We start from the raw sequence: 455,216 nt of genomic DNA, 5'->3' as shown, positions 1-455,216 counted from the left end.
CACGTGCTGCGGTCCGCACCGGATACGGTTCGTCAGCCGGCGTGGACACCAGCGTCTCGATCCCGGCTGCCCGCAACCACTCGATACTCGCCGCCGACGTCGACTGTGCGCTACTCGGTGTCCTGGTAGACCGCGTCCACCAGCACCGGACGCACCACCTTCCCCGAATACGTGTAACCGCGACGAATCAGGATGTCCACATGGAGTGGCCCACCGGGTTCCCCACTGACCGAACGGATTTCGTGGGTGTCGGGATCGACCGGTTCACCGGGGTGTCCGAAGGGCAGAACGCCGCAGGTTTCCAGGATGGCGTGAAGTTCCTCGATCAAGGAGGTGACGAAGGGGTCGGGGGAGTTCTGTTCGGCTCGGTCGATCAGGCGGGCGAGCTGGAGTACGACCGGTAGGAGGTATTCCGCGCCGAGGCCCGCTTCGGCGGTGGCGGCGCGGAGCTGGAGGGATTCGACGAGTTGGCGGTAGCCGCGGTCGTCGAGGAGCCGGCGTTTGAACAGGTCGGACAGACCGGCCAATTCCGTTCGAATGCCGACGAGTTGGTCGGCGACGGTGTTGTCGGTCATGTGACCTTCGCCCAGATCAGTTCGGAACGGCTGGCTTCGACGTCGGTCGCCGTGAGGTTGGCGTCACGGTCGATCTCCATTTCGCCCAGGTTGGTTCCGTCGACCAGATCGATCACCTCGATGTGCAGGGTGCCGTCGAGGTCGCAGGAGAAGACGACGCGGATGGGGGAACCGGCGGGGCGTTGGGCGAGGGTGAGTTGGGCGGTGCCGAGGATGCGCACGTACTTGGGGTCGACACCGTCCTCGTCACCCTCGGTGACCTGGAGAAACAGCGACTTCTGGCGATCGACTACGGTCGCGAACCAGTCGGCGGTGACCTGGCACGGCACGGTCAGGTTCGGTCGCACGACCATCGCGTTGGACGCCACGCCGTGATCGTTGTCGGCCACCACACCCAGACCGTGCGACACCACATCGCGAATCGCGATGTTGCGTCGACCGGCCAACGACGGCGCCCGACCCGCCGCCTCCGCGTGCCGGAGTTCGCCGATGATCGCGGCGCCGAGCGCGACAGCCTCGTCGGGGTGGATCGAGACATCGACGGGCATACCCGTGACCCGTTCGACGAGGTCGCGCACCATCGGCATCCGGGTCGACCCGCCGACCAGCAGCACCTTGTCGAGATCACGGTAGGTGAGCCCGGCCGATTCCACGGCCTCCTCTACGAGGTACTCGCACCGGGTGAGCAGATGCCTTGACAGTTCGACGAATTCGGTCCGGGTCAGCCGGAGCTTGGTGGAGTGGTCCTGGTGGGTGATGAAGATCGTGGTCGACTCGGCGGTCGACAGTTGCCGTTTGGCGTCCTCGGCGCGTTCGCGCAGTTGCGCTCCGGCCGTGGATTCCTCCTCGAACCGCGCACCGCCAGCACGCTCGAATTCCGCCAGCGCCCAAGTGATGATCGCGTTGTCGAAATCGTAGCCGCCGAGCTGCGGGTCGCCGCCGACGGCGAGCACGTCGAAAGTGTCTTTGCCACAACGCATTACGGTGACGTCGAGCGTGCCGCCGCCCAGATCGACGACCAAGAGCGTGCCGGTGTAGTCGCGACCGAGCCCGAAGCTCACCGCTGCCGCCGTCGGCTCGTTCACGATGCCGATGACATTGATTCCGGCGATCTCGCCCGCCTGCCGGGTAGCGGTGCGTTGCGCCTCGTCGAAATAGGCGGGCACGGTGATCACCGCGTCGGCGACGTATTCGGTGAGTTCGCGTCCAGCATTGGAGACCAGGGATTTCAGAATCAAAGCCGAGATCTCCTCCGGTCGATATTCGCCGTCGGCCGATTCGGGAAAGAATCGATAGTCGGGATTTCCCATCTGCCGCTTGATGAACTGCACAGTATCCAGTGGGAAAGCGCTCAACTGTCGCTTCGCCCTGGTTCCGACGACGATGTCGGAACCGTCGAACAAGACCACCGACGGCGTCAGGCTCCCGCCGTCGCGATTCGGGATGATCTCGGGGATTCCCGCCTGATCAATCGCGGCGACGGCCGAATAGGTGGTGCCGAGATCGATGCCGATGACGCGTGCGCTCATCGCGCCAACTGACTTGCCGCTTTCCAACGGGGTACCCAGCACATCTTGTAGACGAGGAAGCCGATGCCACCGGCCGCCAGGATCAGCAGAAAGCCGACACCGGCTGCACCGGAGCTGAACAGAATGAATGCCAGAACCACGGCGGCGACGGGAATTCCGACCGCCCGCAGGCTCGAGAAACCGAACAGGCCGGGAACCTGCCAGGTCATCTCCTCCATGCGGTCGAGGTATTCCAGGATGTCGCGCGCGCGATCGGCGATGTCGAAATCATCGCTGGGCAGGCTTTTCGCACGGTCGACGAGTTGACGCATGGTGGCGATCTCGGCTTCGGAGGTCGCCGCGTAGGAGTCGTTGCTCTGTACGCGCGGGGTCTGCTCGGCCTTGTCGAGCAGCGCGCCGGCGAGGTAGAACGCGACCAGTGGCACGTCGCGATGGGCGGCGTAGACCGGCTCGAGCACCTCGAGCGCCTTGTCTGCCAGGCCGTGTTGCAGGTAGACCCCGCCGATCGCGATCTGATAGATGTACTCGTTCGGCGCGAGTCGCGCGGCCGCTTGATAGCTGCTCAGCGCGTCGGACCACTGCTCCATCTGCTCCTGGATGAGGGCGGTCTGGAAGAGGAAGTCGGGGTTGTTGGGCGCGATCGTCGTCGCCTGCCTGGCCTCGTAGATCGCGTCCTGCAACTGTCCGAGACCTGCGTTGGCGCGGGCGCGGATGATCCATGCCTCGGGTGAGTTCCCGGCGGTGTGGGTCGCTTCCCTGGCGGCGTAGGAGGCACTGCGATAGTCGCCGCGACCGAGGGCCGCGCGGGCCTGGGCGAGCCAGTCGCCGCCACCCTGGACCGCCGCCGGTGCCGCGACGCCCCCGGCAGTGAGGTCGCGGTCGTAGGCGTGCCGCTTCGACGGCTCGAGCAGGATGTCGAACGCCTCACGTAGCAGACTCGTCTTCGTCTCGGCTTCCTGGCGCGTGCTCTGATCCGCGCTCGCGGTCCGTTTGGTCCAAATGCGGGTCTGGCGTTTGTGGGCGTCGCGGATGGTGTCTTCCGAGGCATCGCGCGCGACGCCGAGAAGATCGTAATAGTCGACCTGCACGGTCACTGGCTTACTCCAAATCGTTCGCAGAGAGCACCTACTGCCGCGAACTGATCGCCTCAGTAGGAAGAACATCGCACCGGCTGCGATTACTCCCCACTGTGACAGCCCGGATTCGGCACCGCCATCGGTTGTTCGGTGGACAGGCCGACAGCTTCCTGTCGGTCATTGAGGGGACAGACGCGCCACGGCGAAACCGATACCTTTTCTCGGCAAGGTGAACGAATAACCGAAGGAGAATTGCTGTGGCCGGTCTCAAGTGCAAATGTCATCGCCCGCTGGTGGACTGTCAGGGGTGCAAAGGAAAGGGCGGGATATCCGATTTCGGCAATAGCGTCAATTGCGGCCAGTGCAGTGACGGTCTGGTGTGCCCGGACCACGGCAAGCACTGGAAGTAGCGGCCTGTCGATGTTGCCCGGCGGATACCGCCGGGCACTACCAGGTGCGTACCTCGTTGGCGGGATCGGTGAGTCCGTAGCGCTGGGTCGCCGCGGCGAAATACGGCGCGAGGGCGAGGCGACCGTCGGGCATGCGCAGTCGTGGTGGTGGTGCCATCGGCAGGGCTGCCCCGGCGATGAGTGTTGCTGCGCCGCCATGTATTCGGGCCACCCCCGAGGGGTGGGGCGGCCCGGCGATGTCCAATGCGGCCGCGGCGAGGCTGGTGGATCGCAGGAGGTCCTTGGACGTGGCGGTGGTGTGGGTGCCGGAGTTCAGCGATACCTCGATGAGGTCGCCGAGCAGCGTCGGGTCGGGGTGTCGCACCGCGAGGGTGAACAAGTGGGCCTGCAGTTGCGTATAGAGCGCTGACCAGGAGACCCGGTCGGTAGCGCTGTCGAATTGCAGACGGATGCTGTTGATGTAGAGGACGGCGGGGAGAGCGAGGTCGATCGCGGTGGAGACATCCGAGTTGTCCCGGTCGTAGAGCGTGACGGCGACGAAGAAGTCACCCTTGGCGACTTCGATCAGGGTGCCGATTTCCATGGCGATCGCACGGCCGGCGGCGAACTCGGCCAGCGCGGCGTCGTGATCGTGGCGCATGGTCGCGAGGAGTCCTCGTCCCCGGTGCACCAGAGCGAGGTTGGCGCGGTGGTCGGGATCGGCGGCGAAGTAGCGGGCCGCCTGGTCGAAAGCCGCTGCGCTGGCGTCGAGTTCGCCGATCATGATCAGCGCCATGCCTTCGTTCTGCGTGCAGACCGCGGCCTGGCTGTGAAGTTCGCGGGCGCGCAACTCGTCGGCGGAGCGGCGGTAGATTTCCGCGGCGTCAGCGTATCGGCCCTGTTTGAGATACAGCCCTGCGATATTGCCGTCGGCGGCCATGACCCGGTCGGGCAGCTCGGCCGCGACCATGATCGCGCGGGCGCCGCGCAGCGCCTGTTCGGCGTCGGCGAATCGGCCCGTCTCGGTGAAGACCAAGCCGAGGTGCATATCGGTGAACGCGCGCTGGAGGTCCATGCCGTAGGTGGTCGCGACCCGGCGTGCGGCGAACAGTGAATCGGTCGCGTCGGAGTACTCGCCGAGTGAGTACCAGCAGATCCCCTCGCTGTGGTGGCAGAGCATCTCCTTCTGACCGGAACCTATGCGCGAGAAGGTTTCTCGGGCGAGCGACAGTCTCTCCAGCCCGGTTCGATATCTGCCCGTGAGGGTGGCGACGAGGCCGAGGCCGTAGTGGCAGTCGGAGATGAACTCCTCGTCCTCGACGTAGGTTCCGATGTCGAGCGCTTCCTCGTAGTGTTCGACAGCGAGCTGGAATCGGGATTGTTCGGTGCGGAGCGCGCCGAGGAAGCGCAAGGTCTGCGCGTATCGCGCGGTGCCGACGTCAGTACCCGAGTTGCGGTATCGGTCGGCCGCCTTGGTCAAATTGGCTTCGGCGGTGAGGTAGTCGCCGGTGTTCATGGCGGTTGTCGCGAGATTGACGTCGTACCACAGCGCGTCGTCCGGATCGCCGTGCGTGGCGCACAGGTCGCCGCCCTCGCGGTAATTGGCTGCCGCCTCGGCGAATCGGCCGAGTTCGTCCATGACCATCCCGATTTTGAGGGCGACCTCGGCGGCCTCCAGTGGTTCGTCGGCACGCAGGAAATCGGTTTTGGCCGATTCGAGGACACGCAGTCCTTCCTCGATGTGCAGCGCGGGCAGCAGCAGGTTGCCAAGCCGCGAATTCGCGTCGGCGGCGCGCGCGTAGTCGCCGTGCTCAGTGAGAATGCCCGCCAGCCGGGCGAGATGGGGCGTGGCCTCCAGTGGGCGCTCCAGCTCGGTGAGCAACTCGGCCAACATATCCAGCGATGCCGCGATACCGCCCGCATCATCGATGGCATCGAATTCTCGCAGTGCCAGCCGCAATTGGGTCTCGGCGCGGGTGAACTCGTCGACGCCGAGATCGGCGGTGGCCATGCCGAGCAGGCAGTGTGCCGCGGTCTTCGGGTCGATTTCGCTGAGCAGGGCGCGGGCAGTGCTGAAGTGGTGGTGGGCGCCGGTGGCGTCCTCGCGCTCCAAAGCGAGGTCGGCCAGCGATTCGTGGCAGCGGCCACGGAGTTCGGTGGCATCGGTGCCGGCGATGAGCTCGAGTGCGGACTCCAGCGTGATGGTCGACGCGTCGAGGTCGCCGTTCTCGTATTGTGCGGTGGCGAGCCAGTAATAGCAGTCGGCGAGTTCGAATTCGTTGTCGGCCATGCTGATAGCCGCCTCGAACTCGACGATGGCCTCGACGGGAGCGTCGGCTTGCAAAGCCTCGATGCCACGCACCAGAAGAACACGTAGCTCACTCATGGTCGGCGATTCCCTGTCGGATGAACGGCGGATACCCGGGCGTCACCGCGACCATTACCGTCGAATTCGCGAACACCCCGTCGCTCCCGGTGATTCGCGAGTCGCTCGAGCATTCTTCGGTGGGGCGTGTGCACAGAAAGTCGACAACAATCATGCAAATCTTCGTGTCTCTCATCGTGGTCGCGCTGCTCGGTGGACTCATCGCCTCCTCCGGCGGGTTCGGGGCGGTGGTCGTGTACGGCCTCGGCGTTATCGTCGCGCTGCTCGTCCTTTCCCTGGTTTTCAGCGTCGTGGCGAAACGTCAGGTTTCCTACAGTGTTTCGGCGCCGCGTAGCGAGGTGGTCGGGTTGGTATACGCCGAATTCAAGAAGGTGGGGTGGAAGGAAGTCGACGGTCGCGGCGAGTTGAATTATCAGTCGCGGGGTCTCGGCGTCGGGGTTCAGGGGCGCAAGCATCCGGTGCTGAGCATCGATTTCGAGGATCTGCCCGGTGGTACCACGCGGGTGGATCTGTGGATGTCGGAATGGGAGTCGGTGCTTGGCATGGTTCCCGCGTGGGATCGGGTGCTGTCCAAGCGTTGGATGCTCGGTCGGCGCCTGTCCGGGGTCTCGACGGTCTCGAAGATCGCAGGCTGAGTCGGTCATCGCACCTCGAACCGGCTCGCGGCGCTGTCCGCCAGATTGAACGCGACCGTGCGCCCACTGGTGGTGGGCAGCTCCACCGTGACATCGGCCGGCTTCATCCGGGTCCGAGCGCCCTGCGCGGTGGTGGCGTAGATCGTGGTGGACCGGTCGGTGGTGAACGGCTCGGACCAATTGACGTCGCGCACGGTGATCGTCTCGGTGAAATGGTCGTTGTTGTCGAGGTCGAAGGACCCGACGCGCTCCCACCCGCGATACACGCTCACCTGATTGCACTCGCTCACGCGCGGCGAACCTTTGGTCTGGCCGAGGTGGACCTGCCACAGTTCGTTCTGCCACAGCTCGTTCTCGGCTTCGATCTCCCAGCTGGCGCAGTCCACGAACCGTGCGGCGAACGGGAAGGCCGACTCACGCAGCGAGGTGACCGTCTTGCCTTCGGCCTCGTTCCACCACGACAGGGTCGTCGGCAGGAGCACGAATACCGTCGATGCCGCGATCACCCCGCCGATGATCATCTCCCGCTGCCGGAATTCTCGTGGTCGCACCAGCAGGAACACCGCGAGCAAGGCGCCGATCGTGGTGACCCCGCCGAGATAGTCGGCCCAGAAGTGATCGGCCAGGCCCCGTGCCTCCTCGTCGAAGACACGCGAATCCGGTGCCAGCAGAAAGGTTTTCCGGAGCGCGAAGTGGCCGAGCAGGTAGGGGCCGAGCACAGTGATGCACGCCAGTCCGGCCAATCCCAGTGCGGTGTAGTCGTTGTCGCGGCGAGGTTGGGCGAGTCTGCTGCGCTCCTGTTCGCGTTGCAGTCGTTCGCGCTCCTCCGCGGCGTCGCGCTGTTCCTTGGCCTGTCCGGCCTGCGTGAGTGCGGTACCGAGTACCGATTCCAACAGGATCAGCTGGGCCACCCGCATGTTCGGTGGGGGAGTCATCGCAGACCGGCCCGCAGCGCCGCGAACCAGGTGATCTCGCCCGCGCCCGCGGCGGCGGGATCGGCCAGTTGTCGTTGGATCCGGTCGACATAGGTCTCTACCAGGGGTGCGTCCGAGGCGGACAGCAGTAGTCCGCGTGCCATGATCTGTTCCCTGCCCGCGGCATCGAGGGGCACACTGTGCTGGAGTGCCAGTTCGTGGGCGCAGGAGACGATGTCGTGCCAGTTGCTGTCGATCATCGTGTAGCCGTCGCGGGCGGGTGCGGTGGCCAGGCAGGACAGCAGTTCGTGTTGGAAGAGCGCCGCGCGGATGGTCGTGTCGGTGGTGGCGGCGAGTGCGCGCAGGTCTGCGGGGGTGTTCACCGCGGCGCCGCGATAGGTGAGGGCGAGCTCGGGTGCCAGGCGTGCGACGAAGTAGGTGACGAGCTCGTCGGGGCCCCATTTCTCGCCGTGGGTCGTGAGTTCGGGGTAGCGCTCGCCGGTGTTCGCCTCGGTGGTGAGCCAGGTGACGAGTCTTTTGCGACCAGGTCCGGTCAGGGCGCGGGCGGCATTGCCGGGATTGCGGGCCATCGCCTGCCCGAGTTCGGTCGCGTCGAAGAATTCGCCGACGCCGGGTATGGGGAACGATGTCCGCGCTCGCGTCGGGCCCATCGCGCTCGCGGCGGTCGGTGTTTCGGGTTCGTCGGAGATGCTGCGGAAGATCTGTGGGGTGTCACCGCGCAGCCAGGCCTCCACCTCCTCGCGACCCCAGCGGTGCGTGGTGTCACGGGTGAGCAGACCGGCCAACAGGTGTTGCCAGCGTGCGGTTTTCGGGCCGAGGTCCGATAGCGCGCCGAGCCCGGCCACGGACACATCTCGGGCGAGGAGTTCGGACTGGATGGTGTAGTCGTCGAGCCAGACCATCTCCCCGCTGCCCCGATCCCACCGCTGGAAGTAGGAGCGCCCGACGATGACCTGGTACATCACCATGCCCAGACTCCACCAGTCGGCGGCGGGCGTCTTGAACCTCAGCAGTTCCGGGGCGTTGTAGGCGATGGTGCCCTGGCCGAGGTTGGTGAGCTTGCTGCGGGCGCCGAGGTCGGCGGCGAGGCCGAAATCGGCGAGCACGAGGTCAATCGGAGATCGATTGCGCAACAAGATGTTCGGCGGTTTGAGGTCGCTGTGCACCAGCCGGTCGGCCGGTCCGACGCCCTGGAACCCAGCCAGTGCCGCGCTGAGCTGACGAAGGACGGTGTTCGCCAACTGGTGACCCGACCGCCCCACGATCAGGGATTCGAGCGTGCCGGGGCAGTACTCCATCACCTCGTAATGGACGGAGTTCGCGATGCCGCGCTCGGCGACCTGCACGGTGTTGGTCGGTGCGAAGTTGCTCGCGTAGGCGGGATCGTCGAAGGCGAGGGTGTAGGTGGGTGGGCGCCAGTAGAGCTTGATCGCCACCGACTCGCCTGCCGCGTCCACGCAGTGGGTCACGGAGGCTTCGCGACCCGCGCCGAGGAAGCCGACGCGGGTGAAGCGGGTGGCGAGATCGGCGGGCAGTTCTCGTTCGTCGCGGTCCATCGGCGTCGCACCGCTGTCGTCGGGAAGGGCGTCGAGGGTGGTGTGCGAGGCGGCGCCGGTCGGGTTGTCGAGGGTGGTGCGTGGCGCGCGGGCGCCGGTGTGCCGTTCGGGGCGATAGTAGGAGATGCGAGGGGCGTCGTTGTCGTCGGGGTCGATGGTGGTCAGTGCGGCCACGGGGCACCTCCTGGTGGCTGGGCGGGCAGCTTGTCGAGCGCGGGCCAGTGGGGCGGGTAGGTCGGGGACGCGGCGCTGACCTGCACGATCGTCACGTTGTCCCCGCCACCGCCGCGTAGGGCAAGGTCGCGCAGCCGCGCCGGAACACCGGGTTCGGCGGCCAACAGCAGGCGTTCGATCTCGCTCTGTTCGGCGTAGTCGTCGAGGCCGTCGGTGCACAACAGCAGACCGAGGTCGGTGGGGAGCGGACAGTCGAAGAAGTCGGGTTCGAGGATCACGCGGACTCCGCCGCCCAACGCCTGCAACAGCCTGTTGCCGCCCATACGCCGGTGATCAACGCTGAGTTGCGCCAGATACTGGTCCTCGAGCCGATAGCACCGCGAGTCGCCGACATTGAACACGATCGCGTGCCCGTCCGGGGTGATCGCGACGCCGACCACCGTGCACCCCATCCCGGCCAGTTCGGGCTGCTCGAGCGAGCGGTCGTTGATCGCGTCGGAGGTGAGCTGGATGCGGGTGCGCAACGCGGCGGTGAGTTCGGCGGCGCTCTCACCGCGCACCGCGCCTGGCGCGGTGAGCAATTCGCAGGCCATGCGACTGGCCTGCGCCCCACCGGCGTGACCACCCATGCCGTCGCAGACGACGACGAGCGTGGGTTCGGTGATGGTCAATTCGGCTCTCAGAGAACCTGATTCGCTCCCCGTCAGCGACCAGCCCGCCCATCCGAGACTGTCCTCGTTGTGTGCGCGTATGTTCCCGCGGTGGGTGATCGCGGTGATGGCGACGGTGATCATCGGTCCCACCGAAGGGTGAGGTGCACGTCGGCGGCCAGTCGCAGCCGCTGACCGGGCCTGATCTCGTATCGGATGTCGGCGTCGAGGCGGTGGTCGTTGATATAGGTCCCGTTCGCGGATCCGGTGTCGGTGACGAAGACCTGTCCGTTCTCGCGCAGCAGCACGGCGTGGAACCGGGACACATTGCTGTGGGATCGGAAAACCACGGCCGTGGGGTAACTCTCGTCGCGGCCGAGGGGGACCGGCTGGTCTGGTTCGAGGCGAAACGTCGCACCTTCGACTGTCAGCGCGATCGCGGCGCCCGACACGGTGCCGGGATCGAGCTCGGTGGGCGGGGTGCCGCCCGATTCCAGTGTCGGCGCAGGAGGTGGTGGTGGCGGTGGCGGTGGAGGGGGTGGCGCGATGTTCGTGATCTCCCACAGGTCCGAACCGTCATCGGGGCACTGCGCGAGTGCCATCCTGTCCCAGGTCTTTCCGCACCGGCAGCGGACCGGGTCGGTGTTCACATCGGCCATGACGTCCTCTTCGTCTCGATGCCTCGTTCGGCTATGCGGGTGCGTAGGGCGGCCATATCGCCGGGCAGCGGTATGCCGACCGTCCAGATCGCACCGCGATCGACCGCCACGGACAGGCGATTGCGTTGCGGGCCGTAGTCGCTTTCCAACGAGGCGAGCGGATACCGGCGCGTGCCGAGTTCGCTGAAGGTCCGCACGATCTGATTGGCGGACCCACGCAACGCGCATTCGTCGGCGAGATCGAGCAGGAACGGCTCGCTCACCAGCACATCGACATACCCCGCGAGCCAACCGAATTCGCGATCCAGCTGCGCGGTGTCGCGCCCGGAATACAGCAGCACGTCGATGTCACGTCCGCCACGCCGCTCGCGGATGCCGGCCAGCAGCGCGGCCAGCGCCTCGGGCTGATCGGTCGGCTCGCCACCGGAGACGGTGATGCCGTCGAGCTGATCGGCAGGCAGCGCGGCGAGCCAATCGAGGACATCGGAGATCGCACAGGCTCGATCCGGGTCGAAGGGCCAGGTGTCGCGGGCGATGCAGCCGCGGCAGTACACCGTGCACCCCTGGAACCAGATGCCCGCGCGCACGCCGAATCCCAGATTGCGCACCGGGTGGTGCAGGCGCGAGAGCAGCATCGTCTCGGTCATGCCAGCGTCACCGCCCAGCCTTCCTCGGTGTCCTCGATTCCGGTGACGGTGACCGCGTCGCCGCCGGGCTGCTTCTCGAACAACGCCCTGGCCAGGGGATTGACCAGCATCGACTCGACGGTCGAACCGACCCCGCGCCCACCGAAATCCAGCTTCTCGACCGCCGCCCGGTGCAGCCGATCCAGGGCGAGCTTGCCCACCTCGACGCTGAACCCGGTGGCCGAAAGCACTCGTGCGCAGACGTTCTCGACGAAGATGTCGACCAGTTCGCGGGCGGTGGTCTCGTCGATGAAGTCGAATACCACGATGTTGTCGCCGATCCGGTTGAGCAGTTCCGGTCGACCGATCTCCTTGGTGAAGTGCTCGCCGACCGCCGCCCGGATGGTCTGCTCGACCTCGCGGTAGGGCGTGCCGCGCGCCACCACCGGCACCCGCACCCCGCGTTCGTCGGTGCGGTACACCCCCAGATTGGAGGTGAACACCAGCAGCGTTTCGGAGAAGAACACCGTCGACCCGGTGCCGTCGGTGAGCCTGCCGTCCTCCAGGATCTGCAGGAACTTGTCGAGGATGCGGGGATGGGCCTTCTCGACCTCGTCGAACAGGGCGAGCTGGAAGGGCTGCTGCCGGATCGCGTTGGTGAGCTCGCCCCCGGCGTTGTGTCCGGTGTAGCCGGGTGGCGCGCCGATCAGGCGGGCTTCGGCGTGTTCGGCGGAGAACTCGCTCATGTCGAAGCGGATGAAGGCGTCGTCGCGGCCGAAGACCAGCTCGGCGATGGACTTGGCCAGCTCGGTCTTGCCCACACCGGTCGGCCCGGCGAAGAACAGCACGCCCTGCGGCCGCGCCGAGCTGCTGGTGGTCTGCGCCCCGGACAGGCCGAGCGCCGAGCGGATGAGAATGTCGATGGACTTGCGGATGGCGGCCTGCTGACCCTTGACCTTCGCGGTGAGCAGGGTCGGCCCCTGCCGGATCCGCTCGCGCAGCGCCGAGTCCTGCCACGGGTTGTCGGGGATGCCGACCCGGAAGGTTCGGATGGCGTCGTCGATCTCGGCGGCCGGGATGCGTCGGTCGATCGCGAGTCGGTTGATCTCACGGATGGAGTGCAGGGTCAAGCCGTTGGTGCGGGCGGCGTACCGGGCGACGATGGCATCGAATTCCGTTGGGCGCGTCGATCGGTCGGGGATCTCTGGCAGGGAACCGGCAAGCATCCCCGCCAGTGTGAGACGTTGCCGCAGTCCCGGCGCGGGAATGGAGAGCACGCGGGCCAGCTCGCCGCCGGTCAACCAGTGCGGCAGATCGCCCTCGCGGTCGAGCAGCCAGATCACGGTGTTGTACAGGGCTGTTCGGTGCGGGCCCGGTACGTCGACGCGCTTGGCCGTCACCATCAGTTTGTGCGCGGTGATCAGGGTGCGGTGCAGCGACTCGTCGCTGAAATCGGCACTCGGGGACAGTCGCGACGCGCCGTCGATGACGAGGCAGCACGGTTGGGGTGAGCCGACGACACCTTGCAGGAGGCCGGGGAGATAGTCGAGCAGGTTCGAGTCCGTCCCGCCGCGCGCTGCATCGACCAGCTTCGCCGCGACACCGTCGGCGTCGAGGGCGGCGCGCGCCCCGTCGACCGGGTCGGCGACCACGACCCTGGTGTGTCCGGCGAGGGCCAGCACATGCAGCAGCGCGTCGACCACCGACAGCATGCGCGGCATCGGCGCGGGCGGGATCGGCACCAGCACGATGTCGCGCAGGTTGCCGGTGATCAGCAGTTGCGGGTTGGCGGCCAGCGCGACATCGACCTCACGAAGCCACGCGGGCAGCTCGACGGCCTCGGCGCTCACGGCGCGCTCCGCTCGGTCGTGGCCGGGCGGCGCTTGGCGGTCCGCGCGGCTGTCGGGACGGCGCGTTCGACGAGCGGTAGGGCCGCGATACCGGCCGGTGCGCGGCGGATGCGGCCTGGCGTGACGCCGCGGGTTCGCAGTCCGGCGGCGATCTGGTCGATGTCGTCGCAGAGCGCCCGGTCCTGGGCCCGGTCGTCGTCGGGGCGGGTATCGGAGCTGGTCCGGACGGTGCGCAGGGCGATCTCGTCATCGACCACCTGCGCAAGCACCGAATGCCTTGCGGCGCCGGGCCGGTTGACCAGGACCGAGCCGGGGGTGACCACCATGACGGGATCGACGGTGTAGCCGAGGTCGGTGAGCGCGGCGGTCACCGCGTCGAGCACGAACGCGGCCTCGGGTTCCGGCCGTTCGACGGCACGGGCGCGTTCGGCGAGGGTCATGGCCCGGTCGACCAGCGTAGCGGCGGTGCTCGGGTCCAGCGCAGTCTCGGCGCGGTCGAGCAGGTCGGTGATCGGGTCCGGATCGCGCAGATCCACTGTGTCCGCGCGGAGTTCGGCGATGGCGGTGCGGGTGGCGCGGGCGGCCTCGGTCGCCAGTTTCACGGTGCGGATGCGCCTGCTCAGGTCGCTGGTGAGCAACCTGGCGCGGGCCGGGTCGGTGGTGCGCAGGATCTCCACACCGGCGGCCAGGAGCGCCGAATCGGGTTCGAGCAGGGTTGCCAGCAGCTGCTCGACTCGTTCGCGACGCGCCTTCGCCGCCGCGGCGGAACGATTCGGCGCCGACCCCCGAGACACTGCGCCCGAGACTTCGCGAGGCGCCGAATCAGCGACCGCTTCGCGACGCGCCGAGTCGACCGCAGCCGCTTCACGACAAGCCAAATCAGCCAGCGCCCCCGCCAATTCGGCATCGACCTCGGCCCGCCGGCGTGTCTGCGACCACGCGGCCAACTTCCCGACCGCGGCGACGAGCTCGGCCTCCAATGCCGCACACGCCGCATCGATGGCCCGGACGTCCCGGCCCGGATCCGCGCCCGCGGTGACGACGAATTCGGCGGCCCCGGAACTCATACACTGCTGCTCGTGCACCCGCACCCGCGCGGTCAACCGCCGCCGGCGCGACCGAGCCGCATCCAGTTCGGCCCGCTCTCGCGCGGCCCGCGCCGACGCCTCGGCCGCACTGTCGATCGCCGCCCCGACCAGGTCGAAGGTGATGAAACTCGAACTCATCGCGCTCCCTGTTCTTGTTGCCAGCGCCGGTACAGCCCGTAGCCGAGGTGCGCGAGGACCGCGAACAGCGGCGGCCACCACCAACTGGCCGCCGACCCCGACCCGGCGATCGCTTGATAGGCCAGTAGCAGCAGCCCGACACCGAATCCGACCATCGCCGGAGTCGACGCGACCTCCTCGTCCCTGGGGTAGGGGAGCACGAAGCCGAGCCCGGCCAGGCAGACGACCATGCCGAGCAGCAGCTTCCACAGCAGGCCGTACAGCGTGCCCGGCCCGCTGCCCGCAGTGTCACCGGTGTCCCCGGACAGGAACACCACCTCGGTGATGTTGTCGCTGAAGATCGACAGGATCGACCCGATCACCGGGGTGAGTACCCACACCGGCACCGACAGCGCGAGCAGTCCACCCGCGCTCGACAGGATCCGCCGCCGCAGGTCCCGATGCTCCCGGGCCGCCCGCTGGCGCCTCTCGGCGAGTTCGCGCTCTGCCCGCTCTGTCTGTTCGGCAAGGGCCAGCTGTCGTCGGGTCTCGGCCTCGGCGGCGAGTATCAGTGCGCGCGTCGCACCGACCTCGAGCAGCACGATCCTGGCGAGATAGTCGTTGGTTCGCATGGGTTTTCACCGCCGATGCAGGTCATGAGTAGGCGACGGGGCGCCGCCACGACCCGCGTGTGTCGACCTTGCCACGGGCTCGGACCCCTGTCTGTCGGGTGAACAGCCGACACCGACGCCGATCCGGCGAAACCCGGGGGATCGGTGTCGATTCCGCGAGGGGCAGCACGGCCGCTCGCGGATCGACGAGGAGTCGCGATGATTTCCACTCAGACCCGGCCGGGATTCGCCCACGCTCTGCGAGTGTTCCGGCAGGCGGCCCACACGGTGCCCGCCTACGCGAAGTTCCTGTGTGACAACGGCATCGACGCTGCCGCGGTGCGCACCCCCGCCGACTTCGCCGAGGTTCCCCCGGTCACGAAGGACAACTACATCCGCGCCTACCCGCCGCACGAGCTGATCACCGGTGGGGTGATCACCGGCGCGGGCACCTGGTCATCGAGTTCGGGTTCCTCCGGCGCGCCCACGTTCTGGGCGCGTGACGAGCTCTCCCACGAGCACAGCGTCGACCTGCACGCCCGGATCCTGCGCGGCCTACTGGCCGCGACCACGCCGACGCTGGTTGTGGTCGGCTTCTCGATGGGCGACTGGATCGGCGGCACCTACACCTTCCGTTCGGTCGCCGACCTGCATCGCCGCGACATGCGGGTTTCGGTGGCGACCCCCGGCATGGACATCGATCTGATCCGCGCCGACATCGCCGCCCTCGGCCCCTACTACGGCCAGATCGTTCTCGTCGGCTACCCGCCCTTCGTGCGCGACGTCCTCGATCGCGCCCCCGCCGCCGTGCTCGACCAGGACATCAAGGTTCTGATGGCAGGGGAGGCCATCAGCGAGCCGTGGCGTGACAACCTGCTGTCGCTGCTCGGCAAACCGGACCGCCCCGAGGACACCTGCCTGATCTACGGCGCCGCCGACGCGGGCATGTTCGGTCACGAGACGGCGAACTCGATCACGATCCGCCGACTCGCCCAGCACGACAGCACCTTTCGCGACACACTGTTCGGTGCCGACCCGGTGTTGCCGACCTTCGTCGAATACGACCCCGCCTACCGCTACGTCGAGACCGACGACCGTGGCCGACTGCTGTTCACCGTCGCCAACGCGATGCCGCTGGTGCGCTACCGGATCAACGACGTCGGGTCGGTCCACACGGCGGCCGAAGTGGGCGAGGCGCTGCGCGCGGCCGGACACCACACGCAGGTCCGAACCACCACGCCCACAGCCGGTTTCATCGCCGTGCGCGGGCGCTCCGATGTGGCCGTGAGCTTCTACTCGGTGAAGTTCCCGCCCGAGACCGTCCGCGCCGCGCTCACCGATCCGCGGCTCGGCGGCGAACTCACCGGCAAATTCGTCCTCGACAAGGACCTCGACCCCAGCGGCGCCGACCGGCTCCGGTTGCTCGTCGAACTGCGTCCCGGCCGCACCCCCGACGAAGCCGTCGCCGAGGGGGTCGCCGAGGGGGTCGGCGCGGTGTTCGTCGACACCGTCACCGAGGCGAGCCGCGAATACCGTGACCTGCGCACGCGCATCGGCACGCGCGCCGAACCCCTGGTCGAGATCCGGCCCTTCGGCAGCCCCGAATTCCGGTACGCGATCAAGCACGACGGGCGGATCAGCGGGGCGTAGACGAGTCCCGGAGCAGGCCGTGCAGCAGTAGGTCGACGATGAACGCGGTGTTCTCCTCGGGCGGGTTGCCCCGCCGGGTGAAGCACCGGTGCAGTTGGATATTGGTGATCGTGGCGGCCAGCTCGTCGGGTGGGGCGAGCTCGGCCAGCACACCCTTGCGCTGGGCCGTGGCGATCACCGGCGCGATGATGGCGGGCAGATCGACCTTTTCGCGCAGCGAGAGCAGCCCGTGCGGTTCCCCACGCGCGTCGTGTGCCAGCGCCACCAGCAGCGCGTCCATGAACGCGGTCTCACGCGCGGTCAACTGAGCCAGTCGCAGCAGATGGTTGCCGAGGGTCGTGAGTTCGTCCCGATCGAGCTTGATATCGTCGGCCACCGCCTCGGTCAGCTCGGTGACGTGCTTGCTCAGGGCGCCGACGATCAGATGCGGCTTGTTCGGGAACAGGGTGCGCACCGTGCCGATCGATACGCCCGCCCGCTCTCCGATCGCCTGCATCGACGCGTCGAAATACCCACGGGCACTGAATTCCTCGCGCGCGGCACCGAGTATCGCCGCACGCAGATCGCGGGGCAGCACTGTGGTGTCCGCGGTGGGGTAGTAGGTGGTGAGCACGTCATCGATGTGCTCGTGCCGATCCGGCTTCGCGATTGCGCCGTTGAGCAGCGCGACGATCGTGTCGGCGACCAGATTCGTGGTGACGGTGCGCGAATCGCCGTCGGCGCGCAACCGAAAGCCGTCCACCAGTGCGGTGAGCGCGACGGCGAGGGACCTGGTGGTGAAGGGCGCGCGCAGCGAGGCGCCCGACCGGGCGAAGGCGACATCGACACTGGCGACGGCGAGTTCGTCGCGCCGACGGAAGTTCGAGGCGATCGCGCGCGCGGTGCGCGGATCTCCGGTCGCGAACAGGTGGGTCAGCAGGTTCTTGGTCAGGGTGGTGCGATCGGTGAGGACGTCGAAATAGTGTTCGGTGAGCGCGCGCACCACCGCTCGACCGACATTGGCGTGCACGACGACCTGCTCGGCGACCGTGTCGCGAACGGCCTCGACGGTGCAGTTCGCGGGGGCCTGCATTTCGTCGAGCACGGCGAGCAGAAACGCGTTCTTGGTGGCGAATCGGCGGTAGAACGTGGCCTGTGAGACACCGGCGGCGTTGATCACCTCCTCGCTGCGGAAGCCACGCAGGAGGATCTGCTCCGGGTGCTCGACCAGCGCGCGCAAACCCTCGCGGATGAGCTGCGCGGAAATGGGGTCCTCGACGGAAATGGTTATCTCTCCTGCGATCTCGTCCCCCCCGGGTGATAGTTCGTCGGGGAGAGCCGCCCGTTACATCGTGTGAGAGTAGTTGCCCTCAGCTGAGAGCGCGCACGTTCAGCGACGGGAGTGATCTCGCTGAGAAGTTGCTCTTTGATGGATCGAGACGTCCGAGCAATCGACGGGCGTCCGCAGCGAACATGTGTCGGAGGGTAGCAATAATGTCTGTTGGACCCGTTGTCGCGACAGCACCCAGCGAGTTGGGGCTGATCGCACCGCAATTGAGCCCCCGTGAGGTGGAGGTGCTCCTCACCTGGATCCGCGTCGACACCAAATCCGATGTGGGCAAGTCGCTACACATCGCGATCGGCACCGTGAACACCCACCTGGCCAGGATCCGCGACAAGTTCGCGGCCGTCGACCGCGCTGCCCCCACCAAGGCGCTGCTGCTCGCTCGGGCATTGCAGGACGGGTTGATTCAGCTCGACGAACTCTGAGCCGAGCTACCGGTCGGGGATGGGGTCGGCCGTGGCGGGGATGCCGCGGGCGGTGAGTGCGGCGGCGGTCGTGCTCACCAAGCCGCGCAGGCGGACGAGATCGGGGGATTTCGCACCACGACGGGATCGACAGAAGAATTCCGCGTAGGCCACCGCCTCGGTGATCGCGAAGACGACGTCGACCGTCGGACAATTACGTTGGGTCAGGGCGATCGCGGCGACGGCGTGGCCGGGCCGATCCGTCGCGGGCACCGGCCGGTCACACACTCGCGGGCGACCCAGGTAGGTGACGTTGCCGGTGCGCCAGGTCGGCACGGGCGGGCCGACGGCGAGTTCGTGTACAGCATCGATCAGCTCACCGAGCGCGTCTGTGGGTACGGTGAGCCGGTAGCCGGCCCGGTGTTCCATCTGTCTCCGTTCCCATCGCGTCGCGACCGACCCAAGTCTGCTGTCCGCGCAGGGTCGTCGGGTAGTCGGCGATTCGCAGGACATCACAGTTCGTCGAGACCGATGATGCCGTCTTGCAGTGCTCTGGCCAACAACGCCGATTTCGTGGTCGCGGCCCGACCGATCGTGGCGTACTTGGTTCTGATGCGGCCCAGATGGGTGTTGACGGTCCCCATGGTGATGAACAGTTCCAAGGTCACCTGCTGTTTCGTCTCCGACAGCAGCCAGGTGCGCAGTACTTCGCGTTCGCGCGCCGACAGCGGCGCGGGGGTGTTCGCGATATCCATATCGCCTCCACCGATCCCCCGGACGGCTGTCATTCGGCCGACGGATGGCGGGGTGCGCTGATGGCTGTCATGCTCGGCGGAGTGACGCCTTCACTGACCGGGCAGCGGTATCCCCAGCCGGACTGGATTCGTGAATTGTGGTGGGTCCGAACGGGTTCCGGGCCCGAGGTGTCGCGCACCGAGTTGGCTCGGCTGTGGTTCGGCGCGGCTGCGGCGCCCAAGCCGCGCAAGAAGGAGTTCATCGACGAACTCAAGGGCTGGTCCGGGGTGCTCGGCGGAACCCGCGAGTGGGTGCGCGAACGATACGGCGCGCTGGCGGCGTTTCTCGCCGGAACCGACAGCCGTATCGACGAACCGGCCGGGTGGCTGGCGGTCTCGCGCCTTTACGGCGACTACGCCGATCCGCTCGCCCGATTCAGCGCCCAGTTCGCCCTGCTCGCCCACGAGCACCGTCCGCGCGGGATACCGAACAAGATCTCCGATCGGGTGAAGAGTTACGAGCTGGTGGTCCCGCCCTCGGTGCGCGCCGCGATGGCGGGCGAACGCCTCGGTGCGGGGATCGGTGGTGTGATCGACACCGCGGCCGACGCGGACGCCTTCATCGCCCGGCCCCACGACCACCGGGATCGATACGTGTCTATCGCCCTGCGCCGCTACGCGTCCCATCTGCTCGAGAAGCGCCCCGACTTCTCGGCCGACCAGCGGGTGCTCGACGCGATCGACGCCGCAGTTGCCGCGCTGGCCGTCCACGGCGATCCCGACCGACCCGCGCGCGAACCGACCCCGGCCGAACTGCGCCACGTCGACGGTCTGCTGACGGCCCGGATCGACGCCGACCCGACCGTGCGCGACGACCCCCGCTTCGCGCACGCCTACCTGCGCGCCAGGAAGACCATGCTGCGGTGGGCTGTCGAAGGCCGCGAACTGACCGACGCGACGGTTCTCTACACGAAGCTGCGCTCGGTCGGACTCGACGACGCCCGCGTCGACTACCGCACCGCGCGGCGCGAGGTGTCGGTGGCCGACCCGACCGTGCTGGACTCGGCGATCGAGCCGACCGGGTTCGGCCGACTCCTCGACACCGACATCTTGTCAAGGGCCGCAGCCGAATTGGACACCGTCGCCCCACCGTCGTGGGAACGCGCGCTCGCCGCCGAACTGCTCCGCGGCGGGACGGGGCGCGTCCCGTTCGACGATCTGCGCGCGAAGGTGCGCGCCGACTGGAATGCTGTCGGCGGTGACGGTCCGCCCACCGCGCGGGCGCGCAACCCGGTAGTCGCGGCGCGTCTGGTCGACGCCATCCTGTTCATGGCGGTGGCCTCGGTGATCGACACCGACGACGTCGCCGAACTTTTCGACGCTTCGGTCGCTCGCGGCATCGGTGCGCGATTCGACGGCGCCGCGACGATTCTCTACGCATTGGGTGCGGACGAGGGAGAGGACGGGACATGGTGAACCTCCGAACGGGTCGCCTCGTCGTCGACGATCTCGGCGGTGTGAGCTGGTTCGCGCTGCGCACGCCGGCGCTGCCCGCGGCGGAATTACGGGTGGACGCGGGCATCTCGCTCGCCGTCGACCCCGTGGCGCCCGCCGATCCGCTCGGCTGGTCGGTCGACCCGGGCGCCGATCCCGCCGCATTGGGCGAGGTTTTCGCCGATCCCGCGCTCGTGTTGCTCGTAGCGGCGTCGCGCATCGAGGGACCCGCGGTGGCGAGCCTCGACTGTCCCGCGCTTCCCCCGACATGGGCGCATCGAGCCCACGTCGCCGCGACGGCCCGCTGGACTCTGTGCCCGCTCGACAGAGGCGCCCTGTTGCTCGATGAAGCGATGGCTGAATACCGTTGCGGCCGTGTCATTCTCGCGCGTCGGCTGTTCGGCTACGGCGAGTACGCGCTGCTCGCCCTCGGTGAGCGGGCGGTGGACGGCGAATTGTCGGCGGCGGCAACAGAACTGGTGCGCACCGCGATGTCGGCGGCGGTGGCAACGGGGCTGGGTGGCGAGATCGCGGATCTCGCCGAGCAACTCACCGGCGTCGATGAGGCGCACCTGTCGGCGGCGCTCGCCGATTGGCGCGCCGTCGACGAATCGGCGCTGGTCGGTGCGGGCACCTACGCCCACGACCGCGGGGCCCCCGAGAACGACACCGCCTACATGATGGCCGATCCCACCGTATTGCCTCCGCGAATCCTGGCCTGGCCGGGCGCGGCCAGACCCGAGATCAGGGTCGACTACCGTGCGGGCGCGTACGAACTGCGGTCCCGGCTCGCCGCGGGCGTCGACCCGTGGTGCGCCGAAGCCACCGAACTGCTCGCCTACACCGCCGACGAGACCACCGGCCGACTCCTCGGCGTCGCTCCCGTCGAAGCCGGCCCCGACGGCGATCTCTTCGCCGAACTCCCCGACCACGGCGAGCCCGGCGCCCGCGCCTTCGGCCTGTTCTCCGCCGAGATCGACCCGGAACAGTTGCGCGGCACCGCGTTCGGTCGAACCGAGATCGAGGTGGATCGCGAACTCCTCGAAGGCTGGAACTTCGACCGCGCCGCCGCGACCCGACTCCTCCTCGCCGGTGACTCACCCGAACTCACCGAACTGGTAATGGCGGCCGAAACCGCCGTCGGCAACGCGCGCGCCCAGGTGGACGACCTCCTGCTCGACGACCACCCCGACGCAGTGGCGCGGGCCCTGCATGCGCGCCTCGACGCCATCGACGCCTATCTCGCCTCGCTCGCGGGCACCGAGCCGCGTCAGGGTGCGGTACTGCTGTGCGAACTGATCGCACCGTCGGAGGATCGGTGAGCGCACCGATCGAGGTACTCGTGCGCGCCGTCGACGCGGGCGATACCTATCTGTCGTGGCGCTGGCTGGACCGACCCGACCACTGCGAATACGCCGTCGTCGCGGCCGACACCGTGGAGCGGGTACTGGCCCAACTGAGCGCCGCGCTCCCGGCGCTCCAGGCAGGGGAGTCCGGCAACGACGGTGTCGAACGCGCGCTGACCGGCGCGTACACCGACCGAGACGCCGAACTGAAGCTCACCGAGGCACTGACCGTCGCGGTGCTGCCCGTCGCGTTCGCCGCCCAACTGTCGCGCCGCTCGGCGCGCGGCGAACAGGTCAGGGTGCGACTGACTCCGAGCGCCCGACTCGCGGGCCTGCCGTGGGAGCTGCTGATCGTCGACAGCGTGCACCGGATGCTCGAGATCGCCGACATCGTCTATGAGCCACCCGCGGCCGTGCACGCGGGCCGCGACAACCTGCCATCGGACTGGTCGGTGAGCGCGCACCGTCCCGCCCTGCTGCTCATCGACCCTCGAACGCCCTCCGGTGCCGAGGCCCACCACCTCGGCCCTGTTCTGAACCGCGCCGACCACTCAGACTTCACCGACCGCGTGGACTCCTACGTGACGGCGGGTCGAATACCCGCCGCCGAACGCGCCCGCTGCGTCGCCGCCCGCGTGAGTCGCCGCGACCTCGCGACCGCCCTGCGCACCGAACGTTCCCGCCTGTTCTACTTCGGACACATCTCCTCCGTTGTCGACGAGCCGGGTTCGGCCGCCCTGCATCTCCACGACACCCGCAGGAACTGGGGCATGGCCGAGCCGCTGACCCGCCCCGACCCCCACGGCAACCCGATCGTCTCGAGCGGCGATCACCGCCCGCTGGCCGCCATCGACCTGCTGCTCGGCACCCTCGCCGGTGACTCCGCCGCGCATCGCGTCTACGGCCACACCGATCCGCAACCGGGCGCCCGACTGTGGCCGATGCCGCCCCGTGTCGCCTTGATCGCGTGCGAGGGTGGCGTCGACTACCGTTCCGCCGAGACCTTCGGCCTGGTCGTGGCCATGGTGAACGCGGGCGCGGCCCTGGTCACCACTACCCGCTGGACCCTGCCGACCAACCGTGCCTTCGCCGACTTCGGTCCGGGCACGACCGCGAAGCCGACCACCGAACTCGGATTGCGGGTCGACCGCGCACACGAAGGTCTCGACCCCGTCGGGGAGCTGCGCGCCTGGCAGCGCGAATGCCTACATCGGTGGCAAGCCGGCGGCGACATCGCGGACAGCCCGCTGGTCTGGGCGTCGCTGAGCCACACCATCGCCCCCTGGAGACCCTGATCAGCGCCGTGTTCGGGTGCTCACGCCGATCGCGCTGGCGACTGCGAACGTCGCGCCGAACACCATCACCATCACGATGCCGTTGGTGTTGGCGCTGTCCTCGCACCGCGGCGCGAACGCCGCGACCAGGATCGCCACCGCCGCCAGCGCGCTCGTCCCGCCGTCCAACACCGCGTTCGACCGGCGCGCGGCGAGCCAACCCAACGGCATCGCGAGCAGAATCAGCACGCTCAGCGGAACCGGATCGGGCAACGCGTCGATCCCGAACGGCGAGGTCGCCGCCGTCAACAACTCGACGGCTCCGAACCAACGTAACCCGAACTTCGGCGCGATCCCGGTCGTCACGACGGCCGCGAAGAATCCCAACCCCGCGAGCACAGACAACAACGCGAAGACCGCGTACCGCAGCGCCGCGGGTGCGGAGTCACACGATGTGCCGCGCAAAAATTCCGCGGCGACGGGGATGCACGCCAAGAGCCCGACCGCGGAATAGAAGAAGTCGGCCACCGGAGCGAGATAGCGCGCCCTGGCGAACAACGCCGCGGCGATACCGACGAACACCGCGAAGACGGCGATCGAACCCCCATCGATACCGGGTGAGGTGGCCGCCAGCTCGCCGATAGCTGCTGCGGCGACCAATCCGTCAGCGAACGGCAGGAACGGATGCGCTGCGCCGGATGTGCGCATATCTACCCCCGAAACCGGAATCGACACTGCTGCAGGGGTACCTGCCGTTCTTGTCGATCGTGTCGATGCAACGCCTGGCTGGTTATCTGGGCGTCGTCGCCGACAACAGGATGCGCGTCGGGCAAATTGGGGCCGACGACGTTGCGTGCACGTGTCTTTCGGATGCGACTCATGACGCCCACATCGCTCGATCGTAGGGCTCGGGTCCGGAATTCGATGTCCGTCGAAGAGCCGACATTGTGTTGAGCTACAACCGGATACGTGCCTTCGCCCCTGGGCGCGGCGTTCGAGAAGGCTAGGGAGATCGGCCCGAGTCAGCAGCGGGTACAGGCTGTTTCGATACCGGATCGGCCCTGGTAGGCACCGCGGGAGTCCCGCCACACCCTCCTCGCTGATCAGTGCAACCGCCCGAACCATCGGCGCTGTTCAACGCATTGTCCAGCGCTTCGAGCTGCGATCGCCGTCGTGCCCGACCGCACCCGTGCGGCAGGGCTGCCGCACGGGTGCGGTCGGTGGCTGTGGAGATCGGTGGGGATGCCCCGCGGCTGCGCGACCGCCTCGAGAACCGGCAGGTGGTCTACCCGCCGACATGCTGGCCCTGACGACATGCGATACCTGGTGATGTATCCAGGCGGTTGTCACCGCGCAATGTCGGGTTCAGCGGGCGAATTCATGGTAGAGCTCGGGCAGAAATCCGGCCAGATGGTTCATTTCCTGACCACAGTGCAGGAGTAGTTCGCGGGCGAGGGCGATATCGAGGACGAGGTCGCGGGGGTCGACAGCAGGCCCGCGTTCGATCGCTTGCGCGGCTTGGGCCAGGTTGGGTTGGTGGAGGCCGTGGAGGTTGAGGTAGAAGCGGCTTCGCATTTCGCATCCCGCGGGTATCGGCCGTACTTGATGAGCCAGCCACCCGAGATCGACCGGTGCAACGATGCTGCCGACCCGTCCGAGAATGATCGTGTGTTGATCGGGGACGTGAAAGCCATGGGCACGCGGGTCGGTGAAGGCAATCGCCAGTTGCTGGAGTTTCGGGCCGATGTACTCGTCGACGTAGGCGATGTTGCCGATGTATTTTTCGCGGTCGGGGATGCGGTCCGCCGACCGGTCTCGGGCGACTCCGCAGTAGAGGTGCGCGTCGGGGTGCCAGAGTTTGTAGCGCGCGGATTCGGCGGTGTGCCAGGCGAACCACCAGTCCCACATGGCGGCGGTGACGCCCCGCATCTCGGTATGTACCGCGACCCAGATTGCGCCGGATGTGCTTTGTCCGTAGCCGGTTTCCACCGCGGCGATACCGTGCGGTGAGAGGTCCGTCGGGAGGGCGGAGAACTCGGGAATCTGCTCCGGTGGTGTCGGGCCGCCGTGATAAGCCGCAGCAACCGAAGGCAGGACAGGGGCGGTTTCCGCGGCCATGTATTTCGCGTACGGTTTGGCGTGGTCCTCGGCAGAGTACCCACGGTATTGTGCGTTCGGATCGGCGGTGGCAGAGAGTGGGAGACCGGACAGTGCCAAACCTGCGCCGACGACCGCCGCCAACCGGATTGCGGCGCGCCGATCGGGTTTTGGTTGACTCGGCATCTGTCGACCTTATGGTCACGGAGAATGGGGGCCGACACCTTGGACGAGGTCTGTGAAGTACCACAATTCGCGCAGGTGGAATCGGTGCCGAGACGCGCGCGGGCTGACCGTCGGCCACAACGAACAGGGGATCGTCGATGAAGTTGCGTCGTATTCGGACCGAAAATGGTTTGCAGACCCAGTGTTTCCGTGACGAGCAGTGGTCTGCGCATCCGGAACCGGTGGCGGGGAGGGTGTTCAGTGACCAGTGGGAGCTCGGCGTCGCTGACGGGCATCTGCGCGAGTCTGAGCTGTTGCTGCCGTTCAACCCGGCATCATTTCGCGACTTCATGCTGTTCGAGCAGCACAATATTGACGCGAGCCGCGGTCTGGTGCGCCGATTCCATCCGACGCAGTACCGGTTGGCCGCTGCGGTAGAGCGGCTGAGTGGTCGCAGCTTTCCGCTGTTCAAGCCGAAGCCGTTGTTCTATCAGCAGCCGATCTACTACATGGGAAATCATCTGACGTTCGTCCCGTCAGGTACCCCGATCTGCGCGCCGGATTACTCCTCGGCATTGGACTACGAACTCGAGATCGGATTTGTTCTCGCCGAGCCCCTGTACTGTGCGACGCCGCAGCAGGCTGCTGCGGCGATCGGCGCGTTCGTGCTGCTCAACGACTTCAGCGCGCGCGACATTCAACGCGCCGAGATGGCCAGCGGGTTCGGGCCACAGAAGTCCAAGCATTTCGCCAGTTCGATGTCGGCGACAGCCGTGACCGCGGACGAAATCTTGCCACGCATCGATAACCTCACCGGGTCGGTCAGAATCAACGGCGACACCGTCAACACGGTATCGAGCGCCGGGATGCGATGGAACCTGGGTGAGGTCCTCGCGCACGCTTCCCACAGCGAACATCTCTTTCCCGGAGAGTTGTTCGGGACCGGAACTCTGCCCGGCGGAAGCGGTATGGAAACCGGTAACTGGCTCGCGCCGGGAGATGTCCTCACCTTGACCCTCGACGATATCGGCGAGGTCGAACACCTCATCACCAGCTGATACTTGTCCGCCGCCTTCTGTCGGCGTCGGCTGGGTGGGCGGCGTTGATGGCAGGTGCCACTACTGTGTGGTTTCATGGCGCGAATCAAGGCCACCGACACCGGAACCAAGGTCGCGCGGCGGCAGGTGATCGCCGCCGCCGTGATAGACGTTCTCGCTGAACAAGGTCTTCGTGGGCTGACTCACCGAGCGGTGGACGCTGCGGCCGGATTCGGCAGCGGCGCGGTGAACTATCACGCCCCTACCCGGGCGCATCTGGTCCATCTGGCACTGGAAGAGTTGTTCGCCCGCGACGGGGTGGTCGCCGCCACTCATTTCGCCGACCTGATCAGCACCCCGCAGATTCCCATGACCGTCGTGGTGGACCGCATGAGTGCGTTCGTGCAGGAAATGACCACCCCACCGGCTCGTCAGCGTGTCATTGCCCGGCACATGTTGTTGGCCGAGGCCCAACGTGATCCACAGATCCGTGCGAAGTTCGATGCGCAGCGTGGCGCGTTCGTTGAGTTCGCCGCGCATATCGTCACCGCAATGGATCACGACTATCCCGCGATCACCGCCGAAGTGGTGGTGATCGTGATCGAAGGCTTGATCCAACGCCAAGTACTCATCGGGGCAACGCCATTGGCTGATTCCTTGCACCCGATCATCGCAGGTCTGCTGCGCTCGTGGAACATCGAGTAACCATCCGCCAGGAGATCGACACCGTGTACGGCTAAGGCGGCACCTTGTCGACCACGGTCACGATGTTGACGATCCTGTCCTTGTCGACAACGAGACGGTCCGCGCCCCGGCAACGTAGACGGGGTGGGGATGTGAGGTCGTAAATGAGCACCGCTGTGGTGTCATTCCCGAAGGATGCGACGAGCGTCGCCCCTCGTATCGCGGGCAGGCACTGTGAGATGAACTGTCGGTACGCTCTGGAGCCGTGCACGCGCTTGCCCTGTGTGTCGCAGACGACCTCATCAGCGACATAGTGCATGGCCTTGCTGAGGTTCCCGGCGGTCAAGGCGGTGAAGTAGTGCAGGGCTGTCTGCACCGCGACGGGGGACTGGGGCATGACTACTCCTTCAGGCGACGAATGCATCAGGGGTGGGCCCCTCGGCGTGTCACGCCGAGATTCTCGGGTGCGTCTGGTCGCTCAATTGGGCATCTCGGTCAACGAAGCGGTTCCGCTTTCGAACGCGAAGTTCGGAAAGTCTTGTGGCAGAGCGATATCAGTGACGGTGCGCCCGGCACCTACAACATCTGTTGAGGATAGCAGGAGTGTTGCTCGCGAAGCGCCCCTCGCGATGTTCGGTGAGATGACACAAGGCCCGGCGGCCTAGTTGGTGTACCCCCAGGTGGCACGCGAATCGACAGGCCAAACTCGACGACAGGCCCACCCTGGTCGAATACGGCTCACTTCGAGGCGGGGGCTGAACGGTGCGTGATTTGCCACAGGCGTGCCAAGTCCAACTCCGGCGCGGCCGGCCTGACTCCTGGCCTGGTCCTGGGAACACGCACTCGCAAGGCGCCCGGTTCGATGGTGCAGCGCACCGGCGTGCGCAGCAGCAGAGATTCGCCGTCCACCCCCACTGGGATCTCCGGGGTGTCGGCGTCGACGACCAGTTCGACCGCCGCTTGCTGTGACAGCCCGTGTAGGCGAGTGCGGCGCAGCAGCCCGACCGCTTCCCTGGCATTGGCCACGGACAGCGTGACCACGCCGAGAACGCCACGATCGAGCCGGGCGCGACGGCTCAGACCCGCCAGATCGCTACTGCCGTAAGGGTTGTTGCTCACCAGGATGGCCTGTGGGCCATCGACGGCGGCCTCGCCGATCCGCGCGACCAGCTTCGGGCCGCTGTGTCCGGTGAGCAGATCGGGCAGCAGAGCGAGCACTGTCGCGGCTTTGTCGTCGCGGTATGCGGGGCTACGCACCACCTCTGCGTAGACCCCGAACGAGGCGTTGTTGACGAAGGGTCGGCCGTTGATGGCGCCCAAGTCGACACGCAACTCAACACCGTCGCGGAGTGCTTCCAGTGATCGGGTGGGATCGGCGCGATCGAGTCCGAGATCCATGGCGAAGTGATTGCGGGTTCCGGCGCTGATCACCAGGAACGGCAGCTCGTGTTCCACCGCGACAGCCGCGACGAGTGCCTGGGTTCCGTCGCCGCCCGCGACGCCGAGCAGATCAGCCCCTCGCGCGACCGCGCGTCGCGCCAGTGCGTTGACGTCGATGTTGTCGGGCCCTTCGAGCAGCGCGACCTCGGCGCCCAGTTCTTCGGCTTTTCGCACGAGGTCGAACTTCGCGACCTTCCCTCCACCGGAGTGCGGGTTCATGATCAGGAAGGGACGCTGTGGTGGTGGGACGGAATATTCGGGCATGGCCGTATCCGAACCGCTGCGATGCAGGGCGGTGCGTGCGCAGCTGAGCGCCAACAGCGCCAGCGCGCACGAGACCAGCACGACCCACAACAGATGTGCGCGCATGAACAAGATCACGACGATGACCGGCGACAGACACGCCCCCGCGAGGGCGAGCCACCGCAGCAATCCCATTCGGGTGAAGAACGTGTAGAGCGCGGCCACCGTGACCACGACACCGCCGACACCGACGATGAGCAAGGCGAGCGCGCCCATGATGCCGGCGGAAAGCGCGGGCACCACGGCAGCGCAGGCAGCGAAGACGAATGCCGCCCGCGCCCACCAGTGTCGAGCGCGATCACTGACTCCGCGGTGTTGTTGACGAGTCATTTAGTGGGTGTCTTGCGCGGCCGACCACGACGCACAGCCTTGGCCGGGGCCGCGCGCTGCGGCGGAGTTTCGCCGGACGGCTCGTCATGCCAACTTATCTCGATCTCTATTTCGGTCTTGTCGCCGTCGACTTCGATCTCGAGTTCCCAACGGACACGGTCGGCGACAACGATTTCGATCGAATCGCCACTTTCTCCCAATTCCACTTCGGAGCCGCCCGCGAGGGCCTGTCCGATCGCGATGAGATGCTCGGATACCTCCTTGCGGGAGAGCTCGGACTTCCTCTTTATCTCCAACTTGGGCACGACGACTCCTGACTGGATTCACTGTGGACGCGTCTTCGAAGAGGTCGCCAGCAGTTTACCGAAAATGTTCTTGGTAATACAGGCGATGTTTCAGTACCCCGAGAACGTGTGCATAGTGGTGACTTTCCGTGTGGCCCTTCGATCACAGATGCGACTCCGTCGGCTGGTTCGTCCCGCACACGTGAGACACTCACTGAGACGGGATGGGCACGTCGCACTCACGCTGCCCATTCCATTCAGCGCGGTCCGCAGCGGCCGTGGTGTCGACGGCAGGTCGAAGAATTCGCCATGCTGAAGCCAAAATTCCACGAGCGCGTCGCGATTGCCGGGACGGTGGGCCTTCTATGAGCGAACGATCGATGAACGACGATTCGGCTGGGCACGCGGGCCGCAATCCACATCTGCTGGCGATACTGCTGTCGATGGCGATGTTCGTGCTCGTCGTCGATACGTCGCTGATGAACGTGTCGATCTCGGCGGTGGTTCGCGATCTCGACACGACCGTCAGTGGGGTCCAAGCTGCGATCGCCTTGGAAGCGCTGGTTTCGGCCGCATTCATCCTGATCGGCGGAAAAGTGGGCGACCTGATCGGACGCAAGCGGGCGTATGTGCTGGGTCTGCTCGGTTACGCGGTCGGGGCGTCGGCGATGGCATTCGCGCAGAGCTTGATCGCGATCGTCATCTTCTGGGCGGTGCTCGGCGGGATCGGTGCGTCGCTGCTACTGCCCGCCATGCAATCGCTGATCCACGGCAACTTCGAGGGAGCGGCACAGAAGAAGGTCTATGCCCTGGTCGGTGCGGCAGCTGCGATCGCCGCCGCGGTCGGCCCACTGCTCGGGGGATTCATCACCACCTACCTGTCGTGGCGCGTCGGGTTCGTGCTCGAGGTCGTCGTCATCGGGATCGTGCTGTCCGGGATGGGAATAGTCCGCGATGTGCGCTACACCGGCCCCCGCGGCGTCGACCTGGTCGGGGCAGTGTTGTCCGTGCTCGGCATGGGCGGGATCGTGCTGGGAATCCTGGTGTGGCAGGAAGGCGGCGAAGCCGTCGGGGCGCTCCTGGCCATCGGAGCGATCGCGCTGGCCGGCCTCGCCTATGGGCTCGTTCGGCGCAAGCGCGCGGGGAAGCCGATATTGCTCGACCCGGATCTGTTCCGATCGAAGATCTTCCGGCTGGGTATCTCGGGACAGATGCTTCAGCAGATCGCCCTCGGCGGCACGATGATCGCCCTGCCGATCTATCTGCAGATGGTGCTGGAGTACAACGCGATGCAAGCCGGGCTGTCCCTCGCACCCCTGTCGTTGAGCATGTTCGCCGTTGCGGTGCTCATGGGCAGATATGCCGGTGATCGGCCGGCGAGCAGTATTATCAGGTGGGGATTCATACTTTTCACGGCCGGGATCGTGTTGCTGATTCCTATCGTGCCACGGGCGGAATTCGGCTGGGGACTCATAATCCCATTGGTGATCGCGGGCTCAGGGTTGGGTTTGTTGGTGTCTCAGCTCAACAACTACACGCTGGCTCCGATCGAGGAGGAACGGATCAGCGAAGCCGCCGGCGTCAATTCTGCGGCGGGGTCGTTCGGGTTGTCCTTCGGGCTGGCATTTGCCGGTGCCATCATGTTGGCAACGTTGTCGATCACGTTCACGAGCATGGCGGAATCGAGCACGGTGCTCCCGCAGACACAGCAACAACAGGTGGCGCAGGTACTCGAGGAAGACGCCGAGGTCATGAGCAATACCCAGCTCGAACAGTTGCTCGTCGACCAACCTCCGCAGATCCGTGACGAGGTCGTTCGCATCAACACCGACGCCCGGCCACTCGCCCTGCAAGTGGCCCTGCTGGTTCCGCTCTTGGCCGGTCTCATCGGGTTGTTCAACTCGTTCCGTATGAGGCGCATACCGGAAGCCGTGCCGAAACCGTCCTGATTCAGGTCGCGGTATCGGCGGTGATGCGACCCTCGGCGATGGCGATCCGGTCGCCGCCCCGAGCGTGCGCAAAAGCCAGCGCCCGGATACGTCTCGTCGAAGTCGTTGACATCGAAGGCCAACTTGCTTTCCGGAGTGGCGAAAACGCCGAAGTTGCTCAGGTGGGCGTCCCCGCACAGTTGCGTCCGCAGACCGGTGGCGGGCGAGCGGGACAGATCGTCTGCCATGATCGCCGCGGCGCCACGATAGAAGGTGAACGCCGTGGCAGCCATCCGTCCGTAGCGAAGCGGGACCAGTTCAGGGACTCGGTCGGCTGCCTGCTCCTCGAGAATGCCGACCGGGCTTTGACACCACGATGTTCGCGTTCGGTCCGGCTCGGATGGGCCGCCGAACCTACGCGCTTCGTAGTTTTCGACATCACAGCTGGTGATGTCGCCGAGCAGGCTTCCAGGCGGTGACAGCCCAGATGACAACGACGCTCATCGCGATGATCACGATCGACCACGCGGGATAATAGGGCAGCGACAGGAAGTTCGCGATGATCACCAGTGCGGCGATGCCCACCGCCGCGTATCGCGCCCACGCGGTGCCCGACATCAAACCGATCGAGCAGACGATGGCGATCACACCGAGGACGACATGAACCCAGCCCCAGGTAGTCGCGTCGAATTCGTAGACGTAGTTGATACCGGCCACATAGAACTCGTCCTCGGCGATCGCGGAGATTCCCTCGAGGATGGAGGCCGCCGCGGTGATGAACAGCATGATCGCCGCCAACACCGAGATCCCCCCGGCGACGGCCTGCCGTTCGAAAGGCTCTTCCTCGGGGATGGCACGATGTGCGGAAGGATTGCGCTCGGTCATGGTAATCCTTTTGTCGCAGCGAAGATCTGGACGCAATCTCGCACCCGGTAGGGGACAGCGGATTACGCGGCACAAATCGGTGCAGCGCGAACTGGAGAATGCTGCTTGCGATCGGAATTGATCGCCCACGATCCGTCGATCTCGACACGCTAGTTTACCGGAACCTTCCTGTTAATACAGTGATGTTTCAGGTTCGCAATGGAAGCTCGTCGCCTGGGCACCTAACTCCGGTATTCGCGGAAGGTGGCACGGAGGTCGTCGATGATCAGGTCGGGTTCCTCCATCGCGGCGAAGTGGCCGCCTCGATCGAATTCGGTCCATCGCACGATGTTGTGGTTCCGTTCGGCGATGCGACGGACGGGGATGCCGAGGTCTTGCGGCAACACTGCCACCGCGACCGGAACATCGGTTTTCGGCTCAGGACTGCCCCATGTCGCGGCGCCCTCGTAGTAGTAGCGCGCCGACGAACCGGCGGTGCCGTTGAGCCAATAGATCATGACGTTGGTCAACATCGTGTCGCGGTCGACGGCGTCCTCGGGCACATCGGTCGAGTCGGTCCAGTCCTTGAAACGTTCGACGATCCAAGCCAATTGGCCTACCGGGGAATCGGCGAGCGCGTACGACAGCGTCTGTGGGCGGGAGGCCTGCAACAGCGCGTAGGCGCCGAGTTCGTATTCGGCACGCTGGGCCAGCTGCAGGGCACGCTTCTCGGCAGGGTTGTCGAGATCGGCCGTCTCGGGGGTGACAGTGGCCGAGGCGATCATGGTCACGTGCAATGCCGCGATGTGGTCGGGATCGATCACCGCGAGTTCCCGCGAGATGGCCGCACCGGTGTCTTCGCCGTGGGCGACGTAGCGCTCGTAGCCGAGCCGACGCATCAGTTCCGCCCAGGCCCGCGCGGCCCGGCTCGTCGACCAACCGACAGCGGGTCCGGACAACCCGAATCCGGGGATCGTCGGCACGACGACGTCGAAGGCGTCCGCTGCCCGGCCACCGTGCGCGACCGGATCGGTCAGCGGTCCGATCACGTCGAGGAACTCCACGATCGATCCGGGCCACCCATGGGTGAGGATCAACGGCATCGCATCGGATTGCGCCGACCGGGCGTGGATGAAGTGCACCTGGTGACCGTCGATCTCGGTGCGGAACTGCGGGAACGCGTTCAGTCGCGCTTCCTGTGCCCGCCAGTCGTAGGTGGTGCGCCAATACCGCGCCAGCTCCTGGGTGTAATCGAGCGGAATACCTTGCGCCCAACCGATTCCGGTGACACCGTCCGGCCATCGAGTGTCGTCCAGGCGACGATGCAGGTCGTCGAGCTGGGACTGCGGGACGTCGATGCGGAAGGGAGTGATTGCTTCGCTCATGAGAACAACGCTACGAGGCAGCTAGGACAGCTACTGCCCTAGCTGTAGCGCAGAATGCGAAGTGTGTTGGAAACTTCGGCTCGCCTCCTAGAACTCCTGTCACTACTGCAGACACCCCGGGTGTGGACGGGTGCCGACCTGGCCGAACGCCTCGAGGTCGACCCGCGCACGGTCCGCCGCGACATCGACAAGCTGCGCACACTCGGCTACCCGGTGCACGCGGTCTCCGGCACCGCCGGATACCGACTGGGCGCGGGCACCAAGCTGCCACCGCTGTTGTTGAACGATGACGAGGCGGTCGCGGTCGTGCTCGGGCTGCGCACGGCCGCCGGTGGTTCGGTCACCGGGATCGAGGAGAGTTCGCTGCGGGCGCTGGCGAAACTGGAACAGATCCTGCCGTCACGACTGCAGCGCCGCGTCTCCGCACTGCGGGCCGCGACGGTCACCATGCCCGCCGCGACCTCGACTGTCGATGCGGAGGTGCTCACCGCGATCGCCGCCGCGATCCGTGACCACGAACAGCTCCGTTTCGACTACCGCACCCACGACGGCACCGAGACCCGACGAACAGCCGAACCCCATCGACTCGTGCACACGGGGCGGCGCTGGTACCTGGTCGGCTGGGATGTCGAGAAGAAGGATTGGCGCACCTACCGGGTGGATCGCCTCCATCCGCGCATTCCCAACGGGCCACGCTTCACTCCGCGCGAGGCACCCGAGGTCGACCTGGCCGGCTGGGTGTCGCACGGTGTCAGCACCGCCGCCTATCGCTATCAGGCCCGCATCACCCTCGAGGTATCGGCGGCGGTGGCCGCGGATCGGATCCCGCCGACTGTCGGGGTCATCGAAGCGATCGACGAAGGCCACTGTCTGCTGCGCGTCGGATCGAACTCACTCGACGAAATAGCCGTCTACACCGGTCTTTTCGGCTTCGAATTCCGCGTGCACGAACCACCCGAACTCATCGACCATCTCCGCGCGTTGGCTGACCGAGTCACCGCGGCCATCGCGCCCCGCGACGATTCGGCTGACCGCGCACAGGACTGACCCACCGGGTACCGGAGGCGGCGACGGTGTCGTCTGTTTTCCGCCGGATCCGTGGGTCGGGAATTCCTATCGTCGGTGCATGGATGGCGAACGGATTCCCGAGATGTCGAGCACGGTGTTGCGTACACCGATCGTGTGGTTCATGGCGCTGGCGGCCGCGCTCGCGACCGCGAGTGTCTATCTGCTGCAACCGGCCGTCGCCGAGGTCGCATGGTCGCTGAATACCTCCGCGGCGGTGATCGGCATCGCGTTGGCGTGCGGGCCGATCGGCTATCTGGCGGGGTTGGTGTTGCTGGTGCCGCTGGTGGACCGGTTCGCGCCGCGGGCTGTAGTGGCGGCGCAGTTCGCGGTGCTGGCGGTTGCCTCGGCCGCCGGGGCGACGGTGGGTTCTTCGTGGGTCCTGGGGGCGGTTGTCGGCCTGGTCGGGGCGGGATCGGCCGTTGGCGCTCAATTGAGTTCGGTGGCCGGGCGTTTCGCGCAGCCGCGTCGGCAGGCCACTGTCCTGGGGATCGTCACCGCGGGCATTTCGGCGGGCATCCTCGCGGGCCGCATCGTCGGAGGCTGGCTCACCGAGGTGATCGGTTGGCGCGCAACCCTGTTGGTGTTCGCGGTGCCCTGTCTCGCGGTGGCGGTGGTGTCGTATCTCGTCCTGCCGACAGTGCGTGGCCGGGCAGCTGCCGGATATCTGGGAACGGTGCGCGGGATTCCGGGACTTTTCGCTCGCTTCGCGGCTCTGCGCTGGGCGGCGGCGCGGGGTGCGCTGTGGTTCTTCGCGTTCTCTGCGATCTGGGCGGGCCTCGCGGTGGCGTTGTCGCAGCCCCCGTACTCGTATTCCCCAGAGCGGATCGGTCTGTATGCCTGTGCCGGCTTGGCAGGCGTCCTCGCGACCCGGATCGCCGGTAGCTGGACCGATCGGGTCGGATCCAGGGCGGTGATCCTGGTCGGGCTCGCGCTCGCACTCACCTCGGTAGTCGTCTTGGCCGCCGCTCTGTCGAACACCGTGCTGACGCTGATCTGTCTCGGTCTTTTCGATGCCGGGCTGTTCGCGGCGCAAGTGGCCAATCAGAGTGCGGTCCTGGCGATCGATTCGTCGGCCCCGGCGCGCTTCAACAGCGCCTATATGTCGGTCTACTTCGTCGGGGGCAGTGCGGGCACGGCGTTCGGCGCGGCCGCGATCGGCTGGTTCGGCTGGTCTGGTCTGGTCCTTCTCTCCGCGGCGACAACGGCCGCAGCGGGCGTGATTACCCTGGCCGATCGGACAGGCATCCACACCGACCGATCCGATTCTGTTGTCGCACAGAATATTTCCGCCGGATCTACCACTGTTCGCAGCGAGCGGTGACGCTGAGGAGGGCGGCGCGGATTGTTTTCGCGCCGCCCCTCCCGGCTATCGAGCGGTCTCGTGCACGGGTTCGCCCATACCGGTCGACCGCGTTGCCGCCGCTTCCAATGCCGCACGGATGACCGTGGCACCGTGGTCGACCGACTCGGCCATCGATGCGGCGAGAGGTTCGGGCAGCACGTCGGTGTGCCAGACGAACAGGGTCCTGCCATCGGCCTCCGGTAGGGCCTGCATCCACGCGTTGTGGTGCGAAGGATGCAGGCTCCCGCCTACGACGGTGTAGGCGACACGCCTGTTCACCGGGTCGAGGTCGACGAGGCGTTCGGCGACGACGGTGCCGTCGGCGAAGGTGACTGTGCGGGTGTCGGCGTCGAGTCGGGTGTCGGTGACGAAGCCGGGAGCGAGGCGTTCGTGCACAGCGCCGAAGTCGCGCAGTACATCCCAGACCTGGTCCGGTGTGGCGTCGACCAGAAATTCTTTGTGAACAGATGCCATGGTGTCTCTCTCCTCGGTACGGGTTGCTGCCCACCCAGCATTCAGCCCGGACCGGCCCCCGGTCTTGAAGATTCTTGCGGGGTCGATGTGTCACAGCCTCGGCGTACGGTCGGCCCATGCTGTGCGCCGTTCCCCTTGCCGCCCGGCCGGACTTCACCCTCAGCACTGTGACCTGCCGTGCCGACCACACCCGATGGTCGACGCCGGAAGCGTGCGGTGAGCACCGCCTTGTTCTCGTGCGGCGCGGCACGTTCCGGCGCCGCGCCGACGGGGTCGACGCCGACTTGGATCCCACCCTCGGCTATCTGGGCGCGCCAGGGGAGGAGGAACGGTTCGCCCATCCCGCCGGTGGTGACGTGTGCACCTCGGTGAGCATCACCCCCGAGTTCTGGGACGTGCCGATGGCCGCGCGCGCGGTGTACATCGACGCACGCGTCGAGTTGACCCACCGCAGGCTGCTGGATGCCGCCGCGGTCGGCGACATCGATTACGCGCTGACCGAAGAACTGCTCCGACTGGTCGCGGCCGCCACCGGCCGGTCGACTCCGCGGTCACATCCCGCCGACCAGACGATGGTCACCGCGGCGCGCCAAGCGATCCTCACCGGCGTATCCGAAGCGGCTGGTTTGCGGTCGCTGGCCGGATTGCTGAAGGTTTCCCCGTACCGGCTGAGCCGGGTGTTCTCCCAACACATGGGCGTCTCGCTCACCCACTACCGCAACCGAGTTCGCGTCGGCCAGGCCCTCCATCGCCTCACCGACGGCGAAACCGATCTCGCCGATCTCGCCGCCGACCTCGGTTTCGCCGACCAACCCCACCTGACCAGGACCGTCCGCGAGCACCTCGGCCATACCCCTGCCGCACTACGCCGTCTGATCACCGCGAGTCGGACCGGGTGGCAGTGAACGGTCGTTGTCGGAGGTCCCGGAATCGATGCTTGCGGGATTATTGCGAGCCTGCGGAAGGGTGATGGATCGGGTCGCCTCGAGCGCCGACCCGATTCGGTCATAGTCCCATTTTGGCTGAGGTATTTTCGCGCCATGCCGCTGGACCGAAGGTGCGTTTGCTGAAAGTGTGCTGTGTGTATTCTTTGCGCGTCCTGGTCGACAGAGGCGAGCGGAAGTCCGTTCGCCTCATGAGGTTCGGAGGTTTGTGCACACATGGTTCGGCATCGCTCGGCTTCGCGTCCGGCGGTACTCACGCCCGGCGCCGCAACATCGCAGTTCCGTCCCGTGCTGCTCGATGCATCGAATCCGGAAGGATTGCGTGACCTGGAAGCGCTGGCAGCGTCGAGATCTGTCAGCGCAGTGCACGACACGATCGAAGATCAGCTCGACGAACTGATCCGCTGCGAGGACCCTGCCCTCGCGCATTCGACGGGCTCGCTGGCAGCGTCCCGGCGTCGGATCTGTGGCGAGACTCCGTTGTGGCAGTGGGGAACGTGGGCGTTCTATCCGTGGAACGGCCGGTTGGTCCATGTGTTGCCGCGCGAGGGTTTCCAGCGGCTGCGGACCGATCGGAATCGCAACAAGATCGACCGGGAACAGCAGCGAGACCTGCGCCGGCGGCGGATCGGTGTGGTCGGGCTGTCGGTGGGCAACAGTGCGGCTGTGACGCTGGCGATGGAGGGCGTCGGCGGATCGTTCCGATTGGCCGACTTCGACACCGTCGGGCTGTCGAATCTGAACCGGCTGCGGGCAGGGGTGGGTGATCTCGGTGTTTCCAAGGCGGTGCTGGCGGCGCGTCAGATGTTCGAAATCGACCCCTATCTCGACATCGAGGTGTTCATGGACGGGTTGACCGAGGAGTCGATCGGGCCGTTCTTCGACGGAGTGGGCGGTGCCCGGCCGCTGGATCTGCTGGTGGAGGAATGCGACACGGTGTGGGCGAAAGTCGCTGCCCGCGAGTACGCGCGGCGCCGAGGGATCCCGGTCCTGATGGACGCCAACGATCGCGGCTTGCTGGATGTGGAGCGTTTCGATCACGAACCGCATCGCCCGCTGTTCCACGGCCGCACCGGCGGGTCGACCTCGGCCGATGTCGCGAGGATGAACCGGGGCGAGCGGCTGTCGTTTCTGCTGGCAGTGGTCGATGAGCCGCGGCTGAGTCCGGCGATGCGCGACGCTGTCGGTGACATCGGCCGGAGCCTGTCCAGCTGGCCTCAACTCGCCTCCGGGGTGATGCTCGGCGGCGCCTTGGTGGCGGACACGGCTCGCCGGATCCTGCTCGGTGAGCCGATCCCGTCGGGGCGAACCTATATCGACCTCGACGAGCTCATACCCGCGGTAGATCCGCGGATCGGCGCGGAATTCGTGCGGGCGATGGAGGAAGTCCGTTGACGATCGACCTGCGCAACGTGGAACTGGTCGGCGCGCGGCTGCGGTTGCGAGATCTCCGCGCCGGTGATCTCGACGTCTATCAGCGGATCTTCACCGACCCGCGCTTGACCCGATTCATGGGCACCGACAGCATGGGTGTCCGGGCGGCCGCGGCGTCGTTCGACGCCGCCCTGCGCTCGCGTGAGGAGAGTCCGCGGCGCAAGTACACGCTGGCGATCACGGCACCGGGTGTGGACACCATGGTCGGCACCATCGGCCTGCTGGTAGAGGATTTCGGCAGCAACGCGATGATCGGCGGTCTGGTCGTGGTTCCGGAAGGGGCGTTGCGTGCGGGTGGCATCGAGGCGGGGCGGCTCATGGCGGCATTCGCCTTCGGGCCGCTCGGGATTCACCGGGTATGGGCGGGGCACCGGCAGGATCATCCGGTGATGGACACGGTGATGGCGGGAGTGGGCTTGACACCGGAGGCGCGGCTGCGGCAGCTGTATCGAACCCAGGGTCGGTGGCGCGACGTGTGCACTTACGCGGCTCTGCAACCGGAATGGGCTGCGACGGCGACAGCTGCCGAACGTCGAATCCTGGCGTTACGGCTAACCGCGGCAAGGGAACACGCCACCGCGGGTCGGTGAAAGTCGGTGCGGAAGCCCACCCGAATCGGGCTCCGGGTGGGCCGAGGCGCGATAGCATCGCCGACTACAGACCCCACGCAATCACCTTTGCCGGAATTGCGACCACCCGAACGCGCAGCGGCCGGCGACGGGAGGGACTCCACCGCCGGCGAGGATCCGAAGTGGAGATCACCCATGGCAGTGCTGATCGACTCCGACTACTTCAGGCCGGCGGACCGGCGAGAGGCGGTGACCGCGATCCTGCAGGAAGCCGATATCGGGGCGAACCTGCAGATGTGGGATTCGCCGGCCGAAGTGGTCAGTCGGCACCAGGCCTGGATGCTGGGTCCGATCGCACTCACCCGCTCGGAGGTATCCGGTCACCAGGTCTTGCGAACCAGTCGGCATGAGCGAACCACGCCCAGCGACACCCTGACGGTGACCGTTCAGAACGGACAGGTCCGCAGGCACGAACAGTTCGGCGCGCAAACGCTGATCGAACCCGGCGCCTGCGAAGTGATCGACCTGGCCACCACGTTCGCCTCCGGCTGGCGCGGTCTCGGCGGCACGCTGTGCCTGCAGCTGTCGAGGGAGCGCCTCGGCATCTCCGCGGAAACGGTCATCGCGGCGCACGGGCGGTTGGCCGCATCGCCGCTGTACCCGATGGTCACGGCGCAGATCCAGCATCTCGTCGGGATCGCCGACCAGCTCGAAACCGATCCGGCCGCCGCCTCGGTGGGCGAGTCGTGCCTGGAAATGGTTCGGGCGCTACTGATCTCGGCGGCCGGCCGGGGACCGGGTGACGGCGCCGCCATCCCGGAGCAACTGCTGATCGAGCAGATCCTCGGGTATGTGCGGACACACCTGTCCGATTCGACGTTGAAGATCCCCGCTATCGCCGCCGCCAACAACATCTCCGTTCGGCATCTGTACAAGATATGCGCACAGTCGGGAATCAGCCTCGAGCAGTGGATCATCGAACAACGCCTGGTCCGGGCCCGTGACATGCTGATCGACAGAGGCTATGCGCACCGGTCCGTCGCGGCGGTGGCCGGTGCCGTGGGTTTCCGCGACGCCGCCCACTTCACCCGGCGATTCCGCGAAGCATTCGGTATGACGCCACGCGACTGGCGCCGCAGCGCCACCGATGCGGACGACCCACCGAAGTAGCCGGCGATTCCGCGCCCGGCTGCACGCACATTTGTGCGTGCAGAGTCAGTTGTCGTGCAGTCACAGCCGCCTTCGTGGGACGATTCGTCGTTATCGTTCGAATGTGGTTGCGCGAGACCGCTTCAGGAGTACGAGTGTTCGACGACGGGCACCGGCGCTGATGCGGTCCGTGCCGAGGGCATCGAGAGAGAGGGGAGACCATGTCCACGATCGGCAAAGCTATTCGGGCGGCGAGGATGGCCTCCGGATTCACCCAGGCGGAATTGGCCGACTGGATCGGAATCGCGGACGGAAACCAGATCAGCCGTTGGGAACGCGATGTGGTGACACCCAGCGCCGACAACGTCGGCGAGTTGTCGAGAGTCTTAGGGGTGCATCTCAACAGCTCGGCCAGAGGTGTGGTGTCGTGCTGATCTGAATGCCGTTGCGTCGGCACGATCCAGATCGTGCCGACGCGACAGCGAGTGTTCGGCGTCGAATCTTCCGAGCTAGGAAACTACCTGGGAGCTCAGGTAGCTCAGAAGGATTCGGACATCGTCGCCATAGTCGATGTGCGCGTCGGAGGCGTAGAAGTTGGCGATGTCCACGCCTTGACGGGCCAGTTGGACGAGCTCATCGACGGTGGCGGGGTCGGCGATGCTGAGCAGGGTGCGGGTGGTCGCGCGGAGGTCTGCTCGGATGCCTGCGGCGACGGGGCCGAGCACGGAGCCGGTGAGGTCGGCGCCGGTAGCGGCCAAGGTCGCCAGGTCGGCAGCCGCGGCGACGGGATCGTGACGATCGAGGGATTCGACTGCACGCCAGAGGATTTCCTGAATTCGGCCGACCCTGTCGGCGATGCTCAGAAGATCGATGTGCATGAGGGCGTCGGCGATGACGCTGACGCCTGCGGTGCGACCGGAGGGATCGACGGCGGCGGCTGCGCGGATGACCTCGGCGACCAGGGCTCGGTCCACACCCGCGGCAGCCTGGACCAACGGGGCCAGAGCAACGTTCAGGGCGCGCGCGGCCCGGTGCGCACCGTGAATGTCACCCGCCGCGATGAACTCAGGGAGGCGGGTCAGGTTGTCGAGAATGGTGGGCAGGTTCGCCGCGGTGGCGGTCCAGCCGGCGCCCATGGTGACGGCTTGAGCGATCAGGCTGCTTGGATCGACCGTGGCGGGGATGACGTTCGCGATCGGTTGGGAATCACCGCTCAGGACCCGGCCCAACACGGCGAGGAACGGGGAGGTGGCCGCATCGAGGGAGCAGTACAGGTCGCCATCGGAGCACAGGGTGCGAACCCGCTCGGTCAAGGCACCGAAATCCCGGCTCCGTGTTCCGGCTATGCCATAACCGGGCTGCGTATTCCCCAGGGAGAGTGTGGTATTCGGATCGCGATGCGGATCGGACAGGAGACCGACGCCGACCACTCGATCGGCACCGATGGGGCCGTCGCCGTTGCCGATCTCGGTGGCGAGATCGCCGATACCGTCCGCACCCTGGCTGTAGCCGGCGAGGATGACCCGTGTCGAGCTGCACAGGCCACGCATCATGAGGCGCAGTCGGGATTCCAGGGTGCTCAGGGACTCCGCGTAGCTCAGACCCAGGTCGAAAGCGCTTGCGGCATAAGGGACGTAGAGAACCGTGATGTCACGGCCGAACTGCCGTTGCAGGCCATCGCCGACGAGCCGGAGCATCCCGACCGGTACCTCGGGATCGGCGTCCAGCGTGGTCTCCCAGGTCCCCGGCGCGAGAATTGCCGTGTACGGGGTGCAGGGCTGCGCGCCGGGCTTTTCCGCCTGCGCGACGCCGACCGCCACGGTCCCGACCGCGACGACGGCGGCAACCACCGTCGCCACGGTGGCTCTCGACAACTTGTTCATCGTTGGATTCCTCTGTTGCCGAAGGGGATTCACGACGGTACGGCAGGTGCTGAATCACACCGAACCGTCGTGGCCAATTCTCGCCACTCGCCGTCGGTTCCGCCGACACTTTCAGACACAGTTTCATTTCAGATTTGATTCCGGGGACACCGGCACGGCGACACACCTCACCGCCACATCGGCGCCGATCGGCACACCGTACCTCTAGCCTGTGTCCGGCGGCGACGCCTGCGGATTGTTCCCTCGCGCCTATCGTTCCCGGCAATCGGACAGTGTGATTACTTCGGCGTCGGTCCGGCAGGGCTGGTGGGCGAGGTTGTCGTGCCTGGGCTCGGCGCAGCCGGGTTTCCTGGCACCGCCTCGGGACCGTAGAAGGTCGGCAGCATGGCCTTGACCAGTACCAGTGCTGATCCCTCGCCCGACGGTACCGTCGCGAGGTTCGTGGCGACCACGATCGTGAGGTCCGACGCTGGGTCATGGCCCATGAAGGTCATGAACCCGGGCATCTGACCGTCGTGTCCGAACAGATGCATACCGAATCGGACGATTCCCAGACCGTATCCGGCGACATCGGGGGCGGCCGGATCGATCGGTTGGATGCTGTCCATGCGAACTCGCTGCATCTTCTCGTCCAGTAGGTCGCCCTCGACGAGTGCCCGCACATACGTGGCCACATCATCGACCGTCGATATCGCGGCACCCGCGGTCCACGTCCACGACGGGCTCGCGTCGGTCGCGTTGCTGGGTTGCAGCGTGCCCGCGAGAGCGGCGGCCTGTTCCTCGGGCGGCAGGGCGTAGGTGTCGATGGTGGAGACATTGGTGCCGAAGGCGTAACCCTGCGGGTGTGGATCGGGGATCGAGTGATCCGTCGCCGCGGGCAGCGAGGTGTGCTTCAGGCCGAGCGGTTCGAAGATCCGCTTCTGGAAATTCTCGGCGGCCGACATCTTCGTGATCTTCTCGATGACGAGACCGAGCAGAATGATGTTGGTATTGCAGTAATCGAATTTCTCCCCCGGCGCGAAATTGACAGGGTGCGAGAAGGCGATCGCGAGCAACTCCTCCGGTGTCCACACCTTGTTCGGGTCGCTGTCGAGCATCGCGTTGAATTGCGGGTCGAACGTGTAACTGTACAGCCCGCTTCGCATTTCGGAGAGCTGAGCGATGGTGATGCGATCGCCGTTCGGCACACCCGGCCAATATTTGTCGATCGGATCCTCGAGGGCGAGCTTGCCCTCCTGGACCAGCTGTAGGATGACCGTCGACGTCATGGTCTTGGTGTTACTGGCGATGCGGAAGTAGTCGTCCGCCGACATGGGATCGGTGGCCCCGATGACGCGGGTGCCGAATGTCTCGGTCCAGTTGCCTTCCTTCGGCGATTTGACGACCACGACGGCGCCTGGAATGACATTGTCCTTCATGAGCTGGGTGATCATCGGCCTGAGCGTGGCGGCGTACGCGGGCTCGGCCTGCGATTCGACCGGGGAGCTGGTGGCACCGCCGCCGGAATCCGATGACGTCCCGCAGCCCGCGGCGATGAACAAACCCGCGGTCGCTACAAACACTGCGATATTCGACCGGTGTCCCATAATTCTCCGTTCAGCGTTCGCTCAGGAGGGGAAATGTCACGCGGTGCAACTTTAACTCGGCTCGTGCGAATTCGGGTAGCGATCAATCGGCGGTATCGCCGACGAGACGACAGCACCGTACGAGCGCGCCGTGCATATCGCGCTCGTACGGTGCTTTGGCAGCTACCGAGGTCAGGCGGCGGGGGAGAGAAGCTGGTTGAAGAACGCGCGGTAGCTGCGCAGCGCGCGCCGCAACGACTCGGTGTCAGGGTCCTCCGACCACCGACCCGCGATGAGCTTCTGGCGTTCGGAATAGGTGCTGGTGAGTTCGTGGATCAGCTCGCCGACCAGGTTGTCGGCCTTGGAAACGGCGTCGCGGGGATCATCGACGAAGGCGCCCTGCAGTTCGCGCCAGCGTCCGCGCAGCTGTTCCAGGGACTGTTCGTCGAACAGCGGGACGATGTCGTCCTCCGCGTCGGTCTTGACTGAAGTGTGGGCCGCCACGGGCGAGTGCTCGCCGTCGATGCCGTGCCCGTCGCCGTCGATGCCGTGCACGTCGTCGGTGTTGTCGTGCACGCCGCCGGTGTTGTCGTGCCGGTCGCCGGTGTTGTCGTGCCGGTGATCCGACAGCGTCTCGTGCTCGGCTTCCGTGGCGCCGCCGACGACGTGGGTATCGTCGTCCACGGTGCCGGCGGCCTTCGGATCCCGGCCGGAATCCGGATCGATGAGCTCGGCGTCGATCACCTGGTGTTCGCCTGGCTCACCGGCCGCGAAGCGGTCGTGTTCGTCGCGATGGCCGTGCTCGAGATCGTCGGTACGCGTATCGGTCTTGGTTCGGTCGTATTCGGTGCTCATGAAACGGTGTCCTTCTTGTGCGTGGTGTGGCTGTCCGTCAGATCGAGGAACAGCGCGCGGTAATGCACGATGGCGGTCCGAAGGTCCTCGGTGCTCGCCTGGCCCTGCGCGTGCTTGGTCGCGATGAGGTGGGCGTCGCGGTAGTGACCGAGGGTCGCGGCATGCTCGACGGAGAGGTCGGCGACCTGCTGGTCGAAACCTTCGGTGGGGTAGCCGCGTTCGGCCATGACGGTCGTGATGAGCTGGTCGGCCTCGCGGACGGCGTCGGCGGGCTCGTCGACGAAGCGCTCCTGCACGCTGGTCCAGGCCTCGGTGAACTCGTGCTTACGCTCAGATGTCAGTGCACGCAGTTCGAGCGAGTCGTGCCTGCGCTCGCGTTCCACCAGTTCGCGTTCGGCGGCGTGGCGATCCTCGGTGTGCTCGAGGGCATGGTCGTATTCGGACCCGAAGCGGTGGCGCAGACGCTTCCGGCGTAGGTACGGCTGAGCCAGCAGAGCCGCACCGGCGAGTACGACCACGATGGCGATGACAACTACCAGGATTACGGAAGTCACAAGTTCTCCTTCTACGAGCCTCTTGTCCCGGAATGCCTCGTCAATCGATTCTCAAACAGGCTGACGCGCCGGGGAACTCGTCTCCGCCCGGCCGACACCGGATCCGCCGCAGCCCGGCGAATGCGTCTTGCCGTCGGCATCCTGGCCGAATGATCTCCGCGGTCACCGCGCAGTCGGGGCCTCCCGGCGGCGGGTGCTGCGGTAGGCGGCGGGGGTTACCCCGTACTTGGCGCGGAAGGCCCGTGAGAGCTGATCGACCGTGCGGAAACCGCAGCTGTCGGCGATGTCGCGCAGGCCACGGGTGCCGTCGCTGAGCGCGCTCGCCGCGGCGGCGAGTCTGCGAGTTCGGATGAGCCGTGCGACGGACAGGCCCTGGAGTTCGAACGCACGGAACAGTGTTCGTCTGCTCACGTGCAGCCGGACCGCGACCGCATCCGGGTTCACTGTCGGGTCGGCGAAATTCCGGTCGATGAACTCGGCCGCGCGGCGCCGCAGCACATCCTCGGCCGTCAGTTCCCCGGTCGCATCCGTGAGATCCCGTTCGAGCAGAGCGACCACTGCCGCGCGGAAGAGTATCTCGTCGATTCGCGCAACTATCCGAAGACTGCCGGGAATTGTTGCGCCACAGGCTATGTCACGAGCAACCATCAGGGTGGATACCGCCGCCCGCGACAGCGGCCACGACCAGCCGCCCGCCGCGGCGGCGTCAAGGCCCCATGCGGTCAGTGAATCCATCGGGAGGTAGAGATAGAGCACGTCGGTGGCCGGGGTCTCGCATCGTGCGAGTGCCGACCGGAACGGGCTGTCGAGGCACACCGCGAACGCCTCGCCGGCAACCGCGGTCGAGCGGTGCCCTCGTTGTTCGAGCGTGGCTCGGCCCGCCAGCACCAGGCCCAGTTGTAGGTACTGGCTGTAGTGGTCGTCGTCGGCGCCGATGCCGCGCTCAGCGGTGATGTCCGAGGATCGCAGCCGCGCGACCAGCACCGACCCGGTGCTCGACGTCCACAGCGTGGCGGCGAAATCCTCCCGGGCGCGCAGGTGGCAGCCGAACGCCACCCGATGCAGATCACCCGACCCGCGCAGGATCACCCCCCGATCATCGGCGGGGCCCGGTTGTTCCAGCGGGCAGGTGGTTCCCGGCCGGATCAGTTCGCCCGCCGATTGCGCCGATCCGAACAAATCGGACCCATCTGGTGTCGCAGTCCCTGGATCGACCTCCCTTCGGACCGGGTGCGGTCCGCCACGCTCGGTCCGCCCGCCTGCCCCGATCCTGTGCGCGTCCGTATCGCTGTGCATATCCCACCTCCGCGCAGGGGTGCCCCGGGCGCCGGAAGCGGGGGAGGACGTGGATCTGTCACCCCGTTGCCTGCGCCTGTCGGCATTTGGAATCGCTCTCGAAAGGCGAAGGATAACAGCGCAATTCGGTGGCGTTGACCGGGTAGGTGGATCTCGGTGTCGCGGTGTGGACGACACTCGCATTCCGTGCCAAGTTCGCCGGGATGTCGTGCCAGGACGGTCTGCGGAAGCCGGGCGGTCGACTGGCCGGAAGGCTGGTCCCGCCTGCCGATTTCGGTCATTCGGCGGGCGTGACGGGAGCTCTCCGATGGTTTGCTTGATCATTGCGATACCCGTGTCGGCGGCCTAACCTCGAGTTCGTTGGCTCCCTTGCTATTTCGCCGTTGACGGTCACGGCATTCCGCATCGTGTGCTCCCTTCCTTCCGGGTGGTCAACGGACTCTTCAATGATCTTCGGCGCGCATCATCGCCCACCTCGACGACGAAGGACTACCGAGACATGCTGTGGGAAGCACTGCTGTGGGTAATCGTGGCCGCGGGACTGGCCGGGACCGCCGCCTACTTGTTGCGCAGGCGCGGCAAGGGCCGCGACGGCGAGTCGACCAACGAGTCGGTGGGACAGGTGTTCACCCTCGTCGGCGGACTGCAGGTGGTGCTGGCGTCGTTCCTGCTCATCGGCATGCTCGACACCAACGCGGGCGCGGCCAAGGCCGCGTCGGAAGAAGCAGACCAATTGCTCGCCCTGCAGTGGGCGGGTGACGCGTTGCCGGAACCGGCCCGCAGCACCATCACCAGTGCTGTCCACGCCTACACCGGCGAGGTGATCGAGGTCGAATGGCCCGCCATGACCTCCGGTTCGGAAGTCGACAACACAGCGTGGAACCAACTGTCGGCGGTGCGCACCGCCATTGCCGCCAGCCCGGCCACCGACGAATGGCAGCGTTCGCGCCAGATCGCGGCGGCCGATCGACTGTGGGAGGTCTACGAGGCCAGGCAGGTCAGGGTCGAGGCCGCGGGCAGCGCGTTGTCGCCGATGATGTGGGTGGCCCTGGCGCTCGGCGCGATCCTTTCGGTGGGTTTGTCGCTGCTGTTCGCAGGCACCAGCGCGCGCGTTCATGTCCTGGTGGTGGCCAGTTTCGCGGCGTTGGTGACCTTCATGATCTTCACCATCTTCGAATTGCAGAACCCCTACGGCCGGGCGGCCGCGGTCACCCCGGCGGCGTTCGACGCAGTGCTGGCGCAACTGACATGAAAAGGCCGGTGCGAATGGGTTTCTGGGCGACTCTGCTGGCGGGGGCGGGCCTGTTCGTACCCGGGTCGGTCGGTGCTGTTCCCGGTGGGTTCGCCGTGCCGGGTGGGCCGTCGACTACGGCACCCGCGGAGCCCCCGGGTACGCCTCGCGTGCAGCCAGGCATCACGACCGGACAGGTGGCGCCGAACGAGGCTCCTCGATCGGTGCCTCGGTTCGAGGAACCGGAAGGCCCTGGCGCCGTGGATCCGTTCGCGGAACCTCGGCTTCCGGGCCAGGGCGAACGGCGCATTCGACCGGAGATCGTCACGCCGACAAGAACATTCGAGAAGCCGGTGGTTCCTCGCTTCGAGGTGCCGGAGATTCCCGTTCCTGATCGCTCGTACGAGGGCCCGGCTGATCCAGTGCCGGTTCCGCCCCTCGGGGGTTTGGAATTGCCCGCCCCGGCCCGCCCGTTCGGCGGGCCGGAGGCGCCTGTTCCGGTGCCACCGCTGCCGCTCCCGTTGCCTGCTCCGGCACCACCGCCGCTGCCGTTGCCAGTTCCAGCGCCTCCGCCCGCGCTCGCGCCGCCGAAGCCGCTGCCTGCGCCGAAGCCGCTGCCCCCTGCCCCGGCGCCGCCGTCGGTGACACCGCCCACCCCCGAACCATCACCTGCTCGAGAACCACCACCGTCACCGCCGAGCGTGCCGACAAGCGCTGCACCGACCCCCTTTCCGTTACCCGCAGCACCTTCCGTGAGTCCGCCCGCCCCGGTCCTCACACCGGCGAAATTTGTTCCGCCACCCGAGAAGGAACCGGAGGCGGTGGTCGCCCAACCGGTGGTGGTCGAACAGCGGCGCTGGGCGCTCACTGCCCTACTGATGGTCATCGGGAGTGCGGGTGCGGCAAGGGCGGCGACCAGACGCTCATGAGCCGTGGCAGGTCTGCGCTTGCCCCGGGTTCGCGAATGCGCGTCCAGTTGATCCGCTATGTCCAGAGCAACCGGGTGGCACTTTCTTCCGGGTACCGGACAAATGCGTGCACGCATACCCTGAAATCGGGGTTGGTCTATGAATTCGATTGTTGTGCAACATGATTCAGGTCAATTTCCTCCGTGGATGACTCGCTGTCCAGTATCATCGTTAGTGCAGCAATCAATAGCCGGGGACTAGCTGATTCGTTTGCCCCCCGTGGTGTGTCATCTCGTTTCTCCCATGTCTCTCGAAGCAGGAAGAACCCCATGACCGAACTGGCTGAACCTTTCTCCGGAACCATCGGCGTCGCGCAGCTGAGCCTCAGCACTGTGGCCGCGCGCAATCTGGCGACCACCACCAAATCCGTGCCACAGATGCAGGGCATCACCTCGCGGTGGCTGCTGAAACTGCTGCCCTGGGTGCAGGCCGACGGCGGTGTGTACCGCGTCAACCGCCGCCTCACCTACACCGTCGGCGACGGCTTGATCACCTGCTACGACACCGCGGGTCAGGCGCGGGTGCTCGCTCCCGATCTACGTGAACTGCGCTACCTGCGTGCCTACACCGATGACGCTGCCCTGCAGGCGGTCGCGGATTCCTTCGTCGAACGGCAGTACGCGCCCGGCGACATCATCGCCGAAGCCGGTCAGCCGGCCGAGGAACTCGTGGTGCTCGTCCACGGCAAGGCCGACAAGCTCGGCACCGGTGCCTACGGCGAGTCGACCGTTCTCGAGATCATGACCGACGGCCGGTTCATCGGGGAACGGATTCTCGGTGCCGACGCGCAGCCGTGGGACTTCACGGTCAAAGCTGTCACCGCGTGTACCTGTCTGGTCCTCACCGACCGCGCTCTGGCCGAGGTCAGCGCACGGATCGAAGGACTGCGTGAGCATGTGCGGGCGGCACAGCTCGACGATGCCGTCGCCGATGAGCGGGCCAACCCCCACGGCGAGAGTTCGATCGAGCTCGCCTCCGGTCACGAGGGTGAGCAGCAGCTGCAGGGCACGTTCGTCGACTACGAACTGTCGCCGCGGGAATACGAATTGAGCATCGCGCAGACCGTGCTGCGGGTCCACAGCCGGGTCGCCGACCTCTACAACAAGCCGATGGACCAGATCGAACAGCAGCTGCGGCTGACCATCGAGGCCCTGCGCGAGCGCCAGGAAGACGAGATGGTCAACAACCGCGACTTCGGTCTGCTGCACAACGCGGCACCACGTCAGCGGATCAGTACCCGCACCGGTCCGCCGACACCGGACGACCTGGACGAATTGCTCGCCCTGGTCTGGAAGGAACCCGCGTTCTTCCTGGCCAATCCGAAGGCTATCGCCGCCTTCGGCGCCGAATGCAGCCGCCGCGGCATCTACCCGACGAGCACCGAGCTGAACGGGCATCGGGTGCCGTCGTGGCGCGGAATACCGATCCTGCCGTGCAACAAGATCGGCACTTCGGCCAGCCGCACCACCTCGATCATGCTGATGCGCACCGGCGAAGCGGCCCAGGGCGTGATCGGCCTGCGCCAGACCGGGATTCCCGATGAGTACGAGCCCGGATTGAACGTGCGCTTCATGGGCATCGACGACAAAGCGATCATCTCCTACCTGGTCAGCACCTACTACTCGGGTGCGGTGCTGGTGCCCGATGCCCTCGCGATCCTCGAGAACGTGCAGCTCGGCGCCGAGGGCTGACATCGTGCAGCCCTTCGAGCTGCCCGAGTTCTACGTCGCTCACCCCGCGCGGCTGAACGCGCACGTGGAACAAGCACGGGCACATACCAAACAGTGGGCCTACGAGATGGGGATGCTCGGCGATACCGTCGGTGGCGACGTGGTGTGGGACGAGGCGAGTTTCGACGGCATGGACTATGCCGGCCTGTGCGCCTACACCCATCCGGAAGCTGACGCACCGGTCCTCGACACCGTCACCGACTGGTACACCTGGGTCTTCTACTTCGACGACCACTTCCTCGACGCGTTCAAACGCACCGGCGATATGGACGGCGCACGGCGATATCTCGACCGCCTTGCCACGTTCATGCCACCCGACGGTGCCGCGATGCCCGCACCGACCAACCCCGACGAACGCGGTCTCGCCGACCTCTGGACGCGGACGGTGCCGTCGATGTCGCAGTGCTGGCGCGAACGGTTCCGCGAAAGTACCAGGAACCTGCTGCTCGACTGCGTCTGGGAGATCGGCAATATCAATACCGCCCGGATTCCCAATCCCATCGACTACATCGAGATGCGGCGCAGGGTCGGCGGCGCACCGTGGTCGGCCGATCTGGTGGAGTACGCCCGCGGCATCGAGATTCCCGAAGCCATCGTCGGCACCCGGCCGATGCGCGTGCTCAAGGACACGTTCTCCGACGCGGTGCACCTACGCAACGACATCTTCTCGTATCAGCGCGAGACCGAGGAAGAAGGCGAGGTGAACAACGGAGTCCTGGTGGTAGAGCGGTTCTTCGACTGTTCGCCACAGCAGGCCGCCGATATCGTCAACGACCAGCTCACTTCGCGGATCCACCAGTTCGAGAACACCGTGCTCACCGAGCTGCCCCTCCTGTTCGACGAGCACAAGCTGGACGCGGTGCAGTGCGCGGCGGCGCTGTCGTACGCACACGGCTTGCAGGACTGGCAGTCGGGTGGCCACGAATGGCACCTACGGTCCAATCGGTACATGAACGGCTCCGCGACGACGGGACCGATGTCGTTCGGTCCCGCCGGCATCGGCACCGAACTGGCCAGATCCGGGTTCTGGAAGGGACTCGCCGGGCCGGGCGGTGCGCGCAGTCACTCGCAGATTCCGTTGCGCCGCACCGGGCAATTGCCGCTGCCGGACTTCGACGTGCCGTTCGAACTGAGTCTGTCGCCGCACCTGCCCGTGGCACGCGCGGCCAGTATCGACTGGGCGCAACAAGTCGGATTCCACGACCCGCTTCCGGAGCTCGGTGGGCGGCGGTTGTGGGCTCGCGAGGATACGGTCGGGTTCGATTTCGCCCTGTGCTCAGCCGGTTTGGATCCCGACGCCGATGTCGACGCGCTGACGCTGTCGGCCGAATGGCTGACCTGGGGGACTTGGGGTGACGACTATTTTCCTACCGTCTTCCCACCCACCCAGGGTGCCGCCGCGATGGTCGCGGCGAAAGCCTGCAACGCCCGACTGTCGACGTTCATGCCCTTGGACCTGAAACCCGTCGGCACACCGGTCAATCCGTTGGAACGATCGTTGGTCGACCTGTGGTCGCGCACCGCGCGGCCGATGTCGCCGACTGCCCGGCGCACCTTCCGGCAGGCGGTGGAATCCATGACCGAGAGCTGGTTGTGGGAGCTGGCCAACCACATCCAACATCGAGTCCCCGACCCGGTCGACTACCTGGAGATGCGCCGTCGCACCTTCGGCTCGGATCTGACGATCGCGCTGTCGAAGATCGCCCGCGGCGGCGTGATCCCCGACGCGGTGTTCGAGTCCACCACCATGCGCGGCATCGAACACGCCGCCCAGGACTACGGCTGTTTGATCAACGACTTCTTCTCCTATCAGAAGGAAATCGAGTACGAAGCCGAGTTGCACAACGCGATCCTGGTGGTCGAGTCGTTCTTCGATTGTGACCGCGACATCGCCGCCAGGGTCGTCGACGACCTGATGCGGGCCAGAATGCGACAGTTCCAGCGACTCGTCGATGACGAATTGCCCGTCCTGTTCGAACACCACCGGCTCGACGACACCGCTCGCGCGGCGCTGACCAGCTACATCGACGAACTACGTGATTGGATCGCGGGCATCCTGCACTGGCATCGCGGCACCAGCCGCTACCGCCCGGAGAACCTGCGCTACCCGGTCGGCAGCCAACCGCGAACGACCGACCGCCCGGTCCACACCTGGGGACCCACGGGTATCGGCACCGCCGCCGCCCGCATCCGTCCTCGCGTCGCCACCTATGCCACCTCGCCGGGAAGGACTTCCTCGTGACCAGCACCGCCCAGAACCCACCGACCGCGTTCGGTGTCGCCGCCGCCCGCACACTGGCGACCACCACCAAATCTGTTCCGCAGATGCAAGGAATCACGCCCCGCTGGCTGCTGCGCATGCTGCCCTGGGTCGAGGTCGACGGCGGAACCTACCGGGTCAACCGGCGCCTGACCTACACCGTCGGGGACGGATTCGTCACCTGCACGCTGGCCAACGGCCGGTATCAGGTGATCCCGGCCGAACTGCGCGAATTGCGGGCGCTGCGCGATTTCGACGACGACGACACCTTGGTCGAGCTCGCCCGCCTGTTCAGCCAGCAGGAGTTCGCGGCGGGGGAGACGATCTGCGAGTTCGGCAACGAAATCGATGCGGCCTATGTGCTCGCCCACGGCCGGGTCGTGCTGACCGGCCCCGGCGAATACGGTCAGCAAGTACAGCTCGACGTGCTCGACGACGGCAGCCACCTCGGTGCCGCCACCCTCCTCGGCGGGCAGGCCATCTGGGAATACACGGCTACCGCGAATACCGCCTGCACGGTACTGGCGTTGCCGCGTGCCGTGTTCGACGCCGTGTGTGCCCGTGAACCCCGTCTCGCCGCCCACGTCGCCGATCTCGGGGCCGCGGTCGCCGCGGAGCGAACCGGTGCCGACAAATACGGTCAGGCGGCGATCGGACTGCTGTCGGGCCAGCAGGGTGAGCCGACCTTGCCCGGGACCTATGTCGACTATGACCAGCGACCACGCGAACTCGAGCTCAGCATCGCGCAACTGCTGCTGCGCGTGCACACCCGGGTCACCGACCTCTACAACAAGCCGATGAACCAACTCGACCAGCAGTTGCGTCTGTCGATAGCAGCGTTGCGGGAACGTCAGGAACGCGACCTGCTGACCCATCACGACTACGGCCTGCTGCGCAACGTCGACCCGAGTCAGCGGCTGTGTTCGGCCACCGGCCGCCCGACACCCGATGATCTCGATCGCTTGCTGGCGCGCCGTCGTAAGACCGCGTTCTTCCTCGCCCACCCCCGCGTGATCGCCCAGTTCGGCGCCGAATGCACGGCCCGAGGCGTGTATCCGGATCCCACCGAGATCGAGGGAAAACGGGTGCACGCGTGGCGTAATGTGCCGCTTCTGCCCTCGGACAAGATCCCGATCTCGCCGAGTGGAACCAGCACGATCCTGGCAATGCGGGTGGGCGAATCGGACGACGGCGTGATCGGCCTGCGCCAGACCGGTCTGCCCGACGAAGTCGAGCCAGGCATCAACGTCCGCTTCTCCGGTATCGATGACCGGGCGATCGCCTCCTACCTCATCAGCGCCAATCACGCTGCGGCAGTGCTTGTTCCGGACGCCCTCGGGGCGCTGACCGAAGTGCAGGTGAATCGATGAGCGCTCCGCACTCCGCCACGACACCGATCCCGGTGCCGACACCCGCGACAGCTCCCGCGGTTTCGTCGAGTTCACGCACGGCCGCCGATGTCCTCGAGCAATGTCGTGAGGCCTGCGCCGCCACTTTGCACGCGACCGTGCAGATGATGCCCGCCACGGTTCGTACCATCGTGGGGTACCACTTCGGCTGGTGGGACCCCACCGGCCGGCCGGAGAAGCACGACGGTGGCAAGGCTATTCGCCCGGCGCTCGTGCTGTCGGCCGCCCGATTGACCGGCGGTGAGGTGGCAGATGCCGTCCGCGCGGCCGTCGCGGTCGAACTGGTGCACAACTTTTCGTTGCTCCACGACGATGTGATGGACCGGGACACCACCCGACGGCACCGGCCGACGGCGTGGACCGCTTTCGGGATCGGGCCTGCCATCCTCGCCGGCGATGCGCTGGTCGCCCAGGCGTATTCCCTGCTCGCCGCGGAACCGCACACACCGATCGTCGAAGCGACGAACCTGATGAGCCGCTCGGTGCTGCACCTCGTCGAGGGACAGTGCGCCGACCTGGGATTCGAGCGGCGCACCGATGTCGACGTCGACGAATGTCTCACCATGGTCGACCAGAAGACCGGGGCGTTGTTCGGGTGTTCGGCCGCGCTAGGCGGCCTCTTCGGAAACGCGGACTCCGGTGAGCTCCTGCGTCTGCAAGAGTTCGGCAGGCGCATCGGCCGTGCCTTCCAGCACACCGACGACCTGCTCGGCATCTGGGGCGACCCGCGCGTCACCGGCAAATCGGTGTTCTCCGACCTCCGCAGCCGCAAGAAGTCGTTGCCGGTGGTGTTCGCACTGCACTCGAACACCCCCGAAGCGGGCGCTCTCGCTGACCTCTACCTTCGTGAAAAGCCGCTCGACGACGTCGAATTGGTTCGTGCGGCCGAGCTGGTCGAAGCCGCGGGCGGGCGGGAATGGAGTCGACAGCAGGCCAGGCAACTGTACGGAGAAGCCATGTCGACGATCTCCGAAATCGGGGCCGACGCCGAAGCTCTGGCCGATCTGGACCTGCTCGCGGCGCTGGCCGCGGACCGAGACTGCTGACAGCGCGCGACCCGGTCTCGAGCCATCGCCCGGCCAGGGCCACCGCCCTGGCCGGGCGGGGTGGGTGGTTTCCATCCCCGGGGTATCTATTGGACATTGGTCGAAATCGACAGGATTAGGGGAGAGCAGGACCAATTTCCCAAGGGGGACATCATGTTCAATTCTGTGACTCGGGCCGCCCTCGCTGCGCTGGCCGCCGGGACCACGGCCGCCGGGACGGTCGTTGTGGCTGCCTCCACTGCCGTGGCCGGCCCCGCGGTCGCCTGTCCCTACGACAGGCCGTGCATCGACTCGCTCTCTTCGAACGGGACCACGGTCGACATCGGGTGGAGCGCCTTCGAGGACTATGACCACTACAACTTCCGTTGGGGCAGGCCCGGCGTCGCGGAGACCCAGTACGAGGTGGGTACGGGTAACCGGGGCACCTTCAAGATCAACAACGCTGTTGCGGACACCGTCTACACGGTGAAGGTGCAGGGCTGTGACACGGACTTGCTCGGCTATTCGGACTGCACCGGCTGGCACGAGCGGACGATCTCGACCGCGTCGGCGTCTCCCACTCCGACTCCTCCGCCGGTGGTGCTCGGCCGGGTGATGCACACCGTCATCTACGGGGTGAACCGCGAGGGACAGCTGGTGGAGTACAAGCACATCGGCGCCGCGGACGGCTCGTTCACGTGGGCATGGCAAGAGGGCAAGGTGGTGGGCCACGGCTGGGGTGAGCTGAAGAATCTCTTCTCGGGCGGCGACGGGATCATCTACGGCGTGAACAAGGCCGGGGACCTGGTGGAGTACAAGCACACCGGCGCCAGTGACGGCAGCTTCAACTGGGCGTGGTCGGAGGGTCGCAAAGTCGGGCATGGCTGGGGTGAGCTGAGCAATCTGTTCTCCGGCGGGAACGGGATCATCTACGGCGTGAACAAGGCCGGGGATCTCGTGGAGTACAAGCACACCGGCACCGCCGACGGCAGCTTCAACTGGGCGTGGCCCGAGGGTCGCAAGGTGGGCAACGGCTGGGGTGAGCTGAAAAATCTCTTCTCGGGCGGCGACGGAATCATCTACGGCGTGAACAAGACTGGGGACCTGGTGGAGTACAAGCACACCGGCGCCAGTGACGGCAGCTTCAACTGGGCGTGGCCCGAAGGTCGCAAGGTAGGCAACGGCTGGGGTGAGCTGAGCAACCTGTTCTCGGGCGGGAACGGGATCATCTACGGCGTGAACAAAGCCGGGGATCTCGTGGAGTACAAGCACACCGGCACCGCCGACGGCAGCTTCAACTGGGCCTGGCCCGAAGGTCGCAAAGTCGGGCACGGCTGGGGTGAGCTGAACAATCTCTTCTCGGGCAACTAGGACTCGGAGTCGGTCAGGAGCGAGCGGGTCCAGGCGTCGATGATCCAGTCTCGGAAGCGCTCTGGCGTCCAACGGCGTTCGCCGACAAGCAGTACCCAGTATTCGGTCGCGTTCATACTCCAGAGGATGTCGGCTACCTCGTCGTCGGACAGGTCCTCGCGCAACTGGCCCGTACTGCGCAGGTCAGCCGCGAACTGACGCATATTGTTGGCACGCCGATCGCCGATCTCAGCCCATACGCGGGCGCAGGAAGTGTCGGTGGTCGCGGCATCGCGCAGGGCCAGAAAGATCGGCGCGAGCCGTTGCTGGATCGCGGCCAGCGCGTGGCCGTAGATCGCGATCTTGTCTTCGGCCCGCGTCGCCTCCCCGATCGCACGAACGTAGTCCCGCTGCTTGGCCGGAACCGCTTGGTCCGTGCCGGAGAGGGCGGTCTCGACGAGTTCGCGGAGCAGCACCGGCTTGCGACCGATGGATGCGTAGACGGTGTCGACGGAAACACCGGCGTCCGTGGCGATCTCGCTCACGGTCGTGGCGGCGTACCCGTTCTGAACAAACAAGCGCCGTGCGGCGTCGAGGATCGCACGGCGCGTATCCGCCGCCTGCGCGGCGCGCCGCGGGGCGTTGTATCGACGCTTGCCGACCTTGACGTTGTCGTCCATAGCGGCCTATCCTACCCAGTATTGGTCCGAATCCGACTCGGATCAATTCAGAAGGGATACGGCCGTGGTCTACGCCTACATTCAAGACGTTCCTATCGGCGAGGAGCTCTACCGCCGGATCATCGAAGAGCTCGGCCCGGAGCCGCTCGACGGCTCGCTACTGCACCTGTGCGTGCGCCGCGCCGATGGCGGGCTGCGCTACATCGACGTGTGGGAATCCGAGGCGCACTGTGCTCGCGCCTTCGACGAACGCATCCATCCCGCCGTCGACACCGCCTTCGCCGGTCACCGCCCGGGCGAGCCAGTGGTAGAGCACCTCGATGTGGTGCACGCGACCGGCACGCTCATCGACCAGAGCATGTGATGAGCCGCTCCAGCGATGCGTGGCGATGGTTCGTGGTCTGTGCGGCACTTGGCCTGTCGGTCGCGTGCGGAAGTACCTCGGACACCTCGACGGTGGCAGCGTCGTCTACTACGAGTACGCAGCCGACCGGCGACCCGTGCGGCGAGGTCGACCAGATCAGGAACGCTGTTTCCGAGTTCGACGTCACCCGAGTCTCGATAATCGGCCAGTGCACCACCGTCAACATCGAGACGAACCTGACCGACGACTCATCCAGTCTTGAGACTGCACACGAAATCTGTACTGCGGCAGCGACTGTCGCCTACGCGAATGACGTCAACAGTGTCTCCGTTGTCGCCGCCGACGGGTCCGAACTCGCGGTCGGTATCAAAGGAGCACGCTGCATCGGAGATTGATCAGCTCGTCGAACAGGTAAATCTGTCTGGCGATCAGGTCGCGGACTGGGCGCTGTCGTCGGTGCGGCCGCGACGGCTTCCGGTGTAGGCGCTTTCGCGTAGCCGGTTCACCAAGTGGGGAATCAAGGTGACGTCGGCGGGACGGTTGAGGATCGGATCGAAGAAGTCGGTGCGGTGTTCGCCCGGCTCGGCGCGCCGCAGGTCGAGTTCGCCGACGGTGACGGGAGGGCGGCCGATTCCATCGGCGATGAGCGAGAACCGGATCACCCGGTCGTCGAGGTGGTCGTCGAGGGTCTGCAGGGACGCCGTATTCGGCAGGTCGTCGGCATCGAGCGGTTCGGCGAACAGCCAGACCGGTGTGGCGTCGGCGAATCGGTAGGGCAGGAGCGTGCCGAAACGGGCGGTGGCCCAGGCGCGGGCGGGGGTGATGACGAACCGGCCCAGCGTGCTGCGACCGGTGGTCGCCAGCGCGAAGTCCCAGGGGTGCTCGTCGCGATCGAGCACCCGAAAGGCCAACCCGAGTACATCGGGCACAGGGCCCGGGCTTCCGATTCCTTTCGACAGCCGGGCGATGACCGCGCGGTCGCCCTGACCGAACCAGGGCACGTAGTCGCTGGTGGCCCGGAATCGGCCCGCGAGGCGGATGCCGCGTGGGTGGAACACCCGTGCGTGGCGCAACCGCGCCCCGGTCTGGAAGGCGGTACGGATAGCGGTGTCGGGTAGCTCGGTGATTCGGCGCGTATCGATCATCGGTGCTGGTCTCCAGTCGCAGTCGTAGTGCCTGGTTGCCTGCCGCATGCCCGTTGGTGAGCTCGGTAAACGCCGGAACTTCGCGCAAATATATTCGGAGTCGATTGCCCTCGCCTTCACCTACGGCAGGGATGAATTCGTCTCCCGGAGAAAGGCTTCCACTGAATAGGACGAACGCGCGGTCACCGAACGCATGGCTGCTATCGTTTCGTTCGACCGGTGGTTGCCGCGATTTTGCTCGGTGTCCGAGGTGTCGGCGTCGCATTATCCGAGCAGATTATGATCGCACTGATCGAGTAACTGGTGGCGCGGTCGGCATCGATTCGATAATGCCGACAACTAGCAGCAGGGTCGAGTTGTTAGTCTGCCCTGATGACGAGTGTGCAACGGCGCGACTCGGGCGGTTCGCTTCCGGTATCGACCCGAACCCTGGTGGTTGCCTGTGCTCGCGAGGTGTTCGCCGAACTGGGCTATGACGCACCGTTGAGCCGAGTGGCGAGTCGAGCCGGTCTCACGCTCGAGGCGTTGCACAGTGAGTTCCCGGACCACGAGAGCATCGCGCTGGCCGTGTTCGCCGAGAACATTGCCTATCTGGAAGGCCTTGCCGACGACCCGGACGCCTCCCTGCGCACCCTGCTCGAGGTCATCGTCGATCAGATCAGCGCGTCGATGGACTTCATCCATTTGGTCGACCCGGGGTCCTTGGCGGATCCTCGGCTGACCGAGACGAACCGCAGTATCGGCCGAATGCTGGCCAACAAGCTCGAGCAACCCGCTGCGATGCGCGACGTGCGCCGAGACCTCACCGTCGAGGATGTGATGCTGGCATTGGAGATGTTGTCGGCGTTACTGGGACAGACGGAACCCGCGGCGCGCCCGGCCGTGGCCGGGCAGGCCTGGAAGCTGCTGATGTCCGGCATGCACGCCTGATCGCCACTACTCCAGCAGGTGGATCGGTTCGCCGCCCACAATCGTCGCTGCCACGACAGCGTCCGCTATCGACGTTGTCGTGAGGTCGTGCGGTCCTGTCGTCAACAGTGCAAGATCAGCGAGTTCGCCCGGCCTGATCGTTCGGCGCAGGGTCGGCCGGTCCGCATGGCCGAGGCACAACCTGACCGCATCAGGAAGCGAGACGGCCTCCGACTCCGCGTGGCCGGTGGTGCGCGCCACGGCCGCGGCCACCATGCGCCACGGGTCGGCTGACCCGAACGGTGCGTCGGTTCCCGCGGCGACACCTACGCCGGCGCGAAGCAGCGAGCCCACCCGCCAGAGGTCGGGCTTGTCCTGCGATGCCACGTCGGTCTCGTATTGCTCACCGCGTTCGTGGGGGAAATGCGGTTGCGTGACGACCGGTACCCGGTGGTGGCGTAGCCACCCCATGATGTCGGCGGGAATGATCGCCCCGTGCTCGATCCGGTCGCCTCGACAGGTGCCCGCGGCATCGAGGGCTGCGATGGTGAGAACCAGTTGCACCCTGGTCACGCAGTGCACCGCGACCGGACGATGCGCTGCGTGGGCAGTCCTGATCTGTGCTGTGAAGGTGTCGAGGTCGGGCAGTGTCTCGTCGTCCAGCAGGATCTTGTTCGGGCCGAGCGAGAACCGGTCGATCTCAGGATCGGCGACCTCCGGTAATGCCATACAGTGCAGTCGCTGGCGGATCTTTCCGCTGGACACGGCGTCGGCATATCCCTGGACGTCCGGTATGCGCAGACCCGGCGTGGCATCGGTGAACCCGGTGATGCCACGCCGGGCTGCGGCGATGCCGACCGCGGTGAGATCTACCGGGGGCGAACTGATCTGGGCACCGAGCCAGGAATCCATCCGCCACAGTCGCCCGGTCGGGCGTCCTGCGGCATCCCGTTCCACCCCCGGCTCGGTGCACCCATCGAGGTCGACCACGGCACAGGCGGCGGAGTTCAGCATCCACAACGCACCGGAGCGATGCTGAATACGCACCGGGCGGGTGCTGACGATCCGGTCGAGCGCGGTGCGGTCGAGGACTCCGGCAACCGACTCGTGGTAGTGCACACCGCGAATCCACGAGTTCGGTGGCAGCGAACGATCTCGGTCGCGAAGCTCGGCGATGAACTCGGTGGCCGTCCGGATATCCGGTGGACCCAGACGCGTAGAGCCGAAGGTCGCGGCGAGTGCGCGCAGGTGGATGTGATGATCGTGCAGGCCCGGGATCAACCATCCGCCCCGCGCATCTATGTCGTCTTCACCGGGGAGCGGCCGAAGTCCGTTGCCGCACTCGGTGATTCGATCCCCGGTCACCCGCACGTCGGTGAAATCCGCGTCGAAAACCTGGGCGCGCCGGATCAGCATGTCGCCACGGTACGCTCAGCAGCACGGTTGCCGACTGCGACAGGGGTTCGGTTCTATGCCGTGAAGAACGCGGCCCACAGCAGAATTGTGCTCACGAGCAGGACCGGTGTGGTGATCCGTGCGACGCGCGCACGGTGATTGCGAGGAAAGGCGAAGGGGACAGTGACCGCGGTGACGAGCGCGGCGGGCACCGACAGCACGGTCGCGACGATGAGTCCGTATCCGTGCGGATCGAAGGCAGGGTCGGTGACGAGGCGGAAGGCGAGCACAACGTAGACGCAGCGCAACCAGATCACCCCGGCGACAGCACCCACGGCACCGGCCGCCAGGGGAGCCGCGGTGACGAGCGCCGCCAGTAGTCCGGCACCGACCGCGCGGACCCGGCCACTCGAATTCTTGTTCATAATTCATCCGCTGCCCGCCCGGCCGACCTGTCGGTCGACCGGGCACGCGACAGGTCAGCGCAAATCGAACCGGTCGTTGTCGACCACCTTGACCCAGGCAGCGACGAAATCGTTCACGAACTTCGCGCCCGCGTCCTTCTGCGCGTACACCTCGGCCACCGAGCGCAGTATCGAGTGCGCGCCGAAGACGAGATCGTTGGCCGTGGCTGTCCATCGCTTCTCGCCGGAACGCCGGTCGACACCGTCGAAGATGTTCTCCGCGGACTCCGACACCTGCCACTGGGTGTTCTGATCGAGCAGATTCACGAAGAAATCGTTCGACAGGACGCCCGGCCGGTCGGTGAACACACCGTGTGCGCTGCCGCCGTGATTGGCGCCGAGCGCGCGCAGGCCGCCGATCAGCACCGTCAGCTGCGGCGCTGTGACATCGAGCATGTACGCGCGGTCGAGCAGGAGACGCTCGAGCGGAGCCTTCTCCCCGGGGCGCACGTAGTTGCGGAACCCGTCGGCCCGCGGTTCGAGCACATCGAAGGTGTCGACGTCGGTGCTGTCCTGCGTGGCGTCGGTGCGCCCTGGCGAGAACGGCACGACGACCTGGTGGCCTGCGTCGGCGGCTGCCTTCTCGACCGCCGCCGAACCGGCCAGGATGATCAGGTCCGCCAGCGACACGGCCTTGCCGCCGGTGGCCGAGGCATTGAAGTCCTGCTGGATCTGCTCGAGGACCGGCAGCACCTTCGCCAGTTCGGCGGGTTCGTTGACATCCCAGCCGCGCTGGGGCTCGAGCCGGATCCGCGCGCCGTTCGCGCCACCGCGTTTGTCGGTGCTGCGGAAGCTCGCCGCCGACGCCCACGCCGTCTTGACCAGTTGCGCGACCGACAAGCCGGATTCGAGGACAGTGTTTTTCAGCGCGGCGATATCCTGCTCGTCGATCAGTGCGTGGTCGGCAGCGGGAACCGGGTCCTGCCACAGCTGCGGCTCCGGAACCCAGGGGCCGAGATAGCGACTGATCGGGCCCATGTCACGGTGCAGGAGCTTGTACCAGGCTTTCGCGAACGCCTCGGCCAGTTCCTCGGGATGGTCGAGCCAGCGGCGGGTGATCTCGGCGTAGACGGGGTCTTCGCGCAGGGCCAGGTCGGTGGTCAGCATCGTCGGGGTGCGGGCGGGACCGTCGAACGGATCAGGGATGAGGCCTTCGCCCGCACCGTCTTTCGGCTTCCACTGCCAGGCACCGGCGGGGCTCTTGGTGAGCTCCCAGTCGAAACCGTAGAGGTTCTGCAGGAAGCCGTTGCTCCACTGGGTCGGCGTGGCGGTCCACACGACCTCCAGGCCGCTGGTGATCGCGTCCCTGCCTTTGCCCGTGCCGTGGCCGCTCTTCCAGCCCAGACCCTGCTGTTGCAGCGGGGCTGCTTCGGGCTCGGGGCCGACCAGGCTCGCGTCGCCCGCGCCGTGGGTCTTGCCGAAGCTGTGACCGCCGACGATCAGGGCGGCGGTCTCCTCGTCGTTCATCGCCATCCGAGCGAAGGTCTCGCGGATATCGTGGGCCGCCGCCACCGGATCGGGCCTGCCGTTCGGCCCTTCCGGGTTCACGTAGATCAGGCCCATCTGGACCGCGCCGAGCGGTCCGGAGAGCTCGCGCTCGCCGCTGTAGCGTTCGTCGCCGAGCCAGGTGTCCTCCGGCCCCCAGAACATCTCCTCGGGCTCCCAGATATCGGGTCGGCCGAAGCCGAAACCGAAGGTCTGGAACCCCATCGACTCGAGCGCGACGTTGCCGGTGAACACGAGCAGGTCGGCCCAGGAGATCTTGTTGCCGTACTTCTGCTTGACCGGCCACAGGAGCCGACGGGCCTTGTCCAGATTGGCATTGTCTGGCCAGCTGTTGAGCGGGGCGAAACGTTGCGCGCCTTGACCGCCGCCGCCGCGACCGTCGGCGATGCGGTAGGTGCCCGCCGCGTGCCAGCTCATCCGGATGAACAGGCCACCGTAGTTGCCGTAGTCGGCAGGCCACCAGTCCTGTGAATCGGTGAGCACGGCGGCGATGTCGGCCTTCAGGGCTTCGACATCGAGCCCGGCGAATTCGGCGGCGTAGTCGAAGTCCTCGCCGAGCGGATTGGACTTGGACGAGTGCGCGTGCAATACCGAGACATCGATCTGTTCCGGCCACCAGTCCTTGTTGGTCCGCGGGCGCTGGTCGGTCTTCGGAGTGGGCGAGGGGATCGCCGGGTTCTCGCTCTCACTGGTGCTGTGCGTATCGGTGTCAGGAGCAGGGGGGCGGCTATCGGAGGTCACGATATTCCTTCCTGGACGGGACTGACGGTCTACGAGCGGCATCGTGTTCGATGGCAGTGTTCCTCGTTTTCCGCCATCGGACAACAACCGTGTCAGGCCTCGCGCCCTGGCGTCAGGTCAGCGACCGAAGTGAAAGCCCACTCGCCGGACGGCGGGGATCAATGCCCGCGAGGATCGGTGAGCGCCAACCCTTCCTTGGCCTTGATACGCCGATGCTCGAGCAGCAGCCAGGCGATCCCGGACCCGGCGAGCGTCACCGCGGCGATGGCGCCGATAGTGGCCCAGCCGGCGAAGCCGTAGCCGGTGGCGGTCAGGCACAGGCCCAACGCGATGACTCCCAGCGCGCACAGGATGATCCCGGGGAAGTTGTAGCCGTCTTCGAGGCCCTCACCTGCGTGACTGCGGGTTGTGCGAGCGTGGTCGGGAAATTCCCCACCGGACGCTTCGGTGTCCTTGTCCAACGGGCCATCGTCCTGTTTCGAGGATTCCATCAGCCTTCCCTCCGGATAGTCGGGTTCGAGTTGGCGTTACCCGATTCGACGGGCCCCAATCGCGGGCGGACGACCGCCGCGGGCGTGGGAGATAATGCGAAGGTGAGTACCGAGAGCATGCCGACCGACGCTCGCCCGAAGCGCCGCAACGGGCCCCGGCTGCCGCCGGATGAGCGTAGAACGCAGCTGCTCGACGCCGCGCTCCGAGTCGTCGGGGAAGCCGGGCTCGCGAATTTGACCATGCAGGCAGTGGCCAAGGAAGCCGGCGTAGCCAAGCCGGTGCTGTATGCGATGTATCCCACCGCGCCGGAGTTGATGGCGCACCTGCTGCACCGGGAACACTCACGGGGAATGGGGCAGGTTTCCGCGGCTATGCCACGTGACCTGCAAGAATCTGATCCTGATCGGGAGTATGTCGCGGCGGTGATGGCTTTTCTCGAATCCGTGGCCGCGGCGCCGACGCGCTGGCGACTGATCCTGTTGCACAGCGACGGTGCCCCGACCGACTATCGCGAACTGCTCGGTGCCGCGCGCGACAAGCTCCTCGATCAGTGTGTCGAGCTGTTGACCGCGGGTTTCGCGGTGCGCGGCGGCCCACGTGAGGCCGACGTCGAACTGATCGCGAATGTCATGCTCGGATTCACCGAGGTGCTGGGGCGGATGGTGCTGGCGGATCCGCAACGTTTTCCGCCCGAAAGATTGCGCGCCACCGTCCGGTCCATGGTCCGAATGCTGCCCAGCGAGTCCGATGCCGCCTTTGCCGGGGGTGCGGACAGCGGTTCTCGGAACGGCTGAGCCCTGCGTCGGGGAAATACCGAAAATCCGCTCACCGATACCTGGTGAGCGGATTCGTGCCGGTCTGTTACCTGAGTTCGATATCGGCGATGATCAGCATCGGCCAGGCGATCACCTGGCCGATCGTGGAGAACAACCGGTCGAGCCCGTGTAAGTCGCTCAAATGGCTGTCATGGGTGATCAACCAGATCACGCCGATCGCGACATAGGGGATGCCCCCTGCGATGGTCAGGTACATCATCTGGCGGATACTGAGCCTGCGGTCCATCAGCTTTGTCAACACTGTCACTCTCTGTTTCGTTGTCAGGCGATGTCGCCGAGGATGGGTTGCGATTCGATGAGCCCCTCATCGGAGGGGGCGAGGCCGTCCATCAATACGCGCTGACGTTGTTTCTCGCGGAGTGCGTGGTGGGCTCGCGACGGAATGTCGTATCCGTATTTCTTCTGCGCCTGGCGCGGCGTCGTCGTCACCGGATCGCGCGGCGTTATGCCGAGCAGCATCGGTGCCGCCACCGGCACTGTTGTCGGGGAGATCAGCTGCAGCAGTAGCAATTGCAGACGAGTGTTCAGGCTGACCACTGTCATTGCCGCGCTCAGCCAGGGTAGGACGAGCAGATCCAGAACGCGTCCGGTCGGTAGACCGGCCATCTCCCGCATCCATCGCGGCATCGTGGCCAGTGTTCCGCGGCGCAGAAATGCCGCGACAATCTTGAACAGCGGTCGCAGCACCAGCGGCATCGGCGGCAGCATCACCTCGGCGTCGAGGAGATGATTCATCGCCTTCTTCGCGATATCGGAGCCGATGAGCTGGGGCCGCATGCGTTCGAAGTACTGCGCGACGCCGTCGCGAGTGCGGGGAACATCTGCTGGATCGCAGGTTTGGAGTTCGGCGGCCCTGGCGCATTCGTGCCAATATCGCGATTCGTCGTCCGCGCTGAGTCGCCCCGGTCCGAATTTCTCGTAGGCGATCAGCAGGGAGTGCCATGCGGTGAGGTGAATCCACAACTGGGACTGCGGGTCGTTCGCGTCGTAGTACTTCCCGGTCACCGGGTCGATGCCGACCGCCTTGGAATGGATCTTCACCAGGATGTCGGCCGCGCTGGTCGTCGACCGGCTGTCGGCGAACATCACCATGGCGAAATAGCGCAACGTCCGGTCGTAGCGGGTGCGGGGGCGGCTATAGATCGCACCGGTGGTATCGACAGCGGCGATCAGTGCGGGGTCGAGTTCCTCGATGACGACTGCTCGCTGGAATCCGATGGTCAATCCGGTCGGGTAACTCCATACCCGCCACGCGACGGAATCGGGTCCGAAGAATCCGTAGTCCTCGGCCGGCGCCACCTCCGGTAGTGACAACCATTCGCGTAATGCTGCCATGCGGTGCTCCCCAAATTTCGCTGTCGGTCGCGAGCCCTGTTCACCAATTACTACTCGCGTGTAGAATTCAAGTAAGATACTAGCAGTTTCAGCGGGAAAGTGCCGGGGTGCTGACTTCGCTGACCAGCCAGTGGTCGGCGTCCTTGCGCAGCGACATGCTCACCGAGAGCTGTCCGGGGGCGGGCGCGCCCTTGGTACCGAGGCTGGTGATGGTCTGATTGATGACGGCCACCGCTGTCGCGGACGTCTCGTCGGCGGACTCGATGGCGCAGGTGACGTCGCCGACCGTGGAGACCACCTGCCCCTGGGTGAGTACGTCGCGCAGATCCTTACTGGTGGCGTCGAATTCGGTCTTCCAACTGCCGGTGGCGCCTGCCAGCACCGCGGCGAAATAGGTGTCGAGGTCCTTGGCGTCGTAGCGAGCCAGCGTCGGGGCGTAGGTGCAGGCCGCCTGGAGTGCGGAGTCGCGCGCTTGTTCGCGGGCGCGGATCCGGTGGTTGTCCACGGCGAGAAAAGAAGCGGCGGCGACGGCGGCGATCGTGATGACCGCGGCTGCCGGGATCACGATGCGGCGCAGATCAATTCGCTGGGGCCGCGCAGTCGGTTCGGTGGTTTCGTCGGTCGGTGGCTGGAGTTCGGCGGTCATGGGTAGGTCCTCGGTAGGTAGGAGTCAGTTGGCGGGCAGGGGGACGGAGAGCTCGTCGCCGGTGACGCCGGGCGGTGGGCCCGATCCGTTGTCGGGTCCGGCGGGGCGCGGGGCGTTCGCCGATCCGCGGACCTGCAACTCGGGATGGCTGGTGACGCAGTAGTTGTAGAGGCGGCCGCGGCCGTCGGAGACTTCGGCGGGGGAGACCGGGATGGTCTCGTACTCGCAGGTGGGACGCGGCCAGATGTCCGCCATGGTGTGAAAGGCGTTGTCGTGGGCCGGGATTCCGAGGGCGACCACACCGGCGCGCAGGGCCGGAAACAGTGCCGACATGGCGGGGGTTCGCCAGCGGGCCGCTCGGGTGATGGCGACGAAATTGGTCACCAGGCTGGTCAGGGGATCGCTGGTCTCGGTGAGCACGTCGCCGAGTGTGGTGAGCCTGCCCGGACCGGCATCGAGGAGTTCGCGCACTTCGTTGTCGGCGGCGTTCATCTGGTCGAACAGCACGCTCGACCCGCGTACCAGGGTGGCGAGGTCGGGCTGGGCGTGGGCGGTGGTGTCGGCGATGACCAGTAGATTGCGGATCAGCTCGGTGGTCTGGGGGAGCAGTCCGGTGAGGCCGGTCATCGCCTGGCTGAGACCGCTGATCACGTTGCGCAGGACATCGGGGCCGCCCAGCAGCGCGCGATCGAGTTCGTCGACGATCACGGTGAGCCGGTCCGGGTTCATCCCGGCGATAAGGGCTCCGGTGTTGTCCAGGAACGAGTCGATGGTGACCGGGGTGCTCACCTGATCGGCAGCCACCGTCGCGCCGTCGGCGAGGTAGGGCGCGTCGCCGGTGGTCGGCCGGAAGTCGAGATACTGTTCGCCCGCGGCCGAGAGCCGCCCGATCGCCACCGGCGACCCGACGGGAATGGTTGTGGCGCTGTCGATCTCGGCTTCAGCGAGGATGCCGGCACCGTCGAGCGCGATGGCGCGTACCGTACCGACCCGCACCCCGCGCACCGTGACGTTGCTGCGCGGGAGCAGGCCGCCGGAGCTGTCGAGCTGGACGCGCACCGTGTAGGTCGTGTGCAGTGGCCGCACGCCGACCACGTCGACGGCGATGTAGCCGGATCCGATGACGAGCATCCCGATCATGCCGAGCATGGCCCCGGCATTCCGGTGGCGCTGCGCCCAGCGTGCCAGCCGGACGACGACGGTAGCGGCGCGTGCGATCATCGGTGACCGCCCTGCAGCCGACCGAGCACCCGGGCCAGCACCTGGGCGAGGCTGCCGACGAACGCGGTGACGTCGGTGCCGTCGGGCAGTCTGCTGCCCTCGGTGTCGGTGAGCGCGCCGATGTCGAGATAGGAGATCCGTGCCGCGACCGCCAGACTCGACCCCCGCATCGACGTGCGCGCCACCGGGCCGAGCGTGTTGAGCCGGTCCAGGGTGGTGCCCAAGTTGTCCCCCATCCGAGTGAAGCCGGTCATCAATGCCTGCACGCTGTCGAACAGGCTGAGGAATTCGGGGCCGGTGGTCGAGGTGAAATCGCCGAGCGCGGCGGTCACCGTGGACACCTTCGTCGTGAGATCGGTGATGGCGCGGTTGTTCTCGGCGATCACGGCGATCAACTCGGGGAAGGTATCGGCTGCCTGACCGAGCTCGACTTTGCGGGCGCGCAGGGTGGCGGTGAGCCCGTCGAGTCCGTGCAGGACCGAATCGATCTGCCCGGTGCGCTGATTCAGCGCGCTGAGCGTGGCGGTGAGTTCGGTGAGCAGGTGCGACAGTTGGGGTCCGCGTCCGCCGACGATGGCGTTCAGTTCCGAGGTGATCCGGGCGACCTGGTTCATGGCACCGCCGTCGAGCAGCATCGACATCGCCATCATCAACTCCTCGACCGAGGCGCCCGCCGAGGTGTGTTCGCGGTCGATGACATCGCCGTCGCCGAGCAGCGGGGTGCCGGGGCGGTGTTCGGGCAGCACGATGGCGATGTGGATGTCGCCCAAGGGGGTCGGTTGCCGCAGTTCGGTTCTGGTGCCCCGCGGTAGTGCGATATCGCGGCGTACCTCGAGTTCCACATCGGCGAGGAAGTTCGTCGTATCGATCCTGGTGACGACCCCGACATCGGTGCCACCGATCTTGACCCTGGCCCGTTCGGGCAGATTGAGAGCGTTGTCGAACACCGCGTGCAAGCGATAGGAGGGCCCGTCGACACCGGGGCGCGGCAGCGGAACATTGTCGACGGTGACCGTGCACGAGCTGACGCTGATCGCGGCCAACGCGGTGACGGTGAGGCGAGTGGCTCTGCTCATTCCGACAGTCCCAGCAGTGCGGCGGTCAAACCGAAGTCCGGACCGAAGTCCATGAGTTTGCCTGTGCGGCACCCGTCGGCTCGCAAGGCGACCCGCGCACACAACAGCGACAGAGTTTCGTTGTCCAGCAACGATTTATCGGTGAGCAGGTGCAGCCGCAGCGCCTGCTGGTCGGTGCTGACCGCGCGGGCGAAGTTGTCGGCCATCAGCGGTGTCACATCGACGATCTCGGTCAGGCCGCGGGCGTTGTCGCGCATCTGGCCGGTGATGGTGACCAGGCGGTTCACCGCGTCGGTGAGCGGTGCGCGGTTCTCGGCCAGCACTGTGGAGGTGTTGGCGATGAAGTCGTTCACCTGGGTGAGCACCGCGGCCAAGCCCGGCGCCTGCTCGGCGAGTAGCGCGACGAGTTCGGTCAGCCGACCGCTGAAATCCCGCACGGTCTGGTCGTTTCCGGCGATCATCGTGGTGAGCTCGTTGAGTTCGACGATGGTGCGCGAGATCTGGTCGCGATTGGCCAGCGACACCTCGAACGTCGTGGAGAGCGCATCGAGGGTCTCGCGGATTCGGTCACCGTTGCCGTCGAGCATCGGGAACAGCACCCGGCTGGCCATCGGGCCGTTCGCGTTGTCGCCCTGCAACGCCGCACCGAGTTGCTCGAAATTGCGCAGGATGCGGTCGAGTTCGACCGGAGTCCTGGTGTGTGCCAACGGTATATGCGCGCCGTCGGCGAGGGTGGGCCCGTCGCCGGTGTAGGCGGGGGTCAGTTCGACGTGGCGATTGGTGATGAGCTGGGGGGAGACCAGGGCGGCCATCGCGTTCGCGGGCAGTTCGATGCCCGGCTCGATGGTCATCCGCACTTCGACGAAGGCGCCTTTGGGCTCGATCGCGTCGACCCGCCCGATCGGGACGCCGAGGACCGACACATCGTTGCCGACGAACAGGCCGGCGGCGCCTTCGAAGTCCGCTGTGAGGTGGACCGCGTCGGGACGCAGCGAAACCGGGATCGAGGAACAGCCCGTGCCGATGCCGGTGACGATCACCAGCGCGAGGCATCGGAGCAATCTGCGCATCACTTGCACCCTTCTACCGCGTCGGCCAGGCACAGCCAGTTGTCCGGGAACAGCCACGGCATGTAGATGTCGCCGTAGGGCCCCTGCGCGAACGAGTTGTTGAATTGGCGGACCGCCACCGGCATCACCTGATACAGCGCGTCGAGGTGTTCGCGGTTCTTCTCCAGACCCTGCGACATCGTGTTCAGGTTGTGGATCAGCGGGCCGAGTCTGCCGCCGTCGTCGATGCCCATGTCCTGCAAGATCTTCGAGGCAGCGGCGATGTTGTCGAGCAGCTCTCTGATCAGATCGCGGCGCGCGACGACGGCGTCGCCGATCGCCTGACCGTTGGTCAGCAGCACCAGCACACTGTTCTGGTTGTCGGCGATCAGTCCGGAGACCTGATCCATGCTGCCGAGCAGCTGGTTCACCTCGTCGCGCCGGGAGGCGATCACCTTGGCCAGCGCGCCGACGCTGTCGAGCGCGTTGGCGGTGAGCTGCGGTGAATCGCCCAGTTGCGTGCTCACCGCGTCCAGGCTCGCGCGCAGTGCGTTCGGATCGAGTCGTTCCAGATGCTCGAAGGAATTGCGATACTTCGGATCGTTCACGACTTTGGCCAGGTTGTAGGGAACGGTAGTGGCCGACAACGGGATTCGGGAACCCGATAGTTGCCCGTCGGTTCCCGGATCCAGCTCCACGTGCATCTTGCCGAGAATGGTCGACATCTTGATCGCCGCTGTCGCGTCGTGACCGACGTCGAGGTCGCGCCGCACGCTCATCGTGACCAGCACGCGATCGCGTTCGAGCCGCACGGCGGTGACCGTGCCGACTTCGATCCCGGCCACGTCGACGCTGTTGCCGGTCCGCAGACCCGCGGCCTGGGCGAATTCCGCGTGGACGGTGTCCTCGCCGAGGTGGGCGCGCGAGAGGATCCCGGACCCGAGGACACCCACGATCACGGTGACCCCCGCCGCGATGCCGAGGGCGAAGTTGCGGTTGCCGAACGCATCGCGCAGGGTCGTGCGGACCAGGGAGAGCAGGTATTCGATCATCGGCAGACCTCCGAGTGTTCGTTGCCGCCGACCTGGGAGAACAGTCCGCGGGGAAACAGCACGCCCCACAGCGAGACGTCCAGGCCGCAGACATAGGTATTGACATAGGTGCCGTTGCCGCTGATCCGGGCGAGCCCGGCCAGGATCAGCGGGAGTTCGATCGCCGATTGATCAAGGCGCGCACCGTTGGACAGCAGCAGGTCCACCGCCTCGCTCGCCTGCTGCTGTGCCTGCGCCATACCCGGTGCGACCCTGGTGATGAGGTCGGTGAGTTTCGTCGTCGACTCGGCGATCCCGGTGACCGAGCCTTTGAGCAGCTCGCCCTGTTCGTACAGGCCGCTGACCAGGGCACGGGACTGGGTGATCAGGGTCTCCAGTTCGCCGCTGCGGTTGGCCAGGCTGGTGATGACATCGCTGAGGTTGGTGATCACCGCACCGAGGATTTCGTCGCGTTCGGAGAAGGTCGTGGCCAGTGCGGCGGCCTGGGTGATCAAGGCCGACAACGACACTCCGTCACCTTGCAGCGCCTGCACCAGGGTTTCCGACAGCGAGTTCACCTCGTCGGGTTGCAGCAGGCTGAACAGCGGTTCGAAGCCCGACAGCATGGCGGAGACGTCGAACGAGGATTCCGTGCGTTCCAGGGGGATAGAGCCGCCCGCGGGTAACGGCGTACCCGCCGATTCGCCCACGGCCAGCGCGACATAGCGCTGGCCGATCAGATTCTGATAGCGGATCAGCGCTTTCGTGGTGGTACTCAGGTGCTGGCGCGACTGCACCGACAGCGTCACGTCGGCATGGCGACGGTCGACGAGGTCGATCGCGTCGACCCGGCCGACGCGCACTCCCGCGATCCGCACGTCGTCGCCGGTGCGCAGGCCGAGCACGTCGGTGAAGGTGGCGCTGTAGTGATGGGTGTCGCCCGGCACCGAGCGTTGCAGGGTCGACCAGATCGTGTAGGTCGCGATCACGGCCAGCGTGACGAAGACGGTGAGCCCGAAATAGACAGTGCGGGTGCGCATTTCAGTAACCTCCCGAGGATGGTGGTGCGAGGGTCACGGTCGCACCGGTGAGCAGGGAGCCGAGTAGCAGCTGCTGGGTGGTGTTCGGGCGCTCGCCCAGGAACGCGGCCACCGCGGCGGGACCGGTCAGCGCCACCGGTCCGGCTCGGTGCCCTGGCTGTCGCGGAGCGGAACTCGCCGGGGCGGTGATGCCGGGAATCACCAGACCGGGGAGCGAGAGTCCGGGGATGTTCGGCAGTGCGGGAAGATTCGGCAGGGCAGGCAGGGCGGGCAGGGTGGGAATCGGCGCGGGTCCGGCCGAGGACAGCCAACCGGGGATCAACTGCGCCGGATAGGACTGCGGGGCAGGGGAATCCGGGATGCTGCCGGTATCGCACCGCGGTCCGGCCTGGCTGCCGTAACGTGGGCAGTCGGCCGCGGTGTACTGGCGAAACGGTGTGAACGAGACCGTGATGTCCCACTGCATCTGCTTGCTCGGCCCCCAATTGAACACGGTGGCGAGACGACTCAGGGAATCGCCGAGTGCGGTGACGGTGTCGCTCAACGCCGACGGATCCGCCGCGAGCGCGCCGAATGTCTCGTCCAGTCCGACGACGAGCTCCTTGCCCGCGTCCGGATTGCGGGCGAACAGAGCCTGGGTGGCATCGGTGGCCGTGCCCGCCGAGGTGAGCAGGGCGATCACCTGGTTGCGGCGCACGGTGATCGTGTGCGCCGTCTGCACCGATGCGCCGAGGGCGTCAACGAGTTCGGGCGCGGACTGATTCACCGCCGCGGTGGCGGCGCCGAGATCGCCGAGCAGATCACCGATGCCGGGTATCGCGCGGACCTCGGTGATCCACTGGTCGAGGCGTTCGATCGTGGAGCCGGGCAGCCGGGCGTCACCGTCGAGTGCCTCGGCCAGGGTGGCCAGCACCCGGGCGAGTTTGGCCGGCTGGATGCGGTTCAATACGTCGCGCAAGGTGGTCAGCGTGGTCTGCAGGGCTACCGTGGCGCGGCTGGTGTCCTGCTCGACGACAGCACCCGCGCGTAACGGCGTCGCGGCCGGGCCGTTGTCGACGAGTTCGATCGAGGTGACTCCGAAGATGTTGGCCGGCACGACACGGGCCGTCACCGTGGCCGGAATAGCAACGGCGGCAGCGGGTTCGAGGTCGAGTGCCACCCGCTGGCTCAGCCCCTTCTCGGCGATCTCCACCTTCGACACCGCACCGACCAGCAGTCCGCGAAAGCGCACGTCGGCGCGAGCGGGCAGCCCGTCGCCGGTACTGGTCATCCGTGCGGTCACCGCGACGGTTTCCTCGAAATGGCCCGCGTAGCGCAGCCCGAGCAGCGCGACGACGCCCGACAGGCTCAGCGCCATTGCGGCCCCTGCCATGCCGAGTCGTCCGCGCGACCAGCCGCGTCCACTGGGATCCGGGTACACAGCAGTCCCCCTATCCGGAGATCCGGATACCGGGGTCGACGCCCCAGATCGCGAGTGTGAGAAGCAGATTGAGGAAGACGACGACGATAATCGTCATCTTGATCGCGCGCCCAGCCGCGACCCCGACGCCTTCCGGCCCGCCCGCGGCGATGTAACCGAAGTGGCATTGGATGAAGGTGGCGACCAGCACGAACGCGACCGCTTTGAGGACCGAGTAGACGATGTCGCCCGGGTCGAGGAACTGGTGGAAGTAGTGGTCATAAGTGCCGATGCCGTTGCCCCCAAGGAAGAACGCGGTGGCCTTGGTGGTGAGGTAGGCGGTGGCCATGCCGACGCTGTAGAGCGGCAGGATCGCGACCGCCGCGGCCAGCATGCGGGTGGTGATCAGGTAGGGCAGCGGGCGGATCGCCATCGACTCGAGCGCGTCGATCTCCTCGGCGATCCGCATCGAGCCGATCTGGGCGGTGAACCGGCAACCCGCCTGGGCGGCGAAGGCGATGGTGGCCAGCAGCGGGGCCAGCTCCCTGGTGGTGGCGAAACCGGAGATCGCGCCGGTGAGCGGGCTCATCGTCAGCAGATCCAAGGCGGAGTGCGATTCCATGCCCACGGTGATGCCACCGAAGCCGCACAGGATCAGGATCACGCCGACCGTGCCGCCACCGACCACCAACGCGCCGTTGCCCCAGGTGACATCGATGATCAGCCGCACGACCTCTTTGCGGTAGTGCCGAAGGACGAACGGAACGGCCAGCAACGACTCGACGAAGACGACACCCTGGTGTCCCAATCTCGCGTTGGCCTCGATGAACGGGTTGGCAGCGCGCAGTGGACGCAGCAGGGGCGGTAGGTAGTTCGCCATCTCAGAGCACCTTGGCGGGGAACAGGGTGTTGTAGATCTGGGTGAGCGCGATATTGGCCGCGAACAACACGATCGCCGAGCTGACCACCGCGGAATTCACCGCGTTCGCGACACCGCCGGGGCCACCCTTGGTGTTCAGCCCGCAATCACAGGCGATGATCGCGGTGAGCGCGCCGAACACCGCCGCCTTCACCAGCGCGACCAGCAGGTCGCTCGCGACGGCGAACGAGGCGAAGGTGCTGATGTAGGAACCGGGTGTGCCGTCCTGGATGAAGATGTTGAACAGGTAACCGGTGGCGAACCCGATGAACACCACGAAGCCACACAGCAGCACGCTCACCAGCACCGCGGCGAGCAGTCGCGGCGCGACCAACCTGCGCACCGGATCGACCCCCATCACCCGCATGGCATCGATCTCCTCGCGGATGGTGCGCGAACCTAGATCGGCGCAGATCGACGAGCCCACCGCACCCGCGATCATCAGTGAAGTGACCAGCGGCGCCCCCTGGCGGATGATGCCGAGGCCGTTGACCGCCCCGATGAAGGTGGTCGCGCCGACCTGGCTGACCAGCGAACCGATCTGGATCGACACGATCGCCGCGATCGGGATGGCGACCAGCAGCGTCGGGGTGGCTGAGACACCCGCCATGAATGAGCTCTGACGGAGGAATTCGGACAGCGGAAAGCGGCGGTGCACCAGGGCGCGGACCAGCTCTGCGGTGGCCTGCCCTGCCATCGTGACCTGGCGGCCCGCGGTCTCGACCGACTGTCGCGGATGGTCGCGCCACCACTCGAGACAGAACCTGACCACGAGCTCGAAATCGGTTGGTGCACTGGCTTTGTTGTCTATCGCTACCATATCGATCACCCCGTGTTCACTGTGGTCGCCGAGCGGACCGACCGGATCTGACCCCTGATCTACGCGGTTGTTTACGCAATATCTACGCATCCGTAGTCAGCTGTCTGGGACTGTATCAAGGGGTTGCCCCGGGCGTCGCCGATTCGACGCAAGTTGGAACTCGGATCAGCGGTGTCGCCGTGGTGTCGGCCGGTTCGCCGACGTCGCGTTATCGACACTGTTGACCGGATCACTATTGGTGGCGTACGGTGACCGCACTCACATATTGAAACGTTTCAATGACGAGGCGGAACTTGAATGCCCGACACCATCGAACGAGTCTGTTTCCTGCTGACCTTGCGTCCGGAGCGGATCGAGGACTACCTCGCCGCCCACGACACGGTCTGGCCGGACATGTTGTCCGCGCTGCGTGCGGCGGGCTGGACCAACTACTCGCTGTTCCTTCGTCCCGCGGACGGCCTGGTGGTCGGTTACCTGGAGACCCCGGACTTCGCGGCAGCACAGGCCGCGATGGCGGCCACCGAGATCAACGCACGCTGGCAGGCGAGGATGGCTGAGTACTTCCAACCGTCCTCGCCGACGGAGCCGGGCGCGCGACCGGACGAAACCCTCCACCGTCTCACCGAGTACTTCCATCTCGACTGAGCCGATCGCTCGCCCCCGCTCCGATCACCACTGCTAGATCCTGAGGAACACCATGAAGGTAGGCGCACGAACCACCACCGGGTGGAAAGCGACGATCTCCGTCGCGATGTCCAATTACATCGAGGCGGGCTCCATCATCGCCATCGCGACCAGTCTCACTTTCTGGCAGGACGCGTTCGGCATCAGCAACTTCGCCGTCGGCCTGCTGGCCGCGCTCAGCGCCAACGCGTTCGGCGCGGCGATCGGCGCCGGCATCGGCGGCCCGCTGTGCGATCGCTTCGGTCGCAAGGCGATCTACACCTACGACCTGCTCGTCTATATGGCAGGCGTGCTGCTCGCCACATTCGCCATGAACTTCGCGATGCTGCTGGCAGCGTTCGTGATCACCGGCATCGCCGTCGGCGCGGGTGTGCCCGCATCCTGGACCTACATCGCCGAGCAGGCGCCGACCGACGGCCGGGCCCGCCATGTGGGGACGGCGCAGTTGGCCTGGTCGGTCGGGCCGCTGGTCGGTTTCGCGTTGGCCGCCGCGCTGGCGCCGCTGGAACTGCTCGGCTCCCGGCTGATCTTCTTGCACCTGTTCGTGGTGGCAGCCGTGGTCTGGTGGATTCGGCAGGGTCTGGCCGAATCCCAGATCTGGCAGGACGAGGCGAAATCCGATGCGGGCGCGGCGGCGCGATCGACCACCGGTGGGCGGGGAATGCGTGGGCTGTTCTCACGCCGGATCAACATCACCGCCCTGCTCGTGCTGATCGGCATCTACGGCTTCTGGAACACGGTCGCGGGCCAGGCGGGCATCTTCATGCCGCGGGTCTACGAGAGCGCGGGTGTGGAGAGCGCCGTGCAGCAGAATCTGCTGCAGGTGCTGGTGTGGGGATGCACCGTCGCGGCCACCTACTTCGGGTTCATGGCCTACGGCGATCGGGTCTCGCAGCGGTTGCTCTATGTGATCGGCGCGGCGCTCGGCGTGCTGGCCTGGTGTGTGCTGGTGTTCTTCACCGACGCCGGGATGCCGACACTGCTGGTCTTCGCGGTGCTGTGGGGCGTCTCCAGCGGCATCGGCGCGCAGGCCTTCTACAGCCTGTGGACCAGTGAGCTGTTCGCCACCTCCTACCGGGCCAGTGCCCAGGGGTTCATGTTCTTCGTCGTGCGCTCGGCGACCGGCCTGCTCAGCTACTTCTTCCCGACCCTGCTCGCCGCCACCGGCCTCACCGTCGTCGGTCTGCTGCTGATCGGACTGCTCACGGTCGCCTTGGCGATCGGTGCGGTGTTCGCGCCGAACACCCAGGGAAAGACGTTGCGCGAGATCGAAATCGAACGCTACGGCGAACCGCTCACCGCGACCAGTGGTTCCAGGCTCGCCGTCGAGACCGGGCGTGGACTCGAGGACGCACCCCTGGGCAGGCACTGATCATGACCAACCCGTCATCCACTTCGGAAGGAGGACCCCACGTGAGCATCGACAGCGTTCTGGAGTCCCTCGCGATCGAACTGCCGTCCTGGGCATTCGGCAACTCCGGCACCCGGTTCAAGGTGTTCGGCACGGCAGGCACCGCCCGCACGGTCCAGGAGAAGATCGCCGACGCGGCCACGGTGCATCGGCTCACCGGCCTGGCACCCAGCGTGGCACTGCACATCCCGTGGGACACGGTCCCGGACTACCGCGAACTCGGCCGGTTCGCGCAGGACCTGGGCGTCCGGCTCGGCACGGTCAACTCCAACACCTTCCAGGACGACGACTACAAGTTCGGCAGCCTGACCCACATCGACAAGCGGATCCGGCAGAAGGCGATCGACCACCACCTCGCCTGCCTGGAGATCATGGAGTCGACCGGCTCGCGGGACCTGAAGATCTGGCTCGCCGACGGCACCAACTATCCGGGCCAGGGCGACATCCGCGCCAGACAGGACCGGCTCGCCGAATCGCTGGCTTCGATCTACCAGCATGTCGGCGCGGACAAGCGGCTCGTGCTGGAGTACAAGTTCTTCGAACCGGCGATGTACATGACCGATGTGCCCGACTGGGGCACCGCCTACAGCCAGGTGAGCGCGCTGGGGGACCGCGCGGTGGTCTGCCTGGACACCGGACACCACGCGCCCGGCACCAATATCGAGTTCATCGTGGCGCAGCTGCTGCGGCTGGGCAAGCTCGGGTCGTTCGACTTCAACTCCCGCTTCTACGCCGACGACGACCTGATCGTCGGCGCCGCCGACCCCTTCCAACTGTTCCGGATCATGTTCGAAGTCCTGCGCGGCGGCGGCCTCGATCCGGCGACCGGTGTCGCGCTGATGCTCGATCAATGCCACAACATCGAGGACAAGATCCCCGGTCAGCTCCGCTCGGTGCTCAACGTGCAGGAGATGACGGCACGCGTGGCGCTCATCGATGTCGGCGCGCTCGCCGCGGCCCAGGAATCCGGCGACGTCCTCGGCGCCAACGCCGTCTTCATGGACGCCTTCTACACCGACGTCCGGCCGCGACTTGCCGCCTGGCGAGGTGAACGCGGCCTGCCCGAGGACCCGATGCGCGCCTACGCCCGCTCCGGGCAGCAGGAACGGCTCGCCGCCGAGCGCACCGGCGGCGCCGCCTCCTGGGGCGCCTGAACACCACCGACTATCGGAAACGAGGAATCACCAGTCATGACCCACCCCACCGTCGCCGAGCTCATCGCCCGGTCGAATCGGCTCGGCGCCGACCCGAAGAACACCAACTACGCGGGCGGCAACACCTCCGCCAAGGGCACCGATACCGACCCGGTGACCGGTGAACCCGTCGAGCTGATGTGGGTCAAGGGCTCCGGTGGCGATCTGGGCACGCTCACCGAAGCGGGCCTGGCCGTGCTGCGGCTGGACCGGCTGCGCGCACTGTCCGGGGTCTACCCGGGCGTCGACCGCGAAGACGACATGGTCGCCGCGTTCGACTACACCCTGCACGGGCGCGGTGGCGCGGCGCCGTCGATCGACACCGCCATGCACGGCCTGGTGGAGGCGGCACATGTGGACCACCTGCATCCGGATTCCGGGATCGCGCTGGCCACCGCGGCCGACGGCCCCGAGCTGACCGAGAAGATCTTCGGTGATCGGGTGGTCTGGGTGCCGTGGCGGCGACCCGGTTTCCAGCTCGGGCTCGATATCGCCGAGATCCGCCGTAGCAACCCGCAGGCCATCGGCACCATCCTCGGCGGGCACGGCATCACCGCGTGGGGCGATACCTCCGCCGAAGCCGAGTCGCACTCGCTCGAGATCATCTCGACCATCGAGCGCTACCTGGCGGCCAACGGCAAGTCCGAGCCGTTCGGGGCCGAGCTGCCCGGCTACGCCGCGCTGCCCGAGGACCAGCGCCGAGCCAAAGCGGCTGCGCTGGCACCGTTCCTGCGCGGGCTGGCCTCCACCGACCGGCGCCAGGTCGGGCACTTCACCGACACCGCGCCGGTGCTCGAATTCCTCTCTCGCGCCGAACATCCGCGACTGGCCGCGCTCGGCACCAGCTGCCCCGATCACTTCCTGCGCACCAAGGTCGCACCGCTGGTGCTCGACCTGCCCGCCGACGCCCCGCTGGCCGACTGCACGGCGCGGCTGACCGAATTGCACGAGACCTACCGTGCCGAATACCGCGCCTACTACGAGCGGCACGCCACCGCCGATTCCCCGGCCCTGCGCGGCGCGGACCCGGCGATCGTGCTGATCCCCGGCGTCGGCATGTTCAGTTACGGCGCGGACAAGCAGACCGCGCGGGTGGCAGGCGAGTTCTACCTCAACGCCGTCAACGTGATGCGTGGCGCCGAATCGGTGTCGCGCTACCAGCCGATCGACGAGTCGGAGAAGTTCCGGATCGAATACTGGGCGCTGGAGGAAGCCAAACTGGCCCGCCGACCCGAGCCGAAGCCGCTGGCCACCCGGATCGCGCTCGTCACCGGCGCGGCCTCCGGCATCGGCAAGGCGATCGCGCAGCGGCTCGCCGCCGAGGGCGCCTGCGTGGTGGTCGCCGACCGCGACGGCGCCGCGGCCACCGAGGTGGCGGCCGAGATCGGCACGGCCGACGTGGCGATCGGTGTCACCGTCGACGTCACCGATGAGGGGCAGGTCAAGGCCGCCGTGGACGCGGCGGTGCTCGCCTTCGGCGGCCTGGACCTGGTGGTCAACAATGCGGGTCTGTCGCTCTCGAAGCCCTTGCTGGAGACCACGGAAGCGGACTGGGACCTGCAGCACGACGTCATGGCCAAGGGCTCGTTCCTGGTGTCCAAGGCGGCGGCGCGCGCGCTGATCGACCAGCGGATGGGCGGCGACATTCTCTACATCTCGTCGAAGAACTCGGTGTTCGCCGGGCCGAGCAATATCGCGTACTCGGCGGCCAAGGCCGACCAGGCGCACCAGGTGCGGTTGCTGGCCGCCGAACTCGGTGAGCACGGTGTGAAGGTCAACGGGATCAACCCCGACGGGGTGGTCCGTGGCTCCGGCATCTTCGCAGGCGGTTGGGGCGCGCAGCGGGCGGCGGTGTACGGCGTCGAGGAAGCCGAACTGGGCGCCTTCTACGCCCAGCGCACCCTTCTCAAGCGGGAGGTACTGCCCGAGCACATCGCCAATGCCGCGTTCGCGCTGTGCAGTGCGGAGTTCTCGCACACCACCGGGTTGCACGTGCCGGTCGACGCCGGGGTCGCCGCGGCGTTCCTGCGATGACCGGCACCGGTGTGGTGGCCGCCGTCGATCTCGGCGCCACCAGCGGACGGGTGATGCTGGCCCGGGTGGGACCCGGCCGGATCTCGATGCGGCAGGTCGTCCGCTTCGCCAACGACCCACTGCCGCTGTGGCACGGCGACCGGGAGGCACTGCACTGGGACCTGCCCGGCCTCTACCGGCACGTCGCGAACGGGCTGGCCGAGGCGAGCCGCCTCGAGCCCGGTCTACTGAGCGCCGGGATCGATTCGTGGGCAGTCGATTACGGTCTGCTCCGCGGCGGCGCACCGTTGAACCTGCCCTATCACTACCGTGACACCCGCACGGCCGACGTTGTCGACGCGGTGCACATGGTCGTGGACCAGGCGGAGCTGTACCGGCGCAACGGTTTACAGTTCCTGCCGTTCAACACCGTGTACCAGCTCGCGGCCGACAAGCTCGCCGGCACACTCGAGGTCGCCGACTCGGCGCTGCTGATCCCGGACCTGCTCGGCTACTGGCTCACCGGCACCGCGGTCACGGAGCGGACCAATGCCTCCACCACCGGCCTGCTCGGCCTCGACGGCGCCTGGGATGTCGAGTTACGGAGGCGTTTGGCGCTGCCGGACCTCTTCCCGGATGTGGTCGAACCAGGTACCCCGCTGGGTCCGGTACTACCGGGTGTGGCCACCGCCTTCGGGCTGGACAGCTCCTTCACGCTGAGTACCGTGGCCTCGCACGACACCGCGTCCGCGGTGGCCGCGGTACCTATGGCACCGGAGTCCGCCGCTTATATCTCCTGTGGCACTTGGGGTTTGGTCGGTATGGAACTGCCCGCGCCCTTGGTCGGGGACGCGGGCCGGTCGGCCAACTTCACCAACGAGGCAGGTCTGGACGGGCGAACTCGGTTCCTGCGCAATGTGATGGGGCTGTGGCTGCTCAGCGAATCCGTGCGGCACTGGCAGCGCACCGACAGCACCGTCGACCTGTCCCGGTTGCTCGCCGCGGCGGCGACCGCCCCCGCACCGGCGGCGGTCTTCGACGTCGATGATCCGCTGTTCCGCGCGCCCGGCGACATCCCCGACCGCATCGCCGCCTGGTACGCGGGCCGAGACCTGCCGGTACCCGATAGTCCGGTGCGGATGGTGCGGGCCATCGTGGAAAGCCTCGCCGTCGCGTTCGCCGCCGGGGTACGCGAGGCCGCGGAGCTGACCGGCGTCGCGGTGCGCACCATTCACCTGGTCGGCGGCGGCGCGCGCAACACCCTGCTGTGCCGACTGGTGGCCGAGCACGCGGGCACGCCGGTGCTGGCGGGACCGGTGGAGGCGACCTCGCTCGGCAACATACTGGTGCAGGCCCGCACCCACGGGCTGCTGCGCGGCGACGTGGACGCACTGCGGGCCGAGGTTCGCACCGCCTTCCCACCACGGCGATACGAGCCACGTACCGAATCCATCGAGAAAGCAGGCTGATGAAACGGCAACTTCCCAAACCCCGCGATCTCGCACCACTGATGCGGTTCAAGAAGCCGCGCCTTGACGCGACAGGGCGCCGCCTCGACGCCGCGCTCACGATCGAGGACCTGCGCCGCATCGCCAAGCGGCGGACACCACGCGCGGCCTTCGACTACACCGACGGCGCCGCCGAGGCCGAGATCTCCCTCGACCGCGCCCGCCAGGCCTTCCTCGACATCGAGTTCCAGCCGGCGATCCTGCGCGATGTGTCCAAGGTGAGCACCGGCTGGGACGTGCTCGGCGGGCCGGTCTCCCTGCCCTTCGGGATCGCCCCCACCGGCTTCACCCGGATGATGCAGACCGAGGGCGAGTACGCCGGTGCGCGGGCCGCGGGCCGGGCGGGCATCCCGTTCTCGCTGTCCACCATGGGCACCGCCTCGATCGAGGACGTGGCCGCGGCGAACCCGCACGGCCGCAACTGGTTTCAGCTCTACATGTGGAAAGACCGCGAGCGATCCATGGCGCTGGTCGAGCGGGCCGCCGCCGCCGGATTCGACACCTTGCTGGTGACAGTGGACGTGCCGGTGGCCGGTGCGCGGTTGCGCGACACCCGCAACGGCATGTCCATCCCGCCCGCGCTCACCCCCGCCACCGTCCTGGACGCGCTGCCGCGGCCGCGCTGGTGGATCGACTTCCTCACCACCGAACCGCTGGCCTTCGCTTCGCTGGACCGCTGGTCCGGCACGGTCGCCGAACTGCTCGACTCCATGTTCGACCCCACCGTGAACTTCGCGGACCTGGCCTGGATCCGCGACCAGTGGCCCGGCAAGGTGGTCGTCAAGGGCATCCAGACCCTGGCCGACGCGCGCGCGGTGGTCGATCTCGGCGTGGACGGCATCGTGCTCTCCAATCATGGTGGCCGCCAACTGGACCGGGCACCGATTCCGTTCCATCTCCTGCCCGAGGTCGCCCGCGAACTGGGCGGAGACACCGAGATCGTCCTCGACACCGGCATCATGTGCGGTGCCGACATCGTGGCCTCGATCGCGCTCGGCGCCCGCTTCACCCTCATCGGCCGCGCCTACCTCTACGGCCTGATGGCAGGCGGCGAGGCCGGCGTGAACCGCGCGGTGGAGATTCTCGCGGGACAGGTGGAGCGCACGATGCGGCTGCTCGGTGTCACCTGCCTGGAGGAGTTGACACCGCGGCACGTGACACAGCTGACCAGGCTTGCTCCCCGGCCCGCGGCCGACCAAGATCGGGGGTGAGCAGCCGGGGCGACGCCCCGACACCGAGGAGGGACAGCGCCAGTGGTGAGCATGCGGGAGGTCGCCGTCGCCGCGTCGGTGTCGGTCGGCACCGTCTCGAATGTGCTCAACTCGCCCGACAAGGTCGCCCCCGCCACGGTGGAACGCGTGCTGGTCGCGATCGAGCGCCTAGGATTCGTCCGCAACGACGCGGCGCGCCAACTCAAAGCGGGACGCTCACGCTGCGTCGGACTAGTGGTGCTCGACATCGGCAACCCCTTCTTCTCCGACGTGGCCCGCGCCGCCCAGGAACGCGCCGCCGAACACGACCTGGTGGTGTTGCTCGGCTCCAGTGACGACGACCCGCACCGGGAGCGGCTCTACCTCGAAACCTTCGACGAGCAAAGGGTTTTCGGCCTCATGATCTCGCCGTCGGGCAACGATCAGGATCGGCTCGCCGCGCTGCGACACCGTGGTGTTCCGGTGGTGCTGGTGGATCGTGACGGGCACGGCACGCCGTTCTCGTCGGTGGCCGTGGACGACGTGGCGGGCGGCGAGTTGGCCGTGCGGCACCTGTGTGCCATCGGTCGCCGCCGGATCGCCGTCGTCGGCGGCCCCGCCTCGCTGTCGCAGATCGCCGATCGGCGCACGGGCGCCCTGCGCGCCGCCGAGCTCTACCCGGGCGCCACCCTCGCGCTCGTCGACACCGCCGCGCCCACGGTTCTCGCCGGTCGCGACGCGGGCGAGCGGATCGTCGCCCTACCCGCCGGGCAACGCCCCGATGCCGTCTTCTGCGTCAACGACCTGCTGGCGATCGGCGTCCTGCAGGCGCTGGCCCTGCACGGTGTCGCGGTGCCCGACGACATCGCGTTGGTCGGGTACGACGACATCGACTTCGCCCGGTCCGCCATCGTGCCGCTCACGTCGGTCCGTCAGCCGCGTGCCGAGATCGGTGCCGCCGCCATCGACCTGCTGATCTCGGCGGCAGCAGGCGAAAAAGGCGCGCCGGAACACATCTGTTATCGCCCGCACCTGGTCGAGCGCGCCTCCACTGTCGGGTGATCGCCAACTCGGCATAAGACTCGGATCGAAGGTTGCATAATCAGGCGGTGCACCTTGGTGATGGTCTGTTCGATCGACGCCTGTCCGACCGTGCGCGTGAGGTGATCCGCCAAGGCGCCGAGATCGCGATCAACGCGCCGGAGGAGTGGCTCGACGAGCTCTACGACGCCACGCTCCGCAAAACCAGCTTGCGCGCCATCGCCGGTGATCCGTTGCTGGCGGAGGCGGTCCGGCGCGTGAACCGGGCGAACCTGCTGCACTGGGCCTCGGCCAACGTGGCCGATCCGGGGATGCCGGTGCCGATCAACCTCGGTGCCGACCAGATCGCGATCGTTCGCGACCTGGTCCGCCGCGGCATGAACGAGGCCGCGTTGCAGGCCTATCGCGTCGGACAGGATGTCGTCTGGCGGCGATGGATGACCATCATCTTCATCCTGACGCCCGACCCGTTCGAGCTGCAGGAGGTCTTCGAGGTCACCGCCGCCTCGATCGCCGCATTCGTGGACGGCACCATCGAGGCGATCACCGAGGTCATCGGTGATGAGCGCGACGCGCTCGCCCACGGCTCGTATGCCGAACGGCGGGAGATGATCTCGCTCATTCTGGAAGGCGAACCGATCAATATCGAGCGTGCGGGAGCCCGACTCGGCTACCGGCTCGACACGACCCACACCGCCGCCATCGCCTGGAGTGACGTTCCCGGTGCCGAACTCGATGAACCGCACCGGGTGACCAGAGCCCTCGCCCAAGCCGCCGGTGCGGCGACGGCACTGAGTCTGCTCGCCAGCGCGGCCACTCTGTGGGTGTGGGTGCCGGGGCCGACCCCGCCCGACGCCGCGGCCCTGACCGAAGCGTTGGACCATATCCCCGGCGTGCGCATCGCCATCGGCTCGACCGGGCGAAACCTCGCGGGTTTCCGGACGAGTCACCTCGACGCCCAGGCCGCGCACCGAATCCTCGCCCGCCCGCACAACACTCGTCGCACGGTCACCTTCGCCGAAGTGCAATTGACGTCGCTGATCACCGAAAACGGCGCTCAGGCAGACCGTTTCATCAAGTACACCCTCGGCGATCTCGAACACGCCGACAGCGAACTGCGTGAATCGGTGCTCGCCTACATCAACGAGCAGTGCAACGCCACGCGCGCGGCTGCGCGGCTGTTCACCCACCGGAATACGATCTTGCGCAGGCTCGCCCGCGCCGACGAGTTGCTGCCGCGCCCACTGGCGGAGAACAGCGTGCACATCGCTGTCGCGCTGGACGCGCTGTTCTGGCGGCAGAACACACCGCAACCGACGTGAGCGAAATCAGCCCGCAGTGCGTACCGGGGTGAGGCGGTGCGTGCCACGCAGGCCCTTGAGGGTCGCGTCACGACCGGCCCCGATGGCGAGATTCGGCGGGCTTCCGATCGCCTCCAGCACCGGCTCGCTGAGCAGGACTTCGCCACCCTCGGCCTGCGCGGTGACGCGCGCGGCCATGGCGACATTGCGTCCGAACAGATCATCGCCCCGGCGGACCGAAGTCCCCATGTGGATACCGATCCGCACCCGGAAATCGGTTTCGGCCCGCGAGGATTCGGCGTCTTTCTGTAGCGCAGCCTGGATGGCGAGCCCGCAGCCCACCGCTTGCTCGGGGTCGGCGAAGGCGATCATGTACCCGTCGCCCTGATTCTTGACCACATGGCCACCGTGGGCCTGCACGCATCGCTCGACGAGGCGGTGGTGGCGGTCGAGCAACTTCACCCAAGCACGGTCGCCCAGGCGCTCGTTGAGCGCGGTCGATTGTTCGATGTCGGAGAACATGATCACGACATTGCCGTCCGGTGTCAGCCTGGCCAGGTCGGGGCGCTCGACCTTGGCCCAGCCCGCGAGGTCTTCGATGGAGGTCAGCACGGCGGCACGAAAACCCTTGGCGCGCACCAGGTCCGCAGCCTGCCAGGCCGTTCGCACCGCTTCGCGCCCGCCTACCATCAACAGTTGCGTGGTCGTCGCCCGACGCGGGGCGAGCCGTTTACGGCGACTGCGGGCCAGCAGGATCGACAGGGTGATCAGGCCGATGGCCTCACCGGCGGCGACGATCGCGAGCAGGGTGATCGCGACTGTGGTCATCGGAGCAACCCTGGCGGAGTAGCGTAGCTGGTCGAACCCTGTAGCGGCTGCGCGCCCGAGCTGTTCACGGCAGAATAGTACACAGACGTTCACTCGAATTCCGAGCGGTATGTTCGATGCATGCCGAGGTAGTCGGAGCTCCCGTCGTGTTCGCACCGCGGTTCGGTGCACAGATGTCAGGCCCGACCGGCGGTCGATGGTGCACAGTGCACTTCTCAAAAATAATTCCGGTGCGAAACGCCATTGGAACGCGAGGTGCGGAGAACGCACGATAGAGCGCACAACACCGGAAGGTAGGTATGTGCGCATGCCGGACAGCGTCCTGTCGGCCCCGATCATGACGATGGCAGGTCGGCCGGTGGTCGACAGTCTCCCTGCGGCGTCCACGATTTCGGGCAGGATCATGAGCCGATTCGTCGTCGACAGCGCACTGTCGGGCCGAGTGCCGCTGGCCGATCTGCGTCGCGATGTCACCGTGATGGTGAAGGCGTGCCTCGAGCTGACCGCCGGACTGCTCACCGGCGCGGACACCACGAAGCCGCTGTCCGATGTGCGCTTCGGCGTGACGGAATGGGCACGCGAAGGCGTCCCCTTCGACGCGATGCAGCAGGCGGTGCGCGCAGGCACCCTGCTGGCGTTCGACCATCTCCTCGCACAGGCCGAACCCGCCGAGGACCACGCGGCCGTGGCCGAGGTGACGCGGGTGTTCTTCGAGCTCTCCAGCCGGCTCGCCACCGCGATGGCACAGGCGTACTCGAACGAGATGCGCACGGCGGGAGACGATTCCGTAGACACTCTGGCCGCGGCGCTCATGGCCGGAAAGGCAACACCGGCCATGGCCAGGGCCTGCGGAGTGCGGCTGGCCGAGGGCTACTTCGTCTTCGCCGTGGCGTTCGTGGCACCCCATGACGAGGGGGAGTCGCGCCGGATCGTCTCCCATCGAACGGTTCGCCGGGTCCGAGCCGAGGTATCGCAGCGGTGCGGTGACCAGGCGTTGATGCAGATGGGTGTCGGCACCGCGACGCTGCTGATTCCGCAGGACCACTTCGATCCCGCGGAGGCGGAACGGTTCGTCGAACACCTTGTCGCCGCGGCGCACACCCGAGTTCGCGCCACGTTCGTGTCGGCGAGCGGCGACGGAATTCCCGAAGCGGTCGAGCGTGTGCACGCGGTGCTCGACATCATGCGGCGCCTGCGCCGAGACGGCCTGGCGCGCTTCGAGGACCTGTCGCTGGAGTATCAACTGTCCAGACCGGGCGCGGCGGGCCACCACCTGACCGCGATGGTGGATCCGCTCGAGGCGCATCCGGTTCTCCTGGAGACATTGAAGGCCTATCTGTCGACCCGCTGCACGCGCCTGCACACCGCGCGCATACTGCACATTCACCCCAACACCGTCGACTATCGGCTGAACAGGATCGCCGAGATCACCGGGTTGGACCCGTTGCACTCGGACGGGGTCTGGCGCCTGCGTTCGGCGCTCGTTGCCCGCACGCTCGGTGTGGGCGAGCAGGAGTCGATCGATCGCGGCGACCCTGATCGGTCCGCACCCGCCGCGCAGGCTTGCTGACCGGACAGCGCCTGCTACAGTCGAAATCAGGCAGCACCTCAGTGGGCTTTACAACCGCTCTGCGGCGACCCAAGCCCGGGTTCTGCGTTCTGAAGGAGTTCTTCCCTTGGACACGGCTTCGTCCGCTGTCCGTCGTTTCACCATCGAGTACCAGCCCGGTTTATTGCTCGATGTCGTGCGACCCCTCCCGACAGCGCGGCCCTTGCCCGCGATCGTGTGGGTGCACGGTGGTGGATGGCGGTTACAAGACCGCAAGGCCAGCCCGGATCTGGTGCGGCATTTCGCCGCCGACGGCTATGTCATGGTCAGCCTGGATTATCGGCTGACCCCGGCGACCGTTCATCCCGGCCAACTGTTCGACGTCCGCCACGCGGTGCGGTGGCTGCGTGCGCACAGCACGGAATTCGGTATCGACCCCGGGAGCATCGGGCTGTGGGGTTCCTCGGCGGGCGGGCATCTGGCCGCGCTCACCGGAGTCCATTCGGAGATCGCGCGACTGCCCGGCGAGGAAGAGACTTCGGTCAGCAGTGCGGTCGCGGCCGTGGTCGATGGTTACGGCCCCGCCGATCTGCCGAGCATGATCGATCTCGCCGGGGAGCGGTTGCCCGGGGAATTCGATTCGCCCGAGGCGGGACTGCTGGGCGGACCGATCCGCGACAATCCGGATGCCGCCGTCTCGGCGAGCCCGGCATTACAGGTGAACGGTGCTGCGCCACCGTTCTTGATCATGCACGGTCTCGCCGACAACATGGTTCCCTACGCTCAGAGCGTGGCTCTGTACCAAGCGTTGGCCGCGCGGGGCAACGACGCCATCCTCTATCTCATCGAGGATTTCGGGCACGGGTTCTTCAACCCCGGTGATGTGCTGGAACTCGGCCCCGATCAGCGTCTCGACCAGGGTCGTCTCGAACGAGACCCCGGGGCGCGCGCCCACATCCAGGCCTCGACCGAGACGGGCGCGCAATTCGCCGACCGGCATCCGTGCGCGTCCTTCTCCGCCATCGAAGACTTCTTCGCCCTGACACTGAAAGCGAGTCGGCCCCGACAATGACGACTTTCGACATTCCGGCTATCGACGAGATGCACACGCTCGCACCGGCCATCGATGCACTGCCCGGGCGCTGTGCCCCGTACTACATGGCCGCCGGTGAAGGTGAGCGCCATGAACTCGGTGGACAGCTGATCACGGTCATCGCCCGCCCGGCCGACACCGGTGGACAATTCGGTGCCGCCTATGTGTTCGGCGGCAAGGGAATCGAGACCCCGTTTCTCTCCCATGACCGCGAGCATCGGTTCCTGCACGTCACCGACGGCGCGCTCCAGGTGTGGCTACCGGGGGAGACGCGCCATCTCGTTCCCGGCGATTCCGTGGCCGTCCCGCCCGGAATTCCGTACGCCTATCGCATGCTCGCGCACCGCACCCGGTTCCTGAGCTGGCTCACGATCGGTGACGGACACCGGTTCGCGCAGTCGACCGGCCGCGAGACCACCTCCCATGTCTTCGATATCACCGCGGCCGTGACGATCTCGTCGACGCGACAATCGGAATTGGCGGTCGAGTTCGGGGTACGGATTCACGATCTGGAAAAGCGCGACCTACCACCGCGCCCCGCGGCGACACTGCCGATGAGCGAGTCGCCCTATGTGCTCGAAGCCGGCGAAGGCGACCGGTGGGCGAGCATGGATCAACTCAATTCCTACCTGGCGCGACCACGCAATACCGGCGGAACCTATTTCGCCATGCACACCAGCGGTGGCAAGAGCTCCTATATCCCGCGGCATTTCCACCGTCAGCACACCGAGAACTTCCTCTGTCTCGAAGGACGAATCCTGTTGCACGCCAACGGGAAAGAGATGCTGCTGACCAAGGGTGATTTCCTGCACGCGCCCGCGGGCACGGTGCACAGCTTCGCCTTCGACAGCCACAACACCCAGATGCTCGGTCTGCTCACCACCGATGTGTTCGAGAAGTTCTTCGAGTACATGAACACACCCACACAGGCGCACATCCACACCGAGGGTGGCGATATGAGCTTCCCGGTCGAGGGTTTCGCCCGCGCCCGGGCCGAGCTCGACCTCGAGGTCGTCGGTCCGCCGCCGCAGCGAGGCGCGGGCGAGTGAGGCAGTGGTGGGGCGGCTGATCGGCGGGCGTCACTATTCGGCGTTGCCCTTGCCGTGGAAGTGGCCCTTCGAGGCGTAGATTCGACATCGCTGCTGGTCGTGAGATTTCCTCGACGAAGGGATCGCCGTCATGAGCATGTCGCCTCGATATCGTGGATACCCCAGAGCATGCGCGGTGCTCGCGGTCGTGCTCGCGGTCGCCACGGGCGGCTGCACCGCGGAGGAGAAATCCGCAGGCGCACCCTCCTCGCCGGTCGAGAGCGCCGAAGCGACGAAGATCGCCGATATCGTGCGCGCTGAGATGACCGAACTCGACCTCAGTTCCGCGGTCTACGGCGCGTGGCGGGGCGAGGAGCGAATCGCCCTCGGCGCACTTGGCGGATCGCCGCTCGGTGTGGCAGCAACAGCAGACATGCGGTTGCGGGTGGGCCAGCCGATGGAACCCATGCTGTCCACGGTCCTGTGGCGACTCGACGGCCAGGGCGTGCTGAAACTCGACGAACCCATCGCCCGGTGGCTGCCCGATTTCCCGCGCGCCGACAAGATCACCCCGCGGATGCTCGCCGACAGCACGTCCGGCATCTCCGACTATGTGACCGAGCCGGAGTTCCTGAAGATCTTCGGCGAGAACCCGATTCGCGAATGGACCGCAGCGCAACTGCTCGAGCGTGCCAACGCCCGCCCGCCGGTGTTCGAGCCGGGCACCAGCTTCGGTTACGCCCACAGCGATCTGGTGGTCCTCGGCGAAGTCCTGCAGAAGGCCGCGGGCAAGCCGCTGGGCGAGCTGATCGCCGAACACATCACCGAGCCACTCGGCATGCGCGACAGCGAAGTGGTACTCGACCCACAGATGGACGAACCGATCCTGCACGGCTACACCAACGAACGAAAATTCTTCGAAGACTCCACCTTCTGGAACCCGACCGCCTTCCTGCACAGCGGCAACATGAACTCCACCGTCGCCGACGTCGGCCGTTGGGTCCGCGCCCTCGGCACGGGCGAACGACTCACCCGCGAGCAGTTCGAGCAGATGATGGGCCCGTCCACCGCGGGTCTCGGCCCCTTCACCACCGAGAAGTACTTCGCCTTCGGCGTGGTCCATCTCGCCGACTGGCTGTTCATGAACCCGTCCTACGGCGGTTACGACGGAGTCGCCTTCTACGACACCAAAACTGAGACGACCGTCGTCGTCTACGCCACGCTCGGCCCGACCTCCGACTCCGACCAGAACAACGCCGTCGGCATCGGCACGAAGATCAGCACGCTCCTGGTCCCCGACCGCCCACCCGCGGTTCCCTGAGCAGTCCAGCCGTCAGTTCGTCGGGGCGGGCGGTGGGGTGTCGACGCCGAGGCCCTTCTGCGATGCCGCGGTCCGGATCGCGTCGACGAGGAGCAGCAACGCGGCCCGTCGCGCGGTATTGGTGCGGTAGGCCAGCGACACCGTCCGGGTGAGTCCGTCGCCGAGTTCGACGACGTCCACGCCCGGCGGTCGCAGTGCCAGACCGAGATCCGACACCAGCGTCACGCCGAGACCGGCCGCGGTCATCGCCATCGCGGTCGCCTGCTCTTCCACTTCGTGGTCGATCCGTGGTGTGATCCCGACGGACTGGAACGCCAGCCGAGCCGCCTGCCCGAAATGCGACCGGGCGGGGGACAGGATCCACGGGTGCTCGGACAGTTCGGCGAGCGTCACGCTGGTCGTCGGCACCGCGCCGGCGGGGACCGCGGCGTAGAGTCGCTCGACCGCGATCACCGTGCGTTCGAGGCCACCGTCCCATGACATCGGATAGTTCGAGTAGTCGAGGACGAAGGACAGGTCGAGGGCGCCGTCGCGGACCGCGGCCGCGGTCGACTCCGGCGCGAGTTCCCGTGTGCGCACCCGGATTCCCGGATGGGTTCGGGCCAGCGTCGTGAGCGCGTCGGGCAGCAGACCGGAGGCCACCGACGCCCACACTCCGGCGGTGATCTTCGCTGAGAGCGACTCTCCCGCCCCCTCCAGTGCCTGGGTCGCGCGCTCGACCGAGGCGAGGATTTCCTCGGCGTGCTCGGCGAGGACGACCCCGAGATCGGTGAGCTGCACCCGGCGCCCCCGGCGCTCGATCAGCCGGGTGCCGGTATCGCGTTCCAGTTGCGCGAGCTGCTGTGAGACCGCCGACGCGGTGTAGTGCATGGCCGCCGCGGCCGCGGTGATCGTGCCGCGCCGGTGCAGCTCACGCAACATGCGCAGACGGGTCAGCGACAGATCCATGACATCGACCCTAAGCGCTGTGCAGCATCACTGAACACTGCCGTGAACGAACTGTAAATAGACGCGGTGGCAGGGGTGCCCGCACGCTGGTTACACCAGGCACACGTGATCAGCCGGGGACGACGAGGTCCGGACCGGCGTTCGGCGAGAACGGTGTCGACGGGCGAGAACAATGAGTAGGTGGTGCGCGATGACGATTATCCAGAACCCCGGTGATACCCCGCAGGTGACCGCGCAAACCCTGCCGCCGATTCCGCCGGCCCTCGCCCCCACCCCCGCGGTCCGCCGCAGCGAACCGTATCTGCGCCTGCTGTGGACGGATTCGGTGACCGGCGCGGTCGGCTACCTGGTCGTGCACACCCTGCGCGGAGGTTTGGCGACCGGCGGCACCCGGATGCGTGCCGGTTGCACCCTGAGCGAGGTCGAGGATCTGGCCAGCGGCATGGCCGACAAGACCGCCACCTTCGACCTGCCGGTCGGCGGCGCGAAGGGCGGGATCGACTTCGACCCCAAGGACCCGCGTGCCGTCGAGGTGCTGGAACGGTTCTGCGAGGCCATGCGCCCGTGGATCGACCAGCACTGGGTGACCGCGGAGGATCTCGGTGTCCCGCAGCACCTGATCGACGCGGTCTTCGACAAGCTCGGCCTCGGTCAGAGCTACCACGCCGCGATCCGTCGCGCCGACGACCCGGCCGCGACCCTGGTGCGGGTCCGCAAGGGGCTGAACGCCGCGGTCGAGGGCGGATTCCTGCTCGGCGATGTGATCGGTGGCTACGGGGTCGCGCACGCCTGCCTCGCCGCCGCGGTCTCGTGGGGCCGGGTACCCGCCGCGACGACCGTCGCGATCCAGGGCATCGGAACCATGGGCGGGGCGGCGGCCTACTACCTGCACGAGGCGGGCATGAAGGTCACCACCGTGGCCGATGCCGCGGGAACCCTGTATTGCGCTGACGGACTGGACATTCCGGCGCTGCTCGACCTGCGCGACGGTTACGGTGAGATCGACCGCACCCGACTGCCCGAGGGCATCGAGCAGTTGCCGCGTACGGCGGTGATCGCCGCCGACGTCGATATCCTTGTCCCGGCGGCGATTTCCTACGCGATCAACCCGGACAACTCGTTCGACGTCCGGGCCCGGATCGTAGTCGAGGCCGCGAACGCCGCCACCACACCGGAGGCCGAGGCGATGCTGGCCGCGCGCGGCATCGCGGTGCTGCCCGACTTCGTCGCCAACGCGGGGGCCGTGGCCTGGGCGTGGTGGCTGCTGCTCGGACAGGTCGACGACATCCCGGAGAACTCGTTCGACCGACTCCGCACCATCATGCACAGCAAGGTCGCGCAATTGCTGGCCGCGTGGACCGACCACGGCGTCACCCCGCGCGACACGGGCCACCGCTGGGCCGACGACCCGGCCCCGATCATGGGCCCGGTCATCATCTCCTGATCGCGCGGTGGTCGATTCCCCTCGATGGCAATGGAACACGTTCTAGAATTCGGGCATGGACCTCATTGCGATCGAGGAGATCAAGCGCCTCAAATACCGCTACTTCCGCACGCTGGACCTCAAGCAGTGGGACGAATTCGGCGACTGTCTGGCCGAGGACATCAAGGCTCGGTACGGCACCCATGCGATGAAGGAGCCGCTGCATTACGACAGCCGCGAGAGCGTCGTGAAATTCATGTCCGAGAATCTCGGGTCGGGGATCATCACGGTGCACATCGCCAACCATCCGGAGATCGACGTGGACGGTATGGTGGCGCGCGGCTCGTGGGCCTTCGAGGACACCGTGATCGTGCCGGACTACAGCGTGCGCATCCAGGGCGGCGGCTATTACCTCGACGAGTACCGCAAAGACCCCGACGGGAAATGGCGGATCGCGGCCACCGGGTACGAGCGCATCTACGAGGAGCGGACCTCGCTGGCGGACACGCCCAGCTTCACGCTGATCGCGAATCGCTGGGACCCGACCCTGCAGCACTGAGCCACTATCCCCATCCGCGTCGTGTCGCGGGCATATCGGCGTTGCCAGTCGCTTCGGGCACCACGCCCAGCACCTGGTGGATCCCGAGGCCACCGTCCTCGAAACCCAGCGCGGAGGCGGCCATATAGAGCCGCCAGATTCGCGCGCGCCCTTCGCCGACGAGTGAAATCGCCTGTTCCCCAGCATTTTCGAGATTCGCGACCCACTGGCGAAGCGTGCGCGCGTAGTGCTCGCGCAGGGCCTCGACGTCGCGGACCTCGAATCCGGCGCGTTGCATGGCAAGGACGACTTCACCCACGTCGACGAGTTCGCCGTCCGGGAAGACATAGCGCCCGATGAAGGAACGACGGCCCATGACGGAGCCGCCCGGCGAGGAGATGGCGTGGTTGAGCAGCCGTCCGCGGGGGCGCAGCAGTGCGCGCAGGGTGTCGAAGTACTCGGCGGCGCGGCCGGAGCCGACGTGTTCGAACATGCCGATCGAGGAGATGGCGTCGAACTGTTCGCCGCGCAGGTCCCGGTAATCGGCGAGCCTGATCTCGACACTGCCCGACAGCCCCGCGTCGGCGACTCGTCGGCGAGCGAGCTCGACCTGCGCACTGCTGATCGTGACGCCGACGACCTGGGCCCCATAGGTCGACGCCGCGTGCATCGCCATCGAACCCCAGCCGCAGCCCACATCGAGCAGGCGCATACCCGACTGCTCGGCCAGGCCCAATTTGCGGCAGATCAGGTCGTGCTTGGCGCGCTGGGCGGTCTCCAATGAGCCGTCGTCGTCCGGCACGAACCGCGCGCAGGAGTAGGTCATGCTCGGTCCGAGTACCAGCCGATAGAAATCGTTGCTGACGTCGTAGTGATGACTGATCGCCGCCGCATCACGCCGTTTGGTGTGCAGCGGCCCGCGCCGCGGTCGGGCCTCCTCCGGTGGTCGTGGCGGGCGGCGACCCAGCGCCCCGAGCTGTCGCGCCGCCCCGATGGCCTCCCTGGCCGCACCCAGACCGAGGCGCGCGTCGTTGGGTGCGGTCGACTGGAGTGCTCGCAGCATCGTGAAGATATCGCCGTCGAGATCGACCGCGCCGGAGACGTAGGCCCGCGCCACGCCGAGTTCGCCAGGCGCCCAGACCAGGTGGCGCAGCGCATCCTCGGATCGCACGCGCATCGTGCCGCGGCTTTCACCCTCGGGTCGGATCGTGCTGCCGTCCCAGAACTCGAACCCCACCACAGGGCGTGGGCCCAAGGAGGCGCGCAGCAGAGGTTCGAACGCGGCAGCGATGGTGGCCGGGTTTCCCATCAGACCACTATGGCCCGTGTCGCGCTGTTGGCGTGGCAACGACGCGGCGTCATCCGGGCGTAGCGTCTAGCGATATGGCCGCGAGAACCAAGCACACACCTGCCTCGGTCGGTACGAGGCAGCTGGTGGCCGCGTGCCGCACCGAGATTCCGGTGCTGACCAGGCAGTTGATCGCCGCGATCTTCACCGATATCCCGGAGTGGACGGACTATTCGCCGGTCAGCCGCGAGGATCTGCACACCGCGTGTTGCCGCTATCTGACCAGGGTGCTCGATCTCGTCGCGGGCGATGTGACCGGCTCGGATCACGACGGTGTCGCCGCCGCCATCGGCCGCAATCGTGCGGCGCAGGGCGTGCCACTCGAGGCCATGCTGCGGACGTTCCGGCTAGGCGGTCAGATCGTGTGGGAGGCACTGCTCGACAAGGCGGGCGAACTTCCGCCCGGCGAGGTCCGCGGGATCGGGGTGGCTACCTGGTCGGCCATCGACGGGATGTCGTCGGAGCTGGTCACCTCCTATCGCAGCACCGAACTGGAGCAGGTCCGTCGCGACGAGCGTCGGCGACATGGGTTGATCGAGGATCTGCTGGCGGGCAGCGCTCGCGACGCGACGTTTGCCGCGCGGGCGGCGCGCGAGTTGAATCTGCCCGCCCAGGGCGGGTACCTGGTGGTCGCGGTGCGCGGAGACCGACCGCACGTGGAGATCGGTACCGAGACAGCGTTGGCGGCCTTGGGTATTCGGTCTGTCTGGCACGACCGCGTCGACACCATGGTGGGGCTGGTCTCGCTCGAGCAGCGCAACGGCTCCGCGGTGCTCGATCAGGTACGCAGTCGGATCCGGGGCCGGGCAGCGGCGTCACCCGTCGTGCAGGGACTGGCGCAGATCGAGACGGGTCATGCGCTGGCGATGCTCGGCCTGGAGACCTTACCCGCGGCGGCGCGGGGTGTGGTGTCGTTGGAAGAGCGCTACCCCGAAGCCCTGTTGCTTCGCTCTCCCGACCTGACCGCGCTGATGGTCGCTCGTACGCTCGGCCCCGTGCTTGACCTGCCCGCGAAGGAGCAGGAGATCTTGTTGCGGACGCTGTCGATCTGGCTGGCGGAGAACTGTTCGGCCGCCAATGCCGCGCCACGCCTGCACTGCCATCGCAACACCGTGATCAACCGACTCCAGCGGATCTCCGCCCTGTTGGGTCGGCGACTGGAGGGACAGCGGGCCTACCTGGAGCTTTCCCTCGCCTTGGCCGCGCTGGAATTGGGTGTGCGCAAACCCGGCTGAGTGCCGGATCCGCGATGACCGACTGGGCGCTGCGCCCATTTCTGGGCCCCGGATTCTGGGCTGTTGGTGGATTGTTTGTGCATTTGTGGACCGCGAGACTCGACAGATGATCCAAGCCACAACCGTGGATGGGTTGATCGTCGAGCTGAGGAGCACCACGAGTGCCGGAATTCGATCTAATGGTGATCGGTGGTGGACCGGGCGGATACGTGGCCGCCATCCGCGCCGCGCAACGCGGCCTGCAGGTCTGCGTTGTGGAGAAGGAGCGCCCTGGCGGTGTGTGTCTGAACTGGGGTTGCATCCCCACCAAGGCGATGCTGCGCTCGGCCGAGGTCTTCCAGACTCTCACCACCGCAGCGGAATTCGGTGTGCACGCCGACAATGTGCGCTACGACTTCGCCGCCGTGCGGCAACGCAAAGACGGCATCGTCAAGGAGTTGACCGACGGGGTCGCCGGCCTGTTGAAGGCCAACGGGGTCACGGTGATCGAGGGTCACGCACGGTTCGTCGAGCCGACCGTCGTGGAGGTGCACGAGGTCGGCGCGTCGCCGATCTTCGACGGTGGCCCCCGCTACGCCGCCGCGGCGGGGGCGGCGATGCGCCGGGTGAGCGCCCGCGATGTGATCGTCGCGACCGGTTCCGTGCCCGCGCGGCTGCCGATCCCGGGCGCGGAGTTGCCCGGGGTCGTCACCTCCGATGGCGCGTTCGGCCTGACCGAGGTGCCGCGACGGTTGGTGGTGATCGGTGGCAGCGCGGTCGGGGCGGAATGGGCCAGCCTGTTCGCCACCTTCGGCAGTCAGGTCACGGTCGTGGAGATGCAGGATCGCCTGGTTCCGTTGGAGGACAAGGAGATCGGCGACGCGCTCGGCCGCTCGTTCCGCAAGCGGGGCATCACCGTTCTCACCGGCGCTACGGTCACCGCGATCACCGAGGGCGACGCGCTGCGGGTGTCGGTCGGCGGTTCGACGGCAGCCGACCTCGACGCCGACGTGGTGCTCGTCGGAGTCGGACGCCGTCCGAACACGGCCGACCTCGGCCTCGAGGTGGCCGGAATCGCCACGGACGCACGCGGTTTCATCGAGGTCGACGACCGACTGCGGACCGGGGTCGAGCACGTGTACGCCATCGGCGACGTGACCGGACGGGCCCTGCTCGCCCACGTCGCCTCCCACCAGGGCATCACCGCGGCCGAGGTGATCGCCGGGCACGACGCCCACATCGACTACGCGGTGATCCCGGCCGCCACGTTCACCCACCCGGAGATCGCGAGCGTCGGTCTCACCGAAGACGCCGCCCGCGCGGCAGGCCACGAGGTGATCACCGCCAAGTTCCCGTTCGCTGCGCTGGGCCGGGCCAAGACCTTCGGCGAGACCGAAGGGTTCATCAAAATCGTTGCGGGGCAGGCGCATCAGGAAGTGCTCGGCGTGCACATCATCGGCCCGTCGGCCAGTGACCTGATCGCCGAGGGCGCGCTCGCGATCTCGCTGGAAGCCACGCTCGACGAGCTGGCCGACACCATTCACGCCCACCCCACTCTCGGCGAGATCGGCATGGAGGCGGCCATGGCCGGCCTCGGACTGCCGGTGCACATCGCGCCACGCAAGCGTTGAGGAGCTCGACATGACCACGACCACCGCGCGGCGAAAGCCCACCCGCACACCGACGAAGACCGTCCTGTCGGACGTCGAATCCGCTGTCGCGGCCGAAGATCCGGAGACCCTGCGTGGTCTCTACCGCGACATGCTGTTCATCCGGCGCTTCGAAGAGCGCACCGCGCAGAGCTACCAGCAGGCCAAGATCGGCGGCTACTGCCACCTCAACCTCGGCGAAGAAGCCACCGTCGTCGGCCTCGGTGCCGCGATGCGCCCCACCGACTACCTGTTCACCAACTACCGCGAACACGGATACGCGCTGGCCAAGGGCATCGAACCGGGTCGGGTGATGGCCGAGCTCTACGGCCGCTCCACCGGCACCTCGAAGGGGTGGGGTGGCTCGATGCATATGTACGACACCGCGACTCGCCTGCTCGGCGGCTACGCCATCGTGGGCGGACAGGTTCCGCTGGCGATCGGCGCGGCGCTGGCCATCGACTACAAAGACGGCGACGACGTGGTGGTGTGCCAGATGGGGGAGGGCACCACCAATATCGGCGCGTTCCACGAGTCGCTCAATATCGCGGCGCTGTGGCGGCTGCCGGTGGTGTTCCTGGTGATCAACAACCAGACCGGCATGGGTACCACGGTCGAGAAGTCCTCGGCCGAACCCGATCTGTGGAAGCGCGCCGCCTCCTATCGCATGCGGGGGGAGCGGGTCGACGGAACCGACGTGCTGGCCATGCGCGAGGTGGCGAGTGAGCTCATCGAGGACGCCCGCCGAGAAGGCAAACCCGCACTGCTCGAAGCGGTGAGCTACCGGCTCAAGGGCCACTCGGTGGTCGACCCGGCCAAGTACCGCAGCACCGACACGGTCGCCACGGTTCGGGAGCACGATCCGATCGTGCTGTGGCAGCAGCGATTGCTCGCCGCCGGTGTGCTGACCGAAGCGTCGCTGGGCGATCTCGAGCGCGAGGTGGCCGACGGTGTCGCCGCCGCCGTCGAATTCGCCGATTCGAGCCCGCATCCGGAGCCGTCGAGCCTGTTCGACTACACCTACGCCACCCCCGTGCCGGGCGATTCCCGCCGTCTGCCCGCCGATCCGCTCTTCACCCACTGAGGACGTCCACTGTGCCTGTCATGACCTATCGCGAAGCGCTGCGCGAAACCCTGCGCGAGGAGATGCGACGCGATGACGACGTATTCCTGATCGGTGAGGAGATCGGCGTCTTCGAAGGCTCCTACAAGATCACCGCCGGTCTACTCGACGAATTCGGTGAGAAGCGGGTGCGCGACACCCCCATCGCCGAGGAGGGTTTCGTCGGTGCGGCCATCGGTGCCGCGATGCTCGGTCTGCGCCCGGTGGTGGAGATCATGACGATCAACTTCTCGCTGCTGGCGCTGGATCAGATCGTCAACCACGCCGCGAAGATCTACGGCATGTTCGGCGGGCAGACCAGCGTGCCCATCGTGATCCGGACACCGGGTGGCGGTGGTCAGCAACTCGGGGCGACGCATTCGCAGAACATCGAGCTGTACTACGCCTTCGTGCCCGGCCTGAAGGTCGTGGCCCCCAGCACGCCCGCCGACGCGCGGGCACTGCTCAAGGCCGCGATCGCCGATGACGATCCGGTGTTGTTCCTGGAGAATCTGTCGCTCTACAACACCAAGGGCGAAGTGCCCGAGGATCTTCCACCCGCCCAGATCGGCAAAGCCGCGGTCACCCGCGAAGGGACCGACATCACGCTGATCGGCTACTCCCGCATGGCCACCATCGCCACCCAGGTCGCCGAACGCCTTGCGGGCGAAGGTATTTCGGTCGAGGTGATCGACCTGCGCAGTCTGCGTCCGCTGGACCGCGACACCATCATCACCTCCGTCCGCAAGACCGGGTGCGCGGTGATCGGTGAGGACGACTGGCTCACCTACGGTATCGGCGCGGAAATCGCGGCATCGATCTCCGACGGCGCGTTCGACTATCTCGACGCTCCCGTGCGCCGCGTCGCCATGGCCGAGGTTCCGCTGCCGTACGCCAAGCCGTTGGAGAAGCTCGCGTTGCCGTCCGCGGAATCGCTCTACACCGCGGTGACCGAAACCCTGGCGGCCGTCGGCCGGCGGCGCTGAGAACCAGGAACAGGACGGACCCAAGTCATGCCCGAAATTGTCATGCCCCGGCTCTCCGACACGATGGAGGACGGCGTCGTCTCCGCCTGGCTCAAGCAGGTCGGCGACCAGATCACCCGCGGCGAGATCGTCGCCGAAATCGAGACCGACAAAGCGCTCATGGAGCTCGAAGCCTACGACGACGGGGTTCTCGAAAGGATCATCGCCGAGCCGGGCGTTCGTGTCCCGATCGGTGAACCCATCGCGATCGTCGGCGACGGCACCACATCGACCACCGCTACTGCCATGACGCCATCGAGTGTCGCGGCGTCCGCCGCGGACTCGACAGCCCAAAACGATGGCCCGCAACGTGATTCGCCGAGTGCGACCGTCACGGGCGCGCCCCGGACCGGCGTGGTCAAGTCCTCGCCGCTCGCCCGCAAGATCGCCCGCGAATTGCAGGTCGACATGGACGCTGTCGTCGGCACCGGCCCCGGCGGGCGGGTTACGAAACGCGACGTGGAGGTAGCACACAGCGCGGGCGCTGCCGCGGTCATCGCGCCGACGACGGCGGCACCGGATACGAGTGTGGTTGCCGTGCCGCATGTTCCCGCATCGGAGGACTTCGAAGAGGTCGCGCTGACCAATATTCAGCGCGTCTCGGCGATTCGGCTCACCGAGAGCAAGCAGCAGGCACCACACTTCTACGTGACCAGCGCGATCGATGTGACCGAGTTGTTCGCGTTCCGGGCGCGGATCAACGCGACGCTGGACGCGGCGGGCGACGGCAAGGTCAGTGTGAACGATCTGCTCGTCAAAGCGGTCGCCGTCGCGCTGGGCAAACAACGCTCGATCAACGTCAGCTTCGCGGGCGACAAGCTGTTGCGCCACAAGGGAATCCACATCGGTATCGCGGTGGCGACCCCGGTCGGACTGCTCGTCCCGGTGATCCGCGACGCGGACCGCAAGAGCGTGTCCGAGATCGCGACCGAGAGCCGTGACAAGGCGAGCCGCGGCCGCGACCGCAAGCTGCGCGCGGAGGAGATGTCGGGCGGCACCTTCACCATCTCCAACCTCGGCATGTTCGGCATCGAGCAGTTCACCGCGGTCATCAACTCGCCCGAATCCGCGATCCTCGCCGTCGGAGCGGCGGCCGACGAACTACGCCTCGACAACGACGAAGTGGTCGCCCGCAAGATCCTGCGGGTAACCCTGTCCGCGGACCACCGGGCCATCGACGGCGCGGTGGCGGCTCAATTCCTGGCGACCCTGAAGGAGCTCGTCGAAAACCCACTGCGGATCGTGGCGTAATCGGGGGCGGTCACTCCCGCTCCTTCGCCATGGACAACAGCAATTCGAGCGCGTACCGGGTGGATCGCTCGACCACCTCGGCGGGGTCGCCGTCGAATCGGCGGTGAATCGCCCGCGCCCGGCTGCGTGACACCACGCAGAACCACACCGAACCGACGGGCTCACCGTCCTGCGGTTCGGGGCCGCCGACGCCGGTGGTGGCGACGGCGAAGTCCGCGTCCATCAGCGATCGCACACCCTGCGCCATCGCCGTCGCCGCGACCTCGGACACCACCGGCACGGCGGGAACGTTCAGCACATGCTGTTTGACCTCGGTGGCGTAGGCGACGACCCCGCCGCGAAACCACACCGCGGAATTCGGTGCGGCGCCCAAGGCCGCGGCGACGTTGCCTGCCGTCAACGATTCGGCGACGGCTACCGTCACGCCGCGTCGTTCGGCGAGCTCGGCGAGCTGTTCCGCGACCGTGGTCTCGTTCGCCATGATCACGGCCGAAGTTCCTGGGCCTTGGTCTTCACGCCCTGGACCAGCAGATGCCACGCGCCCGGGTCGCCTTGGAGTACGGCGCGACCGAGGTCCTTGATCTGCTCGGTGGTCGCGTGCGGCGGGATGGGCGGCACCTCGGGATCGCAGTGGATGTCGAGCAGGACGGGTCGGTCCGCGGCCAGCGCGCGATCCCACGCGGGCCGGATGCCGTCGGAGGTGTCGACGGTGATCGCCTCGATGCCGGTGCAGCGCGCGATCTCGGCATAGGAGATGTCCGGAAGTGTCTGCGACTCCTCGAATTTCGGCGCGCCACCCATGCCGCGCAGTTCCCAGGTGACCTGATTGAGGTCGTTGTTGTGGAAGACACAGACGATCAGTCGTCGGTCGGCCCACAGGTGCTGGTAACGCTGGATGGTGATCAGCTCGTTGAGGCCGTTCATCTGCATCGCACCGTCACCGACCAGCGCGATCACCGGACGGCCCGGGTGCGCGAACTTCGCGCCGATGGCATAGGGAACACCGGCGCCCATGCTGGCCAGCGTGCCCGACAGCGAGCCGCGCATCGGGGGTCGCATGCGCAGGCAGCGGGCGTACCAGTTGGTGGACGAGCCCGAATCCGCGGTGATGATCGCGTTGTCCGGCACGCATTGCGACAGTTCCCACACCACCCGCATCGGGTTGGCGGGTTCGGCGTCGAGCATGGATTGGCGTTCGAGTGTCTGCCACCAGTTGCGCACGTTCGCTTCGACGGTGTCGCGCCAGGAGCGGTCATCCTGACGTTTCAGCAGCGGGATCAGTTCGCGCAGTGTGGCTTTCGCGTCACCGACGAGGTTCACCTCGGTCGGGTAGCGCATCCCGATCGCGGCGCCGTCGTAGTCGATCTGCACGGCCCGTGCCTGGTCCAGTTCGGGCAGGAACTGGCTGTAGGGGAAGTTCGAGCCGACGATCAGCAAGGTGTCGCAGTCGCGCATCAGCTCGTAGCTCGCACGGGTGCCCAACAGGCCGATCGCGCCGGTGACGAACGGCAGGTCGTCGGACAGCACGTCCTTGCCCAGCAGAGCCTTGGCGATCCCCGCACCGGTCAGCTCGGCTACCTCGAGTACCTCATCGGCCGCAACGCGCGCTCCCTGACCGATGAGCACGGCGAGCTTGGTTCCGGCGTTGATCACCTCCGCCGCTCGCCGCACCTCCGCGCGCGCCGGGACCGGGGTGCTCCACGAAATGCTCGGCGGACTGGACGGCACCTCTTTGAAAGCATGCGTGGGTGGCTCGTACGGCTCCTCTTGCAGATCCGCCGGAATGATCACCGCGGTCGGTGCGCGGCGGGTCAGGGCGGTGCGGATCGCCCGATCGAGCGCGTTGGGCAGCTGGTTGGCGACATTGACCTCGACGAGGTAGTCCGACGCCACGTCCTTGAACAGTGACTGCAGGTCCACCTCCTGCTGGTAGCTGCCGCCCATCGCGCTGCGGGCGGTCTGGCCGACGATGGCGACCACCGGCACATGATCGAGCTTGGCGTCGTAGAGGCCGTTGAGCAGGTGAATCGCGCCCGGTCCCGAGGTGGCCATGCACACGCCGACCTCGCCACTGAACTTCGCGTAACCCGTGGCTTGGAAAGCGGACATCTCCTCGTGTCTGCTCTGCACGAAGCGCGGGGAGTTCTCGGCTCGGCCGAACGCGGCGATCAAGCCGTTGATGCCGTCACCGGGGTATCCGAACACCTGCTTGACGTCCCACTCCCGCAACCGCTGGAGGACGAAGTCCGCCACCTGCATCGACATGGTTTCCTCTCTTCGGATCCCTACGTCTCGACGGCCGTCGTCTTCGACCGCCCAATCTGGTCGTACCGCGGATAGGGGTTCCTAAACCGCGGAGTCACCGAGGCAGTGGTGCGGTAGCCGGGCCCTCCAGCACGGTGCCATCCGGCGCGAAACGGGAGCCGTGCAGGGGGCAGTCCCAGGTCTTCTCGGCGTCGTTCCAGTTCACGATGCCACGCAGGTGGGTGCACACCGCCGACACGGCGTGGGTCTCACCGTTGACGGTGCACACCGCGGTCGGGTGCAGGCCGCGACGTTCGACCTTGCCCGCTCCTTCGGGCGGGGTCGTTCCGGAATCGGTGGCCAACAGGTGCAGCCATCCGGTCGAAAGATGCCGGGCCACGGTGGCGTTCGACTGCGCGCCCGCGAACAGGGTCTTGACCGCTCCGCTTCGCCGGCCGGCCAGGTCGCCTGCCCAGACGGGTTGTCGCCCGGTCAGGCGCCCGGCCAGGGCGAGCGCGGCGGCGACGCCGTTGGTGATGCCCCACTTGGCGAACCCGGTGGCGCACTGCACCTCGTCGGCACCGAGCTGCACGGGGCCGACGTAGGGCAGTTCGGAGATCGGGTGGTAGTCCTGCGCGGACCAGCGATCGAGTAGTCGCGCACCGGGGAACCAGCGATCGGTCCAGTCCAGCAGCTCCGTGACGTGATCGGCTTCGGAATCGACGCGGCCGACGTCGTGGCCGTTGCCGCCGACCAGCAGCACATCGCCTGCTTCGGTGGGGCACCAGCGCAGCGAACGGGTGGGCTGACCGGCGCTGACGAACATTTCCCGCGGTATCGGACCCGGTACCTGAAACGCGGCGAGGTAGGACCGCTCGGCGGTGAGCTGCGGGACGATGGCGCGGCGGTCGAAGACCGGTGATCCGGTCGCCACGATCGCGTTCATGGCCGAGACCTCACCGTGGTCGGTGCCGATCACGACGCCGCCCCGGTGTCGGCGAAGGCGTTGCGCGCGAGTCGATTCGAAGATCTGACCGCCGTGCGCTTCGATGTCGGCCGCGAGCGCGGTGAGCACCGCGACCGGGTCGACCTGTGCCTGCTCCCTGAGCCGGACACCGCCGTGCGTGGGGAAGGGCACCTCGAACTCGTCGATCAGCTCGGTGGGCAGGCCCACCGCACGGGTGGCCTCGTACTCGGCGCGCACCGCCGCGAACTCGTCGGCGTCTTGCGCGTAGGTGACGGCGGGAACGCGCTGGGTAGCGACATCGTGCTCGGCACAGAAGTCGAGCAACCAGTCGAAACCGCCCTGATTGGCGGCCACATACCGTGACAGCACGGCGATGCCGTGCCGGTCGGCGATCGACTGGGCCCGCGTGCCCTGCAGCAGCGAGATCTTCGCGGTGGAAGCGCCGCTGGTCACGGCACCGATCTGGCGTGCCTCGAGCACGGCGACTTCGCGGCCCTGCTGGGCGAGCAGCGCGGCGGTGGTCAATCCGACGATCCCGGCGCCGATCACCACCGTGTCGACCTCGATGTCACCACCGAGCGGTAGTCGGGTCGGCGTCGGCGCGTCGGTGAACCAAAAGGGTGTCATGGAGTGCGCATACCCCGGTGTGTCGATCGAAACGATCGCACACCGGCAGCGCGATCAGATCCTCGTGTTCGCGAGGCCGGTACCGGTGATGAAGGGGAGGTCGAGGGTGGTGCGGATGCCGGGGGCGGCGGCGACGACGGCGGGGATGGCGTTCACCAGACGCATGGCGGTGCCGACGAGACTGGCGTGGTTGTGGTCGCCGTGGTCGCTGAACATGGCGAGGTCGAGGGTGTAGTGCGGTTCACCGGTGATCTCGACGCGGTAGGACCCGCCCGCGCGCGCGGGCTGTGGCCAGTCGGGGGCGAGGTCGGCACGCAGCCGGGTGACGTGCTCGAGCACGGTCACCGCCCGGTCACCGACCATGCCGCGCACTTCGAAACGCAGGGCGGCCGCGGTGCCCTCGGGAATGGTGCCCGAGTCGATATCGAAAGTCTCCGGTGCGGGGATGCGCTCGTAATCCTGTGTGACGGAGTCGAGTTCGATGCCGAGACCGGCGGCGAGCTGGCGCACTACGCTGCCCCAGGCCAGCGACAGCACGCCCGGCTGCAACAGCAGCGGGATCTCGTCCATCGGGCGGCCGAAGCCCATGATGTCGAACATGACCGCGGGATTGTCGTAGGTCGAGTAGTCGACGATCTCGAGGCACCGCACCTGCTCGACGGCACGGCAGGTGCTCACCAGGGCCAGCGGCAACAGATCATTGGCGAAGCCGGGGTCGATGCCGTTGACGAACAACGACGAATTACCTTGTGCCGCGGCCTGTTCCACCGGTTCGAGCAGGTTCGCGGGCAACACATCCCAGGGGTACTGGAGAAACACCGGCGCGCTGGCCACCACGTTGATGCCGGCCGACAGCAACATCTGCAGGTCGGCCAGCGCCTCCATCAGCCGATTGTCGGTCATGGCCGTATAGACGACACAGTCGGGACGCAGCTCGAGGATCCGCTCGGTGTCGGTGGTGGCGCGAATGCCGCTGGCGGTGGTCGTTCCGGCGAGTTCGGCGGCGTCGCGGCCCGCCTTGTCGGGCCCGGACACGTGCACGCCGACCAGTTCGAGCCGGGGGTCGGCCAGCACGCCCGCCAGCGCGTGCCGTCCGACATTGCCTGTGCCCCAGTGCACTACACGATGAGTCATGGTCGTTGTCCTCACAGATCGGGAAGGGGGAGGGTGAGATTCGGTGCGATGAGCCCGCCGTCGACCTCGAGGACCTTTCCGGTGAGGAACGATCCGGCCGGGGAAGCGAGAAACAGTGCGGCCGTAGCGATATCGGTCGGCTCACCGAGTCGGCGCAGCGGGGTGGCCTGTTCCATCTGCGTCCGCATGGCGTCGTTGCCCGCGACGACGGCCAGGGCCGAGGTCAGGATCGAGCCCGGTGCGATGGCGTTGACCCGGATGCGCGGACTCAGATCGAGGGCGGCCGAGCGGGTGTAATGCGCCAGGGCGGCTTTGGCTGTCGCGTACGCGGCGAACGCGCGGCCGGGGAGCCTGCCCATGGTCGAGGTGATGTTGATGATCGAGCCGGTGCCCGCGGTCGCGAGCATCGGCGCAACCGCGGCCCGCACCAGGGCGTGGGCCGTGCCGACATTGAAGCCGAAGGCCTCGGCGAGATCGGCGGGGGAGGTGTCGAGCAACGGCTTCGGCATCGCGCCGCCCACATTGTTGACGACGATATCGAGGCGACCGAACTGCTCCACCGCGATGTCGGCGAGCCCGGCAACGGTGTCGGGATCGGCGAGGTCGGCGACGACGATGTGTGCGCGTCGACCCGCTGCCGCCACCTGTTCGGCGACCTGTCGCAGGTCGGTCTCGGTGCGCGCGGCGATCACCACGTCGGCGCCCGCCTGCGCGAAACCGATGGCGATCGCGGCGCCGAGCCCGCGCCCCGCTCCGGTGACGACGGCAACCCGGTCGTCCAGACGGAAATGGTCGAGAATCATGGTCCCACCTCTGACGCGTCGAATACTCGACTAATATGTGGCGAATAGTCGAGGCAGTGTAGGGCGGGACGCGCCCGCGAACAAGGGGTGTCATGCCGGAATCCGCATCGCCACCGACCCGCCGGGTCATCGAGGTGATGGAGTTGCTGACCCGCACCGAGCGGATGCTGACCGCGTCGGAAGTCGCCTCGGCGCTCGGTCTCGCCCGCGCCACCGTCACCGCCGTGCTCACCGAACTCACCGACGCGGGCTGGGTGCGTCGCGACCGTCAACGCCGTTTCGGTCCGGGTCCCGCGCTGGCCACACTGCGCCCGGTCGTCGCGGAGGTGCCGAACGCGGCGGTGAGCGCCGAGCTGAAGGCGCTGGCCGTGGCCGCGCACTGCGGCGTGACACTGAGCCGAATCGCGGACGGCAGACTCACCGTGGTGGCCAAGGAGTACGCGCTCGGTGCGCGGATTCTGCCCGGACTCGCAGTGGGGCAGTCCATTCCGCTCGGCTATCCGGCCGGTGCCGCGGTGATGCCGTGGCGGGCCGAGGCCGAGCGAAAAGCATGGTCGGCGAGCGCGACCGGACCGGCTGGGCGCGACGCCGCGGCACTGCTGCGGTTCGTCACCACCCACGGGTGCGCGGTGTTTCGGCCCGACTCCGATGACGCGGGACTGGTGGACGTGCTCGCGGAACTGCTCGGAGCGGTCGGTGCCGAGGTGATGCAGCCCGAGCTACGCACTCGCGTACTGCGCCAGCTGTCCCGCCTCACCGCCCGCCCCTATCGCGAAGCCGATCTCGACAGCACGGAAGCACTACCCGTGAGCTACCTGTCGGCACCGGTGTTCGACGGCGCCGAGGCGCCGTACGAGGTGCAGATCGGTCCACTGCGGTCCGCGGTGAGCCGCGACGACCGCGCGCGCTACCTCACGACGATCAGGCGGGGAGCCGAGGCGCTGTCCGCGGTGCTGTGAAAACCTGTGGTCGGACCAGTAGGTACAGCCCGTTCGAGGCTCCGAGTAACAGTGCAGTAGGCGGTCGGCTACATCGACTTCAACTCGTAGGGGCAGCGGGGTGGCGGGTCCAGCCTGCGTCGAGGGCGGCGGTGTGGAGTGCGTCGAGGCCGAACGCGTCGACCGGGCCCAGCGCGCCGGAGTCGAGCAGGCCACCGCCCAGTGCGGTCTCGGCTGCCCAGGCCATGATCGCCGCGGTGAAATCGTAGGGGTCGCCGCCCGCCAGCGTGACGCTCGTCAAACTCTTTCCGGCGTCATCGCGCGCTTCAGCGACCACCCAGGTACGGGTGCGGCCGCGCGCTTCGGCGCCGGGACCACCGGTCGACCCTTTGACGGCTCGGGCCAGAGCGTCGTTGAATCCACGCTTGAGCACGGGCACCCGCGCGACGACCGAGGTCAGTCGCGAGCCGAAGCGCAGCCCCTGTGCCGCGAGGGGAGGCAGGCCGAGGAACACGTCGACCTCGCGCAGGTTCGGGTAGGAGCGAGTCAGCGCGAAATGCTCCGATCCGGGGATCGAGGTACCCGTCAGGCGCTTTCCGCCGACATCGAAGGAGCGCAGATGTGCGCCGGTTCGCTCGGCGACGACCTGACCGGAGCGCAGGGCGAAGCCGGATTCGAACAGCATTCCGGCCATGGACGCGCGGGTTCCGCCGCTGGTACCGGGACTTTCGATGAAGTAGCCGACGTCGACTCGGGCAGCGGTCGGGGCCTCACGCAAGGCCAGTCCCGCGGCCAGGTTGCCCGGCACGTAGTCGAACCCGAACGCGGTCAGCAGGCCTGCCCCGGCAGCGCGGGCCTGGTCGTCGTGTTCGAACACGGTGCGGATGAAGGGGCCTTCGCCGGTGGAGTCGATGTAGTGCGCGCCTGCGGCGATCGCCGCGGCCAGTGCGGGGCGGCCATGGCGCAGGAATGGGCCGACCGTCGTGACGAGGACATCGCCGCGATCGAGCAGAGCGCGCACCGAAGCGGGATCGGTGACGTCGGCGACCGCGGTCCGCGCGCCCCCGAGGTCGGCGGCCATTTTCTCGAGGGCTGGTCCGTTGCGTCCTGCCAGCACGGGCGCAGCGCCACGTGCGGTGAGGACTTCGGCTGTCAGACGTCCGGTGTACCCGGTTGCCCCGAGCAATACGATTTTCGGCATCGCCGCTGTCTCCTCATGGTTGGCCGCTTGCCAACACTACCGACCTTCCCGCGTCCAGGGGAGAGGCGCTGTCCGCGGTTGTTCTTTCCGTACTTCAAGGTACGGAAAACTGTTCGAGGTAGTACGGTCGATGTCGATCGCGGTCAGAGCCGCGCGCGTCAAGGAGGTCACCGGTGCAGTGCCCCACCGCTTTTCGCTATTGGGAAGCCCGTAGCACCCCGACGGTGCGTCGGATCGAACGACTCTTCACCGCGGTGACCAGGCAGCGGCTGTTCCCCACCGACGAGCAGGCGATTGCCCTGTGCGAGGACCTGTTCACCGGCGACCCGGTGGCCGAGCGGTTCGTCGCCGAGGTGATGCACGGCGAGATCGGGTCGAAAGCCGGGCGACAGATGTTGGAGACGGCGCTGGCCGAGGGCATCGATGCGATACCCGACGCCCCGGAATCCATGCGCGCGCTGTTCGCCGAGTTCGAGACGGTGCCCGACTGGGTGGTGCCCGAGCTGGTGGAGCAGGGCGCGGCGATCTGGCGGCGCTGGGGGACGATGCTGTTCAGCTTCGCCGGTGCCGAGACGCTCGAGATGTACACCGAGGCCGCGGTCGCGACGCCGCTGTCGTTGGCCGGTGGCTACGCGGGCGACAGCGCGCTGCGCCGATTCCTGGAGACCACCCGGTTCTGGATGGATGTCTCGGCCCGCGACGCGTTGCTCACCCCGGGATCGGCGGGCCGGGCCACCGCGCTGAAGGTGCGGGTCATGCATGTCTCGGTGCGGGCCAAGGTCGCCGAGCATCCCGAGTGGGACATCGACCGCTGGGGGCTGCCGATCAGCCAGACCTATCAGATGCTGACCCTGCTCGCGGGCAGCGTGACGCCCGGTCTCGGCCTGTGGGCGCTGGGCTATCAGACGACACCGTCGGAAATCCGTGCGCTGCTGCACTTTCAGAAGTACATGGGCCATCTGCTCGGCGTGCGGCTGCGCTGGCATCCGGAAACGGTCTCCGACGGGCTGCGGGTTCTGGCGATGACCGTCGCGTCGCGGTCCTTTGACTCCGGTCAGCACGGCACCGAACTGATCGAGTCCTATCCCGCCGCTTTCGCGCCTCGCGACGGCCACCGTGGGCTGACCCGTGCGCGCGAAATGTACAACTTCCGAATCAATTCCGTGTACTCGGCGATGTACATGGCCCCGGGGACCCGTCGCCGGTACACCATGCCGCCTGCCTTCCCGTGGATCCTGATTCCGATCCTGCGGTTTCCGCTGATCACCGCGATGGAGATCACGCGCCGGATCTGCCCGCCGTTCGCGCGAGCGCACGAGAAGCTCATGCTCGCCCACCGCGAGAACTGGTACCGAGCCCAGATGCGAGGTCGCGAAGCGGCCTTCGACGCCAGCGGCGCACTGCGCCGATGAACCCACCGAAAGCAGCCATGACCACCGCGGACATCGTCGAAGTATGGAACGGCCCCGGCCGCCGCGACGCGGTACTGACCCCGGTCGAACCGCGCCACAACGGCTTACATCCCTCGCCGAGCAATCTCGCCTTCGAACACTGGTATTTCGACGCCCACCTCGACACCGGCCACGTGGTGATCGGCTTCCTGATCAAACGCAGGCCCGAAGACCTGCCGTTGGCCCGTCCCTGGGTGGAGATGATCGTCTACGCCCCCGACGGCACGCGCCGCCAGGTGTCGCGACGCTACCCGCGCTCGGCGACCGCGTTCTCGGCCGACGCCTGTGCTGTCCGCGTCGGCGACAACACCGCGCGCACCGAGTTCCGCGACGACCGCCCCTCCACCCATCACCTGCGCATGGCCGAGGGCGGCATCGTCTTCGACCTGCAATTCCACAACGAAGTGCCGAGCTGGATGCCGGGCAAGGGCGAAACCCGTTTCGGCACAGCGGATTCCTTCGGCTGGATGGTCGGCGCCCCGCGCGCACGGGTGACCGGGGCGATCGAACTCGACGGCGTGCGCCACGAAGTCACCGGACGTGGATATCACGACCACAACTGGGGCGTCGGCGACATGAAGAAGATCATCGAGCGCTGGCATTGGGGCCGACTGTACGTCGAGGACTATTCGCTGCTGTTCGCCTCGGTGCTGACCCAGCAGCGCCGCGGCGGACACGAGATCAACCCGCTGATGCTCGCGCACCACGCCGACATCGTATTGTCCACCGGCGAAACCGTTCTCACCGAGGGACCGGCCCGTTTCGACGCCACCGCGGGCCGCGCCTACCCCGAGTGGGTCGAGTTGCGCGTGCCCGGCAAGCTCGAACTCCGGCTGGACGTGGTGCGGGTGATCCACGCCCACGATCTCCTGGACGACCTTCCGGTGGTGCGTTCCCGGCTGATCAAACCGCTGGTGCATCGGCTGGTCGGGCACCCGGGCTACTTCCGGTTCGAGTCGAGCTTCGAGCTGACCGTGCGCACCGAGAGCGGACCGCAGCGGCGCAGTGGGACCACGCTGCACGAACTGGTCGCGCTGACCTGATGGCCGCGTCGTGCCCACCGACGCGGCGCACCGCAGGTCAACTGATCATCGGGGCGCGTCGGTGCTGGTGATGAACCGGAAGAACTCGCGGCGCTGATCCTCGGTCGGCACGGGCAGGTTCTGATTTCCGTGGACGAAACCGATGCCGGCGAAGCACATCAGCCCCGCGCGCATCTGCGCCTGTTCGGCCGAGAATCCCATGTCGACCAGGGTTTCGGACAGGGTGCGAAAGATCCGCTGATCCAGCGCCTTCACCGCCTCGGCCACCTTGGTGTTGGTGCGCGCCCAGTCCCGGACCGCCAGCTCCACCTGCCACACCCGCTCCCCGGTGAGCAGCTCGCCCATCCGGTTCAGGCGGTCCTGTGGCGCCAGCTCGTCGAGATCCTGGAATCCGCGGGCCGCGTCATTGTGATCGGCGCACCACAACTGCGCCGTGGTCTCGAGCAATTGGTCGATGCCGTCGAAATGCCAGTAGAAGCTGCCCTTGGTCACCCCGAGCTCGTCACACACCTTGGCGATGGTGATCGCGGCGACGCCGTCGCGCAGCAGGATGCGCAGGGCCGCCGCGGTCCAGTCCACGACGCCGAGCCTGCGTACCGCGCCACGCGCCGCCGCCGCTTTGCGCTTGGACACCGGCACCGCGGGTCGCGAGTTCTCGGTCATGAGCACCTTCCACTCGGCATCGCGGGCTGCCAACCGTACTCGGCCAGGGGAGGAGCGAAGGCTTCGGCGACGACGCCGTGGATCACCAAGAAATGTGACGTTGTAACTATGCGCCGGGTTCGGGAGCGGCCGGGGTCTTCGCGGCTTCGTCGATATCCGGCTCAGCTTCCTCCGGTTCCGGTCCGGTGGCCGCGTCGACCTGCTCGCCGATATAGCGGATGACCACCGCGATCATCGCGACCACCGGCACCGCGAGGAACGCGCCGGTGATGCCGTAGAGCGAGCCGCCCGCGGTGACGGCGAGCAGCACGATGACGGCATGCAATTCCATGCTGCGGCTCTGCAGAACCGGTTGCAGCACATTGCCTTCCAACTGCTGCACCGCGATGACGATGCCCAGCACGATCAGCGCTGTGGTGAGTCCGTTGCCGACCAGTGCGACCAGGACGGCGAGGGCGCCCGCGACGAACGCGCCGACCATCGGGATGAATCCGCCGATGAAGGTGATCACCGTCAGCACCAGTGCCAAGGGGACATCGAGGATGAACAGTGCCGCGCCGATGCAGATGGCGTCGACCAAGCTGACGATCGCCTGGGTGCGGATGAAGCCGCCCAGAGTCGCCCAGACGCGTTCCAGCACGGCTTCGACGTGGCGGCCGCTGCGGGCGCCGAACACCACGTGCATCCAGGGCAGAAAGCGTGAGCCGTCCTTCAGGAAGAAGAACACCATCACCAACACCAAGAACAGCGTGATCAGGACCGACGTAGCAGTGGACACACCCGTGAACACACCGCCGGCGATCTGCGCGCCGCTGGATTGCAGTCGCCCCACGATCGCCTCGACCGCGGAATCGAGTTGCTCGTCGCGAATGTTGAGCGGCGGTCCCTGGATCCAGTCGCGGACCTGGTTGATGCCGTCGGTGGCCTTGTCGGCGAGTTCGGGTGATTGATCGGCCACCGAGGGCACGATCAGCGCGATGACCCCGGCGAGCACCGCGACGAATCCCAGCAGGGTGGTCGACGCGGCCAGGGCAGGCGGCCAGCGGTGGCTGATCAGCCAGTGGGCCGAAGGCCACAGGACCGTGGTCACCACGATCGCCAGCGCGATGGGCAGCAGCACCACCCACAGGCGGGCGGCGATGTTACCGAGGACCCACGCTCCCACCGCGATCGCCACGACGCACAGTGACCATTTGGCCAGCCACATCAGACCGCCGCCGATGACGTCACCGCGATCACGCGACGGCTTCGCTTGTGCCCCACTGGGTTCTTTCCCCTGCCCGCTCACGCCGCCAGTCTGACACGAATCGCTCGCCGGGTGTGGAGTGCCGTGACCGGTGTCATCGGGCGACGATCCGGGCCGTGGTCGTTGTGCGCGTTATTCTGTCGCGCTGATCCTGGCGACACACACGCTCGGGGTACGGGCGGGGAAAACCCGTTCGAGCAGGTCGGACAGGTGTTCCCGATCCTGATCGCTGAGCCGGTTCAGGCCGTCCTCGGTGGTGCGCATCTTCGCTCGGATCGCGTCGGTGACGCGCTCGCCGTCAGCGGTGATGACGAGAGTGGTGACGCGCCGGTCGGAGGGACTCGGCTCGCGGTGGACGAGGCCGCGCTTCTCCAGCCGGTTGATGATCCCGGTCACGTTGGAGGCGTCGCAGGCCAAGTTCTCGGCCAGCGCGCGCATCGTGACGGGGCCCCGGCGCAGCACGGTCAGCGTCTTGCCCTGGCTCGCGGTGAGGTTCTCACTCGCCGCCGCGGCGGTGAAGTCCCCGTAGTAGGCGCCGAGCGACACCGACAGCAGCTCCATGAGCTGGGCCGTGTCGACGCGGGGAGCTGCTGTCATGGGTGCCAGTTTATGCGCAGAAACTTGACTATCTCAAATATGTGTCTCTACCGTGGGCATTGCTTGAAGTTCTCAACCTTCGATATTGTCAAGTAGCTATGAGGAGTATCCAGTGATCGTCTCCGAGGCCTCTCGCACGGCCGAGATCCTGTCCCGGCCCATCACGCTGAACGGCCTGACCGTCCCGAACCGCATCGTGATGGCGCCGATGACGCGCATGTTCTCCCCGGGCGGCGTTCCGGGCGACGATGTTCGTTCGTACTACGCGCGCCGCGCCGCCGCCGGGGTCGGCCTGATCGTCACCGAGGGAACCTATGTCGGCCACGAGTCGGCCGGGCAGAGCGATCGGGTGCCGCGGTTCCACGGCGAGGACCAGTTGGCCGGGTGGGCGAAGGTCGCCGAGGACGTGCACGCGGCGGGCGGCACCATCGTGCCGCAGCTGTGGCACATCGGGATGGTCCGCAAGCAGGGTGAGGCGCCGTACCCCGATGCCCCCGCCGTCGGCCCCTCCGGTATCCGCGGCGACGGCACCGAGGGCGCCGGCAAGGCGATGACCCAGCGCGACCTCGACGAGGTGATCGGCGCCTTCGCCGACGCGGCGGCCGACGCCGAGCGCATCGGTTTCGACGGCGTCGAATTGCACGGCGCCCACGGCTATCTGCTCGACCAGTTCCTGTGGGCGCGGACGAACCGTCGCGACGACGGCTACGGCGGCGACGCGGTGGAGCGCACGAGGTTCGCCGCCGAGATCGTGGCCGCGGTCCGCGCGGTCGTCTCGCCCGAATTCCCGGTGATCTTCCGCTACTCGCAGTGGAAGATGGACGCCTACGACGGTCGGCTCGCCGAGACCCCGCAGGAGCTCGAGGCGATCCTGGCCCCACTCGCCGCCGCCGGTGTCGATGCCTTCCACGCGTCCACCCGCCGCTACTGGCTCCCGGAATTCGACGGCTCCGACCTGAACCTGGCCGGCTGGACCAAGCAGCTCACCGGCAAGCCGACCATCACCGTCGGCTCGGTCGGCCTCGACGGCGAATTCCAGCGTGCCTTCACCGGTGAGGGCGCGGCCCTCGGCAGCATCGAGGACCTCCTCGATCGCATGGAACGCGACGAGTTCGACCTGGTCGCGGTCGGCCGCGCCCTGCTCCAGGATCCGGACTGGGCAGCCAAGGTGCTGGCCGGCCGGACCGACGAGCTGAAGCCGTACGACGCGGCGGCACTGAAGACGCTCAGCTGACACCGGCCGTCCGGTCGGGGTGCGCACCGCGCCGCAGGTGCCTCACTGTGGCGCGGTGCGTTCTTCGGGGGTCAGTGTCTGCTGCGCGACGCGGAATGCGGTGTTCGCGTCCGGGACGCCGCAATAGATCGCGGACTGCAGGATGAGTTCTTTGATCTCGTTGTCGGTGAGGCCGTTGGTGCGGGCCGCGCGCAGGTGCATGGCGAGTTCTTCGTGATGGCCACGGGCGATGAGCGCGGTGAGCACGATCATCGATCGGCTGCGACGGTCGAGGCCGGGCCTGGTCCAGATGCCGCCCCAGGCGTAATCGGTGATGAATTCCTGGAATTCGCGGGTCAGGTCGGTGGTGGCGGCGGTGGCTCGGTCGACGTGGGCGTCGCCGAGGACGGCGCGGCGCACCGCCATTCCCGCCGCCCGCCGGTCAGCGAGTGTGATCGGTTCGACGTCGTCGGACGACCTGGCTCCGTATCTCGTTGTCGTGGAACCGGATTCGGCGGCCTGCGTGATGACCCGCGCGACGTCGGCGGGGGCTTCGGCGGGCGCGAGGTGTGCAACCCGGTCGAGGACGACGAGCTGACCGTCGCCGACTCCGTGCGCCAGCTCGGCCATGGCGGCGACGGTGGTGACAGGATCATAGGCGCCGGCGAGGGCGACGATCGGCGTCTCGATCCGAGCCAGGTCGCCCCGAACATCGAAGCCCGCCAACGCATCACAGACCGCGGCATAGCCGGACGCGTCCGTGTCGACGAGTGAATGCAGTAGTGCGGAAGTGACTTCGGGCTGCCGGTCGACGAACCCGGGCGCGAACCAGCGGCGGGTGGATGCCTCGACCAGGACCGCGGTCCCGCCGGACCGGACCAGCGCGGCCCGTTCTCGCCACATCTGCTCATCACCGATGCGGGCGGCGGTACACGCGAGGACTGCGGTGCTGATCCGGCCCGGCCGGTCGAGAAGAAGTCGCAGCCCCACCGCACCGCCGACCGAGTCGCCCGCGTAGACGAAGCTGCCGCCGTGCTCGCCGCGCTCCGCGAGCACGCCGTCGACGAAAGTCTGTACGCCTTCAGCGAGTTCGGCCATGGTGAAGCCGTCGACCGGGTCGGCGCGATGGTGCCCGTGGCCGGGCAGGTCCCAGGCGACGACGTGGAAGCGCTGGCCCAGGAGTTCGGCGGTGGCCGACCAGAGCGCAGTGGCCGAGGTGCCGAGTGAGGGTCCACAGACCAGCAGCGGCAGGGCGGCGGAGCCACCAAGTTGCACGCCGGTCACGGTCGGGATCGTCATCGTTCTCCTTCGGCACGGGTGTGGGTGGGCTCCCCGGCGCGGGCGAGGATCTCGTCGATCAGCGCATCGGTGCTGCCGAGGTAGTGGCTCGGGTCGAAGTCCGGTTCCGCGGCATCGGCGACGAGGCGGGCGAGGCTGTGCTGTTCGGCGAGCAGCCCGGAGGTCGCGGACTGCACGAGCCGGGCCATCCGGCCGGTGTCGACGTGCAGTCCGGTGAGCAGTTCCGCGGTCTGATCGGCGGCGGTGAGCGCGTGCCTGGCCAGCTCGACCAACGGTGTCCACTCGGTGTGCCACGCCCCGTCGGGGCGCTCGTCGACCGTGGTCGCTGCGGCGAGGTGGAGTTGGGCGGCCAGGCCCGGAGCGGTCATGGCCGCCCGGCGGATCAGCACCGACAGAATCGGATTGGCCTTGTGCGGCATCGTCGATGAGCCGCCACGACCGGGTCCCGCGGGTTCGGCGAGTTCGGCGATCTCGGGGCGGGCGCGGACCAGCACGTCGCCCGCGATGTGGCCCCACGCGTCCAGTGCCCGGGTGAGGGCGTCGGCCAGGCGCGTGAGCGGTGCTCGGACGGTGTGCCACGGCGGTGACCACGGCAGCCCGAGCCGGGTGGCCGCGCTACGGGCGAGCGCGATCGCGTCACCCTGCCCGCTGGTCAGTCGCAGCAGTTCGGTCGGTGCGGCGAGAGTGCCTGCCGCACCGCCGATCTGGACCGGCAGTCGGTCGCGGGCATCGCGCAGGTCGGCCCGGGCTTCGAGGACACCGTGGAGCCAGTGGGCCGCGGTGAGCCCGAAGGTGACGGGCACGGCGTGCTGGGTGAGGGTGCGCCCGGCCATCGGGTCGGCGCGGTGCCGGTCGGCGAGGGCGACCAGCGCGTCGATCTGGGTGTCGATCTTCGCGAGGACGGCGTCGGCGGTCTCGCGCAGGCCGAGGACGAGCGCGGTGTCGAGGACATCCTGGCTGGTCAGGCCGCGGTGAACCCAGCGCGCGGCCTGCGGGTTGGCATCGGCGAGACGACCGCGCAGCAGGGTGACGAGCGGGATCACCGGGTTGCCACCCGCTTCGGACGCCACCGCCAGCGCGTCCACATCAATCGCCCCGACCGTGCCACCCAGGTCGATCGCCGCGGCGGCAGGGGCGATCCCTGCCTCGACAAGCGCTGCCAACCAAGCGGTTTCGACCTCAACCATCGCGCGAACCACCGCCGAGTCGGACAGGTGGTGGCCCGCGCGATCGTCGCCCGGCCACAGCAGCGCACCCATCAGCGCGCGCCGTATTCGACGAAGACGGTCTCGCCGGGACCCTGCAGTCTGATATCGAAGACGAAACCGTGCTCGTCGGGCCGGGTGATCAGGGTGGCGCGCCGGTCTTCGGCCACCGTGGACAGCAGCGGATCGGCGGCGGCGGTGGCGGGATCGAGCGGCAGGTAGGCCCGGGTGAACAGGCGGTGCATCAGCCCGCGCGCGAAGACGGTGATCGCGAAGAACGGGGCGCGGTGCGGCTCGGTCGGGCCGGGGCACAGCGTGGTGAAGCTGTAATGGCCGGTGTCGTCGACAGGGGTGCGACCGAACCCGGTGAAGGTCCACCCGTCGCGGGCCCACGAGCCCTCGACCTGCGGCACGGACCCGGTCTCGTCGGCCTGCCACAGTTCGATGATGGCATCGGGGACCGGGAGCCCGGCGCCGTCGAATACCTTGCCGTGCAGGCGAATTGCGCCGGGACGACCGGCGGGGACCAGCTCGGCGCCCCCCTCGAACGGCAGGGCGTAGCCGAAGAACGGGCCGACGGTCTGGCCCGGCGTCGGTGCGAGTGTGCTCATTCGTCAAGCCTCCGTCGGAGTGCGGTGACTACCGGTGAGCACGATGTCCCAGCGGTAGCCGGTGGCCCACTCGTGGCGGGTCACGTCGTGGTCGTAGGTCGCGACCAGCCGGGCGCGGGCGGCCGGGTCGACGATCGATTGGAAGATCGGGTCCAGCGAGAACAGCGGGTCGCCGGGAAAATACATCTGGGTGATGAGGCGCTGGGTGAAATCCGTGCCGAACAGCGAGAAGTGGATGTGGCCGGGGCGCCAGGCGTTGTGGTGGTTCTTCCACGGGTACGGGCCCGGTTTGATGGTGGTGAAGCGGTAGTTGCCCTGGTCGTCGGTGAGGGTACGGCCGACGCCGGTGAAGTGCGGATCCAGCGGTGCCGGATGCTGGTCGCGTTTGTGGATGTAGCGGCCGGAGGCGTTGGCCTGCCAGATCTCCACGAGCTGGTTGCGCACCGGGCGGCCGTCACCGTCGAGCACCTGCCCGGTCACCACGATCCGTTCACCGAGGGGTTCGCCGCCGTCCTGGATGGTGAGATCGGACTCCAACCGGGCGACATCGCGGTGGCCGAAGACGGGGGCGAACAGTTCGACGGTTTCCGGATCGGCGTGGTGCGGGTCCTTCGTCGGGTGGCGCAGCAGGCTGCTGCGGTAGGGCGCATAGTCCAGGCGCGGCTGGGTTTCGACGGCCCCGGTGTAGCTCGCGCTGATCGCGGCCATCTCGGCATTGATGTCGGCTTGGCTCGCCGATGCCGTATCCGGGCCGGTCAGCGGCGCGAGGGGCGGCTGCTTGGTCTGGGTCACGGCCGAACCATAAGCCCGGTGCGCGGGTCTTGACTTGCGCCTACTTCCACTGGGCGGAAGGCTGTTCTGATGGCAGGCAATTCCACCCGGCACGGCCTTTCGGTGACGAGTCGCGCGCTGGCGCTCCTCGCCGCGTTCGACCAGCGGCACCGTCGACTCACGCTCACCGAGCTCGCCGCCCGCGCCGAACTGCCGGTGCCGACCGCGCATCGGCTGGTCGGCGAACTCGTCGCGTGGGGTGCCCTGAGCCGGACCGAGTCCGGGAACTACGTGATCGGGCGCAGGCTGTGGGACATCGGTCTGCTCGCCCCCGTGCAATCGGGATTGCGCCAGATCGCCTCGCCGTATCTGCACGATCTGTACGGCGCGACCCTGGCGACCGTGCACCTGGCGGTGCGCGACGGCACCCAGGTTCTCTACATCGACCGGCTCTCCGGGCACGCCTCGGTGCCGGTGGTCAGCACCATCGGCTCGCGCCTGCCGTTGCATGCGACAGCGGTCGGAAAGGTTCTGTTGGCACACGCCCCGCCGGAAATCCGGTCGGCGGTGTTCAGTGACCTACCCAGGATCACCCGGTACACGGTGAATCAGCCGGGCGCGCTGGGCCGTCAGCTCGAACGGGTGCGCGAGGACGACTTCGCCACCACGGTCGAGGAGATGAGCCTCGGCGCCTGCTCGGTGGCCGTGCCGATCCGCGCGGGCGGCGAGGTGGTGGCGGCGCTGGGCGTCGTGGTGCCCAGTCTCGAGCGCGACCAGGCGCGACTGGTCAGCGCGCTGCAGGTGGCCGCGCGCGGCATCGGGCGCAGCGTGCCGGGGCCAGTCATCGACTGACCTCGCTTTCGCTGGGCGGAAGCCGGGCATGGCTGAGGCAGACAGTGCGGACCCAGAATCTCGGCCATGTCCTCACGCACCCAGAGCCGGACCCAGATCGCCATCGTCGGCGCGGGCCCCGCCGGTCTCCTGCTTTCCCACCTGCTCGCCCATGCCGGGATCGACTCGGTGGCAGTCGATGTGCGCGGCCGCCGCGAGATCGAGCAGACCCAGCGCGCGGGCATTCTCGAACAGGACTCGGTGGACCTGCTCGTCGACACCGGCGTCTCCGACCGGGTGCACCGCGACGGATACCGCCACGACGGGATCGAACTGGCCTTCGGGGGCGGCAGTCACCGCATCGACTTCCACGGCCTGGTCGGCGCGTCGACCCAGCTCTACCCGCAGACCGACGTCTTCATCGACCTCGCCGACGCGAGGCAGCGCGACGGGGGAGACGTCCGGTTCGGCGTCACCGATGTCTCGGTCGACGACCTGACCACCGATTCCCCGGTCCTGCGTTTCACCGACGCCGACGGGACCGCCCAGGAGATCCGCGCTGATTTCCTCGTCGGCGCCGACGGCTCCCGCAGCCTGTGCCGCCGCGAGGTGCCCGCCGACCGGCGCAGCCAGTACTTCCGCGAGTACCCCTTCGCCTGGTTCGGGATCCTCGCCGAGGCTTCGCCGAGCGCGCCGGAGCTCATCTACAACCACTCCCCGCGCGGTTTCGCCCTGATCAGCCAGCGCACAGAAACGTTGCAGCGCATGTACTTCCAGTGTGACCCGGCGGCGAATGTGGCGGACTGGTCCGACGACCGGATCTGGTCGGAACTGCAGGCTCGCGTGGGCGCCAACGGCTACACCCTCGCCCAGGGTCCGATCACCGCCAAGTCCGTCCTGCCGTTCCGCAGTTTCGTCCAAGACCCGATGCACTACGGCAGGCTGGTCCTGGCCGGCGACGCCGCGCACACCGTCCCGCCGACCGGCGCGAAAGGGCTCAATCTGGCGCTGGCCGATGTGCGGGTACTCGCCGAGGAATTGGAGCGCGCACTCGCGGCCGATAGCCTCGCACCCTTGGCGACCTACAGCGAGCGGGCGCTGCGCCGGGTCTGGAAGGCCCAGCACTTCTCCTACTGGATGACCACGATGCTGCACACGCTGCCCGACGCCACACCGTTCGATCTGCGCAGGCAGGAAGGGGAATTGGCGTCGGTGACCGGCTCGACGGCAGGCTCCACCTACCTCGCCGAGGGCTACACCGGCTGGCCCGAACGTCGGTAACGACCACAGGCGGCCGCATCCGGTGGGGATGCGGCCGCCTGTGGCTCGGTGGGTCAGAACCCGCGCGCGATCCATTCGTCGAGATGGGGCGCTTCGGTATCGATCGTGGTGGCGTCGCCGTGACCGGTGTAGACGCTCGTGTGGCCGGGCAGCGGCAGCAGGCGATCGCGCAGCGAGTCGATGATGGTGGGGAAGTCGGAGAAACTTCGCCCCGTCGCACCGGGTCCACCGGCGAACAACGTGTCGCCGGAGAACAGCGCGTCCGCCTCGGGCAGATGCAGGCAGACCGACCCGGGCGAGTGGCCGGGCGCGTGGATGACCTGCAGTTCGGTGCCCGCCACCGCGATCCGTTGCCCGTCGTGCAGTGACCAGTATTTGCTGCCCGGATGGGTCAGCTGCCAGAGCGGGTCGTCACCGGGGTGCAGCAGGACCGGTGCGTAGATATCCTCGCCGAGTTGTGGTGCGAAGGTCACATGGTCGTTGTGTCCGTGGGTGCACACCACCGCGACGACATTGCGTCCGGCGATGGACTCCATGACCGGCTTCGCGTCGTGCGCGGCGTCGATGACCACGACCTCGTCGTCATCGCCGACGACCCACACATTGTTGTCGACTTCCCAACTGCCGCCGTCGAGTTCGAACACCCCGGAGGTCACCACTCGGTCGATGCGCAGCGCTCCGCTCACAGCACGACAACCGAGCGCAGTACCTTGCCCTCGTGCATGGTGTGGAAGGCCTGCTCCACGTCCTCGAGCGCGATGCGTTCGGAGACGAACCTGTCCAGCGGCAACCGTCCCTGCAGATAGAGGTCGATCAGCATCGGGAAGTCACGCTCGGGAAGGCAATCGCCGTACCAGGAGGATTTGAGGGATCCGCCGCGGGAGAAGAAGTCGATCAGCGGCATTTCCAGGCGCATATCAGGAGTGGGGACACCCACGAGGACGACGGTGCCGGCGAGGTCGCGGGCGTAGAACGCCTGGCGCCAGGTCTCGGGCCTGCCCACCGCGTCGATGACCACGTCCGCGCCGAATCCACCGGTGAGTTCCTGGACGGCGGCGACGGTGTCGGCCGTGGTGGCGTCGATGGTGTGGGTGGCGCCCAGTTCGCGGGCCCAGGCCAGCTTCTGCTCGTCGCGGTCAACGGCGATGATGGTGGACGCGCCGGCCAGCCGGGCGCCGACGATCGCGGCGTCGCCGACCCCGCCGCAGCCGATCACCGCGACCGAGTCACCGCGGCTGACATTGCCGGTGTTCACCGCCGCGCCGAGTCCGGCCATCACACCGCAGCCGATCAGGCCCGCGACGGCGGGGTCCGCGGCGGAGTCGACCTTCGTGCACTGTCCGGCGTGGACAAGGGTCTTCTCGGCGAACGCGCCGATGCCGAGCGCGGGGGTCAGCTCGGTGCCATCGGTGAGCGTCATCTTCTGCGTGGCGTTGAAGGTGTCGAAACAGTACTGCGGGCGACCGCGTCTGCAGGCCCGGCATCGCCCACACACCGCTCGCCAGTTCAGGACCACGAAATCGCCGACCTCGACGGAATCGACACCCGCGCCGACACTTTCGACGGTGCCCGCGGCCTCGTGGCCGAGCAGGAACGGGAACTGGTCGTTGATGCCGCCCTCGCGGTAGGTCAGATCGGTGTGGCACACCCCGCACGCCGCGACCGCGACGACGACCTCGCCCGGCCCCGGATCGGGGATGACGATGTCGGTCAGCTCGACCGGGGCGCCCGGCTTCCTGGCGATGATTCCGCGAACCTGCTGCGGCATGAGTTGATCCTCCGATGGTGATGAGCGGACAGCGATACGGGTTGCGCACACTGCGCATCGACGCTAGCCCGACGGGTGGGCGGAAGAACCTGGTCGGAAGGCGGGCAGAACCTATCCCTCCGGCGAGGTCCGGTTGGTCATCTCGGCGCGGTCCGTGCGTCCTACACTCGGCAGTGTGGACGACCCAGCGAGATATCAGTCGAAACCAGAGCCGCTGCGGAGTCTGCGGGACGTGGTCGACGGTCCGCTGGTGGACATCGCGGTGCGGCTGTCGCGGTGTCTGGCCGAACGCTGGCCGCATCTGGCGCTGGTGATCTTCACTCGGGAATGCAGCGGTCGGCCGCGCAAGGTCGCCGGACCGGCCGAGATCGTCGATCGGATCGCCATCGCCGAACTCGAGGAACTCAAGGCGACCGTCGAGCCCGGCGATGCCCGCGCGGACGAGGTGGTGCTCGCTGGTGCCCGGCGGTGGGTGTGGGTGGTCCGTGACCGCTGCGACACCCTGCTGGTGTTGATGCCACGCCAGCGCGAACCGGTGCCGCATCGAGAAGAACTCGTCGCCGTTTTCGGCATGGTGGCGACCTCGATCAGCCAGCAGGTGGCCCAAGCCAGCCCCGACTATCTCGCCGAATCGCGGGCCGCGTCGGCAGCCAGAGCGCGGGCGATCAGCGAGCTGACAGCAGCGCACGAGGCGGTGCTCGCCGGTCTGCTGGTCACGCTGCGCGCGCCCGGTCTCGACGACGGCCGGGCCAGAGCCGCGGCGACCTCGGCGGCATCGGAAGCGTTGATCGCCCTGCGATCTGGGGAAGCCTCCGATCGCGCGCTGTCGGAAGAACCTCCGGCGGCGGCGTTCGAACGGTTGCACCGCGAGCTCGAGCCGCTGTTGCACCGCCGGGCGATCACCGCGGAGTTCGAGGCACCGCCCGTCGACGGGCGGCGACTACCGGGCGAGATCGCCCACGGCGCCCGTGCCATGACGCAATCGGCGGTGCTGGTGTTCACCGCGCAACCCGACCTCGACCGCCTGCGCATCGCCTGGACGTCGGACTCGGACCGGCTCGTTGTCGACATCCGTGACAGTGCGGCCGGACAACTCGACACCGCCGCGGTGACCCGGAGTCTGGAAGGTCGGGCGCGGACGCTGCGCGCGGAGCTCGACGTCGAGGTGGTGCCGGGGTGGGGGAGCAGGGTGCGTGTGCGGATCCCGCTCGACTCGCCGGTCGCCGCCACCGAACAGGCGGAATTGAGTTCCCTGAACCGGCGCGAACGCGAAGTACTGGCGCGGGTGGCGGCCGGCATGCGGAACAAAGCGATCGCCGAAGATCTCGGAATCGCCGAGAGCACGGCCAAGTTCCACGTCGCGGGCCTGCTGAAGAAGCTCGCCGTGTCCTCACGGGGCGAAGCGGCCGTCATCGGAATTCGAGCCGGACTCACGGCGAGCTTCGATTCAGCGCAGCCGTGACCGGGATCTACGCGCGGACATCCGAGGCCGGGGTCGGCAGGGCCGTCTTCGGGGTGCCGACGCGCAGCGCGTAGACGGCCAGACCACCGGCGACGAGGACCACCGACATCAGCAGGTACACCTGTTCCGGGCCCCAGCCCGCATCGAGGAGCCGACCGACCAGAATGGGCGAGGCGATGGCGCCGATCCGGCCGATGCCGATGCCCCACCCGACACCGGTGGCGCGGACCTCGGCCGGATAGATCGACGGGGTGAGGGCGTACAGACCGGCGATACAGCCATTGACGAAGAGTCCCAACAGGATTCCGACTCCGAACGCGACGGTGAGCACCTCGGTGGCCGGCACGAAAACCGCGAGCAGTATCGCGGTCATCACCGTGTAGAAGACCAGCACCTTGCGCACGGCGAAGCGGGTGGCGAGCAGGCCGAGCAGGGCCGTGCCGAAGATGCCGCCCAGGTTGAGCAGGACTCCACCGGTGATGCCCTGGTTCTCCGACAGCCCGGCCTGCACGAGCAGTTTCGGTGTCCAGCTGGTGACGAAGTAGAACCCGAACATGACCAGGAAGAAGCTCAGCCAGGTGAGAATCGTGTTGCGGCGCAACGCCGGTGAGCCGAGGGTGCGCACCGCGTCGATCGTGCTGCGCCGAGCCGCGGCGTCCACGTCGGGCATGGTGTCGAGCACGGGCTGCTTCATGGCGGTGAGCATGCCGTTGATCCGATCGAGCGCCCCCTCACGGCGCTGCGTGAGCAGGAAGTCCAGCGACTCCGGGAGCCGCCACAGCACAGCGGGAATCAACAGCGCGGTCGCGACGGCGCCGAAGACGAACACCGCACGCCAGCCGATCTCCTGTTGCAGAACGGCCGCGACGATGCCGCCGACCGTGGCACCGGTCGCGTAGCCGGTCGCCGTCGAACTCACCGCGAAACCTCGCCAGCGCGCGTTGGCGAACTCGGCGGCGAGCACGCTGCTGCTCGCCAGGATTCCGCCGATGCCGATCCCGGTGAGCACCCTGGTGAGGCCGAGCTGGACGGGGCCCTGGCTGAGCGCGGACATGGCCATGCCGCTGGAGGAGAGGACGAGGCAGGCCAGGATGATCGGGCGCCGGCCGACGCGGTCGGCGAGCGGTGCGAGCAGCAGCGAACCCAGGGCCATCCCGACGAGCCCGGCGCTCAGCAGCAGACCGATCTGCGAGGACGTCAGATCCCATTCCCGCGCAACGGCATTGGCGGTGAAGGCCATGACGAGGACGTCGAAGCCGTCCAGGACATTGAGCAGAACGCACAGTCCGATCGCCGACCATTGATAAGAAGACATGTGGCCCGCGTCGATGCGGTCACGCAGTGGAGTACTCATGGGCAGAGCATGGGTGTCCCGGTTCGGCGACGACAGGTGCGCGCTCATTGAATGAGCAGCGCGACGATTACGGTGTCACGCAGCTGCTTTGTGCCGCTTCGGTGATCAGCCGACGCAGGAAGCGGTGCTCGGGATCGTCGGTGAACACCGGATGCCACCACATCGCCTGGGTGAGCTCGCCGAGATCGACCGGGCACGGATAGGCCGTGAGACCCTCGCTCATCCCGGGGACCGCGAGCAAACGGCGGGGGACCAGAGCGATCCGGTCGCTGCCGGTGATCAAGCATCGGACTGTCATGAAGTTCTCGGTGACGATCTGGCGAGTCGGTTCGATGCCGAGCATCCGCAACCGGCGCGCGGCCGGGGTGGAGGCGGTCTGCGAGTGGTAGACGAGAACCCAGGGGCGCCGCTGCAGGTCCTCGGCGGTGAGCTCACCGGTGTCCGGTTCATGGTCGGAGTCCGTCACGACCATCCAATCATCATGGAACACAGTCTCATTGGGAAGATCGGTGACGAAACCGTGCGGCACGAGCATGACGTCGTAGGTGGTCAGTGTGTGCTCGGCTCGGGCGACGAGCTCGGGTGAGGAGGGGAGCACGCGCAGGCGGGCGTGGGGTGCGGCTGTCGTGAGCAGCTCGGCCAGGCGTTGGCCGAGCAGGGCCGTGGTGTAGTCGCTGGTCACCACCGAGTATTCGCGGCTGGTGTCGGTGGCGTCGAAGGTGCCGCGCGCGGAGAACACCCGCTCGACACCCGTCAGTGCGGCCCTGGTGCGCTGACGCAGCTCGAGGCCGAACGGGGTCAGCCGGTACCTGTTGCCGACCCGCTCGAGGATGTCGTCGTCGAAGTGGCGGCGCAGCCGGGCCAGGGCCGCCGAGACGGCCGGTTGGGTGACGCCGAGGTGCTCGGCGGCCCTGGTCACGCTCTCGTGCTGCACCACGGCCTCCAAGGTGACCAGCAGGTTGAGGTCGAGATTGGCCAGGGGGCGAGCGGGCTTCTGCATAACTCCCATTTATACAGATCATCAGAGATCACGCCTTCCCTGATGGTGACGGGGGTCTCAAAGTGGAGTGAGTCACCACAATGTGCTCTGTCCCAGGGAAGTGATTCGATGCACCCTCACACCGCCCGCACCGTCCTCGTACTCGGCGGCGGTCTCGCCGGGTCGGCGGCCGCGGTCTTCCTCGCCCGCGCCGGTTTCGACGTCGAACTGGTCGAGGCGCGCGGCCGCGGCCACGCCGTCGGTTCCGGTATCACCCTGCAGGGCAACGCGTTACGCGTGCTCCGTGATCTGGACCTGTGGTCGGCGATCAGCCGCGAGAGCTGGGGTTTCGACACCCTCGGCATCCGCGCGACCGATGCCACCGGCACCCTGCTCGCCGAGATCCCCGATGCCAAGACCGGCGGCCCCGACCTCCCCGCCGCGGTCGGGATGGAGCGGCCGGTGCTGGCGGCGATGCTGCACGACGCCGCCGAGAAGGCCGGTGCACGACTGCGTTTCGGCGTGCGGGCCACCGGATTCGACGCCGACGATACCGGCGTCGATGTCGCCTTCGATGACGGCGGCAGCCGACGATACGACGTGGTGATCGGCGCCGACGGCGTCCGTTCGCCCACCCGCCGCGCCCTCGGCATCGACTCCGAGCCGCAACCCACCGGCATGGGCATCTGGCGGTTGGTGTGCTCGCGACCGGCATCGATCACCCGCACCGACCTGTACTACGGCGGCGCCGCGCACATCGCCGGATACTGCCCGACCGGGCCGGATTCGATGTACGCCTACATCGTCGAGGACACCAGGGATCATTCGGCGCTGTCCAAAGCCGAGCAGCTCGAGCTGATGCGCGCATTGGCCGCCGAATACCACGGCCCGTGGGACGAGGTCCGTGCGCTGCTGACCGATCCCGACGCCGTCAACTACACCCGGTTCGAACAGCATGTGATCGACGGACCGTGGAATCGCGGACGCATCGTGCTGATCGGCGACGCCGCGCACGCGTGCCCACCCACCCTCGCCCAAGGCGGCGCGCAGGCACTCGAGGACGCGGCGGTACTCAGCGAACTCCTCATCGCCGAACCGGTCGGCCCACAGCTGTGGCAGAGCTTCACCGAGCGCAGGCTGCCCCGGGCGAAAGCGGTGGTCGAGGCCTCGGTGCAGCTCGGCCGATGGATGCTCGACCACGATCCCGACGCCGATGTCCCCGGCTTGATGCGCCGGATCGCCGAGCTCGTCGTGACACCGGCCTGAAATCCCACTTCTACTCGTCTTTCGGAGCCTGCTCATGACCGATCACGTCTTCACCCACCTGCGGCACACGGCACTGGCCGTGCCCGACTTCGACAAGCAACTCGACTTCTACACCAACCACTGGGGCCTGTCGGTGACCGCGACCGACGGCGATGTCGCCTATCTGGCCGCGGCGGGCTCGCCCGAGCAGTACGTGGTGCGCATCCGCCGCGCCGCGGACAAGCGCCTCGACCTGATCTCCTTCGGCGTCACCGACAGCGCGGCGGTCGACACCGTCGCCGAGAAGCTCGGCCGGAGCGGAGCCACGCTGGTCACCGAACCGGATCAATTGCAGACACCCGGCGGGGGATACGGCTTCCGGTTCTTCGACAACGAAGGACGCACGATCGAGGTATCCGCTGACGTCGCCGCTCGCGAACATCGGAAAGTCGAAGCGGGCGAGGCGATTCCGGTGCGGCTGTCGCACGTGGTGGTGAATTCCTCGGATCCGGAAACCACCGTGGCGTTCTACGAGAAGCATTTCGGTTTCAAGGTTTCCGACATTCTCATGCATCCACGCATGGGCAAGATGATGTGGTTCCTGCGTACCAACCGGTGGCACCATTCGCTGGCCATCGCGCGCGGCCCCCATCCCGCGCTGCACCACGCGTCGTTCGAACTGCGCGGTCTCGACGAGTACATGCGTGGCACCGGCCGGATGCTGCGCTCGGGCGTCGAGAAGATCTGGGGCCCCGGCAGGCACCTCGCGGGCAACAACACCTTCTCGTACTTCCTCGACCCCAACGGCAACACGATGGAGTACACCACCGAACTCGAGTCCCTCGATGAGGACACCTGGCACCCGCACCTCTACGACTTCTCCCAGCCCGAGGTCAGCGACCAGTGGGGGACCGCCAACGCGATGGACGAATTCGTCGCCGCGAAATCGTTCAACGACCCCGACAAGGGTCTGTTCATCGCACCGCCGGTCTGAAAGGGATTATCCACCATGCGTTTTGCCATGATTCGCCGTGACGACGCGGCAGCCCTCGCCGCTGTCGTCGACGGCGACAATGTGTACCCGTTCCCTGGCGGCACCACCGTGCTCGAACTCGTCGGGGCCGGGCTGACCGCCGCACTGGAGATGGGCGACCGGATCCGCGCGATCACCACGCCGATTCCGGTCGGCGAGGTGCGCTTCGACGCTCCGCTGGCACCGCCGACGATCCGCGACTTCGTGACCTTCGAAGAACACGTCGAAGGGGTCCGCGCGAGTGTCGAAGGGCGCGGCGGCGTTCCGGAGGCGTGGTACGCGGCACCGCATTTCTACTTCACCAACCCGCACACGGTGAACGGTCCGCACAGCGAGATCCGGGCTCCGCACCACTGCGCGGAACTGGACTTCGAACTCGAGGTCGCGGCCGTCGTCGGCCGCGCCGGTCGCGACCTGACCCTCGCACAGGCCGCCGACCATATTTTCGGCTACACGATCCTCAACGACTGGTCGGCACGTGATCTGCAGCGTCGGGAAATGCACTTGGGCCTCGGTCCGGCGAAGGGAAAGGACTTCGCCAACACCCTCGGCCCGGTACTGGTGACCGCCGACGAAATGGCACCGTTCCTCGACGCCGACGGCTTCCTGGATCTGCGCTGCACCGCGCGGGTCAACGGGACCGAAGTGGGAGCGGACGTCCTGTCCAACATGGGCTGGACCTTCCCCGCGCTGTTGGCCTACGCCTCCCGCGACGCCGCGCTCATCCCGGGCGACGTACTCGGCTCGGGCACCGTCGGCAACGGTGGCTGCCTGGCCGAACTGTGGGGCCGACGCGGCCACCTCGACCCGCCACCGCTGAACGCCGGTGACACGGTCGAACTGACTGTGGAAGGGATCGGCACCCTGGTCAACACGATCGGCGAACGCACCACCGCACCACACCCCCTGCCCGCACCCCGCCTCCGCGACCGCGCCGAGCACCGAGCCCAAGTGACCGCGCGATGACGATCGTGACGTCGATCTCGGACGCGCTGCTACCCGAACCACAGGAGCACTGATGACCGGAACAGAAACCACCACAACGCAACTGGACCGCAGCGACCCGGAGTCCGCGATCGCCGCCGCGGCCGGTCGCTGCTCGAATTGGGCGCGATGGGGTGCCGACGATGTGCACGGCACCCTGAATTTCCTCGACGACGCCAAGCGGGCCGAAGCGGGAGCGCTGATCCGGCACGGCCGCAGCTTCAGCCTGTCACAGAGCTTCGATACGAACGGGCCCCAGCGTGGCTGGCGGCGCCGCTCGAATCCCGTGCACACCATGCTCGACACGGGCACCGACGCCGAAGCCGGGATCCAGGGCTTCCCGCACGGTCTCGGCGGTGCCGACGATGTGGTGTCGATGCCGTTGCAGTGTTCGACGCAATGGGACGGGCTCGGCCACATCTTCGATCACGGTCGGGCCTGGAACGGACGGCGCGCGGGTGAGGTGGTGACCTCGCAGGGCGATCAGGTCACCGGCATCGAAACCGTGGCGGATCGGATCGTGGGCCGGGGTGTGCTGCTCGACGTCGGGCGCGTCTACGGGACGGCTACGGAACTGCCCGACGGGTTCGCCATCACCACCGCCCATCTCGAGGAAACGATCCGCACGCAGGGAGCGTCCTCGGCGGTCGGTCGCGGTGACATCGTGACCGTGCGCACCGGCCAGCTCACCCGCGCCCGGCGCGAGGGCTGGAACGACTACGCGGGCGGCGCCGCACCCGGCCTGTCGTTCAGCACCGCGGACTGGTTGCACCGCACCGAGATCGCCGCGATCGCCACCGACACCTGGGGTTTCGAGGTGCGGCCCAACGAGTTCGACGACGCCTTCCAACCCCTGCACCAGGTCGCGATCCCGCACATCGGGCTGTTCCTCGGCGAGATGTGGGACCTGGACGCGCTCGCCGAACACTGCGCCCGCACCGGCACCTACGAGTTCTTCCTCGTCGCCGCGCCGATCCCGGTCACCGGCGCCGTCGGCGCACCGGTCAACCCGATCGCTGTCGTCTGAGTACCGGACGAGATCGGCGCCGTGTGCGGATTCTCGTCACCTTTTGAAACCTGTTGTACGAAAGGAAGATACTGATGTTCGAATACTTTCCCGGAAATTACGTCTGGAATCTCGGTGTGGTCGCCGCGCTGAACAGCGGTGGCTACATCGACGAGGTCGATCGGGCCTGCCGTCCCATCCGGGACGCGGCCACCCGCGGTGAGGACGCGGGCACCGAGGAGTTCCTCGCGTCCTGGACAGCGGTCGTCGACGACCTGGTCGAGGCCGCGGGCAACGATCGCGCGGTCGGCCGCACCCGGTCGGCGGGCCGTGCCTACGCGCGTGCCGCGAACTACCTGATCCACGCCGAGCGGATGCAGAGCCCGCAGACGCCGGATCGCAACGCGATCTATCGCCGGGTGCTGGACTTGATGCAGCAGTCCTTCGACCTGGTCGATCCGAATACCGTGCGGGTGTCGATTCCCTTCCGCGACACCACACTTCCGGCCTACTTCACCCGTCCCGACGTGGCAGGCCCGGTGCCATGCATGATCGTGTGGAACGGCTTGGACAGCACCAAAGAGCACATGTACCTGTCCGGGTTCGCCCACGAGCTCGCCGAGCGCGGGATCGCCACCCTCATGGTCGACTGCCCCGGCAGCGGCGAGGCACTGCGCCTGCAAGGACTCACCGCCCAGATCGAGACCGAGGAATGGGCGGCCGCCTGTGTCGACTACCTCGAAACCGTCGACTACGTCGACCCCGCGCGCATCGGTCTGGTCGGCTGGTCGCTGGGTGGCTACTACGCACCACGCGCGGCGGCCTTCGAGAAGCGGCTGGCGCTGTGCGTGGCGTGGGGCGCCAACCACGACTGGGGCAAGGTGCAGCGTCGCCGGATCGAGCGCGAAGGCGAACGTCCGGTACCGCACTACTGGAACCACGTGCAGTGGGTCTGGGGCGAGAACGACCTCGACACCTTCCTGAACAACGCCGACGGCGTGAACCTCGACGGCGTCGTCGAAAAGATCACCGTGCCCTTCCTCATCGTGCACGGCGAGAACGACCGCCAGATCCCCCTGGAATACGCGCACCGGTCCTACGAACAGGCCACGGCCAGCCCGAAACGGCAGTTGCGGATCTTCACCGCCCGCGAGGGCGGCGCCGAACACATCGGACTGGACAACTTCCCCCTGGTCAGCACCTATATCGCCGACTGGGTGACCGAGACCTTCGCCGAACTGGGGGCAGACCAGCCGACGGCGAGCGCCGTCGGCTGAACACCGCGGCGATGTCGGCCGGTGCGCTGCCCGGCCGCCCGCCGACATCGCCGTCGGATGTTCCCACCACCGAGACGAAAGCAACCGATGAACAGCACCACCCGATCCCACGAACCCCCCGAAGCGGCGCTGTGGGGACCGGCCACCGATACCCGTGCGCACACGCGGATCGCCGACTATCTCGAGTGGCTCGGTGCCCATCGGAATCTGCACTTCGCCGACTACCAGCAGCTGTGGCAGTGGTCGGTGCAGGATACGGCGGGCTTCTGGTCGTCGATCCCGGAGTACTTCGAGATTCCCGTCCACACCCCGCCGGTGCAGATCCTGTCCGCAGGCGCGATGCCCGACGTGCGGTGGTTCGAGGGTGCGACGCTCAACTACGCGGAGGCTGTGCTGCGGCTCCCGGGACTGCGCGACACCGACATCGCGGTCGTCGGCCGATCCCAGACGCGGGCCGCCGGCGACTACACCGCCGCGCACCTGCGCGACCAGGTCGCCAGGGCCCGGCAGGGCTTGCGCCGGCTGGGAGTGGGCCGTGGCGATCGGGTGGCTGCCTACCTGCCCAATGTCGCGGAGGCCTTGGTGCTGTTGCTGGCCGCGGCCAGTCTCGGGGCGGCGTTCTCTTCCTGCCCAACGGAATTCGGGGCGGAGGCGGCACTGGACCGGTTGCGGCAGATCGAGCCGAAGGTGCTCGCCGTTGTCGACGGGTACCGGTACGGGTCCAAGGCGGTCGACCGGACCGGCGATGTCGCCGCGATCCGTGCGGGTCTGCCCGGCCTCGAACACGTGGTGCTGCTGCCCTATCTCGACCCGGGGACAGCCTCGGTGCCCGAGGCGATGTCGTGGGCGGAGCTGGTGGGTGAACCGGGGGACCTGGCTTTCGAGCCGGTGCCCTTCGACCACCCGCTCTATGTCCTGTACAGCTCGGGCACCACCGGCGCGCCGAAGGCCATCGTCCACGGACACGGCGGCATTCTGCTCGAACATGTCAAAGCGCTTGCGCTGCACCATGATCTGGGCACAGGTGACCGGTTCTTCTGGTACACGACCACCGGCTGGATGATGTGGAACTACCTGGTATCCGGTCTGGCGGTGGGGGCCTCGGTCGTACTGTTCGACGGCAATCCGGCCTGGCCCTGCGCGGATGCGCTGTGGGAGTTGGCCGCGGACACCGAGACGACCTACCTCGGAACGAGCGCGCCCTTCCTGATGCACTGCGTGGACAACGAGCCCGCGCACGCCGTCGCCGCAGCCCTACCCCGGCTGCACGGCATGGGATCGACCGGCGCGCCGTTGCCACCGGAGGGATTCCGTTGGGTGCGGCAGCGATTCGGGCCGAACCTGTACTTCTCCTCCATCGCCGGTGGCACCGATGTCTGCTCGGCGTTCCTCGGCGGTTCGCCGATGCTGCCGGTGCACGCGGGACAGCTCGCCTGCCGCTGCCTGGGCGCCGCGGTCGAGTCCTACGACAGCGACGGGCAGCCCGTTGACGATGTCCAGGGCGAACTCGTGCTCACCCGGCCCATGCCGTCCATGCCGGTGGGCTTCTGGGGTGATTCCGATGGGAGTCGCTATCGCGCGGCATATTTCGAGGACATCCCCGGCGTCTGGCGACACGGTGACTGGGTCACCATCACCTCCGACGGCGCCGCGGTGATCGCAGGACGCTCCGACGCCACCCTCAACCGAGGTGGTGTGCGACTGGGCACCGCGGAATTCTATGCGGTCATCGAGGCGCTCCCCGAGGTGCGCGACAGCCTGGTCGTGCACCTCGCGGACACCGACGAACTCATCGTCTTCGTCGTCCTGGATCGCGTCCTCGATCTCGACGCGGATGATCGGATCAAGAGCGCCCTGCGCACCGCGCTCTCGCCCCGCCATGTTCCCGACATCATCCACGAGGTGCCCGCGATCCCGCGAACACTGTCCGGCAAGAAGATCGAGGTGCCGGTGAAGAAGATCCTGACCGGTGTGGCACCAGCTGCGGCGGTCAAGCTCGACACACTCGCGAATCCGGAATCCCTGGAGTCCTTCGTCCGATTCGCCGTTGCCCGTGCATACTCCCGCTGACACGGTGATCACGCCGAGCTGACCAGCGAGAGGAAGTCGCATTGGCCGGAGGTTCTGATGGCGCGTCGGTACTGTCGCGCGTCGTCCGCATTCTCGAGGCGTTCGACGCGGAGACGCCGCTGCTGACGGTCACCGACGTGTCCCGAAGCACGGGCTTGCCGCTGCCGACGGTTTCGAGGCTGGTCGCCGACATGCTGACGCTCGGCCTGTTGCAGCGCGACGATCGACGTCGGCTGCGGATCGGCATCCGGCTGTGGGAGTTGGGTTCCCGTGCCGCGCCGACCCTTGGCCTGCGCGATCTAGCCATGCCGTTCATGGAGGACCTGCACGCGGCGGTCGGGCACAGCGTGCAGCTGGCCGTGCGGCGCGACGACTCTGTGCTGTTCGTGGAGAGGCTGACAGCCCCGGGCGCGGTGTACAACATCACCAAGGTCGCCGGACGGCTGCCCATTCATGTGTCATCCGCGGGTGTGGTCCTGTTGGCGCACGCCCCGGCGCCTCTCCAGCAGGCCGTGCTGGCGGGTCCACTTCGGCGATACACCCCCGCTACGCCGGTCACCGGGTCGAGTCTGCGTGCGCTGCTGGCCGAGACCCGGCGCACCGGCATCGCGTTCTGTCCGGGCTTCGTCGACGACCGTGCCACGGGTATCGCGGTACCGCTGCGCGCGACCGGCAAAAAGGTGGTGGCCGCACTGTCGGTGGTCGTGCCGAACGACAGCACGGCCCGCGCGGCGATCCCGGCGTTGGTGGCCGCCGGCCACGGGATCTCCCGCGCGCTGGGTGCGCCGGTCCAGGAAGTCTCTCGCTGAGCGAAAGTCGGGTAGCCGCCCGCACACCTCCCGCGACAGTGTGATCCGCAGCACTGAACACGAGGAGTTTCTATGACTGCGGTGACAACCACGGACCTGGTCGTGGTGGCCAAAGAGGCGGTTGCCGACGAGGTGGTCGCGCTGACACTGGCGCACCCCGAACACCGTCGGCTGCCGGACTGGACACCCGGAGCACACATCGACCTGATCCTGCCCAACGGACTCACCCGCCAGTACTCTCTGTGCGGAAGTCGCTGGGACGCGCACACGTACAGGATCGGGGTGCTGCGCGACCCGAGTAGTCGGGGCGGGTCGGCGTTCATCCACGACACCTTGGCGGTGGGGGACACGGTCGCCGTCGGCGGTCCGCGCAACAACTTCGCGCTGGTCCCCGCGACGAAGTATCTGTTCATCGCAGGTGGTATCGGCATCACCCCGATGCTGTCCATGCTGGCGCAGGCGGATCTACTCGAATGTGACTGGCGCCTGGAATATCTGGGCCGAAGCCGCCGGACGATGGCGTTCACCGAGGACCTCACCGGATACGGCGACCGTGTCTCGATCAGGCCCGACGACGAAGGCGGCGCCTGCGATGTGGCGGCGCTACTGGCCTCGATCGACGACGACACGGTGGTCTTCTGTTGTGGACCCACGCGCCTGCTCGATGCGGTCCAACGATGTTGTGGCGGATGGCAGGTCGGGCGATTGCGCGTCGAACGGTTCGTGCCGAAGGTGCAGGAGAATGCCGTGCGCGACACCGCATTCGAGATCGAACTGCGCCGTTCGCGTCGCCGGGTCACGGTGGCGCCGCGCCAGTCGGTGCTCGAAGCGTTGCGTGGCACCGGCACGTCGGTCCTGTCCTCCTGCGGACAGGGAGTCTGCGGGACGTGCGAGACGACCGTGCTGGCCGGACTGCCCGATCACCGCGACTCGATTCTCGACGACACCGAGCGCGCGGCAGGCGACTGCATGTTCGTCTGCGTATCCCGATCCCTTTCCGACCGCCTGGTACTCGACCTGTGACCATGGGAGAAACCGATATGACCACCACGGACCAACTGCCGGTCAGCGACATCGACCCCTTCGCGATGGACGTTCTCGAAGATCCATGGGCGGTGCACGCGACGCTGCGTGACGCGGCACCGGTGGTGTACCTGCGCCGCTACGGCGTCTACGCGATGGCGCGCTATGAGCAGGTGCACGCCGCGCTCACCGATTGGCAGAGCTTCCAGAGCGGCGCCGGGGTCGGGCTGAGCCACTTCGGTCAGGAAAAGCCATGGCGGCCACCGAGTCTGCTGCTCGAGGCCGACCCGCCGCGACACGACGCACCCCGCAACGTGCTGGCCGGGATCATCGGGCCGCGGGCACTGCGTGGACTGCGTGCGCAGTGGTTCGCCGAAGCGGAGCGGCTGGTCGACGAAGTGCTGGCCGAGTCGGCGGAATTCGACGCGGTCGATCGGCTCGCGGAAGCGTTTCCCCTGCGCGTGTTCCCCGACGCGGTCGGCCTGCCGCAGGAAGGTCGCGAGCATCTGCTGCCCTACGGCAGTTTCGCCTTCAACGCCTTCGGTCCGCGCAACGAACTGGTCACCTCCGCCCTTACGGAGGCCGGCGAGCACGCGGCGTGGGTGAACGGGCAGTGCACACGGGAAAGCCTGAGTGACAACGGTTTCGGATCACGGATCTGGTCCGCGGCCGACCACTACGACATCACCCACGAGCAGGCGCCGCTGCTGGTCCGTTCGCTGCTGACCGCCGGCGTCGACACGACGGTCAACGGCATCGCCGCCGTGCTCTACGCCCTGGCCACCAACCCCGATCAGTGGCAGCGGTTGCGCGAGACTCCCGCCCTGGCACGGGTCGCGTTCGACGAAGCGGTGCGCTGGCAGTCGCCGGTGCAGACCTTCTTCCGCACCGCCACCGCCGATATCGACCTCGGCACCGTCGTGGTCCCCAAAGACCAGAAGATCTTGATGTTCCTCGCTGCCGCCAACCGGGATCCACGCCGCTGGCACGATCCCGACCGGTTCGACCTGGCGCGCGACCCGTCCGGTCATGTCGGCTTCGGCATGGGCATTCACCAGTGCATCGGCCAGCATGTGGCGCGACTGGAGGCCGAGGCACTGCTCACCGCGCTCACGGCCCGCGTCGAGACCATCGAACTCACCGGCCCGGCGCGAATCCGGTGCAACAACACCCTCAGATCATGGCAGCGGGTCCCGGTGCGGATCCGGGCGGCGCGCTGACCACCATGGCGAACTCGACGAGCGGCGAATCCGTATTATCAAGGGTCGTAAGAATTTTCGAGGCATTCGATCCTGACGTCCCCGCTTGCACGATCTCCGAACTCGCCCGCCGCGCCGACTTGCCACCGGCGACCACCTCGCGGCTGGTCAACGAACTGATCGAGCACGGGTGGTTGAGCCGGGATGCCGGCAGACGGATCAGTATCGGTATGCGCGGCTGGGAGTTGATCACCCGAGCCTCACCCGTGCTCGGCCTGCGCGACGCCGCCATGCCCTTCATGCAGGAGCTGCACGCAGTGGTCGGCAACCCTGTGCAACTGGCAGTGCACCAGGACGGAGAGGTGCTCTGCATCGAGCAACTCTGCGCCCCCGGCGCGGTCCGCGACATCAGCCGATTCGCGGGCAGACTGCCCCTGCACGCGTCGGCATCGGGCTTGGTCCTGCTCGCCAACAGCCCAGTGGCGGTCCAGGAATCGGTGCTCACCGGTTCCTCGCCCGCCGACACGGTCGCCGACCGAAAGAGGTTGCGCGCCGTATTGGGTGAGATCCGCCGCACCGGATTGGCCGTGTGTGCCGACCGCGGCAGATCCACTACGTCGATGGCTGTACCGGTGCGAGCGCGGTCCGGACACACCGTGGCAGCGCTGACGGTTGTCGTCGCGAATCGGGCGGTCACCCGGTCATTCGTGCCCGCACTGACAGCCGCTGCCCTCGGCATTGCACAGTCACTGGGTGGTCCGAACCCCGCCAGGGAAACGGCGGATCGTCGTGCACCTGCCGGTGTTTCGGCTGGAGTGCGTGGCTACCCCGCGTTGACGATGTCGGCGGGCGGGTTCTCGGCGTAGAGCTCGTCGATCTGCGCCGCGTACTTCTCGGCGATGACCTTGCGCTTGAGTTTCAAGGTGAGGGTGACCTCGTCGCCGCCCGCCTCCCAGAACGTGGGCAGGATGCGGAAGCGCTTGATCTGCTCCACGCGCGAGAGCTTGCTGTTGCCCAGTGCCACACCGGCTTCGAGCGCGGCACGCACCGTGGCGTCGACGGCCAGCGCGGCGGCCGAGGCGTCGGGGAGTGCGTGCTCGCGCGCGTACGGCTCGACGGATTCGGCGTCGAGCACGATCAGCGCGGTGTTGTAGGAGCGGCCGTCGCCGATCACGGCCATCGCGCCGATCAGTGGCGTGGCCGCCTTGATCGCGTTCTCGATGTTGGTGGGGGACATGTTCTTGCCCGCGGCATTGATGATCATCTCCTTCTTGCGGTCGACGACGCGGAGGTAGCCCGCGTCGTCGATGCTGACGATGTCACCGGTATGCAGCCAGCCGTCGGCGTCGATCGCCTCGGCGGTCTGCTCGGGCAGGCCGCGGTAACCCTTCATCACCAGCGGCCCGCGCACGTGCAGTTCGCCGTCGTCGGACAGGCGTGACTGCATGCCGGGCAACAGCTTTCCGACCGCACCGAGCTTCGCGTCGCGGGGATGGCTGACGCTGCAGATGCACGCCAGCTCCGACATACCCCAGATCTCGGCGATCGGGATGCCGAGACCGGCGAAGAAGGCCAGCGTCTGGGGCGGGATCGGGGCCGCACCGGACATGGCCCACCGCACCCGGTCCAGACCGAGGGCCGCGCGCAGCTTGCTCAGCACCAGTTCGTCGGCCCGCGCCCATTCGGCGGCGAGCTCGGCGGGCACCGGTTCGCCGGCCAGCTGATGGGCGCTGCGGGCCGCGGCGACCGACATCGCCCACGCCATCGCCTGGCGGCGGGTCTCGTCGGGTTCGGCTGCGACCTTGAATTCGATGGCGGCCTTGAGCTTCTCCCACACCCGCGGCACCGCGCCCCAGATCGTCGGATGCAGGTCGGCGAGGGCGGCGGCGATCTGCTTGGGGTCGCCGACGCTGGTCACCTGGGTGCCGAGCACCTCCTGCACGTAGAGCGCGGTCAGCCGGTCGGCGATGTGGGCGGTCGGCATGAACGAGGTGATGGTGTCACCGAATTCGATGCCGAGGATGTCGGCGATGCCGTACACCTGGAACAGCAGCGCGGCATGGGTGGTCTCGACGCCCTTGGGCGCGCCGGTGGTGCCCGAGGTGTAGATGAGCGTCGCGACGTCCTCGCCGCGCACCGCGCGCCATGCGGCGTCGAAGTCGAAATCGGCATTACTCGCCGCGAGCAGCTCGGCCACCGACATGGTGCCCGCTGGTGCCTCGTCGAGGCAGATGATGTGGTCGAGGTCGACACCGGAGGAGGCGATCAGCTTCGCGTACTGCGGCTCGCAGATCACCACGCGCGCTCGCGCATTGCCGAGCACATAGGCGAGCTGGTCGGGGGAGAGGGTGTTGTACACCGAGAACGAGGTGGCGCCCAGATGCTGCGCGCCGACTTCCATGGGGTAGAACTCCACCCGGTTGCTCATCATCAACGCGACGGTGTCGCCGCGGCGCACCCCGAGACCGGCCAGTCCGGCGGCGACCGCGCGGACCTGGGCCGCGTACTCGCCCCAGGTGATGGTCTTGGCGTCGCCCGGCGTGCGCAACGCGACCGCTCCTGGCGCGATCGAGGCGGTGTGCTGGAACGCTGCGGGCAGGGTGTCGAAACGGGGAATGCTCACGAGGCAGGCACTTTCTGGGTCATGACCGCGGGGGCGGTGTCGAGATGGGTGGCGACAAAGCGAGCCGCCGCGCGATAAGCCGTTCTGGATTCGGGGACGACGATGGGCAGTGTCTGGAACGCGTGCATCTGATCCGGCCACACCCGCAGCTCGCAGTGCGCCCCGGTGGCCTGCCAGCGGCGCGCGAGTTCGGTCGCGTCGGCACCGAAGTACTCGGTATCGCTGGCATGGATCACGGTGGGCGGCAACCGCATTCCGTGCACGGGGCGCAGCTCGAACGGTTGCGCGGTGAAGGCGGCGATCGCCTGCCTGGCGATCTGGGTGGACAGCAGACCGTCGCGGAACTGGTTGCGGTGGCCGACAGCGATGGTCAGACTCAGATCGACGATCGGGGAGAACAGCACCAGCGCACCCGGTTCGGGCAGCCCGGCACGGGCATTCTCGATCGCCAGATGAGCCGCCAGGAATCCACCGGCCGAATCCCCGGCGAGGATGATCCGGTCGGCGGAATATCGCCGAGTCAGCCACCGGAACGCCGCGGCGACATCGGACGGTGCGGCGGGAAACGGGTGCTCGGGGGCGAGCCGGTAATCCAGGGTGAACACCGGAAGTCTTGTCGCGGTCGACAATCGGGAGGCGACGCCCCGATAGCCGAAAACCGAGCCCGCGACGAACCCGCCGCCGTGGACGTAGAGGACGACCGCGTCGGTGCGGACGGCCCGCGGCCCGCGCACCCATTCGCCGCGGATGCCGTCCTCGTCCACCGGCTCGGTGGTCGTCGGGCGCAACGGCGGGGCGCCCGCTCGCATGGCCTGTTCGATGAGCAGCCGCGACGGTGCCAGCGTGTAGGCGTTCACCGGTGCGAGAGCGGCCAACTGGCGCACGGTGAGCGCCGACAGCTGCCGAAGCGTGCGGGCCCGCAGCGACCCGCGTTCGACGCTCATCGACGCTGCTCGATCGCCCGGATCAGCCCGTGCACCGTGGTGTCGGCGGCGAGCTTGCGGTCGAGGACGACATTGATCGCCCCACGCAGCAGCGCATAGGGCTCCCACCCGCTCGGCGCGATGGTGCGCGGCGCACGACGGGCGATGCCGTCGGCGATCGTGCGGGCCGCGTACTCGGCGGTGATCCGCACGTTGAGCGGCCACGGCAGCATCCCGTCGAGCTCTTTGCCCAGTTCGTCGGTGTCGAGCATGTCGTGGGTCATCGCCGTGTCGACGATGCCGAAGTAGGCCACGCCCGCGCTGGCGCCGCTCGCGGCGAGTTCCACGCGCAACGCCCGCCCCAACTGCTCGACCGCGGCCTTGCTCACCATGTACGGCGAACCGCCCATCCCCGGCGCGAACGCCGCGCACGACGACACCACCACGACGTGTCCGCGCGCGGACACGATGTGGTCGAGGGCCGGATGCACGGTGTTGAACACACCGGTGAGGTTGATCCCGATCACCCGGTCGAAGTCCGCCGGGTCCATCGTGCGCACGGTGGCGGGCACGGGAGTCACGCCCGCGTTGGCGACGACCACGTCCAGCCTGCCGAACCGCCGCACCACTTCCTGGATCGCCGCGGACATCTGTGCCCGGTCGGCGACATCGGCGCCGATGCTGTGGGTGTCGAGCCCCAACTCGTCGGCTGCGCGTCGAGCCGCGGCCGCATCGATGTCGACCACGACGACCTGTGCGCCCCGGTGGTACAGGATCTCGGCCAGTTCCCGGCCGATGCCCTGTCCGGCACCGGTGATCAGCACGACCTTTCCCGCTACCTCGTAGGAAGGCGAGAACCAGTTGGCCGGCGCGAGATCGGGCAGTCGGATCATGCCGACACCTCGTAGGACTCGATGTCGAAACGGCGAGTGCGGCGCCGGTATTCGAAGCTCCAGTTCGGGTACAGCCCGGCATTGCCACCCTCGGCGGTGGTGTAGTAGCTCTCACAGCCGCCGGTGAGCCAGACGGTGTCGGCGCTGCGCCTGCCCATCTCCTCGACGAAATCCCGCTGCACCTGCGAACGGACTTCGACCCGGGTTCCGCCGCGGGCGCGCAGCGTGCTCAGCGCGTCGACGATGTAGGCGATCTGCGACTCGATCATGAAGACCGCCGACTGGTTGCCCGCCGCACCGAACGGACCGAGCGTGCAGAAGAAGTTCGGGAACCCGGCGACTGCGGCACCGAGGTAGGTCTGCGGCCGCTGCTGGAAGACCTGCGCGATCGTTCGCCCGTCGTGGCCGACGATCCGGTCGAATACGCTCGGCGTCGATGTGAATCCGGTGCCGTAGATGATGGTGTCCACGGGGATCTCGACCCCGGCGCGGGTGACGACAGAACGCGCGCGCACTTCGGCGATCCCGTCGGTCACCACGTCGACGTTGTCCTTGTCGAGCGCGGGGAGATAGGCGTCGGAGAAGATCGCCCGCTTACAGCCGATCATGTAGTCCGGCGTCACCTTGGCCCGCAATCGCGGGTCGCGGATCTGGCGGCGCAGCTGGATGCGGCCGAGCAGCTCGTAGGGATGACGGAACCGGTTGTCGACGAACCCGACCAGGCCGAAACCCTCGATCAGCGAGTACCAGGTGCTCCGAACAGCCTTCTGCGCCAACGGGATCCGGCGCAGCAGTTGACGCTCGAAGCCGAGGGTCGGTCGGTCCATCCTCGGCACGATCCACGGCGCCGACCGCTGGAACACCGTCATCGCGGCGACCTTCGGCTGGATCTCCGGCACGAACTGGACCGCCGAGGCGCCGGTGCCGATCACCGCGACGCGTTTGCCGGTCAGATCGTGCTCGTGGTCCCAGTGCAGCGAATGGAAGGCCGTGCCTTCGAAAGTCTCGAGCCCGGGCAGCGACGGATACTTGGCCTCGGCGAAAATGCCTGCCGCGGAGAGGAAGTAGTCCGCGGTGAGCGCACCGCTCAAGGTCTCGATCCGCCACCGGGAGTGCTCGTCGTCCCAGCGCGCGTCGAGCAGTTCGGTGCCAAGGCGCACGTGCCGGAGCACGTCGTTGTCCGTGGCGACAGTGCGCAGGTAGTCGAGGATCTCGGGCTGCTTGCCGTAGGTGCGCGACCACTCGGGGTTGGGGGCGAAGGAGTAGCTGTAGAGCTGGGAGGGGACATCGCAGGCGCACCCGGGGTAGGTGTTGGCGCGCCAGGTGCCGCCGAGGTCATCGGCGCGTTCCAGGACGACGATGTCGTCGAAACCCGCCTCGCGCAGTTTGATCGTCAGCCCGATCCCGCCGAAACCGGCGCCGAGCACGACGATGTGCGTGTGTTCTGTGGGCATGGGTCAGCCGATCCTTCCGTGCAGCACCGACACCAGGCGATCGACGACGGTGTCGATCCCGGCGCTGCGGGTGAATGTCGTGAGCGCCAGCGGCGAGGAGAACCGTTGCCGCGTAGTCGCTTTGGCGTAGGTGAACTCGCGAAGGCCGTCGGGTCCGTGCACCCGGCCGAAGCCGGAGGCGCCGACCCCGCCCAGGGGCAGCGCGGGGATGGTGGCATGCGCGACGAACGCGTTGATCGAGGTGGCGCCCGCGTCGATCCGGTCGGCGATGGCGTCACCGTCGCGGCGGGCGAAGACAGTGGCACCGAGCCCGTAGTCGGAGTCGTTGACCAGCTCGATCGCCTCGTCCATGGACGCGACCCGGGTGACGACCAGCGTCGGGCCGAAGGTCTCCTCGGTGATAGCGGCGGAATCGTGCGGCACGTCGACCAGGATGGTCGGCTGCACGAACTGGCCGTCGATGGCGTCGAGCCCGCCCAGCAGTGCCCGGCCGCCCCGCGCGATGGCGTCCTCGATGTGTCGCCGGATCACCGCCAGCTGCTTAGGCATGGTGATCGGACCGATTTTCGCCGTTCCCGGCCCGGCCCGCAGATCGCGCGCCCGGTCGAGCAGTTCAGTGAGGAACGCGTCGTAGACGGCGGTGTGCACGTATACCCGTTCCACGCCGAGACAGGTCTGCCCGGCATTGGCCATGCCACCCCACAGCGCGGCGTCGGCCGCGGCACCGAGGTCGGCGTCGGCGTCCACGACGAGGGCGTCCTTGCCGCCGCATTCCATGAGCACCGGGGTGAGCCGCTGCGCACAGGCGGCCATCACGCGCTTACCGGTCTCGGTGGAACCGGTGAACCCGATCTTGCCGACCCGGCTGCGGCACAGCGCCGCACCGGTCTCGCCGCCGCCGGTGATCACCTGCAGCACCGGCTGTTCGGGGACGGCGCGGGCGAACGACTCGGCGAGCCAGACGCCGACTCCCGGGGTGTACTCGCTGGGTTTGAACACCACCGTGTTGCCCGCGGCCAGGGCGAACGAGATCGAGCCGAGCGGGGTGAACACCGGGTAGTTCCACGGGCCGATCACCCCGACCACGCCGAAGGGCCGGTATTCGACCCGGCAGGCCTGATTGACGGTCAACAGACTGGGCGCGACCGAACGCGGGCCGAGGACCTCTTTCGCGTTGTGGGCGGCCCACTTCAGGTGTTCGAGCGCCATCACGATCTCGAGTGCGGCGTCGGAGTGCGGCTTGCCCATCTCCTGGCTCATGATGCGCGCGAGTTCGTCGCGGCCGCGGGTGATCTCGGCGCGCCACCGATCGAGGCGCCGGGCACGTTCATCGAAACCGACTGTGCGCCACCAGGTCGCGGCACCGTGTGCCCTGTCGACGGCGGCCTCGACGGCGCTCTCGTCGTGGCTGGGATAAGAACCGACCAGGGCGCCGGTCGCCGGACTGTGGACGTCGAAGGTGAGCGTGGTGGTCATGGCAGGCGTGCCTTTCGCGATCAGAGATCCAGCGTGAGTGCGCCACCGGCGGAACGGGACACGCAGGGGAGGAGGTGGTCGGTGCGCTCGCCCGGGGGGAGTAGTCGGTCGCGGTGATCGATCGAGCCCGCGACGACCTTGGTCTTGCAGCTGCCACAGAATCCCTGTCGGCAGGAAAAGGCGACGTCGGGCCGCACCCGACGGATCGCGTCGAGCGCGGTCTCGGTGCTGTCGACACGCACGGTTTCCCCGGTGCGCGCGAGGGTGATGTCGAATTCCTTGCCGTCGATCACCGGCCGCGCCGAGAACAGCTCGGTGTGCAGCGAGGCGGTCGGGTTCAGGGCGAACAGGCTGCGCTGGGCGACATCGAGCACCGGGGGAGGACCGCACACGTAGACCGCGGCGCCGGGGGCGGCGGTGGCGAGCAGCGCCGGGAGGTCCGGTGTGCCGGTTTCGTCGTCGGGGCGCAGGTCGGTGCCTGCGGGGAGTTCACCGAGGAACGGCATCGTCTTCCGCGATCGGCCCAGGTAGACCAAGCGCCCGCGGGAACCGGCCGCGCGCGCCATCGGCAGGATCGGGGTGATCCCGATGCCCGCGGCGATGAACAGATACGACGGTGCGGTCTCGACGAAGGTGAAGGCATTGCGCGGCCCGCGGATGCGCAGCACGTCACCCAAGCGCAGGGTGTGCATCTCCCGTGATCCGCCGTCGCCGTTGTCCATGCGGCGCACCGCGATCCGGTAGCGGTGCCGGTCGCGCGGATCGCCACACAGGGAGTATTGGCGTTGGCGGCCCGAGGCGAGGAAGACATCGAGGTGGGAACCGGGACGCCACGAGGGCAGGTACCCGCCGTCGGTGGCCGCCAGGGTCAGGCTCATGACGTCGGTGGCCTCGGCGTGCACCGCTTCCACGCGGACGTCGAGATCGAAGCCGTTGTGTCGCACCGGATGCGGTGGTGACAGCGCGGGCTGGGTGAACACCTTCTTGTAGATGTCCACGGCGGCGCCGATGGCCCGCAGGCCCGGCGTCGCCACATCGGTGGTGGGGTTCACGCGCGCGCCGCCGGCGAGTGCGCCAGGTACCGCAGTGCGTTGTCCATCGAACCCAGCTGGGAGGGGTGGAAGCTCGGCCGCAGGTAGCGCGGCATCTCGGTGACGAAGGTGGTGAAGCTCGGAATCACCCCGCGCACAGTCGCGCTCACGAACTGTTTGGCCCAGGAGCGTCCCTTGTCCTGGCTGGGGTCCTGGCGATACAGATAGGCGGTCGAGATGACGAACAGCGGTAGCAGCGTCCCGCTGGCGAGCAGCCCGGTCCGCAGCCGGCGCGCGTACCCGCCGTCGACGTGCATGTAGGCGTCGAACACCACACTGCGGTGTTCGACCTCTTCGGCGCCGTGCCAGCGCACCAGATCGAGCATGGTCGGGTCCATCCCGAGCTCGGCCAGCACGTCCGATTCCAGCAGCCATTCGCCGATGACCGCGGTGAAGTGCTCCATCCCGGCGAACAGGCCGAGGCGTTCCTTGAGCCATTCCTCCTTGGCGCGACCGGTGAGCCCCTGGTCGCCCAGGAGCCGGTCGACCAGCCAGCCGATCTTGGCGACATAGGACTCCACATCGAGGCCGATCGACTGCAGATGTCGCCGTGCGCCTTCGTGGCTGCTGGCGTGCATCGACTCCTGGCCGATGAATCCGGTGACCTCCTCCCGCAGCCGCTCGTCCTTGATGTAGGGCAGGGCCTCGGCGAGGCAGGTGGCCATCGCTCGTTCGCCCTCGGGAAGTACGAGATGCATCACATTGGTGACATGTGTCGCGAGTACTTCGCCCGGGATGTAGTGCATGGGCACCGACGAGAAGTCGAAATGCACATCCCGCGCGTGAATTGCGTGCGCTTCTTCCTGATAGGAGCGCGCCGTTGCACCGTTATCAGCCATATTCAGACCGTACAGTGCAACAAATAGTATCGCAATGTTGCAGACAGATTCGATCTGTGGTTGTGCTCGGCACCCGCCACGCCTGATACCGTCGAAGGGTGCTGTCCACCGCCGCGACCTCGGGAAATTCGCCCACCGCCGACTCCGTCGAAGAACGAATTCTCGATGCCGCCCTCGTGCAGTTCGAGCGGGTGGGCGTGCGCAAGACGACGATCGAGGACATCGCCAAGGCCGCCGACGTCGACCGCGCCACCGTCTATCGGCGGATCGGATCGCGCGACGACGTGGTGAGCGCCGCGTTCGAACGGGAGGTGCGCAGGCTGCTCGCCGACCTGGGCGAGATCCCGGCCCGCCACGACAGCTTCGACGACATCGTCGTCGACGTCTTCACCACCGTGATCACCCGCTGGCGGGCACACCCACTGGTCGAGCGGCTGCTCACCCTGGAAGCCGACCGCCTGCTGCCCCAGCTCACCGTCGACGGCGCGTCGTTCTTCCTGCTCTCGGTCGCCGCGTCCACCGAGATCATCCGAAAGGTGCTCGAGGACAACCGATTTCCCGACATTCCCGATCTCAGTGCTCGGGTCGAAGTGGTCTGCCGGGTGGTGCACTCGCTGATCCTGCAGCCGGTCGGCACCATCGATACCGGCTCGGAGCAGGCGCTGGCGGCGTTCGCCCGCGCCTACGTGGTCCCGATTCTGGTATCCGGGCCGTAGGCGCGGGCCGACGCGTCAGAGGAAGCGGGCGATCAGGTCCTTCATGACCTCGTTGGCACCCGCGTAGATGCGCGAAATGCGCCCGTCGATCCACATCCGCGCGATCGGGTACTCCTCCATGTAGCCGTAGCCGCCGTGCAGCTGGACGCACCGGTCGACCACCTGGGTCTGCTGATCGGTGGTCCAGTATTTGATCATCGCCGCGGTTTTCACATCCAGCGCCCCGCGCAGGTGCTTGGCCACCGCGTCGTCGACGAAGGTCCGCACGACGGTCGCGATGGTCGCGCAATCCGCCATTTCGAAGCGGGTGTTCTGCATGGCGAACAGTGGTTTGCCGAAAGCGTTGCGCTGCTTGACATAGGCGAGCGTCTCGTCGACCGCGGCCTCGATCGTCGCGGCTGCGGCCACGCCGCAGATCAGCCGTTCCTGCGGCAGCTGCTGCATCAACTGGACGAAGCCCTGGCCCTCGGCGGTGCCGAGCAGGTTGGCCTGCGGTACCCGCAGTCCGTCGAAGAACAGTTCGGTGGTGTCCTGGCCCTTCTGACCGACCTTCTTCAGCAGCCTGCCGCGCTCGAAGCCGGGGGTGTCGTCGGCGACCTCGGCGACCACCAGGGACACGCCTTTGGCGCCCTGGGTCGGGTCGGTCTTCACGGCGATGATCAGCAGATCGCAGTTGCGGCCGTTGGAGATGAAGGTCTTGGCGCCGCTGATCACATAGTCGTCGCCGTCCTTGATCGCCTTGGTCGCGATGTTCTGCAGGTCCGAACCCGTGCCGGGCTCGGTCATGGCGATGGCGCCGATCCACTCGCCGGAAGCGAGCTTGGGCAGCCAGCGCTTCTTGTTCTCCTCCGAGGCGTAGGCCAGCAGGTAGTGCGGCACGATGCCGGTGTGTACGCCCAGCTGCATCGAGGAGTCGCCGCCCTTGACCTGCTCGGTGAACAGCACGGCCTCGTGCGCGAAAGTGCCGCCGCCACCGCCGTATTCCTCGGGCACCGACATGCACAGCAGGCCCAGTTCACCGGCCTGTCGGTAGACCTCTCGGCTGGGATAACCCTGCGCGGCGAACTCCTCGCGGTGGGGCGCGACGGTGTTGACGAAGAAGCTGCGGGCCAGTTCGGCCAGACCCTGCAGCTCCGATTCGGCGTCGGTGTCGACGGTGCTCATCGAGTTCCTCTTCTCGTTCGATGGACTGTGCACCAGAGTGGACATGCTGTTGGCAATCTGTCAACAGCGGAGTTCGGGAATTGACAAACGCCGACCGGAGCTGCGAAGGTACGGATTACTTGGACATCCAACTATTGGAAACCCTCCAACTGTGCGCACCGCGCAATCGACATCAACGGAGTAGGACTGGCATGGCTCGCGAACTCACGCACTTCATCGGCGGCAAGCACGTCACCGGCACTTCCGGCGCCTTCGGCGACGTCTTCGATCCGAATCTCGGGCAGGTGCAGGCCAGGGTTCCGCTGGCGAACACCGTCGAGGTGACCGCGGTGATCGACAACGCGGCCGCGGCGCAGCCGGTGTGGGCGGCGTTCAATCCGCAGAAGCGGGCCAGGGTGCTGATGAAGTTCGTGAACCTCGTGAACGAGGAGATGGACAGCCTGGCCGCGCTGCTCTCGGCCGAGCACGGCAAGACCATCGCCGACGCCAAGGGCGACATCCAGCGCGGACTCGAGGTCATCGAGTTCGCCATCGGCATTCCGCACCTGCTCAAGGGCGAGTACAGCGACAGCGCGGGTACCGGCATCGACGTGTACTCGATGCGTCAGCCGCTCGGTGTCGTCGCGGGCATCACGCCGTTCAACTTCCCGGCGATGATCCCGCTGTGGAAGGCGGGTCCGGCGCTGGCCTGCGGTAACGCCTTCGTGCTCAAGCCGTCCGAGCGCGACCCCTCGGTGCCGCTGCGCCTGGCCGAACTGTTCCTCGAGGCGGGGCTGCCGCCGGGTGTGTTCAACGTGGTCAACGGCGGTAAGGAAGCCGTCGACGCGATCCTGGCCGACAAGCGGATCAAGGCGGTCGGTTTCGTCGGTTCGACCCCGATCGCCCAGTACATCTACGAGACCGCGACCGCCAACGGCAAGCGCGCACAGTGCTTCGGCGGGGCCAAGAACCACGCGGTCGTGATGCCCGACGCCGACCTCGACGATGTCGCCGATCAGCTGATCGGCGCGGCCTACGGGTCGGCTGGTGAGCGCTGCATGGCGCTGTCGGTGGCCGTGCCGGTGGGTCAGGAGACCGCGGACCGGCTGGTCGCGAAGCTGACCGAGCGGGTGCACAAGCTCAATGTCGGCCGCTCCGACGACCCGGGCGCCGATTTCGGTCCGCTGGTCGGGCTCGACGGTGTGAACCGGGTCAACGACTACGTGCAGATCGGTGTCGACGAGGGCGCGCAGCTGCTGGTCGACGGCCGCGGCCTGACCGTCGACGGCGCCGAGGACGGCTTCTTCGTCGGCGCGAGCCTGTTCGACAACGTCACCGCGGACATGCGGATCTACAAAGAGGAGATCTTCGGCCCGGTGCTCACCGTGGTGCGCGCGGGCGACTACGAGGAGGCGCTGCGGCTGGTCGACGAGCACGAATACGGCAACGGCGTCGCGATCTTCACCCGCGACGGTGACACGGCTCGCGATTTCTCCGCCCGCGTGCAGGTCGGCATGGTCGGCGTGAATGTGCCGATCCCGGTGCCGATCGCCTACTTCACCTTCGGCGGCTGGAAGGGCTCGGGCTTCGGCGATCTCAACCAGCACGGCCCGGATTCGATCCGGTTCTACACCAAGACCAAGACGGTGACCCAGCGTTGGCCTGCCGGACTCAAGGAGTCCAACGCGTTCGTCATTCCGACGATGGACTGATGCGGTGATGTTCACCCTCAACGAGGACGAACGCGCGATCGGTGAGACCGTGCGCCAGTTCGCCGACGAGTTCCTGGCGCCCGATGCGCTGGATTGGGACGAGCGCAAACACTTTCCGGTCGACGTGCTGCGCAAGGCGGGCCCGCTCGGGCTCGGCGGCATCTCGGTGCGCGGCGACGTGGGCGGCTCCGGCCTGCGCAGGCTCGACGCGGTGCGGATCTTCGAACAGCTCGCCACCGGGTGCCCGTCCGTGGCGGCGTACATCTCGATCCACAACATGGCGACCTGGATGATCGATGCCTATGGCACCGAGCAGCAGCGGCACCGGTGGGTGCCGGAAATGGCGTCGATGGAGCTGCTCGGCAGCTACGCGCTCACCGAGCCGGGCGTCGGCTCCGACGCGGCGGCCCTGAGCACCAAGGCCGTTCGAGACGGGGAGGACTATGTCCTCACCGGTGCCAAGCAGTTCATCTCCGGCGCGGGCGCCAACGACGTGTACGTGATGATGGTGCGCACCGGTGGCGAGGGCCCGCGCGGCATCTCGGCGCTGATCATCCCGGCCGACACACCGGGCCTGACCGTGGGAGCCAACGAACGGAAGATGGGCTGGAACGCCCAGCCGACCCGCCAGGTCACCCTCGACGGCGCCCGAGTGCCGGTCGCCAACCGGCTCGGCGCCGAGGGCGACGGCTTCTCGATCGCGATGAACGGCCTCAACGGCGGCCGGCTCAACATCGCCGCGTGCTCGATCGGCGGCGCACAGGCCGCGCTCGACAAGTCGGTCCGCTACCTCACCGAACGGCACGCCTTCGGAAAACCCTTGGTGCGCAACGAGGCACTGCAGTTCGAGCTGGCTGACATGGCCACCGAACTGGAGGCGGCGCGGACCCTGCTGTGGCGGGCCGCGGCCGCCCTGGACGCGGACGCGCTGGACAAGGTCTCCCTGTGCGCGATGGCGAAGCGATTCGCCACCGATACCGGTTTCGAGGTGGCCAACAAGGCGCTGCAATTGCACGGCGGCTACGGCTACCTGCACGAGTACGGCCTGGAGAAGATCGTGCGCGACCTGCGTGTGCACCAGATCCTCGAGGGCACCAACGAAATCATGCGGGTGGTCGTCGCCCGCTCGCTGATCGGAGCTGCATGACCGACGAAGTACTGATCGCCGTCCGTGACGGTCTCGGTTCGATCACCCTGAACCGTCCCAAGGCCATCAACGCCCTCAATCACGCCATGACACTGGCCATCACCGACGCGCTGCGCTCCTGGGCCGACGACGACGCGGTCCGTGCCGTCGTTGTCACCGGCGCCGGCGAGCGCGGACTCTGCGCGGGCGGCGACATCGTCGCCATCCACACCGACGCGAAAGGTGGGACGGCGGAAGCTGATTCGCCGACCGGGCGGTTCTGGCGCGACGAGTACCACCTCAACGCCCTGATCGGCAGCTATCCCAAGCCGTATGTGGTGATCATGGACGGCATCGTGATGGGCGGCGGGGTCGGTCTGGCCGGGCACGGCAGCCATCGGATCGTCACCGAACGGTCCAAGATCGGGATGCCCGAGGTCGGCATCGGTTTCGTCCCCGACGTCGGCGGCACCTACCTGCTCTCGCGGGCGCCGGGCGAGATCGGCACCCACGTGGCGCTGACCACCGCGCGGATGAACGCGGGCGACGCGATCGCGGCCGGATTCGCCGACTACTATGTGCCATCCGAGGCGCTGCCCGAGCTGCTCGACGCGCTGGGCACCGTGGGTGTGGACGCGGCGATCGCGAAGTTCGCCGAGGCGGCGCCGTCCTCGGATCTGCTGGCGCAGCGGCACTGGATCGACGCCTGCTACAACGCCGACACCGTCGAAGAGATCGCGGCCCGGCTGCAGGCCGATGAAGCGCCACAGGCCGCCGAGGCGCTCGCGGCGCTGCTGGCGAAATCGCCTGTCGCGCTGAAGGTCACGCTGCGGTCGCTGCGGGCCGCGCGGGACCTGCCGAGCCTCGAGGCGGTACTCGACCAGGAATACCGGGTCTCGGTCGCCGCGCTCAGCTCCCACGACCTGGTCGAGGGCATCCGCGCCCAGGTGATCGACAAGGACCGCAATCCCCAGTGGCGGCCCGCGACCCTCGCCGAGGTGACCGACGAGCAGGTCGCGGTCTACTTCGCCGAGCTCGGTGCGGCGGAACTGGATTCGACGACAACGAAGGCACAGCGATGACGAAGACGATCGGTTTCCTCGGGCTCGGTCACATGGGCGGCCCGATGGCGGCGAACCTGGTGCGCGCGGGTTACGACGTGCTCGCCTACGACCCGGTGCCCGCCGCCCAGGAGCAGGCACGCACCGACGGCGCGACGGTGGTGGCCACCGCCGCCGAAGCCGCCGCGGGCCGTGACGTGGTGATCACCATGCTGCCCAACGGCAAGCTGGTCCTCGACGTCTATGCCGAATTGCTGCCCGCCGCCGCGCCGGGAACGCTGTTCCTCGACTGTTCCACCATCGATGTCGCCGACGCGAAAGCGGCTGCGGCACAGGCAGTCGCGGCCGGTCACCGGCCGCTGGACGCACCGGTCTCCGGTGGTGTCGCCGGTGCCACCGCGGGCACCCTCACCTTCATGGTGGGCGGCGCGGCCGCCGACTTCGCCGACGCGAGCGAGGTATTGGCGGTGATGGGCGGCAAGGTCGTGCACTGCGGCGACTCGGGCGTCGGTCAGGCCGCCAAGATCTGCAACAACATGCTGCTGGGGATCTCGATGATCGGTCTGTCCGAGGCATTGGTGCTCGGTGAGCGCCTCGGCCTGAGCCACCAGTCCTTCTTCGACGTGGTGTCCACCGCGTCGGGCCAGAGCTGGGCGCTGACCAGCTACTGCCCGGTTCCGGGTCCGGTCCCCACCAGCCCGGCCAACAACGACTACCTGCCCGGCTTCGCCACCGCGCTGATGTCCAAAGACCTCACCCTGGCCGCGAACGCGTTGCAGGCCAACGGAATCGACGGGCAGCTCGGCGAACTCGCCGCCGCGATCTACGCGCGGTTCAATCAGACCGACGCGGGCCGGGACTTCTCCGCCATCGTCACCGACATCCGCGACCGTTCCGGCGAGGCCACCGCGTGACCGACTACGAGACCATCCTGGTCGAGACCGAGAACCGCGTCGGCTGGATCACGCTGAACCGGCCGAAGGCCCTCAACGCGCTCAACACCGCCGTGCTCGACGACATCATCGCCGCGCTGGACGAGTTGGGTCGTGACGACGAGGTCGGCGCCGTCGTGATCACCGGCTCCGCCAAGGCTTTCGCGGCGGGCGCCGACATCAAGGAGATGGCGCCCAAGTCCTACATGGACATGTTCATGGACGACTTCTTCGCCCGCTGGGATCAGCTCGCGCAGTTCCGCAAGCCCACCGTCGCCGCCGTGGCGGGGTACGCGCTCGGTGGCGGCTGCGAGCTGGCCATGCTCTGCGACATCCTGATCGCCGCCGACACCGCGCAGTTCGGGCAGCCCGAGATCAAGCTCGGCGTGATCCCCGGCATCGGTGGCTCCCAGCGGCTCACCCGCGCGGTGGGCAAGGCCAAGGCGATGGACATGGTGCTCACCGGACGCACCATCGGCGCCGAGGAAGCCGAACGGGCCGGGCTCGTCTCACGCATCGTGGCCGCCGACGACCTGCTCGACGTCGCCGCCGAGGTGGCCGAGACCATCGCGGCGAAATCGCTGCCGGTCACCATGATCGCCAAGGAAGCGGTGAACCGGTCCTTCGAGACCACCCTCGCCGAGGGAATCCGCTTCGAGCGCCGCGTCTTCCACTCGCTGTTCGCGATCGAGGATCAGACCGAAGGCATGAACGCCTTCGTCGACAAACGGCCACCGAACTTCACCCATCGCTGACCCGGCATCACCCGACACACTTTTCGAGGAACCATGACCGAGGCATACATCTACGACGCGATCCGCACCCCGCGCGGGCGCGGCAAGAAGACCGGCGCCCTGCACGGCGTGAAGCCACTCGATCTGGTGGTCGGGCTCATCGATGAGCTGCGGACACGCCATCCCGAGCTCGATCCGGCCGCGATCGACGACATCGTGCTCGGCGTGGTGTCGCCCGTGGGCGACCAGGGCGCCGACATCGCCAAGACCGCCGCGATCGCGGCCGGGCTGCCCGACACCGTCGCCGGAGTACAGCTCAACAGGTTCTGCGGATCGGGCCTCGAGGCGGTCAACACCGCGGCGCAGAAGGTGCGTTCAGGCTGGGAGCAGCTCGTCATCGCCGGTGGCGTGGAGTCGATGTCGCGCATCCCGCTCGGCTCCGACGGCGGCGCGTGGGCGATGGACCCGATCACGAACTACGAGTCCTACTTCGTGCCGCAGGGCGTGAGCGCCGACCTGATCGCCACGATCGAGGGCTTCACCCGCGAGGACGTCGACGCCTTCGCCGTGCGGTCGCAGCAGAAAGCGGCCGCTGCCTGGTCGGGTGGCTACTTCGCCAAATCTGTTGTCCCGGTGCGTGATATCAACGGCGCGGTGCTGCTCGACCACGACGAGTTCATGCGCCCGAACACGACGGTGGACAGCCTGGCCGGACTGGCGCCGTCGTTCGCGGCGATGGGGGAGATGGGTGGCTTCGACGCGGTCGCCCTGCAGCGCTACCACCACGTCGAGAAGATCAACCATGTGCACCACGCCGGTAACTCCTCCGGCATCGTCGACGGTTCGGCTCTGGTGCTCATCGGTAGCGAATCAGCCGGTCTCGCAGCAGGTCTCACGCCGCGTGCTCGGATAATCGCCTCCGCGGTGAGCGGTAGCGACTCCACGATCATGCTCACCGGACCGGTGCCTGCGACCGAGAAGGCCCTTGCCGTCGCGGGGCTCACCGTCGACGACATCGACCTGTTCGAACTCAACGAGGCCTTCGCCTCGGTGGTGCTGAACTTCCAGAAGAAGCTCGGTGTGCCCGACGAGAAGATCAACGTCAACGGCGGCGCCATCGCCATGGGCCACCCGCTGGGCGCCACCGGCGCCATGATCACCGGAACCATGGTCGACGAACTAGAGCGTCGGGGAGCGCGCCGCGCACTGATCACGCTGTGCATCGGCGGCGGCATGGGCATCGCCACCATCATCGAGCGCGTCTGAGCGCCGGACTCGGATACAGAGGAAAGACCATGACCGACAACATGATTGCCTGGGAGCTCGGCGCCGACCGGGTGCTCGTGCTCACCATCGACGACCCGAACCAGTCCACCAACACGATGACCGAGTCGTTCGCCCGCGATCTCACCGCGACCGTCGACCGGCTCGAAGCCGAGCGCGACAGCTTCGACGGCGTCATCCTCACCTCGGGCAAGGACACCTTCTTCGCCGGCGGTGACCTGAACCTGCTGATGAACGCGACACCGGAGACCGCACCGCAGATCGCGCTCGGCCTCGACACCTACAAGGCGGCGTTCCGTCGGCTCGAGACGCTGGGCAAGCCGGTGGTCGCCGCGATCAACGGCACCGCGCTCGGCGGCGGCTTCGAGGTCGCGCTCGCCACCCACCACCGGATCGCGCTCGACGCCAAGGGCAGCCTGCTCGGCCTGCCCGAGGTCACCTTCGGGCTGCTGCCCGGCGCGGGTGGCGTCACCAGGACCGTGCGGCTGCTCGGCATCACCGACGCCGTGCTCAACGTCGTCGGCCAGGGCCAGCGGATGAAACCCGCCAAGGCGCTGCAGGTCGGGATCATCGACGAGGTCGCCGCCACCCGCGAACAGATGTTCGCGCAGGCCCGCACCTGGATCACGGCCAACCCCGAGGCGGCCCAGCCGTGGGATGTGCGGGGCTACAAGATCCCCGGCGGCACCCCTGCCAGTGCGGCACTGGCCGCCAACCTGCCCGCGTTTCCCGCGAACGTGCGCAAACAGCTCAAGGGCGCACCGATGCCCGCGCCGATCGCGGTGCTGGCGACGGCGGTCGAGGGCGCGCAGGTCGACATCGACACCGCGTTCGCCATCGAGACCCGTTACTGCACCAAGCTGATCTGTGGTCAGGTCTCGACGAACATGATCAAGTCCCTGTTCTTCGATCTGGGCACGATCAACAAGGGCGGCAGCCGCCCCGAAGGCTTCCCCGTGCGCACGCCGGAGAAGGTCCTCGTGCTCGGCGCGGGCATGATGGGCGCGGGCATCGCCTATGTGCAGGCCCGCGCCGGCATGCAGGTCGTGCTGAAGGACGTCACCATCGAGGCGGCCGAGCGTGGCAAGGCCTACTCGCGCAAGCTGCTCGACAAGGCGCTGCGCAAAGGTGCGATCACGCAGGACTCCTACGACGAGATCCTCGGTCGTATCCACCCGTCCGCGGATCCGGCCGACGCCGCGGGCTGTGACTTCGTCGTCGAAGCGGTGTTCGAGGACCCGGGCCTGAAGAAGAAGGTGTTCGGCGAGATCGAACACCTGGTGAACCCTGATGCCCTCCTCGGGTCCAACACCTCGACCCTGCCGATCACCGACCTGGCCACCGGCGTGCAGCGGCCGAAGGACTTCATCGGTCTGCACTTCTTCTCCCCGGTGGACAAGATGCCACTGGTCGAGATCGTCGTCGGCGACGAAACCAGCGATGAAGCCATCGCCCGCGCCATCGACTACACCCTGGCGATCAAGAAGACGCCGATCGTGGTCAACGACAGTCGCGGCTTCTTCACCAGCCGGGTCATCGGCCAGTTCATGGACGAGGCCATCGCGCTGGTCGCCGAGGGCGTGCACCCGGCCTCGGTCGAACAGGCCGCCACCCAGGCCGGTTATCCCGTGGGCGCCTTGGCGTTGGCCGATGAGATCAATATGAAGCTGGCGCAAAAGATTCGGCGCAGCCTGAAGGAGAACCTGCTCGCCGAAGGCAAGAACTGGGTTGATTCGAAGGCCTACCCGCTCGTCGACGCGATGGTCGACGAGTTCGATCGGCCGGGCCGACTCGAGGGCCGCGGCTTTTACGACTACGACACCGACGGCAAGAAGCTCGGCCTGTGGCCGGGCCTGGCCGAGAAGTACACCCGTGACCACACCATCGCGTTCATCGACATGCAGGAACGGATGCTGTTCGCCGAATCGCTCGACACCGTGCGGTGTTTCGACGAGGGGGTGCTGCGCACCGTGCCGGACGCGAACATCGGGTCGATCTTCGGCATCGGGTTTCCGGCCTGGACCGGTGGCGTGATCCAGTACATCAACCAGTACGCGGGCGGGCTGGCCGGATTCGTGGCGCGGGCTGATGAGCTGCGGGCCGCCTACGGCGACCGCTTCGAGGTTCCTGAGTCGTTGCGTACCAAGGCCGCGGCCGGGGAAACGCTCGGCTGAACCAGGTCTGCGATGACGACGATGCACAGCGACCCCCGGCACCCGGTGAGCCCGGATGCCGGGGGATCGGCAGCCTCCCCGTCCGGCCTTCGTGGACCCGCCGCGCGGGCCCACCGGCGTCGGCTCATGGTGGCCGCCGCGCAAGCTGTCTTCGTCGCCAGCGGATATCACGGGGCCAGGATGGACGAGATCAGCGCGCGGTCCGGGATCAGCAAACCGGTGCTCTACGATCATTTCGCCAGCAAGCTGGACCTGTATCTCGTTGTGCTGCAACTCAATCTGGATCGGATGGTCGACGGTGTCCGGGCCGCTGTCGCAACGGACACCGAGCCACGGAACCGGGTCCGTCGGGCCGTGCAGGCCTATTTCGACTTCGTCGACCACGACCTCGGTGGGTATGTGCTGGTGTTCGAATCACCGGTGCCCAGCGAACCGTGCGTCGAATGGCGGGTGCGCAACGCGATGCGCGACTGCGCGGTCCTGGTGAGCGTCGAATTGCGGGCGGCGGGCGTCGAGGCGAGGAAGGCCGACATGCACGCTTGGGGACTGGTCGGCATCAGCCACCTCGCGGCCCGCCATTGGCTGGAAGCCGGGCGACCGATCCCGAAAAGCGACGCGATCGACACCGCGTCCGCGCTGTGCTGGAACGGACTATCGACAGTTGATCGACCACAGGAGGACAGATAGACCTTCACTGTCGATTTCGCCTCGATGCGCGGACTCCGAGTGGCGGGCGAGCGAATTACCCGATGTGACCGATGCCCGACCACAGGTCGCAGTGATGCTGCTGGGTGAACGAGTCGGCGGTGCTGATGCGGTCGCTTCCCATTTCGAGGGTGCTGCCGGGTGTGGTCGGCCAGCCGGTGAAGTCCGTTGTCACCGGATCGCCGGTGTGCGCGAACTGCGCCCAGCTCTGCTGTATGCGTCGGGAGAGCAGATCCGCGGCCGGTGGCAGGGGAATGTTCACACCCATCAACGCGGAGAACACGTAGGGGATCTCCGCGGCGTGAAAGGCGCCCGGTAGCAACGGATTGTCGCCCAGCGGAGCTTCGTTGAACTGGTACTGCCACACCTGTGCGCCACCCCGGCGTGCGGCTTCGGTGGTGAACAGGGCGGGGCAGGCGAAGAATCCGTCCGTGATCACTCGTTCCTTGGCTTTTACGGGGGCGGCGAAGTCGGACAGCGGATATCGGGTGATGACCTGATCGGCGTTGTCGCCGAACAGTTCTCGTGTCCAATTCAGATAGTCGGTCGCGGTGGGTACGGTGGCGCGCGTGTAGTCGAGCAGCGCGATGAAGGTGGCGCCTTCGTCTGCGTTGCTACCGACGATGAGGGGCATGTCTCGCGCTGCCCCCGCGGCCAGAGCCTGTTCGGGTTCGGCGGTGACCACGACGCCGTCCAGGACCGGGCTCCAGGTCACCGCCATCGAATTCATTTCTGTGGTCGGGGAATCGAGCAACCGGTCGGCGGGCAGCGCGCGCAGGCATGGCAGCCGGGTCCGCGGATCGTCGCAGCCCACGCTCGCGGCGTAGTCCGCCGATCGTTGGAACGCGACGTCTCTGCTCGGCGGAGCGAGGGGGCTGCGCGCGCACGACCCGCTCTCGACGATGGCCCGGTGGAAGAGCCCGCGAGCCGACGGTGAGGCGAGTTGGGTACACACGCTCATCCCTCCGGCGGATTCACCGAAGATCGTGACATTGCCCGGATCGCCGCCGAACGCGGCAGCGTTGTCCTGAATCCAGCGCAGCGCGGCTTGTTGATCGAGCGTGCCGTAGGTGCCCGTGATGCCGCCGGTGCTGTCGGCGAGTTCGGGCAGCGCGAGGAAGCCGAACGGCCCGACGCGGTAGTTGGGGATGGCCACGATGACCTTGCCCTCGCGCACGAGTCGGGCGGGGGAGTCGTATTGGGCGTTGGACCCGAGAACGAAGGCGCCGCCGTAGAGCCACACCATTACCGGCAGCGCGGCGTCAGAAGCGTTCTGCGGCATGTAGATATCGATACTCAGGCAGTCCTCGCCCGACTCCTGGAGCGCCACTCCGAACGGCACGGGGGAGGCCTGCGGGCATTGCGGACTGTGGGTGAGCGCGGGACGCAGGTCTGTCCACGGCGCCGCGGGCCGCGGCGGCGCGAAGCGGTTCTCACCCGAGGTCGGGGCCGCGAACGGCACGCCGAGGTACTCGACGATCCCGTCGGTGCGCAGACCGCGGATCTGCCCACCGGTGACGGTAGCCACCGGGTCCGCAGCGGCGTCGGCGGGCGCTGCTCCGGTTCGCGGGATCGCGGTCGCCGAGATCGAGGCGACCAGACTGGTCAGGGCCACGGCCGTCGCCAGCCATCTGATGGCCGCGAACCGAGGTGTGAAGATATGGACTCGCAACGAGAGCTCCCACAGTGATTTACTTTTGAAACAAAACTACTGTAGGTGACCAGTTGGGTCGACGGGGACCTTTTCCCCGAGTGGCGCGTGGCTATCGGTCCAATGCTGCCAGCAACTGTCTCAGCGCCGGCAGCGCGCACTCCAGTGCTCGCTGATCGGCGAGCGGTAATTTGGCCAGCGAATCGCGCAGCATGGTCGCGCTGGTGTGGTCGTATCTGGCAAGCAGTTCCCGCGCCGTCGCCGATGTCACCAGGGTCGCCGTGCGCCCGTCTGTCGTCGACGGCACCCGATCGACCAGGCCCGTGGCCGCCATCGTCCGAATCAAATTGCTGATCGTCGACTGCGCCACCCTGAGTTCGATCGCCGCCTGGCTGGGGGTCAGGCCGCCGGTCGTGGCCAGCAGTCGAAGCAGTTCGATCTGCGCCTCCGGGAGATCGGGCAACCCCTCCGATGCCCGGGTGCGTCGCAGTACCGCACGTCGAAGTGGGCCGAGCAGGGCGCTGAGCTGGGTCTCGACCGTTGTGGTCGAAGCCGATTCGGTTCGGGCGGCGGAGGCGTCCATCTGCTCATTCTTCCCTGGCGCGCCGTGATTGCCTTGACTGACTCATGTTGCGTGCCATCCAGCTCCCCGGCATCCGCGGCCTGGTCCGACGCGCGATCCAACGTGCCGACAACCAGGTGGCGCAGACCGTTCACCCTTTGAGCCGCAGCACCGCCAGCACCCTGCGGTGGCGGGTGTCCGACGGTGGTAGATCGAGTTTGGTGAAGATGTTGCCGATGTGCTTCTCGACGGCCCGCTCGGTGACGGTGAGCGAGGTGGCGATGGCGTTGTTGGTGAGTCCCTGTGCCATCAGTTCGAGTACTTGGCGCTCGCGCGGGGTGAGCCGGGCCAGCGAATCCTGTTGCCGGGACGCGCCCATCAGCTGGCTCACCACCTCGGGGTCGAGTGCGGTGCCGCCGGTGGCGACCCGGTGCAGCGCGTCGACGAAATCACCGACATCGGCGACGCGATCCTTGAGGAGGTAGCCGACGCCACTCGCTCCGGCTGCGAGAAGTTCTGTCGCATAACGGGTTTCGATCCATTGCGAGAACACGAGCACACCGGTGCTCGGGTATTTCCTGCGCAACTCGATGGCGGCCAGCAGGCCCTCGTCGGTGAAGCTGGGAGGCATCCGCACGTCCACCACCGCGACATCGGGCCGGTGGGTTTCGACGACCTCGCTCAGCGATGTCGCGTCGCCGACCATCGCCACCACTTCGTGTCCGCGTTCGGTGAGCAGCCCGGCCAGCCCGTCGCGCAGAATGGCGCTGTCCTCGGCGATCACCACCCGCAGGGGCGCGGTCACTGCGGGCCCTCGTTCGGCAGGATCATGGTCACCACGGTAGGCCCGCCGGCGGGACTGTCGACGGTGAGCGTGCCGTCGACGGCGAGTGCGCGGGCGGCGAGCCCGGCTAATCCGCTGCCGGTCACGGTCGGTGTGCCGGGGCGGGGCGCACCACCGATTCCGTTGTCCCACACGGTGACCGCGATGCGACGCTGGCTGTCGGGTAGCACCGACACCGTGACTCGGTTCGCGTGCGCGTGTTTGACCACATTGGTGAGCAGCTCGGCGACGGAGAAGTAGGCGATCGCCTCGATGGCCGGGCTCGGCCGCCGGGGGATGTGCACACGCAGGTCGACCGGCACCGCGCACCGGGCGGTGAGCGTCTCCAGCGCCGGGCCGAGGCCGAGCTCGAGTGCGGGTGGATGGATGCCGCGCACCAGTTCGCGCAGCTCGGTCAACGCCTCCTTGGAGTTGGCGCGCGCGTCGGCGATGAGGTCGCTGGCATCGCCGCCCGCGGCCAGGCGTTCCTCGGCCCTGCCCAGCGCCATGGCGATGGTGACCAGCCGGGCCTGCGTGCCGTCGTGCAGGTCGCGCTCGACCCGGCTCAGGGTGGCGGTCGCATCGTCCACCGCGGCCCGTCTGCTGGCCCGCAGTTGCGCCAGTTGCCGGTCGCGCGGTGTCGCCGCCAACAAGTGAACGATCAGCATGCGATGCAACCAGCAGACGCCACGGACCAGCCACGGCAGCGCGAAGCACAGCAGGATGCCGATACCGGCCATGGCGAGCGCGCGCGGCCAGGTGTCGACGTAGAACGAACCGAACTGGGCGAGACTGTGGTGCTCGACGCCGTTGTCGTCCACCTGGATCGGATCGAACAGCGCCCACGGGATGGGGGAGATCGCCGTGAACCCGACCATCGCGATCACCATGAGGACGACGTAGCCGACCGCGACGCCGAGCACCGACTGCGCGAGCAGGAACAGCACGACCCGCCAGCTCGGCCGATCGGTGAACGCGCTCTTCAGAAATCCGAAGAAGCCGCTCGCCCTGGTGAAATCCGGTGGCGATTCGACCCGGGTCTCGAGCAATGCGCGGCCGAGGAACCGATAGATCCGGCCCCACACCCGCCCGCCGAGCAACACTGTCGCCAGCAACGGGATGCCGATGAGGAGGATCGACGCGTACAGCCCGCCACCGAACCCGAAGAACAGATAGCACACAGCCACACAGCCGAGGACGAACGACGCAACCAGATAGGCGAGCTCTCTCCAGGCCCTGGCCTCGAACGGCGCGCGCAGAACCGCGGTCAGCGGTCCGGTCCGGCGCCGCGGTGCATCCTGCGTCGCGGTGAGCGCGACGGTCGGTTCGTCGGCGATGTCGACCACGAGGGTCGGCTCGGCTGGTGTCTGGGTCATGACTCCATGGTTGTCGTCGCGGCGCGGAAATTCGATCGAGCTGTCCACCGAGTCGATGGTGTGGCGAGCTACACCTGTCACCGCCTGCTCGCTCGCGCCGACTCGATACGGGCGGCGAGTTCGACCAGGTCCTCGGCGGGTCCGGTCGGCGGCGTTCTGCGATGCCAGATAGCGCGGAACATCCTGGTCAGGGTGATCGACGTGGCCAGTTGCACCTCGCACAGGGTGCCTGCGCGCAGTTCGTGCGCCACGATGAGACGGCTCACCACCGCGGGCGCGGTGCCGTTGCGGGCAGTGGTGAGAATCGCCGCCGCCGAGCCGAGTTCGGCGGCTGGCCGGGCGGGTGTGCCGTGCATCTGCAGCGCCTCCCAGACCGTGTCGCGGGTTCCGGAACCCTTCTCGCGCCACAGCAGTGGGGTGTCGGCGAGTTCGCGCAGCGTCACCGCTCGGTGGCGAGTGGCCCAGGGATGATTCGTCGCGACGACCACGGCGAGTTCGTCGGCGACCAAGACCCGGCTGCCCAATCCCGCGGGGGAGTGTGGGCCCTCGACGAAGCCGAGCTCGGCATCACGGGCGCGGACCGCGGCCGTCACCTGCTGTGAGTTCGCCACGTCCAGTTCGACCGCCAATTCGGGCCGCAGTTTCCGCAGTGCCGACAGCCAGTGCGGAATGCGGTGGTCCGCAATGGTTTTCGAGGCCATCACGCGCAGACTCGGGTGCAGCGCACGGTGCAGCGCCGCGACGCCGTCCATCAGTGCGGCACCGGCGGCCAGCACCGGACGGCCGAGCTCGACCACCTCGTAACCGGCATCGGTCAACGCCGACCCGGTGGGCCCGCGGTCCAACAGCCGCAGCTGTAATCGCCGCTCCAGCGCACTGATTCGCATCCCGACGGCAGGCTGGCTGACGCCGTGTCTGCGCGCGGCCGCGCCGAGGCTGCCCAACTCCGCCACCGACACCAGCAGGTCGAGCACCTCCAGGTCGGGCGTCCCCCGCGGCAAGCTCATAAGGAAACCTTACGAGGTAACCGATTTCGGCCGCTACCGCAGCAGTCACCCGGACACCAGGCTTCTCCCTGTCCGCGCATCGCGGATGGAGTACAGCGAGGAGAACACCGTGACATTCGTGATCGGCGCCGCCTGCGTAGACGTCCTCGACCGAGCCTGCATCGAGGAATGCCCGATCGACTGCATCTTCATCGGAGATCGGATGGCCTACGTCCAGCCCGACGAATGCATCGACTGCGGTGGATGTGAACCGGCCTGCCCGGTCGAGGCGATCCACTACGAAGACGATCTTCCCGCGGGCCAGGAGCAGTTCATCGTCGAGAACCGGCGATTCTTCGACGAGCCGCTGCCCGGCAGGACCCGGCCACTGGGGCAGCCGGGCGGGGCGGCGGCGATCGGCCCACTCGGCTCGGATACGCGCTTCGTCCGGGAGTATCAGCCGTGAGCGGCGGGAAGGGTCTGCCACCGGGCGTGATCGTTTGCCCGCATCAGTTCGGGGTAGTTCGAAGCGACGTCGGAACGCACGATGATGGAAGGGAAAGCGATGACCGGAACTGATCAGACCAAAGACTCCGAGCAGGATACCGACAGCGCGGCGGCCGAACCCAAAGGTGGCCGACCCGGCCCGACCGATCAGGGCAAGAACGGTGGGATGGCGACGCGTGAAGTTGCCCCGGACATCGCCGAAACCGAGGGCGGGCAGGAACCACCGGACTGAACCGGAGCCGCCCGCCCGCGTTCATCGCGCGCGAACCGCGCGCCCGCGATCGGCGATCCGGAATTCGACCGTCACGGGGACGGCACCGAGGTCCAATGCCGTGCGCAGGCGCGCGACAGCGTGCTCGAGGATCTGGCGTCGCAACGCGGGCAGATCTGCCGTGGGATCGGTGGTGACCAGCAGGTGCAGTTCGGGTGCGAGCGCGGTGCCGGACAGCCGGGCGGTGGCCGAGCGGACTCCGTCGTAGGTCTCGACATCGGCGGCCACCGGTTCGGCGGCCGTGCTCGACTCGAGCTGCGTACGCCCCGGCTCGTCCGCCGACCCGACCTGCCACACAGCGCGCTTGGGCAACCGCGTGAACTGGGCGGCCAGCCAGCGCAGTGCGGCCAACACGAGCACGACGGCGCCGGCGATCACGAGGTAGAACACCAGGCGGGGCGGTTCCTCCGTGCCGGGGACCAGCGCCGCCTCGCGCGAGACCCGGCCGAAAGCGCCGAAGTGCGCGGTGATCAGCAGCCCGCCCGCCGCGACCAGCAGGATGCCGGTCAGTCCGAGGAGACCGCGATTCAAGCGGGCGGGCCGGTTGGCACTGCTCATCGCGCACCTCCGTGACCGATCGTGCGCAGGCTGGTGCGCAGGCGGGGGACATGGGCGGGCTTGATGCGGTCCAGCCGTGTCGCCACGGCCTGGCCCACGTCCTGCGCCGTCCGTTCGACGGTGTGGTCGGTGTGCCCGGTGACATGGATCTTGCTGCGGCGCAACCGGACCCGAGCCTTGTCGAGGCCATCGACACCGTCCGCGGCGTCGGCCAGCGCGTGCCGCAGGCTCCGGCGCGCGATGCCGGCGTCGATGCCGTCACCGGATTCCAGCGCGATCAGTACCGGCTTGCCCGGCAGCGCCGCCACGGCCAGCAGCGCCAGCCCGAGCACGACGACGACGATGCCCGCGCTCAGCACCCACGCACTGCTCCACGATGTGTCGTGCAGCCGGGCGGCGACGCTGTCGTAGGAGACCCACTCCCGGGTGCCGGTGAGCCGCTGGATCAGCGACACCGCGACGAGCACGGCGGCGGCGCCCAGCAGTAGCGCGACGATCACGGCGGGCACGACCCGGCGGGGGCGGCGTGTCATCGAACTCTCCTCTCGGGCGGTTCCGGCACCATGGCCGAGACCTCGATGTCGACCTGCGGCACTGCCATGCCGGTCAGCTCCTCGGTCCGGGCGATCAGATGCGCGCGACACTCCTTGGTGACGCGGGCGACGGGCAGCGGATAGCGGATGGGCAGGCGGACGCGCAGGGTGGCGCTGACACCGACCACCTGGGCGCTCACCTGCACATCCGGCTCTACGCCTGCCACCTCGGTCGCGGCTCGTGCGGCGATGCGCCGCACGACCCGCTCGTCGATCGTCGTCGTGCCGGGCAATGCGGCGGTATCGGTCACCGCCGACTCCGATCCTGGGCCGACCGCAGCAGTCCGGACAGATCGACTTCACCGTCGAGCCAGCGCCCGATCAGCAGGCCGAGGCCACCGAAGATCAGCACGACCGCGAAGGCGCCGAGCCCGCCGAAGGCGGCGGCGAAGCCGAGGGACAGACCCATGACGAGGCAGATCATGGTGGCGTTCATGTCACTGCACCCGGTCGCGAGTCGGCTGCTGCTGATCGGCGTCGTCCTCGATGTAGACGTCGTTGACATTGATATTGACCTCGACGACCTCGAGCCCGGTCATCTGCTCGATGGCGGTGATCACGTTGCGGCGCACCGCGCGCGCCAACTCGGCGATGGCCACCCCGTACTCGACGACGAGTTCCAGATCGACGGCGGCCTGCTTCTCGCCCACCTCGACCGACACACCCTGTCCGATGCTCGAGGACGCGCCCGGAATGCGGTCGCGCAGCGCGCCGATCGTGCGGGCGGTGCCACCGCCGAGGTCGTAGACGCCGCGCACCTCGCGCGCAGCCAGCCCGGCGATCTTCTGGACCACGGTGTCGGCGATGGTGGTGGTGCCCTGATCGGTGACCAGGGCGCCGTTTCGGTTGGCGACCTCGGCGGACTTCTCGACGGTCTTGCTGGTGTCGGTGCTCGTGCTGGTCATGGCTACTCCTGGTTGTGTTGTGCTGCAACAGTTGTCGAACGGACACTGGTAGGACACCGTGGCAGGCGATTCGTCACGGGCCAGGATCGTGATCTGGGTCGCTGTGGTCGGTGAACACGTCGGTGTGCAGGTCCACGACATGGACGCGCAATCGCGCTGCGGCCCACGGGGTCTCGTCGAGCAGCGGTCGAATCGCGGCGTCGAGCTCGTGCAGCAGCGGCCACAGCGGCAGGCTCGCGGCGACGACCCGGATCTGGACCACCGTGTCATCGAGGTCGACGGCGGCACTGCCCGCGTTCCACGGCAACCACTGGCTGTTCTGCAGACCCATCGGAACCGCGGGGTACACCCCGTCGACGGAGTCGATCGCCGCCACGATCCGGTCGATCAACGCGGACACACTGGTCACGATCGCCCCGGTTCGATATCGAGTACGCAGACCGTCACCTCGTCGACGTCGGCACCCGTCTGCTCGGCCACCGCCTGGGTGACCGCTCGCTGCACCGCCCGGCCCACGTCGCCGACCTGCGCGGACGCCGACAGAGCGAGGTCGACCTGGATACCGAGCAGCCCACCGGAGCGCCGGATCCGGACACCGGCGGAGGGGATCGGTTCCTGGCCGTTCCACAGGTGGCGGCCGGTGCGGGCCAGATGACCGACCAGGCCGAGCACCCCGGGCTCGAGGCGCGCCACGCCCGGGACCTGGATCGCCGCCCTTGCGGCGACACCGGCGATCACGGCGTCGCCGACGACCAGCTCGGTCTCGGGCAGGGTGCCGGTCACCGGTCTTCCTCGTAGATGTCGAGCACGGTGACGTCGAGCGCGCCGAGCCGGATGCCGATCCGGGCGGTCGCCGCGGCGCGTACTCGCGCACGCACCACCGAGACCACATCGTCGATCCGCTGCCCGCGGTGCCCGCCGTGCCGGACGGCGATGGTCATGTCGACGGCGATCACCTGCTCGCCGTCCTCGTCGATGTCGGCGCTGTGCACGCGGCACCCACGCGCCCGCACACCGTCCACGGTGTCGGCGGCGAACCGGAGCACCACGGCCACGGCCTGTTCGCTCACCTGGATCGCGCCGGGGTGCGGCGTGTCGAGGGTGAGGGTTCGCCCGCGGCGCACGTCGGCGCGCACGGCGGACATGATGCGGCCGAACAGATCCGGCGGCGGCGGGTCGGGTTCTTCGATGAGTTCGCGGGTAGCGGCCCGCAACGTCAGCAGGCTCTCCCTGGCCACCGCGCAGTGCGGGCACGACGACTCGTGGGTGTCGATGTCGGTGTCGTCGAGTCGTTCCCACACCTGTTCCAGCCCGCGTTCGCACGGGAGCAGGTAGTCGTTGTCGGTGCTGTGGGTCACCGCCATGGCTTCATCACCTCTGCCAGTTGGGCTCGGGCGCGCGCGATCCGCCCGCGCACCGCTGTGCTGTTGGCGCCGACGATCTCGGCGATTTCGTCATAGGAGCGACCGTGCACCTCGCGCAACAGCCAGCAGGCCCGCTGTTCGGGCGTGAGCAGTTGCAGCGCGTCGGTCAGCGCCGCCATCTGACTGCTCACCTCGGTCGCGTGGTCGGGGCGGGTGTCGGGATGGGTCGAGGCCGTCGTCTCGGGGTCGACCTCGGCGGCGGGGCGCCGGGCGCGGATCACATTGAGGCACCGGTTGGTCGTCATCCGATAGAGCCAGCCCGCGAACGCGGCGTCGTCCTGCAGTCGTGCGATCGTTCGCCAGGCCTTGAGGAAGACGTCCTGGGTCACGTCCTCGGCCTCGGCGCGGTCGGCCAGCATCTTGGCCGCCAAGCGGAACATCGGTCCCTGGTAGCGCAGCACCAGCTGCTCGTATGCGCGGACATCACCGTCACGCGCCCGACCTGCCAGGGTCGCGTCATCCAGCTCTGCCTCGGTCGCGGGTGACGTCGTAGTCACGCGGCACCTCCTCCGCTGTTCCTGTGATGGACACCGACGCGCAGGACATCGTCACGGCGAATTATGGGTGATCGTCGTCTCGTTATCCGTTCTGTGCGCTTTCTGGGGTGTCGCCCGGAGTGCTCGGCATCGGCCAGTCCAACGGGATCCCCAGGATGGACCCCACACCGCGGACAGCCGAGATCACCGCGCGCACCTCATCGATGCCCTGGCCGAAGGCCTCGGTGCGATCATCGATGCGGAAGGGGCACAGATAGGTGTGGGGCCGGTCGGGGTCTTGGCGGGGCCGACCGAGCATGATGACCACCGGACCGGACGGGGTCTGCACGGCCTTGGCACCCAGCGGCGGGCCGAACTCGCGGGCCTTCGCCGCCGACACGGGGGAGTCGTCGGAACGTCGGCGCGAGACGACCGGTTCGCGGGAGTCGTTCGAGTCGCGGCGTTGCGAACCGGCCCGTGCCGCGGCATCGGGAATGTCGATCAACGCGGCGTAGATGGCACCCAACCTGTCCGGGCCGTGGACTCGGTGCGCACGGGAGCCGGCGACGCGATAGGTGCACTGCCAGCCTTGCGTCGCGTAGTCCTGCCGTGGATCGGCGATTTCCACCCGTATCTCACGGTCTCCGGCTCTGACGGTGCTCGCGATGGCTATCTCGTCGAGTTCGCTGTTCACAGATCCTCCCAATGATCGGGCCACAAGGCCGACGGAGTTCGCTGCGCACAGATACCCGGATGGGTGAGGCGCGGTAATCGGTGTCGGGCAGGCACGCCGCCGATCAGTGCGTGTGGGACGGCGGGTACCCGCCCTCGGCGAGATCGGCGAGCCGCGACAGCGATTCGCGATTGCGCGGCACGAGCATCAGCGCCTGGAACGCGTGTGGCAACAATCGACCGGGTCCGCCGACGGCTCGTTCGGTCATCACGACCTCACAGGAGGTGGGATCGATGGCGCGGAGCTCCAGCCGGACCACCGCACTGCCGATCGGCCAGAGCCTGGCGATGAGTTCGATGTTGTGCGGCGCATCGATGGCGCGCACCGAGGTGGTGTCCTCGATGGTGCACGGCCACGGTCCGACACTGTGATGGATGCCGGCCCCCACGCTCGGCCAGGTGTCGTCCACTCCGCGGATGTGGGAAGCACCGACGACCCACCCCGCATAGGACCATCCGTCCGCGAGCACAGCGAAAACCTTGTCCATCGGGGCCTGGATCGTGCGGGTCACCTGAACCATGTCGCGGTCGCCTCCTCGGCTTCGTCATCCTGGCTCGACACATCGGCACTTACCCGTTCGCGCGACTCCGAATCGGCCGTGCGGGACTTCGGCAGCCGGTGCGTAGTCGGTCCAGATCGGGGTATACGCGTCGTACACCGGTCTCGATGAGCTTCGTACACCGGTTCTCGATGAGGGAAGGCGTCATGATGAATGTCGACGAGAAGGTCTCGACCGGACACGGCGGACGGATACGGATTCCGCGCAGCCGGGGCGCGCTGGGTGGGCTTGCGGTGCTACTCCTCGGGATCTGGGGCGCACTCATCCCGTTCGTCGGTCCGATTTTCGATTTCGCGTACACCCCCGACGAGCCGTGGGTCTGGACGACGGCGCGCGGCTGGCTCCAGGTCCTGCCGGGCGGCGTCGCGATCGTCGGCGGTCTGCTCATGCTGATGAGCCGCAACCGGCTGGTCGCCAGCTTCGGTGGCTGGCTGTCGGTGGCGGCGGGCGTGTGGTTCGTGATCGGGCCGTTCCTGGCCGAACTGCTCCGACTCGGGGACATCGGCGTGCCGGTCGCTTCCTCGGATCTGAAGCGTGCGCTGCTGGAGTTGACGTTCTTCTACGGACTCGGCGCGCTGATCCTGTTCTTCGCCGCGAGCTCGCTGGGACGACTGTCGGTGCGCAGCACCAGGGACATCGCCTTCGCCGAGCGCACGCGTGCCATCGGTGCCGATCAGCGTGTTGTGGTCGAGAAGCGGGATGTGGTCGAGAAGCGCGGTGTGGTCGAGGACAAGAAGGTGGTTCCCGCCGCCGGCGCCCAGTCGACTACCCGCCGACTGCGTCTGCCCAAGTTCCGCAATCGGGCGGTCTGACTACGTCGTTTCGACGGTGACCATCGTGTCGGCGCTGGGGAAGTCGAGCACTCGCAGTCGGCCGGTGACCAGGTCGACCGTGTCGGCGACCACCCGGCCCGCGCGGCGGGCGTCATCGGCGAAGCTCGTGCTGACCACCCGGTAGCTGCGCTTGGCGGTGAGCACGACGTCACCTGCCCGCAGTGACCCGGCCGAGGTGGGGGGCTCGGTCGAGGTCGTCGACGGTGCCGGTTTCCGGATGAGCTCGAGCAGTTTCAGCAACCTTGTTCTCCACACTGTGCAACGCCCGCTGAGGCGTCCCGTTCGCCGGATTCGCGAACGGTGTCGCGCTGTTCTTACCCACGACCGGCACGGTTGAACCCTCGGTTCTCGAGCGACCGCGCAGCAGTTTCGGCCTGCGGAGGAGATCGAATATCACTCCGCAGGCCGATTCCCTCTCATACCAAGGGATTACGGCCGACGAGAGTTCCGTCGATAGCGTCGAGATCTATGACGACACCCGCTCTGGTCCCCGAGTCACCACCACGGTCAGCGCGGCGCGGCGCCGACGGTGATTACGCCCGTCTGCTGCGCCGGATCTCCGAAGCCGGCCTGATGAACCGCCGTCCCGCCTACTACGCCGTCCGGTTCGGCCTCGTCGGCAGCGCGTTCGTGGGCGGCTGGGCGGCGTTCGTCCTCGTCGGCGATTCGTGGTGGACGTTGCTGGTCGCGGCGTTCATGGCGGTGACGTTCGCCCAGGTCGCCCTCGTGATGCACGATGTCGCGCACCGCCAGGTCTTTCGGCTTCGGCGGCCGACCGAGCTGGTGGGACGCATCGCGGGCAACGCGGGCATCGGCCTCGGTTATGGCTGGTGGCAGGACAAGCACACCCGCCATCACGCCAATCCGAACCACGAGGAACTCGACCCCGACGTGGCCCCCGACATTCTGGTCTGGTCGCAACAGCAGGCCAGGTCCAGTCGCGGTCTGCCGCGTCTCATCGGTCGCGCGCAGGCGTACCTGTTCTTTCCCCTGCTGTTGCTGGAGGGCCTCAACCTCCATGTGGCCGGCGTGCGGGCGCTGCGCAATCGCTCGGTCAAGCAGCGGGGATGGGAAGGTGCGCTGCTGTTCGGCCACTTCGCCCTCTACCTGACCGCACTGTTCGCCGTGCTGCCCGTCGACAAAGCCCTCGTATTCTTCGCTGTCCATCAGGGCCTGTTCGGCCTGTACATGGGCTGCACCTTCGCCCCGAACCACAAGGGCATGCCGACCTTGACCGGTGACGATCGCCCCGACTACCTGCGTCGCCAGGTGCTGACCTCCCGCAACGTGCGTGGTGGCGCGTTGACCGACATCGCCCTCGGCGGACTCAACTATCAGATCGAGCATCACCTGTTCCCGAGCATGCCGACGCCCAACCTGCGGCACGCCCAGGTGATCGTCCGCGATTACTGCGCCGAAGTCGGCGTGGCGTACCACGAGACCGGGCTGATCTCTTCGTACCGCGAGGCGCTGACACACCTGCACCACGTCGGCGCCCCGCTGCGTACGCCCGATCGGAAATAGCGGTCGCTGTTACGGCAGGCTGTCCAAGCGCACGTCATGGGCGACGGCGGTGGCGCGCAGGCCGTCGTCGCCCGGTTGGATCGCGGTCACCCGCGCGCCGAGCGGCAGTTCCTGGAGCGGCACGACGAAGGTCAGGGATTGGCGCAGCAGTGCCAGCGAGATCGTCGGTCCGCCGGCCGCCGCTCGCACCGAGACCGGTGTGATCTGAATGCCGGCCTCGGTCGGGGCGACGGTGATGATGACTGTCGCGGGCACCGACAGACCTGCCACCGAGAACGTCCCGGTGGCACGCAATCCCTCCGGACTGTTGGCGATCGACTCCACTCCCGACGGCGCGTAGCGCTGCACAACGTCGTAGGGAACCACGGCCGTCGCGGTCGCCGTGGCCGCGACAAGGTTCGAGGTGCGGTTGTCGATCACGTCGCGCAACGGCGCGGCGACATCGGTCAGCGCGATATCGAGGTGATGGACCGAGATGTCGTGCCCATTCCAGTCGCCGATCCGAATATCGATCTCGTGATAGGTGCCGTCGACGGCCTGCGTCAGAAACGGAAACCCACCGATCTCGACATCGGGTTGCCGCGCCAGGTTGTACTCGGCGGCGATCTTGCGCCCGATCTCGTTCTGCGCCAGCACGACTCCGACCCGGTCCCCGACGACCAGCGCAATCGCCAGCACGACGATCAATATCAGCAGGGCACGCATACGTTCACCATCTCGGCCATCCCACCATCATCCTGCGAATCGCCGTCGGTTGCTGCGTTGGACCCGCAACCGGTTCATCGAGGTGTCGGTCGGCGCCGACGTCATCGCGTTCATTTCGGCCTGAAATGATCTGAGGTGGTGCGCTACCCGACCCGGGTGGCCCTGTGTGGAACGGGACCCTGTGAGCTCCGCTGTACTCCTGATAGTGATCGTGCTCGTGGCAGCGGTGATGTTCGCGGTGCCGTGGTGGGTGCTGGTTGCCGCACCGACCGGGCGCAGTGGGCTGCGGTATCGGGTCGGAACCGGGGTCTGCGTCGTCGGCTTCGTCGGTCTGCCCGTTGCCATGTTCTTCGGGCACGGGCCTGCGCACTTCGACCCGGCGGCGATCGTCGGTGACGTACTGCTCGGGGTGCTGTGGGTGGTGTTCGTGTGGTCGGTGATCGGTGCGGTGGTTCGGGGTGCGCTGAGCGTCGCGGGGGTCAAGGGTATGCGCGCCACCCGGGGTGTGGCGGTTGCCGTGGCGGCCGTGTCGGTGGTGCTGACCGGGTACGGGCTGTACGAGGCGCTGCGGGTACCGCAGGTTCGGACCGTCGATGTGGCGATTCCGGGTCTGGCCGAAGGGCTCGACGGGCTACGCGTCGTGGTGCTCACCGATACCCACTTCGCCGCGATCGATCGGGAGGACTGGTCGCGGAAGGTCGTCGACGTGGTCAATGCGCAGCAGCCCGACATCGTAGGGCTGGCCGGCGATCTCGTCGACGGTTCGGTGGCGCAGCGACAAGACCAGGTCGCTCCGCTCGCCGACGTAGCAGCGCCACTGGGCCGGTTCTACATCACCGGCAATCACGAGTACCTCGACGATGCCCAGAGCTGGATCGACTACATGGCCTCGATCGGCTGGCAGCCGCTGCACAACGCGCATCGCACCGTCGACCGCGACGGTGATCGCCTCGTTGTCGCCGGTATCGACGACCCCACCGCCGATGTGCCCGGCCACGGTCCCGACCTGCCCGCCGCGCTCGCGGGCACCGACCCCGCGCTGCCGGTCGTGCTGCTGGCTCACCAACCGAAACAGGTCGCCGACAGTTCCGCGGCGGGCGTGGAGCTGCAGATCTCCGGTCACACCCACGGTGGTCAGATCTGGCCGTTCCACTACCTGGTTCGACTCGACCAGCCGGTCGTTTCGGGACTGAGCAGGCACGCGAACAACACCCAGCTCTACACCAGCCGAGGCACCGGCTATTGGGGTCCGCCGCTGCGAGTGTTCGCGCCGAGCGAGATCACCGTGCTGGTATTGCATCCGCAGCGATGAACGCTGGTTCAGTTGTCGAGTTCGAGGCGGATGATGCGGTCGTCCCCGGCAGCGGGGTCGCCGCGCCCGTCGGTGTTGTTCGTCAGCACCCAGAGTGATCCGTCAGGTGCGACGGCGATGTCGCGAAGGCGCCCGTATTCGCCGACGAGCTGCTCGGTCGAGTGGGCGAGATCGTCGAGCGGGATTCGGCGCAGTCGCTCACCGCGCAGATTCGCGACATAGACGAACCCGTTGACGTTCGTCATCCCGCTGGGGCTGGCCTCGGACGGTTTCCACTGCTGAACGGGGTCGATGAAACCAGCTCGGCCTGCGATGCCTTCGACCTCGGGCCAGCCGTAATTGCCGCCCGGTTCGACGATATTGAGTTCGTCCCAGGTGTTCTGGCCGAATTCGCTGGCGAGCATCCGCCCGTCCGCTGTCCAGGTGATGCCCTGGGGGTTTCGGTGACCGTAGCTGTAGACGAGCGATCCCGGGATGGGGTTGTCGGCAGGTGCTTTCCCCTCCGGTGTCATGCGCAGAATTTTTCCACCCAGCGTGGCGCGATCCTGTGCGGTTCGCCGGTCGCCCGCGTCGCCGACCGTGGCGTACAGCATCCCGTCGGGCCCGAACGCGATCCGGCCGCCGTTGTGATTGGCAGCAGCAGGCAGGCCGGCGAGGATCGTCGTGCGGCCGCCGAGCGCGAGGTCGCCCGGTGGGCCGGTGATGTCGAATCGTTCGATGCGGTTGTCGTCAGCGGCGGTGTAGTAGACGAACAGGTACCGCTCGCGCACGGCGATACCGAGCAGACCACCCTCGCCGGACGCCTCGACCCCCTCGATGACGCCCACCTCGAATGATGTTCCGTCGGCGCCTATTTCGAGAATGCGGGCGCTGTCGCGCTCACTCACCAGTGGGGTGGAACCGTGGAAGGCGATCGACCACGGCGCATCGAGGTCATCGGCGACAGTGGAGTTGGCGCCGGAGGAGTCGGTCCGGACGGTCGTGCGCTCGGTGTCGTCGCTCGGGCTCGGGGCACACCCGCACAGCAGACCGATAACCAACGCGGACGCCACGAGAAGCGTTCTGTTCCGGTAGTCCATGCTGTCGAGGTTAAGCCCGCGGTGCGGCAGTCGCCTCGGCATGCCGATCGCCCGCGCTGAATCCGTTCGATCGCTGGACAGCACCGATCAGCTGGTGAAAAGGGCCTCCAGTTGGTGGGCGGCGGCGACCGGAGCGTTGGTGACGTGACCCGCGTGGGTGTTCAGGCCCAGCGCCAGGCTCGGGTCGTCCGCGCAGGCGGGTTCCCAGCCCTTGTCGGCCAGGGCCACCACGTAGGGCAGGGTGGCGTTGGTCAGCGCGTAGGTCGAGGTGTGGGGCACCGAGCCCGGCATGTTCGCCACGCAGTAGAACGTCGAATCATGGACCTGATAGGTGGGATCCGCGTGGGTGGTCGGGTGGGTGTCCTCGAAGCAGCCGCCCTGGTCGACCGCGATATCGACCAGCACCGAACCCGGTTTCATCTGCGCGACGAGGTCGTTGCTCACCAGCTTCGGGGCAGCGGCTCCGGGGATCAGAACCGCGCCGATCACCATGTCCGCCGCGCGGACCTGCTCGGCGATCGCCAGCTTCGACGATGCCAACCCGCGCACGCGGTTGTTGTAGCGCCAGAACGACATGCGCAACTTGTCGAGGTCGGTGTCGAGCAGTGTCACGTCGGCGCCCATCCCCAAGGCGATATTGGCGGCGTTCTGGCCCGCGACGCCTGCTCCGATGATGACCACCTTGGCGTGGTCGACACCGCCGACACCACCGAGCAGCACCCCGCGCCCGCCGTAGGGCTTCATCAACGCGTGGGCGCCGACTTGCGGCGCCAGGCACCCGGCGACTTCCGACATCGGGTACAGCAACGGCAGTCCACCCGAAGGGAGTTGCACGGTCTCGTAGGCGATGGCCGTAACCCGTTGCGCCAGTAGCTGTTCGGTCAACGGTCGGTCGGCCGCCAAGTGCAGGTAGGTGAACAGGATCAGCCCTTCGCGCAAGCGGTGGTACTCCTGCTCGACAGGCTCTTTGACCTTCAGCACCAGGTCCGCGCCTGCCCAGACGTCGTCGGCCGCGGCGAGGATCTGCGCGCCCGCCGCGAGGTATTCGGAATCGGGAATCGATGATCCCACCCCGGCCCCCGCTTCGATGGTCACGTGATGACCGTTCGACACCAACTCGTGCACGCCGATCGGCGTGATCGCGACACGGAATTCGTTGTTCTTGACTTCCTTGGGGACACCGATGCGCATGGTCACTGCTCCTCGAGGATGATCGGCTTATGACTTGAGCATCGAGGATCACTGCGGCGGGTAGCCAGAACTCCTGCACAATCAGCGAATAACAGTGAAAATACTGAGTATCCTGCGAAGATGTCGTCGCGACAGCAACACCGCCCGCAACCCGTGCAGCCGTTCCGCGGGTCGCCATCGAACCTCGACGACATCGACCGCAAGCTCCTGGCCGAACTCGCCGAGGACGCCCGCGTCCCCAACAATGTCCTGGCGGCGCGAGTCGGTATCGCCGCGTCGACCTGTTCGCTGCGGCTGCGCCGCCTGCGCGAACTCGGTGCGATCCGCGGCTTCTACGCCGACATCGCCCCGGAGGCGCTGGGGCTGCCACTGCAGGCGATGATCTCGGTCCAGGTGCAACCGGCGGCGCGGGCGCGCATCGGTGAGCTGGCCACCAAGCTCGCCGCGCTGCCCGGTGTGGTGAACGTGTATTTCCTCGCCGGCACCGTCGACTTCTTGATCCAGGTGTCGGCGGCCTCGCCGGACGCGCTGCGCGAGTTCGTGACCCAGGAACTCAGCGCGACCCGCGAATTCGCCTCGACCGAGACAAGTCTGGTCTTCGAGCACATCCGCAGCGCGCACCCCATGCTCTGACGCCCGGCGCCGGCGCGGACTCTCTGCGACGATGTGCCCATGAGCACCACCACCCGGCCGGGTGTGATCACGGCAGGCACGCTGTTCCTGTTGTCGTCGCTGTACTTCGCGCAAGGTTTGCCGTTCGGCTTCTTCACCCAGGCGGTGCCGGTGGTGTTGCGCGATTCGGGCTACTCGCTGGTGGCGATCAGCGCCTCGGGCGTGCTGTTTCTGCCGTGGGCGCTGAAGTTTCTCTGGGCGCCCTACGTCGACCGGTACGGCACCCGGCGGACCTGGCTGCTGGTCTTACAACTGCTGTCGGCCGCGGTCGCGATGGTGTTGGCCTGCCTGGATCTGTCGTCCTCGCTGCGGTGGTTGTTCGCGGGCATCGTGGTGGTGAATCTGCTCTCGGCGACCCAGGACGTGGCCACCGACGGTGTGGCTGTGCGCATGTTGGGTCCGCGTGAGCGCGGCCTGGGCAACGGGGTCCAGGTCGGCGCCTACCGCGTCGGGATGATCGTCGGCGGTGGCGCTCTGCTGTGGTTGTACGCGGTGGCCGGGTGGCGGGCGCTGTTCCTGGCGATGGCCGTGCTGATCGTGCTCACCACGGTGCCGGTGTGGCTGCTGCGCGAGCCGGTCGCGGACCGTCCGCCGCGCCCGCAGCCCGCGAAGCTGCTCGGCGCCTGGTGGAGCAGGTTGCGCCGCCCCGGCGTTCTCGCCTTCCTCGCCATGATCGGCGCGTTCAAATTCGGTGACTCGATGGCCGCGGCACTCACCGCGCCCTTCCTGTTCGACACCGGCCTCGACATCGGCGAGATCGCCCTGATCAAGGGCGTCCTCGCCTCGGCGGGCGCGCTGGCGGGTGCGGCGCTGGGTGGCTTGCTGGCCTACAGTCTCGGTCGTCGACAGGCGCTGCTGATCGGCGGTATGACCCAGACCGCGAGCATCGCGCTGTACCTGTTCGCCTCCCTCGGTCTGGGCGGATTCGAACTTCTGGTGACCGCGAGCCTGGCCGAACACGTCTTCGGCGGTGCCGCCACCGTCGCCGTCTTCGCCCTGATGATGGACGCGTCCGAACCCGATCACGCGGGCAGCGACTACACCCTCATGGCCTGCGCCATTGTCGTCGTCCAGGGGGTGGCGGGCATGGCCGCGGGTCTCATCGGCGACCTGGCAGGCTACCCCGCCCTCTTCGGCACCGGCCTGGTTCTCTCCGGACTGGGCTGTGCCGCAATGATTCTCGGCCTGTCCCGAGGTCTGGGACCGGCGAACCTGTACCGAGCCCTCGCTCCCGGCGAGGCGAGAGACGCTGGATTGTGTGCCGTCGGACAGAACCGCCCGCAGGACGCCGCCGAGTAACGGCGACGAACTGTCGAGTTCGGGCTGGTCGCGATCGGAAGACGACACCGCGTTTCTCGGTCGCGATCAGGCACCGGACACCGTTGGCTCGACTATCTTGAGTCCGATGTGTTCGCCCGAGATCGTTCGTTGCGCCCAGGAGCGCGCGCCACAGCCGAGTCGGCGGGCCGTGCTCGGTCTGGCGGGCATCGCCGCGCTGACCGCGATGGCACCCGCGCCCGCCGTTGCCGCGCCGCGATCCGGCATCGTCGATCTCACCCACACGCTGACGCCGCAATTACCGGTGTGGCCGGGTAATCCGCCGATGGTCATGGTCCCGGTGGCATTGCACGCCTCGGGTGGGTTCGGGCAGTTCGCGCTCGGCTACTGGGAGCACACCGGAACCCATATCGACGCGCCCGCCCATCGGATTCCCGGCGCCACCACGACCGAGGCCATCGCCGTCGACGACCTCGTCGCGCCGCTCGTGGTCATCGACATCAGTGCCAAGGCCGCCGTCGACGCCGACGCGGTGGTGACCGTCGCCGATATCGACAGCTGGCGGTCGCGGCACGGCGACATCCCGGAGCGGGCCTTCGTCGCGATGCATTCCGGGTGGGAACGTCGCATGGCCCAACCGTCGACCTTCCTCAATCTCGATGAACGAGGAACACCGCGCGCGCCGGGTTTCTCCGCCGAGGCCGCGGAATACCTTGTCGCGCAGTGCGGGATCGTCGGTGCCGGGGTCGACACGCTCAGCCTGGATTGCGGTACCGATCCCGAATACGGTGCGCACACAGCTCTTCTCGGTGCGGGGCGCTACGGAGTGGAGATGCTCGCCAACCTTGCCGCGGTACCGGCGAGCGGCGCGACGGTCATCGTTGGCGCACCGAAGCACGCGGGCGGAACCGGCGGGCCGTGCCGGGTGCTCGCGCTCATCTGAGGTGCCTCACCAGTCCGGTCTGCCGATCGAAAGTTGGTGCTGGAAAACGTTCCTCGGATCCGCGGCCGCCTTGACTGCGAGCAGTCGCCGATAGTTGTCGCCGTAATAGAAGGCGTGCCACGGTAGACCGGACGTGTTCCACGCGGCATCGGCCAGATCCGGGTCCGGATAGTTGATATAGCTGCCGCCGTAGGCCTCGTTCGGCACCGGAACACCGCCGGTCTCGGCGTGGACGTCGCGGTACATCTCGCGAGCCCAGCGCACATACCGCTCGTCATCGAAGGGCAGTCGCCACGACGCGTGAATCAGCATCTTCATGAACGAATCCCGCGCGGGCATCGCCGTCGCATCGGCGGCGACAGCATTGATCGCGCCGCCGAACGGCAGGAATTCGAGCTGGGATTCGCCGAGGAAACCGAGATCGGTGATGTAGCGGTAGAAGATTCGGAGCTGGTCGGGGGAGTACGCCTTGCGCAGATACGCGGCCTTCACCTTCACGCGCGTGGTGTTCACGCCCTTCGCGTAATACACCTGGTTCACGGTGTCCGGGTACGACAGTTGGGTGACCGGGGTGAGAATGGCCGGCGGGAACACGCCGTCGCTCACCGTGGCGACGAATTCGTCGAAACGGGTTCGCGCATCCGGTGTTTCGGCATCGAGCAGGATCAGCATCTCCGCCGCGCCGGTGCCGGTCGTCCTGATCATCAGCGGCGCGTAGAGACCGGCGTAGGCATTGCCGGGCGCACTGTGGCGTTCGAAGAACCCGAGGTAGTTGGTGAGCAACCGGACGAACGAATCCTCGGTCGTGATGGGCAGGATCAGTCGCGCGTTCAGCATGCTGCCCGGCGGCGTCGGTAGCGCTTGCGCCGGGTCGGCGCCGTCGGATCCGGGGGATCGGAGCAGGAACCGGGTCACCACACCGAAATTGCCGCCACCGCCACCGGTATGCGCCCACCACAGATCGCGGTCGGGACCGTCCTTCGTCGCGACCACGACTTTCGCGACCACCCCGGACGACCTGCGCGCCGCGCCGACCACCGCGGGACGCCCGCCCCTTGGTACCAAGATCGCGATCCTGGATTCCGCGCGCAAAGCGGTCCCGATCGGCGTGGTCGGTCGGATCTTCGTCGGCAATCACATGCTGTTCGACGGCTACGTCAGCGACACCCCGCCCGAGGAATCCGACGGCATGTTGGACACCGGCGACCTCGGCTACCTCGACGCCGAGGGCAGGCTGTTCGTGGCGGGGCGCGACGACGAGATGATCATCTCCGGCGGCGAGAACGTCTTCCCGCGCCCGGTCGAGGAAGCACTGGCGTATCTGCCCCAGGTCACCGATGTCGCGGTGGTCGGGGTACCGGATCGCGAATTCGGTCAGCGACTGGCCGCGTTCCTCGTCAAGAACGAGGGCTCCGGGCTCGACCCGGACATGGTGCGCACCTACGTCCGCAACCGCCTCAGTCGCTTCTCGGTGCCCCGCGACGTCACGTTCCTCAACGCGCTGCCACGCGGCGAAACCGGCAAGGTACTCAAGCGGTTGCTGGTCGACCCGGAGGGGTTGGCAGGCTGAGCCGGCCTGCCCCGCCGGGTCGAAGCCGTTACGGGCGCGGGTTGTCCTGGAACAACTGCCACATCCGGTTCAACATCTCGGTTCGCCGCGCTCCCGTCGGCCAGTTGTGGCTGCCGCCGTTGTAGACCCGCCACAGCACCTCGGTGCCGGACGCGCAATCCCAGACCCTGGAGTCCTTGGCGTCGGTGCCGCCGCCGGGCTGCTCGTTCTGGCAGGGGCGGTTTTCCCAGCTCCAGTACATGACGTGGCCGTAGGCGACGGGCTCGACGATGACGGGATCGCTTGCCGAGGCGAACACGCCCCACGAGACCGCGCGGGCGGGATTACAGCCGGTCGGCGGGGGTGCGGGTGCGTACACGGCGCCCGAAGCGAACACCTCCGGTGCGGTGCAGGCCGCACGCGAGGCCATCTGGCCACCGTTGGAGTGGCCGGTGAGATGGACCCGATTGCTGTCCACCCCGTACTGCGTGCTGACCTTGGTGACAACCTTCTTGATATGCGTGACGTCGGCCGCATCGGCGTTCCAGCCCCAACCAGGGGTGCTGTTCTGGCACTCCGGCTTGTTACCACGGGGGTAGACGACGATGAACTTGTGCTGATCGGCGAGGGCGTTCCACCCCCACTTCCCCTCGACGCCTTCGGGCGAGTCGTAACCACCGTGGAGGGCGACCACGAGCGGTGCCCCGGCGGACACGCCCGCCGGGACGTGAACGCGGTAGTGCCGCTCGTCGTACTCGATGTTGCCGGGGGCCTTGAACTCGCAGGGGTCGTCGGCCGGACTTTCAAGAACTGCTCGGTCGGCATGGCCGGGAGCGGCTGCCGGTACCGCGAGTAGTAGGGCTGCGCAGGACGCGCCGAACAGCGCGGTCACGCGCTTCATCAGAGAGGACGCCACGGAAACTCCTTGTGTGCGAACGGTATTGCAGATCGCACACTACGCGTACAGCGGTGTTCTTCGATGGGGATTGGCACGTCGCGGTGGGAGGAGGGTTGGGCGTGCTCGGGCTCAGAGGTCCAGGACCAGGCGTTTTCCCGCGCAACGTGAGACACAGGCCAGGGTCACCCCGGCGTCGTGTTCCTCGGGGGTCAGCGCGCCGTCGCGGTGGTCGGGGGTGCCGTCTGTGACGCGGACGACGCAGGTGCGGCAGAAGCCCTGGCGACACGAGTAGGGCTGGTCGGGGCGAACCTTCAACAGGGCGTCGAGCATGGTCTGGTCGGCGGCGACCGGGACGACTTCGCCGGTGCTCGCCAATTCCACCTCGAACGCGGTGCCGTCGACCACCGGTGCGGGGGAGAACCTTTCGGAGTGGAACTCGATGCCGGGCATCGTGCGCACGGCGGCGGCGAGGGCGGCTGTCATGGGGGTCGGTCCGCAGCAGTAGATCGCCGTGTCGTGGTCGACACCGTCGAGAAGGTCTGCGGCACTGGGTGTTCCGTGCTCGTCGTCGGTCCGCACCAGCACGTGGCCGCAGAGTTCGGCGAGCTCGTCCAGGAACGGCAGGGTGTCGCGGCTGCGCCCGCAATAAACCAGGGTCCAGGCGATACCGAGCCGGTCGGCGGCACGCGCCATCGCCAGGATCGGGGTGATGCCGATGCCGCCCGCGACGAAGTGCAGGCGTTTGGCCGACGAGCCGCGCCCAGGGGGTGCGAACGGGAACGCGTTGCGTGGCCCGCGGATCACCACCGCGGTGCCGACGGGCAGCTCGTCGTTGACCTCGATCGACCCGCCGCCACCGTGCGGAATGCGGCGCACCGCGATGCGGTATTCCCCGGTGTCGGCCGGGTCGCCACACAGCGAGTACTGCCGTAGGCGCCCGGACGGGAGTTCGATGTCGATGTGCGCGCCCGGCGCCCACCGGGGCAGCGCAGACCCGTCGGGCGCGCGCAGTCCCAGATTGATGACAGCCTGATCCTCGGCCACCAGCACGCGGTCGGTGACGACCACCGGGAAGCGGGCGTCGTCAGCCCTGGTGCGGAGGGGGCGGCGATTGATCAACGTCGACCAGCGAATCCGCAGGTTGGCCACGGCGGCGATCGCTTTGGTGGTCGGATCCTGCTCGTGCTTGCCGTACAGGTCAGGCGGGATCACCAGGGGCGCCGGATGCACGGTCATTGTCCCGCCGCCCTGGCCGCCGGTGACTTGGCCAGATAGGCGATCGCCTGTTCGGTCGAGCCGACGTTCGCCGGGTCGTAGCGCGGATTGAACGTGGACCCGGCACTGATCAGCAGCGCCGGAATACCCGGTAGCGCGCCACGCCACATCGCCCCGAGGATCTTCCGGACCAGCGTGGGATAGCCCATGTTCGGCAGTTCGGGATCCTGATTGACCAGAAACTTGGTGCCGCGCACGAGCAGACTCAGCAGAATCGGGATGACGATCAGCATCATCGCCGCACGCCGCAGATAGCCTGCGCCGAAGTAGATGGCGACATCATGGGCGACACTGCGATGTTCGACCTCCTCGGCGCCGTGCCAGCGGAACAGGTCGAGCACGCGTGGTTCGGCACCGTGGGATTCCAGGTCGGCGTTGAGAATCCAGTCACCGAGCCAGGCGAAGAAGTGTTCGAGGCTGGCGATGAACGTCAACCGTTCGACCAGGCGGGTCTGCGCCGCTTGCGGGCTGCCCTCGCGCGCGCCGAGCGAGTTGCGGAAGACGTACTCCATCTGACGGGTGTAGGGCGCGGTGTCGATGCGGTGGGCGGTGAACACCTGGTCCAGGACCTTGGCATGGGTTTGCGCGTGCATCGACTCCTGGCCGATGAACCCGAGCATGTCCTCGCGCACCTTCGCGTCACGCACGTAGGGCAGCGCGTCGCGATAGGCGGCGCAGAACATCCGCTCGCCTTCTGGCAGCAGCAGGTTCAGCGAGTTCACCAGGTGTGAGGCGATCGGCTCGGACGGCATCCAGTGCAGGGGTGCCGAGGTCCAGTCGAACTGCACATTGCGCGCCTGCAAGGCGACGTCAGGGTTACGCACGGTCCTGCGCGGGCGACGGAACGGGAGTTTCATCGGACCTCCTGTGCGAGGGGAGCGGAGCTGTGATGGCCCGCGCGCAGGAACCGGCCGGTTCCCCAGTCCGCGCCGATGCCGGGGGTCATCTCGCCTGCGCCGAAGACCCGGCGGCCGTTGACCACTGTCGCGACGACCGCGCGGTCGTTGCGGTTGACCATGCGATCGAGCCCGAATTCGGGCAGCGGTGCCTCGTGGAGCTGGTGCACCTCGTCGTCGAGGCCGGCCGGGTCGATGACGACCAGGTCGGCGCGATTTCCTTCGCGCAGGTGACCGGCGTCGATCTGATACCAGTCGGCGAGCTCACCGGTGAGCCGGTGGACGGCACGTTCGATGCTCAGAAACGGCTTGCCGGATTCCTGTGCCCGCAGCACCCTTTCGAGCAGCCGCAGCGGGAAGTTGTAGAACGACATGTTGCGCAGGTGGGCGCCCGCGTCGCCGAAGCCCATCTGCACGCCGGGGCTGGCGGCGAGCTTGTTCAGGTATTCGGGGCGATCGTTGGCGATCGTGGTGCGCCAGCGCAGCGCGGGGCCGTATTCGACGACCATGTCGAGGTAGGCGTCGACCGGATGCAGGCCACGGTCCTTGCCGACCTGCCCGATCGACTTGCCGACCACCGATTCATCAGGGCAGGCGATGATCTCGGCGTCGAAGAAGTTCCGGTGCCAGATGCGCGGGGTGAACTTGTTGTCGTACTGCTTGCGGAACCAGCGACGGTACGGTTCGCTCTGGAGCAGCTCGTTGCGTTCGACCTGATCCTTCAGATGCAGGGCAGCGGCACCGGCGCCGAACTCCTCGAACACCACCAGGTCGATGCCGTCGGCGTAGACGGTGAACGGCACAGGCAGGTGTTGCCACCGGAAGTCGGTGCGGGCGAAGCGATTCAGCAGCGGCGCGGCGTAGAGCATGAACCACACCAGTGGCGGGTAGGCCTTCGAGTCAGCCGCCGACAGCAGCGAGGTGCGCAGCCTTGCTCGGCCGATACCGGAACTGGCAAGGAAGAACATGGCGATGTTGGGGTTGAGGCTGACCGTCGGCGCGCTCTGCAGGATCCGGCCACGCCGACGCAGCACCTTGTTGAGCGCACGCACCTCTTTCCCTCGGGTGTAGGTCGAGGGGAGCGAGCGCGACCGATATTCGTCGCCGTCGATCTTGTCGAGTGTGTTCGTCATCGACGACAGCCCGAGGAAGCCTGCGTCTACCGCGGCGTCGAGCAGGGTGGTCATCTGCTCGATCTCGGCGGCGGTGGGTTCGGTGTCGCGGGTGACCGCGCGGCCGAGCCCGAGCACATGCGTGCGCAGATCGGAGTGCCCGAGGAACGCGGCGACATTGGGGCCCAACGGCAGCGCGTCCAGCGCCTTGGCGTACTCGCCCGGATCCGACCAGGTGCGGTGCTCGTCGAGGGCTGCGTGCACCGCGTCGCGAGGCACGGCCTCGACGCGACTGAACAGATCCGCGCAGTCGGCGTTGGAGGCAAGGACCGTCGACAACGAGCAGTTGCCGACGACGACCGTGGTGACGCCGTGGCGCAGCGACTCCGACAATTCGGGCTTGATCAGAATTTCCGCGTCGTAGTGGGTGTGGACGTCGACGAAGCCGGGCAGCACCCATTTGCCCGCGGCGTCGATCACCTCGGTGTCGGCGCCGATCGGCAGTGGGTCGGCGGAGATCGCCTCGACGATGCCGTCGCGGATGCCGATGGTGCGCTGTGCGGACGCGGCTCCGGTGCCGTCGAACCAGCGACCGTCGGTAATGACGATGTCGAAGTCGAGCATGGGCTTTTCGCTCCCTGGTCGTTACTTGGGCTGGGCCTGGATGAACGTGTCGGCATATTCGGCGATCGCGGCGGGGTCGGAGTAGGGCAGCCAGTGCCCGCGTGGCAGGTCGTGGCGGACGACCTGGTCGGCCCACTGTGCGGTGTCGTCGTAGCCCGCGGGGCGCACGGCGATGTCACGGGTGTTCACGAGCAACTGCACCGGGACCGTGGTGCGTCGTTCCCGTGGCCCGAACATGCGGGCGAGGATGTTGGCCTTGTAGAAGCGCAGCCCCGAGATCATGTCCTGTGTCAAGGTCGGTGCCAGCGAGATCTGCTCGGCGGGCGTGCCCTCGACCAGGCGAAGGAACAGCTTCCAGCTCTTCTCGGTGCCGACGAGCCGGAAGAGCAAGTCCGGCAGGATCGGCAGCATGAAGAAGGTGGTGTAGGCCGAGGACAGACACTGGCTGAGCGTGCCCCAGATCCCGCGCGGGGTTCCCGATGCCACCCCGCGACGCATCCAGGTGGCCAGGTGGTCGAGGTTCGGGCCCGAGATCGAGGTGAACGACGCGACGTACTGGTCCGCGCCGGGCTCACATACCGCTTCCCAGACCTGGACCGAGCCCCAGTCGTGGGCCACGACGTGCACGGGTTCGGTGGGGCTCACGGCCTCCACCACAGCGAAGAAGTCGGTCGCGAGCTTGCTCAGCTGGTAGGCCGAGACCTGCGTCGGCGCGCTGGACTCCCCGTAACCGCGGGTGTCGTAGGAGATCACTCGATATTTGTCCGACAGCAGTGGAACGACGCCGTCCCAGAGATGGTGAGTGTCGGGCCAACCGTGGACGAGGACAACCGGGATGCCGTCTTCGGGGCCGAATTCATGGACCGCGAGCGAGATGTCGCCGTTGCGCACCAGATGTGTTCTGGATGACGCTGCCCCGAGCGTGTGGTTGCCGGTTTCGCGCGTCATACGAGACTCCTTCCGGCACAGGGCGACGTTGCCCCGTGCAGACTCGATAGTACCGACGGTACCGATTATTGATACGCGTGGTACCAGAATATCTTGATGATCTGGTCGACCGCTGTCAATGAGGGGTGCTTGTCCGCTCGCGAACACGGTGGCGGACCGCTCGCCCTACGCCGCTATCCTGGCCGTACGCGCAGGGCGGACAGGGAGAACACTGTGACTACATCGTCGAGACCGGTTCGCCGGTCACCCGTGCGGTCGCTCACCCGTGAACAGGTCATCGCCGGTGCGGTGCGGTGTATCGACCGCGACGGACCCCAGGTGAGCATGGAGACGCTGGCCAGGGAGATGGGCGTGGCCAAACCGCGTCTGTACCGCATGTTCGCCGACAAATCCGAGCTCGACGGTGCGGTCTCGGATTGGCTTGTCGCGCAAATCTACTCGGCCGTCGCGCCGGATCTTTCGCTGATCATGCAGCCACCACGGGCCACGATCCATCGGTTCCTCACCGCCTACGCCGGGGTCATCGCCGAGCATCCCGATGTGTTCCGGTTTCTCGTCCTCACCCAGAGCGTCTCGAGCGCCGACCCGGCTGCGCGGCCCTTGGACATCGGTCGGCGCCTCTCCCGTGATCTGGCCGAGCGCAGCCGCAGCGTGCTGTCTTCGGTCGCGCTCGATACCGACGGTATCGACCATCTGCTGCGCGGGATCGTCGGTTTCGTCATGGCCGTCACCGACCTGTGGCTCGACACCGATCCCGTCCCGCTGCCGGAGCCGACGGCACTGTTCGTCGATCGGACGACCAATGCCGTCGTCCAGCTGTTCGACGGCTTTCTCCGCGAGAAGGGCGTCGTCATCGAGCCCGACATGTCGGTGGCGGCGACGTTGGCCATCATCACAGAAAACGCGCCGCCGCTCGACTGACGCCCGTTGTGCCGGGTCAGGCCTTCATCTCGTACGTCCCGGCCAGATCGCGCGCCTTGCCGAGGACGCGCTCGAAACGAGCGTCGTCGAAGACCGGTCGGCGGACCAGGTCGAGGGCCCGGCGCTGTTGGGTGGGGGTGGCGGTCGGCTTGTTGTGCAAGGTGAGCGCATTCGCGGAGAAGCTGCGGACGAAGCCGTCGAAGATCTGATCGATGACCGCCGGGTCGGTGCCGTCGATGACCGCTTGCTCCAGCACCAGTTGCGCGTAGGGCACCGCGGTGAACAGCTCACCGAACGCGAACAGGAAGTCCACGTCCTGCTGCTGCGACGACGTCGGTGCGGCGACCGCGAGCAGGGCCTGTAGCGCGAGCACCTGCTCGAGGAACACCGCCACGTTCGCCACGTCGCCGAAGCTCTCGAAGACCGGTCGCCAGTCCGCGAAGCGAATCCGGCCGAGGCCGCTGCTCGGGCCCTGCCGGAACAGGAATTCGTCGTCGGCGGTGTCGTGGCGCGAGGGCACCGGAGCGTATGCGGCACTGGCGAATTCGGCCCGCAGCGGCTTCACGACCGCGCCGAGGCGCGGGGTGAGCTTGCGACTCGACCAGCTCAGCGCCCCGGCGACCGCACGGGTGGTGCCCTTGGACGCCACCGAGGCGCCCGGGAGCGACCGCATCGCGGCCAGGCCGGCATCGGCGGGGTGGAACATGTAGTTGGCCATGAACTTCAGCGACAGCGCCATGTTGACGTGGACGGTGCCCTCGAGTCGCGGCAGGCCGAACATGGCCGTCATCGCGACCGGGAAGTACATGTCGTTCTCGAACCCACGCGCGGCGATCACGTCGGCGAGGTCCTCGATCACGCGCTGTCCCTGCCGGGTCACCGACATCTTCTCGATGGCGTTGAACAGCAGGTAGCGACGATCGTCCGCCGATGCCGACCGCATGTAGTCCACCGCGCGTGCGCTGTAGAGCTTCATCGCGGCGATGCGCGCGTAGGAATCGGTGATCAGCGCCCGCACCTGAGGGAACTCGGTGACCTTGTGCCCGAACAGAATTCGGTTCTCGGCGTGGTTGATCGCCTCGTGGAAGGAGTGCTCGCAGGCGCCGATCGCGCCGAAGCCGAGATTGAACTTGCCCACGTTGACGGTGTTCATCGCGGCGTGGAACGCGTCCTCGCCGCGGTGCAGGATGTCCTGCTCGGCGACGGGATAGTTCTCGAGTTCGAAAGCCGCGACATAGATCTGGCTGTTGACGACATTCTTGCGCAGCTTGTACGCGTCGTGCTGGGAATCGGCGACGAAGAAGAGATACCCCTCGTAATCCTCCTGCGTCGGCTTGCCCCGCAGGGCCGCGGCACTGTCGATGATCGGCTTGTCCGAACGGCGCCCGAAGACCGAGACCATCGAGGCCAGGTTGCCGTTGCCGATGTAGTACTTGCCGCCGGTCGCGGTGTAACCGCCGTCGGGCTGCGGGTCGACGATCATGTCGGTGGAGTACACGTCGGCGCCGTGTTCGCGCTCCGACAGCCCGAACGCGAAGATCTCACCGGAATCGAGCTGTGCGGCGGCCTTCTTCTTGGCTACGGCGTTGTCGCTCTGCCAGATCGGGCCCAGGCCCAGGATGGTGACCTGCCAGATGTACCAGTAGGTCATCCCGTAGAAGCCGAAGATCTGGCTCAGCACGGCGTTGCGCGAGGTGTCCCAGCGCTTGTCCGGGTCACCGCCTGCCTCGGCTGCCGGGGTGAGGAAGGTGGCGAACAGGCGCTGGCTCTTCACGAAGTCGAGGAAATCCGACGGCCAGACGCGGGACCGGTCGTCGTCGAGCAGTTGGGTCTTGCCGCGCGACTCGAACCAGTCGACCGTCGCGCGCAACAGCCTGCGCGTCGCCGGATCGAACGGCGCGAAGTCGGCGGTGTTCGGGTTGAAGAAATCCTGGGGCATCCTCGCTCCTCCTGCGGGCGTCCGGCACGGCCGGACGGTTCATTCGCCACTGTAGCATTTTCGTACACCGATGTAGGAACACCGGGTGGGTTGCTATTGTGGGCGCATGGGTAGCGAGACGGCAGTGCAGCGGCGGGGGCGGGCCGCGCATCTGGGCCCGGAGCGGCGCAGGCCGCAGGTGCTCGACGCGGCACTCGCCATCGCCGCCGACGACGGCGTCGCCGCGGTCACCATGGGCGCGGTCGCCGATTACATGAAGGTCACCCGCCCGGTGATCTACGCCTGCTTCCCCGATCGGGTCGAACTGATCGACGCGCTGATCCAGCGCGAGGAGAGTTTCCTGATCTCCGGTGTTCTCGACGTGCTGCCACCGCGCGCGACCGATGCCGACGAGACGGTGTTCGTCGAGGGTTTCCGCACGCTGCTGCACAAGGCCGCCGAGCGACCCGACGCGTGGCGACTGATCTACGGCAACCCCGATCCGGCGGTCGCGGGTTCCTTCGGACGTGGTCGACGGCTGGCGGTCGAGCGCTGCACAGCGTTGCTGCGTCCGACCCTGCTGGCCTGGGGTATCGACGACGCCGAGCGCAAATTGCCCGCACTGGTGGAGTTATGGGTCTCGGCGGCCGAAAGCGCGGTCCGCACTCTGTTTGCCCACCAGGACGAGTGGAATCCCGATGACCTCGGTGCTTTCGTCGGCTCGGCCGTCTATCGCGCCATGCGCGGTGCGTGATGTCCGCGCCGTAGGGATCAGTGCGTGGGCGAAGGTGTCCGGGTGGCCGAGCGCACGCTGTCGAGGAACTCCGCGATCGTCGCCCAGGTGGTGTCGCGGGCGGTCGGCCCCGCGATGATGCCGAGGTGGCTGCCCGGGACCTCGGTGAAGCGAACCTCTGACGCGTTGGTGAGGACTCCGGTGCCCGCCGCGACGGACGCCGATGAGGCCAGCGCGTCCTTGGTGCCGCCGATCAGCTGCGTCGGCGCGGTGAGCCCGGTCAGGTCGATCGCCCGATTCGGCCCCAAATGCACTGTGCCCTTGAACATTTCGTTGCGGATGATCAGCTGCCGGTAGGCCTGACGATAGAACCGGCCCGGGTAGCCGGGCATGGTGTCCATGAACCGATCCACCGATTGCATGCGGGCCAGTGCCTCGGTGTCGGCGATATTGCGGACGATGTACCACGGTTTGGTGAGCTCGCGGTCGATGGACTGGATGCGAAAACCCACTCGCACACCGTATTTCGGCACGCCGCCTGCGGCCCGGATCGCCGCGGTGACCCCGCGGCCGCCGGTGAGCTGTCCGAACCTGCGGGCCAACGAGATCTGACCGTTGCGGCGCTGATCGAACGGGGTTCCCACCGCGGTGACCGACCCGATCGGCAGGTCGGCGTGCCCCGCGGCGGTGAGCACACTGATGGTGCCACCGAACGACCAGCCGATCAGGTCGACGGGGGAGTGCTCGTTGTCCGCGCTGACCGCCTCGATCGCCGTCGGCACGATGTCATCGACCCACTCCTCGAAGCCGAGGTCGCGGTCCGCGTAGGTTATCTCGCCGTAGTCGAGCACATAGACCTCGCGCCCCAGTTCGAGCAGAAATCGCACCAGGCTCTGGCTGGGACGCATGTCGTAGCAGGAAATGGTGACTGCTAACGGGGGCACGAGCAGGACGGGATCGCCCGTGGCGGGGGTGGAGCGCCGGTAGCGCAGCAGCCGACGGTGCGGTTCGTCGTAGACGATGTCCGACGGCGTCGGTGTGTACGGCTCGACGCCGTCACCGAACAGCGCGACCACGTTGCTCAGTGCAACCGACAGGGGACCCATGCAATTCTCCGGATATGTCGCGACGGCAGGAGAAAACTAACTGTAACTCCCTGTATCAGCTTATCCGTTCTCGAAGATTACGCCGAATCCGCAGCTGGACCACGGCCCGGGGGCGACCGGAACACGTCGACGCCCCGTTCGACAACGGATCGAACGGGGCGTACTCGTATGGTCGGCGGCAGCGGCGGACCGCTGCCGTTCGCGACGTCGATCAGGGTTTACGGGCGACTCCGCCGTAGGCCGAGATCGGGCGGACCTCGCCGACCTCGGCGGTCTCCGCGCGCCACTCGGTGATCGAGGTGAAGCCCGGTTCGACCAGTTCCAGGCCGTCGAAGGCGCCGAGGATCTGGGCCTGCGTACGCGGGATGTACGGTGTGCCGCCGGTGCCGGTGTAGTTCTCGCACAGGGTGACGTAGGCCTGGCTGTCGTCGGTGCCGTCCCACATGATCAGGTAGCTGCCCGACGGCACCGCGCCGAGCACGGTTCCTACGATGCGCAGCAGCTCGTCGTAGGTTTTGGCGTGGCCGAGCACGCCCATGAACATCACCGCGATCGGTTCGTTGAAGTTCAGCACGTTGCGCGCGTCGGCGACGATCTGTTCCGGCTCGTGGAAGTCGGACTCGATGTAGGTGGTGACACCTTCATCGGTGGTGCTGGTCAGCAGCGCGCGCGCGTGGGTGAGCACCAGCGGGTCGTTGTCCACGTAGACCACGCGGGCCTCGGGTGTGACGCCCTGGGCGACCTCGTGGGTGTTCTGCATCGTGGGCAGCCCGGTGCCGATGTCGAGGAACTGCTTGATGCCGCGTTCCTTCGCCAAGAAGCGGACGGCCCTGATCAGAAACTGCCGGGACTGCACGGCCATGGTGGAAATGTCCGGGTCGACCGCCAGTCCGGCGTCGCCGGCGATCTTGTCGATCTCGTAGTGGTCCTTACCGCCCATCCAGTAGTTCCAGATTCGTGCGGAATGGGGGATATCGGTCCTGATCACGGGTGTCTGCACGTCGGCCATGAGCCTTGCTCCTCTGCAACTCGACAGTGGCGCACCCCACCCACGGGGCAACCACCAGTGGCATAGCATCTGATCTGTTTGCGACAGTACAAGATTGGCGGCAAAACGGGCGGGGCAATCAGTGATCCCTCACAGCTGCGTTCATCGGCCGAAATCGGGTAAGTCCGCTACATGACTACTCTGCGCAGAAATGTTGTGGCAACCGCGCTCACCGCGGCCGCGCTCGCCGTCCTCGGCACCGGTTGCGACCAGGTGGAGAAGGCGGTCAACAAGGGCGGCGATACGCCGTGTAGCGAATACACTGCCCAGTCCTCGGAGGACCGGCGGGTCACGGTGACCAAGTTCCTCGAACAGGAGCGGGGGGACGAGGCGAAGCCGGATCCGAACACCATCGACCTGTCCGTCGCCGCCATCGATCTGATGTGTGGCGCGCAGGCCAACCCGGACACCCCCATCCGGGAAGCTGATCTGACGGGTGTGCTCGTGCCCAAGTGACACCCGGCGATAGTTCGATCTCACTGTGCGTCACCCATTTCAAGTGTTCACTGCGACAGCCACGTTCGGCCGGTAGCATCGCTAACGGACCGTAAGGGTTAGTCCAGCAAGATGTTTCGTCGCGATCGCGGATAACCGGGGTCCGCGGGACACCGGGTGATCGAGAGGTTTCACAGTGGAGACGGTGACGAATCGGGTCGTAATGGATCCGACTGGGCAGAACATTCAGGGTGAGAACGTCGAGATCAGGGCACACGGTCCCGCCACCAGGGTCGAACTGCCGGGCGGGGTGCAGGCGTGGTCGATCACCGATGCCGCGCTGCTGGAGAAACTGCTCATCGATCCCCGGGTATCCAAGGACGCGAGCCAGCACTGGCCCGCGTTCGTCGCCGGTGAGGTTCCCCCGGATTGGCCGCTGTACCTGTGGGTCGCGGCGCCCAACATGTTCACCGCGTACGGCCCCGATCACCGCAGGCTGCGCAAGTTGGTGGCGCCCGCCTTCACCGCGCGGCGCACCGAGGCCATGCGCGCACAGGTCGAGCGGATCACTACCGAGCTGCTCGACGCGCTGGCCGAGACCCCGGCCGGTCAGCCCGTCGACCTGCGCGAGCACTTCGCGTATCCGCTGCCGATCCAGGTGATCTCGGAGCTGATGGGGGTACCGGAATCACTGAACCCGGGCCTGCGCACCTGTGTCGACGGCATCTTCGACACCACGCTCACCCCGGAGCAGTCGCAGGCCAACTACATGGAGATGTACCGCATCCTCGGTGAGCTGGTGGCGTTGCGGCGCGAACAGCCCGGTGACGACATCACCAGCCTGCTGATCGCCCAGCACGACGACGAGGAGGGCGCGCTCACCGAGGAGGAACTCGTCGGTACCCTGCTGCTGGTGATCTCGGCGGGGCACGAGACCACCGTGAACCTGCTCGACCAGGCCATCACCGCGCTGCTCACCCGCCCCGATGTGCTCGAGCGCGTGCGCGCGGGCGCGATCACCTGGCCCGACCTGGTCGAGGAGACACTGCGTTTCGAGTCGCCGGTCGCACATCTGCCGTTGCGTTTCGCGGTGGACGACATCGAGATCGACGGTGTGCGCATCGCCAAGGGCGACCCGATTCTGGCGAGCTACGCCGCTGCTGCGCGCGATCCGAAGCTGCACGGCGAGACCGCCGACGAGTTCGATCCCACGCGAAAGAACCAGTCACACATGGCGTTCGGTTACGGGGCGCACCACTGCCTCGGTGCGCCACTGGCCCGGCTCGAGGCCCTGGTGTCGCTGCCCGCACTGTTCGAGCGGTTCCCCGACCTGAAGCTGGCCGTGCCGACGACCGAGCTCGGCACGGTGCCCAGCTTCATCTCCAACGGTCACCACCACCTGCCCGCCTACGTGCACGGCGCATAACGGGCGAACCCGCTCGGCCGACTGTTCGTGGTCGGCCGAGCAGGTGCCTCAATTGCCGGGCACCACCAGCGGGCGAGTGCTGGGGAACACCACCGGCAGCCCGGCCAGCGCCCGGTGGAAAGGGCCCGGCCGCCAGACCAGTTCGTCCGCGGGCACCGCGAGCTCGAGTTCCGGTAGCGCGTCCAGGAGTTGGTCGATGGCCTCCTGGGCGATCAGGTAGGCCGGGGATTTCGCCGGGCAGCCGTGCGGGCCGGTACTCCACGCCAGGTGCGCGCGGTTGTCGAGGAAATCGCCGGTCCCGATCGCGGGATCGTTGTTGCACGCGGCCATGCTGATGACGACCGGCTGATGCGCGGGCAGCCACACATCGTCGACCAGGATCGGTTGACGCGGGTAGGTGGTGCAGAAGTTGGCCATCGGTGGGTCGGTGTAGAGCACCTCGTCGAGTGCGTCGCGGGTGGACAGGCTGCCGCCGAGCAGGCTGCCCGCGAAACGCTGGTCGGTGAGCATCAGCCGAACCGTGTTGAGGATCAGATTGAGCATCGGCTCGATCCCCGCGCCGTACATCGTGAGCACCTGGTTCATCAACTCTTCGTCGGTGAGCTGCTGGGAATGCTGCACCAACCGGGTCGTCACATCGTCGCCGGGCTCGGCGCGCTTGAGCCGCACGAGGTCGTAGAGCGCGTCCTCCATCATCTGCGTGCCGGTGGCCGCGGTGTCGCCGCCCTCGAACATCTGCGCCATCCCGGTCGCCACCCGCCCGCCGATGCCTGCGGGGACACCGAGCATCGCGTTGATGGTGGCGAAGATGACGGGAAAGGCGTACTGGCTCAACAGATCCGCGCTGCCATCCGCGCAGAAGGAGTTGATCACCGGCATCGCGATCTGCTCGACGGTGCGATGCAGCTGGTACAGGTCGACACCCGCCAGACCCGCGACCGTGACCTGCCGGTGCCGCGTGTGCTCCATGCCCGAGGTCCGAATCGCGTTGGGGCGGTAGCGCATCATCGGCAGAATCGGGCAGTCGGCGGGAATGTCGCGCTCCCACATCCGCGGGTCGGCGGGGAAGTGGTCGGGATCGTTGAGAATCTGTACCGCGGTGCGGTAACCGATCACGAGAGTGGCGGGGACACCGGGCACCAGGTCGACGGGCACCAGCGAACCGAAGCGGTGCCGCATCTCGCGGTAGGTGCCCTGCGGGTCGGCCGCGAACTCGGCCGAGTACAGCGGCACCCGATCCTGGCCGCTGCGCGAATCGGGCGAAACATCCAGTGTCACAGCCTGTACTCCTGAGTCGAGGATCGGTGCCTCGGCGACGCGCCGAGTTCGTGGCCGACCCTGGCGGCCAGCTCGTTCATGCGATGGGCGACCAGCGCGAGGTCCACCTCGGGGGTCGTGGCGACGCCGAGCAGGGTGCCCGCGCCCGCGGCCGTGATCAGGACCATGCCCTCGTCGTACTCGGTCATGTTCTGGCGCACCGTGTTCGCGAGTCCGCCGCAGAACTCGCCGAGTACCTTGCCCAGCGAGCGCAGCCCGCACGCGGCGGCCGCGAAACGCTCCGCGTCATCGGTGCTGATGTCGCCGGAGTGCGCCACCCGCAGGCCGTCCTCGGATAACAACACCGCGAACCGGACGCCGTCGAGTGTCAGGTCGTCGAGCAGCCACCCGAGGTGGTTGGTGCTGTTCGCGATCGGGTAACTCATCAGCTGTCCTGCCCTTTCGTGGAACGCGCGGCCGCGGCGCGGCCGTGTCGGGAGCCGCTGTGCCAGGCCGCGGCGAGCTCGGGGCGGGCGAGCGCGTCGCCGGTGTCGGCGCGCTCGTCGGCGGGGGTGACGGCGCGGCGTGTGCGCTTGGGAAGCCCGCCGGTGGTGCGCTCGTGCTCGTCCACCGCCGGCTCCGGCTCCGGTGCGATGACCGCGGCGACAGCCTGTGGTGCCACCGGTTCCGGTGCCTCGGCATGCTTGGGGTGGTGCACCTCGGTGGCGGTGACGAGCAGGGCCGCGGGCACGAACACCATCGCCCTGGTACCGCCGTAGATATTGGGTCCGTCGACGTAGGCGGCGAAGCCGTAGCGGCGCGCGAGCGCGGCGACACCGGGGAACCCGACCCGCGGTGCGGGGCCGAGCGCGTTGATGTCGACCACGCGCTCGCCCGAGAGCACCTGGCGCGCCTCCTCCATCTGCTCCCCGCTCATCCGCACGCCCGCGTCGTCGATGATCACGGTGACGCCGTGGTGGCCCTGCTGGTAGGAGATGTCGACGAACGACGACGGCGGCGAGTAGCGCAGCGCGTTGTCGAGCAGGGTCGCGACCGTGTGCACGAGCGGTTCGACCGCCCGACTGATCACCACCTGCTCGCAGTGGCCTGTCCGCACGCGCAGGTAGTCACGCACGCGGCCGGTAGCGCCGCCGACCACGTCACCCACGGTCTGCTGTGGCCAGCGTCGGCCGGGCAGCCCTCCCGAGACGATGACGTAGGCCTGCGCCTGGCGGATCATCTGCTGGACGGTGTGGTCGATCCGGGTCAGCGTGGCGTAGACCTCGTCGTTGCGGTTCTCCCGCAGCGCGTTGCTCACGACCTGGCCCACATCGGCGCCGAGACTGACCACCGTGGTGCCGAACGCGCGGACCGCGTTGCTGGTGGCCGCGCGCGCGTCGGCCGAGACCTGGGCGCGTGTCGCCTCCTGCGCCGCTTCGACCTGCGCCGCGACGCGCTCTTGCGCCGCCTGCTCGGCCAGTGCCGCCTCGTGTGCGCGCACCCGCAACTCATCGGCGTGGGCGAGTGACAGCTGGTCCATCGCCGCGTCTTTGGCCTGGAGTTCGCGCTCGGCGACCACCAGGCGGGCCCGGACCTGACGTTCGTTGCGCAGGGCCTGGAGTGCGACGGCAACCGCGCCGAGCAGAACCACTGTGGCGATGGAGAACAAGAAGACCGCGAGCGTCGGTGTCATCGGTTCCTTTGTCGTGTGTACCGACCGAAGAGCCGTGGTGGCCGGGTCCTCGCCGGTCTCTCCGACGAGACTTCTCACCGCCGTCCGATACTCACCACTGTTGCGCCGCACCATCATCGGGCACCGCGCGCGTGAGTCCGGTCGATCCGGGCCCGCTGCCCGGCGTCTCGGCGACGGGAGACACGTTAGCAGTGCGTACCGCCGAGTGCACGAAACGAGCTGTCGCAGAACGTAACTCGCAATGTGGTAGGGGCGGTGGAATTGATACCGCCGGTTTACCCTCGCCGTGTACGGTTGAGCACATACAGGTCAGCCGCGGACCAGCGGTGACCAGCGCGTCGTCGCCGCACTCGGGCCCCGAGTCACGGCTCTCGTTCCTTCTCTCGTCTCCCCGCTGCGGCGCCGTCGAACGATCCGAGGAAGAGCCTGCATGACCAGCGATCTCGACGACCCTTCCGATCTGACACCCGCCGACCCCGAGGGAGAAGAACCGACCGTCCACTGGCCCGAACCGAGCCCGCTGCAATCGTGGTGGACCGACATCATGGGCACGAAGAAACCGCGCAGGTTCGGCCAGCAGAGCTGAACCGCGTAGCACGAGCCACAGAGGCCGCACCGTTTCCGGTGCGGCCTCTGTCGTGTTCGAGCGGAATTCCCCGGGGGTATTGACCTGGACGCCGTGTCCAACATAAATTACATGGACACCGTGTCTCAGGTATTCGGGACACACGGCACACGGGAGTGCGTTCATGACACAGAAGGTGTTCGTAGTCGGCGTCGGCATGACGAAGTTCGAGAAGCCGGGTTCGCTGGAGTGGGACTACCCGGACATGGCCCGCGAGGCGGGGACCAAGGCACTCGCCGACGCCGGTATCGACTATGACCAGGTCGAGCAGGCTTACGTCGGTTACGTGTACGGCGAGTCCACCTCGGGCCAGCGCGCGGTCTACGAGCTGGGGCTCACCGGCATTCCGGTGGTCAACGTCAACAACAACTGCTCCACCGGGTCGACCGCGCTCTACCTCGCGGCACAGGCGATTCGCGGCGGGCTGGCCGAGTGCACCCTCGCCCTGGGTTTCGAGAAGATGCAGAAGGGCTCGCTCGGGTCGACCTACGACGACCGTGAGCAGCCGATGATGAAGCACCTGCTGGCGCTGGCCGAACTGCAGGAGTTCGCGATGCCGCCCGCCCCGTACATGTTCGGTGCCGCCGGCAAGGAGCACATGGAGCTCTACGGCACCACCGCCGAGCAGTTCGCCAAGATCGGCGTGAAGAATCACAAGCACTCGGTGAACAACCCGTACGCGCAGTTCCAGAAGGAATACAGCCTCGAAGAAGTACTCGAGGCCAAGCAGATCTACGGCCCGCTCACCAAACTGCAGTGCTCGCCGACCTCGGACGGTTCGGGTGCGGTGATTCTCGCGAGCGAGGACTTCGTCGACCGGCACAACCTGGCCGACCGCGCGGTCGAGATCGTCGGGCAGGCCATGGTCACCGACCTGAAGTCCACCTTCACCGACCCGACCGCGATCAACCTGGTCGGCTCCTCCATGTCGCGCACCGCCGCGCTGAAGGTCTACGAGCAGGCCGGGATCGGCCCCGACGACATCGACGTCATCGAACTGCACGACTGCTTCTCCACCAACGAACTGCTGACTTACGAGGCACTCGGTCTGTGCGCGCCGGGCGAGGGCGGTCGACTCGTCGACGACAACGCCACCACCTTCGGCGGCCAGTGGGTCGTCAACCCGTCGGGCGGGCTGATCTCCAAGGGCCACCCCCTCGGCGCGACCGGCCTGGCCCAGTGCAGCGAGCTCACCTGGCAGCTGCGCGGCGATGCCGACGCCCGCCAGGTCACCGACGCGCGAATCGCCCTGCAGCACAACATCGGTCTCGGTGGCGCGGTCGTGGTGACCGCCTACCGTCCCGCCGTCCGCTGAACTTCGCCCACCCGATCACATCAGGAGTAACACCATGGCATCTGTCTCCGTTTCCACCGCCCTGCCCGTCGCCCCCGAGCTGGCCTGGGCCCGTCTCAGCGATCTCGCCAACTGGGAGGAATGGCTGACCATCCACCAGGGCTGGCGCGGCGATCTGCCCGCCGAACTCGCCGCGGGCGCGCGTTTCACCGAGGTCGTGTCGGTGATGAACATGGCCAACAAGATCGAGTGGACCGTCGCCGAGGTCGTGCCGAACTCGTTCCTGCGCATCACCGGCGCCGGAATGGCCGGTGTCACCATCGAATTCGCGCTGAAGGTGGAGGCAACCGACACGGGCTCGGAGGCCGCGTTCGACGCGAGTTTCAAGGGCGCGATGATCGTCGGCCCGATCGGCAAGGCCGTGGCCAAGCACGCCGAAGCCGATCTGAAGGAGTCGATGGACAAGTTCACCGAGCTCGTCGGTTCGGCCGCATGACCACCCCGGAATCGGCCGGAGTCGTCTTCGACGGCTCCGCCCTGGGGGAGTGGACCGACGAAGAGCGGTTCTCGGTCACGGCGGAACGGATCGCGGAATACGCCGCGGCGACCAATGATCCGATCCCCGCGCACCTGTCGGGTGAGATCGCGCCGCCGGTATTCGCGGTGGTGCCGGTGTTCACCTCGATGGCGCCCGCCGCGCTGTCGGTCGCCCCGGTGGAGCTGCTGATGAAGCTGGTCCACGGTGAGCAGGACTTCCTGTTCCACCGGCCGATCCGGGCCGGTGACGAACTCGTGGTGCGGGCCAAGCCGATCGGCTACGTGGGTCGCCCGAACGGTTCGACCGTGGTCATCTATGCCGAAACCCGTGACGCGGCAGGCGAACTCGTCAACGAGCAGTGGATGACCGCGTTCTTCCGCAAGGTCGACGCCGGTCCCGGGGAAGGGGAGCTCGCGCCCACACACCGGATCACCGACGAGGATCGGGCAGGCGATCCGGCCGCGAAGCTCACCGCCCACATCGACGACGACCAGACCTTCCGCTACTCACCGGCCTCGGGCGATCCGATGCCGATCCACCTCGACGACGAGATCGCCCGCATGGCAGGGCTGCCCGGCATCATCAACCACGGCCTGTGCACGATGGCGTTCACCTCGTGGGCCGCGCTGACCGAACTCGCCGACGGTGACACCGCGCGTCTGCGCAGGTTGGCCGTGCGTTTCGCCAAGCCGGTGCTGCCGGGTCAGGACATCACCACCAGCTTCTGGGCCACCGAATCCGCTGATCCCGGTGTGCGGGCCTACGCCTTCGAAACCGAAGCCGCGGGCCAGATCGCGATCACCGACGGCCGCGTCGAAATCAACTAGGAGACACACTCATGGGAAAACTCGAGGGTCGCGTCGCGGTCATCACCGGTGCCGGTCGCGGCATCGGCCGCGAACACGCGCTGCTGTTCGCCCGCGAAGGCGCCAAGGTCGTGGTCAATGATCTCGGCGGCGCCAACGACGGCAGCGGCACCGACGCGGGCCCGGCCCAGCAGGTGGTCGACGAGATCGTCGCCGCCGGCGGTACCGCGGTCGCCAACACCGACAACATCGCCACCTGGGACGGCGCGAAAGCCCTTGTCGACCAGGCGATCAGCGAATACGGCACGCTCGACATCGTGGTGAACAACGCGGGCATCCTGCGCGACGCGTTCATCGCGGGCATGGACGAGTCGCAGTGGGACTCGGTCATCGCGGTGCACCTCAAGGGCCACGCGGCCACTCTGCACCACGCCGCCGCGTACTGGAAGGCGCAGTCCAAGGCCGGTACCCCGGTGTCGGCCTCGGTGATCAACACCGCCTCGGCCTCTGGCACCTTCATGCCCAACGCGGGGCAGGGCAACTACGGCGCGGCCAAGGCGGGCATCGCCGCGCTGACGCTGGTCGCCGCTGACGAACTCGAACGCTACGGCGTGCGCGTCAACGCGATCGCTCCGATCGCGCGCACCCGCCTGACCCTGGCCACCCCCGGTATGGGCGCACTGTTCGCGGCCGAGGTGCCCGAGGGTGAGTTCGACGCGTTCTCCCCGGCCAATATCTCCCCGCTGGTCGCCCATCTCGCCGCGGCCGACTGCGCGCTCACCGGCAAGGTGTTCGCCGTGCAGGGCGGTGCGATCGTCGAACTGGCCGGTTGGCACGACGTGCGCACTGTCGAGACCGACGGCCCGTGGACCATCGACGAGGTCGCCGCCCAGCTGAAAGAGACAAACTAGTTATGGCGCGCAACAGCTATGAGCTCGGCGTCGGTGTCAGCGAGGACCACCTGGCCCTCGCCGACGCGGTCGCCGGTTTCGTCGAGCGGACCATCACGTCCGAGGTCGTCCGGGCCGCCGTGGAGTCCACCGACGCGGGCAAGGTTCTCCCGTACTGGGACGCCCTCGTCGCCCAGGATCTGCTGAGCCTGCACATCGCCGAGGACCTCGGCGGTCAGGGCGCCGGTCTGCTGACGCTGGCAGTCGCCCTCGAACCGCTCGGACGTGGCCTGCACACCGGCCCGTTCGTGCCGACCGTGCTCGCCGGTGCGGTGCTGGCCGCCGCACATGGCACCGGTGCCGAAGACAAGTCGGCCCTGGCTCGGCTCACCGGGCTGGCGGACGGGTCGCGCACCGGTGCGGTGGCCTTGACCTCCAACCTGACCGGCACGCTGACCGACGGCACCGTGACCGTCAGCGGCACCGCCGACGGTGTGCTCGGGGCGATGTCGGCCGATGTCGTCATCGCGCCGGTCACGGTGGCGGGTGAACAGCGGTGGGTCGTCTTCGAGAACATCGATCTGACGATCAGCGCCCAGGACGGCATCGACGTGCTGCGCGGTTCGGCACGGCTGCAGGCGGATTCGGTCGAGGTCACGGCCGACCGGGTGCTCGACGTGAGTGCGGCGCGGGTGCGCTCGGTGGCCGCGGTGGTGCTCGGCGCCGAGGCGGTCGGCGTGATGTCGTGGTGTGTGTCGACCGCGTCCGAGTACGCCAAGACCCGCGTGCAGTTCGGTCGGCCGATCGGTCAGTTCCAGGGCGTCAAACACAAGTGCGCACAGATGGGCATCGCGCTGGAGAAGGCGCGGGCCGTGCTGTGGGACGCCGCGTTCGCCCTCGATCGCGACGACGAGACCGCCGACTACGCGGCCGCCGTCGCCGCGCTGATCATTCCGGATGCCGCGGTGCAGGTGGCCCAGGAGTGCATCCAGGTGCACGGTGGCATCGGCTTCACCTGGGAGCACGACGCGCACCTGTCCTACCGGCGCGCCCTCGCCCTGCGCGCACAACTCGGTGCGCGTGACGAACGGGCCGAAGCCGTGGCCGGTTACGCGCTGTCCGGGCTCGCCCTGTCCAGCGAACTGGAACTGCCCGCCGAGGCCGAACAGATCCGCGCCACGGTCCGGGCCGAGCTCGCCGAGATCGCGGCGATCGACGACGAGGACGACCAGCTAGTGGCCCTCGGTGACGGCGGCTGGAACCTGCCGCACCTACCCCGCCCCTATGGTCGCTCGGCCGCGCCGCTCGAACAGGTGGTGATCGCCCAGGAGATCAAGACCTCCGGCATCCAGATGCCGCAGTTGCTGATGGGCACCTGGGCGGTCGGCGCGATCGTTCCGCACGGCGACGACCGCCAGAAGCAAGAACTGGTCGTGCCGACCTTGCGCGGCGAACTGGTGTGGTGCCAGCTCTTCAGCGAACCGGGCGCGGGCTCGGACCTCGCGAGCCTGACCACCAAGGCCACCAAGGTCGACGGTGGCTGGCGGGTGAGCGGTCAGAAGATCTGGACCACGGTCGCGCAGTTCTCGGACTGGGCGATGCTGATCGCGCGCACCAGCCCCGACAAGCCCAAACACGAAGGCATCACCTACTTCGTGCTCGACATGTCCTCGCCCGGTATCACGGTGCGTCCCCTGCGGGAAATGACCGGATCGGCACTGTTCAACGAGGTGTTCCTCGACGACGTGTTCATCCCCGACGAGAACGTGGTCGGCGCGGTCGATGAAGGCTGGCACGTGGCCCGCACCACCCTGGCGGGTGAACGCGTGGCACTGAGCCAGAAGATGGAGGCCTACGCCACCGACACCGACCTGCTCCGTTTCGCGATCGGCCGTGACCTCTCCCCGGTGGCCCGCTACCGGCTCGGCGAACTCATGGCCGAGAGCCGAGCGGTGGACGTGATCAGTTCGCGGGTGGTCCTCAAGCAGCTGTCCGGCATCGACGTCTCCACCACGTCCAGCGTCGGCAAACTGCTGGGAATGGCACTGGGACAGGCGATTTCGGAGTACGTTGTGGCCGAACTCGGCGTCGCCGGTGTGGTGTCGGTGCCCGGCGAGCGCAGCGACCACGCGATGGAACAACTGATCGCGGGCCGCGCCACCACCATCTACGGCGGCACCACCGAGGTCCAGCTCAATGTCATCGGTGAACGGATGCTCGGCCTGCCACGGGACGCGGCGGTGAACGGGTGAGTACTCCCGGCTCTCGGACGAGCGGACCGCTCGCCGGTCTGCGGGTGATCGAAATCGCCAGCCTCGCACCGGGCCCCTTCGCGTGCATGGTGCTGGCCGATCTCGGCGCCGAGGTGATCCGCGTCGATCGGGTCGGCGACTCGGCCGGGCTGCTCGCCCCGTCGGGTGTGCTCGACCGCGGCCGCGCGTCCATCGCGGTGGACCTGAAATCGACCGAGGGCCGGGAGGTCGTCCTGCGCCTGGCCGAAACCGCCGACATTCTCGTCGAAGGGTTCCGGCCGGGCGTGGCCGAACGCATGGGCATCGGTCCCGATGTCTGCGCGGCCCGCAATCCCGGGCTGATCTACGGCCGGATGACCGGGTGGGGCCAAGACGGCCCACTGGCCGACGCCGCTGGTCACGACATCAACTACATCGGGGTCGCCGGCGCGCTGGATCTGCTCGGCCGGGCCGGGCAGAATCCGACCCCGCCGGTGAACCTGCTCGGCGACTTCGGCGGCGGCGGAATGCTGCTCGTCGTCGGTGTGCTCGCCGCGCTGCAGGAGCGGACGCGATCGGGCCTGGGCCAGGTGGTCGACGCCGCGATGGTCGACGGCGCGGCCCTGCTGACGGCCTTCGTGCACGGCATGCACGCCGCGGGTCTGTGGGAAGGCGAGCGGGGTGAGAACCTGCTCGACGGCGGCGGCGCCTACTACGACACCTACCGCTGCGCCGACGGCGGATATGTCGCGGTCGGCGCGGTCGAGCCGCACTTCTACGCCGAACTGCTCGACCGGCTCGGCCTGGCATCGGCGCAGTTGCCCGCGCAGTACGACCTCGACAGCGCCGAGGAACTACGCACAGCGCTGGCCGAGGTGTTCGCCACCAAGTCACGTGACGAGTGGGCTGCGGTGTTCGCGGACTCGGATGCCTGTGTGTCACCGGTACTTTCGCCGTGGCAAGCCCACGAGCACCCGCACAACAAGGCGCGCGACACCTTCGTCGAGGTCGGCGGCATCAGACAGCCCGCGCCCGCCCCGCGGTTCGAGCGCACGCCCGCCCCGGTGCCGCGCCCGGGCAGCACCACCGGTGCCGACACCGGTGCGGTGTTGCGCGAGCTCGGCTACAGCGACGACGACACCGACCGTCTCCGCCGCGCCGGGGCGATCGCCTGACGCCCGCCTGACACCCGCCGATCACCGCTGCCATGCGTGCCCGAATCGCTGGACTACAGTTCGTCGTTGTATTCGGCGAACCGCCCCTCCGGTCCCGGTAAGGAGAGATGTGACCGCACCGCACACGGACGGCAGAGCCAGCCGCTGGGACCGCCACCGCGCCGACCGCCGCGAACTGATCCTCGCCGCCGCCCTCGAAGCGGTCCGATCCCAAGGCGCTTCGGTCGGCGTCCAGGAGATCGCCGACCTCGCCGGCGTCCCCCGCTCGGTCCTCTACCGCCTCTTCAAAGACCGCCAGGACCTCGACGAACAACTCCGCACGCGCATCATCGACGACCTGATGGCCGCACTGGCCCCCACCCTGAACCCAGAAGGCACCGTCACCGAGGCAATCGCGCGCTCCGTCGACGCCTACATCGGCTGGATCGTCGCCAACCCCCGCCTGCACTACTTCCTCGGCGCCGGCTCGGGCTCGACCAAGGACCACAACTCACCCATCGTCTCCGGCACCAAGATCGCCATCGCCGGCACCGTCCGCGAGGTGTTCGAACGCGCGTTGCACGCGCAATCCGCCCCGGTGGCCGTAGCCGAGCCGATGGCCTTCGGCCTGGTCAGCTTCGTGGACGGCAGCGTGAACCGCTGGCTGAGCCGGTCGATGCAGCCGATGGACGCAGGCGAATTGTCGTCCTTCCTGCACATCGCCATCTGGGCGATCATCGACGCCTCGCTGCGCGAAGTCGGCATCACGCTCGACCCGCTGACGTCGATCGCGGAGTTCACGGCGGCGAATTAGATGTGACACGCGGTAGCGGCAACTCTTGTGCGGTACTGCCGGTACCACTAAACTGGACAGTGGAACCGTACCGAGGAGACACCGATGACGCTGTCCAATTACCACGAGACCCTGCAGAGCCTGTCCGAAGGCTCGGTGACCAAACGCTTCGATCCCTATGTCGATATCGACTGGGATTCGCCCGACTTCGCCGTGCACTCCGACGACCCGCGCTGGATCCTGCCCGACGTGGACCCGCTCGGCCGCCACCCCTGGTACAAAGCGCAGCCCGTCGAGAAGCGGATCGCGATGGGCTTGTGGCGCCAGGCCTGCATCGCGAAGGTGGGCATCGACTTCGAGCAGTTGCTCATCCGCGGGCTCATGCAGTATCTGCCGTCCGTGCCCAACGGTGACCCGGAGTTCCGCTACATCACGCATGAAGCGGCCGAAGAGTGCAACCACACGATGATGTTCCAGGAGATGATCAACCGCATCGGCTACCGCGATGTGATCGGCATGGGCTCGCTCGATCGCAAGCTCACGTTGATCATCTGGCCCGCGGTGAAGTTCTTCCCCGGCTTCTTCTTCACCCTGGTGCTCGGTGGCGAAGAGCCGATCGATCACCTGCAGAAGGCGTTGCTGCGCAGCGGAACCGACCCGCATCCGATGGTGCACCGGGTGATGGAGATCCACGTGGCCGAGGAGGCCAGGCACATCTCGTTCGCGCACGAATATCTTCGGATCAATGTGCCCTCGATGAACTTCGTATCGAAAACCGTACTGTCCGTGGCATTTCCGATCACCATGCGGGTGATGCTGGCGATGATCGCGACGCCGCCGAAGCAGTTCGCCGAGAAGTTCGGGATTCCGGGCGAGGTGATGCGCGACGCGTACTGGCGCAACCCGTACTCGCGGCACATCAAGCGCGACGTCTTCACCGATGTCCGCGCGCTCGCGACCGATATCGGCCTGATGAATCCTGTCGCCAGGCGGGTATGGCGTCTGCTCGGTATCGACGGACCGGTGTCGCGCTACCGCAGCGAGCCCGCGCGCAGGGCCGCATGAGGGCCGAAACCTGGTCCGCGCCCACGCGCGCCGTCCTGCCGGACCAGGATCCCTTCTTCGCGCCGCGGCCCGGGTTCGAGGGCCTGGCCGAAGGTACGATCCTGCGTTCGCGACCGGTCGAACTCGCCGCGTTCGGGGTGATCGGGCTGAAGGTGCGGGCCTGGCAGTTGCTGTACCGCACGACCGATCTCAACGGTGTGCCCGAGGCGTCGGTCACCACCGTGGTTGCGCCGTTGGGAGGCGTCGCGCCCGGTGCGCCACTGCTGTCGTTCCAGTGCGCGATCGACGCCATCTCGCCGCGGTCGTTTCCCTCGTACGCGCTGCAGCGCGGTTCCCGCGCCATCGGCACCTTCACCCACATCGAACTGCTGTGTTTCGCCGACGCGCTGACCAGGGGCTGGGCGATCTCGATCCCGGATCACGAAGGCATGCTCGGCGCGTGGGGCGCACCGCGCGAACCGGGCTATCGCGCACTCGACGGCATCCGCGCGGCCCTGGCCTTCGAACCGGGCGGCCTCGACCCGGCGGCGCAGGTCGGCCTGTGGGGATACTCGGGCGGCGGCCTCGCCACGGCGTGGACCGCGGAGATGGCACCGACCTACGCGCCCGAACTCGACATCGTCGGTGCCGTACTCGGCTCCCCGGTGGGCGATCTGGTGTCGACCTTCCATCGACTCAACGGCGGCCTGCACGCGGGCCTGCCGACGCTTGTGGTCGCCGGGCTGCGCCGGGTGTATCCGGCGTTCGAGGAGCTCGTCGTCACCAACTTCAGCGATGAAGGCCGCGCGGTGCTCGACAAGGCCGCCCAGTCGACGACCGCCGCCGCGGTCCTGCGACTGGCCCGCTACAACGTCGACCGGCACAGTGGCACGCCGATCGCCGAGCTGCTCGCCGTGGAAGCGATGCTGGCCCTGTTCGCCGATCTCACGCTCGGTGACCGGGCACCCGCGGTGCCGCTGCTGGTCGTGCAGGCCGTGCACGACCAGATCATCGCGGTCGACGATATCGATGCGCTCGTGCAGCGCTATCGCGAGCAGGGCGCGCACGTGACCTACCTGCGTGACCGGACGAGCGAACATCTCACCCTGCTGCCACTGTCGACACCGCTGAGCCTGAACTGGCTCGACGACCGATTCACCGGTGTGGCGGTGACACCGTCGGAAACTCGGACGGTGCGCAGCGTGCTCGCGCTGCCCGCGGGCCGTCGTGGGCTCGGCGCGATGGCGCGCGCCGCGTTCCAGGTGCTGTTCGGGCGCCCGATCACCGCCTCGGCGACCGGTCACCGCAGGGGGCGCACGGCCCGCAAGGCTCGTCGCGCGGCGTGAGACGCTAACTTACTCGCTGGTAAGATACGGATATTGGGTCTGCGGATTGGCAGAAACTGGTGAAGTAAGGGGTTTACCGATGGGGATCGTTGCCGAGCTGCCGCGCGCGGTGCGCAATGTGTGGTCGGTGTCGTTCGGCGGTGGACTCGAGTCCCACCGCCCCACACCGTCGACGACGGTGTACGAAGGCGCGCACCGGCACCTGAAGCGCTATGACCGCAGCACACCGGCGCCGGGCAATCCGGTGCTGCTGGTGCCGCCGCTCGCGGTGACGACGGCGTGTTTCGATCTACGGCCGGGCCAGAGCCTGGTGCGCTTTCTGCTCGACCAGGACAGGCAGCCCTACGTCGTCGACTACGGCGAATTCGGTTACGCCGACCGTGATCTCGGCCTCGAGGACTGGACCGACGACATCCTGCCGGAGGCGATCGCGCGAGTCTCTGAAGAACACGACGGCCGTGGCGTCGACATCGTCGGCTGGTCGCTGGGCGGGGTGCTCGCCCTGCTGACCGCGGCCGCCCACGCCGACCTGCCGATCGCCTCCATCACCTGCTTGGCCGCGCCGATCGACCAGGCCCGCACCGCGTTCCTGTTCCCGCTGCGCCTGGTCGCCAAGGTCACCGGTGGTCGGGAGATGGCCTTGGCGACCAAGGTGATGGGCGGCATCCCGCAGGAATTCGTGCGGCTCGGCTTCCGGATCCAGGCCTTCGACCGTGAGCTCGCCAAGCCGATGTTTCTGGCCCGCAACGCCTTCGACACCGAGGCGCTGGCCAGGATGGAGGCGACCGACCGGTTCATGGCCGCCATGCCCGGCTACCCCGGCCGCTCGTACTGGCAGATCTACCGCAGCCTGGTACTGCGCAACGAACTCGCGAGCGGGTCGATCCGATTGCGCTCGGACCTGGTGATCGAACTGTCGAAGGTCACCTGCCGAGTGCTGCTCGCGGGCAGCCGCAGCGACGTGGTGGTGCCCGCCGCCTCGGTGCGCCGCGGCCTCGATGTCCTACCGAACGCCGCCGAAGTGGAGTTCGTCGAGGTCAGCGGCGGCCACTTGGGCATGGTGTCCGCCGCCGACACGACCTGGCCCGCGATCGAGGAGTTCCTCAGCCGCTGACCACGACCCACGCCGCTCCCAACTCGCGCTCGATCACTCTGCCGGGGTCGGAAGTATTTCCGCTGTCCACCAAACCGCGGGCAGGTGCAGCCCGAACCTCTCTGCATGCCTCACGTTGAACCGTGAGGTGACCCGCGCTGCCTCGACAGTGCACCCGGTAGACGAGAGGTTTTCCCCAGTGAGAAGAACACGTCGATCGATCCGTACGGCAGCGGTCAGCGCGGCGCTGGTGAGCGCGCTGGCCACGGCCGGGCTGGTGCTCCCGGTGAGTGTCGCCAACGCCCGACCCGAGACGGCCGGGGTGGTCTCGACAGTCGATATCGACAGCAGACGCCAGCTGGTGACCGTGTTCTCGCCCGCGATGGACAAGCAGATTCCGGTCCAGGTGATCCGGGCGGCGGATACCGAAACCCCACGGCCGACGATGTATCTGCTCAACGGTTCCCAAGGTGGCCCGAACGAAAGCGGCTGGGACGCGCAGACCGACGCTGTGAGCTTCCTGCGCGACAAGGACGTCAATGTCGTGACCCCGGTCGGCGGCGCCAGCTCCTACTACACCGACTGGGTGCGCGACGACGCGGTGCTCGGCCGCAACAAATGGCAGACCTTCCTCAACGAGGAATTGCCGCCGGTGATCGAGGAATTCCTGCGGGCCGACGGCAACCGCACCATCGTCGGTGTGTCGATGAGCGGCACATCGGTGCTGAACCTGGCGATCGCCAAGCCCGGCTTCTGGAACAGCGTGGCCTCCTACAGCGGTTGCGCGCAGACCTCGGACCCCATCGGCCAGGAATTCGTCAAGATCACGGTGGAGAACTGGGGCGGCGGACAGAGCATCGAGAACATGTGGGGACCACGCAACGGCCCCCTGTGGCGCGCCAATGATCCGCTCGTCAACGCGGAAGGGCTGCGTGGCACCGAGGTCTATCTGAGCACCGGCACCGGGATCCCCGGCGCACCCCACGACACACCGGCTGACACGCGCGTCCGGGAAGGCCGGATCCCGCTCCCGGTCCAGATCGCCTTCGGCGGCCCCATCGAAGCTGCGGTGCACTTCTGCACCATCAACCTCGCGAACCGGCTGCGCGAATTGAACATTCCGGTCACGCTGGACGAACGCCCTGTCGGCACACACTCCTGGGGATACTGGGAGGACGACCTCCGCTCGTCGTGGCCCTTCCTGGCGAAGTCGGTGGGCAGCCGGACGAACTGAGCCGCCTGCGCCACCGAGCATCGCGAACCATCGACAGCCCAGCGTGGCAACGGAACCCGATGACCTGGCCGAGGGTCATCGGGACTTCCCCCGCGGTCACCTGCCGGGGCATCAAGCCTTCGTGGCGACTACCAGCACATTCTTGCCGAACAGCTTGCCGGTGACGGCCTGCAGGAGCTTGCTGAGTGGGAACACGATGCGGTCGTAGAGCTTCAGCGCTCGCGTGTTGATCGTGCCGTCGTCGCTACCGGCGAACTTGTAGGCCAAGGTGGCGAAGAAGCCGATCGGGTCGCAGTAGCGCGACTCCACGATCTCCAGACCCGCGTTACGGAGAATGCGGTTGAGTTGGGTCCGGCGATAACGCCGGTAGTGCCCGACTTTGGTGTCCATCGAGGTGAACAGCATCTCCAGCGCGGGCACATAGATCACCAGCGTCCCACCGGGCCGCAACAGCGAAGTCAGATGTTCGGACGCTTCCTGATCGTTCTTGATGTGCTCGAATACGTTGAAAGAATAGATAAGACTGTACATTTCGGCTTCGGATGGCTCGGCATCGCAATCGACGACCTTGTAGCCTTTCGACAGCAGCAACTTCTGCAAATCGGCGTCGGGCTCGAGACAGTCCGGGATGATGTCGCGCTCGGCCAGCATATCGGCGTAAGTGCCCCTACCGGCGCCGAAGTCCAGTATGCGTAGGTCCGGTGACGTGACGTGTTTGTCTACGCAGTCGATCAGAAATCTGTTGTAGTTGACCGCTTCGGTCATCGCCTCCAGGTTGTCACACCCGGTATACGCGAATTCGCTGCTGGTCACGCGTGTCCCCTCAATTCATAGATGGACGGCATCGCGGCCAGCGTAGTCCGACCGCATCGCGGTGCTACGACATCGGGCGAAATCGCGTCTCGACTCGGCCCGATCGTGGCCGGCCGAGTCGTCGGCGACAGTGATCGAGTGGGGCAGAGACAGGTTCGGCGCACCGGATGCGGTGCTCGCGTCCGGTGCGCCGAAATCATGGCAGCTGGTGGGCCGTCAATCCGGTTGGCCGAGCGGGCGGCGGCCCGTCATCGTGGTGAGTTCCACCGGCCCTGACCAACCGCAGGGTGACTCGCACACGCCGGTGACCATCGCGGTGGTCGATCCGTCGCTGTAATAGACGGTGTGCGTGCTGGCCCGCGACGGATAACCGCACGTCGGGCATTTTCCGAAGTAGTTGAGGACCTCGCGAACTCCGGACGCCGCAACCGGTTTCGGCGTCCACGGCAACGAGTCCGCGTGTGTGACTGCACTGTCGCGCATTTTTCGTTCACCGATCGTCGCGACGACGACAAGTCCGCCGCCGCGTCAATTCGGGACATGAGCCTTTCAGTAGTGGCGGGGTCCCGGCGTACACGGGCTCGCTGAACCGGCGAAGGTGGCCACATCGCAGATGCCCCCGGTCAGCATCTGAATCGGGGTGATTCCCAGCAGGACGATCAATCCGATGATGTCACCGCGCCCGGCCAGTTCCCCGACCGAACTCGCCGCGGCCGAGCCCGCATCCGCTGCCGACGAACCGGTTTCGGCCACTGCCGTGCCCGCTGTGGTTCCGACGAGGCCGGCTACCGCGACCGAGGCTGCGGCAATACGAAGGGTGTTGCGCATTTCATGCTCCTTGCTGGGGAGTAGGAACTCCCTGGAAATGGGTTTGTGCAGAACTTCGCCGTATCAGCGCGGTGGCTGGCTCATATCGCGGTTCATCACCGGGAGTTCGATACTGATCGGCAGGCGCAGTTCGGCCAGGTAGATCAAAGCGGCCTTGCGCAGGAATTCGTCGAGGAGCCAGTAGGGATCCTCGAGCGGCGGGACCACGGTGAGCAGGCCCTCGCGCACGGCGATGAACGGACCCCAAGCGACTTGGAGCAACGGATCCCAGATCGGTTCCCTCGGAATCGAGAGGCCGTCGGCGATCTTGTCGCCGAGCAGGAAACGGGTGAACGCGCCGAGTACCGGCTTGCTCAGAATCGACAGATCGATGTTGGCGCCCAGGCTGAGCAGTCGATCGGCCAGCTTGGCGCCTTCCGGCGTCGCCGCGAGGATGGGATCGAGTATCTGCGCCGATTGGGAATTGGCGTCGGGCCATGACTTGGGGATGTATTCGTCGCGTACACCCAGCAGGTGCGCGGCGACCTGCCAGGAGTGCAGGAACGCCTCCGATTCATGTGCCGGGATCGGCACCTTCCATGAGTTGAGGTGCTTCATCACGGTCGTCGGCAGGCTGTGCCAGGTGACCATGATGTCGTTCTGGCTGATCGGGATGTCCTCCTCCGCGGAGTGCACCCAGTGCGGGGACTGCGGCAGCAGATGACGTACCGCCGCGTGGACCAGCCGGGTTTTGACACAGGTGACGACCATTTCCCCGTCGGGCATGTAGGCATTGGCGCTACCGATGTCATAACCGAGTTTCGCGGTCTTGGTGATGCGGTCTTTGAGGTCGTGGCCGCCCTTGGAGTAATAGACCGATCGCGCCTCTTTCGGGATGACGGTGCTCATCATGCCGCTGGCGAACCCGTAGAGGACACCGAGATAGAGGCCGCGCTTCTTGTTGAACGCGATCGCGGTATCCAACTTGCCCTGATCGGTCCACTGCGGCAGTCGGCGCGCGTACTCCATGAAGTCGCGCAACTCCGGAGGCAAGCCGGCGGGCAGTGCCTCACCGTTCCTGGTCCAGGTCCGCAACAGCTCGTTGACCTTGGGGACTTCGCCTCGATCGATGAGTCCGGCGACGAGTTCGTCGGCTTCGGGATCCCAGACTGTCAACGGGTCGACACCGGCACCGGTTCCGGCTATTGATCCCTCAGGCGACCACGTCCACGGATCAGCCCGTGCGGTCGCACCCAATCCGATGGTGCCGGCAACGCCGAGCATTCCGCCGGCTTTCAGGGCGTTACGTCTATTGAGTCTATCCATGACACTACTCCTCATTGAGCACGATCAGACCCCCAGACCGCGTCGCGAGCGCTCGATGCACGTCGCCGAATCGGTCTAGAATAGTGAGTAACTTAACAGAAGATAGGCGGCGTGTCTACGTAACGCACACCCTCGCGCCACGGCTGCTCGGGCCTCAGTTATGGGGCACGGTCTGGATCTATGGTCGGAGTGCCGTGGCCTGTAGCCGGATCGCTGGTCCCGGCCGTCGTGTATCGACTCCCGTCGCCGTCTCTCGCTGGTTCTGAATGGCAGACAGCGCCGTAAGGGCCGCATACGCGGGAGCGAAGAGTTGCCTCGGCGCACGGCTGATCTGCCAGAGGGCTGCGATTGTGCGCACGGCGTCGCGCAGACAGCGGTGTGAAAAGTCCCTGGCTCAGTGGCAAATAGCGCGCTGACGCGTCTCGCCAGCGGATCGCAATCGGACTTCGAAATGGTGAGAATTATGATCAACTTGTTGCACTGTCTCCGACCTCGCGGCAGTGCGCGGTCTGGGCTCAGATCAAATTCTTGCCCTGGGATCGACGCTCACGCATGTCGTCCAGGTAGCGCTCGAAGGGCTGGGCTCGCCAACTGTCCGGTAGCACCTCGAGCAGTCGTCCGACCGTGCGCATCACGACCTCGAACACTCGCTGCCTGCGGGGGCTCCACCGCAGGCCCAACGCGTCGCGGAACTGTTGTGGCAGAAACCCGGTGGTGAAAAAGCGATTCGCCCGACCGAACACCACGCGGACGCCTCTGCTCCATGCCGCCATCTCGACAACGTAGTTGAGCAGGTAGGTGCGGACTTCGTCGTCGAAGGACAGACCGTCGAGCATCGAGTCCCAGTACCGATCGAAGGCCGCGCGGTCGGTCGGCCACAGTTCGGCAGGCATCTGCAGAGTTGTGCCGAACCTGGCGGCATCGCGATACATCTCGTCGGCATCCTGCTCGTTCATCCCGCCGTAGAGCAGGTTCACCGTATCCACGACGCCTCGGTACAGGCAGGCGGCTACCCACAGTTGCAGCCGGGGGTCGAAGGCGTTGTACCGAACTGGGCTGTGCGGTCCCGAGCGCACCTGCCGGTGCGCGGTGCCCACCGCGGCACGGTATGCCGCCTGATCTTCGTCGGTTCCGATCATCGCCACCGCGAGATAGGTGAGCGTGGTTCGACCGCGCTTGGCCGGTCGCGTTGCGTAACTACCTGATTCGACGACGCTTTCCACCACGCCGCGCCCCACCGGCGGCAGGCTCAGCTGCATGATCACGTTCGCCGGGCCGCCAAGCAACGCGCCGACACCGTTGAGGTAGCGATGGCGGCGCGCGATGTCGTCCGAGACATCCTGCGCCCGTGCTGAACTGGTCATCGCCGACCTCCGGTTCGAAAGGGTGAGAGATTAACCCGCTCATGCTCTCACCCGGAACCGGACTTCCACAATGCTGTTTCGCATTTTCAGCCCCGTTAAGTTACCAATGGTTCTGTCACCGGCTACGATCGCCATCGGCCGTCGGTGCCCAGATTCCGATCGCTCGTCCCGAGTAACCCGAACCCTTCGGAGGTGTCCATGCCGGCGATCTCGAGCATGCCCGCGGCCTTGGTCAGAACGATGGCTGACAGCCTGTCCGCGGTCGGAGTCCTGCGTCGAAGCGGCGCGATCGAACTCCAGCACCCGGTGGAACTGATCCGTACCGCCATGGATGCGACCGTGTTCGGCCCGGTGGTCACAGCGTTCGCGCACGCGGCTCGCCGCAGGGGCACCGCCACTGCGATCGTCGACGAGCAGGGGCCGTTGAGCTTCGAAGAGCTCGACCATAGATCGAACGCGGTAGCCAACGGCCTTGTCGCGCGGGGGATCACGAGTGACACCGTGCTGGCGGCGCTGTGCCGCGACCATCGGGGGATGGTCCTGTCGCTGCTCGCCGCGGGCAAGCTGGGTGCGCGAATCGTGTTGCTCAATACGGGAATGGCGGGCCCGCAGCTGTTGTCGGTGGCCGAACGCGAAAACGTCGGTGCGATCCTGCTCGACGCCGAATTCCTCGACCGTATCGGTGGCCTGCCCGCTAAGTTACCTGTAATTCTGACATTGGACGACGGCAGGGTGAACCACGGGCGGGTGACTTTGGACGATGTCCAGGCGGGCCAGCGCACCCGCCCACCGGCGAGTCCCGAACAGCCAGGCGGGATCGTGGTACTCACCAGTGGCACGACCGGAACACCGAAAGGTGCACCGCGAGGCAAAGTGTCGCCCTTGCAATCGGCGCAGTTCCTCGACCGTATCCCCTTGCCGAAGGCGAGTACGACCGTGCTCGCGGCGCCGGCGTTCCACGGCACCGGTCTCTCTCAGCTGATTCTGGGCTGGGCGCTGGGCAGCACGATCATCTTGCAGCAGCGCAAATTCGACCCGCGCCGCACGTTGGCCGATATCGAACACCATCGCGCGGGCACCCTGGTGCTGGTACCGACGATGTTGCAGCGCATTGTCGATCTGGGCGAGTCCGTGCTGGCCGAATACGACACCTCCTCGCTGAGAGTGATCTTCGCGGCCGGCTCCTCGATTTCACCCGACCTGAGCAGGCGTACCGCCCTGGCGTTCGGTGAGGTGCTCTACAACCTGTATGCCTCGACGGAGGTCGCGGTGGCAGCCGTCGCCACGCCTCGCGATATGCGGGAAGCGCCTGGCACCGTCGGCCGTCCACCCGTCGGCTGCCGGGTCGCGATCTACGATGAGCACCGCCGTCGGGTCACCGAACCGGGCGTGGTCGGCACAATCTTCGTCGCCAGCGCACTGAGTTTCGGCGGTTACACCGACGGCACCGGCAAGGAGATCGTCGACGGAATGCAGTCCAGCGGCGATGTCGGCCATTTCGATACGGCCGGAAGGCTGTTCATCGACGGTCGAGACGACGACATGATCATCTCCGGCGGCGAGAACGTCTTTCCGCTCGAGGTCGAGAACCTGCTCGTCGAACGACCCGACATCCTCGAGGCGGCTGTCGTGGGGGTAGACGATCGCGACTTCGGAAAACGCCTGCGCGCGTTCATCGTGCCCGCACCGGGTGCCTCGTGTGACGCGCAGCAGATCAAGGATCACGTCAAGTCGACCCTCGCGCGGCACAAAGTGCCCCGGGATGTGGTGTTCGTAGACGAGTTGCCACGCAATGCCACTGGCAAGTTGCTCCGTCGCAAGCTCGAGGGCGCCGATCCGCAGTGAGATCCGGGGTTGTCGCGGGCCGAACCTCGCGTTCGAGGCACCCGAACTGAACCGGGCCGAGGTGGTTACGGCGGGGTGGGTGTCTCCCGTGCTGTGGCGATGTCAGCGGCCGACGGGGCGACCGCACCGATCACCTGGTCTGTGAGTTCTCGATCGAGCCCAGCCGCGACGAGCGCCTCGGTGAGATGGCCTGCGACCAGGTTGAAATGGCCTACCGTGATGCCGCGCCCTTGATGAACGGTGCGCAGGGACGGGCCGACGTACGGGACCGGTCCGCCGAGTAGGGCAGTGAAGAACTCGACCTGCCTGCCTTTCATCCGGGTGAGGTTGGTGCCGGCGAAGAACGGGGACAACCGCTCATCTGCGAGGACGCGCCGGTAGAGGTCTTCGACCACTGTCTCCAGAGCGGCGTGGCCGCCGATCTGCTCATAGAGTGGCAGCTCTTCACGCGATGCGTCGGCATCGTCGTCGGACGCGGGCGTGCTGCGTCGATCCGGTCGATCCATGGGGTCCTCGTTTCGCGAACGTCACCGAGGGGAAGTCGGTGACTGTTTCCGGAACTGCCCCACAGATATGAATTGGCAGTAACTTATCTCGAGGGCGATTCCTTGTCTCGGGTTTGAAGTAGCCCGCTCAGAAGTGGTGAGACCGCGAAGATTCTGCCGCTCGGGTACGGTGGAATAGCTAGTAACATAAAGTTGTGCTGGTCTGTCCGACATGGGAGACTGCTTGCCAACCATCGCCGCCGAGAGGTGACGTTGAACGCAGTGAGGAAGTCAACGATGACTACCGACTATTCACCCGGAATCGATTCTGCGCGGCCCCGTGTGGCCACTACGGAACCCTCTCGCAGAGTCCGGGCACTCGCCGACGAGTTGGCCTCCCGCATGCTCGAGAACATGGTCGCGCGCCGCGGTGGCGCACACGGTGGTGCCGCGGCCACTGTTGATGTCCTAGCGCCCGGCGCTACGCTGGCCGCGGTTCCTGTCCGTGGACGCGGCGATACCGTTCGGCATCGCATCGCTGGCTCGTCGCGCGCGCGGACCGAGGTGCCGAGCGAGGTGATCGATCGCGCTATCGATCAGGGATTCACAACGAGTTTGGAGCTGATCGCCGCGAGTGTGGTCGGCACCGACGAGCAGAAGCTGACGGTGGTGCGCCAACTGGCGACCGAAATGCTGGACAGCGTCACGGCGGCGATATCGCTTGCCTATACCGACCACCTCGAGACCGAGGTGGTCGATGATCAACGAACCAGGAACGCGTTGGCGATTGCGTTGCTCAGCGGGCAGGACACGTCGACGGTCACGCGGTGCAGTGGCTTCGAGGTCGCCGAGAGCTATTCCGTGCTGGCAGTGCATTTCCCGTCCCATGGTGACGACGAATCCGACACATTTGTCACCCAGCTGGAAGTCCGGCGAATGATACGAAATGTTCGGGCCGCCCTGGATGCCGATGGGTCGGTTCGCGCGTTGTCGAGACTCGATGCGCGCGGGGGTGTGGTACTCATTCCGTCGGCCGAAGCGAGGGATCTCGACACTGTGTTGGCCGAGCTCTCCGTCGCGGCCGGCGTCGACATGACCGCGACCTACGCGGAGGCACCGCCGGCGAAAATTCCGGAAACCGTTGATCAGCTGTGCGAACTCTTGGATCTTGCACGAAGAATGCGGCGCCCACCCGGCCTCTTCCGGTTCGCTGATCTGGCAGTCGAATATCAGCTGACCAGGCCGTCTCCTGCGCGCCGCCACCTCGCTGCGATACTGAGCCCCCTCGACGATCATCCAATTCTGTTGGAAACCCTGTGCGCGCATTTCGACAACAATCTGAACCGTCGCCGAACCGCGCAACAGCTCGGAGTGCATATGAACACCATCGACTATCGACTGAAAAGCATCCGTAAACTGACAGGTTTCGATCCACTATCGGCCGATGGGCTCTGGTGTCTGCAGTCGGCGCTGGTCGTGCGTCAAGCGAACTATCCGGAGAAATAAAGTGGGCCGGCGGTGGTCTCCTCGGCTCGGCTGGCCGAGGAGACCACCGCCGGGAACGCAGTGGAATCGTAAATTTCTCAGCTGGTGACAGCGGGCGTCAAGCCCGGCGAGCCGTGCAGTTTGCGCAGTTCGTGCTTGACGACCTTGCCGCCCGCATTGCGCGGCAACGCGTCGACGACCACGAGGTCCTTCGGGTGCTTGTAGCGGGCGAGGTGGGCGTTGAGGTGTGCTTCGAGGTCGGCGAGGCTGATGGCGTCGGTGTCCTCGACGGCCACGATCGCGACCGGGATCTCGCCCCATTTGCCGTCGACGCGGCCGATCACCGCCGCCTCCCTGATTCGCGGGTGCGCGAACAGCACGTTCTCGACCTCGGCGCAGTAGATGTTCTCGCCGCCGGAGATGATCATGTCCTTCTTACGGTCCACGACGTAGACGAAGCCCTCCTCGTCGAGGCGCACGAGGTCACCCGAGTGGAACCAGCCGCCTGCGAAGGCGTCGGCGGTCGCGCGGGGGTTGTTCCAGTACTCGCGCATCAAAGTCGGTCCACGATAGACGATTTCGCCGATCTCGCCCTGGGCCACGTCGTTCATCTGGTCATCGACGACGCGGGTGGCGATGGTGGGGATCGGCTTGCCGACGGAGCCGAGCTTGCGGATCGCGTCCTCGCCGTCGAGCACGCAGGTGATCGGCGACATCTCGGTCTGTCCGAAGACTGCCACGTTGAGCGCGTTCGGGAAGGTCTGCGCCATGGCTCGCAGTACGGTGTCGGAGGCTGGGGCCGCGCCCCAGCTGATCACCCGCAGCTGTAGATCACGCTGTGCGACAGTCGGATCGGCGCACACCACCTGCCACTGTGCGGGCACGAGGAACACCGAGGTCGCGCGCTCGCTTTCCCAGGCGTCGAGCACTTCGCCGGCGTCGAACGCCTTGAGTGGATGGATCACCGTCAACGCGCCGAGTACGAAACAGGACGCGACGCTGCCGAGCCCTGCGATGTGGAACAGCGGCGACGCGCAGAAGGCGATGTCGTCGGCGCTGTAGCGCATGGCGCGAATACAGGTGAGCGCCTGCGAATTCATGTTCAGGTGGGTCAGGACCGCGCCCTTGGGGTTTCCGGTGGTGCCGGAGGTGTACATGATCAGGGCGGCGGTGTCCTCGGTGACATCGTACGGCTCGTGCGGTTCACCCGACTCCGCGATGAGATCCTCGTAGCCGAGAACTTCGTCGTCGGTCGGTGCGCCGACCACGATACGAGTGCGCAGATGATCGGATGGGACGGCAACCGCGGCGGCGAGCGGGGCGAGCACCGCGTCGGTGATGATCACGGTGGCCCCGCTGTCGGCGACCAGATAGCCGATCTCGGGCGGGGTGAGTCGGAAGTTCACCGGCACCGCGATAGCGCCCAGAGTGTTGATCGCGAACACCGATTCGAGGTACTCGGTGTTGTTGAGCATCAAGATCATCACGCGGTCGCCGGGCCCGACGCCGCGGCGAGCGAGCGCGTCGGCGAAACGTTCCACCCGCCAGTGCAGTTCGCCCCAGCTGGTGGTTCTGCCGAGGTAACGCACGGCGGGAGCGTCCGGTTTGGCGGTGGCATGGATCGCGATCTGGTTCATCCAGTGATTGCGTCGCGAGCGCAGGGGTTCTGTGGACATCGTCGTCTCCTTGAAGCCGCGGAACGCGGTTAGGCCGGTTCGGTGATCGGATGTGCGGCGCCGGTGAAGTTCGGTGCGCGTCGGGTGAGCATCGCGGTCATTCCTTCGAGGAAGTCCGCGGAGGTGAGCAGCTCGATCTGTCCGTCCTTCTCCCGCGCGAGCGCGGCGTCGAGTTCGGTCAGCGTCGCCGCGTTGATGGCAGCCTTCGTCAGTTGCAGCGCCCGTCGAGGACCCACCGCGAGTTGGGCGGCGACGGCGTCGACCTGGTCGTCGAGTTCGGCGGCCGGCACGCATCGAGTGATCAAGCCCGCCGCTGCGGCGTCGGCGGCGGGCAATCGGGCTCCGAGCAGCGCCATTTCCGCGGCCTTGGCCCGACCCATCGCGGCGGCGACGACCGCCGTCGCTCCGCCGTCGGGCATCAGGCCGATGGAGGTGAACGGCAGCAGCAGGTAGGAACTGTCGGCCGCGTAGACGAGATCGGCGGCCAGCGCGATCGAGGCACCGACACCGGCGGCAGGCCCGTTGACCTGGGCGATCACCGGAAGCGGCGAGGCGATGATCGCGCGGATCACCGCGTTGGCGGTGTCCATCACGACCTGCGGGGAGGCCTCGTTGCCGCCGGCGGCGGCCGCCGCGGCCAGGTCGGCGCCGGTGCAGAACGCTTTGCCCGCGCCGGTCAGCACGATCACCCGAACGGACGGCCGAGCCGCTGCGGCGCTGATGAGATCGCCCAGTTCGGTCATCGCTTCGAGATCGATCGCGTTCAGCCGTGCTTGGCGGTCGATCGTCAGGCGCAGGACGCCGCTTTCCTCTTGTGCCAGGATGCTCTCGCTCATCGGGTCACCGTTTCGACGATCGAGTTGGCCAGGCGTCCCGCGATGAGCGCCTCGGCCTCGCGCACGATCCGCGCCACCAGGTCCGCGCAGGTGGGAATGTCGTGGATCAAGCCCTGGCACTGGCCCACACTCCAGATACCCGCGTCGAGGTCGCCTTCCTCGTAGACCTTGCGGCCACGAGCACCCGCCACGAGTTCGCGCACATCGTCGAACGTGCCGCCACCGCGCTCGATCTCGACGACCTGACGGCTGACGGCGTTGTCGGCGACCCGGGCAGTGTTGTTCAAGGTTCGGAAGATCAGCTTGGTGTCGAGCTCGGTGTTGGCGACGATCTGTTCCTTGACCGCGTGCGCGATCGGCGACTCGACGGTGCACAGGAACCTGGTGCCCATGTTGACGCCGTCCGCGCCCAGCGCCATGGCGGCGACCAACCCGCGAGCATCGGCGATGCCACCGGAGGCGAGCATCGGGATCTCGATCTCGCGAGCGGCGGCGGGAATCAGGACCAAGCCCGGAGTGTCGTTCTCGCCCGGGTGACCGGCGCATTCGAAGCCGTCGATACTCACCGCGTCGACACCGACCTGCTGGGCCTTGAGCGCGTGCTTGACGCTGGTGCACTTGTGCAGCACCTTGATGCCCGCGTCCTTGAGGAAGGGCAGGTGGGTCGCCGGGTTGCCGCCGGCGATCTCGACGATCGGGACCCCGCCGTCGATGATCGCCTGGCGGTACTCCGCGTAGGGCGGCGGAGTGATCGAAGGCAGGATCGTCAGATTCACCCCGAACGGCTTGTCGGTGAGATCCCTGGTCCGCGCGATTTCCTCGCGCAGTGCCTGCGGGGTCGGCTGGGTCAGTCCGGTGATGATGCCGAGACCGCCCGCCTCCGAGACCGCGGCTGCGAGTTCGGCACGGCCGACCCACATCATCCCGCCCTGCACGATGGGGTGCTCGACACCGAATGCCTCGGTGAATCGGGTGCGCAGCATTGAGCCTCTCTCCGCTCGGGAGTTCTGCGCCGGTGGCTGCCAAGCCTGTGAACTCTTTGCATCCGGCGAGAATCATGATTAACTTATTGAGAATGCGTGTTAACTTAACCGAGCTGGAGAGCTCCTGTCAACGAACTCGGGTAATTGCGTGAACCGCTGGACCCACCCTGGTCGATCCGCTGACCGGGCGTAGGCGGACGGGTCCGCTCCGATTCCTTTCGAAAGAAGTCGCCGATGACTGAATCCCTTGTCGCAGAGGCTGTTGATCAGCAGTTTCTCGAGACCCACGATCCTGTGACCGGTGCGGTTCTCGGTCGCTGGCCGATCGACGACGAGGCCGCCGTGGCCGACGCCGTCGCACGTGCTCGCACGGCCGCACCCCACTGGGCGGGGCTGGGCGCCAAGGACCGAAAGGCCGCGCTGCGGCGATGGGCGAAATATCTGATCGCCAACATCGACGAATTCTGCGCGTTGATCCATGGTGAGAACGGCAAGCCGCTCGACGACGCCTTCCTCGAGGTGATCACCGCCGTCGAACACCTCGAATGGGCCGCGGGCAACGCGGGCAAGCTGCTGGCACCCCAGCGCGTGTTCCCCGGACTGATGATGGCCAACCACGAGGCAGTGATCGAGCACCGTCCGCTCGGTGTGGTCGGCGTGATCGGGCCATGGAACTACCCGGTGTACACCCCCAACGGTTCGATCGCCTACGCCCTGGCCGCGGGCAACACGGTGATCTTCAAGCCGAGCGAATTCACCGCCGGAGTGGGTCGCTGGTACGTCGAGGCTTTTGCCGCCGCCAATCCTGAACTGCCCGAGGGTATTTTGAGCGTGCTCACCGGTTACGGCGCGACCGGCGCCGCGCTGGTGACCTCCGGGGTGGACAAGATCGCCTTCACCGGCTCGACCGCCACCGGCGCGCGGATCATGGCGGCCGCGGCGCCGACCCTGACCCCGGTCCTGCTCGAATGCGGCGGCAAGGACGCGGCCATCGTGGCCGAGGACGCCGACGTCGCCGCCGCGGCCGATGGCATCGTGTGGAACGCGATGGCCAACGCGGGCCAGACCTGCGTCGGTACCGAGCGGTGCTATGTGGTGGCCTCGGTGCTCGACGAGTTCCTGGCCGAGGTACGCAAGATCGTGAGCACGCTGGAGCCTGGATCCGACGAGGCGGCCGCCTACGGTCCGATGACCATGCCCGCCCAGATCGACGTGGTCGCCGCGCATATCGATGACGCGCTCGAGCGCGGCGCGACGGCTGTGTTCGGTGGCCGCGATTCGGTGCGCGCGCCGTTCGTCTCGCCGGTGGTGTTGCTCGACGCGCCGGAGGATTCGCTCGCGGTCCGTGAGGAGACCTTCGGGCCGACCTTGACGGTGCGCGCGGTGGCCGATGTCGCGGAAGCGATCACCCTGACCAATGCCTCGCGGTACGGGCTGGCCTCCTCGGTCTACTCGCGCAAGCGCGGCATGGAGATCGCGCGACAACTGCGCGCCGGCGCGACGTCGGTGAACACACCTGCCGCCTACGCCGCCATTCCCGCGCTGCCCTTCGGCGGCGTCGGCGAATCCGGCATCGGACGCATCCACGGTGCGCAGGGGCTGCGCGAGTTCACTCGCACGCATTCGATCGCCCGTCAGCGGTTCGCCATCAATTCCGTGGCACTGCAGTCGTTCGCACGGACTGCGTCGACGATGCGACTCATCCGTCGCGTCACCGCGATGCGTTACCGCACCGGCAGCTGATCCTCAATCCAACGAAAAACAAGGGAGACAATGACTATGGGCGTCGAATTCAGCCCGGAACAGCAGGATTTCGCGGCAGCGGTCGCAGCGTTCGCCAAGCGCGAGGCGGGCACCCGGGAGAAGCGTGACGCGCTCACCGACCACGACGCCGAGCAGCACAACGCGGGAATCTACGCCAAGATGGCCGAACTCGGCTGGCTCGGCCTGACGGTGCCCGAGGAGTACGGCGGCTCCGACGCCACGATGGTCGACATGTGCATCCTGCTCGAGGAGAGCATGCGCGGCATGCTGCCGATCGGGGCGATCGGACCGACCCTGATCACCGGTGGTGCCTACGCCAAGTTCGGTACCGAGGCCCACAAGGACGCGGTGCTGCGTGGCATCGTTCGTGGTGCGTCGCAGTCGATTTCGATGTCGGAGCCCGAGGCCGGGTCCGACGTCGGCAACATCACCACCCGGGCGGAGAAGACCAACGATGGTTGGTTGATCAACGGGCAGAAGACCTGGTGCTCCAACGCCCACATCTCCGAGAACATCTTGCTCGTGGCCCGCACCGATCGCAGCGGCGGAAAGCACGAGGGCCTCACCATGTTCCACGTGCCCGCAGGCACGCCGGGACTGAAGATCAACCCGATCGAACTCATGGGCAACCAGAAGGAAACCAACGACCTCTACTTCACCGACTGTCTGCTGCCCGAGGACGCGGTGGTCGGCGAGGTCGGCAACGGCTGGCGTCAGCTGATGACCGGGTTGAACTTCGAGCGGCTCATCCTGGCCGCGATGAGCCTCGGCGCTGCCGAGCGCGCCTTCGAGGACACGCTGCAGTTCATCAGTGAGCGCAAGCAGTTCGGCAGGCCGATCGGATCCTTCCAGGCGTTGCGCCACCGGGTGGCCGACCTCGCGACCGAGATCGAGTGCACCAAGCTGCTGGTCTACAGCGTGGCCGCCGCGGTCGACGCGAACCCGACCAAGACTTTCGCGCGGGAGGCATCGATGGCCAAGCTCAAGGCCACCGAAACGTCCAAGCAGGTCGCACTGGCCGGGATGCAGATGATGGGCGGCTACGGCTACGCCCGTGAGTTCGACATGGAAAAGCATGTCCGCGGTGCCCTGGTCTCCACGATCTTCGGCGGCACGAGCGAGATCCAGCGCGACATCATCGGCAAAACGTTCGGTCTCTGACACGCCAGGGAAAAGGGGGCATCCGACCGGTCACGGTCGGATGCCCCCTTCTCCGTCGATGGCGCGAGTCGCTGCCTACCGCGGTAGGGGCTGACCCAGCAGAATGGTTTCCAGCAAGCGGATCACCGTCTCCTGTGGGCTGACTCCGTGGTCGCCGAAGGTACGCCCGAGGTCGACCACCAGGCTGAACGCCGCGTGCACCAGAATTCGGGCCTCGCCGATGGACAGTTCCGGCCTCGCCTCCACCACCAATTTCGCCCATTCGGTGATGATCAACTGCTGTAGGTGGCGCAGGGTCACCTGATCAGGTTGGTCGACATGGCTGAACTCGGCGTAGTAGACGAAGGTCAGCGCGCGCTCGGCGAACGAACCGGAGACATAGAGTTCGATCAGGGTGCCGAGTGCCTCGGCAGGAGTGTCCGCGGCGGTGACCGCAGGCGCGATCGCGCCCGATACCCGGTCGGCGGCGCGCCGGAACGCGGCTACCAACAGGTCGCTCTTGCTGCGGTAATAGCGATACACCGCCGACGCGGCCGACAGATCCGCGGCGGTGGCGATATCTTCCATACTGACATTCGGATAGCCGCGCTCGTGGAACAGCTCGACGGCCTTGCCCAACAGCAGATCATGCTTGAACGGCTGCGTTTGCTCGCCCGTGAGGTCGGCGCGCTCGGTCTTGTCGAGTCCGCTGAGATCAGCGTCGATCAACGTCCAACTGGTCGTATGAAGCAGCCGGGAGAGAGCTTTCGCCGGGACGGTGGCGTGATGGTCACCGATGCTGCTGACCACAGCGAAGATCGAGACTGCGCGAACCGCCCGGTCGCGACCGTCCAACTCGGGTCTCACCTCGCCGATCAGCTTGCGCAGCGTGGCGATTGCCGCGGTGAATTGCTCCGTGAACTCCTGAAGGTCGGCAGGCTCGAGGTAGCGGCGCTCCCAGCGGGCCAGCGCCACGGTCGGCCGATTGGCGATGGTCAAGCCGATGACGGCGTCGAGCACATGATCGATGCGTTGGCGTGGGGTCCAGTCAGCGGCCTCGGCGGGCAGCTCGACCGCGCCGACCGCTATCCCGGACAACCGCAGAAGTTCCTCCCGGAACAGCGCGTATTTGCTCGGAAAATGCCGATACAGCGCGGTGGAACTGATATCGAGGCGCCGAGCGATGTCGTCCATGCTGACACCGTGGTACCCGTTCGCGCCGAAGGCGGCGGCCGATTCCGCCGCGATCTGGGCACGACGATTCTTCGGCCTGCGCCTGACCTGGCGAGTCGGCGCATCCGCGGGGGATTCGTCTGCCTGCTTGTTCGTCGTCTTGCCCTTTGTTCCACGCGGGGAAAGTGAGTTCCCGATGATCTTGCCTGTCATGCTATCGCCTGGGGGCGCGAGGTCGATCCGCCGGACCGAGTCATTGGGCGGGCGGCGCGGTCAACGGGGAGTTCACCTTCTCGACGAGCCAGCGGCCGTCGTCTTTGTGCAGATTGAACACCATCGACAGCTGACTGGGCTTGGCTTTGTGTTCGGTGCCCAAGCTGGAGATGGTCGTCCCGATCACCACGATCGCCTCGGCGTTGTGCTCGTCGCCGGAGCGCAGCGCGCACTGGGTGTCGGTGACCTTCGAGATGACCTCACCCTGGGTGAGGGCGTCGCGTAGCTCGGTGCTGGTGGATTCGAACTGCTTCTTCCAGTCCCCGGTCGCGCCATCGAGGACAGCCTTGAAGTAGGTGTCGAGGCTCTTGCTGTCGTATTCGGCCAACGCCGGGGCGTAGTGGCAGGCTGCCTCGCGGGCCTGCTGTTGGGCCGCGAGCAGATCGGTGCTGTTCTTGTTCTCCACGAACAAGAACACCGAGGTCGCCACCGAGGCGCCGAGGACGATCGCGGTGGCGCCGCGCAGGCCGAGGGTCTTGCGATCCATTGCCCACCACCGGGACTCGGTCGAGGTCCGCGCATCGACCGCAACAGCTGGTTCTTCGGATGGTGTTGTGCTGGTTGGTATTTCGTCGTCGGTCATCGTTTGTCATGCTCCTTATCTTGGTGCGGGCACCGAGGGCTGGGACAGTTCGTCACCGGTCACACCCGGAGGTGGTCCCGCGCCGTTGTCGGGCCCGGCGGGTCGTGGTGCGTTCGCCGACCCACGGATCTGCAGCGCGGGATTGTCGGTGACGCAGTAGTTGTAGAGCCGCACCCTGGTATCGGCGGTGGCATCGGTGGGCACGATCGGGACCGTGTCGTAGTCGCAGGTCGGTCGTGGCCACGGATCGACGAGCGTGAAGAAGGCGTTGTCGTGGGCGGGGACGCCGACCGCCTCGGAGAAGCGGCTCAACGTGGGAAACAGCAGTTCGATCGCGGGTTGGCGCAATTTGGCCGCCCGGGTGATCGCGACGAAGTTCGTCACCAGGTCGGTGATCGGGTCGTGAGTGCGGGAGATGAAGCCGCCGAGAGTGGCCAGCTGGCCCGGCCCCTCTTGGAGCAGGTGCCGCAATTCGGCGTCGGCGGCGGTGAACTGCTGAAACAGGGCGCTACCCGCGTTGGTGAGCGTGCTGAGGTCGGGTTGCGCGTGCGCGGTCGTCGCGGCGATGACCTCGAGATTGCGCAGCAGGTGCTCGGTCTGCGGCAGCAGCTCGGTCAGCCCCGCCATCGCCCGGCTGATCCCGGAGATCATGTTGCGCAAGCCGTCCGGTCCGCCCGCGAGCGCCTTGTCGAGTTCGTTGACGATGACATTGAGGCGATCGGGGTTCAAACCGCCGACCAGGCCCGTCATATTGGCCAGCACCGACTGCATCTGCACGGGCACGGAGGTGTCCGCCCGGGCGACGACGGAGCCGTCGCGCAGATACGGTCCGGTGTCGGTGACGGGCCGGAAATCCAGGTACTGCTCACCGGCGGCAGACAAGCGAGCCACGGCGACCGTGCCGCCGACCGGAATTCGGGTGCCCTCCTCGATCTCGGCTACGGCCGCGATTCCGTCGCCCGCGACCCGCACGTCATCGACCCGGCCGACTCGAACGCCACGGAATGTCACGTCGCTGCCCGCGGTGAGTCCACCCGAGACCGCCAGTTCGACGGTGACTGTGTAGCGGGTGCTCGTCGGGTCGATCCGCAGGACCGCGCCGCCCAGGTACAGGCTGCCCAGCAGCAGGACGACGACCAGGCCGGCATTGGCAACCGCGACGCGACGGCGAACCAGCCACTCCCACAAGGGTGAATTCATCGGGGCCCCTCCTGCGGCGGCTGTTGCGGTGTGCTGTTGAGGCGGCCGGTCACTTTGGCGATCACGTCGGCGATGCTGCCGACGAACGCGGGCACATCAGTGCCATCGGGCCAGCGGCTGCCTGCCGGATCGGTGATCGCACCGATATCGAGGTAGGACAGGATCGCCCCGACGGCCAGGGTCGGTCCCTGCATGCTGTCCATGACCGAGGGATAGACCTGGTGGAAGCCCTCGAGTGTGCCGGTGAGGTCATCGCCCATCTGCGCGAACCCCGACATCAGATTCTGGATGCTCTGGAACAGGCTGACGAACTGCGGCCCGTTCGTCGCGCTGAAGTCGCCGAGGGCGTCCATGGTCACCGCGACCCTGTTGATCAGGTCGACGATGGCCTGGTTGTTCTCGGCGAACAGTCCGATCAGTTGCGGGAAGCTGTCGGCCGCGGCGCCGAGCTCGGTTTTGCGTCGAGCCAATTCGCCGGTCAGCACCGACAACCCGGTGAGCGTCGCGTCGAGGTCACCGGTGCGTGCGTTGAGCGCGGCGATGACCGAGGTCATTTCCCCGATCAGGTGCTGCAGTTGGGGCGCCTTGCCTGCGAAGATGGAATTGAGCTCGGAGGTGATGCTGGCCGCCTGATTCAGTCCACCGCCGTTGATCAGCATCGACACCGACATCATCAACTGCTCGACCGAGGCGGCCGATGCGGTGTGCTCGGCGCCGATGGTCGCACCCTCGCGCAGCGGTGGCCCGGCGGCCTCGGCGCTGGGCAGGGTCATGGCGACGAAGATGTCACCGAGCGGGGTCGCCTGGCGCAGCTCCACGGTGGTGCCCTGCGGTAGTTGGATGTCGGTGCGGATCAGCATCTCGACATCGGCGAGGAACGAGGTCGTCGAAATCCCCGTAACGACACCGATATCGGTGCCGCCGATCTTGACGTGGGCGCGATCGGGCAGGTTGAGCGCGTCCCGGAAAGTGGCATGCAAGGTGTAGCCTGGCCCGCCGATGCCCGGTTCGGGCAGCGGCAGCTCGGCCACGGTCATCGAGCAGCCGCTGCTCGATGCGGCCACAGCGGCGGCGCAGAAGGCTGCGGCCAACGTGGTGCGCAGGGTCATTTCGTCAGTCCCAACAGCGCGGCGGTGAGCCCGAAGTCCGGGCCCATATCGGAGATCTTGCCGGTGCGGCAGCCGTCGAGACGCATCTGGACGCGCTCGCAGAACAGCGAGACCACCTCGCTGTCGAGCACGATCTTGTCGAGCAGACCGTGCAGGCGCAGCGCCTGGTGTTCTCGGCTGATCGCATTGTCGAAGTTCTGGAACATCAGCGGCCCGACGTCGATGATCTCGGTCAGATTGCGGGCGTTGGCCCGCATCTGGGCGGCGATCACGACGAACTTGGTGAGCGCGCCCGCGAGCTGATCCTGATTCTGGCCGACCACCGAGGAGGTATTGGTGATGAAGTCGTCGAGCTGGGCCAGCACCGCCTGCAGACCGGGGGACTGCTGCCCGAACAGCGCGACCAACTCGGTGATGCGACCGCTGAAATCGCGGACGGTCTGATCGTTGTCGGCGATGATCTGGGTGATCTCGCCGAGTTCGATGATGGTGTTGGCGATCTGATCCTTGTTGGCGAAAGTCAGCTCGAAGGCCGCCGACAGTTCGTCGAGCGTTTCGCGCAGTCGGTCGCCGTTGCCGTCCAACAGTGGGAAGAGCACCCGGCTCGCCATGGGCCCGCTCTGGCTGTCGCCCTTGAGCGCCTCGCCCAGCTGATCGAAGTTGGCCAGGATCCGGTCCAGTTCGACGGGTGTCCTGGTGCGAGACAGCGGAAGATGCGCACCGTCGGCGAGCTCGGGCCCTGAGCCGGTATAGGCCGGGGCGAGCTCGACATGGCGGTTGGTGATCAGCTGCGGTGACACCAGCGCCGCCATCGCTTCGGCGGGGATGCGCACGTCACGGTCGACCGACATCACCACCTCGACATAGCTGCCGCGCGGTGTCACCGAATCGACGACACCGACCGGCACCCCGAGCACCGCGACTTCGTTGCCCGCGTACAGTCCGGCCACGTTCTCGAAGTCGGCGCTGATGCGCTTCTGCTGGCCCAGCACCTGGTCCCCGAATCCGGTCACGCTGTCGGGAAGGAGACCGCAGCCCGAGACGAGTGTCGCGGCCAAGCAGACCGCCGCGAGCTTGCTCGTGCGTATCGTCCTCATCAGTTGCACCCCTGTACGGCCTGCGCGAAGCACAGCCAGTTGTCCGGAAGGATCCACGGTGCCCAGATCTCGCCGTAGGGGCCGTTGCCGAGCAGATTGTTGAACTGGCGCAACGTGATCGGGGCGTACTCGTAGATCCGGTCCAGGTTTTCCTTGTTCTTGGTCAGGCCGTCGGCCATGGTGTTGAGATTGGCGATCAGCGGTCCGAGTTCGCCGTTGTTCTCGATGCCCATGTCCTGGAGCAGCCTGGACATGTCGGCGACGTTGTCGAGCAGTTGGGTGAGCAGCGTCTGACGCTGCTGCACGGCGGCCCCGATCGCTTCGCCCCTGGTCAGCAACACCAACACACTGTTGCGGTTGTCCGAAACCAGTTGGGAGACTTGATCCATGCTCTTGAGCAGGGTGTCGACCTCGTCGCGTCTGCTGTTGATCACCTGGGCGAGCGCGCCGATGCTGTCGAGGGCCTGCACCGCCATGGCGGGGGAATCGCCCAGTTGGGCGCTGAACACATCGAGCGCGGTGCGCAGCTTCTCCGGGTCGATCCGTTCGATCCGCTCGAAGGAGGAGGTGTAGTTCGGGTCCTGGATGACCTTGCTCAGGTTGTACGGAACCTCGGTGTTGTCGAGCCGGATCCTGTCGTCCAGTAGCTCTTCTCCAGCACCGGGCCGCAGCACGATGTGCAGCCTGCCGAGGATGGTCGACATCTTGATCGCGGCGTGGGCATCGGCGCCGAGCCGGATGTCCTTGCGGATCCGCAGCGCCACCTCCACCCGGTCGTTGACCAGCTTCACCGCCTGGACCTCACCGACCTCGATGCCGGAGACATCGACCGTCGCGCCGGGCCGAAGGCCGGCGGCCTGGGCGAACTCGGCGTACACGGTCTTGTCGCCGAGCTGGACCTGGGTGAGCAGATTCGAACCGCCGAGCAACAGCAGCACCGCGAGGGCGGCGATCAGGCCGAGCCGCAGGTGCCGGTTGTGCCGCAGGAAGGCTGGAACGCGTGGTTTGATCATCGGCACACTTCCGATTGTGAGGTGCCGCCGACCTGAGAGAACAAGCCCTCGGGCAGGAGAACGCCCCACAGGGAGACGTCGAGGCGGCAGATGTAGGCATTGCCGTAGGTGCCGTATTGGGTGAACCGGGCGACACCGTTGAGGAAGTCCGGGAATTCGACCGCGGCGCGATCGAGGGCCGCGCCGTTGTAGAGCAGCATCATCACGCCGGTCGTCGCGTTGCGTTGTGCCTCAGCCATACCGGGCTTGACCTGCTCGATGAGCGAGACCAAGCCGTTCGTCGCCCCCGCCACCCGTTCGACCGAACTCTTCAACGATTCGCCCTCGGCGTAGAGCCCGTCCATCAGACTGCGCGTCTGCGTGATCAGGGTCTCCAGCTCATCGCTGCGATTCGCCAGACCGGCCATCACCGAACTGAGATTGCTCAGCACATCGCCGATGATCTGATCGCGCTCACCGAAGGTGCTGGCCAACTCGGCGGCCTGGGTGATCAGCGCCGCCAGTGACACCTCGTTGCCCTGCAGTGCCTGGATGAGGGTTTCCGACAGCGAATTGATCTGGTCGGGCTGCAACACACTGAACAGTGGCTCGAATCCGGACAGCAGCGACGAGACATCGAACGACGGCTCGGTCCGCTCGAGCGGGATCTGCGAACCCGCGGGGACAACGGTGCCCTCGCCGGTGCCCGGCGCCAGGGCCAGGTAGCGCTGACCGATCAGATTCTGGTATCGCACAAGGGCTTTGGTGGTATCGGTCAGGTGCTGGCGCGCCTCGATCTGGAAGTCGACCCTGGCGATGTAGTTGTCGGTGAAGTCGATCTTGTCGATCCGCCCGACCCGTACACCCGCCATCCGGACGTCGTCGCCGATGCGCAACCCGAGAACATCGGTGAACACCGCCGAATAGCTCGTGGTGTTGCCGGGGACACTGCGTTGCAGGGTCGACCAGATCGTGTAGGTGAGCAACGTCGCCAGTACGGCGAAGAAGCTGAACCCGACGAGTGCTCTGGTGGATTTCACTGTTGGACACCACCTTCGGTGGCGGGGACGATGGCAATGTTGCCCAGGATCGACCCGAGCAGCAGCAGCTGACTGAACGTCGGTTTACCGCCGACCAGAGCTGACACTGCGGCGATGCCGCTCAGCCGAGGCTGTGCCGCCGGGGTGGCGGCCGGCGCGGGATCGAGGGATGCGGCGGGTGCGGTGATCCCCGGGATGGCGGGCAGTCCCGGAATGGCGGGCAGACCCGGGATCGTCGGCAGGCCGGGAACCGTCGGCACGGTGATGCTCGGCAGCGCGGGCAGACCGGGAATCGGCAGTACCGGCGCCGGTCCGGCGGACTCGAGCCGCTTGGGCAGCATCTGTGCCGGATACTCTTGCGGCGGTGCGACTTCGGGCACGGTCGGCCCACCGCATCGGGGCCCTGCCATGTCGCCGTAGTGCGGGCAGTCCTTCGCCGTGTACTGCTGGAACGGTGTGAACGTCACATCCATACGCCAGGTCATCTGCTTGCGCGGGCCGAAGTTGAACACCTGCTGCAGCCTGCGGAACGACTCGTTGAGATTGGCCGCCGTCGACTGCAGCGCGCCGGGATCCTTGGCGATGCCGCCGAGCAGCTGGTCAAGGCCCGCGACCAATTCCTTGCCCGAATCGGGATTCGCGGCGAACAGCGCGTTGACCGATTCGACGGTGGAGTTGCCCTGGGTGAGCAGTTCCACCAATTGGGTGCGGTGCTCGTTGAGGGTGCGCGCGGAGGTCACCGAATCGGCCAGCACCCCGACCAGTTCCGGCGCCGACTGGCTCAGTGCCGTCGCCGCCTGACCGAAATCGCCGAGCAGGTGGCCGATTTCGGGGATCTGATGGATGGTGGTGAGCCAGGTATCCAGGCGCTCCACCGTGGAACCGGGGACGCGGCTGCTCGGGTCGAGCGCGGCGGACAGGGTGGCCAGCACCCGGCCGAGCTTCTCGGGCTGGATGGTGGTGAGCACATCGCGCAGGGTGTTGAGCGTGGTCTGCAGCTGGATCGTGGCGGCGCTGGTGTCCTCGCGGATGGTCGCGCCCTCGCGCAGCCCCTCGGCGTTCCCGCCGTTGTCGACGAGCTGGATCGAGGAGACGCCGAAGATGTTGTCGGGTACCACTCGAGCGGTGACGGTGTCCGGAATTGTCTGCGCGAGACCTGGTTTCAGCTCGAAAGTGGCGTGCTGGCGTTGTCCGGCAGCGACCATCTCCACCGAGCCGACCGTGCCGACAATCATGCCGCGGTACTTCACGACGGCGGCCTGGGGTAGCCCGTCGCCGGTGCTGGTGAGGTCGGCACCGACCACCACCGTGTCCTCGAACTCGCCGTTGTAGCGCAGTGCGAGCAGAAACAGCGCGACCGCGAACGCGGTGATCACCGCCAGACCCGCGAGCGTGAGCTGCAGGGGTTTGGGGCCGCGGCCGCTGAGATCGAGAATCATTCGATCGACCTATCCCGAGATCCGGAATCCGGGGTCGATGCCCCAGATCGCAAGGGTGAGAAACAGATTGGTGAAGACCATGACGACGATGACCATCTTGATGGCCCGGCCCGCCGCGACGCCGACGCCCTCAGGGCCGCCGGTGGCGACGAAGCCGTAGTAGCACTGGATGAACGCGGCGATCAGGACGAACACCACTACTTTGAGAATCGAATAGAACACGTCCGCACCCAGCAGGAACTGGAAGAAGTAGTGGTCGTAGGTGCCGGCGGTGGTGCCGCCGAGGAACAGGACCGACAGCTTGGTGGCCACGTAGGCCACCGCGAGGCCGAGAATGTAGAGCGGGATGATGGTGACCGTGGCCGCGATCATTCGGGTGGTCACCAGGTACGGCAGCGGCCGGATCGCGATGGATTCCAACGCGTCGATCTCCTCGGAGATCCGCATCGAGCCCAGCTGGGCGGTGAACCGGCAGCCGGACTGGATGGCGAAGGCGAGCGTGCCCAGGATGGGCGCGATCTCACGGGTGGTGGCGAAGCCGGAGATGGCACCGGTCAGCGGTCCCATGGTGAGCAGGTTCAGCGCGGTGTAGGACTCCATCCCGACGGTGATGCCGCCGAAGGCGCACAGCACGACGACCACGCCAACCGTGCCGCCGCCGACGATGAGCGAACCGTTGCCCCAGCTGACATCGGCGATCAGGCGGGCGACTTCCTTGCGGTACTGGCGCAGCGTGAACGGGATGGCGATGAATGCCTGGAAGAACACGATCGCCTGGTGGCCGAGTCGCTGATTGGCCTGGATGGGGACCTTGGCCGTCGCGCGGATCGCGCGGACCGGCCGCAGTGACGGTGGGATGTATTCGGCGGCCATGTCACACCACCTTCGAAGGGAAGAAGCCGTTGTACAGCTGGGTGACGATGATGTTGGTGGCGAACAGCATCAGAGCCGAGCTGACCACCGCCGAGTTCACCGAATTCGCGACACCGCCGGGACCGCCCTTGGTGTGCAGGCCGATGTCGCAGGCGATGATCGCGGTGAGCGCGCCGAAGATCGCCGCCTTGAACAGCGCGACCAACAGGTCGCTCGCGACCGCGAACGAGGCGAACGAACTGATGAACGATCCTGGCGTGCCCTGCTGGGCGTAGACGTTGAACAGGTAGGCGGTGGCGAAGCCGACGAACACGATGAACCCGCAGAGCAGCATGCTGACCAGCACCGCGGCGACCAGTCGCGGGGCGACCAACCTGCGCACCGGGTCGACGCCCATCACCATCATCGCGTCGATCTCCTCCCTGATCGTGCGCGAGCCGAGGTCGGCGCAGATGGCCGAGCCGACCGCGCCCGCGATCATCAAGGAGGTGACCAGCGGTGCGCCCTGGCGGATGATGCCGAGCCCGGCGACCGCGCCGATGAAGGTGGTGGCACCGACCTGGTTCACCAGCGCGCCGACCTGGAGCGAGACCACAACGGCGACCGGGATCGCGACGAACACGGTCGGCAACGCGGAGACGTTGGCCATGAACGCGCACTGTTTGATGAACTCCTGGAACGGAAATCGCCGTTGCACCAAGGACAGGAACAGCTGCGCGATCGCGGCCCTACCGAGCAGGACCTGCCTGCCGAGGGTCTCGATCGACTGCTGGGGATGCCGTCGCCAGAGCCCGGTGGCGCTGTCGATGATCCGTCCGATCTCGGACGGATCGGTGGCCGGTTGCGGCGTCACGCTGCACCGATCCTTTCTTGCTGCGGGGGAGTGTGTTCCCGGCTGCTCAGAGCGAGCTCAGCCAGTGTTCGAGGAGGACGACGAGTCCGGCGGCGACCGCTGTGCACAAGGCGATGACGCAGAGCACCGCGATCCACATGCCTACTCGGAGAACAGGATTGACCTGTGTCCGCCCGCCCAGGATCTTGATGATGATCACGATGATGTCGATGACCCAGACCAGCGCCATCATCAGGTCATCGTCACATTCGCGAAGACGAGGACGGGCCAGCACACGATCGATCCGAGGAACGAGATGATCAGGTCGGCCCCGTGGAGGTCGCGCAGATGGCTGGTGTGGGTGAATGCCCAGATGATCCCCACCAGTCCGTAGGGGATGCCGAGGATGATGAAAGTGCCGAGGAATTCGGACACCTTCATCTCATAGCTCAGAAACCTGTCCAGCCGTCGCAGCATGGTGGTACCGGTGTCCTTCCTCGGGACCTTGGACGACTTCCGGCCTGCTGGCCGCCGTCGTTGGCGGTGCGATGTTGTTGTCGATCGTTCTTCTAGGGGGTGGACCCGAAGAGTGGGCGCCTTCCCCCGAGTCGGGCGAGAAGCACTGAATCTCAGTGGTTCGGGAGGCCGACCTTCGAAGATCAAGTTACTACTCATTCGCATCGCTGTGATGAGAATTACCGGTAACATATCTCATAGATTCCGGATTGCCTATAGGGCGCCGAATCGAGTGCCCGTCGCGGGTTCGCGCCCGCGGCGCCCTTCTCGCTGGTCGCTCACCTGCGGTTCGGTGCGGAGCGGTTGCGAGTGAAGGGTCATCGCATCGGCACCGGACGCCGCTGAGGGGTGCGTGCCGGTGCCGATGCGGCCCGCACATCATGCCCCCAACTCATGACGTGGTGGAATTTACAGTAACATAATTCGGCAATATGAAGGCCGGGGGCGGGATTTCTGGCTACCGGTTCGCGGTAGGTGATAAGAATGAAAAGTAACTTACTTGATGGATGTCGCCGGGTACTCGGCGGCCGTGCAGGAGGTTCATGATGTCAGCAGTCATCGTCGATGTGGTTCGTACACCGTCGGGTCGAGGTAAGTCCGGCGGAGGGCTGTCGTCCGTGCATCCGGCCACGCTGCTGGCCGGCGTGTTGGCAGAGTTGGTCGCGCGCACCGGCATCGATCCAGTCCTCGTCGACGACGTGATCGGCGGCTGTGTCACCCAGAGTGGCGAACAGGCCAACAACATCACCAGGACCGCGGTGCTGGCGGCGGGTTTCCCGGAGTCGGTACCCGCCACCACGGTTGATAGGCAGTGTGGTTCGAGTCAGCAAGCCGTGCATTTCGCCGCCCAGGGTGTGCTGGCCGGCGCGTACGACGTGGCGATCGCCTGTGGCGTCGAGTCGATGAGCCGCGCGCCGATGTTCTCCAACACCCAAGGCAAGGATTCGCTGCGTGGCCCGCTCGCCGCTCGCTATCCGGCCGGCCTGATCGGGCAGGGGATTGCGGCCGAGGTCATCGCCGCCCGCTGGAAACTGGACCGCGCGGTCCTCGACGAGTTCGCGGCTCGCTCGCATCAGCTGGCCGCCGCCACCGCGGCATCCGGCGGGTTCGATGCCGAGCTCGTTGCCGCCGGAGACCTCGTCGCCGACGAGACGATTCGCTCCGGCACTACTGTCGAAGGTCTGGCCGGCCTGCGTCCTGCCTTCACCGATCCCGCTCTCCTCGACCGGTTTCCGGAGATCAACTGGTCGGTGACCGCGGGCAACTCCTCGCCGCTCACCGACGGTGCGTCGGCGGCGCTCATCATGAGCGAGGCGATGGCGGCGAAGCTGGGGTTGACTCCGCGCGCCCGCTTCCACTCCTTCGCTGTTGTCGGCGACGATCCGACGCTAATGCTCACCGCCGTCGTCCCCGCGACCCGCAAGGCGCTCGAACGGGTCTCGCTCACTGTCGACGACATCGATACCTTCGAGGTGAACGAGGCGTTCGCCCCGGTCCCGCTCGTCTGGCAGCACGAGCTCGGCGCCGACCCGGCCAAGGTCAATCCGCGTGGCGGCGCCACTGCGCTCGGGCACCCGCTCGGTGGCTCCGGGACCAGGTTGCTCGCGACGATGGTCAACCATCTCGAACAGACCGGCGGCCGCTACGGGCTCCAGACCATGTGCGAGGCAGGCGGTTTGGCCAACGCCACCATCATCGAACGTCTCTGAGGACGCGGGCGATAGACGGGCGCCCGCCGACGCGGCGCGGTCGGTGGGCGGCCACCTATTGAGAGAATGATCGGTAACATAATCCGAGGTGTCGGAGTATCGTCGGCACCGAACCGCGTTCGCGAGGTGCGTCGAGCCGCAATGCTTCGCCTCGGCTGCTCGGTCGCGCGGCACATCTGGGAGAGGATGACCATGAGCACGGCAATCAGGCCTGGCGAACCCAATTACGTCGACCCACACAGTGATTCCTACGTCGATGAAGGTGCGGCCCCGGCGTGGCGTCGGTCGGCTCCCGCAGCGGTGGAATCCACGGCGCCGGAGAATGTACTGACCCTCGATCGGGTTCGCCTGCATATTCCCGACACCCACCGGTCACCGCGCAAACGCCCCGCGCAGTTGGCCGATGCCTTGGACTTCTGGATGTTCGCGGGTGCGGCCGCGAACGTGGCGATGCAATTCGCGCACCAGGGCGTCGCGGCGGGCGTGATGGAGAGTCCGGTCGAATCCGGCGCGCTCATGGTGCATCCGTGGAAGCGGTTGCGGACCACCTCCGCCTACCTCGCGGTAGCCGTTCTCGGCAGTGACGAGGACAAGTCGGCCATGCGGGAAGCGGTCAATGTCGCGCACCGCCAGGTCAGATCGCGACCGGATTCGAAGGTGAAATACAACGCCTTCGACCGGCACCTGCAGATGTATGTGGCGGCGGCGATCTACATCGGTTTCGAGGATACGCACCAACTGCTGTGCGGCAAGATGACCGCCGACGAACTCGAGGCGTTCTACCAGGGCTCGGACACTTTCGGCACCACGCTCCAGGTACACCCCGATATGTGGCCGAAGACGCGCGCCGAGTTCGACGAGTACTGGCTGGAGGCGTGCAAGGGAGTGGTGTGCGACGACGAATTCCGCGCCTACATCGACGATCTGCTGCACCTGCGAATGATCCACTGGTCCATCCGGGTGATGTTCGGCAGCCTCCTGCAGTTCCTGACCGCGGGCTTCTTGCCGCCACATTTCCGCGAGCAGATGGCGATCGAATGGAGCACCGCGGATCAGCGCCGATTCGAGCATCTGTTCCAGTTCGTCGGCTTCGTCAACCGCTTCATCCCGAAGTTCATCAGGTTCGCAGGCACCCACGCGATGATGCGCGACGTGCGCAATCGCATCAGGAAGCAGCGGGCTCTCGTCTGATTCGTACGGGTCGATGACCGCGGCGGGTGAGGTGTTCGCCTCGCCGCCGCGCTCGCGCCGTTATGGCGTGGTCGGCACGGGAATGTCTATCGCACGCAATTGCTCGGGATCGACGGCTCGCAGAACCGCGAGCGACGCGGTGATCGCCAGATCGCAGGCCGCGCCGATGTCGGCGCCCGCGAGGATGACGGCTCGGTAGGCAACATCCAAGCTGATGCCGAGGAGCATCGTGGCGAGTGTGTCCGCGCCGCCGTGAATGGGAGTTCCCCGTTCGGCGTAGTTGGCTCGCAACCGTTCCGCGATACGCGGTTCGAGAGCGGCGGACAATCGACGGCCGGGATGGCTGTCGTCGTATCGGTTGTCGAGCAGGACGCGGAATCCTTCGGGGTGGCGGCGGGCGTACTCGAAGAGCGACTCGATCGAATATCGGGCTCGCTGCCCGTAGCTCATCGTCTCGCCGTTGTCGTAGATCTCGAACATCCAGGTGGTCAACGCGGCGAGCTCTCGTTCGATCACGGCATCGATGAGTGCGTCGCGGGAGCCGAAGTGGGCATAGAGGGTGACTCTGGAGGTATCGGCGCGCTGAGCGATGGCATCCATCGTGGCTCGATCGAGGCCGACCTCGGCGATCACCGCGCATGCCGCGTCCAGGAGTACGGAGTCGGTCGGGCGATTGCGGGTGCTGCGTCGCGCAGGCGCTTTTCCGCGATCGGGGTGCCCGGTTTCGGCCAACCTTCCTCCTCGATGCTGTCCCACGTTGCGTTCGTGGCGGTGTCATCCTTCGGCGTTACCGAAGTAGGCCGCCTCGACCATATCTCGGCGACCACGGAGCTCTGTCGCGGAGCCGGACAACACGGCCCTGCCGTGATGGAGCACGACCGCCGTATCGGCGATCGACAAGGCCAGTTCGATGTGTTGTTCGACCAGCACCACGGCCATGTGCTGGTCGTCGGCTATCTGACGAAGCCGGGGGAGCAGGCCCTCCACGGCGATCGGCGACAGCCCGAGGCTGAGTTCGTCGACGAGCAGGATCTTGGGTGCGCACAGCAGTGCTTTGGCCAACGCGAGCATCTGTTGTTCGCCGCCGGAGAGCGTGCCGCATCGGCGCGAGCGCATCGACCGGAGCGCGGGGAAGTAGTCGAAGACGTCATCGACGGAGGGGCCGTGCTTGCGGCGGGCCAGGCGCAGGTTGTCGTCGACCGACAAGCGGTGGAAGACGCCCCGGCTGTCGGGGACCAGGATGACGCCGCGGCGCGCGTTGGCTTCCACCCGTCGGTCCAGCGGTGCGCTGAGCGCGGTGATGATGCCGGACAGCGCGGGCAATGCCCCGACCGATGCGAGCAGTGTGGTGGTCTTGCCCGCCCCGTTCGGACCGAGGAGTGCGAGGATCTCGCCCGCTCGCACCTGGGCGTTCAGATCGCGCACGGCGGGCACGCCACCGTATCCGACGGTGAGCCCTTCGATGCTCAGGGCGGGCTGCACCTCGATCAGCGGCGTTTCCGGCGTCGCCGATGTGGTCATTTGGTGTCTCCTGCCGGTCGGGCTGCGTCGTCGGCGTCGGGGCGGGCGGTGCCGAGGTACGCGGCGATCACCCGTGGGTCTTCCCGGATTCGGGCAGGCTCGCCGGCAGCGATGACGACACCGAAGTCCAGCACATAGAGCCGCGAACAGGTGTCGAGAACCAGGGACATGTCGTGGTCGATGAGCAACACACCGACACCCGCGGTCGCGATGCGCCGCAGATGCCGACCGAAGTCCTGGCTTTCATGAGTGTCGAGTCCAGCGGCGGGTTCATCGAGGAGCACCACCTTCGAACCGCCGACCAGCGCACGCGCCACCCCGACCAATTTCTGCTGGCCGAGGGTCAATTCGCCGGGACGCTGGGCCGCGACGCCGGGCACGCCCACCAATTCCAGGGCTGCGTCGATGGTCTCACTCGGTGGCACCGAACCGCTGACGATGTCGGCGAACAGCCTGCGCAAACCGGTCGGCTGGATCGCGACGGCGAGATTCTGTGCGACTGTGAGATCGCCGAAAAGCTCACCCGCCTGCCAGGTTCGGGCCAATCCGGCGCGGCGTCGACGATGCGTGCCGAGTCGGTCGAGCGTGGTGCCCTTGAGGGTGACGTTTCCGGTATAGGGGGTGAACCCGGTGACCGCGTCGACGAACGTCGTCTTTCCCGCGCCGTTGGGTCCGATCAGACCCACGATCTCGCCGGAGTCGACGGCGATATCGATGTCGGTGTTGGCCACCACGCCGCCGTAGCGAACCGACAATCCGTGGGTCCGCAACAGAGGTTGCACGCTATCGGACATGCGCTGCTGCCTTCCTTCCCGACTCAGCGGCCTCGCCGCCGGTGCTTTCACGGCCGCTTCGGCGTCGGATCGTCGCGGTGAGCCCCTCGATTGCCGAGGTCATCGCCCCCGCGACGCCGACCGGGTTGAGCACGGCCATCAGCAACAACACACTCGCGGCGATGACCTCGTAATATTCGCCGAGTTCGAGAGTCTGGTTGAGAAACACGTAGCCGACTCCCAGTGGGCCGACGGTGCCGGCGATGAACGCGCCCGACACGGAGGTGATGCCGCCGACGTAGGTCATCGCCAACAGGGTCAGGCCGATCATCACGGTGAACGAACCCGCCGAGAGCTGTCCTCTGCTGTAGCCGATCAGGCAACCGCCGATACCGGCGAGAAACGCCGAGACCGCGAAGCCGAGCAATTTCGTCGCGGCGACGTCGATTCCGACCGATGCCGCCGCTCGCTCGTTGGACCGCACCGCCAACATCGCCCGACCGGTCGCGCCCGCCATGATCCGCATCACCGCCAAGGTGCAGATCGCGACGACCACCAGCACCATCAGCGAAAAGCGCAGCGTGACTAGGTTGGTGCCGTCACGAACCCCCAGGTCGATGCCGAACAGGGTCGGGTCGGTGATGATGTTGCCCTGCGCGGGCGTCAACGAGGGGTTGTTGAACACGAAGCTTTGAATGGCCAATGCGGCGGCCAGGGTCACCACCGCCAATTGGGCGCCACGGATGCGCAACGCGGGCACCGCGACCAGAATCCCCAACGCGGTGGCCGTCAAGGCAGCGGCGATGATGCCCAGTGGAAAGGGAACCTGCCATTCGGTGGACAATTTCGACAACGCGAAGCCCGCTGTGCCGGCGAAAGCCATACTGGCCAGCGAGATCTGCCCCAGGTATCCGGTCAGCAACACCAGCGACAAAGCGATCAACGACAGAATGATCGAGGTCACGACGCCGTAGCGCCACGTCCCGGTCGTCGCGACGATCGCGAGGACCGCGACTGCCAGGACCGCCGTGGTCGGTGCGATCTTGACGCGGGGGATTCGCACGGCGGGCATCTTCACCGCCCCGAGCGACCCCCGAGCCGGGATCCGGCCCCCGAGCAGGAACAACGCGACGACAACGATGACGAACGGCACAGCGTCGGAAAGCCCGGACTGCGCCCAATTCGGCCACCAGTCCTTGGTGTCGATCCAGAGGATGACCGCCTGGAACGAGCCCAGCGTCAACCCCGCCGCACAGGCCACGCCGAAGGACGACAGTCGACCGACCAGTGCCGCCGCCAGCGCCGGGATCACATAGAACGTGTAGCTCGTCTCGTTCAATCCGATGGTGAACGCGGCGAGCACCCCGATCAGCCCGCAGGCGGCGCCGGTCAGCGCCCAGACGATCGCGGCCAGCCGGTCGGGCGAATATCCGGTCAAGCGCGCGGCGAGTTCGTCTTCCGAGCCCGCGCGCGTCGCGATGCCTACTGTGGTGAGCGTGAAATAGGCCCGCAGACCGACGGCGATCGCGACCGCGATCACGGCCAACACGAGATCGGACACGTTGATCAGCGCACCGGCCACCGTCACCGTGCTCTCCGGCAGAATCGGTGTGGCGAAGAGGTTTTCGGTATCGAACCGCAGTCCCACCAATGCCTGGATGAACAACATCAGTCCGACCGAGGCAACCACCTGCGCCAGCACCGGCGCGTGCCGCAGTGGCCGAAACACCACCAGATGCGCCAGCAACGCCCAGACCGTCGCCGAGGCGATTCCCAATGCGATCGCCGCCACCATGGGCGTCGGGTGATCTTCACTGCCGAGCGCGATGCTGCCGAGCGGCAGGACGAACGTCCCGTCGGTCCGCAGGGCCGCGACGACATAGACCGCCCACAAGGCGAACGCGCCTTGGGCGAAATTGATGATTCCCGTCGCGGCGTGCACACCCACCAGTGATGTGGCCAAGACCGCGTACACCGCGCCGGTCGACAGACCTAGGAAGACGAACTGCAAGAACTGGCCCATGTGCCCCTGTTTTCTGTGGATAGCCCAGGCCTCGGTGGACAGGTCGCCGATAGTGCGAGTGCCCTGTCCACCGAGGTCATCCGGATCGGTTACGCCGCACCCGGGATCAATTTGAGGACCTCGGGGCTGGGCGTGATGTACCCACCGGAGACGGGTTTTGTCTTCTTGTCCCCGGTCACCTCGAACAACAACATGTCGGTGGTGCAGTTGGGCGTTGTGGCCTTGCCGCAGTTCAATTTCGGGCCGAGGAAACTCTGGTAGTCGACCAGGGCCTTGAGGGCGGTGAGGATCGCCGGGCCGGTGAATTCGGCCGGCGGGGCGGAGGTGAGTGCCCGGGCGAGATCGACGAGTGTGGCGAAGGTCCCGTACGCGTAGAACCCGGCCGTTCCACCGGCGTTGTCGATGAATTGCTCGGCCGTCTTCAGATTCGACTTCGCGGGTTCGGGAGCCGAGTCGATGGCAGGCGGCAGCCACACCGGCGAATAGGACTGAGCACCGACGGCCTGTGCGCCCATCACCTCGACGTATTCCGTGCACGCGGCCAGAAACACTGTGCCCGAATACTTCACGGACTTGAGCGCTTGGGCAAGCTTGTTACAGGTGTTGTCGTTGGGCGCGGTCATCAGACCACCCGCCGCGGGAGAACCGTCCGCGATCGTGGACGCGAGTGCGGTGAAGTTCGGACCAGCCGGCGGATAGTAAGCACTCTTGACTTCGATGCCCAACTGTTTGCCCAGCGGGGTCAGCAGGCCGTCGAACACCTGATGCGCCTGGGGCAGATCGGAATTGACCAATGTCAACGAGTTCTTCCCGGCCTGCTTCAGCGACTGCAGGAATCCGACCAGGAACGCGGCGGGCGGCGGACCGAAGAACACGCGGTTCTCGGGAACCGCGCCGGTCGCGGTGTTGAAGGGGATCTGGCCGATCAGCGGAATCGCCGCGGAGGTCAGAATCGGCATCGCAGCAGCCGATTCGGCGTTGTATCCATCGACCGCGGCCACCACGCCGGCCTGCACGAACTGGTTGGCGCACGAGATCGTGGACTCCGGCGAGGTGTTGTCGATACCGCAGTCGATGATGTCGATCGGGCGGCCGTTGATCCCGCCGATGTGGTTGTTGATGTACTCGAGCGCCGCGTTCTTGCCGGTGGTCACACCCGCCTGGGTGGCCGGGCCCTTCGAAGGATTGAACAAGCCGACCTTGATCGGGGCACCGGTCGCCTTGACTCCCGGCGCGATGGCGGACGTGCTGCCGCCCGCCTCGGAACTGCTGTCGTCACCGCACGAGGCAACGGAGAACACGCACGCTGCGGCCACCGCAGCCGCGGCGATCCGGCGAGATTTACTGGCCATTCTGAATGCCTTTCCAGGCCGGTTGTCCCTGGCGAACAGCGCCGGTCAACCCGTCGATCTCATGTTCGACGCCGGATCGCCCGTTCGGCGAGTCCGACGACCCGATCGCTACTTGTGATCTGGGCCACTAGAAGCTAACTCAGCCTTACACACGTGTCAAGCTCAAATCAGAGCCTCGTCCTCAGTGCGAAATGCGAGGTGAGAAGACCGATCTCGAAGATTTCACCCGCCGAGCAGGACTGTGCGAATGAGGGGATCCATGATGTGCGGAGGGCATGTGGATCCGCCTATAACCGTCCGCGGCGTCGCACCGCAGTCAGATCGGGCAGCCGCCGCTGCGCTGCGCGGGGACAGAAAAAGTGTCCAGCGCGTACTTGCGATGCACATGCACGAGCTTCTCGTACTGGAGTCGGTTGTACGCGAGCGGCGCCAGCAACAGCCGATCCGGCAGAAGTCGCCACGAGGCCTGCAACAGCGCGGTGTAGACCGCGAACTCCAGATCGTGGCGCGGGCGCAGCTGAAAACCGGTGAGCGCCTGCATTCCCGGAACCATCGCCTTGGACGAGCAGACTTGAATGACGTGGCCGACGATCGGCCGGATGAGCAACCACAGTGGCGACAGCGCTGCCCGCGCGGGCGCAGACATCCCGATTGTCGGGAGCGGCAGCCTCGTGAGGGCGGCGAACTGCTCGACCAGGAAGGGGTTGGTCTGCAATTCGGTGTCGACCATCCGGTCGTAATAGGCGGTCGCCTCCGCCAGCGTCGCGGGCAACTTCCCGGATTCGGCGCGTAGTTCCAAGTCGGAGAACGATTCCCGCAGCAGTTGATAGGCCGCTTCCTGCTCCGCGGGTCGCAGTACGGTGCCGGTGCAGTAGGTGAAGGTCCGCAACGCGATGAAGACGCCACTGAGACCCACCCACACCCAGGCGTCCGGATTCAGTGCGCTGTAACGGATCTCGGAATAGTCACCCGCGCCGCGGCCGTGGACGTCACGATGTCGCGTCTTGAGCCGGTCTGCCTCGGCGACTCGATCTACCGGGTCGCCCCAAATGGCCAGCAATGACGAGAACCCGCTGCGCACACCACGATTGGCGAAGTTGTTCGCGAATCTGCCGGTTCGATCGACCGCGGCCGCGACGGGCACCAGGGCCACTTGATCGAACGCCGCGCCGGCGAAGACGGCGGACAGGACGCTGGCGGTGTGTCTGCGGAACTCGCTCATCACCTCGGGGCGAATCGAGTGCTGTGTGGCCCGGGATTGTCGATAGTCCGAGACCTGCCGAATTTTCGCGTCCCGAGTCACCTTGCCACCTCTGCGTGATAGTAGTGCCGTACCTAGACTATCATTCGGTCACGGTTATCGGCAGTGGCGCTTTCGTGTGTCCGGGGCCGCTCACCGGTGGCCGCGCTCGACTCGAGATCACCGAATCAGCCGGTAGGGTGTCAGCGGTGAACGACCATCCAGCCCCCTTGCCCGAATCCTGGGCCGAGCTGAGTCGACTGGACGCCAAATCCCGGCGCATAGTCGATGCCGCCCGCGAATGCTTCGTGCAGGTCGGCTTCGAGGAAACGACCATGGTGCACATCGCCGAGGGTGCCGAAGTGGGCGTCGCGACGGTCTATCGCAGGTTCGGGACCAAGTCGGCGATCGTCCGATACGCGCTGATGGCCGAGGCGGAACGGGTCGGCGACATCATCTATGAGGCCATGCGGAAATCGGCGGGCCCGGTCGGTGCGCTCGCGGAGATGTTCTCGGCCTTCGTCAGTGAAGCGTCCGCGCCCCGGCTGCTCACGCGCAACCTGCGCACGTCGGGCGCGGCCGCGCAGATGGCCGATTTCGTGACCGGTGACGAATTCTTCGATCACGGGCGCATCGGTGTCGCCCGGTTCATCGCCTATTGGCAGCAACGCGGCGAGCTCGGCGACTTCGACCCCGACGTCGTAGCCGAGCTGTTCGTCAGACTGACCACGTCCTTCATCTCGAATCCGAGTGGGGTACTCCCGCTCCATGACGCCGATGCCGCACGCGATTTCGCCCGGCAGTACCTTGCCCCGCTGTTGTTTCCGCACGCTATTCGATAGCGGGCAGGCGGACTACTGCTTCGGACGCACCTTGTACGCGGCTGATTTCAGCTCCCGCTTCTTCATCCGCTCGATGGACTGGTGGTGCTTTCGCGCATGGTAGGCGATCGGAAAATACGTCAACCGGTCCGGGAGCACGCGGTAGGCGAACCGGATCACCGTGTAAATGCGCTCCAGGCTGCGTTGTTCGGCGCCGCTCCATTCCACGCCGATCATGGCCCGCAGCCGTGGGTCGAGCAGACCGACGATGGACAGGTAGTTGAATCGCAGCAGGGGCAGCATCGCCGAACGCAACACCCGATCCGCCGGAAACGGCAACTTCGCCAGCTGTTCGATCTCGCCGTCACGCAGCTGCCGGAACTGCTCGCGCACATCGTCGGTGGCGCACAGAACGTCGCGGACCATGTGCTCGTAATAGGTGTCGAACTCGGCTCTGGTCTGCGGGTAACCCTTCATCGGCACCTGCAATATCCGCGCGATGCGAATATTGTCGGCCAGTAACTCGTCCAATTCCGCGGCGGTGAATTCGCGCCCGATCAGCAGCGGTCCGGCCTTGGCGGTGGTGACATAGGCGGTGGCGATAACCCATTGGTAGGCATCGGGATTCAGGGCGCTGATGGGTTTTCCGTCCGCGTTCTTCATCCGCAACGGTTCGTGCAGCGAGCGCAGGCGTTGGCCTTCCTTGATCGCTTCGGCGCCGCCGTAGGTCCAGCGCAGCACCGAGTCGACGGACCGAATGGCGCGTCCTGCCGGATCGGTGCGCGAGACCGAGTACTTGTCGACGACGTCGCGGATCGTCGGGTGTAGACCCTGCATGGCGAAGGCGGCGCCTTCGACCATGAGATAGGTCCAGTGGCCGACCATCTCGGCGGTCATCGAATCTATGGCGATCAGTTCGATCGGGTCAGCGGGATCGATGGCGACTGTCGTGCTTCGAAGTTCGGATTCGTTGCCGGATGCAGCATTTCGGTGGGTGGTCGTCATCGTCTTCCTTCTGTCGGCCATGCGGGCGCGTGAACCGGACGCTGCGCCTCTTCGCGCGACGCGATCTGTCGGCATCCTGGCCGAGATCACTCCCGCTTTGATAGTCACACTGCTACGAAGCTATCAAAATGCCGTGGTGTCCGGCCCGGTATTCATGGTTTGACCGTCAAAGAAGCGGGACGTGCTCTCCTCAGGTGCGCACGGCCGTGCCGAGGGCGGCGGCGGTGAGGCAGGCCAGGGCAGCGGTGATCCAGAGGGGCGTGTAGGAGCCGTTCAGGTCGCGGATCAGGCCGCCGGTCAGCGCCATCGCGCCTGCGCCGAGTTGGTGGAACATGCTGATCCAGCCGAAGGTGGGGGCGCTGTCGGCGCCGAAGTAGTGGCGGCACAACGTGAGTGTCGGTGGGACTGTCGCCACGTCGAGGATGCCGAACACCACGGCGAAGACGACGAGGTCGGGGGACCAGCCGCTGGTGAACAGGACCGGGAGCAGGGCGAGCGACACACCACGGCCGAGGAAGAACACGGCGAGGAGCAGCCGGGGCTCGATGCGGTCGGTGAGCCAGCCCGCGGAGACGGTGCCGAGAATATTGGCGACACCGATGATGGCGAGCAGGCCCGACGCGGCGGTGGCGGGCATGCCGTGATCGTGCGCGGCGGGCGTGAAGTGGCTCCACATCAGGCCGTTCGTGGTGGCCCCGCACAGCGCGAACATCGCGGCCAGCACCCAGAATCGGGTATCGCGCACCGCTGTGAGCAGGGCGGTGATCGTGCGGGCGAACGGGTTGACCTGATGGTCGGTGTCGGCTGGTTCGTCCTCGGGATCCGCGCCGTAGCGGACGGCGCCGACCGCAGCGGGGCTTTCACGCAGGAACAGCAGCACACCGAGCAATGCCGCCGATGCCAGTGCGCCGCACGCGAGAACAGGCGCGCGCCAGTCGGCCCGCTCGAGCAGTACCGACAGTAGCGGCAGCATCGCGAACTGCCCGAATACGCTTGCCGCGGTGAGCAGTCCGGTGGCGAGGCCGATCTTGCGGTGGAACCACCGGTTCGCCACCGTCGCGGCGAACACGGTGGTGATCGAGCCCGTCCCGACACCGATCGCCAAGCCGAACCACAGCACAAACCAGTACACCGAAGGGGTGAAGATCGCGGTGAGCACCGAACTCGCGATCAGCGCGAGCAGTGCGGACGAGGTGACCCGGCGGATCCCGTACCGGTCCATCATGGCTGCGGCGAACGGCCCGACCACTCCGTAGAGCACCATGTTCACCGCCACCGCGGCACCGATCCCGGTCCGGCTCCACCCCTTTGTCTCGACCAGCGGTTCAGTGATCAGACCGGCGATGGTGGCGAAACTTCCCGCCGCGATCAGCGCGAGAGCGGCTACGACCACCACGGTCCACGCGGGATGGAAACGGGGTGCCCGCCCGATCGCGGGCTGCTCGATATCGACTGCGGAAATGCTCACCGGAATCCTTCGCGTTGCTCGACGTCCTTACCCTCGTGTCTAGCAATCAACGATCAGATTCGGCAGTATGCACAATATTGTCCATATGGACGAGCTGGATACCATCGAGTGTATGGCCGCCGAAAACGAAGTCCGGGCGCCGATCGTGCGCGCGATGCGGAGCTGCCCCGTCGAGGTGAGCATCGCCGTACTCGGCGGCGCCTGGAAGATGACCATCGTCAAATACCTCCTCGACGAGCCCCTGCGCTACGGCGAACTACGCCGCAAGGTCGGCGAGGTGACCCCGCGCGTCCTCACCCGCCAACTCCGCGAACTGGAACAAGACGGCATAGTCGACAGACACGCTTTCCCCGAAGTCCCGCCACGCGTGGAGTACTCGCTCACACCGACGGGGCAGGCGCTTCGCGGCTTCGTGTCCGAGTTGAATCGGTGGGGTGCGGAATACATCGCAGGCCTGGCCGTTGCGCCGGGGAGCTGATTCCGAGGTCCGCACAGGTTGTGGGCACAATGGGCCGCAGACGGGTGGCCGGTCATGAGGCAGAATGTGAACGTGAGCGATAGCAGTTGGACGAAGTTCGGGGCGCTGGGCGCAGTGTTGATGACGGGTGTCGCGGCGCCTGCCTGCGGTTAGTTCGATGTCGGACGACCAGGGAAAAGGGCCGGGGCCCGACGATCACCGATTCGATGCGGTGGAGCGGCTACGCCGGAAGTTCGCCGAGTCGAGGGCTGCCGAGACGGGTTCCCGCGAGCCCGAAGACGGGACATCGAATGTCGTACGGCTGCCGCGGCGGCCACGGCGTCGTCAAGAGGAGGCCGGTCCGACGCGGCGACGGCCTCCGATTCCGGACGGCGGCTACGACCCGGCGGAGACCCGCCCGGTAACGCGTGCGGAATTGCAGCGCGAATCAGGATCGTTCCCGGTCAACGAGGCGGCGGAGGCTGAGACCGACCCGAGCGACAACCCCGACCACGAAGCTGATCTCATCGACCTCGAAGCAACGCGCCGTAAACGGGCCGGGGGCGCTCGGCGGATGGCGAGGCCACGCAGGATCGGGCCCGCCGATACCGCGCGGGGCGAGGACGGCGCCGCCGGTTCGCCGCGCCCGGACGATCCCGACCGCTGAGTCTTCAGTTAGCGTCGCTGGGGTGAAATCGCCAGTGGATCCTTGTGAGCGCCTGGGACCTGGCTGAACGGGGGCCATTTACCGGTCCGGCTAAGCCGGACCGCCGTCCGGCCCGCGGGCTGGCCCCCGTTTGGGCCTTCTAGACGCCCGACTCATAACGTCAGCGGGGACCGAAGGCTGACGAAAGCTACCCCAACTCGGCAATTCCGTTCCGCCTATGCATTCCACTACCGTCAGCGGTATGAGCGATACCCAGTGGACAATCCTCGGTGAGCGCGTAGTCGACGAGAACCGGCACATCCGGTTGTCGACCGCCGATATCCGTCTGCCGGATGGGGTGGAGTTCACTCAGTACGTCGCCAGGATGCCGCGGTGCGCGATGACACTGGTGCTCAACGACTCCCGCGAGGTGCTGCTGATGTACCGGCACCGGTGGATCATCGACCAATGGGTATGGGAGCTGCCTGGCGGGTATGTCGACCATGCCGAAGACGTGGCAACGGCGGCGTCCCGCGAAGTCGAGGAAGAAACCGGGTGGCGTCCGCGCACAATGCAACACCTGGTGACCTACCAGCCCGCGATCGGCACTCTTGACCAGCCGCAGGAGGTGTATCTCGCTCGCGGTGCCGACCTCACTGACACACACCCGGACATCAACGAAGCCGAGGCAATTCGGTGGGTGCCGCTCGATGAGGCTGTGCAGATGATCGACCGTGGCGAAATCATCGGCGCGGCAACGGTAGTCGGTGTGTACCGAGCGCTCACACTCCCTTAGCCGCGACCACCCGTTGACGGAAGTCCGCGATTTCTGGCATTTCCTCGTAGCGGGCGAGGCGTGCCCGCACATCGCGCAGGTAGGCGTGCGTTCGGCGGGACTCCACGCCACCGGACAATTCGAGCGCCTGTGAACCGACCCGGACCGCTTCGCGCGGGTCTTCCACCGCGACGCTCGAAGCGAGCAAGCACAAGTTGAACACACGCCCACGCTGGTACCCCTCGCTCATGTCGAGGGACTCCCGCGCCAGTCCCGCCGCTCGATCATGCTCGCCGAGCTCCTGGAAGCATTGACCGGCTTTGGCCGACATATACGCCGAGTCGAGATAGGACAGCCAGACGGGGCGGTTCGCCTCGCCCCGATCGAACGCGCGCTCCGCCTCGTTGAGCGATGCACCGCAGGACCGCTCGTCGGACCGTGCGGCATGCCCGTGGGCTTCAACCAGATGGCAACCAGCCTCCAATGTCGGCAGGCCCGCAGAACGCGCCGCGATCCGCGCCGCCCGAGCGAGATCGATCGCATCGCCGGGGCGGCCGACATAGGTTGCCTGATGACTCATCGCGGCAAGAATCTCCGCGCCCAGCGCAGGATCTCCTGCCGCACGTGCCATCCGCAGCGACTGGATCAAATACCTTTGCGCAAGGCCATGTTCTTCTAGGTCGTAGGCGGCCCAGCCCGCCAGCTTCGTCAGCTCGGCCGCTGCAGCGAACAGCCGCCGCCCGATCTGTTCGGTATAGCTGCCACGCAGAAGCGGAGTCACCGAGGTGTGCAGGTAGTGCACAACCGTGGAGCGCACCTTGCCACCACCGACCTGATTGTCGAGATCACCGAACGCTGTGGTCATCGTTCGCACAGCGTCGATATCAGCAACCCCGATGCGGCGCAGACCACTCGATGAGATCGGGTGTTCAGAGCCCGGCAAGGTCAGCCACCGCATGCTTGCGGCCGGGTAGACCGCGACGGCGTAGGCCGTGCCCTCCAGGAACCGGCGACGCTCCACATCACTCCTCCACAACGCGATCGCCGAGGCGGTCGCCTCCGCGAGGCGCAACGAAAATTCCAATCCCAAGTCAGACGACTCTGCACCGGACATACCGCAATCGGCTGGCACCACACGACGACCACACAATTCGGTGAGGACCTCTGCGATCAGATTTGGCCCCGGCGGCGTCGGCTGCTCACCGGTCAGCCATCGACCGACCGATGTGTGGTCGTAGCGGAGCTCGATGCCAATTGATCTGGCACGCTCGACAATTCGGCGCGCAAACCCCTTCCGGCTTACTCGGATCTCGGCGAGCAGTTCCGCTAGCTGATGATTTGGCTGCTTCGGGTGTCGACCCATATTCGCAGTGTGGCATGGCGACCGCGACAGTGACGACCGTCGGCCAATCCGCACACCCCCTGCGCACACACCTACCCGTTGCGCGCGCCTTACCTGCCGCCATCGAACGAGGTGTGCTGGAACAGCCCAACGACATCATCACGCCCCCGATGAGGCCCTCAACGATGACGACCGACAACAGGGTTCGCGAAGCCTTTGCTGGACGACCCACGGATCGCCGAGCCGACAGAGGTGACCATATGACAAGCACCATCGAAGCCAGAGTTCTCGCTGTCCTCAGACCGGGCGGACTGCTCACCGCCGACACGATCGCCCACAACCTGAACGTGCCACTGTGGCGTGTGGTGCGCGCCCTTGACTCGTTGTGCCGCAACGGTGACGCCTTCAAGAACCGGCGCGCCGAGTGGCAGATTCCGGCCGGGCAGCGTCACCCGGACAGGCAGGCTGCGAGATGAGCTACACCCCCCCGCCACGCCTGCGCCCCGACCGTCACTGCCTGAACTACTCGGAACGCTGGAGGCGATGCGTGAAGCCGGGTGGCTCACGACCGCGCCCGCGTCACCAACGGTCGAGGGGACCGGGCCATGCGCCCCCGCGACCAGGTCACCCGAGGAGTTCCGGTGACCCAGACCAGCCCACCCCCTTCGGCCTACGCCGAAACACCCCGATCACGCTGCGAGTTCTACCGGCGCATGTGCTCACTGCCCACCGTGATCGACCCGGCAACGGGGCGTATCACGATGCGGGCGGGGTTGGTCGGGGCGGTGATGATGCCCAGCGACCTCGCCCATCACGTCAAAACCCTGCTCGACGTTCGCGGAGTGGCTCCGTTGCCGATCATCGGCCACCCCCGCGCCAATATGTGGACTTTCTTGGTGCGGTCCGATATCCAGCCGATTGGTGACCCGGTCGAGGTGGCGCGGTTGTGGAAAGCGCGGGTCGTGGTGATCCGTGAGGGCGATATCGCGTTGCCGTCCCCGGCACCGGACCATCTCATGGTCCGCACATGGGTCTCGCCGGCGATCAGCGCGTTCCGGCCATCAGGTGCCGTTGTTCTCGAATGTGCCCGTGTATGCCTACCGGGGCAGCAACAGCAGTGAATCCCGGCGGACGGTCTCCCTGCCCCGACGAACCCGATATCCATCTCACCGTCCAATTCGGCAGTCTACGAATGGATTTCGCCGCTTGCCTGACGGCAGCGCTGGTGTTCGTGCAAGACATGGCCGCCCGCCGCCCCTGGACCATCGTCGTCGATTCCGCGCACTGCGAAGGGCTTCCAAGGCTTCCGAACGAGCGCTTGTACTTGCCCTGAACTGCCCGACCCCGACCCCGAGACCGTCTCCCGCGCAGCCACATTGGTGATCGCGACCATGCGCGGACTGCTACTCGACTTGCTCGCCACCGGCGACCGGAACCGAGTGCAGGGTGCTGCCGAAAGCTTCCTGAGTGCCCTTGAACGCCGACCGGAAACCTCACGGTCCTCGATAGGGCCACACTGAGTCATATGAGCTGGAACGAGGCATTCGCCTACCGCTATGACGAATGGTCGGCCGAGATGACCGCGGACATCGCCTTCTATGTCGAGCTCGCCTGCCGCGCCGACGGCCCGTTGGTCGAGCTCGCGATCGGCAACGGCCGGGTGGCGATCCCGGTTTCCCAGGCCACCGGACGGCCCGTGATCGGTGTCGACACATCTCCGCGAATGCTCGAGCAGGCTATGGCTCGGGCGGCTGAGGCCGACGTTCGGCTCGACTTGCGCGAGGCCGACATGCGCGACCTGCGACTCGATCAGCCGGCGGCACTGATCTACTGCCCATTCCGCGCGCTGCAGCACCTGAACACCTGGGCAGACCGCCGCCGCGTCTTCGAGCGGGTAGCCGCTTGCCTGCGGCCCGGCGGACGATTTGCCTGGAACGCGTTCGCCTTCGATCACAACACCGCGGCACGCTTGGACGGCACTCGCCAACTTGAACCGGTCCCGCACACGATCCGGTACGCGGTGGGCGACAACCGGATCGACCTGGTCCGCGATGATGGCGCGGTGAGCTCGTTGTGGTGGGCGACGAAGAACGAGTGGCTCGGACTTCTCGACGTGGCGGGTCTGGAACTCGAGACACTCCACGGCGGGTTCGCCGACGAACCGTTCACCGAAGACAGTCGCGAGTACGCCTTCGTAGCCAGACGCCCGCTCGGCGCGTAACTCTGGGCCAAAGGTGATCGGGGTTGACCTGGCAGCGTGGCTCAGTTCCAGGCGCGAGATCTACCTCCGCGCGAACTTGATCAAAATGGCAGCGACGGCCAGCCATGCCGCTGCATACAGCACGGCACGTAGCGGATTCCAGTTGTCAGCGAGTAGTAGGGCGCCGAGGACCGCCAGGCCGGCCAGGAGGGCGAAAATTCTCATCGAGGTGCCTATCGCGTGGTAGTCCAGCTCGCCAACGAGCTGGCCTGCAATGCTATGGCGACAAGCGAGTCGACGTGGCCGAGTCGACTCGCGAATGGAAAAGAAGGGCGTCGGATGGCAGAGGACCTCGCGGTGACTCGGGTGTTGGTGATACCCGGGTCCGAGCTGCGCGAGCGGTTCTCACGGTCGTCCGGTCCAGGAGGGCAGCACGTCAACACCACCGACAGCCGAGTAGAGCTGTCGTTCGACCTGGCCAACTCGCCCTCGGTGCCGGAGTGGCTGCGCACCCGCATGGTCGAGCGTCTGGCCACCCGCCTGGTCAACGGTGTGCTCACGGTCGCTGCGTCGGAACAACGCGCACAGTTGCAGAACCGCGCGACCGCCCGCGAACGCCTGGCTTCGTTACTGCGTGATGCCGCGGCCGCTCCGCCACCGGTTCGCCGCGCCACCAAGCCCTCGCGCGGCGCGAAGGAACGTCGGATCTCCGCGAAGAAGCGGCGCGGCGTCACCAAACGCAATCGCCGCGCTTCCCCCGACGACTAGCTTCTTCCCGGCCCCTTGCTCGCCGAGGGCGTGAGCACGATTCTGCCGAATACCTCACCGGCATCCATCTTCTGGTGCGCGAGTACAGCTTGTTCCAGGGAAAGTGTTTCGTGCACAACCGCTTTCAGCTCGCCGCGCACCGAGGCCGCCGGCGGAGCGCACCCAGCCGGGTGGGCACGGCCACCGCGCGGCGACAATGACGAGACGATAATCTGAGCGGTTCGCGGTCTGGGCGTTGGCGTTTCGGCCGCACGATTGCGCTCGGGCCGCAGGTCGGACCGGGCGCCCCTGATTCACTTGGGAGACAACATGAATGACCGCGATGCCCTGATCGGCATCATCGAAGCTTGTACTCCGCGGCCGGTGCCGGAATCCCGGAAGATGGCGACGAACATCCTCGCCGCCGGCTGGCGTCCACCCGCCCGCATGATCTCCACGGCCGCCGAGCTGGACGAGCTCCAGTCCGCAGCTGCTCTGCTGGATTCAGGCAGGGGCGAACGCAGCGAACTGGCCGCAGTGATCCGCGACGCACGCGGCTTCGTCTACAGCCGCGACATGCACAACCTGGAGGAAGAAGTCGTGCACGGCCGTCCGGCGGGATGGTGGGAGGCGGGCACCAGCCGCGATGACCGCGACAGCACCACGATGACCTTCCCGGTCACCGTCCTGCTCGACCCCACCGAGGAGGCCGACCACGGCGAGTGACCACTCCACACCGGGGCCGACCGCCTGCCGTTGGTAAGACACTGATGTTGTCTAGAGCTATTGTTCGACTTGGGCCAGCCTGGCCTCCGACCTGTCGATCATCGCGACGCGTATTCTCACCCTCGTGCCGACTGGTGGTAGCAAACAGGTTCGCGCCGTGCGCAAGCGCAAGAAGCGGATGGCGAGCGTCACCCACGACCTCACCGACGCGCAGTGGGCAGCGCTCGAGACGTCCTGGGGCGGGTGCGCATACTGCGGCTCCTCCGTCACCTCGCTGCAGAAGGACTGCGTGCAGGCCATCTCGCGCGGCGGCCGCTACACCCTCGGCAACGTCGTGCCCGCGTGCGGATCGTGCAACGCCAGCAAGTGCAACGCCGAGGTGACCGGCTGGCTGCGGCGCAAGAAGCTCGACGAACGCTCATTCCTCCTGCGCCACTACGAGATCTCGACCGAGCTCACGACCAGGTTCGCCTAGTCACGTCAACCGGTGGGGGAAGTTCACCGGCAGGTTTCGGCTTGCTCCTCAAGTAACGTCAGGTCCTAACGTCGGCGACACCAGCGCGGGCGTACCGACAGGTTAGCGCGCAGGATAGGTTCGAGCCGTGGGACATTCGATCACCGCGCTCATCGTGCCGGGACTCATCGATACGGGCGCGGCCACCCGATGGGATCTGGTACCGATGCCTCTGCACGACGACCTGACCCTGTTCCACATAACGCACTTCTACACCGCATATTGGCAAGCCGCACAGGGTGTTACGGAACAGATCGAGTGGTCCCCGGAGATGCCCGCACTGTTCCCCAGGGAAGGCGTCATGCGAGTCATCGCAGCCGACCTAACAGCTCGGCCCGAACCCAGCTTCGCCGTGATCTGTACGGACTACTTCGCGGGTGTCGGTGATCAGTGGGGGGCCGCCTGTCTTGCCGGTGGCGCAATCCGCTCCGTCTCGAGCATCAATGCCGCACTCCGCATACTTGGCATCACCGCCGCACCCGGGTTGGACGAATTCGACACCATCGGGCTGGCCCACCACCGATCGACACCCGAATACCTCGACCGTTACAGCGACCTCTGCGACGAACTGGGTGTGTGAGGCCATATGCAACTCGCCATTTGAATGCGTTCGTCGGCGCCCCATGCCGGGCAATGAGGAATCGTCTCAGCGTGGCATGGAGTCGGCCAGTTGTCGTGCTTGCTCGCGAATCTCGACATACCCATTCCGGTCGTGACCGGTGGACGTCGGACTCGACCAGACCTGCACATCGTGCATGCCGTCGGCGTCGGCTGACGAATTCCAACGCACCTCGACGCCTGCTCAGCTAATCGGCAAACTGGTCGAGGGTGACTTCGAATGCGGTTTGCCCTGTCACCGACTCTATGCGCCATGGGCGTTCGGTGGTGATGGTGAAGGCCGTACGCCCGTCCGGAAGAAGTCGTGTACCGAGGATTTCGCAGCCTAGTTCCACACGTACCGGGTAAGCAGTCTGCGGACTCAGGGCCGAGTGCCGAGTGAATATTGGCTCCTTGTCGACGAACAAGTGCTCGTCACCATGGAGATCCTTCAGTTGGACCTCGACCAGTCCGGGCTGCGGCTCGTCGTCAACCCACCGCAGCGCGCGACCCCAAACATGTCTCACCGGATCAGCATGCCATTGGTCGGCCGCCGCGGACCGCACTTCTCATGCCATTTTGGTGCCGGTATGCCTCGCGGGCAAGGAAGATCAGCGGAATCAATTGGTGTTCAACGGAAGTCGGCCAGGTGGTCGGCGACCCACTCGCGGTAGGTTCGCGCGGGTGCGCCGGTGACGTCGGCGACGGTGGACAGTACCGGCTCAGGCCGGGCGGTCATCTCATCCAACCCCGCCAGCGCGGTGTTCACCTCGTCGATGGGCATCCAGGTGGCCATTTGCGCCAGCATCTCCTCGCGGGACATCTGCTCGAACCGCACCGGCGCTCCGAGCGCGTCGGCGATGATCCGCGCCCGCTGCGGGACGGTCAGTGACTCGGGCCCGGTCACCTCGAAAATGGCGCCGGTCAGGCCTTCGAGCAAGGCTCGGACACCCACTGCGGCGATGTCGCGCTCGTGGATCACCGACCTGCGCCAATCGTCATAGTATTCGCGCACAACACCTTCCGTGCGAATGGACGCCGCCCAGCCGAGGTCATTGCCTGCGAACCCGCCCGCGCGCACGAAGGTCCGGCCGACCCCCGTCTCGTCGATGAGCCGCTCGAGGTAGCCGTGCGAACCGAGCACTGCACCGGCCTGCTCGTCAGCGCCGATGGCGGAAAGGTAAACGACGTGCCGCCCCCGCTCGGCCAGTTGACGCACCACGGTCGGCGCGGCCGCGTCTGCAACCAGCGTCGGCCACACCAGGAACACCGCGTGCACGCCGTCGAGCGCGGCATCCAGGCTGCTCGGATCCGCCAGATCGCCGCGGACCACCTCGACACCGGGCGGCAGATCCGCCGCCTCCGGACGACGGACCAGCGCGCGAACCGCGACACCTGCCTCGTGTAGTTGATCGACGGCCGCGCGGCCGACCTTGCCTGTTGCACCGGTAACCAGAATCATGAGCCCAACTCTGCTACCTAAACCGATATTCAGGTCAACCCCCGGCGGCAGAACAACTCATGCAGGCGGGGCATGCTCACGTTCTGGGCCAGGTTGCGCAGTCGGCGTGCGGCTCAATCGTGTTCCCGCTGAGCCGATATCGCTCATGAGTTGTGTCGCGACAGCGGTCGCATGGCTGGCGAAGGCGTGGCGGTCGGTGCCGAGGTTGCCTTCTGTCCATTCGACGAACAGCGAGATCATTGCGCCGAACAGCGCGGAAAAATGCATGCGGACACTGGGATCGTCGGGCGAACCGATGATGCGATCTCCGACGGCAGCTAACGCGATCGCCGGAATGGTCTCTCGCACATGGCGTCGTAGTCGCGCATCCGCTACCGGTTCGACCAGCAGGATGCGGCAGATGCGAGGATCGGCCTCCATGAGGAGGGCGGCGGCCTCGAACACTGCGTGCAGATCGCCGGATGCCACCGCGGGGGCTACGGCTTCTTCCAGGCGAGACAGCGCCGCGCTGTACACCGAGTGCAGCAGCGCGTCGGTATCGGCGAAGCTCTCGTAGAAGAACCTCTGACTGAGTCCCGCCGCCCGGCAGACCGAGCGCATGCCCAGAGCGGAAACACCTTGCGTGCCAACAATTTCGACACCGACATCGATCAGGCGCGCCCGTCGGTCAGCGGCGCGACCCTCGGCGGTCTGCCCGCCGTAGCTCCTTGACACGGCACCATTTTACAAGAACCATCAGATATCAGGAAGCAGGTGCTTCCGGATGGGGAAGTGGTGATGTTCACCGACGAGCAATTCCAACTGTCACTGCGACAGCCGCGCCTTGCGCAACCGATCCCGACGGTGCTGACGAACCGCGCCGAGCCGGTCGAAGTTCTCGATGAGGCCGCGCTGACCGCCATGACGCAGATGTGGTTCGACGAATACGAGAAGAAGATCGAGTTCTATGCCGACCACGGTCTCGATATCGCCTGGACCCTCGACTGGGCGAAGAAGTACTGGTGGAGCTGGCAGACCCGCGACATGAGCCACAACCACGAGCTCTACACCGACGATCTGCACTACAAGGATGTGACGACGCTCGGCGCGACAATGGTCGGCCTCGACGAATTCGTGGCGTATAACTTCGCGTTCTTCGATGCCATTCCCGACTGGCGCTACGACCCGATACCCGGACAGGGCTACATCGACCTGACGCCGGACGGTGAGGTCAGGATGGTCGTGCGTTATTACGGAAGTGGTCACCTCGTCGGGCCGCTCAAGCTTCATCCCTACGGCCCGGACGCCCCCACGATCCCCGGCAATGGCGCGTTCATTCAATGCACCGCCGTGGACCGATATCACTTCAACGCCGAACACCTGATGTACGAGGGTGAAACGCTCTACGACCTACTCGACGGCGTACAAATGGCCGGAATCGTACCGGGTCCCTCGACCGCCGCATTTAAATGGCTGATGCGCGGTGCGGGTCTCGCAACCCGGACAATCGCCCGATTCCGCCCTCCCGCTACGCGGCCTAGGTAGCGCCACCGCGGGTGACCTGGGTAACATTTTTTATTACCCAGCGATCTTCCAGACAACATCGATTCAGGAGGTTCGACATGCTCTTCGCGAAGAGACTCGCCGCAAGTGCCGTTGTTGTCACCGCCACCGGTGCCGCTGCGCTCGTCGGCGCCGCCGGCGTAGCCCAGGCCGACGTACCGGTGTGGCAGGCCAACTGTCACGTGTACAACATCTTCAACACCGGCGGGATGGCCAATTGCGAGCTACCGACCTGGCATCAAGTGAAACTCACTTGCGTCGCATGGCCCGTCCCGTTCGTCTACTGGAAGTACGGCCCGGCGCAGTACGGGCAGAATCAGTCTTGGGCCAGCTGCGATTCACTCAACGCAATGGTGAATATCGAGGTTATCCAGGCGTAGTTTACCGACGACCGTCAACGGCCCGAGATAAACTCGGGCCGTTGGTCTTCGGATATTCCGCTACTTGACCGAGCCAGCCAACTGATCGGCATAAGGGGCAATGAATTTTCCGACAACGGGAAGCTCCGCCCGGACACCGCCGCTGTTGTTCGCCTGGACCATTGCCATGATCCAGACGACGACTGCGAAGATCGCGACTGCGAGTCCAGCGAGGCTGAAGATGATCCCCAGGACTCCGAGGAGCGAGCCGACGACGCTCAGAACGATGTTGAGCAGCGAGACCGCCCCGAAGAAGATGATGGATTGTGCGGCATGGAATTTCACATCGGGATCGTTCTTGCCCACAAAGAGGAAGATGATTCCGGTGAGCCAGCCCAACGCGTACGACAGGATCGCGCTGGTCTTTTTGTCCAACCCGGCGGGGCGCGGTTGGTTCGTGGAAGATTGAGAAGATGTCATGGCGTAAGTAGACGCCGCGCGCCCCACCTACCGATCCCAAGTTTCGCGCGAATCCGCAGGTTCGCGGGCCCTCGGCGCGCCGGGCGGTCACCGGCACATCGGGCGGATATGCCGGTGACCGTCGCAGTCAGCTCAATCGTTCCAGCAACCACTGCCCGGCCTGCGGAACCATCAGGGAGGTCGTGGCGGTCTCGTTGCTGAAGAAGGAGTCACCGAACTCCGACCGTTCAGGCCCGTCCTTCTCGGTGAGGCCTTCCACATCGGGCACGCCCACAGTCAATTTCAGCGAGAGAGGCCGTTGAGGCATCGTCCCGACCCTCTCCAGTGCGTCGGTCTCGTCCTGATCGGCCGGACCGGTGCTGTTGTAGGCGAAATAGGCTTCGGTCCTATGGTCGATGCTCTGGCGTTCCATCATCGCCACGGCATACCGGGCCAGCAGCGCGCCACGACCGAAACCGCCGACCGTCAACAGTTCCGACCCCGACTGTTCAGCGACTGCACGCATCATCGCCTCCCGCACCGTGCGGGCGGCCTCGGCGAGGTCTGAAGTTTGGCCGCTGAATCCGACCAGGATCAGGTCCCGTCCCGTCCTCGTCACCGCCGCGTGCAGGTCGTAGGCCGCGTCGCTGGCCTTGGCGGCCAATCCCGTCATATCGCTCGGCCCGTTGTCGGCGACCACGATGAACGGCCGTTGCAGCACCCGCATAGGCCCGTGATACACCCACGCCGTCCCTGTTTCCCTGTTCAGATCCCATACCTGTGAGGCTTTACTGGCAACAGTCATGACCGGCTCCTTGAACGAGTAGGGGCGAACCATCTACCGAGAACACAGCCGAGAATCGAACCGCCGGGCGATGAGACACATTGGCACTCAAGCCATCACGTCGCGCAGCATCCAACGGCCGACGGAAGAATTCTAAAGCCGGACCCGTTGCCAGCGGGGCGATTCCCGTCAAGCAGCAGGACCGCGGGGGCACCGCAGGCTCGCGAACATCGCACCGGCACGAGTGCGTTGCGCCAACGGTGACGCGTCACTTGTGTAGGTGAAGCGATCAAACGAACGAGCGAAGCATCCAGGATGATGATGCTGCCTCGCCTGCGCCTGATCACCGACCGACCGTGCACTCCAACGGCCCGAGATATGTAGGGCCCGTAGATTTTCAGGTCTTCTGGATAACTGGTTTGAACAGCACCAGTCCTGGCTTACAGCCGTGCGTGGTATCAGCCGGGGGAGGAATCGGAAGTGATTCAGTGCTGGATAAGACCACCAACTGGAGTGGACATGACGTGACCGGTTGCCGGGAGGGTCTGTGCCAGAGCCAGGCCGGTATCGACAAGCGAGGATCGGCGGAGGTAGGCCACATCGGAAGTCGGAGTCCAGGTCGGCTCGACAGTCGCCCCGTTCGGTTCGGCTCTGAGACGGCCGCCGGTGACGCGAACGCGGTAGAAGATCCCGATGTTCTGGTGCTCCACGCCCGCGTAAGCGACAACTGCCGGGATCACCCGTGAATCCACTCCGAGCAGTCGCTCGACGACGCCGTCATACCCGGTCTCCTCCGAAAGCTCGCGGGTGACCGCGTCGAAGGGATCCTCGCCCTGCTCGACCCCACCACCCGGAAGCGTCCAGGTGGTTTCGCCGCTTTTGGCTACATGGCGAGCAAGCAACACCCGATCCTGTTCGAGGCAGACGCCGTATGCCGCGATTCTGAAAGTCACCCGCTGAACTCTATCCCCGACACCCAGATCGCCTGACGAGGCAGATCTTCGAAGCGATAAGGCCCCCAGCGGCCTGCGCAGAGTGTGCCTCAGCAACTTCACCTGGACTCAAGAGTCGACGATCTCGACCGCGCTGCGTCCCGTCTGCAAACGCTGGGAGCAACCGTGCGGGAACACCAGCCAGCGGGCGCAAGGGTTCGTGTGGCTATCGACCCTGCCGGACACCCGTTCTGCCTGGCACCGAAATCGCGCGAGCGCCCCTGGTGTCAGGGGCGACGGAACCTGGGTCTGTGGACTGAGGCGATACGCGCATAGCGTGATCTTGGCTGCTTTCGGGGGTAGTTGACCAGTTCGAAGAACTAGAGCAGAAGGAATCTTTCGATGAAACGATCACTCGCCGCGGTCACGCTGGCCGGCGCGCTCATGGTGGCCCCGATGGCTACCGCGAACGCACAGCTCTCCGCCCCGGCCCCCGCAAAGGCTGCGGCCACCCTCGCCGAATCGGTTGCCCTGCCTGCCGACTTCAACCCCTTCCATGCCCTTCTGGAACTGCTTCATACCGGATCTTCGATCCTCAGCGGCGGATCGAAGGTGTCCTGAGGCTCTGGGCGAAGTAGCGCCATCCGCGCGCAACGGCCGCGCACCGATCTAGTGCTGTGGCCGTTGCGTGTTCAGCCGCCGCGGTTTGGGGTTTGAAGATCAACGTTGAAGAGGCACGATTTGCCTACGGAATCACTCGGCTCGGGGGTCGCAGTCAAGTGCAACATCCGGCAGCAGGATTACCTCCATCGAAGCCGAAGTCATCTCACGCGAGCGCCAACAGCAATCGCCGTTGAAAGGCATCAGATGTCCCGCAATAAACTCGGCAAGCTCACCCTCGGTGCCAGCGCGGTGATCGCCGCGCTGATCGCTACCAGCGCCCCTGCCGCAGCCGCGAACTACACATTCGACCTCCCCATGACCACCACGGGCGCCTACGGTCTCGGCTGCTCCGGTGACGTCTGGGCGGAGGGCAGCGGCTCCACCGACAGTCAGGTTCCCGGCACGGTCAGCCTTCAACTCAAAGGCTGGCTCAAGGTATTCGGTGTACCGGCCCCCTGGTGCACGCTGGCTCCGACGGTGCACTGGCGCAACCTCGACACCGGTGCCACCGGCTGGGCCACTGTCGACCTCCGCAGCGTGCATGCCTTCTTCTGGTCGTATCCGGTCATCGGCAACATCCGCCTGGTCACCGGGCCGGGTCGGGTGGAGTTCGCCCTCACCACCGACCTGCCGCACACCCCGAGCGTCACGACTGTTCAGGTGTACTGACGCCCCCGAAAAGTGCTGCACTGCAATGAGGCGGAGATGTCGAGGGGGCGGTCTCAGGTCGCTGTTGGTTCCGGTTCCGCGGCTGATGCCGTCAGGATCGCGGTCAGCAAGCCGGGGAAGCGTTCCTGCATCTCCTGGGATCGGAGTGTGTTCATCTTCGTCGTGCCCACGTAGTACTGGCGGATCACTCCGGCCTCGCGTAAGACGCTGAAGTGGTGGGTCAACGTCGACAGTGACACCGGGGACTCGAACCTGCCGCAGCTCATATCCTCGCCGGCCTTCGCCAGCTGCGACACCACTCCGCGCCGCACCGGGTCCACCAGGGCTTCGAGCACTTGTTGTAGGGAGACCTGCGATAGCTGCGGGTGTTCCACCGTTCGAGCGGTGGTGCGGGGGCGGGCCACGGTGACTCCTTCTGGACATCGACGCGTTCTCATCGTACGGACCTGGTCAGTCCGCGATGCGGATGACGATCTTGCCGAAGGCGCCGCGGCCCAGGTGCTGATAGGCGCGGTGGGCGTCCTCGAAGGCGTAGACGGTGTCGATGACCGGTTCGAGGCCCTGTTTCTCGATGAACTGGTTCATCTCCAGGAAGGCGCGCCGGTGCCCGACCGCGATGCCGCGGATGGCGGCCTGGCTGTAGAGCATGGGCAGCACGTCGAGCGCCGCACTCTGACCGCCGAGAAAACCGACGAGGGCGATGTGGCCTGCGGCCTTGGCGGCGTGCACGGACTGGTTGAGCCCGTCTCCCGCGACGACCTCGATGACCTGGTCGACACCCTGGCCGTCGGTCAGTTCACGCGCCCGCTCGGCCCAGTCGGGCGTGGTGCGGTAATTGATGAGGCCTTCGGCGCCGAGGGCGGCGACCCGCTCGAGCTTCTCGTCGCTGCTGGAGGTGGCGATCACGCGAGCGCCGAGCGCGGTCGCGATCTGCACGGCGAACAGGGACACGCCGCCGGTGCCCTGGACCAGCACTGTCTGGCCGGGCTGCAGCTTGCCGTACTCGACCAGCGCGAACCAGGCGGTCAAGGCCGCGATCGGGAGAGTGGAGGCCTGTTCGTCGGTGAGGTTGGCCGGGGTCGGCACGGCCGAGTTCGCTTCCAGGAGCATGTATTCGGCCAGTCCGCCGTCGATGGGGCCGCCGAGCTGCCAATCCGGTTCATCCCGCGCGGGAGCGCCATCGAGCCAGTGTGAGTAGAAATGCGACAGCACCCGCTCACCGACCTGCCACTCGGTCACCCCTGGACCGACCTCGGCGACCACACCGGCCGTGTCGTTGACCGGGATCAAGTTCTTGGGCATCTTCTCGGGGTCGTAGACGCCATCGACGATGGCCTTGTCGCGGTAGTTCAACGACACGGCGGAGACCTTGACCAGGATCTGGCCCGGTCCCGGCTGCGGAGTCGCTCGCTCCACCAGACGCAGATTGTCGAGGCCGAAATCTTCGAGTTGCCATGCACGCATCGCGAGTTCCTTTTCGTGGGGTGGGGACGATGTGACCCGGTCGGTACGCCGGAGGGCTGGATCACAGCGCGTACCGATCGACCCGGGATCCGGGGCGACGGCCGGTGCAGGTGAAGGCCGACGAGGTCGTTGATGTTCTCCCAGGAAACCACAAACTTTGATAGCCGTCAAACTTTGACATCCATCGTACTAGTGCGCGCTTGGTGGCCCCGCCAGAACTCGATAGGTGCCCGACCACAGCGAGGCAGTGCCACGCCTGACGCACGCGATCGACGGCATCGACCCGATAGCGAGCGGGAACGGTGCTGGTCTCACCCGCTCGCCGCGCGAAGCGCCGGGGTAACGACGGCAACCCGTTAGCCGATGGAACAATGAATTCGAAGCCATCTCATGCCATCGCAATTGAAAGGCTGAAATGTCCCAGCGGAAAATCGCCACAATCTCCCTCGCCGCCAGCGCGGCAGTAGCCGCCCTGATCGCCACCAGCGCCCCCGCCGCAGCGTCGAACTACATCCCCGTCGAGCTCCCGATGACCACCACGGGCGCCCACGGCCTCGGCTGCTCCGGTGACGTCTGGGCAGTGGGCAACGTTTACCCCGACGGCGACGTCCCCGGCACAGTGGACCTCCAACTCAAAGGCTGGCTGAAGGTGTTCGGCGTCCCCGCCCCCTGGTGCACCCTGGCCCCCACAGTCCACTGGCGCAACCTCGACACCGGCGCCACCGGCCAAGCTTCCACGTCCCTCGGCGCCTGGCAACCGTTCTTCTGGTCGGCCCCCGTTGTAGGCAACCTCCGCCTCGTAACCGGCCCCGGTCAAGTCGAATTCAGCCTCACCACCGACCTGCCTCACTCCCCGAGCGTCACAAATTTCCGGGTGTACTGACACCAACACCCCGAAAACTTCCGCGCTGCACGAGACCGAGCCCGACGGCTGCGGATCGGCGAACCCGTCGCCGATTCCGCAGCCCGCCAGGCCTTGTCGGTTCGAATCAGCCGGGCACCTTCGATGCTGTCGACACAGCTACGTCGGGGGTCGTCGTGGTGCGTGGCACGGTGAAGGTGGCCACGACCGAGAGGATGGCGATGGCGAAGCAAGCCGCTGTGTACCAGAGGTTTCCGATGGGGTCGCCGTTGCTGGTCTCGCCGTTGACGGCGGCGAAGAAGTCGGGCAGGGAGGCGATCCAGAGGGCGGCGAAGACGAGGAGGTAGAGGATGGCGAATCGTTGGACGAAGGGGTCGGTGTACTGCGGGGCTGTCGCGGTTTTGCGGCGTAGTTCGGTCCACTGGCGAACCATCACGACGGTGGCCACGATCGCGAGAGCGGCCAGCTCCAGCGCGTAGACGGTGCCGCGGACGGTGTCGCCGAGCATGCCGATGACGGTGGCGGGCAGGGGCAGCAGGAAGGTGCCGACCGAGGCAAGTAGGCCGATCACCACTGTGCGCCAAGTCAATTCGATACCGGAGAAGTGCTTGCCCTCGTCGACGTGGCGGCCGACGAAGTACTGGACGCAGAACGCGAGCGACATCGGCCACAGTGCCGCGAACACCACCACACTGCCCATCGGAACCGAATCGAACATCGGCTGGTTGATCGGGTTGTCGATCGACCATTCCCACCAACGCAATTGGGGCCCGAGGTGGTCGAAGATCTCGTAGAAGGCGTGGTGGACGAAACCGACACAGGTGGCGCCGATCACGACGCCGTAGCGACGGAAGATGCCGAGCATCCGGACGATGCCGAACGCCATCGTCGCCATCAGTGGGTAGATCGCGATGATGTAGAGGGGGAGTCGACCCCAGAGGAAATCCACGGTGAAGACGTTGTGGGCGAACATGGTGTCGACGTGGTCTTCGATACCGAACGCGGCCGGAAAGTACAGCGGCGGTTCGATGACGAACAGGTAGGCGGTGGCGCCGAACCACAGCACCAGGTTGGTGGGATCGCCGTGGCGGCGCAGGCGCACGATCGCGTACCAGAGCGCGAGAATCGCGCCGACGATGATCGTGAGTTCGAGGACCGGCAGGGTCCAGTTCTCCAGTGCGAACGGGCTACGGAACTCGACGAGTCCGCCGGCTTCCTCGCAGGAGAAGCCGAGTTCGGTGGCGAGCTCGGCGAAGGTGGGGGAGCAGTGTTCGGCCATGGTGGTTACCTTCTACGAGCTGACGGAATCGGCGGTGTACCAGCGGGTTACGTCGTAGCCCTCGTCGTAGCGGCGGAACCATTCGTCGGCGAGCACGGGCAACTTCTCGTGCGCCGGATTGTGCCCGGGCGTCTGACTGCGGATGATGCCGCCCAGTGCGACGAGCTGTTCGCGCAGTCCGAGATCGTCGAACGCGCGCGGCATCGTCCCGTTGTCGGCGGGCTGCAGGAACGGTAGCCATCGCCGTAGCGTCTGCCCCCTGCGGTAGTTGGCGAACATCGACAGCGCGTCGACCTGCCGATCTTCCAGCGGCACATGCTCGTTGAAGCCCTCGCACGCCACCCGGATCACCTTCAGCACGTGCCGGAAGATCGACGCTGCCACTCGCATCCGGTACAGCTCGCTGTCGACCACGGAATTGAAGATGATCAGCGCCGAGCTGCGATGCTCGACTTCCTCGACGAAATGCCAGATGAACAGCGAGGCGACGCGGTCGTCGCCGGGGGCGAACAGATCCTTGTCGTTGTCGAGCATCAGCTTGAACACCGGCGTGAACGTCGCCTCGAGGTCAGCGGTGTAGGCGAGGCGGTACTTCACCGGGGTCTCGGCGGTGAGCTTGTCGAACTCGCCGATCACCGCGTCCAGGGTCTGTTGCAGACCGGGGTAGCGCCGGATCAGCGCCTTCACATGCTGGCGATGCGCCGTCGAATGCTGACCCTCCTGACGCATGAAAGCATCGGCCTCTTCGGCCACCTCGGGGTCGGTGATCTGCGGTTTCGCCTGCGTGATCAGCTGCACGATCATCTTCTCGAAGCCGATCGCCAGGAACGAGACGGCATTGGCCATCGACGAGAAGCCCGGGTTCTGTGGATTCCACAGAAACGGCACGTCGTAGTCGGAGAACGCGAAGTCCATTTTTCGGACATGAAGGTCGGTCACGGTGGGTTACCTCGTTGTTCGGCCACTGTTGAATAAAGCAATCATACGATGAGGCCTCCGAGTGTATGATCACTTTGTGGGAATTCGCCCTGACCTGCGGTTGTGCTAGCGTCCACCTGGTGGCGCGTAGACGTGGGTGGGGCGGTAGTCCGCCGGGTGACGATGCGGAGGCGACGCGTCGGATCATCGCTGCCGCAGTCGAACTCATCGGCCGGACCGGCGCCGAGATCAGCATCGCCGATGTGGCGGAATCGCTCGGTGTCATCCGTCAGACGGTCTACCGGTATTTCCCCAGCGCCGACGCGCTCATGACCGCCTCGGCCATCGCCTCGGCCGACGATTTCCTCGATCGGCTCACCCGCCAGGTCAGCGGCCTCGGCGACCCCGTCGAAGCGATGACAGAGGCCGTCGTCTTCACTCTCACCGATGTCCGCCGCACCCCTCACCTGGGCATTCTGCTGTCGAGCTCGTATTCCAACGCCCATCCGGAGGGCATGACCTCCGACGAGGCCCAAGCCTTCGGCATGACCATGATCCGCCGCTTCGATGTCGACTGGGCCGCCCACGGTTACGACGAGCCCGCCCTGCGCGAACTCGTCGAATACGTCCTGCGCACGATGCAGTCGTTCTTCCTTTCGCCGGGCGACCCGGCACGCTCCGACGCCGAATTGCGTCGCTACCTGTACCGATGGATGGGACCGGCGATCGGCGCGCAGCCGAAGGGCTGAACGCCGAGCGTGCCCGCCCGGAAATCCGGACGGGCACGTTGTCGAGAATCTCAGTTCGCCGCGGCCGCGATCCGGCGCGGCTCGATCGCGGCGGCGAGCAGATAGCTACCACCGCCTGCCAGTGCCAGCGCCCAGTACAGCGACGCGCCGTCGAGAAACAGTGCGGCCGTGGAACTGACGGCCAGCCAGGCGCCGAGCGTGTATTGCAGAACGTCGCGGTAGGCGGCGCCGCCTGCGAGGTAGAGCAGCCCGACGACCAGTCCGGATCCGGTCGGCCAGAGCGCTGCGGCGGTGTCGGGATCCATCGTCGAGCCGACCGCGGTGATCAGGAAGAACAGCGCCGCGAACCCGATCACCCACGACGCGCCGAGCAGATTGCCCACCACCGCTTCACGGCCCGTCGCGCCCCGCTGGGCTCGCATGGAGACAACCATGGTGATGACCATGGCCGCCAGCAAGCCGACTCCCAGGAGTGCGGTCGGCACGTAGCCGGGCAGGTTGAGCACGGGATTCGGGCCGTGACTCACAGCGAAGGAGCCGTGTCCGATCAGCCAGGCGAGGCCGAAACTCAGATAGATCGGGCGATTGTCGAGGACGGTGCGAGCGGAGTGGGAAAGCTGCTGGTACATGATCGATCTCCAGGGGGTGTGAGCGGATCAGGCGCTGACGAGGACGACTTTGCCGGTGACGGTGCCGGATTCGGCGAGCTCCATCGCTCGGGCGACATCGGTGAGGGGGATGCGGGCCGCGACCTGCGCGGTCACCGTGCCCGCGGCGGCGAGGGAGAGGACCTGGACCAGGTCTTCGGCGATGCGGGCACGGAAGCGGGTGATGTTGCGTTTGCCTGCCCAGAGGTTGTAGAAATGCGCACTTCGCTTGTTGGGCAGCATGTTCCACCACAGCAGGCGGGCGAACAGCTTCAGGACGGGAAGACGTGAGTCGCCTTCGTCGTTCTTGGTTGCGGCCGTTCCGTAGGACACCAGCGTGCCACCGTCGGCGAGCAGGCCGAAGGAATCAGTGATGCCGGGGCCGCCGATGTGATCGAACACGGCGTCGACGCCCCCGGGCGCGAGGGCCCGAACCTGGTGCGGCACATCAGTGCGGTAGTCGATCCAGGTGGCGCCCAGTGCGGTGACGGCGTCGGCATGGCGAGCCGACGCGGTGCCGATCACGTGAATGCCCGCGGCACGGGCCAGTTGGACCAGCGTCGAGCCGACGCCGCCGTTGGCGCCGTGGACGAGGATCGTCGCACCCGGTGCGACGTCGGCGACCCGGTGCAGCATCTGCCACGCGGTAATACCGTTCACGACAAAGGTTTCCGCGTCGGCGGCATCGAGGGTGTCGGGCACAGGGATCAGGTCGGCGGCGTCGAGATCGACGTGACTGCTCCAGCCGCCGATCTTGGTCAACGCGGCGACCCGTTGCCCGACCAGGGTCGCGTCGTCGGCCGCGACCACCGTGCCGACCAGGTCGTAGCCCGGGACGAACGGGAACGGCGGCTGATCGAAGTACTTGCCGCGACGCATCTGCTGTTCGGCGAACGACACCCCGGAGGCATCGACCCGGACCAGTGCGCGGCCGGGGCCGGGTGCGGGGATTTCGCGATGGGTGACGAGCAGGCCGCTGGGATCTACCCGCCCGGGGAGGACGATTTCGGTGACGGTCGTGGTGTTCATCAGGGGAGCCCTTCATGGTGTGTGACTGGTCAATCACTCTTGGTGGAAAAGAAAGCTCCAACCGTGAGAAGGCTGGAGCGGAGGGGTCAGTGGGCGTTCGGGTGGCGCATTCCGGTGGTCAGGGCGGTGGCCCACGCGCTGTCGTTGTCGTCGAGTCCGAGGGTGGTGACGAGGTGGCAGAGCTGGCCGTAGGCGATGAAGTACTGGATCTGCTCGGGGGCGGCGCCGGAACGGCGCTGCACGAACGTGGTGATCCTGGCCAGGCCCCGGCGCAGCGCGTCGGCGATTTCCGGGATGTCGGTGGCGGACTGGGCGTGCACCTGCAGCATGAGCAGGCTCTTGTCGGCGATGAGCTCGGCGTAGGCGCCGCCCATGTCGTGCAGGATCGCGGCCGGGTCGGTCGCGGTGGAATTGGCTGCGCCCGTTGACATCGCGCGCTCGACGAGTTCGAAGCAGTGATCGAGCGCGGCGACGAACAGGGCGACCTTGCCGGGGAAGAGTTTGAAGACGTAGGCCGGGGAGATGTCGGCGCGGGCGGCGACCGTGTTGATCGGGGTGCCGTGGTAGCCGGTCTTGGCGAACTCGATGATCGCGGCGTCGACGACCGCGTCACGCCGGACGTCCGAGGTGGAGAGGGTGGCACCGCGCTTGATCATGTGAGTGACTGTACACTCACTCTTCGGTGGGCGTCAACACAAGAGCGGGGATCAGTGGAGATCCGCGAGGGCGGTGTCCACGTCCGGGCCGGATACGGTGTGCCGGATACTGTGCATGACCAGGCGTAATGGGCGCGGGCAGTCCTGGACGGCGGAGAAGCGATCGGTCGCCACGATGCGCGCGGGTGCGTCGAGGTGGTCGCGAACCCGGGTCATGAGTTCGTAGCGGCTCAGGATTTCCGCACCCGCGATGTGCACGACGCCCGACTCGTCAGCGAGCTGCTCGAGCGCGGGGGCCAGGCTCGGCAGATACAGCGGATTGCAGACGATGTCGGTACGCGCCTGGATCTCGGGCGCGGCGAAGCGGGCCAGGAATTTGTTCGACAGTGGGCTGCGCCCGTAGACGAGGGGCAGGCGCACAACCAGGTGGCGGTCGTGTTGGAGGACCAGGTCCTCGGCGGCCACCTTGGTCTCGCCGTAGACGTTGATCGGTGTGCGCGTCGCACTTTCGTCGTAGTAATCGGCCGTGCCGTCGAAGACGTTGTCGGTTGACAGATAGACGAGTTTCGCGCCGGTGTCGCCGATGGCATCGAGCAGTGGCACCATCGGCGCGACGTTCGCCGCATGGGCCGCGGCGGGATCACGTTGCGCGGCACCGAGATCCACCACACCGGCCGTGTGGACCACCATGTCGAACCCCTGCCCGACGAGTTCTCGCACTGCGCCGGTGTCGGCCAGATCCACCGGGGCGAGCCCGTGCCCGCCCCGGCTGGTCCCGACGACCTCATGGTTCTCGGCGAACTGCGCGTGCAGCGCGCTGCCGACGAAACCGGAGGCGCCGAGGATCAGGATCCGCATCGGGCTCAGCGTGCCTGCCAGTTCGGCTTGCGCTTCTGCGCGAAGGCGATGGCGCCTTCGCGCATGTCCTCGGTCATCGCGACCGCCATGATCTCGCGGTCGCTCTGATCCCACGCGGCGTCGTCGGCGAGCTTGCCGTCGATGATGCCCAGTGCAACCCGCTTGCTCGCCTGCACCGCCAGCGGCGCGTTCTGCGCGACCCGGTCGGCCAGGGCCAGCGCGGCTTCGAGCACGTCGGCGGCGGGTACGACGCGGTTGATCAGGCCCAGTTCCAGTGCGCGGGCCGCGGTGATCGGCTCGCCGGTGAGGATCATCTCCATCGCGACCTTGCGTGGCAGCTGCTCGGGCAGGCGGAACGCGCCGCCTGCCGCGGCGAACAGGCCGCGGGCGACCTCGGGCAGGCCGAAGGTGGCGGTCTCGGCGGCCACGGCGAGATCGCTGGCCAGGACGAGTTCGGTGCCACCGCCGAGCGCGAATCCGTTCACCGCGGCGATGGTCGGCTTACTGATCGGATGCCGGACATATCCCGCCAGGCCCCAATCCTCGTGTCCCGCGGCGAAAATCGACTCGCCCCGGCTGAGGGCCTTCAGATCCGCGCCCGCGCAGAACGCTCGCTCGCCCGCACCGGTGAGGACGACCGCGCGGATCTGCGGGTCGGCGTCGGCACGCTCGAGTGCCTCGCCGACCCCGGTGCTGAGTTCGGCGTCGACCGAGTTCATGGCCTGGGGTCTTTTGAGCACGATCACGAGCACATGCTCGCGTTGCTCGACGAGAACCGCACTCACGGGTGACTCCTTCTGTTGGTGCCTGCCTGCATGACAAACCTGTTCGATCTGTATCACGCCCGATGATCATGAATACCCGATTCGGGCATTCGTGTCCGGCGTCAGCACGCGAACATCCCACTCGTCGTAGGCTGCCGAATACTCGCGAAAATTGTTTTCGGCCGGGTGTCGATCCGCACCGGTGCCCGTTCGACCTAGGGATGAACGCAGGGCCCGGCAAGCGGGTCCACACCGATCCGAGGAGACGAAACCATGAAGTACATGCTGATCATGCGCGCCACCGACGAAGCCTGGGCCGGGATGGCCGACGTCGACTTCAACGAGATTCTCGAGACGATGGGCAAGTTCAACGACGAGTTGATCAGCGCCGGGGTACTCGTCGCCGCCGAGGGACTCGACGACGCGGCCCAGGGCGTGGTCGTCGACTACTCGTCGGAGACTCCGGTCGTCACCGATGGCCCCTACGGCGAGACGAAGGAACTGTTCGGCGGGTACTACATCCTCAACGTGGCCTCCAAGGAGGAGGCGATCGAGTGGGCCAAGCGGATGCCGTATGCCGGGCCCGGCATCAAGACCGAGATCCGCCGGGTCACCAGCATCGACGAATTCCCGCAGGACAATATCTGGATCAAGAAGGAGCGCGCCTGGCGTGAAGCCACCGGCCAGCTCTGAATCACGATGAGCGACCACACCGGCCGCGAGGCCGTCGCCGCCGTCTGGCGGATCGAATCGGCCCGCATCGTCGGCGCACTCGCACGCTACACCCGCGACTTCGCGATGGCCGAGGATCTCGCCCAGGAGGCCTTCGCGGAGGCGTTGGTGACGTGGCCACGCGAAGGCGTGCCACGTCAGCCGGCCGGGTGGTTGCTCACCGTCGGCAGGCGCAGGGCGATCGACGCGTTCCGGCGCCGTGCCGCCCTCGATGACCGCTACACCGCCCTCGCCGCCGACCTCGGCGAGGGCGATGCGCTCACCGGTGGCGACCCCGTGCGCGCGGCACAGGACGTGCTGTGGGATCCCGACCAGATCGACGACGATGTGCTCGCGTTGATGTTCATCTCGTGTCACCCGGTGCTGTCGCGGGAGGCGCGTTTGGCCTTGACCTTGCGGGTGGTCGGCGGTCTGACCAGCGACGAGATCGCCAAGGCCTGCCTGGTGCCGACCGCGACCGTGCAGGCCAGGATCACCAGGGCGAAGAAGACGCTCGGCGCGGCCGAGGTCGCGTTCGAAGTTCCGCCCGCCGTCGAGCGCCGGGCCCGTCTGGGTTCGGTGCTCGGTGTCATCTACCTGATCTTCACCGAGGGGTCCTCGGCCAGCACCGGCGACGACCTCATCCGCTTCGATCTGGCAGGCGAAGCGCAGCGACTGGCGCGCGTGCTGTCGCGGCTGATGCCCGCCGAACCCGAGGTCTACGGCATGCTCGCGCTGCTCGAACTGACCGCGGCGCGGTTTCCCGCCCGGACGGGCCCCGACGGTGAGCCGGTGCTGCTGGCGCAGCAGGACCGCCGCCGCTGGGACCGTTCGGCGATCCGGCGCGGTCGGGCCGCGCTGGTGAAAGCCGGGGAGGTCGGCCGCGGCCTCGGGGCCTACGGTCTGCAGGCCGCGATCGCCGAATGTCATGCGGTCGCGCCCTCGGTCGAGCGGACCGACTGGGAACGGGTGGTGGTGCTGTACGAGGCGCTGGGCAGGCTGGCGCCCTCGCCGGTGGTCGAGTTGAACCGGGCGGTGGCCGTGTCGATGGCCAACGGGCCTGCCGCGGCCTTGCCGATCGTCGAAGAGATCGCCGCATCGGGCGCTCTGTCCGCCTCGCACCTGCTGCCCAGCGTGCGCGGCGAACTGCTCACCCGACTCGGCCGCGCCACCGAAGCTCGCGCGGAGCTGACCGAAGCCATCCGCCGGTGCGGCAATGAACGTGAGAAGACCGTCCTCGCAAGCAAACTCGCCGCCCTCGCCTGACTGTATACACCGAACGGCAACAGGAATGCCCCGTGTCGAATGGCTCGTGGCCGCAAGGCCGAGGCGTATAAGAGGCTTGTTCGCAGAGTCGTAACGTTTGTTCGGGAACCGACCGGGGTAGCCCTGAATGGCGACGACGAGAGGTTTGTGGATGTCACAGGAATCGAAATCGGTGCTGCACCGCGCTATCGGTGCATCGGCGATCGGCAATGCGGTCGAATGGTTCGACTACGGTGTCTACGCGTATTTGGCGACTTATATCGCGAGGTCGTTGTTTCCCGGCGACGGTGAGTCCGGGATGGTCTACACGCTGCTCGGGTTCGCCGTATCGTTCCTGATCCGGCCGGTGGGCGGCATGATCTGGGGTCCGCTCGGTGACCGCATCGGGCGTAAGCGGGTGCTCGCCACCACCATTATTCTGATGGCCGGATCGACAATGGCCGTCGGATTCATCCCGAGCTTCGAGATGATCGGCATCGCGGCCCCGATTCTGCTGTACGCGCTGCGCATGATCCAGGGACTTTCCGCCGGTGGTGAATACGGTGGGGCCGCGACATTCATGGCCGAATACGCGCCGGATCGCAAGCGCGGATTCTATGGCAGTTTCCTCGAGGTCGGCACGCTCGTCGGCTTCACCCTCGGTAATCTGGTCGCCCTGCTGCTGGTGAATGTGCTCGACGACGCGTCGATGAATTCGTGGGGCTGGCGGATCCCGTTCCTGATCGCCGGGCCGCTCGGTCTGATCGGCATGTACCTGCGCAGCCGGGTGGAGGACACCCCGGTGTTCCGCGAGGTCGAGCGCAAGGACGAGACCGAGGAGATCTCCGGCGTCTACCGCGATCTGGTGACCAAGTACCTGCGTCCGGTGCTGACGCTGTTCGGCCTGGTGATCGCACTGAACGTCGTCAACTACTCGTTGCTCAGCTACACCCCGACCTACCTCGGGTCCACGCTCGGCATGGAGGAGTCGGACGCGTTGCTCGTGCCGCTGATCGGCCAGATCGCGATGCTGTGCACCTTGCCGTTCCTCGGTGCGCTCTCGGACCGGATCGGGCGCAAACCCATGTGGATGTTCTCGTGCGCGGCGATGATGATCGCGGTGATCCCGGCCTACCACCTGATCGGGTCCTCGCTCACCGGGGCGATCGTCGGCTTCGCGATCCTTGGCCTGCTCTACGCTCCCCAGCTGGCCACGATCTCGGCCACGTTCCCCGCGATGTTCCCCACGATCGTGCGTTTCGCCGGTGTGGCGATCGGCTACAACGTCGCGACCTCGATGTTCGGTGGTACCGCGCCGGTGATCAACGAGGCGCTCATCGGCGCGACCGGCGACAACATGATTCCGGCGTACTACATGTTCGGGGCGTGCGCGGTCGGTTTGATCGCGTCCTTCTTCCTCATCGAGACCAAGGGTGTCTCGCTGCGCGGCACGCAGGTGCCGGGCACGCCCGAGGCGATCGAGGAACAGCGTGAGCTGGGCGAACCAGAGGAGTTCGTCGCGGTGAAGTGAACCGCGCACCGAGGGTGCGGCATCGACACGATGCCGCACCCGCGGTGTGTCCGCGACTAGTTCTCGGTGGCCGCGCGGAAGACGGCGAGAGCATCCTCGCCCAGGTGCGGTCCGCTGACTTGCACCGGCACGTTCGAGCTCGCGACGACCTCGGCGCAGGTGAGCTCGAAGCTGGGACCAGGGGGCAGGATCGGCCCGAATTCGGCGGCGGCCGCGGCGAAGACGATGCGACCGACCCCGGCCCACACCATCGCGGCGGCGCACATCGGGCACGGTTCGCCGCTGGCGTACACGGTGGCGCCGCGCAGATCCGCGGCGCGGCCCGCGGCGGTCGCGAGGGTGATCGCGACCAGTTCGGCGTGGGTGGTGACGTCGCCGGTGGTGTGCACCGCGTTCACGCCCTCGGCCAGGACAGCGCCGTCAGCTGCCACCGCGACCGCGCCGAAGGGTCGGTCGCCGAGCGAGGCCGCGTGTGCGGCGAGGTCGATGGCACGACGCAGGTGGGTGATGTCGATATCGGTCAGTTCGCTCATGCGCTGAGATCCACTTCCGTTCCGAGGCCGCCCGCGCGGGCCTTGTCGATGAGCAGGCGGGCGGCGGCCAGGTCCTGCAGGCCGATGCCCACCGAATTGAACAGAGTGATGTCGTGGTCGCCGCGGCGACCGGGTGCCCGGCCCACGATCACCTCGCCCAACTCGGTGCCCACCGCATCCTGGGTGATCGCGCCCTCGGCGATGGCCAGGAGAGTGTCGCCGGACTTGGTGAGCGTGGTGCCGACCGAGTCTACGACGACGATGGACCGGCGCATGGCCTCGCCGTCGACCTCGCGGTGATCGGCGCGGGGCGGGGCACCGACGGCATTGACGTGCAGGCCGTCGCCGAACCAGGCGCCATGGACGACCGGCTCGCGTGACGGGGTGAGGGTGCACAGCACGTCGGCGGCGCGCGTCACCGCTTCAGGGCTTTCCATGGCGCGCACCTCGAGGCCGAGATCGGCTGTAGCCCTGCGGAATCGGTCGATGGTGGCGGCGGTGCGCGACCAGACCAGCACGGTCGTGAGCTCGCGCACGGTCGCGATCGCGCGGGTGTGTTCGACGGCCAGATTGCCCGCGCCGATCACGCCGAGAACCGAACTGTTCTGTCGGGAAAGGTATTTCGTCGCTACCGCGCTGGCGGCGGCCGTGCGGACGGCGGTGATGAGGCGTCCGTCGATCAGGGCCTCGCACGAACCGTCGGCGGCCGAGGTCACCACGATCACCGACCGCTGCACCGGCAGTCCGCGCTCGCGGTTGGCAGGCAGGTCGGCGAGCAGTTTCACGGCGGCGGCGCCGGCGGATTCGGCGGCGGCGACCATGGGGACAAAGGCCGCGCCGCCCAAGGCCATAGCCGGGGGAGCGGGCACGAACGCGGTGCCAAGGGCCAGGTCGGCGTGTGCGCGCTCGACGGCGGCGAGCACCTCGCCGCGGTCGAGGACGGCGGTCACATCGGAATGCGACAGGATCAGAGTCAACGGTGGCTCCTACGAAAAGAGTGGCAGGTCAGGAAGTTCGGGCGAAGGCGACGGTGAGGTCGCGTGGCGAGCGGCTGTTGCCGACCAAGCCGCTGACGGCGACGATCGCGATCAGGTATGGCAGCATCACCAGCAGTGCGAACGGCACATCCACCCCGAGGGCGGGCAACGCGAACTGCAGCGCCTGGGCGATGCCGAAGAACACCGAAGCCCAGATCACGCCGAGGGCGCGCCAGCGTCCCGCGATCACCGCGACCACGGCGAGATAGCCGATGCCCCCGGTCATGTTGTCGCTGAAAGAATGCACTTCCGACAGCGCCAACTGCGCTCCGCCGAGGCCCGCGGCGAACGCGGCCAGCAGCACGCCGCCGTAGCGGATGACCTTCACGGACAGGCCGGTGCGGTCGGCGGCGACGGCGTCTTCGCCGACCGCATCGATCATCAGGCCCAGTTTGGTGCGGCGGGAGAACACGAACGCCAGGACGGCGACAACCGCGATACACAGATAGCCGAGCGCGGTCTGCCCGAACAAGGCGGGACCGATGACCGGGATGTCGTGCAGCACCGGGATCTTCAGTGCGTCGAAACCCGGCACGCTGTGGCCCTTGCCGTCGGCGAGCAGCAGGCGCGCACCATAGGTGGTGGCGCCGAGGGCCAGTGCGTTGCTGGCGATGCCGACGACGATCTGGTCGGCACGCAGGCCGATGCTCCAGATCGCCTGCAGCGCACCGAAGAGCAGGGCGGCGATCACCGCGGTGGCCGCACCGAGCACCGGCGAACCGGTGGTGACGGCGCCGAGCACACCGGCGAACGCGCCGGTGAGCATCATCGCCTCGAGGCTCAGATTGAGCACGCCCGCGCGCTCGCTCACCAGCTCGCCGCTCGCGGCGACGAGGATGGGCAGGGTGAAACCGATTCCGCTGGTGGCGATGTCGGTGACCGTGTCGAGGCTCATCGCGGTGCTCCTGCCAGATCGGCGGTATCCACGGGGGAAATCGGTTGTGGGGCAGTGGGTTCGGGTTTGCGTTTGCGATAGGTCCAGATGGCGGCGCCCGCGATGAACACGATCATCAGCGACTCCACCACCGAGATGGTCGACGCGGGCACATTCGCGGCCAGCTGCAGGTTGATCCCGCCGGAGACGAGGAACCCGAGCAGCAGCGACACCGCAACGACGGCGGCCAGTGAGCCACGTGCGAGCAGCCCGACGACCAGGCCCGAGAATCCGTACCCGGAGGAGAAGCCCTCGGCGAGGACGAACGGCGCCGTCGCCACGAGCAGTCCGCCCGCGACACCGGAGAACGCGCCCGCCGCCGAGAGACTCAGAAAGCGCAGCCGCTGCACCGGCAAGCCGAGCCGGGCCGCCGCGTCGGGATTGAGCCCGACCGCGCGCAAGCGGGTACCGAGTGCGGTGTGGCGCACCAGGATCGCGGTGCCGAACGCGGCCACCACGGCGATCCACAGGGCAATGGTCGCGGGGGAGCGCTCGATGCCGAGCAGCGGCAGATGCGCGGCCGCGGTGAGCTGCTCGGACTGCGGCAGGGTCTCCGAGGAGGTCACCGGCTGACGCAGCAGCGCGGGCTCGTGCACGACGAGCAGTACCAGTGCCAGGCCGACGAAGTTGAGCAGCAGCGTGGTGATGATCTCGCTGGTGCCGCGCGCGACCCGCAGATACGCCGCGATGGCGGCCCACAGCCAGCCCGCGGCCGCCGCCCCGAGCAGCACCGCGGGCAGGGTGATCGCGGCGGGTGCGCCGGTGAGCGTGGTGCCGATCGCCGTGGCGGCGATGCCACCGGCACAGATCTGGCCCTCGCCACCGACATTGACCAGCCCGGCGCGGTGGGCGATGGTGAAGCCGACGGCCACCAGCATCAAGGTGGCCGCGACATTGAGTGAGGCGCCGATCGCGTAGTCGCTGCCGAACATGCCCTCCCACAGTGCTGTCATCGTGGCGCCGGGGGCGGCGCCCGCGACGGCGGCCAGGATCAGCCCGACCACCCCCGCCGCGAGCATCGCCGCCACCGCGACGACGATCGGGTGGTGTGCCCACTGGCGCAGACCGCTCATGCGGTGTCTATCCGGCATGCGCGGGCGCCCTGCGTGGTCACGCTTCGCTCCCGCCTCCGGGCGCTGACCGCTCATGCCGCGACTCCCATCATCAATTCGCTGATCTGTTGTGCCGCTGCGGGATCGGAGGTCTCCACCGGTCCCCGGAGCGCGCCGCGGTACGCGACGAACACCCGGTCGCACAGCGCGAGCAACTCGGGTACTTCGCTCGAGACCACCAGCACCCCGCAGCCGTCGGCGGCCGCGCGACGCAGTTGGGTGAGTACGAAATCGACTGCGCCGATGTCCAATCCGCGCGTCGGTTGGGCGGCGACCAGGCAGCGCAGGTTCGCGGTGGACAGTTCCCGGGCCAGCACCACCTTTTGCTGATTGCCACCCGAGAGCGAGCCCATCGGCACCCACGGTCCGGCCGCGCGCACATCGAAGCGGTCGAGTTCGGCCTTGGCGGCGCGGCCCATCGCCTGCTTGTCGAGCAGTCCGAAGCGTCGGAAGCGGCCCAGTCGGCCGAGGAAGAGGTTCTCGGCCAACGTCATCTCGGCGACCATCGCGTCGCGGTGGCGGTCCTCGGGCACCACGCCGAGGCCGAGCCCGGTCCGGGTCGCGGGGTTGGCGGTAGTGATATCGGTGTCGGCGAGAGTGACCGTGCCGCTGGTCACCGGGGTGCCGCCGGCGAGGACCGCGACGAGCTCGCTCTGCCCGTTGCCTTCGACACCGGCGATCCCGACGATTTCGCCGGGCCGCACGACCAGACGCGCGTCGTTGAGTGCTGCGCTGCCGTCGGCGCGATGGACGGTCACCCGATCGATCGTGAGAACCGGTGCGGGGGAACCGGATTCGGCAGTCGACTCGAGGCCGCCACTCGGTGTGCCCTGCTCCGGGTCGAGAGCGGGACCCGTTGTGGGTGAGCCTGTTTCGGCGATCGTGGCGGGAGCGTCGGCTGCTCTCATCGCGTCGGTGGGATCCAGACCGATCGTCGCGGCGACGGTCGGGTCGAGTTCGGCGGCGGTGCGGCCCACCATCGCGGTGAGAAGCTGCGCGATGGTGGTGTTCGACATCCGACCACCACCGGCGACCGTGCCGCGGCGCAGCACCGTCGCGGCATCGGCGACCCTGGCCACCTCGCCGAGTTTGTGCGTCACCAGCACCACCGCTTTGCCGTCGGCGGCGATGGCGCGGCAGGTGTCGATCAACGCGTCGATCTCGGCCGGATCGAGCACTCCCGTCGGTTCGTCGAGCAGGATCAGCGCCGGATTGCGCAGCAGAGCCTTGACGATCTCGACCTTCTGCCGTGCGCCCACGGGCATCGTCGCGACCTGCTGGTCGAGATCGATGCGCAGGCGGTAGCGCTGTGCGATCTGGTCGAGCCGGTCGGTCAGGTCCTGTCGGCGCAGCCGGAGTCCGTGCTGGGTGAGCAGCAGGTTCTCCGCGACGGTCATGGTGGTGACCAGGCTGAAGTGCTGGTGCACCATGGCGACACCGGCAGCCATCGCCGCGGCGGGGGAGTCGGGCCGGAAAAGGTTTCCGCCCAACTCTATTCGGCCCGTGTCGGGTCGGTAGCCGCCGAAGACGAGGTTGCACAGCGTGGACTTGCCCGCGCCGTTCTCGCCGAGAATGCAATGGACAGTGCCGGATTCGACGGTGACGTCCACCTCGTGCAGCGCCTGCACGTCACCGAAGCGCTTACCGACCCCGTGCAGGGTCAATGCGGGAGTGCTCATCGTTGCTCAGTACGGCTTGACGGCGCCGGTGGACAGGGCCGTCTTCGCCTTCGCGAGTGCGTCGGCGACCCCGGGGTCCTTGCTGCACAACACGAAATCGGTGCCGTCGTTGGGCGAGGTCAGCCCGAAGCTCACGTTCTCGGCCTTCCACGAGTTGTCGAGCGCGGCTTTCACCGCGAACTCGACCCCGGCACCGATATCGGTGTGCACATAGCCCAGGTACACGGGGTTGGTGCAGTCACCGGGGATCGGCCCGCCGACCATGGTGGCGTTGGACTGGGTCGCGGCCTGCTCCATGCCTGCCTTGCCGAGGTTCACGATCTGGCCGAGCGTGCCCGCACCCGCGCCGTAATCGGCCAGCGCGGCCTGTTTGGCCTTGGCGGGGTCGTTGAAGTCGCCGACGTACTGCGGGGTCAATACCTTCGCATCCGGCTTGGCGAACCGTGCGCCATTGGCGAAAGCGTTGGCGGCGTTGACGATCGCGGGCAGTTCGACACCGCCGACGAAGGCGACCGCGCCGGACTTGGAGCCCGCCGCCGACACCGCGCCGCTGAGGAATTCGGCCTCGGCCTGCTGCGGGTCGTAGTAGGCGAGATTGGCGAGTGGCTTCGCGTCGGCCGGGCCGCCGATCTCGACGAACTTCACGTTCGGGAACTGCGGCGCCACCTTGCGCACATCGGCGTCGGTCTGGCCGCCGAGGGAGATCACCAGGTCGTTGGTGGAGGCGAAACGGACCAGCGCCTGCTGGTAGTCGCTCGCCGCGACCTGTTCGACCTTGCTGAGTTCCACCTTGTCACCGAGCGTGTCGGCGATGCGCTGGTAGCCGAGGTACCCCGACTGCATGAAGCCGGTGTCCGACAGCGAGCCGGGGAAGAACACGCCAACCTTCAGCTTGCCGCCCGATGCCGTGGTGTCGGCGGAACCGCAGGCCGACAGCAGGGTGGCGGCGGCGAGGGCGGCCGAGCCGACGGCGATCGCGCGCCGAGTGGACTTGTGCACGGGGTACTCCTTGGTCGAACGAACCGCTCACTTAGCGGTATACCGTTAAGTGTCAGCCTGGGGCTCGTAGATGACAGGCGGATTACCGAAAAGTAAGAAATGGTCGCGTGCCACGAACGGGCTACCGTTGTGGGCGTGCAGGAGCAGAAGGATGGTGCGGTGGCAGACGAATCGTCGAAGAAGTCGCTGCGGGATCAGGCCTACGAGGAGTTGCGTGACCGGATCATCGATCTGCGTTTGAGCCCCGGTCAGCGGCTGGTGGAACGTGACCTCGCCACCGAGCTGGCCATCTCGCGGATCCCGCTGCGTGAGGCACTACAGATGCTCGAACGCGAAGGACTGGTCGTGATCGTGCCGCGCCAGGGCGCGATCGTCGCCCCGTTCACGGTGACCGACGTGCGTGATTTGTTCGATGTTCGCGAGAGTCTCGAGGCGCTCGCCGCGCGCTTGGCCGCCGAGCGCGCCGGAGCGGCCGACCTCGCCGCACTCCGTGCGCAGTTGACCGCGGCCCGGCAGGCGACTGCCTGTGGCGACCAAGCAGCGATCGCCGCCGCTAACGCCGGCTTCCACGCGGTGATCGTCGAAGTCTGCGGCAATCCGCTGCTCCAATCGCTGTTGCGCCCCTTGGAATCCCGCGTCCGGTGGTTGTTCCACCTCACCAAGGAACGTGACCCCGGCACCCAATGCGACGAACACGAGGCCCTCTACGCCGCCATCGCGGCCGGTGACCCCGACGCCGCGGCCGAAATCGCCTACCGCCACGTAGCCTCCGGCCGAGAACCCAGCCTCGCTCTCTCGGCCCAGTGGTCCATGCCCGCGATAGACCCGGTGTCGGCGACCCGCACCCGACAACGAGCCTCCCACCGCGAGAAATCCGCCTGAGTCTGCCGGTCGGCGGTCCCGCCCTTCACGCCGCGGCGTGAAGGGCGGTGCGGGCGGCGTGGATGGTGGGGTGCAGGCCGGTGCCGTTGCGGTACACGAGTTGGGTGTGGCGGCGGATGGGCAGGGGAGTGAGGGTGATGTCGTCGGGGGGTGCGTAGAGGGCGAGAGCGGGGACGATGGCGGCGCCCGCGCCTGCGGCTACCAGGGTGAGGACGGTGTCGAAGTCGTCGGCGTGGTGGCGGATGTGGGGGGTGAACCCTGTTGCCTGGCAGGCTCGGATCGTGAGGGTGTGGCACAGGGTGCCGGGAGTGCCTGCGATCCAGGGGGATCGGCGGTGCGCTGCCAGTGAATCCTCGGCGCACACGGGGGTTCGGGTGGCGAGGAAGACGGTTTCGGTGTGCAGGGGTTCGGTCTGCAAGGAAGCGTCGGCGTCGGCGGGGACCAGGTCGTAGTCGTGGGTGAGCGCGATGTCCAAAGTGCCGGCGCGTAAGGCGTTCGGGATGTCGGCGGGGTCGATCTCGGTGACAGTGAGTTCCAGGCGCGGATGGTCGGTGCTCAGGGTCACCAGGGCGGGCGACAGCAGGGTGCGCGCGGCGGTGGGGAAGGTGCCGATGCGCAGCGTTCCCGCCAGTTCATCACGGGTGCAAGCCAATTCGGCGTCGGCGTGCTCCAGGGCCGCCAGGATCGTTTCGGTGTGACCGACCAGGAGCTGGGCGGCGGGCGTGAGCGTGACGCGGCGGCCCGAACGTTCGAGCAGCGCCACGCCCGCTTCGCGTTCGAGCGCGGTCAGCTGTTGGGACACCGCCGAGGGCGTATAGCTGAGCGCCTCGGCGACCGCGGCGATGGTGCCGCGATGGGCGAGTTCGCGGAGCAGGCGAAGTTTGCGTACATCGAGCATCAGTTCAGCTTACGGTGGTCGTCACGAATGTGAACTGGACCTGATGGTGGGTTCGGCCCGACGATAGAGCTATGACATCGCTACACGGCCTCTTCGTCCCCCTGATCACCCCGTTTACCGCCGACGGGGCGCTCGAGCCCGGCGCGCTGGAACGACACGCGCACGCCGTCCTCGACGCGGGGGCGACCGGGCTCGTCGCGCTCGGCACCACCGCGGAACCGTCGGTGCTCACCGCCGCCGAGCGCGGACGGGTCCTGGATATCTGTGCGGGCGTCTGCGCCGACCGCGACGCACCACTGATCGCCTGTGCGGGGGGCAACGCCACCGCGGAATCGGTCAGAGCGATCGCCGAACTCGGGCGCCCCGTCGCGGCCGTGCTGGCGGTGGTGCCGTACTACGTGCGACCCAGCGAAGAAGGCGTGATCGCGCACTTCACGCAGTTGGCGGCGATCAGTCCGGCTCCGCTGCTGGTCTACGACGTGCCGCACCGCACCGGGCGCCCGCTGAGCGGTAGCACGCTGATTCGCCTCGCCAACACCCCGAATATCGTCGGCTTCAAACACGCCGTGGGCGGCATCGATGCGGCCAGCGTCGAATTGCTGGCCGCACGGACAGCGGCGACGGTGCTCAGCGGCGACGACCGATTCGCCTCCGCCCTGCTCGCCCTCGGCGCACACGGTGCGATCCTGGCCGCGGCCAATATCGCGCCCCGCGCCTACGCGGATCTGATCGAGGCCTGGCACTGCGGTGACATCATTCGGGCTCGCGCCATCGGCAACAGCCTCGACGCACTCGGTGCGGCCCTGTTCGCCGAGCCGAACCCCACCGTCATCAAGGCGGTACTCGCCGCACGCGGCCAGATCTCCAGCGCGGCCGTTCGATTGCCGATGCTGCCCGCCTCGAGCGCGGCGACCGAGGTGGCACTCGCGGCGAGCGAGGCGGCAACGATCACGCGGGTGTGATCCACACGCTCTCGTGCGGGTCAGCCGTAGAGCTTGACGAACATCTCCAGGGACCGTTCGATATCGCCGCGCAAGGCCTTCGCGACGGCAGAACCGATCGGGCCGAACAGTGGTGCGCCGCCCAGGTCGATGTCGACGCTCACCTTCGATCCGGTGCCGCTCGGCTCGACCAGCAGGCCGAGGCCGAACTTGGTGCCGCCGATGCCCGTTCCGGTGAGGGCGAGCTTGCGCGGCGCTTCGGCGGTGCGCACGGTCCAGGTGACCTTGTTGCGGAAACCCTTCACCCGGGCGATGCCGACGAGGACGGTGCCGGGGGTCAGCTCCTCAGGCAGCGCACCACGCCATGCCTCGTGAATGGTCAGCCAATCGCCGAGGTGCGGGAGGTCGGACGCGTGCGTCCAGGCCTGGTCCGGCGGGACGGGGACATCGACGGAGAGCTTCAGTTTCGCCACGTCGGGATAGTATCCGGTACCCGCGGTTCCGTAGCGGTCGGATCAGGGCATGGTGAATCATGATAGATCAACCGTCCAGTACTCTGGTCCAGTTCACTGGGAATCGTGATGTCGCACAGCGTGATCCACGGCGCAATCTGACACTGTGCTGCTAATGTGTGCGAGTCACTGAATTCGGAGCATGTGAATCGGATATTCGATTCCATTCCGGGATGAAATGCGACTACCTCGGCGGGCCGGCCGACGAGGGCCACCGGCAGGTCGTCGCGTGGTCGAGAACGACGAAAGATCTGATGAACTCAGGAATCGCGGTGCTGTTGCTCGTCATCAGTGCGCCGCTGTTACTGCTCGCGATCGCGGTCAGTGTATTGGCCATGCGCAACGAGCGCCGACAGCGACAGCGGGCCGACGCCGCCATCCGGGAACGCCTCGCCTGCGAGAACGCGCTGATGCAGCTGGCACAGAGCACGCTGCCCGCGATCACCGCCGCCGTGCGCAGGCACGAGATCCCGTCGATCGCTGTGGATCTGCCGGTGGAGCTGGGGGATTCGCAATTCGGCCAGGCGCTGCAGTGGATCGCGACCGGTCATGCCGAGGATCTGCGCCTGGTCGTCGAGGAGACCAGGGCGATGGTCGAACGCTACGGCGAGCAACGCCGCGCGAGCGAGGTCGCTGCCGCGCAGGAGCAGACTCGCGAGGAGCTCTCGGCCTCGTCACGGGCGGCCACCAGCGCCGCGGTGCGTTCCTTCGGCACCTCCGTGGTGAGCCTCGGTACTGACCTGGGCCAGGTCGTCAGTGCCGCACTGCGCGAACATCGCGACGACGCGATCTACGAGACCCTCACCCGGATCGACCACACCGTGCAGCAGATGATCCGGCAGGCGCAGTCCTATGTGATCGTCTCCGGCGGTCTGCCCGGACGTCGGTGGCCGCAACAGTCGCTCACCGATGTGGCGGGCGGCGCCACCGGCCGGGTCCGGGAATACCTGCGCGTGCGGACGACACAGTCCGATCGGGTCGTGATCAGCCGCGCCGTCGAACCGCTGGTGCACACCATGGCTACCCTGCTCGACAACGCGCTGCGCTACTCGCCGCCGTCGTCGTTCGTCGAGATCGGTTTCCAGGAGGGCCATCACGGCGTCACCGTGATCATCGATGACGCGGGCATGCGGATGAGTCCCGAGCAGCTCGAGGACGCGCGCCTGGTGCTCAGCGGCGAACGCGCCGTCGACATCCACGACCTCGGTCCCGCACCGAAGGTCGGTTTCCCCGGCATCGCGGCGCTGGCCAGGCGCTACGGATTCTCCGTGCACGTGGACGGGCCCAATATCTTCGGCGGCATGCGGGCCATGGTGTACGTGCCGTCGGCGCTGCTGGTGAGCGGGGACGCCCCGCGCCTGCCCGAGCCCGAACTCGCCGCACCCGCCCATATTCCGGTGCCGGTGGCCGAGGTCGAATCACCCGGCGCGGCCGTGCACGAGATCACCAGCGGCGGGCTGCCCAAGCGCCGCCGCCGACCGGTTGCCCCGGATTCGGCGGGGGTAACAACCGAGACGGGGCATGCGCGCCCCGACCTCGCCGCTGCTTGGCGCAGCGGATCCCGCAGCGGTCGCGCCGCTGCGGCCGAGCGAACCACGGAAGGAACAGCCGATGAGCACACCGGTAGCCGATAGCACCAACCGATTGGCGTGGCTGCTCGAGGATCTGGAGATCCCCGGCGTCCGCTTCGCGGTGTTGCTGTCCGATGACGGACTGCGCATCGCCCACTCTCGCGGCGTGGTCAAAGACGACGCCGAACGGTTCGCCGCGGCCGCCTCCGGCCTGCGCTCGCTCGGCAAGGCGCTCGGCGAATTCTGCGGCGGATCGTCGAATACGGTGCGCCAGAACATGACCGAGTACGACGAGGGCATGATCATGATCACCGCGGCCGGTGCGGGCGCTCTGCTCGGCGTCGCCACCACCGCCGATGTCGACGTCGCGCTGGTGGCGCATCGGATGAACGAACTGGCTTCGCGCGTCGGTCACGAGATCGGTAGCGCGCCCCGCCTAGGCGGGAGGAATTGAGCCGCGGCAGACGCGATCCCGATCTGGTGCGGTCCTATGTGCGCACCGGCGGCCGGGTTCGCGCCGCGCACGACCTGGACCTGGTGACCCTGGTCCGTGCCGTTGACGACGCGCGCCCTGATCACCGCCCCGACGAACGCCGCCTGTTGGCTCTCACCAGCCGCCGCGGCGCGCTGTCGATCGCCGAACTGTCGGCCTATCTCGATCTACCCGCCTCGGTCGTGAAGATCATCGTGTCCGATCTGCTCGACAGCGGTCATCTGCACTGCCCCACTCCGGCACAGGTGAAGCCGGAACTCGCACTGATCAAGGAGGTGCTGCATGGCCTCCGCGCCATCGCGGGATGAGGTCGACTACGTCGCGGAAACCGTGACACGGTCGGTGAAGATCCTGGTCGCAGGCAATTTCGGCGTCGGAAAGACCACCTTCGTGTGCGGGGTGTCCGAGATCAGGCCACTGCGCACAGAGGAGACGATCACCGAGGCCAGTATCGGTGTCGACGACATGGCGGGCCTCGGCAGCAAGGTCTCGACCACGGTCGCCCTGGATTTCGGCCGAATCACCCTGAACCCCCAACTGGCACTGTACCTTTTCGGCACACCGGGCCAGGAACGGTTCGCCCCGCTGTGGGAGGAACTGGCCCGCGGCGCCCTCGGCGCGCTGGTACTCGTCGACACCCGGCGCATCGAGAAGGCCGACGACGTGCTCTCGGCACTGGAACAGCGTGGGGTCCCCTACGCGGTGGCGGTGAACGAATTCGAAGGATTCCGGCGCTATCCACTCGAGGAAGTGCGCGAGGCGCTCGACCTCGCCCCCGGGACGCCGGTGATCGCGCTCGACGCACGCCGCCGCGATCAGGGTCTGCGCGCACTGATCACTTTGGCGGAGTACCTCTTTCGTAGACAGGAAGCAACAGCGTCATGACGGTCGATATCGCCGCCGACGAGCGGGTGGCGATGTGGGCACCCGAGTTCGCCGCTGATCCGCAGGCCGCCTATCAGCGGATGCGCGCCAAGTTCGGCTCGGTGGTTCCGGTGGAACTCTCGCCCGGCATCCGGGCCACGTTGGTGATCGGCTATCAGACCGCCGTGCGCATCCTCAACGATCCCGAGCACTTCCCCGCCGACCCGCGCATGTGGCAACGCGACATCCCGCAGGACTGCCCCGTCCTGCCGATGCTGCAGTTCCGTCCGGCCGCGCTGCGCACCACCGGCGCCGAGCACACCCGCTACCGGCAGGCCAATGTCGCCGGGATCGCCGGGGTCGATCTGTACGCGATGCACAGCACCGTAGAAAAGTTCGCGATCCCGCTGATCAACAGCTTCTGCGTGACCGGATCGGCGGACCTGTTGAGCCAGTACGCTTTTCCGCTGGTGTTCCAGGCGCTGAACTCGATGCTCGGGTGCACGCCCGAGATCGGGCAGCAGGTCGCCACCGGGATGGCCCAGATCTTCGAAGGTGACGACGCCGAAGCGGGCAACAACCTGCTCGCTACCGCACTGGCGGACCTGGTGGGGCTACGCCAGCGCGAGCCCGGCGACGATGTCGCCACGCGCCTGCTCCAGCACCCGGCGGCCCTGTCCGACGAGGAGATGGTGCACCAGTTGCTGGTGCTCTACGGTGCGGGTATCGAGCCCATGCTGAACCTGGTGGTCAACACGTTGCGGCTGATGCTCACCGATGATCGCTTCGCCGGAGATGTGCTCGGCGGCAGTCTTTCCACGCGCGACGCGCTCGACGAAGTGCTGTTCACCGACCCACCGCTGGCCAACTTCTGCATGACCTACCCGCGTCAGCCGATCCTGGTCGACGACACCTGGCTGCCTGCCCACGAACCGGTCGTCATCAGCATGTCCGCCTGCAACAACGATCCGGCCATCGCCGGGCGCGACGTCGTCGACAACCGGGCGCACCTGGCCTGGAGCGCGGGCCCGCACGGCTGCCCGGCCAAGCCGGTGGCGTACCTGATCGTGCAGGACGCGATCGACCAATTGCTCGACGCCCTCCCGGAACTGACCCTCGCCGTGCCCGTCGAGAACCTGGTCTGGCGGCCCGGCCCGTTCCACCGCTCACTGGCGGCACTGCCCGTGACCTTCCCGAAGACACCGCCGCTACCGATGCCGTGAATCAGCCCGCGTGCAGGCTCGGCCCGACGAACCGCTCGACCAGGTGCCGCTCCGCCGCGGGATCGGGCAGCGGCCAGGTGAGCAGCGACAAGACGACACGCACGACCCACCCCGCGGCCTCGTCATCAGGGGCGATGCTGGTGAGTGCGGTCGCGATGCGGCCGAGCTCCGGTGCGCCGGCGAGGAATTCGTCGGTGTCGGGGGAGCGGTGCCGGATCAGCCACTGGCGCAGCACCGGATCGGCTCGGATCGCGGCAACGGCGGCCAGGATGGCCTCAACGGGTCGCCGTCCGGGCGGGAGCGGGTCGACGGCTGCCTGGACACGCGCGACGACGGAGCCAGCGGCCCTGACCATCACTGCGCGTACCAGTCGCGGTTTGCCGCCGACATAGCGATAGAGCGTCGCACGTGAGCAGCCCGCGGCCTCGGCGATGTCCTCGGCGGTGACGTTGTCGATGCCGTGTTCGAGGAACAGGGCGAGGGCGGCGCGTTCGATGCGGTCGACGGCGATGGTGCGTCGGTCGCTGCCGGTCAGCCAGTCCACGGGTCCGGTCATCGACGATTCCTTCCGGCAGTGTCTCGAGGTGAGACGTTCTTCGGAATCTGTCTAGCCGACGACGACCAGGCACGGGATGGTTTCCGAAGAAATGCGCGGGTGAAATGCGCGAGGGCGAGATCTGCACTCTGTCTCACACTGAGACAGGCATTGACCGTGTGCTTCTGAGCGGTGCACGGTGAGCGCCGACAGCCTGACCAGGAAGGCGGCAGCCATGACCACAGACCTCGCAGCGATCGACCTGTTCGGAGCGGCGGTGCTCGACGACCCGTACCCGATGTATCACGCCCTGCGTGAGCAAGCGCCCGTCTACCGAGTGCCCGGCACCGACTTCTTCCTCGTCGCCTCATGGGCCGCGGTCATCGAGGCGACTCGGCGCACGGCGGAGTTCTCCTCCCATCTGACCGGTGTGCTCGTCGCCCGGCCGGGCGCGGCGCCGACGACCTTCGATTTCGACGCGACCGGACAGGGTCTGCACGTGCTCGCCACGGCCGACGGCGACGTCCATGCCACGCACCGCGGCATCGTCGGACCCGCGCTGGCCAAGAGGATTCGCACGCTGGGTCCGGTCGTCACCGCACTCACCGAACAGCTGTGGGCGGAGGAACTCGACGGCGACCGGATCGATTGGGCCACCGGCGTCGCCGATCGATTGCCGCTCGCGCTGATCGCCGAACTGGTCGGCCTGCCCGCGGCTGATGTGCCGAAGCTGCTCTCGCTGGCCTACGACTCCACCGAGATGCTGGGCGGCATCGTCGCCGACGGGCGGATGGCTGCGCTGATCACCTCGGCGGCTGAACTCGCCCACTACGCGTACCTGGCGGTCACCGGCGCGAAAGAGCACGGTGCCGAACATGATTCGACGACACTGCTCGGGGTGCTCGTCGCGGCCGTGGCGGCGGGCAAGATCGACGAGCAACAGGCGGTGCTGATCGTGGTGCAGCTGATCGGTGCCGGCGGGGAATCCACGGCGGGTCTGATCGCTTCGGCGGCCCGACTGCTCGCCACCGATCCCGAACTGCAAGCCCGTCTGCGCGAACGTCCCGAGCTCGTCCCCGCATTCCTCGACGAGGCGCTGCGCCTGGAGTCGCCCTTCCGCGGCCACCACCGCCACGTCATGGCCGATGCGCAGCTCGCCGACGTCGATCTACCCGCGGGCAGCCACCTGCTGTTGCTGTGGGGAGCCGCCAATCGCGATCCCGCCGTCTACCCGGACCCGGACGTCGTCGACCTGGCCCGGCCCCGTGGACGTGCCAATGCGGCATTCGGCGCGGGCGCACACTTCTGCATCGGCTCCGCCCTGGCCCGACTGGAGGCAACCGCAGCGATCACCATGCTCCTCGAACGCACCGAACGGTTCGGCCTCGTAGACGGGCAACCGCCACGGTGGGTGCCCAGCTTGTTCGCCCGCCGCCACGCGACGCTGCCGTTGCGCATTACCCGCCGCTGAGTGTGATGCGGCTCGACCTGGCATGCGCTCGCCGAAGGTCTCCGGCGGATTTTGGAGGAGTCGCGCAAAGTTCGCCACGCCTGCTTCAGACGACGCCCGCGCTCAGTAGGTAAGTCGGCTTGTTGTCAACATGGCTACCTATCGACAACTGCTGGCAAATCTTCGCACCTGCGGAAGCTGGGAGAATAACTCGGCATTAGCTCCGCATGGGAACCGGTTGGTCTGAAACGTATTTATTCGCTGAATTCGCACACCGGCCGAACGGTCCGCGAATACCGGCCGGTAGCAGTATTTTTCGCTACCGGAGTGGTTGACGGTTGATCTTCGCCGCTCTAATGTTCGGTATCACAGTTCGATATCGAAGTGTTCAGTGTCATCGCTCGAAATGTTTCCCGGACGGCAAGCCGGCCCCTGCCGTCCTCCGTGTGCGTTTCCAAGGAGTATTGATAGTGAGAAGTCGAATTCTGTTCTTTGCTGGTGCGATCGCGCTGGCGCCCATTGTCACCGCGCTCGTGCCGGTCGGGAGTGCCAATGCGCACGGCTGGGTGACCGGACCCGCGAGTAGGCAGGAACAATGCGCCCGCGGCCTCGTGCCCTGCGGCGCGGTGAAATACGAACCGCAGAGTGTGGAGGGTTCGAAGGGGCTCACCAACTGCAGTGCGAACAAATATCCCGAACTCGATGACGACAGCCTCGCCTGGATTCCGCAGAAAGTTTCCGGCCGTACGAGTTTCACTTGGAAGAACACCGCGAATCATCGCACGTTGAATTGGGAATATTTCATCGGCAATACCCGGATTGCCGTGTTCGACGGAAAGAACGCGCAGCCGTCTATGGAAGTGACCCATACCGTCGATCTGTCGAACTATTCCGGCCGTCAGAAATTGCGCGCGGTCTGGAATATCGGTGATACCGCGGCCGCTTTCTACAGCTGCGTCGATCTGGAGATCGGGGGCGGTGGTGGGGGCACACCGCCACCGACGACCACACCGAAGCCCACCACTTCCCGGCCGACCACGACCCCGGCCCCCACCACCACGCCGCCGTCGACAACCACGAAACCCCCGGTCACGACAACGAAACCGCCCGCCACCACCACCCCGGGCCACGAGCACCCGCCCACCACGACCGCTCCCGCGGGATCAGCCTGGCGTCACGGCGCCACCTACGCGATCGGCGACAAGGTCACCTATCAGGGTGCCACCTACAGCTGCAGGCAGGCACACACCGTCCACGACCCGAATTGGACGCCGCCGAACACGCCCGCACTCTGGTCGCGGGTATAGCTCGCGCGTTGCGGCGGGCGGGCGGAAACGTTTCGTGTGTTCTCCCACCATCGGTCCCACGATGGGGTGAGGATGGGACCGACTCGCCGGCCTCGCGTTCGGTCGGCCCCCGCAGCACAAGGGACGTGAAATATGAGTGACAGGAAATTCGCCTGTGCCGTCGCTGCCATCGGGACGGCATTGCTGGCCACGACACTCGGCATGCCGACGGCCTCGGCCGGTGTCTCGCAGCTGACGGTCAAGCCCAATCTCAGCGTCGGCTCGGCAACCAATTTCGGTACCGGATGCACGCATCAGTTGCTGGCTCGGCTCAGCGTCGGCATCGTTCCTGTCGCGTTCTACGACAACGGCACGCTCCTGGCCGTGGTCGCCCCGACCGACGGCGTCGCCATGTACAACTGGGTGCCGTCCTACACCGGCGCCCACGCATTGACCGCCGTCCAGGACGGTATCGCCAGCGGCGCGAACGTCTCGGTGGGCAGGGGTTTCCGATTCGGGGAGTCCTGTGTAGTGACCGGAGGCTGACTGATCGACAACATTGTGGCCCGGTTCGCACGAACCGGGCCACAGTCGTCGGACCGCTACCTCGATGGACTCCTCGACCTCCTCCGCCCGGCCGTACTTCGGCATCCTCGTCCCGTATGCAGCGGTTGGAGACTTTCACATCGGCCATGTCGACAGGTGTGGCGCTCGAGCCAAAATCCGGTCGAAACGGTCAAAATGCACGCCGCCGCCGGGTAGCGTGGCGTCCCGCGAGGTGGTAACGACCGCCGCGCCCATTTTTGCCCGCCGACCAGCTGGGTCGAACAGGCCGACGGGAAGTAGAGCACGAGGTTTGGTCACCGACGTCATCGATGTCAGCGCGGATTTCACCATCGCGCGTCAAGCACTGTGGGATGTACTGCTCGATCCCCAGAGCTACCCGCGGATGTTCACCGGTATCGGCAGTTGTGAACCGGTCGAGCGCCCCGACGGAGCGGTCCACTGGCAGGTCCGGGTCGGCTCGGCCAGCGGCGGCATCCGGACCCATGAGTTCATCCTGGTCATCGGCCGGTGGTACGAGAGTTTCGAACTGCGCAGTCCGGTGCTCGGTAGTTTCGCCGCGATCCGATTGCGCGGCGACCAGGAGCGGACCAGGCTCGAGATCACGCTCTTCGCCGTTGCGCGGGTGCATCCGCTGCTCGAGCAGGGCAGCAACTCGCTGGTCACCGATTGGGTGAAGGCGGGACTGCGCCGCACCTCGGATGCGATCGCGGGCACCCGTTCCTCGGTGGTGGTCAATGCCGAACGTTCGATGGTGCGCCGCAACGCCGGTGTCGCGCGCAGTATCGCGGCCACCGGGCTGATGCGGCCCGAACCCGTCTCGATGGTGAAACAGCTGCGTTCCCTGTCGAAGTGGGGCTTCAACCTGGCCGGCGGTTACGCGGCGGGGGCGGCGTACGAACCCGATCGGCTCGCGGTGATCGATGCGGGTGGGCAGCGTACCTTCGCCGAGGTCGACACTCGATCCACCGCGCTGGCCGCCGCGATGTACTCGATCGGTCTGCGCAAGGGTGACGCGATCGGCCTGTTGGCGCGCAATCACGCGGGCATGGTCGAAACCATGGTCGCCGCGGGCAAACTCGGCGTCGACGTAGCGCTGCTCAATGCCGGGCTGTCGGGTCGGCGGATCGAGGAGATCGTGCAGCGGCACCGCCTCAGCGCGGTCTTCGTCGACGGTGCGTTGGAGACATTGATCCGCTACCTGCACAGCGCGGTTCCCCGCTACACCACCGACGACTGCCCGCCCGATCCGGATCGCACGACCATCGATGACCTGATCACGCAGGCGCACAAAGACTTTCCGATCCCGGCCCACCCCGGCAGGCTGATCGTACTCACCTCCGGCACCAGTGGATCGCCCAAGGGCGCGCGCCGACCGCATGCCAAGGGGTTCGGCACCATCGCCGCGCTGCTCTCGCGAATCCCGCTGCGCGTGGAGGAGGTGATGCTCATTCCCGCACCGCTGTTCCACACCTGGGGTCTGGCCGGCTTGCAGCTCAGCACCGCCCTGCGGGCCACCGTGGTGTTGTCCGACGGTTTCGATGCGATGGACTGCCTGCGCGCGGTCGCCGAACATCGGATCACCACCTTGATCGTGGTTCCGACGATGGTGGAACGCCTGCTCGAGGTCTCCGAGGAGGTCCGCGCGGACTTGGATCTGTCGTGCCTGCGCTTCGTGGTCAGCTGTGGGGCACCCCTGGCCGGAGCGACCGTGCTGCGATTTCTCGACAGTTACGGCGACGTGCTCTACAACGTGTACGGCTCGACCGAGGTGTCGTGGGCCAGCGTCGCTACCCCGGACGACCTGCGGGTTTCGCCGACGACCGCGGGTCGCCCGCCGCTGGGCACCCGGGTCGCGGTGCTCGGTCCCGACCTGCGTCCGGTGCCGGTCGGCTCCACCGGGCACATCTTCGTCGCCAACCACATGCTGTTCGACGGCTACGTCAACTCCGCGCCGCCGGAGGAAGCCGACGGCATGCTCGACACCGGCGACCTCGGCTACCTCGACGCCGCGGGACGGCTGTTCGTGGCGGGCCGCGACGACGAGATGATCATCTCCGGCGGCGAGAACGTCTTCCCGCGCCCGGTCGAGGAGGCACTCGCGCATCTGCCGCAGATCAGCGAAGTCGCCGTCGTCGGCGTTCCCGACCGGGAGTTCGGTCAGCGACTGGCCGCGTTCGTGGTGAAACGCGAAGGGGCGGGCCTGGATTCGGACATGGTGCGGACCTACATCCGCAACCGGTTGAGCCGGTTCTCGGTCCCGCGCGACGTCACGTTCCTGTCCGCGCTGCCGCGGGGGGAGACCGGCAAGATCCTCAAGCGGGTGCTCGTGCCGGGGTCACCGCTGAGCGAGTAGCAACCGCACCGCGCGCTCGATCGTCGCCGACGCCTGCTCGCGCGACAGTCCGCGCCGGTCCTGCAGATGGTGTCGCATCGGCCAGGCGAGGGTGCCGTCGACCAGGTCGAGGAGCCCGTCGTCGAGCGCACCGTCGGGGTGGGACAGTTCGGGTGCGAACAGCGCGGCGAGCACGGCGCGGATGCGTTCGTCGGTACGCCGCAACCGTGCGTCGATCGCGGCGATCGATCGGGATTCCTGCAGGCCCGGCAGCCGTGGCACGCGCTGCAGGTCGAAGATCGCGGCGCTCTGCCCGACCGCGACCGTGATCCGCTCGGCCAGGGCAGCCGACGGATCCGGAGTGACCAGGCACGCCTCGACCATCTCGGATTGGCGGTCGGCCGCCGCCACGAGCAAGGCCTCGCGGTCGGGGAAATGGACGAAAACGCTGCGTTCGGAACTGCCAGCCCGGGCGGCGATCGTACGCGCGGTCGGCGCGAAATCGCCCGCGGTGATGGCGGCGAGCAGTCCGTCGATGATGGCTTCGCGTGTCTTCGCCGGATCGCGCCGACGCGGCGAACGCGTCTTGCTCGCGCTCGCCGCGTCGGCCTCGTGCCCCGATCTCATGGACCCATCACAGCACAGCCCGGTCGCTGCTGACCTACTTGCTCGGCTCCGGTGCGGTCCGGTTCATCACCGAATGCTTGCGCGAATAGGCGAAATACACGATCAAGCCGACCGCGAGCCAACCGGCGAACCGCACCCAGGTCTCCCACGGCAGCGACCAGATCAGGTACGCCGAGAAGCCGATGCCGATCAGCGGGATCACCGGCATGAGTGGCAGCTTGAACGAGCGCGGGGCGTCGGGCCTGGTGCGCCGCAACACGATCACCGAGATGCACACCACGATGAAGGCCATCAGGATGCCGATATTGGTGAGCTCTGCGACGGTGTTGATCGGTAGCACACCGGCCAGGATCGCCGCGCCGAAGCCGACGATCCAGGTGACCCTGGTCGGCACCTTGCGGGTGGGGTGGGTCTTGGCGAACCAGAGGGGCAGCAGCCCGTCGCGGCTCATCGCGAACCACACCCTGGTGACACCGAGCATGAAGGTGAGTACCACGGTGATGATGCCGACGATCGCGCCGACGGCGATGATGTTGGCGACGCCGGGCATCCCGACCGACTCGAACGCGGTGGAGAAACCACTGGTGGGGCTGATTTCGGTGTACTTCTGCATGCCCGTGAGCACTAGCGTGCACAGCACGTAGAGCACCATGGCGATGGCGAGGGAGTAGATGATCGCCTTCGGCAGATGCTTGCGCCCGTCGATGGATTCCTCGGCCGCGGTGCTCATGGCGTCGTAGCCGAAGACCGCGAAGAACACCGTTGCCGCGCCCGTCCACACCGCACCGGTGCCGAAGGGGAAGTAGGGGTCGTAGTTGGCGCTGTCGATGTGGAACACACCGAGCACCACGATGAGCACGACCAGGGCAACCTTGATGCCGACCGCCACAGTCTCGAATCGGCCGACGCTGCCGATACCGCGGGAGAGAACCCACGCGGTGCCGAGACAGAACAGCACCGCGAACAGGTCGACCACCCGGCCGTCACCGGTATCGGGCGCGCCGAGCATCCACTCCGGCAGGGTCAGCCCGACCTGGTCGAGCAGGAACCCGAAGTAGCCCGACACACCGATCGCGACCACCGCCGCCACCGCGATGTATTCGAGCAGCAGATCCCAGCCGATGAACCAGCCCGCCAGCTCACCCAGCGAGACGTAGCCATAGGTGTAGGCCGAGCCGGCTTTCGGGACCATGCCCGCGAATTCGGCGTAACACAGCGCCGCAGCGGCACTGGCGACACCGGCGATCAGGAACGAGATCAGTACCGCCGGACCGGTGACCGAGTGCGCGACCGAGCCCGCCAGGGTGAAGATGCCCGCGCCGATGATGCCGCCGACACCGATGGCGGTGAGCTGCCAGAGACCGAGCGTTTTGGCCAGGCGCTCGTCGCTGGGTGTCTCGTCGTCGACCTCTGTCATCGGTTTGCGGCGCAACATCTGGGTGCGCAACTCTGCGAACGACATTCGCTTTTCCTTCCATCGGCGCTCGCCGTCGCGTCACGGTGAGCTCATCCGAGTACACCGCCACCCGAGACCACGGGCATCGAGAGTGAATAATGTTCAGCGGCAATGATTGTTCGGCAAGCCGGTCATCTTCGGTGCCCGCCGACCAGCGCGCGCAGGAAGAATCCGAGGTTGGCAGGCCTTTCGGCCAGCCTGCGCATGAAGTACCCGTACCACTGGTCACCGTAGGGGACATACACGCGCACATGGTTGCCCGTGGCGGCGAGTCGCTGCTGTTCATCGGCGCGAATGCCGAACAGCATCTGGTACTCGTACTCCTCGGTCTTGCGCTGCGCCGCCCGCACACCCACCGCGGCCGCGGTGAGCACGGCCGGGTCGTGCGAGGCGACCATCGGATAACCCGCGCCCGCGGTGAGCACGCCGAGGCAGCGCAGATACGACGCGTCGACCTCGGCCTTGTCGCGGAAGGCGACCGACTCGGGTTCGTCATAGGCGCCCTTGCACAGCCTGATTCGCGACCCGGGGCCTGCCATGGCGCGGCAGTCGTCCTCGGTGCGGCGCAGGTAGGCCTGCAACACGGTGCCCAGCCACGGATAGTCCACGCGCAGTTCGCGCACGATCGACAGCGTCGAGTCGGTGGTGGTGTGGTCCTCGGCATCGACGGTGACCCACACACCGGCGGCTTCGGCGGCGGCGCAGATCCGGCGGGCGTGCTCGCGGGCGATCGCGTGACCGTCGCTCGGTAGGTCCTGTCCGAGAGCGGAGAGCTTCACCGAAACCTCCAGTGGCCGAACAGCTCCCGTCGCCACGTCGGCCTGGGGAAGTTCGCCGAGCGCGGCGATCAGGGTGAGGTACTGGGCGACGGTCGCCTCGGCGCTGGCCAGGTCGGTGGTGTCCTCACCCAGATAGTCGATGCTGACGAAACGCCCCGAGCTCAACAGTGCTTCGGTGGCACGCACGGCCTGCTCCGCGGTGGTGCCCGCGACGAAGCGGGCCACCACCGCCCGACTGACCGGCAGCCGGGTGACGGTGCGTTCCAGGCGCGGTGAGCGCGCGGCGGCGAGCATGGTCGAACGCAGCAGAGCGGACATCAGCGCGCCTCCGGTGCCTGGTGGGGGTAACTGTGTTCGGTGGGCGGAACGAAGGTTTCCTTGATCGTGCGCGCGGAGGTCCAGCGCAGCAGATTCTGCGGGGAACCGGCCTTGTCGTTGGTGCCGGACGCGCGTGCGCCGCCGAACGGCTGCTGGCCGACGACCGCCCCGGACGGTTTGTCGTTGATGTAGAAGTTGCCTGCGGCGAAGGTGAGCCGATCGGTCGCCTCGGTGATCGCGGTGCGGTCCTGCGCGATGATCGAGCCGGTGAGACCGTACGGGCTGCCGCTGTCGACGAGGTCCATGGCGTCGGCGAAAGCTGTCGGGGTGCTGTCGTCGTAGACGTGTACCGCCAGGATCGGGCCGAAGTACTCGGTGCCGAAGATCTCGTCGGCCGGATCGTCACCGACCACGATCGTCGGGTCGACGAACCAGCCGACGCTGTCGTCGCTGTGTCCGCCCGCCACCACGGTCAGGCCCGGCGTCGCCTTGGCGCGCTCGAGTGCGGCGGTATTGCGGTCGAAGGCACGTCGATCGATCAGTGCCCCACCGAAATTCGTGAAATCGGTGACATCGCCGTAGCGCAGGTTCGACGTCCGCTCGATCAAGTCGTCCGACATCGTCGCCCACACCGAGCGCGGAATGAACGCGCGTGAGGCGGCCGAACACTTCTGTCCCTGATAGTCGAACGCGCCGCGTACCAGCGCGGTGGTGAGCACCGCCGGATCGGCCGACGGATGCGCCAGCACGAAGTCCTTGCCGCCGGTCTCACCGACGAGCCGCGGATACGTGCGGTATCCGTCCAACCGTTGCGCCACCTCGCGCCACAGGTGCTGGAAGGTGGCGGTCGACCCGGTGAAATGTACGCCCGCCAATCGCGGATCGGCCAGCACGACATCGGAGATCACCGGGCCGGGCCCGTTGACCAGGTTGATCACGCCCGGTGGCAGTCCCGCGGCTTCGAGTAGTTGCATCGTCAGGTAGGCCGCCACCGCCTGGCTCCTGGCGGGCTTCCACACCACGGTATTGCCCATCAGCGCGGGCGCGGTGGGCAGATTGCCCGCGATCGCGGTGAAGTTGAACGGGGTCACCGCGTAGACGAACCCCTCCAGCGAGCGGTACTGCATCCGGTTCCACACGCCCGGCGAGGAGATGGGCTGCCCGGCGAGGATCTCGCGGGCGAAGGAGACATTGAAGCGCCAGAAGTCGATCAGTTCGCAGGGTGCGTCGATCTCGGCCTGATAGGCGGACTTCGACTGCCCGAGCATCGTCGCGGCGGCGATCTTCTCGCGCCACGGCCCGGCGAGGAGGTCGGCCGCGCGCAGGAAGATCGCGGCGCGGTCGTCGAACGGCATCGTCTGCCAGGCGGGGGCCGCGGCACACGCGGCCTCGACCGCGGCGGCGGTTTCGGCGGTACTCGCGTCCCGCAGGGTGCCGAGGACGGCGGCATGGCGGTGCGGTTGGACCACATCGAAGGCGGGGCCGTCGCCGGGCAGGTGGCGGCCGCCGATCACGTGGGTGATCTCGGTGGGGGAGGCGGACAGCTCGGCGAGCGCGGTCTGTAGACGGGCGCGTTCGGGGCTTCCCGGAGCGAAGGTGCCGACGGGTTCGTTGACGGGCGGCGGGGTGGTCGCGATGGCGTCCATGGGTGCGGCTCCTGCGTCGTGGCGGATAGCGGGATGTGACGTAGTCAACACCGATCGGTCGGAGCGATAATCATCTGATCGGATGAAGATGCGGGCAGTAGGTTGTCCGATCGGCCAATAACGGAGGTGCTCGATGTCCGACGGAGATACCACGCTGCGCGAGTTGCTCGCCGCCCTCGACCACACCGTCGCGACCCTGGTCGACGCGCCCGCGGGCCATGAGGTCGCAGTGCGGACAGTGGCGCTGGCCGAGCCTGCCGACCTGCCCGAACACCTCGACGGCGAGGGTGCGCTGCCCGAGGTGTACCTGCTGGTCGGCGTCGATTCCGCCACCACCGCGCGCTGGTTGCGCGAGCTCGGCGACCGCGACCCCGCCCAGCGGCCGCGCGTGCTGATGACCAAGAGCGCCAACGACTCGCCCGCGGTGCGCGCCGCCGCGCACGCCGTCGGCGTCGCGCTGGTGCACGTCCACCGGCAGGCTCGCTGGGATCAGGTGTTCTCGCTGATCCGCCGGATGCTGGCCCGCTCACCCGGTCAGCGCGCCGCGTCCGACGAGCACGACCTGCTCGCCCCCGACACCGACCTGTTCGGGCTCGCTCAGGTGTTGGCCAGGGAAACCGGCGGCATGGTTTCCATCGAGGATCCCCAGTCCCACGTGCTGGCCTACTCGGCCTCGGACGCGTCGGCCGACCGGTTGCGCATCCAGTCCATCCTCGGCCGGGAAGGCCCGAGCGACTATCTGCGGATCCTGCGCGAGTGGGGTGTGTTCGACCGGGTGCGGTGCAGTGATGAGGTCGTCGACGTGCCCGAACATCCCGAGCTCGATATCCGGCGCAGACTCGTCGTCGGCATCCGGCGTGGCGCCGAGGGTGCGCAATCCAGAATGCTCGGGACCATCTGGTTGCAGCAGGGCGCGGGGCCGCTACGGCCCGACGCGGCGCAGGTTTTGCGTGGGGCATCGGCGGTGGCGGCCAGGATCATCGCGCGCCGGCTGGACGCGCCGTCGACCGAGGCCCTGCTCGTGCGCAGGCTGTTCGGTGCGCACGGTGACGGCGTCGACGTGCCCTCGGTCGCCGCCGCGCTGAACCTGGCGACGAGCGGTCCCGCCGCGGTGATCGGCATCGCGCCGGTCGGTCCCGCCGCCGATCTGGCCGCGTCCAGTGGTTTGATCCGATTGCACGCCAGCGCTTTCCGTGATGATTCGGTCACCGAGTCGATCGGCGAGCGGGTCTATGTCCTGCTGCCCGGCTACCACTCCGAGCGCGGCGTCGGTTCGTGGGTGCGCAAGCTGGTCGCCCAGCTCGAGCAGACGCGCGCACTGGTGGTCCGGGCCGCCATCGCCGCACCGGTCGCCGACCTGACCGCGGTCGCGGGCGCGCGCGCCGAGGTCGACCGGGTGCTGGACAGTCCCGTCGCCGACCCTTCGGGCAGCCGGGTCGCCACGCTGGCCGATGCCAGGACCGCGGTGCTGCTGGCCGAGATCATGGAGCTGATCCGCGAGCGCCCGCGCCTGCACGATCCACGCCTGGCCGCCCTCGACACCTACGACCGAGCCCACTCCGCCGATTTGCGGACATCGGTTCAGACGTATCTGCGGGCGCATGGAGAGGTGCGCGTCGCTGCGGCCGCGTTGCGCGTGCATCCGAACACGCTGCGCTATCGGCTGCGGCGGGTGGAGACCGTCCTCGGCATCGATCTGAGTGATCCCGGGGATCGGCTGTTGCTCGACATTCAGCTGGCCGCGCTACCGAATATTTCGATTGCTCAGAGCTGACACAGTTATTGCAGTTAGTCTGCAATAGTCGTTCGAGGTGAACGGTTGTGAAGTGGAGGAGCAGTGGTGAACAGTGCAGACGGAGGTCGCGGCGAGCTGTCGCGGCGCGGGATGCTGGGTGTCGGAGCAGGCGCGGTCGCGGCGGTCGCGGTCGGCGCGACCGTCACCGGTTGTGGTGACCAACCCGGCGGAGTCACCCCGTCGAGCACCCAGACCGAGCCGACGAAGGCCATCCTCGATGCCAACCGCGCGCTGGCCGACAGCTTGCCGTTCGGCGACACCGCTGACTTCGCCGACGCCGACCGCGGCTGGATCGCCGCCCTCGAACCGGGCAAGGTGACCGATCCGTCGGGGAAAGTGGTGTGGGACAGCGACTCCTACGACTTCCTCGCCGGCTCCTGTCCGCAGTCGGTGAACCCGAGCCTGTGGCGCCAAGGCCAGCTCGTCGTCAAGCAGGGCCTCTACGAGATCGCGCCCGGCTTCTATCAGATCCGTGGCCTCGACCTGTCGAACATGACGTTGATCGAGGGCAGAACCGGGGTGATCGTCATTGATCCCCTCATCTCCGCCGAGACCGCGGCGGCCGGTCTCGCGCTCTACCGCAAGCATCGTGGCGATCGGCCGGTCACCGGCCTGATCTACTCACACGCCCACGTCGACCACTTCGGCGGCAGCTACGGCGTGATCACCCCGCAGGATGTGGCGGCAGGCCGCTGCCCGGTGATCGCGCCGGTCGGTTTCCTCGAGCACGCGGTCGCCGAGAACATCTACACCGGCACCGCGATGGCACGACGCGCCGCCTACATGTACGGGGCCGCACTGCCCCGCGGCGCGAAAGGGCAGGTGAGCGCAGGTCTCGGTCCGACCACCTCGGTCGGTACCGTCACCCTGATCCCGCCGACCCTCGACATCACCCGCACCGATCAGGAAGAGATCGTCGACGGTGTGCGGATGGTCTTCCAGCTGACCCCTGGCACCGAAGCGCCGTCGGAGATGAACTTCTACTTCCCCGACCGGCGCATCCTGTGTATGGCGGAGAACGCCACGCACACCATGCACAACATCGTCACCCTGCGCGGTGCGCTGGTGCGCGACCCGCATGTCTGGTCGAAATATCTCACCGATTCGATCAACCGCTACGGCCGCCGGTCCGATCTGGTGTTCTCGTCGCACCACTGGCCGATCTGGGGGACCGATCGGATCGTGGAGTTCCTGTCGGTGCAGCGCGATATGTACGGCTACCTCAACGATCAGACGTTGCGGCTGCTGAACCAGGGCTACGTCGGCGCCGAGATCGCCGAGATGGTGCAGATGCCGCCCGCGCTGACCGCGTCATGGTCGACGCACGGGTACTACGGCTCGGTCAGTCACAACGTCAAGGCCGTCTACCAGCGGTACATGGGCTGGTTCGACGGCAATCCGGCGCACCTGTGGGAACACCCGCCGGTGGAGAGCGCTCGCCGCCACGTCGAGGCGATGGGCGGTGCCGATGCGGCACTGCAGACCGCGCAACAGGCCTACGACGCCGCCGACTACCGCTGGGTCGCGCAACTGGTGAACTACGTGATCTTCGCCGACCCCACCAACAAGACGGCAAAAGACTTGCAGGCCAGCGCCTTCGAGCAACTCGCCTACGGCGCGGAGAACGCTACCTGGCGCAACTTCTATCTCAGCGGCGCCCACGAATTGCGCAACGGCGCCTTCGGTACCCCGACGACGGCGAATTCGACAGGGATGGCCGCGGCGCTCAGCGTGGACCAGGTGTTCGACGCGGTGTCGTTGCGGATCAACGGACCCGAGGCGTGGGAGGTCCGGATGACCGTCGACTGGCGGATCAGCGACGAGAACAACCGAATTCATCGCACCGAGCTCCGCAACGGCGTGCTCGTGCACTACGACCGGTTTCCCGGTGACGACCTGCCCGCAGCCGACGCCACGGTCGCGCTGACCCGCCCGGTACTGATCCGCACCCTCGTCGGCGGGGCCGACATGAAGAAGGGCGTGATCGACGGTGACATCGCCATCGACGGCGATGCCACCGCATTGACCAAGTTGCCGGGCGTGATCGACAAGCCGGACCCGAACTTCGCCATCGTCACGCCGTAACGATTGTCAGGTCCCGGTGGGCACCTCGCCGACCGCCTTGGTCGGGTCGATCACGCCGAACACCTCGCCCTGGGGCGCCTGCAGAATGCCCGTCCGGCCGAAGGGACTGTCATCGGGGCCCATGATCACCGAGGCACCCAGTTCGGTGGCCGTGGCCAGGGCTGTGTCGGCGCCGTCGACCTGGATCCAGGTGAGCCAGTAGGGCGGGGTGTTCATGGCCGAGGCGTCCATGATGCCGCCGACCTCGTGGCTGTCGCCGGGCAGCGCGAAGGTGGAGTAGGTGAGGTTCGCCCCGTCACCGATCTCGGTGTACTGCCAGCCGAACACCTTGGTGTAGAACTCGTGCGCCTGCTCGTAGGCGGGGGTGTGCAGTTCGTTCCAGCAGTAGGCGCCGTGCTGGTTGAAGATGCCGGAGCCGTTGTGCGCCTTGGCTTCCCACACGCCGAACACGCCGCCCGCGGGGTCGGCGGCGATGAACATGCGCCCCACGTCGAGCACGTCGAACGGTGCCATCATCACCTGCCCGCCCGAGGTGCTCACCCGTTCGGCGATCTCGTCGGCGCGCTTGGCCGCGAAGTAGGTCGTCCAGACCGACGGCATCGCGCCCATTGCTTCGGGTTTCGGGCCGATGCCCGCCGCAGGTCGGCCGTCGAGCGTGGCCATGAGATACCCGCCGGCATCGGCGGGGCCGTCCTGGACTTCCCAGCCGAACAGCGCGCTGTAGAAGTCGCGGGCGGCGGTGGTGTCGTCCACCTGACAGTCGATCCAGCAGGGAGTTCCCTGCGGCCAAGCTTCGTCGCGTGTCGGCATTGTCGAATGTCCTCCTCGGCGATGGATGAAGACCGGCCCCGATCGCACCGGCATGAGCCAAGTCAACCACCGGCCACCGACAAGAAGGAGCATCCGGAACCCCGCTGAACTGGAACAACGCATGTTCACAGCGACAGTCCGAGCGGTCCGACGCTCACCCGGCTAACTCGTTACCACTGTTATGTTTCTCGCGCCGATCGTGCGGTGGCTCGGTCAACGGTGGAGACGAACGAACCGGTCGGGAGCGATTCATGGTGGGAAGACATTCGGAACGCGGGTTCGTCCGGATACTGGTGACGATCCTCGCGGTCGCCGTCGTGCTCGGCTGCGGCGGTGGTCCCGCGGGCGGGCAGCCCCCGGACGCGCCTGCCGCGCAGTGGACCGCGCTGCACGACGGTCCGGGTGCCTACCCCGAGGTGCGGGTCGAGCGCGGCGTCCAGCTCACGATGAGCGACGGCGTGGTGCTCAAGGCCGACGTCTACCGCCCCGCCGATGCCGCGGGGGTGATCGAGCAGAAACCGCTTCCGGTGATCGTCAGTCTCACGCCCTATTCGAAACTCATGACCGGGCTGATCGAATCGGCCGCCGCCATCCCGGGCCTGCAATCCACCGCCGTCGACATCGTGCGCAGGCTGAACCTGTCCACCACTCCGATCAGCGGTTTCGGTGACCTCATGCAGGCACTGGACGGCGGCATGATCCAGACGATGCTCGGCGTCGACCGCAAGCTCGTGCGCGCCGGTTACACCGTCGTCGTCGCCGATGTGCGCGGAACCGGTCTGTCACAGGGCAAATGGGACACCCTCGGCGCACGTGAACAGCTCGATACCCGTGAAGTGATCGACTGGGCGGCACATCAGCCGTGGTCGAACGGGCGGATCGGCATGAGCGGTGGCTCCTACTCCGGCATCAACCAGTTGCGTGCCGCCGAGAACGCCCCGCCCGCGCTGCAGGCGATCTTCCCGGTCGAGCCCGGCAGCGATCTCATGCGTGACGTGGTCGCCCCCGGCGGCGGCGTCGGTACCACGTTCCTTCCGCTGTGGCTGAACTCGGTCAACCAGCTCAAACTCGTCCCCGACGTGGCCTCCATGGTCGACGGCAGCTTCGACTGGACCTGGTTCAACGACCGGCTCGCCGACCCGACCACCAACTTCGACCTGCTCGCCCAGTCGCTGCTCACGCCCTCGCTGTCGAATATGCCGCCCGCGCTCGACGGCGCGCTCGACGACACCTCGGCCTTCCGTGAGGCGATCATGGGCCACCCCGAGAATGTCACGGTACCGACGTTCGTCTACGGCGGCTGGCACGACATCTTCGCCAACAGCGCCACCAAACTCTACGAACAGATCCCGCTGCCCGCTGGGCGCAAACAGCTGATCGTCGGCGACACCTATCACGCCAATCCCGGTGCGGGCACCGGTGTTCCGGGCGCTCCGCCGCGCCTGGACGTGCTGCAGCGGGCCTGGTTCGACAGGTGGCTCAAGGACATCGACAGCGGCGTCGAAGGATTCGGCCCCGTCACGGTAAAACAGCAGGGCGGCAGTTGGGTGACGCTGCGGGAGTTTCCGCAGCCGGGTGTCACACATCGCCGCGTCTACCTGTCCGCCGCGCCCAGCGGCAGCACCGAGGACAGCCTGCACGACGGATCGCTGAGCGCGACGGGTCCGGCTACTACCGAAACTCTTACCGTCGCACCGGGTTTGAATCAGATGTGCTCGCGTGACGCGGCGCAGGGTTCGGCGGGCATGACAGCCGCCTTCGACACCTGCGCGAAGGACTCGCGCATCGCCGAACGCAACGGGCTCACCTTCACCAGTGCGCCGCTGGCCGAACAGACCGTCATCTCCGGCCCGATCAACGTGCGGCTCAACACCATTCACGATGCCACCGACGGATTCTGGAACGTCACCGTCAACGACGTGGCACCCGACGGCACGTCGACAGTGCTCACGACCGGCCAGCTCACCTCGTCGATGCGCGCCGTCGACGAACGCCGCAGCGCGCGCTCGATCAACGGCGACTTCACCGCGCCCTTCAACCCGCTCACCGTCGACCGACTGCTCCCGGTGGAACCCGGCGCACCCATCGACATCGACGTCGCCGTCATCCCGACCCAGGCGGTGCTGGCCCCGGGACACCGGCTGCGCATCGACGTGTTCGCGGGCAACGCGCCCAAGGCACTGCCGTTTCGGCCGATGCTCGACGCCAGCGGCCTCGAGCCCCAGCACGTGCGGCTCGACCCCGCGGCACCGAGCTTCGTCAACCTGCCGACCGACCGACCGATTCCCTGACCGATGCCGCCGCCGCTACCCTCGATCGAGCAGGCATGCTGCGAAGAGGTTTCGGACGAGGAGGTCGCTGTGGTCGAACCTGTCATCGTGGTGATGGGGGTGTCGGGATGTGGGAAGACGACCGTCGGCGCGCTGACCGCCGACCGGCTCGAAGTCCCGTATGCCGAAGGTGACGACTTCCATCCGCTGGCCAATATCGAGAAGATGGCCGCCGGTACCCCGCTCACCGACGAGGACCGGCTGCCCTGGCTCGACACCGTCGCGGCGTGGCTCGCCGAACATCAGGAAACCGGCGGGGTAGCGACCTGCTCGGCGCTGCGGCGCGTCTATCGCGACCGGCTGCGAGCCCAGGCGCCGAACATCTATTTCGTGCACCTGGCAGCCACCCGCGAGGAACTACTGCGCCGGATGACCGGGCGACTCGGGCACTTCATGCCGACGATCCTGCTGGATTCCCAGCTCGACACCCTCGAACCGCTGCAGTCCGATGAATCGGGCATCACCCTCAACGCGTTGCAGCCGCCGAGTGCGCTCGTCACCGAGTCCGTCGACTACTGGATCGCCGGTCACCGCTGAAGCAGGGGATGCAACTCTTCGACGGGCGCGAGCATCAGCATCGCGCCGAACACGAGAGCTGCCAGGCAGACGGCGGTGAAGAACAACACCCAGAGCACCGCGGGCAGGTGCGTCAACCGGGCCAGCTGATCGGCATCGGAATCGGTGCGCCCCGGTTGCCTGCGGCGACCGCGTTGCAGTTCGAACACCGGCCGCACCGCGGCGGCCAGCAGGAACCACGCCGCCAGATACGCGAACGCGGCCTGCAGCAGATCGCTGCCGAACCACGAGACCCCGAACACCAGCGCACCGAGCACCACCACGGTCAGCAGCCCGTACATATTGCGCACCTTGATCAGCACCGCGGCCAGCATCACCAGAGTCGCCCACAGCATCACCGTCACCCGGCCCGTCCCGAGCAGTGCCGCATAGCCGAGCCCGAGCAGCGCGGGCGCCGGATATCCGGCCGCCGCGGTGAGAATCATGCCGGGACCCGTTGGTTTACCGCTCGACACGGTGAGCCCCGACGTGTCGGTGTGCAGGGTGATCGCGTGCAGCCTGCGCCCGGTGAGCAGCGCGATCAACGCGTGCCCGCCCTCGTGCGCGACGGTCACCGCGGCCCTGGTCAGCCGCCATAACGGGCGGTAGCCGACCAAGATCAACGCCACCGCCGCGGTGGCGAGCACCAACCACCAGGCGGGCGCGGGCTGGGGCGCGAGGAGACGATCGAGGAACGAGCTGGCGGATCCGGTGTTCACCGCCGCACTGTATCCGTCGGCGGGCTCGTGCGCCGCCGTGATAGCAATGGGCATGCAGATGCGCCCTCACCGCTGGAATCCGCCGCGCCCCACCGCTCGTGCGCGGCAGACCCACAGCGATCCGCCGATGCCGCCGACGCGACTGCTGCCCTTGCCGGGCAAGGGCCCGGAGGACATCGTGGTGCTGCCGGACGGACGGCTCGTCACCGGGACCGACGACGGCGCGATCTGGCGCGTCGATCCGGCCAGTGGTGCGGTCGAGCGGATCGCCGACGCCGGTGGCAGGCCACTGGGCATGCACGCCGATGCCGACGGCTCCCTGCTGATCTGCGTCGCGGGTCGAGGAATCCTGCGGCTGGCCGAGGCGGGCGCCGAACTGGAAGTCGTCGTCGGGGAGCTCGACGGTGTCCCGATCGCGTTCCCCAGCAACGTGATTCGCGACGAAGACGGCACGATCTACTTCTCGGTCAGCACCCGGCGGTGGCCTTTCGACAAGTGGATGACCGATATTCTCGAACATTCCGGCAGCGGACAGCTGGTGCGCCGCGATCCGGACGGACACCTCGAAGTGCTCGTCGACGGCCTCCAATTCGCCAACGGCGTGGTGCTCGCCCCGGACCGATCCTGTCTGCTGGTCGCCGAGACCGGCTCCTACCGGATCACGCGATACTGGCTGACCGGTTCGCGCGCGGGCACCACGGACCACCTCGTCGAGAACCTGCCCGGCTCACCCGACAACATGCTGCTCGGCAGCGACGGCCTGGTCTGGGTCGGCATCGTCTCGCCACGGAACCCGTTGCTGGACAGGCTGTTCCCGCTCCCGGGTATCGTGCGACGCCTTGTCGACGCGCTGCCCGACAGCCTGACGCCCGCGCCCGTCCGCTCGGTCTGGGTGCTCGCGCTCGACTTCGACGGCACCATCGTCCACGACCTCCAGCGCGAGGGCACCGAGTACGCGCTGGTCACCGCGGTCGCCGAGCACAACGGCACCCTCTACCTCGGCAGCCTGTCCGAACCCGCGATCGCGGTGACCTCGGTACCGGCGACCTGACCTCGGCCCCGTGCGGCGGACGGCACCGGATGGTCCGGTTCGAGCGCGGGCAGCCCGTCGATGCTGGTGGAGTTGTCGCCCGCGATACGGCGGGCGAAGTCGGCGTCGGTGCGGCGGGTGTGGGCCTCGTCGAGGATGGAGCGCTCCTCGACGAGCTCCATCTTCGGCACCGACCAGCCACACGAGTCGGCGATCCGATCCACCGAGATCACCACCACCGCACGAATCCCCGGGTGTTCGAGGCCGAAATGCGCACGCAGCGTGTCGAATTCGTCGGAGTCGGGGCGAACGACACGGCCGGCGCCGAAGAGTCGAAGAATGCGCGTGGTGCGGGTGAACGAGCAGAACATCACGGTGATCCGGCCGTTGTCGCGCAGGTGCGCGATCGTTTCCGAGCCGCTGCCGAACAGATCGAGGTAGGCGACGGTGTGGTCGTCGAGCACGGCGAAGGTGTCGCGATAGCCCTTGGGAGAGAGATTCACGTGGCCGCCGACGGAGGGCGCGGTGCCGATGAAGAACATCGGCTGTGCGGTGATGAATGCCCGCAACTTGTCGTCGATCCGGTCGAACACCTTGCCCATGACGCACTCTCTCCGGTCCCACCAGTCGGTGGGCTCCCCGATTTCACTGTATCGACCGGTCCGACCCGGGTAGCGGTTCGGTTCACGGTGAGATTTACCGCAGACGGCGCAGGCGCGGTAGCCGACGATGGCTTCCATGACCCAGACCGCGCCGAGTCCCGCCCATCCCGTGCAGCAGCGTTACGCCGATCCGGCCGCCGAGATTCCCGTGCAGTGGAATCCGGTGCTCGAGGTGTTGCACGCGCACAAGTCGGTACGCCGCTACCTGCCGGACCCGGTGTCGCCCAGCACTGTTCGACTGCTGGTGTCTGCCGCGCAATCGGCGGCGACCTCATCGAACCTGCAGGTGTGGAGCGTCATCGAGGTGCGTGATCCGGCGCGCCGGGCCAGACTGGCCGCCATCGCGGGCGGGCAGGCACACATCGAGCAGGCACCGGTGCTGCTGGTCTGGACTGCCGACTTCGCCCGGGTGCGCCAGCTCGCCGACGATCACAGCGCGCCACTGGAGGGCGCCGACTATCTCGAATCCAGCTACGTCGGCTTCGTCGACGCCGCCCTCGCCGCACAGAACGCGGTGGTCGCCGCGGAATCGCTCGGCTTGGGCACGGTCTACATCGGGGCGCTGCGCAACGACCCGGAAGCGGTGGCGGCGGAACTGAATCTGCCCGAGCACGTCTTCGCGGTCTTCGGTCTCGTGGTCGGTCACCCCGACCCGACAGAGGGCACCAGGGTCAAGCCGCGCCTGCCGCAGGCGGCGGTCCTGCACCAAGAGACCTACGACCTGGCCGCCCAGCGCGAGCCGGTCGCCGAGTACGAACAGCGGATCGGCGCGATCTACACCGACCAGGGCTTGCCGTTCTCGTGGACCGAGCGCACTCTGACCCGCTTGGCTTCGCGAGCTTCCCTGAACGGCCGCCACCGGCTGCGGGAGTCCTTGGCCGCCAGGGGATTCCGCCTGCGCTGAGCCGCGGGGACGCTCAGCCGTTGATCGCCTTCTTCGTGAGATCGAGCGAGCGGATGCGGGCGTCGATGTCGTAGACCAGGGTGTTGAGCATGAGCTCGTCGGGGGAGGTGGCGTCGAGCAGCTGCGCCGCCTGGGCACGCACCGTCTCCGGCGAACCCTGGAGCTGTCCGGCCCTGCGCTGCGCTGCGAAATGGCGTTCGGCGTCGGTGCCGGGGAATCCCGCGGCCTGCTCCGGCGTCGCCAGCGCCTGCGGACGACCCGAGCGCAGGTTCGCGAACGCGAGATCACGGGGTGCGGCGAGGCGATCGGCCTCGGCGTCGGTGTCGGCGCACAGCGCCGACGCGGCCACGATCGTGTACGGCTTGCTCAACGTCTGCGACGGCCGGAAATTGTCGCGATAGAGGCTCAGCGCGGCGACGGTGTTGTCCGGCGCGATGTGATGGGCGAACGCGAACGGCAGCCCGAGCACCGCGGCCACCTGCGCGCTGTAACCACTCGACCCGAGCAACCACACCTCCGGTTCCGCGCCGAGGCCCGGGCTCGCCACGATCCCGTTCGGGTCGGCGCCACGGAAGAAACCGATCAGCGCGGTGAGCTCCTGGGGGAAGGCGTCCCCGCCGAGCCCTTCGGCGCTGCGGCGCAGTGCGCGCGCGGTCACTGGATCGGTGCCGGGTGCGCGTCCGATCCCGAGATCGATCCGTCCGGGGTGCAGCGACTCGAGCGTGCCGAACTGTTCGGCCACCACCAGCGGCGGATGATTGGGCAACATCACCCCGCCCGAACCGACCCGGATCCGCGAGGTGGACGCGGCCAGATGCGCCAGCACCACCGCGGGCGCCGCGCTCGCGATGCCGGGCATGTTGTGGTGCTCGGCCACCCAGAATCGGCGAAAGCCCTGCTCCTCGGCGTGCTGAGCGAAGCGCGTTGTGGCGTGCAACCCTTCACCTGCCGTCGCATCGGATTGCACCGGTGCCAGATCCAGAACCGACAGCGTGACGGCGCTCATGAGCCTCCTCGAGTGTGTAGTACCCCTTTGGAGGCCAACCTGCGCTATGCCGCCGGTATTTCCGTGCGGCGGTGGTGGTGACACCGGCCACGGTAGCGGGGCGGTAGCGTGCACGACTGATCGATGCGACGGAAGGACTGTTCCATGTCAGTTGACGGCCCCGGCCTATCCACCGATGCCGCCGAGCCGACCGCCCTCACGGCCGGATCGGAGGGTTACGAGCGCGGTCTGGATCCGCGCACGATCCAGATGATCGCCATCGGCGGTGCGATCGGCACCGGTCTGTTCTATGGCTCCGGTGCGGCGATCGAGCAGGCGGGTCCCTCGCTGATCCTGGCCTACCTCGCCGCGGGTCTGGCCATCTTCGTGATCATGCGCGCGCTCGGTGAGCTACTGACCTACCGGCCTGTCTCGGGCAGCTTCGCCGAGTACGCGCACGAGTTCCTCGGTCGTTTCGCCGGGTTCGCGACCGGGTGGTCGTACTGGGCGGTGTGGGTGTCGACCTGCATGGCCGAGATCACCGTTGCCGGCCATTACGTCCAATACTGGTTCGACATTCCGCAGTGGGTGACCGCGCTGGTCGTGCTCGCCGTGCTGTTCGCCGCGAATCTGATCTCGGTGCGGTTCTTCGGCGAGGGCGAGTTCTGGTTCTCGGCGATCAAGGTGACCGCGATCCTGGCGATGATCCTGATCGGCATCGGCGTGCTGGTGTTCGGTTTCGGTCACGCTGCCGACCCGACGGTGACCAACCTGTGGGCCGACGGCGGGATGTTCCCGCACGGGTTCGGCCAGACGCTGCTGGTGCTGCAGATCGTGGTGTTCGCCTATGTCGGTGTCGAACTGGTCGGTGTGACGGCGGGGGAGGCCCGCGATCCGAAGACCACGCTGCGCAAGGCGATCAACACCCTGCCGTTCCGGATCGGGCTGTTCTATGTGGGTGCGCTCGTGGTGATCATGTCGGTGGCGAGCTGGCGCAGTTTCCACGCGGGCCGCAGCCCGTTCGTCGAGGTGTTCGAGCAGATCGGCATTCCCGCCGCCGCGGGGATCATCAACTTCGTGCTGCTCACCGCGGCGCTGTCTTCGTGCAATTCCGGTATCTACTCCACCGGCCGGATGTTGCGCAGCCTGGCTCTGCGCGACGAAGCACCGGCGAAGTTCGCGACGCTGAGCAAGCAGTCGGTGCCGTTCACCGGCATCTGCGCCTCGGCGGGCGCGATGGTGATCGGTGTGCTCGTGAACGCGATCTCACCGGACAAGGCCTTCGCCTACATCACCTCGGTGAGCACCGTCGGCATCATTGTCGTGTGGAGCGTGATCCTGGTGTGCCACAGCAAGTATCGCGCCAAGGTGCGTGCGGGTGAGCTGCCCGGCAACGACTACCGACTGCCCGGTGCACCCGTGACCACATGGGCCGCACTGGGTTTCCTCGGCCTGGTCGTGGTCCTGCTGCTGTGGACCGATGGTGGACGCACCGCGCTGGTTGTCGGTGCGGGCTGGGCGGCGCTGGTCTGCGCGGGCTACTACGCCTTCGGCCGCCGTGGTGGTGTGCCCGCCGAATAGCCCCGTTTGCTGGAAAGCCGCTGGCAGAGACCCATTTCGTGTCATACCCCCCAGGTATCGTCGAAGTTGTCACACAACCAGCCCGGACGCGAGTGTGGCCGGGCGGTGCGAGAACGGGGGCACACGAGATGAGTGACGAGAACAGCGGCGATCTGCGGCCGCCCCGCCAGCACGGAACCACCTGGCGTGAATCGGAATACCGAATACTGGCCGACGATCTGCGCGCGGGCGCCGATCTGGCCCGCACGGCGAGCACGGTCGGGCGCACCGAATCGGCGGTGCGCACCGCACTGCGCAACTTCGTGCCACCGGAGGAACGGGTACCGACCGCCGAACGAGAACGCTGGATCCGCACTCGCCTTGTCGCCGAACCGGAATGGGACTGGTGGGCGGTGGTGATAGAACATCACCGCCGCTCCCGTAGCGGCCTGTGGTTCACCCGCCACGAGCACTGCGCCCGCATCGGCTGGCGCAGACGCACCCCCATGCCCGCGCTCGCCCAGGAACTGGCCACCTCGGAACTGTCGGTGGCCGAACTCCTGCGCGCACTGGGGTTGGTCGAGAGCATCGAGGAAGCCGCCGACCGCCTCGGCGCCACCCCCGGCCTCGCCCTGGCCAAACGAGTCACCGCCCGGCGCGACGAAGCCGTCGGCGCCCGCTGGATCCTGGTCGTCGACGGCGCCGCGGGCACCACCCGCCCACGCAACGCCCCGGTCCGCCGTCAGGTATCCCTGCACGAAACCCGCGCCGACGCCGAGGCCGAACGCGACCGAATCCTGTCCTGGCACACCCGAATCGGCCCGGAAGACCCCGACACACCGGTCTGGTGGACCATCGCTGAACGTGGCCTCGGCGCGACCGTCGGCCACACCCGCTGCGGCACACACGATCCCACCACCACCGGCGGCCGAATCCGCGCCGAAGCGCTCACCGTCGGCGACATCATCCGCGTCCCGGTCCCCGACGGCGGCTTCCTCCAAGACCGCATCACCGCGATCACCCAACCCGCCGCGGCCGCGCCGATCGTCGTCTACCTGGCCCCGGTCGCCAACTCCCGCGTCCGCCGCGTCGTCGAATTCGCCCCCGACGAGGTGGTCGACGTGGTGCGCAGATCGGGGGAACGCTCGGCCTAGCGGGCCGCGGCCCCCCACACGGCTACGCTGTGTCATCGCCTCGGCGGTCGAGCGGGAACAGGATCGGGCTTCCGTGCGACCAGTTGTGGCGATGTCGGCGAGTGGCGAATGGTGGTGGCAGGCAGGAAGAATCGTCGCCATGGACTGGACCAATGTGGCGGTTGCCTCGATCACCGTCGTCGGAACGCTTGGTGGTGGGCTCGTGACCCAGGTGTTCGCGATTCGTAGCAAGCGAATCGATGCGAATGTACAGCGGGACAATCGCGCCGAGGAATTGCGGGAGCTCACCCGAAAAGAGGCCACCGACGAGAAGCGGTCGGCGTACGCGAGCCTGAACACCGCGGCGCATTCCTGCCGTGCGGCTATCCGACACCATGTCGACGAGAAGTGCGGCGGGCGCACTCCTGATATCGCCAAGTTCGAGGCGGTCCGGGAGGTGCTGCGCGACAGCTACTCCCGCGCGCAGATGGTGGTGTCGGACCGAGCGCTCGATTTCGCGTCCGAGGTGAATCGTTGCCTCGACATCGGTCATCGCGCGGCACTCGAACTCGACGAGAACGATGCCGTGGCGGTGGCGGCACTGTATCGCTACGTGGACGACGCGCTGGGCTTCGGTGTCCGCCTCCTGCGTCGAGCGATCCGAGAGGATCTCGGGATCGAACCCGATGCCGACGCCGATCTCGAAGGCCGCCTCGTCTCGCTCAGGCAGATGCGCCATGAGTTCGTCAGGAGGGACACGCCCGCCGTGGCAGCCGAAGGCTCGACATCCTCGGCTGAGGCCGACTGACGAACCCTCGATCGTGCGTGCGCGCCAGCACCCCGCCGGTGCCCGCACCCGCATGATTCGCACAGGGGGACAACGGGTTCGGCGACAGGCACGTATTGCGGCGACGATTTCCGAACGGGTCGAGACGAAATCAGATGACCGCATCCATCGGTGCGAGTTCTCGGCTCAGGCGCAGGACGTTTTCCACCGTCTTCGGATCGGTGGCACCTCGGAAAGCGGGCACGGGGCGCGCCTCGGGGCCGATGAGCAGGCCGGTCTGCTCGGCGAGTGAGGCGTCGGTGGCCGCGTGGATCGATGCGCGTGCGGCGGTGCGTGCTGTGCCCGCGGTGGAGCGTTCGAACCGGCGCCGGACCAACGGCCACAGCAACCGAAGCGGCGGGGAGACGATCTTCGGCGAGGTCATGGTGCCGTTGGTCATCGCCGTCGCCGCACCGCCGGGGTCGGCCGCGAAGACCGAGATGCCCGTGCCGCGTAGGCGTTCGGCCAGGTGCAGGGTGTAGGCGAGGTTGGCGAGCTTGGCCCGGCCGTACCAATGGAAGCCGTAGTAGCCCCCTGGCGGTTCCACCGTGTCGAAGTTGCGTTTGGCCACACCGATCGCGGCGGAGGTGACGTTGACGATCCGGCTCGGCGCGCCTGCGCGGAGCGCATCGATCAGCAACTCGGTCAGCAGGTACGGGGAAAGGTGGTTCACGGCGAACGATGTCTCGATGCCATCGAGCGTGTGCGCTCGCTCGGCCGACATCGCGCCTACATTGTTGACCAGCACGCTCAGCGAGCCTTCGGTCCGTAACCGTGCCGCGAGCGCCCGGACTTGCGTGAGGGAGGAAAGGTCGGCAGCCACGAATCGTGGTGCGGGGCCGGTGGCGACGGCCGCAATCTGGGCCACGGCGTCGGCTCCGCGCCCGGGATCACGGCCGACCACGGTGACGGCGAATCCGCGCTCGGCGAGGCCTTTCGCCGTCTCCAGTCCGATACCGCCGGTTCCTGCCGTGACCACTGCTCGCTGACTCATCCGCGTTGCCTCTCGCCGCTCGACTAAACGGATAACGATCCGTTTGACTGTGACGCTACCACAAAACGGATAGATATCCGTTTAGCTGGAAAAGTGTGGGCCCCAAGCGAAGTGCAAGCAGACCGAACAAGCGGGAGTGGCTGTCAGCGGGTGGGCCGGAGACCTTCGAGAAGGACACCGAGATACAGTTCTCGCCGTCGCGGGTCGCTGTCGCCCGACCGCACGGCATGCTCGACGCCGCACAACAGCCGCCGCACGTCGTCGGCCTCGAGCCCACTGCGAAGTACACCGGCCAGACGGGCCCGATCCAACAGCTCGGTGATCGATCGATCGATCTCGGACTTCATCTGCGAGGTCTGCGCCTCGGCGTCGTCAGCAGACTCGAGCACAGCCGCGAAACCGGGATCGTCCAGCGCCCGATCGAGCGCGAAACGCAGCAGGCTGTGCAAACCGGCCAGCGCGTCCTCGGCGGCGACCGCCGCTCGCGCCTGACCGACCAGTTCCTGGAAACGCTCCACCGACAGCGCCTCGACCAACGCGTGCCGGTTGGGGAAGTGTCGGTATATTGTCCCCACGCCCACTCCGGCGAGCCGGGCGAGAGCATTGAACTGCAGCGAGTCGTCCCCCGCGGCCAATTGCTCACGAGCGACCCGCAATATCCGGTCTCGATTGCGCGCGGCATCAGCGCGCAACACCGGCGCCTGCCCTGCTCTTTGCCTCACCGCCTCAGCATAGGGCCGCCCGCGAGACAGCCACCTACGAAGATTCATCTGGCCTGTGACCGGCTGGGCCGCCCGTTGTCGGTGGTGTTGAGGGCGTGATGCTCGATCTGGCCACGCTGCTCGTGTGGCTTCGAGGACACCGCCTAGCGGTCGACGCGGGTGCGTCCGGGCATGGTCGCGGCGGCGAGAAGCATGACGACGGCCATGGCGAGCATGGCGATGAACACCAGGTGGATGCCGTGGGCGAGTTCGCCGGGCGACGGGTGGTCGGGGTTGTGGATGCCCGCGTTGACGATGGCGCCGAAGACCGCGACGCCCAGTGCGCTGCCAAGGGAGCGGGCGAACATGTTGGCGGAGGTGACGACGCCGCGTTCGTGCCATTCGGCGCTGGCCTGTGCGGCGATGAGGGTGGGGGAGGCGACCAGGCCCATGCCCGCGCCGATCAGGAAGCAGGAGGCCGCGATCTGCCAGGGGCTCGTCTGCGGGCCGACGAGCAGCGTGGTGGCACAGCCGAGGCCGGCGAGTGTGCTACCGACCAGTCCGCTGATGCGGAACCCCCAGCGTAGGTAGAGCTTTCCGGACAGGGTCGCGGCGAGGGGCCAGCCGAGCGTGAGTCCGCCGACGGTCAGGCCCGCGACCAGCGCGGTGGTCCCGAGCACGCCCTGGGCGAAAGTCGGTACATACGAAGTCAATCCGAGCACGACGGCGCCGACCAGCAGCGAGACCGTGCTGCTCGCGATCACCACCCGACGGGTGAAGATCCACAGCGGCAGAATCGGATTCGCCGTGCGCAACTCCACCACCACGAACAGGACCAGCACCGCCACACTGCCCGCGAACAAGATGAGGGAGACCGGCGAAGTCCACTCCCAGGCCTGACCACCCTCGAGCAAGGCCAGGATCATGGCACCCGCGCCGACGGTGAGCAGGATCGCGCCGAGATAGTCGATCCGTTGCGTACTGCGCACCGCCGATTCGGTGAAGTGGCGCACCAACATCCAGCCCGCGATCGCGCACAGCGGCAGGTTGATCAGGAAGATCCACCGCCAGCTCAGATGGTCGGCGAACAGACCCCCGAGCAGCGGACCGAGCACGGCCGAACTGGCCCACACCCCCGCCAGATAACCCTGGACCTTGGCACGTTCGGCCAACGTGTACAGATCACCGGCGATCACCATCGTCATCGGTTGGATCGCCCCGGCGCCGATCCCCTGGATCGCCCGAAACGCGATGAGCGCCACCATGCTCGTGGCCAGTCCGCACAACAGTGACCCCACCGCGAACGCCACGATCCCGAACAGGATCACCGGCTTGCGCCCGACCATGTCGGCGAGCTTGCCGTAGATCGGCACCGTAACAGCCTGTGCGAGCAGGTAGATGGAGAACAACCACGGGAACATCGCGAACCCGCCGAGGGTGTCGGTGATGGTGAGTACCGCCGTCGCGATGATGGTCGAGTCGAGCGCGACGAGTCCGGTGGAGAGCATGAGCGAGGCGAGAATCGGACCTCGTTCGGAACGCAGGCCGACTGCCGGGCTCACGGTATCGGTCGCCACCGAGGTCCTTTCGTTGCTCCGACTAACCACTCGTTGCACGGTATCGGCCGCACGGCTGTTCGCGCGCGGCATTTTCCCAGGGTGTGACGCGATCGGTGCCCGGCACGGGCTCAGTCCGACGCGAAGCGCGCGGCGATCTCGGCCGCGGTGACCTTGGCCAGTTCGACGAAGAACGGCACCCGTTCATCGATCATCAACGCGGCCGGTCCGCGCAGGCCGAGTGCGAACCGGCAGCTGCCCCGCGGATCGAGAATCGGCAGGCCGATCGTGCGGAATCCGGGATCCAGTTCGCGATCGTTGAACGCGTAGCCGCGCTCTCGCGTCGTGATCAGTTCCGCGCGAAGCTCTTGCGGCCCCGACACGGAACGTTCGGTGCCCTCCTCGTACGGCAGCGATCGCAACTCGTCGTCACTCGCGTCGGTCCAGGCGAGCAGGGCTTTGCCGAGTGCGCTGGCGTGCAGGGGAAGTCGGACGCCCTGCAACTTGTGGCCGTCGCTCTCGCGCCACCGGCTGGTGCCGAGCAGCACGGCGTGGATGTCGTGGCGGGTGGCCACCGAGCAGGACGCGCCGGTGGTGGCGGCCAACTGCTCGAGGTAGGGCTCGGCGAGATAGATCCGGTGCTGGCGGTAGGCGATCTGACCGTATTCGGCGAGCGCCCCGCCCATGCGGTAGCGGCTGGACTCGGTGTCCTTCTCCAGGAACCCGGCCTGCACGAGCGCGCCGAGCAGCCGGTGGGTGGTGCTGACGGCCAGCCCTTGCGCGCGGGCGACCTCCGAGACCCCGCGCTCCTCGCCGCCGCGGAAGCAGTCGAGTACCGACAGGGCCCTGGTCACGGTCTGCACACCGGAGGTCTCCACGAAACCGACGGTAACACAGGCGTTCGATCAGAAACCGGCCAGATTTTCCGCTATCTGGAAAGGCTGGCACTGGAACTGCTCGCCAACCGCCATAGAACGGGAAGACCCACCGTGTCAAGCTTTCCGATCCATGGAAAGGCATACCTCGTCGGGCGCCGTACTCACTCCTACGCTGCGAAGGCATCAACCCCCAGCCCCCGAACAGGAGCCCCGATGTCCCGCAGGCTGCCGGCCTTCTCGCGGATCGCCCTCGCGATCGTCCCCGTCGTAGCCCTCGTCGCGGCGTGTGGCTCCGACTCCACGCAGGAACAGGGGGCGCAAGCCTCGTTCGTTCTCAAGGTCACCGACCCCGGCAACAGCGGCCCGCTCGCGGTCGGCAAACGCGACGGCACCTTCGACGCGGCACTGGCCCCGCTGGGCGCCAAGATTCAATGGGTCAGCACCACACCGGGTTTCAGTTCCACCTTGAAGCTGTTCAACACGAGCGAACTCGACGTCTCCGGTGCCGCGTTCAGCCCCGTCGTCGGTGCGCTGTCCAAGGATGTCGGCGTGAAGATCGTCGCCGTGGCCGACCCGGCGGCGCAGGATCAGAGCGGCATCGTGGTGACTCCCGAGTCGGGCGTGACCACCGTGGCAGGTCTGGTGGGCAAGCGGATCGCGGTGAATCCCGCCGGCAAGGGCGAGTACATCACGCTCAAGGCGCTGGCCCAGGCCGGTATTCCGGCCGACAAGGTGACCCGGGTTCCCCTGCAGCAGAAGGACGCCGCGTCGGCCTTCGCGACCGGCAAGGTCGACGCGTGGGCGTCGTTCCTGGTGCCCTACCAGGAGGCCAAGGCCGCGGGCGCCAAGGAGATCGCCACCGAGAAGTCGGTCGGCTCCAAGGACAACACCGTCGTGGTGTTCCGCACCGAGGTCCTCGACAAGCGCCCCGATATCGCCGCGAAGTATCTGGAAGTGCTGCAGGGACTCACCGCGAAGCAGAAGGCCGCGCCCGCCGACTTCGAGAACGTCTTCGAGAAGTCCGGCCCGCGCGCGCTGGCCGGTGACCGGCTCGCCGACGCGGTCCGGGTCGGCGGTGAGGTCACCGTGCCCCGCTTGCCCGCCGAATCCGATGCCGTCGACCTGGCCGATGTCGTGAACACCTTCGCCGACAACGGCGTCATCTCCCGCCGGATCACCGCCGCCGACATCTTCTACGACCTGAAGTCCAAGCTCACCCCGGACCAGCTCGCCGCGCTGAAGGACAAGTGAGATGGCGACTCTCGCACTGGCTCCGCCGCGAGCGCGCGTCGCCCGGCAGCGGCCCCGATGGTTGTCGCTGAGCCTGCGCGCCGTCCTGCCCGCCGCGATCGTGCTGGTCTGGTGGGTGGGATCGGCGAGCGGCGCCATCTCGCCGCGGGTCATCGCCGGCCCCGGCGCGGTCTGGTCGGCCTTCGTGGAACTGTTCGACAGTGGCCAGCTGGTCGACTTCGCGCTCGCCTCGTTCTGGCGCGCGGCCGCCGGAGTGGCGCTCGGCGTCGGTGTCGGGCTGGTGCTCGGCTTGCTGTCGGGCCTGTCCAGCCTGGGCGAGGAGCTGGTCGACTCGACCATGCAGATCGTGCGCGCGGTGCCGTTCCTGGCGCTGGTGCCGCTGTTCATCGCCTGGTTCGGCATCGATGAGCTGTACAAGGTGCTGCTCATCGCGGTGGCGACGACCGCGCCGATGTATGCCTACACCTACCTCGGCGTGCGCAATGTCGACCGCAAGATGGTCGAGGCGGCACGCAGTTTCGGGCTCTCCGGGACCAGGCTGGTCGTCGAGGTGATCGTGCCCGCCGCGCTACCCGGCATCCTGATGGCGCTGCGGGTGTGCCTGTCGATCAGCATCACCGCGCTCATCGCCGCCGAACAGGTCGGTACCCAGGAGGGCGTCGGTTACCTGGTGACACTGGCCCAGGAATACAACCGCACCGACTACATGGTGCTGTGCGTGGTCCTCTACGCGCTGCTCGGTCTGGTGTTCGACGCACTCGTACGGCTCGCGGAACGCTACGCGATGCCATGGCGCAAGCAGGTGGCGATCCGATGACGACAACAGCAGCCGCACCGATTCGGGTCGCGAAACAATCACCGGTCGCAGTGTCGATCACCGCACTGCGCAAGGCATTCGGCGAGAAGACGGTCCTCGACGGAGTCGACCTGACGATCCGCCGCGGCGAGTTCGTGGTGCTGCTCGGGCCGAGCGGCACCGGCAAGACCACGTTGCTGCGCCTGCTCACCGGACTCGAAACACCCGATGCCGGCGAGGTATTGGTGCCTGCCCGCCGCACGACCGTCTATCAGGAACCCCGCCTGATCCCGTCGAAGCGGGTGCTGGCCAATGTGATCGTCGGCCTGCGACGCGGCAAGGCACAGCGCGAAGCCGGTCTGCGCGCACTGAACGAGGTGCACCTCGACGGCAAGGCGGGCCAGTGGCCCGCCACGCTGTCCGGTGGCGAAGCCCAGCGCGCCGCGCTCGCCAGAGCGCTGGTGCGTGACCCGGAACTGCTGCTGCTCGACGAGCCGTTCGCGGCGCTGGACGCCCTCACCCGGCTTCAGATGCAGGACCTGGTCGGCGATCTCGTCGCCCGGCACCGGCCCGCCGTCCTCATGGTCACCCACGACGTCGACGAGGCGATCCGGCTCGCCGACCGGGTGCTCATCCTCGACCACGGCCGCTTCGCCGTCGACGAGGTCATCGACCTACCCCACCCGCGTGATCACACCTCACCCGAAACCCTCGGTTACCGAACGCGATTCCTCGCCCAGCTCGGCGTCGGACCACACCCAAGGAGCCTGTCATGACCGAAACCCTGTGGTACACCCGCTGCCCCGTGCCGACCGCCAGCGGTCTCGCGCACAGCCTCGGCTGGCTCGGGGCGACCGCGGCCGATGCCGGCCTCGAGTTCGGCGTCCTGCAGGACGCGGGACCCGAGCTCGCAGGCCACCACTTCCTGCACGATCTGTCCGGCCTGATTCGTGAGGGCGGCAATGTGCCCGCGCTGGCCGCCCGCGCGCAGGGTTCGCCGACCCGCCTGATCGGTCTCACCTGGATCGACGAGTCCCAGGCGATCCTGGTCGGCCCCGATTCGCCGGTCACCGACGCGGCCGGCCTGGCCGGGCTGCGCATCGGCATCCCCGCGTGGGCGCAGGACCAGGCCCGCAGCTTTCCGCGGGCGATGGCGCTGCACGGCTTCGCCAATGCTCTGCGCCCCGCCGGGCTGACCCTGGCCGATGTCCGAGTCGTCGAGCTCGACGTCGAACGAGATCCGCAGGTGCGCAGCGCGATCCAGAGCGCGCGACGCTCGACGACGTGGGGTGTGGCCGAACTCCTCGACGGCAAGGTCGACGCCATCTATGTCAAGGGCGCCCGGGCCAAGGAAGTGGCGACGGAGAACGGGCTGCGCGTAGCGGTCGATCTCGACGCCTCGGCCACCAAGCACCTGCGGGTCAACAACGGAACACCGCGTCCGATCACCGTGCACGCCGACCTGCTGGAATCCCGGCCCGAGGTCGTCGTCGGCTTCCTCGCGCAGAGCCTGCGCGCCGCCGACTGGGCCGCCGAGGATCTCGACGGTGTCCGCGCGGTGCTGCAACGCGAAACGCTGTCCGGGCCCGCGGGTGTCGCCGCCGCCTACGGCGACGAGTTCCATCGCGGACTGCATCCCTCGCTCACCGCCGAACGCATCGAACTGCTCGGCGTGCAGAAGCAGTTCCTCTACACCCACGGCTTCCTGGCCGCCGACTTCGATCTCGAATCCTGGGTTGCCCCCGAGCCGTTGGCTCGCGCACGCGAGATCGTCGCCGCCGAGCGGGTGCCCGCATGACCGAGTTCCTGTGGCGGCTGCCCAGCCGCGGCGACGGTCGGCGCGCTGATCCGGGGCTTCGTAGTCGCGGCGGCTTCGGCCCACAGCCACCGGCCACCGCGGCCACCGATGTGCGTTCGGGCCACTTCGGTCCGTTCGACGATCTCGCGCAGATCGTCGACGCGGCCGAACTGACCGGTTTCGACGGCGTGCTCGCGCCCTACGACCCGCTCGGCGAGGAATCCTGGATCGTGGCGGCGGCTGCCCTGCGCGCGACCCGCTACGCGCAGGTCACGGTCGAATTCCAGCCCGCCTTCGGCACACCGGTCTACGCGGCCAAGGTGTCGGCGACACTGCAGCGGCACTCGGCAGGCCGCCTGAACTGGCGACTGGCTGTCGACACCGACGACGCGGAGGCCCGCTCGCGCGGCGATCGCGTCACCGGCGACGAGCGCTACGACCGCGCCGCGGAATTCCTCACCGTCGCGCGCGGCGTCTGGAACGAAAGCGACATCGGCGCAGCGGGATTCGCGGGCACCGGGTTCGATTACGCGGGCCGGTACTACGACGTCATCGACGGGGGATTCCGTGGAATCCTGTCCGGTCTGCCGTTTCCCCGCGTGCACCTGAGCGGTACCTCGTCCGCCGCGCTGGCGCTGTCGGCCGCGCACGGCGACGTACACCTGTTCGCCGACGAGCCGAACGGAATCGACTCTGCCGTCACCGAATTGAGTGAGCGGGCCGCCGCGGCAGGTCGCCGCGTGCGGGTCGGGCTCGAGCTGCCGATCATCGCCAGGGAGACCGAGAACGAAGCCTGGGCCAGGGTCCACCGGCAGTGGGCTGAGCTCGATCGCCCCGGCAACGCGGCCGAGCACGCGCTCGGCGACGGACGCTGGGCAGGCTTCGACGCGTTCGGCTACAACCAGCGTATCGGTTTGGTCGGCAGCTACGAGCAAGTGGCGCAACAGCTTTCGGCCTACAAGTCCGCGGGTGTGCAGACCTTCGTGCTGTCGGGCCACCCCAACATCGAGGAAATCCATCGCGCCGGCGAACACCTGCTGTTCCTCGCCGACCCGGTAGGCCGCACCGTGCAGGAGATCACCGCATGACCATCGACGTCTACTGGCGAATCGGCATGGAAGGCGACCACGCCTCCCTGCGCACCCCACGCCGCTACAACCGGGGCAATGCGGGCGGTTATTCGCCGGGCAATATCGCACCGGCCATCCGCGACGGCGCACTCGACCAGTACAGCTATCTCGACCACGTCGCCGCGGTCGCCAAAGCCTCGGAGTCCGCGGGGTTCCTCGGTGGATTGCTGCCCTCGTTCCCGGTGACCGACGATCCGTGGGGCGTCGCCGCCGCGCTCGCCGCCGAGACCACCACCTACCGCTTCATGGTCGCCTTCCAACCCGGCTTCCTGCATCCGGTGCAGGCGGCCAGGATGTCGGCGAGCCTGCAGCGGGCCACCGGCGGGCGACTCGTCTACAACATCATCAGCGGTGGCGGCGGACCGGCCCAATTGTGGTGGGGCGACAAGGTCTCCCATGACGACCGTTACGCGCGGACGAGCGAATTCCTCGACGTGCTGCGCGGGGTATGGGACGGCGAACCCTTCGACCACGACGGTCGCTTCTTCGGCACCGAGGGCGCGGCTCTGCCACCCGGCCTGGCCGGACAGCCGTTTCCCGAGGTGTACTTCTCGGGCTCCTCGGGTGCCGCCGTCGCCGCGGCGGGCCGCCACGCCGACTACTACCTGTCCTGGCTCGAGCCCTTCGCCGATCTGCGCGCCAAGTTCGACGGTGTCCGCCGCAACGCCGAAACAACCGGTCGCACACCGAAGTTCGCGGTCCGCATCGACATCCTCGCCCGGCACACCGAAGAAGCCGCCTGGGCCGAGATCGAGAAGGGCTGGGCCTTCGTCGACCGCGACGCCGCCAACCGCGCCGCCAAGGGCGACTCCGTCGGCGCCGCCCGCATCACCGGCTGGGTGCCCGAAACCATCACTGGCTACCGCGATCTGGAAGTGCAGCCCAATGTCTGGGCCGGATTCAGCCTGATCCGCGGTGGCCCGGCCTTCGGCCTGGTCGGCAGCTACGAACAGGTCGCCCAGCGGCTCGACGAACTGATCGACCTCGGCGTCGACGCCTTCATCCTCGCGGGCAACCCGCACCTCGAAGAGGCCTACCGGGTCGGCGAGGAAGTCCTCCCATTGCTGGGTCGTTCCCGGCTCACCACCCCGTCCACCGACACCGTCCTCGCGACGGCCCGATAACGCAGGAGTCATCGATGACCACCACCGAAACCCGTCTGTCGGAGGCTGTCTCAGCCTTCGCCGAGTCGGCTACCCGCGATGCCGAGACCGCGTTCCGGGTCTTCCGCGAGACCGGAACCGTCACCGGCAACGGCACGGTCAACTTCGTCGAGCGGGTGCCCGGCGAGGAGATCGCCGTCGCCCTCAACGAGCCGGGCCCGTGGGCCGCCGACCGTGCCGTCGAACCCGTTGTCGCCACGTTCGACGGAGAAGTGCTGTCCGGCAGGGGTTCTGCCGGATTCGTCACCGGTTACGCGAAAGTGTTCCGCGCGCACCCCGAGATCACCTCCGTCGTCCACATCCACACCCCGTGGCTCGGCGGCTGGGCCCAGACCCACCGCACGCTGCCGATCCGCTACGCCGCCTCGCAGCGACTCACCCTGTCGCGCGAGATCCCACCGCACATCGACCGCACCATCGGCGCGGGCGATTTCATCCTCGGCCGCCTCGAAGTCGACCCGCATCTGGTCGCGATCTTCGAGGCCAACGGTGGTGCCAATGTGATCGGCCGTGCCGGTCTGCTGGAACTCGCGAAATTCGTCGTGCTGCTCGAGGAGGGCGCGCAGTACCAGGCGATCGCCGAAACTCTCGGCGGCTCGGTCGAATTCGATCCGTCCAACCTCGCGGTGCAGTGGCAGCGCAGCGGTCTGGCCGACGAAGCCCGTCGCCTCGGCCTGATCGGAGATGCGCGATGAGCATCCGGGTCGGCTACTTCCCGCACAACAACTCGCTGTTCGTCCTGCGCCACCGCGGGATCTTGGAACGTTCGCTCCCCGAGGTCGAATGGGTCGATCTGCGCGCTCTGCCGCAGCCCGACCGTGTCGACCCCAAAACGGCGCTGCCGAGCGAACATTCGGACTGGCTGTTCACCGAGGGCGGCTACGACATCATCGGCACCGGCTTCACCCCGCCGCTGACCGCGCTCGCCAATCGACGCGACATCGTCTACCTCGGCATCTCCGGCCCCCGCGTGGAGAACGGCAGGCTGGTCGCGACCGCGGCGAGCGGCATCACCTCCGCCGCGGATCTGCGGGGCAAGCGGGTCGGCATCGCGCACGGCTCGTGGCAGACCACACTGCTGCTGTTCGCCCTCGACCAGGCCGGTCTCACGTGGGCCGATGTCGAACCGGTCGACGTCGATGTACGTGGGGGCGGCGCCGCGCTGCTGGCCGGTGAACTCGACGCCTGGGTCGGTACCTACCCCGGCCTGCGGGACGTGGAGGCCGCCACCGAGCTCACCACGCTGGTCGACACCGCCGCGGTGTTCAGCCACCCGTCGCTGTGGTTCACCCGCCGCGATCTGGCCGAAGGCAACCGAGCCGTGGTGGAAGCGGTGCTGGCTGCGCTGCAGGAGTCCGACGCCTGGATCGCCGCCAACCCCCGCGAGGCGGCGCAGTACTTCGTCGACGACGCCGAGTCACGCGGTATTCCCGCCGACCTCGACGCCTGGGAGGCCGCGCTGCGCGGCCGCCCGTTCGGCGTGCACCCGGTGAGCGAGGAATTCCTCGACGAGCAGCAGCGCGCCGCTGACCTCCTCGCGGCGAACGGGCTGCTCCCGCACACGGTCGACGTGCGGTCCGCGGTGCTGCCGTGGATCGGTGCGGTCGTCACCGAATCCGCCGCTGCCACCGTCTGAGCATCGAACCGCGATACTCCGGGTGATCGCCTCGCCTCGCCCGGAGTATCGCTGGACTCAGTGCGGCCGGAGTTCCGTCGACCGCTGTCCACCTGGTCGTCACGGTGAAGCGCCGGTCGGGCGTAACGGCCTCAGTCGCCGCGCGACCCGGTGACCCATACCGGCCCGGTGATCAGCCAGATCACGGTGATCACCCCGAGGCTGCCGAACACTCCCATCAGCTGCTCGCGCTGCTCGGCATCGGCGACCGTGTAGCTCAAAACCAAGGTCAGTGCGCCGGCGATGGCGGCCGCGCCGAGCCAACGCGAGAAGTCGGCCCACTCCTTGCGGGTGCGCTCAGGCCCGTATTTCGGGACCTTCACCGGAACCGGCGCACCGGCGAATCGGTGGGCGAACCGCTCGTCGGCCCATCGGATCATCCGGCCACCGAACATCACCGTGCAGCCGAGATAGATCCCGGCGATCCGATGGGCGAAGCTCACCTCACCGCCACGGTGGAGGTCGATCGCCACCGCGACCACCAGCACCACATCGAGTACGGGCACCAACGCCAGCGTCACCGTGCTCGCGCGCGGCAGCCGGATCACATAGCGCAGCAGCAAACCGCCCACCACCAGCACCCAGAAGCCGATCTCGCACGCGGCGATCGTCAGCAATACGGGGTTGTTCAGTTCGTCCATTCCCTCACTGTGCCGGGGACACCGGAGCTCCGTCGTCCCGCTTCGGGGCCATTTCCCGGTCCGCCGTTCGGGGGACCCGCGCCGTCACGGCGGTGTGCTGAAATGGGACATGCCCCCACCCCGCACGCCCCTGAGTCGGCTCGCGGACGCCTTCGACAGCGCGACCTCCGCCGCCGTCGGGATGTTTCTGGTGGGGCTGCTGCTGTGGGCCGCGGGTGGCTGGGCGGTCGTGGTGGACCGCGACCTGTATCCACCGCCCGCGAAGTTGATGCTGTTGGGCGCGGCGTTCGCGGTTCAGCTGACCGCGCAGCGCAGGCCTGCCCTCGCCTTCGGCCTGATGGTCGCCTTGCTGGCCGGTGACTTCGTGTACGGGCCGTCGCTGCCGCTGTGGATCGCGCTGACCGACGTGATCTACCTGGCCGTCAGCACCGGGTCGGATCGGCTGGGTGCGGTGGTCTCCTGGTTCTCGTTGGCGGTCACCGTGGGCGGGTCGCTGCTGGCACTGGCATTCCTCGATGTCAGAGCGGCGTTGTACACCGGCCTGGTCGGCGTCGCGCTCACCTGGTCGCCGCTCGGTTACGCGCGCGCGGTGCGTGCCTCCCGCCGTACGGTCGAGGCGCAACGGCATGCTGCCCGCGCCGAACTCGCCGCGCGTGATGCCGAACGGTCCGCCGCGCTGGGCGAGGAGCGAAGGCGGTTGGCCCGAGACCTGCACGACGCGGTGGCGGGCCATGTCTCCGCCGTCGCGATCCTGGCCGAAGTGGCGCAGAAGAAGCCCGGTGACATCGCGGTCCTGCAGACGATCCGCTCGAGCAGCCTGGCCGCAATGGAGGAGATGCGCACGACCATCGACCTGCTCACCGCACCTGACGACACCGCCGTGACCACGCGACTCGCCTCCCTGGACGGCCTCATCGACGCCGCGGAGGCGGCGGGTGGTGCGGTGACACTGCGACAGCCCACCGACCTCGAACTGCCCACCGCGGTCGAGGCGGTCGTCACCCGGATCCTGGGCGAGACCCTCGCGAACGCGACCAAACATGCCCCCGGTGCGCCCCTCGACATCGAAATGCGCCGCGATGCGACACGATTGGTGGTGACCGCGACGAATCCGATGCCACCGGGCGTCGCGCAGGGCGAGGGAAACGGACTGCGCAACATGATGTTTCGCGCGGAATCAGTCGACGGCACCATCACCGCAGGCCCCCAGGACGGCACCTGGCGCGTGTGCGCACGAATTCCCTTGGGAGACAAGTGACAGTCACCGTGTTGGTCGCCGACGACCACGCCACCATCCGGGCCGGGCTGAAGATGCTTCTCGAAGCGTCCGGCGAGGTGCGAGTGATCGGGGAAGCGGCCGACGGTGCCGCCGCGGTCCGGCAAGCCCGTGCCCTGCGCCCCGACGTGGTGCTGATGGACGTGCGGATGCCCCGCGTCGACGGCCTGGAAGCCACCGCGGCCGTCGTCGCCGAGACCACCGCGAAAGTGCTGGTACTGACCACTTTCGCCATCGACGAATACGTACTGGGCGCGCTCTCGGCCGGTGCGAGCGGATTCCTGCTCAAGTCCGTCGGTGGTGACGATCTGGTCAGCGCCGTGCTGGCGGTGGCCGAAGGAGACGCGGTCCTCGACCCGAAGGTCACGCGTGCGGTGATCGCCGCGTTGCCCCGTGTAGCGGACGTCCCGCCCCCGGCTGACCTGTCCGCGCTCACCGATCGTGAACGGCAGGTACTCGCGGGCCTGGGTGCCGGCCTGTCCAACATCCAGATAGGCACTCGTTTACGCATCGGCGAGGCCACGGTGAAAACGCACGTCTCCCGGGTGCTGAGCAAGCTCGGCGTGCAGTCGCGTGTGCAGGCCGCCGTGATCGCGTCGCAGTCCGGTCTCGATCTGCCCTGACCACGAGCGGGCGCGAAACCGACGATGTCCCGGTACCTCGCGAGATACCGGGACATCGGGTCGGATCGGGGCTCAGCGTGCAGGTTGCGGGTCGGACTGTTCCGGACGGATCCGGCGTGATTCAAACCAATAGGTCAGCGAAACCGTGGCGTAGGAAGCCACGACCACGGCGCCGGTTACCAGAAGAAACGCGACGAACAAGGGAATCAGGAAAGCCATGGTGCCCTCCTCGCGGTACGGTAGTCGTGCGATGAAGGTGGTGGTCAGCGCCTCGTCGCGCCGAATCTGAACGAGCCCCGCATGTTCGATAGTAGGGGCACGGCGCGACGGGGGCACGGTCCCGCGGCTGTGACGGCGGTCATGGTTTACGCGGAGTGTCACCCACGTCACCGATGCGCCCATGAGGTTGAATGTTCAACATATCTGGGTTCTACCGCGTCACGAGTTCTCGACATCGGCTTCACCACGAACAACCGACGAAGGAGCACCGATCGTGAGCATGATCCTGGCCGCAGTGCACGACACCTATGGCATCGTTGTCGCCCAGGTGGGCAATCCCACGCCGGAGGCACCGCCGATGGCCGACAAGGTGATGCAGCTGGGCCGGTATTTCACCTGGATGATCCTGCTGTCCGGCGTCACCGCCATCACCTACGGCGGCGGCCGCTTCGCCTGGGAGAAGTGGAACGGCGGCGGACTGCAATCGCCGAAGATGATCGCCAGCGCCATGGCGGGCGGCGCGGTCGCCACCAGCGCGGGCACGATCATGAACGCGGTCATCGGGGCCTGAGAACCACCCCCGCTACGGCCTCATCGAGTAGAGGCTCGGCTCTGGATAGGGAACAGTGAGGGGATGGCTGTTGACGTAGACACCCTCCACGGCGACGACGATCTGCACGCGGCGAGCGCGCTGTTCCGCGCGGCGATGGTGGGACTGCCACCGCTGCCATCGCATCGCGATCACCTGTCCGAACCGGGCCGCACGCTCGGTGCGCGCATCGACGGTCGGCTGGTCGGCACCGCGGAGTCTTACACCAGCTGGCTGGTCGTCCCCGGTGGTGCGCGCGTTTCCCACGCCGCTGTGACGCATGTCGGTGTGCTGCCGACGCACACCCGGCGGGGAGTGCTCACCGCCCTGCTGCGCCGGCAGCTCGACGACATCGCCGAGCGGGGCGAAGTGGTGGCAACCCTGCGTGCGTCCGAGGGCTCGATCTACGAGCGTTTCGGATACGGCGTGGCGAGTTCTTTTGCGCGCCTTGACCTTCTGCGCAGCCGAGCACGCCTGCGCGACACGGTCCCGCCGTCCGGCCCGGTGCGCTTCGTCGAACCGGCCGACGCATGGAAGCTGTTCCCGCAGATCTACGCGACCGCCGCGATCTCCTGGACCGGCGCGATCGATCGTCCCGAATACTGGTGGAAGGGCAAGGAACGCATCGCGGCTGAACCCGTGTACACGGTGACGCACGGGCCCACCGGCGCAGAGGACGGGTTCGCGCGCTACCACCCGGTCGACACCGCGAACTGGTTCACCAGCCGCGAACGCACGATCGTCGTCGACGATCTCGTGGCGACCACCCCGCAGGCCTACCTCGGTCTGATCCGGCATCTGCTCGCGGTCGATCTCGTAGACAAGGTGACCTTCGCCTTCGCGCCGGTGGACGCGCCGCTGCGGCACCTGTTCACCGACGAACGCGCGGTCGACGTCGCGGCGGTGCACGACGAAACCTGGCTGCGACTCATCGATGTCCCCGCCGCGCTGGCCCGCCGCACCTACCGCGACGTACCGCCGGTGATCGTCGAGGTCGACGATGCGATCCGCACCGACAACACCGGCCGATACCGGATCTGCGCGGAGAAGGTCACCAGGGTCGACGACCCGGCCGATGTCAGCGTCGACGTCGCCACGCTCGGCGCGATCTACCTCGGTGGGTCGACATGGCGCCAGCTCGCCTTTGCCGGTCGTGTCGTCGAGCACCGCGCGGGCGCCGTCGATGCCGCCGACAACCTCTTCGCCACGCCCACACTGCCCTTCAGCGGAACGTTCTTCTGACCGACATGATTCATCCGATCAGGGATGAAAGAGCCGATCGGCAGGCGCCAGCGGGCGCAGGGTATCGGAGATCTGGGCGACCAGTCGCCACGGCCGTTCGAGGTCGGTGGCCGCCTTGCCGCTGGTCAGGATGGCGCCGGAGAGGCCGCGGTCGGGATCGGCCCAGCCGTATTGCGTGGTGAGTCCGCTGCGGCCGAAATGGGAACCGGTATCGCGGCCGAATTTCGATCGGCGGGCGCCGAGCTCGAATCCGGCGCGGCTGACCCGACCTGCCAGGCCGGGCATGCGATCGGCGGGAGCGATCGCCGCGCGCAGCGTGGCGGGCTCGAGGATTCTTCTTCCGTCCAATTCTCCACCGCGCGCGAGGATTTCGTAGAAGCGGGACAGTTCGTAGGCGGTGGTGACCAGGTTGCCCGAGGGGAGTTCAGCGACGAGGAAGGCGTCGTTGGTCGCCTTCGATGCCTTGTCCATATGGCCGCCGAGGGCCTTGTTCGCCAGGAATCGGGCCAGGCGCGGCTGCGGCGGACCGGTCTTCACACTGGGTACGACCTTGTCGACATCGACGGGATCGACGCCGAAGTTGTTCCAGCGGAAGCCGAACGGTGTCAGCACCTGGTCGGCGAGGTGCTCGCGCATCCGCTTGCCGGTGGCACGTTGGACGAGCAGTCGTTGGATCAGTCCGCTGGTCAAGGCGTGGTAGACGCGGAAACGGCCGGGCGGCCAGCTCGGCACCAGATCGGTGAGTGCGGCGAGGGCGAGTTCCTCGTCGAGGACCGCGGCGGTTCCGCTGTGCGGTGCGGTGATGAACGGAATTCCCGCCGAGTGCGACAGCACATCGCCGATGGTGATCACGCCCTTGCGGTGAGCCGCGAACTCGGGAATATAGTCCGACACCGGATCTTTCAGCGCGAACGCGCCCTGCTCGATCAGCATGAACATCACCGTGGCGGCGACGCCCTTCGCGGTGGAGAACCCGCAGAACGGTGTCTGCGGTGTCGCCGCGATCAGCTCGGCGTCGGGACCGTCGCTCGGTGCGTTGCCCCACCCGTGACCGATGGTCCGGTTCAACACGATCGCACCGTTGCGTCGCAGACACACCTGGATGGCCGGTGTCGTGCCCATCGTGTACCACGCGCGCACCGACGCCCAGATCGCCTCGACGTCGGCACGCGACGATCCGGCATCGGCCGGATCGTCCTCGTGGCCGACCGTGGTCACCGCGTCCAGATCCTCGGTAACCCTCACCAACGTGGCGGGAAGTGCACTCATCGGGCCAGCCTACCGACGGCGAGCTGTGATAATCCTGAGCGTGCTCCCCGCTGATCGGTGACACAGCGCCGCATCCGCGTTGCGGCAGCGCCCCGACGAGTTGCTGATCACACCCTGGCCTCGGTCAGCGCCGCGTCGGCACGGACAGCGTCGACCGGGCTGCGACCCGCGGCGGTCACCGCGCGGCGGGCATAGGCGCGGACGTCGGCGTCGGGATCGGCGATCGCCGACTCGAGCGCGTCGAGGGCGGCGGCACTGCTCGGCCAGGTGGACAGGGCCAGGACCGCCGCCTTGCGCACATCGAGGTGCCGGTCGGCGAGCGCCTCACCCAACGGCACCACGCCCGCCTCCGGGGTGGAACCCGCCAGCCCGCGTGCCGCACCGACGCGCACCTGCCAGGCGGAATGTCGTAGTGCCGCACCGAGTTCGGCGACGTCCTCGTCCGCGGTGCCCAGCGCGGCAAACGCACTGAGCGCGGCAGCACGGACCAGCGGATCAGGATCGCCGGCGAGCACGCGGATCACCTCGACACCGCCGTCACCGATCGAGGCGAGCCCGTGCGCGACCGCGATGCGGACCTCACGGTTGACATCGCCCGCGATCGAGGACACCGCGTCGGCATCGTCGAGAGAGACCAGTGCTCGCACCGCCTCGATCCTGACTCGATGATCGGTATCGCCCAGTGCTGCACGGAAATCCGGTGCCGAGCCGGCCCGCAGCGCACGAAGCAGATCGATGACGGTCGCGCGAACCAGGGGATCAGGGGAGCGCAGATGCTCGCCCAACGCACCGGCTCCCGCGAGCACCTCGACCAGTTCCCGCAGACTCTCGGTCGCCGCTCGGCGCACCGAGGCAGCCTCATCGCCCAGCGCCCGCACCAATTCCTCGGCGAATCCGTCGGGGGTGTTCTCGGTGAGCACCGACAGGGCCGCGACCCGCACCACCGGATCGGGATCGGTCAGGTAGCTCGAAAGGTCCTCGACCACAGGGGAATCCAGTGCGAGCAGGGTTACCAGCCGAGGCGAAGACGGTGATACCGGCGCGACCTCGTTGCGAACGGGGGCCTCGCGCTGTGGCGCCCGAGTCCCGACCAGTGCGGGCTGGGCGATCACTTCGACGATCGGCTCGGCCGAGGGCACATCGTCGAGACCGGGCACCGGCACCAGATACGGCGCCACCGAGCGCTTGACGAATTCCATCTCGCCGCCGACGGTCTTGCGCAGGTTCAGATGGAAGTTCCACGACTCGTCGTCGCGCTCGGGCAGATCGGCGCGATCGTGATAGAGACCCCACCGTGACTCGGTGCGGGTCAGCGAACTGCGCGAGGCCATTTCGGCGCAATCCCGAATGAACTGCACCTCGACCGCACGCATCAGTTCGTGCGGGGTCTGCGCGCCGATGCCATCGACCTCGGCGCGCATCCGCTCGAAGGTCTCGACGGCGATCGAGAGCTTGGCCGCCGTTTTCGGGGGCGCCACATAGTCGTTCACGAAGCGGCGCAGCTTGTATTCGACCTGTGGCTGCGGTGGGCCTTCGGGCTGGCGCAACGGCCGGTAGATCAGTTCGTGGGCGTCGGCGAGCTGATCCTCGGGCAGGTCGGCCGGTGCGTCGAGCTGGGCCAGCGTCGAGGCCGCGTGCGCGCCGGCCAGATCGCCGTAGACGAACGCGCCGATCATGTAGTTGTGTGGCACGCACGCCAGGTCACCCGCCGCGTACAGGCCGGGGACCGTAGTTCGCGCGTTCTCATCCACCCACACGCCCGACGCGGAATGTCCACCGCACAAACCGATTTCGGAGATGTGCATCTCGATGTCGTGCGTGCGGTAGTCGTGCCCGCGATTGGCGTGGAAGGTTCCGCGTGTCGGCCGCTCGGTGGTGTGCAGAATCGACTCGAGCGTCGACAGCGTCTCGTCCGGCAGGTGCGACACCTTGAGATAGATGGGCCCGCGCGCGGATTCGATCTCCTGCTTCACCTCGGCCATCATCTGCCCCGACCAGTAGTCGGAGTCGACGAAACGTTCCCCCTGGGCATTGACCTGATAGCCACCGAACGGATTGGCGACGTAGGCGCAGGCCGGCCCGTTGTAATCCTTGATCAGCGGATTGATCTGGAAGCACTCGATCCCGGAGAGCTCCGCACCGGCGTGATACGCCATCGAATAACCGTCACCGGCGTTGGTGGGGTTCTCATAGGTGCCGTAGAGATAGCCCGACGCGGGCAGCCCGAGCCGACCGCACGGCCCCGTCGCCAGGATCACCGCTTTCGCGGCCACCTCGACGAATTCGCCGGTGCGCGTGTTCAATGCGGCCGCGCCGACCGCCCGACCGTCGGCGGTGAGCACCCGCACCGGCATCAGCCGGTTCTCGATGCGGATCTTCTCGCGCATCTTCCGTTGCCGCAGCACGCGATACAGCGCCTTCTTCACATCTTTGCCCTCGGGCATCGGCAGCACATACGACCCCGACCGGTGCACCCGGCGCACCGCGTACTCGCCGTATTCGTCCTTCTCGAACTTCACCCCGTACCGTTCGAGGCGTTGCACCATCGCGAAACCCCTTGTGGCGGTTTGATACACGGTGCGCTGGTCGACGATGCCGTCGTTGGCGCGAGTGATCTCGGCGACGTAGTCCTCGGGCTCGGCCTTACCGGGAATGACGGCATTGTTCACGCCGTCCATGCCCATGGCCAGCGCACCGGAATGCCGCACATGCGCCTTCTCCAGCAGCAGCACGTTCGCGCCGGACTCGGCGGCGGTGAGCGCGGCCATGGTGCCCGCGGTGCCGCCGCCGATGACGAGCACATCGCAGTCGAGCCGGATGCGGTCGGACAGTTCGGGAATGTTCACAGAGACTCCAGGATTCGGGCCCGCAGCGCTTGCCGGTCGACCGGTTCGCGCGGCTCGGGTACCTCGACGACCGCGCGCAGCGAACCCGCGCCGAGCACGGCGATCCGGTCGCCGAGCAGCAGGGCTTCGTCGAGGTCGTGGGTGACGAAAACTATCGTGGTCGGGTGCGCGCGCCAGGTGTCGACCAGCAGGCGCTGCATCTCCGCACGGGTCTGGCTGTCGAGTGCGCCGAACGGCTCGTCCATGAGCACCGCACGCGGCGAACCGGCCAGGCTGCGGGCGAGCTGCACCCGTTGACGCATCCCGCCGGACAGATCGCGCGGCAGATAGTCGGCGTAGCCGCTGAGCCCGACCTCGTCGAGCCAGCGCTGCGAACGTGCGGCACGGTCGCTGCGCGACACTCCCCGCAGGCGCAGCGCCAGATCGATATTGGCGCGAGCAGTACGCCACGGCAGCAGTGCGTCGTCCTGGAACACGAGCGCGCGATCGGCCGACGGACCGGTGACGGCGTCCTCATCGGCGCGGATCACCCCGGCGGCGGGCTTGCGCAAGCCGGCGATCGCGCGCAGCAGGGTCGACTTGCCGCAGCCGGACTTGCCGACCAGGACCAGGATCTCACCGGCCGCGACCGTCAGATCGAGGTCGTGCACAACGGTTTTGCGGCCGTAACTGATCCGCACGGATTCGAGGTCCAAGCGCATGCCGACCGAAACGGCGGGCGCGGCGGTGGTCGTGGTCATCAGGCAACCTCTCGCGGCAGCCAGCGGGTTACCCGACGGCCTGCCAGTTCGACGATTCCGGAGGTGAGGAAACCGAGCACACCGATGGTGATCATCCCGACGAACACGGCCGGGTAGTCGACGATGGTGTAGGACTGCCAGGTGCGGTAGCCGATGCCGAGGCGCCCGGAGATCATCTCCGCCGAGATCAGGCAGATCCAGGCCACGCCCATTCCGACCGACAGCCCGCTGAACACCCCGGGCAGGATGCCGGGCACGACGACCCTGGTCAGCACCTCGCGCCGGGATGCGCCCAGCGTGCGGATCGCGTCCTCCCAGATGGTCGGCAGCGCCCGCGTCGCGTGTCGGGTGCTCACCAGCACCGGGAACAGCGAGGCGGTGAAAGTGATGAACACGATGCCGGATTCGTCACTGGGGAACAGCAGGATCGCGACCGGCACCAGCGCGATCGCCGGAATCGGCCGGATCAGCTCGGCCAGCGATCCGAACACATCGGCCAGCAGTCGCGACCGACCGAGCCCGATGCCGGCCAGCACACCGACGACCGCGGCCAGGCCGAACCCGGTGACGATCCGGACCAGCGACTGCGCCACATCCAGGTAGTACTGACCGGTCCCGAGATGTTCACCGAACTCGGCGACGATCTCGGTGACCGTCGGCAGGGTGTCGAACCGCAGCCCGGCGCGCACATTGCCCGCGGTGAGCAACTGCCACAGTCCGATGGCGGCCGCCACCGAGGCGACTCGGATCGTTCGCGATACCCAGACCGACCTGGAGGACACGTCGTCAGCGTGAAGGGCAGTGGCATCGGCATGCGAGCTGCTCGAGATGCCTGGTGCGCTGGCGTCTTTCGTCGGAACGGAGGTGGCAGCGCGCAATTCGGCCGCGTCGACGCTGTCCGTCCCGAGTGGGACGGCCTGATTGGAAAGCGTGCTCATCCGCGGACTTCCGTGACGGCCTGCTCATAGGAGACCGGTGCGGCGGCGGGATGGGTCGCGCGGTAACGGTCGGCCGCTGCCTGTGTGGTGAACGGCAGGTACTGCGTGCCCTCGCGCAGCCAGATGGCCTTGTCGGCGAACCAGCGAGTACCCAGCTCGGCGTCGGGGACATACACCGCGCGAACCGTCTTGCCCGCCGCTTTCGCCGCCTGCACCGCCCGCAACAAGCAGCCGGGGTTCGCGGCGGGCTGCGGCTTGTCGGCACCGTCGACCCAGATCTCGCCGGCCAGTGCCGGATCACTCACGGGCACAGCGCAGATCGGATCGGTACCGGTCACCTTGCTCGGATTGACCCCCGATGCCAGCGCGGCGTCGTAGTCAGCGCGGCCGTTCTCCGCGAAGGCCTTGCGCAGCGGGCCGTCCTGGACGAACGCGTCGATGTCGAGCTCGGCGAAATCTCCGATCGACTTCAGGTAGTTCACGTCATCCTTGAATGCCGCGATCAGGTTCGCCTTGAGCGTGGTGTCGAAACTGGTACCACCCGGACCGTTGTAGAGATACACGACCTCGCGCGGCAGCCCCGACCCCTTGGCGACGAGATCGGCTGCCTCGAAAGGCTTCTCGTTGAGGAACGCGGTCGCGTCCAGCTGCGCGGCCAAGAACGCCTGCAACACCTCGGGATGATCGGCCGCGTATGCACGACGAGCGACCACCCCGTGGAAAGTCGGCACATTCAGCTCGGCGCCGTCATAGAGCAGCTTGGCCTTGTTCTGCTGCACCAGCAGCCCCGGCCACGCCACGAACTGCGACAGTGCGCTCACCTGATGCGATTCCAATGCGGTGGCCCCCACCTGCGGCTGCTGATTGAGCACCTCCACACCCTTGGCCGGGTCGATCCCGGCCCGGCTGAGCGCCTGCACCAATGTGCCGTGCCCGGCCGAACCCACACTGGCCGAGATCTTCTGGCCTGCGAGGTCGGTGAGCGAGCGGGCCGGTGAATCATTCGGCACCACAACCATGTTCAGCGCGCCCTTGGGGTTGTAACCGGTGATCGATACCAGCTCGGTCCGCGCGCGTTCGTTGGCCTGCGTGCGAGATCCGTTGATCAGCAACGGATAGTCGCCCATCGAACCGATGTCGATCTTCTCGGCCACCATCTGGGCGGTGATCGGCGCGCCGGTGTCGTAGTCCTGCCACTCCACCTGGTACTTCGCGCCACCACCGTCGGTGATCCGCTGTAGCCGCTGCTCCAGGTAGCCCTGCGCTTTCAGCAGCGTGCCCGCGGTGACGGTATTGATGGTCTTGGACTGGTAACCGATGACGACCTTGACCGTGCCCGCCGGTGCGGCGTCGGTACTTTCGAGCGAGCAGCCGGCCGCGGTCAACGCGAGAGCCAGTGCGACAGGGGCGAATCGAGTGATCTTCATGCGTGGGATTCCCGGGTTCAGCGGAGCAGATAGGGCATGTTGACGGTGACGGCACCGGTGGGGCAGCGCGCCGCGCACGGCCCGCAGTACCAGCACTCGTCGACGTGCATGTAGGCCTTGCCCGAATCATCTTGGATGGCAAGGGAATCGAGGGGACACATGTCGACGCAGAGGGTGCAGCCGGTGATGCACAGCGATTCGTCGATCGTCACCGGAACATCGGCGCGTTGGGGGACCAGTGCCATTACAGGACCTTCCATTCAGGGGTGCTGCGGGTGAGGTGGCCGCGCATGGTGATGCGGTCACCGCGCATGCGGATGTATTCGAGGTCGACGGGGCGGCCGTCCTCGAGGTGGGTCAGGCGTTCGAGCATCAGCAGTGGCGCACCGGCGGGGGCATCCAGGGTGGTCGCGGTGTGTGGGTCGGCCGCGACGGCTTCCAGCGCGAGGTCGGCGGCGCCCAGCGACTGGCCGGTGATCTGTTCGAGCAGTACGAACACGTCGGTGGTCTCGAGATCGTGGGTGAGCAGCTCGGTGCCGATATCGGGCGCGAGATAGGTGAGGTCCAGGCTCAGCGGCAGATCGGCGAGAAACCGCAGGCGCTCGATGTAGACGACCTTGTCGCCCGTGGACAGCTCGAGTCGACGCGCGACGGCCGGGGGAGCGGTGATGGTGGTGGCGGCCCGGACCTCGTTGCGAACGGTGCCGTGCCCTTTGAGCGTCTCCTGCAGGCCGAGCAGGGCATCGAGGCCGTGGTCGAACTTGCGGGCGGCGACCCGGGTGCCGAGCTTCGGGGCGCGATCGATGAGCCCCTCGTCGCGCAGCAGCGCGAGCGCTTCGCGCACGGTATTGCGGGATGTCCCGTGCTCGGCGGCGAGTTCCTGCTCGCCGGGCACGGTGCCCTGCACGGCGCCCGCCAGGATCTGGTGGCGCAGGATATCGGCCACCCGGCGCGCTCGATCGGCGCGCTGACCGCGGATCGGGGTGGGCTCTGGAGCCCCTGTTCTCTCGCTGACCTGCATGAACAGCGACGATAGCGGCGATTGCGCGGCACTCGGCCCGTCGCGATTCCGGCCAGAAATCAGGGGATGTTTCTACGCCGGGTGGCAGTTCACGCGACCTGCGGATATCCCCGCGGAAACCGCTATTGCGCCACCTCGGGCCGGGCGGCCGACATTGCGATCACGTCGATCGCAATGTCGGCGCGGTCAGGGTTGGCCGGGGTTGAGCACGATGAACAGCCCCTTCGCCTCGGCACACAGCTTGTCGTCGTTGTGCAGCGTCGCCCGTAGATACACCTTGCGGCCCTCGACGCGTTCGGTCCACGCGCGCACCGTGAGCTCGCGATTGAGCGGGGTGATCGATCGGTAGTCCAGGGTCAGCGAAGCCGTGCGGGTCACCGACTTGGTGGCCAGCGCGGCGGTCATGCCGATGATGTCGTCGAAGGCGAGTGCGATGTGCCCGCCGTGGGCGGCGTTGTTGCCACCCAGGTGGAAGGTGCGGAAGGTGACCTTCGCGGTGACGCCGTCGCGATCACCGCTGACCACCGTGTACGGCGGCAGCGTGATGTTGCCGCGCGCGGGCAGGTCGGTGCGGGTCCAGCTGGGCGAGGACCATTCGTCCACCACCGCGGTGTCGAGGCGGGCATTGAGCTGCTCGAGGGTGGCGATGGCCTCCTTGGCGAGCTCGTCGGACGGGTTAACCAACCGCGTCCGGTCCATCAGCCGGCGGACCTGTTCGATCAGTTCGCCGTAGTGAGCTCCGTCTACCGTGTCGGCGCCGCGGTCCTTGCGCGCCTGGATCAGCTCGGCAACCGGCCGGAATCCGCCTTCGTGATGCTTCTCGTCCGGGAGCGAGCTGCCGACCTGTGTATCGTCCATATGCAACACGTTATCGCTGCCGAGCTGGGATGTTCGCGTCGGGGATCGGTGTCAGGTCCACTAGGCTCGAAGGCGATCACCGACTAGGTCTCCAAGGTTCCGGAGGGTCGGCGCACCGCCGGTGGTGCCGTTTCCGGGTGAGCGGCGAAAGGCTGGGCGCATGGGTATCGCGGCGGTTGTGTTCGACATGGACGGCGTGCTGATCGATTCCGAACCCATCTGGGAACAGGTCAGGCACGAGTACGTGGTTCTCAAAGATGGTCGGTGGCAACCGGATTCGCAGAAGAAGATGATGGGGATGAACACCGTCGAGTGGTCGTCGTACCTGTCCGACGAGCTGGGTGTGGCCGAGCCCGCCGCCAAGGTGGCCGCCGATGTCATCGATCTGATGGCCGACAGATACGCGCACCACGTTCCGCTGTTGCCCGGCGCGGTCGACGCGGTGCGGCGGTGCGCGGGTTCCTGGAAACTCGGCCTGGCCAGCTCTTCGCCTGCCACGCTGATCGATCTGGTGCTCGCCAAGTCAGGGCTGCTCGACCATTTCAGCGTGGTGCTGTCCACCGAGGAGGTCGGCCGCGGCAAACCGGCACCCGATGTCTATCTGACCGTCGCGCAGCGCCTCGGCGTGGATCCGAAAGACTGCACAGCCGTAGAGGATTCGACCAACGGGCTGACCTCCGCGCACCGCGCGGGGATGCGACTGATCGCGGCACCGCGTCCGGAGTTCCCACCGGGCCCCGATGCCCTCGCGCTGGCCGACGTCGTCATCGACGATCTCGACCAGCTCACCGCAGAGGTGATCACCGGCTGAGTCAGAAGCTGCCGGTCACGCCGTCGATGCGCTCACGCAGCAGGTCGGCGTGGCCGTTGTGGCGGGCGTATTCCTCGATCATGTGCAGATACACCCAGCGCAGGGTGTAGTCGTCGCTGCGCCACGGTACGTGGAACACGTGGTCGAGCGACAGTCCCGCGACGGTGGCGTCACAGGCGTCGACCTCGGCGTGGAAGGCGGCGAAGACCTCCTCGGCGGGCAGTGCCGCGAGGTCGTCGAAGTCAGCGTCGGGCTCGTCCTCGGTGCCGTAGACCGGTTCGATGTCCTCGCCCGCCGCCGACACCCGGAACCAGCCCCGCTCCACCTCGGTGAGATGTCGTACGAGCCCGAGCAGCGACAACGACGACGGCTCCACCGAGTGCGTGGCCAGCTGTTCGCCATCGAGTCCACCGCATTTGCCGAGCAGGGTCTGACGATGAAAGTCCAACCAGGACTGCAGCATCGGCCGTTCATCCGCGCCCACCAGGGTTCGCTTCGGCTCGATTTCGGGTGCCTTCCACGTCATCGGTGCGAGGCTACCTGCCGTAGTGGTGTGGCGCAGCTGGATTTACGCGTCACCGATTCATCCGTCCGGCTGTCGGCGGCACTCGCCGATCCGGCACACTGGCCCGATGGGTGACCAGCGCGGCGACCAGCCCGAAGTCGTAGTCCACGTCGGTGACGGCTTCGACGCTCCGCACCCCGTCGACCCCGCGAAACCGGGCGCGGCAGCCACCGATCCGGCCCCCGAACACCCCTTCCTGCTACTCACGCGCACCCCCACCGACAGCATCCAGGCGCGCTACCTCGACGACGGCACCTACGAACTCGAGCACACCACCGGCACCGAGCACCGCCAGCTGTTCACCACCGACGCCCTCCTGGTCCGCGACATCGTCTGGTCCTGGATCCAACGCGACACCTGGTGGTCCGACACCGTCGCCTGGACCACCATCGACCCCGACATCGCCGAACTCCACGCCCTGCACACCGAACTCTCCGACATGCTCGACGGCATCTGCCTGGTGGACTCCGTCACCGCCGAACTCGACCGAGCCCTCTCCCGCGCCGACGAACTCCTCAACGACTTCGACCTCGAATTCGAAGGCTCGGACGGCGTCGACACCCCCTGACGTGGCTTACAGTGTCGCCGTGGGGTTCACCGAATACGGACCGGGCGATGTCGTCTATTTTCCGGCGGGTCCGTTCAGTGACATCTGTGGGGTTGTCCGAGAGATCGACGCGCGTCGGGCGGAATTACGAATCGAATTCGGCGAGGGCACTGTGCATCGCGAGGGGAATGTCCTGCGCGAGCGCCGACACAAGCTGACTGTCGGATTCGACGAGGTCGAGCTGGTGTAGCCGACCGGAGATCGTATTGCGACGTTAGTGTTGGTGGGCAATGATTGCGTCCAGCATGCTGAATTCCGATCCTGCTTTCGACAGTCTCCAAGGCCTATCTGTTGGCGACGCGCTGGGGGCGCAGTTCTTCGTTCCCGGCAGCTCCGTTCCTGATCTACTCGCCGGGCGACCACCGTCCGCGCCATGGCCATGGACCGACGACACCGAAATGGCGTGTTCGGTATACGCGGAAATTCATGACCGGGGCAGCGTGGATCGTGATCTTCTCGCGGACGCGTTCGCTCAGCGATGCGAACCGTACCGGGGCTACGGGCCCGGCACCGTTGTTGTGCTGCACGAGATTCGGGACGGGCGTCCGTGGGCTGAGGCGGCGGGTGCTGTTTTCGGCGGGCGTGGATCGTGGGGGAACGGGGCCGCGATGCGGGTGGCGCCGCTCGGCGCGCATTTCGCTGGAAACCCGGATCGGGCCGCGGCGCAGGCGGCACTGTCCGCCGAGACCACTCACCGGCACCCGGAAGCGATCGTGGGCGCGATGGTAGTGGCGGTCGCCGCCGCATATGCCGGCGCGACGCGTGGAAAGTGTTGCGCGCCAGATGAATTATTGCTGACCGTCGAGCCGTATCTAGTCGATGGACGCACCGCGGAAGGCGTTCGTCGCGCTCGGAAGCTGCTCGGCCGAACGGCGGCCGAAGCTGCCTATGAACTCGGCAACGGCGCACGGGTCAGCGCTCAGGACACGGTGCCTTTCACCCTGTGGGTAGCCGCCACCTTCCTCGAGGACTATCCCGGTGCAATCACCGCTTGTGTAGAAGCCGGTGGTGACGTCGACACCACGGCTGCGATCGTCGGCGGAATCGTGGCCGCCCACACCGGCATCGGAGACCGCGGAGCGACCCATGGAATTCCGCGGGAGTGGCTCGCTGCGCGCGAACCTCTGCCCGCCTGGGCATTCGGGCGATTGCCGGGAAGCGAGCGGTAGTGGCAGTCCTCGTCGTGGGATCGCAACGCGTGCGCGCACGCCGGGGTCAGCGGGCTTGAGCGCTGGTCATCGTGGTGGCACTCCTGTCGCCGTTACCCAATCTCACTCGCTTACCGGCTTCCGTCGCTTCTTCGCCTCGGATCGCGAGCCGTTCGGCGATGGTCGCGTTCGGGTACAGGTCGGCGTAGTCGTCGAAGACGTTTCCTGTGCCGTCCGCGTAGGTGAGGAACGGGTGAATTGTCCTTCCGGCGAGATCGCTAGCGTCGAGCAGGGTGCGAGTTATCTTGGGGGCGTGAATATTTCAGCCGGGTAGTTTTCGCCGGGCCGGGAAAAGTGGATGAGCGCGACGCGCCCGCTCGTCGCTGCCGGAGCTGTGCCGGGAGGTAGAAGCGGGCGGCGTTGGCCGGGCGACGGTCCTCGGTGAGCATCGGTGCGTAGAGGGCATTCGCCAACCGTTGGCGGCGAGCATGTCGTGGCGTGCGTTGCGGACACAGGCGGGGCATCGGTGATGGCGTCGAGTATCTGCTGGATGGACGTGGTGACTCCGGCGGTGGGTGTGGGGCGGCGTTGTCTGGCCGGTGTCGGGGCTGCTGCTCGGGCGAGGTCGAACAGGTGGGTGCGTTCGGCGTCATCGAGTTGCACGGCGTGGGCGAGGTTGTCGAGCACGCTGTTGGAGGCGCCGACGAGGTTGCCGCGTTCCATACGCACGTAGTATTCGATGCTCACCCCGATCAGTGTCGTATTAGTTCATACTATCTGACCTGCGGAATTGCTGCAATCCGCAGTGTTTCTCACTCGCCGGTGCGCGCGACCGATCACGGCTCGTAGACAGATCAGCTCGGCTCGAAGCCTCGCCGGGCTGCTCCGTGGCAAGCCCCGAAGGGGTGCGGCAGCCGCTGTATTCGTGCGGCGAGGCGGGCGCGTGTTCTGGGACGTAGTCACGTGCCCGATCGCCTCGCTGCGTCGGTTGATTGCAGTTCTGCGGCCAGTCTCAGCCGGACTGTCGTAACGGCCAGTGTCGAAGTTCGGGTCGTGATCGGTGTGGTGCGATCAGGCCGGGGTGTGCCGCTGGTACCCGGTGAGCATCGCGGCGACCTCCGCAACATGACCTAGTGTCAGCCTGTGCCGCAACACGGCATTGGGTTCCCCACTGCAGCGACGGGAAGTCAATTTTGCGAGGATTTGCTTGGTCGGCGATTCTCTTCGAGGTAGGACCCTCGATATCCCGAACGGACCGTGATGAAGTCATCGATCAACACCGCACCGTAAGCGACGGCGATGAGCGCGGCCAGTTGAACCCACGCGACCCACACCACACCGATCGGAATGGTCGCGCAGACCGCGACGGCCGCGACCAGGCGAGTCCACGGCCGCGGCAATCTCAGTGCCGACCGGAAGCAGAACTGACCGAGGAAGTAGAGGCCTGCTGATTGCGCAGGTCAGGGCAGTAAAAATAGTCGTTCATTGGGAAGTCGCGGCAGTCCGACACAGTGACCCGAATCGACTGCGACGGTGCAGGGTCGGCGGGCGGCCATGTCTTGGACGAACACCAGCGCGGCAGTCAGGCACGCAGCGAAATCCATTCGGACACTCGTGAATTGAATGGTCAGGTGGATATCAGGCTCGTCGGGACACGGCGACCGCGCACATGGATCGGTATTCGGGTGTGGCACTGTCGGTGTCCTTCCGGGCGAGGTCAATAGGGGCCATGGGAGCGAGGCTTGGCTGCGTCCAGGACGTGGCGCACGCAGGCCAGGATCGTGGTCCCGGATGGTCGGAAGGGTGTGGTCGCGGGGACTATCCACGTTCGGTGGGCGTGGTGGTCTGGGCTCGGGGTCGGCAACACGATGTTGCCGTCGCGGACCACGACCACGTGCGCACGCCAGAGCTCGGCGAGCGCGGCGGGGTCACCGATCGGGCGCATGTCGATAGTGCGGATGAGATAGGACCATGCTCGCGCGCGGGGGTGGCCGATGATCGGGCTCGGTCCGATGTTGCGGCGGTGCAACTCGACCTTGACTCGTTGGGCGAGGTCGGTCGGCATCATGATCGCGCCGGTCGATCCGGCCATCATCATGATCTGCCCTGTCACCGTGTCCACGAACGTCGGCAGGCTACAGATTCGCCGGTAGAACATGCTGCGTGAAAGCGGCGAATCCTGCATGGAATCAGGGCTTTTCGCGTACGCCATCGCACTATCCCTCAGGGGATGGGCGGCCGGGGGTCGCGGTGGCGATAGCGACGATGCGGTGGATGTCGGTGACTTCGCACCCGAAACCGGCGACCTCGAGTAGGTCGGTGAGCTCACCGACGGTGAGCGGCCATTCGCCGTAGGTGGAGAGCAGCCCAACCGCTTCGGTGTGGGGCAGGTGCGGGTAAAAGGTTTTGGCCACTGCCGCGCGCATCGCCTCGACCGACAGGGGCGGGTCGGGTTGGATCTGGTCGGCCAGGATCAACATGCCGTCGTCGCCGAGCACGCGCCGCATTTCCCGCAGCACCGCCAACTGTTGGGTGGGTGGTACGTGGTGGAGGGTGAACGTCAACACGACCAGGTCGAACCCGCCGTCATCGAACGGCAAGGCACATAGGTCGGCGTAGACGAACGAGAGCGACCCGCGCGCTTTGTGGGGTGCGTGGAGCCTGGCTTGGTGCAGCATCGCTGGTGAGAGGTGCAACCGACGATGTCGGACTCGGGGTGTAGCCCCTGGATCAGCCGTGCCATGGTCCGGCCGCTGCCGATCCCCGCGTCCAGTGCGGTACAGGGCTCGGTGGGCAACTGCCGCGATATCTGGTCCAACACCTGTTCGCGCACGGGGGCTTGGGTGAAATCGGTGTCGAACCCGTTCGCGCGGCGGTCCCAGTGGGCTTCGCGCGCTTCGATTCCCGGATCTGCGGTCGGTGTGGTGTCGTATTCGGTACTCATGCCTGGGCCTCGAGATCGATCGGTGGCTGTGCGCCGAGGTGTTCGGTCAACAGGGCTGCGAGTCGGTCTCTGGCGGTGGTGAGGTCGGCGCGGTCGCGGCCGGGGCCTGCATGGATGATGAACAGGGCGTCGCTGGTCTGCGGGGTTGCTTTGGACTTCTCGCACTGGCGGACCTCGAGTCGGCACAGCACGTCGTCGTGATCGAGGTAGGCGTACTCCCCGGCGGGCACCGGTACCGGGTCGGTCGCACCGAGGGGCACGAATCGTTCATGTCCGGTCGTCATCGCCAACCGCACACCACCGGCGATCGATGCCAGATCGTGTGCGCCGAAAGCGAACCGGGTTTCTGCCGAGACCAGGTTGTAGGTGTCGACGAGCGGGTTGATGCGGGGCAACCGTCCGGCGCGGTGCAGCAACCGCAACAGTGTTTCCGGTGCGGCGATTTCGCTTTTCGCGGCCTTGCCGACCTGGGCGTGTACTGCCCGGAAGGCTTTGAACTCGGGTTCGGTCTTGAGAGTCTTCGGGTCGGTCGCGGCGAGTATGGACTTCTCCGAGGTCTCGATTTCGTGATTGAGCGCGGGGCTGGTCTCTGTTGGCACGGTGATGCCGGGAACGACGAACGCAATGGCTTGGATGCCGAGATCGCTGACCCGATGATCGATGCTGAACGACTTCATTTCGTCTCCTCGTCAATTGGATGAAATGCGTTGCGGGGGTTGATTACTCGTTGATCGCGCTGCCCGGTCGCATCGCCTGTAGGCGTGGCGGGCGTGGTGGTGATGAAACCGGCTTTGCGCATGGCGTCGAGTGCCCGGGTGAGGTCGGCAAAGGTGTGTTCGAGAGTGACGGGGATGAGGTCAGTCATCGCGCGGCCTGACGTGCCGGGCGGCGCTGTCCAGCCGTGATCTGCCACTCCGCACGCCGGTTGCGGAAAGCGTCGCCGTTGTCACGCAAGGCGTGCAAGATGCGCACCACACGCCACCTCGGCGCGTTGAGGTTGCGCGCGATCGTGTCGGCGGTGAGTAGTCCACCGGGTCGGAGGATGGCGAGAACATCGGCTGCCAGGCTGGTTGTCATCGGGTCACCTCGGCGATCTGGCGAGGATTCTCGGCGACGGCGGCCTCACGAGTCCGGTCGTCGGTCGGCCTTATGGGAGCCCCATCGGTGGGGCGGGCTGGTGCCGCGTCCGCTGGGGGAACGCCGCGTCGAACAGTGGTTGCCATCGTTCGGTCTCCGCTCGATCCGGGCCGGGTCGTCCCGTTACCCACATCCAGGAAACGGGCTACCTACACTGGTCGGAAAGGTGGCAAATCGTGTGGCACGCGATTTGCCATACCTTCGCGGTAGGCCCGAACCGACCCGCAAGCAGAGGGGCACTCATGACAGATCCGACGACCGAATCCGAGCGGACGCCGGGCGACATCGCGAATCACCTTGCGCGGGAGATCAAACGCCGACGCCTTGATGCGGGCCTCAGTCAGCGAGGACTGGCCACCGCGACGGGCTACACACGTCAGTACGTCTCAATGACGGAATGGGAAGACGCCAATCTGCCGTCTCAGGAACTGATCGCCGCGATTGACACCGCAGTCGGCGCGAACGGTGACCTCGTTGCCATCCGCGCCGAAGCGAAAAGCCTTAGACACCAATCTCGTCGACGATCGGATCCCGTTGCGGCCGAGTCGGACTCCGATTCGGCAGGCTCGGCTCGATTGCCGGTCCTCGTCTCTACCGAGTTGGGTTCGGACCGAGCGTTCGATTCCGGTTCGGCCACATCGCTGATGCGATCGCGCGCTGTATCGGAGAGGTCCCTCGGGAGTTTTGCGGCCGTCACCGATCTTCTGGCTGGCCAGCGTCAGAGTATCGCCCCTGATGCTCTGATCGGGCCGATCGAAGCTCATCGAGACGCGGTAGCCGCCCTGTTCCGCGCTGCGACCGACGATCGCAGCAAGCAGCGCGCGGGCGCGCTTCTAGGGGAAACATCGGTTGTGGCGAGCCGGGTTTGGAGCGCCATCGGTGACAGGTCGATGGCTCTCACGCACTGCGCATTCGCCCGAAAGCTCGCAGACCAGTTGCAAGACAAGACGATGGGTGGGATCGCACGCATATTCGAGAGCAACCTGCGGTCCGATGCTGCAACGTTGATCAGCTCGGATGGTGATGTGGTTATCGGGCTCCGAATACTGAAGGAGGCCGCCAACGTCTCCGACTTTCTGCCACCCGCCGCGCGAGCGAGGATCGGAGCTGAGCAAGCGCAAGCCTATGCGGTGCTGGAACTGCGGGAAGAATGCGAGGAAGCGCTAGTTCGTGCCCAGCGTGCTGCCGAGGACATCGAAGACAACGATCGTGCGGGGTTGTTCAGCGACTGGAACACCACCCGCATTCAGGTCTATGTCGGCACGTGCCAACTCCTCCTCGGCCAACCGAAGCGCGCGATTGCGGCACTCACCGAAGCGTTAACCACGCCCGAAGGGGACAGCCCCAACGTCGATCTCGCCGCGCGGGTAGACCTCGCCAGCGCCTACGCACTGTCCGGCGAACTGGAAGAGGGCTGCCGAATTCTCGGCGACACATACAACGCGCTGGCGACCATGGGCAACCATCGCGGACTCGAACGCGCGCAAAGAGCTATCGAACGGATGGCTCCCTGGCACGATGAGCGGCCGGTCCTCGCGATGCGAGAACGGGTCGACAGCATCAACGGCTATTGATCGACCCCATAGCTACGCGGATCGCCTGCAAAACCGCATCGGGCTCCAGTCGGTCGACAATCGCATCGGGTGAATGCTCCGACAACTCTTCAGATGTCAGTCGGTGCGCTACGGCGACAACACCGAATCCCGCATGGCGAGCGGTCGCGATGTCGTTCGGCGCATCGCCGATGATGACCGTTCGTGCGGGGTCGAGCGGGTACCCGAACCTTGCCCGGAATCGGTCGGCAACGAAGGCGGGCAGGTCGAACCTGTCTCGCGCATCCGAGCCGAAAGCGCCGATGTCCAGGTCGAGGTGTGTATCGAGGCCCGCGACCGAAAGTTTGAATTCGGCTGAGACCCGCAGGTTTCCGGTGAGCGCGGTCTGAACGAACCCGTGTTCTGCCAAGGCTGTGATGGTGCGAGCAGCACCGGGGTATGCGGCCTGGTCGCGGGCAAGTTCGGCCTCACCGTTTGACATGACGTCCATCAGTACGTCCGGGTAGCGGCTGAATCCTTTTTCTGCCACCTCTTCGGTGACCCCCGAGGCGATGGCGGTGTCGATGACGATCGATTCGTCGGTGTAGCCATGCACGCGCGAAGTGGGGAAAACGACGGCGGACTCCTCAAGGCCGTATGTGCTGGCCACGGCCCGCCGTAGCCAGCGCAAATCCGCGGGGATCAGTGTTCCGTCGACATCCCAGACAACGAGTCCCGCATGTGTCTCACCCATGCTCACGGATTCTTGCAGACCGTGTTGTCTCCCGCAGTGCGCACCCAATCACTGAGGGGTACTCGCAGCTGCTCCAAGGCCGGTGCCTATGTGACCAGACTGATGAGGAACTACCAGGAGGTCTAGCGCCTCCAAAGCCAAAGAGCGGCGGCAGTAGATCACGCAATAGACCGGTCAAGCGGGGCGTGGCGCGTATATGATGATCGCGACTCCGACCAGGCAGATCACCGCGCCGATCACGTCCCACCGGTCGGGGCGGAACCCGTCCAGCGCCATTCCCCACAGTAGCGATCCGGCGACGAACACTCCGCCGTAGGCGGCGAGGATGCGTCCGAAGTTGGCGTCGGGCTGCAACGTCGCGACGAACCCGTAGACGCCCAGGGCGATCACACCGGCACCGATCCAGGCCCAGCCGCGATGTTCACGCACTCCTTGCCAGATCAGCCAAGCCCCGCCGATCTCGGCGATAGCTGCCAGGACGAACAGCAGGATCGAGCGCACCACGGTCATGGGCAGAGCCTAAATGTCCAGTTCAAGGTGTCGTGACGGTGGTCGAGCACCCGCACCCCGAGCCCGCACACGATGACTTCGCGTCGTCGTCTGTGCCTGCGGTAGCGCATTCGCTGCAACGTGCGCGGGACCAGGCCAATCCAACTACCCCGATCCCGATAAGTGCGAAGCCGAGCGGCTTGAGCCACGACACGCTGACCAGTACAGTGCCGCCGCCGAGAATTCCGGCTGCGATCAAGATCGGGGCAAAGCAACACCCCACGCACAACAGGGCTCCCGCGCCGATCGGCGCCCACCATCGCGGTGCCTTCGTGTTCGGTTCAGCAGCCACAGCCGCTACCTCCGGTACTCGAGTCGTGGACACCGGGGTCGAAAGAAACTGGGCAGGTAGGGATTTCGCTGCACACGAGCAAGTCGTCACAGCCCGCGGCGAGTGCGGCGCGCAACGTGTCGCGCACTGCGGTCAGCTCGGCGAGCTTCGTGTCGACCTCGGCCAGTTTCTCCGCCGCACGGGCCTGCAACCCGGCCTCGGCGCGACGCCGCTTGCCGAACTGGGTTGCTGCCAGCAACTCCGCGACTTCATCGAGGGTGAACCCGAGCCGCTGGGCGGCCTTGATCACCCGCAACACGGTGACGGCTTGCTCGGAGTACAGACGATGCCCGCCCAGGGAACGGTCCGGCTCGGCCAGCAACCCACGGCGTTCGTAATAGCGAAGCGTCTGCGCGTTCACACCGGCAGCGGCGGCGAGCTCGCTGGTGCGCATTCCGGCTGTCATCGCCGTGGCCCGTTCGTGGTTTCGGTGCGGGCGGCGAACGCGTCGAGTACTTCGACGTAGGCCGCTGGTACACCGACCTGCATCACCAAACCGTCGTCGGTGGTGTCGAAGTCGAAGGTGAAGAATGAGCAGCAGCTCGATTCGCGTGACGCGAGATCGCGGCCGACAGCTTCGGCATCGGCGGTCAGATGTAGGTCCAGGCGCGTCGGACCGATGCGGGTCGAGCTGTGGACCGACTCGGCGAAGAACCGGTCGAACTCAGCGACCCGGAGAGGTTGTTCCACGGTGGGCAGGGTGCACGCGTCCGACACCCAGTCGCCCTGAGCTGGTGAGATCGCCATGCGTCCACGGTAAGCCTGTACCTAGGTACAGGATGCAAGTCGCGCGGTAGAGCGCTCAGCTACAAGTCGACTTCGTAGCCGGTGTCAGGTTCCCAACCGGTGTGTTCGAACTCGTCGTCGGTGGTGTCGGCCTCGGACCAGTCGGCGTAGGTGTTGCGGTACGGGCCGCTCGCAGCAGGCCACGGTGACAGCTCGGCGTAGTCGCCGAGTCGTGTGTACTGTCACCATGGCGCACACAGAATCGGTGAAGTCGACCGTCATTGCTGCAACGGTGTTCGGATTCGGTTGTGGTCTGGCGGCTTTGGGGGTTCTCGCGGCGTGGTGGCTGATCGGGCCGAATTCAGTGAGTTGTTACTACGCGAGTTATGAACCGGACGCTGTCGACGACGTCTTCGGGGAGATGGCGATGAAGATGTGGCCGACCTGGTGGTTGTGGGTCGGGGTCGTCGTGATGCCCACCGTCGCAGGGTCGGTGCTCGGTCTCGCCGCTTCCCGATTCGGGCTGCGCATCGAGCGGGCGCCGCGGTAGGTCGTTTTCAGCACCACCCGGTCAGATACATCAGGCCGAGGCTGGTGGTGCCGAGGATCAGGCCGAGGGTGCCGCCGAGGAGGAGGGGGCGGGTGCCTGCGGTGCGCAGGCGCGCGGGGCTCAGGGAGGTGCCGATGGCGGCCAGGACGGCGGCGATCAGCCAGCTGCTGGTGGTGGTGAGGGGGTCGGTCAGGCTGGTGGGGAGGATGTCGAGGCCCGCGATGACGGAGGCGGCCAGGAACAGGAGCACGAAGAGGGGGACTGCCTGGCGAGGGGAAGTCTGGGGCCTGCCGTGCTCGTCGATGAGGTGGCGGCGGCCGACGTGCAAGCCGACGCAGAGCGGGATGATGGCGAGGCTGCGGACCATTTTCACGATCACCGCGAAGTGTGCGGCGCCCGCACCGAAGATGACGCCCGCGGCCAGGACCGACGAGGTGTCGTTGATCGCGGTGCCCGCCCACAGTCCGAACGCCTCCTGCGACAAACCGAGAGCGCGACCGAGCGGCGGATATACCAGCACGGCAGCCACATTGAAGATGAAGATGGTGCCGAGGGCGTAGGCGACGCGTTGCTTGTCGGGTCGCAGGACCGCGGTGGCGGCGGCGATCGCGGACGCACCGCAGATCGTCGTGCCCACGGCGATCAGGGTCGCCGACTCCTTGTCCACCGCCAGCATCCGTCCGACGAAGAACGCCGCCACACCGCCCACGAGCAGCGTCCCGAGCAGCACCACCGCCGTCTGGCGCCCCACAGCCATGACGGACCCGAGCGGCAAGCCGAGGCCGAGCAGCACGATCGCCAGTCCGAGCAACCGTTGCCGTGCGATATCGAGGCCCGGGTCGAATATCGTGCTCGCGCTCGGGCTGCGCCTGAGCACCGTCCCGGCCACAGCGCCCGCACCCAATGCCAGCACTGGTACGCCGACCATCGGCAACGCCTTGCCGAAGGGCGTGGCGAGTCCGGCCAGGAGCGCGGCGAGGGCCAGGCCGGGAGCGAGAGCACGTACGCGGTTCACCTCACCACCCTCGCTGCGCGGCGGATTCCCAGGTAGAGGCCGATTCAACGGGTGGACATAAGCCAGGCTTATGTCGGCTGCGCTGCACCGGGTGTAGCCGCGGGCAGGAAAGCTGCGCGGATCCGTGGTTTGCTGGGGATGTGCGGAAACGGACTCGGCTCACCATCGCCGCCGGTCTCGGCGCGCTGATGTGGGGCGAATGGGCGAATTGGCGCGCCTCACGCAGGTGTGTGGGACCGGGGGCGGTCGGTTCGGAGGCGATCGTCGTCCTGGGATATCGCGATGCGGGGCCGCGCGCCAATGCCATGAACAGGTGGCGGGTGCGGGCCGGTCTGCGCTCGGTTGATTCCGCGGCGCCCCGGACGCGGCTTGTGCTGTGCGGTGGTGCGTGCGCGGGTCCGCGGACCGAGGCCTCGCTGATGGCACGCTACGCCAGGGAAACCGGTGGCTACCACGGTGAACTCGTGCTCGAGGAGTCGAGCAGATCCACCTGGGAGAACATCGCTTTCGCGATCCCGTTCCTGCGCGATGTCGACCGGATCAAGATAGTGTCGTTGCCCACGCACGCCGAGACGGCGCGACGGTATCTCGCCCAGCAGCGACCGGACCTGGCCGCCCGGTTGGTGCGCGGCCAGGACTATCGTTTCGGCGAATGGATGCCACTCAAACCGGTGTTCGCCCTCTACGGCATCGCCAAAAAGATCCGCCCACCCGCGCGGACGGCGCCTGAATCCGCCGATCACCCATAATCAGCGGATGACCCTGCCACCTGGAACGCCCGACCTGGAGGTCCTCGCTCTCCTGGTGTCGGTGTCCGAGCAGGGCAGCCTCGGCGCGGCCGCCCGCAGGCACGGAGTCAGCCAGCCCGCCGCCAGTATGCGGATCAGCGCGCTGGAACGCCGCCTGCACGTGAAGCTGCTCGACCGCGGCCCGACCGGCTCCGAACTCACCGACGCGGGCCGCGCCGTCGTGGCCCACGCCCGCACAGTCCTCGCCGCGGTGCACGAGCTCGTGGACGACGTCGCCCGACTCCGCGCGGCCCAGGCCCCACGTCTGCGGATCGCGGCCTCCAAAACCATTGCCGACCATCGCATTCCGCACTGGCTCGCCGCCCTGCGCACCGATCACCCCGAAGTCGTGATCTCCCTCGAAGTCGAGAACTCGACACAGGTCGCGGGTCTCGTGCGCGAGGGCACCGCCGATCTCGGCTTCGTCGAAGGCCCACATCCTCCGGCCGGGCTCGGCAGCCGCATACTGGGCGCCGACGACCTCGTCGTCGTCGTGGCACCGAATCATCCATGGGCGCAACGGAAGTCCCCGGTCACGCTGAAAGAACTGGCAGGCACCGCCCTGTTGTGGCGCGAACCCGGCTCCGGCACCCGCGAGACCGTGTGGGACCTACTGGCCACCGCCGCCCCGCCCGCCGGCCCCGCCGCCGAACTCGGCTCGACCGGCGCGATCGTCGCCGCGGCCAGAACCGGCATGGCCCCCGCGGTCCTGAGCCGATTGATCGCCGCCCCGGACCTCGACACCGGCACCCTGGTGGAGGTTCCCTCGGCTGATTCCGCCCGTCTGACTCGCAAATTCCGCGCGATATGGCGCCGGAACACCCCACCGTCGGGCCCGGGCGAACTGCTCGTCGACCGGGCCTCGCGCCTCGAAATCGCGCGCGGGGCAGTGGGGGGACTCCCGGCGGAGGTCGCATCGTCACAGGTCGAGGTTTCACCGCAGAGCGAGGAACTGGGGTAGGACCCGGGACTGCCGCAACGACCCCTGCCGGATGGGGATCGCGGCAGTCGACGCACGCGTCACAGCTGATCGTCACGTCCGTCCGGCGGACCTCTCTGCGGCGAAATAGTGCGTGAGCGTAGCTGGCGGCTCTAGTCTGATAGCGCTACGCACTGTGGAGGTTGGATCACATGACGGTCGAGATCGTGACCGAACCGGCGCCGGAGAACCTGTGGACCGGATCGGGCCCGGCGACCGGGGTACCGCCGACGTCGATGATCGAGCGGATGACGCTCATTCTGGACGCGTTCGACGCCGCCACCCCCACGCTGACGCTGCTCGGGCTCGCCGAACGCACCGGGCTGCCGCGCTCGACCGTGCATCGCATCCTCGACCAGATGATCCGGCTGCGCTGGCTGTCGCACACCCCCGGCGGCTACCGGCTCGGACTGCGGGTGCTCGAGCTCGGCGGGCTCGCGGCCGAGCAGAACGAGTTACGCGAGGTGGTGGGGCCGCTGCTCTACGAACTCAGCCAGCGGACCGGGCTGGTGGGACACCTCGCGGTGCTGGACGGGCGTGAGGTGCTGTTCCTCGATCGTTCGGGTGGACGCGGCCGGGTGGTCATCCCGACCCGCGTCGGCGGCAGGTTGCCCGCGCATTCCACGGCGGTCGGCAAGGCGCTGCTGGCCACGCTGGAACCCGGCATCGCGGAGGCTTCGCTGCGCGGCAACACGGTGGCGCGAACCGCGCGCACGATCGTCGACAGGGCCGAACTGCACCGCGAACTGGCCCGCATCCGCAACCGTCAGGGCGTGGCCGTCGACACCGAGGAGTCGATGCCGGGCGTCGGCTGTGTGGCGGTGCCGATCCGTGGCCGCGGTGTCGCGGTGGCCGCGATCTCGCTGTCGGGCACGGTCAAGGGCGAGCGCACCGCGCTCGACACCGCGCGGCTGGCTCGCGCGCTCGCCGAGGTGGCCAAGGAAGCGTCGCGCGCCCTGGCCCCCCGGCACCCGCACTAGGGCGCGGTTTTCGCGATCGCCCGACCGGCTGCCCGGCCCGAGAAGATGCACCCGCCGAGGAACGTGCCCTCCAGCGCGTTGTAGCCGTGCACGCCGCCACCGCCGAACCCGGCGACCTCACCGGCGGCATACAGGCCGGGAAACGCCGAGCCGTCCGGGCGCAGCACCTGCGAATCGAGGTCGGTCTGCAGTCCGCCGAGCGTCTTGCGGGTGAGCACATTGAGGCGCACCGCGATGAGCGGGCCATGGGACGGATCGAGGATGCGGTGCGGTTTGACGACGCGGACCTTGTCGCCGAGGTACTTGCGGGCGCTGTTGATCGCGACCACCTGCGCGTCCTTGGCGAACGAGTTGGCGACCTCGCGGTCCCTGGCCACGATCTGGTGTTCGAGGGCGGCCACGTCCAGCTTCGGCCCGCGGGCGAGCTCGTTCATGCCGTCGACGAGCTCCGCCAGTGAATCGGCGACCACGAAGTCCACACCGTGCTTCTTGAACGCCTCCACCGGGCCCGGCGCGCCCTTGGCGAGCCTGCTGCGCGCGGTGAGTTTGAGGTCCTTGCCGGTGATGTCGGGATTCTGTTCCGACCCCGACAGCGCGAACTCCTTCTCGATGATCGACTGGTTCAGCACGAACCAGGAGTAGTCGTAGCCGGTCGACAGGATCTGACGCATGGTCTCGTTGGTGTCGAAACCGGGGAAACACGGTGCGGGCATCCGTTTTCCGCAGGCGTCGAACCACAGCGACGACGGGCCGGGGATGATGCGGATCGCGTGATCGGGCCAGATCGGATCCCAGTTGTTGATGCCCTCGGTGTAGTGCCACATGCGGTCGCGGTTGACCAGCGCCGCCCCGGCCTCCTCGGAGATGCCGAGCATCCGGCCGTCCACGTAGGCGGGGACACCGGAGATCATCGTCTCCGGGCACGGGCCGAGACGTTCGGTGGGCCAGTTGCGGCGGATGAGGTCGTGGGCGTGACCGATACCGCCCGAACTCACGAGCACCGCGGGAGCGCGGAAAGTGAACTCGCCCACCACATCCCGGTTCGAGGCCTGGCCACGGTCGGTGTCCGCCGGCGCGAGCACGCCGCCGCGCACGCCGGTGACGGCGCCGTCCTCGACGATCAGCTCGTCGACGCGGTGCCGGAATGCGAAGCGGACCAACCCTTTTGCCTCGCCGGCCAGGACCGGCTCGAGGAAGACGCGCAGCACTTCGGGTCCGGTGCCCCACGTGAGGTGGAACCGCGGTACCGAGTTGCCGTGCCCGTCCGCGAGGCCGCCGCCTCGCTCGGCCCAGCCGACCAGCGGGGTGAAGCGTAAACCCAGGGCGTGCAGGTAATCTCGCTTCTCATCGGTCGCGAACCGCACGTAGGCCTTCGCCCACTCACGGCCCATCCGGTCCTCGTCCTCGCGATCGAACCCGGCCGAACCCAGCCAATCCTGCAGTGCCAGTTCGTAAGAGTCCTTGATGCCCAGCCGGCGCTGCTCCGGGCTGTCGACGACGAACAGCCCGCCGAGCGACCAGAACGCCTGCCCGCCGAGATTGGCGCGATTCTCCTGGTCGAGCACCAGCACCTTGCGCCCGGCGAGTACCAGTTCGTGCGCGGCGACCAGGCCCGCCAGTCCGGCGCCGACGACGATCGCGTCGGGAGTGAAATCTTCGGTGGGCTCAGGTGCTGTGCTCGACATGCCTGGAACGTAGCATTGGTTCGTCGACAGGTGGGGGCAAGTGCTGGAAAACGCCCTGACCAGCGATATTTCATTCGATGAAAGGCTCGACACGCTCATGAACGTCCGAACCCGTACCGGTGCTGCCGTCCTCACGCTCGCCGTCGTGGCCGGCCTCGGCGCCACGTCCTGCTCGAAGACGCGCTGGTGCGAGCGCGACCAAGGCGACGTCCACGTTGCCGATTCCTACTGCGAACGCGGTGTCGCGGGCTACGAGTGGGAGCCCGATCACGACAAGCCGAAGTACAAGAAGAAGCCCAAGAAGCACTGAGTTCGCCGACCGGCGTTGTGCCACAGGCGATCCGAGACATAACCGTGGCGCAGCCGATGCCGAGTTCGTGCTATGTCGATGCAGGTCAGCGGGTATTCCACCACTGAGCGCAAGCTCTTTCTCTATTCCTCACAACGGCGTGAGCAGGTGGTCAGCATGACCTATCGGAAGGCAATTCGTATCGTCGCAAGGCATACAGCGCGAGCGCTGTCGGTGTTGCTACTGGCCGCGGGAATCGGGACAGCGATGTCTCCCGGATTGACGGCGTGGGCGCAGAGTTGCGCCACACTCGACGTCGTCATCGCCCGCGGCACAGTCGAACCCGGCTATCTGGGTGCCGCCATCGGCGACCCGCTCTACGCGGTACTGAGCGCACAGCTACCGGTGGACACCACCGCCCACCGTGTCGAGTACCCGGCCGACCTCCTGGTGCCGACCTCGATGAGCGACGGCACCCGGGCCATGACCGGCCACCTGATCTACCAGGCCGCCGCCTGCCCCGACCAGCGCTTCGTCCTCGTCGGTTACTCCCAGGGCGCGGTGGTCGTCCACGGCGTTCTCGGCTCCGCGCCCCTGCCCGGCGCGTGGGTGCTACCCCCCGAACTGTCCTCGCGCGTCGTCGCGGTGCTGCTGTTCGGTGACCCACTGCGCCTCATCGGCGGCACGGTCCCGCCGTTGTACGCAGACCGCACCGCGAACTATTGCGCCGCGGGGGACCCGGTGTGCGCGGGCGGGGTGTTCCCCGCCGCGCACGGCAGCTACGAGTGGGCGTTCGCAGCCGCGGCCGGACAGGTGGGCGCGCGGTTGTGAGCCTGCTCAGAGGGCGGGCACGACCAGGGACAGGACAGCGCCGATCTGCGCCACCGCGCGGTCGACGCTGCCTGTCGGCTGGAACAATTGACCAGCGTCAGCTGCGGCTAGCGATCGTCCTTCTTGGCTTGGCGCCGGGCTCCCGCGGCGATACTGGAGGCCTCGAACTTCTTTCGCCCGGAAGATGCACGGGTCGCATCGACGCGTGCCTTCCCCGGGGAGGGCACCTTGCCGTCGCTGGTGTCGATTTCGCTGAACGAGGGTGCATCCTTGCGGGCGCGGGCGAGCCTTTCGTCCTTCAACTTGCGGGCATTTCGTTTCGCGACCGTGCCCAATTGGCTGCTCACCCTGCTGAGCGCGCTTTCGAAGACTTCCGCTTTGCCCGCATTGCGCGCGTTTGCCGATTTTCCGGCGCCGCGCGCCCCTTTGACTTCGACCTTCGCCGCTCCGGCTTGGCGGTACAACTTGACGAATTTGTTGCGCGCCCGCCGAACGCGGGTATGCAGCCGGATCAACGCCTCTTCGTCGAGGTCGACCATCTGTGCTTTCTTGGTCTCGCGGACCAGCACATACTCGTCTTCGGACAGAGAATTCAGCAACTTCGTCATGTCGACTCCGATCTACCCGAGGGTCACCGTAGCCCCTGAGTGTAGCCCTACCGGATGGAACGTTTCGGCAGCGTGGCGTCACTGCGTAGGCGATCACGGTCAGGAATTGGCCGCATTGGGTTCTAGCGTGAGGTTATGGGACGTCGAGAGGATGAAATGCGAATTGTTGTCACTACGCCGGTCGGGCATGTGGGGGCTCGGGTCGTGCAATTGTTGGTGCAGGCGGGGGTTCGGCCGACTGTGCTGATGCGCGATCCCGGGCGGCTCGATCCCGCGATGCGCGGATTTGTCGATGTCGCCCAGGTCGATCAGGGGGACTCGGATGCGGTGGTGCGGGCTACCGAGGGGGCTGATCGGTTGTTCTGGGTTGATCCGCCCGCACTGGTGGATGGTGATCCGGTGGCGGGGTACGCGCGGATGGGGGCTTCGGCGGCGCGGGCTGTCATCGAGAACGGGATCGAGGCGACGGTGTTTGTCAGTAGTGGGGGTGCCGAGAAGCGAGGTGGGGCCGGGGAGATCGACGGGTTGGCGCGGACCGAGGAGTTGCTCGATGACACCGGCGCGAACGTGTTGCATCTGCGGTGTGGGTACTTCTTCACCAACCTGGTGACCCAGCTCGACGAGATCAGGGCGGGCACGTTGTCCACGCCGTGGCCGTTGGACCATTCGATGGCCTGGGTGGACCCGCGCGACATCGGTGAGGTGGCCGCGGTCCGGCTGCTGTCGGATGCGTGGTCGGGGCGCGTCGTGCAGGCGGTGCACGGGCCACAGGATCTGACGTTCACCGACGTTGCCGAGATCCTCGGTCGGCAGCTGGGACACGAGGTCACCCCGATCCACCTCGGCGACACCGAGTTCCGGGACATGCTGCGATCGGCAGGCCTCGGGGCGGGACAGGTCGACGGCATCGCGGGCATGTCAGCGGGGTTGAGCTCCGGTTTCGTCCCCGAAGACCCACGCACCGTGCTCACCACCACGCCGACGACCCTCGCGGCCTGGGCGAACACCAACCTGCGGTGAATACCAACCGGCCGGTCACGACAACGAACATCGTGACCGGCCGGGTTTCAGTGGTGGCTCACCAATGCACGCCGGGCAGAATCCGGCCCATCCGAGCAGCGGATCCGGGCATCACCATCAGCGGAGCGAACACCGGACCCAACACGGCGAGGGCATTGCGCGTCGGCTCGGCCACCTCGACCGGTTCGACCACGACCGGAACCTCACCCGGCTTTCGCTGCGCCGCGCTGGACTCGCCGACCAGGCGGAACCCGGTGTGCATGATCGTGCGCTTGAGCGACGGCATGAACATCTCGACCGCCTGGGAGAACGTACCCACGGGGGTGTCGATGCGGTCGGGGCGCTCCAGCAGCGCACGGATCACGATGTCAGCGGCCCGCTCCGGATCGGGCAGGGGCAGGTAGCGGTAGGCCTCGGTCGGCGCGATCATCGGGGTGCGGACAAGGGGCATCCGGATCGAGGTGAAAGATACTCCGTCGCCCCGGTTTTCGACGGCGGCGATCTCGCTGAAGTTGTCCAGGGCGGACTTGCTCGCGGCGTAGGCAGCGAACCGGGGCACCTTGGTCTGCACCGCGATGGACGAGATATTGACGATATGGCCGAAGTGACGTTCGCGCATCGAGGGCAAGAAGCCCAGGATGAGACGGACGGCACCGAAGTAGTTGACCGCCATGGTGCGTTCGAAGTCGTGCATGCGGTCCACCGAGTTGGCGACCGAGCGGCGGATCGAGCGACCCGCGTTGTTGATCAGGTAGTCGACGTGGTGGTGTTCGGTGAGCACCGTCTTCACGAGGAGGTCGACGGCCTCGGCGTCGGTGATATCGCACGGGTAGGCGAAGGCGGTGCCGCCGTCGGCCCGCACGGAATCCGCTGCGGCCGTGAGGTCTTCGATGCCACGGGCGATCATCAGCACGATCGCCCCACGACGGGCGACGGCATGGGCAGTGGCCAGGCCGATACCCGAGGACGCTCCGGTGATCAGCACCGTGCGACCGGAGAGCGGGTCCGCGTCGGCGGCGGGACGGCCGCGGTGCGGATCCAGGTGGGTGCGCCAGAAATCCCAGAGGCGGTCCGCGTAGGTGTCGAAGGCGGGCACGGTCAGGCCGGGTAGTTGCGCCCGGGTGGAATCGGCGACGAACTCGGCGGTGAACCCGACGTGCGGTGCGACCGCGGCCGGGATGCCTGCCTGCTCGAACAGGAAGTCACGCACCGCATGGGCGCCGGGAATGAGCCCGAGCCCGGTGAGCGCACGGGCACTGCCCGGCACGGTGCCGATGCCGACGGGACCGCCCGCGGCGGTGGCCAGCGCGCGGTAGATCTCCCCGAACGGCTGCGGTCGCGGGTTGACCAGGTGGAACGTGCGCCCGTCGAGACCCGCGCGCCGCACCAGACGCACCATCGCCTCGGCGACGTAGTCGACCGGCACCACGTTGGTCGCACCCAGATCGGGCAGCGGCAACGGCAGTTCCGACGGCAGGCCGGAAAGTGCCGAGATGGCGGAGAAGAAGTAGTAGGGGCCGTCGATCTTGTCCATCTCGCCGGTCCGTGAATCACCGACGATGATCGCCGGGCGATACACCCGCCAGCGCACGTCGTCTGCCTCGCGAACAAGTTTCTCCGCGGCGAACTTGGTGCGGTGATACGGCGAGGTCAGGTTCTGGCCGAGGTCGAAATCCTCCTCGAAGAACTTGCCACGGTGATCGCCTGCCACCGCCACCGAGGACACGTGGTGCAGGGTGGCATCGAGGCTGCGGGCCAGCTCGATCACCGAGCGGGTGCCCGCGACATTGGCCGCGTGGGCGGTCTCCTCGTCGGCGGTCATGTCGTAGACCGCGCCGAGGTGCAGCACGTGATCGGCGCGCGGCGCACCGTCGCCGAGGCCGAGGCCTTCGGCGGTCAGGTCGCCGACCAGCGCGAACACGCGATCGCTGTCGGGATGTTGCGCGGTGTGCGCGGTGAACTTGGCCAACGATTCGGCACGGACCAGCACGTGCACGATCGCGGTGGGGTCGGCCGCGAGCAGTCCTCGCACCACTCGCCGACCCAGAAATCCGGTGCCGCCTGTCACGATGTAGGAAACCATCGCTCCTCCTGAAAATCTCGAAACACGGTGTCGCGCAACAGTGATCGGCATGCGGCGGTGAATGCGAAATCAACGGTTGAGGTCCAGCAGCAAAGTGGCTGGAGAGAAGCCGGGCACATCGTCGTCCCGGCTGGGACTAACCGTACTCGTCAGTAACCTTGCTGGGCAAGCCCTCGGGTGTGTGTGACCGTGTGGGAATTGTCACCTGTCGTCGCAGGTCAAAGGGTATGTGTGACATCGGATTTCCGTAACTCCGAGTTTCGGACAACTCGTCGCTACTGCGCCGCCAGTACATCGCTGACGGTGCTCGCCATCCGCGTGCGGAACACCTCGGGGGCGAAGGAGTTCGCGTGGTCGCGGATCTTGGCGGGATCGTAGGTCGTCGCACTGAATTCGCGCATGAGCTCGGCCAGTGCCGCGACGACGTCCGCATCGGAACCGGCGGGAACGTACGCACCGGTGACGCCGGGGCGCACTGTATCGAGGGCGCCGCCCGCGCCCACCGCGAGGACCGGCGTGCCGCACGCCATCGCCTCCACCGGGACGATGCCGAAATCCTCGATGCCGGGCATGAGCAGCGCCTGACACCGCCGGTACATGTCCTGCAGCAGTTCGCCGGAGGTGGCGCCGAGGAACGTCGTCTCCGATCCGGCGATCTCGTCGAGTTGGGCGCGGAACCTACCCTCGCCGAGGACGACCAGGCGGACACCGGCCCGCTGCGCGGCGCGAATGGCAAGGTCGGCGCGCTTGTAGGGCACGAGCCTGCCCGCGCACAGGAAGAAGTCCTCGCGCTCCACCGTCGGATCGGGGGTGAAGCGGCTGACCTGGACGGGCGGGTTGACGACCGAGGCGGGCAGACCCCACCAGTCGGTGACCCGTTCGGCGACCGCGTGCGAGTTGGCGATGACATGCGTCAGCCGCGGCGCGGCACGCAGTTCGCCACGTCGAGCCAGGGCACCCAGCGCGCCGAGCGCGAGTTGGCCGACGCGCCCACCGGCTTCCTGCGCGCGGAATTCGCGATCCCAGGCCCAGCGGGCGGGGGAGTGCACATAGGCGACGACGGGCGCGTCGGTGGCCAGGGCGGCCTGGGTGGCGAACGCGTGATGGCTGATCACGACGACATCGAAGTCATGCAACGGCATTCGGCGCAACGCGCGCGGGACCAGCGGGAGCAGGGGAGCGTGCCGCCCACCGGTGTAGGTGTGCGCCTTGCTGAGCCAGGTGTCGTGCACGATACGCACGGGTTCGCGCAGGCCACCCGGCGCGACGATCGGCGCGAAAACCTGCGCATCGGTCCAGGTTTCGACGAATTCGCCGACAACGGCCTCGGAGCCGCCGAACTCGGTGAATCGTTCGTGGACGATGGCGACACGGGTCATCGGGGGGTGCTCGCTTCGATCTGCCGGGGCGCCGCGGTGCGACGCAGTGCGGGGGCGACGGGGCGGCCGCGCAGCAGCCCGTCGACGGTGCCGTGCTCGAGCGCACGGCGGTAGACCTCGGCAGCCTCGGCGCACGCGGCGATCGTGGTGGTGATCGCGTCCGTGTCGTGGGCGGCGGAGGTGACGAACGACTGGCCGAGTACTCCGCGGACCAGGAGTTCCTGGAGAAACAGCGTTCGAAATGCCTGCGAGGGTGCGCCTTCCGCGTCCAAGGTGCGGTAGATGAGGCAGGACGGTCTGCCACGCACCTGCAGGAAGTCGGCGATGCCGAGGTCGGCGGCGATCGCGTTGACACCGTCGGCGAGTGCGCGACCCGCCTGTTCCATCCTCGCGACGGGTTCCTCGGTGCGGTAGGCGTGCACCACCGCCCGGAACGCGGCCAGGGCGGACGTTTCCGGGCCGTGCGTCGTCGAGAGCAGGAATACCCGGTCCTGATCGGTGCGCAGCCCGCCCCGCTCCATGTACTCGCGTCTGCCCGCGAGCGCGGAGATCGGGAACCCGTTGCCCATCGCCTTGCCCCAGCACGACAGGTCCGGCGTCACGCCGTAGACGGCTTGGGCACCGCCCGCCGACCACCGGAAGCCGGTGATCATCTCGTCGAACACGAGCAGCGTCGCGTACCGATCACACAGTGCGCGAACATCTTCCAGATATCCGGGCAACGGTTCGGCCATGGCGGTCGCGGCCTCCATGAAGACCGCGGCCACGCAGCCGTCCGCCAGGGTCGCCGCGAGGGCGTCGAGGTCGTTGTAGGGGAACTTCACGGTGTCGACGGCGGGAATGCCACCCGCCATCTCCGTGGTGCCGATGAACCAGTCGTCGACGGAGAAGAACGGTTGATCGCAGACGGCGATGGTGCTGCGACCGGTGACGGCCCTGGCCAGCCGGACCGCGGCGGTGGTGGCATCGGAGCCGTTCTTGGCGAATTTCACCATGTCGGCACCGGGCACGAGCGACAGGAAGTCCTGTGCGGCAAGCAGTTCCAGTTCAGTGGGCCTGCTGAAGCTGACGCCGTCGGCGATGGCCGCCGACACGGCGGTGAGAACGGGTGCGTAGGCGTGACCGAGCGTGACCGCGCGCAGACCCATCCCGTACTCGACGTAGCGATTGCCATCCGCATCCCAGACGTGAGCGCCGTTGCCACGCACCAGGATCGGCGCCATGAGCTCCGGATACTGGTCGGCGCCGCGGGCGTAGGTGTGGGCGCCGCCGGGGACCAGGTCGTGCAGGTGTGCCTGCAGCTCGTTGCTGCGATCGAAACCGCGGTGCTCTGTCATAGGTATTCGCCTCCGGCCTCTGGCGTCCGGACCGCCGGTGTTTTGCTGAACGCCCACAGTTCGTGGTCGGTGAGTTCGCCGTCGACACCTCGGTATCGGTGCATGGTGCCCTCGTGACGCAAACCGGCCGCCAGTGCGACGGCCGAGCCCACCGGGTCGGTGGTCGACACCGCCAGCACCAGCCGCCAGATCCCGAGTCGCTCGGTGGCGTGGGTGGTCAGCAAGCGTAACGCGCTGACCGCGGTATCCGGGTGCGCCTGCGGTGAAACCCACAGGGCGGCACGGACATTGCGATCGAACATGTCCTGGTCGAACAGGCGGCATTCTCCGACGTAGCGACCCGCCTCCTCGATGACGAGGACTGCGCCGTACGGCCCGCGCAACCCCTTCCGCGACGAAGCCCTGGCCCGCCACCATTCGAGCCGGGTGTGGCACCCCGCCCACTTCTCGGGAGCAGCGGCCGGTGCGAGCAGCGGCCGTGCGGCGATCCGGGCAGCGCGGCGAGGCTCGAAATCACCGCTGCGCCAAGGGCGTAACGCTACCTGCCCGTGCTCGTCGGGCGCCGGGCCGAGGGTCGCAGAGCACAGCGGGTCGGCCACATGTCGCAACGTGCCCAGGCAGTAGCGCGCCCGCGCCCGCAGTACCGTGTACCTCGATATCGTGGCTTCGGGCGCCGTGGCGTCGCTGGACCGCACCGGCTCGCGCCGCGGGGAGTCGGCACCGTGTCCGGGGTGGGTGGCGAGGTAGCCGTTGCGCCAATCGGCGGCGAACCCGCCCACGGGTACCCGATCGCTGGTCACCGCCCACAGTTCGTGGTCGGTGCGGCCGCTGCCGACATCGAAGTACCCGCGCATCACCGCTTCCATCGTCCAGCGCTGCCGGACCGCGCGCCGGGCACCGGCATTGGTGACGGCGATCGGCGCGGTGATCCGGTCCAGGCCGACGGTGTCGAACGCGAAGTCGAGCAGCAGCGACCCGGCCAGCCCGCTCGCACCTCGGCGGGCGACCTCGGCGTCGACCCACACACTGAGCTCGGCGGCACCGGAGTCGATGCTGACCAGCTCGATCTGCCCGGCGAACCTACCGTCGATCTCGAGCACCGTGCTCACTCGTCGTCCCGCCTTGGCTTCGGTTCGGGCCGTCAGACATTCGCGCACCCAGCGGGTCGCCGTGTGCCGCTGTTCCCAGGTCAACGAGGAACGGAACCAGTACGGCTCGAGACAGTCGCGATCACGCAGCCGAATCCGCCGCCACTCGGCGAAATCACCGAAAACCGGTGGCCGCAGCAGCACCGAGACGCCGTGCAGTCGCACCGGCCCCAGCGTCACCGAGGCGTATGACGTGCTCATCGTCGTGGCCGTTGGGTGCCCATGGCCACCGTGCGCAACGCGCCGTCGGTGCCAACGGCCAGCCGCCAGTAGCTCCCCGAGGGATCTTTGAGCACGAGTCCGGCGTCGGCCTGATCGGATAACCAAGCGCCGCTGGACAAGACAGCGGAGCGGACCGCGCCGTCATTGCCCTGCGCCTGGAACAGATCGGCGTCGCCGTGCCCGGCCCTGGTGATCACCGTGCCGGTGAACCGCGAAGTGCGCATCCCGCTGCGCCCGATCACCTGCCACCCGTCGGGAAACACACCCGCTCGCAGATCGTCGGCGGAACCGGAGATCAGGTTGATCGCCGTGCCCTCCGCGCAGTCGACGGGGTCGATGCGCAATTCGATGGCGGGCCGGTCGGATTCCTGATCGAAGACCACATTCGCCAGATACGGCTGTCTGCAGTACACGAGGTCGATGCCCACCGAGCGGGCTGCCACCTTGCAGTTGACCATGCCGAACTGGGCGGGCCCACCCCCACCTTTCGTTCCGACCGAGACCGCGACATCGGCCCCCTCGAACCAGATATTGGTCAGCCACCAGTCATTGGCCGCGCCGTCGACCAGCAGATGCCGGTCGGTGGTGCGCGGATCGCGATCGGAGACGAATTCTACGTTGGTCAGCGCCAACCCGGCATTGTGGTCGTTGCCGGTGCCGAGCACCCCGACGTAGTTGCTGGTGAATTTCGACGAGGTGACGTAGTTCTGGATGCACTGCGTTTCGAGGCCGACCCCGAAGTTGTTGATATCGCAATTGATGAACGCGGTGCCACCGGTATTGCGATCCAGGACCACGCCGCGCTGAGCGAGGAAGCGAGGGTGGTTGTCGCTGAGATGATTTCCGCGGATCACGACGCCGTCGAAGGAACAACGGAAGCATTCCGACAGCACGAACGCGGTGGCGCGCGGTCCGGTGAGATAGAAACCGATGCGGGAGAACCGCACTCGGCTGCGCTTCTCCAACCGGATCAACGTGACGTCCTCCTCGCAGAAGACCACGCTGGCGTCGCCACCGTCACCGAGAACCGTTGCGTAGTCCGGCATCTCGGGCCACGATCGGACGCGATAGGTGCCTGCGGGGAAATACAGCACCACCGGTCGGTCACGGGCCGCCGCGGCTGCCGCGATGGCCGCCGTGTCATCGGCCTTGCCGTCGCCGATCGCCCCGAAATCGCGCACATTGCGGGCCGCGGGCGAATCGCTGACGTGCGGTGATCGGAACTCCGCGCTCGGTTCCGGTTCGGCGGCACAGGCGGCGGCCAACGGCAGCACCGCCGCCGCGCCGAAGGTGGCGGCGAGCAGACGCCGCCGCCCTACCGACTCCTCGCTCATATCGCCAGCCGTTCCACGAAACGGGCCAGAGGAGCCGACGGTCTGCTGTACACCACCGCTCCGGTGAGCTCGGCGGCGCCGAGAGTCGCGAGTGCGCCGCGCAATCCGGGCCCGGACAGTGCGCCGAGTTCGACGACGCCGATGGTGGCGTCGCACAGCGGGGTGACCCCGATCGCGTCCGCGGCGACGGTGACCGGCGCCGTCTCCACGATGACATGATCGAAACGCGACGTCAGATCGGTGAGCAGGTCGGCGAATCGCCCCGACACCAGCAGGTCGGGTGTCAGCTGATCGCCCGCACCCAGCGGCAGGAACGCGATCCCGGTCTCCGACCACGGCGTCAGCGCTTTGGCGACGGGCAGGGTGCCGCGCAGCACCGCCGCCAGCCCCTGACTGTCGCTGGTGATGAATGCGGAACTGCCGCCGCCACTGGTGTCGGCGTCGACGAGCACGACGTGCTGTCCGCTGTCGGACAGCGAACGGGCAAGCGCCATCGCCACATCCGGCACCGATCGTGCCGACAGACTGGTCAGCTGCACCGACTTCAGCGGGTCGTGCTGGAGCAACCGGCTGCGCAACCTCCGCGTCTCACCCGTGGCACCGGGCTCGCCCGCATCGATCACACCCAGCACCGGAACGGGCAGCGCTCGCGCCACCGCGTCGGAAGTGCGCAGTGAACGGTCGGTTCGCTCGCGCAGCAGCGCGGCACCGCCTGCGAGGGCGAGACCGGCGATCAGACCCAGCAGCGCGATCCTGCTCGGCGGCGCCCCGAGCGGCGTGCTCGGCAGCTGTGCCCGGTCGACCACGGCCACCCGCGCCGCCGGTGCCGCGTCACGCTGGATCGACTCGAGCTCGTCGACGAGCTTGCGGAACTGCGCCACCGCCGCGTCGGTGAGATCGCGGGCGCCTGCCGGTGTCGAATCCTCGACGGAGATCATGATCACCGAGGTCGCGGGCGGCGAACTGGCGGTGATCCGCGCGCGCATCTGCTCCGGCGTGACCTTCAGGCCCTTCTCGTCCACCACCCGCGCCGCGACAGTCGTCGAGGACGCCAGATCGAGGTAGGACCGCACGCGCTGTTGCGCGGCCAGACCGCCCTGGTACGAATCGTTGACCGACGTGCCCGTCGCCATCGACACGTACATCGAACTCGACGCCGCATACGTGCTCGGCAGTGTTTGCGCGTAGGCCCAGGCGGCCGCCGTGCACACCAGTACGACAGCCACGATCAACAGCCATCGCTGTCGTACGATGCGCCACATATCGATCAAACCCATCGCTGGGACTCCATTTCGCCTGATACCACACATGATTCGGTGCGCCGGAACTCCGCGACCACCAGATACACCAGCCACGCCAACACGGCGGTCTGCAAGAATTTGCCGAGATTCTCCATGCTGCCGAGAACCCCGCGCTCGAACAGCGTCGAGGCGCCGGTGATCGCCAGACCGAGCACGATCACCGGAAACCACCGCGCATACAGCGAATACGACCACGCCAGCAGCAGCGCGAAAGTGAACACCGCGCTCACGACGACACCGGTATAGCCGCCGAGCACATAGCCCTCGTTGAAATTTCCTTCGGCCAGCGAGACCGTCACGGTGCTCATATCCACCGAGGCGCCGCGCACCTCGTTCGCCCATGCCGTTCCGGACTGGAACTTCTCCAGCCCGAGCACCGGTGCCGGAATGAGGCTCAGGCTCGCGTGCTGGACCATCTCCGACGGCGTCAGCCAGCCGCCGGGACCGTAGAACAGCGCGTCGGTCGCGGCCTCGAGCAGGTCGAACCGGCGCAGGATGCTCAGGAACGGTTGCACGCTCTCCGGGTAGATCGAATCGACGGTCGCCGCATCGCGTGCCGCGGTGCCGGTGGACTTGAACGACTGCAACCACCCGAAGCCGATCACGCCGATCACGCCGATGCCCGCGACACCGAGGGCAGTGCGCCGGTTCCAGCCGATCATCGAGAACCGGATGGCCAGTGCCAGCGCGGCACCGAGGATCGGGGTCTTGGACTGCACCACCGACGACCACCACAGTTCCCCGGCCAGCAGACCGGCGAGCATGATCGCGGTGCGGCGCGGGTCGGGCGGGCGAAGGAAGATGATCAGGCCGATCGCGGCGATCGAGGCCGGGACGGCGAGAAACGCCAGGATCGGATTGGCGCTGTCGACCTCACCGGCGGTGCCCGCCGACCCGGACGCCTTGCCCGCGAGCCGCCCGAGCATGCCGAACACATACAGGGTGAGCAGCGCGGGCACGAAATCAGGATCGTCGAGGGCGGCGGCGCGGCGCAGCGGTCTGCGGTGCGCCCAGATCGCGTAGGCGACAACCAGCGCCGCGTACACCCACAGCCCGAACACGACATGCTGCAGGGCCAGCGCGATCCCGCGGTCGTAGCCGAGGTCGGCCAGGCGCGGATCGGGCACGTTGTCACCGAAGTGCGGTTCGGGCCGCACCGCGAGCAGCACCAGCGGTCGCGCCACATAGGACAGTGACCAGAACACGGCCTGCGCGATGAGGAACACGCGGGCCACGCCGGGCACCCAGAGAGCAGCGACCGCGATGACGAACAGCGCGGCGGCGACGGAGGCGACGGTGGCAGAACCGGTCAGGACCTGACCTCCTGCGCCAGCGCGACGATCTCGCGCGCCCGATCCACATAGCGGTGCCCGTCGGCCACGACCCGACGGTGCCCGGCGGCGGCCACAGCGGCGACCCTGTCCGGTTCGGCCGCACAGCGATCGAGGATGTCGTGGAGTTCGCCGGTGTCGGAGAACAGGAAGCACTCGGTGGTGTCGTCGAGGAGCTCGGCGTGCTCGTCGGTGCGTTCGCCGACGAAGAGCCCACCGGCAGCGGGCACTTCGAAGGTGCGGCAGGTGTGGGTGTCGCGGTTGTCGGAGTTCAACAGCACCAGGTTCGCGCCGACCTGGGCCACCGCGGCCGAGTACTGCGCACCGTAGACGGCCCCGCCCACGTGGGCGCCGGTGGCGCGCAGTTCGGGTACCCGGCGCCAACCGGGACCACGCACGAGCATGCGTTCGCCGTAGCGACCGGCCAGCTCGACCATCGCGGCGCGGCGGTCGGGACGGCACACACCGATGAATCCGACGAGGTAGTCACGTCCGTCGCGGCGGGCGGTCCGGTGGTGCCAGGCCGGATCGTAGGCACTGCGTACGAAACCGACCCCGCGGGCGCCGCGCGCCCGCAACTCGCCCACATTGTGACGCTTGGTGGTGACCACCAGATCCCATTCGGCTTCGTGCGCGAGGTAGGCGGCGGTGAGATTCTCCGGGTTCGCCACATCGTCGGCGCTGTAATGCACATGCAGCGCGGCAGGCAGATCGAGCAGTCTGCGCTGGTCGAGATGGATTCCCTTGAACACGAACACCATATCGGGATCGAAGGCCGCAGCGCTACGTTCGATTCGCTCGTGTAATGCGCGCACCTGCCACGGCGCCCGATCCTCGCGCACTTTGGCGTAGATCCAGGGCGGCGACAAACGCCTCGGCAGGGTGATCGCGGTCGAGTCCACCACGAGCACATCGTGGCCGGCCTGCCGGAAACCGTCGGCCAGCGAGCGGGCGTTGCTACCGACCCAGTCGTCGCCGATGAAGAGAATTCTCATGCGTGCAGTTCCTTGCTCCGCCGGTCGCGCAGGACCAGCATCCTTACTCGCGCGAGATACCAAGCAGCGACGGCATATTCGACCAGCACGCTGCCGTAGACGAGGGTGTGTACCGAGCGGGTGTGGAAGGTGAGCCCGAGTGCGCAGGCCGCGATGACCGTGCCGATCACGGCGCCGGTGAGCACACCGAAGGTGTCCTGGCGAACGGGCAGAATCGCGGTGGTGACGAACGAGGTGACCGTGGTCGCGGGCAGGATCAGGATTTCGATCCGCAGCAGTGCTGTCGCGCCGAGGAATTCGGTGCCGAAGATCACCTCGATCAGGAACGGCGCCGTGATCCACACCAGCGCACTCACCAGTGCGGCCAGTGCGACACACGCCGCCAGCACCCGCACGCTGTCGCGCCAGAAGTTGCCGTCGGTACTGCGTCGCGCCATGCGGGGGAGCAGGGCGAAACCGATGGGATCGAGCAGTGATTGCAGGGCCCGCACCAGGCGATCACCCGCGGAGTACAGGCCGAGGGCCGCCGCGTTCAGCACCACCGAGTAGATCGCGGCGGCACCCTGGCCGTAGGTGGTGATCAGCAGGCGGGAGGCGAACACCGGTGCGCCCGTGCGCAGCAGCTCACCGATATCGCGGGGTCGCGACGGCCGGCCGTAGTGCCGGGACGTGTCGATCCAGGTGGCCACGACCGTCGGCACCGACGACACCAGCAGGCACAGCACCGCGATTTGCGCGCTCGGCATCCGTGGCAGCACGCCGACCAGCAGGGCGAGGTAGCCGAGCCGCCCGATGCCCTGATAGAGCGTCGACGCGCCGAAACGCCCCTGGCCGATCAGCAGCCAGTCCTCCGACATCGACCAGAACCCGCCCGCGAACAGGCCGAGCAGGATCATCTGCACCGGTTCGGGCACACGGAACGCCAGCCCGGCCCCGAGCGCCAGGCCGAGTAACAGCAGCAGGGTCAGCCGGATGGCGAGGTAGTCGCCACGCAATTGGTTGATGGCCGCGAATCGCGCATCGGCACCGCGGCTTTCCTCGGCGTCGGGCACGCGCGCGGCCATGAACGAGGTGATGCCGAGGTCCACGACCAGCGAGCCGATGAAATAGGCCGACATCGCCATCGCGAGCAGACCGAGGCCGTGCGCGCCGAGGACCCGGGCGATCAGCGGCACCGTGATGAAGGTGACGAGGTACTGCCCGTACTTGCCGAAGCTGACGAACCCGATGTCGCGCAGCACAGCCAGCGGGCTGGAGGTGATGTGCCCGCCATCGCCATCGCCGTCGCTACCGGATCCGCGGTCTTCGTCGGGCTTGCGATGCGCGCCGGGTTCGCGGGGGACCGCCTGCACGTGCGGGAAGACGTCGGTGGTGACGGTGGCCAGGTAGCGATCGTGCTCAGTCACCGCGGGCCACCACGATGTCGAGGAAGTCGGCGACAGTGCGGGCACCGGTGTGGATGTCGAAATCGCGCGCGCGGTCGCGCCCTGCCATGGCGAGGCGAACCCGGTCGGCGGGATCGTGCAGGAGGGTGTCCAGTGCGCCGGTGAGGGCGGCGACGTCGCCGCCGGGCACGAGCACCCCGTCGATCCCGGTGTGAATGATCTCGGCGGGACCGCCCGGTGTCGCGGCGATCACCGCGCAACCCGCGGCCATGCCTTCGACCACGACCTGGCCGAACGGTTCCGGGAGCACCGAGCAGTGCACGAGAATGTCCGCGGCGCTGAGATATTCGGCGGGGTCGTCGACATGGCCGGTGAATTCGGCGGCCACACCCAACTCGGCCGCCAGTTTCTCCAGCTGTGCGCGATACGGTTCCTCGCCGAAGAACGTGCCGCCCACCAGGACCACCCGGGCAGGCCGCACCCGCAGCGCGGCGATCGCGCGCAGGAAGACGTCCTGGCCTTTCCACGGACTGAGCCTGCCGACCACGACGACCACCGCCGCCGCGGCCGGTCGGGTTCGCGGATCTGCTTGCGCCGCAGGCAGTTCGACACCCGGATAGGCGACCGCGGTAGGCAGACCGGTGGGCAGCGTGGCCGCGGTCGCGCGGCTGTTGGCCAGCTGGCCGCGGCACACGAGCCGGGCCAGCACACGGATCGCCAGCGCGGGAACCCTGCCGAAGTAGTCGGGGGAGACGCGGTCGTGGACCTGCCACACGAGCGGAACCCGCGCGCGCCGGGCGGCGACGGCGCCGAGGACCAGTGCCTTGGTGCTCTCGGCGACGACGACATCGGCGCGGGCCTGCGTCACGACCGCGCCGACGGCCCAGCCCAACCGCAGCAGGGCGACGAAGCCGGTGATCAGGCCGAGCAGGCCGGTGCCGATACGCATGGCACGCGAGTCGAAGTGTCCGGCGACGACCAGGGTTTCGATGTCGCGTGCCCGCATCCGGGCCACCATCGGGCCGTCCTCGGTGTAGATCATCGTGACGTGATAGCGGCCGGTGGCGCGCAAGGCGTCGAGCAGACGCAGGGTGGCGAGTTCGGCGCCGGACGGTGCTGCGGTATGCGCGAGGAAGACAGCCCGGGTCATCGCAGGTCCCGATACAGGGCCGCGTGCCGGTCCGCCGCGATGTCCCAGGTGAAGGTCTGCGCGTGCGCGCGACAGGCGACCGGGTCGGGGATCGTGCCGTCGAGGGCGGCGACGAGCCGGGTGGCGAGCGAGTCGGGTTCGCCCGCGGGGACGACGAGGGTGGGGTCGAGACCGCGCACGGCATCGGGCAATCCACCGCAGTCGGTGACGATCGGCGCCCGGCCCGCCGCCAGGGATTCCAGGGCGATCAGCCCGAAGCCCTCCAGCGCGATCGTCGGCACCACCGACACGGTGGCCTCGGCGTAGAGCCGAGTGAGTTGATCGTCGCTGACCCGGCCGGTGAACTCGACGGTGCCCGCGAGTCCGGCCGCCTCGGCGCGCAGATCCGCTTCGGCGGTGCCGGTGCCGACGACGACCAGGCGCGCGTCGGGGTGGGCGGCCAATACCTGCGGCCAGGCTCGCAACAGCACGTCGATGCCCATGCGTCGCTCGAGCCTGCGCACGCACAGCACGGTCCGGGTCGGGGCGGTGGTGTCGAGCGGTACGGCCCGGAACCGGTCGAGGTCGACGCCGGGCGCGATGATCGAGATCCGGTCGGCGGGCACGTGATAGTCGCGCTCGAGCACGTCACGGAAGTGACCCGACAGCACGACGAACCGGTCGGCGCCGCGGTAGCGCAGCCGTTCGAACAGGTACTTGGCCCGCACGGTACGCGCGGACTCGCCTGCCATCGCGCTCTCCTGCGCCCACGGCCCGTGGAAGTGGACGACCAGCGGCAACTTCGTCGTCGCGGTTCGTGCGAGGGGCCCATACAAGCAGAAGTGCCGGTCAACGACGGTGCCGGGGGCGAGTTCGGTGCGGGCGAGCAGCGCTGTGCGGGTGCGGTGCAGTGTCGAACCGCCCGTCGGCCCCCATGATCCGGCGCCGGCGTCGTCGGCGGGACCGAACGCGGCTGCCGTCACCGCTACCTCCGGCTGCCGCGCCAGTGCTCGGTACAGATCGGTGAAGTACCGGTTGAGTCCGCCCGGTGTGGCACCGAACCATTCCGATCCGGTCATGTGCACACCAACCATTGCGGTCGCAGTCGTCAACCTCCGCACCCTTCATCATGTGTCCCGCGAAGTGCGTCCCGACCGGCGAATTCGCTATCAGCCCACAGTCTAGGGGAGTAACCGGGTTCGGGCCCACCGGACGGCAGCCAGGAAGACGGTGCGGTAGATTCGTCGCAGGGGGAGGCGGGGGTGCAACACGGCATTCTCCGGTGACAGAGAGTGCGACAATGGTTTCCGCGTTGACGGTGTGTGTGCCTGCCTACGACGCCGAGCGGACGCTCGCGGTAACGCTGGAGTCGGTGCTCGCCGAGGACGCCGACTTCGAGCTGCTCGTTCTCGACAATGCCAGCGCCGATCGCACCGGCGAGATCGCCCGTTCCACCGGCGACCCCCGGGTTCGGGTGTTGCGCAACGAATCGGTGCTGCCGATCGGGGCCAACTGGGACCGGGTGATCCGGGCCGCGTCCGGTGACCTGGTGAAAGTGGTGTGTGCCGACGATATTCTGCGCCCCGGCGGGTTGACCGAACAGTGGGCGCTGATGGCCGACTCCTCGGTCGCGATCTGCGCGGGACGCTTCGATGTGATCGACGAGCAGGGCGGCTTGCTCGAGACCGACCTCGGCCTGCCCGGTCTGCTCGGTCGCCGCACACCGCGGGAACTGGCCAAGGTCATCGTCCGACGCGGTCCGGCCGAGTTCGGGCCGACGGCCGCGGCGATGTTCCGCCTGGCCGACTACGAGCGCGTCGGCGGCTTGCGCCCCGACCTGGTGTTCCCGATGGATGTCGACCTGTTCGCCCGTGTCGCCACCGGCGGTCACTTCGTCGGCATGGACCGGATCGTCGCCGCCTGGCGCAATTCTTCGTTCAACCTGTGCAGTCGCACCACCACCAGGTCCAAGCTCACCGACATGTATCGCTTCCACCACCGACTCGTCGCCGACCACCCCGAATTGGTGACGCGCGCCGATGTGCTCACCGGCGACCTGCGCCTGGTAGGGCAGATCATGGAGCGGGTGCGAGTTCGGACAGTGGGTGCGGTCGGTGCGGTTCGCCCCGGCGAGTGACCCGCTCGGCCCCGGCTGGTGAATGCCGGGGCCGAGCGAATCAGATCGAGAAGGTCTTGCCGTAGGTGACGACGGTGTCGCCGGTCGAGCCGACGATCTTCACGAACGGGCGGACGTTGGTCTGGCCGAGCACACCGGTGACGGTGCCGTGGAAACCCGAAAGCCGCAGGACGCCGTCGGCTCCGGAGATATCGCCACCGGCGACCTCGACCTCCTGGATGCCGGGGCCGAAGCCGGCGGCGAGCTCGATTCCCGCGCGCGGGATCAGGCCGTCGAGCTTGACCATGGGGCCGTCGGTGCCGACCTCGAGGCCGAGGCTCGGGGTCGACCACTCGAACTTGATCCTGCCGTCGAGGGTGGCGGGGTAACCGACCTGGTAGCCGATGGTGATGCGCCCGGACCAGGCCTCGGCGTCGGGGCCGGTGACCAGGTAGGAGGCCGCGCCGCTGTGGAACCACTCACGGGTGAGCGGGTTGCCGTCCAGTGGGGCGACGAAGTCGATCCGGGTGTCGGACTGAATGGCTTCGACGGTGCGGTTCCTGCCGTCGAGGACGGTACTGCTGGCGTCGATGCCGGCACCGGCGGCGCCGGCCGTCATGGTGAGGCCGACGGCGACGGCCGAGGCCATCGCTGCGATGCGCAGCGCGCGCGGTGCGAGCACGGTGATTCCCCTCATCAGATTTCTTCCCCTGAACAACTCGCCCGTCGAACGGTGCGTTCGGCGCCGCCGTCCCCCGGCGATCCGGCCATCGCGACACTGCGGTGGCCGACGGTGACTCCGGCGACCGCTCGAGATCGCGGTCAGCGGCTCGATCACGATGCGGCGCTGGGCGTTCCGAGTATCCCACGCCGTCCGGTCATGCGCCGATCTCCCTGGAGTCCGCTGCGCCACAGTCTTCGCAAACGACTATCGCCTGCGCGGGCCTGCCTGGTCGTCGATCATCCAGCGGCCGTCGAGTGCGGGCAGTGCGGCGCTCACCTCGGTGAAGAGGTCGGGCAGGGTCAGCAGCACGACATCGGGGTCGGCGGCGACCAGTTCGGCGGGGGAGATGATGGGCACGTCGGTGCCGGGCATTCGGCAGCCCTGCTTTCCGGGTGAGGCATCGGCGACCCCGGCCAGCAGGCCGCGATGGGTGCCCGCCATGCTCAGCAGGGCCACTGCCCGGGAAGCCGCACCGTAGGCGTAGACCCGCTGCCCTTCTGCCGCACCGGCTTCCAGCCAGGTGCGCAGCGCGCGGACGTGGCGGTCGACCGTCTGCTGGAGCCCGTCGACGCAGCTCAGCGAATCGGCCTCGTTCGCGAGGAGCTCGCCCACCGTGGCATCAGGCGCGTGGTCGCCGTGGCGAACAGCCAGGAGCACGGTGCCGCCGTAGAGCTCGAACTCCCACGCGGTGATCACACTCATCCCCGCGGCGCGCAGCAGGGTGCGCAGGGCAGTCAGCGAGTAGTACGCGAAGTGCCCGTGGCGCAACGCATTCCACTGTCCCTGCGCGACGATGGTGGCGAGCGAGTGGTATTGCACCAGCAGCACCCCGTCGGCGGCCGTCGCCGCCGCACGGACCGCGAACCCCACCCGCTGATCGGGTTCGTGCATGATGCCGAAGCAGTCGAGCACGACATCGGCTGGTCCGGCGATGTTTTCGGTGAAGCCGTGCTCGGCGAGCAGGGGTAGCCAAGTGCCGCCGTGGGGACTGCCGAACTCGGTCACCGTCGATCCGCGCAGCACTCCGGCGGCGTGTACCAGCCGCACCGCCTCCGCGGCCTGGTCGCGCAGCGCCTGCGGTTCGATGCCGTGGGGTTCGGACGTGACGGTGTCGTCATCGGCGAGCTGGGCCAGCCCGCAGACCGTGCACTGGTCCATCCGCAGTGGATGGCCGGATTCGGTGTCGGCGACCGGAGCGTCACGTGGCGGAAAGTGGTCCGCCGCCGGGACAGACCCCAGGTCGAGAACGGAAACAAGCGCGGTTTTCGAGCAGCCGCGGCATCGGCGGGTCATCGAGAAGGCTCCGGGGGAACCACTGGCTCCAGCCATGAGGAGTAGTCGGAGTGCGTTTCCCGGATTCTTCTGTTACACCACACAGCGTTTGATGACCTCCAAGAATGCGCCGCCGAACGTGGCGACGAAGGCGGTGTTGATTGACGGAGTCCGGTATTGTCGAACGCGTGTTCGAGACTGTGCGATACACCTACCGCCTGCGCCCCGGCTCCACGGCGCAGTGCGCACTGCTCGGGGAGTGGCATCGCTGCCGGTTCTTGTGGAACGAGGCCGTCCACCAGCAACGTAGCGGTGCCAAGCCGACGTTCTGCAAGCTCTCGAAGCTGCTCACCGCAGCTCGCGCGTCGACGTCGTGGCTGCGCGATGGTTCGCAGGTCGCCCAACAGCAGACGCTGCGCACCTTCGCCGCCGCGCTCAATGACTCTTACCGGGTCACCGGTCGTGGGCGCCCCACAATCAAGTCGCGGAAGAGGACGTTGCCCTCGCTCGAGTACACCACCCGCGGTTTCTCGATCCGTGACCGCAGACTGCGACTGGCCGGTGGGGTAACGGTCCCGGTGGTGTGGTCGCGTGAGTTGCCGTCTGCACCGACCTCGGTTCGGGTCTATCAGGACTGTCTCGGTCACTGGTACGCGTCGTTCGTGGTCCGCCGTGACGTCGAGCCGCTGCCCGCTGCCGACGGCAGGATTGGCATCGACTGGGGTGTGGCTGCGACAGCGACCACGACTGACCCTGCCTTCGACCTGCCCTATGGTGGTCATCGCAAGCGGTGCGCGGCGGAGCTGGCGAAGGCGCAGCGAAAGATGGCCCGCCGCACACGTCCCCGTGGACAGGCCCCGTCGAAGGGCTACCAGCAGGCCCGGCGCGCGGCCGCGCGGTTGCAGAAGAAGGCGGCCCGGCAGAACACGCATGCTGCCCGGGTGTGGGCGCGTCGTGTCGTGACTGATCACCAGATAATCGCGGTGGAGGATTTCAAGCCGAAGTTTTTGGCACGCTCGAGGATGGCGCGTCAGGCCGCGGATGCTGCGATCGGTGCGGCGAAGCGGGAGTTGATCGAGTGTGGCGAGCGGGCGGGCCGGAAGGTGGTATTGGTTGCGCCCGCTTACACCACGATGACCTGTTCGAGTTGTTACGCGATAGCCAAGCAGCGGCTCGAACTGGCACAACGATCCTTCCGGTGCGAGTTCTGCGGTTATACCGCGGACCGGGACCGGAATGCTGCCAGGGTGATTCTGGCCGCGGTAGATCCCGACCGTGCTGGTGTTGACGACGTCAGACATTGCCTACCTCCTTCCGGGGGTGTGGGTGGTGCGGTCCGAGTCAGAAATCCCCGGCATTAGCGCTGGGGAAGGGTTAAGGCAGTATGTCCTCGTGCGTATCGAGCGGACCGAACTGGCCGACGTGGTGGTACTCGTTCCCGAACCGTTCCGGGACGAGCGTGGATTGTTCACCCGAACCTTCGACGCCGGCGAGTTCGACGCCCACCTCGACGCGCCGGGTGCGGCGGCGGCCTTCGTGCAGGACTCGCAGTCGCGGTCGGTGCGCGGGGTGATCCGCGGCATGCACGGGCGCGGCGGGCGTGGTGAGGCCAAGCTGGTGCGCTGCGCACACGGGGCCGTGCACGACGTGCTGGTCGACATCCGCCCGAATTCGCCGACTTTCGGTGCGCGCCAGGCGTTTCGGCTCGACGACGAGCAGTTCCACCACCTGTACGTGCCGCCGGGTTTCCTGCACGGATTCCAGGCGCTGACCGAGATCGCCGATGTCTGCTACCGCATCGACCGCGCGCACGATCCGGCCGAGGACCTCGGGGTCGCCTATGACGACCCCGAGCTGGCCATCGACTGGCCGCTGCCCGTCGGCCCGGTCTCCGCACGTGACGCGGCAGCCGGGAGCTGGGCCGCGTTGCTGGCTACGCTGACGCCGACGCACTGATCCGGCGCAGCTGCGCGTCGAGTACCCCGGAATCGCACAGACCCTGCAGGTGCGGCAGCCGGGTGAACCGGCGGAAGAACGCGTCCGAGGTGAGTCCACGCGCGGTGTACTCGGTGTACAGCTCGGCCGCGCCCGCGGGCACCGTCCACTGCGCCTCGAAGCCGAGAACCGCTCGCGCGTACGAGAAGTCGACGCGATAGGACCGTGGGTCGGCACCACTCTCACCGGTGATCAGCAGTCGCGAACCGGGCACCGCGTCGACCACCGAGGCGGCGATCTCGGCGACGGTCAGGTTGTTGACCTCGGTGCCGATATTGAACGCCCGGCACGAGACATCGGCGGCGGGTGCGGTGAGACAGGTGGCGAACGCGGTCGCGATATCGGCCGCGTGCACCAGGGGCCGCCACGGGGTGCCGTCGGAGAGCACCTTCACCTCGCCGGTGAGTACCGCGTAGCCGACCAGATTGTTGAGCACGATATCGGCCCGCAGGCGCGGTGAGAATCCGAAAGCCGTTGCGTTGCGCAGGAATACCGGGACGAAGTCGTCGTCGGCGAGGGCCGCCACATCGTCTTCGACCCGTACCTTGCTCTCGGCGTACGGCGTGATGGGGCGCAGCGGGGCATCCTCGGTGACGAGGTCGGCACCGGCGGCACCGTACACCGAGCAGGTCGACGCGTAGAGGAACCGGGAGACCCCTGCCTCTTTGGCGAGCCGGGCCAGCCGCACCGACGCGTGATGGTTGATGTCGTAGGTGATCTCCGGTGCGAGTGCGCCAAGGGGATCGTTCGACAGCGCGGCCAGATGGATCACCGCGTCGAAACCACGCAGCTGCTCGACGGTGACCTCGCGCAGATCGACCGCCAAACCTTCGGGGTCACCGGCGAATTCGCCCAGCACACAGTCTGCGAAGTAACCGATGTCCAGGCCGGTGACCTGGTGGCCCGCCGCCCGCAGCACCGGTACCATCACGGTGCCGAGATAGCCCTGGTGTCCGGTGACCAGTACCCGCATGTTCACGTCTGTTCCCATCTGATGATCGCTTTGTCGAGCACGAACGCCTCGGCGAACGGTGCGTGGCACTGCACGCCACGCATCCGGGCCAGCCCGAGGAAGGCCTGTTCGTCGAACCAGTCGCGGCCCGTCTGCGACGGATAGTGCTTGTGCAGCAGTTGCGACTTCTGTTGTGCCAGTGCGTGACTCAACGGGTGGTAGAGCGTGGGAGCCGGGGTGTCGGTCTCCCATTTGAGGATTTCGTAACCCAGGGTCAGGTGGTCGCGGAACTCGGTCGGCACCAGTTCGGCGAGCAGGCGGTGGTCCTGATGCGCGTCGCCACGATGCGGCGCGAACACCACCTCGGGTTCACCGCCACGACGAAATTCCGCGAGCGCGTCCTTGATCCGGTCCCAGTGCGCGGGGGCGCGGCCGTCGGGCACATCGAGAACCCGTAACTGCGGCTCGGTGCCCGAGCAGAACGCGGTCAGCGCCGCACGTTCCTCGTCCTCGCGGGCGGTACCGCCGCCGGAGAGCACCAGCGCCCGCACCTCGACGTCGGGATCGGCACCGGTGAGCGCGAGAAGTGTCGCGCCCATGCCGATCGCGATGTCGTCGCAATGCGCGCCGAGCACCGCGATCCGGCGAGGCGGGCGGGTGAACAACCCGATCACGCTTGGTCCCACACCATCCACGGCCGGGTGCCGTTGCGGTAGGCGTCGTCGAGTTCGGCGCGTTCCTTGAAGGTGTCGGCAGGCTTCCAGAAGCCCATGTGCTGATACCCGAAGAGCCTGCCCTGCCCGGCGAGCGCACCGCACGCGTCGGCCACCAGATCGCCGCCAGGCGGCAGCAGATCGAAGATCTCCTGGCTGAGCACGAAGTAGCCGCCGTTCTCCCACAGCGGCATCTGCGCCACCGGCACGATGTCCTTCACCTCGCCCGTCGGGGAGATGTCCACACAGTGGAACGAGGACTGGGGCGGCACCACCATCATCGACGCGGCCGCACCCGAGGCGTGGAAACGTTCGATCATGGTGTCCAGCGGCGCGTCGGTGAGGACGTCGGCGTAGTTGGCCAGGAAGTACTCGTCGCCGTCGAGGTGTTCGCGCACGCGGCGCAACCGCTCCCCGATCGCGGATTCGACGCCGGTGTCGACCAACGTGATGGTCCAGTCGCTGATGTCGCTGCCGAGCAGCTCCACTTCACCGTTGCGGATCACGAAGTCGTTGGACGCCGACTCCTGATAGGTGAGGAAGAAGTTCTTGATGTGCTCGGCGCCGTAACCGAGACACAGCACGAACTCCTTGTGGCCGTAGTGCGCGTAATAGCGCATCACGTGCCACAGCAGCGGACGTGGGCCGACCAGCTGCATCGGCTTGGGGACGACGTCATCGGATCCGCCGCGCATGCGCATGCCGTATCCGCCGCAGAACAGGACGACCTTCATCGGTGCGTTCACCTTCATTCGGAGTGTGCGCCGGCCGCGACCGGTTCGCCGACCGGAGTACCGCGATGCAGCACCGGCAATGGATAGACGAGTTCGCCACCCCACTCGCCGACATGGCGGAGTTGGGCGGTGATCTCGGTTTCGAGATTCCACGGCAGGACCAGCACCACATCGGGCTTGTCGGCCTCGATGCGTTCCGGCGGATGGATCGGGATCCGGGTGCCAGGGGTGTAGCGACCGTGCTTGTAGGGGTTGCGGTCCACGGTGTATTCGAGCAGGTCGGGCCGGATGCCGCAGTAGTTGAGCAGGGTGTTGCCCTTGCCGGGCGCGCCGTAGCCGACCACTCGCTTGCCCGCCGCGCGGCAGTCGAGCAGGAAACGCAGCAGCTCATGGCGCACCGATTCCGCGCGGGCACCGAGCGCGGCGTAACCGGCGGGTTCGTGCAGGCCCGCCGCACGCTCGAGGTCGAGGACCTCGGCGACCCGGGCACTCGGTGCGGCGACGGCGTCGGGGCGCGCCCACAGCCGGATCGAGCCGCCGTGGGTTTCCAGGAGTTCCACATCGACGACGGTCAGGCCCGCGATCGCCAGCGCGCGCTGCGCGGAGTGGACGGTGTAGTACTGGAAATGCTCGTGATAGATGGTGTCGAACTGGCCGAGCTGGACCAGGTTCAGCGCGTGGTGCACCTCGATGCTGCACCAGCCGTCGTCGCTGAGCAGGGTGCGCAGGGCGTGGGTGAACCCGCGCAGGTCGGGCACGTGCGCGTAGACATTGTTGGCGACCACCAGGTCGGCCGGACCGTGCTCGGCGCGCACCCGAGCCGCCGAATCCTGTTCCAGGAACGCCGTTTCCGTCGGTACGCCGACCTCGCGTGCCGCGCGACCGACATTGACCGACGGCTCGATGCCGAGACAGCGGATCCCACGGGCGACCGCGTGCCGCAACAGGTAGCCGTCGTTGCTGGCCACCTCGACGACGAACGAATCGGGACCGAGGTCGAGTCGCTCGGCGGCGGTGCTGACGAACTGCTCGGCGTGACGGACCCAGCTGTCGGAGAACGAGGAGAAATACGCGTACTCGGTGAAGGTGTCCTCGGGCGTGATCAGCGCGGGGATCTGTAACAGCAGGCAGTCCTCGCACAGGCGCAGGTGCAACGGATACGTCGACTCCGGCAGGTCGAGTTCGGCCGCGGACAGGAAGCTCTCGCACGGTGGGGTGGCGCCCAGGTCGAGCACGCTCGTGAGCCGTTCGGAATCACAGAGTCGACATTGCACGTGGAGCCCCCACCTTCTTGCCTGTTCATCAAAGCTGTCGCGGCTGCTGCCGGTCATGCCGGAAGTCGGATCGACAGGCTCCGACGTTACAGCGAGGGCCCGATGAGCTGCGAGAAAGCTCCGGGGGAGAGATAGATTCGTGGTAATTTTCGGAGTCAGACCAGGTCGATCCGGTGCCGGCAAATTGTCGGCGAGGGCGACCGTTTCTTCCTACTTTGTGACGTCGCTCACTCGTGAAAGCGATTGTCCTGCATTCATATCGAAAGGCGATAGTGGATCGGTGATAGCTGTTCGATTGCTCTGTGACCCGGCTAACTTCTGGAATCCGTTGTGGCGCTGAGACTTCGGCGAGAATGCCGGTCGGGGGTCTGTAACAATCGGCGGGCGGGTATCGAATCGACGGGCAGTAGGACGGCCGCAACGGCCGCGTTCCGGTCGACGGGGATCGGGAAACGATTTGTCTCCCGAAGGGGAGGTGTGGGTTCATGAGCTACGAGCTCACCGGTAGTGGCAACATCGATGTTGTCAACGGTGTTCAGGCGCTGCGCCGTACGCAGCGCGAGGGTTGGCAGACCGCGCTGGTCCAGCGATTGGTCGTGACCGATGTTGTCGCGGTGTTCGGCGCGGTCGGGGCGGCACAGGTGATCCGCTTCGGTGGACCCGCCGCGCCGCCGCTGGCCTGGCCGCTGCCCTACGAGGTCGGTTACTCGGTGGTGTCACTGGCGTTGGCCGCCGGATGGCTGGTGCTGTTGCACAGGTACGGCAGCCGGACCCCGCAGGTGATCGGCACCGGCAGCGAGGAGTTCCGCCGACTGGTGTCGGCGACCCTGCGGCTGTTCGGTGTGCTGGCCATCCTCGCGCTGCTGTTCCGGGTGGAGGTCGCGCGTGGCTATCTCGCCATCGCGTTGCCCGCCGGGCTGCTCGCGCTGGTCGCGGGGCGGCTGGCGTGGCGGTGGCGGCTGCGGCGGTGGCGCGCGCAGGGCCGCTGCCACACCGCGGTGCTGGTCGTCGGTTCGCCGGAGGCCGCGCAGGCGATGGCCTCGGCGTTCACCGGCGATCCGGGCTCCGGCTATCACGTGGTCGGTGTGTGCGTGCCCGCGGGATCCATCGGCGCGCAGTTCGATACGACAGAGGGCCCCTCGGTCCTCGGCGACGATCGTTCGGTGCTCGAGGCGGTGCGGCGCAGTGGGGCCGATACGGTGGCCGTCGCCGCGACCGAGCACCTCGGGCCCGTCGAACTGCGGCGGATGGCCTGGGCGCTGGATCCACTCGGCGTCGATCTGATCGTGGCACCCGGTGTCGTCGATATCGCGGTGGCTCGATTGACCAACCGGATCGTCGCCGGGATGCCGATGCTGCACATCGACCCGCCGCAGTACGGACGAGCGAAGTCGAGCCGTAAGGGGCTGTTCGACCTGTGTTTCGCCGCGGCCGTGCTGCTGCTCATCGCGCCCGCACTGGTGGCCATCGCGATCGCCGTGAAGGTGACGAGCGCCGGGCCGGTGTTCTATCTGTCGGAGCGGATCGGGCGCGACGGCATTCCGTTCCGGATGATCAAGTTCCGCAGCATGCTCGTCGACGCCGACAGCACGGTGGAGGCGCTCATCGCGCGGCACGGGGGAAATCCGTTGTTCTTCAAGGTCAAAGACGATCCGCGAGTGACCGCGGTCGGCCGGTTCCTGCGCAAATACAGCCTCGATGAATTGCCCCAGTTCTTCAACGTGCTGCGCGGCGACATGAGTGTCGTGGGGCCACGGCCGCAGGTGCAGCGTGAGGTCGACAGCTACGACGGCGAGATGCGACGGCGGCTGCTGGTGAAGCCGGGCGTCACCGGGTTGTGGCAGGTCAGCGGGCGCTCGGATCTGTCGCCGGAGGATTCGGTGCGCCTGGACCTGTCCTATGTCGAGAACTGGTCGATGGTGCTGGATCTGGCGTTGATCGCGCGCACCATCGGCGCGGTTACCCGCGGCGACGGCGCGTACTGAGAACCGGGTGGTGAGATCTCACCACCCGGCTCCAGGTCAGGGTCAGCGTAGGTCGCGGCGGCGGAAGGCGATGAGCCCCACAAGGATTCCCATTCCCGCCACGGCGATCAGGTAGGCGAGAGGCGCGATGTCGAACGCCGCGCCCGGCAGCTTCGGTGGGTGGACGAACGGCACCAGATCCAGGACCCACTGCGGGAAGCTACCGAGCGAGCCGAGCAGGAAGATCACGATCATCGCGCTCAGCACGCCCCACGCCAGCGACGCGTACTTGGGCAGCGCACCGAAGAGCAGCATCGCGATCGCGGTCATCACCCAGACCGCGGGCAGCTGGACCGCGACCGCGCCCACCGACTGACCGATCTTGTCACCGACATCGCCATCGGTTGCGCCCCAGACGATTCCGATCGCCAACCCGGCCGCGAGCAGCGCCACAGCGGGCCCGCCGATCGCGAACAGCAGATGGCTCGACACATAACGCACGCGCCCGACCGCGGCCGCCAGTACCGTCTCGGCGCGGCCCGAGTTCTCCTCCTCGTGCAGCCGCAGCACCGCCGACACGGAGTAGGCGGCGGCCGCGGCGGCCAGCATGGTGACGGCGTAGGCGATGAACGACTTCTCCAGATCCGCCGAACCGCCCAGCGAGGTGACCACATCCTGCAGCGCGCCGCTGTCGTCGAGCATGCCGCCGATGCTGTTCACCGCACCGCCGATCAGCAGGCCGTACAGCGCGAATCCGGTAGTCCAGGCGACCAGCGAACCCCGCTGCAACCGCCAAGCCAGACCCACCGGACCCGACAGCTCGCGACCCGCCGCGGCCGGTCCCGGTCGGTCGGCCAGCAGGCCGGCACCGATATCGCGGGTGCGCAGCAACCGATAGGCGAGCAGCGTCGCGCCGGTGCCGAGGGCACCCAATGGCACGAGCACCCACCAGCGTTCGTCGGCGAACGGGCGGATCTGCAGGCACCATCCCAGCGGTGAAAACCACGACAGCACACCGTTTCCCGCATCGCCGACCGCCCGGACCGCGAAGGCCGCACCCAGCGTGCCGAGCGCCATCCCGCGGGCGATCCGCGCACCGGTGCTCAACTGGGCGGCGACCGCGGCCACCGCACCCCACACCACACCCGATGCCGCGAGCGCGGCACCGAAGGCGACCGACCCTGCCACGGGCAGGCCGGTCGCCATGAGCGAAGCGGTGCAGGTGATTCCCGCTACCGCCGAAGCTCCGTAGGTGAGCAGCAGCGCCGCGGTCAAGCCGGCGAAACGGCCGATGCTGGTGGCGCCGACCAGCTCCGCGCGACCGGTCTCCTCCTCGACCCTGGTGTGGCGGATGACCGTGAGGACCGTCGCGATCGCGATCATCGCGTACATCGCCCCGGCTTTCCAGGTGCCGATGGAACCGAGCGCCGAGCTGAAAACCGGTCCGTACATGGCGATCAGCGCCGGGCTCGCCGCCGTTGTCGCCGCGAAATTGTCGAGTTGTGCCGCGGTCGTGTAGAGGTCCTTGATCGAGACGATCTGCAGCGCGGGCATCAACCCGATCAGCAGCGACCACAGCGGCGCCACCACCCGGTCGCGGCGCAGATACAGGCGCAGCATCTGTCCGGTGCCCGCGAATCTGCCCGCGGTGCGCGAGGTTCCGGCGAAATGCGGGACGGCGGCCACGGCGGTCATGCGTGCACCTTCTCGGCGGTATCGACGTGGTAGTGCCGCAGGAACAGATCTTCGAGCGTCGGTGGCGCGCTGGTCAGACTGCGCACGCCCGCGTCACCGAGTACTCGGATCAGGGCACCGAGGTTCTCGGCGTCGACCTGACAGCGCAGGGTGGAGCCGTCGCGTTCGACATCGTCGACGCCGGGCATCGCGCTCACATCGCCGGGATCGCCGATCAGATCGGCGGTGATGGCGGTGCGGCTCAGGTGACGCAGGTCGTCGAGGGAGCCTGATTCGACGGTGCGGCCCGCACGGATGATCGTCACCCGGTCACACAGGTGCTCTACCTCGGACAGGATGTGGCTCGACAGCAGCACGGTCGCACCGCGGGCGGCGGCATCGCGCACACAGCTCTGGAAGACCTGCTCCATGAGCGGATCCAGACCCGACGTCGGCTCGTCGAGGATCAACAGGTCCGCATTCGCCGAAAAGGCCGAGACCAGTGCGACTTTCTGCCTGTTGCCCTTGGAATAGGTGCGCGCCTTCTTCGTCGGATCCAGCTCGAAGCGTTCGATCAACTCGCCGCGCCGCTGCTCGTCCGACCCGCCGCGCATGCGGGCGAGCAGGTCGATCGTCTCGCCACCCGACAGTGACGGCCAGAGTGTGACATCGCCTGGTACATAAGCGATCCGGCGATGCAGGTCGACCGCATCGGTCCACGGATCACGGCCGAACACCGTCGCTTGTCCGCCGGTGGCGCGCAGCACCCCGAGCAGGATCCGGATGGTGGTGGACTTGCCCGAGCCGTTGGGGCCGAGGAAGCCGTGGATTTCGCCGGTGCCGACGCGCAGGGCGAGTCCGTCGAGCGCGGTGAAGCGGCCGAACGTCTTTCGCAGGTCCGCGACGTCGATGACCCGGTCGGTGGTGGGGGTGGGCATCGTCTACTCCTTGAAAAGGGTGTCGAGCATGGTGGAATCGGTGAGCAAGCCTTGGGTGTAGAGCTCGAGCGCGGGGAAGCTGACCTCGTCGGACAGATCGCGAATCGCCTTGCGGAAATCGAGCTTTCCGCCGCGTTCCATGCGCATCTGCAGATACAGGTTCATGGCGCCGACGTGACAGAGCACGATGTAGCGGGCGCGGGCCGCGTGATCGCGACTCGGCTTGATCGTGCCCGCGTCGACACCGGCCTGCATGTACTGCTCCGCGTCGGTGCTCATGTGCTCGAGCAGCGACTGCGCCAGCGCACCGCCTGCCTGGAAACTGCGCAGCATGTATGCCACCAGCGGTGCGTGCATCTCGATCTCGGCCATCGCGTGCAGGATCCCCGCGGGCGCGGGCGCCGCAACCGTGCGCAGCTTCTCTTCGCGGATGATCTCGAGCACACGATCGTCGCAGGCCGCGCGCAGGCCGTCCTTGGACCCGAAGTGGTGGTTCACCAGTCCGGGCGACACTCCGGCCGCGGCGGCGATGGCCCGAACGCCGACACCGAACCCCTGCTCACCGAACAATTCGATCGCGGCATCGCGAATCCTGGCTGCGGTGGTGAGATCGGCTGAACGCATGTTCAATATGTTAAACGCATGTTCAATCCGAGGGCAAGAGTTTCGCCGAACCGAGTTTCGGGCCTGGGTGACACCTCGTGCGCGGGCTAATGTCGAAGCCATGGCTACCGGCACATCGACGACGGCAGAACATCTCCGCGCAGCGCTGGACGGACCGTGGCGCGCGGTCAGGGAGCAGGCGCGAACCCAGCTCGCAGGCGAGGAATTCGCCGGCGATCCCGAACTCGACATCCACGCGGCCAGGGCTCGCGTGCTCGACCAGATGCGCACCATCGCGACATTGGGCTATGCCGAGCGCGGCTTCCGGCCCGAGAACGGTGGCACCGGCGATCCGGGTGGCGCGGTCATCGGGCTGGAGATGCTGGCCTACGCCGACCTGTCGCTGTGGGTGAAGTCCGGCGTGCAGTGGGGGCTGTTCGGCGGCGCGGTGGAAAACCTGGGCACCGAACGTCACCGTGACTTCATCAAGCGCCTGATCTCGCTCGATCTGCTCGGCTGTTTCGCGATGACCGAGTCGGGCCACGGCAGCGACGTCGCCAACCTGGAGACCACCGCCACCTACGACCCGGCCACCCAGGAATTCGTCGTCAACACCCCGACCCCGTCGGCGCGTAAGGACTACATCGGCGGCGCCGCGATCCACGCGCGAATGGCCGCGGTGTTCGCCCAGTTGATCGTCGGCGGTGAGAGCAGGGGCGTGCACTGCCTGCTGGTGCCGATCCGCGACGAACTCGGCGCCGACCTGCCCGGCGTGACCACCTACGACGACGGCCTCAAGGCCGGGCTGCCCGGTGTCGACAACGGTCGGATCGTCTTCGACCACGTTCGGATCCCGCGCGAGAACCTGCTCAATCGCTACGCCGATGTCTCGCCGGACGGCACCTACAGCTCCGAGATCGAGAACCCGAGCCGCCGCTTCTTCACGACCCTCGGCACGCTGGTGCGCGGCCGGGTCAGCGTGGGTGGTGCGGGCGCGGCGGGCGCCCGGGTGGCACTGAGTATCGCCGTGCGGTACGCGCTGGAGCGCCGCCAGTTCTCCGACCCCGACACCGGCGAAGAGACCCTGCTGATGGATTACCGCAGCCATCAGCGCAGGCTGCTGCCGTTGGTGGCGAAGTCGTTCGCGCTGGCCTTCGCCCAGAACGATCTCGTGCGCCGGATGGACGCGGTCCAGCGCGGGCAGGACACCGACGCGAGTTCGCAGCGTGCGCTGGAAAAACGCGCCGCCGGGCTGAAGGTCGCGCAGACACGCCATGCCACCCGCGCGATCCAGGAATGTCGTGAAGCATGCGGCGGCGCAGGCTATCTCACCGAGAACCGCCTGGTCACGCTCAAGGCCGACACCGACGTGTTCACCACCTTCGAGGGTGACAATGTCGTGCTCACCCAGCTCGTGGCCAAGGAACTGCTCACCGCCTACTCCGACGAGGTCCGCGATCTCGACGCGCTCGGCTGGGTGCGATTCGCCGCCACGATGGCCGGTGACGTGGTGCGCAAACGCTCCGGTGTGCGTCAGATGATCCAGACACTGCGCGACCGCAACGACGAGTCCGTCGACGAGGGCGATCTGTCCAAACGCGACGTGCAGCTGCAGCTGTTCGCCGACCGCGAGGACTACCTGCTGCGCACCGCCGCGCACCGGCTGCGCGCCCGCGCCGCCGACACCGGTCCGTTCGAGGCGTTCAACAATGCCCAGGACCACATTCTGGCCGCCGGTGCCGCGCACATCGACCGGATGGTGCTGGAGGAATTCGTCGACGGCATCGCCGACATCGAGGACCCGGACGCCAAAGCCCTCGCCGAAACCGTCTGCGATCTCTATGTTTACGCCGCGCTGGAGGAGAACCTGGCCTGGTTCATCATGCACCGGTTCATGTCGGTGGAGCGGGCCAAGGCGGTGCGGCGCGGACTGAACGAACTCGTCGACCGACTGCGTCCCGACGCGTTGACACTGGTGGAGGCGATGGGCGTGCCAGAGACGATGCTGCGCGCCGAAATGCTGCACGACGCCAGCGTTTTCGATCGCCGCTAGGCGCTGTACCGGGCTCGTAGGGCGTCGGCCAGCCAGCACAGGCCGATCGCCATCGATGCCGCCGCCGCTGCCCCACCGAGTACATCGGTGGGGCGGTGGTAGCCCAGTTCCGCCATGCCGGGGGTGATCGCGATCAGGGCGAACACGGTGAGCGTCGCGACCACGATCCGTGCCCGGAGGTCGGACACAAGACACGCGAAAGTTGTTGCGACAGCGACCATGTGGACGGTGTGACCGCTGGGGTAGGCGAGATGGTCGGCCATCTGCCGATCCCACAAGGGTTTGAGCAACCAGGTGTTGACCGCCAACGCGATCTCGGGAACCACCAGCATGGTCACGGCCTGCCACCACTGCCTGCGCAGCGCGAACCACGCACACGCGGCCAGCAGCAGCGCGATGACCACCGGCGCGTCGCTCGGAGTGACCAGCACTTGCGCGAGGTCAGGGGAGACGGTGTCCTCGGACACCACGGAATCCAGCTCGCTCGCTCCGCCGTCCGCGGGGAACGTCAACGGAATCACGGCGGTCAGTACGGCACCGGCGCCGACCGCGCTCACCCGGACAACGGTGGCGCGGCGGCCATGGTCGATCACGGACGCGACGACCGCCGCCCGCTCACGCGGGGCCGTAGGTGAGCACCGCCGTGACCACGAACCACAGCACCCACACAATGGCCACGATCATGCCGAGGGCGAGAGTGATCCGCAGGAACGCGGCGCCGAAATCGAGATCACCGCTGACCCGCGGATACAGCTTCCACGGGCTGTACCACGGCGTGATCGAGCCACGGGACTGCGCGTCGCGTTCGAGCTGAGCCTGTTCCTCGGCATAGGTCTCCGCGGCCGCCTGGGTGGGCCCGCCGTGCCACAGCGTCACATCGATCGGGCCGAGGAAACCCTCGTTGAGCAGGTCCTGCGGTGCGGGCAGGAAGGGCAGGATGCCGAGCCCGCGGAAGGCGATGGCGACGTCGTTGGCCGTCCAGAGGTTGTGTTCCTTCTCGGCCAGCAGTTCGAAGTACATCTCGAGCCGGTGCGGGTCGTCGGTGACGATCACATCGAAGCTCGGGTCGCTCCAGCCCTGGTGCACGTCGATCTGGGCGCCCGGCATCGGCACGATCAGGCCGAGGCCGTGCACCGCGCGCTGGCCGAGCCCGCGCGCGGCGAGGTAGTCCTGCAGGGCGAAGGTGTGATCACGCGAACGCTCCAGCGGCGTCGACTTCTCCGCGCCCGCGAACTGGGCGAGTTCGCCGGAGACCATCCACGGGCCGTTGAGCGGGATCTCCAGCACGCCGTCCTGGGGTGCGGTGAACGTCTCGGCCTCGATGATCACGCAACTGGTCGGGGTCCAGATCACCGCGTCGAACTGGTGCAGCCGATCCTGATGGAACAGACTGCAGTTGATCGTGGCGACGCCGTGCGGGCTCGCCGGGTCCTTCCATGTGCGCAACCAGTCGATCAGTGCCGCCTCGGCATCGCTGCCTGCCGCATTCTGCACGCGCACGAGCATGGAGACCGCCCTTCGTTGGTCGTTGGCGCGGTTCTCGGCACACGCACACTGTGCTGAGAACCGTTGGCGTACATCGTAGCTCGATCAATCCTGTTCGGCGGCGATCGTGCCCGCGGCCACGGCGGCGACGAGTTCGGCGTGGTCGGCCTCGGTGCGGTCGGCGTAGCGCACCGCGAAGGCGGCCACCGACTCCTCGAACCGGTCGTCATCGTCGTCGCCGGTTTCCAGATAGCCGGCCAGCGCGCGCGGGTCGAGCGAGCGAGCGTGCGCGCGAGCCAGCAACGCGCCGGCGAGCCGACCGTAGTCGTCGAGATCGTCGGAGGACAGGGTCGCCGGGTCGATACTGCCCTTGAGATTGCGGAACTGGCGGACGATGAACGGCAGCGATTCGTCGAGTTCGATCGTCGTCCAGCCCAACAGGATGTCGGTCTCGGACTGCACGGTCCGCGCGCCGACCACGATCCGCTCGCCCTCGTGGCGGGGCTCGGTCGGCGGCAGGAACGGCGACAGCGCGGACGGGCGCGCCTGCTTGATCTGCAGCACCACCGCCTCGCCGTCGTTTCCGTGCAACAGCGCCACATAGCTGTGCAGGCCGACGCTGCCGGTGCCGACGATCCGGAACGCGACATCGGAGACCGCGAACCGGGCCAGCAGATTGCGCCGGGACTCCCGGATGGTGCCCGCGTAACGTTGCAGACCGTCGATCACCGCCTCCGACACCGGGGCGTCGACCGCCGTCAGCACGGGCGGATCGCTGACGAAACGGTGCTTGCGAATATCGGTCTCGTGGTCGTCGAGCTGCGCGGTCCACTTCGCCGCCACTTTGGCGCTGGTGTTCTTACGCGCCTTCTTCGCGGCCTTCTTGAAGTCGTCGAGCAGGTCTTCGGCTTTGGCGCTGGTCAGGATCGACTCGTCGGGCAACGCGGTCCAGGACTGCATGAACGGCATGTCGGCCAGTTCGGCGACAGTGTGCCGGTAGGAGCGGGCGGCGTCGCGGGCGGCGCGCAGGCAGTTGTCGGCGTCGACGCCGCCTTCCCGCCCGGCCAGCACCAGGCTTGCCGCCAGACGCTCCAGATCCCACTCCCACGGGCCCATGACCGTCTCGTCGAAGTCATTGATATCCATCACGATTTCGCCACGTTGGGTGCCGTAGAGACCGAAGTTGGCCGCATGGGCGTCACCGCAGATCTGGGCGGCCAGCCCGCTGTCCGGTCCGGCGGCGAGATCGGCCGCCATCAGGCCCGCGGCGCCGCGAAAAAAGGTGAACGGGGAAGTGACCATCCGCCCGATCCGCAGCGGAATCAGGCGCTCGATCCGGCCACGATTGCTGACATCGATGAACTCGCGCACGGTCGGCCGCGCCGGACTCTCCGCCGCGCGGTCACGTTCGGCGACAGGCACCCGTTGCCTGGCAGCTCGGCCACGTTCGCGGGCGTCCTCGGCGGAGACGTAGGAGCGCAGATCGATACCACTGTCGGACACGACTGTCGAGATTAGCCGGTCACCGCGCGGCGGGGAGCGCCACGCTCGACACGCAGCGGAGTTGACGGCGTTTCGGCGTGGCCGGATGGCGCCGGACGGGGTCGGTGCGGTAAGCAGGGGCGTGGCAACCGAATCAGGAACGCCGGGCACGCACGACCCCGAAACCGGTGGCGTGTTCAGCGACCGCATCCTGACCGTGCCCAACGCACTGAGCCTGGTGCGGCTGATCGGCATCCCGGTCTTCCTCTGGCTGCTGCTGGTCCGCCATGCCGACGGCTGGGCGTTCGTCTTGCTGCTCGCCAGCGGATTCACCGATTTCCTCGACGGCAAGCTCGCCAGATTGCTCGATCAGTCCTCGCGGTTGGGCGCCGTGCTCGACCCGCTCGTCGACCGGCTGTATCTGGTGACGACCCTGGTGGCGTTCGTCGCGCGCGGCCTGCTGCCGTGGTGGCTGGCAGTGATCTTGATCGCACGCGATCTGGTGCTCACCGCGACACTGTCGGTGTACAAGCGGCGCGATCTGCCCGCACCGGAAGTGATCTACCTGGGGAAAGCGGCCACCTTCGCGCTGATGTCGGCGCTGCCGTGGATGCTGACCGGGGAGATGGACTGGGCGGGGGCAGGTTTCGGATGGGCCTTCGGCTGGGCACTGCTGATCTGGGGTACCGCACTCTACGTCTGGACCGGGGTGCTCTACGCGGGACTGGCGGTCGCGGTCGCGCGATCGATACCGCCTGTGCCGCACCGTGGGAGCTAGTCGATACTGTTGCGTGCACCGTCGACGATGAAAGGACGTCCTGTGACCCGGACCCCTGAGGATCTGCGCTACACCGAAGAGCACGAATGGGTGCGGCGGACCAGCCCCACGGCGGTCCGTGTCGGCATCACCGATTACGCCCAGTCACAGCTGGGTGACGTCGTGTTCGTCCAACTGCCCGATGTCGACAAGGATGTGACCGTCGGTGACAGCATCGCCGAGGTCGAGTCGACCAAGAGCGTGTCCGACATCTACGCTCCGCTCAACGGCAAAGTCGTTGCGGTGAACGAGGATCTGGTGCAGTCACCGGAAACACTCAACACTGATCCCTACGACGCGGGCTGGTTGTTCGAGCTCGCATTCGACGACGAGACAACCCTGGATTCCGCCCTCGGTGAACTGCTGGATGCAGCGGGTTACCAAGGAGTTATCGGGGGCTGACTCAGCCTTCACAGTTCTCCCTGCACGGGCACGCCCCGGCAGGGTACGGTCAAAGCCAAGCGGATACGTCGGGGAATCGACGCCGGGATCTTTTCCTGGCGATGTGATCGCGCCGGTCGTGTCGCCGAATACAGCACCTGCTTGCATGGATAATCAGGTTCGAGGAGGAGAGAAACGGTGAGCGAGAACAGGGACCCGGGTTACGGGGAAACCGCGGCCGAGACGACGTCGGTCTTCCGCGCGGACTTCCTCAACGAGGTCGACGCGTCGCGCTCCGCAGAGCCGACCGGCGAACAGCCGGTTCAGGGCGTCGAAGGCCTGCCTGCCGGCGCGGCCCTCCTGGTGGTCAAGCGTGGCCCGAACGCGGGCTCGCGTTTCCTGCTGGATCAGCCGACCACGTCGGCCGGCCGCCATCCCGACAGTGACATCTTTCTCGACGACGTCACCGTCAGCCGTCGGCATGCCGAGTTCCGTCAGGACGACGACTCGTTCCAGGTGGTCGATGTGGGCAGCCTCAACGGCACCTATGTCAACCGGGAGCCGGTGGACTCCTCGGAGCTGCAGAACGGCGACGAGGTCCAGATCGGCAAGTTCCGGCTGGTCTTCCTGACCGGTCCGCGCACGCAGGCCAACGAGTCGGCGTCGGGCGCGGGGTCGCGATGACCCCAACGGTACTGGTGTCCGCGAAGGGCACAGTGCTGTGACAGGGGCGGCGCAGTGGGCGCGCGGAGGGATGTCGATCGGCTCCGTACTCGACCTGCTGCGACCAGATTTTCCTGACATCACCATCTCCAAGATCCGGTTCCTCGAATCCGAGGGCCTGATTCGGCCGGAACGAACACCGTCGGGATACCGGCGGTTTTCGGTGGCCGACTACGAACGGCTGCGCTTCGTGCTGACCGCGCAACGCGATCAGTACCTGCCGTTGAAAGTGATCAAGGAGCAGTTGGAAGCGATCGACAGTGGGGCGGCGACGCTGGGCGTGCGTGAAGCGCGCGCCCGCGCGCATTCCCACCACGGAGCCGCGGGGGCCGGGCACGCTGTGTCCGGCTCCGCGGATGCCGACGGAGCGGGTCCCGCCGTGCCGCGCCGCCTCGGCATCGTTTCCGGCGCGATCACGCCCGAGGAACTGCGTGTCGATGTCGGCGTGCGGCTCACCAGGGCCGACCTGCTCGCCAAGGCCGATATCGACGACCGGTTCCTCGACGATCTGCTGCGCGCGGGACTCATCGTCCCCGGTGCGGGCGGATTCTTCGAGTCCGACGCGGTGACGCTGGCACACGCGGCGAAAGCGATGGCCGAATTCGGCCTGGAGGCCCGCCATCTGCGCGCTTTCAAACTGGCCGCCGACCGCGAGGCGGCACTGATCGCGCAGATCGCCGCGCCCATCGCGAAGAGCCGCGATGCCGACGCGCGCGCCCGCGCCGAGGAGACCGTCCGCGAGCTCGCGGCGTTATCGCTGAACCTGCACGCCGCACTGGTGAAAGCCGCGGTGCGCACAGCCCTCGGCGGCTGACACACCCGGCCGAGTGATCAGGTATCGCCCCGGCTACACACCGATTTCGGCTCGAACGTCTCCCTTGCGCGCCCCAGAATTCGCCTAGACTCGTTGATACGGCGAGCTGTGCAGCTGTCGTGCCGGCCGGCGGCGAGTATGGGAGGCAGGACACTTCATGAGTGAGATGCGCGTCATCGGCATCCGTGTCGAGCAGCCGCAGAACCAGCCCGTGCTGCTGCTACGGGAGGCATCGGGGGAGCGGTATCTGCCGATCTGGATCGGGCAGGCCGAGGCCACCGCGATCGTGCTCGAGCAGGAGGGGGTCACGCCGATCCGTCCGCTCACTCACGATCTGATCAAGATTTTGATCACCGACCTGGGTCACACCCTCAAGGAAGTGCGGATCGTGGATCTGCAGGAGGGCACTTTCTACGCGGACCTGGTCTTCGACGGCGACCTGCGGGTCTCGGCGCGACCCTCGGACTCGGTGGCGATCGCCTTGCGCGTCGGGTGCCCGATCTACGCGGAGGAACCGGTGCTCGCCGAAGCGGGGCTGGTGATGCCCGACGAACGCGAGGACGAGGTGGAGAAGTTCAAGGAGTTCCTCGAATCGGTGTCTCCTGACGACTTCAAGGCGACCGACAGCTGATCCCAGGTTGCAACCTGAAGTAGAGGTCGAGGGAATCGCTGGTCCAGGTGCTTGGTGAGAGCACACCGCAGGTCCGACAATGGCAGGAGTAACCTCGAAAGTCGGGCAACATCCGTCGTGACTCCGACCCGAGAACGTCGGCAGAAGGAGCGATCAGTGGAAGAACAACCGCAGGATGTCGTACAGCCTGGCTTGTTCCCGGACGACTCGGTTCCGGACGATCTGGTCGGCTACCGGGTGCCGAGCGCGTGTCAGGTCGCCGGCATCACCTACCGTCAGCTCGACTACTGGGCCCGGACCGGGCTGGTCGTGCCGTCTATCCGTGGTGCCGCGGGCTCGGGCAGCCAGCGGCTGTACTCGTTCAAGGACATCCTCGTCCTCAAGATCGTGAAGCGGCTGCTGGACGCGGGCATCTCTTTACAGAACATCCGGATCGCCGTCGATCACCTGCGAAGTCGTGGCGTGGGCGATCTGGCCGGGATCACCCTGTTCTCCGACGGAACCTCGGTGTACGAGTGCACCTCGCCTGAGGAGGTAGTCGATTTACTGCAGGGCGGCCAGGGCGTCTTCGGCATCGCCGTCGGTGGCGCGATGCGGGAACTGACCGGCGCGATCGCGGACTTCCCAGCCGAGCGAGCCACCGCGATCACCGACCGCCCCGAAGATGAGCTCTCCTTCCGCCGCAAGGTCAAGGAGAACCGCAAGACCGGGTAGTGGCCGCCGCCTGATTTCGTCAGCACATGGGTAACTCCATGTACTCACCTGCGCATGTCTTTTAGCTGGTGTCGTTGTCGAGAGCGGACAGCGTTGGACCGATTGGCGGCGGCTCCACCAGGAAGGCCCGGGAGAGTGTGAGCGCAACGATGAGCAGGGCGGTGCCGATATATACCGGCAGCAAATGGACGAACGCGGTGTAGTGGATCAGGAAATGCACGGCCAGCGCGCTGACGGAGCTCGCGGTCGCCGCCCCGAGGAGCGACCACCAGACCCATGCCTCTCCTTGCCGCCAGCCCCACATCCCGATCAGCACGAGGCCCACCCCGGTTGCCACCAGTGCCCCGCCGAACCCGGCCCGGTCGTGCGCGATGAACGGCAGCAAATTCGCATTCGCGGCCCGCAGCGTGTCCGAGTCGGTGCGCAGGAAATCCAGGTCGGTTGGCACGAACACGACGGTCAGCCCGACCGTCGAGATGACGATGCCGCCGATCACGACGCCTACGCCGGTCCCGACCATCAGCAACTGCCCGATCAGCGCGCGTCGGCGCACCCGCTCCGGGCACGGGGGAGATAACCGGCGGCAGGGCGGTCCGGGTACGCGCCGGACGCCGAGCAGGAACATCGGGAAAAGCACCACCGTCACCGCGACGTGCAGCGGCTCGACGAACCCGATGAACAGGAAGTAGAACAGTGTCGGAAACCCCACCAGGCCGGACAGCAGCAGCGCGGTGCGGGCCCACGCCCACCCACGGCGGATACCACCCCAGGCCAGCCCTGTGTACAGCGATCCGATCGCGATCATGTTGCCCGCCATGGTGATTCGATCGTGCTGCAGGAAATGCACCAGGTGGTGATTGATCCGGTGCAGGCCGTCGACGTCGGTGCCGAGATAGACGCGGTCGTACCACAGCAGCACCGGGCCGAGCGTGATAGCGGCCGCGCCCAGGCCGGCCACGATCATGCCGATGCCGACCAGCAGGCTCCAGAACCAGCTGGGCCACCGGCGTGGGTCGAGCGGGACGTCGCGCAGGGTCGGCGCGGGCGAGACGGGCGGAGCGGCTGCCTCGATCACCCGCTGGAACCAGCCGGGACCGGCCGCTATCAGCACGTCGGGTGTCGCGACCACAGTTGTCCTCGGGTCTGCGAGCGCTCGTACGGCCTCGGCGATGTCGGGATCCGTCAGATATCTTCTGTCGGCTATTGTTTCGCCGACGAGCACATCGTCCACCGCGTCCGCCAGGTCGGCCGCCACGCCCTCGTCCGTGACTCGGGCGAGAACCCGGCAGCGGCGACCGCGCGCGGCCTCCCGAACCGTCGCCACTGTCGTGGCATCGACCGGGCCGACCTCCACGAACCCGGCACCCTGCGGCGGTAGCGCCCGGATCGCTTCCCTGGCGGCCGACACTGGCACGGCGGCCCCGAACCGATCCGCCCAGTCTGCGGGCGGCTCTGGATGATCGAAAACTCTCCGGATGGTCGCGGCCCCACCCGGCAGCGCCGACAGCGTGCCGAGTAGACGCAGTGCCCAGCGCTGCGCGCGCCGCTCTCCGACCAGGGCGTTCGCCACCGGCCGCAGCGGGTGATATGTCCAGTCCGGCACGGCAGCATCCTCACATACCGCCCCCGGGTTGTCAGGTGCGCCGGTCGAATGCCCGTCATGGGACACCGAATCACCTTGGCTTGCCAGTCGCTGGTTCGTGACCCCAGGAATCGAACCTGCGACACCTTACCTGGGGTTTTGCGGCCGGTGGCGGCGTCGCGCAGAAGTGCATTTACCCGGAAAACGCTGACCTGCGGTCCTGTCCGCTGGTCGCCTATCGCGGTGGTGTTCGGCCACCTTGGTGGCAAGCGGCTCTGTGATCCGGCCCGCCACTGCCTGCGGCCCGGCACAGGCTCGCCTGGTTGGTCAGAGGAGGGCGCCGCCGGAGACCTCGATGCGCTGGGCGGTCATCCAGTGCAGGCCATCGGACGCCAGCGTGGCGATGGCCTCGCCGATCTCCTCGGGTTCGCCGACCCGGCCGAGCGCGGTCTGCCCGGCGAGACCCTGGCGCATCTCGGCGTCATCCCGCATGGCACCTCCGTTGAAGTCGGTGGCGGTCGGCCCCGGGGCGATGGAGTTGACCCGGATGCCGCGGGGGCCGAGTTCTGCGGCCAGAGTGCGGCTCAGGGCCTCGACGGCGGCCTTCGAGGCGGAACAGACCGAGGTCGCGGGACTGGTGTGGCGAGTCAACGACGACGAGACGTTGATGACGCGGGCGCCCTGCGCCAGCAGCGGCACAAGCGACTGGATGAGGAAGAACGTGCCCCGCACATTCGTGCTGATGTCGAGACGCACGACAGCGGCAGTCCCGCCCCCAGCGCGCACTTGCTGCGCCGTCTCCTCGGCCCCGGCCACATCACCGCGATGGGTAACCACGACCCGCACCCCGCGCACCGCCAGGGCAAGAGCCGTACTCCGACCCAGGCCACGGTTCGCACCGGTCACCAAAGCGATCCTGTCGCCTGTCATCAGCTGCTCCCTCATCGCACGACACCGAGAGACGGCGGGCGCCGCAATCAGATGCGAGTCGGCTGACTCGCCTTTCCACCGCACTGTAGGCATGCCAAATGAGGCGAGTCAAGTGACTCGCCTCGGAGCAGGGCATACTGCACGCATGGCAGCAGAGCTCTCCGCACATCACCGCCGCCTCGCCCAGCAGAAGCGTGCGGCGATCATCACCGCCGCCACGGACCTCTTCCTGAACCGTGGTTACGACGGCACTTCCCTCGCCCGCGTTGCCGAAGGGGCGGCAGTCTCGAAGTCCACCCTGTTCAAGCAGTTCCTCACCAAGGCAGCTCTCTTCGAGGCCATCGTCACCGAGTCCTGGCAGCGCGACGCCGGAGGCGCTGTCGCACGACCTCCGGCCGGAGACCTGCGTTCCGGCCTGACCTCCATCGGCCACCGCTACGCCGACCTGATCGAACGGCCCGGCATGACAGCTCTGTTCCGCATCGTCATCGCCGAGCTGCCCCGCTTCCCCGAACTGGGGAGGATGCAGTTCCAGCTCGGCAAGCTGCCCTACTTCGCTTCGGTCCAGCACTACCTGGAGTCGGAGCACGAGGCAGGCAACGCCGATGTTCCGGACGCCGAGAGCGCCGCCAATCAGTTCCTCGGGATGATCGCCAACTATGTCCTGTGGCCCCGCATGCTGCTGACCGACTGGAACCCCGCAGCCTCTGACATCCGCTACGCTGTCGAGCAGGCTGTAGAGACCATGCTCGCCCGCTACACCTCCGATCGACCAGCCTGATCGAAGCCATTGCCTACGTGGGCCGAGGCTCGAAGGTGGTGCTTTTGGCGCCGGTGCCTTTCCCCGCTGCGTGTGTGCGGCCCAGCTTGGCTGCATCGGGCTACGACGAGTGGTCGGCCTCGCCCACGTGCGTACTTCAAGACCGAATCAGGTCAGATTGATATCGGTCTCGGACGAAGCGGGGCGCTGAACATCTTCGATTACCACCTGACCAGCTAGAAGAGGTTGCGATGAATCCTGCAGTGCGGCAACTGATCATGTCGCTTGTGATTTACCCAGGGAAATCCGCGACGATCTCGTCAGAGGAATTTCTTCGGCAGGTCGGCGCCGCTGACGGACAGGAATTGGGGTTGGATCTGCTGCGTGAGGCGATTGTCGAGCAGAACGCGGACAGCGTCGAGTTGGCCTTCGTAGTCGCGGGGCAGTTCGGAGTCCCGCCCGCGGGCGTGGACCTGCTGATCCAGCTTGCAAACGCCGACTGGCACCACAAACATGAGGATGTCGCCGGATTTCTTCAGGAGATGCCGAACCCGGCCTCGATCGAAGCGCTTGTGAGACTTGCCACTTGGGTTCCTGCCTACCTCGAGTACGACGACGGCCGTGCACTCGCGAGAAAGGCAGTATGGGCCTTGGGCGCTATTCCTGGACCTGCCGCTGGCGCGGCGCTCACTGGACTCCGGCAGGCCGAATCCGAGTTCGTTCGGAAGCAGGTCGACAAGCAACTCGATCGTCGCAACTCGGCGAAATAGGGTACGGAGCCGCCCGCGGATGTGCTGCAAACCGTCGCTCGCCGTACTCGCAGACAGAGGAACGGTGTCCACTCCGCTTAAACAGGTCCACCCTGCCCAGCCCCGCACCTGAGTCCGGCCTCGAGGCGCGGAGAGGCGGGACAGTGACCAGCGCTACACCCCCGGCGTGCCCCTGGTGGCGCGGCCGGGGGTTTGCTGCATCTAGAATCGGTAGTGCGTCGCCGCAGTGCGGGAGAGTCCTTGGTTCGCAAGAACCCGGGCGCCGAAGGAGCAGCACCTCCCCGTCAATCTCTCAGGCAACAGGGACCGCACGGTGATTCGACGCCTCTGGAAAGCGGTGGCATCCGGCTGCCCGCCCACGGGGAAAGGGGCACGGTTCACCGACCGCGTTTCCGAATCTCTCAGGCGCACAGACAGAGGGGGAGGGCTGGTACCCGTCGACCACGAGGTCGACCCGCCCGACCTGGAGCTGCCGTGACCCGTTCGTTCGCCGACCGCCACATCGGACCCGATTCCGACGAACTCGCCCGGATTCTCGCGACCATCGGCGTCGAGTCCGTCGACGCACTCGCGACCACGGCGCTGCCCGCCACGATCCTCGACGAATCCGGCCTCGGTGCGCTGCCCGCGCCCGCCTCCGAGCACGAGGTGCTCGAGGAATTGGCCGCGCTGGCGCAGGCCAACACCGTCGCCACCTCGATGATCGGCCTCGGCTACTACGACACCCTCACCCCGCCGGTGCTGGTGCGCAACCTGCTAGAGAATCCCGCCTGGTACACCGCCTACACCCCGTACCAGCCCGAAATCAGCCAGGGCAGGCTCGAGGCGCTGCTCAACTTCCAGACCATGGTGTCGGATCTGACCGGCATGGACGTCGCGAACGCCTCCATGCTCGACGAGGCCACCGCCGCGGCCGAGGCGATGACGCTGCTGCGCCGCGCGGGCAAGTCCAAGTCGAACCGGCTGCTCATCGACGCCGATCTGTTCCCGCAAACCAAGACCATCATCGGTACCAGGGCGGAGCCGCTCGGCATCGAGATCGTCGAGGCCGACCTGTCGACCGCCCAGCTGCCCGAGGGCGAGTTCTTCGGTGTGATCGTGCAGACCCCGGGCGCGTCGGGCCGCATCGTCGACTGGACTTCGCTGTTCGCCGCCGCCCACGAGCGTGGTGCACTGGTCGCCGCCGGTGCCGATCTGCTCGCGATGACGCTGAGCACCCCGCCCGGCGAGCAGGGCGCGGACGTGTGCTTCGGCACCACCCAGCGCTTCGGTGTGCCGATGGGCTTCGGCGGTCCGCACGCCGGATACCTCGCGGTGCGCACCGCCTTCGCCCGTCAGCTGCCGGGACGCCTGGTCGGCGTGTCGGTCGATGCCGACGGCGCGCCCGCGTACCGGCTGGCGCTGCAGACCCGTGAGCAGCACATTCGCCGTGAGAAGGCCACCTCCAACATCTGTACCGCACAGGTGCTGTTGGCCATCGTCGCCGCCATGTACGCGAGCTACCACGGTGCCAACGGCCTGCGCTCCATCGCGCGCCGGGTGCACTCCCACGCCGCCGCCGTCGCGTCCGGTCTCGGTGGTGCCGTCGTGCACGGTGCCTTCTTCGACACCGTGCTCGCCCACGTGCCCGGTGGTGCGGAAGCCGTTGTCGCCAAGGCGAAGTCGAAGGGCATCAACCTGCGGCTGGTCGATGCCGACCACGTCGCCATCGCCTGCGACGAGGCCACCACCGACGCCCATGTCGCCGCCGTCGTCGAATCCTTCGGCACCGCACTGACTCCCGACGCGGGTGCGGGCGCCGAGCCCACGTCGATCGAGACCCGCACCTCGGACTACCTGACCCACCCGGCGTTCACCCGCCACCACACCGAGACCGCCATGCTGCGCTACCTGCGCGCGCTCTCGGACAAGGACATCGCGCTGGACCGCAGCATGATCCCGCTCGGTTCGTGCACCATGAAGCTCAACGCGACCGCGGAGATGGAACCGATCACCTGGCCCGGTTTCGCCCGCCTGCACCCCTTCGCGCCGACCGAGGACACCCCGGGCATCCGCAAGCTGATCGCCGACCTCGAGCAGTGGCTGGCCGAGATCACCGGCTACGACGCGGTGAGTCTGCAGCCCAACGCCGGCAGCCAGGGCGAGTACGCGGGCCTGCTCGCGATCCGCCGCTATCACCTCGATCGCGGCGACGACCACCGCGACACCTGCCTCATCCCCTCCAGCGCGCACGGCACCAACGCGGCCTCGGCGGCCATGGTCGGTATGCGCGTGGAGGTGGTGAAATGCCGTGCGAACGGCGACGTCGACCTCGACGACCTGCGCGCCAAGATCGCCGACCACGCCGACCGTTTGGCCTGCATCATGATCACCTACCCGTCCACCCACGGCGTCTACGAGCACGAGGTCGCCGAGCTGTGCGCACTCGTGCACGACGCGGGCGGTCAGGTGTACGTCGACGGCGCGAACCTCAATGCCCTTGTCGGCCTTGCCCGTCCGGGCCGGTTCGGTGGCGACGTGAGCCACCTGAATCTGCACAAGACCTTCTGCATCCCGCACGGTGGTGGCGGTCCTGGTGTCGGTCCGGTCGCGGTGGGGGCGCACCTGGCGCAGTACCTGCCCGGCGACCCGCTCGAGGCCGGTTCGCACGCGGTCTCGGCGGCCAACTACGGCTCCGCCTCGATCCTGCCGATCACCTGGGCCTACATCCGGATGATGGGCGCCGAGGGCCTGCGCGCGGCGACGCTGACCGCGATCGCGTCGGCCAACTACATCGCCCGCCGCCTCGACGCCTACTTCCCGGTGCTCTACACCGGCGAGAACGGCATGGTCGCCCACGAGTGCATCCTGGATCTGCGCGAGATCACCAAGCAGACCGGCGTGACCGTCGACGATGTGGCAAAGCGCTTGGCCGACTACGGTTTCCACGCGCCCACCATGAGCTTCCCGGTGGCGGGCACGCTGATGGTCGAGCCCACCGAGAGCGAGAACCTCGAGGAGATCGACGAGTTCATCGCGGCCATGATCGCCATCCGTGGTGAGATCGACCAGGTCGGCGCAGGCGTGTGGCCGGTGACCGACAACCCGCTGCGCGGCGCACCCCACACCGCCGCCAGCTTGGTTGCGGAATGGAACCACCCGTACAGCCGGGAGACCGCGGTCTACCCGCGCGGCATCGGCCATGCCCGCCCGAAGGTGTGGCCGTCGGTGCGACGCATCGACGGTGCGTTCGGTGACCGGAACCTGGTGTGTTCGTGCCCGCCGCTGGACGCGTACGAAGACTGACCGGTCATCTGACAACGGGCCCCGCCGATCGGTCGGTGGGGCCCGTTGTTGTCGGTGCGGGCCTTGCGGGCCACGTGACATTCGCGGCAAAGTTGCTGAAATCGAATTCTCATCGGCTGAATTGTCGGCGCGTTACATACTGACTGCCTTGTTCGCGGCCATTCAGGGAATGTCCAGTATGCGCCGCGGCGAAAAATAAGTCCGTGAATAAGTCAAGCCCCAAATATTGGCGGGAATTGAATCGATACATCCCCGAGCGACACGCGCGGCATCGGGATGTTTGCCTTGATATCGGACCCTTGGATCGATTCCGGGGTTCCGCGAAGCGTCGTCTGTCAGCACGGCGGCAAATCGAGAGATTCTGTCGGTTGATCGATTCCGATGAAGTGGTTTGTGAAAAGGGCTCGTTACGCTGGGGATGTGCACGATGGTGGCTGCGGTTGGGGCCAGCATCCACGGTTATACTGCGCTGTCTTGCGTGCTAATTTCACCACTACAGAGCTCCTACCTGGCATGCGGCCGGAATTTTAGTTTTGTGTGGAATGTCCGAATTGATGGTCGACCCGGATTGAATTGTTACTATGGCGTTTCCTTTAAAACGTATGCCAATAGTTTGCTGTCAGGCTAATGTCGGTAGTGGGTTTCGGATCGGAATCGCCTCGTACCGCACCTCGCGGGACGTTGGATCGGCGTCCACTGGGATCCCGATCAGTCCTGAAACGGCGAGGGGGTTACGTATGGCTGTTCGGCAATAATGGACCCGCATTCGGCGGTTTCGATAATCGTCGATACACGAGGTAGGAAATCGCACGGATTTCCTGATGTGGAGTCCGTGCTAGGTCGATAGCCATGCGAGGGGTCGGGTAATCATGGAGTCTGTCGAGAGCTGGGTCGGTAATCGGGATCTGATCCCGCTTTCCTCCGCGCAATACGGCATGTGGTTCGCGGATAGCGCGCATAGCGGACCGGCGACCAATATCGCGCAGTATGTCGAGATCGAGGGGCAGATCGACGTGGCCCTGTTCAACACGGCGGTGCACGAGGTGGCCGGGGAGACCGAGTCGCTGATGGTGCGGGTGGTCGAGGTGGAAGGGCGTCCCTACCAGGTCGTCGACCGCAGCATCACGTTCAACGAACTCGTGCTCGATTTCGGCGCGCACAGCGATCCGATGGGGGCGGCGCTGGCATGGATGCGCCGCGACTACACCCGGCCTGTCGACATCACTCGGCACCAACTCGCGGTCGCGCGACTGATCAGGATTCGCGACGACCTGCACCTGTGGTACGCGCGTGCGCACCATCTCGTCATCGACGGGTACGGCGCGTTCAACGTGGTGAGCAGGGTCGCCGAGTACTACAACGCGCTGTCGGAAGGTAGGCCACCCGCTCGGCTGATGGCCGCTCGGCTGCGTGATATCGCCGCGGAGGAGCAGGCCTATCGGGCGGGTCCACGGTTCGAGGCCGACCGTCGGTACTGGCTGGACAAGGTCGCCGACCTGCCCGCGCCTTCCGGTTTGTCCGGTCGATCGGCTCGCGCGGGAACGGTGGATGAGGTTGCGGCGCGCGAACTTCCGGCCGAACTGTGCACGCTGCTCGATCGCCGCTCGGCCGAGCTCGACGCTTCGGCCGCGCAAGTCGTCGTCGCGGCGTTCGCGGCCTTCTTCGCGCGGATGACCGGTGCCGACGAGGTGGTGCTCTCGGTCCCGATGAGCGCCCGGGTCACCGTGAAGCTGCGCAATGCCGCGGCGATGCTGGCCAATATGGTGCCGATCCGCTTCGCGATCGACGACGCGACCACCGTGGCGCAGTTGGTCAAGGCCTCGATCAGCGAGCTGGTCTCTGCGTTGCGTCATCAGCGGTACCGCTTCGAGGACCTGCGCCGCGAATCGGCCGCGATCGACAATTCCGCCAACACTTTCGGGCCCGTCCTCAACATCTTGTTCTTCGACTCCGAGATCCGCTTCGGCGACGCCGTCGGCCGCTACCACGCGCTCACCTCGGGTGCGCTCGAGGATCTTCAGATCAACCTCTACCGAACCGGGCCGGACGCGCCGCTGCTCATCGAGTTGCACGGCAACGACAATCTCTACAGTCGGCGCGATATCGACGCCCACGCCGACCGCTTCATCGAATTCCTGCACCGCTTCATCGCGGCCGACTCCGGCGAGCGGGTGGTGGAACTACCGCTGGTCTCGCCCGCGCAGGAGCGCACGATCGTCGACGAGTCGGCCGGTGTCGAGGGCGTCGTCGATGTCGCGACGCTGGTGGATTCGCTTGCCGGACAGGCTGCTTCGACTCCCTTCGCGGAGGCTGTCACCGCCGACGGCGAGACGATCACGTATCGGGACCTCGATGAGCGTTCCACCCGGCTCGCGCGGCGTCTGATCGTTCGTGGCGCCGGTCCGGGCGCGCTGGTCGCCATCGCGCTGCCGCGTGGCACCCGGCTGATCGTCGCGATGCTGGCTGTCCTGAAGTCCGGTGCCGCGTATCTGCCTCTGGACCTCACCCATCCGGCGGAACGGCTGGAATACGTTGTCGGTCAGTCCGATCCGGCGGTTGTCATCGTCGAGGACTCAGGGCTGTTCATCGGCGGTGCCCGGCTGCTGGTGCTCGAACCCGGTGACGACCTCGACGGTGCTGCTGACCCGATCACCGATGACGAGCGCACCGCACCGCTGCGACCCGATGATGCCGCGTACGTCATCTTCACCTCCGGCTCCACGGGTCGGCCCAAGGGTGTGGTGATCAGCCACCGGTCTGTCGTCACCTACCTGTCGAATGCGTGCACCGCCCTGAATATCCGGGCCGACGATGTGTGGACATGGCTGCATTCGGTGGCCTTCGACTACTCGATCTGGGAGGTCTTCGGTCCGCTCGTCACCGGCGGCCGCGTGGTGGTCGTCGATGTGCTGACAGCGCGCGCCCCTGATGAACTGGTGCGTCTGACCGCCCGTGAAGGCGTCACCGTGTTCAGCCAAACCCCCTCGGCGTTCTATCAATTCGCCGCGGCTCGGCGGCGGCACCTCGTGGCGGGCGCACCCGATGGGGAGTTGGCACTACGGGTAGTCGTGCTGTCCGGTGAGGGTCTGGATCCGGCGGCGTTGGCACCCTGGTACGAAGACCACCCGACCGGACCGGTCCTCGTCAACAGTTACGGCATCACCGAGACCACCGTTTTCGTCACCCGTACCGACCTGAGCGCCGAACTGGCCGTCCCCGGCGCACCCAGCGTGATCGGAACGGCGCTACCCGGCCTGCGCACCTATGTGCTGGATCGGCGCCTGCGGCCGACGCCGGTGGGCGCGTGGGGGGAAATCTATGTAGCGGGAACACAATTGGCTCGTGGCTATCTCGGTCAGCCCGCGCTGAGCGCGGGCCGGTTCGTCGCCGACCCGTGGGGGGCGCCGGGGGCTCGGATGTACCGAAGCGGCGACGTGGCCCGCCGTAATCACGACGGTGACCTCGAATACCGCGGCCGTGCGGATCAGCAGGTGCAGCTGCGTGGGTTCCGCATCGAACTCGACGAGGTCCGTGCCGCGCTACTGGCTCATCCGGCGGTGGCTTCGGCTGCTGTGGTGGTGCATCGCGCCGACACCGAGGCGGCGCGTCTGGTGGGTTACGTCGTCGCGTCCGGTACCGATTGTGATGTCGATTCCGTTGTCGCCCGGGCGGGTTCACTGCTGCCGGACTACATGATCCCGAATGTCGTGACAGTCGTGGACGAACTGCCACTGACGGTCAACGGCAAGCTCGACTTGCGCGCACTCCCCGAACCGGGGGCGGGGGCCACGGCAAGCTATATCGCGCCGCGGACCGAGACCGAAGCGACTGTCGCGCAGGTCTTCGCCGAGGTGCTCGGTGTGGATCGTGTCGGTGCGTTCGACAGCTTCTTCGCGGTGGGCGGCAACTCGCTCACCGCGGCGGGCGCCGTCGTCCGGGTCGCCGATGCCACCGAATGCGAACTGTCGGTGCGTGATCTGTTCGCCAACCCGACGGTGGCAGGGTTCGCCGAGTGCGTCGGCAGGGCGCGGCGGCGAGTGCGGCCCGCCTTGACCCCGGTCGCGCGGGACGGGCTGTTGCCACTGGCTTCCGCGCAGCACCGGATGTGGTTGATCAACCGTGTCGAACCGGAGTCAGCCGCCTACAACATCCCTCTTGTCCTGCGGTTGACCGGCCGACTCGACCCCGCCGCAGTGCGCACGGCGCTGGGCGACGTTCTCGATCGCCACGAGTCGCTACGGACCCGCTACCCCGCCCGCGACGGCCACGGCATGCAGGAGATCCTGTCGACCGCGTCCACCCTGGCCGAATTCGATTGCGTCCCGGAACAAGTCGCGCAAGACCGGCTCGCTGACCGGATCCGCGAGCTGACCGCCGATGGCTTCGATGTCTGCGCTCGACCGCCACTGCGGGCGGTCCTGCTCACGACCGGCCCCGACAGCCACGTGCTGGTCCTGGTGCTCCATCACATCTGCTGTGACGGTGCGTCGCTGGCGCCTCTTGCCATCGACTTCGCCACCGCCTACACGGCTCGGTCGCAGCAGATCGCGCCGGATCAGCAGCCCCTGAGGGTGCAATACGCCGACTACGCGGACTGGCACCGTCGCCTGCTCGGCGACGAAACCGATCCGGACTCACTCGCCGCCGACCAATTGCAATACTGGACAGACCAATTGGCCGATGCCCCCGATGTGCTCGAGCTACCCTCCGACCGGCCGCGGCCCGCTCGCCGTTCCATGCGCGGCGAGGTCGTCGCCGCGCGGCTCCCCGCGACATACGCCGACATCGCGCGACTCGCCCGTGCCGCGGACGTCACCCCGTTCATGGTCGTGCACGCCGCGCTCGCCGTCCTGCTGGCCCGGTTGTCGGGCACCGGCGACATCGTCATCGGCGCCCCACTGGCCGGACGCGGCGAGCCGGACCTCGCGCCACTGGTGGGCATGTTCGTGAACACGGTGGCGCTGCGCACGCCGGTGCGCGGCGACGAATCGTTCACCGCCTTCCTCGAACGCGTCAAGGACATCGATATCGACGCTTTCGCGCACGGCGACCTGCCCTATGACCGGGTCGTGGAAGCGCTCGATCCGCGGCGTTCCGCGGCCTATGCACCCGTGTGTCAGGTGTATCTGGCCTTCGACAACACCGAACTGCCTCGCCTGACCCTGCCGGACCTCGAGGTGGACATCCTCGATCCAGGCGCCGAACCCGCGAAGGTGGACCTGGTCGTCACCGTCGCCGCGAACGCCGCGAACACCGGTGACGTCACCCTGCGCATCAACTACGCGACCGACCTGTTCGACCCGCCCACCGTCGAGCAGATGGCCGAACGGTTGCGCCGGATTTTGGACGCGGTGGTGGCGAACCCTTCCGCGCCGGTCGGCGACGTGGAGCTACTGTCTACCGCCGAACGTGCCGCGCTGCAGCCTGTTCGGGGTGCGGACGCGGTACCGGGAGTAGCGCTGGCGGATCTGCTGGCCCGCGGTGTCGCGATCTCGCCGGACGGTCCGGCGGTCGCCTCCGGTGTGGAACGGATGGACTTCACGCAGCTGGACGAGCTGTCGAACCGGTTCGCCCGGCGGCTGCTCGACGAAGGTGCCCGACCCGGCGAAGTGGTGGCGATGGTCCTGCCACGTTCGCTCGATTTCGTGGTTGCGGTGTGGGCCGTCGCGAAAACCGGTGCCGCCCTGGTGCTGATCGACCCGCGCAACCCGCGGGATCGGGTCCGCTCGATGCTCGCCGACAGCGCGCCGAGGGTGGTCTTGACCAGCGCCGAGGTCGAGGGCGCTGCGCCCGAGGGGCCGTGGTCGCTGCTGGTGGTCGCCGACCCCGTCTCCCGCAGTGTCACCGCGGGATACTCGTCGGCGCCAGTGGCCGACATCGATCGGGGTAGGCCGGTGCACCCCGGTGACGTGGCGTACGTGATCTACACGTCCGGCACGACCGGTGTTCCGAAGGGTGTCGAGGTCACCAACCAGGGGCTGGCGAACTTCGCCGCCGAACAGCAGGACCGCTACAACGTCGAGCCCACCGTGCGGGTCCTGCAGGCCGCCGGTCCTGGGTTCGACGCGGTCATGCTCGAAATCCTGCTCGCCCATCCTGGTGGCGCGGCGCTGATCGTGTCCCCGCCCGACGTCTACGCGGGTGCGGAGCTGGCGGAACTCATTCGGGCACAAGAGGTTACCCATGCCTTTTTGACGCCGACCGTCCTCGGCTCGATGTCACCGGAGAACCTGGAGTGCCTGCGGGTGCTGGTCTCCGGTGGCGAAGCTCTGACCGCCGACCTCAGCGCGACCTGGGCGCCGGGGCGTCGGCTGTTCAACGGCTACGGGCCCACCGAAACGACGATCATGGTCGCGATCAGCGACCCGATCTCCCCGCAGGGCCCGATCACCATCGGCGGACCTATTCGCGGCATCTCCGCGCAGGTCCTCGACGCCCGAATGCAGCCGGTGCCGGTCGGTACGGCGGGCGAACTCTATATCGGCGGTGTGCAGTTGGCGCGCGGCTACCTCGGTCGACCCACGGTGACAGCTGCCGGTTTCGTCGCCGACCCCCGCGGTGCGGGCACCCGCATGTACCGCACGGGCGACCTGGTCAGGTGGACATCGGAGCAGACCCTCCAGTACCTGGGTCGCGCCGACCAGCAGGTGAAGATCCGCGGGCAGCGCACCGAACTGGGAGAGATCGAAGCAGTACTCGCGCAGGACCCCGCGGTGACCCACGCCGTCGTCGTGATGCACGGCAGCGCGGGCGGCGAACGGCTCGTCGGCTACCTGGTCGGTGCCGGCATCGACGCGGAGCGCGTACGCACGGCCGCGCGTACGCGACTGCCCGCGCACATGGTGCCCGATGTGTGCATGGTGCTCGACCGATTCCCGCTGACCGCCAGCGGCAAGCTCGATCGTGCCGAGCTGCCGGAGCCGGTGTTTTTGCACACCGCCGAGGACATCGCGCCGCGCACGCCCACCGAACAACTCGTCGCCGATGTGTACCGCGATGTGCTCGGCGCAGCGCACGTGAGCGCGCTCGACAACTTCTTCGACCTCGGTGGCAACTCGCTCACCGCGACCAAGGTCGCGGCGCGCCTGTCCGATGCGTTCGGCACCGACATCGCGGTGCGGGCACTGTTCGAGACCCCGACCGTCGACGCGCTGGCCGGCGAGCTGGATTCGATCGGCCGACAGGCTGATCCAGGTTCGGGTCATCGCCGGCTGGTGCCGCAGCAGCGGCCGGATCGGATTCCACTCTCACCCGCGCAGGCGCGAATGTGGTTCCTCAACCAGTTCGACACCTCGGCGGCGGTCTACAACGTGCCCGTCGTCGTGCGAATCTCCGGACCACTCGATGTCGACGCGCTCCGGTCAGCTCTCGCCGATGTGATCGACAGGCACGAGACGCTGCGCACTCGATACCCCGACAGCGACAGCGGACCGTGGCAAGAGATCCTGGCACCGGGCTCGGAACCTCGGCTCATGTGCGTCGACGTCGCCGAGGCGGAAATCACCGAACGGATCGCGCACGAGACCGCCCTCGGATTCGACGTGAGTACCGAGGTGCCGTTCCGGATCGCGTTGCTTCACACCGCGGCCGAGGAGTGGACGGTGGTGCTCACCGTGCACCACATCGCCATCGACGGATCCTCGCTCGCGCCACTGGCCACGGACCTGGCCGTGGCCTACCGGGCCCGGATGGCAGGCGAGCCGCCGGCCTTGGCGCCTCTGCCGGTCCAGTACGCCGACTACACGCTGTGGCAACGCAGAAGCCTCGGCGCGCAAGAAGACCCGACCAGTGTGACCGCGGGTCAGATCCGGTACTGGATCGCGACGCTGGCCGACCTACCGCAGATGCTCGATCTGCCGACCGACCGACCGCGACCCGCACGGCAGTCCTTCCGTGGCGCGACCATGTCCGCCACGATCCCCGCCGAGCTGCATCGCGACATCATCGCCCTCGCACGTCGCCACGACACGACGTTGTTCATGGTGACCCATGCCGCGTTCGCGGTGCTGCTGGCAAGGCTGTCGGGCACCGGGGACATCGCGGTCGGCACCCCGGTCGCCGGGCGCGGCGAACCCGCCCTCGACCCGCTGATCGGCATGTTCGTCAACACGCTGGTGCTACGCGTACAGGTGGATCCTGAGGCGCCGTTCACGGAGGTGCTCGGCCGCGCCCGCGAATGCGATCTCGGCGCGTTCGACAATGCCGGCATCCCGTTCGAACAGCTGGTGGAGGTACTCAATCCGCCGCGCAGCACCGCGCACGAGCCACTGACCCAGGTCGGCTTCTCGTTCCAGAACATCGACATCCCGACGCTGCGCCTCGGCGGGCTCACGGTGGCGGCCGATCTCGTCGAACCCGGCGTTGCCAAGTACGACCTGCACCTCACCCTGGTCGATACGATCGACTCGAACGGTGCTCCCGGTGACATGCAGGTCGAATTCGGTTACGCGACTGATCTTTTCGACGAAGCCACGATCGCTCCGATCTTCGAGCGGTTCGTCGCTGTCCTGCGAGGTGTCGTCGCCGATCCCGGTATGCCTGTGGGTGACCTACCGTTGCTCGGCCCGGGTGAACTCGACGAACTGTCGCTGCGGGAATCCGGCCCCGACGTGCCCTCGGACGGCTCGACGATCGCGGGGCTCTTCGCGAAGCAGGTCGTGGCGACACCGGAACGCGCCGCGGTCATCGACGGCGACAGCGGTGACGTGCTCACCTACGCGGCGTTCGGCGCCGAGGTGAACGCACTGGCACGAGCGCTGGTCGGCCACGGTATCGGGCCGGGAAGTGTGGTGGCCGTGGCTGTGCGCCGCTCGGTCGATCTGCTCACCGCGCTCTACGCCATCCACGCGGCCGGCGCCGCCTATCTCCCGCTGGATCCGGACCACCCCGTCGACCGGCTGCGCGCCGTTCTCACCGCCGCGCGACCTGACGGCGTGCTGATCCGCGACGACATCGCAATGCCGACGCGGGCACCGGTCTGGCGGCTGTCAGACCTCGTCCCGGCCGCGACCGATACCGCGCCGCTCACCGATGCCGATCGGATCAGGCCACTGCGCCCGAACGATCTGGCCTACGTCATCTTCACCTCCGGGTCGACCGGCGTCCCCAAAGGCGTCGCACTCACCCACGAGGCTGTCGTCAACCAACTACGGTGGCTCACATCCCATTACCGGATCGGCGCCGACGACGTGCTGCTCCTGCGCACCCCCGCCACCTTCGACCTGTCGGTGTGGGAATTGTTCACCGCCCCTACCTCCGGCGCCGCGCTGGTCGTCGCGGGCCATGACGATCACACCGATCAGACCGCCGTAGCCGGGCTGATCGCCCGCCACGGCGTGACCGTGGTCGATTTCGTTCCCTCGCTGCTTTCGGCCTTCCTCGACATCGCGACCTCGGACGACCTCGCCACGATCCGCCAAGTGCTGTGCATCGGTGAGGCTTTGGACTCCGCGACCGTTCGCCGATTCCGCGACGTCAGCGGGGCACGCATCGACAACCTGTACGGCCCGACGGAAGCGGCTGTCAGCGTCACCGCCTACGAGATCGGCGAACTCGACGGACCCGTCGTGTCGATCGGCACGCCCGAAGCGAATGTCGTCGTACACGTGCTCGACGCACGCCTGCGCCCCGTCCCTCTCGGCGTCACCGGTGAGCTCTATCTCGGTGGCAGCCAACTCGCCCGTGGCTACCACGCCCGCGCGGACCTCACCGCCGCGGCCTTCGTGGCCGACCCGTTCGGCTCGATGCCGGGCTCTCGCCTCTATCGCACCGGCGACCTGGTCCGCTGGGACATCGCAGGCCGACTGCGGTATGTCGGCCGCCGCGATTCCCAGGTGAAGATTCGCGGCCTGCGCGTCGAACTCGGCGATATCGAAGCCGCGCTGCTCGCCCACGACCACATCGGTGCCGCGATCGTCCGGGTCCATCCGGTCGGCGATGAGCAGGTGCTGGTGGCCTACGCCGTGAGCGAGGAGGCGATCGACCCCGACGCACTGCGGATGTACCTGCTGGGACGCCTGCCCGCGTATATGGTTCCCGCCCAGGTGATCCGGATCGACACGGTTCCGCTCACGCCCAACGGAAAGATCGACTATCGCGCCCTGCCCGCTCCGGACACCCGCGTCGGCTCCACCCGTTACCGGGCTCCCAGCGGCATCGTCGAGGAAACCATCGCCGGTGTGATCGGTGAACTGGTGCAGACACCGTGGATCGGCGCCGACGAGAATTTCTTCACCCTCGGTGGCAATTCGCTGTTGGCGACTCGCGTGCTCAGCCGCATCGGCGAAGTCCTCGGCGTGACGATTCCCGTGCGCGCCATCTTCGAAGCCCCGACCGTGGCGCAATTGGCTCGGTGGGTCGAACGCCTGCGCACCGTCGGTGAGATCGCGGGCCCGGTGGCGACGGCGCGGCCCGAGCGCATCCCGCTCTCGCCCGCGCAGAGCCGGATGTGGCTGCTCAACCAGCTGGACCCCGAGTCCGCGAGTTACGTGGTGCCACTGTCGATCAGCCTCGACGGTGAACTCGATATCGAGGCCATGTCGGCCGCGCTGTTCGATGTCATCGAACGGCACGAGATCTTGCGCACCACCTACTCCGCCCACGACGGCACCCCCGCGCAGGTCGTGCTGAGCACCGATGAAGTCGTCGCGTCCTGCGATCTCGCCGTGCGCCCGGTGACCGTGGATGCGCTGATCCAGGAACTGACACGGTTCTTCGGCATCGGATTCGATGTCGCGGCGGGCGCCCCGCTGCGGGTGGCATTGTTCCGGATCACCGAAACCGCTCACGCACTGGCGATTTCGGTCCACCACATCAATTGCGACGGCTACTCGGTAGCCCCGCTGGCCGCCGATATCATCGAGGCCTACCGCGCACGCCGGGTCGGTGCGGCACCCGAATGGGCTCCGCTACCAGTGCAATTCGCTGATTACGCCCTGTGGCAGCGCGAACTGCTCGCCGCACCCGACTCCGCGCCGGTCCGCGACCTGCGCTACTGGCGCACCCAACTCGCGGAGATCCCGGATGTGCTCGCGCTGCCCACCGATCGGCCGCGCCCGCTCGAACAGTCCCACCGCGGTGCGACGGTCCACGCGGAAGTCCCTTCCCGAGTCGCGCAGGCCGTGGCGGCACTGGCGCGACGCAGCGGGGTGACCCCGTTCATGGTGACGCACACCGCGCTGGCCGTGCTGCTTGCACAGTTGTCGGGCAGCGACGACATCGCCATCGGCATTCCGTACGCGGGTCGCGGCGACCGATCGCTGGACCACCTCGTCGGTATGTTCGTCAACACGCTCGTGCTGCGCACCCGGGTCCGCCCGGAACAGCGGTTCGCCGACCTGGTCGAACTGACCAGGCGCACCGACATCGAAGCGTTCGATCATGCCGCCGTTCCGTTCGAACAGCTGGTGGAAGTGCTGAATCCGGCTCGCTCGACGGCACATTCGCCGCTGTTCCAGGTGATGCTCGCCTACCAGAACATGGCGCCTGCCCAGCTCGACGTGCCGGGCCTCGAGATCGGCGGCATCGATGTCGGTGCCGACGCGGCGATCTGCGATCTGCTGCTGATGATCACCGAGGACCGAGGCCCGCACAACGAGATCTCGGGCATGAATCTGCGTCTGACCTACGCCACCGACCTGTTCGACGACACCACCGCACGCCGATTCACCGAACAGCTCGTGCGCGTCCTCGACGCTGTCACCGCCGACGCGCAGATCATCGCCGGGGAGATCGACCTCACCGACGAAACCACCCGCACCCGTCTGCTGCGCCCGCACGGCGCACCACTGGTGAGTCCGGACCGCACGCTCGTCGACGCCTTCGACGAGCAGGTAGCCCGCACCCCGGACGCTGTCGCCCTCCGAGTCCCCGGCGGTAGCGCCCTCACCTACCGTGAGTTCGACGCACACGTGAATCGACTCGCTCGTCACCTCATCGATCTCGGCGCCGGCCCCGAAACCACAGTGGCGGTGGCGATTCACCGTTCGATCGACCTGATCACCGCCGTCTACGCCGTCGTGAAGTCCGGTGCGGCCTTCGTGCCGCTCGATCCCGACCACCCGACCGCACGGCTGGCCCACGTCCTTGCGGTCGCTCGACCGCTGCTGGTCGTCACCACCGTCGGCGACGAGGGCTCGCTTCCCGCAGACCTCCATCGAGTCCGGCTCGACGAGCTGGACCTGAGCGCGCGACCCGCCGGACCCGTCGGCGATGACGAGCGCCGCGCACCGTTGCGCGCCGACAACACCGCCTACGTGCTGTTCACCTCCGGCTCGACCGGCGCCCCGAAGGGGGTTGCCCTCACTCACGCGGCCACCGCCCACCAGTTGGCTTGGGCGCAAAGCGAATTCCCGCACGACGCGTCGGATGTGGTGCTGCACAAGACCCCGATCACCTTCGACATCGCAGTGTGGGAGTTGTTCTGGCCGTTGCAGACCGGCGCGCGGATCGTCGTCGCCGAACCCGGCGGCCACCGCGATCCCGCCTACCTGGCCGAGGTCATCGCGGACGAGCAGGTGAGCACCGTGCACTTCGTCCCGTCGATGCTCGATGTGTTGCTCGAGCATCCGGGCACGACGCGGCTGCCGTCGGTCCGCTATCTCTTCCCTGCCGGTGAGGCGCTGGCCCAGCGCACCGCCGAACGCGCCCGGCAGGTTTTCGATCGGGCCGAGGTGGTCAACTGGTACGGTCCCGCCGAAGCGGAGGTCGTGACGGCATACCGATGCACGACGGATCCCGGTGCGCCGCAGAGTGTTCCGATCGGCTACCCGGTTTCGGGGATGTCTGCCTATGTGCTGAACGCTCGACTGCGGCCGGTTCCGGTCGGTGTCGTCGGCGACCTGTACGTCGCGGGCGCCCAGCTGGCCCGCGGCTACCAGGACCGCCCCGATCTCACCTGTGGTGTATTCCTCGCCGACCCGTTCGGCGCGCCGGGGGAGCGGCTCTACCGCACCGGCGACCTGGCCCGCTGGGCACCCTCCGGCGCGCTGGAGTTCTTCGGCCGCGGCGACTTCCAGGTGAAGTACCATGGTCAGCGCGTCGAGCCCGGCGATATCGAAGCTGCCATGCACTCGATCGACACGGTCGCCCGCGCGGTCGCGATCGTCACCGAGGACCGGATCACCGCGTATGTCACGCCGGTGGCGGGTGCGGCACTGGACGGGGCGCAGGTGCGCCGTACGCTCACCCGGCTGCTGCCGGCCTACCTGGTACCCGGCGCGGTGCTGGTGCTCGACACCCTGCCGCTCAGTGTGAACGGCAAGCTGGACCGGGCCGCGCTGCCCAGCCCTGACTTCGACGACGCGGACGAATTCCTGGCCCCGCGTACCGACCGGGAAGCCGTGCTGGCCAAGATCGTCGCCGAGATCGTCGGCGCCGATCGGGTCAGCGTCGCCGCCGACCTGTTCGATATCGGCGTGAACTCGCTGTCGGCGGCCCAGATCGCGGCCCGTGCCGAAGCCGCCCTGCGGGTACGTGTCAATGTCCGCGACATCTTCGAGGCACTCACCATCGCCGCGCTGGCGGAACGGATCGCCGTGCGCGACCGGTACGCCGGCGTGCCGCTGGTGCACCGCAACGACCTCGCCGAGATTCCCCTGGCGGCGGCGCAGCGGCGCATCTGGATCCTCAACCAGCTCGACCCCGCCTCCGGTGCGTACAACATCGGATTCGCGGCCCGGCTGACCGGACCGCTCGATGTGACAGCGCTGCGCGCGGCGATGGCCGATGTGGTCACCCGCCACGAAACCCTGCGCACGATCTACCCCTCGGTGGGCGGACAACCGCATCAGCTCGTCCACGACAGTGCGGTCGGCGCCGCGGATATCGAACTCGCTTCGCTCGAGGACCCAGCGCTGTTGGCAGACCGGCTGCGCGACGCGGTGGAGTCGGGCTTCGACATCGCGACGAACACGCCGGTCCGCGTGCGGCTCTATCGCACGGGCGTCGATGAACACGTCTTGATCCTGGTGGTGCACCACATCGCCGCGGACGGTGCGTCGATGGCACCGCTGGCCCGAGATGTGTTCGCCGCCTATCGAGCTCGTCGCACCGAGACGACGCCACTGTGGCCGACGTTGCCCGTCGACTACGCCGACTACGCGGTCTGGCAGCGTGAGCTGCTCGGTGCCGAGGACGACCCCACCTCGCTGGCCGGGCGCCAGATCGCCTACTGGCAGCGGATTCTCGCCGACGCTCCCGAACTGCTCGCACTGCCTACCGACCGTCCACGGCCCGCGGTGTCGACGATGGACGGCGGCAGTGTCGGCTTCACCGTCGAGCCCGGGTTGCACGAGTCCGTCGTCGAACTCGCCCGCCGCGAAGGTGTCACGGTGTTCATGGTTCTGCACGCGGCGCTGGCGATTCTGCTCTCGCGCACCGCCCACACCGACGACGTCACGATCGGTACCCCGGTGAGTGGTCGCGGGCGCCCCGAACTCGACGATCTGGTCGGGATGTTCGTCAACACGGTGGTTTTGCTTACCCGCGTCACCGAGCGACTGTCCTTCCGCGAATTCCTGGCGGAGGTACGCGGCACGGATCTGGAGGGGCTCGCACACGCGGACGTGCCGTTCGAGCGGCTGGTCGAGGTACTCGACCGGGCCGGGTCGACCGCGTATACGCCGCTCTATCAGGTGATGCTCGGCTTCCGTCATGCCGATGCCACGCGCTTCGAACTCGACGATATCGGCGTCGAAGTACTCGATCCCGGTGTGGCACAAGCCAAAACCGACCTCACGGTGCTGCTGAACGAACGCGCCGACGGAGCGGGGATCGACGGCGAGATCGTCTACGCCACCGGCCTGTTCACCGAGGCCACCGCGATTCGGTTCGCCGACCGGCTGCTGCGCGTGCTCGACACGATCACCACGCAACCGGACGTGACCATCGAGGCCATCGACCTGCTGAGCCCCGAGGAGACCGCACACCTGCTCCCCGCCGGACGTGCGACGGCGGTGCTGCCGAAAACACTGCCCGCCCTGCTCGCCCTCGCTGCCGCGGACCCGACGGCGACGGCGCTGATCGGTGACGACGAGACCCTGACCTATGGCGAACTCGATCGGCGATCGGACCGGCTCGCCGTGCTGCTCGCACGGGCAGGCGCGGCACCGGGAACCTATGTCGCCCTGGCTGTCCCGCGGTCGGTGGCCTTCCACGTGGTGCTGTGGGCGATCGCGAAAACCGGTGCGGCGTTCATGCCGATGGATCTGCGTTACCCCGCGGAACGGCTGGCGCACATGGTCCACGACTCCGGTGTCACGCTCGGCGTGACCTCGAGCGCGGCGCGGTCGTCGCTGCCCGACACCGTCGCCTGGGTGTGCCTCGACGACGAGCAGGTCGTCGCCGAACTGTCCACCGCGACAATGGATCACCCCTTCGCGGCGGCGCGCCTGGATGATGCCGCCTACCTGGTGTACACCTCGGGATCGACGGGCAGACCGAAGGGTGTGGTCGTCACGCACGCGGGTCTGTCGGCCTTCGCAGCGGAGAAGCATCAGCACTACCGGATAGATCGACTGTCGCGGGTCCTCCAGGTCGCCGCGCCTGCATTCGACGCGGTGATGATGGAATCGCTGATGGCCTATGCGGCGGGCGCCGCCCTTGTCGTCTCGCCTGCCGAAGTTTTCGCCGGTCCTGCCCTGACCGAATTGATTCGCACGCAACAGGTTTCGCATGCCTTCCTGACACCCAGCGTGTTGGCGACCCTGCGGCCCGACGGCCTCGACGCGCTACAGATGCTGACGGTCGGCGGCGAAGCGCTCTCCGCCGAACTCGTCGCCGCCTGGGCGCCGGGCCGCCGCTTCCACAATGTGTACGGGCCGACCGAGGCGACGGTCGCGGTCAGCGTGAGCTCCGAGTTGGCGCCCGGTGATCCGATCACTATCGGCGCCCCGATCCGCGGAGTGCGCGCCGTCGTGCTCGACGCTCGGTTGCGACCGGTGCCGATCGGCGTGGTCGGTGAGCTGTATCTGGCGGGCAGGGCACTGGCGCGCGGATACCTGAATCGGCCGGGGGCGAGCGCTGCCGCGTTCGTGGCCGATCCGTACGGGGAGCAGGGCACCCGGATGTATCGCACCGGCGACCTGGTGCGTTGGAGCGCCGAGCACACCATCGAATACGTGGGTCGCGCCGATTTCCAGGTCAAGATCCGTGGTCAGCGCGTGGAACTCGGCGAGATCGATGCGGCGCTGGTGGCCTGCCCGGATGTGGCTACCGCGGTCACCGTGAGCACGCGCGGCCATGCCGGGCAACCGATGCTGGCCGCCTACCTGGTGGCCGACCAGGGTCGAACGATCGATACGACCGCGATCCGCGACCAGATCTCGGGCGCACTGCCCGAACACATGGTGCCCGCCGTGCTCACGGTTCTCGACGAGATGCCGGTGTCGTCGACAGGAAAGGTGGACCGGCGCGCACTGCCCGAACCCGGCGCCGAGGCGTTCGATTCAGCGGTGATCGCGGCGGCGACAGACCTGGAGGAGACCATCGCGAGGATCTTCGCCGAGGTGCTCGGGGTGGCCTCGGTGGGCACCGACGAGTCGTTCTTCGCGCGCGGCGGCGACTCGATCATGTCTATCCAGCTGGCATCGCGGTTGCAGACAGCCGGGGTGGTCGTGACGGCACGAGACATCTTCGAACATCGGACTGTTCGTGGACTGGCTGCCGTTGCCGAGGACGCGGGACGGGTGACCCTCGAAGAACTGCCCGGCGGTGGTATCGGGCAGGTAGCGCGGACGCCCATTGTGTCCTGGTATCTGGACCGTCCCGCCGGTGACCGGTTCGCGCAGTCGTTGCTGGTCGAGGTGCCCGGCGATGCGCGTGCGGCTGACGTGGTCGCCACTGTCGGCGCCGTGCTCGACCGGCACGACATGCTGCGCGCGCGGCTGAGTGTCGCGCACGCCGATTCGCCCCACCTCGAGGTATTGCCGCGCGGCGCGGTCGATGCCGAACGGTTGGTGTTGGTCCGCACGTTCGGTGCCGAGAGTGTGCCGGGGAGCGCGGGTTTCACGGCGCTCGTCGAGGACGCACTCGACGAAGCGTCAGCCCGGCTGAGCCCTGTCGATGCAGCGATGATGCAGGTCGTCTGTCTGGTGCCGGAGCCCGGCGTGGTATCGCGGGGACGTGCGCTGATCGTGATCCATCACCTGGTGGTCGACGGTGTCTCCTGGCGGATCCTGATCCCCGATTTCGTCTCCGCGTGGCAGCAGGTCTGCGAGGGACGAGCGGTCGAGCTGCCCGAAGTCGGCACCTCGATGCGCCGGTGGGCAGCGGCCGTGTCAGCGGCAGCCGACGGTCATGCCGAGGAGCTGGCACTGTGGCAGCGCATGGGGTCCCGTCCCGAACCGCTGCTCGGTCGGGTCGCACTCGACCCGGCTGTCGATGTGCACGCCACGGTCGAGCGGATGACGCTGACGCTTCCCGTCGACCTGACCACCGCGCTGATGGGCGCGGCGCCACGCGCCGCGCACGCCACCACCGACGACGTACTGCTCGCGGGTCTGCTACTGGCACTGGGTCGTTGGCGCGCCGCGCGCGGGGTCGAGCACGGCGGTGCCCGCATCCTGCTCGAAAGCCATGGGCGCGAGGAGCAGCTCGCCCCGGGAGCCGACCTCTCGCGCACCGTCGGCTGGTTCACCAGCGCATACCCGGTAAACCTCGACATCGACGGCACCGATCCGCGTGCCGCTGTGAAGGCGGTCAAGGAACAGTTGCGGGCCGTGCCGGACAAGGGCATCGGCTACGGCATGCTGCGGTACCTCAACGCGGAAACAGCCCCGCAGCTGGCGGCGCTGCCCGAACCGCAGATCAGTTTCAACAACCTGGGCCGAGCAGGCGTCGACATCGCGGCGCTGTCCGGTGTCGCCTGGATTCCCGCCGGGGAGGACTTCGACCATCAGGTCGCCTTCGATCCCGGCATGCCCGCCGCCGCGACACTGTCCATCGACACCAGCATCATCGACACCCCGGACGGCCCCACCGTCTCCGCGCGGATCGGTTACGCCGCGAGACTTCTCGATAGTGGCGATGTCGGCGAACTGCTCGACGAGTGGACGTCGTCGCTGCGCGAGATCGCGGAAATGGCGGCACGAGAGGCTGATTGGGGTCTGTCCCCGTCCGACACCCCGCTGGTCGCGCTGACCCAACAGGACCTGGACATCTTCACCGAACGCTACGGACCGATCGAGGCAGTCTGGTCGATGGCACCGTTGCAGGCGGGACTGCTGTTCCACGCCGAGCTCGCTGTGGGCGAACTGGATGTGTACACGGCGCAGTCGGAGATGACACTGACCGGGCCGGTCGACGAGGCCCGGCTTCGACAGGCCGCGGCAGAGCTGCTGCGGCGGCATCCGAACCTGCGGGCCGCGTTCACCCGAACGATCGAAGGTGTCGTCGCGCAGGTTGTTCCGGTGAAGTCGGCCGTGCACTGGCGCACCGTCGCGGCTGCTGAGGCGACGCTGCCGGAGATCCTCGCGTCCGAACGCGAGATGGCGTTCGACCCCGCCGATCCGCCGCTGGTGCGATTCGTGCTCGTCTCCGTCGCGCCCGCCGAGTTCCGGCTGATCCTGACCGCGCATCACCTGCTGCTCGACGGTTGGTCACTGCCGTTGCTGCTGCGCGATCTGGTCGGGCTGTACGCGGCAGGCGCCGACGCGGGCCTGCTGCCGCCGGCACCGTCCTACGGCGACTACCTGAGCTGGCTGGACCGGCGCGACACCACCGCCGGGATCGAGATCTGGCGCGACACCTTGGCGGGGTACACCGAGCCCACCATGATCGCCGACACGGTCGGAAAGGCGACCGTCGAGGTACCGACCGACCTGACTATCGATCTCGACGACGACATCACCACCGCCCTGACCGAACTCGCTCGCGCATGCGGCGCCACGATGTCGACGATCGTGCAGTTCGCCTGGGCGACGGTGCTGGCCAACCAGCTCGGTCGCGAGCGGATCGTGTTCGGCGAGACAGTCTCCGGCAGGCCGGCCGAGGTGCCGGGTGTCGAGTCGATGATCGGGCTGTTCATCAACACGCTGCCCGTCCCGGTCCGGGTACGTGGTGATCGGATCATCGTGGGCGCGCTGGAACAGTTGCAGGCGGACAAGACCCGGCTGCTCGATCACCATCACGTCGAACTGTCCGGCATCATGGCCGCGGTCGGCGGCGGACAACTGTTCGACACCCTGGTGGCGTTCGAGTCCTACCCGGTCGACAGCAGCGGACTCGGCGACGCCGATATCGACGGGGTACGGGTCACCGACGTGGTCGGCACCGATGCCGCGCACTACCCGATCACCGTGCAGGCCCACCACACCGACACCCTGCACATCCGGGTGCGATACCAGGCGGCCCGTGTCGACGACGTGACCGCCGCCGGGCTCGCCGACCGTATCGAGCGTGTCCTGCGCGCCGTCGCCGCCGACCCGAACAGGCGCGTCGGCGACATCGACCTGCTGTCGGCGGCAGAGCACGTGGCGCTGGTCCCCGCCAGAGGTACGGAACAGGTGGCGCCCGCGGCATTGGCGGACCTGTTGCGCCGAGGGGCGACCCGACAGCCCGACGGTGTGGCAGTGATATCCGGGTCCGAAACGGTGAGCTTTGCCGAGCTGGGTCGTCGAGCACATCGGTTGGCGCACTGGCTGATCGAGCACGGCGTCGACACCGGGGACACCGTCGGTGTGGTCATGCCGCGTTCGATGCCGTTGATCACCACGATCTGGGCGCTGGCCGAGGTCGGTGCCGCGGGTGCGCTGCTCGATCCACGCAACCCGGACGAGCGGCTCGCGGTCATGCTGTCCGACTGTGGTGCCCGCGTCGTGTTGACCGTCGACGAGGTGAGCGACGGAGTGCCGGAGGGGGAGTGGGCCCGGCTGGTCGTCGACGATCCGGCGGCGGCGCGGCAGATCGCGGACCAACCGACGCACGCTGTGTCCCGGACGATCCGCGACACCGACCTGGCCTATGTCATCTACACCTCCGGCACCACCGGTACTCCCAAGGGCGTGGCGGTAACCCAGGCGGGACTGGCGAATTTCGCTGCCGAACAGCGGGATCGATACCAGGTCACCTCGCGCTCGCGGGTGCTGCACTGTGCCGCACCAGGGTTCGACGCCGTCATGCTCGAGATCCTGATGGCGCACCCGCACGGCGCGACGCTGGTCATCTCGCCGCCCGATACCTACGCGGGCACCGAGTTGGCCGACATCATCCGGGACAACGCGGTGACCCACGCCTTCCTCACACCGACCGTGCTCGCGACCATGTCACCCGACGGGCTGGACAGCCTCGCGGTACTGGTCGCCGGTGGTGAAGCAGTGCCGGCCGAGCTGGCCGCCCTCTGGGCGCCGGGACGCCGATTGTTCAACGGCTACGGACCCACCGAGACCACGATCATGGTCGCCATCAGCGAGCCTCTGTCGCCCCCGGAGCCCATCACCCTGGGTGGCCCGATTCGCGGGACCTGCGCAGTGGTGCTGGATTCGCACCTGCGGCCCGTGCCGATCGGTGTGACCGGCGAGCTCTACGTGAGCGGTATCCAGCTGGCGCGGGGATACCTCGGCCGCCCCGCCGCCACCGCCGCGAATTTTCTCGCCAACCCCTACGACCCGGGCACCCGGATGTACCGGACGGGCGACCGTGTCCGCTGGACCGCCGGCCACACGCTCGACTACGTCGGCCGTACCGACCATCAGGTCAAGATCCGAGGTCAGCGGATCGAACTCGGCGAGATCGAGGCCGTGCTCGCCGAACATCCCACGGTCAACCACGCGGTCGTGCTGCTGCGCACCGACGACCACGGGGCGGACCGGCTCGTGGGCTACCTCATCGGTGACACCGTCGAGCCCGAGCAGGTACGCGCCTCGGCACGCCGTCGGCTGCCCGCCCACATGGTTCCCGACATCTGTGTCGTGCTGCAACAGCTTCCACTGACCACCACCGGAAAACTCGACCGTGGCGCGCTACCGATGCCCGCTTTCACCGCCGCCGGATACCTGGCACCGAGCGATCCGACCGAAACCCTCGTCGCCGAGGTCTGCGCCGAAGTTCTCGAGCTGCCCCGAGTCGGCATGCGCGACAACTTCTTCGACCTCGGCGGGAACTCGCTGACCGCGACGAGGCTGACCGCACGACTGAGCTCGGCACTCGGCATCCGGGTGGCGGTGCGCGACCTGTTCGAGTACCCGAGAATGGCCGACCTCGCCGCCTGGCTCACCGGCCGCGACACCGTCCAACGCCCCGTGCTGACCAGGCGGCCCGACAGCGGCCCGGTGCCGCTCTCGCCCGCCCAGCAGCGGATGTGGTTCCTCAACCAGCTCGGCGCCTCGGTCGGTGCGTACAACGTGCCACTGGTGATCCGGTTGACCGGAGAACTCGATATCTCCGCGCTGCGCACCGCCTGCGCGATGGTGATCGGCCGCCACGAATCGTTGCGCACGAAATTCCCTGTGATCGACGGTATTCCGCGGCAGGTGGTCGTCGACGCCGACGAAGTGGCGCCCGACCTGATCCCGGTCGCCATCGAGGAATCGGTGCTGCCGAAGGCCGCCGCGGCGGTGCTCTCGGCCAGCTTCCAGGTCACCGAGGCGCCGCCGGTGCGGGTCGAACTGTTCGATCTCGGCCCCGACGATCACGTGCTGGTGATCGCCGTACACCACATCTGCGCGGACGGACTTTCGATGATTCCCCTGGCCCGCGACGTCGCGGCCGCCTATCGCGCCGTGGCCACGGCGAGCTCGCCCGCGTGGCCGCCGCTCGCGGTGCAGTATCCCGATTACACACTGTGGCAGCATGATCTGCTCGGCGATGAGCACGATCCGGAGTCGCTGCTGTCGCGTCAGCTGGACTTCTGGCGAGACACCCTCGCCGGGCTGCCGGAACTGCTGGATCTGCCCACCGACATGCCACGCCCGCCGGTCGCGTCCATGCGGGGCCGGATCGTCGACTTCACCATCGGGGCACGGCTGCAGAAGCGGATCGGTACGGTCGCGCGGGCGGCGGGCGCGACGCCGTTCATGGTGGCGCACGCCGCGCTGACCGTGCTGCTCGCGCGGCTGGCGGGCACCGGCGATATCGCGGTCGGCACACCGGTGTCCGGGCGTGGGGAACGCGAACTCGACGATCTGATCGGCATGTTCGTCAACACTGTCGTCCTGCGGACGGCGGTGTCGGCCGATCAGCGCTTCGACGCGCTTCTGGACGACGTCATGGCCGCCGACCTGGCGGCACTGGCACACGCGGAGGTCTCCTTCGAACAGGTCGTGGAGGCGCTGAACCCGCCGCGTTCGACCGCGCACCTGCCGCTCTATCAGGTGACGATCGACTACCAGAATCTCGATCAGGTGGTTCTCGAACTGCCGGGGATCACGGTGGAACCGGTCGAGGACTATGTGGAGCAGGCGCAGTCCGATCTCAACGTGAAGCTGGTCGAACGATTCGACGCCGACGGCAACCCGCTGGGCACACTCGGCCGATTGACCTACGCCACAGATCTTTTCGTCGAAGAATCGATGGAGCGGTTCGCGCACTGGTACCTGCGGATCCTGGAGGCGGTAGTCGCCGACCCGCAGGCTGTCATCGGTGACATCGAGTTCATGGAACCGCGGCAGCGCCAGGAGGTTCTCGATGCGGCAGGTGTGGCGGGCGCGCATGTTCCCGAGGAAACGATCGGTGGCCTGTTCGCGTGGCGGGTGGCTGCCGCCCCGGATTCGGTCGCGGTGACCGATGGGCCGACGGTCCTGACCTACGCGGAACTGGATCGGCGCGCCGAGGCTGTCGCCGCCCGACTGATCGCGGCCGGCGCAGGCCCCGAAACGCTGGTGGCCGTCGCGTTGCCGCGCTCAGCTGATCTGGTGGTCGGGCTGTTGGCAGTGGTCATGTCGGGCGCGGGTTATCTGCCCCTTGATGTGGCGTATCCGGCGGAGCGGCTTCGCTTCGTGCTCGACGACGCTCGACCGGTGGCGATGCTGACCACCTCGGCAATGGCCTCGGAGGTATCCGAATTCACGGGGCCGATAGTGCTTTTGGATGACGATGTGGTTGTCGAGACCGGGCACGACGGTGCCGCGCGCCCGGACAATATCGCCTACATGATCTACACCTCGGGCTCTACCGGTCGGCCGAAGGGTGTCACGGTCACCCACCGCGATGTGGTCACCCTGCTCACGAACACGGCAGAGAATTTCGACGTCGGGGCCGACGATGTGTGGACACTGTTCCATTCCTACGCTTTCGATTTCGCGGTCTGGGAGATGTGGGGGGCGCTGCTCTCCGGTGGGCGTCTGGTGGTCGTCGACTACGACACCACGCGCACGCCCGACGACTTCGTCGAGCTCGTGGCGCGTGAACAGGTCACCGTTCTGAGCCAGACGCCGTCGGCGTTCTACGGATTCGCCGACGCGGAGCGCCGCTACCGTGGCGCGGGCGGCGAGGGTCTCGCGTTGCGCTACATCGTGTTCGGCGGCGAAGCGTTGGACCAGGCCCGGCTGACCGGCTGGTCACGCGCCCACCCGGCGGGCTCACCGCGACTGGTCAACATGTACGGGATCACCGAGACGACCGTCCACGTCAGCTATGCCGAAGTCGATCAGGCGAGCACCAGCGGGATCGGCCGCGCCCTGCCCGGGATGACGGTGTACGTGCTCGACGAGCGGTTGCGGCCGGTGCCGGTCGGCGTCGCCGGTGACCTCTATGTCGGCGGCGGACAGCTCTCGCGCGGCTATCACGGAGCGGGCGCGCTCACCGCGGGCCGATTCGTCGCCGATCCGTTCGGCACGCCGGGCGGCCGCCTGTACCGGACCGGTGATGTCGGCCGGTGGCGTCGCGGCGGGCACCGACTGGAACTGGACTACCTCGGACGCGCCGACGCGCAGATCCAATTGCGCGGTTTTCGTATCGAACTGGGTGAGGTGGAGTCGGCGCTGCTCGGCCACCCCGGCGTTTCCCAGGCGGCTGCGGCGGTGCACCGCCACGCCAAGGACGTCGACCAATTGATCGGTTACGTCGTTGCCGTCGACGGGCAAGAACTCGACCCGGCGCAGGTTCGTGACACCGCCGCGGAACTGCTCACCGGGTACATGGTGCCCTCGGCCATCGTGGTGCTGTCCGCCCTGCCGGTGACGGTCAACGGCAAGCTCGACCGAAATGCCCTGCCCGCACCCGACTTCGAACGCGCCGAGCACGAATACGACGCGCCGCGAACACCTTCCGAGATCGCGATCGCCGAGGTGTTCGCGCACACCTTGGACGTGGCCAGAGTCGGCTCCGGTGACGGATTCTTCGACCTCGGCGGCAACTCGCTACTGGCGACCATGGCGGTGGCAGAACTCCACGCCCGCGGCGTCCAGGTCGAACTGCCGTGGATGTTCGACGATGCGACGCCGCGGGCGCTGGCCCGCAGGGTCGACGAGACCGAGGGCGGATCGGGCATGCAGGTGCTGCTTCCCCTGCGGCCCGCGGGTGATGCCGCACCACTGTTCGCGATCCACCCGGCGGGCGGGCTCGCCTGGTTCTACGGCGGACTGGTGGGCCATCTGCGCGGTGACCGGCCGGTGTTCGGCCTGCAGGACCCGCACGTCGTCGCCGACGAAGCCGGCGCCACGTCGATCGATGAGCTCGCGCATCGCTACGTCGACGAGATCCGCCGGACCCAGCCCAACGGGCCGTACCACCTGCTCGGCTGGTCGCTCGGCGGCGAGATCGCCCATGCGGTGGCGACGCAGCTGCAGGAGCAGGGCGAATCGGTCGCGCTGCTGGCGATGATGGACAGTGCGGTCGGTGCCCCACCGATCACGCCCGACACCGACTCCACACCGGGCGAGCTGATGGCTGATCTGCTCGGTGGCTGGCGGGAACTGTTCGACCTCGCCGATACCGTCACCGCGAGCACCACCGAGCAGGCCTGGCAGGTGGTCCGCGATCAGATCACCGGCACCGGCTTGTTCACCGCCGACCAGGTCGACCGGGTGATGGAAAGTTTCTCCACCGCGGGCGAACTCGCCGACGCCTACCAGCCGAGGACCTTCGACGGTGACCTGATCTTCTTCACCGCCGGTAAGGATCGTGACGACATCGAAGCCGTCGCACACACGTGGCAACCGCACGTCACCGGCCGCATCCACAACACTGTTCTCGACGCACGCCACCTCGAGCTGACCCACCCGTCCGCGCTGGCCGTGATCGGCCCGATCCTCGAAGGATTCATGAACTGATGACGACGACACAGCAGCAATTGCGCCTCGACGACGGCCGCACCGTCACCTGCACCAGCCCCGCCGAAGCGCGCATGCTCTGGAAGGAGATGATCGCCGACGGGTATTACCGCCAAGCCGCCGCCACCTTGCGACCCGGTGACCTCGCCGTCGATATCGGCGCCAATATCGGACTCAGCGCGATGGTGTTCGCCGAAACGCACCCCGGTGTGCGGGTGATCGCGGCCGAACCCGCACCCGCCACCTACGACTGTCTGCACCGGAACATGTCGGCGCATGTGCCCGGCGGTGTCGCCCTCGAGGTCGCGGTGGGCGCCGCGCCCGGTGTGCTGCCGTTCACCTGGTACCCCCGGGCCACCGCGAATTCGAGCCTGTACGCCGATCGTGATGCCGACGACGACGCGACGAAGACCTTTCTGCGCAACAGCGGCCTGCCCGACGACGCGATCACCCTCATCACCCGCGGCTTGCACGACGGCGAGCAGATCGATGTCGAGGTCACGACGGTGTCGGCGATTCTGGCACAGCATGATCCGTCCGCCGAGATCGGCGTGCTGAAGATCGACGTCGAACGAGCCGAATTCGATGTCCTACTCGGCATCAACGAGTCCGACTGGTCCCGCATCCGATCCGTCGTAGCGGAGGTGCACGACCGCGACGGTCGTCTCGCCGAATTCTGCGAGGTCCTCGACGTCCACGGCCTCACCCCGCGCACCCGGCAGGATCGCTCGCTGGCGGGTACCGAACTGCACGAGGTGTACGCCGTGCGGGCGTGAATCTTCGTGACGGTGCCGGTGTCGTCACGAATCCCGCTCTCCGAACCTAGGGTGTGGTGAGCGCCTTGACCACCGCGGTGCCGAAGCCGAGGTCGTTGCTCGTCGGCATGCGGGTGTAGGTGCCGCCGGTCTGCTCGGCGAGGGTCTGCAGGGTTTGGGTGCCCTGGCCGCCGATCACGACGATATCGATGCGGATGGGCTTGTCCGACTTCGTCGCCGCGGTGATCTCGCTGACGAGCGCGGGACCGGTCAGCGTCGAATCGTCGTCGGGGCCATCGGTGATCAGCAGGATCGAATTCGTGCGACCGGGGGAGTAGCCCGCCACCGCGGCGCGGTAGGCGGCGAGCAGGCTCGGGTAGGCCTGATCCGCGGTGAGCTGGCTCGGTTTCACCGAGGTGACCGCCGAGCCGACCGCGTTGCGCTGGGTGTCGGTGAGCAGCGCGGTGTCGACCTGCACCTTGTACGGGGTGGTGCCGTCGAGGTTCTTGCCGAACGTCCACAGCCCGAGCCCGAAGTCGGGTGGCATCACCTGCAGAGTCGAGGCGACCGCGGCGATAGCGTTGGACATGCGGGTGGTCGATCCCTCCGCCGTGCCCATCGACGACGACACGTCGAGCAGGACCGTGGCGTTCACCCCGAGTACCGGGTTCTCGAGGGTCGACTGGACCTTCTCCAGGGCCGCGCGCGACGGATTCGCCGGTGCCGAGCCGATGGCAGGACCGAAGCCCTCGGTGGCGAGCGCGCCCGCCTGCTCGGGTGCGCGCAGGAAGTCGATGAAACGCGAGGCGATCAGGTTCTGGGTCTTGTCGACCCACGGACCCGACAGCAGCGCCGCCGGGTAGTCGGCCAGCGGAGCGGTGCCGACGGGCCGGTACGCGGTGAGCCCGCCGGTGTCGAGCTGTTGCTGGGTGGCGGCGACCGCGTGCACGTCGTCGCCGGTGGGATTCGCGCTGATCCCGGACATGGCGGTCAGCAGGTCGGCCGGTGTCTCGGCGCCCGCGGCGAGCCCGGAGATCGCGGCGACGACCTGACCGGAGCCTGCTGCCTGCTCGGTGAGCGGTTCGGTTCCCGAGATCGTGGCCCCGATGGACGCGGCGGCGGCGGTGGTGGCGTCGCCGGCGGGCAGGGCCATCCGCAGCCCACCCCATCCCGACAGACCGACCTCCTCGAGCGAGCCCTGTTGCAGGCGCGGCAGGTCGGCCCAGGTGATCTGGTGCTGTTCGAGCGCTTGGCGCAGGGCATCGGGCACGGCGAGCACGATCGGGCTGGTGGCGATCGAGGCGGGCGTGCCCTCGATCAGACCGGGCACTCGAACCAGTTCGATCGACCGGCTCGAATCGGCGATCCACAGCCCCGGCTGTGGGCCGAGGGCCGGATCCCATTTCGCGGTATTGGCGAGGGCGGCCGCGAGCGCGCTCGACGGGCGTACCGACACAGTCACCTGCGCGCAGTGGTCGCGCACCCGAGGTTTGCTCGCGTTGAACCGTTCGGCCGCGGCCTGCACCGGGCCCGCGATCGCCGGGTCGACCGTGACATCGAGCTGTGCGGGCCCCTCGACACACTCGGCGGCGGCCGCGACATCGGTGGTCGCGGCGCGATCACTGAGCTGGAACCAGGCGAAAACGGCGACGATCACCAGGACGAGTGCCGATGCCGCGATAACCGGACCCTTGCTGATACTTCGAGAACTGGTCCCGTTGCGATGCGTACCCACGCGGCAAGTTTAGGGACACCGGACCCAACCGCAGCACAGCGCATACCGGTGCGCATCGCCGCAGGTCACAGCGTTCGGCATGCGCGGTCGGCCAGGCTCAGGCAGCGCGCGCAATCATGCAGTGTGTGCCGAAGGGCAGAGCCGGGTGCCGCAGGGGACACCCGGCCCGGCCGGTCAACCACGAATCACGCGACCGCGGTCGTATTCACGACCACCCCAGACCCCCGACTGACCCGTCTGCGACGCGTACTCGGTGCACCCCGCGAGCAACGGGCACCCGGCGCAGATCTTTCGGGCGTAGTCGAAGTCCTGTGACGGGTACGGAAACCACGCCTCGTGGTTGGGGTCGCCGCGGCAGGCGGCGCGGTGCCACTGCCCCGAATCGGACAGGGGTAGCAGTTCGGTCAATGCGAGGTCGGTGGTGGTCACGGCGCGTACTCCTTCCAGATCCGGCGCTGTTTGCGGGCGAGCGGGTCGGGAGCTTTGGGCTCCCACAGCAGCCGCATCCCCGCCTCTTCTGGCGTGCGGTCTGCTTTTCCCGAGTTGCAGGGGGCGCAACAGGCGACGAGATTGCTCCAGGTATTGGGTCCGCCCCTGGAGCGCGGGCGGATGTGGTCGACGGTGTGCGCCCAGTCGGCGCAGTAACCGCACCGGTGCTTGTCGCGGCGCAGCACCCCGGCCAGCGTGGCGCGGCTGTCGTCGCCGATCGGTGTGACGTGGGCCAGGTACACGTACCGCACGAGCCGGATGGTCTCGGGCAATCCGATGACGAGGTGTTGCGACCGGATCGGGAAGTGCGGTACCCGCTCGATGACCGTCTCCGCGGCACCGCTGATCAGCAGTGTCACGGCCCGATCGGCAGTGATTTCATCGAGGGCCTCGTAGCTGGCGTTCAGCACGAGCACCCGCTGGTGTATCCAGGTATCGGATGCGGGCACCGTCGAGTTGACGGCATGACGAATCATCATGGGAATCACCATGTTTCGGGAGAAGCGAACGTCGGAGGGTGGCAGGCCCGGTCAGGCCACGAACAGGAGACGGCCGAAGCCATCGATCCCCAGGCGCATCGCGCGATGGGCCGAATGCGTGCGGCGATAGGTCTGATCCGATTCTCGCTGTGGCACTTGCTGTTTCACGGCCGTCTCCTCCTCTCGATGCTGCTCGTCGGTTCCTCGCCCGATGCGAATCACCTGCGTGAAATCATGGTGGCATATCGTGCCCGAAATGTCGGCTGATTTATTTCCGGTCGACGGTCGCGCTGCCAGAGCTGGGCCGACCCCCATACGGCGAACCCGGCCAGGGCGTAGAGGGCGCCGGACAGACACGAGGCCCACCATCCCCACCCGGTGTACGCCCAGGTCGTCGTGACCGCGCCGAGGGCGGAGCCCAGCGAGTAAAAGGCCATGTAGGCGCCGATGACGCTGCCGGCGCGGTCGGGGTGTGCGGTGGTCAGCAGGTGCTGGCTGCTCACGTGCACGGCTTGGACGGCGAAGTCGAGCACCACGATGCCGACGACGAGCAGTGCGAGAGTCGGCCCGGTCCGCGCGATGAACAGCCAGGAGGCGGCGAGAATCAGCAGCGACCAGCCGGTGATCAGCTGCGCGTGACCGGCATCGGCCCACCGGCCCGCCCGGCCCGCGCCCAGGGCTCCCGCGAGGCCGACCAAGCCGAACAGACCGATCTCGGTGGTGCCGAAGGACCAGGGTCGCGCACCGAGTGGGAGCGCGAGGCCACTCCACAGCGATCCGAAGGATGCGAAGAGGAAGAACGCGATCAGGCCCCGGCTCAGGAACAGTCGATCCGTGATCACCAGGCGTCCCATCGACCGCAGAATCCGTGTGTATCGATCGGCGGATGTTCTGACGTCCGGGTCGAGGCCCCCGCGGGTAGCGATGGCGAGCCCCGCGCACAGCACGGCGAGCACGACATAGACCGCGCGCCAGCCGAGCGTGTCACCCAGCAGTCCCGCGACGACCCGAACACCGAGGATGCCGATCACGACTCCCGAGGTGACCGCGCCGATGTTGCGGCCGCGTTCCTCGGGCGCCGAGACCGCGGCGACATAGGCGACTGTCACCTGCACGACGACCGCGAACACCCCGGCGAACACCAGTCCGGCCACCGCGACGGCCCCGTTCGGCGCGCCGGCGGTGATCGCGGCGCCGACCGAGGTGAGCGCCAGCAGGCTGCCGATGAGCCGACGTCGGTTCACCAGATCGCCGAGTGGCACCAGCAGAATCAGCCCGGCGAAGTACCCGATCTGCCCGGCGGCGATCAGTACACCCAACGACTCCGGCGACAACCCCAACTCGGTACCCGCCACGGCCAGCACCGGCTGGATCGCGTAGATCGTCGACACCGCCACGGCGCACACCGTCGCCAGCAGCAACCGCTGTGCTCGTGTAACTCCTGTCGCCACCAGACCTCCAAAAGAGTAGCAAAATGAAACCAATTCACGGTAAGCAATAATGGTTTCGAATTGCAACTCATAGGGAGGTGGCCGATGGCATCAGCGACCCGTGCCGACCGCGAATGGACCGATGCGACCTGCCCGGTCGCCAGAACCGTCGACCTGGTGGGTGACCGGTGGAGCCTGCTCATCGTGCGTGACGCCATGGACGGACCGGCTTCGTTCACCGAGTTCCGGCAGCGGCTCGGGATCGCGCGCAACATCCTCGCCGACCGTCTCCGTCGCCTGGTCGAGGACGGCATCCTCACCACCAGCGCCACCCCGAGCGGCAAACGGCACGTCTATGAGCTGACCGTCCCCGGGCAGGACCTGTTCACCACGATCGTCGCGCTACGGCAGTGGGGGGAGAGTCATGCCTTCACCGACGACGAGCCCCGCTCGACGCTCGTGGACCGCGACGGCCGACCACTCGCCGCGCTGCACCCGCGCAGTGGGTCCGGCGCGTTGGTCACTGCCGCGACCACCGAAGTGCGGCGAGTCGACTGAGAGCCATCGTGCGGGGCTTCTGCGAGGCGAGAGCCGGAAGTCGGCTGATCTATTTTCGGTCGGCAGCGACGAGCTCGGCGCAGCGTTCGCCGACGAGCATGACGGTGATGTTCGGGTTGACCGTGGTGTGCGCGGGAAACACCGAGGCGTCGGCGACGCGCAGACCCTCGACACCTTTGACCCGCAGCTGGGGGTCGAGCGGGCTCATCGGGTCGTCGACAGCACCCATGCGGACCGTGCCCACCGGGTGGTAGACGGTGTTGTGGGTGCGGCGTACGTAGTCGGCCAGTTCGGCGTCGGTCCGCACGTCCGGCCCCGGATACAACTCGCGTGCCACCCAGTCCGCCAACGGCGGGGTCGCGGCGATCTCGCGGGCTTTGCGCAGACCGGCGATCATCACCCGCATGTCGTGGCCATCGGGATCGGTGAAGTAGCGCGGGTCCACCTTCGGCTTGTCCCGGAAGTCGCGCGAGCGCAACCGCACGGTGCCGCGTGAGCGGGCATGGGTGACATTCGGCGTCAGACAGAAGGTGTTCTCGGCGGTCGGATACCCCTGTCGCAGCGTGTGCATGTCGAAGGGGACGCTGCCGTAGTGCATCATCAGATCCGGCCGGTCGAGGCCGTCCTCGGTGGGGGTGAAGATGCCCGCCTCCCACCATTGGGTGGAGCTGTCCACCATCGGTCGCGTCGTCTCGAAACCGATCACGCCCTCCGGGTGGTCCTGCAGGTTCGCGCCGACACCGGGGGAGTCGACGATCACCTCGATGCCGTTCTCGCGCAGGTGAACCGTGGGTCCGATGCCCGACAGCATGAGCAGCTTCGGCGAGTCGATGGCGCCGGCGGAGACGATCACCTCGCGGTTCGCGGTGATCCGGGTGGTGCGGCCGAACGCGTTGTCGGTGATGTCGACCCCGACGGCCCGCCCGTTCTCGATCACGATCTTCTTGACCCAAGCGCCCGTCTGCACGGTGAGGTTCGGCCGGGCGAGGTGGGGGTGCAGATAGCTGACCGACGACGACGAGCGCGTGCCGTCGAAACGACGGTTGATCTGAAAGAAGTTGGCGCCGTTGACGACTGTGCGTCCGGAGTTGAACTCGGCGCGCGGGATACCCACTGCCTCGCAGGCGTAGAGCAGAGCCACACCGCACGGGTCGTTCGGCGGCACGGTCATGATGTGCACCGGGCCGCTGCGCCCGTGGTGCTCGCCGGGGGCGTCGTTGGTCTCGATCCGCGGGTACAGCCGATACACCGAATCGGCGCCCCACCCGGTGGCGCCGTGGTCACGTTCCCAGGAGTCCAGATCCTCGCGCGGCGCCCAGAACGCGATACAGCTGTTGTGTGAGGAACAGCCACCGAGCACCTTGGCGCGAGCGTGGCGCATGAACGAGTTGCCGTTCTCCTGCGGCTCGATCGGGTAGTCCCAGTCATAGCCGGATTCCAGGAGTTCCATCCAGCGGTCGAGCCGCAGGATGGCCGGGTCGTCGACATCGGACGGTCCCGCCTCGAGCAGACAGACCGTCACCGACGGGTTTTCGGACAACCGTGACGCGACGGCCGCCCCCGCCGAACCGCCGCCGACGATCACGTAGTCGTAGGTGCTCACCGCTGTTCCTCCTGATCGGCGAACCAGCCGGTGACGCCCGGCCGGAGGTTCTCGTACACGTGTTTGGCCTCGCGGTACTCGTGCAACCCGGACGGCCCGAGCTCACGCCCGACCCCGGAGCGACCGAAACCACCCCATTCGGCCTGCGGCAGATACGGTCCGAAGTCGTTGACCCACACCGTGCCGTGCCGCAACCGGGCGGCGACGCGGCGGGCACGCGCGGCGTCACCGGACCAGACCGCGCCCGCGAGACCGTACTCGGTGTCGTTGGCGATCTCGACGGCCTCGTCCTCGGTGGTGAACGTTTCCACGGTCACCGTGGGCCCGAACGCCTCGTCGTGCACGCACGCCATCGCGCGACTCGCGCCGTCGATCACCGTCGGCGGATAGAACCATCCGTTGTCGAGGTTGCCCGAGCCCGCGTCGCCGGTGGCGAACGCACCACCGGTACGGATGACAGCACCTTCGGCGCGGGCCTGTTCGACATAGGCATGCACCTTGTCGCGATGGGCGGACGAGATCAGTGGCCCGGTCTCGGTGCCCTCGGCGAAGGGCAACCCGAGCCGGATCTGCTCGGCGCGGCGGACGAGCTCGTCGACGAACCGGTCGTGCGCCGATTCCTCGATCACCAGACGCGCACCCGCCGAACACACTTGGCCCGAGTGCAGGAAAGCTGCGTTCAGGGCGTTGTCGACGCTGGCGGCCAACCGTTCGTCGGTGTCGCAGGCGTCGGCGAAGATCACATTCGGGTTCTTGCCGCCCAGCTCGAGCGCCACCTTCTTCACCGTGGCGGCCGCCTCGCGCGCGATGATCCTGCCGGTGGCCAGCCCGCCGGTGAACGAGACCAGGTCGACATCGGGATGCTCCGACAGCGGCGCACCCGCGGCGGCACCCGCACCGAGCACCAGATTGGCCACTCCGGCAGGCACTTCGAGCTCGTCGAGCACCGACATCAACAGGATCGCGGTGTGGGGAGTCAACTCTGCCGGTTTGAGCACGAAGGTGTTGCCCGCCGCCAACGCCGGTGCGACCTTCCACGCCGCCTGCAACAGCGGGTAGTTCCACGGCGTGATCAGACCGCAGACCCCGACCGGCTCGTAGACGATGCGGGAATCGATATCGGGCGAGCCCGCGTCGACCACCCGGCCCGCGTCGTCGGCGGCGAGCTTGCCGAAATACCGGAAGCAGTTCGCGATGTCGGACATGTCGATCTCCGACTCGTAGGGACGCTTGCCGGTGTCGAGAGTCTCGGCGTTGACGAACTCCTCCCGCCGGTCGTCGATCGCATCGGCCACGCGCAGTAGCAGGTCGCCCCGTTCGACGGCCGAAGTCGCCCGCCACGGGCCGCGGTCGAAGGCGGCCCTGGCTGCGGCGATGGCCGCGACGGTGTCCTCGGCATCCGCCTCGGCAACGACACCGACAACGGAATCATCTGCTGGGCAACGTATTTCGCGGGTCTTGCCCGAGGCGGCCGCCCGCCAGGTTCCATCGATGTAGAGGGTCTCGCTCATGAATGTCCCTTCACAGATCGCTGTCGGTGCTCGCTTCGGGATCATGGTGATCGGTGGCCGCGCGCCGCAGGTGCAGATAGCCGAGATGGCGTTCGTACTGGTCGAGAATGTCGCCGATCGTCTGTTCCTTGGTGTAGCCGTTGAGCGAGTACCCCTGCGAACCTTCCGCGAGATAGACCTCGCACCGGAAGTAGCGGTCGCCGGAGCGTTGGGCCAGTACCGCGTAGTTCGGTGCCGGTGCGGAAACGGGATACACGCCGTATTCGAACCGGGGCTCGGTGGCCTGATCGACGAGCAGCCGGGGCGAGGGGAGTCCTTCGTTGAGGCCCGATTCGTCGACCGTCGCGGTGACTCCCATTTTCGCGAATTCGGCCGAGACGTCGTGCATCGCCGGGATGACGGTGTTGGCGACGAACTTCCGAGTCGCCGCCGGACCGGGATAGTGGATGGTGCCGATCAGCCTGCGCCGCCAGGTGGTCTGTTCGCTTGGCCCGCGCCCCGCCGCGATGGCATTGGGCAGGGCCGCGCGGTAGCTGTCGATCTTGTACGACTCGTTGTGCAGCGAACGTAGTAGCGCGACGCCGATAAGAGCCAGCACGAACGAGAACGGCAACCCCATGATGATGGTGGCGTTCTGCAGCGTGGTGATGGAACCGCCCGACCCCGCGAACAGCATCGACAGGGTGAGCACACCGATCGCGACCGCCCAGAAGATGCGCGTGCCGCGCGCGCAGTCGGCCATCGGATCGGGCAGTTTCGAGGTGAAATTGCCCATGACCAGCGATCCGGAGTCGGCGCTGGTCACGTAGAACAGCAGCCCGGTGATGGTCGCGATGCCGAGCAGGAAGGTCGCGCCGGGGTACTGCTCGAGCAGTGAGTAGAAGCCCAGTTCGGCCCTGGCGGCGGTCTGCTCGGCAAATTCCTTGTCCTTCCTGGCGACTTCGAGCGCACTGTTGCCGAAGATCGAAATCCACAGCACGGTGAAACTGAACGGCACGACCAGCACGCCGAAGATGAACTGCCGCAAGGTGCGTCCGCGCGAGATCCGCGCGAGGAACAGGCCGACGAACGGTGCCCACGCCACCCACCACGCCCAGAAGAACAGGGTCCAGCTGTCGAGCCAGGTCGAGGGCTGGTTGGACGTTTCCGGGTTGCGCTCCCACGCGAACGTGTTCAGAGTGCGGTCGAGGAAGGTCGAGATGTAGTCACCGGCGTTCTGAGTGAAGCCGTTGAGCAGGAAATCCGTGCGGCCCGCCAGCAGGATGTAGATCAGCAGCGCGATCGCCATGATCACATTGAGCTCCGACAACCGCCGGATGCCCTTGTCGACACCGGTCGTCGCCGAGATCGTGGTGATGACCACCGACAGCGCGATCAGCCCGATCTGGGCGGCCTTGCCCTGGGAGATCCCGAACAGCTCGTGCAGCCCGTAGTTGAGCTGGACGATGCCGATGCCCAGCGAGGTGGCGATGCCGAAGATGGTGCCGAGCACGGCGGCCACGTCGATGGCGTCGCCCCACCGGCCGTGCACCCGCTTGCCGAAGATCGGGTACAGCGCCGCCCTGATCGTGAGCGGCAGATTGTGCCGGAACGCGAAGTAGGCGAGGGCACCGCCCATGAGCGCGTACATCGCCCAGCCGGTGATGCCGTAGTGGAAGATCGTCCAGGTCACCGCGTCGCGGGCGGTCTGATCTGTCTCGGCCGGGCCCGACGGTGGGTGGAGGTAGCTGTAGACGGGCTCGGCCACGGAGAAGAACATCAGGTCGATGCCGATGCCGGCGGCGAACAACATCGACGTCCACGAGAACAGGCTGTACTCGGGCCTGGACTCCTCGGGACCGAGTCGGTAGCGGCCGTACCTGCTGGCACCGAGGAAGACGACGAGCCCGAGAATGGCCGTCGCGAGCACGAAGTACCACCAGCCGAACCAGGTCGAGATGAACGTCTTCACCTCGCCGACCACGGTCTCGGCGCTCGACGGTGAGGTCAGCGCCCAGATCGCGAACGCGAGCACGATCCCCGCCGCGGTGAGGAACACCGGCTTGTTGACCGAACGCCGGTCGGCTACCGGATGTACCGGAACCGCGTCGTGCGCGGTCCCGGTAGGTGATCGTTGCGCGTCGTTGTCCCCGGGATTGCTGACACCACCCATGCGAGGCAGGCTAGTTCGTGCCTACCCGCTGATCGGGGATATCAGTGGTTGCCGACCTCGTGTTCGAGTCTGCGCGACACCAGATCACGGGCTTGCTCGCGCAGTGCGGGCCGGTAGCCACTCGGATACACGGGGTCTCCCGGCGCGTAGTTCTTGAGCACTTCCTTGGCGAGGGTGATCTTGTGGACCTCGGTCGGGCCGTCGGCGATGGCCATGACCTCGGCGTAGGTGGTCATGTCGAGGAAGGGGAGGTCGGTGCTCACCCCCATCGCGCCGTGCAGATGCAGTGCGCGGCGGGCGATGTCGTTCATGACGGTCGGCATGGCGATCTTGATGGCGGCGATGTCCTTGCGGACGGCGCGGTAGTCCTGGGCCTGGTCGATGCGCCACGCGGTGCGCAGGACGAGCAAACGGAACTGCTCCATCTGGATCCAGCTGTCGGCGATGCGTTCCTGGGTCATCTGGAAGCCGCCGAGCACACCCTTGCGAGCCGGGCGCGACACCGCGCGCTCGCACATCATGTCGAAGGCTTTGCGTACCAACGCGACCGTGCGCATCGCGTGGTGCACGCGGCCGCCGCCGAGGCGGGTCTGCGCGACGACGAAGCCCGCGCCTTCCGCGCCGAGCAGATGATCGGCGGGTACCCGCACATCGGTGAACCGCAGGTGCGCTTCGTGTTCGCTGAAGCCGGGCACGGTGAAGTTGCGCACCAGTTCGAGTCCCGGCGCATCGGCGGGAACGATGAACATCGACAGTCGCTGGTGTGGCTCGGCCTCGGGATCGGTCACCACCATCACGATGTGGAAGGTCGCGAACTCGGCGGCGGAGTTGAACCATTTCTCGCCGTTGATCACCCACTCGTCACCGTCGCGCACCGCGGTGGTCCGGAACGCGGTCGGGTCCGAGCCGCCGGTGGGTTCGGTCATCGCATAGCAGGAGCCGATCTCGCCGTCGAGCAACGGCTGCAGGTACTTCGCCTTTTGTTCGGCGGTGCCGAAGTGCGCCAGGATCTCGGCGTTGCCGGAATCCGGTGCCTGACAACCGAAGACGAGCGGCGCCCACATCGAGGTGCCGAGCACTTCGTTGAGCAGCGCCAGCTTCAACTGACCGAAACCGGGCCCCCCGAGCTCGGGGCCGAGATGGCAGGCCCACATGCCCTGATCCTTGACCTGCTGTTGCAACGGCCGCATCAGTGCCCGGATCTCGGGGTCGGTCCGGTCATAGGGGTTGGGGTAGAGCAGATCCAGGGGCTCCACCTCGGCGCGCACGAACTCCGCCACCCAGTCGAGCTTGCGCTGGTACTCCGGATCGGTCTCGAAATCCCAAGCCATGGTCAGCCTTTCGTGTTGTCGCCCGCGGCACGGAGCCCGGCCAGGACGGTGTCGGTGAGAATGTCGGCGATCTCGGCAGGTGAGTGGGTGCCGCGCTCGCGGTACCAGTAGCCGAGGGAATTGAGCATGCCGAGCATGCCGTTGGTGACGATGTGGTCGGCGGTACGCAATTGCCCGGCCGCGTGGCCCGCATCGATGACGTCTTGCCAGTGGTGTTGTAGTCGGTCGCGCAGCTGCTGCAGGACGACAGCGTGTTCGTGGGTGAGTGCGTCGGCGTCGCGCAGATGGATCGCCACCGCGCGCCGATGCGTGACGATCAGTTCGACATGGCTGCGAATCAGCTGACGCAGGGTCCGCACAGGGTCGGTGCCGGCCTCGACGATCCGTTCGGCATCGGCGAGCAGCAGCCGGGTGTAGTCGCGCAGGATCGCCCACAGCAGGTCTTCCTTCGAGCCGATGTGGTAGTACAGCGCGCCCCGCTGGACGTCGGCTCGCGCACCGATCTCGGCGACGCCGGTGGCATGGAAACCGCGTTCGGCGAACAGCTCGAGTGCGGCGTTGTTGATCCGCTCGCGGGTGTCCGCGCGCTCGGTGGCGGGCGGTCGTCCGCGACGACGCACGGGGGCGACCGGTTCGGGTGTCACGGCGCCTCCGTTCGGTTGGGCTCGCGACTTAATGTTCCGATCAGTACATTAATTGTCGGCGCACCTACAATCAAGGGGTGACCCGCCGCGCCGACGTCGCCGACCTCGGTGCCTCGGCGTGGCGGAATGGACGGAGCCCGCGGGGCGTTCGTACCCACACGAGGTGTCACCTCTACCCACGGGTAACATGACATCGACTTTTCCCACCCGGTTTTCACCTAAGTGAGGCAGTAGATGACAAAGCGGATTCAGGTCGGCGGGCTCCAGGTGGCGAGCGTTCTTCACGATTTCATCGAGAACGAGGCGCTCCCCGGTACCGGCGTAGATTCCGCCGCGTTCTGGGCCGGTGCCGAGCAGATCATCAACGACCTCGCCCCGCGCAACCGCGCTCTGCTCGCAGAGCGCGACGAGTTCCAGGGCAAGCTCGACGCTTGGCACGGCGAGAACCCGGGCACCGGCTACGACAAGGCGGCCTACAAGCAGTTCCTGACCGAGATCGGTTACCTGCGCCCCGAGCCCGCGCCGTTCCAGATCGCCACCGAGAACGTCGACACCGAGATCGCCACCACCGCGGGCCCGCAGCTCGTGGTGCCGGTGATGAACGCGCGCTTCGCGATCAACGCCGCCAACGCGCGCTGGGGTTCGCTCTACGACGCGCTCTACGGCACCGACGCCATTCCCGAGGCCAACGGCGCGGAGAAGGGCAGCGGCTACAACCGCGTGCGCGGCGACAAGGTCATCGAGTGGGGCCGCAACTTCCTCGACGACGCCGTCACCCTGATCACCGGTTCGCACATCGGTTCGGCGTACTACAAGATCGTCGACGGTGAGCTCGAGATCGGCCTCGAAGACGGCACCGACATCGGCCTTGCCGACCCGTCGCAGCTCGTCGGCTACCTCGGTGATCCCGACGCTCCGACTTCGATCCTGCTCAAGCACAACGGGCTGCACATCGAGATCCAGGTCGACGCCACCTCGCCGATCGGGTCCACCGACACCGCCGGCGTCAAGGACATCGTCCTGGAATCCGCGCTCACCACGATCATGGACTTCGAGGACTCGGTCGCCGCGGTCGACGCCGACGACAAGGTCGTCTGTTACCGCAACTGGCTCGGCCTGATGAAGGGCGACCTGGCCGAGGAAGTCTCCAAGGGCGGCAAGACCTTCACCCGCACCATGAACCCCGACCGCGTGTTCACCGCGCTCGACGGTTCGGAACTGGTCCTGCACGGTCGTTCGCTGCTGTTCGTGCGCAACGTGGGCCACCTGATGACCTCCGACGCGATCATCGACGCGCAGGGCAACGAAGTGCCCGAGGGCATCATGGACGGCCTGATCACCTCGCTGATCGCCGTGCACTCGCTCAACGGCGACAACACCCGCCTCAACTCGCGTACCGGTTCGGTCTACATCGTGAAGCCGAAGATGCACGGCCCCGACGAGGCCGCGTTCACCAACGAGCTGTTCGGCCGGATCGAGGACGTCCTCGGCCTGACCCGCAACACCCTCAAGGTCGGCATCATGGACGAGGAGCGCCGCACCACGGTCAACCTCGCCGCGTCGATCGAGGCCGCCAAGGACCGCGTGGTGTTCATCAACACCGGCTTCCTCGACCGCACCGGCGACGAGATCCACACCTCCATGGTGGCCGGGCCGATGGTCCGCAAGGCCGAGATGAAGGCTCAGACCTGGATCACCTCCTACGAGGACTGGAACGTCGACACCGGCCTGGCCAAGGGCCTGCCCGGCAAGGCGCAGATCGGCAAGGGCATGTGGGCCATGCCGGACCTGATGGCGGGCATGCTCGAGCAGAAGATCGGCCACCCCAAGGCGGGCGCCAACACCGCGTGGGTGCCCTCGCCGACCGCCGCCACCCTGCACGCCACCCACTACCACCTGGTGGACGTGTTCAAGCAGCAGTCGCAGATCGCCAAGGGCGGCCCGCGTGCCACCGTCGACCAGATCCTCGAGATCCCCCTCGCCCAGTCCACCGACTGGACCGAGGAGGAGAAGCGTCAGGAACTGGACAACAACTCCCAGGGCATCCTGGGCTACGTGGTCCGCTGGATCGATCACGGTGTCGGCTGCTCCAAGGTGCCCGACATCAACGACATCGGCCTGATGGAAGACCGTGCCACCCTGCGCATCTCGAGCCAGCTGGTCGCAAACTGGCTGCGCCACGGCATCGTCACCGAGGCCGACGTGATCGCCAGCCTCGAGCGGATGGCCCCGGTCGTCGACCGCCAGAACGCAGGCGACAAGACCTACCGCCCCCTGGCCCCGAACTTCGATGACAACATCGCGTTCCAGGCCGCCAAGGAACTGGTCCTGGAAGGCACCACGCAGCCCAACGGCTACACCGAGCCGATCCTGCACCGGCGTCGTCGCGAGTACAAGGCCGCGCAGAAGTAGAAGTGCCGAGTCCTTGAAAAGTAGCTCGTAGCAGCTCTTTTCGTTAGAGGCCCCGCGTCGGAGACATCCGAGGCGGGGCCTCTGCCGTCACCGGAGATCACCTCGGATACCGGCGCGTCCCGCTCAAACGGTCACAAAAACGGTCACAGACAGAACGCGCTGACATTGTCCACAGAAGCTGTCTACCAGCGGGTTCGCACTTCTCCTTTGCTGACATTGCGACGATGCGGCGTGGGTTGTGGCCGCCCGGTGTCGGCCACAGGACCGCTTCGTAGACACTTCGAGTCCCCGATGCCTGGGCGAGTACATCTGTAGACGCGCGCCTTGAAGCTGCCCGGTCGTCGGCGCTTCGGAGTACATCAAGCCTGTGCGCGGCCGATTACCCGATCACGAACGCCCCGAGCTCGCTTGCCAGCGTGCCCGGGGCGTTCGGCGTTGCGCGGCTGGGAGGGCTGGGCAGAGGGGATCGGCGGGGTCATACACACGCCGGGGCAGACTGGCGGTCTGGCCGCCGGTAAGAAGTCTTACCGGTGGTCACAGTGGAATCGAACGTGCGCTGACCAACCGACGGGCTCGAAGGCTCGACCGACGCCGCCGTTCTGAAAGATGGTCGAGACCGCCTGACTGCCACCGAAACTCACTTGTCAAGCAGACAACCCGGTCCTCAACCTCATTGAACCTGCCGATGTGGAATCCGTCGTCACCGCTACCTATTTGTCCAAACGGGCTGCAGCAGGTCCGCGACCCTGGTCTCGCGACCGAGTAGCACGACATCACGGAACTGCAGCAGCATCGCTCCGGTCGGAGCGTGGATGGTCATGGCATCGCCGAGTCGCATCTGCAGCAGACGGGTTCCATCCGGTTGATCGGCCCAGTATGGAACCCCGTCGGCGGCGAGCCGATCGAGAGCAACGAAATGCACCTGGTGCACCTCATGGTTGGGAGAGAGGGCGCCGGGGTTGTCGAGCGCCACTACGATCGGCGTGATCGCGAAACCGGAGGCCGCGGGGAAATCGTCCAGTCGGCCGAGCACCTCTGCGGGGGAAGCATCGAGGCCGATCTCCTCCTGCAATTCGCGCAGGCCGGCCGCGACAGTGGTTTCGTCACCGTCGACCCGCCCGCCGGGCAATCCCCATTGCCCGGCGTTGCGGCCGCGGTAGGCGCGTTTGATCACGATCACGCAGGGCTGTCCGTCATGTTCGAGCACACACAGCACCACTGTCGCGCGCCGCATCCCAGGTACATCCGCCACGGCTTGAACATCGAACCCGCGCAATCGGGTTGTGGCCACGTCCCGGAAGTTCTGCACACTCATCCATCGAGCATCCCACTATCGGAGATCGACACGGTGTCGAACCCGTGGTGGCGCAGACCTAACCGAGTCTTGGGGCCAGCTGGTAATGGCCTCGCGTATGAGGAGGTTGACGTTTCGGTTGAAGTGCTCAGTGCTCAGTGTGCGAAGCGTATTCCCGTTCTGATCCGTAATTCGTCGAGCGAGATTCCGTAGGTCGCGCGGACACGGACCTGTGCGGCGCCGAGTTCGAATATTGCGTAGTCGCTGTAGATTCGGCCGACACAGCGGCGCCCGGTCAGCGGGTAGGTACATTCTTCCACCAGCTTGGACAGGCCGTCGCGGGTGAACAGCGACAGCAGGTCGTGCAGGCGCGAGAGCATCGTCAGCGTCACCGTGCGCTGGTCGGGGTGGCCCTGGTCGATTCGGCCGACGATCAGCTCGCGGATGAACTGCGCCGGGCAGGCCGAGCCTGGGGAAGTGCCGACCGATCGCCGGTCGAGACGGGCCGCACGACCCACCAGACGATCGCGATCCATATCGAGGACAGCAGAATCGAGCCGATGATGTCGGTGGGGTGGTGGGCTCCGGCATAGAGTCGCTGCGCCGCTACCAGCGCCGGAATCAGGAGTGCCGCGGCGGCGAAGACCCGGTACTGCCATCGGCGTGTGGTGGCCCACACCAGCGCGGCGGTGCCGGCGTAGAGCGTCAGTGCGGCGGCGACGTGCCCGGAAGGGAAACTGGCCGTGGGGGGAAGGTCGGGATTGAGGTGTGCGACCCGGGGCCGGTCCCGGTCGACGATCGCCGCGGTGGTGAGGAATAGCGTGATCTCGCCCAGCAGCGCCGTGCCGAGGAACAACACCGGTCGCCAGCTGCGTGCGATGCCCACCGCGAGTGCTGCGACGATCAGAGCGACCGTGATGATCGCGATGGTATTTCCGATCTCGCCGAACACACCGAGGATCGACGTGAGTGTGGAATTACGATGCTCGGCGAGCATCGCCACGACGCGGTGATCCCACCCCAGGACAGCGGTGTCGGTGTCGAGGGTGCGCACCAGTTTGCCGATTCCGACCAGCCCGCCGACGAGCAGCACCCACGCGACCGCGAGCTCGCCGATCCCTTGCCATGGGTGCGCCAGCGTGGGCGGATGCTGAACCGGGACCGGTCGCAAGTCGTCTTCCTCGGCCGGGGCGACGTCGCCGGGTAGGGGGCCGGTGCTGTCGATCCGGGCATCGCGACGCCATCGGTGAAAGGCGACAGTTGCCAGTACGAGCCACAATGTGCCGAGCAACCAGCCGCCGAGGACATCGGTGAGGTAGTGCGCGCCGAGCGCTATGCGGCTCACCCCGATGGCGATCACGATCCCCACTGCGAACACCGTCGCCGCGCGGCGTGCGCCCGCCTGCCAGGTGGGTGTGAAGACCAGCAGCACAACGCCGTAACACACCAGTGAACTCATCGCGTGTCCGCTGGGAAAGCTCCAACCGTCGGTGGTGTAGACGGGCTCGTCCACCACCGGACGTAACCGTGCGACAAGCTCTTTGACGACCGGGTTGAGGATCAGGCCGCCCGCGGCGGTGAGCACCACGTAGACGGCAAGTCGGGGGAGACGACGTAGCAGCAGCCAGATGGTGGCGACGGTCAGCACCACAACCAGCGTGCTGGTCGCTCCGAGTTCGGTGATGCCGGTGACTATGCTTTGCAGGGCCTTGTTATCCGCCACCACGGCGACCAGGTGGTCGGTGACCGTTTGATCTGCGGTCTGCATCGGTTCCCACCGCGTCCGGACCAGTGCGGTGAGCACCCCGAACCCGATACCGATGCCCATAGCGGCGAGTAACGCCGCGGCACTGCGGACAGCGAATCGTTCGGCGGCCTCGGCCTCGCTGTGATGCGCGACGACGGAGCTGTGAGCGCCTGTCGCGACATCCCCGTCGCATTGGTCGACAGACAATGCAACACCTCCTGCGATCGTGCGGCATCGCAGACCAGCGAGAACCGCGACAGGCCACCAGTGAACTCCGGTTGCCGGATACCGTTGTTGTCCAAGGTTTCCCGTTACAGGCGGTCGCAATCAATCAAGAAATCACTAGCGCGATCCCCGCGCGCGCCGCCGTCGTGGGCAAGATCTGACCTGCGGAGCTGATCGCATCGGTGAACAGCGATTTCTTCGTGCCAGGGCTGGCAGGGTCGGAGCGGGGATCGCGGGGCACGCTCATTCTCTGCCCCTCGGGCCAACAGCCGGATCGCCGAGCCCGCGACCGGATGGGCAGTCGGATTCGTGGTGTGCTGGGGGATGACGATGCCCGTGAAGGGATCTTCGCATACTTTGATATGCGCACCGTCGACTATATGACGGGGCGATCCTGATACCGAGCCCAAGATGGGAGAACGTATGACTGTCGAGTTCCCGCATCTCGACCTGTCCGCTGACGAGGTACTGACCACGACCCGGTCGGTGCGCAAACGTCTCGACCTGGATCGGCCGGTGCCGCTGGAGGTGGTCACCGACGCATTGGAGGTGGCGCTCCAGGCGCCGTCGGGCAGTAACCTGCAAGGCTGGCATTGGATCGTGCTGACCGATCCCGAGCCCAAGAAGATCGTGGCGGAGTACTACCGCAAGTCCTACACCGCCTACGCTGCGGCGGGTGCGGCCGTGCGGCAGGCGAAGCCGCCGAAGGACGCCGATACCGCGGAGAAGGTGGCTTCGAGTGCGACCTATCTGGCGGAGGTGATGGAGCAGGTACCGGTGCTGGTGATCGGTGCGATCCACGTTCCGGGTGGGCAGATGCCGGAGGGGAACCAGGCCGGTCTGTGGGGTTCGCTGCTCCCCGCCGCCTGGAGCTTCGCGCTCGCACTGCGTGAGCGCGGCCTCGGGTCTGCGTGGACCTCACTGCATCTGGAGTACGAACGAGAGGTCGCCGAGGCGCTGGGAGTTCCCCCGAGTATTCGGCAGGGCGTGCTCTTGCCTGTTGCCTACACGAAGGGTACCGACTTCAAGCTCGCCAAACGCGCCCCGCTCGACACAGTACTGCACGTCAACAAATGGTAGTGCTGAGCCGATTCGCCCGCAGCTTCATCTACGCCTGCGGTCGAGAAGCTCTACTTGGCAGCGGCGGGTAGATAGGTCTGTCTTTCTGGACTGCGCAACACGTTCACTCTTGCGGTCTCGGTCCGCTGATCTGACACTGTTCGGCTGTGTGCTCGATGGTGTTGCCGAACCCTTCGAATCGATCTCCGCCGAGAGCATGCCTTCAGGTTGATCGCAGAGTCCGGTGACCGAAGCCGACCCTGAGGATTGGAGAGAGGTCGTCACCGTACCGAGCCGCAGTCAGCTACTTCGGCGGCGTTGACCTCGACGCTGTTGACTTCGGTGGCGGGGCCCGAGCCAGGCTCGGCACCCGTAGGCTCGATCGGTCCCTGCTTGCGTGCAGCGAAAGCCCGTGCTGCCCTATCCCGTTCACCGGCGAGAACACCACCGCCACCACTTCAGTTGGAGGGCGTTGTGACTGCTGAGACTACCGAGGCCCGTCGTTGGTGGGCACCGATCGGGCTCGGCACGCTGATCTGCGTCGGGTGCTGCCTGGCACCGCTGCTGGCCGCCGCCGGCCTGGCCTCGGGCGGGGTCGCGCTGCTGAGTCTGTCGTGGCTCGAACCCCTGGGAATCGCGTTGGTCATCGGCGGGGTCGCCGGGTTGTTCTGGGCCCGTGCCCGCGGCCGACGCTCTGGATGCGGCGCGACCGGTTGCGCCGGCACGGAGGAAACCGAAACCACGGGGTGTGGGTGCACCACGGTCACGGCTCGCTGATCTTGGTTTCGTAGGGTCGACGGTTATGACCGTGTTGCGTTCGATCCTGCTGTTCGTCCTGGCCGCTGTTGCTGAGATCGGTGGCGCGTGGCTGATCTGGCAGGGCGTGCGCGAACACCGCGGTCTGGCCTGGATCGGTGCCGGAATCATCGCGCTCGGGCTGTACGGATTCGTCGCCACCTTGCAGCCCGACGCGAACTTCGGGCGCATCCTGGCCGCCTACGGCGGTGTGTTCGTCGCCGGGTCGCTGCTGTGGGGCATGGCCCTGGATGGTTTCCGGCCCGACCGGTGGGACGTCACGGGCGCGGTGATCTGCCTGGTTGGGGTCGGGATCATCATGTACGCGCCCCGCCCTGCATAGAAGGGGTGCCGGGCCGGGCCCTGCTGGTTTCGAGCGGTTCGGGTAGTCGTCGCCGAAACGGCAGCGGATGCCGTAGACCTGGCATCGAATCATATACTCCCGTAACGCTATTCGCTAAGCGCCGGATTTCTCAGATCTGGACCCCTCGTGCCTGGTTGACCGCGGAGGCCGGTGGCAGCCCGGAAAGCGCTCGATGAGGCGGTACGGACAGCCGGTTGATTTGGCTCGAATCTGCCAGCGTCACGTTCGACGTCAGGAGAAGCTGTCCAGCCCGGTGATCTCGCTGGACATCGCCCAGAGGCTGGCGGCGGCGCTGGGGTCCACGGCCCATGGTTTACGCCGCCGATGAGCATGTCGTCGGTGGTGGCTGGTTTGGCGATATCGCAGTCCTGGCAATAGAGGCCGTCATGTTGGTCGAGTAGTGGGTGATGTGGCCGCCCATACGGCTGTCGCCGCGCCTTGAGCTGGGGTCTTGAACCCGTTGGCGTGGCGGCCGTCCCGGGTTTCCGAACATGCGCGCCGGGCATCTCCGCCGCCGCCATCGAGCCGGTGTGTGTTCGGGAGACGGTCTTATCTCAAGGTCGTTTTCCGACACACACCGGCCGCGCTCGATTTGAAGCGACGGCCGGATTCACCGCGCACAGCTCGAGGGGGAGTTCAGGCCGCGAGCGCGGTTTGGTCGTCGCTGGTCTGTGCACGAAGATCTCCCAGCAGTCTGGTGAGTTTGCGGGACACGCTCATCTGGGAGACACCGAGGCGTTGCGCGATCTCGCCCTGAGTGAGGGTGTCGTAGAACCGCCAGATCAGCAGCTGCTGATCCTCCGACGACAACTGCGCCAACAACGGCGCGACGGTGATCGTGTCCTCGGCCAGTTGGAAGCGGGGGTCTTCATCGCCGAAGGTATCGGCGATGGTCATGCTGGGATCACCGTCGGTATCACGTGCGGGGGTGTCGAGGCTGCGTGTCTGGAACGCGTTGGCCGCCACCAGGGTACGGGCGATATCAGTGACCGCAACATCGAGTTCGGTCG

At 67.2% G+C, this 455,216-nt stretch carries 420 protein-coding genes, 3 pseudogenes and 1 riboswitch; of the genes and pseudogenes, 189 read left to right on the top strand and 234 right to left on the bottom strand.

Annotated elements, in window-relative coordinates; translation table 11 throughout:
* Window positions 1–110: 110 nt before the first annotated feature.
* From ACLJPD_RS27650 to ACLJPD_RS27635, 4 genes are all read right to left on the bottom strand, one after another.
* Entirely contained in the window at window positions 111–575 is a 465-nt protein-coding gene (locus tag ACLJPD_RS27650) for a nucleotide exchange factor GrpE (protein ID WP_410876076.1), read from the bottom strand.
* Window positions 572–2,104, bottom strand: a complete 1,533-nt coding sequence (locus ACLJPD_RS27645) for an Hsp70 family protein (RefSeq protein ID WP_410876075.1) — start codon at window positions 2,102–2,104, stop codon at window positions 572–574. The genes ACLJPD_RS27650 and ACLJPD_RS27645 overlap by 4 nt, the downstream gene beginning before the upstream one ends.
* On the bottom strand, window positions 2,101–3,198 hold the full coding sequence (locus ACLJPD_RS27640; protein WP_410876074.1) for a tetratricopeptide repeat protein: 1,098 nt from the start codon (window positions 3,196–3,198) through the stop codon (window positions 2,101–2,103). The genes ACLJPD_RS27645 and ACLJPD_RS27640 overlap by 4 nt, the downstream gene beginning before the upstream one ends.
* 429 nt (window positions 3,199–3,627) lie before the next feature.
* Window positions 3,628–5,955, bottom strand: coding sequence for a tetratricopeptide repeat protein (locus ACLJPD_RS27635; RefSeq protein ID WP_410876073.1), 2,328 nt, complete (start codon window positions 5,953–5,955; stop codon window positions 3,628–3,630).
* Window positions 5,956–6,119: 164 nt separating this feature from the next.
* On the opposite strand from ACLJPD_RS27635, the gene ACLJPD_RS27630 reads away from it, so the two are divergent.
* Window positions 6,120–6,590 (top strand): hypothetical protein, encoded by a 471-nt coding sequence (locus ACLJPD_RS27630; RefSeq protein WP_410876072.1) that lies wholly within the window; start codon window positions 6,120–6,122, stop codon window positions 6,588–6,590.
* Window positions 6,591–6,595: 5 nt separating this feature from the next.
* Here ACLJPD_RS27630 and ACLJPD_RS27625 read toward each other — a convergent pair whose 3' ends face one another.
* From ACLJPD_RS27625 to ACLJPD_RS27590, 8 genes are read right to left on the bottom strand one after another with little or no spacing between them, the layout of a single operon-like run.
* Complete coding sequence (locus tag ACLJPD_RS27625; RefSeq protein WP_410876071.1) at window positions 6,596–7,525, bottom strand: hypothetical protein; 930 nt, start codon at window positions 7,523–7,525, stop codon at window positions 6,596–6,598.
* Window positions 7,522–9,255 carry a protein kinase domain-containing protein gene (locus tag ACLJPD_RS27620; RefSeq protein WP_410876070.1) on the bottom strand — a complete coding sequence of 578 codons (1,734 nt, stop codon included), beginning with the start codon at window positions 9,253–9,255 and terminating at the stop codon, window positions 7,522–7,524. The genes ACLJPD_RS27625 and ACLJPD_RS27620 overlap by 4 nt, the downstream gene beginning before the upstream one ends.
* The gene (locus tag ACLJPD_RS27615) at window positions 9,243–10,049 is read right to left on the bottom strand and encodes a PP2C family protein-serine/threonine phosphatase (protein ID WP_410876069.1); all 807 of its coding nucleotides are present in this window, start codon (window positions 10,047–10,049) and stop codon (window positions 9,243–9,245) included. The genes ACLJPD_RS27620 and ACLJPD_RS27615 overlap by 13 nt, the downstream gene beginning before the upstream one ends.
* Complete coding sequence (locus ACLJPD_RS27610; RefSeq protein ID WP_410876068.1) at window positions 10,046–10,564, bottom strand: FHA domain-containing protein; 519 nt, start codon at window positions 10,562–10,564, stop codon at window positions 10,046–10,048. The genes ACLJPD_RS27615 and ACLJPD_RS27610 overlap by 4 nt, the downstream gene beginning before the upstream one ends.
* Complete coding sequence (locus tag ACLJPD_RS27605) at window positions 10,552–11,211, bottom strand: 4Fe-4S single cluster domain-containing protein (RefSeq protein WP_410876067.1); 660 nt, start codon at window positions 11,209–11,211, stop codon at window positions 10,552–10,554. Before ACLJPD_RS27605 ends, ACLJPD_RS27610 begins: the two co-directional genes overlap by 13 nt.
* On the bottom strand, window positions 11,208–13,040 hold the full coding sequence (locus ACLJPD_RS27600; protein ID WP_410876066.1) for an AAA family ATPase: 1,833 nt from the start codon (window positions 13,038–13,040) through the stop codon (window positions 11,208–11,210). Before ACLJPD_RS27600 ends, ACLJPD_RS27605 begins: the two co-directional genes overlap by 4 nt.
* On the bottom strand, window positions 13,037–14,266 hold the full coding sequence (locus ACLJPD_RS27595; protein WP_410876065.1) for a hypothetical protein: 1,230 nt from the start codon (window positions 14,264–14,266) through the stop codon (window positions 13,037–13,039). The genes ACLJPD_RS27600 and ACLJPD_RS27595 overlap by 4 nt, the downstream gene beginning before the upstream one ends.
* A complete protein-coding gene (locus ACLJPD_RS27590) occupies window positions 14,263–14,877 on the bottom strand; it encodes a hypothetical protein (RefSeq protein ID WP_410876064.1) in 615 nt (204 codons plus the stop codon). Before ACLJPD_RS27590 ends, ACLJPD_RS27595 begins: the two co-directional genes overlap by 4 nt.
* 198 nt (window positions 14,878–15,075) lie before the next feature.
* Between ACLJPD_RS27590 and ACLJPD_RS27585 the strand changes: the two genes are divergently transcribed.
* The gene (locus ACLJPD_RS27585; RefSeq protein ID WP_410876063.1) at window positions 15,076–16,506 is read left to right on the top strand and encodes a phenylacetate--CoA ligase family protein; all 1,431 of its coding nucleotides are present in this window, start codon (window positions 15,076–15,078) and stop codon (window positions 16,504–16,506) included.
* Here the strand turns inward: ACLJPD_RS27585 and ACLJPD_RS27580 are convergent.
* Complete coding sequence (locus ACLJPD_RS27580) at window positions 16,493–17,725, bottom strand: TetR/AcrR family transcriptional regulator (RefSeq protein ID WP_410876062.1); 1,233 nt, start codon at window positions 17,723–17,725, stop codon at window positions 16,493–16,495. The genes ACLJPD_RS27585 and ACLJPD_RS27580 overlap by 14 nt on opposite strands.
* A 254-nt stretch (window positions 17,726–17,979) precedes the next feature.
* Between ACLJPD_RS27580 and ACLJPD_RS27575 the strand changes: the two genes are divergently transcribed.
* Entirely contained in the window at window positions 17,980–18,255 is a 276-nt protein-coding gene (locus tag ACLJPD_RS27575) for a LuxR C-terminal-related transcriptional regulator (protein ID WP_379294864.1), read from the top strand.
* A gap of 6 nt (window positions 18,256–18,261) precedes the next feature.
* Here the strand turns inward: ACLJPD_RS27575 and ACLJPD_RS27570 are convergent, their stop codons facing one another.
* On the bottom strand, window positions 18,262–18,663 hold the full coding sequence (locus tag ACLJPD_RS27570) for a hypothetical protein (protein WP_410876061.1): 402 nt from the start codon (window positions 18,661–18,663) through the stop codon (window positions 18,262–18,264).
* 83 nt (window positions 18,664–18,746) lie between these two features.
* The gene (locus ACLJPD_RS27565) at window positions 18,747–18,989 is read right to left on the bottom strand and encodes a LuxR C-terminal-related transcriptional regulator (protein WP_410876060.1); all 243 of its coding nucleotides are present in this window, start codon (window positions 18,987–18,989) and stop codon (window positions 18,747–18,749) included.
* Between the two features lie 60 nt (window positions 18,990–19,049).
* Here ACLJPD_RS27565 and ACLJPD_RS27560 point away from each other — a divergent pair, with 60 nt between their 5' ends.
* Genes ACLJPD_RS27560 through ACLJPD_RS27550 form a run of 3 tightly spaced genes read left to right on the top strand, consistent with a single transcriptional unit; the run spans window position 19,050 to window position 23,103 of the window.
* Window positions 19,050–20,444 carry a hypothetical protein gene (locus ACLJPD_RS27560; protein ID WP_410876059.1) on the top strand — a complete coding sequence of 465 codons (1,395 nt, stop codon included), beginning with the start codon at window positions 19,050–19,052 and terminating at the stop codon, window positions 20,442–20,444.
* Entirely contained in the window at window positions 20,438–21,784 is a 1,347-nt protein-coding gene (locus tag ACLJPD_RS27555) for a hypothetical protein (RefSeq protein WP_410876058.1), read from the top strand. Before ACLJPD_RS27560 ends, ACLJPD_RS27555 begins: the two co-directional genes overlap by 7 nt.
* A complete protein-coding gene (locus ACLJPD_RS27550) occupies window positions 21,781–23,103 on the top strand; it encodes a CHAT domain-containing protein (protein WP_410876057.1) in 1,323 nt (440 codons plus the stop codon). Before ACLJPD_RS27555 ends, ACLJPD_RS27550 begins: the two co-directional genes overlap by 4 nt.
* Here ACLJPD_RS27550 and ACLJPD_RS27545 read toward each other — a convergent pair whose 3' ends face one another.
* Window positions 23,104–23,790, bottom strand: coding sequence for a hypothetical protein (locus tag ACLJPD_RS27545; RefSeq protein WP_410876056.1), 687 nt, complete (start codon window positions 23,788–23,790; stop codon window positions 23,104–23,106).
* Window positions 23,791–24,447: 657 nt separating this feature from the next.
* On the bottom strand, window positions 24,448–25,365 hold the full coding sequence (locus ACLJPD_RS27540; protein WP_410876055.1) for a DAPG hydrolase family protein: 918 nt from the start codon (window positions 25,363–25,365) through the stop codon (window positions 24,448–24,450).
* 137 nt (window positions 25,366–25,502) lie between these two features.
* Between ACLJPD_RS27540 and ACLJPD_RS27535 the strand changes: the two genes are divergently transcribed.
* Both ACLJPD_RS27535 and ACLJPD_RS27530 read left to right on the top strand, forming a co-directional pair.
* The gene (locus ACLJPD_RS27535; protein ID WP_410876054.1) at window positions 25,503–26,402 is read left to right on the top strand and encodes a fumarylacetoacetate hydrolase family protein; all 900 of its coding nucleotides are present in this window, start codon (window positions 25,503–25,505) and stop codon (window positions 26,400–26,402) included.
* A gap of 126 nt (window positions 26,403–26,528) precedes the next feature.
* On the top strand, window positions 26,529–27,086 hold the full coding sequence (locus ACLJPD_RS27530) for a TetR/AcrR family transcriptional regulator (RefSeq protein ID WP_410876053.1): 558 nt from the start codon (window positions 26,529–26,531) through the stop codon (window positions 27,084–27,086).
* 31 nt (window positions 27,087–27,117) lie between these two features.
* Here the strand turns inward: ACLJPD_RS27530 and ACLJPD_RS27525 are convergent, their stop codons facing one another.
* From ACLJPD_RS27525 to ACLJPD_RS27515, 3 genes are all read right to left on the bottom strand, one after another.
* Entirely contained in the window at window positions 27,118–27,462 is a 345-nt protein-coding gene (locus ACLJPD_RS27525) for a nuclear transport factor 2 family protein (RefSeq protein WP_410876052.1), read from the bottom strand.
* A gap of 341 nt (window positions 27,463–27,803) precedes the next feature.
* Window positions 27,804–29,138 carry a diacylglycerol/lipid kinase family protein gene (locus tag ACLJPD_RS27520; RefSeq protein ID WP_410876051.1) on the bottom strand — a complete coding sequence of 445 codons (1,335 nt, stop codon included), beginning with the start codon at window positions 29,136–29,138 and terminating at the stop codon, window positions 27,804–27,806.
* Window positions 29,135–29,443, bottom strand: a complete 309-nt coding sequence (locus ACLJPD_RS27515; RefSeq protein WP_410876050.1) for an amphi-Trp domain-containing protein — start codon at window positions 29,441–29,443, stop codon at window positions 29,135–29,137. The genes ACLJPD_RS27520 and ACLJPD_RS27515 overlap by 4 nt, the downstream gene beginning before the upstream one ends.
* Window positions 29,444–29,787: 344 nt before the next feature.
* On the opposite strand from ACLJPD_RS27515, the gene ACLJPD_RS27510 reads away from it, so the two are divergent.
* Window positions 29,788–31,371: an MFS transporter gene (locus ACLJPD_RS27510; protein WP_410876049.1), complete on the top strand. Its 1,584-nt coding sequence runs from the start codon at window positions 29,788–29,790 to the stop codon at window positions 31,369–31,371.
* Between the two features lie 80 nt (window positions 31,372–31,451).
* Here ACLJPD_RS27510 and ACLJPD_RS27505 read toward each other — a convergent pair.
* From ACLJPD_RS27505 to ACLJPD_RS27495, 3 genes and pseudogenes are all read right to left on the bottom strand, one after another.
* A pseudogene (locus ACLJPD_RS27505) lies at window positions 31,452–31,814 on the bottom strand (DUF2252 family protein); the annotation flags it as partial.
* Window positions 31,789–32,235: an acetyltransferase gene (locus tag ACLJPD_RS27500; protein ID WP_410876048.1), complete on the bottom strand. Its 447-nt coding sequence runs from the start codon at window positions 32,233–32,235 to the stop codon at window positions 31,789–31,791. The pseudogene ACLJPD_RS27505 and the gene ACLJPD_RS27500, both read right to left, overlap by 26 nt.
* Before the next feature lie 221 nt (window positions 32,236–32,456).
* A complete protein-coding gene (locus ACLJPD_RS27495) occupies window positions 32,457–33,599 on the bottom strand; it encodes an epoxide hydrolase family protein (RefSeq protein ID WP_410876047.1) in 1,143 nt (380 codons plus the stop codon).
* A 63-nt stretch (window positions 33,600–33,662) separates the two neighbouring features.
* Here ACLJPD_RS27495 and ACLJPD_RS27490 point away from each other — a divergent pair, with 63 nt between their 5' ends.
* Window positions 33,663–34,646 (top strand): helix-turn-helix transcriptional regulator, encoded by a 984-nt coding sequence (locus tag ACLJPD_RS27490; RefSeq protein ID WP_410876046.1) that lies wholly within the window; start codon window positions 33,663–33,665, stop codon window positions 34,644–34,646.
* A gap of 79 nt (window positions 34,647–34,725) precedes the next feature.
* A complete protein-coding gene (locus ACLJPD_RS27485; protein WP_410876045.1) occupies window positions 34,726–35,988 on the top strand; it encodes an MFS transporter in 1,263 nt (420 codons plus the stop codon).
* A 45-nt stretch (window positions 35,989–36,033) separates the two neighbouring features.
* Here the strand turns inward: ACLJPD_RS27485 and ACLJPD_RS27480 are convergent, their stop codons facing one another.
* Window positions 36,034–36,483 (bottom strand): SRPBCC family protein, encoded by a 450-nt coding sequence (locus ACLJPD_RS27480; protein ID WP_410876044.1) that lies wholly within the window; start codon window positions 36,481–36,483, stop codon window positions 36,034–36,036.
* Between the two features lie 116 nt (window positions 36,484–36,599).
* Between ACLJPD_RS27480 and ACLJPD_RS27475 the strand changes: the two genes are divergently transcribed.
* From ACLJPD_RS27475 to ACLJPD_RS27455, 5 genes are all read left to right on the top strand, one after another.
* On the top strand, window positions 36,600–37,388 hold the full coding sequence (locus ACLJPD_RS27475; protein ID WP_410876043.1) for a helix-turn-helix domain-containing protein: 789 nt from the start codon (window positions 36,600–36,602) through the stop codon (window positions 37,386–37,388).
* A 255-nt stretch (window positions 37,389–37,643) separates the two neighbouring features.
* Window positions 37,644–38,822, top strand: coding sequence for a ThiF family adenylyltransferase (locus ACLJPD_RS27470; RefSeq protein WP_410876042.1), 1,179 nt, complete (start codon window positions 37,644–37,646; stop codon window positions 38,820–38,822).
* The gene (locus ACLJPD_RS27465; RefSeq protein WP_410876041.1) at window positions 38,819–39,451 is read left to right on the top strand and encodes a GNAT family N-acetyltransferase; all 633 of its coding nucleotides are present in this window, start codon (window positions 38,819–38,821) and stop codon (window positions 39,449–39,451) included. Before ACLJPD_RS27470 ends, ACLJPD_RS27465 begins: the two co-directional genes overlap by 4 nt.
* 174 nt (window positions 39,452–39,625) lie before the next feature.
* The gene (locus tag ACLJPD_RS27460; RefSeq protein WP_410876040.1) at window positions 39,626–40,600 is read left to right on the top strand and encodes a helix-turn-helix transcriptional regulator; all 975 of its coding nucleotides are present in this window, start codon (window positions 39,626–39,628) and stop codon (window positions 40,598–40,600) included.
* Between the two features lie 200 nt (window positions 40,601–40,800).
* On the top strand, window positions 40,801–41,013 hold the full coding sequence (locus ACLJPD_RS27455; RefSeq protein WP_410876039.1) for a helix-turn-helix domain-containing protein: 213 nt from the start codon (window positions 40,801–40,803) through the stop codon (window positions 41,011–41,013).
* 75 nt (window positions 41,014–41,088) lie between these two features.
* Here ACLJPD_RS27455 and ACLJPD_RS27450 read toward each other — a convergent pair whose 3' ends face one another.
* The 5 genes from ACLJPD_RS27450 to ACLJPD_RS27430 all read right to left on the bottom strand — a co-directional run bounded on the left by ACLJPD_RS27450 (window position 41,089) and on the right by ACLJPD_RS27430 (window position 46,615).
* On the bottom strand, window positions 41,089–42,462 hold the full coding sequence (locus ACLJPD_RS27450; protein ID WP_410876038.1) for a cutinase family protein: 1,374 nt from the start codon (window positions 42,460–42,462) through the stop codon (window positions 41,089–41,091).
* A gap of 278 nt (window positions 42,463–42,740) precedes the next feature.
* Entirely contained in the window at window positions 42,741–44,024 is a 1,284-nt protein-coding gene (locus ACLJPD_RS27445; RefSeq protein ID WP_410876037.1) for a serine hydrolase domain-containing protein, read from the bottom strand.
* A gap of 195 nt (window positions 44,025–44,219) precedes the next feature.
* A complete protein-coding gene (locus ACLJPD_RS27440; protein ID WP_410876036.1) occupies window positions 44,220–44,882 on the bottom strand; it encodes a hypothetical protein in 663 nt (220 codons plus the stop codon).
* On the bottom strand, window positions 44,879–45,436 hold the full coding sequence (locus ACLJPD_RS27435) for a hypothetical protein (RefSeq protein ID WP_410876035.1): 558 nt from the start codon (window positions 45,434–45,436) through the stop codon (window positions 44,879–44,881). Before ACLJPD_RS27435 ends, ACLJPD_RS27440 begins: the two co-directional genes overlap by 4 nt.
* A 162-nt stretch (window positions 45,437–45,598) precedes the next feature.
* Window positions 45,599–46,615, bottom strand: coding sequence for a helix-turn-helix domain-containing protein (locus ACLJPD_RS27430; RefSeq protein ID WP_410876034.1), 1,017 nt, complete (start codon window positions 46,613–46,615; stop codon window positions 45,599–45,601).
* Between the two features lie 616 nt (window positions 46,616–47,231).
* Here ACLJPD_RS27430 and ACLJPD_RS27425 point away from each other — a divergent pair.
* The 7 genes from ACLJPD_RS27425 to ACLJPD_RS27395 all read left to right on the top strand — a co-directional run bounded on the left by ACLJPD_RS27425 (window position 47,232) and on the right by ACLJPD_RS27395 (window position 56,726).
* Window positions 47,232–47,984 (top strand): hypothetical protein, encoded by a 753-nt coding sequence (locus tag ACLJPD_RS27425; RefSeq protein WP_410876033.1) that lies wholly within the window; start codon window positions 47,232–47,234, stop codon window positions 47,982–47,984.
* A gap of 731 nt (window positions 47,985–48,715) precedes the next feature.
* Entirely contained in the window at window positions 48,716–48,892 is a 177-nt protein-coding gene (locus tag ACLJPD_RS27420; RefSeq protein WP_410876032.1) for a hypothetical protein, read from the top strand.
* Between the two features lie 308 nt (window positions 48,893–49,200).
* Window positions 49,201–50,622, top strand: coding sequence for a family 2B encapsulin nanocompartment shell protein (locus tag ACLJPD_RS27415; RefSeq protein WP_410876031.1), 1,422 nt, complete (start codon window positions 49,201–49,203; stop codon window positions 50,620–50,622).
* 4 nt (window positions 50,623–50,626) lie between these two features.
* A complete protein-coding gene (locus ACLJPD_RS27410; protein ID WP_410876030.1) occupies window positions 50,627–52,903 on the top strand; it encodes a terpene synthase family protein in 2,277 nt (758 codons plus the stop codon).
* Window positions 52,900–54,291: a family 2B encapsulin nanocompartment shell protein gene (locus ACLJPD_RS27405; RefSeq protein WP_410876029.1), complete on the top strand. Its 1,392-nt coding sequence runs from the start codon at window positions 52,900–52,902 to the stop codon at window positions 54,289–54,291. The genes ACLJPD_RS27410 and ACLJPD_RS27405 overlap by 4 nt, the downstream gene beginning before the upstream one ends.
* The gene (locus tag ACLJPD_RS27400; protein WP_410876028.1) at window positions 54,288–55,376 is read left to right on the top strand and encodes a family 2 encapsulin nanocompartment cargo protein polyprenyl transferase; all 1,089 of its coding nucleotides are present in this window, start codon (window positions 54,288–54,290) and stop codon (window positions 55,374–55,376) included. Before ACLJPD_RS27405 ends, ACLJPD_RS27400 begins: the two co-directional genes overlap by 4 nt.
* 153 nt (window positions 55,377–55,529) lie before the next feature.
* On the top strand, window positions 55,530–56,726 hold the full coding sequence (locus ACLJPD_RS27395) for a tachylectin-related carbohydrate-binding protein (RefSeq protein WP_410876027.1): 1,197 nt from the start codon (window positions 55,530–55,532) through the stop codon (window positions 56,724–56,726).
* Here ACLJPD_RS27395 and ACLJPD_RS27390 read toward each other — a convergent pair.
* Window positions 56,723–57,385: a TetR/AcrR family transcriptional regulator gene (locus ACLJPD_RS27390; protein ID WP_410876026.1), complete on the bottom strand. Its 663-nt coding sequence runs from the start codon at window positions 57,383–57,385 to the stop codon at window positions 56,723–56,725. The two genes, ACLJPD_RS27395 and ACLJPD_RS27390, sit on opposite strands and share 4 nt — an antisense overlap.
* Window positions 57,386–57,449: 64 nt before the next feature.
* Here ACLJPD_RS27390 and ACLJPD_RS27385 point away from each other — a divergent pair, with 64 nt between their 5' ends.
* The gene (locus ACLJPD_RS27385; protein WP_410876025.1) at window positions 57,450–57,749 is read left to right on the top strand and encodes a hypothetical protein; all 300 of its coding nucleotides are present in this window, start codon (window positions 57,450–57,452) and stop codon (window positions 57,747–57,749) included.
* Window positions 57,750–58,177: 428 nt separating this feature from the next.
* On the opposite strand, the gene ACLJPD_RS27380 is transcribed toward ACLJPD_RS27385, so the two are convergent.
* A complete protein-coding gene (locus ACLJPD_RS27380) occupies window positions 58,178–58,894 on the bottom strand; it encodes a phosphodiesterase (protein WP_410876024.1) in 717 nt (238 codons plus the stop codon).
* A gap of 372 nt (window positions 58,895–59,266) precedes the next feature.
* Between ACLJPD_RS27380 and ACLJPD_RS27375 the strand changes: the two genes are divergently transcribed.
* Entirely contained in the window at window positions 59,267–59,824 is a 558-nt protein-coding gene (locus ACLJPD_RS27375) for a TetR/AcrR family transcriptional regulator (protein ID WP_410876022.1), read from the top strand.
* A 6-nt stretch (window positions 59,825–59,830) separates the two neighbouring features.
* On the opposite strand, the gene ACLJPD_RS27370 is transcribed toward ACLJPD_RS27375, so the two are convergent.
* The 4 genes from ACLJPD_RS27370 to ACLJPD_RS27355 form a co-directional block, all read right to left on the bottom strand.
* On the bottom strand, window positions 59,831–61,219 hold the full coding sequence (locus ACLJPD_RS27370; protein ID WP_410876021.1) for an amidohydrolase family protein: 1,389 nt from the start codon (window positions 61,217–61,219) through the stop codon (window positions 59,831–59,833).
* A 53-nt stretch (window positions 61,220–61,272) separates the two neighbouring features.
* Complete coding sequence (locus tag ACLJPD_RS27365; protein ID WP_410876019.1) at window positions 61,273–61,623, bottom strand: hypothetical protein; 351 nt, start codon at window positions 61,621–61,623, stop codon at window positions 61,273–61,275.
* A gap of 54 nt (window positions 61,624–61,677) precedes the next feature.
* Window positions 61,678–63,951 (bottom strand): catalase/peroxidase HPI, encoded by a 2,274-nt coding sequence (gene katG / locus ACLJPD_RS27360; RefSeq protein WP_410876017.1) that lies wholly within the window; start codon window positions 63,949–63,951, stop codon window positions 61,678–61,680.
* Between the two features lie 116 nt (window positions 63,952–64,067).
* Window positions 64,068–64,400 (bottom strand): hypothetical protein, encoded by a 333-nt coding sequence (locus ACLJPD_RS27355; RefSeq protein ID WP_410876015.1) that lies wholly within the window; start codon window positions 64,398–64,400, stop codon window positions 64,068–64,070.
* Window positions 64,401–64,502: 102 nt separating this feature from the next.
* On the opposite strand from ACLJPD_RS27355, the gene ACLJPD_RS27350 reads away from it, so the two are divergent.
* Window positions 64,503–65,195, top strand: a complete 693-nt coding sequence (locus tag ACLJPD_RS27350) for a TetR/AcrR family transcriptional regulator (protein ID WP_410876014.1) — start codon at window positions 64,503–64,505, stop codon at window positions 65,193–65,195.
* A gap of 67 nt (window positions 65,196–65,262) precedes the next feature.
* Here the strand turns inward: ACLJPD_RS27350 and ACLJPD_RS27345 are convergent, their stop codons facing one another.
* The 11 genes from ACLJPD_RS27345 to ACLJPD_RS27295 all read right to left on the bottom strand — a co-directional run bounded on the left by ACLJPD_RS27345 (window position 65,263) and on the right by ACLJPD_RS27295 (window position 75,773).
* On the bottom strand, window positions 65,263–65,484 hold the full coding sequence (locus ACLJPD_RS27345) for a hypothetical protein (RefSeq protein WP_410876012.1): 222 nt from the start codon (window positions 65,482–65,484) through the stop codon (window positions 65,263–65,265).
* A 14-nt stretch (window positions 65,485–65,498) separates the two neighbouring features.
* Window positions 65,499–66,572, bottom strand: a complete 1,074-nt coding sequence (locus ACLJPD_RS27340; protein WP_410876010.1) for an oxygenase MpaB family protein — start codon at window positions 66,570–66,572, stop codon at window positions 65,499–65,501.
* Between the two features lie 88 nt (window positions 66,573–66,660).
* Window positions 66,661–67,218: a hypothetical protein gene (locus ACLJPD_RS27335; protein ID WP_410876008.1), complete on the bottom strand. Its 558-nt coding sequence runs from the start codon at window positions 67,216–67,218 to the stop codon at window positions 66,661–66,663.
* Window positions 67,219–67,242: 24 nt separating this feature from the next.
* Entirely contained in the window at window positions 67,243–68,439 is a 1,197-nt protein-coding gene (locus tag ACLJPD_RS27330; protein ID WP_410876006.1) for an MCE family protein, read from the bottom strand.
* A complete protein-coding gene (locus ACLJPD_RS27325; RefSeq protein WP_410876004.1) occupies window positions 68,436–69,515 on the bottom strand; it encodes an MCE family protein in 1,080 nt (359 codons plus the stop codon). Before ACLJPD_RS27325 ends, ACLJPD_RS27330 begins: the two co-directional genes overlap by 4 nt.
* On the bottom strand, window positions 69,512–70,585 hold the full coding sequence (locus ACLJPD_RS27320) for an MCE family protein (RefSeq protein ID WP_410876002.1): 1,074 nt from the start codon (window positions 70,583–70,585) through the stop codon (window positions 69,512–69,514). Before ACLJPD_RS27320 ends, ACLJPD_RS27325 begins: the two co-directional genes overlap by 4 nt.
* Window positions 70,585–71,616, bottom strand: a complete 1,032-nt coding sequence (locus ACLJPD_RS27315) for an MCE family protein (protein WP_410876000.1) — start codon at window positions 71,614–71,616, stop codon at window positions 70,585–70,587. Before ACLJPD_RS27315 ends, ACLJPD_RS27320 begins: the two co-directional genes overlap by 1 nt.
* The gene (locus ACLJPD_RS27310) at window positions 71,613–72,635 is read right to left on the bottom strand and encodes an MlaD family protein (protein ID WP_410875999.1); all 1,023 of its coding nucleotides are present in this window, start codon (window positions 72,633–72,635) and stop codon (window positions 71,613–71,615) included. Before ACLJPD_RS27310 ends, ACLJPD_RS27315 begins: the two co-directional genes overlap by 4 nt.
* A 1-nt stretch (window position 72,636) precedes the next feature.
* The gene (locus ACLJPD_RS27305; RefSeq protein WP_410875997.1) at window positions 72,637–74,007 is read right to left on the bottom strand and encodes an MlaD family protein; all 1,371 of its coding nucleotides are present in this window, start codon (window positions 74,005–74,007) and stop codon (window positions 72,637–72,639) included.
* A gap of 58 nt (window positions 74,008–74,065) precedes the next feature.
* The gene (locus ACLJPD_RS27300; protein ID WP_410875995.1) at window positions 74,066–74,914 is read right to left on the bottom strand and encodes an ABC transporter permease; all 849 of its coding nucleotides are present in this window, start codon (window positions 74,912–74,914) and stop codon (window positions 74,066–74,068) included.
* A gap of 1 nt (window position 74,915) precedes the next feature.
* Window positions 74,916–75,773, bottom strand: coding sequence for an MlaE family ABC transporter permease (locus ACLJPD_RS27295; RefSeq protein WP_410876326.1), 858 nt, complete (start codon window positions 75,771–75,773; stop codon window positions 74,916–74,918).
* A 297-nt stretch (window positions 75,774–76,070) separates the two neighbouring features.
* Between ACLJPD_RS27295 and ACLJPD_RS27290 the strand changes: the two genes are divergently transcribed.
* From ACLJPD_RS27290 to ACLJPD_RS27255, 8 genes are read left to right on the top strand one after another with little or no spacing between them, the layout of a single operon-like run.
* Entirely contained in the window at window positions 76,071–76,418 is a 348-nt protein-coding gene (locus tag ACLJPD_RS27290) for an L-rhamnose mutarotase (protein ID WP_410875994.1), read from the top strand.
* A 52-nt stretch (window positions 76,419–76,470) separates the two neighbouring features.
* Window positions 76,471–77,829 (top strand): MFS transporter, encoded by a 1,359-nt coding sequence (locus ACLJPD_RS27285; protein WP_410875993.1) that lies wholly within the window; start codon window positions 76,471–76,473, stop codon window positions 77,827–77,829.
* Window positions 77,830–77,831: 2 nt separating this feature from the next.
* Window positions 77,832–79,022, top strand: a complete 1,191-nt coding sequence (rhaI, locus tag ACLJPD_RS27280) for an L-rhamnose isomerase (protein ID WP_410875991.1) — start codon at window positions 77,832–77,834, stop codon at window positions 79,020–79,022.
* A 36-nt stretch (window positions 79,023–79,058) separates the two neighbouring features.
* Window positions 79,059–81,095: a bifunctional aldolase/short-chain dehydrogenase gene (locus tag ACLJPD_RS27275; protein WP_410875989.1), complete on the top strand. Its 2,037-nt coding sequence runs from the start codon at window positions 79,059–79,061 to the stop codon at window positions 81,093–81,095.
* Entirely contained in the window at window positions 81,092–82,543 is a 1,452-nt protein-coding gene (locus ACLJPD_RS27270; RefSeq protein ID WP_410875987.1) for a rhamnulokinase, read from the top strand. The genes ACLJPD_RS27275 and ACLJPD_RS27270 overlap by 4 nt, the downstream gene beginning before the upstream one ends.
* Window positions 82,543–83,793: an alpha-hydroxy-acid oxidizing protein gene (locus ACLJPD_RS27265; RefSeq protein WP_410875985.1), complete on the top strand. Its 1,251-nt coding sequence runs from the start codon at window positions 82,543–82,545 to the stop codon at window positions 83,791–83,793. The genes ACLJPD_RS27270 and ACLJPD_RS27265 overlap by 1 nt, the downstream gene beginning before the upstream one ends.
* 51 nt (window positions 83,794–83,844) lie before the next feature.
* Window positions 83,845–84,834 carry a LacI family DNA-binding transcriptional regulator gene (locus ACLJPD_RS27260; RefSeq protein ID WP_410876325.1) on the top strand — a complete coding sequence of 330 codons (990 nt, stop codon included), beginning with the start codon at window positions 83,845–83,847 and terminating at the stop codon, window positions 84,832–84,834.
* Window positions 84,835–84,881: 47 nt separating this feature from the next.
* Complete coding sequence (locus tag ACLJPD_RS27255; RefSeq protein WP_410875984.1) at window positions 84,882–86,135, top strand: PucR family transcriptional regulator; 1,254 nt, start codon at window positions 84,882–84,884, stop codon at window positions 86,133–86,135.
* A 6-nt stretch (window positions 86,136–86,141) separates the two neighbouring features.
* On the opposite strand, the gene ACLJPD_RS27250 is transcribed toward ACLJPD_RS27255, so the two are convergent.
* Complete coding sequence (locus ACLJPD_RS27250; protein WP_410875982.1) at window positions 86,142–86,942, bottom strand: adenylate/guanylate cyclase domain-containing protein; 801 nt, start codon at window positions 86,940–86,942, stop codon at window positions 86,142–86,144.
* A 307-nt stretch (window positions 86,943–87,249) separates the two neighbouring features.
* Here ACLJPD_RS27250 and ACLJPD_RS27245 point away from each other — a divergent pair, with 307 nt between their 5' ends.
* The 4 genes from ACLJPD_RS27245 to ACLJPD_RS27230 all read left to right on the top strand — a co-directional run bounded on the left by ACLJPD_RS27245 (window position 87,250) and on the right by ACLJPD_RS27230 (window position 91,933).
* Window positions 87,250–88,512, top strand: coding sequence for a PucR family transcriptional regulator (locus ACLJPD_RS27245; protein WP_410875980.1), 1,263 nt, complete (start codon window positions 87,250–87,252; stop codon window positions 88,510–88,512).
* A gap of 106 nt (window positions 88,513–88,618) precedes the next feature.
* On the top strand, window positions 88,619–89,563 hold the full coding sequence (locus ACLJPD_RS27240; protein WP_410875978.1) for an alpha/beta hydrolase fold domain-containing protein: 945 nt from the start codon (window positions 88,619–88,621) through the stop codon (window positions 89,561–89,563).
* Window positions 89,560–90,633: a quercetin 2,3-dioxygenase gene (locus tag ACLJPD_RS27235; protein WP_410875976.1), complete on the top strand. Its 1,074-nt coding sequence runs from the start codon at window positions 89,560–89,562 to the stop codon at window positions 90,631–90,633. Before ACLJPD_RS27240 ends, ACLJPD_RS27235 begins: the two co-directional genes overlap by 4 nt.
* Before the next feature lie 130 nt (window positions 90,634–90,763).
* Window positions 90,764–91,933, top strand: a complete 1,170-nt coding sequence (locus ACLJPD_RS27230; RefSeq protein ID WP_410875974.1) for a serine hydrolase domain-containing protein — start codon at window positions 90,764–90,766, stop codon at window positions 91,931–91,933.
* A gap of 12 nt (window positions 91,934–91,945) precedes the next feature.
* Here the strand turns inward: ACLJPD_RS27230 and ACLJPD_RS27225 are convergent, their stop codons facing one another.
* Window positions 91,946–92,881, bottom strand: a complete 936-nt coding sequence (locus tag ACLJPD_RS27225; RefSeq protein WP_410875973.1) for a LysR substrate-binding domain-containing protein — start codon at window positions 92,879–92,881, stop codon at window positions 91,946–91,948.
* Window positions 92,882–93,071: 190 nt separating this feature from the next.
* Between ACLJPD_RS27225 and ACLJPD_RS27220 the strand changes: the two genes are divergently transcribed.
* Together ACLJPD_RS27220 and ACLJPD_RS27215 are read left to right on the top strand one after the other, a co-directional pair.
* On the top strand, window positions 93,072–94,325 hold the full coding sequence (locus ACLJPD_RS27220) for a Glu/Leu/Phe/Val dehydrogenase dimerization domain-containing protein (protein WP_410875971.1): 1,254 nt from the start codon (window positions 93,072–93,074) through the stop codon (window positions 94,323–94,325).
* Between the two features lie 55 nt (window positions 94,326–94,380).
* Entirely contained in the window at window positions 94,381–94,863 is a 483-nt protein-coding gene (locus ACLJPD_RS27215; RefSeq protein WP_410875969.1) for a nuclear transport factor 2 family protein, read from the top strand.
* A 4-nt stretch (window positions 94,864–94,867) separates the two neighbouring features.
* On the opposite strand, the gene ACLJPD_RS27210 is transcribed toward ACLJPD_RS27215, so the two are convergent.
* Complete coding sequence (locus ACLJPD_RS27210; protein WP_410875967.1) at window positions 94,868–96,151, bottom strand: class I SAM-dependent methyltransferase; 1,284 nt, start codon at window positions 96,149–96,151, stop codon at window positions 94,868–94,870.
* Window positions 96,152–96,225: 74 nt separating this feature from the next.
* On the opposite strand from ACLJPD_RS27210, the gene ACLJPD_RS27205 reads away from it, so the two are divergent.
* The 5 genes from ACLJPD_RS27205 (at window position 96,226) to ACLJPD_RS27185 (ending at window position 102,431) form a co-directional block, all read left to right on the top strand.
* The gene (locus ACLJPD_RS27205; protein WP_410875965.1) at window positions 96,226–97,425 is read left to right on the top strand and encodes a PucR family transcriptional regulator; all 1,200 of its coding nucleotides are present in this window, start codon (window positions 96,226–96,228) and stop codon (window positions 97,423–97,425) included.
* A gap of 161 nt (window positions 97,426–97,586) precedes the next feature.
* Entirely contained in the window at window positions 97,587–99,035 is a 1,449-nt protein-coding gene (lpdA, locus tag ACLJPD_RS27200; RefSeq protein ID WP_410875963.1) for a dihydrolipoyl dehydrogenase, read from the top strand.
* A 10-nt stretch (window positions 99,036–99,045) separates the two neighbouring features.
* Window positions 99,046–100,137: a pyruvate dehydrogenase (acetyl-transferring) E1 component subunit alpha gene (gene pdhA / locus ACLJPD_RS27195; protein ID WP_410875962.1), complete on the top strand. Its 1,092-nt coding sequence runs from the start codon at window positions 99,046–99,048 to the stop codon at window positions 100,135–100,137.
* 20 nt (window positions 100,138–100,157) lie between these two features.
* The gene (locus ACLJPD_RS27190) at window positions 100,158–101,141 is read left to right on the top strand and encodes an alpha-ketoacid dehydrogenase subunit beta (protein ID WP_410875960.1); all 984 of its coding nucleotides are present in this window, start codon (window positions 100,158–100,160) and stop codon (window positions 101,139–101,141) included.
* A 27-nt stretch (window positions 101,142–101,168) separates the two neighbouring features.
* Window positions 101,169–102,431: a dihydrolipoamide acetyltransferase family protein gene (locus ACLJPD_RS27185; protein WP_410875958.1), complete on the top strand. Its 1,263-nt coding sequence runs from the start codon at window positions 101,169–101,171 to the stop codon at window positions 102,429–102,431.
* 10 nt (window positions 102,432–102,441) lie between these two features.
* Here ACLJPD_RS27185 and ACLJPD_RS27180 read toward each other — a convergent pair whose 3' ends face one another.
* The 5 genes from ACLJPD_RS27180 to ACLJPD_RS27160 all read right to left on the bottom strand — a co-directional run bounded on the left by ACLJPD_RS27180 (window position 102,442) and on the right by ACLJPD_RS27160 (window position 108,206).
* Window positions 102,442–102,912 (bottom strand): CinA family protein, encoded by a 471-nt coding sequence (locus ACLJPD_RS27180; protein WP_410875956.1) that lies wholly within the window; start codon window positions 102,910–102,912, stop codon window positions 102,442–102,444.
* Between the two features lie 2 nt (window positions 102,913–102,914).
* Window positions 102,915–104,696 carry a thiamine pyrophosphate-requiring protein gene (locus ACLJPD_RS27175; protein ID WP_410875954.1) on the bottom strand — a complete coding sequence of 594 codons (1,782 nt, stop codon included), beginning with the start codon at window positions 104,694–104,696 and terminating at the stop codon, window positions 102,915–102,917.
* Between the two features lie 94 nt (window positions 104,697–104,790).
* Window positions 104,791–106,269, bottom strand: a complete 1,479-nt coding sequence (locus ACLJPD_RS27170; protein ID WP_410875952.1) for an FAD-dependent oxidoreductase — start codon at window positions 106,267–106,269, stop codon at window positions 104,791–104,793.
* Between the two features lie 54 nt (window positions 106,270–106,323).
* Window positions 106,324–107,403 carry a diacylglycerol kinase gene (locus ACLJPD_RS27165; RefSeq protein ID WP_410875951.1) on the bottom strand — a complete coding sequence of 360 codons (1,080 nt, stop codon included), beginning with the start codon at window positions 107,401–107,403 and terminating at the stop codon, window positions 106,324–106,326.
* Between the two features lie 11 nt (window positions 107,404–107,414).
* Window positions 107,415–108,206: an SDR family oxidoreductase gene (locus ACLJPD_RS27160; protein ID WP_410875949.1), complete on the bottom strand. Its 792-nt coding sequence runs from the start codon at window positions 108,204–108,206 to the stop codon at window positions 107,415–107,417.
* 92 nt (window positions 108,207–108,298) lie between these two features.
* Between ACLJPD_RS27160 and ACLJPD_RS27155 the strand changes: the two genes are divergently transcribed.
* Complete coding sequence (locus tag ACLJPD_RS27155) at window positions 108,299–109,165, top strand: helix-turn-helix domain-containing protein (RefSeq protein WP_410875947.1); 867 nt, start codon at window positions 108,299–108,301, stop codon at window positions 109,163–109,165.
* A gap of 79 nt (window positions 109,166–109,244) precedes the next feature.
* Here ACLJPD_RS27155 and ACLJPD_RS27150 read toward each other — a convergent pair whose 3' ends face one another.
* A complete protein-coding gene (locus tag ACLJPD_RS27150; protein WP_410875945.1) occupies window positions 109,245–110,345 on the bottom strand; it encodes a saccharopine dehydrogenase family protein in 1,101 nt (366 codons plus the stop codon).
* Between the two features lie 173 nt (window positions 110,346–110,518).
* Here ACLJPD_RS27150 and ACLJPD_RS27145 point away from each other — a divergent pair, with 173 nt between their 5' ends.
* Window positions 110,519–111,757 carry an oxygenase MpaB family protein gene (locus tag ACLJPD_RS27145; RefSeq protein ID WP_410875943.1) on the top strand — a complete coding sequence of 413 codons (1,239 nt, stop codon included), beginning with the start codon at window positions 110,519–110,521 and terminating at the stop codon, window positions 111,755–111,757.
* Window positions 111,758–111,774: 17 nt separating this feature from the next.
* On the top strand, window positions 111,775–112,839 hold the full coding sequence (locus ACLJPD_RS27140; protein ID WP_410875941.1) for a lipocalin-like domain-containing protein: 1,065 nt from the start codon (window positions 111,775–111,777) through the stop codon (window positions 112,837–112,839).
* Window positions 112,840–112,884: 45 nt separating this feature from the next.
* Here the strand turns inward: ACLJPD_RS27140 and ACLJPD_RS27135 are convergent, their stop codons facing one another.
* The 3 genes from ACLJPD_RS27135 to ACLJPD_RS27125 form a co-directional block, all read right to left on the bottom strand.
* Window positions 112,885–113,502 carry a TetR/AcrR family transcriptional regulator gene (locus tag ACLJPD_RS27135; RefSeq protein WP_410875939.1) on the bottom strand — a complete coding sequence of 206 codons (618 nt, stop codon included), beginning with the start codon at window positions 113,500–113,502 and terminating at the stop codon, window positions 112,885–112,887.
* Between the two features lie 106 nt (window positions 113,503–113,608).
* Window positions 113,609–114,790: an AI-2E family transporter gene (locus ACLJPD_RS27130; RefSeq protein WP_410875937.1), complete on the bottom strand. Its 1,182-nt coding sequence runs from the start codon at window positions 114,788–114,790 to the stop codon at window positions 113,609–113,611.
* Between the two features lie 90 nt (window positions 114,791–114,880).
* A complete protein-coding gene (locus ACLJPD_RS27125; RefSeq protein ID WP_410875936.1) occupies window positions 114,881–115,345 on the bottom strand; it encodes a MarR family winged helix-turn-helix transcriptional regulator in 465 nt (154 codons plus the stop codon).
* Window positions 115,346–115,457: 112 nt separating this feature from the next.
* Between ACLJPD_RS27125 and ACLJPD_RS27120 the strand changes: the two genes are divergently transcribed.
* Complete coding sequence (locus tag ACLJPD_RS27120; RefSeq protein ID WP_410875934.1) at window positions 115,458–116,579, top strand: NADH:flavin oxidoreductase; 1,122 nt, start codon at window positions 115,458–115,460, stop codon at window positions 116,577–116,579.
* Window positions 116,580–116,621: 42 nt separating this feature from the next.
* Here the strand turns inward: ACLJPD_RS27120 and pcaC are convergent, their stop codons facing one another.
* From pcaC to pcaH, 4 genes are read right to left on the bottom strand one after another with little or no spacing between them, the layout of a single operon-like run.
* Complete coding sequence (gene pcaC / locus ACLJPD_RS27115; protein WP_410875932.1) at window positions 116,622–117,857, bottom strand: 4-carboxymuconolactone decarboxylase; 1,236 nt, start codon at window positions 117,855–117,857, stop codon at window positions 116,622–116,624.
* Entirely contained in the window at window positions 117,854–119,116 is a 1,263-nt protein-coding gene (locus ACLJPD_RS27110; protein WP_410875930.1) for a lyase family protein, read from the bottom strand. Before ACLJPD_RS27110 ends, pcaC begins: the two co-directional genes overlap by 4 nt.
* Window positions 119,116–119,673, bottom strand: a complete 558-nt coding sequence (gene pcaG, locus ACLJPD_RS27105) for a protocatechuate 3,4-dioxygenase subunit alpha (RefSeq protein WP_410875928.1) — start codon at window positions 119,671–119,673, stop codon at window positions 119,116–119,118. The genes ACLJPD_RS27110 and pcaG overlap by 1 nt, the downstream gene beginning before the upstream one ends.
* Window positions 119,674–119,676: 3 nt before the next feature.
* Window positions 119,677–120,381: a protocatechuate 3,4-dioxygenase subunit beta gene (gene pcaH / locus ACLJPD_RS27100; RefSeq protein ID WP_410876324.1), complete on the bottom strand. Its 705-nt coding sequence runs from the start codon at window positions 120,379–120,381 to the stop codon at window positions 119,677–119,679.
* A gap of 153 nt (window positions 120,382–120,534) precedes the next feature.
* Between pcaH and ACLJPD_RS27095 the strand changes: the two genes are divergently transcribed.
* Both ACLJPD_RS27095 and ACLJPD_RS27090 read left to right on the top strand, forming a co-directional pair.
* Window positions 120,535–121,296 carry an IclR family transcriptional regulator gene (locus ACLJPD_RS27095; RefSeq protein WP_410875926.1) on the top strand — a complete coding sequence of 254 codons (762 nt, stop codon included), beginning with the start codon at window positions 120,535–120,537 and terminating at the stop codon, window positions 121,294–121,296.
* Window positions 121,297–121,362: 66 nt separating this feature from the next.
* Complete coding sequence (locus ACLJPD_RS27090) at window positions 121,363–122,556, top strand: 4-hydroxybenzoate 3-monooxygenase (protein ID WP_410875924.1); 1,194 nt, start codon at window positions 121,363–121,365, stop codon at window positions 122,554–122,556.
* Window positions 122,557–122,609: 53 nt separating this feature from the next.
* Here ACLJPD_RS27090 and ACLJPD_RS27085 read toward each other — a convergent pair whose 3' ends face one another.
* Window positions 122,610–123,242 carry an MBL fold metallo-hydrolase gene (locus tag ACLJPD_RS27085; protein ID WP_410875922.1) on the bottom strand — a complete coding sequence of 211 codons (633 nt, stop codon included), beginning with the start codon at window positions 123,240–123,242 and terminating at the stop codon, window positions 122,610–122,612.
* Window positions 123,239–124,324, bottom strand: a complete 1,086-nt coding sequence (locus ACLJPD_RS27080) for an S-(hydroxymethyl)mycothiol dehydrogenase (RefSeq protein WP_410875920.1) — start codon at window positions 124,322–124,324, stop codon at window positions 123,239–123,241. Before ACLJPD_RS27080 ends, ACLJPD_RS27085 begins: the two co-directional genes overlap by 4 nt.
* Before the next feature lie 175 nt (window positions 124,325–124,499).
* On the opposite strand from ACLJPD_RS27080, the gene ACLJPD_RS27075 reads away from it, so the two are divergent.
* Window positions 124,500–125,786, top strand: a complete 1,287-nt coding sequence (locus tag ACLJPD_RS27075; protein ID WP_410875918.1) for a LuxR C-terminal-related transcriptional regulator — start codon at window positions 124,500–124,502, stop codon at window positions 125,784–125,786.
* 7 nt (window positions 125,787–125,793) lie between these two features.
* Here the strand turns inward: ACLJPD_RS27075 and ACLJPD_RS27070 are convergent, their stop codons facing one another.
* Together ACLJPD_RS27070 and ACLJPD_RS27065 are read right to left on the bottom strand one after the other, a co-directional pair.
* The gene (locus ACLJPD_RS27070) at window positions 125,794–127,140 is read right to left on the bottom strand and encodes an MFS transporter (RefSeq protein ID WP_410875916.1); all 1,347 of its coding nucleotides are present in this window, start codon (window positions 127,138–127,140) and stop codon (window positions 125,794–125,796) included.
* A gap of 67 nt (window positions 127,141–127,207) precedes the next feature.
* Window positions 127,208–128,140 (bottom strand): LysR family transcriptional regulator, encoded by a 933-nt coding sequence (locus ACLJPD_RS27065; RefSeq protein WP_410875914.1) that lies wholly within the window; start codon window positions 128,138–128,140, stop codon window positions 127,208–127,210.
* Window positions 128,141–128,248: 108 nt separating this feature from the next.
* Between ACLJPD_RS27065 and ACLJPD_RS27060 the strand changes: the two genes are divergently transcribed.
* The 10 genes from ACLJPD_RS27060 (at window position 128,249) to ACLJPD_RS27015 (ending at window position 139,631) form a co-directional block, all read left to right on the top strand.
* A complete protein-coding gene (locus ACLJPD_RS27060) occupies window positions 128,249–129,385 on the top strand; it encodes an FAD-dependent monooxygenase (RefSeq protein WP_410875912.1) in 1,137 nt (378 codons plus the stop codon).
* 34 nt (window positions 129,386–129,419) lie between these two features.
* Window positions 129,420–130,358 carry a VOC family protein gene (locus tag ACLJPD_RS27055; RefSeq protein ID WP_410875911.1) on the top strand — a complete coding sequence of 313 codons (939 nt, stop codon included), beginning with the start codon at window positions 129,420–129,422 and terminating at the stop codon, window positions 130,356–130,358.
* A gap of 15 nt (window positions 130,359–130,373) precedes the next feature.
* The gene (locus tag ACLJPD_RS27050; protein WP_410875910.1) at window positions 130,374–131,363 is read left to right on the top strand and encodes a fumarylacetoacetate hydrolase family protein; all 990 of its coding nucleotides are present in this window, start codon (window positions 130,374–130,376) and stop codon (window positions 131,361–131,363) included.
* Window positions 131,364–131,415: 52 nt separating this feature from the next.
* A complete protein-coding gene (locus ACLJPD_RS27045; protein WP_410875908.1) occupies window positions 131,416–132,408 on the top strand; it encodes a cyclase family protein in 993 nt (330 codons plus the stop codon).
* Between the two features lie 74 nt (window positions 132,409–132,482).
* The gene (locus ACLJPD_RS27040) at window positions 132,483–133,664 is read left to right on the top strand and encodes an alpha/beta hydrolase family protein (protein WP_410875906.1); all 1,182 of its coding nucleotides are present in this window, start codon (window positions 132,483–132,485) and stop codon (window positions 133,662–133,664) included.
* 87 nt (window positions 133,665–133,751) lie between these two features.
* Entirely contained in the window at window positions 133,752–135,734 is a 1,983-nt protein-coding gene (locus ACLJPD_RS27035) for an acetoacetate--CoA ligase (protein ID WP_410875905.1), read from the top strand.
* 41 nt (window positions 135,735–135,775) lie between these two features.
* A complete protein-coding gene (locus ACLJPD_RS27030) occupies window positions 135,776–136,543 on the top strand; it encodes an IclR family transcriptional regulator (RefSeq protein WP_410875904.1) in 768 nt (255 codons plus the stop codon).
* A gap of 72 nt (window positions 136,544–136,615) precedes the next feature.
* Window positions 136,616–137,566 carry a PDR/VanB family oxidoreductase gene (locus ACLJPD_RS27025; protein ID WP_410875902.1) on the top strand — a complete coding sequence of 317 codons (951 nt, stop codon included), beginning with the start codon at window positions 136,616–136,618 and terminating at the stop codon, window positions 137,564–137,566.
* Between the two features lie 17 nt (window positions 137,567–137,583).
* Complete coding sequence (locus ACLJPD_RS27020; protein WP_410875900.1) at window positions 137,584–138,786, top strand: cytochrome P450; 1,203 nt, start codon at window positions 137,584–137,586, stop codon at window positions 138,784–138,786.
* The gene (locus ACLJPD_RS27015; protein WP_410875899.1) at window positions 138,747–139,631 is read left to right on the top strand and encodes an IclR family transcriptional regulator; all 885 of its coding nucleotides are present in this window, start codon (window positions 138,747–138,749) and stop codon (window positions 139,629–139,631) included. The genes ACLJPD_RS27020 and ACLJPD_RS27015 overlap by 40 nt, the downstream gene beginning before the upstream one ends.
* Here ACLJPD_RS27015 and fadD11 read toward each other — a convergent pair.
* Genes fadD11 through ACLJPD_RS26980 form a run of 7 tightly spaced genes read right to left on the bottom strand, consistent with a single transcriptional unit; the run spans window position 139,589 to window position 148,064 of the window.
* Window positions 139,589–141,388: a fatty acid--CoA ligase FadD11 gene (fadD11, locus tag ACLJPD_RS27010; protein WP_410875897.1), complete on the bottom strand. Its 1,800-nt coding sequence runs from the start codon at window positions 141,386–141,388 to the stop codon at window positions 139,589–139,591. The genes ACLJPD_RS27015 and fadD11 overlap by 43 nt on opposite strands.
* Window positions 141,385–142,332: an alpha/beta hydrolase gene (locus ACLJPD_RS27005; protein ID WP_410875896.1), complete on the bottom strand. Its 948-nt coding sequence runs from the start codon at window positions 142,330–142,332 to the stop codon at window positions 141,385–141,387. The genes fadD11 and ACLJPD_RS27005 overlap by 4 nt, the downstream gene beginning before the upstream one ends.
* Window positions 142,329–143,204, bottom strand: coding sequence for a short-chain dehydrogenase/reductase (locus ACLJPD_RS27000; RefSeq protein WP_410875894.1), 876 nt, complete (start codon window positions 143,202–143,204; stop codon window positions 142,329–142,331). The genes ACLJPD_RS27005 and ACLJPD_RS27000 overlap by 4 nt, the downstream gene beginning before the upstream one ends.
* A complete protein-coding gene (locus ACLJPD_RS26995) occupies window positions 143,201–144,658 on the bottom strand; it encodes a flavin-containing monooxygenase (RefSeq protein ID WP_410875892.1) in 1,458 nt (485 codons plus the stop codon). Before ACLJPD_RS26995 ends, ACLJPD_RS27000 begins: the two co-directional genes overlap by 4 nt.
* A gap of 3 nt (window positions 144,659–144,661) precedes the next feature.
* A complete protein-coding gene (locus ACLJPD_RS26990) occupies window positions 144,662–146,134 on the bottom strand; it encodes an aldehyde dehydrogenase family protein (RefSeq protein ID WP_410875890.1) in 1,473 nt (490 codons plus the stop codon).
* 20 nt (window positions 146,135–146,154) lie between these two features.
* Window positions 146,155–147,186 (bottom strand): PDR/VanB family oxidoreductase, encoded by a 1,032-nt coding sequence (locus ACLJPD_RS26985; RefSeq protein WP_410875888.1) that lies wholly within the window; start codon window positions 147,184–147,186, stop codon window positions 146,155–146,157.
* Window positions 147,183–148,064: a metal-dependent hydrolase gene (locus ACLJPD_RS26980; protein WP_410875887.1), complete on the bottom strand. Its 882-nt coding sequence runs from the start codon at window positions 148,062–148,064 to the stop codon at window positions 147,183–147,185. The genes ACLJPD_RS26985 and ACLJPD_RS26980 overlap by 4 nt, the downstream gene beginning before the upstream one ends.
* 98 nt (window positions 148,065–148,162) lie before the next feature.
* Between ACLJPD_RS26980 and ACLJPD_RS26975 the strand changes: the two genes are divergently transcribed.
* The gene (locus tag ACLJPD_RS26975; RefSeq protein WP_410875886.1) at window positions 148,163–148,780 is read left to right on the top strand and encodes a TetR/AcrR family transcriptional regulator; all 618 of its coding nucleotides are present in this window, start codon (window positions 148,163–148,165) and stop codon (window positions 148,778–148,780) included.
* Window positions 148,781–148,795: 15 nt separating this feature from the next.
* Here the strand turns inward: ACLJPD_RS26975 and ACLJPD_RS26970 are convergent, their stop codons facing one another.
* Window positions 148,796–149,944, bottom strand: coding sequence for an acyl-CoA dehydrogenase family protein (locus ACLJPD_RS26970; RefSeq protein WP_410875885.1), 1,149 nt, complete (start codon window positions 149,942–149,944; stop codon window positions 148,796–148,798).
* A gap of 191 nt (window positions 149,945–150,135) precedes the next feature.
* Between ACLJPD_RS26970 and ACLJPD_RS26965 the strand changes: the two genes are divergently transcribed.
* Genes ACLJPD_RS26965 through ACLJPD_RS26930 form a run of 8 tightly spaced genes read left to right on the top strand, consistent with a single transcriptional unit; the run spans window position 150,136 to window position 159,633 of the window.
* On the top strand, window positions 150,136–151,635 hold the full coding sequence (locus ACLJPD_RS26965; RefSeq protein ID WP_410875884.1) for a CoA-acylating methylmalonate-semialdehyde dehydrogenase: 1,500 nt from the start codon (window positions 150,136–150,138) through the stop codon (window positions 151,633–151,635).
* A 7-nt stretch (window positions 151,636–151,642) separates the two neighbouring features.
* The gene (locus ACLJPD_RS26960; RefSeq protein ID WP_410876323.1) at window positions 151,643–152,782 is read left to right on the top strand and encodes an acyl-CoA dehydrogenase family protein; all 1,140 of its coding nucleotides are present in this window, start codon (window positions 151,643–151,645) and stop codon (window positions 152,780–152,782) included.
* Window positions 152,779–153,843 (top strand): enoyl-CoA hydratase/isomerase family protein, encoded by a 1,065-nt coding sequence (locus tag ACLJPD_RS26955; RefSeq protein WP_410875883.1) that lies wholly within the window; start codon window positions 152,779–152,781, stop codon window positions 153,841–153,843. Before ACLJPD_RS26960 ends, ACLJPD_RS26955 begins: the two co-directional genes overlap by 4 nt.
* Complete coding sequence (gene mmsB, locus ACLJPD_RS26950; RefSeq protein WP_410875881.1) at window positions 153,840–154,736, top strand: 3-hydroxyisobutyrate dehydrogenase; 897 nt, start codon at window positions 153,840–153,842, stop codon at window positions 154,734–154,736. Before ACLJPD_RS26955 ends, mmsB begins: the two co-directional genes overlap by 4 nt.
* The gene (locus tag ACLJPD_RS26945; protein WP_410875880.1) at window positions 154,733–155,509 is read left to right on the top strand and encodes an enoyl-CoA hydratase; all 777 of its coding nucleotides are present in this window, start codon (window positions 154,733–154,735) and stop codon (window positions 155,507–155,509) included. Before mmsB ends, ACLJPD_RS26945 begins: the two co-directional genes overlap by 4 nt.
* Before the next feature lie 33 nt (window positions 155,510–155,542).
* Window positions 155,543–156,754 (top strand): acetyl-CoA C-acetyltransferase, encoded by a 1,212-nt coding sequence (locus ACLJPD_RS26940; RefSeq protein ID WP_410875879.1) that lies wholly within the window; start codon window positions 155,543–155,545, stop codon window positions 156,752–156,754.
* Between the two features lie 29 nt (window positions 156,755–156,783).
* A complete protein-coding gene (locus ACLJPD_RS26935; RefSeq protein ID WP_410875878.1) occupies window positions 156,784–158,946 on the top strand; it encodes a 3-hydroxyacyl-CoA dehydrogenase NAD-binding domain-containing protein in 2,163 nt (720 codons plus the stop codon).
* Between the two features lie 12 nt (window positions 158,947–158,958).
* On the top strand, window positions 158,959–159,633 hold the full coding sequence (locus ACLJPD_RS26930; RefSeq protein ID WP_410875876.1) for a TetR/AcrR family transcriptional regulator: 675 nt from the start codon (window positions 158,959–158,961) through the stop codon (window positions 159,631–159,633).
* Between the two features lie 55 nt (window positions 159,634–159,688).
* Here ACLJPD_RS26930 and ACLJPD_RS26925 read toward each other — a convergent pair whose 3' ends face one another.
* The 5 genes from ACLJPD_RS26925 to ACLJPD_RS26905 form a co-directional block, all read right to left on the bottom strand.
* A complete protein-coding gene (locus tag ACLJPD_RS26925) occupies window positions 159,689–161,266 on the bottom strand; it encodes a carboxylesterase/lipase family protein (protein WP_410875874.1) in 1,578 nt (525 codons plus the stop codon).
* Window positions 161,267–161,414: 148 nt separating this feature from the next.
* Complete coding sequence (locus ACLJPD_RS26920) at window positions 161,415–161,885, bottom strand: MarR family winged helix-turn-helix transcriptional regulator (protein WP_410875873.1); 471 nt, start codon at window positions 161,883–161,885, stop codon at window positions 161,415–161,417.
* Between the two features lie 130 nt (window positions 161,886–162,015).
* Window positions 162,016–162,657: a LuxR C-terminal-related transcriptional regulator gene (locus ACLJPD_RS26915; RefSeq protein WP_410876322.1), complete on the bottom strand. Its 642-nt coding sequence runs from the start codon at window positions 162,655–162,657 to the stop codon at window positions 162,016–162,018.
* Window positions 162,658–162,665: 8 nt separating this feature from the next.
* The gene (locus ACLJPD_RS26910; RefSeq protein ID WP_410875872.1) at window positions 162,666–164,063 is read right to left on the bottom strand and encodes a sensor histidine kinase; all 1,398 of its coding nucleotides are present in this window, start codon (window positions 164,061–164,063) and stop codon (window positions 162,666–162,668) included.
* Between the two features lie 77 nt (window positions 164,064–164,140).
* Window positions 164,141–165,070: a LysR family transcriptional regulator gene (locus ACLJPD_RS26905; RefSeq protein ID WP_410875871.1), complete on the bottom strand. Its 930-nt coding sequence runs from the start codon at window positions 165,068–165,070 to the stop codon at window positions 164,141–164,143.
* 109 nt (window positions 165,071–165,179) lie between these two features.
* Here ACLJPD_RS26905 and fdxA point away from each other — a divergent pair, with 109 nt between their 5' ends.
* On the top strand, window positions 165,180–165,515 hold the full coding sequence (fdxA, locus tag ACLJPD_RS26900) for a ferredoxin (RefSeq protein WP_410875869.1): 336 nt from the start codon (window positions 165,180–165,182) through the stop codon (window positions 165,513–165,515).
* 99 nt (window positions 165,516–165,614) lie between these two features.
* A complete protein-coding gene (locus ACLJPD_RS26895) occupies window positions 165,615–165,788 on the top strand; it encodes a hypothetical protein (protein WP_410875867.1) in 174 nt (57 codons plus the stop codon).
* A gap of 21 nt (window positions 165,789–165,809) precedes the next feature.
* Here the strand turns inward: ACLJPD_RS26895 and ACLJPD_RS26890 are convergent, their stop codons facing one another.
* From ACLJPD_RS26890 to ACLJPD_RS26840, 11 genes are all read right to left on the bottom strand, one after another.
* Window positions 165,810–166,385: an alkaline shock response membrane anchor protein AmaP gene (locus ACLJPD_RS26890; protein ID WP_410875865.1), complete on the bottom strand. Its 576-nt coding sequence runs from the start codon at window positions 166,383–166,385 to the stop codon at window positions 165,810–165,812.
* Complete coding sequence (locus ACLJPD_RS26885; protein WP_410875863.1) at window positions 166,382–166,918, bottom strand: DUF6286 domain-containing protein; 537 nt, start codon at window positions 166,916–166,918, stop codon at window positions 166,382–166,384. The genes ACLJPD_RS26890 and ACLJPD_RS26885 overlap by 4 nt, the downstream gene beginning before the upstream one ends.
* A complete protein-coding gene (locus ACLJPD_RS26880; RefSeq protein ID WP_410875861.1) occupies window positions 166,915–167,229 on the bottom strand; it encodes an Asp23/Gls24 family envelope stress response protein in 315 nt (104 codons plus the stop codon). The genes ACLJPD_RS26885 and ACLJPD_RS26880 overlap by 4 nt, the downstream gene beginning before the upstream one ends.
* Window positions 167,226–167,414, bottom strand: a complete 189-nt coding sequence (locus ACLJPD_RS26875) for a hypothetical protein (RefSeq protein ID WP_358114335.1) — start codon at window positions 167,412–167,414, stop codon at window positions 167,226–167,228. The genes ACLJPD_RS26880 and ACLJPD_RS26875 overlap by 4 nt, the downstream gene beginning before the upstream one ends.
* A 1-nt stretch (window position 167,415) precedes the next feature.
* Complete coding sequence (locus tag ACLJPD_RS26870) at window positions 167,416–167,883, bottom strand: Asp23/Gls24 family envelope stress response protein (RefSeq protein WP_410875859.1); 468 nt, start codon at window positions 167,881–167,883, stop codon at window positions 167,416–167,418.
* Window positions 167,884–167,956: 73 nt separating this feature from the next.
* The gene (locus tag ACLJPD_RS26865; protein WP_410875858.1) at window positions 167,957–168,292 is read right to left on the bottom strand and encodes a hypothetical protein; all 336 of its coding nucleotides are present in this window, start codon (window positions 168,290–168,292) and stop codon (window positions 167,957–167,959) included.
* Window positions 168,289–168,666 (bottom strand): Asp23/Gls24 family envelope stress response protein, encoded by a 378-nt coding sequence (locus ACLJPD_RS26860; protein WP_410875857.1) that lies wholly within the window; start codon window positions 168,664–168,666, stop codon window positions 168,289–168,291. The genes ACLJPD_RS26865 and ACLJPD_RS26860 overlap by 4 nt, the downstream gene beginning before the upstream one ends.
* On the bottom strand, window positions 168,663–169,247 hold the full coding sequence (locus tag ACLJPD_RS26855; RefSeq protein WP_410875855.1) for an Asp23/Gls24 family envelope stress response protein: 585 nt from the start codon (window positions 169,245–169,247) through the stop codon (window positions 168,663–168,665). Before ACLJPD_RS26855 ends, ACLJPD_RS26860 begins: the two co-directional genes overlap by 4 nt.
* Complete coding sequence (locus ACLJPD_RS26850; RefSeq protein WP_410875853.1) at window positions 169,238–169,804, bottom strand: RNA polymerase sigma factor; 567 nt, start codon at window positions 169,802–169,804, stop codon at window positions 169,238–169,240. The genes ACLJPD_RS26855 and ACLJPD_RS26850 overlap by 10 nt, the downstream gene beginning before the upstream one ends.
* An 82-nt stretch (window positions 169,805–169,886) precedes the next feature.
* The gene (locus ACLJPD_RS26845; RefSeq protein WP_410875852.1) at window positions 169,887–170,477 is read right to left on the bottom strand and encodes a hypothetical protein; all 591 of its coding nucleotides are present in this window, start codon (window positions 170,475–170,477) and stop codon (window positions 169,887–169,889) included.
* A gap of 103 nt (window positions 170,478–170,580) precedes the next feature.
* Window positions 170,581–171,036, bottom strand: a complete 456-nt coding sequence (locus ACLJPD_RS26840; protein ID WP_410875850.1) for an SRPBCC family protein — start codon at window positions 171,034–171,036, stop codon at window positions 170,581–170,583.
* Between the two features lie 185 nt (window positions 171,037–171,221).
* Between ACLJPD_RS26840 and ACLJPD_RS26835 the strand changes: the two genes are divergently transcribed.
* Window positions 171,222–171,887, top strand: coding sequence for a hypothetical protein (locus tag ACLJPD_RS26835; protein WP_410876321.1), 666 nt, complete (start codon window positions 171,222–171,224; stop codon window positions 171,885–171,887).
* Here the strand turns inward: ACLJPD_RS26835 and ACLJPD_RS26830 are convergent, their stop codons facing one another.
* Entirely contained in the window at window positions 171,888–172,148 is a 261-nt protein-coding gene (locus ACLJPD_RS26830; protein WP_410875848.1) for a hypothetical protein, read from the bottom strand.
* A gap of 228 nt (window positions 172,149–172,376) precedes the next feature.
* Here ACLJPD_RS26830 and ACLJPD_RS26825 point away from each other — a divergent pair, with 228 nt between their 5' ends.
* A complete protein-coding gene (locus ACLJPD_RS26825) occupies window positions 172,377–173,432 on the top strand; it encodes a fatty acid desaturase family protein (protein ID WP_410875846.1) in 1,056 nt (351 codons plus the stop codon).
* A gap of 9 nt (window positions 173,433–173,441) precedes the next feature.
* Here the strand turns inward: ACLJPD_RS26825 and ACLJPD_RS26820 are convergent, their stop codons facing one another.
* Window positions 173,442–174,137, bottom strand: a complete 696-nt coding sequence (locus ACLJPD_RS26820; RefSeq protein ID WP_410875845.1) for a DUF2993 domain-containing protein — start codon at window positions 174,135–174,137, stop codon at window positions 173,442–173,444.
* A gap of 181 nt (window positions 174,138–174,318) precedes the next feature.
* On the opposite strand from ACLJPD_RS26820, the gene ACLJPD_RS26815 reads away from it, so the two are divergent.
* Window positions 174,319–175,449, top strand: a complete 1,131-nt coding sequence (locus ACLJPD_RS26815; RefSeq protein ID WP_410875843.1) for a metallophosphoesterase — start codon at window positions 174,319–174,321, stop codon at window positions 175,447–175,449.
* Between the two features lie 8 nt (window positions 175,450–175,457).
* On the opposite strand, the gene ACLJPD_RS26810 is transcribed toward ACLJPD_RS26815, so the two are convergent.
* Together ACLJPD_RS26810 and ald are read right to left on the bottom strand one after the other, a co-directional pair.
* Window positions 175,458–176,528 (bottom strand): PQQ-dependent sugar dehydrogenase, encoded by a 1,071-nt coding sequence (locus tag ACLJPD_RS26810; RefSeq protein ID WP_410875841.1) that lies wholly within the window; start codon window positions 176,526–176,528, stop codon window positions 175,458–175,460.
* 87 nt (window positions 176,529–176,615) lie between these two features.
* Entirely contained in the window at window positions 176,616–177,719 is a 1,104-nt protein-coding gene (gene ald, locus ACLJPD_RS26805; protein WP_410875839.1) for an alanine dehydrogenase, read from the bottom strand.
* Window positions 177,720–177,839: 120 nt separating this feature from the next.
* On the opposite strand from ald, the gene ACLJPD_RS26800 reads away from it, so the two are divergent.
* The 3 genes from ACLJPD_RS26800 to ACLJPD_RS26790 all read left to right on the top strand — a co-directional run bounded on the left by ACLJPD_RS26800 (window position 177,840) and on the right by ACLJPD_RS26790 (window position 180,612).
* Window positions 177,840–178,352, top strand: coding sequence for an Lrp/AsnC family transcriptional regulator (locus tag ACLJPD_RS26800; protein ID WP_410875838.1), 513 nt, complete (start codon window positions 177,840–177,842; stop codon window positions 178,350–178,352).
* Window positions 178,353–178,391: 39 nt separating this feature from the next.
* Window positions 178,392–179,690: an MFS transporter gene (locus tag ACLJPD_RS26795; protein ID WP_410875836.1), complete on the top strand. Its 1,299-nt coding sequence runs from the start codon at window positions 178,392–178,394 to the stop codon at window positions 179,688–179,690.
* 106 nt (window positions 179,691–179,796) lie between these two features.
* Complete coding sequence (locus ACLJPD_RS26790) at window positions 179,797–180,612, top strand: cyclase family protein (RefSeq protein ID WP_410875835.1); 816 nt, start codon at window positions 179,797–179,799, stop codon at window positions 180,610–180,612.
* 6 nt (window positions 180,613–180,618) lie between these two features.
* On the opposite strand, the gene ACLJPD_RS26785 is transcribed toward ACLJPD_RS26790, so the two are convergent.
* Window positions 180,619–180,858, bottom strand: coding sequence for a BBE domain-containing protein (locus ACLJPD_RS26785; RefSeq protein WP_410876320.1), 240 nt, complete (start codon window positions 180,856–180,858; stop codon window positions 180,619–180,621).
* Window positions 180,859–181,618: 760 nt separating this feature from the next.
* Between ACLJPD_RS26785 and ACLJPD_RS26780 the strand changes: the two are divergent.
* A pseudogene (locus tag ACLJPD_RS26780) lies at window positions 181,619–182,182 on the top strand (AMP-binding enzyme); the annotation flags it as partial.
* Window positions 182,183–182,210: 28 nt separating this feature from the next.
* Here the strand turns inward: ACLJPD_RS26780 and ACLJPD_RS26775 are convergent.
* The 5 genes from ACLJPD_RS26775 to ACLJPD_RS26755 form a co-directional block, all read right to left on the bottom strand.
* Window positions 182,211–183,077, bottom strand: a complete 867-nt coding sequence (locus ACLJPD_RS26775; protein WP_410875833.1) for an alpha/beta hydrolase family esterase — start codon at window positions 183,075–183,077, stop codon at window positions 182,211–182,213.
* A 111-nt stretch (window positions 183,078–183,188) separates the two neighbouring features.
* Window positions 183,189–184,295 (bottom strand): PDR/VanB family oxidoreductase, encoded by a 1,107-nt coding sequence (locus tag ACLJPD_RS26770; protein ID WP_410875831.1) that lies wholly within the window; start codon window positions 184,293–184,295, stop codon window positions 183,189–183,191.
* Window positions 184,292–185,191 carry a metal-dependent hydrolase gene (locus ACLJPD_RS26765; protein ID WP_410875829.1) on the bottom strand — a complete coding sequence of 300 codons (900 nt, stop codon included), beginning with the start codon at window positions 185,189–185,191 and terminating at the stop codon, window positions 184,292–184,294. The genes ACLJPD_RS26770 and ACLJPD_RS26765 overlap by 4 nt, the downstream gene beginning before the upstream one ends.
* Window positions 185,188–186,966: an N-acyl-D-amino-acid deacylase family protein gene (locus ACLJPD_RS26760; protein WP_410875828.1), complete on the bottom strand. Its 1,779-nt coding sequence runs from the start codon at window positions 186,964–186,966 to the stop codon at window positions 185,188–185,190. The genes ACLJPD_RS26765 and ACLJPD_RS26760 overlap by 4 nt, the downstream gene beginning before the upstream one ends.
* A 21-nt stretch (window positions 186,967–186,987) precedes the next feature.
* Entirely contained in the window at window positions 186,988–187,914 is a 927-nt protein-coding gene (locus ACLJPD_RS26755) for an alpha/beta fold hydrolase (RefSeq protein WP_410875826.1), read from the bottom strand.
* A gap of 213 nt (window positions 187,915–188,127) precedes the next feature.
* On the opposite strand from ACLJPD_RS26755, the gene ACLJPD_RS26750 reads away from it, so the two are divergent.
* Window positions 188,128–188,835, top strand: coding sequence for a TetR/AcrR family transcriptional regulator (locus ACLJPD_RS26750; RefSeq protein ID WP_410875824.1), 708 nt, complete (start codon window positions 188,128–188,130; stop codon window positions 188,833–188,835).
* 16 nt (window positions 188,836–188,851) lie between these two features.
* Here ACLJPD_RS26750 and ACLJPD_RS26745 read toward each other — a convergent pair whose 3' ends face one another.
* A complete protein-coding gene (locus ACLJPD_RS26745; RefSeq protein ID WP_410875822.1) occupies window positions 188,852–190,774 on the bottom strand; it encodes an acyl-CoA dehydrogenase family protein in 1,923 nt (640 codons plus the stop codon).
* Between the two features lie 106 nt (window positions 190,775–190,880).
* Between ACLJPD_RS26745 and ACLJPD_RS26740 the strand changes: the two genes are divergently transcribed.
* Window positions 190,881–191,507, top strand: a complete 627-nt coding sequence (locus ACLJPD_RS26740) for a TetR/AcrR family transcriptional regulator (RefSeq protein WP_410875821.1) — start codon at window positions 190,881–190,883, stop codon at window positions 191,505–191,507.
* A 17-nt stretch (window positions 191,508–191,524) separates the two neighbouring features.
* Here the strand turns inward: ACLJPD_RS26740 and ACLJPD_RS26735 are convergent, their stop codons facing one another.
* Together ACLJPD_RS26735 and ACLJPD_RS26730 are read right to left on the bottom strand one after the other, a co-directional pair.
* Window positions 191,525–192,592 (bottom strand): alpha/beta hydrolase, encoded by a 1,068-nt coding sequence (locus ACLJPD_RS26735; protein WP_410875819.1) that lies wholly within the window; start codon window positions 192,590–192,592, stop codon window positions 191,525–191,527.
* 211 nt (window positions 192,593–192,803) lie between these two features.
* Window positions 192,804–193,601 (bottom strand): SAM-dependent methyltransferase, encoded by a 798-nt coding sequence (locus ACLJPD_RS26730; protein ID WP_410875817.1) that lies wholly within the window; start codon window positions 193,599–193,601, stop codon window positions 192,804–192,806.
* A gap of 195 nt (window positions 193,602–193,796) precedes the next feature.
* Between ACLJPD_RS26730 and ACLJPD_RS26725 the strand changes: the two genes are divergently transcribed.
* Both ACLJPD_RS26725 and ACLJPD_RS26720 read left to right on the top strand, forming a co-directional pair.
* Window positions 193,797–194,096: a hypothetical protein gene (locus tag ACLJPD_RS26725; protein ID WP_410875815.1), complete on the top strand. Its 300-nt coding sequence runs from the start codon at window positions 193,797–193,799 to the stop codon at window positions 194,094–194,096.
* A gap of 202 nt (window positions 194,097–194,298) precedes the next feature.
* Window positions 194,299–195,501 (top strand): cytochrome P450 family protein, encoded by a 1,203-nt coding sequence (locus ACLJPD_RS26720; RefSeq protein ID WP_410876319.1) that lies wholly within the window; start codon window positions 194,299–194,301, stop codon window positions 195,499–195,501.
* Between the two features lie 48 nt (window positions 195,502–195,549).
* Here ACLJPD_RS26720 and ACLJPD_RS26715 read toward each other — a convergent pair whose 3' ends face one another.
* Genes ACLJPD_RS26715 through ACLJPD_RS26705 form a run of 3 tightly spaced genes read right to left on the bottom strand, consistent with a single transcriptional unit; the run spans window position 195,550 to window position 198,451 of the window.
* Window positions 195,550–196,773, bottom strand: a complete 1,224-nt coding sequence (locus tag ACLJPD_RS26715) for a cytochrome P450 (RefSeq protein WP_410876318.1) — start codon at window positions 196,771–196,773, stop codon at window positions 195,550–195,552.
* 2 nt (window positions 196,774–196,775) lie between these two features.
* Entirely contained in the window at window positions 196,776–197,204 is a 429-nt protein-coding gene (locus ACLJPD_RS26710) for a roadblock/LC7 domain-containing protein (RefSeq protein ID WP_410875813.1), read from the bottom strand.
* A complete protein-coding gene (locus ACLJPD_RS26705) occupies window positions 197,204–198,451 on the bottom strand; it encodes a sensor histidine kinase (protein WP_410875811.1) in 1,248 nt (415 codons plus the stop codon). The genes ACLJPD_RS26710 and ACLJPD_RS26705 overlap by 1 nt, the downstream gene beginning before the upstream one ends.
* A 430-nt stretch (window positions 198,452–198,881) precedes the next feature.
* Here ACLJPD_RS26705 and ACLJPD_RS26700 point away from each other — a divergent pair, with 430 nt between their 5' ends.
* The 12 genes from ACLJPD_RS26700 to ACLJPD_RS26645 all read left to right on the top strand — a co-directional run bounded on the left by ACLJPD_RS26700 (window position 198,882) and on the right by ACLJPD_RS26645 (window position 211,499).
* Complete coding sequence (locus tag ACLJPD_RS26700) at window positions 198,882–199,037, top strand: hypothetical protein (RefSeq protein ID WP_410875809.1); 156 nt, start codon at window positions 198,882–198,884, stop codon at window positions 199,035–199,037.
* A gap of 163 nt (window positions 199,038–199,200) precedes the next feature.
* Window positions 199,201–200,391: a lipid-transfer protein gene (locus tag ACLJPD_RS26695; protein ID WP_410875807.1), complete on the top strand. Its 1,191-nt coding sequence runs from the start codon at window positions 199,201–199,203 to the stop codon at window positions 200,389–200,391.
* Between the two features lie 34 nt (window positions 200,392–200,425).
* Entirely contained in the window at window positions 200,426–200,866 is a 441-nt protein-coding gene (locus tag ACLJPD_RS26690) for an SRPBCC family protein (protein WP_410875805.1), read from the top strand.
* Window positions 200,863–201,735: a MaoC/PaaZ C-terminal domain-containing protein gene (locus tag ACLJPD_RS26685; RefSeq protein ID WP_410875803.1), complete on the top strand. Its 873-nt coding sequence runs from the start codon at window positions 200,863–200,865 to the stop codon at window positions 201,733–201,735. Before ACLJPD_RS26690 ends, ACLJPD_RS26685 begins: the two co-directional genes overlap by 4 nt.
* A gap of 11 nt (window positions 201,736–201,746) precedes the next feature.
* Complete coding sequence (locus ACLJPD_RS26680) at window positions 201,747–202,625, top strand: SDR family oxidoreductase (RefSeq protein WP_410875801.1); 879 nt, start codon at window positions 201,747–201,749, stop codon at window positions 202,623–202,625.
* Window positions 202,626–202,627: 2 nt separating this feature from the next.
* A complete protein-coding gene (locus tag ACLJPD_RS26675) occupies window positions 202,628–204,856 on the top strand; it encodes an acyl-CoA dehydrogenase (protein ID WP_410875799.1) in 2,229 nt (742 codons plus the stop codon).
* Window positions 204,853–206,010: a CaiB/BaiF CoA transferase family protein gene (locus ACLJPD_RS26670; RefSeq protein WP_410875797.1), complete on the top strand. Its 1,158-nt coding sequence runs from the start codon at window positions 204,853–204,855 to the stop codon at window positions 206,008–206,010. The genes ACLJPD_RS26675 and ACLJPD_RS26670 overlap by 4 nt, the downstream gene beginning before the upstream one ends.
* Before the next feature lie 109 nt (window positions 206,011–206,119).
* Window positions 206,120–206,803 (top strand): TetR/AcrR family transcriptional regulator, encoded by a 684-nt coding sequence (locus ACLJPD_RS26665; RefSeq protein ID WP_410875796.1) that lies wholly within the window; start codon window positions 206,120–206,122, stop codon window positions 206,801–206,803.
* Between the two features lie 84 nt (window positions 206,804–206,887).
* Complete coding sequence (locus tag ACLJPD_RS26660) at window positions 206,888–207,847, top strand: AurF N-oxygenase family protein (protein ID WP_410875794.1); 960 nt, start codon at window positions 206,888–206,890, stop codon at window positions 207,845–207,847.
* Entirely contained in the window at window positions 207,844–209,172 is a 1,329-nt protein-coding gene (locus ACLJPD_RS26655) for a lipase family protein (RefSeq protein WP_410875792.1), read from the top strand. The genes ACLJPD_RS26660 and ACLJPD_RS26655 overlap by 4 nt, the downstream gene beginning before the upstream one ends.
* Before the next feature lie 79 nt (window positions 209,173–209,251).
* Entirely contained in the window at window positions 209,252–210,286 is a 1,035-nt protein-coding gene (locus ACLJPD_RS26650; RefSeq protein WP_410875790.1) for an alpha/beta fold hydrolase, read from the top strand.
* 178 nt (window positions 210,287–210,464) lie between these two features.
* A complete protein-coding gene (locus tag ACLJPD_RS26645) occupies window positions 210,465–211,499 on the top strand; it encodes an alpha/beta hydrolase (RefSeq protein ID WP_410875788.1) in 1,035 nt (344 codons plus the stop codon).
* Window positions 211,500–211,610: 111 nt separating this feature from the next.
* On the opposite strand, the gene ACLJPD_RS26640 is transcribed toward ACLJPD_RS26645, so the two are convergent.
* The 5 genes from ACLJPD_RS26640 to ACLJPD_RS26620 all read right to left on the bottom strand — a co-directional run bounded on the left by ACLJPD_RS26640 (window position 211,611) and on the right by ACLJPD_RS26620 (window position 215,809).
* Complete coding sequence (locus ACLJPD_RS26640; RefSeq protein ID WP_410875786.1) at window positions 211,611–212,264, bottom strand: class I SAM-dependent methyltransferase; 654 nt, start codon at window positions 212,262–212,264, stop codon at window positions 211,611–211,613.
* A 264-nt stretch (window positions 212,265–212,528) separates the two neighbouring features.
* Window positions 212,529–212,795 carry a hypothetical protein gene (locus ACLJPD_RS26635; RefSeq protein ID WP_410875784.1) on the bottom strand — a complete coding sequence of 89 codons (267 nt, stop codon included), beginning with the start codon at window positions 212,793–212,795 and terminating at the stop codon, window positions 212,529–212,531.
* Between the two features lie 66 nt (window positions 212,796–212,861).
* Window positions 212,862–213,140 (bottom strand): hypothetical protein, encoded by a 279-nt coding sequence (locus ACLJPD_RS26630; protein ID WP_410875782.1) that lies wholly within the window; start codon window positions 213,138–213,140, stop codon window positions 212,862–212,864.
* A gap of 63 nt (window positions 213,141–213,203) precedes the next feature.
* Window positions 213,204–214,445, bottom strand: coding sequence for an oxygenase MpaB family protein (locus tag ACLJPD_RS26625; protein WP_410875780.1), 1,242 nt, complete (start codon window positions 214,443–214,445; stop codon window positions 213,204–213,206).
* A gap of 515 nt (window positions 214,446–214,960) precedes the next feature.
* A complete protein-coding gene (locus ACLJPD_RS26620; protein ID WP_410875778.1) occupies window positions 214,961–215,809 on the bottom strand; it encodes an oxygenase MpaB family protein in 849 nt (282 codons plus the stop codon).
* A gap of 240 nt (window positions 215,810–216,049) precedes the next feature.
* Between ACLJPD_RS26620 and ACLJPD_RS26615 the strand changes: the two genes are divergently transcribed.
* Window positions 216,050–217,654, top strand: coding sequence for an acyl-CoA synthetase (locus tag ACLJPD_RS26615; RefSeq protein ID WP_410875776.1), 1,605 nt, complete (start codon window positions 216,050–216,052; stop codon window positions 217,652–217,654).
* Window positions 217,655–217,719: 65 nt separating this feature from the next.
* Here ACLJPD_RS26615 and ACLJPD_RS26610 read toward each other — a convergent pair whose 3' ends face one another.
* Entirely contained in the window at window positions 217,720–218,160 is a 441-nt protein-coding gene (locus ACLJPD_RS26610; RefSeq protein WP_410875774.1) for a group I truncated hemoglobin, read from the bottom strand.
* Window positions 218,161–218,553: 393 nt separating this feature from the next.
* Between ACLJPD_RS26610 and ACLJPD_RS26605 the strand changes: the two genes are divergently transcribed.
* Complete coding sequence (locus ACLJPD_RS26605) at window positions 218,554–219,645, top strand: PucR family transcriptional regulator (protein WP_410875772.1); 1,092 nt, start codon at window positions 218,554–218,556, stop codon at window positions 219,643–219,645.
* Window positions 219,646–219,722: 77 nt separating this feature from the next.
* Here the strand turns inward: ACLJPD_RS26605 and fadD5 are convergent, their stop codons facing one another.
* From fadD5 to ACLJPD_RS26590, 3 genes are read right to left on the bottom strand one after another with little or no spacing between them, the layout of a single operon-like run.
* Window positions 219,723–221,300, bottom strand: coding sequence for a fatty-acid--CoA ligase FadD5 (gene fadD5, locus ACLJPD_RS26600; RefSeq protein WP_410875771.1), 1,578 nt, complete (start codon window positions 221,298–221,300; stop codon window positions 219,723–219,725).
* Window positions 221,301–221,329: 29 nt separating this feature from the next.
* The gene (locus ACLJPD_RS26595) at window positions 221,330–222,136 is read right to left on the bottom strand and encodes an enoyl-CoA hydratase-related protein (RefSeq protein WP_410875769.1); all 807 of its coding nucleotides are present in this window, start codon (window positions 222,134–222,136) and stop codon (window positions 221,330–221,332) included.
* Window positions 222,133–223,119, bottom strand: coding sequence for an NAD(P)H-dependent flavin oxidoreductase (locus tag ACLJPD_RS26590; RefSeq protein WP_410875768.1), 987 nt, complete (start codon window positions 223,117–223,119; stop codon window positions 222,133–222,135). Before ACLJPD_RS26590 ends, ACLJPD_RS26595 begins: the two co-directional genes overlap by 4 nt.
* Before the next feature lie 234 nt (window positions 223,120–223,353).
* Between ACLJPD_RS26590 and ACLJPD_RS26585 the strand changes: the two genes are divergently transcribed.
* Both ACLJPD_RS26585 and ACLJPD_RS26580 read left to right on the top strand, forming a co-directional pair.
* Window positions 223,354–224,862 carry an aldehyde dehydrogenase family protein gene (locus ACLJPD_RS26585; RefSeq protein WP_410875766.1) on the top strand — a complete coding sequence of 503 codons (1,509 nt, stop codon included), beginning with the start codon at window positions 223,354–223,356 and terminating at the stop codon, window positions 224,860–224,862.
* A gap of 36 nt (window positions 224,863–224,898) precedes the next feature.
* Entirely contained in the window at window positions 224,899–226,044 is a 1,146-nt protein-coding gene (locus ACLJPD_RS26580; protein WP_410875764.1) for an acyl-CoA dehydrogenase family protein, read from the top strand.
* Window positions 226,045–226,119: 75 nt separating this feature from the next.
* On the opposite strand, the gene ACLJPD_RS26575 is transcribed toward ACLJPD_RS26580, so the two are convergent.
* From ACLJPD_RS26575 to ACLJPD_RS26520, 12 genes are all read right to left on the bottom strand, one after another.
* A complete protein-coding gene (locus tag ACLJPD_RS26575) occupies window positions 226,120–227,409 on the bottom strand; it encodes a TetR/AcrR family transcriptional regulator (RefSeq protein ID WP_410875762.1) in 1,290 nt (429 codons plus the stop codon).
* A gap of 40 nt (window positions 227,410–227,449) precedes the next feature.
* Entirely contained in the window at window positions 227,450–227,956 is a 507-nt protein-coding gene (locus ACLJPD_RS26570) for a hypothetical protein (RefSeq protein WP_410875760.1), read from the bottom strand.
* 111 nt (window positions 227,957–228,067) lie between these two features.
* Window positions 228,068–229,252, bottom strand: coding sequence for an MCE family protein (locus ACLJPD_RS26565; protein ID WP_410875759.1), 1,185 nt, complete (start codon window positions 229,250–229,252; stop codon window positions 228,068–228,070).
* The gene (locus ACLJPD_RS26560) at window positions 229,249–230,361 is read right to left on the bottom strand and encodes an MCE family protein (protein WP_410875758.1); all 1,113 of its coding nucleotides are present in this window, start codon (window positions 230,359–230,361) and stop codon (window positions 229,249–229,251) included. Before ACLJPD_RS26560 ends, ACLJPD_RS26565 begins: the two co-directional genes overlap by 4 nt.
* Window positions 230,358–231,458 carry an MCE family protein gene (locus ACLJPD_RS26555; RefSeq protein WP_410875757.1) on the bottom strand — a complete coding sequence of 367 codons (1,101 nt, stop codon included), beginning with the start codon at window positions 231,456–231,458 and terminating at the stop codon, window positions 230,358–230,360. The genes ACLJPD_RS26560 and ACLJPD_RS26555 overlap by 4 nt, the downstream gene beginning before the upstream one ends.
* Entirely contained in the window at window positions 231,458–232,471 is a 1,014-nt protein-coding gene (locus ACLJPD_RS26550) for an MCE family protein (protein WP_410875755.1), read from the bottom strand. Before ACLJPD_RS26550 ends, ACLJPD_RS26555 begins: the two co-directional genes overlap by 1 nt.
* Complete coding sequence (locus ACLJPD_RS26545; RefSeq protein ID WP_410875753.1) at window positions 232,468–233,490, bottom strand: MlaD family protein; 1,023 nt, start codon at window positions 233,488–233,490, stop codon at window positions 232,468–232,470. Before ACLJPD_RS26545 ends, ACLJPD_RS26550 begins: the two co-directional genes overlap by 4 nt.
* Window positions 233,487–234,929, bottom strand: coding sequence for an MCE family protein (locus ACLJPD_RS26540; protein WP_410875751.1), 1,443 nt, complete (start codon window positions 234,927–234,929; stop codon window positions 233,487–233,489). Before ACLJPD_RS26540 ends, ACLJPD_RS26545 begins: the two co-directional genes overlap by 4 nt.
* A gap of 9 nt (window positions 234,930–234,938) precedes the next feature.
* Complete coding sequence (locus ACLJPD_RS26535; RefSeq protein ID WP_410875750.1) at window positions 234,939–235,802, bottom strand: ABC transporter permease; 864 nt, start codon at window positions 235,800–235,802, stop codon at window positions 234,939–234,941.
* A 1-nt stretch (window position 235,803) separates the two neighbouring features.
* Complete coding sequence (locus ACLJPD_RS26530) at window positions 235,804–236,655, bottom strand: MlaE family ABC transporter permease (protein ID WP_410875748.1); 852 nt, start codon at window positions 236,653–236,655, stop codon at window positions 235,804–235,806.
* A 46-nt stretch (window positions 236,656–236,701) separates the two neighbouring features.
* Entirely contained in the window at window positions 236,702–236,887 is a 186-nt protein-coding gene (locus ACLJPD_RS26525; RefSeq protein ID WP_410875747.1) for a hypothetical protein, read from the bottom strand.
* Window positions 236,887–237,111 carry a hypothetical protein gene (locus ACLJPD_RS26520; protein WP_410875745.1) on the bottom strand — a complete coding sequence of 75 codons (225 nt, stop codon included), beginning with the start codon at window positions 237,109–237,111 and terminating at the stop codon, window positions 236,887–236,889. Before ACLJPD_RS26520 ends, ACLJPD_RS26525 begins: the two co-directional genes overlap by 1 nt.
* 581 nt (window positions 237,112–237,692) lie before the next feature.
* Here ACLJPD_RS26520 and ACLJPD_RS26515 point away from each other — a divergent pair.
* Together ACLJPD_RS26515 and ACLJPD_RS26510 are read left to right on the top strand one after the other, a co-directional pair.
* The gene (locus tag ACLJPD_RS26515) at window positions 237,693–238,859 is read left to right on the top strand and encodes a thiolase family protein (protein ID WP_410875743.1); all 1,167 of its coding nucleotides are present in this window, start codon (window positions 237,693–237,695) and stop codon (window positions 238,857–238,859) included.
* Between the two features lie 192 nt (window positions 238,860–239,051).
* Entirely contained in the window at window positions 239,052–240,050 is a 999-nt protein-coding gene (locus ACLJPD_RS26510; protein WP_410875742.1) for an oxygenase MpaB family protein, read from the top strand.
* 60 nt (window positions 240,051–240,110) lie between these two features.
* Here ACLJPD_RS26510 and ACLJPD_RS26505 read toward each other — a convergent pair whose 3' ends face one another.
* The 6 genes from ACLJPD_RS26505 to ACLJPD_RS26480 all read right to left on the bottom strand — a co-directional run bounded on the left by ACLJPD_RS26505 (window position 240,111) and on the right by ACLJPD_RS26480 (window position 246,941).
* A complete protein-coding gene (locus ACLJPD_RS26505; RefSeq protein WP_410875740.1) occupies window positions 240,111–240,782 on the bottom strand; it encodes a TetR/AcrR family transcriptional regulator in 672 nt (223 codons plus the stop codon).
* A 42-nt stretch (window positions 240,783–240,824) separates the two neighbouring features.
* Window positions 240,825–241,571 (bottom strand): ABC transporter ATP-binding protein, encoded by a 747-nt coding sequence (locus ACLJPD_RS26500; RefSeq protein ID WP_410875738.1) that lies wholly within the window; start codon window positions 241,569–241,571, stop codon window positions 240,825–240,827.
* The gene (locus tag ACLJPD_RS26495) at window positions 241,568–242,365 is read right to left on the bottom strand and encodes an ABC transporter ATP-binding protein (RefSeq protein WP_410875737.1); all 798 of its coding nucleotides are present in this window, start codon (window positions 242,363–242,365) and stop codon (window positions 241,568–241,570) included. The genes ACLJPD_RS26500 and ACLJPD_RS26495 overlap by 4 nt, the downstream gene beginning before the upstream one ends.
* Complete coding sequence (locus tag ACLJPD_RS26490) at window positions 242,355–244,367, bottom strand: ABC transporter permease (RefSeq protein WP_410875735.1); 2,013 nt, start codon at window positions 244,365–244,367, stop codon at window positions 242,355–242,357. The genes ACLJPD_RS26495 and ACLJPD_RS26490 overlap by 11 nt, the downstream gene beginning before the upstream one ends.
* Window positions 244,368–244,456: 89 nt before the next feature.
* Window positions 244,457–245,719, bottom strand: a complete 1,263-nt coding sequence (locus tag ACLJPD_RS26485; RefSeq protein WP_410875733.1) for an ABC transporter substrate-binding protein — start codon at window positions 245,717–245,719, stop codon at window positions 244,457–244,459.
* Window positions 245,720–246,035: 316 nt separating this feature from the next.
* The gene (locus ACLJPD_RS26480) at window positions 246,036–246,941 is read right to left on the bottom strand and encodes an oxygenase MpaB family protein (protein ID WP_410876317.1); all 906 of its coding nucleotides are present in this window, start codon (window positions 246,939–246,941) and stop codon (window positions 246,036–246,038) included.
* A gap of 227 nt (window positions 246,942–247,168) precedes the next feature.
* Here ACLJPD_RS26480 and ACLJPD_RS26475 point away from each other — a divergent pair, with 227 nt between their 5' ends.
* On the top strand, window positions 247,169–247,801 hold the full coding sequence (locus ACLJPD_RS26475) for a TetR/AcrR family transcriptional regulator (RefSeq protein WP_410875731.1): 633 nt from the start codon (window positions 247,169–247,171) through the stop codon (window positions 247,799–247,801).
* A gap of 12 nt (window positions 247,802–247,813) precedes the next feature.
* Here the strand turns inward: ACLJPD_RS26475 and ACLJPD_RS26470 are convergent, their stop codons facing one another.
* The gene (locus tag ACLJPD_RS26470; RefSeq protein ID WP_410875730.1) at window positions 247,814–248,785 is read right to left on the bottom strand and encodes an oxygenase MpaB family protein; all 972 of its coding nucleotides are present in this window, start codon (window positions 248,783–248,785) and stop codon (window positions 247,814–247,816) included.
* Between ACLJPD_RS26470 and ACLJPD_RS26465 the strand changes: the two genes are divergently transcribed.
* Entirely contained in the window at window positions 248,775–248,948 is a 174-nt protein-coding gene (locus ACLJPD_RS26465; protein ID WP_410875729.1) for a hypothetical protein, read from the top strand. The two genes, ACLJPD_RS26470 and ACLJPD_RS26465, sit on opposite strands and share 11 nt — an antisense overlap.
* Window positions 248,949–248,975: 27 nt before the next feature.
* On the opposite strand, the gene ACLJPD_RS26460 is transcribed toward ACLJPD_RS26465, so the two are convergent.
* Window positions 248,976–250,253, bottom strand: a complete 1,278-nt coding sequence (locus tag ACLJPD_RS26460; RefSeq protein WP_410875727.1) for an MFS transporter — start codon at window positions 250,251–250,253, stop codon at window positions 248,976–248,978.
* Window positions 250,254–250,338: 85 nt separating this feature from the next.
* Here ACLJPD_RS26460 and ACLJPD_RS26455 point away from each other — a divergent pair, with 85 nt between their 5' ends.
* From ACLJPD_RS26455 to ACLJPD_RS26445, 3 genes are all read left to right on the top strand, one after another.
* Window positions 250,339–250,731, top strand: a complete 393-nt coding sequence (locus ACLJPD_RS26455; RefSeq protein ID WP_410875726.1) for a winged helix-turn-helix transcriptional regulator — start codon at window positions 250,339–250,341, stop codon at window positions 250,729–250,731.
* Window positions 250,732–250,888: 157 nt separating this feature from the next.
* The gene (locus ACLJPD_RS26450; protein ID WP_410875724.1) at window positions 250,889–251,377 is read left to right on the top strand and encodes a hypothetical protein; all 489 of its coding nucleotides are present in this window, start codon (window positions 250,889–250,891) and stop codon (window positions 251,375–251,377) included.
* A 241-nt stretch (window positions 251,378–251,618) separates the two neighbouring features.
* Entirely contained in the window at window positions 251,619–252,152 is a 534-nt protein-coding gene (locus ACLJPD_RS26445) for an NUDIX hydrolase (protein WP_410875723.1), read from the top strand.
* On the opposite strand, the gene ACLJPD_RS26440 is transcribed toward ACLJPD_RS26445, so the two are convergent.
* Window positions 252,139–253,494 (bottom strand): hypothetical protein, encoded by a 1,356-nt coding sequence (locus ACLJPD_RS26440; RefSeq protein WP_410875721.1) that lies wholly within the window; start codon window positions 253,492–253,494, stop codon window positions 252,139–252,141. The two genes, ACLJPD_RS26445 and ACLJPD_RS26440, sit on opposite strands and share 14 nt — an antisense overlap.
* Window positions 253,495–253,733: 239 nt before the next feature.
* Here ACLJPD_RS26440 and ACLJPD_RS26435 point away from each other — a divergent pair, with 239 nt between their 5' ends.
* The 3 genes from ACLJPD_RS26435 (at window position 253,734) to ACLJPD_RS26425 (ending at window position 255,694) form a co-directional block, all read left to right on the top strand.
* Window positions 253,734–253,949: a hypothetical protein gene (locus ACLJPD_RS26435; RefSeq protein WP_410875719.1), complete on the top strand. Its 216-nt coding sequence runs from the start codon at window positions 253,734–253,736 to the stop codon at window positions 253,947–253,949.
* A gap of 165 nt (window positions 253,950–254,114) precedes the next feature.
* Window positions 254,115–254,594 carry a DNA-directed RNA polymerase subunit beta gene (locus tag ACLJPD_RS26430; protein WP_410875718.1) on the top strand — a complete coding sequence of 160 codons (480 nt, stop codon included), beginning with the start codon at window positions 254,115–254,117 and terminating at the stop codon, window positions 254,592–254,594.
* A 404-nt stretch (window positions 254,595–254,998) separates the two neighbouring features.
* Window positions 254,999–255,694 carry a class I SAM-dependent methyltransferase gene (locus tag ACLJPD_RS26425; RefSeq protein ID WP_410875716.1) on the top strand — a complete coding sequence of 232 codons (696 nt, stop codon included), beginning with the start codon at window positions 254,999–255,001 and terminating at the stop codon, window positions 255,692–255,694.
* 60 nt (window positions 255,695–255,754) lie between these two features.
* On the opposite strand, the gene ACLJPD_RS26420 is transcribed toward ACLJPD_RS26425, so the two are convergent.
* Window positions 255,755–255,898: a hypothetical protein gene (locus ACLJPD_RS26420; RefSeq protein WP_410875715.1), complete on the bottom strand. Its 144-nt coding sequence runs from the start codon at window positions 255,896–255,898 to the stop codon at window positions 255,755–255,757.
* A 114-nt stretch (window positions 255,899–256,012) separates the two neighbouring features.
* Between ACLJPD_RS26420 and arfB the strand changes: the two genes are divergently transcribed.
* From arfB to ACLJPD_RS26400, 4 genes are all read left to right on the top strand, one after another.
* The gene (gene arfB, locus ACLJPD_RS26415; protein WP_410875713.1) at window positions 256,013–256,441 is read left to right on the top strand and encodes an alternative ribosome rescue aminoacyl-tRNA hydrolase ArfB; all 429 of its coding nucleotides are present in this window, start codon (window positions 256,013–256,015) and stop codon (window positions 256,439–256,441) included.
* Between the two features lie 309 nt (window positions 256,442–256,750).
* A complete protein-coding gene (locus ACLJPD_RS26410) occupies window positions 256,751–257,146 on the top strand; it encodes a hypothetical protein (RefSeq protein ID WP_410875712.1) in 396 nt (131 codons plus the stop codon).
* A 178-nt stretch (window positions 257,147–257,324) separates the two neighbouring features.
* On the top strand, window positions 257,325–257,621 hold the full coding sequence (locus ACLJPD_RS26405) for an HNH endonuclease (protein WP_410876316.1): 297 nt from the start codon (window positions 257,325–257,327) through the stop codon (window positions 257,619–257,621).
* 127 nt (window positions 257,622–257,748) lie between these two features.
* Window positions 257,749–258,240 (top strand): hypothetical protein, encoded by a 492-nt coding sequence (locus tag ACLJPD_RS26400; RefSeq protein WP_410875711.1) that lies wholly within the window; start codon window positions 257,749–257,751, stop codon window positions 258,238–258,240.
* Window positions 258,241–258,888: 648 nt separating this feature from the next.
* Here ACLJPD_RS26400 and ACLJPD_RS26395 read toward each other — a convergent pair.
* Entirely contained in the window at window positions 258,889–259,719 is an 831-nt protein-coding gene (locus tag ACLJPD_RS26395; RefSeq protein WP_410875710.1) for an SDR family oxidoreductase, read from the bottom strand.
* Window positions 259,720–259,776: 57 nt separating this feature from the next.
* Window positions 259,777–260,433 (bottom strand): TetR/AcrR family transcriptional regulator, encoded by a 657-nt coding sequence (locus ACLJPD_RS26390; protein WP_410875709.1) that lies wholly within the window; start codon window positions 260,431–260,433, stop codon window positions 259,777–259,779.
* A gap of 63 nt (window positions 260,434–260,496) precedes the next feature.
* On the opposite strand from ACLJPD_RS26390, the gene ACLJPD_RS26385 reads away from it, so the two are divergent.
* Together ACLJPD_RS26385 and ACLJPD_RS26380 are read left to right on the top strand one after the other, a co-directional pair.
* Window positions 260,497–261,243 (top strand): nuclear transport factor 2 family protein, encoded by a 747-nt coding sequence (locus ACLJPD_RS26385; RefSeq protein WP_410875707.1) that lies wholly within the window; start codon window positions 260,497–260,499, stop codon window positions 261,241–261,243.
* A gap of 77 nt (window positions 261,244–261,320) precedes the next feature.
* A complete protein-coding gene (locus ACLJPD_RS26380) occupies window positions 261,321–261,641 on the top strand; it encodes a hypothetical protein (RefSeq protein WP_410875705.1) in 321 nt (106 codons plus the stop codon).
* 60 nt (window positions 261,642–261,701) lie between these two features.
* On the opposite strand, the gene ACLJPD_RS26375 is transcribed toward ACLJPD_RS26380, so the two are convergent.
* From ACLJPD_RS26375 to ACLJPD_RS26365, 3 genes are all read right to left on the bottom strand, one after another.
* Window positions 261,702–262,100, bottom strand: coding sequence for a DUF4870 domain-containing protein (locus tag ACLJPD_RS26375; RefSeq protein WP_410875704.1), 399 nt, complete (start codon window positions 262,098–262,100; stop codon window positions 261,702–261,704).
* A 127-nt stretch (window positions 262,101–262,227) separates the two neighbouring features.
* On the bottom strand, window positions 262,228–262,884 hold the full coding sequence (locus ACLJPD_RS26370) for a hypothetical protein (protein ID WP_410875703.1): 657 nt from the start codon (window positions 262,882–262,884) through the stop codon (window positions 262,228–262,230).
* 464 nt (window positions 262,885–263,348) lie between these two features.
* On the bottom strand, window positions 263,349–263,816 hold the full coding sequence (locus ACLJPD_RS26365) for an NUDIX hydrolase (RefSeq protein ID WP_410875702.1): 468 nt from the start codon (window positions 263,814–263,816) through the stop codon (window positions 263,349–263,351).
* A gap of 84 nt (window positions 263,817–263,900) precedes the next feature.
* Between ACLJPD_RS26365 and ACLJPD_RS26360 the strand changes: the two genes are divergently transcribed.
* From ACLJPD_RS26360 to ACLJPD_RS26350, 3 genes are all read left to right on the top strand, one after another.
* Window positions 263,901–264,131 carry a VOC family protein gene (locus ACLJPD_RS26360; RefSeq protein WP_410875701.1) on the top strand — a complete coding sequence of 77 codons (231 nt, stop codon included), beginning with the start codon at window positions 263,901–263,903 and terminating at the stop codon, window positions 264,129–264,131.
* Window positions 264,132–264,197: 66 nt separating this feature from the next.
* On the top strand, window positions 264,198–264,416 hold the full coding sequence (locus ACLJPD_RS26355; RefSeq protein ID WP_410875699.1) for a hypothetical protein: 219 nt from the start codon (window positions 264,198–264,200) through the stop codon (window positions 264,414–264,416).
* A gap of 246 nt (window positions 264,417–264,662) precedes the next feature.
* Window positions 264,663–265,127, top strand: coding sequence for a hypothetical protein (locus ACLJPD_RS26350; protein ID WP_410875697.1), 465 nt, complete (start codon window positions 264,663–264,665; stop codon window positions 265,125–265,127).
* 53 nt (window positions 265,128–265,180) lie between these two features.
* Here ACLJPD_RS26350 and ACLJPD_RS26345 read toward each other — a convergent pair whose 3' ends face one another.
* Together ACLJPD_RS26345 and ACLJPD_RS26340 are read right to left on the bottom strand one after the other, a co-directional pair.
* Complete coding sequence (locus tag ACLJPD_RS26345) at window positions 265,181–265,531, bottom strand: ArsR/SmtB family transcription factor (RefSeq protein WP_410875696.1); 351 nt, start codon at window positions 265,529–265,531, stop codon at window positions 265,181–265,183.
* 46 nt (window positions 265,532–265,577) lie between these two features.
* Window positions 265,578–266,591, bottom strand: coding sequence for a zinc-dependent alcohol dehydrogenase family protein (locus ACLJPD_RS26340; protein ID WP_410875694.1), 1,014 nt, complete (start codon window positions 266,589–266,591; stop codon window positions 265,578–265,580).
* A gap of 415 nt (window positions 266,592–267,006) precedes the next feature.
* Between ACLJPD_RS26340 and ACLJPD_RS26335 the strand changes: the two genes are divergently transcribed.
* Window positions 267,007–267,474 carry a hypothetical protein gene (locus ACLJPD_RS26335; RefSeq protein ID WP_410875692.1) on the top strand — a complete coding sequence of 156 codons (468 nt, stop codon included), beginning with the start codon at window positions 267,007–267,009 and terminating at the stop codon, window positions 267,472–267,474.
* A gap of 106 nt (window positions 267,475–267,580) precedes the next feature.
* Here the strand turns inward: ACLJPD_RS26335 and ACLJPD_RS26330 are convergent, their stop codons facing one another.
* Together ACLJPD_RS26330 and ACLJPD_RS26325 are read right to left on the bottom strand one after the other, a co-directional pair.
* Window positions 267,581–268,732, bottom strand: coding sequence for a hypothetical protein (locus tag ACLJPD_RS26330; RefSeq protein ID WP_410875690.1), 1,152 nt, complete (start codon window positions 268,730–268,732; stop codon window positions 267,581–267,583).
* A 12-nt stretch (window positions 268,733–268,744) separates the two neighbouring features.
* Entirely contained in the window at window positions 268,745–269,671 is a 927-nt protein-coding gene (locus ACLJPD_RS26325; protein WP_410875688.1) for a metal-dependent hydrolase, read from the bottom strand.
* Window positions 269,672–269,790: 119 nt separating this feature from the next.
* Between ACLJPD_RS26325 and ACLJPD_RS26320 the strand changes: the two genes are divergently transcribed.
* Window positions 269,791–270,399, top strand: coding sequence for a TetR/AcrR family transcriptional regulator (locus ACLJPD_RS26320; RefSeq protein ID WP_410875687.1), 609 nt, complete (start codon window positions 269,791–269,793; stop codon window positions 270,397–270,399).
* Window positions 270,400–270,449: 50 nt separating this feature from the next.
* Here the strand turns inward: ACLJPD_RS26320 and ACLJPD_RS26315 are convergent, their stop codons facing one another.
* The 5 genes from ACLJPD_RS26315 to ACLJPD_RS26295 all read right to left on the bottom strand — a co-directional run bounded on the left by ACLJPD_RS26315 (window position 270,450) and on the right by ACLJPD_RS26295 (window position 274,374).
* Complete coding sequence (locus ACLJPD_RS26315) at window positions 270,450–271,028, bottom strand: ABC transporter permease (RefSeq protein ID WP_410875685.1); 579 nt, start codon at window positions 271,026–271,028, stop codon at window positions 270,450–270,452.
* 27 nt (window positions 271,029–271,055) lie between these two features.
* On the bottom strand, window positions 271,056–272,075 hold the full coding sequence (locus ACLJPD_RS26310) for a medium chain dehydrogenase/reductase family protein (protein WP_410875683.1): 1,020 nt from the start codon (window positions 272,073–272,075) through the stop codon (window positions 271,056–271,058).
* Between the two features lie 86 nt (window positions 272,076–272,161).
* Window positions 272,162–272,731: a TetR/AcrR family transcriptional regulator gene (locus tag ACLJPD_RS26305; protein WP_410875682.1), complete on the bottom strand. Its 570-nt coding sequence runs from the start codon at window positions 272,729–272,731 to the stop codon at window positions 272,162–272,164.
* 51 nt (window positions 272,732–272,782) lie between these two features.
* Window positions 272,783–273,589 carry an SDR family oxidoreductase gene (locus ACLJPD_RS26300; protein WP_410875681.1) on the bottom strand — a complete coding sequence of 269 codons (807 nt, stop codon included), beginning with the start codon at window positions 273,587–273,589 and terminating at the stop codon, window positions 272,783–272,785.
* A 5-nt stretch (window positions 273,590–273,594) separates the two neighbouring features.
* The gene (locus ACLJPD_RS26295) at window positions 273,595–274,374 is read right to left on the bottom strand and encodes a crotonase/enoyl-CoA hydratase family protein (RefSeq protein WP_410875680.1); all 780 of its coding nucleotides are present in this window, start codon (window positions 274,372–274,374) and stop codon (window positions 273,595–273,597) included.
* Between the two features lie 252 nt (window positions 274,375–274,626).
* Here ACLJPD_RS26295 and ACLJPD_RS26290 point away from each other — a divergent pair, with 252 nt between their 5' ends.
* The 3 genes from ACLJPD_RS26290 (at window position 274,627) to ACLJPD_RS26280 (ending at window position 277,840) form a co-directional block, all read left to right on the top strand.
* The gene (locus ACLJPD_RS26290; protein ID WP_410875678.1) at window positions 274,627–275,046 is read left to right on the top strand and encodes a YciI family protein; all 420 of its coding nucleotides are present in this window, start codon (window positions 274,627–274,629) and stop codon (window positions 275,044–275,046) included.
* Window positions 275,047–275,052: 6 nt separating this feature from the next.
* Window positions 275,053–276,330: an RNA polymerase sigma factor gene (locus tag ACLJPD_RS26285; RefSeq protein ID WP_410875676.1), complete on the top strand. Its 1,278-nt coding sequence runs from the start codon at window positions 275,053–275,055 to the stop codon at window positions 276,328–276,330.
* 151 nt (window positions 276,331–276,481) lie between these two features.
* Window positions 276,482–277,840 carry an MFS transporter gene (locus ACLJPD_RS26280; RefSeq protein WP_410875675.1) on the top strand — a complete coding sequence of 453 codons (1,359 nt, stop codon included), beginning with the start codon at window positions 276,482–276,484 and terminating at the stop codon, window positions 277,838–277,840.
* 56 nt (window positions 277,841–277,896) lie between these two features.
* Here the strand turns inward: ACLJPD_RS26280 and ACLJPD_RS26275 are convergent, their stop codons facing one another.
* The 6 genes from ACLJPD_RS26275 to ACLJPD_RS26250 form a co-directional block, all read right to left on the bottom strand.
* Window positions 277,897–278,373, bottom strand: a complete 477-nt coding sequence (locus ACLJPD_RS26275) for a nucleoside deaminase (protein WP_410875674.1) — start codon at window positions 278,371–278,373, stop codon at window positions 277,897–277,899.
* Entirely contained in the window at window positions 278,370–279,350 is a 981-nt protein-coding gene (locus ACLJPD_RS26270; RefSeq protein WP_410875673.1) for an ornithine cyclodeaminase family protein, read from the bottom strand. The genes ACLJPD_RS26275 and ACLJPD_RS26270 overlap by 4 nt, the downstream gene beginning before the upstream one ends.
* Before the next feature lie 28 nt (window positions 279,351–279,378).
* Complete coding sequence (locus ACLJPD_RS26265; protein ID WP_410875672.1) at window positions 279,379–280,305, bottom strand: ABC transporter permease; 927 nt, start codon at window positions 280,303–280,305, stop codon at window positions 279,379–279,381.
* Window positions 280,302–281,417 carry an ABC transporter permease gene (locus ACLJPD_RS26260; RefSeq protein ID WP_410875671.1) on the bottom strand — a complete coding sequence of 372 codons (1,116 nt, stop codon included), beginning with the start codon at window positions 281,415–281,417 and terminating at the stop codon, window positions 280,302–280,304. Before ACLJPD_RS26260 ends, ACLJPD_RS26265 begins: the two co-directional genes overlap by 4 nt.
* Window positions 281,418–281,488: 71 nt before the next feature.
* Window positions 281,489–283,135 carry an ABC transporter ATP-binding protein gene (locus ACLJPD_RS26255; protein ID WP_410875669.1) on the bottom strand — a complete coding sequence of 549 codons (1,647 nt, stop codon included), beginning with the start codon at window positions 283,133–283,135 and terminating at the stop codon, window positions 281,489–281,491.
* Window positions 283,136–283,141: 6 nt separating this feature from the next.
* On the bottom strand, window positions 283,142–284,134 hold the full coding sequence (locus ACLJPD_RS26250) for a BMP family ABC transporter substrate-binding protein (RefSeq protein ID WP_410875668.1): 993 nt from the start codon (window positions 284,132–284,134) through the stop codon (window positions 283,142–283,144).
* 135 nt (window positions 284,135–284,269) lie between these two features.
* Here ACLJPD_RS26250 and ACLJPD_RS26245 point away from each other — a divergent pair, with 135 nt between their 5' ends.
* On the top strand, window positions 284,270–285,016 hold the full coding sequence (locus ACLJPD_RS26245; protein WP_410875666.1) for a GntR family transcriptional regulator: 747 nt from the start codon (window positions 284,270–284,272) through the stop codon (window positions 285,014–285,016).
* Window positions 285,017–285,041: 25 nt separating this feature from the next.
* On the opposite strand, the gene ACLJPD_RS26240 is transcribed toward ACLJPD_RS26245, so the two are convergent.
* Window positions 285,042–285,914 carry a LysR family transcriptional regulator gene (locus tag ACLJPD_RS26240; protein ID WP_410875664.1) on the bottom strand — a complete coding sequence of 291 codons (873 nt, stop codon included), beginning with the start codon at window positions 285,912–285,914 and terminating at the stop codon, window positions 285,042–285,044.
* A 71-nt stretch (window positions 285,915–285,985) separates the two neighbouring features.
* Between ACLJPD_RS26240 and dapA the strand changes: the two genes are divergently transcribed.
* Window positions 285,986–286,876 (top strand): 4-hydroxy-tetrahydrodipicolinate synthase, encoded by an 891-nt coding sequence (gene dapA / locus ACLJPD_RS26235; protein ID WP_410875662.1) that lies wholly within the window; start codon window positions 285,986–285,988, stop codon window positions 286,874–286,876.
* A 20-nt stretch (window positions 286,877–286,896) separates the two neighbouring features.
* On the opposite strand, the gene ACLJPD_RS26230 is transcribed toward dapA, so the two are convergent.
* Window positions 286,897–287,328, bottom strand: a complete 432-nt coding sequence (locus ACLJPD_RS26230) for an SRPBCC family protein (protein ID WP_410875660.1) — start codon at window positions 287,326–287,328, stop codon at window positions 286,897–286,899.
* Window positions 287,329–287,540: 212 nt separating this feature from the next.
* On the opposite strand from ACLJPD_RS26230, the gene ACLJPD_RS26225 reads away from it, so the two are divergent.
* The 5 genes from ACLJPD_RS26225 to ACLJPD_RS26205 are packed head-to-tail and all read left to right on the top strand — an operon-like array spanning window position 287,541 to window position 291,518.
* Window positions 287,541–289,001, top strand: a complete 1,461-nt coding sequence (locus ACLJPD_RS26225; protein WP_410875658.1) for a sensor histidine kinase — start codon at window positions 287,541–287,543, stop codon at window positions 288,999–289,001.
* Window positions 288,979–289,392: a roadblock/LC7 domain-containing protein gene (locus tag ACLJPD_RS26220; protein WP_410875657.1), complete on the top strand. Its 414-nt coding sequence runs from the start codon at window positions 288,979–288,981 to the stop codon at window positions 289,390–289,392. Before ACLJPD_RS26225 ends, ACLJPD_RS26220 begins: the two co-directional genes overlap by 23 nt.
* Entirely contained in the window at window positions 289,389–289,739 is a 351-nt protein-coding gene (locus ACLJPD_RS26215; RefSeq protein WP_194827562.1) for a DUF742 domain-containing protein, read from the top strand. Before ACLJPD_RS26220 ends, ACLJPD_RS26215 begins: the two co-directional genes overlap by 4 nt.
* Window positions 289,714–290,316 (top strand): GTP-binding protein, encoded by a 603-nt coding sequence (locus ACLJPD_RS26210; protein WP_410875655.1) that lies wholly within the window; start codon window positions 289,714–289,716, stop codon window positions 290,314–290,316. The genes ACLJPD_RS26215 and ACLJPD_RS26210 overlap by 26 nt, the downstream gene beginning before the upstream one ends.
* Window positions 290,313–291,518 (top strand): cytochrome P450, encoded by a 1,206-nt coding sequence (locus ACLJPD_RS26205; protein WP_410875654.1) that lies wholly within the window; start codon window positions 290,313–290,315, stop codon window positions 291,516–291,518. The genes ACLJPD_RS26210 and ACLJPD_RS26205 overlap by 4 nt, the downstream gene beginning before the upstream one ends.
* Before the next feature lies 1 nt (window position 291,519).
* Here the strand turns inward: ACLJPD_RS26205 and ACLJPD_RS26200 are convergent, their stop codons facing one another.
* The gene (locus ACLJPD_RS26200) at window positions 291,520–292,074 is read right to left on the bottom strand and encodes a TetR/AcrR family transcriptional regulator (protein ID WP_410875652.1); all 555 of its coding nucleotides are present in this window, start codon (window positions 292,072–292,074) and stop codon (window positions 291,520–291,522) included.
* Window positions 292,075–292,288: 214 nt separating this feature from the next.
* On the opposite strand from ACLJPD_RS26200, the gene ACLJPD_RS26195 reads away from it, so the two are divergent.
* The 4 genes from ACLJPD_RS26195 (at window position 292,289) to ACLJPD_RS26180 (ending at window position 297,709) form a co-directional block, all read left to right on the top strand.
* On the top strand, window positions 292,289–293,524 hold the full coding sequence (locus tag ACLJPD_RS26195) for a cytochrome P450 (RefSeq protein WP_410875650.1): 1,236 nt from the start codon (window positions 292,289–292,291) through the stop codon (window positions 293,522–293,524).
* A 449-nt stretch (window positions 293,525–293,973) separates the two neighbouring features.
* Window positions 293,974–294,810: a carbohydrate-binding protein gene (locus ACLJPD_RS26190; protein WP_410875648.1), complete on the top strand. Its 837-nt coding sequence runs from the start codon at window positions 293,974–293,976 to the stop codon at window positions 294,808–294,810.
* Window positions 294,811–294,942: 132 nt separating this feature from the next.
* Window positions 294,943–295,335, top strand: a complete 393-nt coding sequence (locus ACLJPD_RS26185) for a hypothetical protein (protein ID WP_410875646.1) — start codon at window positions 294,943–294,945, stop codon at window positions 295,333–295,335.
* Between the two features lie 310 nt (window positions 295,336–295,645).
* Window positions 295,646–297,709 (top strand): AMP-binding protein, encoded by a 2,064-nt coding sequence (locus ACLJPD_RS26180; protein WP_410875644.1) that lies wholly within the window; start codon window positions 295,646–295,648, stop codon window positions 297,707–297,709.
* Here the strand turns inward: ACLJPD_RS26180 and ACLJPD_RS26175 are convergent.
* The 4 genes from ACLJPD_RS26175 to pruA all read right to left on the bottom strand — a co-directional run bounded on the left by ACLJPD_RS26175 (window position 297,692) and on the right by pruA (window position 302,514).
* The gene (locus ACLJPD_RS26175) at window positions 297,692–298,315 is read right to left on the bottom strand and encodes a TetR/AcrR family transcriptional regulator (RefSeq protein ID WP_410875642.1); all 624 of its coding nucleotides are present in this window, start codon (window positions 298,313–298,315) and stop codon (window positions 297,692–297,694) included. The two genes, ACLJPD_RS26180 and ACLJPD_RS26175, sit on opposite strands and share 18 nt — an antisense overlap.
* A 34-nt stretch (window positions 298,316–298,349) precedes the next feature.
* A complete protein-coding gene (locus ACLJPD_RS26170) occupies window positions 298,350–299,777 on the bottom strand; it encodes an amino acid permease (protein ID WP_410875640.1) in 1,428 nt (475 codons plus the stop codon).
* Window positions 299,778–299,902: 125 nt separating this feature from the next.
* Window positions 299,903–300,868 (bottom strand): proline dehydrogenase family protein, encoded by a 966-nt coding sequence (locus ACLJPD_RS26165; RefSeq protein WP_410875638.1) that lies wholly within the window; start codon window positions 300,866–300,868, stop codon window positions 299,903–299,905.
* Window positions 300,868–302,514 carry an L-glutamate gamma-semialdehyde dehydrogenase gene (gene pruA / locus ACLJPD_RS26160; protein WP_410875637.1) on the bottom strand — a complete coding sequence of 549 codons (1,647 nt, stop codon included), beginning with the start codon at window positions 302,512–302,514 and terminating at the stop codon, window positions 300,868–300,870. The genes ACLJPD_RS26165 and pruA overlap by 1 nt, the downstream gene beginning before the upstream one ends.
* A gap of 133 nt (window positions 302,515–302,647) precedes the next feature.
* Between pruA and ACLJPD_RS26155 the strand changes: the two genes are divergently transcribed.
* Together ACLJPD_RS26155 and ACLJPD_RS26150 are read left to right on the top strand one after the other, a co-directional pair.
* On the top strand, window positions 302,648–304,288 hold the full coding sequence (locus tag ACLJPD_RS26155; RefSeq protein WP_410875636.1) for a PucR family transcriptional regulator: 1,641 nt from the start codon (window positions 302,648–302,650) through the stop codon (window positions 304,286–304,288).
* 111 nt (window positions 304,289–304,399) lie between these two features.
* Window positions 304,400–306,394 carry an alkyl/aryl-sulfatase gene (locus tag ACLJPD_RS26150; protein WP_410876314.1) on the top strand — a complete coding sequence of 665 codons (1,995 nt, stop codon included), beginning with the start codon at window positions 304,400–304,402 and terminating at the stop codon, window positions 306,392–306,394.
* A gap of 6 nt (window positions 306,395–306,400) precedes the next feature.
* Here ACLJPD_RS26150 and ACLJPD_RS26145 read toward each other — a convergent pair whose 3' ends face one another.
* The gene (locus ACLJPD_RS26145; protein WP_410875634.1) at window positions 306,401–307,147 is read right to left on the bottom strand and encodes a VOC family protein; all 747 of its coding nucleotides are present in this window, start codon (window positions 307,145–307,147) and stop codon (window positions 306,401–306,403) included.
* 308 nt (window positions 307,148–307,455) lie between these two features.
* On the opposite strand from ACLJPD_RS26145, the gene ACLJPD_RS26140 reads away from it, so the two are divergent.
* Together ACLJPD_RS26140 and ACLJPD_RS26135 are read left to right on the top strand one after the other, a co-directional pair.
* The gene (locus tag ACLJPD_RS26140; protein WP_410875633.1) at window positions 307,456–309,495 is read left to right on the top strand and encodes a CocE/NonD family hydrolase; all 2,040 of its coding nucleotides are present in this window, start codon (window positions 307,456–307,458) and stop codon (window positions 309,493–309,495) included.
* A 93-nt stretch (window positions 309,496–309,588) separates the two neighbouring features.
* Complete coding sequence (locus tag ACLJPD_RS26135) at window positions 309,589–310,071, top strand: gluconokinase (protein ID WP_410876313.1); 483 nt, start codon at window positions 309,589–309,591, stop codon at window positions 310,069–310,071.
* Here ACLJPD_RS26135 and ACLJPD_RS26130 read toward each other — a convergent pair.
* A complete protein-coding gene (locus ACLJPD_RS26130; RefSeq protein ID WP_410875632.1) occupies window positions 310,062–310,808 on the bottom strand; it encodes a M50 family metallopeptidase in 747 nt (248 codons plus the stop codon). The two genes, ACLJPD_RS26135 and ACLJPD_RS26130, sit on opposite strands and share 10 nt — an antisense overlap.
* Here ACLJPD_RS26130 and ACLJPD_RS26125 point away from each other — a divergent pair.
* A complete protein-coding gene (locus tag ACLJPD_RS26125; protein WP_410875630.1) occupies window positions 310,801–311,859 on the top strand; it encodes an SMP-30/gluconolactonase/LRE family protein in 1,059 nt (352 codons plus the stop codon). The genes ACLJPD_RS26130 and ACLJPD_RS26125 overlap by 8 nt on opposite strands.
* Here ACLJPD_RS26125 and ACLJPD_RS26120 read toward each other — a convergent pair.
* The gene (locus ACLJPD_RS26120) at window positions 311,802–312,440 is read right to left on the bottom strand and encodes a pyridoxamine 5'-phosphate oxidase family protein (protein WP_410875628.1); all 639 of its coding nucleotides are present in this window, start codon (window positions 312,438–312,440) and stop codon (window positions 311,802–311,804) included. The genes ACLJPD_RS26125 and ACLJPD_RS26120 overlap by 58 nt on opposite strands.
* Window positions 312,441–312,576: 136 nt before the next feature.
* Here ACLJPD_RS26120 and ACLJPD_RS26115 point away from each other — a divergent pair, with 136 nt between their 5' ends.
* Window positions 312,577–313,404 (top strand): NADPH-dependent oxidoreductase, encoded by an 828-nt coding sequence (locus tag ACLJPD_RS26115; protein ID WP_410875626.1) that lies wholly within the window; start codon window positions 312,577–312,579, stop codon window positions 313,402–313,404.
* A gap of 13 nt (window positions 313,405–313,417) precedes the next feature.
* On the opposite strand, the gene ACLJPD_RS26110 is transcribed toward ACLJPD_RS26115, so the two are convergent.
* Window positions 313,418–314,410: an LLM class flavin-dependent oxidoreductase gene (locus tag ACLJPD_RS26110; RefSeq protein WP_410875624.1), complete on the bottom strand. Its 993-nt coding sequence runs from the start codon at window positions 314,408–314,410 to the stop codon at window positions 313,418–313,420.
* 144 nt (window positions 314,411–314,554) lie between these two features.
* Here ACLJPD_RS26110 and ACLJPD_RS26105 point away from each other — a divergent pair, with 144 nt between their 5' ends.
* The 3 genes from ACLJPD_RS26105 (at window position 314,555) to ACLJPD_RS26095 (ending at window position 317,890) form a co-directional block, all read left to right on the top strand.
* Window positions 314,555–315,970 (top strand): amino acid permease, encoded by a 1,416-nt coding sequence (locus tag ACLJPD_RS26105; protein ID WP_410875622.1) that lies wholly within the window; start codon window positions 314,555–314,557, stop codon window positions 315,968–315,970.
* Between the two features lie 128 nt (window positions 315,971–316,098).
* Window positions 316,099–317,103: a hypothetical protein gene (locus tag ACLJPD_RS26100; RefSeq protein ID WP_410875620.1), complete on the top strand. Its 1,005-nt coding sequence runs from the start codon at window positions 316,099–316,101 to the stop codon at window positions 317,101–317,103.
* Window positions 317,104–317,176: 73 nt separating this feature from the next.
* Complete coding sequence (locus ACLJPD_RS26095; protein WP_410875619.1) at window positions 317,177–317,890, top strand: hypothetical protein; 714 nt, start codon at window positions 317,177–317,179, stop codon at window positions 317,888–317,890.
* 130 nt (window positions 317,891–318,020) lie between these two features.
* On the opposite strand, the gene ACLJPD_RS26090 is transcribed toward ACLJPD_RS26095, so the two are convergent.
* From ACLJPD_RS26090 to ACLJPD_RS26075, 4 genes are all read right to left on the bottom strand, one after another.
* Window positions 318,021–318,902: an SDR family NAD(P)-dependent oxidoreductase gene (locus ACLJPD_RS26090; RefSeq protein WP_410875617.1), complete on the bottom strand. Its 882-nt coding sequence runs from the start codon at window positions 318,900–318,902 to the stop codon at window positions 318,021–318,023.
* Between the two features lie 143 nt (window positions 318,903–319,045).
* Window positions 319,046–319,624: a TetR/AcrR family transcriptional regulator gene (locus ACLJPD_RS26085; protein WP_410875616.1), complete on the bottom strand. Its 579-nt coding sequence runs from the start codon at window positions 319,622–319,624 to the stop codon at window positions 319,046–319,048.
* Between the two features lie 143 nt (window positions 319,625–319,767).
* A complete protein-coding gene (locus ACLJPD_RS26080) occupies window positions 319,768–321,180 on the bottom strand; it encodes an MDR family MFS transporter (RefSeq protein WP_410875614.1) in 1,413 nt (470 codons plus the stop codon).
* Window positions 321,181–321,290: 110 nt separating this feature from the next.
* Complete coding sequence (locus ACLJPD_RS26075) at window positions 321,291–322,037, bottom strand: IclR family transcriptional regulator (protein WP_410875612.1); 747 nt, start codon at window positions 322,035–322,037, stop codon at window positions 321,291–321,293.
* A 213-nt stretch (window positions 322,038–322,250) separates the two neighbouring features.
* On the opposite strand from ACLJPD_RS26075, the gene ACLJPD_RS26070 reads away from it, so the two are divergent.
* The 8 genes from ACLJPD_RS26070 to ACLJPD_RS26035 are packed head-to-tail and all read left to right on the top strand — an operon-like array spanning window position 322,251 to window position 329,811.
* Window positions 322,251–323,288: an NrtA/SsuA/CpmA family ABC transporter substrate-binding protein gene (locus ACLJPD_RS26070; protein WP_410875610.1), complete on the top strand. Its 1,038-nt coding sequence runs from the start codon at window positions 322,251–322,253 to the stop codon at window positions 323,286–323,288.
* 1 nt (window position 323,289) lies between these two features.
* On the top strand, window positions 323,290–324,105 hold the full coding sequence (locus ACLJPD_RS26065; protein WP_410875608.1) for an ABC transporter permease: 816 nt from the start codon (window positions 323,290–323,292) through the stop codon (window positions 324,103–324,105).
* A complete protein-coding gene (locus tag ACLJPD_RS26060) occupies window positions 324,102–324,860 on the top strand; it encodes an ABC transporter ATP-binding protein (protein WP_410875606.1) in 759 nt (252 codons plus the stop codon). Before ACLJPD_RS26065 ends, ACLJPD_RS26060 begins: the two co-directional genes overlap by 4 nt.
* On the top strand, window positions 324,857–325,882 hold the full coding sequence (locus ACLJPD_RS26055) for an ABC transporter substrate-binding protein (protein ID WP_410875605.1): 1,026 nt from the start codon (window positions 324,857–324,859) through the stop codon (window positions 325,880–325,882). Before ACLJPD_RS26060 ends, ACLJPD_RS26055 begins: the two co-directional genes overlap by 4 nt.
* On the top strand, window positions 325,879–326,970 hold the full coding sequence (locus ACLJPD_RS26050; RefSeq protein ID WP_410875603.1) for an LLM class flavin-dependent oxidoreductase: 1,092 nt from the start codon (window positions 325,879–325,881) through the stop codon (window positions 326,968–326,970). Before ACLJPD_RS26055 ends, ACLJPD_RS26050 begins: the two co-directional genes overlap by 4 nt.
* Window positions 326,967–328,136, top strand: a complete 1,170-nt coding sequence (locus tag ACLJPD_RS26045; protein WP_410875602.1) for an LLM class flavin-dependent oxidoreductase — start codon at window positions 326,967–326,969, stop codon at window positions 328,134–328,136. Before ACLJPD_RS26050 ends, ACLJPD_RS26045 begins: the two co-directional genes overlap by 4 nt.
* A gap of 14 nt (window positions 328,137–328,150) precedes the next feature.
* On the top strand, window positions 328,151–328,870 hold the full coding sequence (locus tag ACLJPD_RS26040) for a class II aldolase/adducin family protein (RefSeq protein ID WP_410875601.1): 720 nt from the start codon (window positions 328,151–328,153) through the stop codon (window positions 328,868–328,870).
* Window positions 328,867–329,811, top strand: a complete 945-nt coding sequence (locus tag ACLJPD_RS26035) for an ABC transporter substrate-binding protein (protein WP_410875599.1) — start codon at window positions 328,867–328,869, stop codon at window positions 329,809–329,811. The genes ACLJPD_RS26040 and ACLJPD_RS26035 overlap by 4 nt, the downstream gene beginning before the upstream one ends.
* 131 nt (window positions 329,812–329,942) lie before the next feature.
* On the opposite strand, the gene ACLJPD_RS26030 is transcribed toward ACLJPD_RS26035, so the two are convergent.
* On the bottom strand, window positions 329,943–330,491 hold the full coding sequence (locus ACLJPD_RS26030) for a hypothetical protein (RefSeq protein WP_410875597.1): 549 nt from the start codon (window positions 330,489–330,491) through the stop codon (window positions 329,943–329,945).
* Window positions 330,492–330,600: 109 nt separating this feature from the next.
* Between ACLJPD_RS26030 and ACLJPD_RS26025 the strand changes: the two genes are divergently transcribed.
* Together ACLJPD_RS26025 and ACLJPD_RS26020 are read left to right on the top strand one after the other, a co-directional pair.
* A complete protein-coding gene (locus ACLJPD_RS26025) occupies window positions 330,601–331,749 on the top strand; it encodes a sensor histidine kinase (protein ID WP_410875596.1) in 1,149 nt (382 codons plus the stop codon).
* Complete coding sequence (locus ACLJPD_RS26020) at window positions 331,746–332,390, top strand: response regulator (RefSeq protein ID WP_410875594.1); 645 nt, start codon at window positions 331,746–331,748, stop codon at window positions 332,388–332,390. Before ACLJPD_RS26025 ends, ACLJPD_RS26020 begins: the two co-directional genes overlap by 4 nt.
* A gap of 72 nt (window positions 332,391–332,462) precedes the next feature.
* On the opposite strand, the gene ACLJPD_RS26015 is transcribed toward ACLJPD_RS26020, so the two are convergent.
* Entirely contained in the window at window positions 332,463–332,792 is a 330-nt protein-coding gene (locus ACLJPD_RS26015; protein ID WP_410875593.1) for a hypothetical protein, read from the bottom strand.
* A 97-nt stretch (window positions 332,793–332,889) separates the two neighbouring features.
* Between ACLJPD_RS26015 and ACLJPD_RS26010 the strand changes: the two genes are divergently transcribed.
* Together ACLJPD_RS26010 and ACLJPD_RS26005 are read left to right on the top strand one after the other, a co-directional pair.
* Window positions 332,890–333,180 (top strand): hypothetical protein, encoded by a 291-nt coding sequence (locus ACLJPD_RS26010; protein ID WP_174555379.1) that lies wholly within the window; start codon window positions 332,890–332,892, stop codon window positions 333,178–333,180.
* Window positions 333,181–333,243: 63 nt separating this feature from the next.
* Window positions 333,244–334,440: a GNAT family N-acetyltransferase gene (locus tag ACLJPD_RS26005; RefSeq protein WP_410875592.1), complete on the top strand. Its 1,197-nt coding sequence runs from the start codon at window positions 333,244–333,246 to the stop codon at window positions 334,438–334,440.
* Between the two features lie 18 nt (window positions 334,441–334,458).
* Here the strand turns inward: ACLJPD_RS26005 and ACLJPD_RS26000 are convergent, their stop codons facing one another.
* From ACLJPD_RS26000 to ACLJPD_RS25965, 8 genes are all read right to left on the bottom strand, one after another.
* Entirely contained in the window at window positions 334,459–335,709 is a 1,251-nt protein-coding gene (locus ACLJPD_RS26000; protein WP_410875590.1) for a serine hydrolase, read from the bottom strand.
* Window positions 335,710–335,816: 107 nt separating this feature from the next.
* On the bottom strand, window positions 335,817–338,555 hold the full coding sequence (locus tag ACLJPD_RS25995; protein ID WP_410875589.1) for a fumarate reductase/succinate dehydrogenase flavoprotein subunit: 2,739 nt from the start codon (window positions 338,553–338,555) through the stop codon (window positions 335,817–335,819).
* Window positions 338,552–339,295 (bottom strand): ABC transporter ATP-binding protein, encoded by a 744-nt coding sequence (locus tag ACLJPD_RS25990; protein ID WP_410875588.1) that lies wholly within the window; start codon window positions 339,293–339,295, stop codon window positions 338,552–338,554. The genes ACLJPD_RS25995 and ACLJPD_RS25990 overlap by 4 nt, the downstream gene beginning before the upstream one ends.
* Window positions 339,295–340,233 (bottom strand): ABC transporter permease, encoded by a 939-nt coding sequence (locus ACLJPD_RS25985; protein ID WP_410875586.1) that lies wholly within the window; start codon window positions 340,231–340,233, stop codon window positions 339,295–339,297. The genes ACLJPD_RS25990 and ACLJPD_RS25985 overlap by 1 nt, the downstream gene beginning before the upstream one ends.
* Window positions 340,230–341,660 carry an ABC transporter substrate-binding protein gene (locus tag ACLJPD_RS25980; RefSeq protein ID WP_410875585.1) on the bottom strand — a complete coding sequence of 477 codons (1,431 nt, stop codon included), beginning with the start codon at window positions 341,658–341,660 and terminating at the stop codon, window positions 340,230–340,232. The genes ACLJPD_RS25985 and ACLJPD_RS25980 overlap by 4 nt, the downstream gene beginning before the upstream one ends.
* A gap of 17 nt (window positions 341,661–341,677) precedes the next feature.
* Window positions 341,678–341,905, bottom strand: coding sequence for a ferredoxin family protein (locus ACLJPD_RS25975; RefSeq protein WP_410875583.1), 228 nt, complete (start codon window positions 341,903–341,905; stop codon window positions 341,678–341,680).
* Window positions 341,905–342,681 carry a GntR family transcriptional regulator gene (locus ACLJPD_RS25970; protein ID WP_410875582.1) on the bottom strand — a complete coding sequence of 259 codons (777 nt, stop codon included), beginning with the start codon at window positions 342,679–342,681 and terminating at the stop codon, window positions 341,905–341,907. Before ACLJPD_RS25970 ends, ACLJPD_RS25975 begins: the two co-directional genes overlap by 1 nt.
* Before the next feature lie 186 nt (window positions 342,682–342,867).
* Entirely contained in the window at window positions 342,868–343,539 is a 672-nt protein-coding gene (locus ACLJPD_RS25965; protein ID WP_410875580.1) for a PaaI family thioesterase, read from the bottom strand.
* Between the two features lie 160 nt (window positions 343,540–343,699).
* On the opposite strand from ACLJPD_RS25965, the gene ACLJPD_RS25960 reads away from it, so the two are divergent.
* Window positions 343,700–344,350, top strand: a complete 651-nt coding sequence (locus ACLJPD_RS25960; RefSeq protein WP_410875578.1) for an HAD family hydrolase — start codon at window positions 343,700–343,702, stop codon at window positions 344,348–344,350.
* Between the two features lies 1 nt (window position 344,351).
* On the opposite strand, the gene ACLJPD_RS25955 is transcribed toward ACLJPD_RS25960, so the two are convergent.
* On the bottom strand, window positions 344,352–344,876 hold the full coding sequence (locus ACLJPD_RS25955; protein ID WP_410875576.1) for a DinB family protein: 525 nt from the start codon (window positions 344,874–344,876) through the stop codon (window positions 344,352–344,354).
* A 106-nt stretch (window positions 344,877–344,982) separates the two neighbouring features.
* Between ACLJPD_RS25955 and ACLJPD_RS25950 the strand changes: the two genes are divergently transcribed.
* From ACLJPD_RS25950 to ACLJPD_RS25940, 3 genes are read left to right on the top strand one after another with little or no spacing between them, the layout of a single operon-like run.
* Window positions 344,983–345,483 carry a hypothetical protein gene (locus ACLJPD_RS25950; RefSeq protein WP_410875575.1) on the top strand — a complete coding sequence of 167 codons (501 nt, stop codon included), beginning with the start codon at window positions 344,983–344,985 and terminating at the stop codon, window positions 345,481–345,483.
* 19 nt (window positions 345,484–345,502) lie between these two features.
* Window positions 345,503–345,712 carry a hypothetical protein gene (locus tag ACLJPD_RS25945; RefSeq protein WP_410875573.1) on the top strand — a complete coding sequence of 70 codons (210 nt, stop codon included), beginning with the start codon at window positions 345,503–345,505 and terminating at the stop codon, window positions 345,710–345,712.
* A gap of 55 nt (window positions 345,713–345,767) precedes the next feature.
* Window positions 345,768–346,691 (top strand): ADP-ribosylglycohydrolase family protein, encoded by a 924-nt coding sequence (locus tag ACLJPD_RS25940; RefSeq protein ID WP_410875571.1) that lies wholly within the window; start codon window positions 345,768–345,770, stop codon window positions 346,689–346,691.
* A gap of 386 nt (window positions 346,692–347,077) precedes the next feature.
* Here the strand turns inward: ACLJPD_RS25940 and ACLJPD_RS25935 are convergent.
* The 6 genes and pseudogenes from ACLJPD_RS25935 to ACLJPD_RS25910 form a co-directional block, all read right to left on the bottom strand.
* A pseudogene (locus ACLJPD_RS25935) lies at window positions 347,078–347,426 on the bottom strand (transcriptional regulator); the annotation flags it as partial.
* A gap of 961 nt (window positions 347,427–348,387) precedes the next feature.
* Window positions 348,388–348,882 carry a DNA-directed RNA polymerase subunit beta gene (locus ACLJPD_RS25930; protein WP_410875570.1) on the bottom strand — a complete coding sequence of 165 codons (495 nt, stop codon included), beginning with the start codon at window positions 348,880–348,882 and terminating at the stop codon, window positions 348,388–348,390.
* A 4-nt stretch (window positions 348,883–348,886) separates the two neighbouring features.
* A complete protein-coding gene (locus ACLJPD_RS25925; protein WP_410875569.1) occupies window positions 348,887–349,366 on the bottom strand; it encodes a class I SAM-dependent methyltransferase in 480 nt (159 codons plus the stop codon).
* Window positions 349,367–349,610: 244 nt separating this feature from the next.
* On the bottom strand, window positions 349,611–350,291 hold the full coding sequence (locus ACLJPD_RS25920) for a B3/4 domain-containing protein (RefSeq protein ID WP_410875568.1): 681 nt from the start codon (window positions 350,289–350,291) through the stop codon (window positions 349,611–349,613).
* Window positions 350,288–350,479 (bottom strand): hypothetical protein, encoded by a 192-nt coding sequence (locus ACLJPD_RS25915; protein ID WP_410875566.1) that lies wholly within the window; start codon window positions 350,477–350,479, stop codon window positions 350,288–350,290. Before ACLJPD_RS25915 ends, ACLJPD_RS25920 begins: the two co-directional genes overlap by 4 nt.
* Window positions 350,476–350,691: a hypothetical protein gene (locus ACLJPD_RS25910; protein ID WP_410875564.1), complete on the bottom strand. Its 216-nt coding sequence runs from the start codon at window positions 350,689–350,691 to the stop codon at window positions 350,476–350,478. The genes ACLJPD_RS25915 and ACLJPD_RS25910 overlap by 4 nt, the downstream gene beginning before the upstream one ends.
* A 302-nt stretch (window positions 350,692–350,993) precedes the next feature.
* Here ACLJPD_RS25910 and ACLJPD_RS25905 point away from each other — a divergent pair, with 302 nt between their 5' ends.
* A complete protein-coding gene (locus tag ACLJPD_RS25905; RefSeq protein WP_410875562.1) occupies window positions 350,994–352,325 on the top strand; it encodes a helix-turn-helix domain-containing protein in 1,332 nt (443 codons plus the stop codon).
* On the opposite strand, the gene ACLJPD_RS25900 is transcribed toward ACLJPD_RS25905, so the two are convergent.
* From ACLJPD_RS25900 to ACLJPD_RS25885, 4 genes are all read right to left on the bottom strand, one after another.
* On the bottom strand, window positions 352,312–353,037 hold the full coding sequence (locus ACLJPD_RS25900) for an HAD family hydrolase (protein ID WP_410876312.1): 726 nt from the start codon (window positions 353,035–353,037) through the stop codon (window positions 352,312–352,314). The two genes, ACLJPD_RS25905 and ACLJPD_RS25900, sit on opposite strands and share 14 nt — an antisense overlap.
* A 174-nt stretch (window positions 353,038–353,211) precedes the next feature.
* Window positions 353,212–353,547, bottom strand: a complete 336-nt coding sequence (locus tag ACLJPD_RS25895; protein ID WP_410875560.1) for a YnfA family protein — start codon at window positions 353,545–353,547, stop codon at window positions 353,212–353,214.
* 320 nt (window positions 353,548–353,867) lie between these two features.
* Window positions 353,868–354,311 carry a MerR family transcriptional regulator gene (locus tag ACLJPD_RS25890; protein WP_410875558.1) on the bottom strand — a complete coding sequence of 148 codons (444 nt, stop codon included), beginning with the start codon at window positions 354,309–354,311 and terminating at the stop codon, window positions 353,868–353,870.
* A gap of 8 nt (window positions 354,312–354,319) precedes the next feature.
* Entirely contained in the window at window positions 354,320–354,664 is a 345-nt protein-coding gene (locus ACLJPD_RS25885; protein ID WP_410875556.1) for a hypothetical protein, read from the bottom strand.
* Between the two features lie 226 nt (window positions 354,665–354,890).
* On the opposite strand from ACLJPD_RS25885, the gene ACLJPD_RS25880 reads away from it, so the two are divergent.
* The gene (locus ACLJPD_RS25880) at window positions 354,891–355,193 is read left to right on the top strand and encodes a hypothetical protein (protein ID WP_410875554.1); all 303 of its coding nucleotides are present in this window, start codon (window positions 354,891–354,893) and stop codon (window positions 355,191–355,193) included.
* Between the two features lie 7 nt (window positions 355,194–355,200).
* Here ACLJPD_RS25880 and ACLJPD_RS25875 read toward each other — a convergent pair whose 3' ends face one another.
* Entirely contained in the window at window positions 355,201–356,208 is a 1,008-nt protein-coding gene (locus ACLJPD_RS25875) for a YeiH family protein (RefSeq protein ID WP_410875552.1), read from the bottom strand.
* 140 nt (window positions 356,209–356,348) lie between these two features.
* Between ACLJPD_RS25875 and ACLJPD_RS25870 the strand changes: the two genes are divergently transcribed.
* The 3 genes from ACLJPD_RS25870 to ACLJPD_RS25860 all read left to right on the top strand — a co-directional run bounded on the left by ACLJPD_RS25870 (window position 356,349) and on the right by ACLJPD_RS25860 (window position 358,955).
* Complete coding sequence (locus ACLJPD_RS25870; protein WP_410875550.1) at window positions 356,349–356,957, top strand: YdcF family protein; 609 nt, start codon at window positions 356,349–356,351, stop codon at window positions 356,955–356,957.
* A gap of 7 nt (window positions 356,958–356,964) precedes the next feature.
* Window positions 356,965–357,957: a LysR family transcriptional regulator gene (locus ACLJPD_RS25865; protein ID WP_410875548.1), complete on the top strand. Its 993-nt coding sequence runs from the start codon at window positions 356,965–356,967 to the stop codon at window positions 357,955–357,957.
* Between the two features lie 170 nt (window positions 357,958–358,127).
* Window positions 358,128–358,955 (top strand): IclR family transcriptional regulator, encoded by an 828-nt coding sequence (locus ACLJPD_RS25860; protein WP_410875546.1) that lies wholly within the window; start codon window positions 358,128–358,130, stop codon window positions 358,953–358,955.
* Here the strand turns inward: ACLJPD_RS25860 and ACLJPD_RS25855 are convergent.
* Window positions 358,952–360,640, bottom strand: a complete 1,689-nt coding sequence (locus ACLJPD_RS25855) for an FAD-binding dehydrogenase (protein ID WP_410875544.1) — start codon at window positions 360,638–360,640, stop codon at window positions 358,952–358,954. The genes ACLJPD_RS25860 and ACLJPD_RS25855 overlap by 4 nt on opposite strands.
* Before the next feature lie 40 nt (window positions 360,641–360,680).
* Here ACLJPD_RS25855 and ACLJPD_RS25850 point away from each other — a divergent pair, with 40 nt between their 5' ends.
* Together ACLJPD_RS25850 and ACLJPD_RS25845 are read left to right on the top strand one after the other, a co-directional pair.
* Window positions 360,681–360,950 (top strand): hypothetical protein, encoded by a 270-nt coding sequence (locus ACLJPD_RS25850; protein WP_410875542.1) that lies wholly within the window; start codon window positions 360,681–360,683, stop codon window positions 360,948–360,950.
* Between the two features lie 156 nt (window positions 360,951–361,106).
* On the top strand, window positions 361,107–361,760 hold the full coding sequence (locus ACLJPD_RS25845) for a cutinase family protein (RefSeq protein ID WP_410875540.1): 654 nt from the start codon (window positions 361,107–361,109) through the stop codon (window positions 361,758–361,760).
* Between the two features lie 107 nt (window positions 361,761–361,867).
* Here ACLJPD_RS25845 and ACLJPD_RS25840 read toward each other — a convergent pair whose 3' ends face one another.
* A complete protein-coding gene (locus tag ACLJPD_RS25840; protein WP_410875539.1) occupies window positions 361,868–362,368 on the bottom strand; it encodes a hypothetical protein in 501 nt (166 codons plus the stop codon).
* Between the two features lie 156 nt (window positions 362,369–362,524).
* Here ACLJPD_RS25840 and ACLJPD_RS25835 point away from each other — a divergent pair, with 156 nt between their 5' ends.
* Window positions 362,525–363,388, top strand: a complete 864-nt coding sequence (locus ACLJPD_RS25835; protein WP_410875537.1) for an NAD(P)H-binding protein — start codon at window positions 362,525–362,527, stop codon at window positions 363,386–363,388.
* A gap of 58 nt (window positions 363,389–363,446) precedes the next feature.
* Here the strand turns inward: ACLJPD_RS25835 and ACLJPD_RS25830 are convergent, their stop codons facing one another.
* From ACLJPD_RS25830 to ACLJPD_RS25780, 11 genes are all read right to left on the bottom strand, one after another.
* The gene (locus ACLJPD_RS25830) at window positions 363,447–365,471 is read right to left on the bottom strand and encodes an SDR family oxidoreductase (RefSeq protein ID WP_410875536.1); all 2,025 of its coding nucleotides are present in this window, start codon (window positions 365,469–365,471) and stop codon (window positions 363,447–363,449) included.
* Between the two features lie 275 nt (window positions 365,472–365,746).
* A complete protein-coding gene (locus ACLJPD_RS25825; RefSeq protein WP_410875534.1) occupies window positions 365,747–366,850 on the bottom strand; it encodes a glycosyltransferase in 1,104 nt (367 codons plus the stop codon).
* Complete coding sequence (locus ACLJPD_RS25820; protein ID WP_410875532.1) at window positions 366,847–368,187, bottom strand: glutamate-1-semialdehyde 2,1-aminomutase; 1,341 nt, start codon at window positions 368,185–368,187, stop codon at window positions 366,847–366,849. Before ACLJPD_RS25820 ends, ACLJPD_RS25825 begins: the two co-directional genes overlap by 4 nt.
* Window positions 368,184–369,536, bottom strand: a complete 1,353-nt coding sequence (locus ACLJPD_RS25815) for a GNAT family N-acetyltransferase (protein ID WP_410875530.1) — start codon at window positions 369,534–369,536, stop codon at window positions 368,184–368,186. The genes ACLJPD_RS25820 and ACLJPD_RS25815 overlap by 4 nt, the downstream gene beginning before the upstream one ends.
* Window positions 369,533–370,891, bottom strand: coding sequence for a glycosyl hydrolase family 28-related protein (locus ACLJPD_RS25810; protein ID WP_410875528.1), 1,359 nt, complete (start codon window positions 370,889–370,891; stop codon window positions 369,533–369,535). Before ACLJPD_RS25810 ends, ACLJPD_RS25815 begins: the two co-directional genes overlap by 4 nt.
* Window positions 370,888–372,168, bottom strand: coding sequence for a Wzz/FepE/Etk N-terminal domain-containing protein (locus tag ACLJPD_RS25805; protein WP_410875526.1), 1,281 nt, complete (start codon window positions 372,166–372,168; stop codon window positions 370,888–370,890). The genes ACLJPD_RS25810 and ACLJPD_RS25805 overlap by 4 nt, the downstream gene beginning before the upstream one ends.
* Entirely contained in the window at window positions 372,159–373,427 is a 1,269-nt protein-coding gene (locus ACLJPD_RS25800; RefSeq protein ID WP_410875524.1) for a hypothetical protein, read from the bottom strand. The genes ACLJPD_RS25805 and ACLJPD_RS25800 overlap by 10 nt, the downstream gene beginning before the upstream one ends.
* A 74-nt stretch (window positions 373,428–373,501) precedes the next feature.
* Window positions 373,502–374,518: a glycosyltransferase gene (locus ACLJPD_RS25795; protein WP_410875521.1), complete on the bottom strand. Its 1,017-nt coding sequence runs from the start codon at window positions 374,516–374,518 to the stop codon at window positions 373,502–373,504.
* Window positions 374,515–375,780, bottom strand: coding sequence for an oligosaccharide flippase family protein (locus tag ACLJPD_RS25790; protein ID WP_410876310.1), 1,266 nt, complete (start codon window positions 375,778–375,780; stop codon window positions 374,515–374,517). The genes ACLJPD_RS25795 and ACLJPD_RS25790 overlap by 4 nt, the downstream gene beginning before the upstream one ends.
* Before the next feature lie 136 nt (window positions 375,781–375,916).
* On the bottom strand, window positions 375,917–377,053 hold the full coding sequence (locus tag ACLJPD_RS25785; protein WP_410875519.1) for a glycosyltransferase family 4 protein: 1,137 nt from the start codon (window positions 377,051–377,053) through the stop codon (window positions 375,917–375,919).
* Complete coding sequence (locus ACLJPD_RS25780) at window positions 377,050–378,111, bottom strand: glycosyltransferase family 4 protein (protein WP_410875517.1); 1,062 nt, start codon at window positions 378,109–378,111, stop codon at window positions 377,050–377,052. The genes ACLJPD_RS25785 and ACLJPD_RS25780 overlap by 4 nt, the downstream gene beginning before the upstream one ends.
* 221 nt (window positions 378,112–378,332) lie before the next feature.
* Here ACLJPD_RS25780 and ACLJPD_RS25775 point away from each other — a divergent pair, with 221 nt between their 5' ends.
* The gene (locus tag ACLJPD_RS25775; protein ID WP_410875516.1) at window positions 378,333–379,169 is read left to right on the top strand and encodes a glycosyltransferase family 2 protein; all 837 of its coding nucleotides are present in this window, start codon (window positions 378,333–378,335) and stop codon (window positions 379,167–379,169) included.
* A gap of 40 nt (window positions 379,170–379,209) precedes the next feature.
* On the opposite strand, the gene ACLJPD_RS25770 is transcribed toward ACLJPD_RS25775, so the two are convergent.
* Entirely contained in the window at window positions 379,210–379,845 is a 636-nt protein-coding gene (locus ACLJPD_RS25770; RefSeq protein ID WP_410875515.1) for an MspA family porin, read from the bottom strand.
* 231 nt (window positions 379,846–380,076) lie between these two features.
* Window positions 380,077–381,165, bottom strand: a complete 1,089-nt coding sequence (locus ACLJPD_RS25765; RefSeq protein WP_410875513.1) for a transferase — start codon at window positions 381,163–381,165, stop codon at window positions 380,077–380,079.
* A gap of 167 nt (window positions 381,166–381,332) precedes the next feature.
* On the opposite strand from ACLJPD_RS25765, the gene ACLJPD_RS25760 reads away from it, so the two are divergent.
* Both ACLJPD_RS25760 and rfbC read left to right on the top strand, forming a co-directional pair.
* The gene (locus ACLJPD_RS25760) at window positions 381,333–382,505 is read left to right on the top strand and encodes an RNA-guided endonuclease InsQ/TnpB family protein (protein WP_410875511.1); all 1,173 of its coding nucleotides are present in this window, start codon (window positions 381,333–381,335) and stop codon (window positions 382,503–382,505) included.
* Between the two features lie 31 nt (window positions 382,506–382,536).
* The gene (rfbC, locus tag ACLJPD_RS25755) at window positions 382,537–383,100 is read left to right on the top strand and encodes a dTDP-4-dehydrorhamnose 3,5-epimerase (protein ID WP_410875510.1); all 564 of its coding nucleotides are present in this window, start codon (window positions 382,537–382,539) and stop codon (window positions 383,098–383,100) included.
* On the opposite strand, the gene ACLJPD_RS25750 is transcribed toward rfbC, so the two are convergent.
* The 4 genes from ACLJPD_RS25750 to ACLJPD_RS25735 are packed head-to-tail and all read right to left on the bottom strand — an operon-like array spanning window position 383,078 to window position 386,812.
* The gene (locus ACLJPD_RS25750) at window positions 383,078–384,112 is read right to left on the bottom strand and encodes an NAD-dependent epimerase/dehydratase family protein (protein WP_410876309.1); all 1,035 of its coding nucleotides are present in this window, start codon (window positions 384,110–384,112) and stop codon (window positions 383,078–383,080) included. The two genes, rfbC and ACLJPD_RS25750, sit on opposite strands and share 23 nt — an antisense overlap.
* 2 nt (window positions 384,113–384,114) lie before the next feature.
* Window positions 384,115–384,765 carry a PIG-L deacetylase family protein gene (locus ACLJPD_RS25745; protein WP_410875508.1) on the bottom strand — a complete coding sequence of 217 codons (651 nt, stop codon included), beginning with the start codon at window positions 384,763–384,765 and terminating at the stop codon, window positions 384,115–384,117.
* Window positions 384,762–385,538: a glucose-1-phosphate cytidylyltransferase gene (locus tag ACLJPD_RS25740; protein WP_410875507.1), complete on the bottom strand. Its 777-nt coding sequence runs from the start codon at window positions 385,536–385,538 to the stop codon at window positions 384,762–384,764. The genes ACLJPD_RS25745 and ACLJPD_RS25740 overlap by 4 nt, the downstream gene beginning before the upstream one ends.
* Window positions 385,539–385,552: 14 nt before the next feature.
* Entirely contained in the window at window positions 385,553–386,812 is a 1,260-nt protein-coding gene (locus tag ACLJPD_RS25735; RefSeq protein ID WP_410875505.1) for a methyltransferase domain-containing protein, read from the bottom strand.
* Between the two features lie 485 nt (window positions 386,813–387,297).
* Here ACLJPD_RS25735 and ACLJPD_RS25730 point away from each other — a divergent pair, with 485 nt between their 5' ends.
* Window positions 387,298–388,797, top strand: a complete 1,500-nt coding sequence (locus ACLJPD_RS25730) for a sugar transferase (RefSeq protein ID WP_410875503.1) — start codon at window positions 387,298–387,300, stop codon at window positions 388,795–388,797.
* Window positions 388,798–388,839: 42 nt separating this feature from the next.
* Here ACLJPD_RS25730 and ACLJPD_RS25725 read toward each other — a convergent pair whose 3' ends face one another.
* The 3 genes from ACLJPD_RS25725 to ACLJPD_RS25715 are packed head-to-tail and all read right to left on the bottom strand — an operon-like array spanning window position 388,840 to window position 392,012.
* A complete protein-coding gene (locus ACLJPD_RS25725; protein WP_410875501.1) occupies window positions 388,840–390,471 on the bottom strand; it encodes an ABC transporter permease in 1,632 nt (543 codons plus the stop codon).
* A complete protein-coding gene (locus ACLJPD_RS25720; RefSeq protein ID WP_410875500.1) occupies window positions 390,468–391,388 on the bottom strand; it encodes an ATP-binding cassette domain-containing protein in 921 nt (306 codons plus the stop codon). The genes ACLJPD_RS25725 and ACLJPD_RS25720 overlap by 4 nt, the downstream gene beginning before the upstream one ends.
* Before the next feature lie 3 nt (window positions 391,389–391,391).
* Entirely contained in the window at window positions 391,392–392,012 is a 621-nt protein-coding gene (locus tag ACLJPD_RS25715) for a TetR family transcriptional regulator (protein WP_410875499.1), read from the bottom strand.
* A 100-nt stretch (window positions 392,013–392,112) separates the two neighbouring features.
* Here ACLJPD_RS25715 and ACLJPD_RS25710 point away from each other — a divergent pair, with 100 nt between their 5' ends.
* Window positions 392,113–394,044, top strand: a complete 1,932-nt coding sequence (locus ACLJPD_RS25710) for an acyl-CoA dehydrogenase (RefSeq protein WP_410875497.1) — start codon at window positions 392,113–392,115, stop codon at window positions 394,042–394,044.
* On the opposite strand, the gene ACLJPD_RS25705 is transcribed toward ACLJPD_RS25710, so the two are convergent.
* The 3 genes from ACLJPD_RS25705 to ACLJPD_RS25695 form a co-directional block, all read right to left on the bottom strand.
* Window positions 394,041–394,637, bottom strand: a complete 597-nt coding sequence (locus ACLJPD_RS25705; protein WP_410875495.1) for a phosphatase PAP2 family protein — start codon at window positions 394,635–394,637, stop codon at window positions 394,041–394,043. The two genes, ACLJPD_RS25710 and ACLJPD_RS25705, sit on opposite strands and share 4 nt — an antisense overlap.
* A gap of 22 nt (window positions 394,638–394,659) precedes the next feature.
* Entirely contained in the window at window positions 394,660–395,538 is an 879-nt protein-coding gene (locus ACLJPD_RS25700; protein ID WP_410875493.1) for a nuclease-related domain-containing protein, read from the bottom strand.
* A 96-nt stretch (window positions 395,539–395,634) separates the two neighbouring features.
* Window positions 395,635–397,032 carry a DUF2252 domain-containing protein gene (locus tag ACLJPD_RS25695; protein WP_410875492.1) on the bottom strand — a complete coding sequence of 466 codons (1,398 nt, stop codon included), beginning with the start codon at window positions 397,030–397,032 and terminating at the stop codon, window positions 395,635–395,637.
* 121 nt (window positions 397,033–397,153) lie between these two features.
* On the opposite strand from ACLJPD_RS25695, the gene ACLJPD_RS25690 reads away from it, so the two are divergent.
* From ACLJPD_RS25690 to ACLJPD_RS25665, 6 genes are all read left to right on the top strand, one after another.
* Window positions 397,154–397,789 carry a CDP-alcohol phosphatidyltransferase family protein gene (locus ACLJPD_RS25690; RefSeq protein ID WP_410875490.1) on the top strand — a complete coding sequence of 212 codons (636 nt, stop codon included), beginning with the start codon at window positions 397,154–397,156 and terminating at the stop codon, window positions 397,787–397,789.
* A gap of 42 nt (window positions 397,790–397,831) precedes the next feature.
* On the top strand, window positions 397,832–398,230 hold the full coding sequence (gene gcvH / locus ACLJPD_RS25685) for a glycine cleavage system protein GcvH (RefSeq protein WP_410875488.1): 399 nt from the start codon (window positions 397,832–397,834) through the stop codon (window positions 398,228–398,230).
* A 177-nt stretch (window positions 398,231–398,407) separates the two neighbouring features.
* Window positions 398,408–398,893 carry an FHA domain-containing protein gene (locus ACLJPD_RS25680; protein WP_101462719.1) on the top strand — a complete coding sequence of 162 codons (486 nt, stop codon included), beginning with the start codon at window positions 398,408–398,410 and terminating at the stop codon, window positions 398,891–398,893.
* A 70-nt stretch (window positions 398,894–398,963) separates the two neighbouring features.
* Window positions 398,964–399,746, top strand: a complete 783-nt coding sequence (locus tag ACLJPD_RS25675; RefSeq protein ID WP_410875486.1) for a MerR family transcriptional regulator — start codon at window positions 398,964–398,966, stop codon at window positions 399,744–399,746.
* 157 nt (window positions 399,747–399,903) lie between these two features.
* Window positions 399,904–400,377, top strand: coding sequence for a bifunctional nuclease family protein (locus ACLJPD_RS25670; protein ID WP_056817654.1), 474 nt, complete (start codon window positions 399,904–399,906; stop codon window positions 400,375–400,377).
* 156 nt (window positions 400,378–400,533) lie between these two features.
* Entirely contained in the window at window positions 400,534–401,091 is a 558-nt protein-coding gene (locus ACLJPD_RS25665; protein ID WP_410875485.1) for a MerR family transcriptional regulator, read from the top strand.
* A 61-nt stretch (window positions 401,092–401,152) separates the two neighbouring features.
* Here ACLJPD_RS25665 and ACLJPD_RS25660 read toward each other — a convergent pair whose 3' ends face one another.
* Together ACLJPD_RS25660 and ACLJPD_RS25655 are read right to left on the bottom strand one after the other, a co-directional pair.
* Window positions 401,153–402,694 (bottom strand): hypothetical protein, encoded by a 1,542-nt coding sequence (locus ACLJPD_RS25660; protein WP_410875483.1) that lies wholly within the window; start codon window positions 402,692–402,694, stop codon window positions 401,153–401,155.
* Between the two features lie 306 nt (window positions 402,695–403,000).
* Window positions 403,001–403,603 (bottom strand): SDR family NAD(P)-dependent oxidoreductase, encoded by a 603-nt coding sequence (locus tag ACLJPD_RS25655; protein ID WP_410875481.1) that lies wholly within the window; start codon window positions 403,601–403,603, stop codon window positions 403,001–403,003.
* A gap of 145 nt (window positions 403,604–403,748) precedes the next feature.
* Between ACLJPD_RS25655 and ACLJPD_RS25650 the strand changes: the two genes are divergently transcribed.
* The 5 genes from ACLJPD_RS25650 (at window position 403,749) to ACLJPD_RS25630 (ending at window position 434,399) form a co-directional block, all read left to right on the top strand.
* Window positions 403,749–404,384 carry a TetR/AcrR family transcriptional regulator gene (locus tag ACLJPD_RS25650; RefSeq protein WP_410875479.1) on the top strand — a complete coding sequence of 212 codons (636 nt, stop codon included), beginning with the start codon at window positions 403,749–403,751 and terminating at the stop codon, window positions 404,382–404,384.
* 230 nt (window positions 404,385–404,614) lie between these two features.
* Window positions 404,615–405,133 (top strand): hypothetical protein, encoded by a 519-nt coding sequence (locus tag ACLJPD_RS25645; RefSeq protein ID WP_410875478.1) that lies wholly within the window; start codon window positions 404,615–404,617, stop codon window positions 405,131–405,133.
* Between the two features lie 219 nt (window positions 405,134–405,352).
* Window positions 405,353–405,452: riboswitch (glycine riboswitch) on the top strand.
* A 155-nt stretch (window positions 405,453–405,607) separates the two neighbouring features.
* A complete protein-coding gene (gene gcvP / locus ACLJPD_RS25640) occupies window positions 405,608–408,418 on the top strand; it encodes an aminomethyl-transferring glycine dehydrogenase (RefSeq protein WP_410875477.1) in 2,811 nt (936 codons plus the stop codon).
* Window positions 408,419–409,287: 869 nt separating this feature from the next.
* Window positions 409,288–433,623 (top strand): non-ribosomal peptide synthase/polyketide synthase, encoded by a 24,336-nt coding sequence (locus ACLJPD_RS25635; RefSeq protein ID WP_410875476.1) that lies wholly within the window; start codon window positions 409,288–409,290, stop codon window positions 433,621–433,623.
* Window positions 433,623–434,399: an FkbM family methyltransferase gene (locus ACLJPD_RS25630; RefSeq protein WP_410875474.1), complete on the top strand. Its 777-nt coding sequence runs from the start codon at window positions 433,623–433,625 to the stop codon at window positions 434,397–434,399. Before ACLJPD_RS25635 ends, ACLJPD_RS25630 begins: the two co-directional genes overlap by 1 nt.
* A gap of 46 nt (window positions 434,400–434,445) precedes the next feature.
* Here ACLJPD_RS25630 and ACLJPD_RS25625 read toward each other — a convergent pair whose 3' ends face one another.
* The 4 genes from ACLJPD_RS25625 to ACLJPD_RS25610 form a co-directional block, all read right to left on the bottom strand.
* The gene (locus tag ACLJPD_RS25625) at window positions 434,446–436,113 is read right to left on the bottom strand and encodes a substrate-binding domain-containing protein (protein WP_410875472.1); all 1,668 of its coding nucleotides are present in this window, start codon (window positions 436,111–436,113) and stop codon (window positions 434,446–434,448) included.
* A gap of 174 nt (window positions 436,114–436,287) precedes the next feature.
* On the bottom strand, window positions 436,288–436,542 hold the full coding sequence (locus tag ACLJPD_RS25620) for a WhiB family transcriptional regulator (protein WP_410875471.1): 255 nt from the start codon (window positions 436,540–436,542) through the stop codon (window positions 436,288–436,290).
* Window positions 436,539–437,081, bottom strand: coding sequence for an HNH endonuclease (locus ACLJPD_RS25615; RefSeq protein WP_410875469.1), 543 nt, complete (start codon window positions 437,079–437,081; stop codon window positions 436,539–436,541). The genes ACLJPD_RS25620 and ACLJPD_RS25615 overlap by 4 nt, the downstream gene beginning before the upstream one ends.
* A 218-nt stretch (window positions 437,082–437,299) precedes the next feature.
* Window positions 437,300–438,532 carry an MFS transporter gene (locus tag ACLJPD_RS25610; protein WP_410875468.1) on the bottom strand — a complete coding sequence of 411 codons (1,233 nt, stop codon included), beginning with the start codon at window positions 438,530–438,532 and terminating at the stop codon, window positions 437,300–437,302.
* 84 nt (window positions 438,533–438,616) lie between these two features.
* On the opposite strand from ACLJPD_RS25610, the gene ACLJPD_RS25605 reads away from it, so the two are divergent.
* Window positions 438,617–439,069: a winged helix-turn-helix transcriptional regulator gene (locus ACLJPD_RS25605; RefSeq protein WP_410875467.1), complete on the top strand. Its 453-nt coding sequence runs from the start codon at window positions 438,617–438,619 to the stop codon at window positions 439,067–439,069.
* Window positions 439,070–439,118: 49 nt separating this feature from the next.
* Here the strand turns inward: ACLJPD_RS25605 and ACLJPD_RS25600 are convergent, their stop codons facing one another.
* The 5 genes from ACLJPD_RS25600 to ACLJPD_RS25580 are packed head-to-tail and all read right to left on the bottom strand — an operon-like array spanning window position 439,119 to window position 446,310.
* On the bottom strand, window positions 439,119–440,672 hold the full coding sequence (locus ACLJPD_RS25600; protein ID WP_410875466.1) for a GMC family oxidoreductase: 1,554 nt from the start codon (window positions 440,670–440,672) through the stop codon (window positions 439,119–439,121).
* Complete coding sequence (locus ACLJPD_RS25595) at window positions 440,669–442,183, bottom strand: aldehyde dehydrogenase family protein (RefSeq protein ID WP_410875465.1); 1,515 nt, start codon at window positions 442,181–442,183, stop codon at window positions 440,669–440,671. Before ACLJPD_RS25595 ends, ACLJPD_RS25600 begins: the two co-directional genes overlap by 4 nt.
* A 10-nt stretch (window positions 442,184–442,193) precedes the next feature.
* A complete protein-coding gene (gene betT, locus ACLJPD_RS25590) occupies window positions 442,194–444,335 on the bottom strand; it encodes a choline BCCT transporter BetT (protein WP_410875463.1) in 2,142 nt (713 codons plus the stop codon).
* 41 nt (window positions 444,336–444,376) lie between these two features.
* A complete protein-coding gene (locus ACLJPD_RS25585; RefSeq protein ID WP_410875461.1) occupies window positions 444,377–445,666 on the bottom strand; it encodes an acyl-CoA dehydrogenase family protein in 1,290 nt (429 codons plus the stop codon).
* A gap of 2 nt (window positions 445,667–445,668) precedes the next feature.
* Window positions 445,669–446,310 carry a TetR/AcrR family transcriptional regulator gene (locus ACLJPD_RS25580; RefSeq protein ID WP_410875459.1) on the bottom strand — a complete coding sequence of 214 codons (642 nt, stop codon included), beginning with the start codon at window positions 446,308–446,310 and terminating at the stop codon, window positions 445,669–445,671.
* Between the two features lie 234 nt (window positions 446,311–446,544).
* Between ACLJPD_RS25580 and ACLJPD_RS25575 the strand changes: the two genes are divergently transcribed.
* Window positions 446,545–448,722: a malate synthase G gene (locus ACLJPD_RS25575; RefSeq protein WP_410875458.1), complete on the top strand. Its 2,178-nt coding sequence runs from the start codon at window positions 446,545–446,547 to the stop codon at window positions 448,720–448,722.
* A gap of 706 nt (window positions 448,723–449,428) precedes the next feature.
* Here ACLJPD_RS25575 and ACLJPD_RS25570 read toward each other — a convergent pair.
* The 3 genes from ACLJPD_RS25570 to ACLJPD_RS25560 form a co-directional block, all read right to left on the bottom strand.
* A complete protein-coding gene (locus tag ACLJPD_RS25570) occupies window positions 449,429–450,037 on the bottom strand; it encodes an NUDIX hydrolase (protein ID WP_410875456.1) in 609 nt (202 codons plus the stop codon).
* Between the two features lie 134 nt (window positions 450,038–450,171).
* Complete coding sequence (locus ACLJPD_RS25565; RefSeq protein WP_410875454.1) at window positions 450,172–450,408, bottom strand: hypothetical protein; 237 nt, start codon at window positions 450,406–450,408, stop codon at window positions 450,172–450,174.
* A gap of 41 nt (window positions 450,409–450,449) precedes the next feature.
* On the bottom strand, window positions 450,450–451,970 hold the full coding sequence (locus ACLJPD_RS25560) for a phosphatase PAP2 family protein (RefSeq protein WP_410875452.1): 1,521 nt from the start codon (window positions 451,968–451,970) through the stop codon (window positions 450,450–450,452).
* 441 nt (window positions 451,971–452,411) lie between these two features.
* Between ACLJPD_RS25560 and ACLJPD_RS25555 the strand changes: the two genes are divergently transcribed.
* From ACLJPD_RS25555 to ACLJPD_RS25545, 3 genes are all read left to right on the top strand, one after another.
* On the top strand, window positions 452,412–453,068 hold the full coding sequence (locus tag ACLJPD_RS25555; RefSeq protein ID WP_056817616.1) for a nitroreductase family protein: 657 nt from the start codon (window positions 452,412–452,414) through the stop codon (window positions 453,066–453,068).
* 453 nt (window positions 453,069–453,521) lie between these two features.
* Window positions 453,522–453,824 carry a hypothetical protein gene (locus ACLJPD_RS25550; RefSeq protein WP_410875450.1) on the top strand — a complete coding sequence of 101 codons (303 nt, stop codon included), beginning with the start codon at window positions 453,522–453,524 and terminating at the stop codon, window positions 453,822–453,824.
* A 25-nt stretch (window positions 453,825–453,849) separates the two neighbouring features.
* The gene (locus tag ACLJPD_RS25545) at window positions 453,850–454,185 is read left to right on the top strand and encodes a YnfA family protein (protein ID WP_410875448.1); all 336 of its coding nucleotides are present in this window, start codon (window positions 453,850–453,852) and stop codon (window positions 454,183–454,185) included.
* A 657-nt stretch (window positions 454,186–454,842) separates the two neighbouring features.
* Here the strand turns inward: ACLJPD_RS25545 and ACLJPD_RS25540 are convergent.
* Window positions 454,843–455,216: sigma-70 family RNA polymerase sigma factor (locus tag ACLJPD_RS25540; RefSeq protein ID WP_410875446.1), on the bottom strand; the 374-nt coding region annotated here is incomplete at its 5' end.

It is taken from the genome of Nocardia sp. A7, assembly GCF_046549215.1.
In the GTDB taxonomy this organism is placed as follows: domain Bacteria; phylum Actinomycetota; class Actinomycetes; order Mycobacteriales; family Mycobacteriaceae; genus Nocardia.
This window is presented reverse-complemented; position numbering and strand designations above follow the sequence as displayed.

Coding starts and splice junctions, on each gene's coding strand:
- ACLJPD_RS25830 (WP_410875536.1), bottom strand. CDS start 365,471: ATGGTTTCCTACATCGTGACAGGCGGCACCGGATTTCTGGGTCGGCGA.
- ACLJPD_RS26585 (WP_410875766.1), top strand. CDS start 223,354: ATGACTGAATCCCTTGTCGCAGAGGCTGTTGATCAGCAGTTTCTCGAG.
- ACLJPD_RS26060 (WP_410875606.1), top strand. CDS start 324,102: ATGACGACAACAGCAGCCGCACCGATTCGGGTCGCGAAACAATCACCG.
- ACLJPD_RS26090 (WP_410875617.1), bottom strand. CDS start 318,902: ATGAGTCAGCGAGCAGTGGTCACGGCAGGAACCGGCGGTATCGGACTG.
- ACLJPD_RS27340 (WP_410876010.1), bottom strand. CDS start 66,572: ATGGCAGCATTACGCGAATGGTTGTCACTACCGGAGGTGGCGCCGGCC.
- ACLJPD_RS26005 (WP_410875592.1), top strand. CDS start 333,244: ATGGCTGTTGACGTAGACACCCTCCACGGCGACGACGATCTGCACGCG.
- ACLJPD_RS25835 (WP_410875537.1), top strand. CDS start 362,525: ATGCGAATTGTTGTCACTACGCCGGTCGGGCATGTGGGGGCTCGGGTC.
- ACLJPD_RS25655 (WP_410875481.1), bottom strand. CDS start 403,603: ATGACAGGCGACAGGATCGCTTTGGTGACCGGTGCGAACCGTGGCCTG.
- ACLJPD_RS27645 (WP_410876075.1), bottom strand. CDS start 2,104: ATGAGCGCACGCGTCATCGGCATCGATCTCGGCACCACCTATTCGGCC.
- ACLJPD_RS26205 (WP_410875654.1), top strand. CDS start 290,313: ATGACGGTCGATATCGCCGCCGACGAGCGGGTGGCGATGTGGGCACCC.
- ACLJPD_RS26700 (WP_410875809.1), top strand. CDS start 198,882: ATGACCAGCGATCTCGACGACCCTTCCGATCTGACACCCGCCGACCCC.
- ACLJPD_RS27540 (WP_410876055.1), bottom strand. CDS start 25,365: ATGCCGAGTCAACCAAAACCCGATCGGCGCGCCGCAATCCGGTTGGCG.
- pruA (WP_410875637.1), bottom strand. CDS start 302,514: ATGGACGCCATCGCGACCACCCCGCCGCCCGTCAACGAACCCGTCGGC.
- ACLJPD_RS26705 (WP_410875811.1), bottom strand. CDS start 198,451: ATGACACCGACGCTCGCGGTCTTCTTGTTCTCCATCGCCACAGTGGTT.
- ACLJPD_RS26155 (WP_410875636.1), top strand. CDS start 302,648: ATGTCCGACGGAGATACCACGCTGCGCGAGTTGCTCGCCGCCCTCGAC.
- ACLJPD_RS26385 (WP_410875707.1), top strand. CDS start 260,497: ATGTTCACCGACGAGCAATTCCAACTGTCACTGCGACAGCCGCGCCTT.
- ACLJPD_RS26675 (WP_410875799.1), top strand. CDS start 202,628: ATGGCGCGCAACAGCTATGAGCTCGGCGTCGGTGTCAGCGAGGACCAC.
- ACLJPD_RS27510 (WP_410876049.1), top strand. CDS start 29,788: ATGAGCGAACGATCGATGAACGACGATTCGGCTGGGCACGCGGGCCGC.
- ACLJPD_RS26800 (WP_410875838.1), top strand. CDS start 177,840: ATGTCGTCGCGACAGCAACACCGCCCGCAACCCGTGCAGCCGTTCCGC.
- ACLJPD_RS26140 (WP_410875633.1), top strand. CDS start 307,456: ATGGTGGGAAGACATTCGGAACGCGGGTTCGTCCGGATACTGGTGACG.
- ACLJPD_RS25810 (WP_410875528.1), bottom strand. CDS start 370,891: ATGAGCGAGGAGTCGGTAGGGCGGCGGCGTCTGCTCGCCGCCACCTTC.
- ACLJPD_RS26470 (WP_410875730.1), bottom strand. CDS start 248,785: ATGACGACCACCCACCGAAATGCTGCATCCGGCAACGAATCCGAACTT.
- ACLJPD_RS26565 (WP_410875759.1), bottom strand. CDS start 229,252: ATGAATTCACCCTTGTGGGAGTGGCTGGTTCGCCGTCGCGTCGCGGTT.
- ACLJPD_RS27260 (WP_410876325.1), top strand. CDS start 83,845: ATGCGGGAGGTCGCCGTCGCCGCGTCGGTGTCGGTCGGCACCGTCTCG.
- ACLJPD_RS26990 (WP_410875890.1), bottom strand. CDS start 146,134: ATGACCACCACGCTCACCTTCGACGTCCACAGTCCGGCGACCGGCGCC.
- ACLJPD_RS27610 (WP_410876068.1), bottom strand. CDS start 10,564: ATGGCCGATGTGAACACCGACCCGGTCCGCTGCCGGTGCGGAAAGACC.
- ACLJPD_RS25730 (WP_410875503.1), top strand. CDS start 387,298: ATGAGCTACGAGCTCACCGGTAGTGGCAACATCGATGTTGTCAACGGT.
- ACLJPD_RS26275 (WP_410875674.1), bottom strand. CDS start 278,373: ATGAGCGAACTGACCGATATCGACATCACCCACCTGCGTCGTGCCATC.
- ACLJPD_RS27300 (WP_410875995.1), bottom strand. CDS start 74,914: ATGGCGAACTACCTACCGCCCCTGCTGCGTCCACTGCGCGCTGCCAAC.
- ACLJPD_RS27135 (WP_410875939.1), bottom strand. CDS start 113,502: ATGACCGAGAACTCGCGACCCGCGGTGCCGGTGTCCAAGCGCAAAGCG.
- ACLJPD_RS25795 (WP_410875521.1), bottom strand. CDS start 374,518: ATGAGAATTCTCTTCATCGGCGACGACTGGGTCGGTAGCAACGCCCGC.
- ACLJPD_RS26120 (WP_410875628.1), bottom strand. CDS start 312,440: ATGGGCAAGGTGTTCGACCGGATCGACGACAAGTTGCGGGCATTCATC.
- ACLJPD_RS25740 (WP_410875507.1), bottom strand. CDS start 385,538: ATGAAGGTCGTCCTGTTCTGCGGCGGATACGGCATGCGCATGCGCGGC.
- ACLJPD_RS27235 (WP_410875976.1), top strand. CDS start 89,560: ATGACGACTTTCGACATTCCGGCTATCGACGAGATGCACACGCTCGCA.
- ACLJPD_RS25845 (WP_410875540.1), top strand. CDS start 361,107: ATGACCTATCGGAAGGCAATTCGTATCGTCGCAAGGCATACAGCGCGA.
- ACLJPD_RS25815 (WP_410875530.1), bottom strand. CDS start 369,536: ATGAGCACGTCATACGCCTCGGTGACGCTGGGGCCGGTGCGACTGCAC.
- ACLJPD_RS26015 (WP_410875593.1), bottom strand. CDS start 332,792: ATGGGCGCATCGGTGACGTGGGTGACACTCCGCGTAAACCATGACCGC.
- ACLJPD_RS26575 (WP_410875762.1), bottom strand. CDS start 227,409: ATGACAGGCAAGATCATCGGGAACTCACTTTCCCCGCGTGGAACAAAG.
- ACLJPD_RS27245 (WP_410875980.1), top strand. CDS start 87,250: ATGCCGGACAGCGTCCTGTCGGCCCCGATCATGACGATGGCAGGTCGG.
- ACLJPD_RS27110 (WP_410875930.1), bottom strand. CDS start 119,116: ATGGGTGCGCTGCTGTGGCCGGGCGACGATCGCGCGGGCCACCACCTG.
- ACLJPD_RS25765 (WP_410875513.1), bottom strand. CDS start 381,165: ATGACCCGCCGATGCCGCGGCTGCTCGAAAACCGCGCTTGTTTCCGTT.
- ACLJPD_RS26195 (WP_410875650.1), top strand. CDS start 292,289: ATGACCACAGACCTCGCAGCGATCGACCTGTTCGGAGCGGCGGTGCTC.
- ACLJPD_RS26875 (WP_358114335.1), bottom strand. CDS start 167,414: ATGAACGCCACCATGATCTGCCTCGTCATGGGTCTGTCCCTCGGCTTC.
- ACLJPD_RS26930 (WP_410875876.1), top strand. CDS start 158,959: ATGACGACGATGCACAGCGACCCCCGGCACCCGGTGAGCCCGGATGCC.
- ACLJPD_RS25575 (WP_410875458.1), top strand. CDS start 446,545: ATGACAAAGCGGATTCAGGTCGGCGGGCTCCAGGTGGCGAGCGTTCTT.
- ACLJPD_RS26795 (WP_410875836.1), top strand. CDS start 178,392: ATGAGCACCACCACCCGGCCGGGTGTGATCACGGCAGGCACGCTGTTC.
- ACLJPD_RS26440 (WP_410875721.1), bottom strand. CDS start 253,494: ATGGGTCGACACCCGAAGCAGCCAAATCATCAGCTAGCGGAACTGCTC.
- ACLJPD_RS26210 (WP_410875655.1), top strand. CDS start 289,714: ATGGCCTCCGCGCCATCGCGGGATGAGGTCGACTACGTCGCGGAAACC.
- ACLJPD_RS26595 (WP_410875769.1), bottom strand. CDS start 222,136: ATGAGCGAGAGCATCCTGGCACAAGAGGAAAGCGGCGTCCTGCGCCTG.
- ACLJPD_RS26500 (WP_410875738.1), bottom strand. CDS start 241,571: ATGACCACATCGGCGACGCCGGAAACGCCGCTGATCGAGGTGCAGCCC.
- ACLJPD_RS26655 (WP_410875792.1), top strand. CDS start 207,844: ATGAGGGCCGAAACCTGGTCCGCGCCCACGCGCGCCGTCCTGCCGGAC.
- arfB (WP_410875713.1), top strand. CDS start 256,013: ATGGCAGAGGACCTCGCGGTGACTCGGGTGTTGGTGATACCCGGGTCC.
- ACLJPD_RS27395 (WP_410876027.1), top strand. CDS start 55,530: ATGTTCAATTCTGTGACTCGGGCCGCCCTCGCTGCGCTGGCCGCCGGG.
- ACLJPD_RS27155 (WP_410875947.1), top strand. CDS start 108,299: ATGCCGGAATCCGCATCGCCACCGACCCGCCGGGTCATCGAGGTGATG.
- ACLJPD_RS27380 (WP_410876024.1), bottom strand. CDS start 58,894: ATGATCGATACGCGCCGAATCACCGAGCTACCCGACACCGCTATCCGT.
- ACLJPD_RS26580 (WP_410875764.1), top strand. CDS start 224,899: ATGGGCGTCGAATTCAGCCCGGAACAGCAGGATTTCGCGGCAGCGGTC.
- ACLJPD_RS26455 (WP_410875726.1), top strand. CDS start 250,339: ATGGACGAGCTGGATACCATCGAGTGTATGGCCGCCGAAAACGAAGTC.
- ACLJPD_RS25900 (WP_410876312.1), bottom strand. CDS start 353,037: ATGGGTGAGACACATGCGGGACTCGTTGTCTGGGATGTCGACGGAACA.
- ACLJPD_RS26525 (WP_410875747.1), bottom strand. CDS start 236,887: ATGATGGCGCTGGTCTGGGTCATCGACATCATCGTGATCATCATCAAG.
- ACLJPD_RS27215 (WP_410875969.1), top strand. CDS start 94,381: ATGGACCTCATTGCGATCGAGGAGATCAAGCGCCTCAAATACCGCTAC.
- ACLJPD_RS26165 (WP_410875638.1), bottom strand. CDS start 300,868: ATGTCCGCTCTGCTGCGTTCGACCATGCTCGCCGCCGCGCGCTCACCG.
- ald (WP_410875839.1), bottom strand. CDS start 177,719: ATGCGCATCGGTGTCCCCAAGGAAGTCAAGAACAACGAATTCCGTGTC.
- ACLJPD_RS25975 (WP_410875583.1), bottom strand. CDS start 341,905: ATGGCACTGGTCCCCCAACGCGCCGATGTTCCGGTGACGATCGACGAA.
- rhaI (WP_410875991.1), top strand. CDS start 77,832: ATGACCAACCCGTCATCCACTTCGGAAGGAGGACCCCACGTGAGCATC.
- ACLJPD_RS27290 (WP_410875994.1), top strand. CDS start 76,071: ATGCCCGACACCATCGAACGAGTCTGTTTCCTGCTGACCTTGCGTCCG.
- ACLJPD_RS25645 (WP_410875478.1), top strand. CDS start 404,615: ATGAATCCTGCAGTGCGGCAACTGATCATGTCGCTTGTGATTTACCCA.
- ACLJPD_RS25960 (WP_410875578.1), top strand. CDS start 343,700: ATGGGTATCGCGGCGGTTGTGTTCGACATGGACGGCGTGCTGATCGAT.
- ACLJPD_RS26685 (WP_410875803.1), top strand. CDS start 200,863: ATGACCACCCCGGAATCGGCCGGAGTCGTCTTCGACGGCTCCGCCCTG.
- ACLJPD_RS26330 (WP_410875690.1), bottom strand. CDS start 268,732: ATGGCCGAACACTGCTCCCCCACCTTCGCCGAGCTCGCCACCGAACTC.
- ACLJPD_RS26135 (WP_410876313.1), top strand. CDS start 309,589: ATGGGGGTGTCGGGATGTGGGAAGACGACCGTCGGCGCGCTGACCGCC.
- ACLJPD_RS25805 (WP_410875526.1), bottom strand. CDS start 372,168: ATGGGTTTGATCGATATGTGGCGCATCGTACGACAGCGATGGCTGTTG.
- ACLJPD_RS26175 (WP_410875642.1), bottom strand. CDS start 298,315: ATGAGATCGGGGCACGAGGCCGACGCGGCGAGCGCGAGCAAGACGCGT.
- ACLJPD_RS26380 (WP_410875705.1), top strand. CDS start 261,321: ATGCTCTTCGCGAAGAGACTCGCCGCAAGTGCCGTTGTTGTCACCGCC.
- ACLJPD_RS26540 (WP_410875751.1), bottom strand. CDS start 234,929: ATGATTCTCGATCTCAGCGGCCGCGGCCCCAAACCCCTGCAGCTCACG.
- ACLJPD_RS25950 (WP_410875575.1), top strand. CDS start 344,983: ATGGGTGACCAGCGCGGCGACCAGCCCGAAGTCGTAGTCCACGTCGGT.
- ACLJPD_RS27000 (WP_410875894.1), bottom strand. CDS start 143,204: ATGATCCGACTGCCCGATCTCGCGCCGGCCAACTGGTTCTCGCCTTCC.
- ACLJPD_RS26680 (WP_410875801.1), top strand. CDS start 201,747: ATGGGAAAACTCGAGGGTCGCGTCGCGGTCATCACCGGTGCCGGTCGC.
- ACLJPD_RS26615 (WP_410875776.1), top strand. CDS start 216,050: ATGGCTGACAGCCTGTCCGCGGTCGGAGTCCTGCGTCGAAGCGGCGCG.
- ACLJPD_RS26200 (WP_410875652.1), bottom strand. CDS start 292,074: ATGACCGGACCCGTGGACTGGCTGACCGGCAGCGACCGACGCACCATC.
- ACLJPD_RS27525 (WP_410876052.1), bottom strand. CDS start 27,462: ATGCCCCAGTCCCCCGTCGCGGTGCAGACAGCCCTGCACTACTTCACC.
- ACLJPD_RS26570 (WP_410875760.1), bottom strand. CDS start 227,956: ATGGATCGCAAGACCCTCGGCCTGCGCGGCGCCACCGCGATCGTCCTC.
- ACLJPD_RS25630 (WP_410875474.1), top strand. CDS start 433,623: ATGACGACGACACAGCAGCAATTGCGCCTCGACGACGGCCGCACCGTC.
- ACLJPD_RS26510 (WP_410875742.1), top strand. CDS start 239,052: ATGAGCACGGCAATCAGGCCTGGCGAACCCAATTACGTCGACCCACAC.
- ACLJPD_RS26765 (WP_410875829.1), bottom strand. CDS start 185,191: ATGAAACTCCCGTTCCGTCGCCCGCGCAGGACCGTGCGTAACCCTGAC.
- ACLJPD_RS26150 (WP_410876314.1), top strand. CDS start 304,400: ATGCTGGGTGTCGGAGCAGGCGCGGTCGCGGCGGTCGCGGTCGGCGCG.
- ACLJPD_RS25725 (WP_410875501.1), bottom strand. CDS start 390,471: ATGACCGCCGTGGCCGCCGTCCCGCATTTCGCCGGAACCTCGCGCACC.
- ACLJPD_RS26435 (WP_410875719.1), top strand. CDS start 253,734: ATGACAAGCACCATCGAAGCCAGAGTTCTCGCTGTCCTCAGACCGGGC.
- ACLJPD_RS25820 (WP_410875532.1), bottom strand. CDS start 368,187: ATGACAGAGCACCGCGGTTTCGATCGCAGCAACGAGCTGCAGGCACAC.
- ACLJPD_RS26035 (WP_410875599.1), top strand. CDS start 328,867: ATGAGCATCCGGGTCGGCTACTTCCCGCACAACAACTCGCTGTTCGTC.
- ACLJPD_RS27310 (WP_410875999.1), bottom strand. CDS start 72,635: ATGCGCACCCGCACTGTCTATTTCGGGCTCACCGTCTTCGTCACGCTG.
- ACLJPD_RS25855 (WP_410875544.1), bottom strand. CDS start 360,640: ATGTCGAGCACAGCACCTGAGCCCACCGAAGATTTCACTCCCGACGCG.
- ACLJPD_RS25555 (WP_056817616.1), top strand. CDS start 452,412: ATGACTGTCGAGTTCCCGCATCTCGACCTGTCCGCTGACGAGGTACTG.
- ACLJPD_RS27325 (WP_410876004.1), bottom strand. CDS start 69,515: ATGAGCAGAGCCACTCGCCTCACCGTCACCGCGTTGGCCGCGATCAGC.
- ACLJPD_RS27285 (WP_410875993.1), top strand. CDS start 76,471: ATGAAGGTAGGCGCACGAACCACCACCGGGTGGAAAGCGACGATCTCC.
- ACLJPD_RS26285 (WP_410875676.1), top strand. CDS start 275,053: ATGAGCGACCACACCGGCCGCGAGGCCGTCGCCGCCGTCTGGCGGATC.
- ACLJPD_RS27040 (WP_410875906.1), top strand. CDS start 132,483: ATGTTCGAATACTTTCCCGGAAATTACGTCTGGAATCTCGGTGTGGTC.
- katG (WP_410876017.1), bottom strand. CDS start 63,951: ATGCCGCTCGTAGACCGTCAGTCCCGTCCAGGAAGGAATATCGTGACC.
- ACLJPD_RS27570 (WP_410876061.1), bottom strand. CDS start 18,663: ATGGAACACCGGGCCGGCTACCGGCTCACCGTACCCACAGACGCGCTC.
- dapA (WP_410875662.1), top strand. CDS start 285,986: ATGACATCGCTACACGGCCTCTTCGTCCCCCTGATCACCCCGTTTACC.
- ACLJPD_RS27225 (WP_410875973.1), bottom strand. CDS start 92,881: ATGGATCTGTCGCTGACCCGTCTGCGCATGTTGCGTGAGCTGCACCGG.
- ACLJPD_RS26335 (WP_410875692.1), top strand. CDS start 267,007: ATGTCCCAGCGGAAAATCGCCACAATCTCCCTCGCCGCCAGCGCGGCA.
- ACLJPD_RS26735 (WP_410875819.1), bottom strand. CDS start 192,592: ATGGGTCCCCTGTCGGTTGCACTGAGCAACGTGGTCGCGCTGTTCGGT.
- ACLJPD_RS27400 (WP_410876028.1), top strand. CDS start 54,288: ATGAGCGCTCCGCACTCCGCCACGACACCGATCCCGGTGCCGACACCC.
- ACLJPD_RS26935 (WP_410875878.1), top strand. CDS start 156,784: ATGACCGACAACATGATTGCCTGGGAGCTCGGCGCCGACCGGGTGCTC.
- ACLJPD_RS25940 (WP_410875571.1), top strand. CDS start 345,768: ATGCTGAATTCCGATCCTGCTTTCGACAGTCTCCAAGGCCTATCTGTT.
- ACLJPD_RS26840 (WP_410875850.1), bottom strand. CDS start 171,036: ATGGTTCAGGTGACCCGCACGATCCAGGCCCCGATGGACAAGGTTTTC.
- ACLJPD_RS26480 (WP_410876317.1), bottom strand. CDS start 246,941: ATGAGCGAGTTCCGCAGACACACCGCCAGCGTCCTGTCCGCCGTCTTC.
- ACLJPD_RS26955 (WP_410875883.1), top strand. CDS start 152,779: ATGACCGACGAAGTACTGATCGCCGTCCGTGACGGTCTCGGTTCGATC.
- betT (WP_410875463.1), bottom strand. CDS start 444,335: ATGGGTGGTGTCAGCAATCCCGGGGACAACGACGCGCAACGATCACCT.
- ACLJPD_RS26110 (WP_410875624.1), bottom strand. CDS start 314,410: ATGAGCGCCGTCACGCTGTCGGTTCTGGATCTGGCACCGGTGCAATCC.
- ACLJPD_RS25545 (WP_410875448.1), top strand. CDS start 453,850: ATGACCGTGTTGCGTTCGATCCTGCTGTTCGTCCTGGCCGCTGTTGCT.
- ACLJPD_RS27575 (WP_379294864.1), top strand. CDS start 17,980: ATGTCTGTTGGACCCGTTGTCGCGACAGCACCCAGCGAGTTGGGGCTG.
- ACLJPD_RS26560 (WP_410875758.1), bottom strand. CDS start 230,361: ATGACCCTGCGCACCACGTTGGCCGCAGCCTTCTGCGCCGCCGCTGTG.
- ACLJPD_RS25905 (WP_410875562.1), top strand. CDS start 350,994: ATGACAGATCCGACGACCGAATCCGAGCGGACGCCGGGCGACATCGCG.
- pcaH (WP_410876324.1), bottom strand. CDS start 120,381: ATGGCCGCGATCAGCGCGAGCTACACCGGGGCCGTCGAAACCCAGCCG.
- ACLJPD_RS25980 (WP_410875585.1), bottom strand. CDS start 341,660: ATGAAGATCACTCGATTCGCCCCTGTCGCACTGGCTCTCGCGTTGACC.
- ACLJPD_RS27025 (WP_410875902.1), top strand. CDS start 136,616: ATGACTGCGGTGACAACCACGGACCTGGTCGTGGTGGCCAAAGAGGCG.
- ACLJPD_RS27220 (WP_410875971.1), top strand. CDS start 93,072: ATGACGATTATCCAGAACCCCGGTGATACCCCGCAGGTGACCGCGCAA.
- ACLJPD_RS25880 (WP_410875554.1), top strand. CDS start 354,891: ATGGCGCACACAGAATCGGTGAAGTCGACCGTCATTGCTGCAACGGTG.
- ACLJPD_RS26305 (WP_410875682.1), bottom strand. CDS start 272,731: ATGATCAAGCGCGGTGCCACCCTCTCCACCTCGGACGTCCGGCGTGAC.
- ACLJPD_RS27460 (WP_410876040.1), top strand. CDS start 39,626: ATGGCAGTGCTGATCGACTCCGACTACTTCAGGCCGGCGGACCGGCGA.
- ACLJPD_RS26065 (WP_410875608.1), top strand. CDS start 323,290: ATGGCGACTCTCGCACTGGCTCCGCCGCGAGCGCGCGTCGCCCGGCAG.
- ACLJPD_RS27355 (WP_410876015.1), bottom strand. CDS start 64,400: ATGGAATCCTCGAAACAGGACGATGGCCCGTTGGACAAGGACACCGAA.
- ACLJPD_RS25780 (WP_410875517.1), bottom strand. CDS start 378,111: ATGACCGGATCGGAATGGTTCGGTGCCACACCGGGCGGACTCAACCGG.
- ACLJPD_RS26010 (WP_174555379.1), top strand. CDS start 332,890: ATGATCCTGGCCGCAGTGCACGACACCTATGGCATCGTTGTCGCCCAG.
- ACLJPD_RS27275 (WP_410875989.1), top strand. CDS start 79,059: ATGACCCACCCCACCGTCGCCGAGCTCATCGCCCGGTCGAATCGGCTC.
- ACLJPD_RS25675 (WP_410875486.1), top strand. CDS start 398,964: ATGTCGATCGGCTCCGTACTCGACCTGCTGCGACCAGATTTTCCTGAC.
- ACLJPD_RS27045 (WP_410875908.1), top strand. CDS start 131,416: ATGACCGGAACAGAAACCACCACAACGCAACTGGACCGCAGCGACCCG.
- ACLJPD_RS25585 (WP_410875461.1), bottom strand. CDS start 445,666: ATGGCTTGGGATTTCGAGACCGATCCGGAGTACCAGCGCAAGCTCGAC.
- ACLJPD_RS25775 (WP_410875516.1), top strand. CDS start 378,333: ATGGTTTCCGCGTTGACGGTGTGTGTGCCTGCCTACGACGCCGAGCGG.
- ACLJPD_RS25715 (WP_410875499.1), bottom strand. CDS start 392,012: ATGCGTTCAGCCGATCTCACCACCGCAGCCAGGATTCGCGATGCCGCG.
- ACLJPD_RS27165 (WP_410875951.1), bottom strand. CDS start 107,403: ATGACTCATCGTGTAGTGCACTGGGGCACAGGCAATGTCGGACGGCAC.
- ACLJPD_RS25750 (WP_410876309.1), bottom strand. CDS start 384,112: ATGCGGGTACTGGTCACCGGACACCAGGGCTATCTCGGCACCGTGATG.
- ACLJPD_RS26410 (WP_410875712.1), top strand. CDS start 256,751: ATGAATGACCGCGATGCCCTGATCGGCATCATCGAAGCTTGTACTCCG.
- ACLJPD_RS26115 (WP_410875626.1), top strand. CDS start 312,577: ATGACCCAGACCGCGCCGAGTCCCGCCCATCCCGTGCAGCAGCGTTAC.
- ACLJPD_RS27560 (WP_410876059.1), top strand. CDS start 19,050: ATGGCTGTCATGCTCGGCGGAGTGACGCCTTCACTGACCGGGCAGCGG.
- ACLJPD_RS26890 (WP_410875865.1), bottom strand. CDS start 166,385: ATGAGCAGTGCCAACCGGCCCGCCCGCTTGAATCGCGGTCTCCTCGGA.
- ACLJPD_RS26640 (WP_410875786.1), bottom strand. CDS start 212,264: ATGACCGAAGCGGTCAACTACAACAGATTTCTGATCGACTGCGTAGAC.
- ACLJPD_RS27210 (WP_410875967.1), bottom strand. CDS start 96,151: ATGGGAAACCCGGCCACCATCGCTGCCGCGTTCGAACCTCTGCTGCGC.
- ACLJPD_RS27425 (WP_410876033.1), top strand. CDS start 47,232: ATGCTGTGGGAAGCACTGCTGTGGGTAATCGTGGCCGCGGGACTGGCC.
- ACLJPD_RS26535 (WP_410875750.1), bottom strand. CDS start 235,802: ATGGCCGCCGAATACATCCCACCGTCACTGCGGCCGGTCCGCGCGATC.
- ACLJPD_RS26220 (WP_410875657.1), top strand. CDS start 288,979: ATGAGCACACCGGTAGCCGATAGCACCAACCGATTGGCGTGGCTGCTC.
- ACLJPD_RS26445 (WP_410875723.1), top strand. CDS start 251,619: ATGAGCGATACCCAGTGGACAATCCTCGGTGAGCGCGTAGTCGACGAG.
- ACLJPD_RS27625 (WP_410876071.1), bottom strand. CDS start 7,525: ATGACTCCCCCACCGAACATGCGGGTGGCCCAGCTGATCCTGTTGGAA.
- ACLJPD_RS26185 (WP_410875646.1), top strand. CDS start 294,943: ATGAGTGACAGGAAATTCGCCTGTGCCGTCGCTGCCATCGGGACGGCA.
- ACLJPD_RS27020 (WP_410875900.1), top strand. CDS start 137,584: ATGACCACCACGGACCAACTGCCGGTCAGCGACATCGACCCCTTCGCG.
- ACLJPD_RS27455 (WP_410876039.1), top strand. CDS start 40,801: ATGTCCACGATCGGCAAAGCTATTCGGGCGGCGAGGATGGCCTCCGGA.
- ACLJPD_RS25840 (WP_410875539.1), bottom strand. CDS start 362,368: ATGACGAAGTTGCTGAATTCTCTGTCCGAAGACGAGTATGTGCTGGTC.
- ACLJPD_RS27585 (WP_410876063.1), top strand. CDS start 15,076: ATGATTTCCACTCAGACCCGGCCGGGATTCGCCCACGCTCTGCGAGTG.
- ACLJPD_RS25965 (WP_410875580.1), bottom strand. CDS start 343,539: ATGGACGATACACAGGTCGGCAGCTCGCTCCCGGACGAGAAGCATCAC.
- mmsB (WP_410875881.1), top strand. CDS start 153,840: ATGACGAAGACGATCGGTTTCCTCGGGCTCGGTCACATGGGCGGCCCG.
- ACLJPD_RS27590 (WP_410876064.1), bottom strand. CDS start 14,877: ATGCGAACCAACGACTATCTCGCCAGGATCGTGCTGCTCGAGGTCGGT.
- ACLJPD_RS27335 (WP_410876008.1), bottom strand. CDS start 67,218: ATGACCGCCGAACTCCAGCCACCGACCGACGAAACCACCGAACCGACT.
- ACLJPD_RS26710 (WP_410875813.1), bottom strand. CDS start 197,204: ATGAGTTACCCGATCGCGAACAGCACCAACCACCTCGGGTGGCTGCTC.
- ACLJPD_RS25890 (WP_410875558.1), bottom strand. CDS start 354,311: ATGCGCACCAGCGAGCTCGCCGCCGCTGCCGGTGTGAACGCGCAGACG.
- ACLJPD_RS26340 (WP_410875694.1), bottom strand. CDS start 266,591: ATGCGTGCATGGCAACTCGAAGATTTCGGCCTCGACAATCTGCGTCTG.
- ACLJPD_RS26960 (WP_410876323.1), top strand. CDS start 151,643: ATGTTCACCCTCAACGAGGACGAACGCGCGATCGGTGAGACCGTGCGC.
- ACLJPD_RS25615 (WP_410875469.1), bottom strand. CDS start 437,081: ATGATGATTCGTCATGCCGTCAACTCGACGGTGCCCGCATCCGATACC.
- ACLJPD_RS27065 (WP_410875914.1), bottom strand. CDS start 128,140: ATGCAGAAGCCCGCTCGCCCCCTGGCCAATCTCGACCTCAACCTGCTG.
- ACLJPD_RS26620 (WP_410875778.1), bottom strand. CDS start 215,809: ATGACCAGTTCAGCACGGGCGCAGGATGTCTCGGACGACATCGCGCGC.
- ACLJPD_RS27520 (WP_410876051.1), bottom strand. CDS start 29,138: ATGACTCGTCAACAACACCGCGGAGTCAGTGATCGCGCTCGACACTGG.
- ACLJPD_RS26405 (WP_410876316.1), top strand. CDS start 257,325: ATGGCGAGCGTCACCCACGACCTCACCGACGCGCAGTGGGCAGCGCTC.
- ACLJPD_RS27160 (WP_410875949.1), bottom strand. CDS start 108,206: ATGATTCTCGACCATTTCCGTCTGGACGACCGGGTTGCCGTCGTCACC.
- ACLJPD_RS26590 (WP_410875768.1), bottom strand. CDS start 223,119: ATGCTGCGCACCCGATTCACCGAGGCATTCGGTGTCGAGCACCCCATC.
- ACLJPD_RS25865 (WP_410875548.1), top strand. CDS start 356,965: ATGACCCTGCCACCTGGAACGCCCGACCTGGAGGTCCTCGCTCTCCTG.
- ACLJPD_RS27415 (WP_410876031.1), top strand. CDS start 49,201: ATGACCGAACTGGCTGAACCTTTCTCCGGAACCATCGGCGTCGCGCAG.
- ACLJPD_RS26315 (WP_410875685.1), bottom strand. CDS start 271,028: ATGTACCAGCAGCTTTCCCACTCCGCTCGCACCGTCCTCGACAATCGC.
- ACLJPD_RS27090 (WP_410875924.1), top strand. CDS start 121,363: ATGTCCTCACGCACCCAGAGCCGGACCCAGATCGCCATCGTCGGCGCG.
- ACLJPD_RS27190 (WP_410875960.1), top strand. CDS start 100,158: ATGACCTATCGCGAAGCGCTGCGCGAAACCCTGCGCGAGGAGATGCGA.
- ACLJPD_RS27180 (WP_410875956.1), bottom strand. CDS start 102,912: ATGGCGAACGAGACCACGGTCGCGGAACAGCTCGCCGAGCTCGCCGAA.
- ACLJPD_RS26350 (WP_410875697.1), top strand. CDS start 264,663: ATGTCCCGCAATAAACTCGGCAAGCTCACCCTCGGTGCCAGCGCGGTG.
- ACLJPD_RS26240 (WP_410875664.1), bottom strand. CDS start 285,914: ATGCTCGATGTACGCAAACTTCGCCTGCTCCGCGAACTCGCCCATCGC.
- ACLJPD_RS27175 (WP_410875954.1), bottom strand. CDS start 104,696: ATGTCGATGCAGGTGGCGGACTTCGTCCTCCAGCGGTTGCGGGAGTGG.
- ACLJPD_RS26030 (WP_410875597.1), bottom strand. CDS start 330,491: ATGGACGAACTGAACAACCCCGTATTGCTGACGATCGCCGCGTGCGAG.
- ACLJPD_RS27565 (WP_410876060.1), bottom strand. CDS start 18,989: ATGGATATCGCGAACACCCCCGCGCCGCTGTCGGCGCGCGAACGCGAA.
- ACLJPD_RS27390 (WP_410876026.1), bottom strand. CDS start 57,385: ATGGACGACAACGTCAAGGTCGGCAAGCGTCGATACAACGCCCCGCGG.
- ACLJPD_RS26835 (WP_410876321.1), top strand. CDS start 171,222: ATGATGAATGTCGACGAGAAGGTCTCGACCGGACACGGCGGACGGATA.
- ACLJPD_RS27055 (WP_410875911.1), top strand. CDS start 129,420: ATGACCGATCACGTCTTCACCCACCTGCGGCACACGGCACTGGCCGTG.
- ACLJPD_RS25895 (WP_410875560.1), bottom strand. CDS start 353,547: ATGACCGTGGTGCGCTCGATCCTGCTGTTCGTCCTGGCAGCTATCGCC.
- ACLJPD_RS27450 (WP_410876038.1), bottom strand. CDS start 42,462: ATGAACAAGTTGTCGAGAGCCACCGTGGCGACGGTGGTTGCCGCCGTC.
- ACLJPD_RS26690 (WP_410875805.1), top strand. CDS start 200,426: ATGGCATCTGTCTCCGTTTCCACCGCCCTGCCCGTCGCCCCCGAGCTG.
- ACLJPD_RS26940 (WP_410875879.1), top strand. CDS start 155,543: ATGACCGAGGCATACATCTACGACGCGATCCGCACCCCGCGCGGGCGC.
- ACLJPD_RS27495 (WP_410876047.1), bottom strand. CDS start 33,599: ATGAGCGAAGCAATCACTCCCTTCCGCATCGACGTCCCGCAGTCCCAG.
- ACLJPD_RS26310 (WP_410875683.1), bottom strand. CDS start 272,075: ATGAACACCACGACCGTCACCGAAATCGTCCTCCCCGGGCGGGTAGAT.
- ACLJPD_RS27050 (WP_410875910.1), top strand. CDS start 130,374: ATGCGTTTTGCCATGATTCGCCGTGACGACGCGGCAGCCCTCGCCGCT.
- ACLJPD_RS25915 (WP_410875566.1), bottom strand. CDS start 350,479: ATGACTGACCTCATCCCCGTCACTCTCGAACACACCTTTGCCGACCTC.
- ACLJPD_RS27635 (WP_410876073.1), bottom strand. CDS start 5,955: ATGAGTGAGCTACGTGTTCTTCTGGTGCGTGGCATCGAGGCTTTGCAA.
- ACLJPD_RS26870 (WP_410875859.1), bottom strand. CDS start 167,883: ATGACCAGCACGAGCACCGACACCAGCAAGACCGTCGAGAAGTCCGCC.
- ACLJPD_RS27170 (WP_410875952.1), bottom strand. CDS start 106,269: ATGACACCCTTTTGGTTCACCGACGCGCCGACGCCGACCCGACTACCG.
- ACLJPD_RS25970 (WP_410875582.1), bottom strand. CDS start 342,681: ATGCAGGTCAGCGAGAGAACAGGGGCTCCAGAGCCCACCCCGATCCGC.
- ACLJPD_RS26370 (WP_410875703.1), bottom strand. CDS start 262,884: ATGACTGTTGCCAGTAAAGCCTCACAGGTATGGGATCTGAACAGGGAA.
- ACLJPD_RS25930 (WP_410875570.1), bottom strand. CDS start 348,882: ATGGCGTACGCGAAAAGCCCTGATTCCATGCAGGATTCGCCGCTTTCA.
- ACLJPD_RS27615 (WP_410876069.1), bottom strand. CDS start 10,049: ATGATCACCGTCGCCATCACCGCGATCACCCACCGCGGGAACATACGC.
- ACLJPD_RS26450 (WP_410875724.1), top strand. CDS start 250,889: ATGTCGGACGACCAGGGAAAAGGGCCGGGGCCCGACGATCACCGATTC.
- ACLJPD_RS26905 (WP_410875871.1), bottom strand. CDS start 165,070: ATGAGCTTGCCGCGGGGGACGCCCGACCTGGAGGTGCTCGACCTGCTG.
- ACLJPD_RS26355 (WP_410875699.1), top strand. CDS start 264,198: ATGAAACGATCACTCGCCGCGGTCACGCTGGCCGGCGCGCTCATGGTG.
- ACLJPD_RS25825 (WP_410875534.1), bottom strand. CDS start 366,850: ATGACCCGTGTCGCCATCGTCCACGAACGATTCACCGAGTTCGGCGGC.
- ACLJPD_RS27205 (WP_410875965.1), top strand. CDS start 96,226: ATGGCCGCGAGAACCAAGCACACACCTGCCTCGGTCGGTACGAGGCAG.
- ACLJPD_RS25885 (WP_410875556.1), bottom strand. CDS start 354,664: ATGGCGATCTCACCAGCTCAGGGCGACTGGGTGTCGGACGCGTGCACC.
- ACLJPD_RS27095 (WP_410875926.1), top strand. CDS start 120,535: ATGGCAGGCAATTCCACCCGGCACGGCCTTTCGGTGACGAGTCGCGCG.
- ACLJPD_RS26825 (WP_410875846.1), top strand. CDS start 172,377: ATGACGACACCCGCTCTGGTCCCCGAGTCACCACCACGGTCAGCGCGG.
- ACLJPD_RS27015 (WP_410875899.1), top strand. CDS start 138,747: ATGGCAGCGGGTCCCGGTGCGGATCCGGGCGGCGCGCTGACCACCATG.
- ACLJPD_RS27365 (WP_410876019.1), bottom strand. CDS start 61,623: ATGAACAAGAATTCGAGTGGCCGGGTCCGCGCGGTCGGTGCCGGACTA.
- ACLJPD_RS27330 (WP_410876006.1), bottom strand. CDS start 68,439: ATGATCGCACGCGCCGCTACCGTCGTCGTCCGGCTGGCACGCTGGGCG.
- ACLJPD_RS27150 (WP_410875945.1), bottom strand. CDS start 110,345: ATGCCGAAAATCGTATTGCTCGGGGCAACCGGGTACACCGGACGTCTG.
- ACLJPD_RS26720 (WP_410876319.1), top strand. CDS start 194,299: ATGGATCCGACTGGGCAGAACATTCAGGGTGAGAACGTCGAGATCAGG.
- ACLJPD_RS25605 (WP_410875467.1), top strand. CDS start 438,617: ATGGCATCAGCGACCCGTGCCGACCGCGAATGGACCGATGCGACCTGC.
- ACLJPD_RS27605 (WP_410876067.1), bottom strand. CDS start 11,211: ATGACCGAGACGATGCTGCTCTCGCGCCTGCACCACCCGGTGCGCAAT.
- ACLJPD_RS27125 (WP_410875936.1), bottom strand. CDS start 115,345: ATGACAGCAGCTCCCCGCGTCGACACGGCCCAGCTCATGGAGCTGCTG.
- ACLJPD_RS27305 (WP_410875997.1), bottom strand. CDS start 74,007: ATGGCAGGGGCCGCAATGGCGCTGAGCCTGTCGGGCGTCGTCGCGCTG.
- ACLJPD_RS27080 (WP_410875920.1), bottom strand. CDS start 124,324: ATGCCGCAGCAGGTTCGCGGAATCATCGCCAGGAAGCCGGGCGCCCCG.
- ACLJPD_RS26695 (WP_410875807.1), top strand. CDS start 199,201: ATGACACAGAAGGTGTTCGTAGTCGGCGTCGGCATGACGAAGTTCGAG.
- ACLJPD_RS27295 (WP_410876326.1), bottom strand. CDS start 75,773: ATGGTAGCGATAGACAACAAAGCCAGTGCACCAACCGATTTCGAGCTC.
- ACLJPD_RS26995 (WP_410875892.1), bottom strand. CDS start 144,658: ATGCCCACAGAACACACGCACATCGTCGTGCTCGGCGCCGGTTTCGGC.
- ACLJPD_RS26055 (WP_410875605.1), top strand. CDS start 324,857: ATGACCGAAACCCTGTGGTACACCCGCTGCCCCGTGCCGACCGCCAGC.
- ACLJPD_RS26820 (WP_410875845.1), bottom strand. CDS start 174,137: ATGCGTGCCCTGCTGATATTGATCGTCGTGCTGGCGATTGCGCTGGTC.
- ACLJPD_RS26610 (WP_410875774.1), bottom strand. CDS start 218,160: ATGGATCGACCGGATCGACGCAGCACGCCCGCGTCCGACGACGATGCC.
- ACLJPD_RS27535 (WP_410876054.1), top strand. CDS start 25,503: ATGAAGTTGCGTCGTATTCGGACCGAAAATGGTTTGCAGACCCAGTGT.
- ACLJPD_RS27500 (WP_410876048.1), bottom strand. CDS start 32,235: ATGACCGAGCGCAATCCTTCCGCACATCGTGCCATCCCCGAGGAAGAG.
- ACLJPD_RS27370 (WP_410876021.1), bottom strand. CDS start 61,219: ATGCTGATCCGGCGCGCCCAGGTTTTCGACGCGGATTTCACCGACGTG.
- ACLJPD_RS26790 (WP_410875835.1), top strand. CDS start 179,797: ATGTGTTCGCCCGAGATCGTTCGTTGCGCCCAGGAGCGCGCGCCACAG.
- ACLJPD_RS26745 (WP_410875822.1), bottom strand. CDS start 190,774: ATGCCCCAGGATTTCTTCAACCCGAACACCGCCGACTTCGCGCCGTTC.
- ACLJPD_RS26050 (WP_410875603.1), top strand. CDS start 325,879: ATGACCGAGTTCCTGTGGCGGCTGCCCAGCCGCGGCGACGGTCGGCGC.
- ACLJPD_RS27475 (WP_410876043.1), top strand. CDS start 36,600: ATGCTGTGCGCCGTTCCCCTTGCCGCCCGGCCGGACTTCACCCTCAGC.
- ACLJPD_RS26045 (WP_410875602.1), top strand. CDS start 326,967: ATGACCATCGACGTCTACTGGCGAATCGGCATGGAAGGCGACCACGCC.
- ACLJPD_RS25785 (WP_410875519.1), bottom strand. CDS start 377,053: ATGACCCGGGCTGTCTTCCTCGCGCATACCGCAGCACCGTCCGGCGCC.
- ACLJPD_RS26425 (WP_410875716.1), top strand. CDS start 254,999: ATGAGCTGGAACGAGGCATTCGCCTACCGCTATGACGAATGGTCGGCC.
- ACLJPD_RS26625 (WP_410875780.1), bottom strand. CDS start 214,445: ATGGATAGACTCAATAGACGTAACGCCCTGAAAGCCGGCGGAATGCTC.
- ACLJPD_RS26495 (WP_410875737.1), bottom strand. CDS start 242,365: ATGTCCGATAGCGTGCAACCTCTGTTGCGGACCCACGGATTGTCGGTT.
- ACLJPD_RS27005 (WP_410875896.1), bottom strand. CDS start 142,332: ATGAGCGTCGAACGCGGGTCGCTGCGGGCCCGCACGCTTCGGCAGCTG.
- ACLJPD_RS26635 (WP_410875784.1), bottom strand. CDS start 212,795: ATGCGCGACAGTGCAGTCACACACGCGGACTCGTTGCCGTGGACGCCG.
- ACLJPD_RS27440 (WP_410876036.1), bottom strand. CDS start 44,882: ATGAGCACCGAATACGACCGAACCAAGACCGATACGCGTACCGACGAT.
- ACLJPD_RS25650 (WP_410875479.1), top strand. CDS start 403,749: ATGGCAGCAGAGCTCTCCGCACATCACCGCCGCCTCGCCCAGCAGAAG.
- fadD5 (WP_410875771.1), bottom strand. CDS start 221,300: ATGTCCACAGAACCCCTGCGCTCGCGACGCAATCACTGGATGAACCAG.
- ACLJPD_RS27470 (WP_410876042.1), top strand. CDS start 37,644: ATGGTTCGGCATCGCTCGGCTTCGCGTCCGGCGGTACTCACGCCCGGC.
- ACLJPD_RS25770 (WP_410875515.1), bottom strand. CDS start 379,845: ATGAGGGGAATCACCGTGCTCGCACCGCGCGCGCTGCGCATCGCAGCG.
- ACLJPD_RS27320 (WP_410876002.1), bottom strand. CDS start 70,585: ATGCGCAGATTGCTCCGATGCCTCGCGCTGGTGATCGTCACCGGCATC.
- ACLJPD_RS27060 (WP_410875912.1), top strand. CDS start 128,249: ATGCACCCTCACACCGCCCGCACCGTCCTCGTACTCGGCGGCGGTCTC.
- ACLJPD_RS27315 (WP_410876000.1), bottom strand. CDS start 71,616: ATGATCGAATACCTGCTCTCCCTGGTCCGCACGACCCTGCGCGATGCG.
- ACLJPD_RS27265 (WP_410875985.1), top strand. CDS start 82,543: ATGAAACGGCAACTTCCCAAACCCCGCGATCTCGCACCACTGATGCGG.
- ACLJPD_RS25955 (WP_410875576.1), bottom strand. CDS start 344,876: ATGACGTGGAAGGCACCCGAAATCGAGCCGAAGCGAACCCTGGTGGGC.
- ACLJPD_RS26485 (WP_410875733.1), bottom strand. CDS start 245,719: ATGGCCAGTAAATCTCGCCGGATCGCCGCGGCTGCGGTGGCCGCAGCG.
- ACLJPD_RS25860 (WP_410875546.1), top strand. CDS start 358,128: ATGACGGTCGAGATCGTGACCGAACCGGCGCCGGAGAACCTGTGGACC.
- ACLJPD_RS26650 (WP_410875790.1), top strand. CDS start 209,252: ATGGGGATCGTTGCCGAGCTGCCGCGCGCGGTGCGCAATGTGTGGTCG.
- ACLJPD_RS26395 (WP_410875710.1), bottom strand. CDS start 259,719: ATGATTCTGGTTACCGGTGCAACAGGCAAGGTCGGCCGCGCGGCCGTC.
- ACLJPD_RS26375 (WP_410875704.1), bottom strand. CDS start 262,100: ATGACATCTTCTCAATCTTCCACGAACCAACCGCGCCCCGCCGGGTTG.
- ACLJPD_RS27375 (WP_410876022.1), top strand. CDS start 59,267: ATGACGAGTGTGCAACGGCGCGACTCGGGCGGTTCGCTTCCGGTATCG.
- ACLJPD_RS25920 (WP_410875568.1), bottom strand. CDS start 350,291: ATGAAGTCGTTCAGCATCGATCATCGGGTCAGCGATCTCGGCATCCAA.
- ACLJPD_RS27485 (WP_410876045.1), top strand. CDS start 34,726: ATGGATGGCGAACGGATTCCCGAGATGTCGAGCACGGTGTTGCGTACA.
- ACLJPD_RS26040 (WP_410875601.1), top strand. CDS start 328,151: ATGACCACCACCGAAACCCGTCTGTCGGAGGCTGTCTCAGCCTTCGCC.
- ACLJPD_RS25990 (WP_410875588.1), bottom strand. CDS start 339,295: ATGACCACGACCACCGCCGCGCCCGCCGTTTCGGTCGGCATGCGCTTG.
- pdhA (WP_410875962.1), top strand. CDS start 99,046: ATGACCACGACCACCGCGCGGCGAAAGCCCACCCGCACACCGACGAAG.
- ACLJPD_RS26280 (WP_410875675.1), top strand. CDS start 276,482: ATGTCACAGGAATCGAAATCGGTGCTGCACCGCGCTATCGGTGCATCG.
- ACLJPD_RS25670 (WP_056817654.1), top strand. CDS start 399,904: ATGAGTGAGATGCGCGTCATCGGCATCCGTGTCGAGCAGCCGCAGAAC.
- ACLJPD_RS25985 (WP_410875586.1), bottom strand. CDS start 340,233: ATGAGCACGCTTTCCAATCAGGCCGTCCCACTCGGGACGGACAGCGTC.
- ACLJPD_RS26970 (WP_410875885.1), bottom strand. CDS start 149,944: ATGAGCACCGTCGACACCGACGCCGAATCGGAGCTGCAGGGTCTGGCC.
- ACLJPD_RS26660 (WP_410875794.1), top strand. CDS start 206,888: ATGACGCTGTCCAATTACCACGAGACCCTGCAGAGCCTGTCCGAAGGC.
- ACLJPD_RS25910 (WP_410875564.1), bottom strand. CDS start 350,691: ATGACAACCAGCCTGGCAGCCGATGTTCTCGCCATCCTCCGACCCGGT.
- ACLJPD_RS26000 (WP_410875590.1), bottom strand. CDS start 335,709: ATGAGTGCACTTCCCGCCACGTTGGTGAGGGTTACCGAGGATCTGGAC.
- ACLJPD_RS26025 (WP_410875596.1), top strand. CDS start 330,601: ATGCCCCCACCCCGCACGCCCCTGAGTCGGCTCGCGGACGCCTTCGAC.
- ACLJPD_RS25710 (WP_410875497.1), top strand. CDS start 392,113: ATGGCTACCGGCACATCGACGACGGCAGAACATCTCCGCGCAGCGCTG.
- ACLJPD_RS26555 (WP_410875757.1), bottom strand. CDS start 231,458: ATGAGGACGATACGCACGAGCAAGCTCGCGGCGGTCTGCTTGGCCGCG.
- ACLJPD_RS26885 (WP_410875863.1), bottom strand. CDS start 166,918: ATGACACGCCGCCCCCGCCGGGTCGTGCCCGCCGTGATCGTCGCGCTA.
- ACLJPD_RS25720 (WP_410875500.1), bottom strand. CDS start 391,388: ATGCCCACCCCCACCACCGACCGGGTCATCGACGTCGCGGACCTGCGA.
- ACLJPD_RS26785 (WP_410876320.1), bottom strand. CDS start 180,858: ATGTACCGCGACGTCCACGCCGAGACCGGCGGTGTTCCGGTGCCGAAC.
- ACLJPD_RS26490 (WP_410875735.1), bottom strand. CDS start 244,367: ATGGGCCAGTTCTTGCAGTTCGTCTTCCTAGGTCTGTCGACCGGCGCG.
- ACLJPD_RS27555 (WP_410876058.1), top strand. CDS start 20,438: ATGGTGAACCTCCGAACGGGTCGCCTCGTCGTCGACGATCTCGGCGGT.
- ACLJPD_RS26980 (WP_410875887.1), bottom strand. CDS start 148,064: ATGGCTGATAACGGTGCAACGGCGCGCTCCTATCAGGAAGAAGCGCAC.
- ACLJPD_RS26910 (WP_410875872.1), bottom strand. CDS start 164,063: ATGACCCAGACACCAGCCGAGCCGACCCTCGTGGTCGACATCGCCGAC.
- pcaC (WP_410875932.1), bottom strand. CDS start 117,857: ATGACGATCCCGACCGTGACCGGCGTGCAACTTGGTGGCTCCGCCGCC.
- ACLJPD_RS26070 (WP_410875610.1), top strand. CDS start 322,251: ATGTCCCGCAGGCTGCCGGCCTTCTCGCGGATCGCCCTCGCGATCGTC.
- ACLJPD_RS26255 (WP_410875669.1), bottom strand. CDS start 283,135: ATGAGCACTCCCGCATTGACCCTGCACGGGGTCGGTAAGCGCTTCGGT.
- ACLJPD_RS27480 (WP_410876044.1), bottom strand. CDS start 36,483: ATGGCATCTGTTCACAAAGAATTTCTGGTCGACGCCACACCGGACCAG.
- ACLJPD_RS26515 (WP_410875743.1), top strand. CDS start 237,693: ATGATGTCAGCAGTCATCGTCGATGTGGTTCGTACACCGTCGGGTCGA.
- ACLJPD_RS26550 (WP_410875755.1), bottom strand. CDS start 232,471: ATGATCAAACCACGCGTTCCAGCCTTCCTGCGGCACAACCGGCACCTG.
- ACLJPD_RS26520 (WP_410875745.1), bottom strand. CDS start 237,111: ATGCTGCGACGGCTGGACAGGTTTCTGAGCTATGAGATGAAGGTGTCC.
- ACLJPD_RS26605 (WP_410875772.1), top strand. CDS start 218,554: ATGGTCGCGCGCCGCGGTGGCGCACACGGTGGTGCCGCGGCCACTGTT.
- ACLJPD_RS27250 (WP_410875982.1), bottom strand. CDS start 86,942: ATGACCACAGTCGCGATCACCCTGCTCGCGATCGTCGCCGCCGGTGAG.
- ACLJPD_RS27595 (WP_410876065.1), bottom strand. CDS start 14,266: ATGAGTTCGAGTTTCATCACCTTCGACCTGGTCGGGGCGGCGATCGAC.
- ACLJPD_RS26225 (WP_410875658.1), top strand. CDS start 287,541: ATGAAATGCGACTACCTCGGCGGGCCGGCCGACGAGGGCCACCGGCAG.
- ACLJPD_RS25595 (WP_410875465.1), bottom strand. CDS start 442,183: ATGAGCGAGACCCTCTACATCGATGGAACCTGGCGGGCGGCCGCCTCG.
- ACLJPD_RS26300 (WP_410875681.1), bottom strand. CDS start 273,589: ATGCGGATCCTGATCCTCGGCGCCTCCGGTTTCGTCGGCAGCGCGCTG.
- ACLJPD_RS25570 (WP_410875456.1), bottom strand. CDS start 450,037: ATGAGTGTGCAGAACTTCCGGGACGTGGCCACAACCCGATTGCGCGGG.
- ACLJPD_RS26755 (WP_410875826.1), bottom strand. CDS start 187,914: ATGACGCGCGAAACCGGCAACCACACGCTCGGGGCAGCGTCATCCAGA.
- ACLJPD_RS26630 (WP_410875782.1), bottom strand. CDS start 213,140: ATGCGCAACACCCTTCGTATTGCCGCAGCCTCGGTCGCGGTAGCCGGC.
- ACLJPD_RS27185 (WP_410875958.1), top strand. CDS start 101,169: ATGCCCGAAATTGTCATGCCCCGGCTCTCCGACACGATGGAGGACGGC.
- ACLJPD_RS27650 (WP_410876076.1), bottom strand. CDS start 575: ATGACCGACAACACCGTCGCCGACCAACTCGTCGGCATTCGAACGGAA.
- ACLJPD_RS27230 (WP_410875974.1), top strand. CDS start 90,764: ATGAGCATGTCGCCTCGATATCGTGGATACCCCAGAGCATGCGCGGTG.
- ACLJPD_RS27140 (WP_410875941.1), top strand. CDS start 111,775: ATGACCACCGCGGACATCGTCGAAGTATGGAACGGCCCCGGCCGCCGC.
- ACLJPD_RS25635 (WP_410875476.1), top strand. CDS start 409,288: ATGGAGTCTGTCGAGAGCTGGGTCGGTAATCGGGATCTGATCCCGCTT.
- ACLJPD_RS27270 (WP_410875987.1), top strand. CDS start 81,092: ATGACCGGCACCGGTGTGGTGGCCGCCGTCGATCTCGGCGCCACCAGC.
- ACLJPD_RS26740 (WP_410875821.1), top strand. CDS start 190,881: ATGGGTAGCGAGACGGCAGTGCAGCGGCGGGGGCGGGCCGCGCATCTG.
- ACLJPD_RS26290 (WP_410875678.1), top strand. CDS start 274,627: ATGAAGTACATGCTGATCATGCGCGCCACCGACGAAGCCTGGGCCGGG.
- ACLJPD_RS27035 (WP_410875905.1), top strand. CDS start 133,752: ATGAACAGCACCACCCGATCCCACGAACCCCCCGAAGCGGCGCTGTGG.
- ACLJPD_RS26810 (WP_410875841.1), bottom strand. CDS start 176,528: ATGGACTACCGGAACAGAACGCTTCTCGTGGCGTCCGCGTTGGTTATC.
- ACLJPD_RS27070 (WP_410875916.1), bottom strand. CDS start 127,140: ATGAGTACTCCACTGCGTGACCGCATCGACGCGGGCCACATGTCTTCT.
- ACLJPD_RS26170 (WP_410875640.1), bottom strand. CDS start 299,777: ATGTCGTTCGCAGAGTTGCGCACCCAGATGTTGCGCCGCAAACCGATG.
- ACLJPD_RS26965 (WP_410875884.1), top strand. CDS start 150,136: ATGGCTCGCGAACTCACGCACTTCATCGGCGGCAAGCACGTCACCGGC.
- ACLJPD_RS26770 (WP_410875831.1), bottom strand. CDS start 184,295: ATGACCGTGCATCCGGCGCCCCTGGTGATCCCGCCTGACCTGTACGGC.
- ACLJPD_RS26420 (WP_410875715.1), bottom strand. CDS start 255,898: ATGAGAATTTTCGCCCTCCTGGCCGGCCTGGCGGTCCTCGGCGCCCTA.
- ACLJPD_RS26260 (WP_410875671.1), bottom strand. CDS start 281,417: ATGAGCGGTCTGCGCCAGTGGGCACACCACCCGATCGTCGTCGCGGTG.
- ACLJPD_RS26760 (WP_410875828.1), bottom strand. CDS start 186,966: ATGCTCGACTTCGACATCGTCATTACCGACGGTCGCTGGTTCGACGGC.
- ACLJPD_RS26920 (WP_410875873.1), bottom strand. CDS start 161,885: ATGGACGCCTCCGCCGCCCGAACCGAATCGGCTTCGACCACAACGGTC.
- pcaG (WP_410875928.1), bottom strand. CDS start 119,673: ATGAGCACACTCGCACCGACGCCGGGCCAGACCGTCGGCCCGTTCTTC.
- ACLJPD_RS26730 (WP_410875817.1), bottom strand. CDS start 193,601: ATGGCCGACGTGCAGACACCCGTGATCAGGACCGATATCCCCCATTCC.
- ACLJPD_RS26265 (WP_410875672.1), bottom strand. CDS start 280,305: ATGAGCCTCGACACGGTCACCGACATCGCCACCAGCGGAATCGGTTTC.
- ACLJPD_RS26895 (WP_410875867.1), top strand. CDS start 165,615: ATGACCGGAACTGATCAGACCAAAGACTCCGAGCAGGATACCGACAGC.
- ACLJPD_RS26100 (WP_410875620.1), top strand. CDS start 316,099: ATGAGTGACGAGAACAGCGGCGATCTGCGGCCGCCCCGCCAGCACGGA.
- ACLJPD_RS27545 (WP_410876056.1), bottom strand. CDS start 23,790: ATGCGCACATCCGGCGCAGCGCATCCGTTCCTGCCGTTCGCTGACGGA.
- ACLJPD_RS26855 (WP_410875855.1), bottom strand. CDS start 169,247: ATGGCGGTGACCCACAGCACCGACAACGACTACCTGCTCCCGTGCGAA.
- ACLJPD_RS26105 (WP_410875622.1), top strand. CDS start 314,555: ATGTCAGTTGACGGCCCCGGCCTATCCACCGATGCCGCCGAGCCGACC.